Raw genomic sequence first — 461,373 nt, forward strand, 5'->3', positions numbered from 1 at the left:
AGCACCTCCCACTCGAAGTCCGGCGCCCTGCGCACGATGGGTCTCGTCGGCGACAGCGGCTCGCCCAGGACGTACGAGCCCGTGGGCGCCTGGGCCAGCTTGGAGTCGCGGTCCCCCGCGCCGAAGCTCGGGTGCGCCATGGCCCGGCCGTTGGTCGTGTAGGTCATGCGGTAGGCGCGCACCACCGCGCGCCCGTCCGACGTGGGGTGGACCTGGACGAACACCTTCGACCAGCTGGCCCCGCTGTCCAGGTTTCCCTCGATGCGCCAGGTGGTGTGGACGTAGAGCGGGTCCACGCTCGGCAACAGCTCGTAGTGCTGCTCCGCCAACAGCTGGCGTGTCGCGTCCAGCAACGCGTCCGGAGGCAGCTTGTAGATGGCGTTCGCGCTGGTGGTCTCCAGCAGCTGCCGCCGAGGGTCCCGGGTGACGGCGCAGCCACTGGCCCCCAGCAGGAGCCAGGCCGTCACCCACGTCGAGAGGCGTGAGCGCATGAGGATGTCCGGAAGTGGCCCCGTACGTGGAGTGACGTGAAGCACGTCCCTGCGCCCGGGGCGATGGCGTGGGATTCACGAGTGGGAACGCGCCAGGCGTCGTCCCCATATCGCCTGGGCCCGGGAACGGATTTGGCATCCACCCCGCGGGGGCGCAGACTCGGCCGCACCGTGCTCCGATTCCTCGTGCCGTTGTTCGTGCTGCTCCTCGTCCGTGACGCCTCCGCCCAGTGCCTGGGGGACGGCGTGCAGGTCTTCCCCACGCCGGGCGCCATCGTCCCCATCAACAGCCGCTTCCTCCTGGAGGGCGTGGGCACGGCCCGTGAGCCCGTGGTGGCGCTGGTGGGCAAGAAGCTGCGGCTGGTGGCGGATGGCCACGAGGCGGAGGTGAAGGCGCAGCGCGGCTGGGAGAGCAGCCTGGGCCGGGCCACCATCATCCTCAAGGTGGTGGGCAAGCTGGAGCCGGACAAGCGCTACACGCTGCGCATCGACGAGGCGCTGCCCAACGTGGCGCTGCTCAACGGCCGCGGCGGCGCGGTGCTGCCCGAGTGGCACACCGGCAAGGGCGCCGACACCCAGCCGCCTCGCTGGCTCAAGCGCCCCGCCGTCTCCGAGGGCTTCCTGCGCCGCACCGCCCAGGGCACCGCCCGCTTCGTGCGCCTCAACCTGTCCCTGCGCGAGGAGAGCCCCGCCTACCTGGTGGTCAAGCTGGAGCCCCGGCGCCCGGGCCCCAGCGTGCAGCAGTACGTGGTGCCGGTGACGAACAACGCGGCCTTCATCGGCCACGAGGCGTGCAGCGGGACGTTCGCCATGGAGGACGGCCGCAGCTACCGCGCCCGCATCGAGGCGTTCGATGCCGCCGGCCACAACGCGCCCCCTGTTCCTCCTGTGGACTTCGAGGCGCCGGCCGACTAGTCCGCGTCAGAGCGCATCGCCGGGAGCCGAGCATGACGAAGGTGGACGTGGAGAGCCTCAAGGAGCGGATGACCGCCTTCACCCAGTCCCTGCAGGATGAAATCTGTCAGGCGCTGGAGACGCTGGATGGCTCGGCCCGCTTCCGCGAGGACCCGTGGCAGCGGCCCGGCGGCGGCGGCGGACGCACCCGCGTGCTGGAGGACGGCGCCGTGCTGGAGAAGGCGGGCGTCAACACGTCGGTCGTCTTCGGTGAGCTGGAGGACCAGTTCGCCAAGAAGCTCCAGGGCGAGGGGCGCACCTTCTGGGCGGGTGGTATCTCCCTGGTGCTCCACCCGCGCAATCCGCACGTGCCCACCGTGCACGCCAACTACCGCTTCATCCACCAGGGCGGCAAGGCGTGGTTCGGCGGCGGCGCGGACCTGACGCCGTACTACCTCTACGAAGAGGACGCGGCGCACTTCCACCGCGTGCACAAGGCCGCGTGCGACAAGCACGACCCCGCCTACTACCCGCGCTTCAAGGCGGCGTGCGACCAGTACTTCTTCCTGCGCCACCGCGACGAGACGCGCGGCGTGGGCGGCGTCTTCTTCGAGAACATGGGGGGCGAGCTGGAGCGCGAGTTCGACTTCGTGCGCGACTGCGGCCGGGCCTTCGTGGACGCGTACCTGCCCATCGCGCACAAGCGCAAGGACACGCCCTACACCCCCGAGCAGCGCGTCTGGCAGGAGGTGCGGCGCGGCCGGTACGTGGAGTTCAACCTCGTCTACGACAGGGGCACCGTCTTCGGCCTGGAGACGCGCGGGCGCACCGAGTCCATCCTCATGTCGCTGCCGCCCCAGACGCGCTGGCGCTACGACTTCCAACCGGAGCCCGGCACCTGGGAGGCCCGGCTGGTGGACGCGCTGCGCGGCCCGCGGGACTGGGCCGCGTGGACGAAGGAGGGCTGAGGCGCCATGCCGACGACCCCCGCACCGAGCGGCATGGGCCGCAAGTGGCCCTTCGCCATCGTCGGGCTCGTGCTCGCGACCGGGGCCGCCTTCGTGTTCGCGTACCGGCTCTCGCCGCATCCCCCCGAGCCGCTGACGGACCGCGAGGCGCGCCTCAACGTGCTGGCCTTGTGTGACGCGGTGCAGGCCTACCGCGACGAGCACGGCAACTACCAGCTCGCCGGGCCCACGCCCCGGGAGGTGCCCCGGGGCGGCCGCGCGGTGCCCTTCCCGGCGGATGAAGCGTTCCACCGGCTGGGCTTCGAGCCGCAGGACGGCGTGCGCTTCCAGTACGAGGTGGTGCTGCAGGAGAGCCCCGTGGGCGAGCCCGAGGTGTCGTGCCTGGCGCGCGGCGACTTCGACGCGGACGGACTCAACTCCGTCTACCGCGTGCGCCTGGACGCCAACGGCATGACGACGCCCATCGAAGTCGAGCGCGAGGGCGAGTAACCCCAGGCGCAACCGGCCCCGCGCCTGGCGCGAGAATCCGGGAGATGGGCCACGTCGGAGACATCCGGGCGCCTCGCGAGGGTCCCCGCTCGGGCAGGGGTGACGGGCCTCGGGGCGGGCGCCCGGGTTCTGGGACGCCGCCCGCGGGCCTGCCCGTCTTCCTGGCGGACGGCCCACCGCGCGCGTCCGTGGCGGACACTTCGTTCATCTCCCGAAACGGTTCCCCGGAGCGACCCGCGTTAGGCTCCGGGAGTCTCGAGCCACCGCCGCCCCACTCGACGGCCGATGAGGAACCACCCATGGCCTCTTCCTCGCGCATCCCCTCGGCCTTCGCCCGGCTGGCCCAGCACATCCTCAAGTCGCCAGCGGGCGCCATCCCCCGCGTGGGCCTGAAGTCCCCGGAGGTCGGCCGCTTCCCTGTTGGCAACAGGGATGGCTTCAAGAGCCAGGCGCCTGCCACGGGCCACCCGACGCTGGGCGGCCAGGAGCGCGCCCCGCCGCGCAGGGTGGCGGAGTTGGTGCCTCCCGGGCTGGAGAAGCTGGTGGGGCAGGACGAGTTGGGCGTGCGCTTCGGCTCGGACGCGGCGCTGTTGATGGCGCACCTGCAGCCCTCGGGCATGTCCGGCTCCGAGCGCGCCACCCGGCTGTGGGCCTTCTTCGCCGCATACGCCGAGACGGCCGCGGCCCAGCCTCCCCACCAGGACGGGAAGGAGGCCTTCCGCGAGTCGCTCGAGGGCCACGGCTTCGCGGAGCTGCGCGACGCGCACACGGGGAAGGACGGCGTGACGCAGGGGCTGTGGGTGCTGGAGGCCCGCACGCCCGACGAAGCCCGCGAGCGCGTGGCCAGCGTCCGGCTGGAGCCGCCGCCGGAGGTCCGCCACTCGGAGGCCGCGGTGCGCGCCGAGAGCGCCGTCGACCCGGGGCTCGCGGCCCAGGCCCGGGGCCCGGATTCGCTGCGGGGGGCGCCCGCGCCCGTGGCCATGCGGCCGGCGGAGTCCCAGGACCGGGACGGGAGCGAGGCGGACGACGAGGCCCGCCCGCGCCGCACGTCCAACAAGAAGCTGGGCGCGATGATGCTGTGGAACGTCCTGCACCGCTTCCGCTCGGACCCCGAGGACGGCTCGGTGGCGCAGGGGCAGTGGGACCGGGTGGCCTTCGGGGCGGTGCTGGCCCTGGTCGGAATCGCACTCGTCGTGTTGGCGCTCGTCAGCCTCTAGGGCGGGCGGGCAGGACTCGCACGGGCCGCGTGCGAAAAGTCTCGGCACCCGCCGGCTTGTGGTACGTTGCCGCACCCATTGGCAACCGACGACCTCACACTCGTCAAGCGCGTCCGGAGCGGCGACCAACGCGCCTTCAAGCTCCTCGTCGAGCGTTACCAGCGCAAGGTGTACGCAGTCGCGCTCGGTATGCTCAAGGACAAGGAGGAAGCGATGGACGTCTCCCAGGAGGCGTTCGTCAAGGTCTACAAGTACCTGGACCACTTCAAGGGAGACTCGTCCTTCTACACCTGGCTCTACCGCATCACCGTGAACATCTGCATCGACGTGCTGAGGAAGCGCGGCGGTGGAGGCGAGGCGGTGGAGTTCGACGAGAACCAGGCCATGGACCTGTCCGAGGCGCGCATCGGCGCCCTGGGCAGCCGCCTGGGCACCAACCCCCAGAAGAGCGCCCTGCGGCGTGAGCTGGCGGAGAAGATTCAGGAAGCCCTGAGCACGGTGCCGGAGAAGCACCGCGCCATCCTGCTGCTCCGGGAGATCGAAGGCATGTCCTACGAGGACCTGGCCCGCACGCTCGATATCCCGAAGGGCACGGTGATGAGCCGCCTGTTCCATGCCCGGGCCAAGGTCCAGAAAATCCTGAGTGAATACCTGGAGTTGGACGAATCGAAGAGCGGCGTGGGGAACGAATGAAGGGCCCTCGAATATCTGAGGGGACCCGGCGTCACAGCCACAGCATTCGCAGCTTCCACCACCGAGCAGGGTGAAGGTTATGGCCGGAAATCCCGCATGTGAGCGTTTCGTCCCCATGCTCTCTCCGTATGTCGACGGAGAGCTGACGCCCGCGGAGCGGGTGAACGTGGAGCGGCATCTCACCGCCTGCCGAGACTGCACGGGGCGCGCGGCGGACCTGCGCGCCGAGTCGGGCCTGCTCCGGGTCGGCCTGGACATGGCGGTGGACGACGTCGACTTCAAGGACTTCGCCCAGAAGGTCATGGCGCGGGTGACGCCGGAGAAGCCGCCCCTGTTCGAGCGGCTCAAGCTGGCCCTGTCGGAGATGTTCCTCTACCAGCGCACGGCCATGGTCTCCTCGCTGGCCACCGCGGCGGTGCTGGTGGCGGTGGGCCTGCCGCTGCTCCTGAGCGACAGGGCCCCGGTGGGCTACGGCGCCGAGCGCATGACGGTGAAGTCCATCCAGCCCTACCAGGACGCGCGCGTGGCGCCCGTGGTGATGGAGACGGACAATGGTGGCACCATCATCTGGCTGGTCGACGAGGAGACGCAGGACGGCCCGTCCCAGGACGATGAGGAGCAGGGTGAGGACATTGGGGGCGGCCTTCGCAACGGCAAGGGAGTAAAACCCCTCGGCAAGCCGAAGTCGGAAGTGGAGCGGCCCTCGGGAGGTCCCCTGTGATGAGACACATGTCGTCCGGCCGCGTGTTGCTGGCCGTGCTGGGCCTGGGCGTGCTCATGCCGCTGGTGAGCCAGGCCCAGGAGGAGCAGAAGGTCAGCATCCAGGTGGAGGTGGTGCTCGCCTCCAAGAAGGGCTCGGAGGTGGACCCTCCGGAGCTGGCGAAGATGAAGGAGCAGTTCCAGAAGCAGAACTTCAACTTCACCTCCTTCAAGCGGCTGTCCAACGACAAGCTGGACGTCACCGCGAAGCAGTCCACCGAGGTGAAGCTGCCCAACGGCAGCAACGCGTCGCTGCAGCTGGTGGGCATGAAGGACGGCACCGCCACCGTGCGCGTGGCCATCCCCCGCCAGCCCACGCTGGACGTGGAGCTGGGCCGTCAGGGTGCCGTCTACCAGAAGGCCGGCAAGCACGTGGGCGGAGAGCTCATCCTGGTGCTCTCCCCGCCCTCGAAGTAACCCGGGCCGGCGTGTCAGGCCGGGCCGGCCGGGTCTTCGTCGGACTTCAGGCCGCCCGGTCCACCGCGAGCGCCACGTCGCTGAAGTCCGCCTCGTCCACCTCGAAGGGCTCCTCGACGCGCGGGGGCACCGGGGCCACCGTCGCCTGACGGGGCTCGGCCTGGTCGGCGCGCTCGTGCTCCAGGTGGATGCGCAGCCCGTCGAACATGGTGTCGAACGCGCGGTAGACGCGCTCCACCATGGCCAGGGCGTCGCGGCGCACCTCGGGCCCCAGCTCCATGGCCTCCAGCTCCGCCGCCAGCTCCTGCTCGAACATGGCGTGCTGCGCCTCGGCCTGCATGTGGTGGTCGGAGAAGTACTTGAGCCGGTCGTCCGCGCCCTGCGCCGCGCTGACGATGGCGGTGCGGCTGAAGAACACGTGGCTGGTGGACTCCAGCGCCCACAACAGGACGATGCGCAGCCGGTCGTCCACCGGCCGGTACACCTCGCTGATGATGGCGTAGGCGGCGTCGCGCGTCTTCGCGTGCGCCTTGCCGTAGAGCGCGCCGATGCTCAGCGAGCCCCCGGTGAGCTGGGCGATGTCGTCCTCGAACCACTGGTCATGACCGCCCTCCTCCGCGTGGTGGCGCGTGGCGAGCATCTTGAGGTGCGCGTCCTGGATGAAGTGCGCGTTGAGGCGCAGCACGTCCTGGAACGTCATCACCCAGAAGGTCAGGCGCGGCGCGAACGCCATCACCTGCTCAATCGGGCGGTCCTGTCTCAGGTCCGAGAAGAAGGGGTGTGAGGCGAACCGCTCCTCGCACACCGCGATGTGTTGGAGCACGGCCTTCATGGATGTCCCTCCCAGATGCGGATGCTTGGACTCCGCTCGGCCCTGGCGGAGTGTCTTGTCAAAGCGCCCAGGCCCACTCAGGGGAGATGTGTGGGCTTGGAGGCCAGCGGGTGCGCTACCAACTGATGTTGTACGTACAGGCCCCATCTCCCCGGCGACGGCAACTCTTGGGGTCATGTTCAATACGCACCCAAAGCGAATCCTTGGGGCGGAATCTGTCGGTGATGGCCTCCAGGAGGCCGTAGTCCAGGTCGCACGGATAGGGATTGTCGCAGCGCATCCTCGCGTTGCGCTTGTCCACGGGCTCGTAGTGGTAGCCGCCGATGTTGCCCTTGCCGCGGTGGTTCATGCCGTAGGCCATGTTCACCGCGCGCAGCCCCTTCTCCAGGGTGTCGATGTCCGGCGGGAAGTGCGCGCTGTCTGGAATCTTCCGGCCAATCGTTCGCACCGTGCTGGGGCCAATCTTCTCGAACACCAGGCTGAAGGACTTCAGCAGGGCGGACATCGGGTACCAGGTCTTCGCCTCCAGCGGGGTGATGCCGTTCTCCGCGAGGATGCGCAGCGCCCGCGCCTGCGCCAGCTCCATCCCGTTGACGATGGCGAGGATGGACTGACCGATGACCTCGATGCCCTGGTACGACGCGAAGGCCGGAGGGGTGGGATGGACGGAAGGGGTCTTCAATTCCATACGTGGATGACCTCGCGATTCGGTGCCACGCATTGAACCGGTTTTCGCAGGTATTTTCAAATTGACTGATATGTTCAAACTTTTCCGTTGCGGTGGATGTTTTTGATTGGGGCGGGCCTGACCCATGTCTCAGTGTCTCGTGTCTGATTCCAGACACTCACGTGGGACCTGGGAAGTGGGGATGTGTGGGCCCATGCGGGGCTGGGGACATTCAGTGCGGAGATCGCCGCACGGACTGAAAAAATGGCAGTCCTTCCAGCCCTCCAGGAGGGGGCGAATGGTGCAAACCCGCGAGAGGACAGGGGGAGGCGGGTCGGCACGTGGGTTGCTCAAGGGCAGGGGGCAGTCGGGCGGCGGCGGTGGCGGGGCGGTACGCGGTAACCCTTACCTTGGAGAAGAACCATGGCGAAGACTCAGCGGCGTGGAGCGGTCATCCGGAAGGCTCGGCAGGTCAAGGCGACGACGGCCCGTGCGGTGTCGGGGGCGGGCAAGAGCGCTCGCAAGGTGCAGGTGACGCTGGGAGACCTCATCGCCGCGGCGTTCGACACGGTGGGCGGCGAGGTGAAGAAGGTGAAGCAGGTGATGTCCTCGCAGGACATGGTGCTGGCCACCGGCAAGCACATCGTCTTCGTGGGCTGAGTCCGAGGCCTTGGCGGCGAGGGCGCCACGCGCACGTGGCGTCGGTGGAGGGCGGCGAGGGGGTTGGGTGTGTGAAGCGCATCATCATTCCCGGACGCAACTGCTGGACGGTGGAGGAGACGAGCGACGCGGGCGTCCTCGTGGATGGACGCGCCTACTACCGTGAGCTGTACCGGGCCGCGAAGAAGGCCCGGCGCTACATCGCGATGACGGGCTGGCAGTTCGACAGCGACGTGTCGCTCCTGAGAGGCGAGGACCTGGAGGAGGCGCGCGGCGGCGAGGTCCGCCTGCTGCCCATGCTGGACGCGCTGTGCCGGGCCAACCCGGAGCTGCACGTGTACATCCTCGCGTGGGACTTCAGCCTGCTGCTCGCGATGGAGCGCGAGTGGATGCAGCACCTGCTGTTCAACTGGACGACGAACGAGCGCGTGCGCTTCCGCTTCGACCCGTCCAGTCCCTTGTATGGCGCGCACCACCAGAAGCTGGTGGTCATCGACGGCGTGCAGGCCTTCAGCGGCGGCATGGATGTCTGTGATTGTCGTTGGGACGACCGCGACCACCGGCTGAGCTCGTCGCTGCGCTGTGACAGCGGCAGGGACCCGCATGGGCCCTACCACGACGTGCAGGCGGTCTTCACCGGGCCCGTGGTGGGCCGGCTGACGGAGCTGTTCGAGGCGCGCTGGGCGCACTCGGGCGGCGGCGAGCTGCACCTGCCGAGCGTGGCGCGCGACGACGTGACGTTCAGCTCGAGCGTGCCGGCGCCGCCGGGGCCGGTGGCCATCAGCCGCACGTTCGGCAAGACGTTGCTGCCGCCCCAGGAGGCCGTGCAGGAGGTGCGCGCGCTGTTCCTGGACGCCATCGAGGCGGCGGACCGGTTCATCTACATCGAGAACCAGTACTTCTCCTCCCGCGCCATCTTCCAGGCGCTGGTGCGCCGCTTCCGCGAGCCCGGCCGTCCGCCCATCCAGGTGGTGCTGGTATTGCCCAAGCAGCCCGAGGCGCTGCGCGAGCAGCTGGCCATGGGCATCGCCCAGGTGCGGCTCCTGCGCGCGCTGGAGCGGGTGGCGCGCGAGACGGGCAACACCTTCCGCGTGTACTGCTCGGCGGGCCGAGACGAACAGACGGGCGAGGACGTCTACACGTACATCCACTCGAAGGTGATGGTGGTGGACGACCGCTTCCTCACGCTGGGCTCGGCCAACACCACCAACCGCAGCCTGGGGTTGGACTCGGAGCTGAACCTGAGCTGGGAGGCGGAGTCGGACGGGGACGAGGTGTCGCGCGCCATCCGCCGGGTGCGCGTGTCGTTGATGGCCGAGCACGCGGGGCTGTCCGGCGCGGAGACGCTGGCGCCGCTGATGCGCGCGGACGCGGGGCTGGTGGACTGGCTGGACGCGGTGGCGAGCGCGGGGCTGCACCGGCTGCGTCCGCATCCGATGGAGACGGTGTTCGACCAGAGCCCGCTGCTCAAGTCGCTGGAGCCCGAGGACCTGGTCATCGACCCGGAGGACTCCGTGCTGGACGAGTCCCTGTTCGAGGCGCTGCGCGGCGGCGAGGACGGGCTGTTCGCCTCCGGCATCCGCCTGCTGTCGCGCTGGCTGGTGGGCGCCGCCGAGGAGCGGCCCCACCGCGCCATCCTCCCCGCGGACGCGGACTCCGAGGGGGGCCAATACGGCGGCGGGTGACGCGCCCGTCACTCCCGGGGTGTCACCCGTCGGGTGGGTGTGCCGAGGCTCGGCAGTGTCACCCACACGAGAAGGCGGCCGAGCGCTTCGCGGGAGGGCGGGGCCGGGTAGACTCGGGGGACGATGACTGGCGCCCCCCTCCTCGTCCTGTTCGCCCTCGTTACCCACCAGAGCTCCACCATCTCCGAGGAGGGGCCCTCGGATGAGGGCTCCATCTCCTCCGGGCAGGAGACGCCCGTGTCCAAGGCGCGCCTGGACGAGCCCGCGCCCCCGGGCAGCCGCAAGGGCGGCGACGGCTTCGGCTTCGGTGGACAGCTGGAGGTGGGCGGACTGAGCCTGCCGTCCGGTACGCCCGGCGGCGGGCAGGATTTGTTCATCCGCGTGTACCCGTCCCTGGGGCTGACGAAGGGCGACTCCTTCGTGCTGCGGCTGGGGGCGAACCTCCGGATGCGCATGGTGGACGAGGAGCCGAAGCAGGCGGACGGTGACTACGGCGCGCGCCTGCGCCGCGAGGACTGGGACGAGCTGAGCGACATCGGGCAGGTGGTGCGCATGCTGCGCATCGGCCAGGAGGGCCAGTCGTTCTTCCTGCGCGTGGAGCCCTTCGTCGAGGAGTCGCTGGGCCGGGGCTACCTGATGGGCCGCTACAGCAACGTGCTGTCGCCCGACTACCACCCGGCCGGCGGCGCGCTGACGGTGGTGAAGGGGCCGGTGCGCGCGGAGGTCGTGGCGAGCGACGTGCTCGCCGCGCGCATCTTCGCGGCGGAGGTGATGTTGGACCTGGGCCGCGCCGCCAGCGAGGACGCGAACCGCTTCGACCGCTACCTGCTGCGCCTGTCCGCCGCGCACGACGCGGGCAAGGCCGGCGGCGAGTCCCCCAACATGACGCTCACCTCGCTGGGCGGCGACATCGCGCTCTACAAGGGCGAGCGGCTGCGCGCGTGGGCGCTGCTGGGCGGCGGCGCGCGCTTCGCCGAGTCGCACTCGCCCGCGGTGGGCGGCCTGTTGGGCGTGGCCTTCGAGGGGCAGATGGCCAGCGGCACGCAGCTGAGCGTGACGGTGCAGGGGCGGCGGCAGGGTGGGCGCTTCCGCTTCGGGATGTTCGGCCCGGACTACGAGCTGGGGCGCTTCTCCGGCACGGGCCTGGCGGAGCAGCCCATCGCGGAGGAGGAGCTGCCGACAGGCTTCTCCGGCTATTTGGAGGCGTCCATCGCCAAGGGCAGCGCGGACACCACGCTGCTGCTCGGCAGCGTGGCCGCGCAGTACTACGGCTTCGGCCGCACGGACCTGGATGTGTCCGCGGGCTTCGAGCTGCCCGGCGGGCGCACCCGCGTGCTGGGTCGCGCGGTGCTGACGGGGCTGGGAGACCGTCCGCGCTACTCGGTGAGCGCGGAGGTGCGTCAGCGCCTGATGAACCACCTGTACGCCTGGGGCTCCGGCGGCACGGTGCACTTCCCCCAGGCGGACAACGTGCTGGTGCGCGGCGTGACGATGGGCGCGGGCGTGGGCGTGGACTTCCAGCGCTGAGGGGTGCGGCTCAGGGCGCCAGGGGCAGGGTGAAGTGGAACGTGGAGCCGTGGCCCACGCGGGTGTCCACCCAGATGTGGCCGCCGTGGCGCTCGACGATGTCACGGCAGATGTAGAGCCCCAGGCCCAGGCCTCCGAAGCCGGAGATGGGCGCGTTGCGGGCACGGAAGAAGCGCTGGAACAGGTGCTCGCGCTGGTCCTCGGGGATGCCGATGCCGGAGTCCCTCACGGACACGTGGGCCATGCTCCCGTCGCGCTCCAGCTTCAGCCGCACGGAGCCTCCGGTGGGGCTGTACTTGAAGGCGTTCTCCAGCAGGTTCGACAGCACCTGCGCGAGCCTGCCTCGGTCCCCCAGGACGACGAGCGGCTCGGGTGGGGCCACGAGCTCCAGCGTGTGCTGCCCCGTGAGCGGACGTGCCTCCGCGAGCACCTCGTCGGTGAGCCCCTGGAGCTCCACGGGGCCCCGGCGCAGCTCCAGCCGCCCCGCCTCGATTCGCGTGGCGTCCAGCAGGTCATGGATGAGCAGCGACAGGCGCGACACCTGGGAGAGCGCCTTGTCCACGTGGTGGGCCTTGGGCGCGTGGCCCTGGGTGGCCTGCTGCTTCATCATCTGCAGGTGCAGCTTGAGCGGCGTCAGCGGCGTCTTCAGCTCGTGGGCGGCGATGGACAGGAAGTCGTCCCGGACGCGGATGGCCTCCTGGGCCTCCTTGAGCAGCCGCTCGCGCTCCTGTCGGGAGCGGTGCTCCTGCGTCACCTCCACGACGACGGCGCCCAGGCCGACGATGCCCGCGCTGGGCGTGCTCACCGGGTAGTAGCTGACGCGCCAGTGGCGCAGCTCCTCCGGCGTCGCGGGCACTCTGCCGGACATCTCCATGTCGCTCATGGGGAGGCCCGTCTCCATCACCTGGAGCATCAGCGGCGCGAAGTGCGGCGCCATGAGGGGGTTGGCCTCCCACACCGTCCGCCCCAGCTCCCACTCTCGGCTGTGGCCGTGCAGTGAGGCGAGCGCGGTGTTGATGCGCAGGTAGCGCAAGTCCCGTCCGACGAACGCGAGCCCCACGGGCGCGTGGTTCAGGAAGGTGTCGAGCAGCGCGAAGGACTCCTCGGTCCGCTCGCGCGCGTTCTGCTCCGCGACGAGCAGCCGCTCCCGCTCCACCTTCGCGCGGCGCTCCTGCGTCACGTCCCGGTAGCTCCACACGCGGCCGATGATGGCGTCCCCCATCCGCTGGGGCAGGGACGTGCTCTCCAGGACGCGGCCGTCCTTCATCTCGATGACGTTCACGCTGACGGCGGCGGAGGGGATGAACTGCGCCTGGACGTGGGCGATGAACGTCGCCGGGTCCACCGTCAGGGGCGCGGCGTGACGGAGGGCCGCCTCCGCGATGCGCGAGTCCATCATCGCGTCGCTCAGGCCCCACATGTCCTGGAAGCGCTTGTTGTAGGCGATGATGCGCTGGTCCGCGTCCACCACGATGACGCCGTCCGCGATGGAGTCGAACGTCGCGCGCAGCACGGAGTGGGTGTGCTCCCCGTGCTCGCGCGCGCGGCGCTGCTCGGTGACGTCCACCATCAGCCCGCGCAGCCTCACCGGCTGACCGTCCACCGCGGAGGCGGTGACCTGCGTCCGCATCCACACGCTGGCGCCGCTGTCGGTCATCATGCGGAACTCGAGCTCGTGGGTGTGCCCCCGGCGGAGCGCGTCCAGGCAGGTGGCCATCACCCGGCTCCAATCCTCCGGATGGACGTGGCGCGACCAGAAGTCGGGCTCGCTCAGCCAGCGCCGCGCGTGGAGCCCCAGCAGCCGCTCCGCCTGACGGCTGACGAAGGTGAAGCGGAACTCCGCGTCCGCCTCCCAGACGATGCCGTCGATGCTGTCGATGAGGCGCTCGTAGTGCTCGCGCACGTGCTCCGCGCTCGGGGCCGGGGGCTCGGCGCGCGCGGTCTGCTTCGGCTGGAGCCGCGCGCACGCGCCCACGAGCGAGCCGTCGTCTCCATACACGGGGAGCACCACGGCGCAGAGCCGCTGTCCCTGGCCGCTGCCCTCACCCAGCCCCTGCTCGCCCGACAGCGCGGCCCGCACCGCGGTGAAGAGCCAGGGCAGGCGCGCGAGCGCTTCCCTTGAGGAGCGGCCCTGCTCTGCGCCGTCCTCCCAACCGGCCGCCAGCGCGAGCACCCGGTCCATCCACACGACACGGCCCTGCGCGTCGACCACGAGCGCGGCGCGCAGGCCCCGCCCCACCTCCAGCAGCCGCTCGTGGGGCGCCACGGGGCGCGAGGCGGCCTGGGCGTCCGGGCCCGCCTGCCCTCGCCGCATGTCGCCCTTCGTCACGCGCTCCACCTCCATGCCCCACGCCGCCTGCTCCGTCCCGGACCTGGGAGGGCTGTGTCGCAAACATGGGACGCGTCCCTTGCCCGCGAAAGGGCGCCGCTCCCCTGGAGCCTCGCGCTTGACTACGTTTGTAGTCACGCGTACCTTCTTCGTGACTACAGTTGTCGTCACGGGATGGCCATGAAGAAGCCGGTGGGTGAGCAGGAGCTGTCGGTGCTGCGGTACGTGGCCGAGCATGGGCCGGCCACGGTGGGCGAGGTGGCGGAGCGCTTCGGTGAGGCGCAGGGCCTGGCGCGCTCCACCATCCTGACGGTGATGGAGCGGCTGCGGCAGAAGGGGTACCTCACGCGGCGCAAGGTGGAGGGGGTGTTCCAGTACGCCTCGCCGGTGCCGGAGGGGGAGCTGCTGCGGGGCGTGGTGGACGACTTCGTGCATAGGACCTTGTCCGGCTCGCTGTCGCCGTTCGCCGCGTATCTGTCGGAGGCAGAGGATGTCTCCGACGCGGAGCTGGCGCAGCTCCAGGACGTGGTGGCTCGGCTTCGCTCGAAGAAGAAGAAGGACTAGCCCATGCGAACGGAATGGCTCGGAGATGTGGCCGCGTGGCTGTCGTCATGGCCGGAAGGTCTGTGGCGCGCGTCGTGGCAGGGCGCGCTGTGCGCGGGGTTGGTGTGGGCGCTGACGCGACTGTGGACGCGGATGCCGGCCTCGGTGCGTGCGGGGCTGTGGTGGCTCGTGGCGCTCAAGTTCGTGGTGTCGCTGGTGGGGCCGCATCCGCTGGCGCTGCCGGTGTTGCCCGCGTCGCTCTCGTTCCTGGGAGGCGCGTCGGCGGAGCCGGTGGCCGCGCTGGAGGAGGTCGAGCCCTCGCCGCGAGTCATGCACGGGGTGGACGTGGAGGTGGCGGGGCCGGTGCACCGCGGGGTGGGCGTGAGGGATGTGCACGTGGACAAGCGCGAGGTCGCGTCGGAGGGGTTCGGCTCCGCGGTGCCCGCGCCGGTCGTGTCCTCGGTCGCGCCTCGGGGTGAGGCGGCGGCGTGGATGCGGGTGCTGGCTTCGCACTGGAAGGAGCTCCTGCTGTGGGCGGTGCTCGTGGCGTGGCTCGGAGGGGTGGCGTGGCGGGTGCGGGCACAGGCTCGCAACTGGGTGACGATGGCGCGGCTGCGTCGGGACGCGCGCCCCTTGAATCATCCGGACCTGGAGGAGGAGGTCCGCGAGCTGGCCGCCAGCGCGGGACTGCGGCGCGTGCCCGCGCTGCTCGTGTCGGACCAGGTGACGAGCCCGCTGGCCACGGGGTTGTTGGAGCCCGTGGTGGTGCTGCCGACGAGGGCGGTGCGACGGCTGCCGCTCGCGGGGCTGCGCATGGCGCTGGCGCATGAAGTGGCGCACCTGCGGCGCGGAGACTTGTGGCTCGGCTGGGTGCCGGCGCTCGCGGAGGCGCTGCTGTTCTTCCATCCGCTCGCGCGTCGCGCGGTGAAGGAGTACGCGCTGGCTCGCGAGGAGGCGTGTGACGCGGAAGCGCTGCGTCTCACCGGCGCGGAGCCCGCGGATTACGGCGAGCTGCTGCTCGCCTTCGGTGTCGCCCGTCCCCATGGAAGCGCCGCGGCGCTCGGCGCCTCGGACCACGTTCACGCGTTGCACAGGAGGTTGAGCATGCTGGAGCACATCGACATCGGTTCCTCCCACTCCCGTCGTTGGTTGAAGGTGACGCTGTCCGTGCTGGGCCTGGTGGCCCTGGTGCCCTTCCAGGTCGTCGCCCGGCCGGAAGGACAGGACGCGTCGAAGGCCCCGGCTCCCGCCGCAGCGCCCGCTTCGGCGTCCTCCGCCCAGACGCCCGCCTCGGCGTCCCGCAAGCAGGGCACGACGCGCACCGGGGTGATGCCCGCGCCGACGCCGGCCGCGCCCGCTGCTCCGCGCTCACCGGCGCCTGCTCCTGGCGCCGCTGCCCATGCGGTCCCCGCGACGCCGCCGAGCCCCGCGGCGCCCGGGGCCCCCGTGCCCTCGCCGAGCCCCGCCTCTCACGCGGCGCCGCCGAGCCCCGCGGCCCCCGGGGCGCCCGTGCTCTCCGTCGACCGTGCGGCGCCGCCGAGCCCCGCCGCTCCCGAGGCGCCGTCGGGTTCCACCTATGTCTCGGGTCGACTGGTCATCGCGAGCTCCAGGACGACGCGGACGACGGTGACGTCCACGACGCCGCCGGCGCCTCCGACGCCGATGATGGGGAGCGCGCCGCGTCCGCCCGCGCCTCCGACGCCGATGATGGCCATGGCGGGCGGGCCCACCCCGCCGAAGCCGCCGCGTGCTCCCGAGCCGCTCGATGACGACTCCGGCTACGTGCTGCTGTCCGGCGACAGCGCGACGATGAACGGCAGCATGGTGGACCTGCAGCTCGCCAAGATGTTCAAGGACAAGAAGGGCGGTGAACTGCTCTACGTCCGCCGCAAGGGCGAAACCTTCATCATCCGCGACGAGGCCACGCTGAAGACGGTGCGCGAGGCGCTCAACGACGTGCGGGCCGCGGGCGAGGCGCAGGGCAAGGTGGGCGAGCGCCAGGGCGCGCTGGGCCGCGAGCAGGGCGCGCTCGGGATGAAGCAGGGGGCGCTGGGCATCAAGCAGAGCGAGCTCGGCCTGCGGCACGCGGAGCTGGCCCACAAGCGCGCCGGGCTGCGCTTCGAGTCGAACCGGGCGGACGCCCTGCCCGACGCCGAGCGGGACCGTCGCCAGGCGGAGCTCGACAAGCAGGAGGAGGAGCTGGACAAGCAGATCGACGCGCTCGACGAGCAGCAGGATGCGTTGAGCCGTGAGCAGGAGGTGCTCGGCCGCGAGCAGGAGAAGCTCGGCGAGCGTCAGGAAGCGCTCGGTCGCGAACAGGCGAAGGTCAGCGAGAAGGCGGAGGTCTTGCGACGCGAGGCCGAGCGCAAGGTCCAGTCCCTCATCGACGAGGCCCTGCGGAAGGGCCTGGGCCAGCCGCTGCCCACCTGATGACGGTTGCCGGCGGGCACCTGTGACGCGGGGATGAGAGCTCCTCTACCGTGAGGAGCCACCCGTCCTGTCGCAGGAGGCCCCTCCGATGAGTCTCGCCGCAAGCCCTCGAGAAACCTCCGCCGGAGCGCTCGAGTCCGCCATCCAGCGCGTGAAGTCGGGCTCGCTCTCCTGGGTGAAGCTCACGCTGCCGGAGCGAATCTCCCTGCTGGAGGAGCTGGGGCGTGGCTATGTCGCCATCGCGGAGCCGAGCGTTCGCGCGGCGTGCGAGGCGAAGGGCATCGACCCCGACAGTCCGCTGGCCGGTGAGGAGTGGCTGGCGGGGCCGATGGTGGTGGTGCGCAACCTGCGCCTGTTGGCCGCCTCGCTGCGGGACATCCAGCACCACGGTGTCCCCCGCATCCCCGCCTCCCGGCTTCGCACGCTCGAGGACGGGCGGCTCGCGGCCCGCATCTTCCCCATGGATTCGCTGGAGGGGATGTTGCTGCCGCGCAACCACGGCGAGGTCCACTTCCAGCCCGGCGTCACCGCCGCCAACCTGCGCGAGCACCAGGCCTCGTTCTACCGGGAGCCACACGGCGGTCGGCTGTGCGCGGTGTTGGGTGCGGGCAACGTCAACTCCATCCCTCCGGCGGATTGTCTCTACAAGCTGTTCGTCGAGGGCACCGCCTGCGTGCTCAAGATGAACCCGGTGAACGCCTACCTGGGGCCCTTCCTGGAGCAGGCGTTCACCCCGCTGGTGCGCCGGGGTGTCTTCGCGGTGGTGTACGGCGGAGCGGAGGAGGGCGCGGCGCTGGTGTCGCATCCCGCCGTGGACGAGGTCCACATCACCGGCAGCGATAAGACCCATGATGCGCTGGTGTGGGGCCTCCCGGGGCTGGAGTCGGACGCGCGGCGGGCGCGCAACGAGCCGCTCCTGAGGAAGCCCTTCAGCAGCGAGCTGGGCAACATCTCCCCGGTGGTGGTGGTGCCGGGGCCGTACTCGGACGGTGAGCTGCGCTTCCAGGCGGACAACATCGCCGGCATGGTGGCCAACAACGCGTCCTTCAACTGCAACTCGGCGAAGCTGCTGGTGCAGCCGAAGTCGTGGAGCGCGCGCTCGCGGGTGGTCGACGCGGTGGAGGCGAGCCTGGGCAGGGCGTCCGTGCGACGCGCGTACTACCCGGGCGCGGACCAACGCTGGCGTCAATTCACCCAAGGCCGCGCGCACCTGCGCCAGGTGGGGCGGGCGGCGGAGGGCGAGCTGCCCTTCGCGTTGATTCCCGACGTGGACCCGCTCCAGCCGGAGGACCGCGTCTTCCGACACGAGCCCTGGTGCACGGTGTTGTCGGAGACGGGGCTCGAGGGCTCGGACGACCCCGTGGCGTTCCTGTCACGCGCGGTGGCGTTCTTGAACGAGAAGGTGTGGGGCACGCTGAACGCCACGCTCATCGTCCATCCGGGCTCGCTGAAGGACGCGGAGGTCTCGCGCGCGGTGGAGAAGGCGGTGCGCGAGCTGCGCTACGGCACGGTGGCGGTGAACACGTGGCCCGCGGCGGCGTATGCGCTGGTGTCATTGCCCTGGGGTGGGCATCCGTCCTCGGCGCCGCGAGACATCCAGAGCGGGCTGGGCTGGGTGCACAACACGTTGATGCTGGAGCGGGTGGAGAAGTCGGTCCTCCGCGCGCCGCTGACGAGCCTGCCTGCTCCGCCGTGGGTGCCGGGGCACCGTGGGGTGGGTGAGCTGGGACAGCGGCTGGTCCAGTTCGAGAAGTCGCCCTCGTGGTTCAAGGTGCCGGGCATCGCGGCGGCGGCCCTGCGTCGCTGAGTGTCACGACCCGCTCTCCCAGCGCAGGGTGGGGGGCCTCGGGGTGTCGGGGCGGCGACGCCGTGATAAACCCGGCGCATGTCATCGACGCATGCTCGGGAAGGCGGACGGCTGCTCCAGGTGGGGCAGCCGCAGGAGGCGGTGAAGAGTTTCCAGAAGGGGCTCGCCATCGACCCGGACGACGTGGAGTGTCTGCTGGGGCTCGTCCGGACGTACCTGAGCACGGGCGCGGCGGCGGACGCGGAGACGGCGGCGCTGCGACTGTTGAAGGTGAAGCCGGACCACGCGGAGGGCCAGGCGCACCTGGCCATGTTGCGGGCGCAGGCGGGGAACGCGGAGGCGTTGGAGGCGCTCAAGGCGTTGGCCTCGGCGCCGACCGCGGGCTACTTCGAGCGCTTCAACCTGGGTGGGCTGCTGCTGGACCGGGGTGATTTGGAGGGCGCGAAGGCGGCGTACGAGTCCGCGCTCCAGGTGGCGCCGGGCAGCGCGCACGTGCACTTCGAGCTGGGCCGCATCGGCATGGCGCAGGGGCAGGCGGGCGCGGCGGTGACGCACTTCCAGAAGGCGTCCGAGAACGCGCCGCAGGAGGCGATGCCGCTGTTGATGCTGTCGCGGGCGCACGCGGCGCAGGGGGCGCTGGGGCTGGGCATCCAGGCGGGGACGCAGGCGCTGGAGAAGGCGCAGGGCGGGCTGCGGCGCGCGGTGCTGGAGGATTTGTTCAAGCTGTACCTGTCCGGAGGCAGCCCCGAGGGGGCGAAGCGCACCGCGCAGGAGCTGCGTCAGTTCGACCCGTCGCACGTCAATTATGTCTACATGCACGGCCTCGCGATGATGAGCGCGGCGCAGTTCCCGGAGGCGAAGGCGCTCTTCGAGGAGGCGCTGCGGTTGGCGCCGCGGAGCTGGCAGACGCTCCAGGCGCTGGCGCAGATGCATGGCGCGTTGGGTGAGCGCGCGGAGATGCGTCGGCGGATGGAGGAGGCGGTGGCGCTGGTCCCCACGGAGCTGGGTCCCGTGAACGACCTGGCGCTGCTGCTGATGCAGGAGGACCAGCACGCCGTCGCGAAGCCCCTGCTGGAGCGGGCGTTGGCGGCGCATCCGGACGATGCGACGACGCACCTGAACATGGCGGTGGCCACGTTCCTGACGGACCGGCAGGCGTGCATCCACCATGCGAAGAAGGCGCTCGCGTTGGGTGAAGGCGTCGTGCGCGAGCAGGCCGAGCGGTTGTTGAAGACGCTCAACGCCGGCTGATGCGTCCGAGGGACGGGCATCGCGGCGCCCCGTCCGCTCCTGTCCTCGAGGGCAGAAGGCGCTCGCGTCAGGCGAGGGCTTTCGTGCGCGAGCGGGCCGAGCCATCGCTGGAGACGCTCAACGCCGGATGAGGGGTGGGGCTTCGAGGGGCCCGCGCCGCCCGGCGGCGCGAGCCGTGTGATGCCGCCATTGAAGCGCCATCGCCTCGTGCTCGAGGGCCAGTCGCTACCGTCCGAAGAGCCCCCACCGTCTGGGCGCCTTGCCGCCCTGGGCCCGTGACAATCGCTCGCCCAGGATGCGGCTCATCTCCAGCGCCACGCCGGGATTGGCCATGACCACGCTGCGGAAGTCCTCGCGGCCCACCGCGGCCAGCTCACAGGCCGTCGCGGTCACCGCCGTGGCCGTGCGCGGCTCGCCCGTGAGCAGCGCCAGCTCACCGAAGAAGCCCCCGGGCTTCACCAGGGCCACGGCCTGTCCACCCGTGTCCTTGAGCTGCACCTCTCCGGAGAGCACCACGTAGAAGCTCTCGCCCGCGTCACCCTGGCGGAACAGCTCCGTGCCCGCCGGACGTTGGAGGTGCTCCGCGCCGCGCGCCACCGTCTCCAACTCCACCGGGTTCAACGGCGCCAGGAAGTCCACCTTGCGCAGCGTGGCCGCCAGCGCCGCCGCGCCCGTGGTGCCCACCGGCTCCGCCGTGAGGAACGTCACCGCGTCCGCCAGATGCGCTCGTCGCGCCACGAGGATGATGGTGTGCCCCGCGCGCAGCACCGTGCTCCCATCCGGCAGCGTCGCCCGCCCCTGCGGGTCCACCATGCCGATGAACACGCACTCGCGCGGGAACCCCTCCATCCCTCGCACCTGCGCCACCGTCTGTCCCGCCACGCGCGCGCGCAGCGGCAGCTCCAGCTCGAACAACACCGTGTCGCCGTCACCCAGCGGCAGCGAGCCCGCCACCTGCGGGAAGTCGATGGCCGTGGTCATCTTCGCGACCACCACCTCGGCCTCGGCCACCAGCTCCTTCACGCCCGCGAGCCGGTACGCCTCGCGATAGCTGGTGTCCAGCATGCGCACCATGATCCGCGCCGGCGACATGCTGCGCACCAGCATGGCGAACGCCAGGTTCTCCGGATCTCTCGCCAGCACGCCCGCCGCCACGTCCGCGGAGGAGACTCCCGCCGCCTCCAGCACCTGGGGGCTCGTCGCGTCCCCGCACACCGCCACCACGCCCACCTCGTCGAAGAGGCGCGCGCAGATGCCCGCGTCCCGCTCGATGACCGTCACCGTGTGCTGCTCGGCCACCAGCCGCGCCGCCAGCACGCTGCCCACCCGTCCCCCTCCCGCGATGATGATTTTCACGACGCCTTCCTCCCGTGCTCCGCCGTCGGCTCCTCGCCGTGCGCGCCGTGCAACATCTTCTCCAGATTCAACGTGCGCTCATCCAGCTGCGCCAGCATGTGCTCCGCCGTCGTCTCGGGGATGAGCCCGCTCCTGCGCGCGTTCTGCAGCGCCGTGCGCTCCGCGTCGATGAGCCGCCGCCGCATGGCGATGAGGTCCTTCGCTCCCTGCGCCAGGTGATGCTCGTTGAGCCGGCGCAGCTCCCGCTCCGCCCGGGCGATGCTCACCTGGTACTCGCTGCGCAGGTGCTCATACGCGGCCCGGGGCACCAACCCCTGCTCGTGCAGCGTCGCCAGCTCCTGGTGCGCCGCCCGACTGGCGATGAGCCGGCCGCGCTGCTCGGACATGGACAGCGCCACCTCGTCCTGCTGGAACAACCCCAACCACTTCAACGCGCGCGTGAGCGCCATGCCCTGCCCCAGGAGCGACACCAGCGTCACGCCGAACGCGATGGCCACCAGCTTCTCGCGCCCCGGCGTCGTCGGCGGCAGGCCCAGCGCGAGCCCGATGGACAGCGCGCCCTTGATGTTCCCCACGATGAAGACGTGCTGCCACCGGGGCGGCACCGCCTCCGCCGGCCGCGCGAGCTTGAGCAACAGGAAGGGCAGGTAGATGGCCACCGCGCGCCCGGCGAGCACGCAGCCCACCGCGATGAGCGTCTCCGGCACGTAGTCGCGCAGCGTCTCCGGCTTGGTGGTGAGCCCCACCGCGAGGAACAGGAAGGTGTTCACCCCGAAGGTGGCGTACTCCCAGAAGGAGTGGATGGCCACCTGGCTCTGCGGCGACGCCTCCTTGCGCAGGCTGACACCCACGGCGAGCCCCGCGACCACGGCGGCGATGGCGCCCGACAGGTGGAGCTGCTCCGCAACCACGAACGACGCGAGCGCCACGGCCGTCGTCACCATGATTTCGGCGAGCGGGTCCTCGGTGCGACGGATGACGAAGCCGCCGAGCATGCCCACCGCCAGCCCCACCACCGCGCCCCCCGCCGAGGCGAGCAGCACGCGCGCGGCGAGCATGGGGATGGAAGGCGCCGCCGCTCCCGCCACCACGCTGGCGATGGCCGCGTAGGCCACCAGCGCGGTGCCGTCGTTGAAGAGGCTCTCACCCTGGATGATGCCCGACAGCCGCGAGGGCACCGGCGCGCGGCGGAACGCGTAGAGGATGGAGACGGTGTCCGTCACGGCGAGCAGCGCGCCCAGCAGCAGCGCGGGCCAGATGGCCAGGTCCACCAGGTAGTGCAACAGCGTGCCCGTGGCGCCGATGGCCAGCACCATGCCCAGCGTGGACAGGATGAGGATGGGCAAGGCATTGGCGCGGATGCCATTGAGGTCCGCGGTGATGCCTCCCTCGAAGAGCAGCGCCGGGAGACAGACGAGGAACACCAGCTCCGGGTTGAGGGGCGGTACGCCGGGAAGCAGGTTGCCCACCGAGATGAGCAGCCCTCCCACCACGAGCGCCACGTTGTAGGGCATGTTCGCCCGTTTGGCCGCGATGGCCAGGACGATGGCTGCCACCATCAATCCAATGACGAGGGGCATCTCCAAGTGCACGGCGCGCAGTCTTCCAGAACGCGCGAGCGCCCGTAAATCCCCCGTGCGTCAGCGCCGCACGCGCAGGATGAGGTCCTTGCGAGCCCCGCAGTCGCCTCGGCCATCGCAGTTGCTGGTGGTGACGTACAGGTGGCCGTCCGGGCCCATGCTCACCTCGCGCAGCCGGCCATACGTGTCGCGCAGGTACACCTCGTGCCGGGCCACCCGGGCGGGGTTGCCCTGCTCGAACTCCACCCGGTGCAGATGCTTTGAGCCCAAGGTTCCTATCAACAGGGAGCCAGACCACTCGGGGATGGCGGTGCCGGTGTAGAGCGCGGCGCCGCCGGGTGGCATGGCGTCCGCGAAGGTGAGCGACGGCGTCACCCAGCCTTCGTGCACCTCGCATGAGTAGATGCCGGGCCAGCCCAGGTTGCTGCCGGGACGCGCGAGGCTCACCTCGTCATGTCCGCGGCGCATCGTCTCGCCGCTCGGGCCGTGGTCGGTGACGTACAGCGTGGTGGCATCCTTCCAATCCCATCCCTGGAGGTTACGGATGCCCGTGAGGAAGGCGGGCGAGTTGGGGAAGGGATTGTCCTGGGGGACCTGGCCGTCGGGGGTGAGGCGCAGGAGCTTGCCGGCCGAATCATTCACATCCTGGGAGCGGTCCGGTGAGCGGGCGTCGCCGGTGCCCGCGTAGAGCATGCCGTCCGGGCCGAAGTGCAGGCGTCCGCCGTCGTGGTACGTGGCGGAGGGGATGCCGCCGAAGATGACGCGCTCGAAGGTGGCGGTGGCGTGGTCCTCGGAGAGGGTCCACCGCTCGATGCGGTTCTCGTCCTGTCCGCCGGCGTCGGTGGTGACGTAGACGTAGAACTGGCGGTTCGTGGCGAAGTCCGGGTGGGCGGCGATGCCGAGCAGTCCGCCCTCCGCGGCGCGGGTGATGCGCACGGTGGCGACGGGTTGGGGTTGGAGGACGCCGGCCTTGAGCAGGCGGATGCGGCCGGGGCGCTCGGTGACGAGCGCGTCACCGCCGGGCAGCCAGGCGATGCCCCACGGGACCTCAAGTCCCTCGGCGACGACGTCCACGGTGACGGGGACGGTGCCGTCCGGGCCCCAGTCGTCGGCGACGCGCACGCAGTCCTGGGGGTTGGCGGTGCCCTGGGACTGGCTCTTGCGGCAGGCGGAGGCCGACAGGGCGAGCACGACGAGGCTCGGGGCAAGCAGGCGAGAGACGCGCATGGGGCGATTAATGTCCGGCGGTGAGCGTTCGCGCCAGCGGTGAGGGTGCTCGGGTGCGGAGGGGTGGACGGTTCATCGGGTGAGAGGGTCCCTGAGGGGAGGGCGGGCAGGCGGACGGGCCGGGGCTGGGGGCTCTCCTTCTGGGCCGTGAGGCGCGTGGGCACCTTGAGCGCACGGGACAACCCACCCGTGTGGAACAAGGAGACGTTCTATGGCTCGCATCGCGTTCATCCTGGCCGACGACTTCGAGGACGCGGAGTTTCGTGTGCCCTATGACCGCGTGAAGGAGGCGGGGCACGAGGCGGTCATCATCGGCCTCGAGGCGGGCGAGCCGGTGAAGGGGAAGAAGGGGCTGGAGGTCACGCCGGAGAAGGCCGTGCGGAACGTGTCCTCGCGGGAGTTCGACGCGCTGGTGATTCCCGGGGGCTATTCGCCGGACCACCTGCGCATGGACGTGGACATGGTGGGCTTCGTGCGGGGCTTCTTCCGGGCGGACAAGCCGCTGGCGGCCATCTGTCATGCGCCGTGGCTGTTGGTGGAGGCGGGCATCGCGGAGGGACGGACGCTCACCTCGTGGCCGTCGTTGAAGACGGACCTCCTCAACGCGGGCGCGCACTGGGTGGACCGGGAGGTGGTGGAGGACGGCAACGTCATCACCTCGCGCAACCCGGGGGACCTGCTGGCGTTCAGCGAGGCGCTGCTGCGACAGGTGGAGCAGGGGAGCGCGCGGCGATTGGACGCACCGCTCGTCCCCGTGGCTGCGTGGGAGCAGCCTTCGACGATGCACTGAGCCACGGACCGCGCTCAGGGGCGTTGTGTCTGTATGAACGCTCGCAATGACTCGGCACAGGTCGCGCAGCGCTCACGGAAGGGTTCGCTGAGCGCGGGCTCCAAGGTGAGTCGCTCCCAGTAGGCGAGGGCTCGTTGGGCCGCATCGGGCCAGACGTCCAGCGTGGCCGCGTTGGGGGGCTGCGGTGTGTACTCGCGCTCGACGAGGTTCGTGCCCACGGGCGCGAACATCATGGGCAGCATGTCGTACGCGGGCGCGAGTCGGAACCGCTTCGGTCCTTCCGTGAAGAACGCGAGGTTGCCGAAGTGTCGGTCGGTGTTGCCGATGAGCTGGCCGAAGACATCGAGCCACCGGGCCTGGCGTGCGTCCTCCTCGGAGATGAAGCGGGCTTCGTGCAGCTTCCGCGTGGCTTGGGTCCAGGTGCCACGCACGCCGAGGTACTCATTGTCGATGGCGCCGAGTGAGAGCAGGCCGCGTCTTCCGCGGAGGCCGACGCGGTCGAAGCGTTCGACTTCGAGGAAGCGATAACCCTCCGCATCGAGCCAGCGTGTCGACGCCGCCGCGTGACCGGCGTCACGGATGGCCTCGAGCGCGAGGTGCTCGGTGACCAGGAGGTCCTTCCATCGGGACACGGCCGCGCCCTCGTCATTGCCCGCGAACTTCACGATGACGTGTCGGCCCTTCACGCGCGTCGCGAACTTGGGGTGCTTGCCTCCCACCGAGGAGCCGGGATGTCCCTGCCCCGAGGCCCGAGCGAGCCGGGGATAATCCTCGGGAGTGGAGTGGGCATCGGGCGTCGCGAGATACCGGTCGAGTGCCTCATCGCCGAGGATGAACTCCCCGATGCAGTCCTCGCCGCGGAGCGCGAGCGCGACCAGACAGTCATCATCCGTCCAGTCCGCCACGCGCTGGGGCAGGGCGAACTCGGGATATCGGAGGGAGAAGGTCTGACCGATGTAGCCCTGGGGACTCATGTCCGCCGCGAAGGGGGGCAGTCCCTCGAACAGCTCGGATTCACCCTCCCCGCGTTCGAGCCAGTGACGGCCTCCCGCGAGCAGGTAGAGCGTGCCGTCTCCATGAACGGTGCCTGACTCATCGATGCGATGGAGGCTCAGTCGCGTGCCGAGTGAACGGAGTGAGCGTGTCCGCGCATAGCGTGTCGCAGGGTCCTTCCCCATGCGGCACAGCAGGTCTCCCGCGGTCGCGAGCAGACGCGTCACCGTGGGACGAGAGACCTGGAGCCACGTGGCGAGTTCGCTCGCCTGCGCATCGCCGCGACTGCCGAGCACCGCGAGAAGCTGTTCCACCGAGGCCATGGCCCGTGCTCTCTGTACACCCCCGAAGCCCGCCTCCGTGAGCAGAAGGGTGATTCGATTGGTGAGCAGAACACAGGGCGCGGCTTCTGTGCTCTGTAGGTTCTATCTGTTTGGAATCACGGTGGAAAATCAACGGGCCGGCCCGCCCTGGAGGCGGAACCGGCCCGTGAGATGCGTCGATTTTCGTCCGTGGCTCAGTGGTCGCCGTAGCGCTTCTCACCGGCCTCCACGCGCAGGGCCAGGCGGTTGCCGCGCGGGGGCAGGGGGCAGGTGGCGAAGCGGGTGAACGCGCAGGGCGGGTTGTAGGCGCGGTTGAAGTCGAGCACCACCTGTCCGTCCTTCGGCATGTCCGCGTACAGGAAGCGGCCCGCGCCGTAGGTCGAATCGCGGTTGGTCTCGTCCGCGAAGATGACGAAGAGCTGGTTGGAGCCGTCCTCCACGGGCGTCAGGCGGTACTCCTTGCCCGCCACCGTGAAGACGAGCGTGCCCGGGGCCTTCATCTCCTCCGTGGTGCCCAGCACGTTGGGGACCTGGAGCATGCGCGGCGTCTCGGCGGGCTCGAAGCGCGCGGTGACGCGCCACGTGTTGCTCGCCGGATAGGTGGGGATGCCGTGGAACCCCGTGCGCGCGGGCGACTGCGAGTCCTTCACCCGCACGCCCACCTTGTCGCCTCGCTGGATGACGTGGAAGTTGAGGCTGCCGAGCTTCAGCACATCCGGTGAGCCCTGCTCGTCGGTCTTCAGCGCGCCGCCGGTGAAGGGCTCGCCGTTGCGCGTGAACTGCACGCCCTTCTCGGGCTGGAAGGAGACCTCCTTCCCCTTGCGCGTGAAGGTGCCGAGCTTCGGCGGCGTGCCGGCCGGGAAGTCCAGCGTGTTCTCCGGCGCGGAGCCGGCGGTCTGCGCGCCCTCCTCCAGCCAGAAGAGGCCCACGAGGGACAGCCAGCCGTCCTCGGACTGGAGTCGCTGGAGGCGCTGCTCGTGCCACGTGCGGGTGGCGGCGGTGACATCTTCGGGCGTCGTGGGGGCGGACACGTTCTTGGCGGGGGCGGCGGGTTTCGGGGGCGCGGCCTTGGGGGCCGGCGCGGCGTGAAGGGCGAGGGACAGGGCCAGGGCGATGGGCGTCATGTCGGGGGCCTCGGTGAAGGGCTTGCTGCGGACGACCTGTCTAACAGGGTGCCCTCCGCCGCGCAGGGTGGGGTTGCAGGAGCGTTGGACTCCATGCGAAGCCCGGGCTCTTCGTGGACCTCGACCTGAAGCCGGCGCCGCCTCCGGGTGCCTTCCGCAAGCTCGCCCTGGGGGCCTGGGGTTCGCCTCGGGACCCGACGTCCTATGCCGCACTCGAAGTGCGCATGGAGCGCGCGCTCGCGTTCCTGGAGGCGTGGCGCGAGCGGACCGGGCAGCGGCTCACCGTGACGCACCTGGTGGCCAAGGCCGCCGCGGACGCGCTGCGGCTGTACCCCGAGGCCAATGTGCTCATGCGCTGGGGCAGCCCGTCTCTTCGCGTCGACGTGGGCGTGTGCGTGCTCGTGGTGCAGCCCGAGCCGTCGGGGCGGGTGGACTTGACGACGGCCACGGTGCACCACGCGGACAGGCTGTCGCTCGCGGACTTCGCTCGGGCGATGGAGGGCGTGGTGGGGCGGGTGCGCTCGCGGGAGGACGCGGTCATCGAGCGGGGCAAGCGCCGCTCGTATCGAATCCCAGGGATGTTCATGGGGTGGGCGCTGCGGCTGTTGTCCTTCGTGTGGTTCACGCTGAACGTGGACCTGCGCTGGGTGGGGATGCCGAGAGACCCGTTCGGCTCGGTGGTGGTGACGAGCCTGGGCACGCTGGGGTTGGAGCGGGGGTATGTGGCGACGGTGCCGTACACGCGGGTGCCGTTGGTGCTGGCGCCGTGCTCCGTGCGGACCGAGCCGGTGGTGGAGGCGGGGGCGCTGGTGCCGGGGAAGGTGATGACGCTGACGTGCACGTGGGATGCGCGCGCGTTGGACGTGGAGGTGGTGGCGCGGGTGCTCCGTCACGTCGGGGAGGTGCTGGAGTCGCCCGAGGAGACCCTGGGGGCTGCGAGCGGGACGCGGGTGGGGTAGAACGGGGCGTCGTCACCGCTGGAGGTCTCGTCATGCCCGTGGATACGAACCGCCGTGTTGCTTCCGCTCGTCCCGTGGGACGCGCGCTCGGAGGGCAGGACCGCTACGAGAAGGAGGCCATCGAGGGCCCCGCGGAGGGTGGGCTGGCGATAGCGCGGCGGCAGCGGCTGGCGGGTGGTCCCAACCGGGCGGAGGGGGAGAGCCCCTTCGCCGCCAAGATGCGTCAGCTCGCCGAGGGCAAGTCGTCGAAGGACGGCGAACGCTGACGCTCCTGGGGTGACGCGGTGAGAGTGTATCTGGATGACGAGCGGCCCACGCCCGAGGGCTGGGTGGCCGTCCGTTGGCCCGAGGAGGCCATCGCGTTGCTCGAGGGAGGACAGGTGGTCGAGCTCAGCCTCGACCATGACCTCGGGGATGATGAGCACGGCACGGGGTACGACGTGCTGCTGTGGCTCGAGGAGGCGGTGGCCACGCGAGGCTTCGCTCCTCCGCGAGTCCGCGTGCACTCGGCGAACAGCTCCGCGCGCCAGAAGATGGAGTTGGCGATTCTCCGCATCGAGCGGTTCGCGCGCGAGCAGCGGTGAAGGTCGCTTCGCGCGGAAGCTGGTGACGTGAGGCGCGCAGGCCGTGCGCGGAGGTCCGATCCTCGCGCGAGCAGGGTGCGGACTCGAGCGGCTCACGCTCATGCTTCGAGCGTGGGCGGTGAGGGGCGCTTCGATGGTTTCGCGCGTGGGCTGGCGACACGAGGCAGGCCGCGCGCCGAGACCGCAAAGCCCGGATGAGCAGGCCGCGGACCCAAGCGGCTCAGGCTCATGCGTTCCGAGCGTGAGCCGCTTGCGCCGAGCGGCTCAGCGTGAGCGCGGCGTCACCTGGATTCGGGTCGCGTCGGAGGTGCCATCCGCGATGAGATTGTAGGCGGCCTGGACGGCAGTGCCCTGTCGCAGGCCCTGCGTGGAGATGCGCTGGCCGTTGCGGACGATGCGGGTGTTCTCACCGACGCGCAGGTCGTAGAGGTCTCCGGTCTCCGCGTCCTTGATGACAATGCGCTCCTGGGTGGCTGAGGTCACCTGGCCGCGCATGACGACGTTCGCGACGATGGTCTTCTCTGGGTTGGCGTTCACGTCACCCGAGTCGTCCTGTCGCGGTGCGCTCGCGGGGCCCGAGCCTCCCGTTCCGTCTTGTTGCTGCTTCGGGTCATTCGCATGTCCGCCCCGGAGGGCGTTGACCTGTCGCTGGAGTCGCAGGACATCGCTGCGAAGCATGGCGACCTCTCGAGTCAGGTCTCCCTGGCTCAGTGCCTCGCCGGACCCCGCTGCCTCCGCGCTGCCGCCCTTTGCCTCACCCGCGGCGTCTCGCGGCTCGGTGCCCTGGCGCGTGGGCTCGGGGCGACCGGCGGGCACGGGGTCCTGGTTTCCATCCGACGTGTTGCCCGAGCCTCCGGTTCCGCGCGCATCCGACGCGTTGTTGCCTGTGTCCCCGCCGCCAGTGCCGTTGTTCGTGCCACCGGCGTTGGTGTTCGAGGTATTGCCGGAGCCACCGGTCCCCTGCGTGGTGGTCGTGCTCGAGATGTCTTCAGCGCCCGTGGACCCATAGGGCACGACCGAGAAGGTCCCGGACGGATAGGTGCCCGGTTCCTGGTTGGCGCCGATGCCCGACTGGGGTTGAGAGGACGTCCCTGCGCCCGCTCCACTGCCTGCTGATTGGGCGAGGGCGACAGGAGTCATCAGGAAGCTGAACGTCAGGGCCGCGGTGCAGAGCGCTCGTCGCATGGGTGGGGTCCTTTCCTCGTGCTCAAGGTTGAGGCGTGGACCGCCAGCGACAAGCGAGCGCTACGGAGGGCTCGGACCCGTGGCTACTCGGGGAGCGGCGTGGTGACCCGAGACTCGAGGACTCGTGTCAGTGCGGGTTGCCCACAAGTTCCCCAGTCGATGGGGCGTACCGTGAGGAACAGCGGTGCGCGGAGGGCCGTCGCCAGCTCCATCTCATCGAGCCCGCCGCGGTCATGCAGCGTCCTCAGCAGCGCATCGCGGACAGCGTGAAGTTGTTCCCGATCGCACCACGGGTCCGCTCGCCACGAGAGCTGATTCATCGCCATGAGCAGACTCAGGTCCTCGACAGGGAGCTGGGTCCAGCTTCGTGCGAGGAACACGGGGACGCCGCGCTTCACGCTCGACAGGTGCCACTGTGACTCGATGGCCTCGACCCTCCACTCCTCCTCGCTCCAGTGACGCGTGAGCCAGATGGCCAGGGCAATGCGCTCGACCCCTCGGAACGGGACCGTCGTGCGTGCATTCAGGACGTTGAGCCAGCGGCTCGCCGCATCGAGCGCATGCTCGAAGCCCTCGGGTAGGAACTCATCCTCACAAGCATGTCGGGAGAGCGTGAAGTCCAGGAGGCCGTGGACCACGGTCCAGGACCAGATCGGCTGAATGTGCCGCGTGGAGGAGTCCAGGTCCCGCCACCAGGTCGCCCGCAGGCGCGCGGCGGTGGAGAGCGCTCGCGTCGGAGAGGGGGGCAGCTCCGGGAGTTGCGAGAGCGTGTACCGATAGACACACTCCACCGTGGCCAGCGGCGCCACGAGGATGAGGCCCAGCAGCCACAGGAGGGACCGCGCAGTCAGGAGGCGACGCATGGCCGGCCCGCTGTGCAACGCGCGGACCAGTTCGGGCCCGCACGTCGTGCTCAGAACGCGTACCGTGCCCCGAGCCGCACCTGTCGGGGCGTCTGGTAGGCGGGGCTGACGGCGGCTTCATGGCCCGAAGTGAGCGAGTCGTCGGCCTGGGAGTCGAAGGCGTTGAGGACATCGAGGTGGAACTCGATGTCCTGCCTCCGCTCCACGTTGTAGCGGACGGCCAGTCGAGCATCTACGTTGTGCATCCACGGTCGTCTTTTCTCTGCGCCTTCTCCGTGTGCCCCAGCAATGCCGAGATAGGAGAATCCCACGGAGGCCCCCCATCTCCAGTCTCGATGGAAGAACCCGCGGGTGCCGGAGAGTTTGAGGACATGCGGTCGATTCAATACACCGCGCTGCTCCTCGAGAGTGGCCCCCTGAAGCCGCGACCACGTGTAGGCGAGCAGCATGGACCAGTTGTCATTGAAGTTGCGATCCACCTCGAGTGTCACCGAGTCATGTCTGCTCCGAGGTGCCGGGAGGTTTGCGCCCAAGCCTCGTCCCGGATTGACGAGCACGGGGGCTCCTCGCTCGGTGTCCTGAATGAGCACGAGTCCCGTGGTCCTCATGCGGCGCGCATGGAAAACGCTCACGGAAGTATCGGAATCGGCTGCGAACTCGAGCCCCGTCACGAACTCCGTGGTGGAGGGAGGTGTCAGCGAAGAGTCCAGCCGGACATTCGCTACGCCCCTCTCGGTGCTCAGATGGGGGCGCAACAAGCCGAGTGGAACACGCCCGTGATACCTCGCGTAGCTCCCGAAGATGCGCAGTTGGTCCCATCCCGTGGAAGCCATCGTGACGCCAAGGCGTGGTGACAGCAGATGTGATATCGCGTCTCCGCCGTGAATCCGACCGCCTACGGACTGGGTGTCGTAGCGGAGCCCGGCATTGAAGGTGAGCCAGTCCGAAGGGCTCCAGGTGTCCTGGACATAGGCGCTCGTGAACCCACTGTGGGTCTGAAGACGTGACGTCGCCTCCTGGCCTCCCCTCTCCCAATCATGGATGAGCTGCTCGACCTCCATACCCATCTTCAGCAGGTGGGATCCACCCGGGAACTGGCCGGGGTACCAGAGATGCACCACCTCGGCCGAGGCTTGATAACGGTTCGTCGCCTGGTCGCGAGCATCGCAGTCCATGGTCCAGTCGTCGAGAGGACCGCCACACGCCGACAGTGGGGCTTCATTCTCCCGGTACTCACGAGGCAGCCCCAGGTTCGTCACGCTCTGCCCCATCCATGCGGCATGGGCATCCACCAACAGCTTCTTTTCGAAGAATGCACCTCTGTAATCGAGCGCCACCCGCGAAAGCTCGCGGTCCACCTCTTGGTTCGTCGAGTCGACGTCCTGCCATCGGGAAGTGGAGGGGGCAATCACAGCCATCAAGGAGAGGTCGTGGTCGTAGTTGAAGATGTAGGTCAACCTTCCCAGCGCCTGGACCTGGCGATGGTCGATGAAAGACCGGCCTCCGCCAGCTTGCTCCGCGGGTGTCCGCTCCACCCGGGTGAGAGCAGGGACCGCCCCCATGAAGAACCAGAGGCGGTCTTTGATGAGGCCGCCCCGGAGCGTCGCTCCGAACTCTCCTTGGTTGAAGACGGAGTGTCGCGAGGGGCGCTCCCCGGCCCTGCTTTTGACGGGGCCCCGCTCCGTCAGCACGCCAGGAACCCACTCCGCGAAGGCGGTGCCGCTGTACTCGTTGGAGCCAGAGGCGGAGCTTTGTTCGACGACGACTCCTGTCGCACGGCCGTACCGCGCCCTGATTCCATGGGTGAACACCGTTGTGTCCTGGAGGAACTCCAGGCTGAGTGGGAGCGCGTTGCGTCCAGTCACGGCGTCCCGCGTAGACAGGCCATCCAGGAGGTACTCATTCTCCCAGGGGCCCGTGCCCAGCAGCGTGCTACCCCGACGTGTCTCCACCATGTTCGATGCCAGGACGAGAAAGCCATCCAGCGTTCGCATGGCTTGTCGTCCCATCACTGGGCGTTGTGTCAGGACGCCGGAAATCAGCTCCGAGAACAGCTCTGTCGACATCCCAGCGCTCGTGACGTCGGAGACGAGGAAGTAACAGCCTCCTCTTTCGTCGCTGGGTGGCTCCTTCTCAATCAGGACATCGACCCGGAGTTCCTGCTCCGCGAGTTTGTGGACCTCGGTTTGACGGAGGGGGCGATACATCTCCGTCTCGAAGAGAAGGGTATAGGTCCCTGGCGGAATCGACCCGATGCGGTAGGTGCCATCCACTCCGGTCACGACGGTCTGCTCGCCTGCCAACTCCGGCGTCGTGGCCGTCACCACCACTTCTGGCACGGGCAGCTGGCTCACCGCGTCCACCACCTTGCCCACGATGACGTCCGTGGCCTCCGCTGCTCGCGCGGAAGGGGCCAACACCACACCCACCAGGACTCCGACGACACCGCACACCCGCGCGAGCCGAGACACCGCCAGGTTCTTCATCCGCGCGAAGATTCCACGCAGCTCGCGCGCGCATCCTCATGGTTCCCTCACGAAGCAGGCGAGCATCCATGCTGATTCCGTGATGTGCTGGGATGCACCTCGGGGGGAGTGGCCCAAGAATGGGCCGGGCGCTATGCGTAGGGCCGGGCGGCGCGAGGCAGCGAGGAGTCACCTTGAGCGGACGCGAGAGCGCGGTGACCACGGGAAGGAAGAGCGCGCGTGCTCCCGCCAGGAACACCCGCGCGCGCAGCCTCAGGCCTTGGCCCCTCACGCTCGCCTCCGCCGTCTCCCTGGGCCTGCTCCTCTACGTCGCCACCACCAGCCTGCCCTACCTCGTGTCCTCTCCCACGACGGACCCGAACTTCGGCGCCCTCAACCACTGCCTCTCCAAGGCCCACCCCGAGGCTCGGCTCGGCTGGACCGTGTCCCCCGATGCGTCCCGCGCCGCCGTCTTCGGCGCCCACTCCGTCGCCACCTGCGGCCCCAAGGACGCCTCCACGCGCCATGTCCTCACCGGCGCGCTCGCCATCGCCTTCGACGCGGACAACCACCTGTGGCTCTCCGCCGGAGGCCGCCTCCTTCGCGAGGACGGCGCCACCCTCATCCCCATGGGCGACTTCCAGCCCATCGCCCTCGCCGGACACGCGCACGGCATGCTCGCCCTGGATGCCTCCGGACAGCTCGTCTCCGTGTCTCCCACCGGCTCCGTGCTCGCGCAGACCGTCGTCCCCGCCTCCACCGCCCGGCTCACTGTCGGCGCCGGTGGCGTGCTGGCCGCCGTGCTCGCCGATGGCCACCTCCGCGTCTACGACACCCGCTCCCTCTCCCACCGCCCCCTCGACGTCCCCTGCCAGGTGGAGACGATGTGGTGGTTGGACGCACCTGAGCAATTGATGATCGGTTGTTCCCCGACCGGGGCGCCGTCGTTCTCGCTCGATGTGCGAACGGGGGAGCGCGCCGCCGTGCCCGAGGGCCGTGCGTTGGCCCCTGCTCGCCGGCTCTCCGGTCGGCCGCTCTATGTCCAGGGCTGCGACGGTTTTCCCTGCACGGCGCCGCCGCCCTGACATGTTGGACAGAGGCTGTGGGAGCCGCGTGTTTCACGCGCGGTATCCATCGTCGGGGCGCGAAGTCCAGTAAGCGACAAATCACCGGGAGTGGCGGGGCTTTGATTCGACAAGCCCGCGAACTCACAGGAGATTCGCTTTCGCCCGTCCGCCGCGAGGTATCGGCTCGCGGCGTTCATCCAGCTCAGAAGGGTTCTCCTCGTGGACGACACCAAGGTTCCCAGCTCCAACGGCAATGGCAGCAAGCGCGCCTCGACGCGCAAGCCGCGGAGCGAAGCGGCGTCCAGCCCGCAGCCGTCCGCCAACCGCGTCGAGTCCGAGCGCACTCGCGGCCGTGCCACCGAAGAGGCTGGCCGACAGACGGGCGGGCGTGGCGGCGGCGCGAGGACACCCGGCGGTGGCACGCGCATGCGGGGCGATGACCCGATGCAGACGCTGCTCTCCGCGCTGCGGGCCGTGCAGGGCGGCGACTTCTCCGTGCGCCTGCCGGACTTCTCCACCGTGCCGGTGATGGATGACATCTCTCGCGCCTTCAACGCGGTGGTGAACCTCAACTCCGCGATGACGCACGAGATGGTGCGCGTGGCGCGAGTCGTCGGCCGCGAGGGCCGCATGGGCGAGCGCGTGTCCTTGGGCGACGGGCGCGGCGACTGGGCCACGAGCATCAACTCCATCAACGCGCTCATCGGCGACCTGGTGCAGCCGACCACGGAAGTCGCGCGCGTGCTGGTGGCCGTGGCCGAAGGCGACCTCACCCAGAAGATGGCCCTCGAAATCGACGGCCAGCCGGTGAAGGGCGAGTTCCTGCGCATCGGCACCACCGTGAACGCGATGCTCGACCAGCTCAACTCGTTCGCCGCCGAGGTGACGCGCGTCGCGCGCGAGGTCGGCAGCGACGGCAAGCTGGGCGGTCAGGCCGAGGTGAAGGGCGTCTCCGGCGTCTGGAAGGACCTCACCGACAACGTGAACCTGATGGCCAACAACCTCACGGCCCAGGTGCGAAACATCGCCGAGGTGTCCACCGCCGTCGCCAACGGCGACCTGTCCAAGAAGATCACCGTCGACGCGCGCGGCGAGGTGCTCGAGCTCAAGAGCACCATCAACACGATGGTGGACCAGCTCAACGGCTTCGCCTCGGAAGTGACGCGCGTGGCGCGCGAGGTGGGCACCGAAGGAAAGCTGGGCGGTCAGGCCGCGGTGCCCGGGGTCTCCGGCACGTGGAAGGACCTCACCGACAACGTGAACTTCATGGCGTCCAACCTCACGACGCAGGTGCGCGGCATCGTGAAGGTCGTGACGGCGGTCGCCAACGGGGACCTCACCCAGAAGCTGATGGTGCCGTCGCAGGGTGAAATCGCCGCGTTGGGCTCCACGCTCAACAACATGACGGACACGCTCAACGTCTTCGCGCAGCAGGTGACGAGCGTCGCGCGCACGGTGGGCGTCGAGGGCAAGCTGGGCGCCCAGGCGCAGGTGCCCGGCGCCGCCGGCACGTGGAAGGACCTCACCGACAACGTGAACCTGATGGCCAACAACCTCACGGCCCAGGTGCGCAACATCGCCGACGTGACGACGGCCGTCGCCAAGGGTGACCTCTCCAAGAAGATCACCGTGGACGTGAAGGGCGAGGTGATGGAGCTCAAGGACACCATCAACACGATGGTGGACCAACTGCGCGCCTTCGCCTCCGAGGTGACGCGCGTGGCGCGCGAGGTGGGCACCGACGGCAAGCTGGGCGGTCAGGCCGACGTGAAGGGCGTTGCCGGCGTGTGGAAGGACCTCACCGACAACGTGAACTCGATGGCCTCCAACCTCACCACCCAGGTGCGCAACATCGCCCTGGTGACGACGTCGGTGGCCAACGGAGACCTGTCCAAGAAGATCACCGTCGACGCGCGCGGCGAGATTCTCGAGCTCAAGAACACCATCAACACGATGGTGGACCAGCTCAACTCGTTCGCCTCGGAGGTGACGCGCGTGGCGCGCGAGGTCGGCACGCACGGCAAGCTGGGCGGTCAGGCCGAGGTGAAGGGCGTCTCCGGCACGTGGAAGGACCTCACCGACAACGTGAACGTGATGGCCGTCAACCTCACCACCCAGGTGCGCGGCATCGCCAAGGTCGTGACGGCGGTCGCCAATGGTGACCTCACGCAGCGCCTGAAGATGGAGGCCAAGGGCGAGGTCGCCGAGCTGGCCGACACCATCAACGCGATGACCCAGACGCTGTCCATCTTCGCGCAGCAGGTGACGGACGTCGCGCGCACGGTGGGCGTGGAAGGCAAGCTGGGTGCCCAGGCGGTGGTGCCGGGCGTCGCGGGCACGTGGAAGGACCTCACCAACAACGTGAACCTGCTCGCGAACAACCTCACCGACCAGGTCCGCAACATCGCCGAAGTCACCACGGCCGTCGCCAATGGTGACCTGTCGAAGAAGATCACCGTCGACGCGAAGGGCGAGGTGCTGGAGCTCAAGAGCACCATCAACACGATGGTGGACCAGCTCCGAGGCTTCGCCTCCGAGGTGACCCGCGTCGCCAAGGAAGTCGGCACCGAGGGGAAGCTGGGCGGTCAGGCGGAAGTGCGCGGCGTGTCCGGCGTGTGGAAGGACCTCACGGACAACGTGAACTTCATGGCGTCCAACCTCACCAGCCAGGTGCGCGGCATCGTCCGCGTGGTGACGGCGGTCGCCAACGGTGACCTCACCCAGAAGCTGATGATGGACGCGAAGGGCGAAATCGCCGCGCTCGCGGACACCATCAACGCGATGACCCAGACGCTGTCCATCTTCGCGCAGCAGGTGACGGACGTCGCGCGCACGGTGGGCGTGGAAGGCAAGCTGGGCGCCCAGGCCGAGGTGCCGGGCGTCGCGGGCACGTGGAAGGACCTCACCAACAACGTGAACCTGCTGGCCAACAACCTCACGGCCCAGGTGCGAAACATCGCGGAGGTCACCACGGCCGTCGCCAATGGTGACCTGTCGAAGAAGATCACCGTCGACGCGAAGGGCGAGGTGCTGGAGCTCAAGAGCACCATCAACACGATGGTGGACCAGCTCCGCGCGTTCGCCGCCGAGGTGACTCGCGTCGCCAAGGAAGTCGGCACCGAAGGAAAGCTGGGCGGACAGGCCGACGTGAAGGGCGTGTCCGGCGTGTGGAAGGACCTCACCGACAACGTGAACGTCCTCGCCGGCAACCTCACCGACCAGGTGCGAAACATCGCCAAGGTGACGACGGCCGTCGCGAATGGAGACCTGTCACAGAAGATCACCGTCTCCGTGAAGGGCGAGGTGCTGGAGCTCAAGAACACCATCAACACGATGGTGGACCAGCTCCGAGGCTTCGCGTCCGAGGTGACTCGCGTCGCCAAGGAGGTCGGCACCGAGGGCAAGCTGGGCGGTCAGGCCGCGGTGCCCGGGGTCGCTGGCGTGTGGAAGGAGCTCACCGACAACGTGAACGTCCTGGCCGGCAACCTCACCGACCAGGTGCGAAACATCGCCAAGGTGACGACGGCCGTCGCGAATGGAGACCTGTCCCAGAAGATCTCCGTCGAGGCCCGGGGTGAGATTCTCGAGCTCAAGAGCACCATCAACACGATGGTGGACCAGCTCCGCGCCTTCGCCGCCGAGGTGACCCGCGTCGCCAAGGAAGTCGGTACGGACGGCAAGCTGGGCGGTCAGGCCGCGGTGCCCGGCGTCGCCGGCACGTGGAAGGACCTCACCGACAACGTGAACTCGATGGCCTCCAACCTCACCGCGCAGGTGCGAAACATCGCGCTGGTGACCACGGCGGTGGCCAACGGTGACCTCTCCAAGAAGATCACCGTCGACGCCAAGGGTGAGATTCTCGAGCTGAAGGACACCATCAACATCATGGTGGACCAGCTCAACTCGTTCGCCTCGGAAGTGACGCGCGTGGCGCGCGAGGTCGGCACCGAAGGAAAGCTGGGCGGTCAGGCGGAGGTGCGCGGCGTGTCCGGCGTGTGGAAGGACCTCACGGACAACGTGAACTTCATGGCCCGCAACCTCACCACGCAGGTGCGCGGCATCGTCAAAGTCGTGACGGCCGTCGCCAACGGTGACCTCAAGCAGAAGCTGGTGGTCGAGGCGAAGGGCGAGGTGGCCGCGCTCGCGGAGACCATCAACAACATGACGGACACGCTGGGCACCTTCGCCGAGCAGGTGTCCACCGTGGCCCGTGAAGTGGGTGTCGAAGGGAAGCTGGGCGGTCAGGCCCGCGTGCCCGGTGTGGCCGGCACGTGGAAGGACCTCACGGACAACGTGAACTTCATGGCCTCCAACCTCACCACGCAGGTGCGCGGCATCGTGCGCGTGGTGACGGCGGTCGCCAACGGTGACCTCACCCAGAAGCTCATCGTCGACGCGAAGGGCGAGGTCGCCGCGCTCGCGGACACCATCAACAACATGACGGACACGCTGGGCACCTTCGCCGAGCAGGTGTCCACCGTGGCCCGCGAGGTCGGTATCGAAGGGAAGCTGGGCGGCCAGGCCCGTGTGCCCGGCGCGCGCGGCACGTGGCGGCAGCTGACCGACAACGTGAACCAGCTGGCCGGTACGCTGACCAGCCAGCTGCGCGCCATCTCCGACGTGGCCACCGCGGTGACGAAGGGTGACCTCACCCGCAGCATCACCGTCGTCGCCGAGGGCGAGGTCGCCGCGCTGAAGGACAACATCAACCAGATGATCGTCAACCTGCGTGAGACCACGCAGAAGAACCAGGAGCAGGACTGGCTCAAGACGAACCTGGCGAAGTTCAGCGGCATGATGCAGGGCCAGAAGAGCCTGGACGCCGTCAGTCGCCTCATCATGAGCGAGCTGACGCCCCTGGTCTCCGCCCACCACGGCGCGTTCTTCCTGATGGACACCGACTCCGGCACGCCGGTGCTCAAGCTGACCAGCACCTACGCCTACCGGGAGCGCAAGCACATCGCCAACCGCTTCCGGCTGGGCGAGGGGCTCGTCGGTCAGTGCGCCCTGGAGCGCAAGACGATCCTGCTCACCCACGTCCCGCCGGACTACATCACCATCTCCTCCGGCCTGGGTGAGTCCGCCCCGCTCAACATCATCGTCCTGCCCGTCCTCTTCGAGGGCGAGGTCAAGGCCGTCATCGAGCTGGCCTCGTTCCACACCTTCAGCGCCATCCATCAAATCTTCCTGGACCAGCTCACCGAGAGCATCGGCGTGGTCCTGAACATGATCATGGCGAACATGCGCACCGAGCAGCTCCTGCAGCAGTCGCAGGGGCTCACCCAGGAGCTGCAGAGCCAGTCGCGCGAGCTCACCCAGCAGCAGGACGCGCTCAAGCGCAGCAACAGCGAGCTGGAGGACAAGGCGAAGCTGCTCGAGGAGCAGAACCGCCGCGTCGAGGAGAAGAACAACGAGGTGGAGCGCGCCCGCGTCAGCCTGGAGGAGAAGGCCGAGCAGCTCACCGTCATCTCCAAGTACAAGAGCGAGTTCCTGGCCAACATGAGCCACGAGCTGCGCACGCCGCTCAACAGCCTGCTCATCCTGGCGAAGCTCCTGTCCGACAACAAGGACGGCAACCTCTCCACCAAGCAGGTGGAGTACGCCAACACCATCTACGCGTCCGGTGGTGACCTGCTCAGCCTCATCAACGAAATCCTCGACCTGTCCAAGGTGGAGGCCGGCAAGATGCAGGTGGAGCCGCGGGACATCGTCCTCACGGAGCTCAACCAGTTCATCGACCGGGGCTTCCGCCCGGTGGCCGAGCAGAAGAACCTGGCCTTCACGGTGGAGGTGGCGCAGGGCACCCCGCGCGCCATCCGCACCGACCCGCAGCGGCTGCAGCAGGTGCTCAAGAACCTGCTCTCCAACGCCTTCAAGTTCACCGACGAAGGCAGCGTGAAGCTGACGGTGCGGCTGGCCGAGCCGGGCGCGCGGCTGGAGCACGAGGTGCTCCGGCGCTCGCGCTACGTCATCGCCTTCGCGGTGACGGACACGGGCATCGGCATCGCCAAGGACAAGCAGCGGCTCATCTTCGAGGCCTTCCAGCAGGCGGATGGCTCCACCGCGCGCAAGTACGGCGGCACCGGCCTGGGCCTGTCCATCAGCCGCGAAATCGCCAAGCTGCTGGGCGGCGAAATCCACGTGACCAGCGAGCCGCGCAAGGGCAGCACCTTCACGCTGTACCTGCCCCCCGAGTACGTGGGCCCCGAGGACGACGGGCTGCCTGTGCTGCCCCAGGTGCCAGCGCCGCTGGAGCCCATGCCGGCGCGGGGCGGCTTCGTGCCGCAGGAGTCGGCGCCGCCGCCGCCCGCGCCCGTGCCTCCCTCCGCGGCGGAGAGCGCCCACGTGCTGGACGCCGCGCTGCCGCCGCCGGTGGATTCATTGCTGCCGCCGCTCGCGGTGGAGGATGACCGCGACCACATCCGCGAGGGTGACCGCGTCCTGCTCATCATCGAGGACGACCTGAAGTTCGCCCGCATCATGGTGCAGCTGGCGCGCGAGAAGGGCTTCAAGGCCCTGGTCGCCACCCGCGGCGACACCGGCCTGTCCATGGCCAACGAGTTCCAGCCGCACGCGGTGACGCTCGACATCCAGCTGCCCGTGGTGGACGGCTGGAGCGTGCTCGACCGGCTCAAGCGCAACCCGCGCACGCGTCACATCCCCGTGCACATCATCAGCGTCATGGACAAGCACCTGGGCAACGCCCAGGGCGCGTTCGGCTACCTCACCAAGCCCGTCAGCAAGGAAGGCCTGGAGCGGGTGTTCAACCAGCTGGCGCGCTTCCTGGAGCGCAAGGAGCGCAAGCTGCTGCTCGTCGAGGATGACGACGTCCAGCGCAGCAGCCTGGTCAGCCTGCTCGCCGAGGGCGGTGACGTCGTCGTGACGGCGGTGGCCACCGGCCAGGAGGTCCTCCAGAAGCTGGAGGAGGGTGAGTTCGACTGCCTGGTCATCGACCTGCTCTTGCCCGACATGGACGGCATCAAGCTGGTGGAGGAGGTCAAGACCCAGCAGCGCTTCCGGGATTTGCCCATCGTCATCTACACGGGCAAGGAGCTCACGCCCAAGGACGAGGCCCGCCTGCGCCGCTACACCGGCAGCGTCATCCTCAAGAGCGGAACGAAGAGTCCCGAACAGTTGCTCAGCGACACCGCGTTGTTCCTGCACCGGCTGGACCAGAATCTGCCTCCCCGGGCGCGGGCGGCGCTGGCCCAGCGCAACGAGGAGGAGTCCGAGCTTGTTGGCAAGAAGGTGCTCGTCGTCGATGACGACATGCGCAACATCTTCGCCCTCACCAGCGTGCTGGAGAACCACGGCATGCAGGTGGTCTTCGCCGAGAACGGGCGGGCGGCCATCGAGACGCTCGAGCAGCACCGCGACGTGGACGTCGTCCTGATGGACGTGATGATGCCGGAGATGGACGGGTACGAGACCATGCGGGCCATCCGCAAGGACCTCAAGTACGCCAGCCTCCCCATCATCGCCGTGACGGCCAAGGCCCTGAAGGACGACCGGGAGAAGTGCATGGCCGCCGGTGCCAGCGACTACCTGCCCAAGCCGGTGGATACGGACAAGCTCCTGGAGCTCATCCGTCTGTGGGTATCGGCATGACGAAGAGAGGGTCCGATTGATGGCTAGCGCACGACTCGTCTCCGCCGGGCTTTTGACCGGCGGGGGTCGCGCCTAGCCTGTCCGGCCAGTAAACGGTCGGGGCATACCTTGCTCCTATTTCAATGACGCCTAGCGAACACATCTCCGCCGAACGCCCGCAGGACAGCAGCACCCGTTCCAGGGCGAGCATCCTGATGGTGGACGACCACCCGTCCAACCTGCTGGCGCTGGAGGCCATCCTCGAGCCGTTGGGGCAGGAGCTCGTCAAGGCGACGAGCGGCGAGGAGGCGCTCAAGTTCCTGCTACAGCGCGACTTCGCCGTCATCCTGATGGACGTGCAGATGCCGGGGCTGGATGGCTTCCAGACGGCCACGCTCATCAAGCAGCGCGAGCGCACCCGCACCATCCCCATCATCTTCCTCACCGCGCTCAGCCGCGACGCGGCCCACATCTTCAAGGGCTACGCGCACGGCGCGGTGGACTACCTGCTCAAGCCCTTCGACCCGGAAATCCTCCGCTCGAAGGTCAGCGTCTTCGTGGACCTGTTCCTCAAGGAACAGCAAATCCAGCGACAGGCGGCCTTGCTGCGTCAGCGCGACCGGGAGGCGATGGAGCGCCAGAGCGAGCTGCGCTACCGGCGGCTCACCGAGTCGCTGCCCGAGGTGATGTGGGCGGCGCGCGCGGATGGCTCGTTCACGTACGCGAACCGTGCGGGGCGTGACTACACGGGCATCCACGAGGAGCTGCCGCTGTCGCTCGGCACGTTCCTGGAGTTCGTGCACCCGGTGGACCGGGAGGAGATGCGGCAGGCGTGGGAGACGGCCATCCGCTCCAGTCAGCGGGTGGAGCGCGAGTTCCGCCTGCGCCGGTTCGACGGGGTGTATCGCTGGCACCTGGCGCGCGCGGTGCCGGAGCGGGACGAGACGGGCCACGTGGTGGGGTGGATTGCCGTGGCCACGGACATCGACGACAAGCGCCGCGCCGAGGAGGCGCTGGGGCGCTTCAAGATGACGCTGGACGCGACGCTGGACTGCGTCCTGATGTTCTCGCCGGACTCGCTGACGTTGACGTACGCGAACGCGGGCGCGGCGAAGCAGCTGGCGAGCACCACGGATGAGCTGGTGGGGTTGTCGGTGCTGGAGGTGGAGGGCGCGTTCGACGAGGCGGGCTTCCGCAAGCTCCTGGCGCCGCTGGTGAGCGGGACTCTGCCCAGCCAGACGTACTCCACGACGCACCGGCGGCGGGACGGCAGCGAGGTCCCGGTGGAGGTGGTGCTCCAGTTCGTGTCGGCGGCGGAGGGGCCCGGGCGGTTCATCTCCGTGGCGCGCGACATCACCGAGCGGCAGCGCGCGGAGACGGCGCTGCGGCTGGCGAGCGAGGCGAAGGACGCGTTCCTGGCGGCGGCGAGCCACGAGCTGCGCACGCCGCTGGCGGCGGCCAAGGGCCACGCGCACCTGGCGCTCCTGAAGCTGGGGGGCGAGACGGAGGCGGGGCCGGGCAAGTCGCTCAAAATCATCAACCGCCAGATTGACCGGATGGCGAAGCTGGTCGAGGACCTGCTGGACATCAGCCGGCTGCAGGCGGGGCGACTGTCACTGGAGCTGGAGCGGTTCGACTTCAGTCAGCTGGTGCACGAGACGCGCGACCGCATGGCGGTGTTGTCGCAGGGGCACGAAATCCAGGTGGAGACGCCGGAGCACCTGGAGGGCATCTGGGACCGGGGGCGGTTGGACCAGGTGCTGACGAACCTGCTCTCCAACGCCATCCGCTACTCGCCGGAGGGCGGGACGGTGCTGGTGCGGTTGACGAGCGAGGGGAGCGAGGGCGTGCACCTGTCCGTGAAGGACAGCGGCGTGGGGATTCCCAAGGACAAGCAGGCGCTCATCTTCGAGCGCTTCGGCCGCGCGCACGGCAGCAAGTACGGCGGGCTGGGCCTGGGGCTCACCATCAGCCAGGGCATCGTCGAGCAGCACGGCGGTCGCATCTGGGTGGAGTCCCCGGGAGTGCCGGGACAGGGCTCCACCTTCAACGTGTGGCTGCCGCGCGAGACGGAGTCCCCGGGCGTGCACCACACGCAGCCGGGGACGCGCACGGCGAGCTAGAGCGGGGCGCGAGGGACACGCCCTCGCGTCACAGGTTGAAGCCCACGTTGCCCACGGAGATGCTGGGTCCGAAGATGAAGGACCAGCGGCTCGAGTCGACGACGGAGCCGTCCGAGCGGCGGGTGATGTTGTCGCGGAACTCGCGCGCCACCCACGCCTGCGCGCCCACCGCCGCGCCCGGGCCGATGGGCACCCGCAAGCTCAGCCCCATCACCACCGCCAGCGTCGGCGGGAACTCGATGTCACCGGACTGGGGAATCAACCCCATGCCCATCAGCCCCATCTCGATGCCGAAGAGCCGCTCCTGGCCCTCGTCATTCAACAGCGCCAGGCGTGACACGACGCCGAAGTTGAGGATGAGCTGCCCGCTCGGCTCCGTCGCCCGGTAGAGACCCGCCGGAATCGTCGCCGTCGTGTAGAGCCGCAACCGCCCACCGCCGACGATGGCCGTCCACTGCGCCGACGGCAGCCCCGAGCGGTCCGAGGTGCTCAGCGCATAGCGCGTCTCGTCCGCCACCAGCGACACCTGCACGAGAATCCGGTCGAACTGTCCCAGCTGCCCCGGGACGGGGATGGTGCGCGCCTCCCCCTGCGGACGCAGCAACATGCGCTGCTCCACCTGGCTCTCCCCGCGCGCCGAACCATCCGGCTTGGTGACGCTGATGCGCAGCACCACCTCCTGCGCGCCCTGCTCGGGCTTGAGCCGCTCGCGGTGGATGACCACCCGACAGGAGTTGCGCATGGCGTAGTCGATGCGGTGCGGGCGGCTGGGCTCCAACACCCGGTCCTGGCCCTCCTTGTCCGCGCACACCAGCTCCACCACGCTCTCCACCCGGATGGGCACGCTCGCCTCGCGCACCGAGCGCTGCACCCGCTCGGTGACGACCACCAGGTCCGTGGTCGCCAGCTCCCCCGGCAGCGTGGAGAGCTGATAGCCGAAGCGCAGCGACACGAAGCCGCCCGCGGTGGGCTCGCCCTGCACGTACGTCGTCCCGTCGCGCGTGGTGACCGTGTACGCGCCCGCCACGGGGCGCGGCACGAAGCGGCCCTGCTCGCCGCTGGCCGCCACGTGCAGCTCCGCGGGCCGGTTGATGGGGATGAAGTCGATGGTGCCCTGGTCTCCCAACTCCAGCGACGCACGCGGCACCGGCAACGGCTGCGTCCGCGTCGTGTCCGACGCCACCACCGAGCCCTCCACCCGTGACGTCTGCGCGCTCACCGTGACCTGCTGCTCGGACGTGCCGCCGGTGCGCAGGAGCACGTAGGTGCCGTCGGAGCCCTTCACCACGCGCTCCACGCGGGCGCGCTGGTCGTTCATCGCCCAGAGCAGCTTGCGCGGGTCGTGCTGGCAGGACAGGTCCAGGCGGACCACCATCGCGGAGTTCTCCGCGTCGCGCAGCACCGTGCCGTCCACCGCCGTGAGCGGACACGCGAGCACCGGCAGCGTCTCCACCAACACCTGGTCCAGCGCCTCTCCGCGCGCGAAGTAGATGCGCGGCGCGAGCCTCAGCCGCAGCGTCACGCTGACGTCCACGCCCGGCACGTTGCGCAGCGACACCGAGCCTTCGTTCACCTCGCAGCGCACCGGGCCGCAGTCCACCGACGCCAGCGCCTCCGAATGGCTCAGCGCCACGAAGCCCGGCCCGCGCGACACGTCCACACCCGCCGACTGGATGAGCGGCTGGGTGAGCACCACGCGCCCGGGACGCAGGCGGAAGGTCTCCGGGTCCACCACGTTGCCGGACGCATCGAACGTGGTGACGTCCTTGCCGCGTCGCCCATGCGGCGGCGTCCAGTACAGCGCCGCGTCCGTGGGCAGCCCGCGCGCCACCGGCACCGTGCAGTTGGCCGGGCCCTTCTCCACCGACGGCGTCAGGCACACGTCCTGGCCCTCCATCAGCGTCGGCTCGGCCACCGTGCGCGGCGTGCCGCTCCAGGCGACGCCCACGTGGGCGAGGCCCGTGCCGCGCAGCTCCACGCGGCCTTCGTCCGGGAAGAAGTTGGTGCCCGCCGCGTCCACGCGGGGGAAGGCGCCGGTGGCGATGACGGTGACGCGCTCCTCCGTCGTCTCGCACTGGCCGCCCGTGGGCGCGACCTTCAACTCGAGGATGCGCGCGTCATCCTGCTCCACCCGCGCGGGGGGCTTGAGCGAGCGTCCGTCCGGCGACAGCGTCCAGCCGGCCCTCACGGGGCCACACAGGGTGCCCTTGGCGGTGACGGGGACGCTCGGGCCGCCCTCGGGGACCTGGATGACGGGGGCGGCGGTGGACACGCCCGTCACGAGCAGGCAGGCGAGGCAGAGCGCGCGAAGGGATTCCATCCCCCCGTAACAGCCCGAGACGCCACCAGCGTCAAGCGCCGTCTGCCCTCGCCGGCACGGGTTGACACCGCACGTGTGTCCCCCCGGGCACGGCGGGTCCGCGAACGTCGGCCCTCAGCGCTTGCGTGTCAGCAGCACCACGGCGCCCAGAATCGCGGCCATGGCCACCCACGCCATGGGGCTCAGGGACTCGCCGGCGAACACCGCGCCCAGCAGCACCGCCACCACCGGGTTGACGTACGCGTAGCTGGTCGCGAGCGAGGGGCTCGCGTGCCGCATCATGTACGCATACGCGCTGTAGCCCACCAGCGAGCCGAACGTCACCAGGTACGCGAAGGCTGCCCACGCGCGCGGCTCCGGCATCACGTCGAACGATTCACCGCGCAAGAGCCCGAAGAGCAGCATCAGCACGCCGCCGCACAGCATCTGCGCCGCGGGCGCCATCAGCCCCGTGGGCATGGGCATGCGCCGGCCCAGAACCGAACCCAGCGCCCAGCTCGCCGGCGACACCAGCAGCACCAGCGTGGGCAACAGACTGCCGCCCAGCTCACCTCCCAGGTTGAGCAGGACGATTCCGCCGAAGCCCACCGCCAGGCCCCAGCGCTCCAGCTTCCCGGGCCACTGCCCGAACAGCCCACCGAACAGCGCCGACCACATGGGCAGGCTGCCCACCACCAGCGCCGCCACGCCCGAGGGCACCCATTGTTGCGCGAAGACCAGTCCCCCGTTGCCGATGCCCAGGAGCAGGGTGCCCACCACCGCGCTCGCGCCCCACTGGCGTCCGGTGGGCACGGGTGTGCCCTTGAGCCACAGCGCCGCGAACATCAGCGTCCCCGCCAGCAGGAACCGCGTCCCCGACGCCAGGAACGGCGGCATGCCTCCCTGGAGCACCCAGCGGATGGCCAGGTAGGTGGACCCCCAGACGAGGTACAGCGTCACCAGGCACAGCAGGAGTCGGCCGCGCGGTGCGCTCGGGGAGGGCGCGTCCGCGAGGGGGACGGAGGTGAGGGTGGGGGCGGGAGGGGTGGACAGGGATGACGCGGCGGACGAGGCGGTCACGGTGGCGCGGCTTGTAGCGTCGGCACACCCCGTCGGCCATGTGAGCATTGCCATACCCCACAGTCGGCCGCTCTCCCGGGCGATACAGTGCGAGTGCACGTCCGCTCGGACGCTGGCGGGCGGGGGCCCGCTGTCGGCCGCTCGGCGGATGGGGCCTGGATTGAACCTCTCGGCGCGCTTTCTTAGACTTGGGTGTTGGAGCGGTGGCCGCGAGGTGGTGGGCCACGGGCTCCCAAGTGAGAGCGCCTGGATGTCCGAAGAGCTGGGTGAACGCGAGAAGGAAGTCCTGCGAGCCGTGGTGCAGGAGTACATCTCCACGGGCGGGCCGGTGGGCAGCCAGCAGCTCACCCGGCGCCCTGGGTTCGAGGTCTCCTCGGCGACCATGCGCAACGTGCTGGCCGACCTGGAGGAGCTGGGCTTCCTGGAGAAGCCGCACACGTCGGCGGGCCGGGTCCCCACGGATGCGGGCTACCGCTTCTACGTGGACACGCTCGTCAAGCTGAAGGACCCGACGCCCAGGGACAGGGAGCTCATCCACGCGGGCCTGTTCCACGAGGCGAACCTGGAGGAGATGCTGGGCGAGGCGAGCCGCATCCTCCACTCGCTGACGCGGCATGCGGGCGTGGTGGTGACGCCGCGGCCCGACTCGGCGGTGTTCCGGCGCATCGAGTTCGTCCGGCTGCGTGAAGACCGGGTGCTGGCCATCCTCGTCGGGCAGAGCGGGCAGGTGGTCAACAAGGCCATCACGGTGGACTTCCCCATCACCTCGGACGAGCTGATGCGGGCGAGCAACTTCCTGTCGGAGCTGCTGCACGAGGTGCCGCTCGAGGAGGCGCGTGAGCGCATCCGCGCGGAGATGGACCAGGAGCAGGCGCTCTACAACGCGCTGACGGCGAAGGCGCTCAAGCTGGGCGCGGCCGCCACGGACCTGCCGACGACGGAGCGCGTGCTCATCCAGGGCACCGGCTCGTTCCTGGAGGCGCCGGAGTTCGCGGACGTGGAGCGGATGCGCGCGCTCTTCAAGGCGCTCGATGAGAAGCACCGGTTGCTGTCACTGCTGGACCGGGTGCAGCGCGCGAACGAGATGCAGATCTTCATCGGCGCGGAGAGCGACTTCTCGGCCGCGGGTGACGTGACGGTCATCGCCAGCCCCTACGGGAACCAGGAGCAGGTGCTGGGCACGGTGGGCGTCATCGGCCCGACGCGCATGGACTACCGGCGCGTGATTCCGTTGGTGAACTTCACCGCGCAGGTGCTCTCGCGCGTGCTGGAGAAGGTGTAGCCGGACGCGGGTGGCGAGTCGCTCGTGGTGAGCACTCGCGCGTCCGCGGGAACGGCGTCACGCGGCTCACTCGGCGCGCGTGGCGAACACCTCGCGCTCCTGGCCCTCGCGTCGCACCTGGAGCCGCACGGGTGAGCCCGGCGTGCCCCGTGTCCTGGCCTCCGCCTCCGCGCGGTCCCTCACCACGAGGCCATCCACGGAGACCAGCCTGTCACCCACCACGACGCCCGCGCGCGCGGCGGGCCCGTCCGGCGTCAGCCACGCCACCTCCACCGAGCCACGCGCCTCGCTGAAGCCCGCGCCCACCGTGCCCGGCTGCGCGCGGCGTGGGGACACCGTCACGTCGCCCACGTCCGTCGTCTCGCCCGGCTTCACCTTCACCGCGCGCGTCTCCACGCGGCCCTCGAACGGCATCAAGCGCACGGTGTGTGGCCCAGGGCGAACCTCCGGGAGCTGGAAGCGCCCATCCGGTCCGGTGTGCGTGTCGGGCTTCGCGGACACGGGCTGGTCCAGGAACACCGCCACGCCCGCGGCGGGGCCTCCATTGCGCGCCCACACCGCGCGCCCCGTGATTCCCGCGGCGCCCGTCCCCACGAGCTCCACCTCCACCTCGCTCGAACCTCCCGGCGTCAGCGCCACCTGCGCGAAGCCCGTGCGTCCATCTCTCGTCCGCACGTGCACCTTCAGCGGCTGCCCCGGCGCATCGGGCAACTCGAACGTGTCACCCGTGAAGTGCCGCGTCGACGGCGCCTCGGCCTCCCAGGGCAGCTCCTCGCCGTTCGTCTCCGTCAGCGTCAACGTGAAGGCCTCCGGTGGAGCCCCCTCTCTCGCGACGAGCTTCCCGCGCAGGCGCGCCGCCGGCTTCAGTCGCAGCTCGACCAGACCCTGGCCCTCGCTCACCGAGGGGAGCCGCACCGTTCGTCCCGCGTTGTATGCCGCCAGCTCCGCGAGCGGCGGGGCGCCCTGGGGGCGCGTGGGCACCTCGAACGTGCCCTCCTCGTTCGCCTGCACGCGCAGGATGAAGGGCATGTCACCGCCCTGCACCGCCGCGACGATGGCGAAGGGACTGGGGGCGCCGGAGGGCTCGCGCACCGTGCCGGAGATGCCGCGCTCCTCGAGCAGCACCAGGTCCTGCTGCACGGCGCTCCCCGCGTGGACCGTGACGCTGGGGTCATCGTCCTGGAAGTAGATGAAGCGGGCGCGAGGCAGCACCGCGGTGAGCTGGTACACGCCCGCGGGCAGCTCCATCGAGTACACGCCCTGCGCATCCGTCTCCGCGTAGCTGATGTTCGCCACGCCACCCCCCGTCGAGGCGCGGGCCACGGCGCGCACCAACGCGGGCTCGGTCGGAGGCTTGCCAGACGCCTGCGTCACGCGGCCCTGCACCATGCCCGTGTCCGCCAGCACCAGCGTCGTCCAGATAGAGCGCTTCGGCAGCAGCGTCTCCAGCTTCTCCGTCCATCCCTGGACGCCCTCGCGCCGCGCGCGCACGCGCACCTGGCCGGGGACCAGCTCGCGGAACGCGAACCCACCCCTCGCGTCGGAGTGCGTGGTGCGCGCCGCCACGCCCGAGCGACGGCCCGCCTCCAGGCGCACCTCCGCGCCCTCCACCGGCGTCCCGCGCGCATCCTGGACGATGCCCTGCAGGCTGGCGCTCGCGGGCTCCAGCTCGAAGTCCAGCTGCGTGAAGATGCCGGCGCCGACCTCCACGTTCGTCTTCATGCCCCGCGAGAAGCCCGGTGACTGGACCACCACGTCGTAGCTGCCGGGAGGCAGGCCCAGCCGGTAGATGCCGCCACCGCCGAGCGTGGTGCGCGCGAGCTCTCCCTGGCTGTCCGCGGGGTGCACCACCAGCTCCGCGGAGCGCACCGGGAAGGCGACGTCGGTGGAGCGCACCTCGCCCGTCAGGCCCCCCTCGGCGCCCAGCGTGACGGTGATGCCGCGCAGCGTCTGTCCGGGGCCCACGAACAGCGTGCCGGGCGCGCGGCCGACCGCGTCTCCTCGCTGCGCCGTCAGCACCCAGTTCCCCATCCCCACCTCCAACGCGAAGCCGCCGCCCTCGCTCGAGGTCGTCTCCAGCGGCGTCAGGCCCCCGGTGGCTCGCACCCGCGCGCCGGGGACGGGCTGGCCCTTCGCGTCCACGACGTAGCCCTCCATCGTGCCCGCGCCCCACAACCCCACCACCAGCTCTCCCTGCTGCGGGACGTGGAGGAAGAGCAGCTCGCGGCGGCTGAAGCCGGGCGCCTGGGCGGTGAGCCGGTAGCGGCCGGGCGCGAGGCCGGACAGCTCGAACTGGCCACGGCCGTCGCTCGTCGCCGTCGCCGCCTCCTCCGTGAGCTCCACGGGCTGGGCCCAGGAGAAGGCCGTGCCTGGGTAGGGATGGAGCGTCACCTCGGCCAGGGGCACGGGCTCGCCGCCGCTCTCCTCCACCGTGCGGCCTCGCAACGTCACGCCCTCGGTCAGCGTCAGCTCGACCACCGTCTGGGTCAGGTCCTCCGGTCGGGTGGCCTCGCGGCGCGCAGGGGCGTGGCCCGGGGCTCGCGCCGTGACGAGATAGTCACCTGGGCGCGCGGGGAGCTGGACGGTGCCGTCCGGACCCGTGGTCCCCTCGTTGGTGAGCCGCCACGTGGGCTCGCGACGCTCATCCGGGGGGCGGCGGAAGGCGCGCACCTTCGCGCCCGCCAGGGGCCCCTGGGGCCCGGTGACTCGCACGAGGAAGGAACCCTCGTCGGGCGTCACCGGCGTGTCACGCGGCGTGGCCGGCGCGGAGCCTCCAGGGGCGGACCGCTTCGTCTCGCCGTTGAGAGGGCGAGGCGGAGCGGGCTCATGCGCGGGGGCGGCCTCGCCCTGGTGCGGGACTCGAAGCCAGAGCAGGAGCACGGCTCCGAGGGCCAGGAGGGCGGCGATGATGAAGGGACGGTGGAAACGCTGTCGCATGGCTCGTCCTCGCGGAGCGCCCAGCGTAAGCCACCCTGAAACATTTCGGAATTCAGGAGGGCGCGGGGGCGTAGACGCGCAGCGCCGCGGGGGCCACCTCGAAGCGCATGGGCGTCATCCCGATGAGCTCTCCGTCCGCGTTGACCTCCTGGGCGGGCGTGGCCTCGACATAGAGGCGCGCGGCGCGCAGCGAGGTGACGGCGGGGTTGTCCACATGTTCTCCACTGCGGAGCGACAGGGCCACGCGCGCCAGGGTGGCCAGGTCCTGGAGCTGGCCCAGGCCCGTGCCGTCGCGGCCCGAGGTCGCCGACGGGGCCTCGATGGCGTAGACGTGCAGTCGTCGGTCATCCAGTCGCGCGTCCGGCGCCACCATGATGCCCGCGCCGTGGTAGCGGCCGTTGCCCACCACGAGCTGCAGCACGTCCATCTCCACTTCCTGCTCATCGGCCTTGAGCCGGATGCGGAAGGGCTTGAGGTCCATCACCTCCGCGGCGGCGGCCACCGGATAGGCGAGCACCCCGGCGCGCTGCTTGAGGCGCTTCGTCAGGCGCTTGGCGATGGCGGTGGCGAGCCCCAGGCTCGCCGCGTTGAGGAAGGGGCGGCCGTTGGCGAGGCCCACGTCCACGCGCGCCGCGTAGCCCCGGGCGATGACGTCGCACGCGGCCTCCACGTCGGCGGGGATGCCCAGCGAGCGCGCGAAGTCGTTGCCCGTGCCCAGGGGGAGCACGCCGAGCGTCACGTCACGACCCAGCAGGTGGCCCACCGCGCCGCTCAGCGTCCCATCTCCACCGCCGACGAGGATGCGGCGTGTCCCCCGTTCGAGGAGCTGTTCCAGCACGCGGCGCAGTCGTCCGCTTTTCGACAGCGCGTGGCTCTCCGCCAGCACCACGCCGCGAGAGGCGAGGGTGCTCCTGGCGAGCGCATAGGCTTCCCGGCCCGAGCGGGACTGCGTGTTCACCACCAATGCCGCGGGGCCCTCGTCGAGGGGCAGCCTGCGGGGAGGCTCGATGAGCGCGGGTTCCAGGGACCTTCTCCTTGTTGCGTGGTCGCCAAGATGTGCACGCGCCGTCCGTGGGGCCAGCGGGCCCCGGAGGACGAGGCTTGCGGCGAGCGTGCGGCCGGGAGCCCTCTTTGGGGGCCAGGCCCTCACTCCAGAGGGCGAGGGGCTCGGCGTCGTGGTGTGGGCTCATGGGGATCTCCCGTAGGCCATGGGCACGATGGGTGGGCGCCGCGGCTCCGCGCGGATGGAGGGACTCATGCCCACCCGGTGCGGTGGGAGACGCAGCGGCGTCGTCACGGCGGGGCAACGCTTCGCGTCCCAACCGGCGGCGGGTGGATGCAAAGGCTCAGCGCTCCGCGTCGTGGCCCTCGGTGAGGCGTTGCTGGAGGGCCTCTCGCAACGGCAGGGCCTCCTCGGTGCTCAGCACTCCGTCCGCGTCGGTGTCGTACGTGGTGAGCACCTCCGCGCGCCGCGTCCAGGCCGCCTCCACGCGAGCCTTCCGCAGCGTCGCGCGCTCCGATGCATCGAGCACACCATCGTGATTCACGTCGTACGCCTCGAGCCGCTCCCGACGCAGGAGTTTCCAGCGGGCGCGACGGGACTCGCGCACGGCCCGCTGTTCGGTCTCATCCAGGCGGCCGTCACCGTTGGCGTCGTACTGCTCCAGCCGCTGCGCACGCAGGTGCTGGCAGCGCGCCTCCATCGCATCCCCCAGCGCGGCGCGCTCCTCGGAGGACAGCGCGCCATCCGCGTCCTCGTCGAAGACCCAGCGCACGCGCCAGAAGGCCTGCGGTCGAACGCGCCGACCCCACTGCGCCAGTCGGGAGCGGAGGGTGTCGCGCTGCTCACCCAGGTCCGCGCGCAGCGCGCGAAGCTCTCGTCGTCCCAACACCCCATCCCTGTTCTCGTCATAGCGAGCCACGACACGGGCGCGGTGCGCATCGAAGTCGCACACGTCACCGGTGTCGGTGGGCTCGGTCCGTGTGTCCTCGACCTCTTCCTCCGCCAGGGCCTCCAGTCGTGGCGTGTCCGAGTCCACCACCGCGTCCTCCCCGAGCCCTCCCTCCTCCTCGGCGAGGGCGAGATAGGACGCGGCCTCGCGGACATGGGGCGCGGCGGCTTCGTCCGAATCGAGGCCGCAGGCCGTGAGTCCCCAGAAGAGGGCGAGGCACGGTGTGGCGGCGAGGATGCGAGTGCGTCGGTTCATCGGAAGCGCTCCGGGTGAGGGGCCGCGATGTCCGGCCTCGCACGGCTCGAACCTCTTGGGTGGGAAGAAGTGGCCGCGCCCCTTCCTTGTGCATGGGTGGCTGCGCACCTTCCAGGCAAGGCCGGCCCTGGGCCGGTGGCGCACACGGCCCGGAGGGCGACGCATGGCACGAGGAAGCAAGGCGAAGTACACGGCGAAACAGAAGCGGATGGCCGAGCACATCGAGAAGGGCTACGAGGACAAGGGCACTTCGGAGGAGACCGCGGAGGCTCGGGCCTGGGCCACGGTGAACAAGCTCACCGGCGGCGGCATGAAGGGTGGCTCCGGCAGCAAGGCGAAGGCGGCGCGCCGTCGTCCCAAGGCCCGCGCCAACGCGCGCAAGGCTGGACGCAAGGGAGGCCGCCGGACGGCCGCCAAGAGCGCCACGTCGAGCCGCGGCTCCAGCACGCGCAAGCCCACCCGCGCCACGCGCTCCGGCAGCAAGTCCACCGCGCGTCGCACGGCCGCCAAGCGCGCCACGGCGCGTCGCTCGTCCACGAGCAAGCGCGCTCGCGGGGGCACGGCACGCAAGACCACCGGCCGTCGCGGCACCACCACCCGGAGGACCTCGCGCGGTGGTCGCTCGCGCAAGTAGCCGTCCCCAGGTCAGGCGTTCTCAGCTCGAGTGAGGCGGCGCGCCTGGCCTGTCACGCACGAGCGCCACGTCCGCGCTGCCCGACGTGCGTCAACGCACCCGCGCATTGGCGATTCAGAGCGCCAGGCTCGGTGTGACGAAGCGCTGCCTCACGTGCGCCAGCGGGTGAGCAGGGCCCGATGCGCCGTCGGTGTCCGGCGGCGCATCGTCCAACGCTCAGCGAGGCTCTTCGTCCTTGGCGGCGGGCGAGGCGCCCGGCCCATTCCACGGCCACTCCACCGAGGACTCCTCGGCGAGCCGCAGCAGCTCCGCCGCGTCCTTCACCAACGTGCGGCAGCCCGCCGCGCGCAGGTCCTCCGCCAGGAAGCCTCCAGCCAGCACACCCACCGTGGGCAGCCCCAGCTTGCCGGCCGCGAGCGCGTCGTAGGGCGTGTCCCCCACCACCACCGCGGTGCTCACGTCGGGACGCCCCAGCCGCGCGAGCGCGCTCTGGAAGATGTCCGGGTGGGGCTTGCTCTTGTCCACCTCGTCCTTGCTGGTCTTGGTCTCGTACAGGCCCTCGATGCCGCACAGCCGCACGTAGTGCTTGAGCTCCTCGTCCTTCGCGCTGGACGCCAGCGCCAGACGCCGGCCCTGCTGACGCAGCCGCTGGAACAGCTCCCGCACGCGCGGGAAGGGCCGCACCTTGGGCAGGAACTCCTCCAGGAACAGCTTGGAGCGGTAGTCCTCGATCTCCTTGCCGAAGCGCTCCAGCTCCTCGTCGTTGAAGAACACGGGGATGAGCTGGTCGGCGCCCTTGCCAATCTGGCTGCGCACGTGCGCGAAGGGGACATCTCGCCCGAAATGCAGGAACGAGCGTCGCCACGCCTCGGCGTGCTCGTCCACCGAGTCCACCAGCGTTCCATCCACGTCGAAGATGACGTTCTCCACCATCACTCGCCTCCCGGGCGAAAGTGGGGACGCACCTGTCGGGGGTCAACCGCCCGAGGGAGGGTTCTCCTCCGTGGCCTCCACGAGTGTCCGCGTCTTCACATCGTAGCCCTCCGGCGCCACGAGGGTGAAGGCGTCGTTCGGCGGCGGCTTCGTCAACTCCACCCGCGTGAGCACCGTCTCGCCCACCTTGCGGCCTCCCAACCAGCGGCTCAGCCGCTTCGGCACGCACAGGCCCAGCTGGGCGTCGCAGTGCTCCTCCTCCATCCGCACCTCCGCCTCCGTCCCGTCCGGCGAGCGCGAGCGCTTGTCCAGGAAGTCGAGCTGCGGCCAGCGCAGCACGTACACCAGCTCCACCCCCTGCGCCTCGCCACCGAGCGACAACGACAGCTCCACCGCCTCTTCGGCGCGCGCATGCCGGGCGCGGCGCAGCGTGGCCCCGTGCGACAACAGCGGCGCGCGGAAGCCCTCCGGGATGAAGGCGCTGAAGGTCTCCGTGAGGAAGCCCGCCAGCTTCGCCGGAGGCAGCTCCGACTTGAACGTGGTGAAGCGCTTCTCACCGTCGATCTGCTCGAACAGGTGCGTGCCGTCCCACGAGAAGATGCGCGCGGCGGGCGCCCCCAGCGTGCCGCGCATGCGGTCCGGCGCGCGGTGCTCGAAGGTGAAGGGCACCGCGTCCATTCCCTCGTCCTTCACCGTCCCGGCGATGCCGTAGCCGGACAGCTTCTGGTCGCGCTCCACCAGCCGCGTCTTCACCTGCGAGGCCAGCGCCGCGACGTCGTCCGACTTCCGAGAACAGCCCGCGAGGACGAGCACGACACAGCACACGAAGAGGCGAGGGGACATGGGGCGCGAGTGGGGCAGGAGGAGCGCTGAAATGCAAGGAGGCCCGCCTGTCGCCAGGGGGCCTCCCGAGGTCGCCGAACCCTGATGGGCCGGCTGCCTGACTACTTGACCGCCACGCCCGTGGCCGTGGAGGACGTCACGCCGATGATGGTGCCGAACAGGGCGTAGATGCCGTGACGGGGCGTGGTGCCGGCCGACTTCAGGTCGACCTTGGACGCGCCCATGGCCTTCGCCTCGGCGATGAGGAGCTTGTTGACGACGGTGTCCAGGTCGCTCTGGACGATGTCGATGATGTGGAAGATGGCGGTCAGGCCCAGCGCGTTCGTCTGGATGACGGCCACGGCCTCACCGTTGGCGGCGATTTCGGTCCCGGAGACAACGGCGCTCTCGACGCTGGTGCAGCCGATGAGGCTGGACGCGGCAACGGCCGACAGGATGAGCTTCTTCATGGTTTTCCCCTCTAGTGAGTGTCGCTTGTCCGGTGGACGAGCACCCGCGAGGGCGCACGTCCGTTTGAAAGTGACCTTCAAGCGGGCGCGGTCGTACCAGATGTCGACCCCATGTCAAGGTCCGTCCGGACACACTGTACGCCCATGGTGGATGCGCGCTCGCGTTGTAATGCGCACCTCGCCTTGCTAGCCCAGAACCCGAGGCTTCCTGAATGGACTCCGTCCCCGTCGCACGTCCCGCGCCCAGGTACTGGCTGCATCTCTTGTTGCTGCTGTTGACGGTGGCGACGACCTTCACGTCCTACCTGCTGTACTTCCACTTCCAGCGGCCGTACTCGCCCGACGAAGTCTCCACCGAGGCCGCCACGCGCGCGCTGTCGTTCAGCCTTTCCCTGCTCGCGATTCTCGGTTCTCACGAGATGGGTCACTACGTGCTGGCGCGCCTGCACCGGGTGGACACGTCGCTGCCGTACTTCATCCCGTTGCCGGTGTTGGGCGTGGGCACGCTGGGCGCGGTCATCCGCATCCGCGACCGCATCCCGCACCGCAACGCGCTGGTGGACATCGGCGCGGCGGGACCGCTGGCGGGGCTCGTCGTGGCGCTGCCCATCCTGTACTGGGGGCTGTCGCACTCGGCCGTGGTGGACGCGCCGCAAGTCGCCTCGCAGTTCCCCGGCGAGTCCTCGCTGTGGGTGTACGGCAAGGAGCTCTTCACGTGGGTGATGGCGAAGGTGACCCACGCGCCGCCCGCGCCGGAGGAAGCCTTCCATGGCGTGCAGACCCTGTTTGGTGACAGCCTGTTGATGCAGGGGCTGACGTGGTTGGCGTTGGGCCCCTTGCCGGAGGGGAAGGACGTGCTGGTGCACCCGGTGGTCATCGCGGGCTGGTTCGGTCTGCTCGTCACGCTGCTCAACCTGATGCCCATGGGGCAGCTGGATGGTGGGCACCTGGCGTTCGCGGTGCTGGGGCGCCACGCGCATTGGGTGGGGCGGCTGATGGCCGCCGTGCTGCTGTTCCTCACGCTCTTCGTCACCGCGTCCTGGGGGCTGTGGCTCCTGGTGACGAGCAAGGTGGTGGGCTTCGGGCACCCGGACGTCGTGTACCCGCAGGCGCCGCTCAGTCCCACGCGCAAGCTCATCTGCGCGCTGTGCCTGTTGGCCCTCATCGGTTGCGCGATGCCCGTGCCCCTGCGTCAGGTGGTGTCATGAAGTTCCAGTGCGAGGCGTGCGAGCGGCTCATCCCCCTGGAGTCCTACCGGCTGGAGTCCGGAGGGCTGGTGGTGTCGTGTCAGCGGTGCGGCGCGGAGAACCGCGCGCGGGCCGCGCAGCCATTGGCGGCGTCGCCGTCGGTGGGTGGCGACCCGTTCGCCAGCCCGAGGACCGCCGAAGAGCCCGTGTTGGAAGCCTCCGGGCGCGTCAGTGCTCCGGCCCTGCGGGTGGTGCGGGGCGCGGTGGCGACGTCGCCGCCGCTGGATGACGACGCGCTCTTCGCGCCGCCGACCGGACACTGTCCCAAGTGTGTGTCGGCGCGGCGCGAGGTGGACACGTCCTGCTCGCAATGCGGGTTGGTGTACGCGAACTTCGTGGAGTCGGAGCACCAGCCCTCGGAGGCGCTGCGCGACGAGTGGCGCCGGCTGGCGGGGGAGTGGGGACAGTGGGAGGCGCATGACCGGCTGCTGACCCTGGCCATGGGGCGCGGGGAGCTGGCGACGGCGGGCCGGCTGTACCGCGTGCGACTGGCGCGGGCGCCGGACGACGCGGTGGCGCAGCGGGCGCGGGAGGAGATCGTCCGCCGCGCCACGCTGGTGGTCCCCACGGAGGTGGAGGGCGCGGGGCCGTCGCTGTTGTCTCGGCGGATGCGCGGGGCGGCCATCGCGGTGCTCTTCCTGGTGGTGCTGCTGATGACCGCCTTCATCATCCAGCGCGTCGGCGTGCTGATGTCCGGCGACGTGCCCTGACGAATCCCTCGGGACGGAGTGCCCCGTCGCCAGGCGGCCGGCCATGCGGGCCGGGCGGCTCGCGGGTGGCCGGAAACGGGCTCTGGGCGCGGGTGGCTGCTATCGTGTCGGGCCGCTTGCGCGAGGCTGGCCACTCCCGATGACGCTCCCCGTCTCTCCCACTCCGTCCGTCGATAGCCTGCTGGGTCCAGGGGGCGCGCTCCAGGTGGCGCTGCCGGCGTACGAGCACCGCCCGGAGCAGCTCCAGATGGCGCGTGCCGTGGAGCGGGCCTTCGCCGAGCGCAGCTACCTGTTGGCGGAGGCCGGCACGGGCACGGGCAAGACGCTCGCCTACCTGGTGCCCGCGCTCTTGTCGGGCCGGCGCGTCGTCGTGTCCACGGCGACCAAGACGCTGCAGGACCAGATCTTCTTCAAGGACCTGCCGCTGCTGCGCGAGAAGATGGGCCTCACCTTCGAGGCGGCCTACCTCAAGGGGCGCAACAACTACCTCTGCCTGCACCGCTACGAGGCGTTCTCCAAGGACCCGCAGTTCGCCACGCGCGAGGAGTCGCGCTACTGGCCCAAGCTGAAGGCCTGGGCGGAGGACACGCAGACGGGCGACCGCGGCGAGTTGGATCTGCCCGAGTCCTTCAGCGCCTGGCCCCGGCTGTCCACCACGTCCGAGACGTGCGTGGGCACGCGCTGCCCGCTGTACGAGACGTGCTTCGTCACGCGCATGCGGCGGCGCGCGGAGGACGCGGACCTGCTGGTGGTCAACCATCACCTGTTCTTCGCGGACCTGTCCTTGCGCAGCTCCGGCAAGCGCACGGAGGGCGTGCTGCCCTTCTACGAGGCGGTCATCTTCGACGAGGCCCACGCGCTCGAGGACGCGGCGAGCGGGCACTTCGGCGTGGGGGTCTCCAACTACCGGCTGGAGGAGCTGGCGCGCGACGCGGTGGCGTCGTTGAAGGAGGAGGACTCCCGGCACGCGATGCTGCGCGCGCTGGCGGCCCGGCTGCGCACCGGCGCGGAGGCCTTCTTCGCGCAGGCGCCTCGCGCGCTGGGGCTGTCCGGCCACGAGGCCTCGGTGACGCTCCAGGCGGAGGGCATGGCGAAGCTCACCAGCGCGCTGAGCGGCGTGCGCGAGGGGCTGGGAGCGCTGTCCGCCTTCACCGCGGGCGAGCGCGAGCCGGAGCTGGCGGCAATCACGCGCCGCGCGGATGAGCTCGAGGAGCAGCTCACCTTCCTGGAGAAGGCGGAGTCGACGGACCACGTGTACTGGGCGGAGCAGCGCGGCAAGGGCCTGTTCCTGCGCGCCAGTCCCATCGACGTGGCGAAGGAGCTGCGCGAGCGGATGTACGGCGCGCTCGACACCGTGGTGTACACGTCCGCGACGCTGGCGGCGGAGAGCCGCTTCGACTTCTTCGCCCGGCGCATGGGGCTGTACGGCGAGGACGGCCAGACGGTGACGCGCGTGCGGACGCTGGCGGTGCCCAGCCCCTTCGACTATCCGCGCCAGGCCGCGCTGTACCTGCCCACGCACCTGCCGGACCCCAGCGCCCCGGGCTTCATCGAGGCGGCGGCGGAGGAAATCGTCCGGCTGTGTGAAGTGACGGGCGGGCGCGCCTTCGTGCTCTTCACGTCGCTGCGCAACATGGTGCGCGCGTACGAGCTGACGGCGGGGCGGCTGCCCTACCAGGCGCTGCTGCAGGGCGAGCGTCCCAAGGCGCAGCTGCTCGAGGCGTTCCGCGACACGCCCAGCGTGCTCTTCGCGGCGCACAGCTTCTGGGAGGGCGTGGACGTGCCCGGGGAGGCGCTGAGCCTGGTCATCATCGACCGGCTCCCGTTCGCGTCGCCCGGAGACCCGCTGGTGGCGGCGCGAATCAAGCAACTGCAGTCCCGGGGCGAGGAGCCCTTCGAGCAGTACCAGCTGCCCCAGGCGGCGCTGGCCTTGCGCCAGGGCTTCGGCCGGCTGATTCGCACGCAGTCCGACAAGGGCATCGTGACGATGCTGGACCGGCGCATCCGCACCAAGGCGTACGGACAGGTGTTCCTGGACAGCCTCCCGGACGCGCGTCGGGTGGATGATTTGGTGGAGCTGAGCCGCTGGTTCAACGGCCCGGTGCGCCCCCTGCGCATCCTGCGTCCGGTGGACTGAGCCGAGGGATTTCCGGGCGGAAATGGCCCGGATAAATCGCCCGCTCCGTATGCCCCTGGCGGGTCGCATCACCGGCTCCCAGGGGTGCTTCGTGGATTGGCCTGTCCTCCTCCGCTCGAGACTGCTCCTGCTCGCCGCCGTGGCGGGCCTGGTGGCGTGTGAGCCCATCATCCTGTCGCCCTGGGCCGTCGCGAAGCCGCCCGACGCCGGCCCCGTGGATACCGACCCGGGTGGCGGGGACGCGGGTATCGCCGGGGAGGACGGGGGCGAGCCCACGACGGGCGACGACGCGGGGGCGGAGGACGCGGGGGCCGATGACGCAGGCGCCGAGGGTGGCCCCGGTGACGCGGGTGATGCGGGCGGGTGGCCGAGCGACCCGGACGGTCCCGTGCTGAGTGATGCGGGCGTCGACGTGCGGATGACCGAGTGGGGCGGGTGCGAGGCGGGTTGGCGCAAGCGCACCGTGCTGCCCGCGGGCACCAAGGGGTACGGGAGCTTCGCGCTCGACGCGGACGGTGACGCGTACTTCATCGAGCACACCGACGACATCCTGCGCGTGGGGACGACGAAGCCCTGGCGCACGTTCCCGAGGACGGGTTGGTTGGGGCCGCAGCCCTATGTGGTCGGCGTGCGCGTGGGGCCGACGGGGGACGTGCACGTGGCCCTGAGCCCGCGCTACCTCGAGGGCGACACGGAGGTCCCCGTCCACTTCCTGCGCTACGCCGAAGGCCGGTGGGTCCACACCGTGAAGCCCGGCGGGCTGCTGTGGGACCTGGAGGTGGACTCGCGCGGACATCTGCACGCGATGTCCACGTGGATTGGCCCCCAGCACCGCATCCTCTACACGCATGGACCTCCGGACGCGCTGGTGGTCGAGGAGACGGGCATCGTGCTCGACGACGACATCTATCCGGTGAGCCTCCAGGTGGACGCGCTCGGGTACGCGCACGTGGCCTTCGTCCCGAAGGCCCCTCGGGGCATCCACTACGCCACGAATGCCTCGGGCACCTGGGTGGTGGAGCCCGTCTCCTCGCTGGGCAGCGACCCGTTCCTCGCGCTGACCGCTTCGGGAACGCCGTACATCGTGTGGACGGACCGCTCGGACATCATGCTGAGCTCGCGCGACGCGGCGGAGGGATGGACCTCGACGTTCGTCCGGAACGAGTTCGCGTCACTGGAGGCGGTGGCGGTGGGTCCCTCCGACGCGGTGCACATGTTGTTGACGGGCGTGAATGGCGCGCTGGTGCACGTGAGCAACGCGAGGGGTGGTTGGGTGCGGACCCTGCTCGGCGCCGAACCCCTGGGCTTTCCTCCGTCCGTGACGGGCTCGTCGATGCACCTGGACGGCCAGGGCCGCGCGCACGTGATGCACACGTGGGTGAAGCCCGGTGCGCCGGGCCGCCCTGCCTTGCGGACCACGGATTACTACCGCCAATGTCAGTGAAGGGGCTCGCGTGGGCCCACTCGTGATTTCGGATACAGTCGGTCCGTCTCCGTTCCCCAGGTTGCTCGTGGACCGCTCGCCCTCTCTCCGACTGCGCCTCGTCCTGCTGTGTGTCTCGGTGGGGCTGTGCGCGTGTGAGCCCATCATCGACCCGGAGAAGTGGCGCGGCGTCCGCGATGGGGGCGACACCTCCCTGGGCTCGGGGAGGGATGGTGGCGGCGAGCCCGATGCTGGAGACGACGCGGGACGCCCGCCGCTGATGCAGGACGCCGGGCCGGATGCCGGGGGAGATGGCGGAGAGGCGGACGGTGGTGGGCTGTCCCCTCCGGACGATGCAGGCACGGATGGCGGGACGCCGGACGCCGGTGATGCGGGCGGGTGGCCGGGCAACCCGGATGGCCCCGTGCTGAGTGATGCGGGCGTCGACGTGCGCATGTCGGATTGGAGCGCGTGCGAGCAGGGCTGGCAGAAGCGCAACCTGTTGCCGCAGGGCACCAAGGGCTATGCGCACTTCGCGCTCGACGCGGAGGGGGACGCGTACCTCATCGAGTTCACCGACGACATCGTGCGGGTGCCGACGACGAAGCCCTGGCGCACGTTCCCGAGGACGGGCTTCGTGGGGCCGCCGCCCTGGCCGGGTGGCATCCGCGTGGATGCCGCGGGTGAAGTCCACGTGGCCCTGAGCCCGCAGTTCGCGGAGAGCGCCACGGATGTCCCCACCCACTTCTTCCGCTACACGGCGGGCCGCTGGGTGGAGACGCGGACGGCGAGTGGCCTGGTGAAGAGCCTCGAACTGGACTCACGAGGTCAGCTCCATGCGCTGTCCATGTGGATTGGAGCGGAGCACCGCCTCATGTACACGCATGGGCCGCCGGGGGCGCTCGTGGTCGAGGACACGGGCCTGCGAGCCCTGGACCGTGCCGCCTACGTGGACCTGAAGGTGGACGGGCAGGGCAAGGCCCACCTCGTCTACGAAGGCGTGTTCGAGAAGCGCATCCACTACGCCACGAATGCCTCGGGCACCTGGGTCTCGGAGGTCGTCGCGGAGGCGTGGGGAGACCCGTACCTCGCGCTGTCGCCTTCCGGCGTCCCGCATGTCGGATGGAGCTCGGGCGGAGGGACCTGGGTGAGCGCCCGTGATGGGCAGGGCGTCTGGTCCACGAGCCTCGTCACGCAGGAGAACACTCAGCTCGACGCGCTGAGGGTGGGGGCCTCGGGGGAGGTGCACGTGCTGACGATATGGCGCGACGGTCCGCTGTCTTATTGGACCCGCACGCCGGAGGGCTGGGCGAAGACGACGCTCCTCGCCCACGAGGGGCCGGGCAATCGCTCCTTTGTCGATGCCTTCCTGGAGTTGGATGCGCAGCAGCGCGCGCATGTGATGCTCACGTCCGTGTTCACCGACTTCACGACGGAGCCGAGGCCGCTCCGGCGCGTGGATTATTTCCGCCAGTGTCCGTGATGCTCACGGCGCATCCCTGAGGCGCAGGCCCACGCGCGCGAGCAGGGGAGGGCCCAGGGTATCCACGCCGGCGCGGCCGGCGAGGTACTCGCGGTCGAAGAGGTTCTCCACGGCGGCGAACAGGTCCACCTTCCAGAAGAGCCGTCGACTGACGGCGGCGTCCACCACGAGCGTGCCGCCCATGCCGCGCTCGTTCAGGTCGTCCTCGAACTGGGGGCCGATGACGCGAAGCTGCACGGTGGTGGTGAACAGGCGCGGGTCCTCGAAGGTGACGCTGGCGGCGCCCCGGTGTCTGGGGTCCTGCGCGAGCTGTCGACCGACCAGCTCGGGTTGACCGGGGGCCTTCGTGACGGTGGGGTCCACGAAGGTGTACGCGAGCAGCGTGGTCCACCGGCGTGACAGGCGCCAGTCGACGCTGGCCTCCACGCCGCGCACGCGGGCGCGCCCCAGGTTCTGCCGCTGTCGTCCCGCGTTGCCCGGCAGGGTGACGTTGGTGATGGGGTCCTCGAGGACGTTCCAGAAGCCGGTGACGCGCGCGGTGAGGGCGCGCAGGGGTTCGACCTCCACGCCGGCCTCGGCGCCCCACAGGCGCTCGGCGGAGAGGTCCGCGTTGGCGGCGGTGAGGACGGTGCCGACCTGGAAGGGGCGGTAGAGCTCGTTGAGGGTGGGCGCTCGGAACGCGCGATAGCCGGAGGCACGGAAGGTGACGGAGTCCCACGGGCTCACGCGCAGGCCGAGGCGTGGGCTGAGCTGGTGCTCGGTGCGGTCGTCGTACGCGGTGGTGTCCGTGGCCCCGTTGACGCGCTCCACGCGCTGGAGGCCTCGGGTGTTGCGCCACGCATCCAGGCGGAGCGCTGCGGACAGCTCGAGGGCGGGGATGGGGGCGTAGAGGTCCTGAAGGAAGACGCCGCCGCTCCACTGGGTGCCGCCGGCCTCGCGGGCGATGAGCGCCTCGGGGGCCTGGGTGGCGGGGAAGATTTGTTCCTGGGAGGTGCCGGCCATGCGGCGCGCGTCGAGCCCCGCGGAGAGCTGATGGGCGCCGCCCGCGCTCCAGGTGGGCGCGGTCCAGACGAGGGATGCGCCCTGGTCATTGGCGGGGACATCCTGGGAGGCGGCGAGGGCCTCGGTGGCGCGGTCCTGCGCGACGCGGGCGCGGTCCTGCTCGAAGCGGAGCGCGCGGCCGAAGAGGTCGAGGGTGAAGGTGCCGCGGGCCTCGGTCTGGAGGCGCGCGCTCGCGCCGAACAGGGCCAGCTCCACGCGGGCGGTGGTGAAGCGGGTGCCTCCGTTCTGGTTCTCGCGGAAGAGATTGGCGCGGGCGGAGAGGGTGAGCGTGTCGGTGGGTTGGGCTTCCACGCGGCCGTTGAGCACGACGTGGTTGCTGGGCGTGTCGCTGTCGATGGCGCCGCGCTGGCCCGGGCTGACGATGCGATAGCCGTTGCTGGTGAGCAGCTCGGTCTCCAGGGCCGCGGCGATGGGGCCCCAGCGCTGGGCGCCACGTGCGGCGACGAGGCCGGTGCCCCGGTTGCCATAGGCGACGTCGGCGTCGAGGGTGGGGCCGGTGATGGGGCGGGAGATGAGCTGCACGACGCCGCCGAGCGCGGAGCTGCCGTAGAGGGCGGAGCCACCACCGGGGACGACCTCGATGCGGTCGAGGCCGAGTCGAGGCAGGGAGCGCCAGAAGACCCAGCCGCCGAGCGGGTCATTGACGGGGACGCCGTCGAGGAGGACGAGCGTGCGCGCGACGCCGGAGGGCGCGAGGCCGCGCAGGTTGAGTCCCTGCGCGGTGGGGTCGGAGACGAGGCTCGGCGTCCGACGGAAGGTGGCCACGGACGGCAGCGAGCGGACCAGCGTGTCCTGGGTCAGCGTGGGGCTGCGGTCGATCTCCTCGCGAGGCAGCACCACGGTGGTGGCGGGCACGTCGCGGATGGGGCGCGGCAACCGCGTGCCCGTGACGACGGTGCGCGAGGTATCGCCAGGTTCTTCGGAGGGCGTGGAGTCGGGGGAGCCCGTGGGCTCCGGAGGCGCGGGAGCGACGAGGCCGGGCGGCGGTGCGTTCGTCTCGGAGTCGGTGGACTGTGCCCACGTCGCGGACGCGAGCAGCGCGCCTGGAAGCAGGAGGTATCCACGGAGCTTCGACGAGGTGAGGCGAGACGACCTGCGAGGCATGTTCGGGAAGTCCCTTCCGTTGCGAGGCGCGCTGACTCAGTATGCGCGGGCCGCGCACCGAGTCATGGCTCGAGTATCGCGAGAGGCCACGGTCCCATGTGACTTCGTCCGATGGGCGACGTGAAGCGCGGAGGCGCCTCCGATGTGCAAGTCAGAGACAGCCGCACGAGAAGGACACAGCCCCGAGGGCGTCCTGCGCATCCTCGAGGCCCGGAGACTCGATGCGCTGGACTGTGCGCTCGTCATCGAAGTGGCGGGGCGCCACCATGAGCTGCGTGCCGAGCGAGTGGGACAGAGCCCCTCGTTCGGCATGTCGGTGGGTGACTTCTCTCCGAGCCAGCGCTTCCGCGAGCTGCGGCTCAGCGCGCATCAGGTGCAGCAACTGGTTCGAGCAGCGGTCCTCGTCCACCGCGGAGAGCCCCTGTCTCTGCCCGTGGAGTTCTCGGGTGAGCCGTCACCCGTCTGATTCACGCGGCGCGAGTCCGCGCACCGTGAGCACCGCCGTGTCGACCTCCGCGAGGATGCGGCGAGCGTGGTGCAGGAAGACCTCGCCGGCCGGCAGCAGGCGCATGCCCTGGCGGGTGCGCTCGAACAGCCGGGTCCCCAGCTCATCCTCCAGCGCGAGGATGTGCCGGCTGAGCGGCGGCTGCGTCAGGTGAAGCCGACGCGCCGCACGGCCCACATGCTTCTCCTCGGCCACGGCGACGAAGGACTGGAGGTGCGTGATGCTCACGACCCCCACGTTATCGAGACCTCCACCCGACGTGCACCCCCCATCCCCCTCCCTTGTTCCGAATCCAGCAGGAGGGCGGCCGGCCGCCCGCTGATATCCTCGAATCCTTCATGTCGGACAGCCGGAGCCGAGCATGCGCGGGTGGATAGGGGGAACCCTCCTGATACTGGGGGCGCTGGCGCTCCTCTCCTGGAGGCTGCTCGGCACCGAGTCACAGCAGCCCGAGGCCACCGCTCGAACCCGCTCGGCAAGCACGCTCCCTCGCACCTCGGCGCCCAGGCCACCCTCAGCCGGGGCGCTGAGCATCCAGGGCACCGTGGTGGACGCGTGGGGACAGCCCATCCCCGGCGCCCGTGTCTCCGCCTCCTGGCCCATCGAGGGCGAGACGATTTCGGAGCTGCCGTGCCCCGAGGACACTCCGCCTCACCCGCTGGAGTACCCGGCTGAGGAGGAGGCGTCTGTCTTCCCGCGCACGCGGAACCTGCCGTGGTGTCTGCCATGGACCGAGGACCTCATCGTGCAGCGGCTCCTCGCGCGCGAAGGTGAGGCGCCCATCCATGCGCAGGCGGTGTCGGCGCGGGACGGCACCTTCGTCCTGGAAGGGCTCCCCGTGGGCCCCCAGTCGCTCTGGGTCCTCTCCGAGAGAGGCGCGACCGTGCACCCGGGCATTCAAGCGGGGAGCCAGGGTGTGCAACGGGTGCTCGAAGCGAGCACGGAGATACGAGGACAGGTCACCGGCGAAGGCGCGCCGCTGTCCGACGTCTCCATCACCGTGGTGAGTCGAGGGCATACGCGCTTCTTCGACACGCACACCGACAACGACGGACGCTTCCAGCTCGGGCCCCTGCCACGCGAGGGCTACCTCGTGTTCGCATCGAAAGAGGGCTGGTCTCCAGCGCTGGCGACAGGCGACTCGAAATGGAAGCTGGAGCTCCGCCCGGTGCGCTCGCTCTCCGGACGGGTGATGTCCCGCGGCGTACCCGTGCCGGGCGTGGAGGTCCGCGCCCTGCGGACCAGCGCCCCTTCGAGTCCGAAGGCCACGAGGACGACGACGGATGCCCGGGGCGCCTTCACCTTCGAGCTTTCGACGGGGCACCACACCCTCACCGCGCAGCATGAGGGACGCTACGCGCTCACCCGGCTGGAGGTGGGCGCGTCCTCCCTTCGCGATGTGACGCTGGAGCTGGGCAGTGGGCTCCACGTCGAGGGCACCGTGTTCGACGACACCTCCCAGCCGCTGGAGGGGGTGATCGTGAAGCGGGTCTCCGCGCCGGAGCATGGCGAGCCGCTGACGGCCGTCACCGACGCGCAGGGGCGCTATCGCCTGGGCCCCGTGGAGCCAGGGGTGTGGGACTTCACGCTCCGGGCGAAGGGCTGTCTCGACCCTGCTGATGCCGAGCAACGCCTCGTGTCTCCGGACACGGGCACGCAGGACTTCACGCTGGCGCGCGCGTACGCCCTGACCGGTCGGGTCACGGACGTGGCGGGACATCCCGTCACCGGTGTTCCCATCACGCTCCGCTGGGTCGGGGAGGGGAATCCCCCGGAGCAGATCGAGGACGACACCACGGACGCCCAGGGCCGCTTCGCGCTGGATGCCTCCCAGCCCGGTGACTACGAAGTCGTCGTCGACACACCGGACTTCATCGACGCGCCCGTCCTCGTCAAGGTGCCCGCGCGCGACGTGGACATCGTCGTGCGCGTCGGCGCGACGGTGGAGGGGCACGTGGTGGATGGGCGTGGACAGCCGGTCGTCGGGGGCGTCGTGGTGCTGAGGCTCTTCACGGATGCGCTCGACCTGAATGCGACGAGGACGGATGCCCAGGGGAGGTTCACCCGGAGGGGGCTTGCTCCGGGGCGCTACCGGGTGGTCGTGGAGCGGACGACGGACAGCGTGGACCAGCGGGCCTGGAGCGACGTGGAGGTCGCGGCCGATGCGGTGACGCGCGTGGAGCTGCGCCTCGATGAAGGGCAGACGCGAGAGGGCCTCGTCGTCGACGCCGAGGGAGCGCCCCTCGAAGGGGTCCTCGTCCGCGCCGAGCCTCGCGAGGCAGTGCGCTCCGACGGGCCCGCCATCCTCAAGATGGTGGAGCGCTTCGACCGGGGTGTCCCCACCGACGCGAGCGGCCGCTTCGTGCTGCGAGGACTCGGCCCCGGCGCGCATGCCATCACGGCCTTCAAGCTGGGCTACTCGCTGCGCCTGGATGCCGCCACCCAGGCGGTGCTCCAGAAACACGGGGGTGTCCACCGCAGCCTCATCATCGGGGACACGCTCTACGAGTCCGCGCTCCGCGTGCCCTCCGGCACGACGCCGCTGCGGCTGGTGATGGACCGCCAGTCCTGGGTCCGGGGTCGCGTCGTCGGCCCCGACGGAAAGCCCCTGCGTCGCTTCATGGCGGGAGGCGAGCCGGTGGAGTCCGAGGACGGGACGTTCTCGTTCCCCCGTCATCCACACGCCATGGCCAGGCGGTACTTCTTCGCGGCCGAGGGACTGCGCTCGGCGGAGCGGGTCATCGACGGGGGCCAGGGTGAGCCGGACCTCGACCTGGGAGAAATCAGATTGGAGCGGGGGCGTCGCCTCCGAGGCCGCGTCGTGGATGCCCGGACGGACCAGCCGCTGTCGGGCGTCACCGTCACAGCTCGCGCTCAGGCCGCGGAGTCGGAGGCGTTGGAGACGCGCTCGGATGCGCAAGGCCTGTTCCTCTTCAAGGAGCATGCGCTGGCGCCGGGGCCGCTCACCGTGATGCTCAGCGAGCCGACGGGCCACCACGCGCTGCGCCTGTCAGTGGGCGAGGGCCAGGAGGAGGTGACGGCGAGACTGGAGCCCACGGCGCTCGTGAGCGTGACGGCGAAGGATGCACGCGGCCGTCCCCTGGATGGCTACATCGCCTTCTTCACGGCCTCGGATGGCGATGAGACCTCGAGTCCTCTCGACCGGGGACAGGCGTGGAAGGGCGGGCTGGCACCAGGCACCTACGTCGTCTCCGTGCTGCCCGCGCGGTACACGGAGCAGGAGTCCTCCACGTTCCTGCCCCAGCGCGTGGGGGTCCCGGAGCGTGGTCGGGTCTCCGTCTCCTTCCAGGCCCTGACGGCGGGTGCCACCGTGAAGGTGGTGGTCCCCTATGACAAGGACATCCAAGTCGCGCTGGTGCCAGGAGGCATCGCGCATCCGACGCAGGAGGAGGAGCTGGGCGCGCGGATGGCCCCGGGCCTGAGCGCGCAGTGGGGCGAGGACGCGCTCTATTTCCGACACGTCCCCGCGGGCCGGGCCACGCTCATGCTCACGAGCGAAGCGCTCCCCCGCTTCCACGTCAGCGACGTGGACGTCCCGAAGGAAGGCACGCTGGTGCTCACGCCCCGGCTCGACTGGAAACCGCTCGAAGGCGAGGCCGAGTAGGGCTTCATCCAGCGACTGTCACTGCCAGTCCTGGCGTGGGTTTCCACGATGGAGGCCCGTGCGGTCCGCTCGCTAGCCTCGCTCGGATGACACGACACATCTTCGGTTCCTGGCGTCGGGTGCTGCTGGCGGTCCTTCCTCTCGTGGTGGCGTGCAACGCGGGGGACGACCTGGTCGACGAAGGCTTCGTCGCGGAGACGGCGGAGGTCTCGCAGTCCCTCGCGTGCAGCACCTCGCGTCAGGGCACGATGGGAGAGGGCGAGGGCCCCACCTGTGCGGGGGCCTACTCCGCCGCTCGCATCGACGCTCGGGTGCAGGCCAACAAACTCTGTCCCAATGGAATGTGCGACGTCGTCGAGGCCCGCCACGACTGCCTGGAAGTGAGCGGCCGACGGGTCGCGTTCTACACGATGCAGTTCGGCTGCAATCTCTGAGGTGGTTTCGGGGTCGATGCTGAATCAGCATTGGACGCTCCCGGGCGGGACAGTCACCTTGTCTCGCCATGGGAACTCCACTCTTCAAGGGCGCGGAGGTCGAGCGTCTGCGTCTGGCGGGCGCGGCGGCCGCCGGCACGCTCGCCTGGGTCGCGCAGCGGCTGGCGCCGGGCATCTCCACCGGCGACATCAACCAGTGGGTGCGTGAGGACACGGCGCGGCGGGGCGGCACGCCCAGTCAGCTGGGCTACCACGGCTTCCCGGCCACGGTCTGCACCAGCCGCAACCACGTCGTCTGTCACGGCGTGCCGAACCCGCACGAGCGACTGGCCGTCGGTGACATCATCAACGTGGATGTCACCACGAATCTGGAGGGCTATCACGGGGACACGTCCGCCACGTTCTGCATCGGCGAGGTGTCCTCGGACGCGCGGCACGTGGTGGACGTGGCCCGCAGGTGTCGGGACATCGGCATCTCCGTGGTGCGCCATGGCGCGAAGCTGGGCGACATCGGCGCGGCCATCCAGGAGCTGGCGGAGCAGGAGGGGTGCAGCATCGTGCGCGAGTTCGGCGGCCACGGCATCGGTCGCGCCATGCACGGCCCTCCGCATGTCCCGCACTTCGGCAAGAGGGGCACGGGCATCACCCTGCGCTCGGGCATGGTCATCACCATCGAGCCGATGGTGAACCTGGGGCGTCCCGAGGTCCGCGTCCTGTCGGACGAGTGGACGGTGGTGACGGACGACGGCAGCCTCTCCGCGCAGTTCGAGCACACCGTGCTGGTGACGCGCGAGGGCTGCGAGATTCTCACGCCCAACCCGGGACTGCCGCTCTCAGTGGGCCCGTCGCTTGCGTCCGCCGGGGCGCATCCGTGAGCGAGGCCTCCACACCGACGCGTTGAGCAGGACGCCCGGCATCGCGAGGGAGAGCTCCGCGAGCAGCGCTTCCGCCTGCGCGGGCCGTTCATGCAGCCACGCGCAGCCGAGTCCCAGCTCCTGGACGGACGCGGACCAGGTCGCGGTGCCGAGCGCGCGCAAGGCCGCTTCGGTGAGCGGGTTGTCGTGAAGCAAGAGGGCCATAAGCCCCGACAGATGAGGGGCCTGGGCGAGGGCCTTCACGCCGGCCTCACCCAGGCCGGCTTCCCGCAGCTCCAGGGTGTGGAGGCGGGAGAGGTGGTTTGCCTCCGCCAGGGCCATGGCGCCCTCGTCTCCGATGGGATTGAAGCCGAGGTCGAGCTCCGTCAGCCGATGGAGGTGAGGGCTGGCGAGCAGCGCTCGGACGCCGTGAGCGTCGAGAGCGGTCTCCGCCAGCCGCAGCGTCGAGAGCAGCTCCAGGGAGGGCGCGGTGGCGAGCGCCTCGGCGCCCCATCTGCCGATGGGATTTCTGCTCAGGTCCAGGCTTGTCAGTCGTGCCATCGACGGCGCGTTGACGAGCGCGCTCGTGCCCCGGGCTCTGATGGCGTTCCCGCGAAGGTCGAGCGTGGTGAGTCCCGAGAGGTGTGCGAGGCTCGCGAGCGTCGACGCGGCCCCGTCATCCAGCTCATTGAAGCCCAGCCGCAGCTCGCGCAAGCCCGTCAGTTGGGTGGCTCCGAGCAGGGCCTTCGCGGCGCCCGCTCCATTGTCGCTCATGTCCAAGGACGTGAGCTGGTTCATCCCGGAGGCCACCACCCGCATCCCCGTGACGCCCAGGGCATTGCCCTCGATGTTCAACGCCTCCAACCGGGGCATGCGCTCGACCAGGGCGCGGGCTCCGGACTGCCAGACGCTGTTGCCCTGTATCGAGAGCTTGCGCAGGCCTGTGAGATGGCGCGCCGAGGAGAGGTGCTGGGCGCCCTTGAAGGTGATGCCGCTCCACTCGAGGCCGAGCACCTTCAGCTGCGTCATGTGCGTGGCCCGGGCCAGCTCGTGGACACCGCCGTCCCCGATGAGCTCGTCGGGTTGCTCGCCGCGCGCCGCTTGAGAGCCGACGTGGAGTTCGCGCAGGTGGGCGAGGTGGGGCGACCTCACGAGGCCTCGCATCCCTCCGGGGCTGATGGCGTTGTCGTACAGGTCCAGATGCGTCAATGCGCCCAGGGCGGTGGCTGACGCGAGCTCTCGGGCTCCCTGGAAGCCCAGGAGGTTGTTCCTCAGGTGCAGTTCACGAAGGCGGGAGAGCCCGGTGGCCCGCGCGAACACCTCGCCCGCGTCGGCTCTCAGGTCACAGCCATTGAGGTCCAGCACCGTGATGACGTCGAGCAACGGGGACGCCAGCGCCTGCTCGAGCCACGCCGCGTTCCCGAAGAGCCCGCGCAGCGACAGCGTCCGTACGGGCGCGCCGCGCGAGAGCAGGTGGCCGACCTCCTCGAGCCTTCGAGGTGTCAGCGTCACCGTGTCGACGAAGCCGCGTGACCACTCCACTTCTTGGGGCTTCAGGCCCAGGGGCTCCAGCCACGCCTCCTCGTGTTCGTCCAGGAGGTCGGAGGTGCGCGCGAGGAGCGTGTCCTGGACTTCGACGTCATCCGGGTAGCGCACGAGCGCGCACTGCATGTCGATGAACTCACCCCGGGGGTCGCCCCGCTGGGTGAGCACGTTGGCCAGCGCGAGCCGTGGACCATCGTCCTCCGGCTGGTCGCGAATCGCCGTGATGTGCTCGAAGGAGTCCGTCAATCGTGCGGACGATAATCTCCACCCGGTTGCAGGTGTCAACGGAGGGCGGAGGGGCCGCCCATCGGACCGACGATGCCCGTTCCCGGGGCGCGGGTGTCTGCCGGCGGCGGATGTCTCGCGGGACACCGGAGGCAAGCAGGGGCTGCCAGTCGGGCGGAGGGGCCCACCTCGAGACGGCGGGAGTCCGTCGAGGACGGGTGTCAGGCAGGTGGGACGTGAATCCGCCGGATGCTGGCGAGGGCATTTCCGCCCAGCGAGTGGATGCTGCGCTTCGTGAGGGCGGGTGTCAGGCAGGTGGGATGTGAATCCGCCGGATGCTGGCGAGGGCATTTCTGCCCAGCGAGCGGATGCTGCGCTTCGTGAGAGCGGGTGTCAGGCAGGTGGGAGGCGAATCCGCCGGATGCTGGTGAGGGCATTTCTGCCCAGCGAGTGGCTGCTGCTCTCCGAGCCGTGGCAGGTGTCAGTCGAGCGCGAGTACGCGTCCGGACACTGGCGGCAGAAGGTTTTTCGCGAGGTGCGTTGGTGTCCCGTGGGTCATGTGCCTGGAGGGCATGTGTCGGATGGAAGAGGGTTCATCCCGCGAAGACTTGTCCTGGCGCGAGTTTGTCGGCGCACGGGGTGTTGGCGATCGGGCGGAGATGGCCCGGCCGCCGTGTGTCCTGGGGCGAGTGCTAGCATCAGGCGCGAGGGGGACGGATGCGCGCGCGAGCAGGCTTGATGGGTGTGGTGCTGGGCGCGGTGCTCGTCTCCTTGGGCATCTGCGTCTCGGTGCCACCCGGGCGTGAGGCGCCAGCCGCGGAGCCGCTTCCCGTGGCCACGCCCCCGTCACCCGTGATGAAGGACCCTCCGAAGGCGATGCCGGAGCCCGCGCTCCGTGTGGAGCAGGTGAAGGGCGCGGCCGGAGCGACGGTCCAGGTCGCGGGGCTGGCGCCCGCGGACTCCGCGCTGACGCGCTTCGCGAAGGAGGCGTTGGTGCCGCTGACGGCGGAGGAGCAGGCGCTGCTGCGCGAGGAGTCGGTGGATGACCTGTCGGCGCTCGTGGCGCGCACGGAGCGGGCCTTCCTGGACGCCACCCCCGAGACGCGCGCGCGACTGGAGCGGCGCTACCTCGCGGCGCTCGACCTGGTCGCGAAGCTCTCCGCGCCTCCCACGGAGGACACGCGGGCGCGCGAGGTGGATGCGCGCTACCGGCAGGCGCTCGCCCGGGAGCAGGAGAAGTGGCGGGAGCTCTCACCCGAGGAGCGGGCCCGCGCGCAGGACACGTTCAAGGAATGGTTCTTCCAGGGGGAGCAGACGCGATGAAGGGTTTCATGGGAGCGCTGCGCGCGGTGGTGCTGCTGGCGCCGATGCTGGCGTGGGCGGGTCCGCACTACGTGGCCTCGCGGGACTGGGGCAGCTTCATCTGGTTGAGCACCTGGCTGGAGGCTGGACAGAGCTACACGTTCGAGACGCGAGAGCTCTCGGGCTCCGCGCCGGACACGGTGCTGCACGTGCTGCGTGACAGGAACGGCTGGAGCCAGGTGGCCGTGGGCGATGACTGTCTGGGCGGGACGCGCTCGTGTGTGACCTTCGTGGCACCGGACACGGGCTACTACCGCGTCTGGGTGCGCGCCTACGCGGACGGGCGCGGTGGCACGACGAGCGTGTATCGCAACAACGAGCGCGTCCTGACGAATCAGCCCTTCGGGGGCGTGCCGTTGCTCTTCGCATGGAACGCGAAGGACACCTTCCGGGCCTCGGCGACCACGCCGGGAAGCGGGGACCACCTGCTCTTCCTGCTGCGCTCCAACACGGAGTACCTGCAGCACGATGACGACAGCGGTCCCAAGTACTACCCGCTCATCACGGCGGCGAGCACGCAGAACGTGGGCACGCAGCGCGTGGTGGTGGGCCGCTACCCCGGGAGCACGGGCATGGCGAGCTTCATCCACGACGAGGAGCTGTGGTCCACCATCTTCGACGACAACGACGATGACGAGGATGGACTGTCGGACGCGCTGGAGTCGCTCATGGGGCTGCAAGCCGACGAGGAGGACTCGGATGAGGACGGCATCCCGGACACGCTGGAGGTGTTCGGCAACGACGGCTACTCCTTCTCCGAGTGGGGGAGTCCCACGAAGCGGGACATCTTCGTGGAGGTGGACTGGATGCAGCACCCGACCAACCCGTACCTCACCCGGCAGCCGTACACGGGGCTGGTGGCGGACGCGGCGGCGGTGTTCGCGCAGGACTCGGGTGGGAGCGTGCGGCTGCATGCCCTCATCGACACGCCGCTGCCGTGGAGCGAGGTGGTCTGTTACGGGAGCTGCACGGGCGGCGTGGACTTCTATTCGCTGAAGCAAAACCACTTCTCGTCGACGAATCCGGAGCGCCGGCCGTACTTCCACTATGCGATGTGGGCGTACCGGCACACGAGCCTCAGCACGTGTTCCTCGGGCAAGGCGGAGATGCTGGGCAATGACATCATCGTCAGCCTGGGCTGCTTCAGCAGCCCGAGCATCCAGGAGCAGCGCGGCACCTTCATCCACGAGCTGGGCCACAACCTGGACCTGGACCACAACGGCAACGACGTGGGGGGACAGTACAGCGTGGTCCACGACAGCGTGATGAACTACCGCTACCAGTTCACGGGCGTGAGCCACTCTGGCTGGCACTCGTACTCGTTTGGCGACAACGGCTGCGCGACCTGTGGTTCCTCGCCGAAGTACGAGTGTGTCTCCTGTCGGGACGGGTTCCTCGGATGCAGCTTCCCGGGGTGCGGCTCCTGTGACTGCGACGTGGGGGAGTGGGGCTCGCTGGAGGTCGACTTCACCGACGACGGGGATGCGGATGACGGCGCGGGGCGCGGCGTGAAGCGTTCGCTGCTGACGCGGTACGCACCGGATGACAAGGGTGGGCCCGCGCGCTTCCAGCCTCGGGTGCCGCACGAGGAGCGCTCGGTGAGTCGCAGACGTGAGGATGTCCGGCGCAAGCGGGAGCGATGGGTGGCGAGAGGGCGGGTGGAGGGGCGGGACTTCCACGTGTCCGAGGACGGGACGATGCTGTACGCGGAGTGCCTCTGATGGCCTCGGACTGGAGGTCAGGCGGGATGACGCGACGCGGGCCTCGCGAGGCGCATCGAAGTGGCTCCACGCTCGCGTCGCGCGTGTCCTCGTCTGAACGATGAAAGGGCATCCGTGATGACGAGGAGCGAGGTCTCGCGTGACGAGAGGAGGGGGAGCGCTTCATCGCGCGTCCTCATCGCGAGTGGGGGGCTGGTGTTGGCGCTCGTCCACACCGCGTGCTTGTCACGGACAGAGCCTGCTCGGTCGGATGCGGGAGTGCCGTCCACGACAGCGTCAGGTGGCTCTGTGCCTCTTTTGAGCGACGGAGCCCGTGTGCCTGTCGTCGAGACCGCGAGGGCTTCAGCGGGTGTGCGGTCGGAGGTCCGGGGGGCCGGTGACGGGGCATCGTCGCCCACGCGGAGCTCATCCGCGACGACGGAGCCACCTGGGGCCTGTGACGGGTTGTGGCGAGAGGCGAGGGTGGAGGTCGCCTTCAAGGAGGAGCCGGAGACGCGTTCGCTCGAGCGCGCGGGTCCCCGACTGGAGCGACGGTTCCAGGTGGCCCGACAGCTTCGAGGGGCCTACCGTCACGCGGACCAGTGGGCCTCGGTGCTGGAGTACGCGACAGGCGACGTGCGCGGAGGCGTGAGCTATGGGCTCACGGTGCCGGACGTCCTGGCGGACCTGACGGGAAGGACGGTGGCGTGGACCAGTCACCGTGAGCCCGCGAGTTGTCTGTCCAGTGAGGGTGAGCAACCCGCGCTCCTCGCGGGGGACACGCTCCGAGACGCGCAGGGGCGCTTGCTGTTGCTCACGGTGCCGAGCGCGCCGACCACGCCGGACGGAGAGGTCTTGTTGCCACCGGGGCTCGTGCCGGAGCTGAAGGTGCAGTGGGAGCTGGCGGACTGTGAAGCGAAGAAGGGCGAGCGGACTCGTGGCGCGAGGCTCCGCTTCGAGAGCCCAGGCGACACTGTCTCTGTCTCCGTCGGAGAGACGAAGCCGCTGGTGTTGAAGGGCCTCCGCTACGAGGTGCGTGTCGCCAGGGCCCGAGCAGATGCCTCGGACCGATGCGGCCAGGCGGTGTTCGCGCTGTTCCGCGAGGGCATGCGCGAGCGTCTCTAGATGTGGAGACCTCAGCCCACCACGTACAGCCGGTGGGGAACGTCTCCCGTCCCGTAGGGGACGGTGCGCTCGAAGCGAAGCCCCAGCCGCTCCGCCACGCGCACGGACGGCACGTTGTCGGGATGGATGATGGCGACCAGTGGGACGTCCGGCAGGTGCAGCCGCGCCTTTTCCACCGCCACCCGACTCACCTCGGTCGCGAACCCCGAGCCCCACGCGGACGGGAAGAACCGATAGGCCAGGTTCAACACCGTCCGCCCCTCGAGTGGCTTGTGCCGCACGCCGCCGACTCCCACGATGACGCCGGGCGCCTCGCGTCGCTCTACCGCCCAATACCCCACGCCCCGCTCGGCCCAATCCCCCAGCCACCGCGACAGCAGCTCCCGCGCTTCTTCCCGCGTGCTCATGGCCGCGGAGGCATCGACGAGGTTCGTCCGCGGGTCGCTGTGCAGCTCGAACATCGCCTCCACGTCGCTCTCGCGGAAGGCGCGCAGCCGCAGCCGCTCGGTGTCCACCTGCTCCAGGCCGTGAATCATGCACGCATCCTGGTTCAGTGACCTCCCGCCCACCACCGACTTCGCACCCGCACAGCAAGTCTCAGGCGGGCAGGTTCGTCAGCTTCGGGACCGGGAGGCTCCTGAGCGTGGCGCCCAGGTCGAACGTGTGGCGGTGGAAGGCGCGAAGGAAGTCCAGCGCGGGCACCCGGGTCGACGCGGGTCTTTGAGGACGGCTCCAGTCTCGGGGTGTGCGCGCGTGGACCTCGATGGCGTCCAGGAAGGGAAGCACGTCGTGCACCCCCATCAACAGCCGGAGTGAGTCGTCGCCGTGGAAGACCGTGTGGCGCCGACCATCGTGCCCGAGTCGTTTGCTCCAGCCCTTGGCGGAGGCTCGCTTGAGGTACCCGTTGAAAGCCTTCTGCCCTCCAGCGATGCGCAACAGTCGCCGCAGCAGTTGCGCCATCACCCCCCGTTCGGAGCGCCACCGGTTCTGGCTGACCCATCGCCGGGCTTCCCAGGAGGCCAGCTCCGCGGTGCTCATGAAATGCTCGTCGCCACGCAAATGGTCGAGCGCGTGGGCGCCGATGAGGCCCTCCGGCACGACGCCTCGGATGCGACTCAGGCGGGAGTCCCTCGGCTCATCGGCGGTGCGGTGCTTCGCCCAGCGAAGGAAGGGGCTCACCTTGTCGGACTGGCGCCGACGGTTCACCATCTGGCGCATCTCCACCGTGGAGTCCGCGTCCACCTCGGCGCAGCCCTCGAAGAAGTCCGGGTCACTCACCATCCGGGCGACGTGGACCCTGACCGTGCGTCGGGTGCTCCGGCTCGCGTGGGTTCGATGCTGCCGGGCCTTCTCCCTCCACTGCGAGGGCAACAGGCTGCGCGCCATCTGCAAGGACTTCTCGTCACCGTAGAGCATGTCGCCCTCCCGCGGGCGCGAGGGACGAAATGCCACGGCATTCCTGACGCGGGCGCTACGCCTTCATCGACTCCGGCAGCACCCAGTCCGGCTTGAGCCGCTGGATGACCTTGGCCAGGTTCTCCTTGTCCTGGGCCTTCTCCAGCGCCGCCTCGGGCGTGATGACGTTGTCGCGCACCATGCGCTCCAGGTGCATGTCCAACGTCTGCATGCCCTGGCCCTGGCCCGCCTGCATCTTGGACGCAATCTGGAAGACCTTGCCCTCGCGAATCATCGCCGCGATGGCCGCGCCGCCCACCAGGATTTCCAGCGCCGCCACGCGGCCCTTGCCGTCCGCCGTCTTGATGAGCTGCTGGGCGACGATGCCCGCGAGGCTCTCCGCGAGCATGCCCCGCACCTGCGCCTGCTCGTCCGCGGGGAACGAGTTGATGATGCGGTCGATGGTCGCCGGCGCGCTGTTGGTGTGCACCGTGGCGAACACCAGCACGCCGAAGCTCGCGAGCTGGAGCGCCAGCTTCATCGTCTCGTTCGTGCGCAACTCGCCGATGAGGATGACGTTGGGGTCCTCGCGGCCCGCCGAGCGGATGGCCGTGGCGAAGCTCGACGCGTGCGGGCCCACTTCCCGGTGCGTCACCTGCGCCTTCGCGGACTCGTGGACGAACTCCACCGGGTCCTCGATGGTGAGGATGTGCGCCGGGCGCGTCTGGTTGATGTGGTTCACCATGCCCGCGAGCGTGGTGGACTTGCCGCTGCCCGTCGGCCCCGTCACCAGCACCAGGCCGCTGCGACGCTCGGCCAGCTTGCGCACGATTTCGGGCGTCTTCAGGTCGTCGAGCGTGAGCACCTTGCTCGGAATGGTGCGGAACACCGCGCCCAGGCCCGTCTGCTTGTAGAAGTAGTTCGCGCGGAAGCGCGCCTTCGTCCCGTAGCCGTAGGCGAAGTCGAGGTCCAGCTCCTCGACGATCTGCCGCTTCTGCGCCGGGTTGACGATTTCGAAGAGCAGCCCTTCCAGCTCCTGCGTCGTCAGCGCCGCCTCGCGCAGGGGCGTCAGCTCGCCGCGGATGCGGCCCATGGGGGGATAGCCGACGCTCAGGTGCAGGTCGCTGCCCTTCTGCTCCAGCAGGATGTCGAAGAACTGGGCGATGCGTGGCGTGTTCATCTCAGCCCCCCTTCCTTCCCATCAGCGAGCCCATCTTGCTGAGCAGCCGCGCGCTGTCCTGTGGCGTCTCCGGCGCGGCCACCGACGTGCCCGGCCTGCGTCCCGTCACCACCGCCTCCAGCTCGTCCGGGTTGTCCACGAAGCCCTTCGCCACCTCCAGCTTCACCTTGCCCGCGCGCACCAGGTCCGCCATCGAGTCCTCGAAGCGGACGATGCCCAGGCTCTTGCCGCGCTGCTGGAGCGAGGGAATCTGGTACGTCTTGTTGTCGCGGATGAGGTTGCCCAGCGCCACGGAGCCCGGCAGCACCTCCGCCGCGGCCACCATGCTCTTGCCGTCCGCGCTCGCCATCAGCCGCTGGCTGACGATGAGGCGCAAGCCGCTCGACAGGGACAGGCGCACCTGCTGCTGGTCCGCGGGCGGGAACAGGTCGATGAGCCGGTCGATGGTCTTCGCCGCGCTCGGCGTGTTCATGGTGCTGATGAGCAGGTGGCCCGTCTCCGCGGCCGCCAACGCCATGCGCACCGTCTCCGTGTCGCGCAGCTCGCCCACGACGATGACGTCCGGGTCCTCGCGGAGGCTGCCCTTGAGCGCGCTGGCGAAGGTGCGCGTGTGCCCGCCCACCTCGCGCTGGCTGATGAGCGCCTTCTTGCGCGGGTGCACGAACTCGACCGGGTCCTCCACGGTGAGGATGTGGTGGGACGTGTGGCTGTTGATGAGGTCCACCAGCGCGGCCAGGGTGCTCGTCTTGCCATGGCCGGACGGGCCGGTGATGACGATGAGGCCCTGGTGGTGGTGGGTGGCCTTCGCGATGTCCTGAGGCAGGCCGAGCGACTCCAGCGTGGGGATGTCGCGGGCGATGACGCGGAAGGTGCCCTTGAGGCCCGTGCGGTGGCGCGAGACGTTGACGCGGAAGCGCCCCATCTCCGGCGAGTCGAGCGAGAAGTCGCAGCTGCCGTCGCGCTCGAGCACGGCGCGCAGCCGCTCCGGCACCACGGGCAGCAGCATGCCCTCCACGCGCGCGGCGTCGAGCACGCCGCCCTGGGGCACGAGGTCTCCGGCGAGGCGGAAGAGCACGGGGCGCTCGGCCACCACGTGCACGTCGCTGGCCCGCACGCTCCGGCCCTGCTCCAGCACCACCGCCAGGTCCCGGGCCCCACCCGTCAGCCGCGACGCCGCGAGGTTCCGCGCGGCCTCTTGCGTTCCCGAGCTCGAATACCCGCCTTGCGAGGGGGACTGCACCGCGGCGCCCTGCGGAGCGGCCTGCGCACCGTGGCCCGCGGAAGTGCCCTGCGCGCCGTAACCCATCGAGGCGCCCGGTGACGTGGCCTGTCCCGCGGTGCCCTGCGCGCCGTAACCGGCCGAGGCACCTGGTGACGTGGCCTGCGCGCCGGAGCTCCCGGTGGCCACGTTCCTGGCGGTGGCCTGGGCCCCGTACCCGGCCGCGGTGCCCGGCGTCGCCGGTCCCGCGCCTTGCGCGGCATATCCCGTCGAAGCGCTCGGTGCGCCGTACCCGGCCGCTCCCTGTGCGGCGGTCTGCCCCGCGCCCTGCACGGCCGCGGTGGAAGCTCGCGCGGTTGCTGGAGCCGCTGCAGTCGGAGCCGCCGCTGCCGCCGGAGCGGCGCCAGCCTCCGCCGCGCGCGACAGCCTCAGGTGCATGAGGTCGCCCCGACGCTGGGCGGCGATGGACAGCGCGCCCAACCCGTTGGCGTTGACGGACCACTGCGACGGCGCATCCGAGACGGTGGAGGCCCGGGCCACGCCCACCATGGCCTGCAGCGCCCGCACGACGTCCTCCGTCGTCACCGCCGCCGGGTCCACCGGCTCATATCCACCGCTCCCCCGAATCATGGGCGGTCGGCCCGTGGCCAGGGTCAGCTCCGTCACTCCAGGCCGCGACAGATGGCGCAACAGCTCAGCAAGGGGTCTCATGCGGAAGTCGACTCGGGCTGGGACGAAGCGCGGAGCGCGGGGGGTGGTCCACAGGATAGTCGACAACGCCTCGAATGCGCCCATCCCCCAGGTCCAGCCAGGCGCTTCTTCCCACCGCTCGCCACGCCCGCCTGCCTTCGCCACGCACAGTGGGCCCCACACCCACCTGTCAGAAGTGGACGGAGTCGCTTCGCCAGGGTGGGGGAGGGAGCTCCGGGGCCCTCGCGGGCCCGCTCGGAGCGGGGGCGGGAGGCACGCTTCCTCCCGCCGGGTGCGCGACAGACGTGGGCTACAGCTCGCGCGACATCAGGAGCCGCAGCTTGCCGGACTTCTTGGACACCACCGTGGCCACGGTGGTGAAGCCCGCCTTGCGGTAGAAGCCCACCGCGGGCGCGTTGGACGGGTCCACGCGCAGGGCAATGGTCTTGCGGTACATGTCCCGCGCGGCCCGGAGCGCCTGCTCCAGCACCACCATCCCCAGGCCCTTCTTGCGCAGCTCCGGCTTCACCACGATGTTGCGCAGGTAGGCCGCGCCGGGCACCGGGCCGTCGCGCTCCACCGTGACGTAGCCGACGATCTGACTCTGCAGCCGGGCCACGTGGATGAAGGGCTTGAGCTGGGTCAGGGCCTTGAGACTGTCCTCCTGCGTCTCACCCCGGCTCTTCCAGGGCTCGGAGCCGGCGCGCAGGGCCGCCACCGCCGTCATGTCCTCGTCGGTGGGCAGGGTGAACTTCACCGCCGCCATCAGGTCGTTGGGGAGGCCCACCACATCCAGCACCGGGGCTGGGGCCATCTCCATGCCCGGGTCCACCTGCTTCATCGTCATCGCCATCTCCTCCGTCGCGCTGCGATCCTAACCGCACCCCCGCCACCGGTGCACGCGGTGATTCCGCGCACATTGTCTTCTCAAGTGAGGAGTTTGCCTCCCCCTGGAACGAGAGGGTCGGATTCGGGTCAACCCCACCTTCGCCGGCCCCATTCCGGGGCAAAGGCCCCGCTTCCACGGCCGCCATCCAGCCGGCCTTCCGCGAAGCAAGCGTTCCCACTATAAAAACCCTGGTCGTCACCGGAGGGCTGGCCTCTCCTCCCCTCGACTCCGCCTGCCCGAGCACCCCTTGCAACTGAACCACGCCCAGCGCGAGCTGACGCTCAAGATCGTCTACTACGGTCCCGGACTCAGCGGGAAGACGACGAACCTGCGTCAGCTCCACGCCCGCGCGTACCCGGAGGTCCGGGGTCGGTTGCTGACGGTGGACACGCACGACGACCGGACCCTGTTCTTCGATCTGCTGCCTGTCTTCTTCTCCACGTCCTCGGGCTTCAAGGTGAAGGTGAAGCTCTTCACCGTGCCCGGGCAGGTCATCCACAACGCCACCCGGCGCATCGTGTTGCAGGGCGCCGACGCGGTGGTGTTCATCGCGGACAGCCGCCACGGCGCGACCGCGGAGAACAACGCCTACTGGCGCAACCTGCAGGACAACATGAAGGAGAACGGGCTGGACCCCGTGCAGGTGCCCGTCGTCATCCAGTTCAACAAGCGGGATTTGCCCGACGCGCGCACGGACGCGGAGCTGGAGGAGGCGCGCAAGCGCGGCGGGGAGGCCGTGGTGGGCGCGGTGGCCCTCAAGGGCGAGGGCGTGCTGGAGACCTTCCACGCCGTGGCGCAGGCGGCCTACCGGCGGCTGGACGCGCGCGCGCACCTGGCGCGCAACGTGGGCCTCACCGAGCTGGAGTTCCTCTCCCAGGTCTTCGGCCGCATGGACCTGTCGGGCACCGCGCTGGCCGGGCGCTACGCCGCCGTCACCCGCGACGAGCAGGTGGGGGGCGGGCGATGAGCGGCGGCTACCAGGGCAGCGTGCCCCCGGAGGGCTCGCGCCGCGAGTCCGTCCTCCAGCGCCGGCTGTCCCTGGGTGAGATGCTGGACCTCCCGTCGTTCTCGGAGGTGGTGAAGAGCTTCAGCGAGCTGTACCGCGTGGGCATCAAGGTGCTCGACGCGCGCGGCACCAAGCTGGCCGACGTGAAGGTGGGCCACGGCGACTTCTGCGCGTACGTCTTCTCCTTCCCGGACGGCCGCTCGCGCTGCACCGCCACCGTGGCGCGCGTGAAGGACGGCCCCGTCGTCCCGCTCAACGGCGCGCGCGTGGCCCAGGGCGACGGCGCGGAGGAGGCGGGCCTCATCGCGCTGCCGTGCTTCACCGGCCTGCGCTACCTGGTGATGCCGGTGCGCTGGGAAGGGGACTTCCTGGGCCGCGTCATCCTGGGGCCCTTCACCCCCGAGGAGCTGGGCGACTTCCCGGAGACCCTCACGGACATCTCCGCGCTGGAGCTCACGCGCGCGCAGGAGCTGGTGTCCAAGGTGCGCCGCGCGCCCGAGCGCACCGTGGTGCAGGTGCTCACGCACTTCGGCCAGGTGCTCGCCGCGCTCGTCGCCAGCGGCCACCGCACGTACCTGACGACGCAGCTGCACATCGAGGCGATGCTGGAGACGCACCGCGAGCTGGAGGCGCAGAACTCGCGCCTGGCGCAGGTGAACACGCGCCTCAAGGAACTGGACCGGCTCAAGTCCACCTTCCTGGGCACGGTGAGCCACGAGCTGCGCACGCCCTTGGCGTCCATCATCGGCTACTCGGAGATGCTGGCCGAGGGCCTGGCCGGCGTGCTCAACCCCGAGCAGCTGCTCTACGTGCGCACCATCGTCGAGAAGGGCGAGTCGCTGCTCAACCTCATCTCGTCCATCCTCGACCTGAGCCAGATCGAGGCCGGCAAGCTGCGGCTGTCGGTGGGGCCGGTGGACCTGGCCAGCGTCATCCAGACGGCGGTCTCCACCGTGCTGCCCCAGGCGCAGCGCAAGGGCGTGGAGCTGGAGGTGCGCCTGCCGCCCCTGCCCAGGCCCCGGCTGGCGGGCGACGCGGACAAGCTGCGCCAGGTGCTGGTGAACCTGCTCGCCAACGCGCTGAAGTTCACCGCGTCCGGAGGCCGGGTGTCGGTGGTGCTGTCGGAGGCGGGCGTCCAGGACGTGCTGGGGCTCACCGGCTACCGCGTCTGCGTGGAGGACACCGGCGTGGGCATCCGCGAGGACCAGTTCGAGCGCATCTTCCAGAGCTTCTACCAGGTGGACGGCAGCTCCACGCGCGAGCACGGCGGCGCGGGGCTGGGCCTGGCCATCGTGAAGAGCCTGGTGGAAGGCCACGGCGGCAAGGTGTTCGTGGAGAGCGAGTTCGGACGCGGCTCGCGCTTCACGGTGGTGCTGCCCATGCAGCCGCCCATCCCCGAGCACGGCCTGCTGGCGGCCCCCGCGCCCGTGCCCGAGCTGCCGCCGGGGCCGGACCGCTTCTGACTCGGGGATGTCGCCCGGGACTCCCTTCGTTACATGCGCGGGACGTGGCGCGTCGTGCGACGTGTCACACGCATTCCCCCCGGAATGCATCGCCCGGGCGTATTGTCCGCGCCCATGCTCACTGGACGTCCTTCCGCCGCTTCCTACGTGCTCATCGATGCGGAGAACATCGACTGGGCCGTCTCCAACGTCGTCGGTCGTAAACCCGAGTCGCAGGACCGCGTGCAGTTCGACCGTCTGGTCGCCTTCTGCGAGAGCTACTTCCCCGCGCCCGTGCGCTGCGTGGTGGTGCTCAACGCGCGCGGCGAGCAGCTGCCCGACGTGATGATTGGCTTCATCCGCGCGCTGAAGTCCGCGGGCTGCGAGGTGGCGCTGCTCTACGGCCGGCCGGACCAGAAGGTGGTGGACCTGGGCATCCTCAAGCTCTTGGAGACCATCCGCACCCAGCGGCCCCATGCGGCCGTGGGCCTGGCCAGCCACGACGGCGGTGACTTCGCCGAGGCCCTCAAGCCCATGCTCGAGGAGAAGCGCCAGGTGGCCGTGCTCGGCCTGCGTGAGTACGTCAGCCAGCGCTTCCGCGACTTGGTCCCCGCGGGCCTGAAGATTGTCGACCTGGAGCTCAACGCGAAGGTGTTCCAGCGCCCGCTGCCCCGGCTGCTGCCGGTCAACGTGGACGAGTTCGACCCGATGCTGTTCGTCTAGCGCGCCCTCCACGCGCACCGCCGGCCGGGGCCCCTCCGCGGGCCCGGCCGCCTTCCTCCTGTCCCTGTGCGCCCTCGCCATTGGCGCTTGCGGATGGTTAACGGTGGCGTTAAATATTGTCCCAGTGATTAATGACACGTCCGCCAGGAGACACGCCATGAAGCCGGTTCCCGAGGGGTTCTCACGCATCAGTCCCGGGCTGTTCTACGAGGACGCGCCCAAGGCCATCGATTGGTTGGAGAAGGCCTTCGGGTTCCAGACGCGGCTGAAGGTGGAGGGCGCGCCGGGCACCATCGTCCACTCGGAGCTGGTGTATGGCGAGGCCGTCCTCCTGGTGAACTCGGTCTCCTCCAAGTTCCCGGGCCGCACGGTGGGAAGCACGAGCGCGTGCTACCTGATGGTGTACGTGGACGACGTAGACGCGCACTGCGCGCGGGCGCGGGCCGCGGGCGCCAGAATCGTCCAGGAGCCGAAGACCACGGACTACGGCGAGGACTACTGGACGGACCGGGGCTACGGCGCCGAGGACCTGGAGGGCCACTCCTGGTGGTTCGCCCAGCGGCTGTCGTCCAAGGGCTGAGTCCATGGGAGCCGCCCGCCGCCTCGATGAGACCTTCGCCGCGCTGGCCGACCCGACCCGTCGGGGGGTCATCGACCTGCTGCGCGAGGAGCCCCGGCGCGCGGGCGAGCTGGCCGCCGCCTTCGACATGTCCGCGCCCGCCATGTCCCGTCACCTGCGCGTGCTGCGCAAGACGGGGCTGGTGGAGGAGGAGGCCATCGAGGAGGACGCCCGCGTGAAGGTGTACCGGCTGCGCCCCGAGCGCTTCGGGGAGCTGCGCGCGTGGCTCGACGAGGTGGAGTCCTTCTGGGGAGATCAGCTCTCCGCGTTCAAGGCCCACGCCGAGCGCACCCGGAAGAAGACGTGAGAGTCGAGGCCCCGAGATGACGACGCCCCAGACAGCCCGCGTGACGACCTTCCTCGCCCTGGAGCCCCAGGTGGCCTTCGAGGTCTTCACCGAGGAGACCAACCTCTGGTGGCGCAAGGGGCCTCGCTTCCGGGGCTCCCGAGCGCCCGACAGCGTGGTGCGCTTCGAGGGCGGCGCCGGAGGCCGGCTGGTGGAGGAGGACTCCGACGGCGTCTTCGAGATTGGACGCGTGCTGTCGTGGGTGCCCGGCCTCCACCTGCGCTTCGAGTGGCGCGGCCGGAACTTCGCGCCCGGCGAGCTCACCGAGGTGGACGTGCGCTTCGAGTCCGCCGAGGGCGGCACCCGCGTCGTCCTGGAGCACCGTGGCTGGGAGTCGCTGCGCCCGGACCACCCCGTGCGCCACGGCCAGGACGTCGCCGCCTTCCTCGCGACGATGGGCATGTGGTGGGCAAGCCTCACCATCGCGTTGCGCACCGTGGCTTCCCGCTCGACGCCACGCGTTGGATGACTGTCAGCGATTAGCCCCGTCATAAAATTCCGGAGAACACCCTCGCGGGCATGTATGCTGTTGGCGTCCGGACGTGTGGCCCCGAGCCCGTCCGGCGCACCTGCCCGCGGATACCCCACTGACACATGTCTCGCGTACGCACCGGACGCGCTTTCGCGTGCGTCCGGGACGCGGCCAGGGCGCACGCTCGGGACCTGGCGCGTCCTCTCCTGACGCGGCCTGCGTCCGCCCGGATGCGCCTGTGGGTGCAGTCTTGACGCACCCGGGGTCAAGTCCTCACATGTCGTGGAGATTCCGTAGTGCGCCTGCATGGATGGCTGGGTGGGATTTGTGGTGAATCCGATTCTGTCTTGTAAATATTTGTTGAATGCTTCATAAGGGCGCGCGCTGGACAGACGTGGTGAAACCAGTTGTGTCAATCCGAAGAGGGGGAGCATATGGACAAGCGCATCCGGCGCTCGTGTCTTGCTTTGGCATCGATTCTGGCTCTCGCCGGCTGTAGCACGCAGGAGGACGTGGTGGAGGCCGAGGCCCCACCCTCCGCGCGGCCGGCGCCGCTGCACTCCGAGCGCGGCGGTATCGGCCTCCTGCTCGCCTCGGGCGACAAGTCGGCGATGAGCACGGTGACGGTCAACACGTTCCGCTCGCTCATCGTCACCGAGACGGCCATCGTCAACAACTTCACCCTGCGCGAGGTCATGGACCAGCTCGCCGTGCAGAGCGGCGTGGCGGGGATGACGGGCCTGAAGCTCTACCGCCAGCTCTGGGACACGCAGAACCCGACGCCGGGCCAGGTCAACCCGAACCAGCACTGCAACGACCAGCTGTCGGGCTCGACCTCCATCTTCAACAGCTTCCCGTACCAGTGCCGCAACGCGGAGGGCGCGCAGGCCGGCCAGGACCCGTTCAACAACGCGACGCAGGGCTACCGGGCGGTGGGTCTGTTCAACCGCTTCGACCTGGCGCCCGCGGACGGCTCCAACTGCGGTGAGTACCGCATCGTCTTCGCGCGCAGGTCCGGTGAGAACAGCGCCGTCCAGCGCAACTTCATGATTTTCGAGGCCGTGCTGCCCAACCCCCACCCGGACGAGGGGCTGGACGGGTGTCTGCCGGTGGCGGAGTTCTGGCAGCGGCTGACGACCAACCCGGACGTGGCCTCGCGCACCCAGCAGCTGCGGACGTTCTACCTCCAGGGCCTGCCGGGCTTCCGGCCGGTGGTGCACATCGACAACTACGGCGCGGACACGGCGACCGTCGCGGGCCAGATTCGCACCAACCAGTTCATGCAGGCCAACTGGCTCCTGCGTGAGTTCAAGCTGCAGAAGACGTGTCTGGCCGGCACGTGCACGTCGCTGAGGGCCATCCTCTCCACGGACAAGGTGAACCCGTTCGGCCCGCTGTTCAGCCCCACGTCCACGCACAATCGCGCCGAGGACTTCCGCTTCTTCTTCGCCAGCCAGGTGGAGGCGCTCGCCCGCAACGACGTCAACCTCTTCAACATGGACGTGCAGGACCAGTTCAACGCGGGCCAGTCCGACGCGCAGGGCACGGAGAACAACTACACCTTCCACTTCGGCAACAACGCCTCCGCGCTGCGCACGCTCATCCAGACCGAGCTCACGCGCATCGGCAGCACGCTGACGCCCAACCAGATTGTCTCCCGCGCCAAGGCGCTGTCGTGCGCGGGCTGCCATGACCTGAGCAACGGCAACAACCTGGGCGGCGGCGTGGTGTGGCCCAACTCGCTGGGCTTCACCCACGTGAGCGAGCTGACGGAGGAGGGGCCCGAGGGCACGCGCTTCCGCATCTCCCCGGCGCTGACGAACGTCTTCCTGCCGCACCGCAAGGCCGTGCTCGAGGCGTACCTGAGCCGTCCGCGCCCGTGCCACAACGTGTGCAACCCGGGCAACCCCATCGCCACCCACTGCTCGCCGTGCGCGGAGGCGGTGTGCGAGGGCGACCCGTTCTGCTGCACGGGCTCCTGGGACGTCATCTGCGTGGAGGCCGCGCAGGACGTCTGCGGCCTGGCGTGCAACGCGCAGTAGTCAGCGACTCCAGGTGTCCCGGCGGGCGGTCGTCGCACCCCCGCGCCCGTCGGGACGCCTCGCCGTACCAGTCATGAGCGGGCCTTCCGGGAACCCCGCACCCGGCGGGCCCGATGGGGGGGCAGCGGTCCACACGCAGGTCTGAGTGTCGTCGGTGTGGTTGTCGTCGGCAGTCCACTGCAGCAGAGGGGGTTACACATGAAGCCGTGCTCGCGTTTCTCGGTGCCCGTTACCGCGGCCCTGCCGCTCGTCGCGCTCGCGACGTCCGCCTGGGCCGGTCCGTTGCGCTCCCCGGACCGGGGATTGGACGGAGCCACGCTGGTGGAGGATTCGCAGTACATGCGCCGCGTCTTCGAGGAGAAGTCCCGGGGCGCGGGTGGCGAGAGCATCGCCATCGACCTGGCCGACCCGGCCCAGTACCGCTTCGTGATGAACCGCCTGCGCGGCTCCGGGAAGACGGTCGCCAACGCGCCCCGCCTCTTCGAGCGGCTGGCGCTGGCGCAGAGGAAGGCCCTGGCGCACAAGAGCGCGGGCACGCAGGCGGCGCCCCTGGCCAACAACTGGGGCTGTGACCACTTCCTCAACCTGACCCGCGGCGTCACCAGCGGCGCGGTGCGCGTCTACGAGAGCAACCCCTGGGCGGCGTGCCTCAACGGCGCCAGCTACGTGTACACGGACATCGTCGCCTTCAACGCGAACAACGCGGAGACGCAGACGACGGTGGTGGACTCGGCCTCCGGCGAGGAGTACGCGGCCGGCCAGAGCTTCGACGACGTCATCGTGCGGCCGGCCATCCCGGTGAACCAGGACCGGCAGGTCATCCTCGACTCGATGATGATCGCCATGAACGAGAACACGGGCGAGGAGGTCGTCACCTTCGTGCGCGGCCAGTCGAGCACGACGACGGGCGGCGCGGACCTGGCGCTCGAGCACCCGCGCCTGTCGGTGCCCACCAGCGGCAAGCTGAACACGGAGCTGTGCCAGATGCGCGGCGGCATCGACTGTGACTACGCCGCGGTGGGGGCCTCGCTGGCGCCCTCGGGCGGCAACCCCCCGACGAGCATCGCGCTGCGCAACCCCGCGGTCACGGCCTCGTGGGTGGGGGATGCCGCCAACAACTTCCCCCTGACGCGCGCGTGGGACTGGTCGCACGTCTACGTGCCCACCAAGTTCGTCTTCAACGCGGGCAGCAAGAACGGCATCGCCTGCGTCATCAAGGAGATCCTCCCGGGCTCCAAGGTGCGTCTGGTCAAGCCCATCACGGGCGGCACCTGCATGAGCCAGGCGGACCTGACGCCCTTCCTCGCCGGCTCCATCAACAGCCAGACGGCGAGCGTGACGCTGCTGGCGGACCTGACGCGGGAGACGTCCATCGCGGGCACGGGCGTGGAGAACTGCGCGATGCAGACCATCATCAACCAGCCGGTGGAGTACGTCATCACGGTGAGCACCAAGGTGAACTGCGGCACGGCGGCGAACACGCCGGCGTCCGTGACGGTGCGCATGCTGTCCGACTCGCGCTATCGCTATGGCGTGCAGGTGTGGAACTCCTGCATGGCGGAGGGCACGACGGTGGTGCTGGCGGATGGCAGCGTCGTCCCGGTGGAGTCGGTGAAGCGCGGCCAGCGCATTGTGACGAACGCGAAGGGTGACCTGCTCACCGTGCGCGACATCCAGGTGGGTGGCGAGCGCGACGCGATGGTGAACCTGCGTGACGACAAGGGCCACGCGGTCAGCCTCACCGACAAGCACCCGGTCATCATGGCGGACGGCAAGCCGCTGGCGGCTGGCAAGCTGAAGGTGGCGGACCAGGTCAGCACCCGCGAGGGCGTGGCCACGCTGACGTCCGTCACGCGCGAGAAGTACACGGGCAAGGTCTACAACTTCAGCCTCGGGACGACCGAGGAGCTGGCGCGCGCGGGGAAGCACGCGAACACGATGTTCGCCAACGGCTTCCGCGTGGGTGACAACGCGATGCAGGGCGAGCTGACGGCGCCCGTGGCGGATTCGCGCGAGACGCTCGAGCGCCTGCCGGCCTCGTGGCACCAGGACTACGCCCGCGCTCCGGCGTTCGTGGCGGGTCAGCGCTAGTCCGCGGTTTCGAGGAACGAAGCACCGTCGCCCCACCGACGCGGCTCGCGCCGGTGGGGCGTTCTGTCTGGGTGGGCAAGAGATACAACCGGGTGACGACAGGAGCGCGGATGCGGAACACGGTGGCGATGAGTGTGTTGGTGATGGGTTTGCTGGCCTGCGGAGACGCGCCACCCCGGCCACCGCCGCCGGGCTTCTGTCCGGAGCGTCCCGCCGCCCAGGTGCCCTGGAGGCCCGGTCAGGTGCCGCTGCGGGTGCGCGCTCCCGAGCGCCTCGATGCGTGGCGGGCCCGCGTGGGGCTCACGCGCTCGGCAGGAGCGGTCGCGCGCTTCGAGGCGTGGCGAACTCGCGCGGTGTTTGCGCAGGCGGCGCGGGACTCGGGTGAGAGGGATGTGGCGGGCAACGCGGGGTCGGCTCGGAACGAGACGGTACCGACGTGGCACGCGGATGAACTGGACGTCGCGGGTCTGTCGTCGCGCGCCCGCGCGGGGCGCTCGTCCGTGGTGGCATCGACACAGGGCGCAGTGGACCTGTCGGGCCGCTCGTGGTGGGCCACGCCGTGCCTCGTGGGGACGCCGGGCCTGGAGGTGGCGACGCCCCGGGTGGCCGTCACGACGTCCGGCCGCGCGATGGCGGTGTGGCTCGAGAACGATGGGCTCAATGATGCGCTGTGGGTCAGCGAGTACACGCCCACCACGGGCTGGTCCTCCGCGCTCGAGATGGACCTCTTCCGCGAGCTCCCGGAGGACGAGCTCCGGGTGCGGCAGCCCCAGGTCGTCGCCGACGCCGACGGCCGCGTGCTGTTGATGTGGCTGCAGAGCGAGGGCTCGGCCGCGACGCAGCTGTGGTCCACGCGGTACCTGCCGGACGAGGGATGGAGCAAGCCGGACCGCGTGCTGGCGCATCCCCTGGGAGACGCCACGCACCTGGAGCTCGCGCGGGACCCGGCGGGCACCTTCACCGCCCTCTGGACGCAGTTCGACGGCGACACGTTCAGCGAGAATGTCTGGAGCACCCGCGGCTCGCCCTCGACGGGCTGGGAGTCCGCGCGTCGCCTCGACACGCCCGCGCCGGGCTTCTCCCTGGAGCCTCGGGTGTCGGTGAGCTCGGATGGCCACGTGGTGGCGGGGTGGGACCGCTTCGATGAGCTGGAGGGCATCCCCGTGGTGTGGTTCAGCCGGTGGACCCCCGCCGAGGGCTGGAGCGCCGCGGAGCGGATGAGCCCTCCAGGCGTGGACGGCTTCTACGCGGAGCCCGTGGCGGGCCCGGGCGGCGCGGCGCTCGCGCTGTGGAGCGGCCTGGGCGCGGTGGAGGTGGAGCTGTGGGCGCGGCGCTTCGTGCCCGGCTCGGGCTGGTCCACGCCCGAGCGTCTGGAGGAGGTCCTCGGCAGCTCCGGCGCGGCCCAGGCCAGTCCGGAGCGGGATGGACGCACCCTGGTGGTCTGGCCGCGCGCGCGCGACGGCGTCACCCGCCTGTCCAGTCGAGCCTTCGAGTTCTCCCGGGGCTTTCGTCCACGCGAGGACGTGGCCCAGCCGCCCCAGGGGCGCACCGCCATGGACCCTCGCGTGGCGACGGTGAGCCCGTGGGAGTCGCTCGCCGTCTGGACCCAGGAGGTCGAGGGCGGCCGGCGCATCGCCGCCAGTCGCTATGTCCTCGGCCGGGGCTGGGGACCCGCGACGTGGCTCGACTCGGAGACCTCCGCGCAGACGGGCTCCGCGCGCGTGGCCGTGGGCGCCCAGGGCGGGGCCGTGGCCACCTGGCTGCACGGGGGTGAGGCGCCCGGCGTGGGCCTGAGCGTCTTCCAATAGACGCGCCCTTGGTCTTTCCTGTCGGACGATGCCTGGTGAGTTCGACTTCATCCGCCGCTTCCTCGGCCACTTCCCGAAGGCCCGGGTGCCCGTGGGCCCCGGAGATGACTGCGCGGTGCTCGCGCCCTCGCGCGGGGCGCTGTGCGTCACCACCGACGCCGTGGTGGAGGACGTGCACTTCACCCGCGCGTCCTTCTCCCCCGCGGACATCGGTCACAAGGCGCTCGCGGTGAACCTCTCGGACGTGGCCTCCATGGGCGCCACGCCGCGCTGGTTCGTCTGCGCGCTCGCGCTGCCCCGGGACTTCCCGCCCGCGCAGCTGTCGGGGCTCGCCCGGGGCATGGCCGCGCTGGCCCGCGAGCACCGCGTGGCGCTGGTGGGCGGCAACTTCACCTCCGCGCGCGAGCTGTCCATCACCATCACCGCCACCGGCGAGCTGTCCCGCCCTCCGCTCACCCGCGCGGGAGCCCGACCCGGGGACTGGCTCTACGTGTCCGGCACGCTCGGCGACGCGCGCCTGGGACTGGCCCATCTGCGTGCCGGGATGAAGCGCGGCGCCAGCGTCCAACGCCAGCGCCGCCCCCAACCCCGCGTGGCCCTGGGCCAGCTCGCCGCGCGCTTCGCATCCGCTGCACTGGATGTTTCCGATGGTCTTGCACAGGACCTGGGTCACCTGTGCACCGCGTCCGGTGTGCGCGCGGTGGTGGAGCTGGCGAAGCTGCCGATGTCGCCCGCGGTGCGGAGGCAGCTGGGCCCCGAGGGGGCGCTGGCGGGAGGGGAGGACTACGAGCTGCTCCTGGCCGTCCCCTCGGCCCGGGGGCGGGCCTTCGAGCGGGCGTGTGCTCGGGGCGGCCACGCGGTGACGCGCGTGGGGACGCTCTCCGAGGGGGCGGGGTGGGTGATCCAGGACGAATCGGGACGTGACGTGCGCCGGCCGGGCGGGTTCGACCACTTCCGACAACCCTCCCGGGTGGATTGACCCTGCCCGACAGCAAGGCTAAACCCAGGGCGCTTCCGCCCCTCCCCCGAAAGCATCCCGTGCGCCGTCCCCTACGTGACGACACTGCCCCTGGATTGACGCCTCGCCGCGAGCCCCTGCAGCGCCTGGTGCGCGCCGCGGTGGACGGGCGTCGCACGACCAAGGTGGTCTCCCTCCAGTCCAGCATCACCAAGGGGTATGTGGTGCTGGGGTTGGCGCTCACCATCTGGATGGTCCTCTCGGAGCCGCTGGCGCAAGGGCTGGTCGAGATGCTGGGCCTGGACCAGGCGGCGGAGTGGAAGGTGGCCATCCGGATGCTCGGGGCCATCGGAATCACCGGTCTTGCCGCCTTCGCGCTGCCGTCGCTGCTGGCTCGCGTCACGCGCGTGAAGGTGCTGAGCAACTCCGCGTACGAGATTTCGCAGGGGGATTTGTCCAAGCCCGTGGCCGCCGAGGGTGGCAGCACGCGCGACGAAATCGACGAGCTGACGGGCGCCATCATCCGCATGCAGGAGAACCTGCGCGAGCTGGTGGGCAAGATCCAGGAGACGGCCAAGAGCGTGGCCGACACGGCCATCGACCTGCAGCGCTCGGCGGAGAACGTCAACGGCTCCACGGAGGAAGTGGGCTCGTCGATGAACATCATCGCGGGCGGCGCGGAGACGCAGTCGCAGCTGGTGTCCAAGGCCTCCAAGGTCATCACGGAGATGGCCAGCAGCATCCAGCGCACGACGGGCAGCGCGGAGGACGCGGCGCGCACGACGGCGGAGACGAGCAGCGCGGCGGAGGACGGCTCCAAGGCGGCGCGGCTGGCCGGCGACAAGGTGAAGAAGGTCTTCAACCGCATCGAGTCCGCCAGCCAGCAGGTGTTCGCCTTCGGCGAGAAGACGCAGGAGATTTCGAAGATTGTCGACGCCATCACCCAGGTGGCGCAGCAGACGAACCTCTTGGCGCTCAACGCGACGATTGAAGCGGCGCGCGCGGGTGAGTACGGCCGGGGCTTCGCGGTGGTGGCCGACGAGGTGCGCAAGCTGGCGGAGAGCGCGGGCCGTTCCGCCGAGCAGATCTCCAAGCTGGCGCGGGACATCTCCGGCCAGTCGACGTCCGTGGTGAGCGCCATGAAGGAGGGCATCGCGGAGCTGGCGGAGGGCCGCGAGGACCTCACCAACATCGTGCGCTCCATGGGCGCCATCACCGACACCATCCGCAAGGGCTCCGAGAAGGTGCACCTCATCTCCGAGAGCACCCGCGAGCAGCACAAGGGCAGCGAGGAGATGGTGAAGGCCATCGAGGAGATCAAGCTGGTGGCGCGCAACAACGCCGCCTCCACCGAGGCCATCCAGTCCGTCATCCAGGAGCAGACGGCGGCCGTGTCGCGGATGACGTCGCTGGCCAGCGAGCTGACCAACCTCTCCGTCGAGCTGCAGAGCGTGGTGCGCAGCTTCCGCCTGGGGCCATGAGCAAGGGCTCCACCGTCGTCTTGGGTGCCGCGGAGGCGCGGTTGCGCGAGGTGATGCTCGCCCTGCCCGACGTCACGGAGGAGTTCCCCTGGGGACACCGCACCGCGAAGGTGCGCGGGAAGATGTTCGCCATCCTCGTGCTCGACGAGGAGGGGTTGCGCGTCACCACCAAGCTGCCCACCTCCAACGAGGCGGCGCTGATGCTCCCGTTCGCCGAGCCCACGGGCTATGGCCTGGGCAAGAGCGGCTGGGTGACGGCGCGCTTCTCCCCCGGACACGAGGTCCCGGTGGAGCTGTTGGCCCTGTGGATTCAGGAGAGCTTCCGCGCCGTGGCGCCCAAGGGCCTGGGCGACGGTGCGTCCGTGGTGAAGAAGTCCACCGCGAGCAAGCCGAAGGCGGTGGGGTCGAAGTCGACGACGTCGGGCGCGAAGCCGAAGTCGACGGGCGCGAAGGTGAAGCCGGCCGCCACGAAGGCGAAGACGGCGCGCGCGAAGGCGAAGACGACGGGCGCGAAGGTGAAGGTGCCCAGTGCGAAGGCGAAGTCGACGGGCGCGAAGCAGAAGCGTCCCGGCAAGAAGAGTGCGGCGGCAGGCAAACCGTCCGCGAGGAAAGTGGCGCCCGGGGTGAAGCGGCCCCGCACGGCGCGACGCGCTACGGCGTCCCGCGCGATGCAAAGCTGATACAACACGACCTCTGTGCGGCACGTCATCTTCCGGGTGGAGAAGGAGCGCTACGGACTGCCATTGTCGGCGGTGCGGGAGGTCGTCGTGCCTCCGGAGCGCTTCACCCGGGTGCCGCGCGCACCGGCTGCGATTACCGGGGTGATGAACCTGCGGGGCCGGGTGGTGACGGTGGTGGAGCTGCGCCAGCTGTTGGGGTTGCCGGACGGGGCCTCGCCGCCCTCCCGCGTGGTTCTTCTGGACCGCGGCCGGAGGGATCTGGGACTGTTGGTGACGGATGTGGATGGAATCGAGGCGGTCGAGCGGGTGAGCACGGCGCCGGGGAAGTCGACACCGGCCATCCGTGGCGTCGCCCGGCTGGGTGGGCTGGGAGTGACCGTGCTGGACCCGGAGGGACTGGACGCCGCGGTGGTTGCCTTGTTCACCCATTCCAAGTGAGTAGCCCCCTGGAAAGCGCGGATGCTAGTGTGCGCGCTCCTCTAGGCTAGGCGATTCGGAGGCGGAGTTCTTCACATGGCTAAGCGGGTCCTGGTCGTCGACGATGCCATCTTCATGCGCAACATGATCAAGGACATCTTCGCGTCTGGAGGGTTCGAGGTCGTCGGCGAAGCGGCCAATGGCCTGGAGGCCGTGGAGAAGTACAAGGAGCTCAAGCCCGACCTCACGACGATGGACATCGTCATGCCGTTCAAGAGCGGCATCGAGGCGACGCGGGAGATCATCAAGCACGACAGCAGCGCGGTGGTCATCATGTGCTCCGCGCTCGGTCAGGAGAGCCTGGTGATGGAGGCCATCGAGGCGGGCGCCTCGGACTTCATCGTCAAGCCGTTCCGCGCCGAGGACGTGCTGGGTGTGGTGAAGAAGGTCCTGGGAGTGGGAGGGGCGTGAGCGACGTCGCCCTCGGGCGGTCACTCGGCGCTTTCTGACGAGGTCGGGCATGACGATGGACATGTCCCGTTACCTGGGCCTCTTCATCTCGGAGGCCACCGAGCACCTCGAGGCGCTCGGCAGGGACCTGGTACAGCTCGAACGTGAGGGTTCCTCGAGCGCGGTGGACTCGATGTTCCGCCACGCCCACTCCGTGAAGGGCATGGCGTCGTCGATGGGCTTCGAGCCCATCGCGATTCTGGCGCACCGGGTGGAGGACCTGGTGGACGCCGTGCGGCAGGACCGGAGCCGGCTGGACCGGGACCTGGTGGACCTGCTGCTGAGCGCCTCGGACATGCTGCTGGCGCAGGTGCGCGCCGTGGCCGAGGGACGTCCTCCGGACGAGGCCGCCCCGCTCCTGGCGCAGCTCGCCGCCCGTGTCACCACGATGACGGGCCACGCCCCCACCGCCACGCGCGTCGCGAAGGTGACCGTGCTCAAGCCGGAGGGCTCCGACGGTGGGGACTCCTCGGGCGGCTCGGGCGGTGGTTCCAGCTCGGGCTCGACGGGGGGGGGCTCCGGCGCGGGTGGTTCGGGCGCGGGTGGCGCGGGCGCGGCGGGCAGTGGCGCGGGCAGCTCCGGCTCGACGAGCGGCACCGATGAGGGGGCGGGTTCACCGAGCGGTTCAGGCTCGACGGGCGGAGCGGGCGATGGCTCGGGCTCCCCGGGTGGAGCGAACGGCGCGGGTTCCGGCGGTACGAACCCGACTGGCGGTTCACCGGGCGGCGAGGGGCCAGGTCACGGTTCACCGGGCGGTCCGGCCTCGGCGTCCGGTGCTGCTCCCGGCACATCCTCCCCATCGAACGGCGCCACGGGCACGAGCGGCGCGGACCTCGGCCCCCAGTCTTCAGTCCCTCCCCGACTGACCTCGCTGGACCCCGGTGTCGGCGGTGTGCGCGAGGTGCTCGGCATTGGCGGGCCCGCGTCCTCCACACACGGCAACGCGTCCACCGGAACTCCGCCCGGACTCTCCGACGCGGGCGTGAATGACCTGGGCACGGCGCTCAAGGCGGCCTCCGCCGCGACGCTGCCCGGCGAGCGCCCCGAGGGGAGCACTCAGCGTTGGGCGGTGCGGCTGCGCATCTCCCCCACGTGCCAGGTGCCCGGCGTGCGCGCCTTCCTGGTGCACAAGCGGCTCACCACGCTGGGCACGCTGGTGGACCTGCGGCCCGCGCTCGAGGAGCTCAAGGCTGGACGCATCCCGGACGGCTACATCCAGCTGGAGCTGGAGACGTCCGTGGGCGAGGCGGGCATCCAGCAGTCGCTCAAGAACGTGGCCGAGGTGGATGTCGTCTCGGTGAAGCCCGCGGTGGCCGTCCCCGTCCCCGTGGTCGCTCCGGCGTCGGTGGCGGAGGCGGGGCGCGGCGTGGGCGCGGACTCCTCGTCGCGCACGGTGCGCGTGCGCACGGAGCTGCTCGACTACTTCCTCGACACGGTGGGTGAGCTGATGCTCGCCACGGCGCGCCTGCGCGAGGTGGGCAAGGTGCTGCCGGAGAACGTGCGCCCCGCGCTGGAGGAGGGCGTCTACCGGCTGCACACGCTGGTGAAGGACCTGCACGACAAGGTGATGACGGCGCGCATGACGCCGCTGTCGCTCATCACCGACCGGCTCCCCCGCGCGGCGCGCGACATCGCCCGGCGCAAGGAGCGCGAGGTCGACCTGGTCATCACCGGCGCCGAAATCGAGCTGGACCGCGCCATCCTCGACGAGCTGGCGGACCCGCTGCTGCACCTGCTCCGCAACTGCATCGACCACGGCCTGGAGTCACCCGAGGAGCGCGTCACCGCGAAGAAGGGCCCGCGCGGACGCGTGCTGGTGGCCGTCAAGCGCGCCCGGGACCGCGTCATCATCGAGCTGGAGGACGACGGCCGCGGCATGAACCCCGCGAAGCTGAAGGCCGCGGCGGTGGCGCGAGGGCTGCTCACCCCGGAGGCCGCCGCGCGGATGACGGACCGCGAGGCCTTCATGCTGTCGTGCCTGCCGGGCGTGTCCACGGCCAAGGACGTGACGGACATCTCCGGCCGAGGCGTGGGCATGGACGCCGTCAAGCGCGTGGTGGAGAGCGTGGGTGGCACGCTCGAAATCGACAGCGAGGCGGGCCGGGGCACGCGCTTCACGCTGCGGCTGCCGCTGACGGTGGCGGTGGTGCACCTGCTGCTCGTGGAGGTGGGCGAGGAGGTCTTCGGCCTGCCCATCGCCAAGGTGGTGGGCGCCACGGAGGCGGACAGCGACGCGCTCAGCCGCAGCCGCGAGACGGCGCTCCTGCCGCATGGCAACTCGCTGTTGCCCGTGCACGCGCTGGACTCGCTCGTCGGCGTGCCGGCGCCGGGCCTGCGCGGGGTGCGGCCCTTCGTGGTGATGGAGGGGGACTCCGGACGGGTGGCGCTGGGTGTGGACCGGCTGCTCGGCCAGGAGGAAGTGGTGCTCAAGCCGCTGTCGCGGCCGCTGGACCTGTTGCCCGGCCTCTCCGGGGTGACCATCCTCGGCAGTGGCCGTCCGGTCTTCATCCTGGATGTTCCGAGGTTACTGTCCGCGTGAGCCTGCCTTCTCCCAGCGATGCTCAGCTCGATGCCCTGCGCGAGGTGGCCAACATCGGCTGCGGCCATGCGGCCAACGCGCTCTCCCGGCTCATGGGTGGACGTCAGGTGGACCTGTCCGTCCCCCGCGTGGTGCTCACCGGCCCCGAGGACGCCGCGGGGTTGTTGGGGGGAGATTCACCCGCGGTGGCCGCCTGGCTCGCCATCACCGGGGCCTTGCGGGGCGTGCTGATGCTGGCCCTGCCGGCCTCGGATGCCCAGTCGCTGGAGACGCTGCTGCTCGGCGCGCAGGAGTGCGGGCAGGCCGAGCGCGACAGCGCGGTGTCGGAGGCGGCGAACATCGTCGCGAGCGCGTGCCTGTCCGCCATCGGCAAGCTGACGTCCTGGCGGCTGATGCCATCGGTGCCCACGCTGCGGCGGGCGAGCGCTCGCGAGCTGGTGGGCGCGGCGGTGGGGCAGGTGGAGGGAGACCCCGGCCGAGTGGTGGTGCTGGAGGCGCGCTTCATGGCGGCGGCCACGCCCCCGGTGAGCGGGCAGCTGTTGCTGGTGCTGGAGCGGGACAGCTCCCGGGCGCTCCTGGCGCGGCTGGGCGTGTAGCCCGTTTCGGAGTACAGGGGCGCCATGGATGAGAAGGCGCTGAAGCAGCTGCTGGGGAGCGTGAAGTCGGGCCGCGTCTCGGTGGATGACGCCGTGGGCAAGCTCAAGGACCTGCCCTTCGCGGAGCTGGGGTACGCGACGCTCGACACCCACCGCAACCTGCGCTTCGGCTTCCCGGAGGTGGTGCTGGGAGAGCCCAAGACGGTGGAGCAGCTGTTGGGCATCGTCGGCGCGCTGGTGGAGCGCAAGCAGACGGTGCTGGTGACGCGGCTGCAGCCGGACAAGGCGGAGGCGCTGGTGGCGCGCTTCCCCAAGGGCCTGTACCACCCGGTGGCGCGCATCTTCCATCTCAAGCAGGGCAAGGTGCGCGCGGGCCGCGTGGCCATCGTCACCGCGGGCACCAGCGACATCCCCGTGGCGGAGGAGGCCGCGGTGACGGCCGAGGCCCTGGGCGCGGAGGTGCGCCGCGTCTACGACGTGGGCGTGGCGGGCATCCACCGGCTCTTGCGGCGTCGGGAGGAGATTCAGGAGTGCCACGCCGCGGTGGTGGTGGCGGGCATGGAGGGCGCGCTGGCGAGCGCGTTGGGCGGGCTGGTGGGCATCCCCATCGTCGCGGTGCCCACGTCGGTGGGCTACGGCGCCAACTTCAAGGGCGTGTCCGCGCTGCTGGCGATGGTGAACTCGTGCGCCTCCAACGTGGCGACGGTGAACATCGACAACGGCTTCGGCGGGGGCTTCTACGCCGCGCTCGTCTCGCGCACGAAGGGGCGGCGGTGAGCGGCGTGCGACGCATCCTCTACCTGGAGCCGGTGGGCGGCATCGCCGGGGACATGTTCCTGGCGGCGGGCATCGACCTGGGGCTGGAGCCCGCGGCGATTGAAGCGGCGCTGCGAGGGTTGAGCGTCCCGGGTTGGAAGCTGGCGGTGAGCCGCGCGGTGCGCCACGCCATCAGCGGCACGCACCTGGACGTGGTGTTGGACGCGCGCGAGGCGCACCCGCACCGCGCCTACGCGGACATCCGTCGCCTCATCGAGTCCGCGTCCACGCTGCCTGCGCGCGCGAAGGAGCGGGCGCTCGCGGTGTTCCGCGCGATTGGCGAGGCCGAGGCGAAGGTGCACGGCGTCTCCATCGACGACATCCACTTCCACGAAGTGGGCGCCGTGGACTCCATCGTCGACATCTGCGGCGCGGCGGTGGTGCTGGAGCTGCTGGGTGACCCGGAGGTCCACGCGGCGCCTCCTCCGTTGGGCAGCGGCTCCATCCGCGTGGCGCACGGCATGATGCCCATCCCCGTGCCGGCCACGCTGGAGCTGCTGCGCGACGTGCCCGTGCGCTTCGAGGGCGTGGGCGAGCTGACCACGCCCACCGGCGCCGCGCTGCTCAAGGTGCTCACGCGCATCGGCCACCCGCCCGACTTCATCGTCGAGAAGGTGGGCTACGGCGTGGGCACGAAGGACTTCCGGGACCGGCCCAACGTGCTGCGCGCGTCGCTGGGGCGGCTGGAGGACTCGCGCACCGAGGGCCTGTGGGTGGTGGAGGCGAACCTGGACGACGCCACGCCGCAGCTGTTGGGGCACCTGCTGGAGCGGCTGCTCGCCGTGGGCGCGCTGGATGCGTGGGTGGCGCCCGTCGTGATGAAGAAGAGCCGCCCGGGCCACCTCTTGAGCGCGCTGGTGGAGGGCGGCCTGCGCGACACCGTGGTGGACCTGCTCCTGCGCGAGTCCACGTCCCTGGGCGTGCGCTACCACCGCGTCGAGCGTCAGGCTTTGGCTCGCGACTGGGTGGAGGTGGAGACGCCGTGGGGCCGCGTCCGCGTGAAGCGGGGCCTGCGCGATGGCGCCGTCCTCAACGCGCATCCGGAGTTCGAGGACTGCCGCCGCGTCGCCGAGGCCGCGGGTGTCCCCGTGAAGCAGGTGGTGGCCGCCGCGCTGGTGGCGCTCGGCCTGCCCTCCTGACGTGCTTCACCCCGCGTCCAGATGACGGATGAACGCCGGACCCTGGTCATGCGAAAACATTTCGAGTAGAATGTTTTCAGCAGAGGGGGAAATTACATGACAGATGCAATCCGCAGGAGCCTGGGTCCTATCATCCGCACCGTGGCGAACGCCACCGTCCAGAAGGCGGTGCCGCCCGCGATGCAGCCGGCGGCCAAGGCGGCGGTGGACTTCGCCGTGTCCTCGTTCGAGCAGGGCAAGCCCGCGCGGGCGCCCGTGGCGCTGAACGTCATGCCGCCGCCGACGGTGATTCTCGCCAACCCGGCCGTCGTCACGCCTCCCACGAAGAACACCGCCGCCACCCCGGTCTCTGGCACCCAGGGGGATGGTCAGGTGCAGCCGGGGGACAAGCTGGCGGTGGCCGCGGATGGGGACACGTTGAACCTCCGCCCGGAGGCGGGGACGACCCAGAAGCCCAAGGGCAGCTTCCCCACGGGCGCGCGGCTGGAGGTGGCCACGCCGCCGGGTGGGGGCTCGTCGGAGCAGAACGGCTTCGTCTACGTGAGCGGGCCTGGAGGGGAGACGGGCTGGGTGAGCGCCCAGTACACGCGGGAGCTGACGGCGGAGGAGGCCGCGCAGCCGGCGAGCACCGGGGGCACGACGACGCCGGCCGCCGCCGCGTACCAGAGCGTCTTCGTCGACCAGTTCGCCGCCGAGAAGGAGGTGGGGGGTGACGCCAGCAACGCCAACTGCGGACCCTCCTCCACGTTGACGGCGCTGCTCAACGAGGGGCTCGAGATTCCGGACATCCCGGGCATCGAGCACAACGGCACCACGGGCGCGGATGTGCAGGCGGTGCGCTACTGGGGCAACCACGCGGATGACTCGGGCAGCGACGGCGTCTACACGAAGGAGGACGGGACGCTGGCGTACTCGTTGGATGGGAAGGGCAACGAGAACTCCACGTTCACCGGCTTCACGGACGTGGCGAACGCGGTGGCCGCGGCGGGTGGGACGACGGCGAACGTGGCCGCGAACTCGACGGCCATCATGACGGCCATCGACAACGGCAGCACCGTGGTCATCTCCGGCACCTTCGTGGAGACGAAGAAGGCCCCGGAGGGGACGCCCGAGGCGCTGGTGAACCCGGAGAACGGGAACCTCTACGTCGACAGCGATGGGGACGGCGCGCCGGACCTGAAGAATGGCGTGCCCAACGAGTGGCACCAGAAGGCGGACACGTGGAAGGGCCAGCACGGCTCCACCATGCACCTGGTCGCCGTGGTGGGCAGGACGCCCGAGGGCAACTTCATCGTCTGCGACCCCGCGCACACGAAGCCGACGGCGAGCCCCATCGAGCTGACGCCCTCGGAGCTGGATGCCTTCATGCGGGGCAACGCGGGCGCCATCGCCGTCAATGGGGCGAGCACCTCGGAGACCGAGACTCCCAGCGCGTAGTCGTCGTGCGCGCGCGACCGCTTCCTCGGCTCGAAGAGGGAGCGGTCCGCGCGAACGCAGCGACGGCCTGGGCGCGTGACAACCGCGCGCGGTGCCTTGCTGGCTCGACGAGGACGCCTTCGGCTCGAGGGTCGTCGCAGCGGGCGCGCTTTTCCTCCGGCTCGAAGAGGGAGTCGAGGGGGCGCCTTCGGCTCGCCGCTACGCCCGGGGGGACGGTCGCGGGCGCGTTTCTTCTCCGGCTCGAAGCGGGAGCGCTCAGCGCAGGCGCCAACGGTGACGCAACGCCGACCTGGGCACGAACAGCAGCACGAAGACGATGAGCAGCCACGCGCCCACCACGCGGGTGTTGCCCGTCCCGAAGCGCATCAAGCCCGCGCACACGCCGACCCAGCCCGCCACCGCGAGGCACCTCGTGAGCGTGTTGGGCAAGAGCGCCAGCAGCCCCGTGCCCACGGTGGAGTGCCGCGCGAAGATGCGCCAGCCTCGGTAGGACTGCTCCTCGGCGCGCAGCTTCTCCAGCAGATACGCATAGCGCTCCGAGTCCGCGCGGCGCTCCTGCTCCAATCGCTCGAGTGCGCCCTGGCGCTCCTCGCCCTGCTCCCGGACGCGCGCCTCTCGTCGCTCCACCGCGAGCTTCGCCCGGTGCTCCAGCTGCTGCGCCGTCCCCAGGTCCGCGCCGCACTGCTGACAGAGCTTCGCGAAGCGACCGTTGTCGGAATCGCAGACGGCGCAGCGTGGGAAGTCCCAGGCCTCCTCCAGGCTCGCGGCGCGCGGCTCCAGCACCACCGGGGCCTCCGCCTTGAAGCGCTCCAGGTGGGCCTCGGGGACGTCACCCTGGGGCAGCGCGCCGCGCTCGGCGATGTCCTCGAAGCGGCGGCCACCGCCGTGGAGCTGGGAGGGCTGCTCGCGCCGGGTGCGCTCACCCCGGTCCTTCTCCAGGTGCAGGAAGCGCGACAGCTTGGGACTCATGGCGCCCTCTCGACCCGTGCGCCCGCGGAAGAGGCCGGCCGCGTGCGTCCCTTGGCCCAGTCGCGCAGTCGGCGAATCTCATCCCGCATCGTCACCGACAGCGGGAAGGTGTCCCGGAGCGTGCGCACCAGGTGCTGTTGCGCCAGCTCGCTGTTCTCCGCGAAGGCCTCGTACAGGCCCGCCACCACCACCTGCTCGATCTCGGCGCCGCTGAAGCCCTGCGTGAGCGTGGCCAGCTCCACCACGTCGAAGTTCGAGGGCTCGCGCTTCCGGCGCCGCAGGTGGATGCGGAAGATGTCCTCTCGCTCGGCCTGCTCGGGCAGGTCGATGAAGAAGATCTCGTCGAAGCGGCCCTTGCGCAGCACCTCCGGCGGCAGGCCCTCGATGCGGTTGGCGGTGGCCACCACGAACACGGGCGCCGTCTTCTCCTGGAGCCACGTGAGCAGCGTGCCGAAGACGCGCGCGGACACGCCGCTGTCCGCGGTGCTCGACGAGGCCACGCCCGACAGCCCCTTCTCGATTTCGTCCACCCACAGCACCACCGGCGCCACGCCCTCCGCCACGCGGATGGCCTTGCGCAGGTTCTCCTCGGACGAGCCGATGAGTCCGCTGAAGATGCGGCCCATGTCCAGTCGCAGGAGCGGCAGGTTCCAGTGCGCGCTGATGGCCTTCGCGGTGAGGCTCTTGCCGCAGCCCTGCACGCCGAGCAGCAGCAACCCGCGAGGCTCGGGGAGGCCGAACTGTCGGGCCCGCTCGCCGAAGGCCGCGGTGCGCTGGCTCAGCCACGCCTTGAGGTACTCCAGGCCGCCCACGTTCCCCAGGGACTCCTCGGGCGGGTAGTACTCGAGCAGCCCGCTCTTGCGAATCACCTGACGCTTCTCGTCCTGGATGCGCTTGATGTCCTCGGGGCCCAGCTTACCGTCATGCGCGATGGCCTTGGCGAACGCGTTCTCGGCCTCCGACATCGTCAGCCCGAGCGCGGCCTTGATGAGCTGGTCGGCGTGCTCACGCGACAGGTCGATGGTGGCCTTGTTCGTGCGGCGCACCACCGCGACGATCTCCCGCAGGAGCTGGAGCAAGTCGTTGTACCCGGGCATGGGCACATCGATGACGGAGACCTCCTTCTCCAGCTCCACGGGGATGAGCAGCGTGGGCGACAGGAGGATGACGGTGGTGAAGGTGCTCTTGAGGAAGTGTGACAGCTCCCTCAGGGCGCGCACGACGCCCTTCTCTTCCAGGTAGGGATGGAAGTCCTTGAGGACCACCAGCGCGGGCTCGCCCAGCTTCTCGATGGCGGCCATCGCGTCGATGGGGTTGCGCGTGTCGTCTGGCAGGGGCGCGGTGCGCGTGGTGCCCGAGGCGCGCAGGCCCTTGGTGATGGACCACTGGAACAGCGCCTTGCCGTGCGCGCGCGCCAGCTCCGCGAGGATGGCGTCCACGCGGTGCTCCTCCCACGACACCAGGTAGAGCAGCGGGTAGCGGGCCCGCACGAGGATGTCGAGCTCCTCGAGCCACGGCTCGGCGGGACGGTGGGCGTTGGCGCTGCCGGGGGCGGGGGACGACATTCCCCCGCTACTCTAGTGGGCCCCTTCGCCAGACGAAAACGAGGGGCCCCTGCAATGGCTTGCGTCCGACAGGGTTTCGACGCGACGGGTTACGTGGGGCGGGTGAGGGTGAAGCCCGCCCCGGCGGGGTCCGTCACGATGCAGAAGCGTCCGAAGGGTGAGTCCGTGGGAGGGACATGGACGTGGCCGCCCAGTCGTTTGACCTGCTCGGCCGCTCCGTCGGTGTCGGCGACGGCGAAGTAGTTCATCCAGTGGGGCGGGAGGTCCTTGGGCCACATGGGGCCCATCTGGAGTACGCCGGCCACGGGAGTACCGCCGTGGTGGAGGGCCCAGTAGTCCATGCCGTCCAGCTTGCGGGGCTCCAGGCCGAAGAGGGCGGCGTAGAAGTCCTTCGCGCGGACGCCGTCACGGGTGTTCACCTCGTGCCAGGTCATGCTGCCGGGCTCGCGGACCACCTGCGCTCCCGGGTGCTTGCCGGATTGCCAGAGATTGAAGCCCGCGCCAGTGGGGTCCACGCAGGACGCGAACGTCCCCAGGCCCGAGGCGTCCGTGGGAGGTACCACCAGCCTGCCTCCAAGCTCCACGACACGCGCGGCGAGAGCCTTCGTGTCCGCGGCCTCGAAGGAGAGCGCCCAGTACGCACGGCCAGGCGCGGCGGGGTCCTTCAAGCTCATGCCCGCGACGTTGCGGCCGCCGAGCTGGCACATCGTGTAGTGGAAGTCCTCCTTCGGGCCAACGAGGAACTGCCAGCCGAAGAGCTCGCCGTAGAAGTGGCGGGCGCCCTCGAGGTCGGGCGTGCTCAGGTCCACCCAGGTGGGCGTCCCCGCGGCGTGGTGGTCGATGGATGGCATGGGGTGTTTCCTCGGGTGGATGGGAGTGCTGGCCTCTTCCGAGGCTAGTCATTCGAGGCGCGAGGGGAAGCTCGTTCGTGTGCCACCGGGGCGCGACGGCCCTCGGCGTCGGAGCGGAGCGCCGCCGCGAGGACCTCTTGGACGAGGGCTCCGTCATCGAGGGTGGCGAGCCCGTCGCGAGGCGAGTGACCTCGCAGTCCGAGGAACCGGCGCGCGGTCTCCACGTGGGCCTGGGCCCAGGGTTCGAGCTGTCCGGGGTGGGGCTCGGCGCCGGGGGCGACGTCTCTCCAGCCGCCGTGCTCGAAGCCTCGGATGGAGGAGATGCACCAGCCCTCACGTGACGGCACATAGCCCGCGGAGAAGCCGACCTCCCAGTCCTGGCCGAGCAGGCTCCAGCCTCCGTGGATTCCTGGCTCAGCACAGGCGGCGTGCGTGAGGATGAGCACCGCGCCATTGGAGAGCCCGACGTGCAGCGCGGCGGTGTGGATGGGGCGCCCGGAGAGCGTCGCCTGTACCCACAGCGGCGTCGCGTCCGTCAGCCACAGCGCGGCGTCGAGCACGTGGGACAGGCCGCCCCAGTCTCCCGAGGCGTCCTCGAGGTTGGATTCATGGCGCGTGACGAAGCCGGTGCGGAGCGTGACGACGAGGTGCTGCACCTTGCGTCCCTCGAGCCAGGACTTCAGCGCGCGCAGGGGTGGCAGCATGCGGTAGGGGAAATTGACGGCGCTGGGGCTTGAGAGCTCACGAGCGCGGCGAACGATGAGCCGAGCATCCTCGACGGTGCGTGTGAGGGGCTTCTCGCACAGCACCGCGCGCCCGGCTTCGAGTGCCGCGAGCAGGTGCGGTGCATGCAGTGCATCGGGGCTCGCGACCACCACGGCGTCCACGGCGGCGCACAGTTCATGGACCTCCGCGGTGGCGAAGGGAATTCCCTCACGTTCGGCCACCGCGCGCGTGGACTCTGGGGAGCGGCCACAGAGCGCCACCACCTGCGCGCCCGCCGCGCGGAACGCCCCCACGTGCATGAGTCCCCACCGGGTGCCGATGATGCCGATGCGCGTCGTCATGCGGCGCAGCCTGCCAGAGATTTCCGGTGTGCTGGCTCGCGAGTGACTCGGTGGCGCCTCCCGTGTCTGCGTGCCAGGTGACGCGTCGTCGGCGGGTGCAACCCACCAGCGCTGGCGCGAGCGCGACCCGGCGACGCTGCTTCCGTCTCCGTGCCATGCTGCGCGGCGCCCGTCCTTCCCGAGTCCGGACATGACCGAGCAAAGGCCCCTCATGCAGCCCGCCGTCCCGCTCGATTCTCCCGCCGTCGACAGCGTCGCGCCGTTCTATCCGCCCGTGCGCGGCGCGCGTGCCGAAGCGCGCACCCCATTGCTGCTCGCGGCCGTGCTGGCGCCCATCCTCGTCGCCACGTTCTTCCTCAGCCCCGCCGGCAAGCTCAACTGGCTGCTGGAGGTGGGGCCGGGCCTCGTGGGCATGGGGGTGCTGGCCGCCACGTTCCGCCGCTTCCCGATGTCGCGCTGGGTCTACGTCTGCGTCTTCCTGCACATCCTCGTGCTGACCTACGGCGGCTACTACACCTACGCGCTCACGCCCCTGGGCAACTGGGTCCGCGACGCGCTGGAGCTGTCCCGCAATCCCTACGACCGGCTGGGGCACTTCGTGCAGGGCTTCTTCCCCGCGTTCATCATCCGCGAGGTGCTGCTGCGCTCCACGCCACTGCGGCGCGGAGGGTGGCTCAACTTCCTCACCGGCTCGGTGGCGCTGGCCATCAGCGCCTTCTACGAGCTGCTCGAGTGGTGGGCCGCGCTCGCGCTGGACCCGGCCGGCGGCGACGCGTTCCTCGGCACCCAGGGCGACATCTGGGATGCGCAGTGGGACATGTTCCTCGCCCTCTGCGGCGCCGTGCTGGCCATGCTCCTCTTCGGCCGCGCCCACCTGAAGAGCGTGGAGCGCCTGGTGACCCGCGCCCGAATCACATCCACTTGAGCGAGTAGCGCTGCATCCCCAATCGGGGCGTCGTCTTCGCCTCGGTGACAATCTTCCCGAAACCCATCAGGAAGCCCCGGAACGTCCCCAGGAGCAGCGGGGCCGGCAGGCGCGAGCCACTCTCCAGCTCCGCCGCCAGCGGCATGAAGGCCACCGTGCGCGCGCTGTCCGTCGAGGGCAGCCCCTTCACCAGCGAGCGCAGCACCGAGTCGAAGTCGCCGAACACCTTCTCCACCGAGTCGAAGCCCTTGGCCCGCGCCAACGGTAACGTGCGCATCCCCGAGCGCTGCGCGATGGCCTCCACCGCCCGGTCTCCCAGCGACTTGTGCAGCTCGCGCATGATGTGCACGTAGTCCTCCCACGCGTACCACGTGTCATCGCGCATGCCGTTGATGGTGCGCTGATGCGTGGGAAACCGCGACGCCGCCGCGGTCATCGAGCCGAGGATGGCCTTGAACCAGGCGCCCTGGATTTCGCCGGACATGGAGTGCTCCCCCTGATGTGGAGACACTCCACTTCCACGCCGCGCCCGGAGCCAGCCTCCGGCCTCCGCCTGCGTGCACGGCCCGACGCTCACGCGGCGCATCCGTCACCCGGTGGATGCTCCGCGCGTGCGCCGGATGACAGCCGCCCTCACACCGGCAGCCGCACCTGCACCCGCGTGTGTCCTGGCGCGGAGAGCACGCGCACGTCCCCGCCATGTCGCTCGATGATGCGCCGGCTGATGTCCAGGCCCAGCCCCGCCGCGTTCGGCTTCGTGCTGAAGAAGGGCTCGAAGATGCGCGGCATCAAGTCCCGCGGAATGCCGGGCCCGTCGTCCGCCACCTCCACCACCAGCCGCTGCGCCTCCGTCCACGAGCGCAGCCGCAGCGTGCCGCCCCGCTCACCCAGGGCCTCCAGCGCGTTGAGCACCAGCTGCGTCCACACCTCGTCGAGCGCGTGGGCCTCCGCCTGGAGCTTCGGCGCGTCCGCGGCGAACTGACGCTCGATGCGGACGTGGTCCCCCTCCAGCCGGTGGCGCAGCGCCGACAGCGCGCTCTCCAGGCCGTCGTGCACGTCCACCTCGGTGGTCTGCGCGCGGTCCATGAAGCTGTAGGCCTTCACGCCCTCCACCAGCGCGTGCACCCGCGCGCTGCCTCGCTCGACCTCCGCCAGCAGCACGTCGCCGCTCACCGCGGCCACCAACCAGGACAGCGTGTCGCGCAGCAGCGCCTCGCCCACGCGGCGCGCCACCGAGTCCAGCCAGGCCACATCCAACCCGGAGGCCACCAGCGCGGGCGCCACGTCCCACGCGTCCGCCATCCCGCGCAGCTCCAGCCACGAGCCAATCTCCTCCTCGCGCTGCGTCCGGGCGAGCGGCTCCAGCGCCGGCGTGGCCCGGGCGCGGTCGGCGGCCTCGCGCGGCAGGGCCAACAGGGCTCCGCGCTGCGCGGAGGACAGCCCGTGCTGCCCGAGCGCCATCGCCCGCGCGGACACCAGCCGCAGCGTGTCCCTCAGCCGCGACGCGCTCCGGTTCGCCGACGCCGCGGGGTTGCCCAGCTCCGGCGCGAGCCCCGCCACCATCTGCCCCGGCTTCAGCGCCAGCGGCTGCTGCGTGGACACCACCTCCTGCGGCTGGGTGCGCTGGGCCGCGACCTCCATCAGCCCCCGGCTCAAGGAGGGCGCCTGTCGCAGCAGCTCCCAGAAGGCGGCGGGCTCCAGCCTCAGCAGGCGCACGTCCGTCTGCGCGTGCCCGGTGGTGGGGTAGGGCGAGTTCAGGAAGAGGATGAGCTCCCCGAAGATGTCGCCCGCCTCCAGCGCGCCGGTGGGGGCGTCCTGGTCTCCCACGCGGCGGGACCACACCGTGCGTCCCTCGAGGATGACGGAGAGCCCGTCCGCCGGGTCACCCTGCGCGGCGACGCGAGCCCCCGCGGGGAAGTGGAGCTGCCGCCCGTGGCTGGCCACCCAGTGCAGTTGCTCGTCGCCCAGCCGGGAGAACAGCGGTACCCGGCGCAGCGCTGTGACGATGTCCTCGCTTCCCATGTCGCCCGGATGCTGCCTGGGTCGAAGGAAGGGTGTCCATCTCCACCTGCACCCCAGGCCCGGAATCGTCCGAACGCCCGGTGCGCGCATCGCCTACCCACCCACGGCCAGGGCAGGCAGGCACCGCCCGAGGGCCCATCCGGGAGGCGAACGGCGGAGCGCGGCGGACGGCGGGCGCGGAGGGTGGGGCGCACTGTTCGAGGGAACCTCGTCGAAAAGGAGCTTCCGCATGGAGCCGCACGTCGCTCCCCCACCGCGCCCCGACACCCCGGGTCCGGTGCCGCGTCCCACCCTGGCGAGCGCGGAGGACGGAGACTCGGCGGAGCGCTTCCTCGCGGAGCTGCGCAGCAGCACCCTCTTCTCAGAAGTGGACGCGGAGGAGGCCGAGCGCCTGCGCGCCGAGTCCACCCACCTGGAGCTCCAACCCCAGCAGTGGCTGGGCCACGAGGGAGAGCCCGCTTCCTTCTACCTCATCCTCGAGGGCGAGATTCGCATCACCAAGACGGTGGGCGGCGTGGAGACGCTCATCTCCGTGTTCCGCGCGGGCGACTTCTTCGGCGAGGTGCCGCTCCTGCTCGGCCAGTGCTTCCTCGCCAGCAGCCGCGCCCTCACGCACTGCCGGCTGTTGCGGCTGTCGCACCCGTCCTTCTGGCGGATGCTCGCGGACTGTCCCACGGCCAACCAGCGCATCCTGAGCAAGATGGCCGAGCGCATGAAGGCGCTCCAGTCCATCTCGCTGCAGCAGGAGAAGCTCGCCTCGCTCGGCACGCTCGCGGCGGGGCTGGCGCATGAGCTGAACAACCCCGTGTCCGCTGTCATGCGCGGCGTGCGCGCGCTCGGCGAACGTCTGCGCGAGCTGCCCTCGCTGGCCCTGTCCCTGGACTGCCGCACGTTGTCCGAGCCCCAGGTCCGCGCGCTGGAGGCCCGCGCTTCGGTGTCACCGGAGACGCTCAACCCGCTGGACAAGGGCGACGCGGAGGACGCGCTCGCGCGCTGGCTGGACGCGCGCGGCGTGGAGGAGGCCTGGGTGATGGCGCCGGACCTGGTGGAGTCCGGGTTGTCGCTCGAGAAGCTGGAGCACGAGCTGGCGTCGCTGTCGGGTGAGGTGCTGAAGGGCACGCTGCGCTGGGTGGCCGCGACGCGGGGCATCTCCGTGCTGCTCGACGAAGTGGGGCAGGCCGGAGGTCGCATCGCCTCGCTGGTGAACGCGGCCCGCGCGTACACGTACCTGGACGAGGCCCCGCTGCAGCGCGTGGACGTCCATGACGGCCTGGAGAGCACGCTGGCGGTGCTGGGCCACCGGCTGCGCGGTGTCCACGTGGTGCGCGAGTACGACCGGAGCCTGCCGCCCATCACCGCGTACGGCACGGAGCTCAACCAGGTGTGGACCAGCCTCATCGAGAACGCGACCGACGCCATCAAGGAGAACGGTGGCGGCACGCTGTGGCTGCGCACCCACCGGGACACGGACCACGTGGTGGTCGAGGTGGTGGACGACGGGCCCGGGATTCCCCCCGAGGTGCTGCCCCGCATCTTCGACCCGTTCTTCACCACGAAGGGCGTGGGCGAGGGCACGGGCCTGGGGCTGAGCATCACCCACCGCGTGGTGTCGCTGCTCCACCAGGGCGAGGTCATCGTCACCTCGCGCCCCGGCGAGACGCGCTTCCAGGTCCGGCTGCCCTTCGAGCTGGATGGCGCCTTCATCCCCGAGCCCGCGCGGCCTCGCGCGCCCTCGCCGCGTCAGCGTCCGGAGCCCGAGGAGCTGCGCGGCGCGTGAGCCTCACTTCAGGGGCAGTCGTATCTGGAAGGCGGTGCGGCCCGGCTTCGACTCCACGCGCACGTCGCCGTGGTGCCGGTCCACGACGACGCGGCGGATGATGTCCAGGCCCAGCCCGGTGCCTTGGCCCATGGGCTTGGTGGTGAAGAAGGGCTCCCAGATGCGCTCCAGCAGCTCCGGTGGGACGCCGGGCCCATCGTCCACCACCTCGACGAGGAGGGAGCCTTGGTCCTTCGCGGTGCGCACCGTGAGGTGGCCCTTGCCGCCCATGGCGTCGATGGCGTTGTCGACCAGGTTGGTCCACACGTGGTTCAGCATCCCGGGCAGCGCCTGCACGCGCGGGAGGCTCCGGTCGTACTCGCGCTTCACCTCGACGCCGTGCTTCAGCTTGTAGTTGAGCAGGAGCAGCGTGTTCTCCAGCCCCTCGTGGACGTCCACGGGCTCGGGCTGCTCCTTGCCCGCGTGGGTATAGGACTTCACCGCGCCCGCCAGCTCCGCCAGCCGCGTGGTGCTCTGCCGCACCTCCGCCAGCAGCGCGCGCGTGCGCACCAGGGCCTCCAACCACGCGAGCGCGTCCGGTATCGCCTCGGCGGGGAGGGCCTGGGTGAGCGGCTCCAACTGCGCCTCACCGATGCCCGCGTCCAACAACGTGGGCGACAAATCCCAGGCGTTCACCACGCCCTTCGCGTCCATCCACGTGGCCAGCGCGTCCTCGGCGTCACCGCGCGCCAGCGGGTCCATGTCCCGGGTGGCGCCCCGGCCCTGGCTCTGCCGACAGGTGCGCAGCAGCTGCTGTCGCTGGGCCTGCGTCAGACGCCACTGGTCGAGCGCCACCGACAGGTCCTCTTGCGAGTCCATGGCCTGGGTGAGCTGCTCGGTGGCGCGTCGGCCCGCGGAGGCCGGGTTGTTCATCTCGTGCGCGAGCCCCGCCGCGTGTCGTCCCAGCGCGGCCAGCTTCTCCTGGCGCAGCACGGTGTGCTCCAGGCACCGCAGTCGCTCCTGGGGCTGCTTCGGGTCCACGGACACGTCACACCTCGCTCAGGTACTGATGGATGAAGGAGATGGCGATGGAGCCCTCGCCCACGCCGGAGGCCACGCGCTTGATGGAGGCGTGGCGCACGTCCCCCGCGGCGAAGATGCCCGGCACGCTCGTCTCCAACAGGAAGGGCGCCCGCTCTGGCTTCCACCCCTTGGGCCGCTGCCCGGACGGCATCAGGTCCGGCCCGGTGAGGATGTAGCCGCGCTCGTCACGCGCCACCAGCCCGTCCAGCCACTCCGTCCTCGGCACCGCGCCAATCATCACGAACAGCGTGCTCGCGGGCACGGTGCGCTCGGGCTGTCCGCGCGTGGCGAGCGTGACGCGCTCCAGATGCGCGCCGCCCTCCACGCGCGTCACCTCCGTGTCCAGCAGCACCGTGACGTTGGGCAGCGAGCGCACCTGCTCGACGAGGTAATGGGACATGCCCTTCTCCAGCGAGTCCCCGCGCACGACGAGCGTCACCCGCTGGGCGAACTGCGCGAAGTAGAGCGCGGCCTGTCCGGCGGAGTTGGCGCCGCCGATGATGTAGACCTCCTCGTCCTTGCACGACAGCGCCTCCGTGCGCGACGAGCCGTAGTAGACGCCCGCCCCGGTGAGCGCCTCCATGCCGGGCGTGGAGAGCTTCTTCCACTGCACACCCATCGCGAGCAGCAGCGCGTGGCAGCTCAGCTCCGTGCCGTCCGCGAGCGTGACGATGCGGTACGGGTCCTCCACGCGCAGGTGGCTCACCTCCTGCGGCGTCAATATCTCCACCCCGAACCGCGCCGCCTGCGCCACCGCGCGCCGCGCCAGGTCCGAGCCGCTCAGCCCCGCGGGGAAGCCCAGGTAGTTCTCGATGCGCGAGCTGGTCCCCGCCTGTCCTCCCGGCGCGCTGCGCTCCACCATCACCGTGCCCAGCCCCTCGGACGCGCCATACACCGCGGCCGCCAGCCCCGCGGGGCCTCCGCCGATGATGACCAGGTCGTAGAAGGGCTTGGTCGCGCGCACCTTCAGGCCGATGCGCTCGGCGACCTCCAGCGTGGACGGGCCCATCAACCGCGTGCCGTCCGGGAAGAGCACCAGCGGCAGCTTCTCCACGGCGGCGCCTCCGGCCTGCGCGAGCAGCAGGCGGCCCTCGTCGCTGGCCTCCACGTCGAGCCACTGGTAGGGCACCTGGTTGCTGCCCAGGAAGTCGCGCAGCGCATGCGAGCGAGGGGCCCAGCGGTTGCCCAGCACGCGGAGGCCCTCGAACGTGGGCGGGTGGTGCGCCCACCACTCCTCCAGCAGGTCCGTCAGCACTGGATACAGGCGCTCCTCCGGTGGCTCCCACGGCTTGAGCAGGTAGTGGTCCAGCCGCACCTCGTTGATGGCGTGGATGGCGGCCTGCGTGTCCGCGTACGCGGTGAGCAGCACGCGCCGGGCCTCGTCGTAGATCGTCTTCGCCTGCTCCAGGAACTCCACGCCCGACATGCCCGGCATGCGCTGGTCCACGAGGAAGAGCGCCACCGGGTCGCCGCGCAGCCGCAGCTGGCGCACCGTCTCCAGCGCGGACTCTCCCCGGTCCGCGCTGAGCACCCGGTACTCGCGGCCGTACTGACGCCGCAAGTCGCGCTCCACCGCGCGAAGCACTTCCGTGTCGTCGTCCACCGCGAGGATGACGGGCTTGGCCATGCGCACGCTCCTCTGGGAAGGAGCGCATCGAGGCGGCTTCGCGCCCCAGGCGACGGGACGGGCGACGCGCGGAGTGCTCGGAGGGCGGGCGTCAGTGGGCGGGGTTCGAGGGGCCGTGCACCCCGCCGCTCAGGGGCAGGTGGCCGCGTCGTTGTTGCCCGCCACCAGGTAGACGTTCCCCGGGCCGGTGTAGACGCGCTCGCCGAAGGCCTTCACCCGGCAGGAGGGGAGCTGGGGATTGCGCTGGATGGAGAAGTACCGGGACACCTGCTGCACCGCGGGCAGCCCCAGCTCCGACATGAGGGGGTTGTCGAGCAGCATCAGCGACTCGAGGGTGCGCAGCCCCTTCAGGTCCGCGAGGCTGGTCAGCGCGCTGTTCTGCTCCGAGGCCAGCCCCGTCAACCGCTCCACGCCCTCCAGCCCCGTCAGCGTCGTCAGCGCGGGGTTGTTGTAGAGGCTCAGCCACGACAGCATCCGCAGGGACTCCATGCCGCGCACGTCCACCAGGCGCGCGTGGGCCTCCAGCGAGAGGGTGCCTCGCATGCTCTGCAGTCGGGGCATGTTCCCCCACCACGCCAGCGCGTCGTTGCGCGAGAAGAAGATGCTCTCCACCTGCGCGAGCGCGCCCAGCCCGTTGCTGTCGACGAGCGCCGCGTTGAGCCGGACCTCCAGCGTCACGCCGATGGTGTGCAGCGACGCCAGCCCCGTCAGCGTGCGCAGCGCGGGGTTGTTCGTCACCTCCAGGTTCTTGCCGATGAACTCCAGCCGCGTGCCCTCGAGGGTGGTGAGGCGGGCGTTGTTCTCGATGAGCACGCTCTGCGCCACGCTCGTCAGGTTGGGCAGCGGCAGGAGCGCCAGCGCGGGGTTGTCCTTGATGCGCAGCGAGCCCGTCAGCGTCTGGATGGCGCGCAGCCCCTGGCCCTCGGACGTGTGGGAGAGTTGCGCGTTGTCCTCGAGGACGACGCCACTGCGTGGCACCACCGACTGGAGCCCGTCCAGGGTCTGGAGTCGGGGGTTGTGCGCCACCTCCAGGCTGGCGCCCACCCAGGAGAACTGCCCCGTCGCGCCCCCCACCGTCACCGACTCCAGCGCGACGTTGTTGAGCAGGCTCAGCCCCTGGCCGATGAAGCGCAGCCCGGGGAACTCCAGCCGCGTGAGGGACGTGTTGTCCTGCACGAAGAGCGCGCCGTCGACGACCTCCAGCGTGGCGAGCCGGATTTCGGAGACCTGCGTGTTGCCCGTTCGCACCTCGAGGCCGCCGCGGATGCGGGAGATGCCCTTCAGCACCGCCACGTCCACGGGTCCTCTGATGACGAAGGTGCCGTCGAACGTGTTCAGGTCGTCGCAGATGGGGGTCGAGGCGAGCACCTCTTCCTCGTCGAGCACGCCGTCGCCATCCAGGTCCGTGCCCGTGCTGACGCGGGTGCCCCCGGCCGCGCACGCCGGCTCCCAGGCGCGGGTGACGAGCAGGCGGGAGGTTTCCACGCAGACCTCCATGCTGGTGCGCACCTCGTCGTCGCCGAGCACGCCGTCGCCGTCCTCGTCGTGCCCCGCCTCGACCCGCGTGAGCACGGTGGGGGCCAGACAGACGCGAGGGGAGGGCGGGGGCGCTCGCGTGCGGGTGAGCAACTGGGCCTCGGCGACGTCGCGGCACGAGTACACCTCGCGGGCGACCTCCTCGGTGTCCAGCGTGTCGTTCTGGTTGAAGTCGTAGCCCGCGCGGGTGACCAGCCCGCCCCCCGGACAGCGCTCGCCCGGGGGCACCGGCTGCTGCTCCACCCGCATCTCGGCCTCGGAGCGGGCGCAGACGAGCGTGGAGCCCGTCACCTCCTCGTCGTCGAGCACGCCGTTGCGGTTGTCGTCGGTGCCCACGAGCACGTCGCGGCCTCCCAGCTCACACCGCGCGCCGGGCAGCTCCACGACCTCCCGGTTGAGCGCGGGCGGGTGGTCCATCAAGTCGCGGATGCTCAGGGCGTCACACCCCGCCGCGAGCGGCAGCAGGGCCAGCCAGGTCCACCTCATGGCGCGTCTTCTCCAGCGGCGGCCACGTGGGCCGCGACCGAATCTCCCACGGGGAGCAGGGGGGAGGAGCAGGGCGTCTGCTCGTCGTTGTCCTGGACCGTGCGCGCTTCCCCCAGGAAGGCGCGGTCGGCGAGCTGGTTCGCCAGACATGACGGCAGCGTCGGGTTGCCCTGGATGGTCAGCGTGGTGGTGACCTCCATCAGCCCGTCCAGGTCCAACGTCAGCAGCCGGCTGTTGTCCTGGATGTCCAGGTCCGTCACGGACAGGAGCCTGCGCAGGCCCGCCAGCGTCTGCAGGGAGGGATTCTCCCGCACCTCGAGCGAGCGAAGGCTCCGGATGTGCTCCAGGCCCGAGACATCCCACAGCAGGGCGTTCTTCGTGAGCTCCAGGTCGACGAGCGACTCCAGGTGCGGGAAGGCCCCCAGCCTCGCGAGCTTCGGGTTGTTGGACACCACCAACTGCCTGCCGATGGACTGGAGGGAGGAGAAGTCCGCGGCCTCCAGCCGAGGGTTGTTCATGAGCATCAGCGCGCCCACCTTCCGCAGCCCCAGCATCGGGTCGACGGAGTGGAGGGCGTCGTTGTTGCTCACCGAGAAGGTGTCGTGGACGCTGCGCAGCGTGGTCAACCCCGTCAGGCGGCTCAGCGAGGCGTTGCCGCTGATGTCGATGCTCTGCCCCACCTCCAGCAGCTCCGGGAAGCTCATCGTGGTCAACGCAGGGTTGGTCTGGATGCCCAGCGAGCCACCCACGAGCCAGAGGTTCTGGAACGGCAGCCGGCTGAGGCTCTGGTTGGAGCTGACGGCGAGGGACCCCTGGAGGCTCTCCAAATCCCACGGGACGAGGCTCTGCACCGAGTCGTTGTAGGCGAGGAAGAGGTCCTCACGGGGCCGCACGCTGCGCAGCCCGTCCAGGCTCACCAGCCGGGGGTTGTTCCACACCGACAGGCTGCGCTCCATCCACACCGGCTCGGGCTGCGTCGCCGCGCCGAAGCGCAGCACCTCGAGCCCCAGGTTGATGGAGATTTCCACCGAGTCGCCCACGAAGCGCAGCGCGTCCAGCTCCAGGCGCGTCAGCGTGGCGTTCTCCCTCACCGTCAGCCCGCCGGAGAGCTCCGCCAGCCGGGGCAGCACGAGCTGCTCCAGCGGCGTGCGGAAGAGGATGAGTGAGCCCTCGATGCGGAAGAGCGTCTTCAGGAGCGCGAAGTCCGCCTCGGTCGTCGGATAGAAGTCGCCGTCGAGGACGGGCGGCCCCCGGCACACGCGCCGGTGCTCGGTGACCTCCGTGTCCTGGAGGATGCCGTCGGCGTTCCCGTCCGTGCCGGAGTCCACCCGGTGTCCACCCGCCGCGCAGCGGCCGCCGACGGGCTCGGGCTCCAGCCGCGCCAGGATTCGCGTGGAGGGCTCACCGCAGTGCACCGCCACCGTCCTGCGCTCGATGGGGCCGAGCTGCCCGTCGCCATCCAGGTCCGGTCCCGCCTCCACCAGCGTGCCCTCGCCGACGCACGTGGGATGCCCCTGCGCGATTCCCCGCACCCGGACGTTCACCGGATACTCGCCCGCGCAGTCGAGCCGCTCGTGGGTGACCTCCTCGTCCTCCAGCTCGCTGTTGCGGTTCATGTCCAGACCGGAGCGCGTGCTCACGCCCCCGAGGGGACACGTGTCGGTGGGCTCCGCGGGACGTGCGCGCGTCAGCCAGGACAGCGGTGCACCGGCGCAGTTGTAGTGCTCCGAGACGACCTCGTTGCCCGTCAGCAGCCCGTCCTCGTTGTGGTCGATGCCGGTGAGCACCCGGTCCCCGCCGAACGGGCAGCGGCTGCCAGGAGGCTCGATGTCGAAGCGGGTCACCGGTGGGTAGCGCCAGGTGAGCTGCGACAGGTCGATTCCGTCGCAGCCGGCGAGCAGCAGGCTCAGCAGCGTCACTCCCAGACGTCGCATCATGAGGCCCCCTGAGGTGGCTCGGTGCTTCAGCGTCGGAACGCGAGCTCCAGGCCGAACATCGTGTCCCACGCGTCGTCGCCATCCAGCGTGACGCGGTCCGCGGAGGCCGTGGCGGCCAGCCGCAGGTTCATGCCCAAAAGGCGTCCCGCCGCCCCCGCCGCGAGGTGGCTCGTGGAGACCGAGAGGTCCCCCATGCGCTTGTTCGGCGACGACACGCCCAGCGCGCCCCAGCCGACCCCGGCCTCGATGAACAGCGGGGTGCGCCGCACGTCCCGCGTGCCCACCAGGGCCATCACCGTGGCGCGGTGCGTGCGCACGTTCTCGAAGCGCTTGGGCATCACCGTGTAGCTGGCGCGCCCGCCGTAATAGAAGTTCGACGAGCCCTGGCTGCGCCACGACAGGCTGGGGCCGGTGGCGTACGCATCCAGGCCCAGCGGCGCCTGCTGGCCCACCAGCCCCACCTCCAGGCCGGAGAAGAACGGGTGTGGGGCCGCCATCACGAGCGAGCGGGGCACGAGGCCGCCACCCTCGGCGGGCGGGAAGGCCCGGGAGAAGTCCACGGGCACCAGGCCCGCGGCGGCCACGTACTGGTCATAGAAGTTCTTGTCGAGCGGCACCGCGAACAGGCCCCGGCGCAGGGCCTCCTCGGCGGGGCCACGCTCCTGCAGCTCGCGCGGCTTCAGGTCCAGCACCCCCTGGCTCAGCTCCGCCAGGGTGATGCGCGCCTCGCTGGTGGGCGTGCGCAGCCAGTACACGTCGCGCTCGGGCAGCCGCAGCATCACGTACTGGTCCTCCGCGCGCCGCACGTCCGCCAGCCGCCGGCCCTCCGCGTCCTCCACGGACACACGCGCCTGTCCGAAGGTGGAGCTCAACACCAGGCTGGGTCCCGCGGGCGCGCCTCCGACGAGCGGACGGCGCGGCTCGCCGGTGGGCGCGAAGGCGTGGATGCTCAGGCGCGCGGGCAGGCCCTTCACGCCCTGCAGCGACGCGGACACGAAGGCGCCCAGCTCGCTGTACTCCACCTGGCCGTCACCGTTGATGTCGGCCGCGCCCAGCAGGCCCGAGCGCGCCACGTGGCTGAAGACGCCGGCGCGGATGCGCGACCACTCGTGCGTCTCGCCGTCGTCGCTCTCCGCGAACACGGCGCCCACCGTGGGGCGCGTGGCCAGCTGCTCGCGCGCGAGCATGCCGCGCAGCTCCGCCAGCACCGCCGCCTCCGTCTGGCCGCCGCGGCTGCCGACGACGCCCGAGGCGCGGCACGCGTCCACGATGAGGTGCACGTAGTCGGCGGCGAGCGGGTCCACCACGTCCGCGTAGAGGCTCGACTTGTCCAGCCGGCCTCCGGCCAGCGTGAAGTAGGCGCGGCCCGCCTCGTCCGTGTTGCCGTGGCCCACGTACACCACGAGCACGTCCGTGGTGCGGCCCGCCTCGTCGTCGGCGAGGCTGGCGGCGCGCAGCCGGGCCACCTCGCGCTTCACCTCCTCGGGCGTGGGCGGACGCGCGCCCGCGAGCACGGGCCGTCCCCCCGCGCGCGTCGCCGCGTCCGGGTCCACCAGCAGCGTCGTCTCCACGCCCAGCCGTTGCAGCGTCTCCGCCCACAGCACGCCGTCGTCATCGGCGAAGCGCAGCGCGGGCAGCGACGGGTCATCGCTCCCGTTGTGGGCAATCACGAGGGCGCGGCGGACCAGGGCATCCGCCGAGGCGTCGCGCGCTGCGAAGAGCGCGGCGACCCCGAGGAGCACTCCCAGCTTGTTCATGGGCCTTCCTCTACCCTCAGTGTCTGCTTGAGCACCACTGCCCCCCCCGGCTCCTGGCCACGCAAGGCCGCCAGGGCCGCGGACGGGCTGCCGGCGAACGCCGCGGTCACCTCCGCCTCACCCACCGTCTCCGGCAACGGCACCGTCAGCTCCAGCGGCGCCTCCTGCCCCGGGGTCCCCGTCAGCACGAAGGGCCCCGCCATCAGCTCCGCGCGCTGGGTGCCGCGGACCTGGAGGGCCACGTGGGTGTAGGGCGCCTGTCCTCCCGCGGCGAAGGCGAGCATGGCGCCAGCGGGGCAGGCCTCGCTCGCGTGGAGCTCCTTGAGCGGCTGGCCGGGCGTGGCGCAGAAGATGCGCAGCGCGACGCCGGGTGGGGGTGTGCCCAGGCCCCGTGAGCGGAACTCGTCCCGGGGCAGTGACGTCAGCACCACCGCGAGCACCACCGCGGCCAGCGCGCCGCCCAGGGCCGTCAGCGAGGGCCAGCGCGCGGGCGCCTCCAGCGGCGCCGCCGCCGCGAGCGCCGCCTCCAGGCCTCCTTCCGTCAGGGCGTGTCGCTCCACGGAGGAGGGGGTGTCCAGCGAGCCTTCCAGGGCGCGCTGCGCCCGGGCCCAGCGTTCGTAGAGCGGGCCACATCGATGGCACAGGTGCGCATGGCGCAGCAGGCGGGCGGCTTGGGGCGAGGGCAGCTCACCCAGCGCCTGTCGCGTCAGCCCCGCGTCGATGTGTCGCTCGTACCACCTCATGATGGGATGCTCCCGAGGGCGCACAGGGCGAGGGTCGCCAGGAGCACTCCCAGCTCCAGGCGCCCGGGCTCCGCCGCCGTCTCCAACCAGCCGGAGGTCTTCAGGTACTCCATGAACTGCGTGCGCAGTCGCCGCTCGCGCACCCGGACCTCGCCGCGGGTGAGCTTCAGCTGTTCGGCGGCGCTCTCCTGGGACAGCCCGTCGACGAAGCGCAGCTGGGCGAGCGCGCGGACCTCCTCGGGCTGGGACTCCAGGAAGCGGCGCACCAGCGTGCGCACCTCGGTGCCCAGCGCCTCCTCCTCGGGACTCCGCCCCTCGTTGGGGAGCTGACCGAGCTCCGGCGCGTCGTCCATGGACACTGCCTCTCGCGACACGCGCCCCGACGCGCGCATCAGGTCGATGGCCGTGGAGCGCGCCACCGTCAGCAGGAAGCCCAGGTAGGGGCGGACCCCGTCGTAGGCCTGTCGCATGTTGGGGCGGAACGCGCGCACGAACGTCTCCTGGTGGGCCGCGTCCAGGTCCAGCGCGGACAAGGAGACGGTGCGGCTGCCGCCTCCCTCCATGCCCACCGCGAAGCGTCGCGAGAGGTAGCGCAGCACCTCCGGCGAATAGGCGCGGTACACCTGGGTGAGGACGGTGGTGTCCCCACGGCGGAAGGACTCCAGGACGGAGCGTTCATTCCCTGGCAGCACGGTGTCTCCGACCCACGCGAGCCGAGTCCGAGCCCAATGCCCGGCCAGCCGTCATCCTCGAAAAAGGATACGGAGCGTGCCCTCGAAATGGGTCGTCCACCTCAACGAAGAGGGTGCGATTTCCTTGCGTGGCGGGTCGGAAATAGTTGCCGGGAGGGGGGCTTCACTCCCGGCGGCACGTCTAGGCTGGACGGGCCCGCGCCCTTGATGTCAGGGCGCCGGGCGGGTGACGACGTGCTGGTGTTCGGCGGGGACCCAGGGGATGGCGGGGCCCTGGTAGTCCGGGCCGAACCAGCACTCGAGGAAGCGGACGGGCCCCACGATGTGGTCGTTGAACGCCGCGAGCTCCTCGGCGGGGACCCACAGCTCCTGGTGGAGCCGTGCGCCCACGGTGCGGACGGGGTAGCGGGCGAGCCAGGGCGCGTCCACGTCGAAGGCGGTGACGAAGCCCACGTGGCCGCTGCCCGCGTCCGGCGCGTTCCAGTCCCGGGCAATCTGCCGGGCATAGTCCGCGCTCATCACGGGATAGAAGAAGGGCTGGTCCGGCAGGCGGGGAGGGAAGCCTCGGCGGTCGAGCTCCCAGACGAGCTGCGCCTCCTTCAGCCCCACCGGGCGGTACAGCGTGAGCGTCTCCAGCATGGGCGTCTCCTCGAGGAAGGGCGGGCCACGCCGGGGTGGCATGGCGTGCCGTCGACGCGGGCTGGCGTGACGCCCTGACCGCGCGGGCTCGAGGGTTACGACTCCTGGCGGTAGTACACCCACGCCCGGTCCTTGGGAATCAGGGCCGGGGGGTCCAGGCGGATCAACTCGTGGGAAATCTCGTGGTCATCGGGAAAGTCCGCGATGAGCTCGGTCTCCACCTCGGACATCGTCTCGACGTCCTCGTCGCGAATCGCGCCCTCGTAGAACGCCTCGAAGTGCAGCTTGGTGTCTTCGAAGCGGACGGTGACGGCGCGCAGCCGGGAGGGGATGGCTCCCAGCAGCGCCCGCTGCAGCGACAGGTGGACCAGGCTGCTTCGGTTGGGTGTGCTCATGGATTGGCGGGGACGATATGCGCGCCCTCACGCGAGTAGTGGATGATTCCGCGCGTCGTCGGCTGGCCGTTGACCTGACCGATGACCTCGCCGAAGTCCACCCGCTCCCGGAAGCCCGGCTGACCCCGCGCGACGTTGCCCACGGGCTGTCCCTGGCCGGAGAAGCGGTCCAGCAGGCCCTGCGGATTGGAGTGCGTGAAGGGGCTGCGGCCCGGGATGTAGTTCTGGTGCCCGACGATGTGCTTGCCCTGCTTGGCCTCCTCCAGCAGCACCCTCGCCGCGGCGGGCGCGGCCACACCCTCGACGCCCGCGGCCGCCACGGCGCCACCCACGCGCGGGGCGATGGACCCCGCCACGGCGCGGGCCGCCCCGACGCCTCCCAGCAGCATCGAGGAGAGGCTCACGGCGTTCTGCGCGGCGGCCTCCGCCTGCGAGCGGGGCTGGATGGCCAGGTCGGTGCGGAAGCGGAAGTCGATGCCAGCGGCCCCCAGGCCCTGGTTGACGCCGGCGTTCACCAGGCTCGCTGAGTCCAGCACGAGGTTCGCGGCGCCCGTGGCGTAGCCCCGGGCCGTGTCCGCCGCCCAGGTGCCGGCGCGCTGATACCAGGTGGAGCCCGCGCTCGGCGCCCCGGTGGGAGCATCCGACGTGGTGCCCGTCACCGCCTGCGCGACCTGTCGCCGCTCCCCCACGCCGCTCGGTGCGGGGTCGAAGCTGGAGACGCCGCGAAACTCCGCGGGAGGTTGTGCCCCAGGCGCACGCGTCGGCGCGGTGGGCTCCGCCCGGGGCTCCTCTCGGGGTGTCTCCTCTCTCGAGGTGACGGGTGCGGCGGGACGGCGCGCTGACAAGGGAGGGAGGGACATCGGTCTTCTCCTGCTCGACTGGCTTTCAGGAGATTATCCCTCACACCTGACCTTGAGTTGCGTTTGGAGAAAGGCCAGTTGATTCAATGACTTGCGCGGACTCGATTCAATGACTTCCATCGTGTGATGGAGCGACCCGCCTGGGTCGATGTTGAAGCGGGGCGCCCCGACCCACCCCGCGCCGATGCGGCACGGACGAGGTCGAGGGCCCCTCTGTCGATGAGGGACGGCGGGCTTTCGAGGGCCCGTCGCCTGTGTGTCATTCCGTGCGACTCAGAAGGCCGAGCCGTCCACGCGCCGGCCCGGGGAGGCGAGCGAGGAGGACAGTGAATCGTGGCGCACCCACTCGCCCGCGCCCGAGCCGTCCGGGTTGCGGTTGTAGGAGACGCCCAGGAAGGTGTCGTCGTAGGTGGAGTGGTCCTGCTCGGAGCCGTCCGGGCGGACCAGGTAGACGGAGTCGCCCGTGCTCCCCTCGTTCTTGCCGCGGTTGAAGCGCAGCCCCTCACCCCCGTTGGACGCGGCGGTGTTGGGCGTGCCCGAGGGGACGGCCGACGCGCCCGAGTACACGGTGTAGACGGCGCCCGGCTGCAGCATCGTCCCCGAGGCGAAGACGTGGCGCGCGGGCTTGTCGCCGCGCCGGGACTCGGCGTCGTGCAGCGAGTAGCCGCCCAGGTTCACCGCGGAGGCGCCGGTGTTGCGCACCTCCACGAACATCTTGTCGTAGTCCGGGGTGTTGCTCCCACTCGGCGGCAGGGGTTGAGGCAGGTACTCGTTGATGAACAGCGTGGGCACGGGCCGGTTGAGCGTGAAGGGGCCGTCGCTGACGTCCGCCAGGGTGGTGTCCGCCGCGTCGTTGATGCGCACCCGCGCGGTGGAGGAGCTCTCCGAGGGCACCGTCCACGCGAAGCTGCCCGAGGCCGCGGCCACGGAGGCGGCGACGTCGCTCCACACCACGCCGTTGTCGAGCGAGTACTGCAGCCGCACGTTCTGCACGCCGGAGGACGCCCAGGTGATGTTGAACGTGCTGCCCGCGGCGAGCACCTCGCCCCCATTGGGCGCGGTGACCCTCAGCGTGCGCGCCGTCGTCTGCCCGAAGTTGTAGCGACTGATGATGGGGTAGTGGTCGGACGTGGTGGTGCCATAGCGGGTGATGTTCGGGCGCAGCACCGCGGCGGACCCCGGGACGTAGGACGCCAGCATCTCGTTGCTGACCAGCTGGTGGTCGATGAACGTGTTGCGGCTCACCGTGGAGCCGATGCCGGACAAGGACATGTCCATGGTGACGAAGCGGTAGTTGGCCGCGTCGTCCACGAAGTTGCGGTAGGGCGTCTCGCGGTTGCCGACGGTGGAGACGTCCACGTCGTCGTTCCAGTCGCCCACCACCATCACCCGCTGCGTGGGGAGGTTGCTGTCCAGGTAGCTCTTGAGCAGCTGCCCCGCCTCCAGCCGCCGCTCGTAGTCCGACGACTCGGTGCCGTTGCTGGTGGCCTTCATGTGCAGCATCAGTATCGACAAGTCCACGTTGGTGCCGGAGCGGGTGACGCGCAAATCCACCCGCAGCGGCGGCCGGCCGGCGAAGTAGTAGTCGCTCGAGCCCAGGACGATGCGCGCCTCGCGCACCTGCACCAGGCCCTTCTTGTAGAGGATGCCCACCTTCTGCTCGTCCGCGTCGTAATAGAAGGAACCGGATGACACGAGCGAGTCGCTGGCCAGGAAGCCCTCGTACTCGGGCAGCTGGGCCTTGAGCTGCTCGAAGTGCGCCGCGTCGACCACCTCCGCCAGCCCCCAGACGTCCACGCCCGCGCCGGCAATCACCGTCCTCACGTTGGCCAACTGGAGCGCCTCGTCCGACGGGCCCATGCCCGTGTGTCCGAACCACTCGATGTTCCAGTTGGCCACCGCCAGCGGGAAGCTCGTCGTGGGGCCGCCATCCGTCCCACCGTCTGACCCGCCACCATCCGGCGTGCCCGTGCCCGGCTTCACCTCAACCGAGTAGCGCGCCTGTGCGCTCACGCCGCTGGCGTCCACCACCTTCACCGAGAAGCTGGTCGTGCCCGCGAGCCGCGGGATGCCCGTCAGCTCACCGTCCTGTGACAGCGACAAGCCCTCGGGCGGCGCGCCCTCCGTCACGGAGAACGTCACCGGGGGACGCCCACCCGTGACGCCGATGGAGAGCGTGTAGCCACTGCCCGCGACACCCGTCGCGAGCACCATGTCGGCGATCACCGGCGCGGGCCACACCTTGAGGGTGTACGGCCGCGAGTCCTCGCCCTTCTCCACGTCCACCACACTGACCGCGAGCGTGTAGTCGCCCGCGACGCTCGCCGGGCCCGTCAGCCGCCCGTCCGTCGAATAGAACGAGAAGCCCGGGGGCGGCTCCGACTTCAGCGCGTAGCGCAGGGGCGCGACGCCGCCGGTCGCGGTGATGCGCGTGTCATAGGCCGCCCCCACCGTGGTGTCGGTCAGCGCGGAGATGTTGGGCAGCTTCGGGCCGCTGCCGGGGTTCGGGTCGTCCCCGCCGGAGCAGGCGCTCATGAAGGTCAGGAGCAGCAGCATCCCGACGGCGCGTTGGATGGACATGAAGGTGGTCTCCCCGAGGAGCGGCGGGGGCTCGGCCGTTCCCCCTATATGAAATCCGACACTCTAGCCGTATCCCGTGGGGAGATGCTCGCGGGAGCTGTCCCCTCGGGGAACTGCAATGGCGCCCGGGGATGTCCGTGACATATTCGAGGGCCGCGAAACCCACGGGGGGCGCCGCCGCCCGGACGAGAGGACCTGCGCAATGGCCGAGAAGTGGGACAAGCACCTGATGGAGTTCCTCAAGCGCACCGGCGACGAGCTCAAGCGCACCACCGACGACCTGCGCGGCGAGGCCCAGCGGCTCCTCAAGGAAGTGAAGGACCCGGACAAGCAGGCCAAGGTGAAGGAGGGCCTGGTGCAGCTGCGCACCTGGGCCGCCAGCACCACCAAGGTCGCCGCGGAGAAGATCGAGACCGCCGTGCGCCAGGTCGAGGGCGCCGTGGAGCGCGCCTTCCGTCCCGAGGAGGGCGAGGAGGGCGCGCCGGGCGCCGCGAAGTCCGAGGCCGCCGAGGCCCCCCAGGCTCCGCGCCCCAAGGCCGAGCCGAAGGCCGCGAAGAAGGCCCCGGGCACCAAGTCCATCGGCCGCAAGAAGGCCAGCGGGCGTCCGGCCGCCAAGAAGGCCGCCCCGACTTCCAAGAAGACAGTGGGCCGCGCCAAGAAGCCCACCGCCGGAGCGTGAAGTTCCGCTCGGCCTTGAATCAGACAGGCCCGGACTCCAGGTTCCGGTTCCGTCAATCATTGCCGCCAGTTGGATCGGTTTGCGGCGCGTGAGATAGTGCGCGCCGTGGCCGGCTCCAGTGAAAAGGACAGCATCCAGGCGGAAATCGGGCAGGACGTCATCGACGCGGCGGTCCGCAGCGTCGAGCGTCGCATGGAGGATGAAGAGGTGACCGTCATCGAGGTGGAGGCCCCCCAGGCCGCTGCTTCCGAGGACGCGGCCGCCTCCATCGCCCCCGAGGATTCCGTGCCTCCCCAGGACTCCCCAGCGCCCTCCGCGACCGCGGAAGAGGTCGCCCAGCTGCGTCAGGAGGTGGAGTCTCTCAAGGCGCAGGTCGAGTTCAGTCAGGCCAAGGGCCGCGAGACGATGGAGCGGCTGCGCGAGGCGCACGAGCGCGCCAAGGAAGCGCAGGACCGCATGGTCCGCGCCGCCGCGGACCTGGAGAACTACCGCAAGCGCGCGCAGAAGGAGAAGGAGGAGGTCCAGCGCTTCGGCTCGGAGAAGCTGCTCAAGGACCTGCTCCCGGTGATGGACAACCTGGACCGCGCGCTCGACGCCGCGACCAAGTCGCCCGACATCGAGAGCTTCCAGAAGGGCGTGGCCATGACGCGCAAGTCCTTCGAGGACGCGCTCGGCCGCCACGGCGTGAAGTCCTTCAGCGCCAAGGGCCAGCCGTTCGACCCGCGCATGCACGAGGCCATCCAGCAGGTGGAGACGGCCGACACGCCCGTGGGCCACGTGGTCTACGAGGTGGTGCGCGGCTTCTTCCTCAACGAGCGGCTGGTGCGCCCGGCCATGGTCGTCGTCGCGCGCGCGCCCGAGGTCGCCGCCGCGCCCGTCGTGGAGGCCGCCGTCGTGGAGGCCGCCTCATCCACCCCCGCGCCCGCCGAGGACTCTCCTCCGGCGGAAGCCGAGCCGCGGGCCGAAGCACCCGAGCAGCACACGGACAGCACTTCCGGGGGGAGTCAGTAAGCATCATGGGCAAGGTGATTGGAATCGACCTGGGGACCACCAACTCCTGCGTCGCCGTCATGGAAGGCGGCGAGCCGGTGGTCATCCCCAACAGCGAAGGCAGCCGCACCACGCCGTCCATGGTGGGCTTCACGGACTCCGGTGAGCGGCTGGTGGGCCAGATTGGCAAGCGCCAGGCCATCACCAACCCGGAGAACACCGTGTTCGCCGTGAAGCGGCTCATCGGTCGGAAGTTCGACTCGCCGGAGGCCAAGAAGGCCATCGGCGTGAGCGCCTTCAAGGTGGTCGCGAGCCCCAACGGCGACGCGTGGGTGGAGATTCGCGGCAAGGGCCACAGCCCGCCGGAGGTCTCCGCCATCGTCCTGATGAAGATGAAGCAGACGGCGGAGGACTACCTCGGCGAGCCCGTCACCGAGGCGGTCATCACCGTCCCCGCGTACTTCAACGACAGCCAGCGTCAGTCCACCAAGGACGCCGGCCGCATCGCGGGCCTCAACGTCCTGCGCATCATCAACGAGCCCACCGCCGCGGCGCTCGCGTACGGCCTGGACAAGGTGAAGGACGGCGGCACCGAGCGCGTGGCCGTCTACGACCTGGGCGGCGGCACGTTCGATATCTCCATCCTGGAGCTGACCGCCGGCGTCTTCGAGGTGAAGAGCACCAACGGCGACACGTTCCTGGGCGGCGAGGACTTCGACCAGCGGCTCATCGACTACCTGGCCAAGCGCTTCGCCGAGCAGAACAACGGCCTGGACCTGCGCCGCGACCGCATGGCGCTGCAGCGCCTGAAGGAGGCCGCCGAGCGCGCCAAGCACGAGCTGTCCAGCGCGCCCGAGACGGAGGTGAACCTGCCGTTCATCACCGCGGATGCGTCCGGCCCCAAGCACCTGACGGAGACGGTGGACCGCTCCACCTTCGAGGCGCTGGTCGCCGACCTCATCGACCGCACCATCGAGCCCTGCAAGATTGCCCTCAAGGACGCGGGTTTGACCGCGCAGCACATCAACCAGGTGCTCCTGGTGGGCGGCATGACGCGCATGCCCCGCGTGCAGCAGAAGGTGCGCGAGTTCTTCGGCAAGGAACCGCACAAGGGCATCAACCCGGATGAAGTCGTCGCCGTGGGCGCGGCCATCCAGGGCGGCGTGCTCAAGGGCGAGGTGAAGGACGTCCTCCTGCTGGACGTCACGCCCCTGTCCCTCGGCGTCGAGACGGCCGGCGGCGTCTTCACGAAGATCATCGACAAGAACACCACCATCCCCTGCAAGAAGAGCCAGGTGTTCTCCACGGCGGTGGACAACCAGCCGCTGGTGAGCGTGCACGTGCTCCAGGGCGAGCGCGAGATGGCGGCGGACAACAAGACGCTGGCCCGCTTCGAGCTGGTGGGCATCCCCCCGGCGCCGCGCGGCGTGCCGCAGATTGAGGTGTCGTTCGACATCGACGCCAACGGCATCGTGCACGTCAGCGCCAAGGACCTGGGCACCGGCAAGGTCCAGCAGGTGCGCGTGGTGAGCAACTCCGGCCTGTCGGAGGCGGAAATCCAGGCGATGATTTCCGACGCCCAGTCGCACGCCGCCGACGACAAGAAGAAGAAGGAGCTGGCGGAGCTGCGCAACAACGCGGACGGCCTCATCTACACCACCGAGAAGAGCCTGGAGGAGTACGCCAGCCTCCTGTCGGAGAAGGACCGCGAGGAGATCAAATCGGACCTGGAGCGGCTCAAGGGCCTGCTCAACACCTCCGACCCGGTCGCCCTCAAGGAGGCCTTCCAGCGCCTGGAGGGCAGCGCCTACCGCATCGCCGACGCCATCTACACCGGCCAGGCGAGCTGAAGCACCCGCCTCACGGACGGGGGGATGCAATCGCCGGAAGCCCTCCGGCGTAGAGTCAGACACCCCCTGTCCGTTCCGAGGTTTCAGTCATGCAGCCAGTCGAAGGCGTCGTCATGGTGCTCGTGGTGGCGATGACGTGCGGCATCCCCCTCTTGGGGTTGACGCTGCGCTTCTCGCTCAAGCCCGTGCTGGAGGCGTTCATCCGCCTGCGCGAGGCCCAGCTGGGCTCCCGCCCCGAAAACGACCTGCTGCGCGAGCGCGTGGCCTACCTGGAGCGTGTGCTGGAAGCCCACGGCCTCATCGAGGACCGCCGGATGGTGCACCCCACCAGCCCCCCCGAGCGCCTGCCGCCCGGCGCCACGGCCCTGAAGGACCGCGAGCGCGTCTAGGCGGGCGTTGACCCACGCACGCTGTTCTCGGCCCCTGGCTTCCCGGGGAATCCCTCCCAGGTTGTAATAGGGGGGTGGAATTCCCTTCCTTGGAGACAGAGGTCGCGTTCCTGCGTGGGCTGGTGGCCGTGCAGCGCATGGCGGATGACATCCTGGAGGACTGCCTCCAGCGCGGCCTGACGCTGGACGCGGGCCTGGACGTCTTCCTCACGCAGTGCGCGCGCATGGTGCATGCGCCCGCGGGCTTCGTGTCCCTGCGCGGCACCCGGGGGCCCGTGCTGACGCGGGTGCTGGGTGAACTGGGCGTGGACGTGTTCGAGGCGGCGCTGTGGCGCGGCCCCCGCCGGCTCCCCAACGGGCGGATGCTGTTCTGCGCCCGGCTGAAGCTGGGCACGCTGGAGCTGGGCGGGATGGGGCTGGCGGTGGAGGGCGCCTTCCCGGACGGCGGCGGGCTGGTGATGAAGCTGGTGGAGGCCATCGGCGAGCAGCTGGACACGTCGGTGCTGGCCTTCCTGGCGCTGACGGACGGGCAGGGCCCCCTGGAGCGGCTGGACGACCTGGCGATGGACGACACGCCGGTGCCGCGCGGGCGCATCGGCAAGTACGAGGTCCTCACCCCCCTGGGCACCGGCGGCATGGCCCAGGTGCTGGTGGCGCGGGCCCGGGGACCGGAGGGGCTGGGCCGGCTGGTGGCCCTCAAGCGCATCCTCCCCCACCTGACGGCGGACCCGGCCATCGTGCAGCAGTTCCTGGACGAGGCGCGCATCGGCCTGCGGCTGGCGCACCCCAACCTGGTGCACGTGTACGACTTCGGCGAGGCGCAGGGGGCGTACTTCATCGCCATGGAGCTGGTGCGGGGCGTGGACCTGGACCGGCTGCTGCGCGCGCGCCGGGGGCCTTTGACGCCCGAGCAGGCGGTGGCGGTGGTGGTGCAGGCGCTGCACGGCCTTCAGGCGGCGCACACGCTGAAGGGCGAGGACGGCAAGCCGCTGCACCTGGTGCACCGGGACTTGTCCCCGCACAACCTGATGGTGGGCTTCGACGGGCGGGTGAAGATCCTCGACTTCGGGGTGGCCAAGGCGCGCGCCCAGCGGACCATGACGCTGCCGGGCATCGTGAAGGGCAAGCCCCTGTACATGTCCCCGGAGCAGGCGCGGGGGCAGCGGCTGGACGCGCGCAGCGACCTGTTCGCGATGGGGCTGATTCTCTACGAGGCGCTCACCGGCAAGCGGGCGTTCGACCGGGGCGACGAGCTGCGCTCCATGCAGGCCATCTGCGACGAGCGGCTGACGCGCCCGGACACCATCACCCAGCCGCTGTGGGAGGTGCTGGAGATGGCCCTGGCCAAGTCGCCCACGGCGCGCTTCTCCGACGCCCTGGAGATGGCGGAGCGGCTGCAGGACGCCCTCACGCCGGTGAAGGACGCGGAGCTGGCGCGGCTGATGGCCCGGCACTTCCCGGACCGGCTGCGCGAGCTGCAGCAGCTGGACCGCGCCGAGGCGCAGGGCCGCGCCGGTGGGCCTCCGCCCGCCGTGGAGCCGGACATCGAGGACGCGGACACCGAGCCTCGGCCCCGTCCCGCGCCCCAGAAGAAGGCCGCGCGCTGACACCGGCTGCCCCGGCACCGCCCCCTTCCGACGGGGAGCGGTGGCCGGGTGCCATGCCTTCACGCGGCCGATGCCTCAGGAGCGACGCAGCGACGGGTCGTCGGACGTCGCGTTGAGGGTGCGCGGCGCGTCGACCTCGCCCTCGGTGCTGATGTCCACGTGCTCGTGGCGCACCCGCTCGGTGAAGCGGCGCTCCTCCTCGACGACGTCCTTGTGGATGACGACCTCCTCGTCGAGCACCTGGCGCTTGATGACCTCCGCCTCCTCGGCGCGCAGGGGGACGACGATGGTCTCGTCCTTGAACGCGCCCGTCACCGGCGTGTCCGACGACACCGCCCGCCGCTCCACGCGGACCCGCTCGTGGCGCAGGGGGACCTTCACCACCTCCTCCTCCTCCACGATTTCCTTGTGCACGCGCAGCTCACCCGCCTGCAGGTCGTGCTTCTCCACGCTGAGCTTCTCGCTGTGGACGGGGATGGAGATGTCGCGGTTGTCGGTCCACTCCGTCTTGCCGCGCCGCAGGTCCGTGTCCGCCTTCATGTTGGCCTTGTAGGCGAGGTCCTCCTTCAGGCCGGTGGCGGGCAGCGGCGTCACGGAGGCCCGGCCGCCGTTCAGCTCCGTCTCCCGGATGCGCGTCTCCTTCACCGTGCGTTCGGAGGCGAGGCCCATGGCGCCCGCGCCCATGTCCGTGGTGCCCCGGGCGCGCTCGGCCTCGGAGACCTGCTGCAGCGCGTCCTTGCCACGGTTGAGGATGACCTCCCCGTCGCGAATCTCGCTCACCTCGGTGAACGCGACCCGGTAGTCCTTGGGGAAGAACAGACCTCTCTCGATGTGGAACGCGTCGTCGCCGATGGCGAAGACCTTGCCGAGCTTCTCGTCGTCGATGCTGCGGACAACCATCCCTTCGCGTACGTCCTTCTTGTTCTTGAGCATGGCTGGCTCCTCCTGAATGCCTCCTGGATGCATCAACCGGAAGGTGGGAGTGGGTCCGCGGATGAACAGTGTCTCGCCAACATGCGTGCTCAGGGCTCGCCCCCGTGGCCGCCGATGCGCCCATGCCCGCCCGCCTTCGTGAACCGGGTCCTGTCCTCTTTCCGGGCACCTCCGGCGAAGCGGGTGGGAGGCCGCCGGGGGCCAGGATTCGAGCGCTCCGCCCTCGACGGGGACACGCGTGACGCGCCGCACGGAGGGTACGTGGGGGGAGGGCCTGTCTGGCAGCGCGCTTGACCCATGGAGAGGGCTCCCCTAGAAAACCGGGGCTTTGACTCGCAGCACCCCCTGTTGAGGAGGATTGCTCCGCATGCGACGCCTTGCCCCGATGCTGCTCGCCGCGCTCGCCGTCTTGGCGGCCGCCTGCGAGAAGAAGACGCAGCCCACCCCTTCTGGTGAGGCCGGCACGCAGGCCGCGCAGGGACAGGCCCCAAGCCCTGGCGGTACGCCCGCGGGCTCGGACACCATCCTGCTGGGCCAGGTGGGCGCGCTCACCGGCGGTCAGGCGACGTTCGGCATCTCCACGCGCAACGGCATCGAGCTGGCGCTCAAGGAGGCCAACGCCGCCGGCGGCGTCAACGGCAAGAAGCTCGCGATTCGCGTCTACGACAACCAGAGCAAGCCGGAGGAGGCCGCGCAGGCCGCCACCCGCCTGATTACGCAGGACAAGGTGGTGCTCATCCTGGGCGACGTGGCCTCGTCCAACTCGCTGGCCATGGCGGAGAAGGCGCAGGCGGCGGGCGTGCCCATGATTACGCCCTCGTCCACCAACACCACGGTGACGGAGAAGGGCGACTACATCTTCCGCGTGTGCTTCATCGACCCGTTCCAGGGCTTCGTGATGGCGAAGTTCGCCCGCGAGGACCTGAAGCTGGGCAAGGTGGCGGTGCTGCAGGACAACAAGAGCGCCTACTCCATCGACCTGTCGGGCGTCTTCACGCGCAAGTTCACGGAGATGGGCGGGAAGATCGCCACCACGGAGAGCTACAGCCAGGGCGACACCGACTACCGCGCGCAGCTGACCGCCATCAAGAAGACGCAGCCGGACGGCATCTACGTGCCGGGCTACTACAGCGAGGTGGGCGTCATCGCCCGCCAGGCGCGCGAGGTGGGCCTCAAGGTGCCCCTGATGGGCGGCGACGGCTGGGACTCCGAGAAGCTCTTCGAGCTGGGCGGCAGCGCGATTTCGGGCAGCTACTTCTCCAATCACTACTCGCCGGACAACCCGGACCCCCGCGTGCAGAAGTTCATCGCGGACTACAAGGCGGCCTACGGCGGCGTCCCGGACGCGCTCGCGGCGCTGGGCTACGACGCGGCCCGCGTGGCGATTGAAGCGCTCAAGCGCGCCAAGGATTTGAGCGGCCCGTCCGTGCGCGACGCGATTGCGCAGACCAAGGACTTCCCGGGCGTGGCGGGCACCGTCACCCTGGATGACAAGCGCAACGCCGTGAAGTCCGCCGTCGTCCTCAAGGTCGGGGATGGCAAGACGCAGTACGTGACGACCATCAATCCCTAAATGGCGCAGCTCCTCCAGCACCTCATCAACGGCCTGGCCGCCGGCACCATCTACGCGCTCGTCGCGCTCGGCTACACGATGGTGTACGGCGTCCTCAAGCTCATCAACTTCGCCCACGGCGACGTCATGATGGTCGGCGTCTACATGGGCTACGCCACCGCGTTCGCGATTGGACGCGAGGCGCGTGGCTCGTTCCTGGGCATCGCCGCCGTCTTCGCGGTGGCCATGCTGGGCTGCGCGCTCATGGGCTTCCTCATCGAGCGCTTCGCCTACCGCCCCCTGCGCGAGAAGCCCCGGCTGACGGCGCTCATCACCGCCATCGGCATCTCCTTCGCCCTGTCCTACGGCTTCCAGCTGGACATCGGCTTCCTGCCGGGCGCCAGCCCGCGCGCGTTCCCCGAAATCATCGAGCCCACCGAGTGGCTCATCATCGGCGACCGCGACGTCGTCGTGTGGAACTGGCAGGTCATCAGCTTCCTCATCGCGGTGGGGTTGATGGTGGGCCTGCAGTACCTGGTGTTCGGCACGCGCTTCGGCCGGGCCATGCGCGCGGTGTCCTGGGACCACCGGGTGGCGGCGCTGATGGGCATCCCCACGGACCGGGTCATCGCGCTGACGTTCATGCTCAGCAGCGGCCTGGCCGCGGGCGCGGGCCTGCTCTACGCCATCAAGGACACGTCGGTGAGCCCGCTGATGGGCCTGTACGTGGGCCTCAAGGCCTTCGTCGCGGCGGTGATTGGTGGCATCGGTCACGTGCCGGGCGCGGTGGTGGGCGCGCTGGTGCTGGGGCTGGTGGAGGAGTTCGTCGTGGGCTACGCGGCCAGCACCTGGCGTGACGCGGTGGCCTTCGGCTTCCTCATCCTCGTGCTGCTCGTGAAGCCCGGTGGCCTGTTCGGCCGGGTCGCCGCGGAGAAGGTCTGATGGAGACCCCCGCGCTCCCCATCCCCGAGGCCCGCACGCTCGTGCCGCCCTCGCTGCGTGGCGTGCTGCCGCTGCTCATCGCCATCCCCGCGCTGGTGTTGTTCCAGTGGTCCCTGCAGGGCTCCGAGTTCGCCACCTATCTGCTGTCCGTCGTCGGCGTGAACATCATCCTCGCGGTGAGCCTCAACATCGTGAACGGGATGACGGGGCAGTTCTCCATCGGCCACGCGGGCTTCATGGCCGTGGGCGCGTACATCGCCGGCTACTGCTCGCTGCAGCTCAAGGAGGTGGCGCTGTCCTTCCTCCCCGTGGCGGCCAGCGACCAGGTGCTCTTCACGGTGGCGCTGCTCGTGGGCGGCTGCGCGGCGGCGGCGTGCGGCTTCCTGGTGGGCCTGCCGTCCCTGCGCCTGCGCGGTGACTACCTGGCCATCGTCACGCTGGGCTTCGGCGAAATCATCCGCGTCGTGGTGCAGAACACGGACGCCTTCGGCCGCGCGCTGGGCCTGTCGGGCATCCCCCAGTACTCGAGCCCCGGCATGGTGTTCTTCTGGGTGTTCCTGGTGGTGCTGGCCGCGCGCCGCATCGCCGGCTCCAGCCACGGCCGCAGCCTGTGGGCCATCCGCGAGGACGAGGTGGCCGCCGAGGCCATGGGCGTGGACACCACCGGCTACAAGGTGCGCGCGTTCGTCTTCTCGTCCTTCTTCGCGGGCATCGCGGGCGGGCTGTTCGCCCACTTCGTGCCCATCATCAACCCCGGCTCCTTCACCTTCGTGCGCTCGATGGAAATCGTCGTCATGGTGGTGCTGGGCGGCCTGGGCTCCACCACGGGCGCCTTCGTCGCGGCCATCTTCCTGACGCTCCTGCCCGAAGGCATGCGCTCCCTGTTCGGCGCGCTGGGCACCGAGGGCAGCCTGGCGCAGCGGGTGGACCAGATTCGCATGCCCATCTACGGCCTGTTGCTCGTCGTCTTGATGCTCGCCAGGCCCCAGGGCCTGTTCGGCACGAAGGAGATCTGGGACGTGCTGCCACGGTGGCTGCCCCGGAAGCGTCGGGGGCTGGCGTGAGCGCGAACGTGACGGCCCTCCCCCCCACGTCCTCCGAGCCCGTGCTGGTGGCGGACGGCGTGAGCATCCAGTTCGGTGGCCTCAAGGCGCTGACGGACTTCCACCTGTCCATCCGGCAGGGGGATTTGCTGGGCCTCATCGGCCCCAACGGCGCGGGCAAGTCCACCGCGTTCAACGTGCTGACGGGCGTCTACCAGCCCTCCCAGGGCGTGGTGCGGGTGAGCGGCACGCAGGTCAACGGGCGCAAGCCGCACCAAATCAACCTGCTGGGCGTGGCGCGCACCTTCCAGAACATCCGCCTGTTCCGCGCGCTCTCCGCGCTGGACAACGTGAAGGTGGCCTGCCGCGCGCAGACGGCGCTGCACCAGTCCAGCATCAGCGTGGGCTCCAAGCTGCGCAACGCGGCCCACAACTACGCGGACTGGTGGCGCTCGCTCTTGCTCACCCCGGGCTTCCAGCGCGAGGAGCGGCGGCTGACCGAGCAGGCCGAGCACCTGCTGGACGTCATGGGCCTGTCGCACCGCCGCGACGAGGAGGCGCGAAACCTCCCGTACGGTGAGCAGCGCCGGTTGGAGATCGCGCGCGCCCTGGGCAGCCAGCCCCGGGTGCTGCTGCTCGACGAGCCCGCCGCGGGCATGAACACGCGCGAGAAGGCGGACCTGATGGTGCTCATCCGCAAGCTGCGCGACGACTTCAACCTGGGCGTGCTGGTCATCGAGCACGACATGAAGCTGGTGATGGGCATCTGCGAGCGCATCACCGTGCTGGACCACGGCGAGACGATTGCGCGCGGCGCCCCGGCCGAGGTGAGAAGCGACCGCAAGGTCATCGAGGCGTACCTGGGCGACAGCTACCTGGAGAGTCACGGAGGCGCGGCGTGAGCGAGGCGCAGGTGAAGACGCTGGGTGAGCGCCAGGCCTTCGCGCCGCTCCTGACGGTGGAGGGCATCAAGGTCCACTACGGCGCCATCCAGGCGCTCAAGGGCGTGTCGCTGACGGTGGGCAAGGGCGAGGTCGTCGCCCTCATCGGCGCCAACGGCGCGGGCAAGACGAGCACCCTGCGCGCGGTGAGCGGCATGCTCAAGGCGAGCGCGGGGAAGATTCGCTTCGGCGGCCAGGACACCACCAGCCTCAAGGCGCACCAGCTGGTGCCCCGGGGCATGGCGCACGCGCCGGAGGGGCGGGGCATCTTCCCCAACATGTCCGTGCTGGAGAACCTGGAGCTGGGCGCCTACCTGCGCCGCGACACCGCGGAGGTGAAGACGGACATGGAGAAGAGCTTCACGCTCTTCCCCGTGCTCAAGGAGCGGCGCAACCAGATGGCGGGCACGCTGTCCGGCGGCGAGCAGCAGATGCTGGCCATCGCCCGCGCGCTGCTCAGCCGGCCCCAACTGCTGTTGTTGGATGAGCCCTCGCTGGGCCTCGCCCCGCAGGTGACGGAGACCATCTTCCGCACGCTGCGCGAGGTGAACCAGACGGGCGTCAGCGTGCTGCTGGTGGAGCAGAACGCGCACCTGGCCCTCAACTGCGCCCACTACGGCTACGTGCTGGAGACGGGCGAGGTGGCGATGGCGGGCCCCGGCAAGGCGCTCCTGGAGAGCGCGGAGGTGCGCCGCGCCTACCTGGGTGAATAGCTTCCGGAGGCCGATTTTCAGCCTCCGAAGCGTCCACTTCCGTCCTGCCGCGGACGCTTCTGGGGTGTGCGTGACACCTGGAAACTGGCGGCCGTCCCAATCTCGGGTAGTCAGAAGTCGAGCAGTTCTATTAGCGTCGTCCGACGCACCGCGTTCATCTCCCACACCAAATTTCAGGAAGCGCGCCCATGCCTTCGTTGTCTCGCCTCCTTGCCGCCCTTGCCACCCTGTCGCTGATTTCACTCGCGTGCGTCAGCGCCCAGAAGACCGACCCCAACCAGCAGGCGACCTCCACCATCGAGGAGCTGCCGAACGAGGGCGGTGAGTCGGGGGGGGGGCAGCCGGCCGCCGCCGCGGGCCCGCAGCTGACCGAGGTGACGGCCGAAGAGGGCTTCACCGTGAAGATGCCGGGCCAGCCCCAGGTCCAGCGCCAGAAGGTGAACATCCCCGCGGGCGAGGTCTCCACGGCGGCGTACTCGCTGCAGACCGCCGAGGGCGTCATCTACTCCATCAGCACCGCGGACTACCCGGAGAAGGTCGTCGCGAGCCGTCCCCCCGAGGCGTTCCTCAACGAGGGCCGTGACGGCCTCACCAACCAGCTCAAGGGCACCGTCAGCAACGAGCAGGAGCTCACGCTGGATGGCTACCCCGGCAAGTCCTACACGGTGTCCTCGCCCAACGGCGAGGTGCGCGCGCGCAACTACCTGGTGGGCCCGCGCCTCTACACCATGCTGGTCCTCTACAACCCGAGCATCGGCGCGCCGGGCGCGGAGGACTTCCTGGCCTCGCTGGGGCTGGTGAATCCTCCTCCGGCCATTCCGCGCGCGGGCGCGGCGGGCGCGGCGGATGGTGGCGTGGGTGACGCTGGCACGGGCGCGGAGGCGGGCGCCGTCGAGGCCACGTCGCCGGACGCCGGTGCCCAGGACGCGGGCGCTCCGGCCCCCGCGAAGCGTCGCCGCGGCAAGTAGTCACGTCGGAGGGCTTCCCCCGGGCCGCGCTCCCTTCTTCGGGGAGCGTGCTGCTGGCGACACGGGCTCCGTTGCTGCTCAACGGATGAGGCCCTGTCCACTGCGGGGCGACTTCCCTCGGTAGGTCTTCGCCCACATTCTCTCCCCGGATGTCCGGGGAGGGGATTCATGACAGGGCTGGCAGGGGCCTTGCTCGCCGCGGTGCTCGCGGCGGGCGGGACGGCGTTGGTACCGGTGAGCGGGGGCAATGCCCTCACGCTCCCGGCGCAGCGCCACGTCGTTCGAGTCGAGACAGGCAGTGGTCGTCCCGCGAGTCTGCTGGTGGCCATCCAGCAAGGCAGCGTGGAGTCCAAGGGGCTGGTGCTGTACCGCTCCGAGGACGCGCTGCGCACGGTGCGGCGGGTGGGGGTCATCCAGCCGGACGCCACGCACGCGGACCGGGCGGAGCTGCTCGCGGTGGGGCGGGACGTGGCGCTCGTCTATTCCTACGAGGGGCCGCAGCTGGAGCCCTCGAGCCGGCACGACGTCTGGTTCCAGTGGTGGCGCTACCAGTCCGCCGCGGACACCTGGGCGCCGGAGCCCGCCGTGCGCGTGATGGACGCGGACGCGAGCTCGGCCTACTCGCGGGCGCTGCTGGTGCGGGACTCGAAGGGGCGGCTGTGGGTGCAGGCCTTCCGGCTGGAGTCGGACGGCGGCTCCACGGCGGTGGTGGCGGTGTCCACGGACCAGGGCGCGAGCTTCGGTGGGCACCAGGCGTTGGACAAGGTGCGCAGGCGCGGTGGAGGACGGCTGCTGAGCGTGGGGACTCGGCTGGTGTTCGTCTACGCCATGCATGATGGCTTCGTGCCCACGCGGATGCGCGTGCGCGATGACGATGACCCGCTCGCCACCTGGGCGCCCGTGCGCGAGGCGTTCTCCGACGGCATCTACCATGGCGCGGCGCTGAGCGCGGTGGCGGACGGCCGGGGCGGCATGCACCTGGTCTACAAGGACGAGCAGGAGCGGCTGTACCACCGGCGCTTCGATGGGACGTCCTTCGGTCCGCGCACGTTGGTGGAGAGCACGTCGGACTGGGCGATTCAGGCCGCCATCACCCGCGTGGGTGACTCGCTCTACATCTTCTACAACCGCATGCGCGTGCTCAACGCGCACTACGAGCTGCGCGCGAAGGTGCTCGCGCCGGACGGCACCCTGGGCGACGCGGTGACGTTGGATGGGGACGCGACGTTCAAGGGCTATCCCAACGCGGTGGACGTGCTGCCCGAGGGCAGCGCCGAGGTGCCGTGTCTGTATGGCGAGGCGCCGGACGCGAGCTCGCGGGGCACGGTGTCGCGGGTGGCGTGGATGCGGGACGAGGCGCCGCCGGGGGAGGGGCCGTTCTCGCTCGACGTGGTGCGCTCGTCCTCGAGCCACGAGCTGCTCGCGGTGGATGGCGCGGGCACGCTGTACGGGCTGGCGGTGGGGGGTGAGCGCTCGCGGTTGTTCGCGAGCACGGATGGGGGGGCGACGTTCTCAGCGCGGGGGCAGGACAGCGGCAACCTGTGGACGATGGCGGCGATGTCGAACGGGACGCTGCTGGCGGTGGCCAGTCACAGCGGCGCGTATTTCCTGCAGCGCTCGACGGACAGCGGGCGCACGTGGCGGGACGAGGTGAGCCTGGGCAGCTACCGGGCGATGGGGCCGCGCAGCTTCGCGCAGCTCGGGAGCACGTGGTTCTTCCTCGAGTACCAGACGTTCACCTCGTCCGCGGTGCCGGTGCGCCTGTGGGCGAGCACGGACCATGGGGCGAGCTGGAGCGTGCGCTCCACGCTGACGGCGCATCGGCATGGCCATGCGCTGGTGGCGGACCCGGCGACGGGCGCGCTGTGGGCGATGATGGGCAGCAACAAGACGCAGGCGGCGGTGCTGCGCTCGACGGATGGCGGGCGGACGTGGACGTCGATGCTGCAGGGCTACGCGGCCAACGGCGTGGCGGGCGGGGTGCTGGTGGACGGCACGCTGCTCTTCGGCCAGTCGACGCTGTTCGAGCCCGAGCATCCGAAGCTGCTGCGCGTGTCGCGCACGGGGCAGGTGAGCACGGTGTTCGAGCTGCCGGGGCCGGCGTACTCGTTGGAGGCGGCGCCCGGTGGTGGGTGGGTGCTGGGCACGGCGTGGTCCATCGCCGGGGATGTGCACGCGGACGGGGATGTCCTCGTGCGGTTGTTCACCAGCGGCGATGGGGCGACGTGGAGCGAGGCGCGCCGGTATGAGCGGCTGAGCGGCGAGGACCTGGCGCGCGCCGACGTGTGGGGCGTGTTGCCCTCCGGAGATGTGGTGGTGAGGATGCAGAACGTGAGCGGCTTCGGGAGCGCGGGGACGGGCTTCCAGGTGCTGCGCATCCGACGCTGAGCAGGGAGGTCGCGCGCTCCGAGCAGGCCGCCTCGAGTCGCGAGTCAGCTCGGCTCGAGGCGCGTCGACGGTGTGGGCGCGGCGCCCGGTCCACGTCGTCGTGGAGGCGGTGTGCCCTTGGCTGTGCCAGGCGGACCCCGCGCATGCGCGGGGCACTCCGTTCCTGTTCACCCGCCGCTTCGTGGTGGCGCGGCGGGGAGGGTGACTACGGCCACGCGGGCCAGCGGACGATGCGCCCGTCGTTGCCCACCACCCACAGGTCATCCGGACCCGTGCCGGTGATGTCGTTGTAGCGCTTGTCTCCCGAGTAGACGTTCGTCCACGACTGGCCGTCGTACCGGTAGATGTGCTGGTTGGCGCAGGTGGCGTAGGCGGAACCCGCGCCGAAGGCGATGACGGATGTCAGTCCATGGGTGTTGGGGAAGGTCTGCTTGGTCCACGTCGTGCCGTCGACCTTCCTCAGCACCGTGCCGTTGTCGCCCACCGCGAAGGCCACCCGCTCGTTGACCACCCAGACGCCGTGCAGGCGCCCCGCGCCGGAGGTGCCCTGCTCCGCGTTCTCCGACTCCCAGCGGCTGTTGCCCGGGTTGTACCGGAAGACCCGCGGTCCTCCCGACTGCCCGCCCACCAGCAGCAGGTGCGCATGGGAGATGCCATGCACGTCCTCGACCTTGGGGAGCGGGTTGTTGGTGGTGTCGTTGTAGCCGAGCGTGCCGCCGCCATCCCAGGAGAAGGCCTGGCCCGTCGACGCCGAGTCGGTGTCATTGGGCGACGCGGCGCCGTGAATCGTGAGGACACCGTTGTTCCTCACACCCGTCATGCCGAAGATCCACTTGTCGTCGTCCTGCACCTGGGTGCAGCCCGCGGCGTTGACGTCCTGGTGCGCCTTCTTGCCACCCTGCGAGCCGAGCCACACCCGTCCATTGTTGCCAGGGTCCGCCCAGACGGCGCGCCACTCCGTGTCGGTCGCGCCGCAGCCCGTGTTCGAGGTGACCGAGAAGCTCGTGGCGCTCGGCACCAGCTTCGCGAGCCGGTCGTCGTCGCCACCCACCCACACGCCACCCTTCGTCCACGAGGAGGCGGAGTACCAGTGCTTCTGCGCCCCGCTGGTGATGGTCCGGCTGGTCCAGGCCGGCGCCGTGCCACCCGGGCACACGGCCTGCGCGTTCTCGGGCTGACCGTCGCAGTCGTTGTCCAGCCCGTCGCAAATCTCCGTGGCGCCCGGATACGTGCGCGGGTTGCCGTCGTTGCAGTCCGTGTTGTTGGTGACCCAGACGCCCGCGGGCTTCACGCACGAGCGCACCTCGCCTGTGGCCGCGCCGAAGCCATCGCCGTCCTCGTCCGGGTACCAGGCGGTCGGCGTCACCGTGGACACGCAGGTGACCCCCAGCGTGTCCTCCGAGCACGCATACGCACCCGCGCACTGGAACGTGTCCGTGCACGCCTGGGTGAGCTGCGGGAAGTCCTCGTCCAGCTGTCCGTCGCAGTTGGTGTCCTCGCCGTCGCAGCGGTCCGGGATGCCCGGGTGCACGCTGAAGGCGTCGTCGTTGCAGTCGTCCGGCGGGCCCGACGTGTAGCCCTCGGGCGTGGCGTTGCAGACGATGAGCGGCTCGGAGCCCAGCCGGCCGTGACCGTCCCTGTCATTGTCCGGATACACGCTGCGGCTCGGCGGGGTGTCGCAATATTGGACGAAGTCCGTCATGTCACAGCGGTAGACGCCGTGGCAGTCGTTGGATGTCGAGCAGCTCGCGCCGAGCTGGAAGTGCTCCGCGTCGCCGATGCCGTCGCAGTTGTCGTCCCGGTCGTTGCAGCGCTCCTCGGCGCCCGGGTTGATGTCGGCCACGTCGTCCCGACAGTCGGTGCCGTTGCTGCTCACGTCGACATAGCCGTCCTGGTCGGCGTCCACCGCCTGCAGCGTCAACGTGACGGCCTGCACGGCGTCCGTCACCAGCGTCACGCGCTGGGAGTCGGTGACCACGCCCTCGCCCTCGCAGACGCGCTCGAAGGCGGTGGCGCGCACCTCCACCGCGGTGCCCCAGCTCGTCGGAGGCGCCACGCCCACCGTCATGGTGCCGCCCGAGGCGCGGGTGCCGAGCGTCTCCGTCACATCCTTGGCGAGCACCTGGCCGCTCGCCACGTCGACCGCCTGGACGCGCAGGCAGCCCGGCAGGAAACGGGTGTAGTTCACCGTGACCTTCACCGCGCCCTGGGTGACGTCCTTCTTGCAGCCGACGATGAGAACCAAGGGGAGTACGAGCAGGATGCGTCTCATGCGCCGGAGTCTACCTGCTCCCGGCCTCGTCTCATCGTCCGAGTGACGGGGTTGAATACACCCCGGATACGCGGTGAGGCGTTGCTACAGCGCTTCCTGAAAATCCGAGTGAACCACAGACAGGCGGGTATCCCGGGCCAGGCTCGCTGGGGTTATCAGTGTCAGCTCGAGTGGCACCTTGTCGCCGTAGCGCTCACGCATCTGTTTCTCCAGGCCCGCGACATCGAGCGAGCCCAGCGTCTGCATCTCGCCGTACTCCACGCCCGCGCCCTGGGCGTACGCCTTGCGCACCAGCTCCGAGCAGTACATCGCGTCGTCGCTCCAGCCGAAGCGCCAGTCATACGGCTTGCCCAGGTGCGTCTTGGCCGCGGTGAGCACGCGCTGCTTCGTCTCCGCGTCGACGTCTTCGGCGCGCAGCACGAGGATATGGCCCTTCACGCCGCGCGCCTTCCACTTCGCGAAGGGGACGCGCTGCACGGGTTGCACGGCCTCCACCACGAAGGTGCCCTTCTGGGTGACCTCGACCAACCCCACGTGGGACAGCGGGCTGTGCGTGGCCGCCTGGATGGCCTGGGACTGCCGCGAGCGCGAGGTGTGCAGGACGATGTCGCCTGTCTGTAACCTGGCTTCCAGCGCGTCGCGAGGCGCGGCGACCGCGCTGAGTCCCCACAGCCACAGCACCCACCCCATCATCCACCGCATGTGCCCGTCCTTTCCGGTGCTTGCCGCGCTCACACGGGAAGACTGCAGGGGCAGTGCCAGCGCATCCGCGGGCGAGGTCATCCTGACACCGTGGGAGGAGTCCGTCCTCGCTGCCGCTCGGGCGAGGGGGCACCGCGAGGGAGCGATGCGCGGACTTGCTGGGGCACGCGCCATCAGCCCGCGCGCGTGAGCGGCACCTCCACCACGGGAACGTAATCGGGCCCCCGGCTCTCGAACAACACGAGCCGGTCCACGCGCCCCTCGCCCAGCTCGACGCTCGCCAGGGCCTGCGCACACGCGAGCAGCGCGGGGTCTCCCTTGGGCGCCTTGGCTCGGGCCAGCGTCAGATGCGGCGCGTAGTCGCGGTGCTCGGGCTCGAAGCCGAGCGGGAGCAGCTGCGCGGCCGTGTCCGTCTGCAGCGCCTCGAGCGCCTCGACGTCTCCGCGCACGTGGGACCAGAGCACGCGCGGATGCGACGGCGTACCGAACGTCCCGCCCCCTCCCACGGACACAGTGAAAGGCGCGTGGCGCGGGCCCACGGACGCGAGGGCCTCACGGACAGCGGGCAGTCGCGAGGGCTCCACCTCCCCCAGGAACACCAACGTGAGGTGCACCCCCTCGGCGCGCACGAAGCGGGCCGTGGGCGCGAGCGCGCGCAGTCGCGACAGCTCCTCGGCGGCGCGGGCCTCGAGGACGTCTCCCAACGTGACGGCGGTGAACAGTCGCATCGCTCAGCTCTTTCTCGCGGACCGGCGCGGCCACAGCGCGTACGCCCAGAAGGGGATGAAGGCGAGCAGCTCCGCGCCGACGACGTACATCCCTCGCGGGGACAACATGCCCGCGCCGATGGGGGACACGGGCAGCGGACGCACGGGCGCGAACATGCGCGCGTTCGAGAAGGGCCACAGGAGCGCCGCGCCCAGCCCGCCATCCGTGAGCGCGTCCAAGAGCCCGTGGCTCGCCACCGCGAGGAACGCGAGCCCGCCCCATCTCGCGGCGGACGCGCCTCGCCACTTCGCCACCAGGGCCACCAGCAGCGCGATGCCCGCGGCGAAGACGAACGAGTGCGACGCACCGCGGTGTCCCCAGGGCGCCGAGTAGGGGATGCGGAACACGAAGGCCACCACGTCCGCGTCGGGCAGCAGCGCCAGCGCGGAGAACAACGCCATGGAGGCGAGCAGCCGCCTCGTCGTCTCGCCGTTCGCTTCGTACCGCCCCAACGCCAGCCCCACCGCCACGTGACCGATGCTCGCCATGGATGTCTCCGGCGCGCGAGGATAGCCGTCCGCGAGAGCCGGGGCTCGTGTGTCGGGCCTCCCTGGAGGGTCGGGGGAGGGTGGGCTAGCGTGCCGGGGGCATGCGGAGGCTCTCCCAGGTCGAGGATACGCTGCGGCTGCGGTTGGCCGGCTGGCGCGCGCAGGTCGGCGAGTGGCTCAACCGCGTCCGCGCCGTCGCCGTGGTGTGCTGGCTCGGGATGGCGATTCAGTTCGAGTGGCGCGTGCCGCCCTCGGTGCTCGTCGCCTACCTGCTGCTGGCCGTGGCGCTCTGGGCCGGCGCGCGTCAGTGGCCCGCGCTGGGACGCCGTCCGGCGCTCGGGCTGGCGTTTCTCGACATGCCCGCCATCTTCGTCCTCCAGGCACTGGCCATCGGCGCGGCGGGCAACGACAACGCGGTGCCGATTTCACTGCTGACGTTGGGCGTGTACATCGTGCTCGTGGTCCTCGTGTCGCTGGTGACGCTCTCGCCCGTCACCGTCGTGCTGGCCACGGCGCTCGCCATCGGCCTGGAGGCCGCGCTGGTGTTCCAGGCGGGCGTCGCGTGGGAGTCGTTCCTGCCGGGGCTCGTGCTGGTGTTGTCGCTGGGCGCGGCGGCCGCGTCCTTCATCGGCCGGCAGGTGCTGGGGCTGGTGACGCAGGTGGCGCGCGAGGAGATGCGCCTGGAGCGACTGGGGCGCTACTTCTCGCCGGAGGTGGCGCGGCAGATTGCCCAGCACGGCACGGAGGCCGGGGGCGGTGAGCACCGCGAGGTGACGCTGCTGTTCTCGGACATCCGAGGCTTCACCTCCATGTCGGAGCGCATGGAGAGCCCCCAGGTGGTGGCGCTGCTCAACGAGTACCTGTCGCGCATGGTGGACGTGGTGTTCCGTCACGGCGGGACGCTCGACAAGTTCATCGGTGACGGCATCCTCGCGTACTTCGGCGCGCCGCTGGATTTGCCCGGGCACCCGCGCTCCGCGGTGGCGTGTGGACTGGCGATGCTGGAGGCGCTGGAGACGCTCAACGCCGAGCGCGTGGCGCGCGGAGAGGAACCCCTGCGCATCGGCATCGGCATCCACACCGGACGCGTGGTGGTGGGGGACGTGGGCAGCGCGCAGCGGCGCGAGTACACGGTGATTGGCGATGCGGTGAACCTGGCCAGCCGCATCGAGGGCCTCACCAAGAAGGTCGGCGTGCCCATGCTGGTGTCGGAGGCCACGTGCCGCGCGTGCGAGGCGGACCCCTCGTTGTCGTTCGAGCCGGCCACGACGCTGCCCGTCGCGGGCAAGACGGAGCCGGTGGCGACGTTCGTCCCGGGGCGGCGGGCCCTGCGGGACGTGGGCTGAAAAGCGCGAGGGCCGCGAGGGGAGCGACACGGCTCCTCCCACGGCCCTCGGTGTGCTCAGCGCGGCGGACGGCTCAGTACGCCTTGGAGAACACGATGCGGCCCGGCGAGTCCTCGCCGGTGACGACGCACTTGCCCGGCTCCTGCTTGAGGGCGAAGGGCCGGTTGCGCGTGGTCAGGCCGGTCTCCTCCTTGATGCGGGCCTCCACCTTGGGGTCCAGGTTCCAGTGGGCGAGCAGGAAGCCCGCGTCCGCCTTCTCCTTCATCTCCTCGTAGGAGTTGACCTCGAAGGTGTGCGCCTCGCGGAAGTCCTTGGCCTTCTGGAACAGGTCCTTCTGCATGCCGTCCAGCATGGACTGGGCCTTGGCGGCGGCCTCGCCGAGCGGGATGAACTCCTTCACTTTCAGGTCGCGGCGCACCATGACGCAGGTGCCCTTGGCCAGGTCCTTGGGGCCGATTTCGATGCGCACGCAGGTGCCGGTGAGCTCGTGCTCGAAGTACTTGAAGCCCGGGCCCTTGCTCTCGTCGTCGTCCACCACGACGCCCAGGCCCGCCTTGCGCAGGTCGGCGGCGAGCCCGTGGCTCTTCTCCAGGACCTGGGCCTTCTCCGCGTCGGTGGCCTTGCCGAAGATGGGGATGATGACGACGTGGTTGGAGGCGAGCTTGGGCGGGACGATGAGACCCGAGTCATCCGAGTGGGTCATGATGAGGCCGCCGATGAGGCGCGTGGACACGCCCCAGGACGTCTGCCAGACGAAGTGCTCGCGGCCGTCGCGGCCCTGGAACTTGGTCTCGAAGGCCTTGGCGAAGTTCTGGCCCAGGTTGTGGCTGGTGCCGGCCTGCAGGGCCTTCTTGTCCTGCATCATCGCCTCGATGCTGTAGGTGCGCAGGGCGCCGGCGAAGCGCTCGGACTCGGACTTGCGGCCCGTCATGACGGGCATGGCCATGTAGTCCTCGGCGAAGGTCCGGTAGACCTCCAGCATCTGGAGGGTCTCCTTCTCCGCGTCCTCTTCGGTCTCATGACAGGTGTGGCCTTCCTGCCAGAGGAACTCGGTGGTGCGCAGGAACAGGCGGGTGCGCATCTCCCAGCGCATGACGTTGGCCCACTGGTTGAGCAGCAGGGGGAGGTCGCGGTAGCTCTGGATCCACTTGGCGAAGCTGCGGTTGATGATGGTCTCGGAGGTGGGCCGGATGACGTAGGGCTCCTCGAGCTTGGCGCCGCCCGCGTGGGTGACGACGGCGAGCTGGGGGTTGAAGCCCTCGACGTGCTCGGCCTCCTTCTTGAGGTAGCTCTCGGGGATGAGCAGCGGGAAGTAGGCGTTCTTGTGGCCCAGGTCCTTGAACATCTTGTCCAGGACGCGCTGCATGTTCTCCCAGATGGCGTAGCCGTTGGGCCGGATGACCATGCAGCCCTTCACGTCCGAGTAGTCGGCGAGCTTCGCCTTCTGGACCACGTCGACGTACCACTCGGAAAAGCCCTTCTCGCGGGGCGTGAGCTTCTCGGCCATGTGCGGAGCACCCTTCTAAAGTCGTGGAAAGAGGACGGTTGCCTACGATGGGGCCACCCAGAAATCAACGGCCCCGTCGTCGCCCCGGACCGCTCCCGTGTGTCAGCCTGACGGGCTCATGGGGCACAGCCGCTCGGTATGAGCCGGGCGGCGATTGCATGACCCGTGGCCTCGCGACGACCCCCACGCACACGAGACATGTGTTCGAGCTGTCGCGTGCTCCGGACAGAATGCCGCACCCCTCCGAGGTGTCCGCCGGGACCTCTGATACCGAGTGATTGGACTCCTCTCGCGGGAGCGAAACCCTCGACGGAACCGTCACGTGGCCCCTCCCGGGCGAGTGCTGGGAAGCGTTGCCGCGTCGCGGTATGAAGTCCTCCCCTTCCTTCTCGGGTTTCTCAACCTGGAGGCTTCATGCAGTCGTTCCTTCCGTCCCTCAAGGTCGCCGGCGTCCTGGCCGCGTGCCTTGTCTCCGGCTCCGCCTTCGCCTACGCCACCGGCCAGAGCAACTACAGCGGCAAGAGCGGGCAGACCTGCTCCTCCGGCTGCCACTCGCGCTCGGGCGCCACGCCCACCGTGACCATCGAAGGCCCCGCCACGCTCAACCCCGGCCAGACGGGCAGCTACACCCTGGTCATCGCCGGCGGCCCCGGCGTGCGCGGTGGCTACAACGTCGCCGTGGACGGCGAGGCCACCCTCACCGCGGGCGGCTCGGACTCCAAGAAGCTCTCCGGCGAGCTGACCCACTCCCAGCCCAAGCCCTTCACCGACGGCTCCGTGCGCTTCGCCTTCAGCGTCGTCGCCCCGTCCACCGGCACCACCCTCACCCTGTTCGGCGCCGGCAACTCGACCAACGGCAACGGCGAGGACACCGGTGACGCGTCCGCCGCCACCACGCTCAAGGTCAAGGTCGGCGACGGCGGTGGCAACGGCGGCGGTGGTGGTGGCGAGGACGACGGCGGTGGCTGCACCGCCGCTGGCGGCGCGCCCCTGCTCGGCGCGGCGCTGATGCTCCTGGGCGCGCGTCTGCGCCGCCGCGAGGAGTAACCCGCCCGCCTGCTCCTCGGACGGGCCCTGGGGGCCGGGGCGACAACGGGCGACCGCGCGACGTAGCATCGCGCCTTCGCCCCATGCACCTCCGCCTCCTCCCCATGCTGCTCATGCTGGGGCCGCTCGCGTGTGCGACCGGCCCCGGTCTCCTCCCGCCCGAAGTCCCCGTGGCCGCCGTGCACCGCGAGCCCGGGACGCTGCGGGTGATGACCTTCAACATCCAGTCCGGCGCCCGCGGCCTCGACGGCGTGGCCCGCGTCATCCGCGCCTCCGTGCCGGACGTCGTCGCGCTCCAGGAAGTCGACGTCGGCTCCCACCGCGCCGGCGGCGTGGACCAGGTGGACGCCCTCGCGCGCCTCACCGGCCTGCCTCACCGCGCGCACTTCCGCACCACGGACCTTCATGGCGGCGCGTACGGCGTCGCGCTGTTGTCCCGCTTCCCGCTCGAGGCGCTCGCGCAATACCCGCTCCCCAACCCCGAGGGCGCCGAGCCACGCACGCTCGCCCACGCGGTGATGGACGTGGACGGCCGCGAGGTGAGCGTCTACGTCACGCACCTCATCCGCCGGCCCTTCAACGCCCGCGCGCGCCTGCGCCAGAGCGCGTTCGTGGCGAACCTGCTCGCCCGCGACACGCGCCCCCACCTGCTCATGGGGGACCTCAACGACGACCCGGACTCGAACCCGCTGCGCCTGTTGCGCCGGCAGATGAAGGACGTCGTCGCCGCCACGGGCGGAGCACGGGGCACCTACCCCATGCCCCTGTTCCTGCCCACGCTGCGCATCGACTACGTGCTGGCCTGTGACGCCTTCACGCCCGTGGCCAGCCGCGTGCTGCGGGTGGACGCGTCCGACCACTACCCGGTGGTGGCGGACCTGCGCCTGGACGTGCCCGCCTCCACCGCCGAGGCGGACGCCGCGCTCAGCTCACGTTGAAGCGGTAGAGCACGTCGGGGTCCTTGCGCGTGAAGCCCTTGATGACCTCGTGCTTCAGGTCCTTCGCGCCGAGGAAGCTCAGGCCGCCCGCGGCGAAGCCCATCACCGACAGCTCGAAGTACACGTGCGGCTTGGGCACCTTGAAGATGTGCAGGTCCGTGGAGCCCTGACCCGGCAGCACCTCCATCTCGCCCTCGGTGAAGTAGCCCTTCCAGATGCCGGGCGTGAAGAAGAGGAAGCGGCGGAAGTCGCCGGGGCTGAACATCGCCTTGAGCTGTCCCTGGCCCAGCGCGTACTCGGCGGACTTCACGCCGAACTGCCACCACACGCTCTGGTCCCCGCCGTAGAAGCGCTGGAGCAGCTCCTCGTTGAAGCGCAGGAACGCATCCACCGGGATGCGCGTCACCGGGAGGATGGGCAGGGAGAAGACGGGCTCGCGTCGCTTGATGTCCGCCAGGAAGTCCCGCCACGCCTGTTCACCGTGCGCCTGCACCGTCATCTGCTGTCGTGCCAGGAACGCCACGCCTTTGACTTCCATCCGTGTGCCTCCACTGCGACCCCGCGCGGGGCCGCGCTCGGGGAGTCCGTCCCGGTCATCTCCGGGAAGGTTAGGGTGCTCGGGTTCGCGCCGCAGGCGCTGCCCGGTTGCTACTCGAGCTGAAGACCACAGTCGGCGCACGCCCCCTCCACCAGGGGGGCGACGGTGCCGCAGGCGGGACAGGGGGGCTCGCCCTCCTCGGACGCGGGCAGCACGAAGGGCGCGGCGCCCTCCGCCAGCACGCCCTCGCGTTGGATGCTGTCCATCCAGCGCTGCTGGAGCAGCGTGGTCACGCGCACGCCGTCCTCGGGGCGCACCAGCACCTGGAACTTCGGGCTGCAGCCAGGCTTCGCGCACGCCTCGCGGTGCACCAGCGCCGGGACGTCCGCTTCGAGACATGCGTCCACCAGACGTCGCGCGTCCGCCAGCGCCATCTCCGCGCACGGCACCAGCTCCACGTCCGAGAGCACCTTCGCCACTTCATCCTGGGTCATCACCTGGTGGATTGGAGCCCACGCGCGGGCCCCTCGTCCAGATGCGGTTCGTCATCTCGCACCCGGGGGCCCCTCGACCGGACAGCTTCCGGGCCCCACCCTGCCCGACGCTTCCTCGGAATTTCATGGGCCTACGCAGGTGGGTTGGGGGCACGACGCGATGCTTCATGGCGGACGGAGCTGGAGGGCGGGCTGGGTGCTGGTGGTGCTCGCCCTGGCCTGTGAGCGGCAGGAGGCGCGGGAGCCGGCTCCGGAGAAGGACTCGAGCGTCGAGCGAGTCACACGCGGCCCGCGTCCGACGGGCGCGACGCGGTGGGTGCGCCCGTTGACGGGCCCGGGACGTGAGTCGGCCGCGGGGCTCGCGCACGACGCGCGGGGCGAGGTGGTGGTGGCGCTCAACTCGGACGCGGCGGTGGCGGACTTCTTCGGTCCGCTGCTCAACCCTCGTTCGGGGCGCGTGACACCGGAGACCTTCGCGGTGGCGCGCTACGGCACGGGCGGCGAGCGTCAGTGGTCGGTGTCGTTGCCCGGGTTCGCGGAGGTGCTCGCGGTGGGCGCTCGTGGACGCATCTTCGTGGTGGGGCGCAACGTGGTGGGGGTGGACCTGGGGGGCGGGCCGTTGCCGGCGGGCCGGTTCCTGCTCGAGCTGGGACGTGACGGGGTCTTCATCCGGGCGCGGAGCCTGGAGGCGCTCGGGGTGTCGGACGCGCTGGTGCCACGGCATGCGGACGTGGATGGGCTGGGCAACGTGGTGTTGGTGGGCTCGGTGGCCGACGCGAAGCGGGGCAGGGTTCCCGCCGTGGTGAAGCTGGACGCGAAGGGCGAGCTGCTGTGGACGTATGCGCACGAAGCGCAGGGAGAGGCCGTGTCTGCGTCGGTGGACGCGGAGGGGCAGGTCTACGTCGCGGGGGTGCTCGAGGCCGCGCGTGTTCGTGGGGCCATGGACTCGCAGCCGTTCCTGGTGAGGCTGGATGCGCGAGGGCGGGCGCGGTGGGAGCGGCGGCTCGACACGCGCTCGGGCTGGGCCACGGGGGTGGCGGTGCGGGGGCAGCGGGTGCTGGTGACGGGAGGCTTCACGCAGTCGCTCACGTTCCTGTCGCGGACCCATGTGGTGGAGGGGGGAGGCGGCCGTGGTTTCGTGGCGGCGTTCGACGCGGAGGGGGCGCCGCGGTGGTTGCGTGCCCTGGGTTTTGTCGGCACGGGGCTCGCGGTGGACGAGCAGGAGGGGGCGCTCGTCGTCGGTCGATACGAGGAGGGCGATGACCTGGGCACGGGCCCCATGCCGGGTGTGGCGGGGAGCCGCATGAACCTGTTCCTGGTGAAGCTGGACCGCGTGGAGGGTGGGGTGCAGTGGGCGCGAGGTTTCCCTCGGGAGGCGCTCGGTGACGCGGAGGGCGTGAGGGACTTCGTGTCGCTATCGCCGAAGGGGCCGGGTGCGGTGTTGGGCACGCAGCTCGGGCCGGTGGACCTGGGCACGGGGCGGCTGGAGGGTGCGTGGGAGTTGTTCCTCGGTGGCTTCGAGCCCTGAGGAGAACGAGTCGTCGCGCGGATGGTGTGCGGTGCGTGCGTCCCGCTTCACTGACCATGCGATGGCGGTCTAGCTGGCTTGGATTCATCGCCCCGCGTTCGTCGGAATTCGACTTAGGGCTCGCCGTCACGGACGAAGAACGTCCCGCCAGACGAAGACATCACATACGGTCCGGAACAGACAGGACACCGCTCGCCGAGATAGCGGACGCCATGTTTCTCACAGTGGGTCCCACCCTTCCATGGCAAGTAGTCCAGCTCCATGATGGTGCCCGAGTCCGGCTCCGCGAATGAGGGGAGGCGCCTCACGGCTTCGGTGGCTTCCGACCAGCCGCACCTTGAGCAGAGCTGGACCCACCCCTGGACCTTGTTGATCCAGTGGGCTTCCTCGATGGCCTCGGCGACCGGCACCTTCCGCGTCTGCATCAACCACTTCACGACGTCAGTGCGAGTGCCCGCCCGCATCTGGCACCACGCTCCAAAGTAGGCTGCGGACTCCATCAGTGCCCTTCACCAGAGAAACGGCGTCATCCCAGGTTGCTCAACGCAGGTTTTGAACCCCATCGCTGTGAAGCAGGTGCCGGCACTTCAACCTCTCGTTGCTTGCCTGGAGACTGGAACCTCCCGCCCCCGGGACTTGAACCGCATGTTCCCCTCTCTCCTCCGGAATCTCAAAGTCGGGAACGTGTTGTCCTTCTTGTTGGAGTCGTAAAGCAGCGAATCTCGCGCTTCCGACCATGCCCCTCAACCTCTGGGGACGGCCATTGTCAGCGCTCAGCCCGGTCCAGACTTTCTAAGAGCTGCTAATCACCAGCCCACCATGCCTCCCGCTTCGCTGCGCTCCCGTCCTGGTCGTCTCCGCCGGCTCCTCGTCGTGTCCGTCGGCGTGGCGACGTGTGGCGTGTTCGGCCTCGCGTTCTGGGTGGACCGCTTCGGTCAGCGCGAGCGCGCCGAGTCCGCTGATGCGGTGGTGGTGCTGGGCGCGCGAGTGCTGGCGGGTGGAGTCCCCTCCGGCGCGCTGCGAGCACGCACGGAGCAGGCGGTGGCGCTGTACCAGCGCGGTGTGGCGTTGCGGCTCGTATTCTCCGGAGGCGTGGGCGTGCATCCTCCCTCGGAGGCGCGCGCGATGCTGGCGCTGGCGACGCGATTGGGTGTGCCCCCGGAGGCGTGCGTGCTGGAGGAGGAGAGCCACTCCACCGATGACAACGCGCGCCTGACGTCGGTCCTGCTGCGAGAACTGGGCGCGAGGCGCGTGGTGGTGGTGTCGGACCCGTACCACCTGCTGCGCGCGCGGCAGTACTTCCGGCTCAATGGCTTCGAGGTGCTCACCAGCCCCGCGCTTCAAACGGAGCGCAACCTGAGCTGGGTGGACCGCTGCTACTGGACGATGCGCGAGGCCCTCGCGCTGCTGCTCCACCCAAGCCTGCTGCTCGCGCGAGCCCCTGCGGGCGTTACGACTCCGGCGCCTTGAGCGCGCAGCGCTCGGTCGCCCTCGGGTCTCGCCACGCGCAGCAGGCCAGGTGAACTGCTGCTGGACGATGCGCGAGGTCAACGCGCCGCTGCATCCGAGTGCTCCTCGCGGACGTCACGACTCCGGCGCCTTGAGCGCACGCAGTACGCGGTCGCCTCCAGGCATCGCCACGCGCAGCAGCACGGACTCACCTGGCTCGGCCTCGCGCAGCGCCTGCGCCAGATCGGAGGCGCGGCGCACGGGCCGACCCGACGCCTCCACCACCACCATGCCGGGCACCAGTCCCGCGCGCTCGGCGCTGGAGCCCGGGACGACGTCCGTCACCAGCGCGCCCGCGCGAGGCAACTCCTGCGCCCGCGCCAACCTCGGGTCCATGTCCGACAGCGTGAGCCCCACGCGCTGATGCGCCGGTGCCTCCGGCTCCTCAGCGGGACGCCGCGCGGCCACGCCCTCGAGGTCCGGACGCGTGCCCAGCGTCACGTTCACCTCGGTCTTCTTCCCTTCGCGATACACGGTGAGCGGCAGCGTGCTGCCCGGCGCCTTCAGCGCCACGGTGCGCGTGAGCGCGCGTCCCGAGGCGATGGGGCGTCCTCCCGCCTCGACGATGAGGTCATCGGGACGCAGCCCCGCCTCGGCCGCGGGCGTGCCCTGGGTCACATCCGTGACGAGCGCGCCATCGCGCACCGGCACCCCCAGCGCCGCGCCCAGGTCCGGCGTCACGTCCTGCACCGCCACACCCAGCCATCCCCGCGTGACGGTGCCCTCCTTCTCCAACTGGGGCAGCAGCTGCTTCACCAGCGTGCTTGGCACCGCGAAGCCGATGCTGGAGCCCTGGCCCGCGATGGCGGTGTTGATGCCCACCACCTCACCCTGGAGGTTGAACAGCGGCCCGCCGGAGTTGCCCGGGTTGATGGCGGCGTCCGTCTGCAGGAAGTCGTCGAACGGGCCCGCCTGGATGTCGCGCGCCTTGGCGGAGACGATGCCCAGGCTGACGCTCGAGTCCAGACCGAAGGGGTTGCCGATGGCCACCACCCAGTCGCCCACGCGCATCGCGTCCGAGTCACCCAGCTTCACCACGGGCAGCTTCTCCACCTTCCCCTGGAGCTGGAGCACCGCCACGTCCGTGAGCGGGTCCGTACCCACGACCTTCGCGGCCTGCTGACGTCCGTCGGAGAAGTGCACCTGAATCGACGTGGCGCCCTGCACCACGTGGTTGTTGGTGAGGACCAGCCCGCGCGCATCCACCACGAAGCCGGAGCCGAGGCCCTGGCGCGGCCCCTCATCACGAGGGTCCTCGAACGGCGAGCCGAACGGGAGCGCGCCACCGAACGTCCCACCCCGGCCCTCGTCCCCCCAGGGCGAGCCTCGACGCGCGCGGGCAGGCGCCGCATCCCGCACCTCCACCTTGACGACGGCGGGCTGCACCGACGCGACCAGCGGCGCCACGGACGCGAGCGCCGCGTTCATGTCCGGCGGCATGACCTGCTTCGCGGGTGCGGAGTCCGTGCTCGGGGACTCGGTGGGGGCAGGCGGGGGAGCGGGCGCTTCCTCCTGACCTCGGCGACAGGCCGACAGCATCAGGACCAGGGCCAGGACTCCCGTGCTTCTGCATCCCTTCATCACGTTCCTCCCTCGGGCCCACGCGACGTTCACGGGAGTGAGTTGGGGCGCCTCGGAGCCGGCGGCACGCAAGAGCGGGCGTGGCTCGCCCGCTCGGGGGACATCAGGAGGCTGAACGCTCGCGGGAGGGTGTGGCTGCCGCCGCGCCCAGGGTATCCATGCGGCGCAAGAGCTTCTCCAGGATGCGGAAGAGCGCCTTGCGGTCGCCCGCGTCGAGGATGTGGAGCAACTGCCCCATGCCCTGCATCACGAAGCGCTCGAGCCGCTGGTAGGTCTGCAGGCCATCGGCCGTGAGCCGACAGCGCACGACGCGGCGGTCCTCGGCGGTGCGCTCGCGCACCAGGTGTCCCTCGCGCTCCAGCCGGTCGACGAGTCCGGTGACGGTCTTCTCGGTGACGCCCAGCCGGCGAGCAAGCTCGCCCATCGTGAGCGCGCCATCCTGTCCGAGCCAGAGCAGCGCATGGACCTGGGGCGCGGTGAACTGGAGCTGCTCGCACGTGGCGGCGATGGGGTCGCGGAGCGAACGGCGCCGGCCCATCGCGAGCAGCAGGTGCTGGAGCCTCAGCACGTCCGCCGACAGGTCCTCATCCTCTTTAGAATGGATATTCCGGGACACGGAGTATGGCTTAGCGGGCATGGCCCCACGGGTCAACCCGTTGTCACGGCGTGGGCTGCCGTGCGGACAATGCGCTCCTTCGCCGACGGTGGTGAGAGGAGCGTCCAGGAGTGCGTACCATGTTTCGGCTGTACGTGACGGCCCTGTTCCTCGTGTCCTTGTTGGCGCGAGCGGACGAGGGGCTCGTCTTCGCCGCGGCCAGCACGACGGATGTGCTCGAGGAGCTGCGGCCGGCCTTCACGAAGGCCACGGGCCACACGGTGGTGGTGGCGCTGGGCTCGTCGGGGGATTTGGCCCGCCAGGCGATGGCGGGTGCGCCGGCGGATGCGTTCCTGTCGGCGGACGTGGCTCGGATGGAGGCCGTGCAGGCGGCGGGGTTGGTGCGGCGCGGCACGCGGGTGGATTTGCTGTCGAACCGGCTGGTGGTGGTGGTGCCGGTGGGCGCGAAGGGGAAGGCGCCGGGCAAGGCGGAGGACCTGAAGGGGCTGAAGCGGCTGGTGTTGGCGGACCCGGGCATCGTGCCCGCGGGGGTGTACGCGAAGGCGTGGTTGGAGAAGGTCGGGGTGTGGAAGGACGTGGAGGGGAAGGTGGTGCCGGCCGTGGATGTGCGGGGTGCGCTGGCGGCGGTGGAGGCGGGGCGGGTGGACGCGGGGGTGGTGTACGCGACGGACGCGGCGCAGTCGAAGAAGGTGCGGGTGGCGTTCGAGGTGCCGTCGGCGGATGCGCCGCGCATCGTCTATCCGGTGGCGGCGCTGGTGAAGGGCAAGGCGCCAGAGGTCGGCGTCGCCTTCGTGAAGTTCCTCCAGACGGAGCCCGCGCGAGCGGCCTTCCGGCGCCATGGCTTCGTCGTGCTCTCGGCCGACGAGGGGACGAAGGCACGGTGACGGCCGACACGGTGGGTTTGGTGGGGTTCACGGTGACGGTGGCGGCGGTGGCCACGCTGGTCATCCTCCCGCCCGGTGTGGCGGTGGCCTACGCGTTGTCGCGCTGGCGAGGGCCGGGGCAGGGCGTGGTGGACACGGTGCTGGCGCTGCCGTTGGTGTTGCCGCCGACGGCGGTGGGGTTGGTGTTGCTGGAGTTGCTCGGGCGCGAGGGGCCGCTGGGGCGTGTGTTGGATGCGATGGGCGTGGAGGTGGTGTTCACGCCCGGGGCGGTGGTGCTCGCGAGCGCGGTGATGGCGTTCCCGCTGGTCGTGCGCTCGGCGCGCTCGGGGTTCGAGGAGGTAGACCCTCGGTTGGTGGCGGTGGCGCGCACGTTGGGGGACTCGCGGGCGCGGGCGTTCTTCCGGGTGACGTTGCCGCTGGCGTGGCGCGGGGTGGTGGTGGGGGCGCTCTTGGCGTTCTCGCGAGCGCTCGGCGAGTTCGGCGCGACGGTGCTGGTGGCGGGGAACATCCCGGGGCGCACGCAGACGTTGTCGCTGGCCATCTTCCAGTACACGCAGCTGGGGCAGGACGCGGAGGCGCTGCGACTGGCGGGCATCGCGGCGTTGTTGGCGTTCGTCGCGGTGTACGCCACGGAAGGGCTGACGCGGTGGCGGGGACGGCGGGTGCGCGCGTGAGTCTGGAGCTCTCGGTTCGATTGCCGCTGGCGCGCTTCGTGTTGGAAGTGGACGCGCGGCTGGAGGGCGCGTCGGTGGCGGTGCTGGGGCGCTCGGGTTCAGGGAAGACGTCGTTGTTGGAGGTGCTTGCGGGGCTGCGGTCTGGTGCGCGAGGGCGCGTCGTCGTCGGTGGGCGCGTGCTGTTGGACAGTGAGGCTCGCGTGGAGGTGCCTCCGGAGGCGCGGCGCATGGGGTATGTGCCGCAGGACGCGCTGTTGTTCCCGCACCTCACGGCGGAGGAGAACGTGCGTTACGGCGCGAGGAAGGGGCGGCCGTCGCGCTTCGACGAGGCGGTGGGGCTGCTCGAGTTGGGGCCGCTGTTGCATCGCTATCCGGCGACGCTGTCGGGAGGCGAGAAGCAGCGGGTGGCGTTGGCGCGAGCGTTGGCGACGGACCCGGCGCTGTTGCTGCTCGACGAGCCATTGGCCGCGCTGGACGTGACGTTGAAGGAGCGGGTGCTGCCGTATCTCCTGCGCGTTCGCGACGAGGCGCGGGTGCCGATGTTGTACGTGACGCACCAGTTGGGTGAGGCGCGGGTGTTGGCGAAGGAGGCGGTGCTGCTGGACGAGGGACGCGTGCGCGCGGCGGGGCCCGCGTCCCAGGTGCTGGGGGCGTCAGCACGAGGTCTGCTGGCGTCGGATGCGGAGGGCGAGGAGAACATCCTCGAAGGGGTGGTGGAGCGTCCGGAGGAGGGCGGCACGCGGCTGCGTGTGACGCAGGGGCTGGGGCTGTGGGTCCCGGACGCGCCGGAGTTGGCGGTAGGCGCGCGAGCGGCCTACGCGGTGCCGGCGAGCGACATCCTGCTCTCGATGGGCGCGCTGACCGGAGTGTCCGCGCGCAACGTGCTCGCGGGCACGGTGGCGGGTGTGGAGAGCGCGGGAGCAGGAGAGGCCGCGGCCACCGTGGACGTCGAAGGCGTGCGCTGGGTGGTGCGGCTCACCGAGGCCTCCGTGCGCGAGCTGGGCGTGAGCACGGGCGCACGCGTGTACCTCGCGGTGAAGACAGCGGCGTGCCGCCGTCTGCGGTGAGCAGCGAGCCGATGCATCCAGGACGACGCGGCCACCGCTGTATCTCTTCCGCACATGCCTTGGTGGGGCAGGGCGTGACTGCGTGACGGTGTAGGATTTCGCCCGCGCGTTGATTGTCCAGGTACGTGTCAGTTGGCAATGCCAGCATCTTCGCGACGGGCCTTCCCTGGAGGGAGGCGCGGAGGTGCGGAATGCGTGCGGGTCTTTGGGTGGTTGGCGTTGCCCTTCTCCTCACAGGGTGCGCTGGAGTCGACTCGTCGACTCGCACGGCCACGTTTCAGCAGCGCAAGGCGATTCCGGGAGCGCCGTGGGCCACGTCGGGCGAGGACCCCGAACGCGAACAGGATGCCGCAGAGGCCAACGACTCATCGGGACAACGGCTCCAGCGACGTCATCCGCCCCGGAACTCCGTAGCCCGGCAGGAAGGTCGGGGGAAGCCGGACGCGTTCGTCGTCCTGCTTCAGAACGCGGGACTCGACGCGAGCGACGCTCGGCCTGTCGCGGGGAGCTCCCTCACTCCGACCCACGCTGCGCGACTCCTCGCGACGTTATTGAAGAGGGACGTCACGCTGGGACAGTTTCCGGCACGTCTCGCGGTGAGCTTCATTTTGCGAGAAGTGCTGGCCACGGGCGAGATGTCCCGGGATGCGTTGGCACGCCGGGTGGAACGCTTCAATCACCTGGCGGTGCTCCGACCTGACGGGTGCCTTGCGTGGGTGCGCACGGGGAGGACCCAACAACGCGTGACGTCCGTCGAGTGGCGGGGTGGGGCCTTTCGCGCGCACGGCTTCGAGTTGGGCCGCTTCTACGATGGAAGCACGGGTGTGTTCCGCCTGCTGGACGACGAACTGCGGGAGGAGAATGGGTTCCCACTGGCGGACGTCCACGACGATGCCGACGTCCTCAGTCGCGCCCTGGACGGGGCTGAAGAGGCCTTCGTCGGACTCATCCTGGCTGTGGGCAAGTTCTTCTCGACATCTCCAGCGGACAACCTCGAGGCACTCCGTCAGATGCCGGTCGCCGTGGTGGCGTTGCTGGAGTCATCGCCCGAGTACCTGGAGCGCTTCCGGTACATGACGCGGGGCGAGCAGGTGCAGGTCGTCTCCAAGCTGGTGACGAACTTCATCGCGACCTGGGGCACGGTGTCGTCCGCGACGCGCACGTTGGAGGGGACCGCGCTCGCCACGGCGGAAGTGCCAGTGCTTGCGCTATCCGCCGACGGAACTGTCGCCATGCGGCTCGTGGCTGCTCCCGTGGGACGTGCGGCAGCGATGCTGAGCGGCGGGCCTGGAGCGGCCATCATCCTTCAGCGGGTAGGCACGACGGCGAAGCAGGGTGGACCCTCCAAGGGGCCGGGACAGTGGGGACCGGCGAAGGAGTCCATGTCGCCCGGAGCGCGGCGCTACCAGGAACAGATCTCGGGCCACACAGCGGACGAGGCATACTGGGTCGGAGGCGTCGGCAGAGACAGCGGAGGCGTGAAGTTCGATGGGTACGACAAGGGCGTGCTGCTGGAGGCGAAAGGGCCGGGCTATGCCAGGTTCTTCGAGGCCCTCGACCCGAAACGCTGGTTCACGAACTCCGGGGCGAAAGCGCTTGTCGAGCAGGCCGACAGGCAATCCCGCGCGGCGAGAGGAGTTCGAGTCCGGTGGCATGTCGCGGAAGAGAGCGCTGCCAGCGCCATCCGGAAACTGCTGAAGGACAACGAAATTGAAGGGATCGAAGTTGTCTTCACTCCTGTTCATCCCTGAAGGTGCGCTCTCGTGAGTGAAACATACTACGCGGGTGGGTACTGGGGCCCTCGCCAGGAGTCGCCGGAAGGCTGCGCGCAACGATTGGAGGACTTCTTGAGGGGACTCTCCTCCATCGATTCATCCTTCGCGCATTGGTACGAGACCGCGAAGTCGCCGAAGGCGTCGTTGAAGCGTCCACTTTGGCCAGACCACGGGGAACTGACGCGGCTCGTCCAGAGGAGCAAGGACCCGGTATTCGATGACCTTGGGTTCAGCGTTGGAGGATGGAACGGCCAGCCTCTGGCACATGAGGACTGCGGGTTCCTGCTCAGGTGTGGAAGCTACGATGCGCGGACACACAACCGCTGCGTGTTCAGCTTGCCCAGCCGAGGCGCGAGCGCGGACCGTGTCCTGACCGCACCTGTATTGTCGAGCATGCTGCGAGAAACCGCCGCCGCATGGGCCCCTGATTGGGGCGTGGCCATGTCACATGCTCACCGCGACATGGCCGATTCGCATCGCGTCCCGAAGTCGCCATACGTCGGGTGGGTGACGTACCTCGCTCAGCATCGCGGCCCGGTGCCGCCCCTTCCTGCTCCGGTACGCGTCGAGCCCGTGGAGGGAAAGGGCACCCTCATCGTCCTCACGCCCGAGCGCTTCACGGCGAGCAACCCGGAGCATGTGGCGCTGGCGGAGCGGGTGCGAGTCCTGTTGGACCAGGCGGGGCTGTTGAAGCCGCTCCAGGCCTGAACGCGACGATGACACCCGTCTCACGAAACACAGAAGACGGAGCCCACACCCGGGCTCCGCCTCCCGTGATTCACCACCGGTTTCAGCGCAGGCGCTGGTACAGCGTGTCGAGCAGCGTGCCGTCGTCGCCGCTCAGCTCCCAGAACATCGCGCCGCCCAGGTTCTTGTTCAGGATGTAGTCCGACTTCGCGTTCAGCGTGGACGGGTCGTCATACGCAATCCACACCTTCGTCGTCGGGCTGTACACGTACGCCTCCTTCGCCTCGGGGTGGGTGAACTTCGTATAGCCCGTGCCCGCGCGCTCGTAGTTGGCCTTGATGTCCTTGTAATCGAACACACCCGTCAGGCCCGACTGGCCGTCATCCCACGTGCCCTTCGTCGGCACGCCGCTCTGGAACAGGCCGTTGTTCACGTTCGGCACGCCGCCCCAGCCTCGGCCGTAGAACGGGACGCCCACGACAATCTTGTCCGGCGCCACGCCCAGCTCGAGCATCTTCGCCACCGAGCCGTCCGTGTAGAAGCCCGTCCCCGCCGCCGGGTCGCCCGTCACGCGGTAGAGCGCCGAGTGGAAGTTCACCGTGCTCTCGAATGAGCCGTGGTAGTCGTAGCTCATCACGTTGATCCAATCGAGGATGTTGGACAGGTTCTTGGTCTCCTGCTTGTTCGCCAGCAGGTCCGGCGACGCGCCCGTGGCGATGGTGAGCAGGTACGGCTTGCCCGTCTGCGCCGTCACCGCGTTGAGCTGGTTGCGGAACTCGGCCATCAGCAGCGTGTAGTTCTGCTTGTCCGCGGGGCTGTTGGTGTTGCCCGGCAGACCGCCACCCACCGGGTACTCCCAGTCGATGTCGATGCCGTCGAACACGCCCACGCCGTTCGCCGGGTCCACGCCGGGGTACTGACCCTTGATGAACAGGTCCACGCAGGACTTCACGAACGCCGTGCGCGAAGCCGCGGTCGCCGCCACCTGCGAGAAGTACGTCGACCACGTCCAGCCGCCCACCGAGATGAGCACCTTCAGGTGCGACTGCGTCTTCTTCAGCTCCTGGAACGCGCGGAAGTTGCCGCGCAGCGCCCCCGGGTTCCACTCGCCCGGCCAGCCGCCGCCCTTGTCGATGTCCGCGAACGAGTCACCGAGCACGCACCGCCCATCCGCCGAGATGTTCGAGAAGGCGTAGTTGATGTGCGTCAGCTTCGACGCGGGGATGTTCGCGACCTGGTAGTTGCGCGAGTAGATGCCCCACTGCGTGAAGTAGCCCACGATGCGCTTCTGGCCCCCCGGCTGCCCCGGAATCGCCACCTGCACCGTGACTTGCTTCGTGCCCACGTTGCCGGCCTTGTCGTACGCCCGCAGCGTGTACGAATACGTGCCGTTCTGCGCCGAGCCGGAGAAGGTCCGCGAGTAGCTCAGCCCCGTGGACACCACGGCGCCGTTCTCCTGAATCTCCACCCGGTCCACGCCCACGTTGTCCGTGGCCGTGGCGCTGAGGGTCAGCGTCCCCGCCGCGGTGATGTTCGTCGAGCTCGCGTTCAGCGTGACGGTGGGCGCCGTGGTGTCACCGGGGACGGTGATGGCCACCTGCACGGTGACCTGCCGCGTGCCCACGTTGCCGGCCTGGTCGAAGGCGCGGAAGGTGTACGTGTATGAGCCGTTCTGCGCGGAGCCGGAGAAGTTGCGCGAGTAGCTCAGGCTCGTGGAGACCACGGTGCCGTTCTCGAGAATCTCCACGCGGGCCACGCCCACGTTGTCCGTCGCCGTGGCGGTGAGGGTCAGCGTCCCTGGCGCGGTGATGTTCGTCGAGTTGGCATTCAGCGTGACGGTGGGCGCGGTGGTGTCGCCGCCGCCCGCGGGCCCCAAATCCAACCACAGCGCCGCCACCGCCACGGGCGTCCAGTCCGCCTGCGACGTGTGCGCCTGACGGCATTGATAGAGCCGTCCACCGTAGGTGACTTGCGCGCCCGTCGCGTAGGCGACGCCCACCGCCCACTCGGCGAGCAGCGGCGCGCGCATCACACTGCCCTGGCCCTCGCCGTGCGACGGGGAGACTTCTCCGCACCCGCCCGCGGACAGGGCCGAGACCATCAGTCCAATGAACCACTTGCTGCGACGCATGCTTGCTCTCCTCGCTTCGATGGACGCGAGTCCGAAACCCGCTCGGGAACTCGTTTCCAGGAAGGAGGTGTGGACCGGATTTTCCGGGTCAAAGCCTCACACAGTGAATGGTGTGAGTGGAAGAACACGCAGCCACAGGAAGTGACGCGAGCGTCACCATCTCAGTGCCACTGTTCGTTTCCATCCACCCAGGTGGCGAGCACGCCGAGGTCTCCGCTCAGCAGCGCGAGGTTCGCGCGACCACCGGCCACGAGCCCACCCAGCTGGGACTCCAGGCCGAGCACCTGCGCGGGATAGCGCGAGGCCATGCGCAGCGCCTCCTCCAGCGGAACGTCCAGGAGCCGAACGGAGTTGCGCACCGCCGACGCCATGTCGATGTCCGCGCCGGCCAGCGTGCCGTCCTCCGTCACCAGCCGACCCTCGCGTCGCAGGATGGTGTGCCCATACAGCGTGAAGGTCGTCTCCGTCGTGCCCACGGGCGGCATCGCGTCCGTGACGAGGAAGACCTTGCCGCGAGGCTTGGCCTTCAAGAGCTGACGCAGGTTCGCCGGGTGCACATGGACGCCGTCCACGATGACGCCGCACCACGCGTCCTCGGACTCGAAGCCCGCGACCACGGGGCCGGGGTGTCGTCCTTGCACCGGAGGCATCGCGTTGAACAGGTGCGTGAAGCCACGCACTCCCGCCGTGAGCGCCTGCAGGGACCGCTCGTAGCTCGCCGCCGTGTGGCCCGCGAACAACACCGCGCCCGAAGCGCTGAGCGTCTGGATGAACGCGTCCTCCACCCGCTCCGGAGCGAGCGTCATCAACAACCTGCCCCCAACCCGAGCCAGTCGCTCACTGAGCGCGACGAGGGACGCGAGGTCCTCGGCGCCGGGCGGACGGATGTGGTTCGGCGCGTGGACGCCCGGGCGCTCGGGGCTGATGAAAGGCCCTTCCAGATGGACACCGAGCACCCCGCTCCCGGGCTGCTCCAGCGCGCGCGCCGCTGCCTCGCAGGCGAGCCGGGTGCGCTCGGGCGCATCCGTGATGAACGTGGGCAGCAGGCTCGTGGTCCCCGAGCGCCGCAGCGTGGATGCGATGGCGAGCGCCGCGTCGACCGTGGGCGAGTCGTTGAACAGCACGCCCCCCGCGCCGTTCACCTGGAGGTCGATGAAGCCGGGGGCGAGCAGGGCGTCGGCGGGGAGCTCGCGGGTGGAGAGCCCCACGGGCGCCTCGTGACGCGGCACCACGGCGACGATGCGTCCGGCCTCGAGCACCACCGAGTGGCCCTCGAGGATGCGCTCGCCGGTGAACACGCGCGAGCCCGTGAGGATGTGTCTGGTCACACCGTCTCCGTCACCTTGCGAAGGTTCGCGGGTGCATCCGGGTCCATCCCGCGCGCCGTGGCGAGCCGGTGGACCGCCAGGTAGAAGCTCTGCACCTGGCACAGTGGCGCAAGCGCCAGGGGAACACCAGGAACGGTGGGCAGCGTCGCGGCGCCAGGGACAGGGAGCACCGAGCGCACGTCCGCGCCCAGCTCCAACATCCGGCGCACCACCGCGCGCGTGCCCTCGGCGGAGCCGTCCTCCTGTCCCAACGCGATGACGGGGAAGCCCGGCCGCACCAGCCCGAGTGGACCGTGGACCACCTCGGCCGCGCTGAAGGCCTCGGCGTGCACGCGACAGGTCTCCTTGAGCTTCAGCGCCAGCTCGAGCGCCGCGCCCAGTCCGCTGCCCCGGCCAACGACATACAGGCTCTGCGCGTCGACGAGCGTCTCCAACGCGGGCCACCAGTCGAGCGCGCACGCCGAAGTCAAAGCATCCGGAAACGCGGCGACGGCCTCGTGCAGCTCCGGGCTCGCGGACCAGTGCGCCGCCAGTCGCAGGAACGCGAGGCCGGAGAGCAGATACGACTTGGTCGCGGCGACGGCGCGCTCGGGGCCCGCGTCCAGCGGAATGCTCACGTCACACAGCGCGCCGAGCGGCGCGGAGGCATCATTGATGAACCCGACGACGAGCGCGCCCGAGGCCTTCGCCGCCTCCGTCAAACGCAGCAGGTCGGGACTGCGCCCGGATTGCGACACGGCGATGAAGAGCGAGTCGCGCAGGTCCAGCGCATGCGCGCCATAGATGGACGCCACGCTGGGGCCCACCGACGCCACCGCGCGGCCGAGCGTCGTCTCGATGAGATACTTCCCGTAGACGGCCGCATGGTCCGAGCTGCCCCGCGCGCAGGTGACCACGAAGCGAGGTGGCTGGCGCCGCAGTCGCTCCCCCAGCTGCATGAAGGCGTCCTCGCTCCGTGCCAGCTGGAGCCGGGCGACCCCCGGAGCCTCCGCGGCCTCACGCGCCATGATGGGTAATCGACTCGACTCCTGGCTCCACGTCCCGCTCACGCTCGACTCCAAGAGGCACCCCCGCACCCCGTGCGATGCCTCGAGGCAGAGATAGAGCGCGGTGGGGACTTCCTCCACTCCCTCCTGTCCGGCTGCTCGACAGTGAGCCCTCCGCCGTGGACGGAGTGTCCGTCGATGGACGCCGGTCCGGGCGTCCCCCAAGGGGAGCACGGCTCCGCGTTGACGCACGCGGACATCCCGAGGCCACGCGCCGCGAAACCGGACAACCTCCCTGGGCCCCCTATACTGCGCGCCAGGGAGGCAACACCTCGACATGGGCACGCGAATCCTGGGCATGGTGCTGGCCGGAGGCCAGGGAACCCGGCTGGCGCCGCTGACGTTGCGACGCTCGAAGCCGGCGGTCCCCTTCGGCTCGAAGTTCCGCATCATCGACTTCGCGCTCAACAACTTCATCAACTCCGGCATCTACTCCATCTACGTCCTGACGCAGTTCAAGGCGCAGTCGTTGACGGAGCACATCCAGCGGGGCTGGCGCTTCGGCTCGGTGCTGTTGTCGGACTACTTCATCACCCTGGTCCCCGCGCAGATGTACCTGTACGAGGAGCTGGGGCCCGTCTGGTACCGGGGCACCGCGGACGCCATCTACCAGAACATGCACCTGGTGGAGAACCACCGCCCCGAGCACCTGGCCATCTTCTCCGGCGACCACATCTACAAGATGAACGTGGCGCACATGCTGGAGCAGCACGAGGCCCAGCGCGCCGACATCACCATCGCCGCGTACCCCACGCCGCTCGCCGACGCGCACCGCTTCGGCGTCATGCAGGTGGACGAGCGCGGCCGCGTGACGGAGTTCCAGGAGAAGCCAAAGAACCCCAAGCCCATCCCAGGCCGGCCCGACACCGCGCTCGCCAGCATGGGCAACTACATCTTCCGCAGCAAGGTGCTCGCGGAGCTGCTGGAGATCGACGCGAAGTCGGAGGGCTCGCAGCACGACTTCGGCAAGGACGTGCTGCCGCGCGCGCTCAAGGACGGCTATCACATCCACGCGTACGACTTCGCCAAGAACCCCATTCCTGGGCAGACCGGCCCCAACACCTACTGGCGCGACGTGGGCACGCTGGACGCGTACCACGAGGCGTCCATGGACCTGGTGTCGGTGAACCCGGAGTTCGACATCTTCAACGCCGAGTGGCCGCTGCGCTCCGCCAGCGAGTACAGCCCGCCCGCCAAGTTCGTCCACGAGGCCGGCGACCGCGTGGGCCGCGCGCTCAACTCCATGGTGGCCGGCGGCTGCATCATCTCTGGCGGCGTGGTGCGCGAGAGCATCCTCTTCCGCCGCGCGCGCGTGAACAGCTACGCCAGCGTGCAGCGCTCGGTCGTCTTCGACGAGGTGGACATCGGCCGGCACGCCCAGGTGAAGAACGCCATCATCGACAAGGGCGTGCGCGTGCCCCCCAACGCGAAGGTGGGCTACGACCTGGACGCCGACCGCGCCCGCGGCTTCACCGTCACCGAGAGCGGCATCGTCGTGGTGCCCAAGGGCTACCGCTTCGAGTAGCCCTCACAGGCCCCGCTTGCCGTCGGCCCAGTACGCCTTCGAGCGCAGCGCGCGCTTGTCGAGGCCGTGGCGCTCGAGCAGCTCCTGGCGCAGCCGCACGATGCTGCCCGCGTGGCCCGCCAGGTAGCACGTCGCCTCCTTGCGCACGTTCCGCCCGAGCCACGCGCACAGCGCCTCGCCGCGCGCTCCGCCGGGCTCGCGCGTCACCGCCGTCAGCGGCACGCCCACCTTCTCCAGCCAGTCCTCGCAGCCCGGCTCCACCTCCACCGCGCCCGACAGCCGCAGCGGGGAGGGCAGCGCGCGCACCATCGCCTGGAACAACCCCAGACACGTCTCGTCGCCCAGGAACAGGTGCGAGTCCGCGTCCGGGTCCACCGCCAGCCGCCCGCCCGGGCCCAGGATGTCCACCGCGTCGCCGGCCTTCAGCCCCTGCGCCCACGCGCTCCCCGGCCCCTGTCCGTGAAGGTAGAAGACGACTTCCATGATTCCGTGCTGCGCGTCGAGCAGACTGGGCGTGTAGTGCCGGAACTCCGTCGCGCTGACCCGGAACTCCACTTCGTGTCCGGGCTCGTGCACCACCCCGCGCAGCGACGCCCCCTCGAAGCGCACCCGCTTCAGCCGGGCCGACAGCGCCTCCACGTGCGTGACGTGGGAGGGCTTCGCGAACCAGGGCATCAGCGTGTTCGCCAACACCGCGGGCATCTGGGGCATGTCCTGTCTCCATCCGGGTTTCCGGGGTTCAAAATCCAATATTGAATATGAGAATCGTTATCAAGTAGGGTGCCGTCCTGTCGAGTGAGGTGGAGCCCTCGGGGCGCGCGGTGAGCGCGCGCGTGAAAGGGGGCCCTCGACGAGGAAGACCGGGGCCCCCGCTCCGGTGGGCACGTCACGCAGTCCGTTCAGGGAAGAGGGATACGAAGATGAGTCATACCGAGCAGGCGTTGCCGAGGCGCGCCGGACAGCAGGGCCTGTGGGTCCTGGTCGCCGTGGTCATGTCGTTGGCGTTGCTGGCGAGCTGCGGAGATGACGAAGACCCCACGCCCACGCCCACCCCGGACGCGGGCACGCCGGATTCAGGTACGCCGGACGCGGGGCCTCAGGTGTGTGGACCGTCGACGGTGGACTGCGCCGAGCAGACCATCGACACGCTGTCGCTGCGCACCGTGGTGAACACGGGCGTGGTGCGTGAAGAGGGGACGACGTCGGGCGAGTTCCTGACGTTCGTGGACTCCACGGCGGGCGGTCTGAACCCGACGATGTCCTATACGTACCTGCAGTTCACGGCGACGGGCGCCAAGCAGGTCCAGATCCACGACCACCAGGCGCTCGCGTCGCAGGACTGGGACATCGCGGTGCGTCGCTACACGATGCGCGTCAACAGCGGCACGTCGGGTCCGTCGTGCGTGTCGGTGGCGAAGGTCGCCGAGGGCACCACGTTCGCGCAGGTGTCGGCGGTGGACTCCGCCTGGACGTTCGAGACGGAGAAGTGGTGGGACAACGCGTCGGGCACCTGCACGCTCATCCCGGATGACTCGGGCCTGAACGGTCCCAAGACGGCGCTGGGCGCCTTCTGGGAGTACCCCACCCGCTGCGTGCAGATGACCGGCCAGGTGTTCGCGGTGCGTCTGGCGGATGGTCGCCACGTGAAGCTGGAGGTGATGGGGTACTACGAGCCCGCGGCGCAGCAGACGTGCAACGAGACGGGCGCGGCGCCGACGCCGAGCGGCTCGGGTTCCATCCGCATCAAGTGGGCGTTCCTGCCGTGAGGCTCGGGGCGTGGCTTCTGTTGCTTCCCCTGGGATGTGGCCCCGTGGAGTCGACGCGGGCGCCGCACGAGCGTCCGGAGACGTTGGCCGAAGGGCGGCAGGGGCAGCAGACGGGAGCGCGCCCCACCTCGCCCCTGGCGGTGCCGCCGAGCTTCGGCGCGGGTGAGCAGGTGGAGTCGGTGGTGTCCCCCAAGGGGCGCTTCCGCATCCACTTCTCCCGCGTCGGGCTCAACGCGGTGCCGGCGGGGGACGCCGATGGAAGTGGCGTGCCCGACGCCGTCGAGGTCGTCGGGCGCGCGTATGAGCGCGTCGCGGACTTCTACCAGGGCCTGGGCTTCGTGTTGCCGGGCAGCGACGCGGCGGTGGAGGACAACGGCGGGGACGGGCTGTTCGACGTGTACCTGGTGGACTTCGCCGGGGTCGCGGACGGGGCGTTCCGGCTGGATGACTGCGAGACGGAGTCGGGCCTGCGGTGCGTGGGGCACATGCTCCAGGAGAACGACTTCGCGGGCTACAACTACCCCTCCTACGAGACGGCGGTGGACATCCTCGCCAGCCACGAGTTCTTCCATGCGGTGCAGTCCGCGTACCGGACGGGCATGGGCGGCGTGGTGACGGAGGGGACCGCGGTGTGGGCCAGCGAGCGGTTCGACGCGTCGCTGGATGACCTGGAGCACTTCTCCGCGTCGTACCTGTCGCGCACGGAGCTGAGCCTGGTGCAGGACCCCACGGGGCCGGCGGCGTCGTTCAGTTATGGCTCCAGCCTGTTCTTCCAGTACCTGGGTGAGCGCGTGGGGGATGGGGCCATCCTCCGACTGTGGGAGGAGAGCGTCACCTCGCCGGAGGTGCGCTGGCCCGTGTTGGTGGACCGCCTCCTGTATCGCGACTGGAGCCTGAGCTTCGACGCCGCGTTCACGGAGTTCTCGACGTGGAACCTGTCCACGGGCGCGCGGGCGAATGCGTCGCAGGGCTACGCGCGGGGCGGTGGTTACGACGGGTTGAAGCCGGCGGCGAAGACGCTGCCCTACCAGGAGGCGGACGTCCGGATGACGACCGCGTCGGCGCGCTACTTCGAGGTGCCGGGTGGCTCGGCGCGGGTGTGGGCGCGGTACACGCCTCGGGACGTGGCGAACTCGTCCCAGCAGCACCTGCTGGTGGCGGCGGTGACGGACACCGCGGTGCTGCGGGTGGTGCGCGTGGATGGGCCGGGGACGTTGTCGGCGAACGTGACGGCGTCGGATGCGAGCCGGGTCATCATCGCGGTGGTGGATGGCCGCCACGAGGGCACGGGCCGCTACGGCACGCTGTGCCTCACGGGTGAGACGTCCGGCGCGCCGTGTGTCGACGTGAAGCCCGAGCCGGAGCCCGAGCCCGAGGTGCCGGAGACTCCCGACGATGATGACGACAGTGGCTGCGCGGCCGCGCCCGGTGCGCTGGGCTGGGCGGCGCTGGTGCTCGTGGGGTTGGGGCGGCGAAGGCGGTCGTAGACACGGCGAGGTCCGCCGAGGGCTCCTTCGTCAGGGGCCCTCGGGAGCCGCCGCGCCGGGTGTCGACGCAGCTTCGGGTGACATGGGCGTGGGGCCGGTCGGGCACTGCCCCTGGTACGCGGTGAGCGCGCGTTGGAAGCGCTCCTGCTCCTCGCGAGGCCACTCCGCGGGCAGCTTCGCGATGGCCTCCTGTTGCTCCTGGATGGCCTCCTGGCAGCGCCCCTGGTGGAAGGCGACCAGGGCGCTCGTCTCCAGCACGTAGGCGTTGTTGGGCGCCTCGCGGCGTCCCATTCGGGCGAGCGGGGCCGCCTCATCGTGACGCCCGACCTTCGCGTACAACCAGCCCAGTTCGGTTGCGCTCCACCAGTATTTGGGGCTGAGCTGATTCAGCCTGCGCAGCGCCTGCTCATATCCTGAGTCCTCGGGTCGGTCCCTCGCCAGTGTACGCGCCACATGTGCCCAGGCCTGAATGCTGTCGGGAAATGACTTCACACGAGCGATGCCCCACGCAAGCTCCTGAGTGGGGGTGAGGTCCATGCCCGGATGGGCAGTGGTCATCTGGAGGGTATAGCGATTCTCGATGGGATGACCCGCGAGGGTCGCAGGGTAGAATCGCATGCTCGCCGCGGTCTTGAGGGCGGCCTCGGTGATTTCGTGGGTCGCGGACTCCAGGACCTGGATGTTCCGGGGGCGTCCCGCGGTGTCGATGATGAAATGGATGACGACGATTGCGAGGATGCGCTCACGGTAGACGTGCTGAGGAAACTCATGCTCCACCATGGAGTAACGCACAGGGAACTCGAGCTGCTCTCTCAGGTAGTCGCAGGCCTGGAACAGATCCGCCTGATGACATGCGGCGGCGATGTCCCCGTAGGCCTGTCGTACCTGTTGCTCCGTGGGTCGCCCCGCGAGGACCTGTTGGGCCTCGGAGAAGACGGCGGGAGCCTCTGAAGGAGTGACGACCAGGCTCGGGTCGGTGCTGAGGGGCGGCGCGAGCACACCGAGGTAGACCTGCGTGCCCTCGAACCTCGGATTCAGGTATTGGGCGAGAGCCCGGGACAGATGTCCATGGCTCGCGGGCAGGGTGGGAATCGGACGCGAATGGCCACACGCGGTGAGCCCCAGGAGCACGGCGCCCAGGGCGAAGATTGCGAATCTCATCGCGCTCCACGCTAGCGTGGCCTGTCCGGCGCAGAAAGGTCTGCCCAAGGCGTGTCGAAGGTCGTCCCAGCGGGGTTGCACAGGGGGCCGCTGTCCTCCGCGCGACACGGGGCGCCCGGTGCCTTCACGCGCGAGGGCCCGCCGTCTACCGTGTGACACTGAAAGGCGCTGCGGCGTCGGGACTCGTTCAGTCGTGGGGACAGGGGTCGCGTCCTCCACGCGTTTCCGACTAAGCGTACCCTGAGCGCCGCACGGACCCGAGACCTTCATGCACAGCGCAACCGGCCAGGACAGCAGCTCGCCCTACATCCGCTCCGTGGGACGAGCGCTCCCGCCTCACTACGCCTCGCAGGAGCAGCTCATCGCGGCCTTCCGCGAGCTGTGGGCCACGCGCCACTTCAACCTGGAGCGCCTGGAGGACCTGCACCGCGCCGTCCAGGTCGGTGGCCGCTACCTGGCGCTGCCCATCGACGCCTACCGCGAGCTCGTCACCTTCCAGCAACGCAACGACGCCTGGATTCGCGAGGCCACCACCCTCAGCGAGGTGGTGGTGCGAAAGACGCTGGAGCAGGCGGAGCTGACGCCCTCGGACGTGGACCACGTCTTCTTCGTCACCGTGACGGGCATCTCCACGCCCAGCGTCGAGGCGCGGCTCGCCAACCGGCTGCGCTTCCGCGAGGACTTCAAGCGCACGCCCATCTTCGGCCTCGGCTGCGTCGCGGGCGCGGCCGGCATGGCGCGGGCGGCCGACTACCTGCGCGCCTTCCCCACGCACACCGCGCTCCTGGTGTCCGCGGAGCTGTGCTCGCTGACGCTGCAGCGCGAGGACCTGTCCATCCCCAACATCATCGCCTCCGGCCTCTTCGGCGACGGCGCCGCGTGCGCGGTGCTCCGAGGCGCCCAGGCCCCAGGGGCCCGGGGGCCCCGGGTGGTGGCCTCGCGCTCGGTCTTCTACCCGGACACCGAGCGCACCATGGGCTGGGACGTGGTGGACTCGGGCTTCAAGGTCGTGCTGTCCGCGAAGGTGCCCCAACTGGTCAAGGACCACATCCGCGGCAACGTGGACGGCTTCCTCGCGAGCCACGGTTTGAATCGCGGTGACATCCGTCACTGGGTGGCGCATACCGGCGGACCCAAGGTGCTCGAGTCCTTCGAGCAGGCCCTGGAGCTGACGCCGGAGGCGCTCACGCGCTCGTGGGCGTCGCTGCGCGAGGTGGGCAACCTGTCCTCGTCGTCGGTGCTCTTCGTGCTGGGCGAGACGCTGGAGAAGGCGGACGCGAAGCCGGGGGACTGGGGCCTGATGATGGCGATGGGGCCGGGCTTCTGCGCAGAGATGGTGCTCTTGCGATGGTGACGCTCACCCAGGCCGTGTTCCTGGTGTTCATGGGCGCGCTCGTCCTGGAGCGGCTCGTGGAGCTGGCCCTCTCCAAGCGCAACGCGGCGTGGGCCTTCGCGCAGGGCGGGGTGGAGACGGGGCAGCGTCACTACCGCTTCATGGTGGTGTTCCACACGCTGTTCCTCTTCGCGTGCGTGGCGGAGGTGGTCCTGCTGCACCGCCCCTTCCCGGGCGCGTGGGGCTGGGCGGCGCTGGGCGGCGCGCTGGGGGCGCAGGCGCTTCGCTACTGGGCCATCTCCACGCTGGGCCTGCGGTGGAACTCGCGCATCATCGTCGTGCCGGGCCTGCACCCCGTGGAGGGGGGGCCGTACCGCTTCCTGCGCCACCCCAACTACGTCGCGGTGGTGCTGGAGCTGGCGTGTGTGCCGCTCATCCACGGCGCGTGGTGGACGGCCGTGTGCTTCTCGGTGGGGAACCTGGTGTTGCTCTTCGTGCGCATCCGCGCGGAGGAAGCGGCCCTGGGGGACGTGTACGCGAAGGCGTTCTCCCATCGTCCCCGTTTCCTACCGGAGGTGCCCCGTGGCTGAGCTCGAACTGGAGGTCCTGGCGGAGATTCGTCGAATCGCCATCGAGGAGCTGGAGTGGAAGGGCGAGGTGGAGCCCGGGCTCGACCTCGTGCGCGACCTGCAGCTCGACAGCCTGGGGTTGACGGTGTTGGCGGTGGGGCTGGAGAACCGCTTCCGCATCCGCTTGTCGGAGGAGGACGCGCAGGGGGTGCGCACGGTGGGGGACCTGGTGTCGCTGGTGGAGCGGCGCGTGCTGTCCACCGCGCGCGTGGCGGCGGAGGTCCGTTCGTGAGGGGACCCACGCTGCCCGCGGTGCGGTTCCCCACGGTGAACGCGATGCTCGCGACGACGGCCGGGACGGACTTCCGGCTGACGTTCGTGGACGCGGCCGAGAAGGAGACCTCGCTGTCCTGGGCGGAGGTGTACCGACGGGCGCGGCGCACGGCGGCGGGGCTGCTGCGCCTGGGCGTGCGCGAGGGGGAGCGGGTGGCGCTGCTCTTGCCCACCTCGCCGGCCTTCATGGATGCCTACTTCGGCGCGCTGCTGGCGGGCGCGGTGCCGGTGCCGCTGTATCCGCCGGTGCGGCTGGGGCGGCTGGAGGAGTACCACCGGGCGACGGCGCGGATGCTCCAGGTGACGGAGTCCTGCCTGGTGCTGACGGACTCGCGGGTGCGGCTGCTTTTGGGGCCGAGCGTGGAGAAGTCCCGTCCGCGCCTGGGCTGTCACACGGTGGAGGACGTGTCGCGCGAGGACGAGGGGCGCGAGGTGGCGGTGGGCGCGCACGCGCTGGGCCTCATCCAGTTCTCCTCCGGCTCCACGGTGGACCCGAAGCCGGTGGCGCTGACGCACGGGGCGCTGCTCGCGCAGTTGAGGGCGCTGGAGGTGGCGATGCCGGTGTCGCCCGACAGTCCGCGGGTGGGCGTGAGCTGGCTGCCGCTGTACCACGACATGGGGCTCATCGGCTGTCTGCTCTCGGCGCTGCACTACCCGGGGCACCTGGTGCTGATTCCGCCCGAGGCCTTCCTGGCGCGCCCCGCGCTGTGGCTGCGCGCGGTGTCCCGGCATCGGGGCTTCATCTCGCCGGCGCCCAACTTCGCGTATGGCCTGTGCTTGAAGCGGGTGAAGGACGCGGAGCTGGAGGGGGTGGACCTGTCGTCGTGGAAGCACGCGCTCAACGGCGCGGAGCCGGTGTCCTCGGAGACGCTGCAGCGCTTCGTGGAGCGCTTCGAGCGGTGGGGCTTCTCCGCGCGCGCGCTGCGGCCCGTGTATGGGCTGTCCGAGGCGTCGCTGGCCGTGACGTTCCCGCCGGAGGGGCGAGGTCCGCGCTCGCTGGGCGTGGACCCCGCGCTGCTCGCGAGAGAAGGCAGGGTGGAGGAGGGGGCTCGGCGGTTGGTGAGCGTGGGCGCGCCGGTGGCGGGCTTCGAGGTGGAGGTCCGCGACGAGCAGGGTGGGGTGTTGCCGGACAAGCGCGTGGGGCAGGTCTTCACGCGAGGGCCGTCGCTGATGAGCGGCTACTTCGGGGATGCGGTGTCCACGCGGCGCGCGCTGACGCTGGACGGGTGGCTGGACACGGGAGACCTGGGCTTCGTCGCGGAGGGGGAGCTGTACCTGACGGGCCGCGCGAAGGACGTGGTCATCATCCGCGGGGCGAACCACGCGCCGCAGTCCTTCGAGGAACCCCTTCAGTCGGTGGAGGGCGTGCGCACCGGGTGCGCGGTGGCGCTCGGCTTCACGCCCGAGGGTGGACAGGACGAGGCGCTGCTCATCCTCGCGGAGCGGGGTGGGACGGACGCCGACGAGGCCGTGGAGGAGCGCATCCGCGCGTCGGTGGTGGAGGCCACGGGCGTGCGTGCGCACACGGTGAGGTTGTTGGAGCCGGGGACGCTGCCGCGCACGTCGAGCGGGAAGCTGCGTCGGACGGAGGCGCTGCGGCGCTATCTCTCCGGAGAGCTGTCGCCGCCGAGGAAGGTGGGCATGGTGGGCATGGCGGTGGAGATGGCGCGCAGCGCGCTCGCCATGGCGCGGGCGGAGCACGATACGTGAGTCGTCGGTATGACGTCGCGGTGGTGGGGGGAGGTCCGGCCGGGCTCGCCGTGGCCATCCACGCCGCGACGCGGGGACTGAACACCGTGGTGCTGGAGCGCGCCTCGCTCCCGGCCGACAAGGCCTGCGGCGAGGGGCTCATGCCCGCGGGGCTCGCGGCCCTGGAGCGGCTGGGCGCGCTCACGCACCTGGACCGCTCGCAGAGCGCGCCGTTCGTGGGCATCCGCTACGTGCAGGAGGACGGCAGCACGGCGGAGGGCCTCCTCCCCGCGCCAGGGGGGCTCGGCGTGCGTCGGGTGGCGCTGGCCGAGGCGCTCGTCACCCGCGCGCGCGAAGTGGGCGCGGAGCTCCGCGAGCGGACCCACGTGGTGTCGCACCGCCGCGTCGGCGACGGCGTGACGCTGGAGCTGGTCGACGGCGAAGTCGAGGCGCGGATGCTGGTGGCCGCGGATGGGCTCGCCTCACCGCTGCGGCGCGCGGAGGGACTGGAGATGGACGCGGAGGGGCCTCGCCGCTTCGGCCTGCGCCGCCACTTCCAGCTCGAGCCCTGGTCCCCCTACGTCGAGGTGCACTTCGCGCACGGCGTGGAGGCCTACGTCACGCCCGCGGGAGCCCGGCGCGTGGGGCTCGCCTTCCTCTGGGAGGACGGAGGCGTGGAGGGACGCGTGGGCTTCGAGACGCTGCTCTCGCGCTTCCCGAAGCTCGAGGCGCGACTGTCCGCCGCGACGCCGGACTCCCAGGTGCGAGGCGCGGGGCCCCTGGCGCGCGTGGCCCGCGTGCGCGTGGCGGACCGCTTCGCCCTGGTGGGCGACGCCGCGGGCTACGTGGACGCCCTCACCGGAGAAGGGCTCTCCCTCGCCTTCTCCTGCGCGGAGTCGCTGGGCACGCTCCTGCCGGATGCGCTCGCGAAGGGCGCGGGCCGCGACGTGCTCCAGCCCTACGAGGCGCGCTTCCAGCAGGTGTTCCGCAAGTACGCCTGGGCCACGCGCTCACTCTTGATGCTGGCGAGGCGCCCCGGGTTGCGCCGCCCCATCGTCCGGATGCTCGGCCACAGCCCGTGGCTCTTCGAGCGCATCCTCCACACCGTCGTCGGGTGAGCCGCGCCTCACGGCGCCTTGCCCAGCACCCACCCGACGAACATCTCCGACGAGCGCTCCAACAGCGGCTCAATCGAGTCGCTCTGGCTCTTCTTGCGCAGCGGCCCCTCGTTCCACAGCGACGCGAGCCCGTGCACCCAGGACCAGATGGTGAAGGCCAGGATGTCCATGTCCATCTTGCCGCCCGAGGCCGCGCGCGCCTCCCGCGCAAGCTCCTGCAACCGCGCGTAGGCACGCATGCCTTCGGTGTGGATGCCCGCGTACTTCTCCTCGTCGCTCCACTCCTGGCGGAACATCACCCGGTAGTGCGCCGGGTGCTCCACCGCGAAGCGCGCGTAGCACCGCGCGAGCGCCTTGAGCTGCGTGTCGAGACGCGGCGCCCGGGCCTGCGTCATCGCCTCGTCCATTCGCGCGTTGAGGGCCCGATAGCCCTCCTCCGCCACCGCCGCCAACAGCGCGTCCTTGTCCCGGAAGTGGTGATACGGCGCCGCCGCCGTGACGCCCGCGCGCCGGGCCACCTCCCGCAGCGACACCGCGCCCACGTCCTCCGTCGCGATGAGCTTCAACGTCGCGTCCACCAACGCCTGCCGCAAATCCCCGTGGTGGTACGTCCGCCGCTTGGGCGCCGCCGCCTTCTTCGCCCGGGTCGTCATGGCCCCAGCCTCCTGGTTCGCCCGTTCATCTTGACAGTGTTTAGACTGGCCCTTATTTGAACATCGTTCACATTAACGGGGAGACGCCGGATGCGCGCATTCGTCACGGGCAGCACGGGGCTGTTGGGCAACAACGTGGTGCGGGCGTTGGTGGCCGGGGGGCACACGGTGCGGGCGCTGGCGCGCTCGTCGACGAAGGCGCGCCAGGTGCTCGGCGGGCTTTCCGGAGTGGAGGTGGTGGAAGGGGACATGTTGGACGTGAAGGGCTTCGCGGCCGCGTTGGAGGGTTGTGACGTGGTCATCCACACGGCGGCGTACTTCCGCGAATACTACGCGGCGGGAGACCACTGGCCGAAGCTGTATGCCATCAACGTGACGGCCACGGTGGCGCTGGCCGAGGAGGCGCAGAAGCGCGGGGTGAAGCGCTTCGTGGACATCAGCTCCTCGGGCACGGTGGGCGCCAAGGCGGACGGCTCGCCCGGGGACGAGTCGACGCCGCCCGCGGCGCTGCTCGCCGGCAACCTCTACTTCAAGAGCAAGGTGGAGTCGGAGCGCGAGCTCAACGCCTTCAGCGCGCGCACGGGCCTGGACGTGGTCTACATCCTGCCGGGGTGGATGTTCGGTCCCGGGGACGCGGGGCCCACCGCCGCGGGGCAGCTCATCCTGGACCTGGCCGCGGGGAAGATGCCGGCCCTGCTCGAGGGGGGCTCGTGCCTGGTCGACGCGCGCGACGTGGCCGAGGCCACCCTGGTGGCGGCCCAGAAGGGACGCTCGGGGGAGCGCTACCTGGTGGGCGGTGAGTTCGTGGACCTGGGCACGTTGGCCCGGACGATTGAAGCGGTGTCGGGCATCCCCGCGCCGCGCAGGGTGCTGCCCCACGCGCTGGCGCTGGTGCTGGGAGCACTGGGCCAGACGTGGGCCCGGCTGACGGGTGGGGAGACGGCGCTGACCGTGGAGGGGGTGCGCGTCATGCACGCGAAGCTGCGGGTGGACTCGTCCAAGGCGAAGCGGGAGCTGGGGGTGCGCTTCCGCCCGCTGGAGGAGACGCTGCGCGACACGGTGGATTGGCTGCGCGAGCACAAGCCCCAGATGGCGCCCGCCGCGAAGAGTCCTCGGGTGGCCACGTCCGCCTGAAGAGTCCTGCGCGGCCGCGTGCCCGCCATTACGATGCAGGCCCGTCGCGCCCTGACCGGAGGGCGTGGCCGTTGGTTTCCGATGGAGCGTCGTCCCCATGTCCCAGGCGTCCCTGGCCCGTTGGTTCCCCGCATCGACCGCCCTGTGGGGTCTGCTCGCCTGCGCGCCGCTCGTGGGCGGCTGCCTCTTCGCGGGCCCCAGTCACCGGGGGCCGCCGATGGCGCACTTCGACGGGGAGAAGTTCCAGAACATCGGTGACGCGCCGATGTTGTCTGCCTCCGAGTTGATTGGCGCGGCGCTCAAGGAGCCTCGCGGCGCCTGGCGCGAGTACGAGGACCTGGCCCCCGGCAGGCCGCCGCCTGAGCGCGTGGGGCCGGGGAAGCTCAAGGTCACGCTCATCAACCACGCCACCGTGCTCATCCAGGCGGACGGGGTGAATGTGCTGACGGACCCCATCTACTCGGAGCGGCCCAGCCCGGTGCCGTGGGTGGGACCCAAGCGGGTGCATCCGCCGGGCATCCGCTTCGAGGACCTGCCGCCCATCGATGTCGTGGTGGTGAGCCACAACCACTACGACCACATGGACCTGCCCACGCTGCGCAGGTTGGAGGCGGCGCACCATCCGCGCTTCATCGTCGGGTTGGGCAACAAGGCGCTCCTGGATGACGAGGGCTTCCGTCACGTGGAGGAGCTGGACTGGTGGCAGGCCACGCGGGTGACGCCGGAGGTGTCGGTGACGGCGGTGCCCGCGCAGCACCGCTCGAACCGGGGGCTCACGGACCAGGCGGAGACGCTCTGGGCCGGGTACGTCGTGTCGACGACGGGCGGGCCGGCGTTCTTCGCGGGGGACACGGGCTTCGGTCCACACTTCGCGATGATGGCCGCGCGCTTCGGGCCCATGCGGTTGTCGGTGTTGCCGATTGGGGCCTATCGGCCGCGCGTGCTCCACACGGTGCACATGGGGCCGCGCGAGGCGCTGGACGCGCACAAGGTGCTCAGCTCGTCCACGTCCGTGGCCATGCACCACAACACCTTCCCCATGGCCTTCGACGGACAGGACGAGGCGAAGTTCCTGCTGCTGCGGCTGCTCGCGCGCGAGGAGGTGCGCCCGCGCTTCTGGGCGCTCGGCTTCGGCGAGGGGCGGTTCGTCGAGCCCCTGCCGGCGACCCCCGCCGCGGTGGCGAGCGTGTGCGCGGCGGAGCGGTAGGCTCGGGTGTCAGCGGTTGTAGGGCCGCTCCTGGACCCAGTTGAAGCCGCGCCCGAGGAGCTGGGTCTTCGACATGTCCACCGCCTTCAGCCGCACGTCGACCTTCGCGCCGTCGACCTCGCCTTGGAGCACCAGGTGCTCCGCGTCGGGTGTCTCGCGATGGAGGGTGGCCACGGGCTTCGCGCCGTCGTCCCAGCTCGACATGAGGAGGAGGGACTTCCCATCCCCGCCCTCCTTCACCGGGAAGTGGCGGCGCACGTCGTTCATCCGCCGGGCGGTCACCACGTTGCGGCCGACGGAGACGGCGCGCCAGCGATGCGGGTCCGTCAGGAGCGGCGGGAGCTCCTGGCCGTCTCGGGTGAAGGACTCGACCTGGTAGAGGCCCCCGAAGGGCGGCGGGGGCGCGCCGTCGCCCCACTGGGTGTAGCGCTCGTGGCCCCGGGTGATGCCGTTGTGGAGCAGCCAGCCGATGAAGAGGAGCTTGGCGGCGCGCGTGGCCCACAGGACGCGGGTGGGGAGGGTGAAGGGGAGCTCGAGGGAGGCGGGCTGGGTGGCGCGGTTGAGGACGAAGACGTTGGCGAGCCGGCGCAGGTCGGGCAGCGTGAGGAAGACGGCGAAGAGCAAGAGCTGGGTGGAGTAGAGCTTGACGGGGACGTCGTAGAAGAAGTTCAGCGCGACGACGTTGGACATGACGCCGATGACCACGAGCGCGCCGAGCGTGGTGGTGCGTCGGGTGAGCAGCAGCAATCCGCCCAGCACCTCGGCGCCTCCGGTGAAGAGGTTGTAGCCGGGGGAGAAGCCCATGAAGGTCCACAACAGGCCCATGGGGGAGAAGTCGCCCAGGGACTGGGTGAGCCGCTCGATGGACGCCATGGGGAACTGCGACTTGAAGACCTTGGAGAAGCCGTAGCCCAGCATGGGGACGGCCAGCAGGTAGCGGACGTAGATGTGCAGCAGGGTGTGGGCCTTGTCGTAGCGAGGACGCCGCCGGTCGACGATGGACCACACCGCCATCGCGATGAGCGCGAGCGCGAGGAACAAGCCTGTCTGCGCGTAGTCGAAGGCCCTGTCGCCGCTGCCGGATTGCTCCATGGGCAGCTCGTGCGGGTATCTCGCCACGTGGCGCGTCACCCAGGGGACGACGATGGCCCAGAAGTCGCTGATGGCCTGGGAGATGGACGCGCCGATGACGGGGAGCGAGTCGATGGGGAATGCGAAGCAGCTGATGAGGATGAAGGCGCAGAAGAAGCGGAAGCCGAGCCGCTTCGCGAGGCTCCACGGCGGTGGTGTCGGCTCGGGCGCGAGGGTGGGCGTCACCGGAGCGACAGGCTCCGGAGCGGCGGTGATGGGCGCGGCGGTGGTCATGGCGGCCTCTTGCCATTGAGCGTAGCCAAGACTCCGGCGTGGGCTCAAAAGACAGTCTTTCGCGAGGCGTGACGCGATGCGCGGCGAACGAGTGTTCGGGGCGTCTTGGTGCTCCGCGCGCGTCACGGGCAGGGACGTTCGAGGGCGGCGCCAGGGCCGCGGTGCGTGGCCGTCATCGGCGGGGTTGTCCTCGTGCCGGTGGCGAGCGTCGCGCGGCCAGTGGAGGCGCTCAGGCGCGGTCGTGCCGCCTTCCGCGAGCGGAGCGGCGACGTGGCTTGCTTCGTGGCGCGGAGGAGTGTGGCGGTTCGCTGGCGGTGCGCAGCGCGTCGATGAGTCGGAGCGCGGCGGGGTTCTCGGGCGCGTTCGCGCGTTGCACGGAGTAGATGAGGTTGGTGACCTGCTTGCGGCCGGGCGCCGGAGCGATGACGACGGCGCCCTGGCGCGCGGCCTGGGCGACGCAGTGGTCAGGAAGGATGGACCAGCCGTGGCCGGCGGCCACCGTGCTCACCACCTCCTCGAGCTCCTCGAAGTGGTACGTGCCGCGCATCGAGCGGGGCTGTCGTCCGTAGTGCCCCTCGAACCACTTGCCGAAGACGTACTCGCACTCGTCATAGGTGACGAAGGTCAGGTCCTCGAAGGCCTCGAGTCGGGGGAAGGTCTTCCCCTTGGCTCCCGGGGGCCCGACGAGCACGAGCTGTTCTCGCCACACGGGCGGTGGTGTTGCCGGGCGAGGAGGTGGAGGCGCGGCCGTCGCTGGTGGTGTTCCTGGTGTTCGATGGCCTCCGCCATGACGACCTGGAGCGCTGGCGTCACCGCATGGGGCCGGGAGGTTTCCGTCGGCTCCTGGAGGGTGGCACCGTCTTCGACTCCGCCCGCTATCCATACGCGACGACGAAGACGTGTCCAGGGCACGCGACGCTCGCGACGGGTGCGCCTCCGGGGGCGCACGGCATCATCTCGAACGAGTGGTACGAGCGGGAGACGGGCACGGATGTGAGCTGTGTTCGAGACGCCGCCAGCCCGCCGCTCGATGACCCGAAGGGGAAGGGTGTGTCGCCCCGGCGCCTGCGAGTGCCGACGTTGGGGGACCGCTTGCTCGAGACGCACGGTGGGGCCTCGCGCGTGGTGTCGGTGTCGTTGAAGGACCGCGCCGCCATCATGCTGGGAGGGCAGCGTGGGCAGGCGTACTGGTGGGGGACGAAGGGCTTCACCACGAGTCGTCATCATGCGCGCGCGCTGCCGACGTGGGTGTCCGAGTGGAATCAGGCACTGGGCTCGCAGAAGGGAGGCGCGTGGGCGCGGGGCGCGGAGGCTTCCGTGTATGGCGCGTTGGGGCCGGATGACGACGCGCGTGAGCGCCCGCCCGAGGGACTGGGTCGGACGTTCCCCCATCCGCTGACGACGGAGGAGGCGTTCCTGTACACGCCACTGGGGGCGGAGAAGTTGTTCGCGCTCGCGCTCGCGGGAGTGAAGGCGGAGCAGCTGGGCACGCGTCCCGGTGCGAGGGATTTGCTGGCCATCGGCATGTCGAGCGTGGACGTGGTGAGCCACAGCTTCGGGCCGGAGAGTCACGAGGCGGTGGACATGCTGTTGCGGTTGGACCGGGCGCTGGCCGCGTTCCTGGAGGCGATGGACCGCGAGGTGGGGATGTCGAAGGTGTTGGTCGCGATGAGCGCGGACCATGGGATGGCGCCCGCTCCCGCGAGAGCGGAGCAGCGGTTGTCGGCGGAGACGGTGACGCGCGCGGTGGACGCGGCGATGGATGGGGCTTTCGGCGCGGATGACTGGGTGGAGGCGTTCAGCGCGCCGCACCTGTATCTGCGACAGGCGCGACTGAAGGCGCGGGGCGTGTCGCTGGAGAAGGCGGCCGAGGTGGCGAAGAAGGCGGCGCGCGCGGTGCCGGGAATCGCGGAGGGGGTGTCCGCCGCGGATGTCCGTGCCGACCGGGCGGAGGGTTTTGCTCGGAGGGTGCGGCAGGAGTACGTACCGGAGCGCTCGGGAGAGCTGGTGCTCATCGCGGACCCGCATGTGCTGCTCGCGCCGGATGACGACCATGCGAGCACGCATGGGACGCCCTACGAATACGACACGCACGTGCCGCTCATCCTCTACGGGCAGGGGCTGCCAGCCGCGCGACAGGGTCGCGCCGTGACGCCGCTGGACCTGGCGCCCACGCTGGCCACGTGGCTGGGTGTGACACTGCCGGAGGCCTCGGGGCTGCCGCTCTGTGAGGCGCTACCCCCACGAGCAGGCACGGCTGCCTCGTGCTCGGAGCGCGCGGCGTCACGGTGAGGCGTCGGCCCGCGCCTGTGACGTCACGGGCCATGCTCGGCTGCCCGCCCTCACCACCTCGTGGGCCATTGCGAGCCACGTCTTCGTCGGACCGCCCTGGTAGATAGGGCGGCGTGGAAGACGACCGGACCGGACAGGACAGCAGGCCCCCGAGGAAGCAGAAGCGGCCCCGGAAGGTGTCCGCCCGCTACCTGGAGAACGCGGCGCTGCATTACTTGAAGCGCTACGCCTCCACGGTGAGCCAACTCAAGCGCGTGCTCGTGCGCCGCGTGGACCGCTCGGTGAAGGAGCACGGAGGGGACCGTGCCGAGGCGCTCGGGTGGATTGACGCGCTCACGCAGAAGCTCATCCGCAATGGCCTCATCAACGATGACGCCTACGCCGGCATGAAGGCGCAGTCGCTGCGCGCGGCCGGACGCAGCACGCGAGTGATTGCGCAGAAGCTGCGGATGAAGGGCGTGTCCGCGGACCTGGTGCAGCAAAAGCTGGCGCAGGCCACCGCGGAGGTCTCCGACGAGGACGCCGCGCGCATCTGGGCCCGGAAGAAGCGCCTGGGCCCGTTCCGCAAGAACCTGGCGACGCGCGACGAGAACCGCCAGAGAGACCTGGCCTCCCTGGCGCGCGCGGGCTTCTCGTTCGGGATTGCGAAGAAGATCATCGACGGCACGCTCGACTGAAGGCCGCGAGGCTCAGGGCCCTGGCGCGAGCATCTTCCGCGCGAGCGCGACGAAGGCCTTCAGCGCGGGTGAGGCGCGAGCCCGGTGGGGGTAGTACAGGAAGAGGCCCGGGACGGAGGGAGCCCAGTCCTCCAGCACGGCTCGCAGCGTCCCTTCGCGCAATGCCGGGGTGACCTCTGGCTCGGCGAGGTACGCCAGGCCCACGCCCGCCACGGCCATGCGCCGCGTGAACTGCGCGTGGTCCGTGACGAGCGGCCCCTTCACCGCGATGCGCAGTTGCTTGCGTCCGCGCTCCAGCTCCCAGTGGTACGGCAGCCCCGTGGTGGGGGCGCGGTAGCCGATGCACTCATGCTGCGCCAGGTCCTCGGGGCGCGTCGGCGTCCCGTGTTTCTTCAGGTAGGCCGGTGAGCCGACGATGAGGAAGCGGAAGGAGGGTGACAGGCGCACCTGCACCATGTCGCGCTCCACGGACTCCGTCAGTCGCAGCCCCGCGTCGAGCCCCTCCGTCACGATGTTCACGAACCGGTCCGAGACACGGACGTCGACGCGGACGTGGGGGTGCTCCTGGATGAAGCGGGGGAGGACGGGTTCGATGACGGTGGAGAGCCCCATGACGGGCACCGTGAGCCGGAGCGTGCCGCTGATTTCGGACACGGCCGCGGACAGGTGCTCCAGCGCGCCGAGCGCCGACTCCAGTCCGGGCCGCGCGCGCTCCAGGAGGCGCTGCCCCATGTCCGTGAGCGACACGCTGCGCGTGGTGCGGGAGAGCAGGGCGCCGCCCACGCGTTCCTCCAGCATGCGCACCGTCTGGCTCACCGCGGACGTGGAGACGCGGAGCTCCTTTCCCGCGCGCGTGAAGCTCTTGTGCCGGGCGACAGCGACGAACACGGCCAGCTCGTTCAGGGGTGTCAGGGCCATTGTGAAGCCATCCTAAACAGTGTTTGCGATTTCGGTCTCTTCTCGAAAAAGCCCGTGGGCGGCAATTTGAGGTCATCCACGGAGGCACGCATGACGACGACGAACCGCATCGACACGCTGTCGCGCTACCACCTGCTGGGCCGCTCGGGCCTCAGGGTGAGCCCGCTCGCGCTGGGGGCCATGACGTTCGGCACGGAGTGGGGCTGGGGCAGCCCCAAGGACACGGCGCACCGGCTGCTGGCCCGCTACCTGGAGGCCGGGGGCAACTTCATCGACACCGCGGACGGGTACACGGGGGGCACGAGCGAGGCCATCATCGGGGACTACTTCGCGGAGCACGGCGGGCGGGACAGCGCCGTCATCGCGACGAAGTTCACCGTGAACACGATTCCCGGGGACCCGAACGCGGGGGGCAACGGGCGCAAGAACCTCCGGCGCTCGGTGGAGGCGTCGCTGCGCCGGCTGAAGACGGACTACGTGGACCTGTACTGGATGCACGCGTGGGACGGAATCACGCCGCTCGAGGAGGTGATGTCCACGCTGACGGACCTCGTGCGCGCGGGGAAGATTCGGTACCTCGGGCTCTCGGACGTGCCGGCCTGGTACTTCGCGCGGGCGCAGACGCTGGCGGAGAAGGAGGGGTGGGAGCGGGTAGCCGCGTTGCAGCTCGAATACTCGCTGGTGGAGCGCAACATCGAGCGCGAGCACATCCCGGCGGCGCTGCAGCTGGGGGCGAGCATCACGCCGTGGAGTCCGCTGGCCTCGGGGTTGTTGTCGGGCAAGTACACGCGGGAGCGCGGCGTGGTGAAGGGGGATGGGCGGGTGGCGGCCATCCAGGGGGGAGGCAACCCGGGCTTCGAGAAGCTCTTCACGGAGCGCAACTGGGGCATCGTGGAGGCGCTGCTGGAGGTGGCGCGGGAACTGGACAAGCCGCCGGCGCAGGTGGCGTTGGCGTGGGTGGCGCGGCGGCCGGGCGTGGCGTCGACCATCATCGGGGCGACGAAGCTGGAGCAACTGGAGGCGAACCTGCGCGCGTTGGACGTGGTGATTCCGGAGTCGCAGGCGGCGAAGCTGGAGGCGGCGAGTCGCCCGGAGCTCGTGCACCCGTACCACTTCTTCGAGAACGAGTTCTTCACCCGCGGCATGTTCACGGGAGGCACGTCCGTGCGATCGGAGCCCACGTGGTTCCGCCCGGCGGCGCGCTGAGCCTCACGGCATGGGGCGCTGGAGCGAGCACCAGCGCCAGCCCCACATTTGCCAGACGCTAAATCCCGGAGGTCGGCTCCACGAACGGCCAGAGCTCGCCGAGCCTCAGCTCGAGGTCCTCGAACGGAGGGACTCGGACGAGGTCGTCATCGCAGTAGGTCCCGACCTCCACCCACTGTCCATCGCGCAGCTCGCTCACCAGCAACGTGCGCGCTTCCAGGTCGATGAACCACAGGTGTTTGATGCCAATCCGCGCGTAGAACGGACGCTTGATGCGCAGGTCGTAGGCGCGCGTCGATGGCGACAGGATTCCACAGGCCCAGTCGGGCGCGACGAGCCACGAGCCCGCGGGAATTCGCGCGACCCGGTCCTTCTTCCACCCCGCCAGGTCCGGGATGAACTCGGGCGAGCCCTCCAATCGGATTCCGGGCTCGACTTGAATCCACCAACCCCCAGGCCCACCCCGCCCCTGTTGGAAGGGTCCGCGGAGCGCGGCAATCAGTCCGCCCAGCGTATCCATCTGCCCAGCACGCGGCTGGGCATGCACATACAACGTTCCCTCGATGATCTCGCCCACGACGCCCTCGGGCAGCGCCTCGATGTCGGCGAGGGTCGCGACACCCTCTGTCTCGCGCTTGCCGTAGGCCATGCCCCGAGTGTGGAGATAGCAGAGCCGTCCGACAAGCCGCGCCGCTCCCGGCGTCCGTTTACAGCTAGAGCTTCAACTTCTTGAACACGGATTCCGGGATGCTCTTGATGATGAGCATGATGAGCGCCCAGATGCCGGGGACGTAGACCTCGTTCTTGCGCCCGTCCGCCGCGCTCAACAGTCCGCGCGCCACCTTCTCCGGCGAGGCGAACAGCTTGTTCTTCGGGATGTGCGCCGTCATCGGCGTGTCCACGAAGCCCGGCTTCACCGTCACCACCGCCACGTTGGACTTCGCCAGCCGGTTGCGCAGGCCCTGGAGGAACACGTTCAGCGCGCCCTTCGACGCGCCGTACACGTAGTTGCTCTGCCGGCCCCGGTCTCCCGCCACCGACGAAATCACCACCAGCGTGCCCGCCTTCTGCGCCTCGAAGCGGTTCGCCAGCGCCGTCAGGAGCGACACCGCGCTCAGGAAGTTGGTGCGCAGCACCGCCTCCGTCGCCGCCCACGAGCGCTGCGCCTCCGTCTGGTCTCCCAGCACCCCGTGCGCGAGCACCACGCCGTCCAGCCCGCCCAGCGCCTGGAACGCCCCGTCCACCAGCGCCTCGTGCGCGCTGAAGTCATTCAGGTCGAGCGCCTTCGACTCCACCTTCGCGGCGCCCCGCGTGGCGGCGTCCTTCGCCACCGCGTCCAGGTTCTCCACGTTGCGGCCCACCAGGTACAGCGAGGCACCGCGCGCGGCGAGCAGTCTCACCGTCGCCTGGGCAATGGCGCTGGTGGCGCCGAGGACGAGCACTTTCTTCATGGGGTCTGGAATCTCGAAGAGGGGTCAGCGAAGCGCAAGCAGGGATTGCGGCGCGGCGGCTCCACCCTTCCGCTCCGACTCCAGCGAGAAGGGCAGGGCCACCGGGTTCATCCGCCGCCAGAAGGACGAGGAGAAGGCCGGGTCGATGTAGCCCGCGAACTCCGAGTGGCGCGGGAAGTACGCCGCGAAGCTCTCCGGGCTCATGCGCGCGTCCTTCGCTGGATACACGGCGCCGCCCGCCTCGCGCGTGAGCTTGTCCAGGTCCTCCACCAACCGGTACGTCTTCTCCCCCCGGTTGGCGAAGTCCATGGCCAGCGTCACGCCCTGGCGCGGGAAGGACAGCCACCCCGGAGAGGGGATGTCTCCGAAGGTCTTCAACACCGACAGGAAGCTGGGCAGCGCGCCGCGCGAGCTGCGCTCCAGGATTTCCCTCAGCGCGTCGCGCGCCGTCGCGTACGGCACCACGCACTGGAACTGGAGGAAGCCGCGCCGGCCATAGATGCGATTCCAGCCATAGATGGCGTCCAGCGGATAGAAGAACGGGTCGTAGTGCGTCAGCCGCTGCTTCGGCTTGCCGTTCTGCCGGTGGAAGTACAGCCAGTTGAACGCCGACACCGACAGCCGGTTGAGGCAGAACGCCGGCATGTCCATGGGCACCGCGAGCCCCATGCCGTGCGACAGGTGGCTCTTCGCCAACGGCAGCCGGTCGAACTGCGGCGGCGCGAAGTTGCCCCGGTACAGGAGCCCGCGCCCCAGCTTCCGGCCGCGCGCCAGACAGTCCACCCACGCCATGGTGAACTCGTGGTCCGCCTCGGACTCGCGCGCCACGACCAGGAACTCATCCAGGTTCCCGAAGGGCACCGTCTCCTGCAACACGAACGGGTTGCTGATGGGCTTGAGCTGCACCTCCGCCCACGTGACGAGCCCGGTGAGCCCCAGGCCGCCAATCGTCGCCCCGTACCAGTCCGGGTTCTCGTCCGGCGCGCACACCCGGCGGCTGCCATCCGAGCGCAAGAGCTCGAAGCGGCGCACGTACCGGCCGAACGTCCCCCCGCGGTGGTGGTTCTTCCCGTGCACGTCGTTGGCGATGGCGCCGCCCACCGTCACGTACTTGGTGCCCGGCGTCACCGGCAGGAACCAGCCGCGCGGCACCGCCAGGCGCAAGAGCGTGTCCAGCGACACCCCCGCCTCGCAGCGCACCACGCCCGTCGCCGCGTCGAACGCGATGAGCCGGTCCAACCCCGACGTCATGAGCAGCGTGCCGCCCCCGTTCAGGCACGAGTCGCCATAGCTGCGCCCCAGCCCGTGCGGCAGCACCGCGCCGGACACCTCCGGCAGCGCGTCCGAGCGCCACGTCAGCGCGTGCGTGCGCTGCTCGACTCGGGGATAGCGTCCCCAGGACTCCTGTGCCTTCATCGCGCAAGCCCTCTCACGTGGCGGCCCACAGCACCAGGGCGGACACGAGCCCCACCGCGTAGCTCACCCGGTCCCTCAGCGCGAAGACGAGCGGGTCCTCGTTCACCTGCCCGCGATGCGCCAGCACCCAGATGCGGCCCACCCAGTACAGCATCACCGGGCACAGCAGCCACAGCCGCTCCGGGTGGTCGTAGTACACCGTCACCTCCTTGGAGGTGATGTACAGCGCCAGCACCAGCACCGACACCTGACCCGCCGCCGCGCCCAGGCTGGCCAACTGCTCGTAGTCCTGCGCCAGGTAGCCGCGCCCGTGCGCGGACGTCTCGTTGGACAGCCGCAGCCGGCGCACCTCGGACAGCCGCTTCACCAGCGCCAGCGACAGGAACAGGAACGTGCTGAACATCAAGAGCCAGCTCGACGTGGGCACGCCCACCGCCAGCGAGCCGCCGAAGATGCGCACCGTGTACAGGCCCGCCAGCACCAGCACGTCCAGCATCACCACCTGCTTGAGCCGCAGCGAGTACGCCAGCGTCAACGCGTAGTACGTCGCCAGGAGCGCCGCGAAGGCGGGCGGCAGGAACAGACACACCGCCGCGCCCGCCAGCAGCAGCAGGGGCGCCATCACCACGCCCACGCTCACCGGCAGCGTGCACGCCGCGAACGGACGGTTCTTCTTCGTCGGGTGCCGCCGGTCGGAGTCCAGATCCAGCAGGTCATTGAGCACGTACACGCTGGACGCGCACAGGCTGAAGGCCGCGAAGCCCAGCACCGCCTTGAGCAGCAGGTCCGGCGAGGCGGCCTTGTGCGCGGCGAGCAGCGGCACGAACACCAGCGCGTTCTTCGCCCACTGGTGCACGCGCAGGGCCTTCACCCAGACGCGCGGGCTCGTCTTCGGCTTCTCGAAGACGCGGTGCACCCCGCGCCCCAACCCATGCGCCTGCTTCAGCACGCCCGACGGCGCGTGCACCACCACCACCTGCCGCGACTCGCGCCACAGCGGCACGTCCACCGCGTCGTTGCCCGCGTAGTCGAACGTGCCGAGCGACGCCTTCAGCTTCGCGAGCTTGCGGGCCCCGGACAGGTTCTCCTGGCCATCGCTGGCGTGCACCGCGTCGAACAGGCCCAGGTGCGAGGCCACGGCCTGGGCGATGCGCTGGTCGGCCGCCGTGGCCAGCACCAGCCTGCGCCCTCGCGCCTTCTCCTCCTGGAGGAAGTCGAGCAGCTCCTGGTTGTACGGCAGGAGCGAGGCGTCCAGCGCGGCCCGCCGGGCCACCTCCGCCTTGAAGTACGCCTTGCCCTTGAGGACCCACAGGGGCAACAGCAGCAACAACCAGGGCGCGCGCTTGAAGAGGACGAGCAGGTTCTCGTGCAGCGTGTCGGTGCGCACCAGCGTCCCGTCGAGGTCGACGGCGAGCGCCACGTCTGGCGAGTCAGCGGAGAGCGGGGTTTCGGGAATCATGGGCAACGGGAGGCGCAAGCTAGCCCATCGGCGCCGTGTCCAGGGGGCAGAAGCGCTTGCCCGCCCGCCGTGCCCGCCCGGCCACGGCTCAGTCGAGCCGCGCCACGTGCAGCGTCTGCAGGGGCAGGTGGCGGATGGGCCGGCTGCTCTCGATGCGATAGCCCGCGTCGTCCAGGAAGCCCTCCACCTCGGCGGGCGTGTACGCCGCCGCCCCCGACGTCACGAAGTAGTGCAGGCCGATGAGCGGCGCGGAGCTGGCCGGGTCCTGGATGTCCTCGCGCAGGTACTCGAGCACCGCCAGCGTCCCCTTGGGCGCGAGCGCCCCCCGGATGCGGCGCAAGAGCGCCACGTTCTGCGCGGGCGTCAGGTGGTGCATCACCTGGAACAGCAGCACCCCGTCATACGGGCCGCCCAGGTCCGCGGTGAGGATGTCCCCGGCCTGATGGGTGACCAGGTGGCTCAGCCCGGCGCAGGCGATGATGTCCCGCCCCACGCGCACGCTGCCCTCCAGGTCCAACACCGTCGCCTTCAGGCCCCGGTTGCGCCGGCACATCTCCGCCGCGAACCAGCCGTGGGCGCCGCCCAGGTCCAACAGCGTCCTGGCCCCCCGGGGCAGGGGGATGGCGCCCGCCACCTCGGGGGCCGCCAGCCGGGCGAGCTGGTGCATGGCGTGGATGTAGTCACGCCAGCGCGGGTCCTCGGGGGCGAAGCCGTGGATGTCCACCGCCTCGCCGGTGCGCACCACGCCCTCCACCTGACTCCACCAGTCCCACTGCGCGTAGTTGAACTCCAGGAACGCCCCCACGTACTGGGGCGAGCGCGGGTCCAGCCACCGCTTCGAGCGGGGCGCCAGCCGGTAGCGGCCGTCGCGCTGACGCTCCACCGCCTCGCAGGCGATGAGGGCCTCCAGGAGCGAGCGCATCCCCTCGGGGGACAGCTTCAGCCGGGCGGCCAGCGCCTCGGAGGTCGCCGCGCCATCCGCCAGCGCCGCGTACACCCCCAGCCGCACCCCCGCCATCAGCGTGCGCGAGGCCATCATCCCGAAGAAGGCATGGGCCAGGGGCTGGGGCGCCAGGTTGAGCCAGTTCGCCACGCGCTCCAGCAGGTTGTCCGCCTTGAGGCCCAGCCGCATGCACGCGTCCCCTATCCTCGGTTGCGCCGGGGCCGGGCCAGTCCCGCCAGACCCACCAGCACCAGCGCTCCCTCCGCGCCCATCAGGCAGCCTACCTGCTCCGCCTTGCGCACACCCGTGTAACGGCACTTCCCGTCGTCACAGGTGAAGCGCGCAGAACAGTCGCCGCTGTGGCGGCAGACGGTGTTCACCCGCCCCGTGCCGTCCTCGCCCTCCGGGTTGTCCCGGTCCGGTCCGCCCTCTCCAGAGGAGGCGTCCGGCAGGGGGATGATGATGCCCCCGTCGGCGCCCGCGTCGTCGGCGGACTGGGCCCACGCGAGCGCGGGGGACACGAGGGACAGGCACGCCAGCAGACCGAGGGTCCGGGCACGGAACAGATGACGGAGAGAGGCCATGACGGGGTCGTCACCCTAACCGCCCGGCGGCACAGATGCATCCACCGTGGAAAGGGGAGGCCGGGGGTAGATTGTCCCACCCCCTGGCTGGCATCTGGTAGCGTACGGCCCGCGATGGCCGCCCCCAGAATCCTCGTCGTCGATGACAACCCGGAGCTCCTCTCCCTCCTCACGCAGCTCTTCGAGGACGCGGGCTACGAGGTCGTCGGGGCCAGCCGCGGCAAGCAGGCCATCGAGGTGGCCAAGGCCCATCCTCCCGGCGCGGCCGTCTTGGACATCCTGCTGCCGGACATGATGGGCTACCCGCTGGCGGACGTGCTGCGCAAGGACAACCCGCAGCTGCCGCTGCTCTTCATCACGGGTGTCTTCAAGGGCGGCAAGCACGCGCTGGAGGCGCGCCAGAAGTACCAGGCGGCCGGCTACTTCGAGAAACCCTTCGAGGCGCAGAAGCTGCTGGAGGCCGTCACCAAGGTCCTCGCCCCCGAGAAGAAGGCCCCGCCCGCGGGCTCGCTCCAGGACGCCTTCGAGGTGGAGCTGGACATCGACGTGGAGGAGGAGGGCCCCCAGGACGTCATGGAGCTGACGGGCCGCATCAAGGTGACGGGCGGCGGCAACATCACCGCGGAGATTCGCGGCGCCAACCTCACCGCCAGCCCCATGCAGAAGGTGCCGGCCACCCAGGTGCGGCCGCCCACGCCGGGCCGCCCGCCGGACCAGCCGCCCCCGGGCTCGGGCGCGCCCGGCAGCCGCCGGGGTGAGCTGAAGGACAACCTGCCCTCGCTGCTCACCGCCTACTACCTGTCCCGGGAGACGGGCGAGCTGGGCATCCAGAAGGGCAAGGTGAAGAAGGTCGTCTACTTCGAGAAGGGCATGCCGGTGTTCGCCCTCTCCAACCTGCTCGCGGACCGCTTCGGACAGTTCCTGGTCCGGGTGGGGAAGATCAAGCCCGAGCAGCTCCAGGATGCCTCCGCCGTGGCGGGGCAGACCAACCGCCGCACCGGCGACGTGCTGGTGGAGCGCGGGCTGCTCAAGGACACCGAGCGGCTGTACTACGTGGGCCAGCAGGTGAAGGCGGTCATCTACTCGCTCTTCGCCTGGGACGAGGCCACGTACGTGATGAGCTTCCGGGAGAAGGCCAGCTCGGAGTCCATCAAGCTGGACGTGCACCCCGGCAACCTCATCGTCCGCGGCATCAAGAAGCTCTACAAGCCGGAGCGCCTGCGCAGGCTCTTGCAGCCCGAGGACCGGCTCATCCCGGCGGTGGCGCCCTCGTACCAGTTCAACGAGGTGGAGCTGGAGCGGTGGGAGGCGGAGCTGCTCCCCAAGATTGACGGCATCCGCACCGTGGCGGAGCTGCTCGCGTTCGCCAACCGCCCCGAGCACGTCGTCTACGGCTTCCTGGTGGCGATGATGTCGCTGGGCATCCTGGAGAAGCGCTCGTAGGCCCGGGCGTCGCCCTCGACGAGAGGGGACGCCCTGGGGTCCTGGCAGTGCGTCGGGAGGCTCAGCCGCCCGTCAGGCGGGAGCCGATCCAGAACAGGCCGAGCGCGCCGGAGGCCAGCGCCACCGCGCGCTGCACCCAGGCGGTGATGCGCGCGTTGAGGCGGGTGAGGCCCTCGGCGAAGAGCAGGCCCACCGCGCCCATTCCGATGAGGATGCCCAGGGCGAAGCCGGGCAGGTAGGTCCACGCCGCCAGGCTCATGCTGCCGCCAACGAGCAGCGGGGGCAGGGCGAGCAGCAGCGAGCGCACGCCGCTGACGGCCATCAGCGCGCCGGCGGCGGTGCTGACGGTGTGCACGTGCTGGTGGGGCTCCTTCGCGTGGCCGGGCAGGTGGGGGTGGCCGTGGTCCAGGCTGTTGGGGAAGAGCAGGGCGGTGACGGCGAGCGCCACCAGCACGGCGCCGCCGAAGATTTCGGCCCAGCGCTCGAAGGTCTCCGACAGGCCCACGCCAGCCAGCAGGCACACCGCGGCGATGCCGCCCAGCATGGCCGCGTGCCCCAGCGCGAAGCGGAAGGCGGTGATGATGGCCGCCTTGCGCCGGCCGCCGTTCAGGGTTCCCAGCGTCGCCACGGCGGCGCAATGGTCTGGCCCCACGGCATGGAGCAGGCCCTGGAACAGACCGAGCAGGAAGGCAAGGAGGATGGGGGGCACGGGCTGTCACCCTAGCCGCGCTTCCCTCCAGAGGCCAGCAGGAGGTACCTACGCGTCATGTGGACTGCCTTCCAGCGGCCTGCCGCCGCGCTTTCAATCCTGCTGTGCCTGGTGTTCGCCACCGGGTGTGACTCCGGCCCCGAGAAGCTGCGCGAGGCGGACGTGAAGTACAAGGCCCTGGTGGACCAGGGCGTGCGCCCCACGGACCCGGCCTGGGACGCGGTCGTCGCGGAGCTGGAGGCGGTGCCCACGGGCTCGCGCGCCCGTCCGGAAGCCGACAAGCGGCTGGCGGCGATTGGGGCCCTGCGGGGCAAGCTGCCCCCGCGTCCGCTGGCGACCCCGGGCGCGACGGGGCCCGGCACGGACGACTCCGACGCCAAGCGGGCCGCGTGCGAGGCGCTGGCGAAGAAGCTGGGCGTGGCGGATGACGCCGCGCGCGAGCCGCTGCAGGCGGCGCTGACGCAGTGCCAGAAGGAGCTGGTGCGCATCGAGTCGCACAGCCATCCGCCCGGGGAGCATGGCCACGAGCACGGCCATGAGGCGCCCGCGGCGAAGTAGCGCGCGGGTGACGGGTCGCGGGGAGATTGAGAACGCGCCCTGTTTGTGGCTATGGAGCGCGCATGCCCATGCCCCAAGCAGGTGACGCGGCTCCCGACTTCCAGCTGCAGGACCAGGACGGCAACACCGTGACGCTCTCGCGGTTCGCGGGGAAGAACGTCGTCCTCTATTTCTATCCGAAGGATGACACTCCCGGATGCACCGTGGAGGCGTGCAGCTTCCGCGACGAGCATTCGACGCTGGAGGCCGCCGGCGCGGTGGTGCTCGGCGTGTCCGCGGACAACACCGCGAGCCACCGGAAGTTCGCGACCAAGTTCAGCCTGCCCTTCCCGCTGCTCGCGGACACCGAGCACCAGATGTCGGAGGCGTACGGCGTCTGGGGCGAGAAGTCGCTGTACGGGCGCAAGTTCCTGGGCATCACCCGCGCGACGTTCCTCATCGGGCCGGATGGCAAGGTGAAGCAGGTGTGGCCGAAGGTGAAGGTGACCGGGCACGTGGTGGAGGTGCTCGCTGCGCTGGGCGCGAAGCCCACGAGTCTTCCCTCGGGGGAGTTACCGGCGCCGGGCTCGAGCCCGGAGGTGGAGTCGAGCGCGGGTGATGAGGACACGCGCGAGGCTCCGGTCGCGAGCGCCCCGGTGTCCGCTCCGGCGCGAGTGCCGGTGACGCGGTTCGATGCGCCGAAGCGCAAGGTCGCGCGTCAGGGTGACGCGGGGACGGGCGCCACGGCACAGGTGGAGGCTCCCGAGGCTCGCCCGGCGAAGGCCGCGCCCGTGAAGGCGGCTGCGCCTGAGGCGAAGGCCGCGCCCGCGAAGAAGGGCGCCGCGAAGAAGGGCGCCGCGAAGAAGGCTCCCGCGAAGAAGGCTGCTCCGAAGGGCGCTGTGAAGAAGACTTCCGCGAAGAAGGCCGCGCCCGCGAAGAGCGTCGCGACGAAGGCTTCCGCGAAGAAGGCTGCTCCGAAGGGCGCTGTGAAGAAGACTTCCGCGAAGAAGGCCGCGCCCGCGAAGAGCGTCGCGACGAAGGCTTCCGCGAAGAAGGCGACTCCGGCGAAGAAGGGTGCAGCGAAGAAGGCCGCGCCGTCCAAGAAGAAGGGCGCCTCCCGAAAGTAGGGCGTAGCGAAGAATGCAGCGCCCTCCAAGTGGAGGGTGCCTTCCGGAAGTAGGGCGTGGCGAAGAAGGCCGCGCCCTCCAAGTGGAGGGTGCCTCCCGGAAGTAGGGCGTAGCGAAGAATGCAGCGCCCTCCAAGTGGAGGGTGCCTTCCGGAAGTAGGGCGTAGCGAAGAGGGCCGCGCCCTCCAAGTGGAGGGTGCCTCCCGGAAGTAGGGCGTAGCGAAGAATGCAGCGCCCTCCAAGTGGAGGGTGCCTCCCGGAGGTAGGGCGTAGCGAAGAGGGCCGCGCCCTCCAAGTGGAGGGTGCCTCCCGGAAGTAGGGCGTAGCGAAGAATGCAGCGCCCTCCAAGTGGAGGGTGCCTCCCGGAGGTAGGGCGCTGCGAAGAAGGCCGCGCCCTCCAAGAAGAAGGGCGCCTCTCGGAAGTAGGGCGCTGCGAAGTAGGCGCCTCGCGGAAGCGAGCGTGCCTCTCGAAGATGGGCGAGAGGTCGCGGCGCATCGTCAGACAGGCACTCGGGATGACTCCCGAGTGCCGTGTCGACATCCGGGGCACGACCCGCGTCGACGTTTCACCGGAGCGACGGTTTCACTTCGTGAACACGACGGAGTCGGCGCCGAAGCCTTGAATCCTCACAGGGCTCAGGCTCCTTTCGCGGGAGGGTTCGCGCAAATCCTGCGCGGTCGGAGCCTGCTCCCCGCAACCCTTTCGCGCGAGTCGAAGCAGCCTTCTGCCAGGAAGAAGCCTGGGTCGTCATGCGGACAGCCCAGCACGACGAAGTCCTGAAGAGGACTGTTCGCACGCGCACGCGAGGGTTTAATTGAGCAGGCGGCCGAGGGCCGCCATGTACCCATTCGATGGGTCGGCACCGTCGAGTGCCCACCTTCGTCGAACGGGAACCTCAAAGGGAGTGGACATGCGCGAGCTGAATCTTCGACGGTGGACCCAGGTGGCGGCGCTGACGATGGGCGCGCTGTGGAGCGTTGGCTGTGGCGGGCTTCCCGAGACGGGCGGCAAGCAGCCGGACGAGCCTCGCGGGGGTGCGTTCGCCCAGCGTGGCATCCAGCCGAGCGCCCTGCTCGACATGGAAGGCAACGTGCACCCCGAGCAGTCTCCGCCGTGGCTGATGACCGCGGACCGCGGCCACAACGGCACCATCAAGGAGATTGGCTCCAGCATCGACCCTCGCACGCCGAAGCTGGAGGGCCACCAGAACAAGTCCCTCTGGGATGACTCGGGCAAGATGATGCAGGACCGCTACGGCAGCGCCACCTACTCCCCCACGGCCCAGGGCCTGGGCGGCGAGGATGGCGCGATGGTGGGGACCTTCACGGACCACCACCGTTCCTGGGGCTACCGCCCGCTCGGCTGGCAGGACCGCAACGCCCACTCGCGCCGCTAGGCGCCCGGCGTGCCCTCGCCCATCCCCCCGCCGCTGTTCGCGGGGGGATGCGTATCCATCCCTCTGGAGCCTCGGATGGCTCGCCGGAGGGATTGCACATGAACCACCGAACCGCGCGCCGTGGGCTCCTGTCGGGTGCACTGGTCGTCATGACCTCGTTGGGCACCGCCTGTGGGGACTGGTCGGGCTCCTGGTATCAGGGCAACTCCAACGAGGCCCAGCCCTTGAGCAGCTTCGGCCCGGGCACGGGCGGCTCGGGTCCAAACATCGCCCCAGTGCAGGACAGGTTGGGCGAGAACCTTCCTCCCACCGCCGTGAACAACGTGCCGCCTCGCGTGCAGCCCGGTATCGCCGCGGGCGACCCGAACGCCGTCCGACGTGAAGAAGAGACGGAGGCGCGGCAAGACCGCGAGGAGGCGAAGGACTCCGCTCCGACGCAGGCGCCCTCCCAGGGCGCGCCTCGGACGCCGGCACCCGACAACGCCCACTGAGCCGCCGCGACGCGGGCGAGCCCAGGAGGAGTCATCCCTCGGCCCGCGAGCACTCAGCGCGACGCGAGCATGACCTCGGTCGGGTCCTTGCCCGCGAACGAGCTGTCGAGCCCCTGGGCCAGGGCCAGATGCTCGGCCCCGCCGAGCGTGGCGATGCGGTCCTCCGCCGGGTGCGCGAAGCGCGCGGAGAGCGCATCCAGCCGGCGATGCGCCTCGGTGATGCGCTCGCGCGGAATCCGTCCGGACTCCACCGCCTTCACCACCGCCTCGATGGCGCGCCGCTGCACGTCCACCTGATGGCACACGAGGAACAGGTCCACCCCCGCGAGCGTGCCGCGCACCGCGGCCTCCTCCACGGAGTAGTGCGCGGCGATGGCCTTCATCTCCAGGTCATCACTGACGAGCACCCCATCGAACCCCAGCTCCTGTCGCAGCACGCCCGTCAGCACGCGCTCGCTCATCGTCGCGGGCATGTCCTTGTCCAACGCATCGAACATGACATGCGCCGTCATCAGCGACGCCAGTCGCGCCTGCGCGAAGGCGCGGAAGGGCACCAGCTCCACGCGCCGCAGCCGCTCCAGGTCGTGCGGCAGCCGGGGCAGCGTCAGGTGGCTGTCCGTCATCGTGTCGCCATGCCCGGGGAAGTGCTTGCCGCAGGACGCGACACCTCCCGCCTCGAGCCCGCGAGCGAGCGCCACGCCCAGCCGCGCCACCTCCTCCGCGTCCCGGCTGAAGCTCCGGTCGCCGATGACGGGGTTGGCCGGATTGGTGTCCACGTCCAGCACCGGCGCGAAATCCCAGTCGAAGCCCACCGCGCGCAGCTCGTGGGCGAGCAGCCGCCCCACGCGCTCCACGACGCCCGCGTCCCCGCGCTGTCCCAGCTCCCGCATCGGCGGCAGGGGGGTGAACGGCGCGCCGCGCAGCCGGGCCACGCGTCCACCCTCCTGGTCCACGGAGAGGATGAACGGCCGGCCCGCGCGCACCTTGAGTTCGTGGCACAGCGCCGCCGTCTCCTGGGCCGTGCCCACGTTGCGCTTGAACAGGATGGCGCCGTAGATGCCGTCGTCCATCAACGACGCCAGGTCGGCGTCGACGCGGGTTCCAGGAAAGCCCACCATGAACAGGCGGGCACAGTCGCGGTAGAGGGCGGAGGCGGTCACCCGCGCAGTGTCGCACTACCCGGGGCGCCCTTGGGGAGCGGAATGCGGCGCGCCGCCCCAGGCGTCGTCTGCTCGTCAACTCCCGAGGCGTCCGAGGCCAGCCCCCTCTCAGCTGTCGGGGAAGAGGTTGTCGAGGTCCTGTTGGGCCTGCGCGTCCTCCTGGGCCACCGCGTTCACGAAGGCCGAGGCCTTGTAGACGAACCGCGAGGAGATGTTCTGCTCGAAGCTGCGCTGCTTGAGCAACGCCACGCGACGGCGCTCCCTCGCCCGCAGGTCCATGATGCCCGAGACCTCGTCGTCGACGAGCTCCTTGACGATGCGGAGCGTGTTGAGGTCCGACAAGAACACCCAGGGGAGCTGCTCGGGCGTCAGCGGCACCAACGCGAGCTGGGGGTTCACGACGAAGGCCACCAGCGCCCCGGCGAGCGCGACGCCCTGGCTCTGGAAGTACACCAGCGTGTCGTGGAGCGACTTCTTGTCGGGGCGATAGTGGCCGCTGTGGTTGGTGAGCATCTGCAACCGGCCGTTGAGGACGCGAATCTCCCCGGCGGACCGCGTCGGCGCGCCGCGCACGAAGGACGAGTGGGCGACCCGGTCCGCCTTGTCGAGGTGGTTGAAGACATACAACCGCTGCTCCAGGTCCAGCACATACCCACCGAAACACGCCTTGCCATGGGACTCCATGCGGGACGTGTCGAAGAGGGTCAGCTTCCCGCTGGGGTGGCGCCGATAGAAGAGCCCTCCGCGGATGAACACCTGGAAGGGGCGCGCCTGCCACTCGGCGAACATCCGCGTGCGCTGGCGGCCCTGCCCCAGCCCGTTGTCGATATCCCTCGAGGGCTGGTTCACCGTCAGCATCTTCCGGAACGGGCCCGGCTTCGCCCGCATCGTCATGCAGATGCTGCGCTCGCTCCGGTCATTCAGCAGCCGGCCGAGGATGTTCAAGTAGCGCGCGCGCCAGTCCGTCAGCGTATCGGCCTCGCCCTCATCCAACGCGTCCGGTGTCGCCAGGGCAGCCTTCGCCCCTGAGTAGATCTCCCAGGCCAGGGGCACCTGTTCCGACTCCTCGTCGACGATTTCGTAAAGGCTGTGCACGCTCTGAATCTTCTCGAAGATCTCGGACATGGATGTGGGGAGCCATGGGGAAGGTCCAGGGGTGTGTTCGTCGGGAGGTGTGGCCGTGGCCTGTCGGGGTGACAGAGCAAGCGACGAGCCAGGGTCTGCTCATCTCGCACGCCGTCCTGGGAGGACCTGGGGCGGGCGCCTGACGCGTTCCCTGGGGACGCGCATGCGTTCGGGGCCACCGCCATGACATGGGACGTCATGCCCGGCGGCCCGCGAGGGTGACGTGACGCTGCTGTACAGCGCGCGCGACGAGGACCACAACAGCGCGGTCGTCCTGAAGGACTACCTGGAGAAGCACCGGCGGCGTCCGGCCAGGCGTCGCCCACGCCATCGCCCCACGGTGCACTGAAGCGGGGGCTTGTTCCTCCCAGGACGACTGCTACAAGGGCGCGCTGATGCTCCGAGGCACCTTCCGCGCCTCCGTTCAATCGAGGCCCTGATGGATTTCGCCACGCTCGCGCTGTCTCCCCCGCTGCTCCAGGTCCTGGGGGAGCTCGGCTTCCAGTCCGCCACACCCATCCAGGCGCAGAGCATCCCCGTGCTGCTCCAGGGCAAGGACCTGGTCGGCCAGGCCCGCACGGGCAGCGGCAAGACGGCCGCCTTCGCGCTGCCGCTTTTGCGTCAGGTGCGGCTCCAGGACCGCCGGGTCCAGTCGCTGGTGCTGTGCCCCACGCGCGAGCTGTGCGCGCAGGTGGCGGGCGAAATCCGCAAGCTGGGCCGCAGGCTCCCGGGGCTCCAGGTGCTGGTGCTCGCGGGCGGCCAGCCCATCCGCCCCCAGCTCGAGGCGCTGGAGAAGGGCGCGCACATCGCGGTGGGCACCCCCGGGCGAATCATCGACGTGCTGGACCGCGACGCGCTGGACACGCGCGGGATGGCCACGGTGGTGCTGGACGAGGCGGACCGGATGCTCGACATGGGCTTTCGCGAGGACATGGAGCGCATCCTCGGCGCCATGCCGTCGCGCCGGCAGACGGTGCTCTTCTCCGCCACCTTCCCGCCGGACATCGCGGCCCTGAGCCGCGCGTTCCAGAAGGAGCCGGTGCGCGTGACGGTGGAGGACACCGAGGCTGCGCCGCCCATCCGCCAGCTGCGCTACGACTCCGCGCCGGACGACAAGCCGGCGAAGCTGCTCAAGGTCCTCCACCGCCACATGCCGGCGTCCGCCATCGTCTTCTGCAACCACAAGGCGACGGTGGTGGAGCTGACGAAGTCGCTCTCCGACGCGGGCGTCAGCGTGGACGGGCTGCAGGGTGACCTGGAGCAGTTCGAGCGAGACCGCGTCATGGCGAAGTTCCGCAACCTCAGCACGCGCGTGCTGGTGGCCACGGACGTGGCGGGGCGAGGCATCGACGTGGAGGCGCTCGACGCCGTCGTCAACTTCGACATGCCCTTCCAACCCGAGCCGTACGTGCACCGCATCGGCCGCACCGGCCGCGCGGGCCGCACCGGCCTCGCCATCGCGCTGGTGACGCCGCGCGACGAGCGCAAGGTGGAGGAGATCGAACAGGCCCTCGGCGTGAAGCTGGAGACGGGGGACCAAGCCGCGCTCGAGGAGACGTTCATGAAGCCCGGCGCGCTCGGCTCCGAGTGGGAGACGCTCTACATCTCCGCCGGTCGCAAGGACAAGATGCGGCCGGGCGACATCCTCGGCGCGCTGACGGGTGAGGCGGGCGGGTTCGCCGCGACGGACGTGGGCAAGATTGAAATCCAGGACCACATCGCCTACGTCGCCGTCGCCCGGCGCGTGTCCCGCATCGCCTTCCAGCGCTTGAGCGAGGGCCGCATCAAGGGCCGCAAGCACAAGATCGAACGCGTGAAGTAGCGCCGCTCACGGAGGCGGCGGGAGCCTGCGCACCTCGAAGTCGAACGCGCGCAGGTGCCCTCGCAGGAAGTCCGCGATGTAGCCCAGGTCCGCGGAGAAGGGCGCCGAGTCCAGGAGCGCGAGGGCCTCGTCCCGCTTCTCCAGCTCGCGATAGGCCTCTACTCGCAGCAGCCGATGCTCGTCCGAGTCCGAGACGACGAGCGAGGCCAGCACGTGCAGGTTGCTGAGCACCGCCCGCGTGCGCCTCCAGGGACTGCGCCACGATTCCCCCTGGTGATGGGGCGCGTTGCTCATCCACCACAGGTGCTGGCGCGCCTCCCACTCCCACGCGGGGGGCTGCAGCAGGTTCTCCCGCAGGACGAACTGGAGCTCCGCCTCGGACGGGTGCTCCAGCCTGGGCGCCTCCTTCCACTCGCGCGGGAGCAGCGAGCGCGTCGTCTGCACCGAGGTGGATTCCAACGAGACGCGCGCGCCCAGCTCCACCAGGCGCTTGGAGAGCCGTCCCGCCACGTCCTCGCTCCACGCGCCCAGCGACGCTGGGAGCTTGTCGAGCACTCGCCGGGCCTCCGTCGGCGACTTCCCCAGCTCGCGACTCAACAGGTGCATCACCTCGGCACGGCGCCCGCCGGCGTGGGCGAGCGTGACGCGGGTGGCGGGCTCCTCGTGAGGCACGGTGCGCTCCGTGAGTTCGCCCAGTGGGCGTGACTCACTCGCCCGGAACAGCTCTCGGCACGAAGCACAGCGGGAGAAGACCGGGACGCGCAGCGCCATCGGTGGGTCCTCCCACCAGCCATCCGTCCATACCGTCAGGCCCAGCGTGTTGAAGCTGGCGAGTGACCGGCGCCGGTGCGGCGCTCCACAGTGTGGACAGGCGACGACGTCGTCGGGGCCGGGCAGCATGGCCCCGAAGTCTACTTGCGCAGCAGCGTGCCCTCGAAGAAGAACGCCACGCACGCGGCCAGGATGAGCCACGTCCACAGCGGCACCGAGGGTCGGTCCTCGTCACCGCTGGACGCCTTCACCGTCTCCTCGCCGAAGTACGCGGTGAGCGTCTCCTGCGGCACGCGCGTCAAGTCGCTCTCGGCCGGCTCCAACGTCGCCGCGAAGGACAGCGCGGGCACCATCTTCCCGTCCGCGCCCAGCACCGAGTACGCCCCCGGCTCCAGCACGGGCCCCGCCACGAAGGCGCCATCCGTCTGCTCCTTCAGCGGCAGCTCCGAGCCGTCCGGGGCCTTCACCGCCGTCACCTTCTGCGAGCCCTCCGGACGCAGCGTCGCCAGCTCGCCCACGCGCACGCGCACCTCCTCGCGCTCCTCCAGTGAGCCGGTGAGGTACGCCGCGAAGCGCTGCATCAGCGGCAGGAAGCTGGTGCGGATGGCGAAGTCGCTCCAGTCGCGGTCCACCGTGCTGGTGAACAGCGCCACGCGGCCCTTGCCCTTGCGCATCACCGCGACCGCGGGCGCCCCGTCCTCGTACGTGGCCAGCACCTGGCTGGCGCCGGGGGACGTGGGGTTGTCCGCCTCCAGGAGCATGTAGCGGTAGAAGCGCGCGCCCACGAGGCCTTCCTCGGCGCGTCCGGTGAAGGGCGAGAAGAGCACGTGCTCCTGCTTCACCTGCGCCAGCCGCGCCGCCTTGGTCTCCGCCTCCGGGTCCGTGTCGCGCTCGGCGCTGGTGCGCAGCACGCGCAGCGGCCGGGGCAGCACCGCGCCCAACCGCTGGTTGTAGTCCTCCGTGTTCACCCGGTCGCCCATGCTGACGAACAGGCCGCCGCCGTTCTCCACGAAGGTGGACAGCCGCGCCGCCTCCTCCGCGTTCGGCGCCGCCACGTTGAGCAGCAGCACCAAATCGTAGGTGGAGAAGTCCTCGCGCAGCCCCACCTCCGCGTCGCGCACGGCCACCTCCACCGGAGAGCCCGGCGCCGTCAGCGCCGCGTCCACGAAGAAGGCCTCATCCCGGTATCGCGTCGCGTGCGGCGCGCCATTGACCACCAGCGCCTTGAGCGCGCGGGGCACCGGCAGCACGAAGGCCCGTCGGTCATCCTCCGCCAGCGCGTCCGGCGCGAGCGTCACCTGGCCCACCACCGTGCCACCTTGAGGGAAGCGCACCGTGAGCGCCTTCTGCGTGGTGCCACCGGCGGGCACGTCGACGAAGCCCTTGGCCAGCGTCGTCTCGCCCGTGCGCACCGCGGCCTCCAAATCCTTCACCGCCTCCGTCCCGAAGTTGCGCACCGTGAAGGTGAACTGGAACGCGCGCGGGCCGGCCTGCAGCGCGGGCTCCACCTTGAGGTCCACGATGGCGTGGTTGGCGAGCGTCTCCTTGCCCTCGGCCACGTCGCGCAGCACCACCTCCGGCTTCACCGGCGCGCCCGTGGGGCCCTTCACCGTGGGCGGCGGAGCCTCCAGCCGGAACGCCGTGGCCGCCATGTCGGAGACCACCACCAGCCGCTTGGCCGGCATCGGGTTCTCCTCCAGCGAGCGCGCCGCCAGGTCCATGCAGCGCGACAAGTCGGCGCCCCCGTACGTCGGCTTCGCCTCGTCCACGATGGCGCGCAGCCGGCCCCGGTCGAACCCCGGCGGCGGCGGCGAGGCGGGCGAGCCCGTGCACACCACCACCGTGGCGGGCTCCTCGGGCAGCAAATCCTTCAGCGCGTCACGCGCCTCGTCCCGACCCCGCTCGAACAGCGACGTGCCGTCCGACCAGCGCATGGACAGGGACGCGTCCAGGATGATGGCCGTCGCGGCCGGGCCCTTCACCACCTGCGCGGCCTGCGCGTCGCGCGTCAGCTCCGGCCGGGCGAGCGCGAAGGGGATGGCCAGCAGGATGAGCGTGCGCAGCGCGTACAACAGCAGGCGCTTCAACTTGAGGCGGCTGGCGGTGCGCTTCTGGCTTCTGAGCACGAAGGCCAGCGGACCGAACGGATGGGGACGCGGCCTTCTCCGGTCGAACAGGTGCACCAGCAGGGGGATGAGGGCGCCCAGCGCGCCCAGCAGCATCCACGGATTGCCGAACGTCACCCGCGCCTCCCGCGCCGCGCCAGATAACGCAGCAGCACGTCGTCCAGCTTCTCGTCCGTGCGCACCAGCTCGTAGTCCACGTCCGCCTCCGCGCACGACGCCTTCACGTTCGCCAGGAAGGCGTGGAACTCCTCCAGGTAGCTCTCCTTGATTTCACGCGGGTTCACCTCGATGCGGCCCTCACCCTCCATGTCCATGAAGAGCGTGGGGTCATCGAAGGGGAACGTCAGCTCCGCCGGGTCCACGACGTGGAACAGCGACACGTCGTTCTTGCGCTGCCTGAGCGCCAGCACCCGCTTGAGCGCGTCCTGCTTCTCGTCGAGCAGGTCCGACAGGACGATGACTGTGGAGCGCCTTGGCAGCACCTCCGCCAGGTGGTCCGCCGCGCTGCCCAGGTCCGTGGTGCCGCCGGCCGCCGTCGCATCCAGCGTGTCGAGCAGCACGTTCAAGTGGCCCGCGGAGGCGCGCGGAGGCACGTCCTTCCACTTGCCGCCGGTGAGCAGCGCCAGGCCCGCCGCGTCCTGCTGACGCACCAGCAGGTACGACAGCGCGCCCGCCAGCGTCGTCGCCACCTCCAGCTTGGACAAAGCGCCGCTCTGGTAGCCCATGGAGGCGGACGCATCCACCACCATCACCGCGCGCAGGTTCGTCTCGTGCTCGAAGCGCTTGACGTAGTACTTGTCGAACTTGCCGTACGCCTTCCAGTCCAGGTGGCGCAGCTCGTCGCCGGGCGCGTACTCCTTGTGCTCGGCGAACTCCACGCTCTGCCCCTGATGAGGGCTCTTGTGGAGGCCGGACAGCACCCCCTCCATCACCGCGCGGGCACGCAGCTTCACGCCCTTGAGGCGGGCCAGCGTCTGGGCATCGAGCAGCACGCGGCGCTAGCCCTTCACCACCGTGAGGAGCTGGTCGACCAGCTTCACGGACGTGATTCCCTCGCTCTCCGCGGTGAAGTTGGGCAGCACGCGGTGGCGCAGCACGGGCCGCGCCAGCGCGCGCACGTCCTCCACCGTCGCCACGAAGCGCCCGTGCAGGATGGCGCGCGCCTTGGCCGCGAGCACCAGGTACTGGCTGGCGCGAGGACCCGCGCCCCACGACACGTTCTTCGCCACGAAGTCCGGCACGCCCGCCTCCTTGGGGCGGGTGTTGCGCACCAGCTCCACCGCGAAGCGCACCACGTGGTCCGGCACCGGCACGCGCCGCACCAGATCCTGGAGCGCGACGATGCGCTCGGGAGACAGAATCTTCTCGAGCGCCGGCTGCTCGCCGCCGGTGGTGCTCTTGACGATTTGAATCTCCTCCTCGGCGGTGGGGTAGCCCACGTCCACCAGGAACATGAACCGGTCCAGCTGCGCCTCGGGCAGGGGGTAGGTGCCCTCCTGCTCGATGGGGTTCTGCGTGGCGAAGACGAGGAAGGGCGGGGCCAGCGGATACGTGCGGCCGCCGGCGGTGATGCGGTACTCCTGCATGGCCTGCAGCAGCGCGGCCTGCGTCTTGGGCGGCGTGCGGTTCACCTCGTCGGCCAGGATGATGTTGGCGAACAGGGGGCCCTGCACGAAGCGGAAGTTGCGCCGGCCGGTGGTGCGGTCCTCCTCCAGGATGTCCGTGCCGGTGATGTCCGAGGGCATCAGGTCCGGGGTGAACTGGATGCGGTTGAAGGACAGGTTCAGCACGTCCGCCAGCGTGGAGATGAGCAGCGTCTTGGCCAGGCCCGGCACGCCGACGAACAGGCAGTGGCCCCGGCTGAAGAGCGAGATGAGCAGGTGCTCCACCACCTCGCGCTGCCCGACGACGCGCTTCTCGATTTGGGCGACGATGGCGTTACGGGCCTCGGCAAGCTCCTCGACTGCGCGGAGGTCGTCGCTCGAGGCGTCGGGCACGGGACGTGGGGCGGGGGCGGCGCTTTCCATGGAAGGAGTCTCTTAATTCGCGGGCGGCGCCCGGACCAACGGTTTCCTCCGACCGAGCGGCCGAGTCGTGCGGTGGCAACCGTTGGAGTGGGGGCCTATTCCGCTGTCACACACTCGGGGGACGCGGCCCGGAGGCCCCAGTCGCCTGCATGCCCCCCGGGCGGGTGCCTCCCCCCGAGGGACAGGGGGAATGCCACGTCCCGGACACGCTGCTTACCGTCTCCGGAGAGCCGGCTCGCGAAGGACGGCGGCGGCTCGGGGAGCGCGCATGCGGTCAGAGCGAGCGGGGCGTTGGTTCCAGGGCTGGCGGTGGCTCGCGCCATTGGCCCTCCTGTGGGGCGTGGGGCTGGCGTGTGGCTCGGAGCCGGGCGCCCCCGAAGCCCCTGGGGAGGAGGCCGCGCCGGGCACGGACGACGGCGCCAACGCGGGCTCGGGGACGATGCCGCCGAAGTCGGGCACCCAGCCGCCCTCCGAGGGCGAGGGCGCACAGGTGCCCTGGGAGGCCCGGGTGGGCGGGCCCCAGGACGACTCGGGGACGGGCGTCGCCGTGGGGCGCGACGGGGATGTGGTGCTGGTGGTGTCGCAGTCGCCCCGGCAGGACGCGGACCGCGAGCCGGTGGCCGGGGAGCGGCTGGGGGTGGTGCTGGGGCGGTACGGGGCGGATGGGACGCCGCGCTGGACGCGGGAGTTCCCTCGCGAGCGGCTGTCCGATTTGCGCGTGGCGGCGTCACCGGGCCCGGACGGCGCGGTGTTCCTCACGGGCAACGCGTTCCTGTACCCGGCGAACTTCGGGCTGGGCCCGGCGCAGGACGGCTTCCTGGTGCGCTTCTCCGAGGACGGCGAGGCGACGTGGCAGCAGCGCGTGGGGCAGAAGGCCCAGGCGGTGGTGGCGGACGTGGAGGGCGGCGCGGTGGTGGCGGGCGAGGAGTGGGTGGGGGCGCTGAAGGACCCGGTGCTGACGCACTACGCGGCGGACGGCTCGGTGCGCTGGACGCGGCGCTTCACCGGGACGGGCGAGGACACGGCGCTGCACGCGGTGGCGCTGGCGCCGTCGGGGCGCGTGGTGCTCGCCGGGCAGTTGGAGGACACGCTGGAGGTGGACGGTGAGTCCTTCGGCGCGAAGGGGCGTCGCGGCTTCGTGGTGCTGGAGTTCGACGAGGCGGGGAAGCTGGTGTGGGGCCGCGAACTGCCGGGGGCCAAGGGCCGGGTGACGGCGGTGGCGGTGGGGCCGCAGGGCGGCGTCTCCGTGGCGGGCGACTTCGCGGGGCTGCTCGTGTGGGGCGGCACGTCGCTGGGGACGCAGGGGCCGTTCGTGTTCGCCGTGGGCGCCGAGGGCGAGGTGCGCTGGCTGAAGCAGCCCGAGTGCGGCGAGGAGGCCCAGGAGGGCGTGGCCGCGGCGGTCGACGAGTCGGGCGCTGTCTCCGTGGCCTGCGGTGACGTGCTCACGCGCTATCCCATGGACGGCTCGGACCAGGCGCGGCGCGTGCTGAGGGCGCGGGAGTGTCCGAGCGGACAGTGCGCGCTCGCGGTGACGGGGCTCGCGGCGATGCCGGGACAGGGGCTCGTGGCCTCGGGCTGGCTGCGCGAGGGCGGAGGGGACGCGTGGAACCAGGACGCGCTCCTGTGGCGAATCGCTCCCTGGTGACGTGATTCGGAACACGTCGGAAGAAGTTGACGCGTCGGAAGTTTCCGACGTATTACTTCGCGCATGCAGAAGGTCGACGTCTTCTCCGCGCTCGCCAATCCGGTGAGGCGCGAGATTCTGGTGCAGTTGCGCAAGGGGCCTCGCAAGGTGGGAGACCTGGCGAGTCACTTCGACGTGGGACGGCCGGCGGTGTCGGAGCACCTCCAGGTCTTGCGCAAGGCGAGCCTCGTGCGCGAGGAGCCCCGGGGGCGCGAGCGCTACTACCACCTGGACCCGCGTCCGCTGTCCGAGGTCGGCGGCTGGCTGGAGACGTTCGAGCGCTATTGGAAGCAGCGGCTCGGCGACCTCGAACAGCTTCTCGACGAGGAGGACGGTTCATGAAGGAAGCCGGAGTGATTCGAGTCACCCACGTCTATTCGCAGCCGCCGGCGAAGGTGTGGCGCGCGCTCACCGAGCCCGCGCTGGTGGCGCGCTGGTGGGCCCCGGGCGACATCCGCGCCGAGGTGGGGCACCGCTTCGAGATGGACATGGGCCCGTGGGGCAAGCAGCGCTGCGAGGTGCTCGCCGTGGAGCCCGAGCGGCTGTTCCGCATCCAGTTCGCGCTGAACACCACCATCACCTGGGCGCTGGTGTCGGAGGGGACGGGGACGCGGCTGGAGCTGACGCACGAAGGGTTTGATTTGGACTCGCCGATGGGCCGTCGCGCCTTCGAGGGCATGCAGCCCGGATGGCCGGGCGTGCTCGCGCGCATCGCCCCGGTGGCCGAGGAACTCTGACGCGCAGGGGCCCCGCCCGGAGCGTGTCGTCGGGCGGGGCTGTTGCAGTCGGGTGAGGCTACAGGGTGGGGCTGAGGGTGTACGTGGGCCGCGCCGGGTTCGGCCGCGTCTCCGGGACACAGGTGCCGTTCACCTCCACGTAGCCCGCGTCGCAGTGGCAGTGGTCGCCGTGGCTGTGGCCGTGCTCGCCGCAGGTGGGCTCGGGCTGCGTCTCCGGGACACAGGTGCCGTTCACCTCCACGTAGCCCGCGTCGCAGTGGCAGTGGTCGCCGTGGCTGTGGCCATGCTCGCCGCAGGTGGGCTCCGGCTCCGTCTGGGGCACGCAGGTGCCCTCCTTCTCCTCGTACCCTTCATCGCAGTGGCAGTGGTCGCCGTGCGCTTCGCCATGCTCACCGCAGTCAGGGCCCGTCACGGGGGCGATGACACACGTGCCGCCTTGCTCGACGTAACCGGCGTCGCAGTGACAGTGGTCTCCATGTGCATGTCCATGCTCACCGCAGTCGGGGCCCGTCACCGGGGCGACGACGCAGGTGCCGTTCTGCTCGGTGTAACCCGCGTCGCAGTGGCAGTGGTCCCCGTGTAGATGGCCGTGGCCTCCGCACTCGATGACGGGCTCCTCGGCGACGACACACGTGAGGCCGTCCGCGACATAACCCGCGTCGCAGTGACAATGGTCGCCGTGCAGGTGGCCGTGGCCGCTGCATTCAACCGTCTCGTCGGGGTCGGGCTCGTCCGAGGAGCCGCAGCTCACCATGAGGGCGGCCGTGACGGCCAGGAATGCCAGATGGAGGGGTCTTGGATGCATGACTGTTCCCGGGGAGGTGCGAAGGGCGGAGCGCTCACGCGGCTTCGAGGTGCGGGCGTTATGTCATGCGAGATGTGTTGATGCAACTGTGTTGCATATATATCTCTTGTCCGGCTTTGACCTGTTTGTCATCGATGGTTGATATGGCTCGGAATCAAGTCATTGCCCGAGTCAATCGAGTCGAAGAGGCTTCCTCGAGTGACGCGTCGTATCCACCCACACGCTTCACCCGGCTGGACGCTGAAGCGCCTCACGCCACCGCTTCCGAGGACGGGCTGCCTCGGAAGCGGCGGCGTCGGGACTCAGAACAGCTCGAGCTGGCAGTACGCGCTGCAGCCGTCCTGGCTGTTCAGGTTGCCGTCGTCGCACTGCTCACCCGAGGAGAGCTGCACGACGCCGTCCCCGCAGCGAGGCCCGAAGACGCAGCCCGCGGCGCACTGTCCATAGCCGCCGTCGTTGACGCCGTCGTCGCACTGCTCGCCCGGGTCCACCGTGCCGTTGCCGCACAGGAGCTGGGGGTCGGGGATGCACGCGGTGTACTGGCGCGGGTAACGGAAGTTGAGCAGGCCCAGCCGGTAGGAGGAGCCGGTGGTGTGGCGCTCCGCCTGGAACACGGCGAGCTGATAGACGCCGCCCGGTGTGAGGCCCAGCGGGGTGGCGACCGAAGACAGGCTGACGTCACCCATCTCCGCGCCATGGATGCCGCCCAGGTCCAGCGCGAGCCGGCCGTTGACGAACACCCAGACATCGTCGTCGCCGCGGAAGCGGATGACCTCGGTGCCGTTGTACTGGAACCAGTGGCGCGTCTCGCTGGTGAAGCTGAAGTTGCGCGGCCGCGAGGGGGAACCATAGTCGTTGCGCAAGGGCTCCATGCCGGCGGCGACCCAGCCCGCGTTGTCGAGCGGGAAGAAGAACGCGTTGTCGTAGAGGTACTCGTTGGCAGGCGTCCGCGTGAGCTGCAGGGTGCCGACGAGCGGCAGGTTGACGTTGGGCACGTCACGGAACCACTGGTCGAACGAGAACTGGCCATGCGTCGTCAGCGAGGTCACCCCGACCTTCGCGTAGACGGGCTTGTTGTCGGGGCCCAGGGTGGAGGCCACGATGCCTCGCTCGGCGCCGTTCTTGTTCTGGAAGTCGATGTGGCCACGCGGCAGGCCGCCCGTGGCGGGCAGGTCGTAGCCGCGGAAGTCGCGGTAGACGACGGGCAGGCCCACCGTGGGAGGAGGCGGCTCCTCGAGGACCTGACAGAGGAAGCCCGGCTCGAGCTGGCACGTGGGTGAGCACCCATCGTCGGCCACGGTGTTGCCGTCGTCACAGGCCTCGGACGAGCCTGGCTCCAGCCGGCCGTCGCCGCAGCGGGCCTCGCAGAGGCCGTTGACGCAGCGGGGCTCGCGCGTGCACAGGGGGGTACAGCCATCGCCCAGGTTGTTGTTGCCGTCGTCGCACTCCTCGGAGGGGTGCTTGATGGCGTCACCACAGACGGAGGGACCGGAGCCGGCGTCCAGCTCGGGAGGTCCGGCGTCAGGTACGGAGGGGCCGGCGTCGGTCTCTCCACAGCCGGGCTCCAGCTCCATCCCGGGGGACTGCCACGGGTCCTTCACCGGAGAGAGGCCGGTGTCATCTTCGCGGCCGCAGGCGAACAGCGTGACGACGAGGGAGGCGAGCAACACGCTCGCCAGTCGGGGTGACTGAGGAAGTGTCTGCATTGTCGATGGGGTTCCAGGTGGGTGAGTCGTGAGCCAGGACACATCTTGCTCCTGGCGTCTGACATTCCATGGAACGCACCATCAGCTGGTTTGCTTTGGTTGTTCGGTGACAGGTGCTGTCGAATGTGGGGAAGGCTGCGAGGAGGGTCAGGCCACCTTTCGCGCCAGCTCGGGGGCCGCGGGCACCTCGAGCGCGAGGGGCGAGAAGCGGTGCTTCATCCGCAGGAAGTAGCGCTCGACGAGGTGGTGGGACAGCAAGGCCATGGCAGTGGAGAGCCCCAGCTTCGCCGCGCTCAAGAGGAGCCATCCGCCCCAGCTCGGGGACAGGCGGTCCGCGTTCGGGTCCAGGATGGTGTCCACGACGTAGTAGGCGACGTAGTGCCAGAGATAGAGAGGGTAGGAGCGTTGCCCCACCCAGGTGAGCGGCGCGGAGCCGACGATGCGGCTGGCGAGGCTCTTCACGTTGGCGAGCAGGTAGAGCATCAGGCATGCCGCCGCGAGCGCGACCAGGGTGAACCCGCCCCGGAAGAGCAGGTCATGCCGCAAGGGCGGCGGCCCCGGCTGGGTCATGGTCGTGTAGAGGTCCTGTCCGAAGCAGGTCACCCCTATCGCTGCGACGAAGAGGAGCGAGGCCACCACCGTCCAGCCCACGGTCCGCCGGGGCAGGCCCCGCCAGGAGACCCAGAGCGCCGCGGCGCAGCCGACGAGCGGGGCGTCCATCCGCGTGTCCGTGCCGGCATAGCAGCGCAGGACGGCGACCAGCGGGCTCTCGTGCGCCAACAGGGTCTGCCACAGCATGGAGCGCACGCCGGCGCTGGCGAGGATGACGAGCCCCAGCCCCGCCAGAAGGAGGCGCGGACGGACGCCCCTGCGCAGCAGCACGAGCAGCACGGGGGGCCAGAGCAGATAGAACTGCTCCTCGACGCTGAGCGACCAGGTGTGATTGAGCCTGCCCATGTCCATGAACCAGTTGGAGACGTAGAGCAGCGTGCCGGTCAGCGTCAGCCAGGGCCTGCCGCCGAACATCTCGTTCCAGCCAAGCACCGCCCCCAGCCCGACCGAGGTGGCGAGGAAGAAGTAGAGCGCCGGGAGCAGACGCAGCGCGCGCCTCGCATAGAAGCGCTTGAGGGAGATGTCTCCCGCGCGAGACCACTCCCGCAGGAGCAGCGACGTGATGAGGAAGCCGCTCAGCACGAAGAAGAGGTCGACCCCCAGGGCGCCATTGGGCATCACTCCGGGGAACAGCTTCGCGCCGCGTGCGCTCAGGTGGGCCAGCATCACCATCAAACAGGCGATGCCCCGGACACCGTCCAGGACGGGTTCCTGCCCGAGTTCGTATGCGAAGCGGACGCCGGGCGCGAAGCCCGCGCGGGCCTGGATGTCATTGGAGTCGGTCATTGCGATGGATGTTATCGCGTGGACTGACAGGCTGTGAACCGACGGCTTTCGCATCACCTCGAGGATGCGGAAGCGCTGCGGGGTGACGCCTCCCCCGCAATGACAGACAAATGGAGTGTGCTGCGGGGACTATCGGTGCACGAGGATGTAATTGGCGGAGCCCGCGTTCCAGACGCCGTCCCGGGTGCTCCAGGGGCGCAGCTTGTAGCGGGCGACGACCTGCCAGGTGTATGCGTTGATGGGGATGACGAAGCACTCCAGCTTGAGGAGCGCGTTGTCTGCCTCGGAGCCGGGCTCCTCGAAGCCCATCTCTCGCGGCGACACCAGGAGGACCCAGTCGTTCACGGTGCCGGAGGGCACGGTGATGTACGTGCCGTGGTTGGCCGTGCCGCCCTGGGCGTTCTGCGCGAGGACTTCCGTGGAGGAAAGACAGACGAACAGCGAGGCCATCGCGAGGATGGAGAAGAAGGAGCGTTGCTGCATGGGGACCTCCGGTTGCGGGCGGCTCCGGGCGGCGGGGCTGCCCGTGGGGAGGTCGGAAGCTAGGGTGCCGTGCCCGGGTTTCAACCCGGCGGCACTGGAGGAGGAGGGCTTCGTACGCCAGCGGAAAGGGCGCCGCCCAGCTTCAAATCCTGGTGCAGCCCCACATCCTTGCTCACCCGCCAGATGCGCTGGTCCAGGTAGTAGTGGTGCAGGGCGAAACCCCAGATGAAGCCCGCCATGAAGTCCCGCAGCGTCAGCCCCGTGCCCAGCGCGAGCCTCGCGTCGAACACGCCGCAGCCCGGATGCGCGCCGAAGCCACACCCCAGACCCCGGTACGCCAGGGTGAAGGCAATCCCACACGCCGCATAGAGGATGAACCGCTGGCTCACCTTCGGCGCCCAGCCGAAAGACGCCGGGTCCACGCCCGCCGAGTGATAGCGATTGCGGTGATAGAACCAGACGATGCCGTGGTACTGCACGTTGTGGAACGCCGTCACCGCCACCGCGAACATGATGAAGTCCATCCGCGCGGACACCGACGGCCAGAACACCACCGCCGACAACCCCACCGCGGCCCCCATCATCAACAGCTTGGGCCCGTTCACCGGCTGCCCCGTCCGCCAGCGCCACACCTGACGCCCCGCGCTCGAGAGCACCACCGCCGCCACCAGCGTGAAGCACGCCGCGGCGACCACCGGCTCCCAGCTCGGGGTCCCCGTCAGCCCCAATTGCTTGCGCGCCCCTGGATGCGTCACCGCGAACGCCACGAACGGCGCGACGAGCCCCACGTAGAGCGTCACGCTGTCCAGCCGCTGGTCCACCCGTGACGTCTCGCCTGACTTGCGCTGGTACAGCCGCATCAGCCCGTAGTGCTGCCGCACCACGTGCCAGTACGCCCACAGCGCCGCGAAGGTGAGGAACACCACGAAGGGCAGCCTGCTGCCGACGAGCAACGACACCCCGAAGCACACCGGCCCCAGCGCGAACCAGCCCAGGCTCCCCAGGAGCAGTCGCCTGCGCGTCTTCCACTCGCGGGCGTCCAGGTACGTGCGCGACACCGTCGCGAACAGGTGCGGCCCATCCAGCACCAACACCCACGCCCACCACAACGCCAGGCTGCTCACCCCCGCCCCGGCATGAAGTCCGACAAGGATGAGGCTCGCGCAGGCGCCGCCCACCGTGGAAATCAAGTCGTGGCGCCGGTCGACCAACCAGCCGGTGCGCGGCGCTGCCGCGACGGTGAGAGGGATGGTGCTCATGGACGCCTCCTCGCGACGCGCGACATTACAGGAAGGTGCAGGTAGGCCGCAGGCCCACCTGTCCGTCTTCCTCGGCCTGCCAACCAACCGAGGCCCCAAAACCCTCTTGAGAAGGGGGCGGTGTCCCGCGATGGTGGTGCGTTATGGATCAAGGCAGGCGCACCACGGACCGGAAGGCAGTCGGTCTGTTGGTGAAGCTCAAGCATGAAAGCGTGGGGAGCTTCGCGGAGGAGTTCGCCACCAACCTGAGCCCGGGCGGGATGTTCATCCGCTCGCGCACCCCGCAGCCCGTGGGGACACCCGTCAAGTTCGAGGTGCAGATCGCCGGAGGCGTGCGCGTGCTGCGCGGCACCGCCGACGTGCGCTGGGTCCGTGAAGTGGGAGACCCCGCGGGGCCTCCCGGCATGGGGCTCCAGTTCCACGAGCTGGACCCGGCCAGCCGCGCGCTGGTGGACATGATGCTCCTGCAGCGCAAGCCGGAGGCCCCCGCCGCCGTCGTCGCGCCGCTGCCCGCCATCGCCCCGTCCGTCGCGCCGCTGGCTCCCGCCATCGCGCCGGCGGTCGCGCCCGTGCAGGCCCGGCCCGCAGCCGCGCCCGTGGCCAAGCCCGCCGCGGCGCCTCGTGGGCCGCAGGGCGCCGCGCTCGACTCGCTGTTCGATGACCTGGACGCGCCGGCGTCCGCGGGGCGCGACGAGCCGTTCGACTTCTCTCCGCCGCCCGCCTCGCCCGCCGATGACGTGGACATCCCGATCGAGGAGCTCATCGCGAGCACGCCGCCTCCTCCCACCACGCCGCTGCTGATGGACGAGCCGCTGCCCGGGTTCGAGCTGTCGCTCGACGACGCGCCGCTCGCGCAAGGTGAGATGCTCGATGAGGCGCCCATCGAGGTGGGCCTCACGGTGGAGGTCGAGTCGTCCTCGTCGGCGCGCCCCGGTGGCTCGATGGAGTTCGACCTCGACATGTCCGAGGCCACGGGCGCTCCGGCGCCTTCCCCCGCGAAGCTCAAGGGGGGCGCGCCCGAGTTCGACCTGGACTTCGGTGACGTGGTGGAGGAGACGCCCGCGCGTCCCGCCGCCGCGAAGCCCGCCGGGGGGGCGTTCGAGTTCGACCTGGACTTCGGCGACGCGGTGGAGGAGACGCCCGCGCGTCCGCCTCCGCGCGCCAGTGCGCCGCCGCCTCCGCCCGCTGTCGCGAAGCCCGTGGGTGGCGCCTTCGAGTTCGACATGGACTTGAGCGAGGCGGTGGAAGAAGCCCCCGTCGCGCCGCCTCCGCCTCCTCGTGCCAGCGCGCCACCTCCGGCGCGTCCCGCCGCCGCGAAGCCCGCCGGGGGTGCGTTCGAGTTCGACCTGGACCTGAGCGACGCGGTGGAGGAGGCCCCTGTCGCGCCGCCTCCGCCTCCTCGTGCCAGTGCGCCGCCTCCGCCTCCTGCCGCCGCCGCGAAGCCCCCGGGAGGTGCGTTCGAGTTCGACCTGGACCTGAGCGACGCGGTGGAGGAGGCCCCCGCCGCGCCGCCTCCGCGTCCCGTTGCGCCGCCGCCGCCTCCCGCCGCCGCGAAGCCTCGCAGTGGTGGCAGCCTCGAGTTCGACCTGGACTTCAGTGACGCGGTGGAGGAGCTGCCTCCCGCCGCGCCGCCTCCGACGCGCACCTCACCGCCACCGCCGCCCTCCGCGGCTCGCCCCGCGGGCGGCGTCGAGTTCGACCTGGACCTGTCGAACCTGGGGAGCAGCGCTCCTCCCGGCGTGGCCGCGCCTCGCGCGCCCGCGGCCCAGGCCCGGCCTCCGCCGCCTCCTCCTCCCGCCGGGCTCCAGCCGCCGCCTCCAGCGCCTGTCGCGCCCGCGACTCCGTCACTGCCCAACGTGCGCCGCGAGGCCCCCAAGGCCCCCGAGCCGGTGGAGACCCCCACGCTGTTGACGCCGGCCGCTCCGAAGTCCGCGCCCGTCGCGCCCGGACTCGACGAGCGAGGGCTGCCCAGGACCATCTTCCTCCCGCCGCCCGCGCAAATCGCGGGCACGGGGCCTGTCATCGGCATCGACCTGGGCACCACCAACTCATGCGTGGCGCTCCTGTCCAACGGTCGGCCCGTCGTGCTGCGCTCGCGCGAGGGCTACAACACGATTCCGTCGGTCATCTCGCTCAACGCGCAGAACAAGCTGCTCGTCAGCCACCGCGCGAAGAACCAGCTGGTGCTGCGTCCCCAGCACACCATCTACGGCGCGAAGCGACTGGTGGGCCGTCCCTACGACAGCGCCGTGGTGAACCAGGTCCGCGAGCGCTTCCACTACGACATCGTCCCGGACGCCGCGGGCCGCGCCGCCGTGCGGCTGATGGACAGCGTGCTCTCGCTGGAGGAGGTGCAGGCCATCATCCTGCGCGAGTGCAAGGAGATGGCGGAGGCCCACCTCAACCAGAAGGTGGAGCGCGCGGTGGTGACGGTGCCCGCGTACTACTCCGAGCCGCAGCGTGAAGCCGTGCGCAAGTCCGGCATCCTCGCGGGCCTCAAGGTGGAGCGCATCCTCAACGAGCCCACCTCGGCGGCGCTCGCCTACGGCCTCAACCGCGAGCTCAACAAGCGCGTCCTCGTCTACGACCTGGGCGGCGGTACCTTCGACGCCACCATCCTCAAAATCGAGAAGAACGTCTTCGAGGTGCTCGGCACCGGCGGCGACATCTTCCTGGGCGGCATCGACTTCGACAACCTCATCGTCGACTTCCTCCTCAAGCGCTTCCAGGAGAAGGAGGGCCTGGCGTTCAACGGTGACGGCATCGCCCTGTCCCGCGTGAGCGACGCCGCCGAGCGCGCGAAGATGGCGCTCTCCGAGCGCGCCAGCTTCGAGGTCCACATCCCCATGTTGATGATGGATGACTCGGGGCGGCCTCGCGACCTGCGCGTGGTGATGACGCGGCAGGAGCTGGAGAAGATCTGCGACCCGCTGCTCAGCCGCACCGTGGACGTGGTGCGCGACGTGCTGCTGGACGCGAAGCTCAAGGCGGCCGAGGTGGACGACATCATCCTCGTGGGCGGCATGAGCCGCATGCCGCTGGTGCGCGACAAGCTCAAGGGCCTGTTCGGCAAGGGGCCGCAGGCGAGCGTCAACGCGGACGAGGCGGTGGCGCTGGGCGCGGCGCTGTACTCGGGCTCGGTGGACAAGGTGAGCAGCGTGGTGCTCATCGACGTGCTGCCCATGACGGTGGGCATCGCGATGCCCGGCGGCGGCTTCAAGCGCGTCATCGAGCGCAACAGCCCGCTGCCCGCGCAGCGCTCGTTCGCGCTGAACACGTCGAAGGACAACGAGGAGGTCCTCGAGCTGTCCATCTTCCAGGGCGAGGACAACCACATCTCCGCCAACGAGTACCTGGGCACCGTGCGCATCGAGGGCCTGCCCCGAGGGCCGAAGGGCTCGGTGCGCGTGGCCGTCACCATCAAGCTCGATTCGGAGTGCGTGCTGCACGTCGAGGCGCGCGAGTACTCCACGCGCAAGGAAGTGAAGGCCACGCTGGCCACGCGCTACTCGCCGGAGGAGCTGCAGAAGCAGCTGCAGGTGAGCAAGGAGTCGGTGAAGGCCGCCGAGGAGCGTCGGGGCGCGGACCTGAAGGAGCGCGCTGGCGGATTCTGGGGCTTCGTCAAGAAGGCGCTGGGCCGGAAGTAGCCTGTGAGGAATGGGGAGATGAAAGGACCGTACGTCTCGAATCAGCCCACGCCCGCCCGGCGGCGCTGCTCGTTCTGCGGCGCCGCCGCGCATCAGGTGGGGCGGCTGCAGGCGGGCATGCGGAGCGCCGCCATCTGTGATGCGTGCGTGGTGCGGCTGTTCGCGAGGCTGGACCGTGAGGCCTTCTCCGTCACCGCGCCGCCCGTACCGGGGGACGCGGTGGTGGTGGGGCTCCGGGGCGGCACGGACGACGCCTGACTTCGAAAGGTCCATGTCCGCCACGGCTCCCCGGTATCTGACGCGCTTCCAGTGCCTCGCGGACACGTGTGAGGACACGTGCTGCGCGGGGCTCGTGGTGCCGGTGAGCGACGCGCGGTGGAGGGCGCTGCGCGCCGCGGTGGCGGGAGGGCCGGACGCGGCGCGGGTCGAGGCGCTCGTGCTGCCCGACCCGGGAGGTGCCGTGGGCGCGGAGGCCGCGTACATCGCGAAGCGCGAGGATGGGTCGTGCTCGTTCCTCGATGAGAAGCGGCTGTGCTCGTTGCATCGCGCGTATGGCGAAGCGGTGTTGCCGGATGCGTGCGCGATGTTCCCGCGCGTGGCCACGAGGAGGGCAGGGCGGCTCGAAGTGACGGGCTCGTTCGGCTGTCCGGAGGTGGTGCGCCTGTGCCTGCTCGCGGAGGACGCGCTGGAGCCGGTGTCGGTGGATGCGTCGCTCGCGGCGCGGCCGGAGCTGGCGCGAGCGCTGGGCGGCGGGGACGCGGCCGACGTGTGGACGTGGCATGCGCTGGGCGTGCGCGAGGTGGCGCTGCGCATCCTGGAGCGTCGCGAGTACCCGTATGCCTCGCGGTTGTTCATGCTGGGAGAGCTGGCCCGGCGGCTCGGGGCCTTCTACTTCCGGGGGGCGGAGGCGTCGCGAGAAGAGGCACGGCTCATCTCGACGCTGTCCGACTTCGAGGCACCGTCGGCGCTGGATGGCCTGCACGCGATGGTGTCCTCGGTGCGACTGCCCGGCGGACCGTGGGCTGGTATCTGCGGCACGGTGCTGCGCGCGCGCATCGACGGTGTCCGTGGCGCGCGGTTCCAGACCTGGGCCCGCGCCATCCAGACGTCCTACGGTGGCGCGAGCGCGACGCCGGACGACGTCTGGGCCCTGTACTCCGAGCGCCGTGCCCGGCTGGAGCCCGCGCTCGGCGAGCGCATCGAGCAGTACTTCCGCCACCACGCGGTGAACCACTGGCTGCGCAACCCGTTCACCGACACTCCCTCGGTGATGGACTACGTCTTCAAGCTGACCCTGCGCGCCGCGGTGCTGCGCTGGGCGTTGTTCGGACATCCCGAGGTCGTCGCGCTGTGTGAAGACCCGCCGCTGAACGACGGCCTCACGGCCGCGCGCGCGCGCCTCGACGCCGCGGCGGTGGAGTGCTTCCAGCTCAGCGCGAAGCACCTCGAACAATCACCGGAGCTGCACGACCTCGCGCGGGGGCTCTCCGGCGGCGCGGGGCCCGAAGCACTCCCACGCATGCTCGTGCTGCTCCAAGGCATGTAGCCGGCGAGCACGAGTCACCCCGCGCCCGCCCGGCCCCACCTCACGTCGTCGCGCGAGGCTTCGCGCCCAGCCGCTCCATCGCCTGCTTGAACACGGCGTAGTCCTGCGCGCCCTGGATGCCGAAGCGCTCACCCAGCACGAACGTGGGCACCGCGCTGACGCCCATCTCCTGCGCCGCGCGCACCGCGTCCTCCACCACCTTCGCGAACTCGCCGCCCTCCACCGCGCGCTGGAGCGCCTCCGCGTCCAACCCGACCTCCTCCGCCGCGCCCCGGAGCGTCTCCCACTGCCAGAGGTCCTGACCCTCGCTCCAGTACCGACGCAGGATGGCCGCGTGGTACGGCTCCAGCTTGCCCTGCGTCCGCGCGTACTCGGTGGCCTGGTGCGCGCGCCGCGTGGACGGAATCACGTCCCGGTCCACCATCTTCAGCCCCGCCTGCGCCGCGCGGACCTTGAGGGGGTTGTTCGGGTCCTTCATCTTCTCGCGGATGTGCGCGGGCAGGGGCAGCCCCTCCGGCGGCGTCTCCGGGCGCAGGAAGAAGGGCTGCCAGTCCACCTCGATGTCGAACTCCTTCTGGAGCTTCTTGACCTCCTGAAGACCGACGTAGCACCAGGGACACACGAAGTCGGACCAGACACGCACGCTGACGGGTGGGCTCATGGCCCTCTCACTAACCGGACTGCCGCGTCACGTCATGCCTTCCTCTCCCGGGAAGTCCTCCGGGCGTGAAGGCCCCCTGGCCCCGAGGGTGCGTCCCCCACGCCTTTCATGACGCGCCGGGCATACGAGCGCCCCTCGCATGTTCCGACGTCCCAAGGTGGACAGCGCCCGGAGGAGCGGGCACGGTCCACCCCCGAACCCCCCGCCCGAGCGCTCGCCTGGATGGACGCGCGCGGGCCCACCCCAGGAGCACACCTTGCCGCTGTCGCTTGTCGCGGCCCTGGCCCTCGCCGCCACCCCGGCGCCGGCCAAGCCCCAGCCGTTCAACCACCACGACATGATTTCGATGCGCCGGCTGAGCAACCCGCGCGTCTCTCCCGATGGGACCCAGGTCGCCTACGTCCTGCGCTCCACGGATTTGGAGGCCAACCGCGGCCGCACGGACTTGTGGCTCGTCGGCGTCGACGGGAGCGCCCCGCGCCAGCTCACCTCGCACCCGGACGCGGACTCGGACCCCACCTGGGCCCCGGACGGCAAGAGCCTCTTCTTCCTGTCCTCGCGCGGCGGCTCCTCCCAGGTGTGGCGCCTGCCCATCGACGGCGGCGAGCCCACCCAGGTGACCAAGCTCCCCCTGGACGTCGGCACCTTCCGCCTGTCCCCGGACGGCGCGCGGCTGGCCGTGTCCATGGAGGTGTTCCCCGACTGCGCTGGTCTCGACTGCAACACCCAGCGCGAGGCGGAGCGCTCCAAGCGCAAGGCCACCGGCCGCAGCTACGACAAGCTCTTCGCGCGTCACTGGGACACGTGGAAGGACGGCCGTCGCTCGCACCTCTTCGTCGTCCCCGTGGCCGGCGGCACGCCCGTGGACCTGATGAAGGGCATGGACGCGGACGGCCCCACCAAGCCCTTCGGCGGCCCGGAGGAGTACACCTTCACCCCCGACGGCAAGAGCGTCGTCTTCACCGCGCGCGACGTGGGCCGCACCGAGTCCTGGTCCACGGACCTGGACCTCTTCGTCTCGCCCATCGACGCGAAGGCCAAGCCCCGCAAGCTCACCGAGAAGAACCGCGCCACGGACACCAGCCCCGTCTTCAGTCCGGACGGCAAGTCGCTCGCGTACCTGGCCATGTCCCGCCCCGGCTACGAGGCGGACCGCTACCGCGTCATCGTGCGCGCGTGGCCCGGCGGCCAGGAGCGCGTGCTCGCCGAGGAGTGGGACCGCTCCGCCGGCGGCCTCGCCTGGAGCCCCGACAGCAAGACGCTGTTCGCCACCGCCGGCCACATCGGCCAGCAGCCCCTGTTCGCCCTCGACGTGGCCACGGGCCAGGTGAAGCAGCTGACGAAGGACGGCACGGACGACTCGCCGCAGCCGGCCGCCGGCAACCGCCTGGTCTACGTGCACGATGACCTGGACTCGCCCGCGGACCTGTTCGTCATGAACCAGGACGGCACGGGCGCAAAGCAGCTCACCCAGGTGAACCAGGACACGCTCGCGCGCGTGCGCTTCGGCGCCTTCGAGCAGTTCGAGTTCCCGGGCTGGAACAACGAGACGGTGCGCGCCTACGTGGTGAAGCCGGTCGACTTCGACCCGAAGCGCCAGTACCCGCTGGCCTTCCTCATCCACGGCGGACCGCAGGGCTCGTTCGGCAATCACTTCCACTACCGATGGAACCCGCAGGTGTACGCGGGCCGCGGCTACGTGGCCGTCATGGTCGACTTCCACGGCTCCACCGGCTACGGGCAGGCCTTCACCGACGCCATCCGCGATGACTGGGGCGGCAAGCCGCTCGAGGACTTGCAGAAGGGCCTGGCCGCCGCGCTGCAGCGCTACCCCTTCATCTCCAAGGAGAAGAAGTGCGCGCTGGGCGCCAGCTACGGCGGGTACATGATCAACTGGATTGCCGGCAACTGGGCGGACGGCTTCAAGTGCCTGGTCAACCACGACGGCATCCTCGACGAGCGCATGGGCTACTTCGACACCGAGGAGCTGTGGTTCCCGGAGTGGGAGCACAAGGGCACGCCCTGGGACAACCCGGAGGGCTACCGCAAGCACAGCCCCATCGAGCACGTGGGCAAGTGGAAGACGCCGATGATGGTGATTCACGGCGGCCAGGACTTCCGCGTGGTGGAGACGCAGGGCCTGGGCACCTTCACCGCGCTCCAGCGCCGGGGCATCCCCTCCAAGCTGCTCTACTTCCCGGAGGAGAACCACTGGGTGCTGCGCCCCGCCAACAGCCTGCAGTGGCACGACGAGGTGCTCGGCTGGCTGGACCAGTGGACGCGTAACTAGCCGGCGTCTTGAGGCCCCTCCACTCCCGGAGGGGCTTCAGGGGACGACGAAGCACTCGTCGATGCAGTGCTCCAGGTACTCCGAACAGCTGCGGTCCGAGATGCAGTCGGCACACTCGGCCACGCGCTTGCGCCGCTCGTCGGAGTCGCGGTCGTCGACCCAGTCGTTGATGCGGTCCGCGCACTTGCCCGTGTCGTCGCTGCCCGGGAAGCACTCCTTGCGGAGGTCACAGATGGTGTCGGCGTTGCTGGAGCAGCCCGTGAGCACCGCTCCGAGCACCAACAGACTCGTCACTGCGAGGGTTCGGATGGACATGACGTGGTGTCCTACCGCACCCAGTGACGTCCTGGAATAGCCCTCGGAGCGGCGTGGGGAACTAGTTCTTCTTCGTCCCCATTTCGCCGTGGCCCGCGTGGTCCTTGTTGCCCGGCATGCCCGTGTGTGAAGTGCCGGAGCCGCCCACGCCCATGCCGTCATCCAGCTTGCCCAGAATCTGCCAGGCCTGCTCGCGGTGGGCGGGGACCTTCTGGATGAGCTCGGTGAACATCGCCGTCAGCTCGGGGCTGGCGGAGGGCATGCCCTGCTTCGCGGCGAGCACCTTGCCGAGCACGGCGTCATGGCCCGCCACCTGGGCCGCCATGTAACAGGAGTCGAAGGGCATTCCCTGGAGCACGGCGAGCGCCTCCCCCGTGGCCTTGTCCTGGGCCATCATCTTCTTCTCCACGTCATTCATGGCCTTGGGCATGTCGGTGAGCGTCATGCCCTTGCCCTTCGCATAGGCCATGAGCTTCTGGTCCATGGCGGTGTGGTCCTTCACCATCATCTCGCCAAAGGAGCGCACCTCGGCGTTCTGCGAGTTCTTCTGCGCGAGCTGGCCCGCCTGGATTTCCTGCTGGTTGGCGTAGTGCAGCCGCTCCAGCAGGGCCTTCTCGTCGGTGGGGGCCATGAAGCCGCGGTACTCGGCCATGCCCTTCTGGGGCGTGGTGGGCTTCATGGTGGAGGAGGGCGTCGCGGATGCGCCGCTCTGGGCCAGCGCCGCGCCACCGGTGAAGAGCGAGACTGCGAGGGCAATGCCGGAGAGGGTTCGCTTCATGAGGACTGCTCCTTTTCACGTCGGGAAGCCATCACTGTCGGACCGCGGGCACGCACGTTGGGCCACACGCGTGGCCCGTGGTGCGCGCGACAGCGGGGTTCGTGCGACAGCGCACGAACGCCGGTGAGGACGTGGGGCAGTCAACGATGGGATGGGACGGGTGTCGGACCGGATGTGTCGGGTGCCTCACTTCCCCGGCGAGAAGCTACGCACCGCTCGACAGTCCGGCCGCGCTCGCACAGGCCCGCCCGCTCTCCAACCTGACGGGCGCGAGGTCCGTGCGGGCTCGCGGGTGATGGGCCTCCCACGCGGCGGCAGCCGAGGGCGCGAGGCCCGCGCCAAGGGCAGGCGCTTTCAGCGGCCGGCGTCGGGCGTGCTGGCCGCGGGAGCCTTGGGCGCCTCGCCTCCGGACGCGGGGACGCTGGTGCCGGACAGCTCCGCCTCCTCCTGGAGGAACCTGCGCGACAGCTCCTCCACCTCGGCGGGCTTCAGGCCCGTGAGCACCGCCGTCGCCGTCTTCGCGCGCGTCGCCAGCTCCGTCTCGCCGAGCGCGCCGTGGATGCGCGTCAGCGCCACGTGGATCTCCGGGTCGAACGGGTCCGACGCGAGCGCCTCCAGGTACGCCGTCTTCGACTTCGGGTAGTCCTTGCGGTGCAGGAGGATGCGGCCCAGGTGCACGTTGGTGGCGGGCGCGCCGGGGTGCACACGGAGGCTTCCGCGCAGCACGTTCTCCGCCTCGTCCAGGCGCTTGAGCTCCAAGAGCGTCAGCGCGTACTTGTTGGAGACGGACTCGTACTTGTCGCCCACCAGCTTGTGCGCCTTGGCGTACTCCTCGGCGGCGGCCTTCACCCGGTTGCGCTCGCGCAACAGCTCCCCCAGGTGCGCGAACTTGCGCGCGGGCACCTCCTGCACCTCGTTGAAGTCGCCGAAGGAGATTTCACGGCCCTTCTTCTCGCCGTCCTCCTTCACCTTGCCCTTGGCGTCCTCCTTCAGCACCACGCGGTCGTCGCGCGGCACCAGCTCCATGGGGAAGGGCTGCTTCTTGATGTGGGAGAGCCAGGCCTTCTCGAACAGGCCGAAGGGCATGCCCATGGCCGTCTCCACCGCCTTCTTGTCGGACTGCCCGGCCTTGAGCCCCTGCACCACGGCGCGCAGGCCCGCGGCGCCCTTGGACTGGTGCACGTAGTCGATGGCGTAGAACACCTCCGCGAAGGCCGTGGCCGCGTCCTCCGCCGTGGGGAGCAGCGCGATGGACGGGTGCATCTTCTCGAACGGGATGAGCTTGTCCGCCTTCACGCGCTTGCCGAGCAGGGCCTGCGTGGAGGGCGTCATCGCCAGGCCCGCCTTGCCGCGCCAGCGCGACTCCAGGAACTTGGCCAGGCCCTCGTGCAACCAGATGGGCACCGTGTTGCGGCTCATCTGGCTGACCACCAGGTGGATGTACTCGTGCGCCAGCGTGTCCTGCCAGTCGTAGCCCTGCGCCACCGCCTTGGGGCTGGTCACCATCAGCTTGTTGAACTTGCAGATGGCGATGGTGCCGGTGGTGCGAATCTGCTTCTCCGTGAGCGTGCTGACCTTGGCCAGCTCGCGCGCGTTGTTCACCACCTCCACGCGAATCTTGCCGCCCGGAGGCGTCCAGCCCAGGTCCTCCGCCATGGCGCGGTGGATGGCCTCGAGCGTCTCCAGCGCGTACGGCACCAGCACCGCCTCCTTCCCCTTGGGGTAGAGGAAGATGAAGTGCTCGCTCTCCGCGCGCTGGTGGTTCTTGACGATGTCGCGCGTGTCCTTGGCCAGCCGCAGGTAGCTGCCCGGCTTGTCCTCGATGTTGGCGCCTTCCAACAGGCCCACCGCGTCGTCGTAGCGGCCCTCCTCGAAGGCCACGCGGCCCTGGTAGTACTTCAGGGGCTCCACGTCGGCGGGAATCAGCGCCTCCACCTCGGAGAGCTCACGCCGCGCGCCTGGCACGTCCCAGTCATCCAGCGAGGACTCCACCTGGCCCAGGCGCGTCTTCACCTCGTCCTTGAGCGAGGCGTCCTGCGCGAAGGCGGGCGTGGCCGCGCACAGGCCCAGCGCGAGCACCAGCGCTCCCCAGCGATTCATCCGGCCGTCCCTCACTTCACCAGCTCCTCGTAGTAGCGCTTCACCTGCTCGCGGTACTTCTCCGGCGCGCCCTGCTTCATCGCGTCCAGGAGGTCCTTGCGGAACTCCTTGGGCGCCTGGAAGGCGTCCTCGTCGGGCAGCTCCACCTGGTCCTTGGGGTCTCGTCCCGACTGGCCCTGCTTGCGCCCGCTCATGCCGCCCGGCAGCGGCAGCCCGCCCTTCCTGCCCTTCTGGCCCTGCTGCATCTGCTGCTGGAACTGCTTGAGGCCCTCGAGCGCCGCCTGCTGCTCGCCGTAGCCCCGGCCCGGGTCCTTGCCCTGCATGCGCTGGGCGGCCTCACCCATGCGCTGGCCCACGCCCTCCATCTGCTGCGCGGCCTCCTCGCCGAACAGGGGCGCGGTCTGCTCCATCTCCTCCATCTGCTGGCGCAGCCCCTGCGCGCGCTGCTCCAGCTGCTGCTGCTGCTGGGCGAGCTGCTGCAACTGCTGCTTCTCCTGCTGGGACAGCTGCGAGCCGGGGGGCGGGAAGAGGTTCTGGAGCTGGCGATTGACGTCCTGCACGTTGCGCGCGTCGCGGTCCAGGCGCTGCGCGAGCTCCGAGGACTGCTGGCGCACCTCGGGCGGGTTGCCGAACATCTCGTCGAGCTGCTTCTGCTGCTCGCCCATGCCGGCCAGCTGCCGGGCCGCGTCCTCGGCGCGGGCGGCGGCCTCGGCGGCCAGGTCGAAGTCGTTCACCTTCAGCGCGTTCTCCACGTTGGACAGCTCCGACTGGGCCTCTTCCAGCGGGCGCGCGGCGCGGCTGTTGAGGTGCTCGGGGTTGAGCTTGTCGTAGCTCTGCTGGGCCTGCTGCACCTTGCGCATCAGCTCGTCCTTGATGGCCTCGCCGCGCTGGGAGAGCTTCTCCTTGTTCTGCGCCCGGGCCTGGTCGCGCAGCTGGCGCGTCTGCTCCGCCACGCGCTGCTGCTCGTCCACGGTGCTCTTGAGCTCCTCCATGAACTTGCCGAACTTCTCGGCCAGCTCCGGGTACTGCTCGCCGCCGAACTCCTCGTTGGCGTCGTCCAGGCCCTTGAGCATCTCGTCCATCTGCATGCCCAGCTCCTGCAGCTTCGCGAGCGCCTCGTCCGTCTTGCCCTCGCGCATCAGCTTCTCGACGTCGTCCAGGGCGGACTGCAGGTCCTGCTCCTTCATCATCTCCGACAGGGCCTCGGCGTTGAGGTGCTCGTCGCGGATGCCCTTGCGCATCTCCGCCATGCGCTGCATCAGTTCCTGGATGCGCGCCTTGAGCTGCTGAATCTGCTCCATCACCGCCTGGCGCGCGGCCTCGTCCGGGTTGGCCTTGAAGTCCTCAATCAGGCGCGACAGCTCGCGGCGCTCGCCGGCCAGCTGCTTGGCCATCTCCTGCAGCGCCTCCAGCTTCTGCCGGTCCAGGAGCGCCTCCAGGTAGAGGATGTCCTTCTCCAGCTCGGCAATCTCCTCCGTCACCACGGCGGTGAGGCGGTTGCCGGTGCCCCAGTCCTCGCCGCGCGAGCGCTGGGTGCGCAGGAACAGGCGGCGGAAGTCCGCGGTGCCGTTGATGTGGCTGCCCAGGGACTCGGAGATGTTGGACAGCGCGCCGACCAGGTCCGCGGGCACGTCGCGCTCGCGCGCCAGCGTCTGCGCCAGGGTGCGCATGTCGGTGATGAGCTGCTGGCCGCTGGTGTCCACCGCGCCCGCGGCGGCGATGGCCTGCGCGTCCTTCTGCTTCGCGCGGTCGGGCCCCTCCAGGCGGTCCGCCAGGTGGTCCACCATGCGGCCCCAGAGCTGCTCGGCCTTCTCCAGCGCGGCGCGGTGGTGCTCGGCGGCGGAGTAGATGCGCAGCACGTGCGTGCGGCTGACGCCCTTCTTGGGGCCCTCCACCGCGTCGTTGTCCTGCGCCTCCACGAAGTAGGTGATCCGGTCGCCCGCGTCGACCTTGAGCGAGCCCAAATCCCACGTGTACGTGTCGCGGCTCTTCCGGCCATCCTCGCGCCGCAGCGGCACGCGCGTGTCCTGCTGCGCGCCGGGCGTGCGGAAGACGAGCGACAGGCCGGACAGGCCGTAGTCGTCGGTGGCCTCGTACTTGAGCGTCACCTTCTGGCCGGGGTCCACCTCCAGCTCCGCGGCGGGCGTCAGGAGCGAGACCTGCGGCGCCTTGTCCGCCTCCACGGTGAGGGGGATGTCGGGGCCCACGGCGATGGGCTTCTGGCGCGAGCCGTAGAAGGCGAAGTGGTAGTGGCCGCCCTGCTTCGCGACGAAGGTGCCCGTCAAATCCCGGTTGCCCGTCACCTGGAGCGGCAGGGCCTCGCCGTTGATGACCAGCTCCGCGCGCTCCACGGGGCGGTCCGAGCGCGTCTTGAGTTGAATCTCCGTGCCGGCCGGGGCGCTCACCGCGCCGTCGGTGCCGGGGACGGTGCGCTGGGACAGGCCGGTGTAAGCGGGGTAGCGGTACGTCAGCTCGATGTCGCCGGTGATGGGCTCCACCTGGGCCTTGGCCTCGGGCGTCGTGGCCGTGGCGAGCACGCGCTTGACGCCCGCGGCCCACTTCTCGCCGAACAGGCCCATCACCAGCGCGAGCAGGAGCAGCACGCCGCAGGCGGCCAGGGCGGTGCGCTGCGCGGGGCGCGGGTCGACGACGGAGCGCGCGTCCACGGTGCGCACGCGCGTGTCCATCTGCTGGAGGAAGGCCTGGGCCAGCTCCGGCGAGCCGTTGGCGTGCGCGCCGTCCTCGCGCATCAGCTCCACGGCGGCGAGCACGTCCAAGGACAGCTCCGGCCGGCGCTGTCCGACGAGCCGCGCGGTGAGCGTGTCATCCCCCACGCGGCGGCGCGCGAGCCACAGCCCGAAGACACACGCCAGCGCCACGCCCACCGGCAGCGCCAGGCCCAGCAGGCTGCCGCCCAGGCGCGGCGCCCACAGGCCCAGCAGGCCACCGCCCACCCACAACAGGCACGCGGCGCCGAAGCCCAGCGCGGTGCCCTGGAGCCACAGGTAGCGCCGCTGGCGCTGGCGCACGGAGGCCAGCAGCCCCTGCACACCTTCGCCTCGCGAGCGCCGGCCCCGCGACGCGGGGGCGGACGGAGGGGGAGGTGGCGGGGGCGGCAGCTCGGGGCCTGGGCTCTGCGGGGTGTCGAGATTCACGCTGTCCTGTCCGCTCGTTCGCGAGGCAACCCCCGACAGGGGTGCCTATTTCCCGATTCTCTAGCAACGTCCGACGCGCCGCGAGGAGCTTGGACACGTCGATTTCGCTCGGGACGCGGCGAGGGTGTCCGACGCACGAAGGACGCGGCCGACGGAGGGTCCGGGAGGCAACGCGCGAGGGAGGTGCCCTTCGTCCCGACCTGGGGGCGCCAAGTGCCCGTCATGACTCGGAAGTGGGTGCGGCTCCATGCCTGGAGGGGCCCGGAGGCCCGGGTCCCCCGCGGCATGGGACGGCGACCCCCTCGTCCGCCGGGCAGGCGGGGAGGCTCGCGGAGACACCTGCGTGGCCGAACAAGGAGGGAACGGAGGCGCCTCGCCGCGCGCGAGTCACGCAGGGGCATTCACTCCGGAGGGGCTCGCCGAGGTCCTCGGCCCGCGAGGGGAGCGGGCCGTGGCGCGTCGTTCGGCGTGGGTCTACTTGCGCAGCTCGTCCTTGCGCGCCTCGTCCATGCCCATCTCCACCTCGGACGGCTGCAGTCCGCCCAACTCCTGGGCGAGCGCGGTGAGCACGTCCTGGGTGGCGAGGATGCGGGAGCGCGACAGCCGCCCGAGCACCCGCTGCACCGCGGACTCGACGGTGCCCTCGGAAGGGATGTCGAGCGAGCGGCCCGCCTCGGTCAGCGCGAACAGCGCCTTGCGCCCGTCGAGCGGATCCGACTTGCGCTCCAGCAGGCTGCGCTTCTCCAGCCGCTTGAGCACACCCGTCAGCGTGCTGGGGTGGACGTGGAGAATCTGCGCGAGCGTTCCCGCGGTGATGCCAGGGAAGCGGCCCACCAGCCGGATGACCAGCCGCTGCGGACCCGTCAGGCCCAGCGTCGACTCCATCCGCTTCGAGGTGGACTGGAGCCCGTGGTCCACGGCCCACAACAGGCGCATGAACTCGAGCACCTCTCCGAGGGGCGGCCCTTTGAGCCGCTCGCCTTCGTGGGGGTCCGGTTCTCCGTTGGCCGTGTCCTTCATGACTTCATCTTCCTTCACCTGCCGTCTCCCTGTCTCTGCCATGTCCTTCGAGCCGCGGGAGGTGTCCATCGACGAGGTCTCCTGCCGCCAGGATGCGTTGTCTATCAGTCACTGAGGAGGGAAGGGTGGGGCTTTCGTGCCCGGGACGCGGAGGACTCCCCAGGGGAGCGCCCGGCCGCCCACCCCGCCAGGTGGGAGCCGGGGAGCTGCCTGCCTCGGTGCGCACCCGGGGTGACGGGGGCGCGGAGGGCCCTCCCCAAGAAGGGGAGGGCGGAGCGCTCAGGGCGCGGGGGCCACGGTGGGCTTGGGGGCGGCGGGGGCGGGGGGCGCCTTGTTGGCGGGGGCGGGGGGAGCGGCGGGCTTGGGCTCCTCGGGCTCGGGCGGCATCTGGATGCTCTTGCCGCGCTCCTGGGCGATGCGCCGATACCAGCTCTCCGGGTACTTGGGGTGGTTCACCTTGCCCTGCTCGTCGCGGACGTTGCCGTCGATGTACTTCACGAGCAGCGTCTCGCCGAGCTTCCTCCAGCGCGCGTGGACCTTCTCGCCCTGGCTGAGCGAGTACTCGGTGAGGTAGCGCCGCGCCTCCTCGGGGCTGCGCTTGTAGTGCTCCAGCGCGGTGCGCTCGATGTCGGCCTGGTCCGCGAGGAACTGTCCCTCCAGCGCGCCCTGCTCCTTGTGCACGTCCACGGACATGTCGTTCCAGCGCGCGTAGGCCTGGTTGGACACCCAGTTGAACACCCAGAAGGACGAGTCCCAGGAGAAGCTGCCCCGGCTGGCCACGCCCTGGGCGAAGTTGCGCGGCACCTCGCGGATGCCCGCGTACATGGGCGTGTAGACCGTCATCGACGTGTCATCCACGCCGAACCAGAGCACGCCGCCGATGGGGGCGGGCATGGAGGCGCGCATCTGGGCGACGAAGGAGAAGCCCGTCTGCTGGGTGGAGATGGCGCGCTCGTGCACGTACTTCTTGCCGTCCACCTCCCACGTCATCGGCCGCCACCGGTACGGCAGCGCGTAGGGGCCCGCGCCCACGTCCTTCGTCATGTCGAGCGGCGTGCCGTCGAAGTGGTCGCGCATGAGCGACATCACGTCCTGCACGGACAGCTTCTTGTCGGGCTTCACCCACAGCGGCAGCCGCTTGTTGGGGGCCGAGCCGTCCGCGTACTCCGGTCCGAAGTTCCTCGACGGGGCGGCGCGCCGGAAGATGCTCCACACGCGCGCCTCGGAGAAGCGCTGCCCGCCGAAGTCGAGCGGGTTGTAGGTCTCCGCGAAGCTGAAGTCCTTGTCCGCGCCCTTGAACCAGCCCTTCTCGCGCGCGAAGGCGATGACGTCCTTGGAGAAGAGCACGTTCTCCGCGTCGTTCATCGGGAACTGCTCGATGCGCGCCTGGTTGGCGTGCGCGGTGATGTGGCCCTCGGGCAGCTTGCGCGCCACCCACACGGCGCCCTTCTGGCCCGTGCCCTTGCCAATCATCTCCAGGAGCCACGCCTCCTTGGGGTCGGCGATGGAGAAGGACTCGCCGCTGGACGCGTAGCCGTGCTCGGCCACCAGCGTGGTCATGACCTGGATGGCCTCGCGCGCCGTCTTCGCGCGCTCGAGCGCGATGTAGATGAGCGAGCCGTAGTCGACGATGCCGGCGGGGCCCTCCAGCTCCTTGCGGCCACCGAAGGTGGACTCGCCGATGGACAGCTGGTGCTCGTTCATGTTGCCGACGACGGAGTACGTCACCGCGGCCTCGGGGATGCGCCCCAGGTGCTTGCCGGTGTCCCACTCGATGATGTCGCGCTGGGCGCCCGCGGCGTGGCGGCGGGCGGGCGTGTGGTACAGCTCGCCGTAGAGCTCGTGGGCGTCCGCGGCGTAGGTCATCAGGGTGGCGCCGTCCGCCGTGGCCCCCTTGTTGACCAGCATGCTGGTACACGCGAGCACGGGCGGAGCGACCAGCGCGGCCGACACGGGCAGCGCGGTGAGCAGTCGGGGCAGTCGTCGGTTCATGGCGGCGGATGCTCTACCAGCCAGGGCCCGGATACAAACGTCCGTTGCGATGTGCCGGGTCGTCCCCGGGCTTGCCTCCTCACTCAGCAGTCGCCGCCCGGGCCACGAAGGGAGAAAACCCGGGCGGCGACCCTTCCCGAAAGAATGGACTCGTTGCGTCAGTTGTTCGTGGCGACCCCCTCCTTTCCGTCAGCGGGCATGAGGACCTGCTCCACCCTCAGGGTGGTGGGGCCGTCGAGCGCGAGGTGGGGCTTGAGCTTGAGGAACTTCTTCTTGCCGAAGCCCTTCACCCGCACGAGCTCCTCCACGCGTTGGAAGCGGCGTTTCTCCCGATGCTGGATGATGCGCTGCGCCGCCTTCTCACCGACGCCCGGGAGCAGGTCGAGCTGTGAGGCCGAGGCCTCGTTGAGGTTCACCACGCCCGTGAACTGGTGGCGTGCTCGCGCCGCCTCCGCCGCGCCGGGCCACCCCACCCACAGGCCCCACAGCAGCACGGCCCACGCGGCCCTCACGAGTGGCCACCCACGGGCGCGGCGTCCAGGCCCCCCTCGCCCGCGTAGCGCCCGCCCATGCCCGGTGTCTCGCGCTTCTCCGCCGCCTCCCGCACGTGCAGCTTGCCGTCCAGGGGCAGCACATCCAGCAGCACGTTGAGCGAGCCGTCCTTGTTCACGAACGCGCTGCCCGCCCTCACCCAGATGCTCCCGCCCTTGCCCTCGCGAATGGAGAAAACAGCCAGTCGCTTCCCCGCCATCAGCATCATCCACCTCCACACTCGACACCGCGCCACCACGGCGCGGACCGCCTCATTCGTTCGACCGCCTGAGGTCGACTCCGGCATGAGCAGTCGTCGTGCCAGCGCGCGCTCACTCGGAGCGCGCGAAGCGCCACCGTGCACGGTCCCGCGAGCCGTCCCGCCGCGAGGACGGGCGGAGCGACTCCAACGGCTTCTCGCGAGGCGAGAGCGCTCCCGCGGGTCCGAGGGAGCGCGAGGCCTCGCCGGATGGACGCGAGGACGCGGGACGTTCCGCGGCGGGGCGACCAGGCCTCCAGGATGAGGTCCGGGCCCCGCGCGGAGCGCGGAGGGGTTCATCGAGCGGGGCGCTCACGGGCGCCCCGGCTCCATCACAGCTCGTGGTAGGGCTTCTTCGTGGACAGGGGCTTGGACCGGCTCACGCTCGACAGGTTCCCCAGGCTGTTGCTCCGTCGCAGCATGGGGCTGGGCGCGCCCACGTGCAGCGAGAGGTCATCGGGCGCCTGGGGCAGGTCCATCGCCTTGGCCTCCGCAATCACGGTCATGTGGTCCTGGCGCAGGTTCAGCGCCGCGGTCCGGCGGTTGTCGGGGGGCGCGGGCAGCGCGCCGTCATGCTCGACCAGGTGCACCGCCAACTGGACGGCCCACGCGCCACAACTGTCCTGGGCGAGCGTTTCGTTCCCGTCGCGGTCGTCTTGATAGCGGACGGTGCAGCTCTCCACCTCGATGCCCGGGAATGGCAGGTTGAGCAGTTGGAGGTCCTCCACCGGTACGTCGTCGGGGTTGAGCGGGTCGATGTAGAGCAGCTTCGCCTTGCGACGTCCCAGGAGGTTCGGCGCCCCGAGCGTGATGTAGAGCAGCGCCCAGTGGTTGCGGTGGCGGTGGAGCGGCTGGACGATGATGGTGGTCGCCGTGGTGATGGCCCCATGGACGACGGTGCTGTACGCGGAGCGATCCATCTGCAACCACTGGACGCGGCTGATGCCGGGGAGGACCGCGACGTGCGGGTGGTTCTGGAGGTAGTAGCGCTGGAGGCAGTAGATGTCGTCCTCCTCGTAGTAGGTGCCCTCGTCGTCGAGCTTCGGGAGGGCGCTGGGGGAGGAACTGAAGCGTCCCAGGGCCTCGTACTCCTTCCGCTTCGACTCCACATCGTCCTCCACGTCCCCTCCACCTAGAGGTGAGCCCGACTGCTGGCTCCCGGAAACCAGGGGCTTCTTCTTGAGCGGGAAGTCGATGACTCGTGGGGATGGCTGCGGGAGCACCTGTCGCTGCACCTTGCCCCGGTTGTGATGACTCAGCAGCGGCACGTCATGGACCCGGGGGAGGACCGGCACGACGACGACCTGGCTCGGGGGCTTGATGACCTCGGGTGGGCCCCCCAGCGACAGGCTCCCGGGGAGCTTGAGGTTCGGGCGGTCGAAGTCGATGCCCGTGTTGAACAGGTCCCGGTTGCGCATCAGCAGGCGGTGCTCGAGCAGCATCCTGCGGAAGTGCGTCTCGTTGTCGGAGAGGACGTTGAGGTCGCGGGCCTTCTTTCCCTCCTTGGATTCGAAGTTGAGCTGGGGCTTGAGCAGGCCGTCGAAGAAGGTCTTGACCGAGCGTGCCGTGCCACAGACGCGCATGATGCCGTGGACCAGGTCTCCTCCCGTGGGGTGTTTGCTCGCGCTCTCGACCAGGATGAGCAACCCGCCTGCCTGCGACGTCTTCGACGTGGCCAGGAAGCCCTGGAAGAGGGCCAGGTATTCGGCCCGCTCCCGGGTGGTGTTGTTGGTCGTGTCGATGATGATGGCCCCGAGCTCTCGCTGGGACACGAAGGGCGTCTTGACGATGTTGATGGGGTTGGGCGCGCCGTCGAAGACCAGGACGCGAGTCCCCGTCTTCTTGTCCAGGGATGCGTAGAGCTCTTCATGGTCGAGCTCGAAGTAGGGCGCCCAGGACAGGATGGGCATCGACTCGCCCTTGGCTCCGCCCTCCGCGAACAGCCAGTTCGAGTACAACATCCCGAACATCGTCGCCGACCGGAGCGCGGCCATGCCTGAAATCAGCGTGGCCTTCTTGAGGACCAGCCTGCCGTTCACCTCGACCGCTTTGTCGCCGTCTCCCTTGGAGGGCTTCTTCGACGGCTTCAGGTCCGGCTCGTCGTCCTCGTACTCGGACTCCGACCCATAGCCCGTGTCCTTGGGCTCCTTCTTCCGCTTCTTCTTGGGGGCCTGGACCCGGGGGAGCACATCCCGGAGGTCGTAGGCGACCTGGGCGTTCACGAACGTCCACGAGCAGTCCACGGCGCCGCCGTTGTAGGTGCCGAGGAGGTCCGCGAAGTTCGCCGCCGTGGCCCCGTTCGGCCGGTTCGTCAGGGCATGCAGCGCCGACATCAGGCGGTCGAGCGCGGCGAGTTGAGCATCCCCATAGCCTTCCAGGGACTCGATGAGCTTGATGATGGGCGGCTTCTTCGAGGGCACCACCTTGGGGATCACCTTGAGCATCGCGGTGATGAAATCCCCGGTGAAGTCGAGCGCCTCGTTGATGGCCTCGGCCCCGAGGGTGGGCGGCAGCAGTCCCGGGTCCAGCCGGATGCCGTTGGGGATGTCCGCGAGCGTGGGGAAGACCGAGCCGAAGCCCTCGCGCGAGACGACCTCGATGCCGATGCCCCGGGCCCGGATGGCGCGCGTGAGCCGCGCTCCGAAGACGCACTGGATGATTCGCCACTGGCCCTGGTTGTTCAGCTTCGAGGGGAAGGCCTGCGACTCGTTACCGAGGATGCACAGCATCGGATAGCCGTGAATCTGCCAGCCGGGGCCCCGCTCCATCGGGAGCAGGGTGCCTCCCTCGACATGGAAGGTCTTGCCCTTCTGCGTGAAGGTGTCGAGCACCGCCTGGCACACGGCCCGCTTGGACAGGATGGCGATGTCGCTGAGCGGGACGGGCAGGTCGGCGCACCCCTCCTCGAACAGGGCGAGCAGCGCGTACAGGTCGCCCTCGTTGCCGAGCCGCTGTCGTCCACCGCCCTTCGAGGAGGTATCGACCGGCTTGCCCCGGCCCAGCACGAAGCCCGGGCTGTACGAGCGGGGGTAGGACCGATTGTCCAGGTCCGCCCCCAAGGAGAACCTCGTGAACGGCACCATCGAGTTCGCGGACGCGATCATGACCCGGTGCAGCCATTCGAGGTCGTAGGTGATGTTGATGCCGCCTGCCTCTTGCGTTGCCGTGATCTGCCACAACATCGACCGGCTCCTTGTCTCCTCCTCGGACGAGGGCGGGTGCGCATGGGGGGAGCGCACTGCGTCCAGAGGGGCCAGGCCGGATGTTGTGCATGCGTCACGCCAGGGCTGATTTCGCTCGGGAGAGCGCGGAGAGGTGCCCCTCGCCGAGCCTTGTCCGAGGGGCGTGCGTCGCGCCCGGACGCAGGTTCGTCCTGGCGAGACGCGGCTTCAACGCATCCCCTCTCCGTGGAAGAGTGCGCCCACCTGTCCCGCCGTCCCGAGGTGCCTTGCGTGAACCGCTCCGTCCTCGCCGCCCTGGTCGTCCTGGGAACCCCCCCATCGCTCGCCGCCGAGCCCGCGCCCGTCTCCGCCAAGGCCCGCGCCATCCATGACTCGGCGCTCATCATCGACACCCACGTGGACACGCCCCTGCGCATGCTCAACGAGGGCTTCGACGTGGGCTCCAAGCCGCCCAATGGCCAGGGCCACCTGGACCTGTCGCGCGCGCGGGAGGGCAACCTGGGCGCGGCCTTCTTCTCCATCTGGGTGGAGCCCAAGGAGTACGCCGGCCGCTATACGCACCAGGCGCTGCGCATCATCGACTCGGTGCACACCGCGGTGGAGCGGCACCCGGACCAGATGGTGCTCGCGCTGTCGTCGAAGGACATCGTCGCCGCGCGCTCCGGCAAGCAGAAGAAGCTGGCCACGCTGCTCGGCGTCGAGGGCGGCCACGCCATCCAGAATGATTTGGGCGTGCTGCGCGACTTCTACCGGCTGGGCGTGCGCTACATGACGCTCACCTGGTCCAACACGAACGAGTGGGCCGACTCGTCCGGCGACATCACCGACACCTCCGTGAAGCACCACGACGGCCTCACCGACTTCGGCCGCGACGTGGTGCGGGAGATGAACCGGCTGGGCATGCTCGTGGACATCTCGCACGTGTCGGACAAGACGTTCTTCGACACGTTGAAGGCGACGCGCGCGCCCGTCATCGCGTCGCACTCGTCCGCTCGCGCGCTCACGGACCACCCGCGCAACATGACGGACGAGATGCTCAAGGCCGTGGCCGCCAACCGAGGCGTCGTCATGGTGAACTTCTTCTCCGCCTTCGTCGACGACGACTTCCGCAAGGGCTACGCCGCCATGTCCGAGGAGCGCGGCGCCGCGCTGGCCGCGGTGGAGGCGAAGCACAAGAACTCCGACCCCGTGACGCGCTTCCGCGCCCAGTCCCAGGCTGGCTGGGAGTGGGCCGCCAAGGTGCCGCGTCCTCCGCTCAAGGCGGTCATCGACCACATCGACCACATCGCCAAGGTGGCCGGCGTGGACCACGTGGGCCTGGGCTCGGACTTCGATGGCATCAACTCCGCGCCGCAGGGACTCGACTCGGTGGCGGACCTGCCGCGAATCACCGAGGCGCTGCTCGCCCGGGGCTACACGAAAGAGCAGCTCCACAAAATCCTGGGCGGCAACCTCCTACGGGTCTTCCGCGACGCGGAGGCCGTCAGCCGCGAGCTGCGCTCACCCCCGAGCGTCCAGCGCTGACTCCACGCAGCGCGAGGGCAGCCGGCGGCACGAGGGGAAGTGTCGCCTGTTCGCTCGGGATTGCAGGCGCGGCGCGTCTTTTCCGATGCACCTGCTGTGCAGCGGGTCCGGGGAACCCGGGGGCTTCCTTCGGCCACACGCGAAACGCTAGCCTCGCGTTCATGGCATCGGGCGTCGTGTTGATTCGGCTGGGGCTCGTCGCCGCCCTGTGCCTGGGCGTGGAGGTTCGCGCGGAGCACGGCGGCGGCGCATGGCTGGCCGTGGCGCGCATCGCCTCCGAGGAGGACGGCGCCCTGCTCGAGCGCGTGCGCGGACAGAGCAGTGATTTGCCCGTGGAGCTGCGCGCCATGCCGGGACCTTCACTGGAGGGCCCACCCCAGGACCAGTGGCGCTCCGCCGTCGCGCTCGCGGACGCGCACCAGGCCCGCGCTGTCCTCTGGTTCCAGCGCTCCGGCGCCGAGCTGCGCGTCCACTTCGCAGAGCCCGGCAGCCGTCACCTCTTCGTTCGCACCGCGAAGTTGGAAGGACACCCCGGCGCGCTCGAGTGGTCCGCGGGCGCCGAGGCCGTGGCGCTGGTGGTGCGCTCCGCCCTGCGCGCGGTGGAGGCGGGCACACCCCTGGGCGAGGTGGTGGAGGTTCCCGCGCCGCCCGCGCCCGTGCTCGAGCCCACGTCCGGGCCCGTCGTCGTGCCGCCGGAGCTGTGGACCTATCCGCCGGCCTCGAAGGACTCACGCTCCCTGCGCTGGCAGGTGCTGGTGGGCGGACTCGCCGCGCTGGATGGATACACGGACTCCGGTCACCAGGGGCTGTTGATTGGCTCGGGGTGGGAGTTCCCCTCGGGGCGGCTGCGGCTGCTGCTCTCGCTGAGCCTGGCGCGCATGCTCCCGGATGGGCGCACCGACGTGAAGCTGGAGCAGTACTCGGGCGGGCTCTGGTGGGACTTCCCGTTGCTGCAGGTGGGCGAGCTGCGCTGGGGTGTGGGCGCGGGAGCGGGCCTGCTGCTCTTCGGCCGCAGCACGGAGTCGCACTTCCCGGGCATCCAGGCGGCCAATCCGCGCTTCATCCCCGCGCTGCTGGTGGGGCCCGACACGTCCCTGCGGTGGGGCTTCTCGCGGCTGCTCGCCGTGGAGCTGTCCGTGGCCGCCGACGCGGCGGTGGGGCGGCCCGAGCTGGGTTACTCCGAGAACGGAAACTTCGTGCCGCGAAATCAGGGCTGGGCCGTCCGGCCGAGGGCGTCCCTGGCGCTGGTGCTGCTGCCATGAGCGGTGATGACCCGTTTTCGCCTCGACCTCCCTCCATGGGGTCGATGACGAGCACGGGTCCGGAAGCCATCGGCAGGGCACGACCTGGAGTGGACCCGCGCATCCAGGCGGCCATCCAGGGACGCAAGCAGGCCGCCGAGTCCTTGTTGTTGGAGCTGTTGCCCCGGGTGCGCAACCTGGTGCGCTACCTGGTGCACGGCGACGGGGACGTGGAGGACATCGCCCAGGAGTCGCTCATCGCGCTGCTGCGGGGCCTGCCCTCGTACCGGGGCGAGGGGCAGTTCCACTCGTGGGTGGACCGGGTGGTCGCGAGGACCACCTTCGCGTGGCTCAAGCGCGCCCGGGGCAGCGAGGCGCGCAGGGGCGAGGAGCCGGCGGAGCTGATGGCGGTGCCGTCCGAGGACGCGCCGCCGGACGAGTACGTCCACCGCCGCCGCATGGTGATGTTGCTGGACCGTATCCCCGACGAGCAACGGCATGCGATGGTGCTGCACCATGTGCTCGGCATGAGCGTGCCGGAGGTGTCGGACGAGCTGGGGATTCCCTTCGAGACGATTCGCAGCCGCCTGCGGCTGGGTCGCACGGCGCTGCGCGCGCTGGCCACGGATGCGGGTGGCGCTCCGGAGGGAGGTGCGACATGAGTCGGCTCGTGGATGAGGACGGGCCGAACGAGCTGCTCGCGCCGCTGGATGACGGCCCCGGCCCCGCGCGCCGGCTGTCGCGGCAGAAGTCCACCGCGCTGGTGCAGGCCGCGCTCCTGGCCACCCTGGACGCTCCGTCGTCGCCGCCGCGTCGTCGACACCGGCCGCACTGGTGGATGGGCGGGGCGCTGCTCGTGGTGGGTGCCGCGGCGGTCGCGACCTGGCAGCTGTCGGGTCGCGAGGCGCCCGCTGCTCCGGAGGACACGGCGGTCATCGCTCCCTCACCGCCGATGACGCCCCGCGCCGAGCCCGTCCCTCGGGAGCCCGAGGCGGTCGCGCCGGAGCGGTCCGCGCCGTCGGGGCCCGAGGCGGTCGCGCGAGAGCGGTCCGTGCCTTCAGTCCCCGATGCGGTCACCCTGGAGCCCATCGCTCCGGTGAAGCCCCGGAGCAGCGCGCCGTCCGCCGCGCCCGCGCCGGAGGACCTGCTTCGCCGGGCCAACGAGCATCGCGCCACCGGACAGTGGAAGGCGGCGGAGGCGCTCTACCTGCGTGTCATCCGGGCCGAGCCGCAGGGCATGTCCGCGTACGTCGCGCGCGTGGCCTCGGGGGCGTTGAGGCTGGAGCACCTGGGCGATGCGCGCGGGGCGTTGCGCCAGTACCAGGAGGCCCTGAAGGGATGGCCCGGGGGCCTGTTGGAAGAAGAGGCGAGCCACGGTGTCACCGAGGCGCTGCGCGCGCTGGGTGAGCGGGACGGCGAGGTGCGCGCGTTGGAGGCCTTCCTCGCGCGTCATCCCGACTCGCCCCATGCCGTATCGGCCCGGAAGCGGCTGAAGGAGGTCTCAGGTCGATGAGTCGCGCGAACGTGTCGCCGTGGAAGTCCGGGGCGAAGGTCCTCTGCGTGCTGGGGCTGGTGGGCGCCTGGAGCGCGTGCCAGGTGAAGGACCCGGTGGCCTTCATCGAGACGCCGCGCAACGACGCGGGGCCGGTGGCCTCGTCCGATGGCGGACCGACGACGGGCGAGGGCGAGGAGCCCACCGATGACCACGCCGCCTTCTGCGCGTCCACGGGGCCGCTGTTGTTGGTGGGCGACAGCCTCACGGGCGCGAAGGTGTGCAGCGGGCACCTGGCCGAGCGGGCCTTCCGCCATGCGCTGTGCTCGTGCGAGCGGCTGGCCTTCAGCGCGTCGCTCACCACGGATGCGTTCAAGAGCTCGCTGGGCAAGTACGTGCCGGGAGGCCAGGGCGGCGCGGTGGCGACGAACGGCGGCGTCGCGGCCAACGACACGCTGACGATTGGCGGCGGGCTGAGCGCGGGCGGCGCGGACGGCATCCTGCTGGGGCGCGGCCTGTCGGTGGGCGGTGGGCTGTACAGCGGCGGTCCGCTCAGCGGCAACGTGTCCGCGCGGGTGACGGGGGACGCGTGGGTGCGCGGTGACGTGGGGCTGGCGTCGCTGGACGTGGCGGGGAAGCTGGCGGTGCCCGCGGAGCGCAGCATGTCCGGCGCGGTGACCGCCGCCGAGGTGCTTCGCGAGCCGGTGGACTCCGTGTCGCCGTGCGCGTGCGGGGACACCGCGTCGGTGGTGGACATCCAAGGACTCATCGCCAACCACGCCCGCGACAACCACAACGCCGTCATCGACCTGGAGCCCTCGGCGCTGCAGGGCTTCACCGGCGAGCGCACGCTGGAGCTGCCGTGCGGGCGCTTCTTCCTGACGGGCATCGAGGGTCAGGGCCGGCTGAACCTCGTGGTGCGCGAGCGCACGGCGCTCTTCGTGCAAGGCAGCGTCGTCATCGGCGAGCGGCTCTCCGTGGAGGTGGTTCCGCCGGGGGAGCTGGACTTGTTCGTGGGCGGCGACATGACGGTGGCCGGACAGCTCATGCTGGGGTCCGTGGAGGCGCCCGCGAAGGTGCGCGTGTACGCGGCGGGGACGGGAACGCTGGGAATCTCCGCGGGCAGCGTGCTCGCGGGAAACCTCTATGCACCCGGGGCCACCCTGACGCTCAGTGGCAACGCGGAGGTGTTCGGCTCCGTCTTCGTGCGGCACATCGAGTCCTCGGGTGCGCTGGCGCTGCACTACGATTCGGACATCCTCTCGTTGGGGAGCGCCTGCGGGCCCGTGGAGTGATACAGGGGGGTGGACAGGGCGCGGGGGCGTGCACAGGTTTGCGTGCACACCTTCCCGGCCTGGAGGGCTCGTCGTGCTCCACCGTTTGTCCTCGCTGATGTCCCGGCTCCAGGAGGACCGCGAGGCCTTGCTGCGGGATGTCGGGTGGCCCGTGCTGGTGTGGGACTCCATGCCGAGCCGACCGCGCGCTGTGGCGCAGCTGGAGCCGCCGACGCTGAAGGTGCCGATTCCCTCGAGAGGCGTGGAGCCCGTGGTGTTCGAGCTGTGTCCGCGCTTCCCCGGGCGAGGGCCCGAGGTGATGGTGGGCCGCAGCCCCGAGTGCGACATCGTCCTGCCCGAGCCCACCGTGTCGCGGCAGCACGCGCGCTTCCGTCCGGAACCGCACACCGAGGTGTGGAGCGTGACGGACCTGGAGAGCCACGGCGGCACCTTCGTGGAGGGGGTGTTGATTGTGCCGGGGCGCTCGACGCCGCTGTTCAGCCAGGCCTCGCTGCGACTGGGGAGCGCGCAGGTGGTGTTCCTGCAGGCGAGCGCCTTCGAGTCCTACGCGCGCTCGTGCCAGGTGTCGTCCCGGGTGCGCTTGACGCGCTGGTAGGCAGCTCCTAGAAGGGGTGCGCCCTTGGGTGCCCATGTCGGGCTTTCAAGAGGGAAGCCGGTGCGATTCCGGCGCGGTCCCGCCACTGTGAATGGGCAGCCCTGAGGTCAGGGCCGGGGACTTCGGTTGTCGCCACTCCGGCGGTGTCCAGGCGGACGCTCCGGGGGAAGGCGGAAGCCCCCTTCCAGCCAGACGCGTCGTGCGCCTGGAGCTGGAGTCCATCAGCCAGGAGACCTGCCCGAGGGTGCGGACGTGTCGCGTGGCGACACGGGCGGATGGCCTTCTCTCTTCGATGGAGAGAGCGGAAGGCGGAGCATGCGGCGCACCTTCCTCGCCGGGCACCTGGTGTGTCTGGCGCTCAGCCTGCCTTCCGGAGCGCACGCGCAGGCGTCGGAGGACGCCGTCGTGCCCGCGACGGTGGTGCGAGGCAAGGCGCCGCCGCCTCCGGACTCGCCCGAGCGCCGCGACCCCACCGGCGCCATCACCGTCATCGACGCCAGCGAGCATGCGGGCGAGGCCCGGGACACGGCGGAGCTGCTCGTGGGCTCGGTGGGGCTCGCGGTGCAGGACTCCGGCGGCTACGGGCAGAGCAAGAGCCTGGTGGTGCGCGGCGCCGCGTCGAACGGGGTGTTGGTGTTCCTGGATGGAATCCCGCTCAACGGCGCGGGTGGCATGGCGGACCTGTCGCAGGTGCCGGCCGCGTTGGTGGAGCGGCTGGAGGTGCTGCGCGGCGGCGCGGGGGCGCGCTATGGCTCGGGAGGGCTCGGCGGCGCGGTGAACATCGTCACGCGCGCGCCGTCGTCGCACGTGCGAGCCAGTGGGGAAGTGGTCTACGGGAGCTGGAACACGGCGCTGGGGCACGTGGCCGTCACCGGGCCGCTGTTGGATGGGAATGCGCTGGTGCTGCTGCACGCGGGGCGCTCCGATGGGGACTTCGCCTACGAGCTCGATGAGCTGCCCGCGGTGCCAGACAACCCCGTCACGGCGGAGGCGCGCGCGCGCAACGACGCGAAGGGGGGCGGCGTGCTGCTGCGGTATCGGCGGCGGCTCCCGGGCGGCTCGCGGCTGGATGTGTTGTCCGAGCTGTCGCTGGAGGACCGCGCGATTCCGGGCACGGTGCAGAACCCCCAGTCCGCGGGGCGACAGGATTTGGACCGGCTGTCCTTGGGCGTGCGGTGGTCGGGGACGCAGGCGAGTGCGAGGGGGTTCTTCCGTCGCGATGGTCTGGAGGTGACGGGTGGACTGCTGGGCGCGGGTGGGCCGCAGCGGCATGTCGTGGGCGGAGTGGAGCTGGAGGGGCGGACGCTGCTCGGGGGCGGGCACGCGCTGACGGCGACGGTGGCGTCGTCGGGGGAGCAGGTCACCCAGGCGAAGGGCGCGCAGTCCGCGAGCTGGTGGCGCGGCAGCGTGATGGTGATGGACGAGTGGGCGCTGGTCGACGAGGTGTTGAGCGTCGTGCCGTCGCTGCGGTTCGAGCGGGTGGGGCCCTACTGGCTGTTCTCTCCGAAGCTCGGCGCGTGGTTGTCATTGGGCGGCGGTGTGGGGATTCGCGCGAACGCGGGACAGTCGCATCGCGCGCCGTCGTTCCTGGAGCTGTACATCCGGCAGGGGACGTTGTTGCCCAATCCGGGGTTGAGGCCCGAGCGGGTGCTCTACGCGGACGCGGCGGTGGTCTGGGATTCCCAGGCGATGGTGGCGGGGGCTCCGCGGTGGAGTGTGACGGCGGGCGGCTTCGCGGCGCTGTACGAGGACCTCATCGCGTACGAGCTGTATCCGCCGATGATGGCGCGGCCGTACAACTTCGACGCCGCGCGGGTGTGGGGCGCGGAGCTGGAGGCGGAGGCGCGGCTGTTCTCGTGGCTGTCGGCGAGCGGTGGCTACACGTGGCTGCGCACGCAGAACCGATTGGGAGACCCGCGCTACTTCAATCAGGACCTGCCCAATCGGCCGCGGCAGAAGTGGGTGGGGCGTGTGCGCGCGGGGCCGGAGTGGCTCAACGCTCGCACCGAGGTGCTGTATCAGGCCTCGCAGTTCGTCAATCGCACGGGCACGCGCTCACTGCCATCGCGCACGCTGTGGAGCGTGGGAGCCTCCAGCACCTTCCTGCACCGGCCGGAGGTGACGCTGTCGGTCGAGGTGAAGAACCTGCTCGACGCGCGGGTGCAGGACTTCACCGGCTTCCCGCTGCCAGGGCGCGCGGCGTACGCGACGCTCGCGGTGTCGCTCGAGCCGGCGCCTTCCGCTCCCGAGGGCTCGAATGCACCGCGTGCTCCGTGAGCCTGAACTGTTCTTGGTGTCTCCCTTCGTGAGGACTCGATGCTCCCTGCACCTTCCTTCGTAGAGCCCAGGCGGCTCGTCCTGTCGCTGCTCTGTGTCTCGGTGCTCGTGCTCACGGGCTGTCCCGACGAGGGCGTGGTCTGCACCTCTGGCCTCGTCGTCTGTGACGGCGCCTGTGTGGACACGCGCGGCGACACCGCGCACTGCGGCGCCTGTGGCACCACGTGCTCCTCGGGCGAGGTCTGTCAGGACGGCGCCTGTGGTTGCCGCGCCGGCACCGTGTCTTGTGGCGGCGCCTGCGTGGACACCGCGACGGACGTCGCCCACTGCGGCGCGTGTGGCTCGGCCTGTGCCTCCGGACAGGTCTGCGAGTCCGGCGCCTGTCGCGAGGGCTGCTCCGAAGGTCTGCTGCGCTGCTCCGGCGCGTGCGTGGACGGCCAGACGGATGCGCTCCACTGCGGAGCCTGCGGCAACGTGTGCCCCGACGCGCAGTCCTGCCGCGCCGGGCGTTGCACCTACGACGTGGTGGCCGCGTGCTTCACCAACGGTCAGCTCGTGGGCATCCAGGCGGGGACGGACCAGCTCGGACCTCGCCGTGAGTTCGGCGCGGGCATCCAGGCGCTCGCGTCCTGGGATGGCTTCGTGCTCGGCGCGGACATGACCAACGGCAAGCTGCTCCAGGCCCCCGGCGGCAACCTGGGCGCGCTCGTGGAGGAGGACTCGTTGGGCGTCGTGTCCGGCTCCCCCAATGACATCCTCGTGGACCCGCCGCACGTGTACGTCATCGACTCGGTGAACAACACGCTCCAGGTGCTCCGCCGCGACGGCGCAGCCCACGGCAACGGCCTGGGCCTGCGCACCGTGGGTCAGTTGAACCTGGGGCCGAACACCAGCCCCCAGGCACTCGCGCGCTTCGGCAACCTGCTCTACATCCCGCTCTTCGGCACCGGCAGCTCCAACTTCCAGCACGGCAACGCCGTGGCGCGCGTGGACATCTCCGACCCCACGCAGCCGCGCAAGGTGGACACCCTGTCGCTCACCGGCCTGGACCTGAAGCCCTTCGACAGCAGCGGCTCCATGCCCCTGCCGTTCTCGGTCGCGGCGACGCGCACCCACGTGTACGTGGCCCTCACCAACCTCAACCCCGCCAATGACTACCGCCCCAACGGGCCCGGCATGCTCGCGCGCATCGACCCCGCCACCGGCGCCGTGAGCGCCATCGACCTGGGCAAGGAGCGCTGCCTCAACGCGGGCTACGTGGAAGCCGTCGGTGACCAGCTCGTGGTTGCCTGCATCGGTGAGGCCATCTACGACACGGCCAATGGCTACATCGCCACGTCCGTGCGCTCCACGGGCCTGGTGCTGGTGAAGAACGACGTGCCCGTGGCGTCCTACGCGCTGAATCCTGGGTGTCAGCCCGGCGCACCGGGTTGCATGCTGTCCGTGGCCAGCCGCTTCGCCGTGTCCCGGGGCGCGGTGTACCTGGCGGACACCAACGCGGGGCGCGTCTTCGTCGTGGAAGTCGGCGATGGCACCCTCACCGAGCGCAGGGGTTACTCCACGCCCACCGCGAAGGGCCCCGCGCTCGAGGCGTGCCCGGTGGACCCCCGACGCCCCGTGTCCAACGCCATCGACGTCACCGCGCTCCATTGACAATGCCTGTCACCCGCCATATCCCGGCCGCGTCCTCGGTGCCGTCGTGAGAACCACGGCGGCTCTAGGGAACCCGGTGCGAATCCGGGACTGCCCCGCAGCGGTGTGCAGGAACGACCGCCGTCATGTGAAGCACTGGTCCCTCCCGGGACTGGGAAGCGACGGCCATTAGGTGGGCGCCCTCCGGGGCTCCCGCGCCTGCGAGTCCGAAAACCTGCCGTGGACCCGTGCCCCTTGGGCACGGACATCACCGAGGCCTCCGAGGGGAGGCGGCGGAGGCGTCAGCCTTTCCATCCGTGCACCCTGAGGTGCTTGGGTGACCGCCTTCGACCGCGTCCTCCTGGAAGCCCACCCGCCCGTGGGGGCGAGAGGGACGAGGACGCAGATGAAGACGGCTGAATCGAAGCGCGTGAAGCCCTGGATGAAGTCCGCATCACTGGCCGTGGCCTCCTTCGCCGTGGCCCTGCTCGGCACCGGTTGCAACCCGGAGTGTGTCGATCAGTTCGACTGCCGCGCCGACAACGGCGAGCCCCCCGCGGGACAGCAGTGGGTCTGCGTCGACGAGAAGTGCGAGACCGAGCCCATCCCCACCACCCCGACGCCCGACGCGGGCACGCCGGACTCGGGCACGCCCGACGCGGGACAGCCGGACTCGGGCACGCCCGACGCGGGTCAGCCGGACTCGGGGACGCCCGACGCGGGACAGCCGGACTCGGGTACGCCCGACGCGGGACAGCCGGACTCGGGTACGCCCGACGCGGGACAGCCGGATGCGGGTCCGGTGGTTGTCGACTGCGCGACGGTTCCGCTGGACCCGAAGCTGGGCACGCTCGTGCTCCAGCCCGGCTTCGTCGCCGCCGAGTCCGCGCCCCTGTCCGCGGACATCCTCGCGCTCGGCGCCTCTCCGGGCCCCACCTATGCCTTCTACGGCATCCAGGGTCGTGGCAAGGAGGCCGGGCTGTTCTCGCTGGGCACCTGGCCGAACCTCCAGCCCGGCACCACGAAGCTCTTCGACATCGTCACCCAGGCGGACCGGGACGGCTCCGCGGCCGTGTATCCGGGCGGCTACGTCATCAACGACGGCACGAGCGTCTTCACCGGCTACACGCTGGGCTCCACGGGCGCTCCGGGCAACGTCGCGGCGTATGACCTGGTGACGCCGGCCAACTCCAACTACGTCGTCGCGCCCAAGAACTACTCGGCCGCGGCCTTCTGGAGCGGAGCGCTGAGCGCGGTGCTCGTCAACGGTGGCGGCCTGGGCACGCTGCCCGGCACCGACCTGGCCGTCTACGGCCTGGTGACGTCCACGGACCCCACGAGCGCGGTGCGCGTGGCCAACTTCCCGCAGGGTGACGCGGTGGCCAGCGGCTTCACCGCCGTGACGTCCAACGGCATCGCCGCGCTGGGCTACTTCGACGGCAACTTCGTCAACGTCATCTACGGCGTGGCGCCCGCCACCGTCTCCGCGGCCATCACCAGCGGGACGCCGCTGGACCTGGGCGCCCAGGCGAAGATCGACGTGGGCAGCGACTTCAACGGCGCGGGTGCCTTCGGCTCGGGCGTCGCCATCAACCGTGGTGGCTACGACGCGGACTTCAACTTCGTGAGCACCGACGTGTCCCGCTACGCGCTGTCCGTCGGCACGGGCGACGCCGTGACGGTGGGCGCGCGCGTGCCCGTGCTCGGCTACGTCAACCAGTGCACCTCGGTGACGATGCTGGAGCCGCTCGGCTCCGACGTGCTCGTCGGCGTGTCCGACCGCAACGGCCGGCGCCTGGTGCGCCTCCAGGTGGCCCCGTGAACACGCGCGCCCTCCACGGGCTCGGCCGGGGCGCGCTGTTCGCCCTGGCGCTGAGCCTGTCCGCGTGCGGCGGGGACGAGGCTCCCCCCGCGCCCACGGACGAGGACGCGGGGCCCGGTGACTCGGGCACCGACGCGAGCCCCTCGCGGCCCGCGGACCCGTACGCGGACGAGGTGGTCGAGTACCTGCCCGGCCCCGGCGCGGGCTTCGGGCAGGACCGCTTCCCGTCCATCGTCCTGGGCGCCCCGGTGGGCGCGGGGCTGGACAGCGGGTCGCTGGATGTCCTCTCGCTGGGCAAGGGCGGCTCCATCACCTTGCGCTTCACGGACATCGCGGTGGTCGACGGCCCGGGCGTGGACCTGCTCGTCTTCGAGAACCCGTTCCTCATCGCGGGAGGCCCGCGCGCCTTCACCGAGCGGGGACGCGTCTCGGTGAGCGACGACGGCGTGCAGTGGCACGAGTTCCCCTGCGCCCCCTCGGACGCGACGAACAACTACCCGGGCTGCGCGGGCGTGCGTCCCGTCACGGCCAACCCCGCCGCCGGCATCAGCGCCACGGACCCCGCCGTGGCCGGGGGGGACGGGTTCGACCTGGCCACCGTGGGCCTCGCCCGGGCGCGTTACGTGCGCATCGTCGACGCGGGCACCAACGGCTCGGCGGGCACGTCCGCGGGCTTCGATCTGGACGGTGTCGCCGTGGTGAACGGCGTGTCGTTGCCCGCCGCGCCATGACCGACCTGGACCGCCGCGCCGCGCTCCTCACGCTGGCCCGGGGCGGCTGTGCCCTGGCCGCGCTGGGCGTGGGGTGCGGCGGCGAGTGGCGGGAGGCCGTCGTCCTGGACCTCCCGCCCGAGGGCGCCTCCTGCCCTGACCTCCCCCAGCCCGGCACCACCGCCGAGGGCTGGGTGGAGGTGCGGCTCCAGGACCATCCGGGCCTCGAGTCCCCTGGGGGCCACGCCCGGGTGCACGCGCCCGAGGCCCTGCTGGACGTGCTGCTGGTGCACACGAAGCCCGGGTGCTTCGTGGCGCTGTGGCGCATCTGCACGCACGGCGACTGCGGCGTGGACTGGCGGCCCGCCGACGGCGTGATGGAGTGCCCCTGCCACGGCTCGCGCTTCGCCCTGGACGGCGCCGTCCTCCAGGGCCCGGCGGAGCGTCCGCTGGCGGTGTTCACCGCGGTGCGGCAAGGCGCGTCCGTCTTCATCCACCGGCCCCGCTGAGCCCCGCACCTGGGGGAAGCGGCCCGGCGCACTGTCAGTCCTGACCCGGTAACGGGCCTCCGCGCCCGGAGTCCGGGTCAGCCCCGTCCCCCTCCGGGGCACAGGTCTCCCTCTCTTACGTTGAGAGAGAGTCGTGTAATGTCGGGGATTCGATGTGGCAGATCATCATCAACGGGCCCGGCTACTTCGACACGTCCTATGACTTGCCCGAGGGCGTGACGAGCCTGGGCCGCGCCGACGAGAACGACATCGTGCTGGGCGGAGACCTGGTCTCGCGCCGGCACGCGCGCCTCTACGTGGAGGCGGACATCCTGCGCATCGAGGACCTGGGCAGCCGCAACGGCAGCCGCGTCAACGGCGCGCCCCTGCAGGGCTCCCGGCAGCTGTCCCCCGGCGACTCCGTGGCGCTGGGCGAGAACACGCTCGCGGTGCGCCAACCCAACACCGTGGAGAACGCCGCCACGGAGATGGTGGACCTGGGCGCCGGCGGTGTCGTGCGCTTCGGCCACGGGCAGGACGTGGGGCCCTCCGTGCTGCTCGCCAAGAGCGTGCGGGACGCGGACGTGCTGCGCCTGCTCGACAACGTGGGGCCCGTGCCCTTCGAGGACTTCAACCAGCAGGCCTCCTCGCCCGCCGCCCCGGCCAGCCCCCGCGTGGCGCAGGAGACGCTGGTGCTGATGTTCCGCACCGCGGAGGCGCTCTCCACCGCCACCACGCTGTCCACCTTCCTGGACCTGACGATGGACCGGCTCCTGGAGCGCACCGACGCCACCACGGCGGTGGTGCTGCTCAAGCACTCCACGGGGGCGCTCGTGCCCGCGGCGGTGCGCCACCGGGGACGGCTGGCCAAGGGCGAGGTGCCGGTGTCCGACGCCATCGTCGACGAGGCCCTGCGCCAGGGCCGCGCGCTCGCGGTGGGCGACGTGCGCGACGACCGCCGCTTCGCCGCGCGCGAGAGTGTCATCCTCTACGGCGTGGCCAGCGTGCTGTGCATCCCCATCGGCTCCGAGGCGCCGTACCAGGGCGTGCTCTACGTCAACACCTCCGCCAAGGGGGACGGGCTGGAGCCCATGCTGGACGCGTGCTCGGCGGTGGCGCACCTGGTGGCCACCGGCGTGCAGAAGTTCTCCCCGCGCGACGGCGGCGCCACGCAGGAGCGACTGCGCCGCTCGCTGGAGCGCTTCCACCCGCCCGACGTCGCCGAGCGCCGCGCCACCGAGGCCCAACGCCAGGGTGGCCGGCTGCCGGGCCTGGAGGAGCGCACCCTCACGGTGCTGCACGTGGAGCTGGTGGGCTTCCCCGCCCTGGCCTCGCGCATCGGCGGGGCCAAGGCGACCAGCCTGCTCAGTGACTTCCACGCGCGCGCCACCGGCATCGTGTTCAGCTTCGAGGCCACCGTGGAGTCCTTCATCGGTGAGTCCATGCGGGCCCTGTTCGGCGTGCCGTACGTGAAGGGCGAGGACTCCGTGCGGGCGGTGCGGGCGGGCCTGGCGCTGCGCTCGGACTGGGAGCGGGCGATGAGCCGCCGTCCGGTGGACGAGCGCTGCTCGCTGCGGATGGCCCTGCACACCACGCGGGCCCTGGTGGGGATGATCGGCAACGAGGTCCGCCCCGACTACACGGCGGTGGGCGAGGGCATGTCCGTGGCCACGTGGCTGGCGGCGACGGGCAACCCTGGGCAGGTGTTGATTTCCGGTAAGGTGCTGGCGGCCGTGGCGGCCCGCTTCGACGTGATGCCCCTGGGGGAGCGGCTGGTGCGCCCCCCCAAGGAGAAGGTGGCCGCCTTCGAGGTCCTCGACGAGGACGTCGGGGTGTTGACGAACCCCGGCCTGCGGTGAAACCCCCTGCGGCAGGTTGACGGGTTGATGGACCAGGGCAAGCCAGGGTTCAATGGGCGCCCGAGTGGTGGACCCCCGCCCCCATGAACGCTCATAACCCTTCCGCCCGGCTGCGTCCGTTCCGGCCCCAGCCCTTTGGCCGGTACACCCTCTTGTCCCATCTGGCGACGGGCGGGATGGGTGAAATCTATCTCGCGAGGCTGGAGGGCGCGCAGGGCTTCGAGAAGCTGTGCGTCATCAAGAAAATCCTCCCGCAGCTCGCCGAGGACACCGACTTCGTCGAGCGCTTCGTCGGTGAGGCGCGCACGCTGGTCCGCCTGAGCCACGGCTCCATCGCCCAGGTGCTGGACATGGGGCTGCACGAGGGCGAGGCCTACATGGCCCTCGAGCACGTGGACGGCAAGGACCTGCGCAAGGTGGCCGCCCGGGTGCGGGACAGGCAGGTGCCGCTGCCCCTGACGTTCATCCTCTACGTGATGGGCCGGGTGCTGGACGCGCTGGCGTACGCGCACCGCAAGAAGGATGACGACGGGGAGGACCTGAAGCTGGTCCACCGGGACATCTCGCCGCAGAACATCCTCATCTCCTACGAGGGGGAGGTGAAGGTCATCGACTTCGGGCTCGCCAAGAGCCGGCTGTCGGCGGCGAAGACGAACCCGAGCATCATCCTGGGCAAGTTCCTCTACATGTCCCCCGAGCAGGCCCGGCACCAGCCGGTGGACCGGCGCGCGGACCTGTACGCGGTGGGCCTGACGCTCTACGAGCTCATCTGCGGGAAGAACCCCTTCGACGGCATCCACCCCGGCGAGCTGATGTCGGTGGTGGCCAACCCGAAGGTGGCGCCGCTGGATGAGGTGGAGCCGCTCACGCCGCGCGCGGTGACGGCGTTGGTGGCCAAGGCGCTGGAGGTGGACCCGACGCAGCGCTTCCAGACGGCGGAGGAGTTCCGCGGCCGGCTGCAGGCGTGCCTGATGGAGATTGACGCCAGCGCGGGGCCGGAGAGCGTCAGCCGCTTCATGCGCGAGCTGTTCACCGCGGACTTCCAGTCCGAGCGCCGGCTGCTGTCGAGCCTCAAGGACGTGCCTCGCGGGGGCTACTCCGAGGCGCGCGCCGCGTCCCCGGAGCCCTCGGACGAGGGGGCCGCGCCGCGTCCGTCGCCGCCGGCCGGAGCGATGTTGCCGGCGAAGACCATCCGCCTGGATGGCCCGGTGGAGGCGCTCTCCTTCCATCCCACGCGGCGCAGCCGTGATGGTGGGCCCGTGGATGATGGGGAGACGCGTCCGGGCATCCCCATCGACGAGTCCACCCGGCCCGCCTTCCCGCTGGAGGCGCTGGAGGAGGAGGCGCGGGCCCGTGCGGCGAAGCTGAATCCGGACACCTCGCCCTCCGTGTCCGTGGAGGTGGCGCCCGAGGTCTCCCGCCCGACCACGCCGCCGCCCGCCGTCGCTCCCGTGCCTCGGCCGCCGTCGCAGACGCGCGAGGTTCCGCTCACGGCCATGCCGCCGGAGGCGATTCCTCCCGCGCCACCGCCGCCCGCGCCGCCGCCGTCGCGTCCGGACACGCGGCCCACGGAGCTGGAGCTGCTGCCCGTGGGCGCGGTCGCCGGCTCCTCGGACGGGCAGGGGAGCCCGTACGACGCCACCGACCCCCGCGCGGAGCCGCTGCGTCCCTTCGGCGAGGACCCGCGCACGTCCCGCCCCGCCACGTTCAGCGGTGGGAGCCCGCGTCCCCCTCCGCCTCCCGTCACGCCGCCTCCCGCGGCGGTGATGCCCCAGCGGCAGGCGCTCGTTCCTCCTGGCGCGCCAGCACCGTCGGCTCCGGCGCGCTCCGGCGTGATGATGATGCCCGCTGTCGGCGTGCCCCCGGAGGCGCCGGCGTCGGGTGTGACGACGCGGCCTGGACCGGGGGCCGCGATGCCCTTGGCGGGTGAGGTGCCTGCTTCGGGTGTGACGACTCGGCCTGGGCCAGGGGCCTCGGTGATGCCCTCGGCGGGTGAAGTGCCCGCTTCCGGCGTGACGACGCGGCCTGGACCTGGGGCCGCCTCGATGCCCTCGACCGCCGCGCCGCCTCCCGGGTCTCCGGCGCGCTCGGGCGCGATGACCATGCCGCCCGCCGGTGCCCAGGTTCGGGGTGGCTCCCTGACGTCGAACCCGGGCGTGCCGTCTCGCTCGGGGGCGATGTCGATGCCCGACACGGCCCTGACGTCGAACCCGGGCGTGCCGTCTCGCTCGGGGGCCCTGCCGGCGCAGGGCGGCTCCCTGACGTCGAACCCCGGAGTCGCAGCGCGCTCGGGAGCGCTGCCGGCGCAGGGGGGGGCCCTGACGTCGAACCCGGGCGTTCCCTCACGCTCGGGCGCGTTGCCGGTGCAGGGCGCCGCGCTGACGTCGAACCCGGGCGTGGCGTCACGCTCGAAGGTCGGCGAGCCGGGCGTGGTGGTCTCCTCTCTGGAGTCGGGCGGTGACGCGGACGCCGAGATGCCGGTGCTCACGCCCGAGCAGATGGGGCACGGCGAGCCATCGGAGCGCCTGGAGGAGATGGACACGAACCCCCGGGCGTCGCGGCCCGGGCGAGCGGAGCGCTACGAGGACACGCATCCGCGCGCGCCTCGGGACGCGGACACGGACCCTCGGGGTCCGCGCGTGGCGGACATGCAGGCTCGCGCCGCCGTCCACGAGGACACCCAGCCTCGCGTCGTCCTGGATGAGAGCCTCTTGCGTGACGCGGAGGGCGTCACGCGCGATGACGAGGAGCGCTCGGGCGTCTCGCGTCCGAAGACGGGCTCGCGTCGAGTGCGGCCGTCCTCGCCGGGGATGGCGCCCGCGCAGGGGCGACGCACGGGCGTCAGCCGCCCCGTGGTCGTCGCCATGCCCGAGGCCTCCGAGGACGAGGAAGAGGACGCGGACGTGCGGGTGTCGATGACCGCGAATGACGAGACGCGGCGCACCTCCGTGCCCTCGCGGCCCAACGTCCCCGTCCGTCGCCCGTCGGAGGACACGCGCAAGACCACCGTGCCCAAGCGCGCCAGGCGCAGCTCCGCGCTGACATGGGTGGTGGTGCTGGGCGGGTTGGGAGCGCTGACCGCGGGCGGGGCGTTCCTCATGTCGGACCCTCAGGTCCGAGGGATGGTGACGAACCAGCTCGAGCAGCTCGGCCTCGTCGCCAAGGGGCCCGAGGGAGCTCCACCTGCGAGTCCCGTGGCCCCTGGAGCAAAGGCGCCGAAGGCTCCCGTGGAGGGCGCGGCGGAGCCCAATCCGGGCGCAGGTGACACCGCGGTGGCGGAGCAGGCGCCCGTGGAGGCGGCGGCCCCTGGTGAGCAGGCCCCGGCTCCCAAGCCCGCGGCCGTGGAGACCCCACCGCCCGCGCCTGCCGCGGTGGCGGAGACCGACGCGCAGAAGAGCGTCGCGGACGATGATGGCTCGTTGCTGGCGCCCCTGGGGAAGCCGACCCCCAAGGCCCCCGCACCCAAGCGCGCCAACACCAATCGCGTGCGCATCATCAAGGGGATGGGCTCCCAGTCCGAGCTGTCACGCGAGTGGAAGGCGGCGAACGCCGACCTCAAGAAGCTCAAGACGCACAGGTCCTGCGACGACCTGGGTTTGCTTTGCACGAGACGGGACGACCTGGACGAAGAGGTTGTTGCCGCCGAGGGTGAGGGCAGCCCCGATCTCTTGAAGAGGGTGAGGAACTTCAGGAAGCAGGTCCAGGTTCAGCTGGAGTCGGTTGAACAGTGACGCCGTTGCCGCCTTCCTCGGACTTCCAGGAGTCAGGGTGTTGACCGGAAGTCCGGGTCGGGAAAGCCTCGCGGCATGAGCCTCCCCCTGATTGCCGGAGTGTTCCTCGTGGTGCTGGCGCTGGGCTATCGCTTCTACGGAGGCTTCATCGCCCGGCAGTTCCGCCTGGATGGCGAAGCGGTGACGCCCGCGCACGCGAAGAGCGACGGCGTGGACTTCGTCCCGACGAAGCCCTTCTACCTGTTGGGGCAGCACTTCAGCGCGATCGCCGCGGCAGGCCCTATCGCGGGGCCCATCCTCGCGGCGCAGCAGTTCGGTTGGCTCCCGGCGCTCCTGTGGATTGCGGTGGGCTCGGTGTTCATCGGGGCGATGCATGACTTCGCCACGCTGGTGGCGAGCATCCGCCATGGCGCGGTCTCCATCGCGGAGGTGGTGCGCAGCCACCTGGGGCCCACCGCGGGGCTGGCGATGCTGGCCTTCATCTGGGTGGCGCTCATCTACGTCATCGTCGCCTTCACGGACGCGACGGCGGCCACGTTCGTCAGCGGCGACGCGGAGCTGGAGGGGCTCACCTTCCGCTTCAACCCGGGCGGCGCGGTGGCCTTCGCCTCCATCGCGTACCTGCTCCTGGCGGTGGTGATGGGGTTGGTGGACCGCTGGCTCAAGCCGCCCCTGTGGCTGCAGACGCTCATCTTCGTGCCGGCGACGCTGGGCGTGGTGTACCTGGGCACGCGCATGTCCACGCTGCTGGTGTTGGATGCGCGAGGATGGTCCGCGCTCATCCTGGCGTACTGCTTCGTCGCGTCGCTCACGCCCGTCTGGGTGTTGCTGCAGCCGCGCGGCTACCTGGGCGGCTTCGTGTTGTACGCGGCGCTGGCGGTGGGCGTGGTGGGCATCTTCTACGGTGGGCTGAGCGGTGAGCTGTCCATCCAGCAGCCGGCCTTCTCGGGCTTCAACGTCCCGGGCCCCGGCGGCGCGCTGTTCCCGTTCCTCTTCGTCACCATCGCGTGTGGCGCGTGCTCGGGGTTCCACGGGCTGGTGTGCTCGGGCACCACGTCGAAGCAGATCGACAAGGAGCCGCACTGCAAGCCGGTGGGCTACGGGGCGATGCTGCTGGAGGGCTTCGTGGCGGTCATCGCGCTGGCGACGGTGATGGTCGCCACCAAGGCGGAGCTGACGGGCAAGGCGCCCGGCGCGGTGTATGGCGCGGGGCTGGGGCGCTTCATCGTCACGGTGCTGGGCAAGGAGTACCTCGTCATCGCGACGACCTTCGGGGCCATGGCCTTCTCCACCTTCGTGTTCGACACGCTGGACGTGTCCACGCGGCTGGGGCGCTACATCCTCCAGGAGCTGGCGGGGAAGAAGGGCAAGGGCGCGGCGATGGTGGCCACGGCGGTGACGTGCGCCGTGCCGCTGGCCTTCGTGCTGCTGGCGGGCTCGGGGGCGTGGCGCTCGTTCTGGACGCTGTTCGGCACGTCGAACCAGCTGCTCGCGTCGCTGTCGCTGCTCGGTGTCTGTGTGTGGCTCAAGAGCACGGGCCGGCCCTACGTCTACGCGCTGGTGCCCATGGTGTTCGTGGGGGCCGTCACGCTCACCAGCCTGGTGCTCCTGGTGCGCGAGGCGCTGTCGCCCGCGAGCTCGGCGGCGTCGCGGGTGAACGGGGTGGTGGCGGTGGTGCTGCTCGCGTTGGCGCTCTCCCTCTTCGCCGCTGGGGCGCGCGCGCTGCGCTCCCGGCGCCATCCTCCCGCCACGGCGGCCGCCGTCTGACGCACGTCTCCCAGGGTCTCCATGCTTCGATACTCCGTCGCCATCTTCACGAGCGCCTTCCTGTTGTTCGGGGTGCAGCCCCTGGCGGGGCGCTATGCACTGCCCTGGTACGGCGGGACGCCCGGCGTGTGGACGGCGTGCATGCTGTTCTTCCAGGCGGCGCTCCTGGGGGGCTATGCGTACTCGCACGCGCTGGCCTCGCGGCTGACGCCGCGCCTGCAGGCGAAGGTGCACCTGGGCGTGCTGGCGGTGGCGGTGGCGGTGTTGGGGGTGAGGGCGTTGTGGGTGGGCTCGCCCGTGGCGCCGGGGCCCGAGTGGCGCCCGGTGGGCACGGACCTGGCGGTGCCGCGACTGTTGGCGATGTTGGCGGTCACCATCGGCCTGCCGTTCTTCGTGCTGAGCACCACGGGGCCGCTGCTCCAGTCCTGGTTCGCGAGGGCGCGGCCGGGGCGCTCGCCGTATGTGCTGTATGCGCTGTCGAACGTGGGCTCGCTGCTCGCGCTGCTGGGCTATCCGTTCCTGGTGGAGCCCTGGGTGGGGCGCGGCGCGCAGGCGTGGGGCTGGGGCGTCGGCTTCGTCCTCTTCGCGGTGGCCTGCGCGGTGTGCGCGGTGGACGTGCTGCGCCATGAGCGCTCGGCGACGACTGCTGGCGCGGGGCAGTCGGGCGGTGCGGTGGGGCACGTGGCGGCGGGCGCGGAGCCGAGGCTCACGGTAGGCGCCGATGCGAATGCCTCGCTCGTGGGAGGCTCGCGCGAAGTGGATGGACACGCGGCGGCAGGCGCGGCGTCACAGTCCGCGGTGGGCGTGGCTTCGCACGCGGAAGGCTCGCGGGAGGTGGGCACCGCACCACGGCTCGCGGTGGGCGCTGGTGGCGTGGCTTCCGGTTCCGATGTGGCGGTCGCGCACGCGGGAGGCGCGCGCGCCCCGTCCGCCGATGGCGTGGCGCCCGTCAACGCATCCCTCCACGCCACGGACGCGGAGGCTGCGCACGCCGCCGCCTTCGAGGCGATGAAGCAGGAGGCACGAGGTGGCGCGCCGGACGCCTCCGCGACGCAACCCCAGGAGAAGCCCGGCCTGCGGCAAACGCTGGAGTGGTTGGGCCTGTCCACGTGCGCGTCCGTGTTGCTGCTCGCCACGACGAACCAGCTCTCGCAGGACGTGGCCGCGGGCCCGTTCCTCTGGGTGCTGCCGCTCGCCGTCTACCTGCTCACCTTCATCCTCGCCTTCTCGCGCGAGTCCTTCTACTCGCGCACGCTGTACTCGGTGCTGCTCATCGCCTCGGGCGCGGCGGCGGCGCATGCGCACGCGGCGGGGCCTCACTTCCCGCTGCCGCTGCTGCTCCTGGCCTATGCCGCGTCGCTCTTCGCCGGCTGCATGGTGTGCCACGGCGAGCTGTTCCGGCTGCGCCCCGCGCCGCGTCACCTGAGCGCCTTCTACCTGTGGGTCTCCGCGGGCGGCGTCATCGGCGCGCTGTTCGTCAGCGGCGTGGCCACGAGCTTCTTCCGCGCCTACTGGGAGTATCCGCTCTCGCTGGGCGGCTGCTGCATCGTGGCGTTGGTGGGCATGGCGAAGGCGCCCCCGGACGAGACGCGCGGCCGGCGCGTGAGCCGGATGCTGCGCGGCGCGATGCTGATGATGGTGACGACGAACCTGTTCCTCTCGATGAACCAGGACCTGGACCGGGCCCGCTTCAGCGAGCGCAACTTCTTCGGCGTGGTGCGGGTGATGGAGCAGAACGCGGAGGACCCGACGCTCCACCTCTTCGGTCTGCGCCACGGCGCCGTCACCCACGGCTGGCAGCTCGCCTCGCCGGAGAATCGCTCGCGGCCCACGACCTATTACACGCGCGAGGCCGGACTCGGCCTGGCCATCGCCGAGCAGCGTCGACTGCGCGAGGCGGTGGGGCTGCCCCCCGGCCTGCACGTGGGGGTGCTCGGCCTGGGCGTGGGCACCAGCGCGGCGCTGCTCGAGAAGGGCGACCGGGGCCGCTACTACGAAATCAACCCCGCGGTCATCGAGCTGGCCCAGGGCAAGGGCGGCTTCTTCAGCTTCCTCGCGGACTCACCGTCCACCGCGACGATGGTGGAGGGCGACGCGAGAATCTCCCTGGAGCAGGAGCTGGAGCGCGGCGAGCCGCAGGGCTTCGACGTGCTGTCCCTCGATGTCTTCTCCTCGGACGCGGTGCCCGTGCACCTGCTCACCGAGGAGGCGGTGGCCCTCTACAAGAAGCACCTGGCCCCCCACGGCGTGCTGGCGATGCACATCAGCAACGTGCACCTGGACCTGGTGCCGGTGGCGCTGGCGCACGCGCGCAAGCTGGGCATGCACGCGACGTTCGTCTTCCACGAGACGAAGGACGACGCCCTGCGCAGCAACTGGATGCTGCTGAGCCCCGACCGCGAGTTCTCCTGGGGCCCCACCTTCACCCGCGCCACCGCGCGCGTGCGGCGCCTGGGCCTGCGAGGCGAGCCGGACTTCACCTGGACCGATGACCGCAGCAGCGTGCTGCGCGTGCTGCGCCAGGGAGGCCCCGACTCGCGCGTCCTGGACGTAGAGGCCTCCTCGGGGCCGCAGCCCACCCAGCCCGTGGCCCAACCCGCGTCAGAGTGACTTCACGCCCGTGACGCGGAGCTTCGAGGTGCCCCACGCGCCGCGGCCGGGCTCAAGTCCAGCCCGATGAGCAGGAGCAGCACCCCGCACGGCAGCCCCAGCGCCGCGGGGCCGTGGCGCAGGTAGAGCACCGGCCCGAGGGTGCACCCCAAGAGGAACGACAGCCCCAATCCCAGGTGCAACCGCGTGCGCTCGAACTCGATGGCGGAGGGCAGGGCGCGCAGGCGTCGCAGCACTCCCGTCACCCCCTGGCCGCGCGAGCCATCCCGCACCCACGCGAACATCTGCACCAGCTGGATGCCGATGTCCGTGAGGATGCCGGTGACATGCGTCGTGCGCACCACCGCGCCGGACACGCGCGTGACGAGCGCGTTCTGCAGCCCCATCGCGAACGCCAGCCCCCACAACAACACCGGGGCCCGCGCGCCCGGCGCCGCGTCGAGCGCCACGCCGATGCCCGCCAGCGTCACCACCTCCACCACGAGCGCGGCCACGTGACGACCCCGCTCGCGCCGTCGGGATGCATCCAGCAGCGCCGCCGCGCACACCGCGCCGACCACGAAGGCCAGCAGCACCTCGGCGGCCCGGAACGCCAGCGCGCCGTCCCCCAGCGCGAGCGACTCGCCCAGGGACGCCATGTTCCCGGACATGTGGGACGTGTGCACGCCGAGCGCCACGAAGCCCGTCGCGTTCACCGTGCCCGCCACCGCCGCGAGCAGCAGGGCGAGCACCGTGTAGGCGCGGCGATTGGCGGGAGTCGATTCCGTGGAGAAGGGCATTGCCGGGCGCACCCCTCGCGCCTCACGAAGAGACGCTAGCACCCGATGCGCACGGGCGTGGCCCCACCGCTTCGCCTCACCCCGGAGGCCAGGTGAGCAGGCGGCCAGCCAAGAGGTGCAGGTGGATGTGGAACACCGTCTGCCCCGCGTGGCTGTTCGTGTTCATCACCACCCGGTAGCCGTTGGCGTCGTGGCCGCGCTCCTTGGCCAGCTTCGCCGCCGCGGTGAAGAGGTGGCCCACCGTGGCCTCGTCCTCCGCCGCGACGTCGTTCACCGTGGCGATGTGCTTCCGGGGGATGAACAGGACGTGCGTGGGCGCCTGCGGGTTGATGTCCTCGAACGCCAGGCAGACGTCGTCCTTGTAGACCACTTTGGCCGGGATGAGGCCGTCTCGAATCTTGCAGAAGAGGCAGTCGGACATGGCCGGGGCTTACCAACCCACGGGACGCCGGGAAATGGCCATGGCGCGCATTGTTGAGGCGCCAATCGGTGGCCCCCCAAGGCCCGGGGACGGCAGGCCGGTGGTCGGGTGGGCAATCGGCGGTGAAGGTGGGGGAGGCCATGCCCCGTGGGCACTTCGACTCAAAAGGTCCCACCGGTGATATTCCAGGCCCCGACGATGAAATCCATCCGCATCTCCCAGCTCATCGAGGACCACGACTACGACCTGCGGCTGACGCTCGTCGCGGGCGCGGCGGGCCTGACGAGGACGGTGGACTCGCCGCGCATCCAGAAGCCTGGGCTGGCGCTGGCGGGCTTCACCGAGCACCTCCACCCCCGCCGCGTCCAGGTGTTCGGCAACACCGAAATCTCGTACCTGGCCACCCTCCCGGAGTCGCGGCAGCGCGAGGCGCTCTCCAAGCTCTTCGAGGAGGAGGACCTGGCCTGCGTCGTCGTCACCAAGGAGCTGGAGATTCCCCCCGTGCTGGTCACCGCCTGCGAGGCGGGGGGCCTGGCCCTGATGAAGACGCCGCTGCTCTCCAGCGACTTCATCACCCGGGTGCAGTCCTTCCTGGAGGAGGCCCTGACCGAGTCGAGCAGCCTGCACGGCGTGCTGATGGACGTCTTCGGCGTGGGCATCCTGCTCTTGGGCAAGAGCGGCATCGGCAAGAGCGAGATTGCCCTGGACCTGGTGATGCGCGCCCACCGTCTGGTGGCCGACGACATCGTCGACGTCACCCGCCGCAAGGGTGCCGTCTATGGGGCCGGTAATCCGGTCATCAAGCACCACATGGAAATCCGGGGCTTGGGCATCATCAACATCAAGGACCTGTTCGGCGTGGCCGCGGTCCGCGAGCAGAAGAAGATCGAGCTCGTCATCGAGTTGCAGGAATGGGACCCCCATCAGGAGTACGACCGGCTGGGGGTGGAGGACAAGCACCTGCAGATTGTGGGTGTGGACATCCCGCTGTCGGTGGTACCCGTGCGTCCTGGCCGTAACATGGCGACCATCATCGAGGTGGCCGCCCGCAACCAGTTGTTGAAGCATCAGGGCCACCACTCGGCGCGGGAGTTCGCCGAGCGGCTCAACCGAGCCATCGCCGAAGGGGCGATGCGCCGCACCCTGGGAGAAGAGGTCGAGTGACCGCGCCCGCGAAACAGTTGGTCGTCATCACCGGCATGTCCGGCTCCGGCAAGTCCACCGCCATCCGCGCGTTGGAGGATGCGGGGTTCTTCTGCATCGACAACCTGCCGGTGGTGCTCCTGCCCAAGCTCACGGAGTTGGCGGGCGGTGGCAACATCGAGCGCATGGCGTTGGTGGTGGACGTGCGTGAAGGCGTCTTCCTCAAGGAGGCCCCGCGCATCCTCGACGAGGTGCGTCGCGCCGGCCACCACGTGGAGGTGCTCTTCCTCGACTCGAGCGACGACAGCCTCATCCGCCGCTTCAGCGAGACGCGCCGCCGCCATCCGCTCGCCCCCAACGGCACCGTCGCCGATGGCATCAAGGCGGAGCGCGAGGCGCTGCGCGACTTGCGCGAAATCGCCGACCAGGTCATCGACTCGTCGGTGCTCAACGTCCACGACTTGAAGCGCATGGTGCAGGCGCGCTTCAGCCCGGAGCCCGCCGCGGGCCCGAGCCTGTCGGTGATGTCGTTCGGCTACCGCTATGGCGTGCCGCCGCAGGCGGACCTGGTGCTGGACGTGCGCTTCCTGCCCAACCCGTACTTCGTCCCGGAGATGAAGGGGCTGACGGGCAAGGTGCCCAAGGTGGCCGCGTACGTGTTGGACCGCGAGGAGGCGCAGCAGTTCCTCGAGAAGGTGGTGGACCTCTGCCGCTTCCTGTTCCCCCGCTACCAGAAGGAGGGGAAGGCGTACCTCACGGTGGCGCTGGGGTGCACGGGTGGCAAGCACCGCTCGGTGGCCATCGCCGCGGAGCTCACCCGCCGGCTGACCGACGAGAACACCCGCGTCCAGCTGTGGGACCGGGACATCGAGAAGGAATAGCCGGAGGCGTCCGTGACCCTGTTGCTGCTCGCGCTCGGGGTGGCCATGGACGCCACCGCCGTCTCCGGAGGCATGGCCATCCGAGGCGCGCGGCCCCCGGACATCCTGAAGCTGGCGCTGACGTTCGGCCTGTTCCAGTTCGGCATGTCCCTGGGCGGCGCGCTCGGGGGCAAGGTCATCGTCACCCACTTCTCGGCGGTCGACCACTGGATTGCCTTCGTGCTGCTCGCCCTGGTGGGCGGGCACATGATCTACGAGGCGCTCTCCCACGGCGAGGAGGAGCGCACGGCCCCCACGGGCATCAAGCTGCCCATGTTGATGACGTTGGGCGTGGCCACCAGCATCGACGCGCTCGCCGTCGGCGTGACGCTGCCCACGCTGGAGCTGGGCATCCTGCTCCCCACGGGCCTCATCGGTCTGATGACCTTCGTGATGTCCATCCTCGGCGCGTGGGCGGGCAAGCGGCTGGGTGAGCGCTTCGGCACCAGCATCGAGCTGCTCGGAGGCGTGGTGCTCATCGGCATCGGCCTCAAGACGCTCATCGAGCACCTGAACCACTGACGTCCCTGCTGGCGGGCCCTCCCGTGCGACGGCCCGTCGTCGTCTGACCCGGATGCGTCAAGGTTGCGGAGTGACTCATGACGCGCCATGGTAGTGATTCGTAGCGAGGTGGGGCGGCGGGCGGGTTTCCCTGGAGCGGAGGTAGCGATGTCCCTGGCTCGGGTCCGGCACTTCCACGTGGCCATCGCCGGCAGCGGCTTCGGTGGCCTGGGCATGGCCATCCGCCTGAAGCAGGAGGGGATGGAGGACTTCGTCATCCTCGAGCGGGCAGGGGACGTGGGCGGCGTCTGGCGGGACAACCTGTACCCGGGCTGCACGTGTGACGTCCCCTCGCACCTGTACTCGTTCTCCTTCGCGCCCAACCCCCGCTGGACGCGGGCCTACTCACCGCAGCCGGAGATTCACGCGTACCTGCGCGACTGCGCGGAGCGCTTCGGCGTGCTGCCGCACGTGCGCTTCCACCACACGGTGGAAGAGGCCTCCTGGGACGAGGCCGCGCGGCACTGGCGCCTCCAGACGTCACACGGGCTGTTCACCGCGGACGTGTTCATCTTCGCGGCGGGCGCCTTCAGCGAGCCCGTGGTGCCCGCGCTGCCGGGGTTGGAGCGCTTCCAGGGCAAGGTGATGCACTCGGCCCGGTGGGACTCGAGCTACGCGCTGGAGGGGCGCCGGGTGGCGGTGGTGGGCACGGGCGCGTCCGCCATCCAGTTCGTCCCGGTCATCCAGCGGAAGGTGTCCCGGCTGGTCCTGTTCCAGCGCACGCCGCCGTGGATTCTCCCGCGCGAGGACCACCCCATCGCCGCGTGGAGGCGGTGGCTGTACACCCATGTCCCCGGGGCGCGGTGGCTGACGCGCGCGGGCATCTACGCGGTGAAGGAGCTGTCCGCGCTGGCCTTCATGCACCCGTGGATCATCCGCATCGCCCAGCGCGGAGCGAAGCGTCACCTGCGCCGCTCGGTGCGGGACCCGGCGCTGCGCGCGAAGCTCACGCCCGGCTACACGATGGGCTGCAAGCGTGTGCTCATCTCGGACGACTACCTGCCGGCGCTGACGCGGGACAACGTCGAGGTCGTCACGGAGGGCATCCAGGAGGTGCGCGAGCACTCCGTCGTCACCACGACGGGCGCGGAGCACCCGGTGGACGCGCTCATCTTCGGCACGGGCTTCCAAATCACGGAGCCCTCCTTCGCGCGGCACATCCGGGGCAGGGATGGGCGCTCGCTGACGCAGACGTGGGCGGGCAGCATGAAGGCGTACCTGGGCACGTCGGTGAGCGGTTTCCCGAACTTCTTCATGTTGCTGGGGCCCAACACGGGGCTGGGGCACACGTCCGTCATCCTGATGATGGAGGCGCAGCTGTCGCATGTGCTCAGCGCGCTGCGCTACCTGGACGGACGAGGGCTGGCGGCGGTGGAGCCCAGGGCCGACGCGCAGGAGGCGTTCGTCCGGGAGGTCGACCATCGGATGGCGCGGACGGTCTGGCTCAAGGGCGGGTGCGTGAGCTGGTACCTGGACGCCACGGGGCGCAACTCCACGCTGTGGCCCGGCTTCACGTTCTCCTTCAATCATCGAGTCTCTTCCTTCGAGCCTTCGGAGTACGTGGCCATCGCCCGACCTGGGCGTCCGCGTTCGATGGTGGGGGCTCGTCACCGGACGCTGACCCATGGCTGATGAGACGACGCTGACGTTGCTGGAGCGATTGGAGTACCAGGTCGCGAGTGTGCTGTTCCGGCTGCCCCCGGGGATGCTGGTGCGACTGTCCGGCAAGCCGCCGGTGGTGATGGATGGGCTGCGTCTGCACCCGGAGGTGCAGCTGTTGCTTTCGCTGCGGGAGCGCAAGGGCGTGCCCCGGAAGTCGGAGCTGTCCCTCGCCGAGTCGCGACATCGGCTGCGGCGCGAGGCGCTCATGCACGCGGGCGAGTTGGAGCCGGTGGCGTCGGTGACGGCGCGGGTGCTCGAGACGAAGCACGGCCCGCTGCGGGCGCGGCACTACGTGCCCGTCGGGGACTCACGGGGACGGCCGCTGTTGGTGTTCTTCCATGGCGGCGGGTTCGTGATGGGGGACCTGGACACGCACGACTCGCCATGCCGGCGGCTGTGTCACCACGCGGGCGTGCACGTGCTCTCCATCGACTACCGGCTGGCGCCCGAGCATCCGTTCCCCTCGGCGGTGGAGGACGCGATTGCCGCGTTCGAGTGGGCGCTGGAGCACGCGGAAGAACTGGGCGCGGACCCGGAGCGGGTGGCGGTGGGAGGCGACAGCGCGGGAGGCAACCTGGCCGCCGTCGTCGCGCAGCACACGGTGCGCGAGGGCACGCGCAAGCCGGCGTTGCAGTTCCTGCTGTACCCGACGATGGACAGGACGCGGGACTGGGGCTCGCTGTCGCACTTCGCGGAGGGCTTCTTCCTCACGCGCGTGGACATCGAGTGGTACCAGGCGCAGTACATGCGGGGCAGCACGACGCCGCTGGCGGACCCTCGGGTGTCTCCGCGGCAGGAGAAGTCGCTGGCGGGGGCGCCACCGGCGCTCATCGTCACCGCGGGGTTCGACCCGCTGCGGGACGAGGCGGAGGCGTACGCGATGGCGCTGCGGGAGGCGGGGACTCCGACGACGCTGCGCCGCTTCGATTCGCTGGTGCATGCGTTCGCGAACATGTCGGGATTGAGCCGGGCCTGCCGGGCAGCGACGGAGGAGCTCGCGCGGGTGCTGCGCCGCATGCTCGACGAGGTGGAGCCGAGCCGGGCGCGAAACGGAGCCAACACATGAAGACGGTGAAGGACAAGGTCGCGGCAATCACGGGCGCGGGCTCGGGGATTGGCCGGGCCACGGCGGTGCTGCTGGCGAAGCGGGGCTGTCACCTGGCGCTGTCGGACGTGAATCCGCAGGGGCTCGCCGAGACGGAGGCGAAGTGCCGGGAGCACGGGGTGCGCGTGCGGGTGGACCGCGTGGACGTGGCGAAGCGCGAAGAGGTGCACACGTGGGCGGACGAGGTGGCGCGGGAGTTCGGCGCGGTGCACATCGTCATCAACAACGCGGGGGTGGCGTTGGGGGCGACCATCGAGGACACGCGGTACGAGGACTTCGAGTGGTTGATGAACATCAACTTCTGGGGCGTGGTGTACGGCACCAAGGCCTTCTTGCCGCACCTGAAGGCGGTGGACGCGGGGCACATCGTCAACGTGTCGAGTGTCTTCGGGCTCATCGGGGTGCCGACGCAGGCGGCGTACAACTCGGCGAAGTTCGCGGTGAAGGGGTTCACGGAGGCGCTGCGGCAGGAGTTGGAGGTGGAGGGCGGGAGCATCGGCGTCACCTGTGTGCACCCCGGGGGCATCAAGACGAACATCGCGCGGAACGCGCGGGTGACGGTGCGTCGGGGGTGGACGGACGAGCGCTCGTCGAGTGACTTCGAGAAGGCGTTCGCGACGACGCCGGAGCGCGCGGCGGAGGACATCGTCACGGCCATCCACAAGAACCGTCGTCGTCAGCTCATCGGCGGGGACGCGGTGCTCATCGACTTCATGCAGCGGCTGTTGCCCACGCTCTACCAGCGTGTGCTGGTGGCGGGGATGAAGCGGCGTCGTCGGAAGATGATGAGCGCGGCGACATGAAGCGGACGGGGGCGAAGCCCGCGCGGCGGAGCGTGAAGAGGGCGCCGTCGAGGACGACGCGTCCGGCCTCGCGCGCGAAGTCACGGGTGCGGGTGACGCCGTTGTCGAAGCGACTGGAGGTGCCGTCGCGGGCGACGCCGAGGGACTTGTTCGCGTTGGCGATGCGGTGGTGGAGCGAGGGGGAGCGGTTTGACATCGGCAGGATGGCGCAGGAGCTGGGCGTCAGTCGGGCCACGGTGTTCCGGTGGGCGGGGACGCGCGAGCTGCTCTATGGGGAGGTGCTCTCGTCCCGGTTCGACGTCGCGCTGACGGCGGCCAGGGGCGAGTTCCAAGGGGAGGGCGCGGCGTACCTGGCGGACGTCACCGAGCGGCTCATCCAGCTGATTGTGGAGGACGCGCCACTGCGGCGCTTCATCCAGCAGGATTCCGAGTACGCGATGCGCGTGCTGATGTCGAAGAGCAGCCGGGTGGAGGAGCGCTGCGCGGCGAGCATCCGGAGGGCGCTGGAGGAGGGCGTGAGGGACAAGCTCATCCGCCCGGCGATGAACCTGGATGCGCTGTCGAACGTCATCGTCCGGGTGGGACAGTTCTTCCTGTACCGGGACGCGCTGACGGGAGACCCACCGGACGTGGAGTCCGCGATTACGGCGACGCTCATCCTGCTCACCGCGGAGGCAGGGGACGCGCGGTGGCGGAGGCGGTGAGACTCAGGGTTGGCCGCTGAGCGGCTTCATCAGACCTGCCTGGTCCAGCAGCGCTCGCACTTGCTCCGCCAAGGCTACGTGCTCCGGATTGCTCACCGTGAAGCGTTCGGAGGTGAGGATGATGAGCGTGCCTTTGCCTTCCACGGGCTCGATGCGCACCGGCGCGGGGAGGGGCGGAATCGTGCCCCGATGCCGTGCGAGATAGGTGACCCAGCCCACGTACGGAGTCCCCTTGGGACGGTGAGGCTTCAGCAGGTCCCGGTGTTGCTCCGAAATCGCCACGCCCCAATCCGGCTCCCAGGCGTCAGCCGTATGTCGCAGGAGCGCTGAAAGCGCGGGTTCCGACAGGAGCCGCTCCAAGCTTGGGCCCCTGCTGGGCAACGTGTAGACACACCGGTTTCCGACCCATTCGGAGTGGCCGCCACATGCGAGGAGGAAGCTGGTGGTTTCATCGTCAGCACCGGCGCCATTCCATCCCGCCATGCTGAAGCCCAACTCGTCGAGGACTCGGTCCTTGCTCCGGCGAACGAAGGGCTCCAGCTCTGCCATCTCAGGGAGCAGTGGGCGCTTCAGTGCCTCGGCGCGTGACTTGCCTTGTTGGAACCAGTGTCCGAGCGAGGAGTCTACGGCTGGAAGTCGCTCGAGAAGGACTTGGAGCCGACGCGCGCACTCCTCCGCCGACTCCTTCCTGGGCCCCCAATAGACTCCCGCGTAGTAGCTCTCGGTCACGGCTCAAGGTTCCTCAGGGAAGAGGGGGCGTGAAGATGACTTCGATTCCCTCGACATCGTTGGCATCGAACAGCTTCCGAATGGCCTCGGTGGTTTTCGCCTCCGCGACGTGCCATCGAATGGGCGCCCCTCTTGCGACGGCTCGCTGACGATTCGCTTGGTCGACGAGTGCCTTGGCGCCCGACCCTTCGAACCAGACCTTTGGCTTGAGGTCGTCGAGAAACTTGTTCGCATAGCCCGGTCCCTTCGCCTCCAGCAACACGCCCTGCTCGAAGCCATCGAACTTCACGCCACCGACCCAGTATGCCTCGTCCGCCGAGTGACCGGAGATCTGTTCCTGGTAGCGGCGAGCGCGAGGGGACATGGACTCCTTCGCTGGGCCCCACTGGCCCGGTCCAGGACCACCCGATGGTTGGGTGGTCGAGGAGTTGGCTCGATGGAGGACGAGTGCTGCGCCGGGGCCGCCACCCACCACCGTTGCCGCGCGCCCGACAGGTACTGCAAGACGCTCTACTCGGAGTGCTCCCTGCGCGGACAGTGACAGCACCGGAACGTGTGCTTCGGCGCCCGCCAGGGCTCCTGTCACCGTACGAGTCGTGGCCGAGGCCGTCCCCGCCGTGACGAGGAGGTTGGTGGCCAGTTCAGCGGCGGCGCGGACCTGCTCTCCGCGAGTCATGTGCCGGAATCGCTCGAAGTAAGCCGGAGATGCGGTGATGAGCGCGGCCACGCCGGAGGGCAGGTTCTTCAGCTCGGCAAGGCTGTCGAGCGGATGGATGAGCAACTTCCCCACCGAGAGCGCCAGCTTTAGGAACGCGGACTCCGCGCCATCCAGCGCGCTGCCGAGATAGTCCGCGTCGTCGTACACCTCGACGAACACCGCACTGTCGATGGGCTCCAGTCGCTCGTTCGCAAGCCGGAAGACGAAGCCGTTGCTGACATAGAAGCGTCCCAGTTCGAAGTGATGCGCTCGGAACGCCCCCTCCTCCCATTCGACCTCACCGATGCGTTGCTGCGCCCGCCCGGTGAGCGCCCACGCCAGGCATCCATCCGGACGGAGCACGGCCACCTGATGGAAGCGTTTGACGCGTCGCTGAAGCTCGGTGGGAGCTACCGGACCTTGTTCGAGAATCTCGCGCAGCAGGTGGCCCACCGCCATTCGAGACGGATAGGTTCCAAGCGTGACAGGCTTGCGCAGAAGTTCGGCGAGCAGCCGGGCGGCCTGCGCCGGCGTGAGCGTGTTGCCCGGGATGGGCCGGTCATCCTGCTCCTCAAGTCCAGCCTTCCTCAGCAGGTCCTCGAATGTCTCGACGCGCTCTCCAGGAGTTCGTCGGACTCCGGCCGACGAAGATGCGCGTGAGGGTTCGGTATCCTCGCGAAGAGCCTCCCTTGACCGAGCGTCATGCTGTCGAAGCACCGAAGTCCGACGTCGATCTGCTGACGACTCGACCCCTGCACAACCCACCAGAAGGATGGCAAGGCACAGCAGCCAGAGGCCGGCACGCATGCTTCACCTCAGTCCATCATGGGCAGCGTTCATGTCAGAGGATGCTGGCACTCCTGTCTGACAGGGGAACTACGACGACAAGGCCAACGCCCTGTCGCCGTGATGCTCGCGAGCGCATGGGAGACACGCTCACGCGCCCGATGCGCTACTGCCAGGTGCCATTGCAGCACTCGGCGCCGCACTGTCCGCTGGACACGCAGGCCCGGCCCGCGAAGGGGCCACCCAGACACCGGCCGTTGAGCTTCGCGGAGCAGCCGATGGTGATTGAAGACGGGACGCGCTGCCCGTCGTTGTAGGTCACCCCGCCGAACGAGCACGTCCGACAAGCCTGGGTGACCCCATCACAGGTGGCGAAGCCCGTGGGTCCATTCGCCGCCGAACACGTGGACGCACCCGTGCAGTTCAGCGTGGTGCAGGTGCCACAGACCGCCGTGGCGGTACAGGCGACGAGGCTCGGGTCCTGCTCCGCCGTGTCCTGGGACAGCGCGTTCTCGGAGGTCATCGTCTCCGCGTCACCCTCGCCCGCCTGGGGTTCGGGGCTGCATGCGCCCAGGCACATCGAGAGCAGGACGGCGGTGACGAGGGAGAGACTGGTTCGAATCATGACGAGGCAGCTCCTACGGCCTGGGAAAGGCCGTCGATGAGGTGGCACTGCGGACATGACGGCCCTGCGCCTGCTGTCACGCGCGAGTCACCTCATCGTTCGGTCGCGGCCCGTCGGCCGTCATGCTGTGCGGCCGAGATGCGGGACGCAAATTCGAGTCGGAGTTGCCGGCCGAACGGCAATGACTGCCAGGTCGACTCTGGGTGGCGGTGGATTCAGAATTGCAAATGTGTAATCATTGCAATTTGACTCACCGCCGCCACCCAGGCCCGCCGGCTAGTTCGTGAAGTACAGATTGTCGAGCAGCAGCGTGTTGCCCGAGGGCCCCGCGCCCGACAGCAGCACGAACGGCGCCTGCACCGCCGCCAGGCTCACGCCCCCCGCAGCGAAGTCCGTCAGGGGGATGGCCAGGTGATGCCACTGTCCATCGTTGGCATACCCATACTTCGACGCGTCGACCTGGAAGCCCTCCGCGTCGTTCATCCCAATCTTCACCGCGGCGAACCCCGGGTCGGACGACTGCAGGCTCACGTGCAGCGTCTTCCATCCATCCAGGTTGTGCGGCGTGTCCCAGTGGATGCCGAAGCCGAGCCACCCCTTGCCCGCGTGGACGACGCGGTCCGACACCTTGCCCTCCACGCGCGTCGTGGACGAATCAATCGAGACCGTGCCCTCGTACAGATAGATGTGCGAGTCCACGTCGTTGATGATGATCTCCTCCGAGCGTCCGCCCTCGTAGAAGCCCACGAACAGCCGCCGCTGGCCCTGCTGGAAGGGGAACGGACCCGGGAGGAACTCCTCGTCCGGATTCGGTCCCGCGTCCCCCTGCACCGACGGCTGGTGGTTCGCGTAGTCGGACTCGCCCGGGTCTGGTCGGCAGGCCGTCAGCATCAACAGAACGACACCCAAGGTCCGCTTCATGGCCGCACCGCCTTGTCCGCGCCGCTCGAGGTCCGCACCAGCACCCACCCGCCCGTCACCGTCCCACCCATCTCCACGATGGCCTTGTACGCCGGCGTCACCAGCTCGTACTGAATCGTCCCCGTGGCGTCGTACGTCACCGCGTCCGGGAAGTTGTCGAGCACCGACTGGTACGCCTTGATGGCCAGCTCCCGCACCACCGGCAGGTCCTGCTGCGACGCGAGCCCGTTCTGGTACACGCCCAGCAGGTTCAGCCCCACGTAGTACTGCGCCTCGCCATACGGCCCGCGCGCCAGCAGCGTGGCCCACGCATAGAACGAGGCCACCGGCCCCGCGTTGGCCTGGATGAGCCACTTCGTCTCCGTCCCCGGCGTCGAGTCCACGAAGGGGTTGTTCGGGTCGTCCAGGATGGTCGTACTCGGGTACACGCCCATCGTCGCGTCGTGCACCTGGAGCGTCAGGTCCTCCATCGACTCGCCATAGACATAGCTCGCGCGGTCGTAGCACCCGGAGGTGCCCAGCGCCGCGATGAGCACAAGACACGTCTTCATCCGTCGTCCCTCAGAGCGAAAGGATTGCATACGCACCCACCTCGTATTCGCGGCCCTCGAGTCCCTCGGTGATGGCCGTCGTGCTCAAGCCCTCCGAGTGCTCGTTCAGCATGCGCACCAGCCCTCGCAGACCGAAGCGCGTGGACACCGCTCCCAGCACCGGACGCTTCAAGCCGTAGGACAAATCGCCTCCGACCTGCAGCGGGTAGGTGAGGTTGAAGATGCGGTGGTAGTCGTACGGACCCCAGTCGTTGAAGCGCACCTGCGCCGCCAGCAGCAGCGTGTCGTACAGCGCGTTGGCGTCCAGGCCGAAGCGGCGCACCTGCCGCGCGTCCTCGCCACCCGACTGGTTGCTGCCCACGAACGCCGTGCCGTACAGCTTCAGCCGCTGCGACGGATTGCCCACCATGCGCAGCGACGCCTCCCACTCGTCCCGAGCAGGCGGAGCGCCGGCGAACGGCACCGCGCTGCCATCCGCGAGGATGGCGATGCTCGCGTCACGCGACGTCGGCTGATGGCGGTACACCAGGTCCAGGCCCGCGGCGAACGGCGCGTCTTCGCGCATCTCGCGGTCCCACTGCCAGAACCACGTCCCGGGCGTCGGGTCGAAGGTGATGAGCAGCTCCGCGCCCAGCGTCTCGCGGTTGTCCAACACCGTGAACGCGTCCTGCAACACGTTGCGCGCGCGCACCGCCGGGAAGTACGTGCCCGTCTCCCGGTCGAACGTGTCGGGGATGTTCGGGTTCGGTCCGATGAGCGGCTTCTGGTACAGCAGATTCGGCGCCACCTCGATGGTGCCCAGCTGGAACGCCGCGCCCGCCTGCGCGCCGAAGTGATTGCCTCGCCCGCTCTCGCGCAGGCTCCAACCCGTCAGCACGATGCTCGGCTCCGGGCCGCCGTCCGCCACGAGCCCTCGGAACGAGCCCTGTGCGAAGACGCGCGCTCCGCCGAAGTCATAGGTGGCCCGCGCCTTGGCGCCGAGCGTGTCGAGGAACTGCACCTTGTCGCGCAGCACCTCCTGGCCCGTGCCCTGGTAGCCGAGGCCGTTCGTCTCGCGCGTCCAGGTGAACTCCTCGCCGATGCGCTGAGGCGCCGCGAGGATGCCGCCCACGTCCACGGACAGCGGACCCTGGTTCCACTCGAAGGTCAGCGCCGTGCGGCGTGCCACGCGCTCACGGATGACGGAGGCCGTCTGCTGCGTGCCACCGCGCGCGATGTCCTCCTGGTGCACCAGCGTCAGCGCCGCGTTGCCGAAGCCCTTGCGGTACTTGGCGACGACGGACGGGTTGGCGCCCCAGTAGAGCTCCGGGCCGATGGCGATCTTGAACCCCTCGTACGCGCGCTTGCCGCTGAGCACCACGCCGAACGGCGCGTTGCCGTGGTAGATGTCGATGTTCGGTCCGTAGTTGGCCTCGCGGTAGAGGCCGAAGAAGTCGCCCTCCTCGCCCCAGTGGTAGTGGCCGACGCGGTAGAAGCCCTCGAGCGCGAAGTCCGTGCGGTCCAGCTTGAACTCCGCCTGGTACAGCGCGAACCGGTCGAACCCCGACACGCCCGGCTGCGCCACTCCGGGTGTCGGAGAGACGCCGGGCGTGGGCGTCGTCGGCGCGGGCGTGTTGCCCCGGTTCTCGTAGAACAGATTGTTGAGGCGGTTGGTGGCCACGTTGCCCACCACGTTGAACGACGCGCGCCCGTACACGCCGGTGGCGGGCTGGAGCGCCAGGTCGAAGAAGATGGACTCCGTGTGGTCGGAGGCCGTCTGGTTCGGCCGCGTCGTCGCGATGCTCCCGCGCGACAGCGAGCTGTCCATCACCAGCCGCAGGTTGGACACGCGCACCGCGCTGAGCTCATCCGCCTTCGCCAGGGCGATGGAGGACTCGTACCCCTTCGACAGCTCCGAGGGCCGCAGCGCCCCGAAGTGCGCGTGGATGCGGTCCAGGTCCGTCTCCTCCGCGTACGGGTCCAACCGGAAGGCCGCCTGGAGCAGGTAGTAGGCCGTGCGCGGCTGGATGCGGGAGATGCCCGCGTCATCCGGCGTGCCGAGCGCGCAGATGCCGAACCACTCCTCGTTCATGTTGTTCTGGCCGGGCACGAAGTCCGCCGCGTAGCCGCCGTTCGGCCACGAGGCCGTGGTGTCGTGCAGGGAGAGGTTGGTCTCCTGGCCCATCTTCCACCAGCCATCCACCCACTGGAACACGAAGCCGCCCAGCGCGTTGCCCACGCGGCCCTGGCCGTACGTCTGGGTATAGATTTCCTCCCACTGCTGTCGCAGGTACTCCGCCTGCGCCAGGTGGTCCTCGCGGCCCTCCTTCGCGTTGTACGCGTCCGCGCCGAACTCGGAGAAGAGCACCGGCTTGTCCACCTTGCGCAGCACCTCCTCGTACAAGTCACGCACGCTCGGGCCGCGGTAGACGTTGGCGCCGAAGATGTCGATGTCCGCGGCGTGCTGGGCCACCAGGTCGATGTACTGCAGGTCGCCGTTCGCCAGGGCCACCGGGTGGTTGACGTCACGGGCCTTGATGGTCCGCGCCGCTTCACCCATCAGCGTGTACAGGTGCACCGCGCGCGCGGCGTCCTCCTGTCCGGGCAGCGCCTCGATCTCGTACGAGGTCCAGTGCAGGCCGTAGTTGTTCTCGTTGCCGAGCAGCCACACGAGCACGCCCGGCACGCCCCGGTACACCTCCACCTTCTTCGCCAGCTCCGCGAGCAGCGCCTCGCGGTGCGTCTTGTTGGAGTAGTCGATGTTCGGCACGAAGGCGCCGTTGACGGTGGCGCCGTAGCGGCCCATCAGCGGGTTCACCACGGTGGTGATGCCGTAGTTCTTGTAGATGAACTCCACCCAGCGCGGCGGGATGTCGTCGAACTGGCGGATGGAGTTGACGCCCATGTCGCGCAGCAGCGTCATCTCGCGCGCCAGTACCGCGCGCACGAAGTCATCGGGCTGGTTCCAGAGCGAGTAGCGGTAGTTCTCGCCGATGGGCGTGTAGCCCCAGTTCATGCCGCGCATGAGGAAGTCGCGGCCGTCCACCTTCAGCTTGAAGCCCCGCTCGTCGCGGTACACCTTGACCACGGTGGTCTTCTCCGCGCCCGCCGTGACGTCCACGGTGGGTAGGGCGATGGGCTGGGGCGAGGGCGCGGGGCTCGGAGGCCCCTCGGGCAGCGTGGACGTGGTGGGCGGAGGCGCGCCGCCGGGCTGCGCGGCGGCGGGTGGTGAGTTCTCCACCGGAGCCGCGGGAGGCTGCGCCGCGCCGGGTTGGACGGGGGGCGCCTGGACGTCCTGGGCGAGGACGGAAGGCGTGTGCAGCGTGAGGGCCAGCAGGGGTGCGAGGAACAGGGCTCTCATGCGGCCAGCTCCACATCCAGCCCGTTCTGGGCCACCACGGCGCGGTACAGATGCGCGCTGTCCTTGGGGAGGCGCTTCTGGGTGGCGTAGTCGACGTAGACCATGCCGAAGCGCTTCTGGTAGCCGTAGGCCCACTCGAAGTTGTCCAGCAGGGACCAGGCGAAGTAGCCCTGGAGTGGGACGCCCTGGCGGATGGCCTCGAGCGAGGCCTCCAGGTGCAGGCGCAGGTACTGCACGCGCTTGGTGTCGCGCACGCGGCCGTCCGAATCCGGGCCCGTGCCGTAGGCGGCGCCGTTCTCCGTCACGTAGAGGCGGCCCGGGTTGTAGTCCTGGTGCAGCCGCACGAGCAGCTGGGTCAGGCCGTGAGGGCTCACCTCCCAGTCCATCTCCGTCTTCTCGCTGCTGACGTGGACGGTGCGCGGCGCGTTCTGCGACTCGGGGATGCGGTCGCTGCGCAGGACGGCACGGTTGTAGTAGTTGACCCCGAGGAAATCGATGGGCGTGGAGATGTCCTCCAGGTCTCCGGGGCGCAGGAACGGCAGCGTGTCCGACTTCAGGTGGCCCGAGGCGATGTGGTCCTGGATGACGTCGCGCGGGTAGCCGCGTCCGTAGAGCGGGTCCAGGTACCAGCGGTTGAAGCCGCCGTCGAAGGAGCGGCAGGCCTCCAGGTCCTCGGCGCTGGGCGACGCGGGCTCGGCGGGCACCAGGTTGAGGGTGATGCCCACGTCCGCTTGGGACACGTTGGAGCGCAGCACGGGCACTGCCTGTCCGTGGGACAGGAGCACGTGGTGGGCCGTGGCCAGCGCCTGCCCCCAGTCCTTGACGCCGGGCGCGTGCTCACCGTTGGCGTAGCCCAGCACGCTGATGCACCAGGGCTCGTTGTGCGTAATCCAGCGCTTCGCGCGGTCGCCGAGCTTCTGGCTCACGACGTCCGCGTACTCGACGAACGCGCTCACCGTGTCGCGTGAGGCCCAGCCGCCCTGGTCCTGGAGGGCCTGGGGGAGGTCCCAGTGGTACAGCGTGATGCACGGCTCGATGCCCGCCTCCAACAGGCCGTCGACCAGGCGTGAGTAGAAGTCGAGACCGGCCTGGCTCACCTTGCCGCGACCTGCGGGGAGGATGCGGGGCCACGCGATGGAGAAGCGGTAGGACTTGAGTCCCATCCAGCGCATCAGCTCCACGTCCTCGCGCCACCGGTGGTAGTGGTCGCAGGCGACGTTGCCGTTGGTGCCATCCTGAATCTTCCCGGGCGTGGCGGAGAAACGGTCCCAGATGGATTCACCGCGCCCGTCAACATCGGTGGCGCCTTCAATCTGGTACGAGGAGGTGGCTACACCCCACACGAAGTCATGAGGAAACTGCCGCATCGTCAGGGACTCCTTTCGAGGACTCGAGGTGGCAGCGGACGTGGTGCTCCGCCGCGGGATGGTGGAAGGGGGGAAACGACTCGTGACAGCGCACGTCGGCGTGCGGACAGCGCGGGGCGAAGGCGCACCCCAGAGGCGGGGCGGGCCCGGCGGGCGTGCGAGCGGGGAGCGGCGTGCGCAGGAAGTCCACGCCGTCTGGCACCGCGGAGAGCAGCAGGCGCGTGTACGGGTGGCGAGGGGACTGGAGGACCTCGCGGGTGTGGCCCGTCTCCACGACGCTGCCCGCGTAGAGCACGAGCACGCGGTCCGCGAGGTGCCGCGCGCTCGCCAGGTCGTGGGTGATGAAGAGGATGCCGATGCCGCGCTCGCGCGTCAGGCCCTTGAGGAGCTGGAGCACGCCTCGGCGCGTGGAGACGTCGAGCATCGACGTGGGTTCGTCCGCGATGATGACGTCGGGCTCCACGGCCAGCGCTCGGGCCACCGCGACGCGCTGACGCTGACCTCCGGACAGCTCGTGCGGATAGCGCTGGGCGAACTGCTCCACGGGCGTCAGGCCCACGGACTCCAGCAGCGCGTGCACGCGGCGCTTGAGCTCCACGCCCTGGGCCTTGCCGTGGCGCAGGAGTGAGCGCTCCAGGTGATAGGCCACGGTGTGCACGGGGTTGAGCGAGGCGAACGGGTCCTGGAAGACCATCTGCACGCGGGCGCGGTAGGACAGCGACGCGGCGCGGCCGTCAGTCGCGAGGACGTTCTCTCCGTGCAGCCGCAGCTCACCGCCATCCGGGCTGTCCAGCCGCGCGAGCAGTCGCGCCAGGGTGCTCTTGCCGCTGCCCGACTCACCGACGAGCGCGAGGATTTCGCCGCGCTCCAGTGAGAAGGAGACGTCCTGCAACACCTTGCGTCGCGAGCGCGAGAGGAAGCCGCCCAGCGGGAAGCTCTTCGACAGACGCGTGGCTTCGAGGAGCGGCGGGCTCATCGGCGGCCTCCGAAGCGCATGGCGTGTGAGGTCGCGAGGGCGGCGCCCGAGCCGTCGAGAAGGGTGTGCGGAGGCCGCGACGCCTCGTCGCGCGACGGCGTCCGCACGGAGTCGGTGCCTCCGAGCGCCTCGGACCGAAGATTCCTCGGGCTCATCGGCGACCTCCGGGCATGGCGGCCTGCGCGGGCTTCAGTGCGGCGTGCTCGAGGACATCCGGTGGCGGCGCGGCCACGTCGGACGCGCCGAGGTGCGGGAAGGACGAGAGCAGGAGCCGCGTGTACGGATGTTTCGCGTCCGTGCGCAGCCGCTGTGCCGTGTCCACCTCCACCAGCTTGCCGGCCTGGAGGATGCCCACCCGGTCCGCGAGCGCCAGCAGCAGCGGCAAGTCGTGCGTGATGAACAGGACGGCGAAGCCCAGCCGCCCCTTCAGCTCCACCACCCGCTGGAGCAACTCCTTCTGCACCACCACGTCGAGCGCCGTCGTGGGCTCGTCCATCACCACCAGCTTCGGCTCCAGCGCCAACGCCAGCGCGATGCCCACCCGCTGCCGCATGCCGCCCGACAGCTGATGCGGCCACGCGTGCACCAGCTCCGGCTTCAGCCCCACCATCGCGAGCATCTCGCGCGCTCGCGCATAAGACGCCGCGCGGGAACTTCCCCCGTGCGCCGCCAGCGTGTCGTGGAACTGCTCCCCCAGCGAGAGCACCGGATTGAGCGCGCTCATCGCGCTCTGGAACACCATGGACACGCGGCTCCAGCGGAACTCACGCATCGCCTCGGGCGACAGCGCGGTGACGTCCGTGCCGTCGAACAGGATGTGTCCCTGCGTAATCGCCGCCGCCGGAGGCAACAGCCGCAACAGCGCGTAGCCGAGCGTCGACTTGCCACTCCCTGATTCACCCGCGAGCCCGAACACCTCGCCCGGCGCGATGTCGAGCGAGACCTGGTCCACCACCCGCGAAGGCCCCGAGGCCGTCATGTACTCGATGGACACCCCACGCACGCTCAGGAGCACGCCGGGCGTGGGCACCTCCGAGGCCGCCTCACCCACCTTCGCGGGCACTGGGGCCGACGGGGGCGCGCGCAGCGCGGGGTTCGTCAGCTCGTCGATGGCGGAGCTCAGCAGCGTGAGCGAGAAGCCCACCAGCGCGATGCACAGCCCCGTGGGGACGAAGATCCACCACGAGCGCGTCAGGAGCGCCGCGTCGTTGCCGGCCCAGTACAGGTTGGTGCCCCACGTCACCGCGCCCACGTCGCCCAGGCCCAGGAACTCCAGCCCCACCTGCGCGCCCACCGCGTACAGCGTGTTCCCGATGAATGACGACGCCACCAGCGACGCCATGTTCGGCAGCAGCTCTCGCGTGATGATGCGCGCATGGCTCTCCCCGGCCACCACCGCCGCCGCCACGAAGTCCCGACCGCGCAGCGCCAGCGCCTCCGCTCGGAACACCCGCGCGTTCCACGCCCAGCCCGCGAACGTGAGCACCACCACCATGCGCATCGGGCCTGAGGGCAGATAGGCCCCCAACACGATGGCCAATGGCAGACCTGGGATGACCAGGAACACGTTGGTGGTGAGCGTCAGCGCATCGTCCACCCGTCGGCCCAGATAACCCGCCGTGATGCCCACCAGCGCGCCCACCAGCGTCACCAGCGCGCCCACCGCGAAGCCGATGGCCAAGGTCTCCCGCGCTCCCACCACCGTCTGCGCGAGCACGTCCTGTCCCTGTCCCGTGGTGCCGAACAGGTGCGCGCGAGAGGGCGGCTGGTGCGGCTGACCCACCAGCTCCGTGGGGTCCATCACCAGCCACGGACCCACGAGCGCGAGCAGCAGGAAGCCCAGGAGGATGCTGCCTCCCACGGCCGCCTTCCGCTGGCGGAGCAGTCGTCGAAGGGTCTCACGCATGGGCGCGGGTCCTCGGGTCCAGCCAGAGGCACAGCAGGTCCACCGCGAAGTTCGCGGCGAGCACCGCCAGCGTGATGACCAGGAAGAGCCCCTGCATCAGCGGGTAGTCCTGGTTGCGCACCGCGAGGATGAGCAGGTAGCCCGTCCCTGGATACGAGAAGACAATCTCCGTCAGCAGCGAGCCGCTGAGCACGAACCCCAGAGCCATCCCGAAGCCCGTCACGTTGGGCAACAGCGCGTTGCGCGCCGCGTACCGCAGCATCACCTGCCGGGGCGGCAAGCCCTTCGCGTGCGCCAGCCGCAGCGTGTCCGTGCCCAGCACGGCCACCATGGTGTTGCGCATGCTCAGCATCCACCCGCCCAGCGTGGCCACCACGATGGACGCCGCCGGCAGCACCGCGTGCCGTCCCACGTCCGCGATGAACGAGAACGTCAGCCCCGGCTCCACGTCGTGCGAGTACGCGTGCCGCAGCGGGAACCACCCCAGCCCGAAGCCGAAGAGGTACAGCGCCAGCATGGCCAGCCAGAAGTAGGGGAAGGCCCCCAGGAACGCGAGCGCCGGCGCCAGCACGGAGTCCATCCACCCGCCCCGGTTCCACGCCGCCAGCACCCCCAGCATCGTCCCCACCGCGAAGCTGATGACCACCGCGCACCCGGCCAGCCCCACCGTCCACAGCAGCCCCGTGCCGATGACCTCCGACACGCGCGACGGGTAGTACGCGTAGGACAGGCCCAGGTCGCCCGTGAGCAGGTGCTTCAGGTACGTGACGTACTGCACGTGCCACGGCGCGTCCGTGAAGCCGAAGGCCGTCTTCAGCGCCACCAGGGCCTCGGGAGAGATGCGCCCCTCGAAGCGCGCGAACATCGCCGTGGCCGGGTCTCCAGGCGCGAGCCTCGGGATGACGAAGTTCATCGTCAGCGAGGCCCACGCCGCGAGCAGATAGAAGCCGAGCCTGCGAAGCACGTAGGACATGGTCAGGGCTCCCTCGGCGTGAGGGTCGTCAGCACCAGCAGGCTGTCGGGCTCCGCGTGCGGAGACAGCCGCGCGTACGGGTTCGCCTCCGAGGGGAAGCCCGTGAAGCGCTTGGAGTTGGCCTCGCCCCAGGACGGGTTCGGGAAGAGGGGAATCGCCGGCGCCGTCTCCGAGAAGCGCCGCTGCACCTGCGCCATCAGCGCCTGCTGCTCGTCGCGCGAGTCGGTGCCCTCGAAGCGCTCCAGCAGCGCGTCCGTCCGCGCGTCGCCATAGCGCTGCCAGTTCGCCGCGGCCACCTCGCCCACCGGCCGCACCGTCGCCGACGACAGCATCCACTTGTAGAAGGTGTACGGCGTGGGTCCATCCAGCGACCACGAGATGGCCAGCTGGAACTCGCCCTTCTGCAGCCGCGCCTGCCACGCGCCGAACTCGTACGTGCGCAGCTGCGCCTGCAGCCCCAGCTTGCGCAAGTCCCGCGCGACCACCTGTCCCGCGCGCACCCAGTCGGACCAGCCGCCCACCACCTCGATGTCCAGCGTCAGCGGCAGCCCGTCCTTGCCGCGCCGCAGCCCGTCCTCACCCACGATGAGGCCCGCTTCGTCCAACAGCCGCGCGGCCTCCTTCGCGTCGTGGCGCACCCACGCGTCCTTCGCGACGTCCGCGTCCCGCCAGCCCGCGTACGCGTCATTGAGGCCCGTGGCGTCCGCCGGCCGCGTGTAGCCATACATCGCGATTTCCACCAGCCGCTCGCGGTCCAGCGCCATGCTCAGCGCCTTGCGCACGCGCACGTCGTCCAGCGGAGGCCGGGTGGTGTTGGGGTAGAGGAAGACGGTGCTGCCGTAGAGCGGGAACCAGCGCGCGTGGTGCTTCGGGTCCTTGGACACGAAGGTTCGGTCCACCGCGGGGACGAAGTTGCCCGCCCAGTCCACCTCGCCCTCCACCAGCGCCAGGTTCGCCTGGTCGTTGGTGGGGAACGCCAGGAAGCGCAGCGCGCGCACCGCGGGCTTGCCGGGCTGCCAGTAGTAGGGATTGCGGCCCAGCTCGTACACCTGATTGCGGAACAGGCTCACCTGCGTGAAGGGGCCGGTGGCCACCGGGCTCGGGTTGGTGAACGTCACCGGGTCCGCCACCAACTCCCAGATGTGGCGCGGGACGATGGGCTGCGCGGCCAAATCTCCGAAGCCCGGGATGAACAGGCGCGAGAACTGGAACGCCACCGTGTGCGGGCCCTCGGCGCGCACGTCCGTCAGGAAGCGCCACACGCCGCCCGCATCCAGCGCCGCGTGCTTGCGCAACAACTGGAACGTGTACGCCACGTCCTCCGCGCTGAAGGCCCTGCCGTCCGACCAGCGCACGCCCTCGCGCAAGGTGAAGCGCAGCGTGCGACGGTCCTCGGACCACGCGTGCCCGGTGGCGAGCCACGGCGTGAAGCCGCCGGTGGACGGCGTGTAGAGCTCCAGGCACTCGTAGATGCCCGCGCGCGTGGGCCACCGGGAGCCCGCGCCCGGGAACAGCGGGTTGAAGTTGCGCACCCACGCGCTCTGCTGCTCCACGGAGACGAACAGCGTCCCGGGCGGACGGGGCCTGGGCTCGTTCGAGCACGCGGCCAACGTCAGCAGGAGGAGGGGGAGCAGTGAGGCCGCGGGCCTCATTCCGCCCTCGCGTAGACGCGCACGTAGTCCACGCGCATCGTCTGGGGGAACTGGGTGGTCCCGTCGATGGGCCCCACGTAGTTGCCGCCCACCGCGATATTCAGGATGAGGAAGTGAGGATGGTCGAACACCCAGCGCCTGCCGGCCGGCAGGTCCTTGGGCGTCACCTCGAGGAACGCGACGTCATCGACGAACCAGCGGATGCGGTCGGGGTCCCACTCCACCGCGTAGAGGTGGAAGCCCTCGTACAGCTTGCCCCCGCTGACCACGTGCTCGCCGCCGACGTTCTCCCCACCCGAGTAGCCCGGCCCGTGCAGCGAGCCGCGCACGATGGCGGGCAGCTGGCCCCGGTGCTCCATGATGTCGATTTCGCCGCACTCGGGCCAATCGACCTGGGCGAAGTTGGCGCCCAGCATCCAGAAGGCCGGCCAGATGCCCTTGCCGGTGGGCAGCTGGATGCGCGCCTCGAAGCGGCCGTAGGTGCGCTCGAACTTGCCGCGCGTGTTGAGGCGCGCGGAGGTGTAGTCGTTGCCCTGGTAGCGCTCCTTGCGCGCGGTGATGACCAGGTGGCCTTCGCCATCCAGCGCCGCGTTCTCCGTGCGCGCCGTGTTGTGCTCGTACTGCGCGTTGCCCCAGCCGTCTCCTCCGACGTCCGCGTTCCACCGCTCCGCGGAGGGTGGCGTTCCCTGGGCGCCGTCGAACTCGTCCTGCCAGACCAGCCGCCAATCCTGATGCGAGGGCTGGTGGGTGGTGGGAGGAGGCTCGATGCTCTTGGAGCGGGCCGGGTCACAGGCCACGCTCCCCAGGAGCAGGCACCACGCGAGGAGTCGGCTGGAGGTCATGCGGTTCTTCCGACGTGTTGGAGTGGGAATAACGTGCGGTCCCGCAGGGCCGCCTGGAGCACGAGCGTCGCCGCGCCCACCGCGATGGACTTGTCGCCCAGCGCGGAGGTGACGATGCGCGTCTCCGCCATGGACGTGGACAGCGCGCGCTTGCGCACCGAGGTCCGCAAGGGGTCCAGCAGCAGGTCCCCCACGGACGAGATTTCACCGCCGAGCACGACGATGGCGGGGTTGAGCAGGTTGAGCAGGCCCGCCACCGCGATGCCCAGGTACTGGCCCAGCCCGTCGATGATTTGACGCGCCGCCGGGTCTCCCGCGCGCGCGCCCTCGACGATTTCGCGGATGGTCGGCGCCTTGCGGCCCTTGGTGCCCATCAGCTCCCGCGCGCGCTCCACCAACGCGCCGGACCCGATGAGGGTGACCAGGCAGCCGCGCAGCCCGCACAGGCACGGTGGCCCCGCGGAGTCCACGGCGATGTGGCCAATCTCTCCCGCCGTCCCCCCGGCGCCGCGGTACACGTCGCCGTGGATGATGTGGCCCGAGCCGATGCCCGTCGCCAGCTTGATGTACGTCAAGTCCTCGCCGTTGATGCCCGCGCCCCAGTAGCACTCCGCCAGCGCGCCCAGGTTCGCGTCGTTGTCCACCAGCACCGGCAGGTCGAACGTGCCGCCCAACGCCTCGCGCACGTCGTAGCCGCGCCAGGCCGGCAGGATGAGCGGCGAGAGCTTCCCCGGCGCGGACGGGTGCACCGGGCTGGGCGCGGCCACGCCCAGGCCCACCACGGACTTCCTGGGCACGCGCTCGGCGTCCAGGCACTCCTGCACCAGCGTCCGGATGGACTTGAGCGTGCCTTCCGGGTCGTTGCGCACCTGTTGCGCGCTGTTGCGGTGGGTGCGCACGCGGCCTCGCAGGTCCGTGAGCACGACGGTGACGTGGGTGGCGCCCATCTCCACGCCGAGGATGCTGAAGGCGTCATCCCGGAAGCCGATGAGCGTGGGCCGGCGGCCACCCCGGGACACGCCGGCGCCGATGCTGCGCACCAGCCCGGAGTGCTCCAGGTCCGCGACGATGGCCGACACGGTGGACGGGCTGAGCTCCGTCCTCCGGGCAATCTCCGCCCGGGAAATCTGGCGCTCGCGCCAGATCATGTTCAGCAGCAGGCTGCTGTTCTGCGCCCGCATGCCCGCCGCGTCGACCGTCCGTGCCGCCGTTCCCACTCTCATCGTCCCCTTACGCTCCGTTCCACCGCGTGGAGGGTTGTGGGGGTCAACGCCACTGGATGTCGTCGATGAAGAAGACGAACGGGGAAGGCTTGCTCCCCGCCACCCAGCCAAAACCACCCACCACCTTCCGGTATCGGACGCGGCTGACGTCGATTGTGTACTCAGTTGGCGTCGTCGTGAGCGTCCGGTCTCCGGTATCCAGCGTGAATCCGTCCGCCGTGGTGCTCAGGCCCGCCAGGAACTTGACGACCTCGCCGCCTTCGGCGCCCCACGCGTAGAAGGACAGCACGGAGGCGCCGTCCGGGATTTCGAAGCCGGGCAGCTCTCCCCAGTTGCTCGCGGGGTACTGCCACCACACGCCGCCCCAGCCCCTGCCGCCCGGCGCATAGGTGAACTTGTGGCAGGTGCCCTTGCCCGTGCCCGGGCGGGGAGACGCACATTCGGAGGCATAGGTGATGGTGCCCACCTCGCCGTCGCCCATGTAGCCGCTCGCCGCCCAGTGGCTGTCCACCGTCAGGGGCAGCGTCACCGTGGGGCCCGCGTCCGGCGTGCCCGCGTCCGGAGGAGGCTCGCCCGCGTCCGGCGTCCCCGAGTCGGCAGGCCCCGAGTCAGGCGTCCCGGAGTCGGGCGCACCCGCGTCCGGCGTGCCCGAGTCCTGCGGCGTGCCCGAGTCGGGCTTCGTCCCCGCGTCGGCCGGCGGGTCCGGCGTCTTGTCGTCCTCCTCCGGGTCACATGCGCCGAGCAGACTCATGGCGGCGAGCATCCCCGCCGCGGCACACGTCCAGGCGAAACGCTGGTGCTGCATGGGCTTCCCCTCCCTGCTGGAAAACTTCGTTCTTGCTGCGAAGAAACCAGTCGACGCACACACGCGGCGCTCGCGCGGTGCGATGCGTCATGAAAGGCGCTCTGCTTCAGAGGAGCGTGCGGTGAATCACGCCGTGCCCGTCGCCCACACCCCCGGGGCCCACCGTCACTCCGTGACGAACCCGTACCGCATTCGTTCGAGTGGCGAAGAAAGTACCAGCGACGTCTGGCGGATTGCAAGTTCGTGCACGTCTGCGTTTGCGGCGCGCGCCGGGCGCAATGCCTGACGCGACGCGGCGGTGGTCCGGGTGAGAGTCATTGCCGGCGCGGGTGCGGCGCCGCGGAGGCGGCACTCGGAGCGCTGCGCCGGGCTGGGTGGAAAACTTCATTCGTCGAGCGAATGAAGTGAGGACGGGACGGGGTGCTGCTCACGTCCGGCGTCGGGAGGGACGACGAGGCCGGCGGACACGATAGCGGGTGTCCGCCGGCCAGGACAAATCGAGGCGATGTGCGAATGCAGCGCTGTTACGGGCTGGAGGTGAGCAGGTTCGTCATGGAGACGACGAAGGTGTAGTAGCCGCCGCCGTGCGTGGGCGGGGGCGGGTTCTGCCGCATCCACGCGGCGAGCTGCTCGGGTGTGCCGTTGGGGAGGGCGGCCTGGGCCTGCTCGAAGTAGTTGAGGAAGGTGCGGACGCCGGAGTCCGCGAGGGTCGTCTGTCCTTCGGGGGCGATGAGCCCCAGCATCTGGTCGACTTCCGAGGGCTCCAGCTCGAAGGCCTGGGCGACCTCCCGCAGGCCGGCGGTGTCGGAGAGCCCTCGCGTCACCAGGTCCTGCATGCGTGGGAAGTCGAGGCCGAGCGCCGCGAGGTCGCGGGCCTGGCTCGGGTAGGTGGACACGAACTCCACGCGGGCCGCGGCGTCGGGGATGCCGAACGCGGTGGCGCGCTCGGTGACGGCGCGGCGCACCTCCTCGTCGCGCAGGTAGCTCTCGCGCGCCTGGCCAATCTGGTTGAGGACGAAGAGGGTGGCGGCCACGGCGATGCCCGGGGCGCCGGAGAGGATGCCCGCGAAGGACAGGGCGCCGGTGACGACGCTCGCGGCCTGCACGGCCACCTGGATGTGGGTGCCCTGGTTCTGCTCCTGACGCGAGAGGAGCTCCACCACGTTGAGGCTCGCGGTCACCATCCCCAGGATGTTGTTGGCCTTGCCCACCAGCTTCGCGAGCGCGGGGGCACCCGCCGCCAGGTCCGCCGTGTGCTGGGCCACGCCGTCGAGGCCGGGGAGCTTGCTGGCCGCGGCGGAGGTGACGCGCTGGAGCACCGACGCCACGGTGCCCAGGCTCACGCTGACGGCCGTGGCGCCCATGCCCACCTTGCTCAGGGGGCCGGTGATTCCCAGCAGGACGTTGGGCTCCGAGAACACCTCGGGCCGCACGAACATGGCGACCGAGAGGGCGGAGGTGACCAGCGACAGGGCGCCGGCGCTTCCCTGCGCGGCCGCGTGGGTGGACAGCGCGGTGAGGGCGGCCACGTCGCCGGTGACGGCGCGCGACAGCGTGTCCAGCGTCGCCTGGGGGTTGGGGCCCAGGATGCTGGCCTGGACGCTGGCGGGCATCGCGTCGATGAGCGCGCGACTGGCGGCCACGGCCTGCTCGGGCGTCTGTCCCTTCGCGAGCGCGTCCGCCATGGTGGCGTTGAGCGCGGGGCCGTAGACCTGGGCCTCCAGATTGAAGCTCGCGCCGCTGGCGAGGGTGGTCATCAGCGGGGCGTTGCCGGCCAGGAAGTCCACCGCGGCGCCCGCCTGGGGCGAGTCGGCGACGAGGGCCAGGCCCTCGAACAGCGCACCGGCCGCGGCGGACGTGGTGTAGGGCGAGCCCGCCTGGTGCTCGGCGAGGTAGCTCGTGAGCGCGTCGCCGTTGGCCTCCAGGTGGGCGGCGAAGTCGGACACGGCCGCGTCGCGCGCCGCATAGACGCCGGCGTTCTGCTCGCGGTAGCCGGCGATGTACGCGTCGCGCTCCTCGGGGGTCAGCGTGGGTCCGAGCAGCGCCAGATCATTGGCGAGCTGCACCTCCGTCGCGTCGACCGCCCGCTGCGCCGAGCTGGCGGAGGCGGACAGCGTCTGCATCTGCGCGTAGGCATCCGCGCCCGTCAGGCCCGGTGCAATCTGGGCGCGAGAGGTCGCCGTCGTGCCCTCGGGCCCGCCACCGCGCGAGACGAGGCCGCTGTTGCCCGTGTCGCCGAGCAGCGGCAGTCCGCCGTTGCCCTGTCCTCCGCGCGTCGGGCTCGCTCCGCCGAGCAGGGACATGCCGCCGTTCATCAACATGCCCACGGTCACGCGTCCGCTGCCGGGTCCGCCGCTCAGGGCGTTCGCGCCATGCCCCGTCGGGGAGCCGCCATGGCCGAGTCCACCGCCCGGGAGGCGCCCGCTGTTGGCTCGTCCTCCGCTCGGAAGACTTGCGCCGGTCCCCGAACCATTGAGCAGGGCCATGCCGCCGTTCATCAGCATCCCCGCGGTCACGGGGCCGTTGTTGGCCGATCCTCCCGGAACGGAGTTTCCTCCGGCGCCCTGGCCTCCGTGCTGTGTCTGCACGTGAGGGCCGGGCTTGCCGGCGCCCGCGGTGTCGCCGTTCTTGGCGGCCCACTTGCGGATGTCCGACTTGCGCGCGTCCTCGGCCTCGAAGTCGCTGCCCTGCTTTTGGTAGCGCGGCGTGGGCGGGGGAGGCGGCGGCGGCGCGGGAGGATTCGGCCGGGCCGCCTCGGCCTCGGGGGGCGGCGTGGGAACGAACGACGGGGATGGGCTGGAAGGAATCCGGGGCATGTCGCGCGACCTCGCGTTGAAAACTTTCAACGGAAGTGTCGCGGCCAGCACGGCGTCGGATGAATTAAACCGAGTTAAATCCGCGCCGCGGCGAGTGTCTTCCGCACGGGGCCCGGCGGTTGGGAATCGAGGCCCCGCTCCTTCGTTGTGGAGGTCCATGCGAGCCATGAAGCGACGCGACGTCCTGGTGGGGATGGGCGCCTGCGCTGCCGGCACGGTGGTGGGAGCCTGCGCGGAGGCGGGTGGGGCGGTGCCCCGCGCGCGGGCGAACCTCTACACCTGCGAGGGCTGTGAAGCCGTGGCCGAGCGCGCACCGGACTCGATGACGTCCCGCGTCCAACTCGCCTCCGCGGCGGAGCCGGGCGAGCGGATGGTGCTGACCGGGCGGGTCCTGAGCGCTCGGGCGCGTGCCCCCGTGGCGGGGGTCGTCATCTATGCCCACCACACCAACGCGGAGGGGCTCTACGCGAACGGCGGCAAGGAGACGACGTGGAGCCGTCGTCACGGCAGGCTGCGAGGGTGGGCCCGGACGGGGCAGGATGGCGTCTACACGTTCGACACCATCAAGCCCGCGCCCTATCCGGACGGCTCGATGCCCGCCCACGTGCACCTGTTCCTCGGTGAGCCCGGCCGCGCTCCGTACTACGTCGATGACGCCGTGTTCGACGGCGAGTACGGCGTGACGGCGGAGTACCGCGCGAAGCAGGAGCTGCGCGGCGGCAGCGGAATCCTCAAGCTGTCACGCTCGTCAGCAGGCGTGTGGTTGGCGACGCGCGACATCGTGCTGGAGCAGCACCCGTAACCTGCGCGTCACGGCTCGCTCAGCGCCGGGTCGAACAGGTAGCTCAAGCGGACGAGGAACTCGCGAGAGAACACGGGCAGCGGGGCGTGGCCGCCGTTGTACGGCTGGGCGATGCGGAAGTTCGTCCCGAGGATGTTGTAGACGCCCGCGCCCACCTCCAGCCCCGGCGTGAGGACATCCCGCGCGCGCACGTAGAGGTTGAGCAGCAACTGCGTCGGCAGCTCCTCCACGGCCGAGCGCCCCTGGTCATCCGGCACGTCCACCGCGTAGCGCCGCCCCACCAGCACCGCCGTAGGGTTCACCGACAGCCACGGCTTGACCTTCAGGCTGCCGGACAGCGAGGCCTTGTGCGTGGGCATCCCGGTGAACGCGTTGGAGTGTCCGGGCACCTGGTAGTCCGCCACGTCGTTGCGGCCCGACGGCGCGTAGAAGGAGTAGCTCAGCGCCACCCGTCCCCAGCTCCCCTTCACGTGGTAGTCCAGCTCCACGCCCCGGCTGCCGAGTCGTCCCAGGTTGCGGTACGCCTCCTCGTTCGCCACCGCGTCGTACGAGTAGATGATGGGGTCGGAGACGCCCACGTCGAAGGCGTTGGCGCTCAGCGCGTGGCCCTCGCCCAGTCGCAGCGTGCCCTCCAGCTCGTACACCGTGGTGCGCTCGGGCTTCACGTCCGCGCCCAGGCTGATGTTCTCGATGCCCGGCGCGCGGAAGGCGCGGCTGAACAGCGCCTTGCCGCTGAACGGGCCGAAGGCGCGCAGGAGCACCAGGCGCGGGACGAAGGAGCTGCCGAAGTCGCTGTGGTTCTCGTAGCGCGCGCCCGCGACCACCGTGGCGATGGGGTTCTCCGAGAACGCCTCCACGAAGCCCGCGACGTTCAGGTACGAGACGCTCGTCGCGCCGTCCGCGCCGAAGGCCGTCTGCAGGCCCACGTCCGCGGGCCCCTCGAGCCGGCCCTGGTCCGACGCCACGTCCACGCCGCCGGTGAGCTGCAGGTAGTCCAGCGCCGCCCAGCGCGCCATCGTCCGGCCGCGCAGCCGCATCACCCGCTTCTCGTAATAGAACTCCGAGCCCTGGTCCGTGTCGCGGAACGGCTCGGCGAGCGTCAGGTTGAAGCGGGGGATGATCTCCACCCGCTCGCTCGGGCGGAAGCGGTTGCTCAGCTCCGCGTGGAAGGACTCGAAGTCGGTGGGCGCGGGCGCGTCCAGCACCTCGTCGAAGGCGACGATGGCCGACGTGGAGAAGCGCTGGTACAGCACGCTCAGCTGGAGGTCCCGGTAGCCCACGCCCGCTTGCACCGTGGTCGGGTCCAGCTTCGTGTTGCCGCCCATCTGCGCGGTGTTGCCGAAGAAGTCCTCGAAGCGCCCGTCGCTCCGCTGGCCCTGGCCCAGGGACGCGGAGGCGAAGACGCTCAGGCCCGGCGCGGACTCGAACACCTTGCGGCCCGACAGCGTGAGGCTGCGCCGCCCGTTGACCGACTCCAGCTGGCCATAGGTGCCCGACACCATCAGGTCCGAGCTGCCCTGCACGCCCCGGGTGATGACGTTGATGACGGCCAGCTCCGCGTTGCCGCCGTAGATGACCGAGCCGGGCCCGCGCACCACCTCGATGCGCTCGATGAGCTCCACGGGCAGCTCGTTGCCCAGCTGCATCGTCGAGTAGAGCTGCTCGTTGAGCTCCTTGCCGTCGACGACGAGCAGCACCTTGCCCTCGTAACCCCACAGGCCGCGGAATCCCGGCCCCACCGTGCCCTGCGTGTCCACGCCGAAGAAGAAGCCCGGCACCTGGAGCAGCACGTCCATCAGGTCGCGCGCGCCCGAGTCACGAATCTCCTCCGCCGTCAGCGACGTCACCACCGCGGGCGAGTCGCGCAGCCGGGTGATGGCGAACGAGGCCACCTGGCTGTGCACGTCCGACTCCCCATCCAGCGGCAGCTCCTCCTGCGCGCGGGCCTCGGGCGTGGGCTCGGGCGTGGGCGCGGGCTCCTCCCACTGCGCGAGGGCGGGAGACGCGCACAACAGCAGCGAGAGCAGACTGGGGCGGAGCCGATGACGGCGGACCATGGGAACCTCCAGGCAATGACGGGGCGTGGGCGTCCCAAGGCCCTCGTCAGACATTCGGAATGGGAAGCGGTGCGGGGAACGAGCGGCTTCAGCGCACCCGGACGGCGACACGACGGCCTGCTTCGACCTCGACGCTCATGCGACGCTTCACCTCGCCGTTGACGCGGACCTCCACGCGGGCCGGGCCGGCGGGGAGGTTCTGGGCGACGAGAGGTGGAAAGCCATAGGGGCGGTTGTTGACCCAGACCTCGCCGTAGAGCGACGGGGAGGTGATGTCGAGCTCACCCCGTCCCGTCGCCTCGGCCTTCACCGCCACGGGCGCGGCGGCGGCGGTCGTGGGCGGCGCCTCGGGAGGCGGCGGCGGCGCGGCGGGCGTCGTGCTGGCCACCGGGCGCGTCGGGGCGGGCGGCGCGAGCTGCTCGCTCACGTCCCGGTTGAGGGAGTGCACGCCGTCCTCCTCCAACACCACCGTCTCCTCCATCAACCGACGCTCTCCTTGTGCGAGCGCCACCCGGTAGGTGCCCGGCCGCAGCGGCAGCCGCGCGGGCGTCATGTCCACCGCCTTGCCATCCACCTGCACCACCAACCCCGGGGGCGTGGAGGTCACCAGCAAGAGTCCGTTGCGCGGCTCCTCGAGCACCTCGGGCGGCTCCTCCTTGGCGTGCGGGGTCGCGCGAGAGGGGTTGGTGCGCGTGGGCTTCGCGCGCGGCGGTGTCCGCGTGACGGTGGGCTCTCGCGCGGGCTTGGTGGGCTCGACGCGGCCCCGGTCGCGCTCACGCGACTGGAGGTCCGTGGCGATGCGCAAGAGTTCGACCAGGTCGCCGCCGGGGGTCCTGCGCAGGCTCAAGGCCTCGGTGAACTCGCGCACGGCGATGTCGTAGTCGCGGTCCTCCAGCGCGGCGAGCCCCGCGGCGCGGCGAGCGCGGGACAGCCCCTCGTTCGCGTCCTCCGACGGCGGCGCGGGGGCGGCGACGGGCGGCGTGGGGGTGGTGGTTCCCGAGACGGGTGGGGGAGGAGGCACGTCCGACGCGCGGCGCTTGCGCACCACCACGTACGCCATGGCGTTGATGGCGAGCGTTCCGACGACGATGACGGCAATCCAGGTCTTCTGTTTCATCCGCTTCTCGGTCTCACCGCGCGCGCCGCGTCCACCCCGGCGCGAAGGCCGTCACCCTCAGGCGACGAAGTACCAGAACAGGGCACTGGCACAGACGGCGGCGCCGACAGTCAAGACGACGGGCCAGGGAAAGGGCGGCTCGCTCACGGGCAAAGGCCCGGGAGGCGGACTGTGCACCGTGGCCGACGTGCGCTCCTCCACCGGAGGTCCCGGACGCACGCCCGGCAAGTCGTCCAGGGGGGACATGTGGCCGGAGGACATTCCGCTGCCGGAGGCCCCGCTGAAGGCGGCCAGCGCCGCGCCCGTGTTCCCGGGCCGGTCCGCGGGGAACAGCGACGTCACCAGCGCCGCCAGCTCACGCCCGCCCGACGTCCAGTTCTGCGACGCGCGGAAGCGCTCCAGGTCCATCGCCAGCTCGCGAGCGCTCTGGTAGCGCGCGTCCGGCTCCTTCTCCAACAGCCGCAGGATGATGCGCTCCAGCTCCGGCGCGAAACCCGGTGACACCTGTGATGGACGCGTCACCTGCACCTGGGTGGCGGCGACGATGGTCTGCTCCACCGTCTCGCGCTTGAACAGGCGTTTGCCGGTGGAGGCCTCGTAGAGGACGATGCCCAGCGAGAACAAATCCGAGCGGTGGTCCAGCTCCCGGTTCGTTATCTGCTCCGGGGACATGTACGCGTACTTGCCCTTCACCACCCCCACGCTGGTGCGCTCCACGTTGACCGCGCTCTTCACGATGCCGAAGTCCGCCAGCTTGACGATGCCGTCACGCGACACGAGCACGTTGCCCGGCGTCACGTCCCGGTGCACCAGCTTCAGCGGCGTGCCGTCCGGCAGCGTCTTCGAGTGCGCGTACGCCAGCGCGTCCGCCACCGCGATGCCCACGTCCACCGCCACCCGCTGCCCCAGGGGGAAGGCCGACTTCCACGAGTGCCGCAGCACCCGGTCCAACGACTGACCTTGGATCCACTCCATGGCCAGGTAGTACTGGCCATCAATCTTCCCGAAGTCGAAGACCTGGACGATGTTCGGATGCGTCAGCAGCGCGGCCACCTTCGCCTCGTCCGCGAACATCCGGCTGAACGCCTCCAGATTGGCGTACTCCGGCAGCACCCGCTTGATGACACACGGCTTGGAGAAGCCGTCCGGACCGTCGATGGAGGCCAGGAAGATGTGCGCCATCCCCCCCGCGGCGAGCCGCTGGAGGATTCTGTACTTCCCGAAGAAGACCTCTTCCACGGGGGCCGGCACTGGCACGTCGAGCCTGTCCAACTGTCGCCTCAGGAAAAAGCTGTAAGGCGAGAAAGATACATTCCGTCTGACTACCCCTCAAGTTCATGACTTTCTGGGTATCAGGTAACAGTCGTATCAAGCGCCTCGGACCCGGTGGGTCATTCGCCGCGAGGTTTGCGGCGGCTCTTGCGACGGGGTTTGCGTCGGGCGGGGGGCGGCTTGGTCACCTCGGCGAAGCGCGCGCCGCTGACGCCCGCGTGCTCGAGGGCCTGTTTGATGCCCTCGGAGACGATGAGGCTGACGGGCCAGCCCCAGGTGCGCAGGACGCGGGCGCCGCCGGTCTTCTCCGGGTCGATGCGCAGGCCCCGCACGGTGCGGTAGTGGCCCACGCGCTCGGGAGGGGCGTCCTGGGCGGTGTAGTGGGCGACCTCCGCGCAGCCGCGCTCGTCGATACAGCGCATCAGCCGGGTCGCGACGAGGATGAAGTACGGCTCGCGCTCGCCCTCCACCTCCACGGGGAGCAGCTGCACGTCGTCCGGGGCCAGCTCCCGGAAGACGGAGGCCACGGTGGCGTGGACCACGGGGGTGAGCCCCGCACCGGCCAGGGAGAAGTCCAGGGGCCGGCCCGGGGGCTGGACGGTGAGCTTCAGCCGTCCCCGCTGGCGCACCGGCGCGCCCGCGGTGAAGAACCAGACGGAGTCCATCTTCCGCCCGTCCACGGACACCGGGTCGCTCAGCTCGCGACGGGCCGGGTTGCGGAAGTCGTCGTGCAGGTCGAAGTAGCGGGCGGCGTGGGCCGCCCTCGGGGGAGCTCGCCGCGCGGCGGACGCACGGCGGGGCCTGTCCGGGGTCTCCTCGGAAGGTGCCGCGCCGACGCGTGGAGTCCCTTCGGGGGAGGCCGGACCCGGAATGCGCCGCGCGAGCAGTCGGAGCGCCTGGGTGAGCCGCCTGAACATCCGCCGATGTTACTTCGCACCTCCCGGGTGAGGGCGAGCGGAACGTGAGGGCCCCTGCTCGCGCGCCTCCCCGGCCACCAGCCTGGGGCGCCTACCAGGAGGTGTGGTGCGCGTAGCGGCCCGCGCGGGTGTCCAGGCTGAGGAAGGAGAACTGGCCCTCCGAGCAGGTGCCGCTGTTGAGGAACAGGCGGCTGCCGTGCTCCACCTTCATGCCCAGGTGGGTGTGGCCGGTGACGACGACGTCCGCCTCCTGCTCGTGGGCGCGCGCCAGGGCCCAGCGCTGGAAGGTGCAGCGCTCCGGGTCCGACGCCGCGTGTGTCAGCCGGACGTCCAGCGCCTGGAACATGCGGAACATCGCGTGCAGCCGCATGCGCCGGAGCCACGCGCCCGTCCACACCGCGGCCTCCGACAGCCAGCGCGCCTTGCGGATGACCCAGTCGTGGTGGTGGCCGTGGGTGAAGAGCATCCGCACCCCGTCCGCCTCCAGGACGAGCTGCTCGGGGGCGCCCAGCACCGTGCCCGCCACCAGGTCGTGGTTGCCGTGGATGTAGTGGTACTGGGGCTGGGAGAAGCGCTGGACCAGCTCCGGATGGGCGGCGCGAGCGGCCGCCAGCTCGGCCGCCTGCCGGCCTGGAGTCTTGGAGGTGAGCGTCTCGAAGATGTCCCCCAGCAGGACGATGCGCTCGAAGTCGCCCTCCAGCCCGCGCAGGAAGCGCAGGAAGGCCGTGTCCTCGTGGCCGAAGTGGTCCGCCGCGTCGCGTCTGCCCAGGTGCAGGTCTGAAATCACCGCGATGTGCATGGCGTGTCCCTATTCCTCCCACGTTGCAAGGTCGAGGCCCGTCACATCCCGGCGGCTTCGGACGTGACGTCCTGGAGGGCCCGGTCCGGCCCCGGGTGTGCCCCGCAAGGCTGCGCACGCGCCCCGCGTTCCGCCACGAAATCCGCGGGGCGGCTCTCACCGCGCGGATGTCACACGCCTCCGGGACTTTTTCCCGGCACCCCCGCGCTTCGATTTGCATTCGTGTCGTGTGGACACTAAGAATGGTGTCTGAACAACACGAAGTGGCGAATGTTCGAGGGGCGGACCCGATGGTCATCGGCTACATGAAGGCGGCACCGACGTCGTACGTGATGCAGTTCGAGGGCGGGCGGGTGGTGCGGGAGGGGGCGGGGCTGTCGTTCTTCTACTGGAAGCCGTCCGCGACGCTGGTGAGCGTGCCCCTGTCGAGCGCGGACGTGCCCTTCGTGTTCAACGAGGTGACGCGGGACTTCCAGGCGGTGACGCTGCAGGGGCAGCTGACGTACCGGGTGGCGGACGCGCGCAAGCTGGCGGGGCTGTTGGACTACTCGTTGGCGGCGTCGGGGCGCTACCGCTCGGACGACCCGGAGAAGCTGCCGGAGCGGCTGGTGCAGGTGGCGCAGGTGCGGGCGCGCACGGTGGTGCAGGGGCTGAGCTTGCGCGAGGTGCTGGTGAGCGCGCAGACGATTGAGGACCAGGTGCTCTCGTCGCTCGCGTCGGCGGAGCCCATCCGCGCGCTGGGGGTGGAGGTGATGGCGTTCTCGCTGCTCTCCGCCAAGCCGACGCCGGAGATGGCGCGGGCCCTGGAGGCCGAGGCGCGCGAGGGGCTGCAGCGCCACGCGGACGAGGCCATCTACGCGCGCCGCAACGCCGCGGTGGAGCAGGAGCGGCGCATCAAGGAGAGCGAGCTGGCGACGGAGCTGGCCGTGCAGGAGCGCCAGCGGCAACTGCGTGAAGCGAAGATGGCGGCGGACATCGCGGTGGAGGAGCAGCGCGCGGCGCTGATGGAGCGCTGGACGCAGAACGAGAAGCAGGCCGCGGACGCGCGCGCCTACGCGCTGGAGAAGACGCTGGCCCCCGTGCGCGGCGTGGACTGGAAGACGCTGATGGCCACCTCGGCGAGCGGCGGGGACCCCGCGCTCAACATCGCGCTCGCCTTCCGGGAGATGGCGGAGAACGCCCAGCGCATCGGCGAGCTGAACGTGTCGCCGGACCTGCTCCACTCGCTGATGAGCGCCGGTGGAGGAAGCAGGCCCCCGCAGACCACCGCCCCGCGCGCGCCGACGCCGCCCGCCCGCGAGCGCTGAAGCCAGGAGGGGAGGGCACGCCATGTTCGAGAAGATTCTCCTGGTCACCCGCCGCACGCGGCTGGCGGGGTTGGTGGAGCGCTTCAACACGAAGAAGCAGGCCAAGTTCTACGTGGAGAACGCGGGACAGGACTTCGACGAGTTCGAGCGCGAGGACGCCTCCTACGCGCGCGCGGTGGACCGGCTGCGGGACTCCCTGGACGTGGGGCTGCCGGTGCAGCAGGTGGACCGGAGCCTGGTCCCCACGTTCCTCTTCACCGGGAAGGAGATTGTGGTCGTCGCCGGGCAGGACGGGCTGGTGGCGAACGTGGCCAAGTACGTGGGGGAGCAGCCGCTGGTGGGCGTGAATCCGGACCCGGATCGCTTCGACGGCGTGCTCCTGCCCTACGAAGTCCCGGGCGCCAGGGCCGCGGTGCGCAAGGTGCTGGACGGCAAGGCGCGCACGCGGGGCGTCACGCTCGCGGAGGCGCGGCTGGAGGACGGGCAGCGGCTGCTCGCGTTCAACGACTTGTTCATCGGCGCCAGGACCCACGTGTCGGCGCGCTACCGGCTGAGCCACGGGGGGCAGGAGGAGGCGCAGTCGTCCAGCGGGGTGCTGGTGTCGACGGGGGCGGGCTCCAGCGGGTGGCTGTCCAGCGTCTTCACGCTGGCGCGCGGGCTCACCGCGCGCACGGGCGGGGTGCCGGGCGAGGCGTGGCGGCTGTCGTGGGAGGAGCCCCGGCTGGCCTTCGTGGTGCGCGAGCCCTTCGTCAGCCGCAACTCGGGCGCGGAGCTGGTGGGCGGCTTCGTCACGGCCGAGGAGGAACTGGTGCTGGAGTCGCGGATGCCGTCGGGGGGCGTCATCTTCAGCGACGGGATGGAGGAGGACTTCCTCGCGTTCGGCGCGGGGGCCCGCGCCCACATCCGTCCGGCGAAGCAGCGCGCGCGACTGGTGATGGCCTGAGGCCGCGCGCGCCGGGCTCCGGGTCAGGTCACCGTCACTTCGATGTCGGGGCAGTCCACCGCGGTGTCGTGGAACTCGCCGTTGAGGGCGGGCACCTTCGCCGCGTCCGTGGTGACGTCCATCAACTGGCCCACGAAGTGGATGCGGTAGGTGCCCGGCGTCTGGATTCCGTACGCCTGCGCCACGTCGACGCCGCGCTCCTCTGACGCGCCCGGGGCGAGCGTGGCGTAGGAGGACGCGTCCGGCGGCCCGCGCTTGACCATGGGCCCCATGTAGGACTGGTCCGCGGCGGAGCCGGTGAGCGTCACCTTGAAGATGTCGTTGCGGATGCCCTCCAGCGGCGTGTGCCACTTGAGCACGTACACCGGCTGCGCGGAGGTGTTGGTGAGCTTGAAGAGCACCTCCACCGGCTCGCCCGCCTTCACCTGGGCGGGCGCGCTCAGCGAGCACTCCAGCGTCTTCTTCGCCATGGCCGTCGTCTCCTCGGGCCGCCCATCCGCGGGCGGCGCTGACTCTTCCTTGCGCGCCGCGCAGCCCGCCGCGGCGATGGCCGCGGTCAGCAGCGCGATGCGACCTGCGTGTCCGTGCTTCATGTGTTGGACCTCCGCCCTTCGCTCAGGGAGCGCGGGAGCGCGCCCCCGACAAAAAGAAAGCGGGGACGCCCGGCCGCGCCCCCGCTCCCCCTTCACATCATGTCAACGGCGTGCTGTCACGGCAGCGCGGGCGTGTTCTCCGCGAAGTACTCGTGGCTGTCCGCGTTGTCGCGGGCGCGCGCGGAGTTGGAGCTGGTGAGGCTGCGGCAGGCGCTCTGGCCGTACGCGTGGTCATCCGTGTCCGCCACCACGGTGAAGTGGCTCATCTCGTGGACCAGCGTGCCGCCCTTGGAGTCGGTGCCGGACATGGGCGCGCTCCAGAAGGCGTTGCACACGTAGATGCGGTAGTGCCCGTTCTTGTAGACGTACGCGTAGGCGCTGTCCGTGCACGCGCAGTCGACGATGACGCTCTTCGTGTCGAACGCGTTCTTGATGGAGGCGAAGTGCGCCTTGATGAGGTTCACGTTCGTCGCGTTGTTCGGACCGAACCAGGTCGTGAAGCGCGAGCCGATGGTGCCGTTGAGGTAGTTGACGGCGCCGTTCGTCATCGACTGCGCGGTGCTGAACGCCGTCGTCACCGTGGAGGCCGGGCGCGAGCCCGTGCAGCTCGACGTGGACAGCGCCTGCGCGGAGACGGAGTCATGGCCCCAGGCGACGGGCGGCTGGAACTGACGGCCCTCCACGAACACGCTCAGGCTGTCGGAGGCCAGCTGGGACAGGCCCTGGTGGCCCTCGTCCGAGTGGTGGCCCTCCGAGTCGTAGCGGATGCTGTAGCTGCCCGTCTTCGCGAAGTCGTAGATGGTGGCCAGGTCCACCGTGTAGGAGACGCTCTCGCCCGCCGCCAGGCGCAGGAAGTCCGTCGTCGCCGGCGTGGCCCACTTGTAGTGACGGCCGTTGTACTCCGCCTTCTGCCCGTCCACCGTCACCTGGAACAGGTCCTCCTTGATGCCGTCCGTCGGCGTGTGCCACTTGAGCACCCGCACCGTGTCCCGCGACACGTTCGTGAGCGTCACCTGCACGCTGACGCCCTCGCGCGCCGCGTAGGACTGGCTCGGCACCGACAGCTTCACCGCCACATCACCCGCGACCGCGTCGCGCGCGCTCTCGCCCTCGGTGGGGATTTCTCCCGCACGCTCGTCCGGCGCACCACACGCGCCCAGCAGCGACACGCTGACAACGGCACCCATCCACCAATTGAGGCGACCACCTGAGCTGAGGCTCATGTCGGGGACTTCCTTTCGGGGATTGCTTTGGGGAGTGACTTCGCGGAGCGCGCGGCGGTCCTCATTCAGAGAATGCGGCCCTGTCGCGCTATTCAGCTTATAGCTCCGTTCACTCCACCCCGTCCAGGCCCGACATGTCGGAGGGGCTACGGGCGCGCGTAGGCGACGAGCAGCGCCACCATGCCGACGGCGTAGCCGAGCACGACGGGGCCGAGCGCGAAGAGGACGGCGTCATAGAGGCTTTCAGTCTGGGTGTTCATGGCGTGTGTTCCTTGCGTGGTGCCGCGCGTCCATCGCGTGGCATCCGGACACATGAGCAAGGCGTGGGCCATGTCCTTCCCGGGCGCGAAACCCCATGCACTTCGCGAGGTTGCCGAAGGCGTGGGGTGGGAGCGCGCCGCGGGGCTCGCGCAAGGTGTTCGCCCGTGGGACGCGCGCGTGCGGCCGCGGTATCGGCCCTGGCGCGCGCGTGCACCGGTTGCGTCGCTCCTCAGGGAGCAGCGGCGCTCTTGGGGGCGAGCGAGCGGACGAGCTCCAGCGCGCGGCGCACATGCTCGCCCACGCGAATCTGGGATTCGAAGCTGTCCTGGACGATGCCTTGCCGGTCCACCACGAAGGTGACGCGGCCGGGCAGCATGCCGAGGAACGACGTGCCCACGCCGAACGCCTCGCGCGCCGTGCCCTGCGCGTCGCTCAACAGCAAGAAGGGCAGGCGGTGCTTGGCGGCGAAGCCCTGGTGGGACGCCACCGAGTCTGCGCTGATGCCCACCACCTCCGCGCCCGCCGCGACGAAGTCCTCGTACTGGTCCCTCAACCCGCAGGCCTGCACCGTACAACCCGGTGAGTCGTCGCGCGGGTAGAAGTAGACGACGAGCACTTTCTGTCCCACCAGGTCCTTCAGGCGCACCGGCTGATTGCCCGGGCCCGTCAGTGTCACGTCCGGCAGCACATCGCCCTGCTTCAGCAGCTTGTTCTTCGCCACGCTTGGCTCCTCCCGCACGCACGCGGTGCTACAGGGGCGTGCCGTCGACGCGGCAGTCAACCATGCCCCCGAGGGTGGGGCGAGCTTGCGGACGAGCGTCAACAAGCGCGCGGGGTGCACAGCCTGCCCCCTCGCTTTCCGAGAGAGCGCGCGGGCGCGGTGTCACGCGCAACCACGCCGCACGCATCCGCGATACTTCCACCGCATCTGAATCCGCGTGGGGCAGCAGGTGTTGCTCCCACGTCCGGCAGGCGACAGCCCTGCGCGCGGCCGGACCCGAAATTTCGGGCACGGGAAGCAATGGCGTCTTACCTTTCGAGACAAGACGTGAGAGCTTAGCTACGGGTACAGGGCGGAAACTTTCGCCGAGGTTGCGCAAGATGCCGTTCAGGCGTAGGACGCAGCCTCGGGGGGTTGGTCAGGAGTGAACATGGTCGGCCTCGTCGTCGCATCGCACGGGCGTTTGGCGGAGGAGCTGGTCTCCACCGCGGAACAGATCGTGGGGAAGCTCCCCGCGGTGGCAACCTGCAACATCGAGCCGGGGACTCCCGTCGAGGACCTCCGCGCGAAGATGAAGCAGGCGGTGTCGCGCGTGGACACGGGTGATGGCGTCATCATCCTCGCGGACCTGTTCGGAGGTACGCCCTGTAAGGAGTCGCTGATGATGTGTCAGCGCATGAACCTGGAGGTCCTGGCGGGCGTCAACCTGCCCATGCTCCTCAAGGCCAACTCGCTTCGCTCCGAGCAGATGACCCTCCCGGAGATGGCCAACCAGCTCGCGTCCTATGGTCAGCGCAACATCACCTGTGCATCCGCCCTGCTTCGCGAGGCTCAGCAGCAGCCGCGAACTTGACCAAGTGGCGCGGGTCGGCGATTCGAGACGGCTGTGATCACCCTGGTCCGCGTCGACAACCGCCTCATCCACGGCCAGGTCGTCGAGGCCTGGCTGCCGCACCTCAAGGTCTCCCGCGTCGTCGTCGCGGATGACGAGGCTGCCTCCAGCCCGCTCATCCGCGCCGCCATGGCGCTCGCGGTGCAGAGCGCCATCGAGGTGCAGATCCTCCCGCTGTCCCAGGTGGACTTCGCCGCCCTCTCCAAGGACGGGGTGCGCACGCTGGTGCTGTTGCGCGACGTGGCCTCGGTGCCCTTCGCGTACGCGCACGGGCTGAACCTGGGCGAGCTCAACCTGGGCAACGTGCACTTCGGCACGGGGCGCCGGCAGGTGTCCCCGTCGGTGTTCCTGGCGGAGGCGGAGCTGCGCACGCTGCAGCAACTGGCCGAGCAGGGCGTGCGCGTGGAGGCCCGCGCCGTCCCCGCGGAGAAGCCCGTGGAGCTACCGGACCTCTCCGAGCGGTGGGTGAAGGCCGGGTGAACACGTGAGCGTCCTCTGGACCCAGGTGGCGCTCGCGGGGTTGTGGGGCGGACTGGTGGCCGTGGAGCGCAAGGCGTTCCTGCAGGCCATGCTGTCGCGCCCGTTGGTGGCCTCCGCCGTGATGGGGCTCTTGCTCAACGACGTGCCCTCGGGTCTGGGCGTGGGGCTCCTCCTGGAGCTGTTCTTCCTGGGCACCGCCAACCTGGGCGCGTCCCTGCCGGAGAACGACACGCTGGCGGCCACCGCCACCAGCGCGGCGGCGTGCACGATGACGCTGGCCTCGGGCGCGGGCTCCACGCCGGCCATCTGGTCCCTGGCGGTGCTGCTCTTCATCGGCATGGGCCGGGTGGGGCGGCGCGCGGACCGGCTGCTGGAGGGCTACTCGGCCCGGCTGGCGCGCGTGGCGCTCGCCTCCGCGGAGACCGGCAACCTCACGCGCGCCATGCGGCAGAACCTGTGGGGCATGTGGCCGCACTTCGTGGTGTACGGCGTGCTGACGTCGTTGTGCGCGCTCGCGGGCTTCTTCGTGGAGCCGGTGCTCCAGTCGCTGCCGTCCATGCTGGTGCGGGGGCTGGCGTGGGCCTGGCCGGCCATGGCGTCGGTGGCGGCGGCCATCGCGGCGCAGGGCAGCCACGCGAAGAAGGCGCCCCTCTACGCGGCCCTGGGCGCCGCGGCGGTGACGGTGGCCGTGGTGCTCTACGTGCTCCAGGGGCATGACGCGTGAGCGCTCCGGACACCACGCTCCCCTGGGGGGTGCTCCTGCGCGTCTTCATGCGCTCGCTCTTCCTGCAGGCCTCGTGGAACCCCAAGGGCATGCAGAACCTGGGGCTGGCCTACGCGGTGTTCCCCGCGCTGGAGCGGCTGTACGCGGCGGGCTCCGCGCGCGAGGAGGCGGTGCGCCGGCACCTGGTCTTCTTCAACACGCACCCCTATGTCGCCGCGGCGATTGTCGGCGGCGTCGTCTTCCATGAGGAGCGCATCTGCCGGGGGGAGGAGACCCCGGACAAGGTGGTGGCCTTCAAGGCGGCGCTGATGGGGCCGCTGGCGGCGCTGGGGGACGGGTTCTTCTGGCTGTCGCTCAAGCCCGCGGCGGGCGCGGTGGGGGCGGCGCTGGTGCCGCTCCTGGGCCTGTGGGCGGTGCCCGTCTTCCTGGTGCTCTACAACCTGGTGCACCTGCTGCTCCGGGTGAGGTTGTATTGGCTGGGGCTCACCCTGGGGGACCGGCTGGTGGAGGCGGTGGCGAAGGCCAACCTGCCGGCCCGGGGGGCGCGGCTGCGGACGGTGGCGGCGTTGTGCGCCGGAGGGCTGGCGGCGTGGCTGGCCGTGTCCTTCGGGGCCAATGCCGGTGGGGCGTACGCGCCCTTCCTGGCGGCCGGGTGTCTGGCCCTGGGGGTTGCATCCTACGTGCTGGTCAGCCGTCGGGTGCCCAACTACGTGGTGCTCTACCTCGCGGCGACGCTGGCCTGCGCGGCGGGTGCCTTCCTTTAAGACGAGAGGTAGGAGTCGCGAATGGCAACGGTGGCCGAGGGAACATACGAGATCATCAACGAGCTGGGGCTGCACGCCCGGGCCGCGGCGCAGATGGTCAAGGTGGCCAACCGCTTCAAGAGCGACGTGCTCATCGAGGCGCAGGGACAGCGGGCCAACGCCAAGTCCATCATGGGGGTGCTGATGCTGGCGGCCGCCCAGGGGGTGCAGGTGAAGCTGACCTGTAAGGGAGACGACGCCGACGCGTGTCTCCAGGAGTTGGCAAAGCTCATCGCCGACCGTTTTGGCGAGTCCAAGTGACGGGTGACCATGCAAATGCGGTAGGACGGGGAGGGAACAAAGACACGTGAGCAGCCAGGCCACTCCCACACTGAGGTTGATGGGCATCGGCGCCTCACCCGGCGTGGCGGTCGGCCACGCCTTCATCCTGGACAGGAAACGCATCCGCACGCCCAAGCTGCGGCTGGCGGAGGCGGAGGTCGAGCCCGAGCGGATGCGGATGAAGACGGCGGTGGACCTGTCGGACCGCCAGCTCGCCGAGCTCAAGGAACAAATCACCCGCACCGAGGGCAGCGACCACGCGCTCATCCTCGAGGCGCACCGGCTGATGCTCCACGACCCGATGCTGGTGGACGCCGTCAACCAGCTCATCGTCGAGGACCGCATCAACGCCGAGTGGGCCGTCCGGCGGGTGGCCCGCAAAATCAAGCACCTGTTCGACAACATCCCGGACGAGTACTTCCGCGAGCGTCGCTCGGACGTGGACTACGTGGCGGACCGCATCATCCGCAACCTGATGGGCCAGGTGGTGGACGAGGAGGTGGAGGTCCCCGCGGAGGCCATCGTCGTCGCGCATGACCTGCCGCCCGCGGACGCATCGCTGATGGCGCGCAGTGGCCGCGTGGCGGGCTTCGTGACGGACCTGGGTGGACAGACCAGCCACACCGCCATCGTCGCCCGCGCGCGTGAGACGCCCGCGGTGGTGGGCGCCGGCCGCGCCAGCGAGCAGATTTCGCCCGGGGACCTGGTGGCCATGGATGGCACCCGGGGCATCATCCTGGTGAACCCCACGGAGGAGCAGCTCCAGAGCTTCCGCGAGGAGCAGCGCCGCCACCAGGAGGCCGAGCAGCTGGCGCTGGCCACCAAGGACTTGGAGGCGGTGAGCACCGACGGCTTCCGCATCCGGCTCAACGGCAACATGGAGTTCCTGGAGGAGATTCCGTCCCTCCTGGCGCACGGCGCGGAGGGCATCGGCCTGTACCGCACGGAGTTCATGTTCCTGGACCGCAAGACGGCGCCCACGGAGGAGGAGCACTACCGCGCGTACCGGCAGGTGCTGGAGGCCATGGGCGGCAAGCCCGTCACCATCCGCACGCTGGACTTGGGCGGCGACAAGGTGCCGGGCAAGACGAAGCACGAGAAGGAGCCCAACCCGGCGATGGGCCTGCGGGCCATCCGCTACTGCCTGTCCAACCGGGAGCTGTTCCGCGTCCAGCTGCGCGCGCTCTTGCGCGCCAGCGTGCACGGCAACCTGCGGCTGATGTTCCCCCTCATCTGCGGGGTGAGCGAGCTGCGCGAGGCGCGGAGCGAGCTGGAGGCGTGCCGCACCGAGCTGGGCCGCGCGGGGGTGCCCGTGGGCAAGCGCTTCCCGGTGGGCATCATGGTGGAGACGCCCAGCGCGGCGGTGATTGCCGACCGGCTGGCGCAGGAGGCGGACTTCTTCTCGGTGGGGACCAACGACCTCATCCAGTACTCGCTGGCCATCGACCGCCAGAACCGCGAGGTGGCCTACCTCTACCGTCCGCTGCACCTGTCGGTGCTGCGCATGCTGGAGACCATCGTCCACGCGGCCAAGGCGGCCAACATCCCCGTGTCCATGTGCGGGGAGATGGCGGGAGATCCGCTCTACACGCTGGTGCTGCTGGCGCTCGGCTTCGACGAGCTGTCCATGACGTCCGGGCAGATTCCGGCCGTCAAACGCTTCCTGCGCCGGGTGAGCCGCAAGGACGCGACGGAGCTGTTGCGCGAGGCGATGGAGCTGACCACCGCCGAGGAAATCGAGCGCTTCGTGCGCACGGAGATGGACCGGCGCTTCGTCGACGCGCCGGAGCCGGCGCCCGCCGCCCATGAGGCTCCGGGCGACTCGCCGTCCGGACGCACCACGGGCTGAAGTCCGCCTCGCACCTCGGGCGCTCCGGGGCGCGAGGCGAGGGCCCGGCTGCCCGCCCGCCGAGCGGAGGTCCCATGCCGCAGGAGGGCGGCCATGCCCAACTTCCCCTTCGGCACCGGACTTCGGGAGGCGGGCGTGTTCAATCCAGCGGACATCCAGAAGGGCATGACGGCCAGGGACAGGGACGGGGAGAACCTGGGCTTCATCACCGCCGTGGACGCGGCGGGGTTCCTCATCGAGAAAGGCAGCTACTTCCCACGCGACTACCGCGTGTCCTTCTCGGACGTGACGGACATCGACCGGGACGACGTGTACCTGCGCGAGGACCTGGCCAGCCTGCCCGGCGTCAGGCCGGACGTGCTGGCGGCGCGCGGCGAGGTGGCCCGGCGACTGCCGCTGCAGCACGACGCGACGGGGGCGTTGGGCGCGGCCCCGGCGGACTGGGACAGGTAGGGCGCGGCGCGTTCACTCCGGGCTCTCGTCGTCCGAGGGCTCCGGGACGCGGCCCTCCACCTTCAGGCCCTTGCGGGCGCGGTACCTCCGGATGGCCTTCTCCAGGGGGCGCAGGCCCGCGAGCGCCACCAGGGCGATGACCACCGTGGTGACGGCCGCCCAGTGGAAGCCCATGCCCACCGCGAGCCCCACGGACGCGGTGAGCCACAGGTTGGCCGCCGTCGTCAGCCCCTTCACCTGCCCGTTGTCCCGGATGATGGCGCCCGCGCCCAGGAAGCCGATGCCCACCACCACCTGGCTGGCGACGCGGCTGATGTCCGTCTGCGAGCCCTTCGGTGAGTCCTGTCCCAGCGACGTCTCCACGAAGATGCCCGCGAGCGTGAAGAGGCACGCACCCAGCGACACGATGATGTGGGTGCGCAGCCCCGCGGCCTGGCCGTTGAGCTCGCGCTCCAGGCCGAGCACGGCGCCCAGGAGCGCCGCGACGCCGAGCCTCATGACGATGAGCTTCTCCTCCACCACGATGGGAGGAGCCTACTCACCCAGCTCGATTTTCTCGTCCTTGTCCGCTTCCGTCAGTTCGGGATTGGGCAGCGTGTCCAGCGTGGCGGCGAGCAGCTTGGTGGTGGGCACGACGTACGGCGCCACCTCCTCGCCCAGCTCCTGGCTGAACTTCTGCACGCGCGCCGCGTAGTCCTCGTCGCGCGACCCCCAGCTCCCCGCGGCCTCCGCCGCCCAGACCTCTTCACCGTCGCGGCAGCGCAACAGCTGCGCCTTCACCTGGGCCTCGGCGCCGTCGCCCTTGAGCTGGATGGTCGGGTCCAGCCAGAGCACGCCCTCCACGCCCTCGGTGCACAGCTCCTTGAAGGCGGCGTCCGTGGGGCGGCCGGGCAGCGCGACGTTGTCCTTCACGATGAAGTCGCGGTTCTGGTTCACCCACTGGCGGGCGATGAGGCTCCACAGCTCCCCCACCGCGGGCTTCTCGTCCGGCAGGGGCTGCGCCACCACCACCAGCCGCTTGGTCTCCTTGCGGTCCACCTGCGCGTAGTCCGGACGCACGCGGTGGCTCTTCACCGCGGAGCAGCCCGCGAGCAATCCCAGCCCGAGCACGGGCGCCCATCGCATCAGCCTCATGATGTCTCCCTCTCCCAGCCCCCTTGTCCCGCGAAGGAGAAGGGGGCCTCGTTACCGCGCGTTGTGTGACGTGGGATGCCCGGCGGGCGCGCCCGCTCAGGCCGCCCGCGTCGAGCCATCCTCGCCGCCGGAGGCGCTGCCCGTGCCGTCGCCCGGCGGGGCCTCGCGCTGGCGGCGGTCATGCATGAGCTGCATCACCGCGGCCAGCACGGTGAAGGACACCACCAGCGTGGTGATGAGGCCGATGCAGGCCACCATGCCCATGGAGCGCAGGCCGTTGTGCGCCGCGGCCAACAGCGCCGCGAAGCCCGCCACCGCCGTCAGCGTGGAGGACGCCACCGCCGCGCCCACGCTCCTGAGCGCGACGAGCGGGGACGTCCCTTCCAGGAAGCGGTGCAGCAGGTACAGGCCGTGGCTCACCCCGAAGCCCAGGAGGATGGGCAGGATGATGATGTTCATGAAGTTCAGCCGCAGGCCGACGAGCGACATGATGCCCAGCATCATCGCCACGCCCACGCCCAGCGGAATCACGGACGCCAGCGCCAGCTTCGCGTTGCGGAAGTCCAGGAAGTGCATCGCCAGAATCCACAGCGCGGTGAGCACCACCGTGACCTTGCCGTCCCAGAGCACGATGCGCGCCAGCTTCGCGTACAGCTGCGTGGCGCCCGCGGCGCGGAACTCCTTCTGCGCCGTCTCCGTCTTCGGGTCGAAGTCGTCCTGGTCGAAGCGGCCCGGGTGGTACGTGGCGCGGATGGCGCGCGTCTCGTCGGCGAACTGCATCATCTTCTGGCCGTCGAACAGGTCCACGCTCGAGTAGATGAACGTCAGCCAGCCCCGGTTCTCCGGCTGCGCGCTGGGCAGGTTCTGGAACTGGCTCTTGTAGTTGGCCGGCACGCCGTGCACGTCGAACGGCTTGGCATCCAGCACCTTCATGAAGAAGGTGGCGTTCTCCTGCATCTCCGGCGGCAGCGCGGCGATGGAGAACCCACGCGCCTCCAGGTTGGCCATGTCCTGCTTCCACTCCTGCAGCACCTTCTCGTTGGCCTTGGCCGTGGCCTCCGGCGGCACGAAGGTGAAGACGCTCACCACCTGGTCGATGGACGGGTACTTCTCCGGGTGGTCGGTCAGCTCGCGGTAGATGCCCTCCGCCTCGTCCAGGTCCTTGGTGTAGATGGCCATGGGGTCGCTGGAGATGTTGAAGCGGGCGTTGATTTCATCCTGCAGCAACACCGACGACATGCCGTCCGGGATGAGCGCGCGGGTGTTGTAGTTGAAGCCCACGCCGTGCTTCACGCGCTCGAAGAAGCCCACGTTGCCCTCGGGCGGCTCGCCCGTGCCGGCCCAGGGGACGGCCGCCGCGCAGATGAGCGCGACCAGCGCGGTGCTCACGCCCAGCACCAGGCCGGGGCGGGGGATGCGCAGCTCCTGGCCCGTGGCGGAGTTGGTCGGCGGCGGCTTCATCTCGCCGATGAGCTTCTTGGGCCACGCCGGGTTGATGCGGCCGAACAGCGCCAGCAGCGAAGCGCTCCACACGAACAGCGTCAGGCCCAGGATGAGCGTGCCGCAGCCGGCCAGGAAGCCGAACTGGCTGAAGCCGCGGAACTCGCTCACCATCAGCACGAAGAACGAGCCACCCGTCACCACCGCCGCCACCGCCGCCGGGCGGCCCGCGTTGACGAAGGCATCCACGATGGCCTCGTCGTACGGCTTGCCCGCGCCCAGCTCCAACCGCGTGCGGAAGGTGAAGTGGATGCCGTAGTCGATGCCGAAGCCCATCAGGATGCCGCCCAGGATGGACGTAATCATGTTGAGCTCACCAATCGTCGCGTAGGTGAAGCCCAGCGTGTAGAGGGTGCCAATCACCGTGCCGCTCACCACGATGAACGTGGGCGCCAGCTTCCGGAAGAAGACGATGGTGATGAGGAAGATGGTGACCAGCGCGATGATGGTGACGGGCTCGAGCGACTCTTCAATCGCGAACGAGTCATCCACCGTCGTCTTGTACGAGCCGGTGTAGCCGTAGGCGATGGTCTTCGAGTCGCCCATCAGCTTGTAGTCCTCGACGAGCTTGGGCTTGCCGTCCTGCGCGGAGTACGCGGCCAGGTCCTTGTTGAGCTTGTCGAGGTAGTCCTTCGTCTTGCCAATCTCCGTGGTGTCCCACATCGGCTTGATGAGGATGAGCACCATCTTCTTGTCGGCGGAGATGTTGTAGTCGTCGCGGATGCTCTTCTTGCCGACGGACGAGTACTTGTCGACCAGGTCCTGGAGGTTCAGCTCCACGGGCTTGGTGGCGCCCATGTCGATGTAGAAGGGGTTGCTGCGGCGCAGCTTGTCCTCGAGGAAGGCCATGATGCGGCGCTTGCCTTCCACCAGGTCCTCCGTCTTCACGAAGAGGACCATGTTCTGCTGGATGAACTCGACCGGCAGCTTGTAGCTGACGGTGCGCACGTGCTCCTTGTCCGCCTGGAGCATGCCGGCGATGTCGTCCGCCGTGCGCTTCATGGCGGCCTCGTCCGTCGACCGCAGGGCCAGCATCAGGAAGCCGCTGCCGCCCACCATGTCGATGACCTGCTTGACGTCCTTCACCTCCGGGAGGTCCTGGGAGATGAGGTCGAGCTGGTTCGAGTTGATGCGCAGCTGCAGCGTGGCCCAGGTGGACACGGCCAGCAGCGTCAGCAGCACGGCCAGGACGGTGCCAGGCCGGCGGACCAGCAGTCTCGCGAAGCTGTAGGCGAAGCGAGAATGGGAGTTCGGGTTTCGAGGAGCGCCGCTCATTCGCGGCGACCCTAGCGGCAAACGCCCGGACCCGGAAGCGCGGCATGACTTGCCCGGCCGGCTCCCGGGCCACGGGGGAGCCCCGCTCGAAACCTGGGAATAAACGCCCCGTCAGGGGCCGCCGTGTTCCAGGGCGGTGTTGGCCGTGAGCGCCGGGGGCTCCCCGGGGGGCAGGAAGAACGAGCGGGGGGCCGACAGGAAGCGGGCGACGACCGCCCGCAGGAACGGCAGGGCCTCCGAGCTGGGCACGTCGCGCGCGCGCACCGCCACCCCCAGGGCCAGGCTGAACGACACCGCGAAGTTGATGAACCCGATGAGCCCCACGCCCACGAGCGCCCACAGGAAGTCCGGCTGGAGCACCCCCTGCGGGCCCAGCGCCGAGCCCGCCATGGCCAGGCCGCCGAGCGCGAAGGTGACATGGCGGATGTCCAGGGGCAGCCCCACGAAGCGCCCCAATATCGTCATCAGCGCCAGCAGGAAGCCCAGCGTCACGTTGGTGCCCAGGCCGGAGGCCGTGTGCTCCAGCCCCTCGGCGAGCCGCCGCGCGCCCTTGTCCCCGAAGAGCCGCCGCGCCAGGCGGTGGTGCGCGAGCGCCTCCGGCAGCCTCCGGTACACCACGAAGTTCTCCAGCCACCCGCCCGCCACGCTGGACAGCCACAGCAGCACGCCCGTCAAGGCCGCGTACAAAAGCGCGCCGCTCTTCCACGGGTGCATGGAGGCCACCGTGGCCTGGGCCTTGGCGGGGCTCAGGAACGGGTGCCCCGTGGCCACCTGCCACAGCAGGGCCAGCACCACGGCGGCGGGCAGCACGCAGCCCAGGTTGCCCGCGAAGGCGGCCAGCTGGGAGCGGGTGATGCGCGGGATGATGTCCACCAGGCTGGAGAGCCGGTCGCCGCGCGCGCCCTCGCCGATGGCGCCCGCGAGCGTGGCGGCCGTGACGGAGGGCTGCTTGGTGGCCAGCGTGAAGCCCAGCGCCTGGATGAACATGAAGGCGACCGCGTAGTTGAGCCCCACGCCGAGCAGCGCGAACAGGGGCGCGAGCGGCACCGCGGTGATGAGGAACTTGCCGGCCACGGCCACGGCCGTCACCACGCCGCCCCCCGCCGCGGAGTGCACCATCGCGTGGAACTCCGGGCGCGTGGTGGTGATGTAGTGCTCGCCCGAGTGGCCCGCGCGCTCGATGATCTTGCGCGCCAGCATCCGCACGTTGCGCCGCGCCAGCTCCACCACCGAGCGGTCCGCGTGCGCCCGCCGCAGCAGGTCCGACAACAGGCCCAGCGCCTCGCGCCAGCGCGGCTCACCCCGGGGCGCGCCCAGCACCCGGGCGATGGCCTCCATTCGCTCCAGGCTCCGGCGGATGCGCTCCAGCCGGTACACCAGGTCCACGCTGACGCCCGCCTCCTCCAGGTGTCGCGACACGCTGCCCACCACCTGCCGGCAGTCGTCCACGCACGTGCTCAAGTCCCGCAGCGTGTCCTGGGCCGCGTCGCGCGCCAGCACCGCGTCGCACACCAACCGCAACCTCAGGAAGGGCGAGGCGCGCAGGGGCGTCTCCGGCGCGCGATCCCTCACGTCCTCGGTGGTGCCCAGCGCCGCCGTCTGGAGGGCCAGCAGCAGGAGCGCGTCCATCAGGTCCGCGCGCACGCGGGCGCCCGGCTGGGGCAGGGGGGGACGCGGCTCGCCCACCAGCGCGGACAGCTTCGCGAGCAGGGCGGGTGACAGGTGCGAAAGCCACCTGGCGTCCTCGGGCACGGGGAATAGCCGCAGCAGGAGCTCCGACAGCTTGCCGGGCTCGGGCGGCGCGGGCATCACCGCGCGGGCCAGCCGGTCGGACGCCTCCGCGAAGAAGCCCTGGCCCGCGGGCAGGCCCACCTGGGCAAAGAGCTTCAGTCCCCGGCTGCCGTCGCACACGCCGGACACCAGGGCGGTGAGGCTCGCGCGCATGGCGGGCTCGCCCTCCACCACGCGCACCATCAGCGTCAGGCGCGCGTCGGCGGGGGGCTGTTCCGGCTCGGCTTCGTCCACCAGCGCGTGCGCGGGGAGGCGCTCGCGCAGCCACGCCATCCACCGCTCCACCCAGGCGAGCCGCGCCTCCAGGCCGTCCTCGGGGACGTCGCGCAGCAGCCGGTACAAGTCCCGCACCGCGGGGTGGCCCGGCGTTCGGGGCGCGTACTGCATGCAGAACGCGTCGACCTCCCGCTCGGAGGGGCCATGCTGGGAGCGGCTCGGGGGGGGAACCAAGAGGGAGGCGGTCATCAACCAGGCCAGAGGGGGAGGGCCAGACTACGCCAGCCCGGCATCCCCTCGGAACCCCTCCGGCGACCTGGGGCCTGGTGGCCTGGTCGCCGGGAGTGGGCGCGGCGGCTACTTCTTCGCCAGCTCCTGGCGCATGCGGCCCAGCAGCAGCTCCCAGCCGCCCTGCTTGAGCAGCGGCTGCACCTGCGTGTCGCGGATGTCCTGGAGCATGGAGGAGCCGAGCACCGTCACGTCCACCACCTTCCACGCGGCCGCGTCCTTCACCAGCCGGTACTTCAGCTTCATCTCCTGCGTCTTCAGCGGGTGCTTGATGAAGACGACCGAGTCCACGGTGGCCTCTTCGCCCTTCACCTCGGCGGGCGAGTAGACGATGTCCTCCAGCGACTTGAAGTTCTCGCGCACGCGCGGGAAGGCAATCTTCGCGAACAGGCCGTGGAAGAGGCTGACGAACTCCTTGCGTTGCGCGTCGGTGCCCTTGGCCCACTCGTCGCCGAGCAGGTACTTGCCTTGCTCCTCACCGCCGAAGAGCTTGAGCGCCGCGGCGTCTCGCTCGTAGCGCACGGACGACACCACCGTCTTCACGGGCTTGACGACCGGGTCGTCCTTCTTCGGCGCCGCGGCGGAGGCGGGCAGTGCGAAGGCGAAGGCGACCAGGAGGGAGAGGGTACGGAAGCGGGTGTTCATGTCGGGCGAGTCCTCCAACGGGATTGCTCGGCGTTCTGTTAGCCCAGGAGAACGCCGGGCGCCTCGCGAAATTCATCCCCATGCGGGGCGAGGGCTTCCGACCCTGCCCGTTTGCCCAGGGGGCGCCCGCGAATGTACGGGCATTGATGGCTGTTTGACTCCCCCAGGACCACACTTTAGTGTCCTGCCCTTCGCGCGTCGTATGCGCCTCCTTCTTTCATAGAGCCGACATGCCTACCGACTTCCTCTTCACGTCTGAATCCGTCACCGAGGGACACCCGGACAAGATCGCCGACCAGATCTCCGACGGCGTCCTGGATGCCATCATCGCCAAGGACCCCCAGGCGCGCGTCGCGGTGGAGACGCTGGTCAAGACGGGTCTGGCCATCGTCGCGGGTGAGGTGACGACGAACACGTACGTGGACATCCCGCGCATCGTGCGCAGCACCATCTGCAAGATCGGCTACACCGACAGCTCGATGGGCTACGACGGCAACACGTGCGGCGTCATGGTGGCCATCGAGGGCCAGAGCCAGGACATCGCGCGCGGCGTGGACAACAAGAAGGAGCAGGGCGCCGGTGACCAGGGCATGATGTTCGGCTTCGCGTGCGACGAGACGCCGGAGCTGATGCCCGCCCCGCTGCACTACGCGCACGCGCTCACGCGCAAGCTCGCCGACGTGCGCCGCAAGCAGCACGACTGGCTTCGCCCGGACGGCAAGAGCCAGGTGACGGTGGAGTACCGCGAGGGCCGCCCGGTGCGCATCGACGCGGTGGTGGTGTCCACGCAGCACTCGGACGACATCTCCAACAAGCGCATCCAGGAGGCCATCCGCGAGGACGTCATCGCGAAGGCGCTCCCCAAGAAGCTCATCGACAACAAGACGAAGTTCTACATCAACCCCACGGGTCGGTTCGTGGTGGGTGGCCCCATGGGCGACTCGGGCCTGACGGGCCGGAAGATCATCGTCGACACCTACGGCGGCATGGGCCGTCACGGCGGCGGCGCGTTCAGCGGCAAGGACCCGTCCAAGGTGGACCGCTCGGCGGCGTACATGGGCCGCTACATCGCGAAGAACGTGGTGGCCGCGGGCCTGGCGCGTCGTTGCGAGGTGCAGGTCTCCTACGCCATCGGCGTGGCCGAGCCGGTCAGCGTGATGGTGGAGACGTTCGGCACCGCCACGGTGCCGGAGGAGCGCATCGCCAAGGCCATCCGTCAGACGTTCGGCCTGCGTCCTCGCGAAATCACCGAGGGCCTGGACCTGCTGCGGCCCATCTACCAGAAGACCGCCGCGTACGGTCACTTCGGCCGCACGGAGAAGGAGTTCACCTGGGAGCGCACCGACCGCAAGGATGCCCTGCGTGAGGCCGCCACCAGCACCAGCTCCCGCCGCCTGAAGGCGGTCTGAGTTCGCTGTGACGCCCGGCCTCTTCACAGGGGCCGGGGCTCGACGCGGGCCGCTTCCCGACAGTGGGAGCGGCCCGTTGTCTTTGCGGGGTTGCTTCAGAGCAGGCCGCGCGCCTGGAGCGCCTCGATGGCGGCGGGGAGCGCGAGGTTTCGCGGCGGGGACTTGCTGCCCGCGGGCTGCTTCACGGCGCTGACGAACACGTGGCGTCCCTTGGGCGAGGACACGTGTCCCACCAGCCACATCACGTCTCCGTTCTTGGCGTCCAGGTGCCAGCCTGTCTTGGCGCTCAAGGTGGCGTTGTCCTTCCAGGGGCCTCCCAGGTTGATGCCGTCACGGACGCTGGCGACGGTGTCGGGGCCATGGACGAGCGTGCCCTGGACGGCCTCGAGGACGCGGGGGCTGACGAGGAGCTGGCCCCGGTACATGCGCGCGAGGAAGTCGAGCTGCGCGTCGGGGGTGATGCGCAGCGGGCCGCCGAGCCAGAAGCGGGTGATGTCGCCGGAGGCTTTGCGGTTGCCGTAGTCGAGGCGCATGAGCCATTGCTCCATGCGCTCGTGGCCAATCTGTTTCGCGGTGCCCTGGAAGACCCACAGCGCCGAGCGGCGCATCGCGGTGTCGAGCGTCTGGTCCTGGTTCCACATCGAGATGGCGTGCTGGGTGCCGTCCCACTCGCGCACCTCGTCCACGCTCGACACGACGCCGGTCTCCAAGGCGATGAGGGCGTGGGGAACCTTGAAGGTGGAGGCCGGGACGAGCGGCGTGGCGCACAGCTTCGAGTCGTTGCGTGTGACTTCGCCGGAGTCCAGGTCCATCACGAGGAAGCAGCCTGGGTGCGTGGGCTTCTTGGGAGGCGCCGCGAGCGCGCCCGGGGTGACGAGGAGGGTGAGGAGCACTGCGCGGAGGGGGAGGCAGCGGGACATGGGACTCCTGACGACTGGGGGGCCTGCTGTGTCGGGCGTGCGCTGGGAGCAAGGGGCAGGCCAGGAGGACTCGCCGGGACGGAGTCGTGCGCGTGGCTGGAGGACCACAGGGGTGCGGTGATTCATCCGCGCTGCTGTGGTTCTCGGACCTGTGCTCCGTGGCCGCGGTCCAGGCCGCTTCAGCCGGCAGGGGGGCGTGGCCTGGCGCCTCGTTTTCGCCGCGGTGTTCGAAGCGGCGTAGCGTGTGACGGGAAGATTCTGGCGACCTGTCGTTGAGTGGGCATGGGCTGCCAGGGCACATACGCGGGGAGTACGCCGGTGGATGCAGGGTCCGGGTCCTGGATTCCGAGGCCGAAGTCGGCCGTTCTCGTGGCGGTGGTGGTGGTGGCGGGAGGCGCGGCAATCCTCGCGGGCTTGCGCTCGCGCCGTGTCGCTCCCGTGTCGCCCGAGCTGTTCCTCACGAGCGCGTCCGTGCGCATGCTCGAGGCCCGGGTCAGCTATCCGGGCGCGGACGTGTACCGACCCTATGGGCCTCTGCGCTCTTCGGTGGATGCGGGCCGCGCGGCTCCTGCACCCTTGAGCGAGCTGGCGCGACTGGAGGCCGCGGGTGACCTGCACGGCCTCGCGGCGGCCTATCTGGTGCGCCGCAACGCGGAGATGGCCGCGCCCTATCTGTCGAAGGCGGCCGCGTCGCCGGACGTCGCGAGCGACCAGGCCATCATGGCGCTGGACCGCGGTGACTCGGCCTCCGCGCTCGCGTTGCTGGAGGGGGTCCTCGTCTCGCGGCCCACGCATGCACAGGCCCTGTGGAACCGCGCGCTGGTGTTGCGTGACCTGGAGCTCTGGGGGCTGGCCGCGCAGTCGTTCGACGCGGTGGCTGCATTGGGTGAGTCCGGCTGGGCGCAGGAGGCGACCGCTCGCGCCGAGTCCGCGCGCGGTCGGCTGCGAGGCACCGAGGACTGGCGCAAGACGTCGACGTGGGGACAGTCCCTCATCGTGGAGGGCGCGCCTGTGCCCGATGACGTGCTCCGCGCGCAGCCCGGCATCTTCCGCATGTATTTCTACGAGGCCCTTCGCGCGGCCCCCACCGTGGAGCGCGTGCGCACCCTGGCGCCGATGGCGGCGACGCTGGACGCTCACTCGGGCGGCACCGTCCTTCGCGATGCCCTCCAGTGGACGCTGACGCGCGACTTCCAGGTCCGCGCGCCCCTCGCCCGTCGGTACCTGGAGCTGTACCGCACCCACCAGGTCTCGGGCGGATTCGCCGCGTTCCTCGAGGACGTACGTCGCGCTGGAGAACAGGACCTCTTCCTGGGTGCACTCGTCCGCGAGAGCAAGGTGGTGGACCACCTGGACGAGGTCTCCCGGCTCGTCACGAAGCTCGAGGACCCGTGGTTCACGCTGCTCCTGGAGCACGAGCGCGCGCTGCAGGCCATCTCCCGAGGCGAGCTGCTCCAGGCCGAGCAGCTCCTGCTGGGCGCGGCGGCGCGTTGCCAGGAGCATCCGCTGGGATACCGCTGCATCCCCATCGAGTCCGACCTGGGTGACCTCTATCGCCAGCTCCATCGGTTGGCCGAAGCCCAGCGTCACCTGCTGGCCGCACGCGCGCTGTACCGCGCGGACCCGCGCTGGGGAGAGGCCCAGCTCCTGCTCCAGCTCGGACAGCTCGCGCGCTACCAGGGCGACGCCGCGCTCGCACGGGGCTATCTGGACGAGGCGCTGGCCCAGCGCCCCGATGACTGCACCATCCGTCACTTCGTCCGCGCCAACGATGCCCTGGCGCTGCTGGACGCATTCTCCGTGGAGAGCGCGCAGGCCCGAATGCGCGAGGCGCTCGCGTGCAAGACGCCCCTGCTGTTGTCGGGAGCGAAGACGCTGGCGGACCTGGCCCGGCTCCAGCCCGACCCGGCGCTCGATGCGCGCCTCGTGCAAGGCCTGGCGGAGCGACGTCAGAAGGGAAACCTCACGCCGGGCGAGTCGGCGCTGCTGACGCACATCGAGGGCCGCTACGTCGTCGAGCGCGACCGGCCGAAAGGCGAGGCCCTGCTCCGCCAATCCATCGCCGAGGCCGCGAAGCTGCCCACCACCAGCGTGGATGCACGCAAGGCCCGCGCGTACAGCTACACCTCCCTGCTCTTCTCCGCCGCCAAGGCGGGCGAGTACGAGCAGGCATGGCGCCTCTTCGGTGAAGAGGTGGGCGGACGGCTCCCCGAGCACTGTGTCCTGGCCGTCACCACGGACGTCGAGCGCACCTTCGTGCTGGCGCGGGGCCCGGAAGGTCAGCTCGTGGGCCACCACGACGCGAGCCGCAGGGAGCCCCTGCACGATGAACTCCAGGGACTCATCCCCGACGCGATGGCGGACCTGCTGCGCGCCTGTCCTTCCGTGGAGGTGGTGGCGCGCCCGCCGCTCCATGGTCGCGCGGGGCTGCTGCCGGAGGACCTCGCCTGGGCGTACCACTCGGTGCGTGCTCCACCCGTCGCGACCGGTACGCGGGCTCCTCGCCGCCTCGTCGTCGCCGATGTGCAGGCGCCCGAGGCGCTGGGCCTGCCGATGCTCGGCGGCTGGGCGGGCCTGCCCGGAGACGAGGCCACGATGTTGCTCGGACGTCAGGCCACGCCGTCACGCGTGCTGGAGTCGATGACGGACGCGACGCAAATCGAGGTCCACGCCCACGGGCTGATGAACCCGGACGTGTCCGAGGCCTCGTTGCTGGTGCTGTCCCCGGAGCCGAGCGGCCGCTACGCGCTCACCGCCGGCGAGGTGCGCGGGGCGAAGCTGCGCGGCCAGCCGCTGGTCATCCTCGGCGCGTGTCGGGCCGCGCATGGCGCCGCGTGGACGTACGAGCGCTTCAGCCTGCCGGTGGCCTTCCTGGACGCGGGCGCGAGCACGGTGCTCGCGGCGACCGTGGATGTACCGGATGCGGAAGCGGGACCTTTCTTCAATGCCGTGAGGGAGCGGATTCAACACGGCGAGCGCGCGGCCAACGCGCTGAGGGATGTGCGGATGGCCTGGATGAAGCGAGACCCACGCAGCTGGGTGCGCTCCGTCCTGGTCTTCGATTGACGGCGGGATGGGCCCGCCTGGATGGACTGGAGGGGGAACGACGATGAAGACCTCGAAGAAGCTGATGATGTGTGTGCTGTTCGTGGGCGCCTTGACGGGATGCCGTACGCTGGGCTCGCGGCCGACGCCGAACCCCTCGTGCCCGGAGGCGGCGCCGCTGCCGAAGGTCCCCACCGTCCAGCCGCTGCCGCCCAACGCGCAGCTGCCTGAGGGCGCCACGCAGGTGGTCGTCGGGCTGTGCCGCAGGACGGGCCAGTACCTCGCGCTGGGCGTCACTCCCGAGCAGGGGCGCTTCGCGTACGCGGTCGTGGGCAGCCGGGGGACGAGCGATGCGTTCTTCGCCCGCGTCCAACGGCTGGGCCTGCCGATGACGGTGTTCAGCGCGCCGGTGAAGCTGCGCAAGGGCGGCTCGGTGGGCAACGCCGCGGTGGATACGAGCTCCAACCCGCAGCAGGGCAACCCTCAGGAGGACAAGGACCCGACCGAGGGGGAGACGTACGACCCCTGCACCAATCAGCAGGACGAGATTGGCGACAAGCCGCCGCCGGACCCGACGGACGAAGGCGGCGCCGCGCCCACGGTCCCCAACTCGTTCGCGAACTTGGCCTGGAAGACGGCCAATGCCATCGACGCGGCCTCGGACCCCGCGCCGGAGAAGCCGGACACCACGCCGCCCACGGGCTCGACGGTGCCTCGGTAATCAGGTGAGTCGAGGCGAGGAGCCCGGACCGCGCGTCGGGCTCCTCGCGGCAAAGAGGGTTCGAGCGTCACTCCGCGAGCACGCCATCGAGCTCGCCGACCCGTTGCAGGACCTCGTGCCTCGCGTCCGTCCGGAGCCGATGGTCCAGGATGAGCTTCGAGCGCTTGAAGGGCTCGAGCCGGTCGATGCGCTCGAGTCCCGCCAGGAGGTCATCGCGCACGAGCTGCTCGTAGGGCTCGTTCATCGCCGTGGTGAAGAGGTGGACCTCGTGCCTGCCATCGGGTCCGCGCACGAAGCGGAAGCCGCAGCTCCAGTCCTTGGAGTCGTTGCGCACCAGCCGGAAGGTGAGGTCCGGGACCTTCAGCCTCGGGACGAGCGGGATGAGGGCCAGCGCCTCCGCGGCGGAGGGGCCACTGACGTAGACGCGGAGCTGGAGGCGCTCCAGTCGCGACACGAGCGGTGAGTCCAGGAAGCGCGCGGCCCACCAGTGGAAGGCGAAGATGTCCAGGTGGCGCAGCGCGGGGAACGCGCTGGGGTCCTGGGCCAGCTCCACCCATTGGTCCAGGGCGCCACGCATCGCGAGGGACTCGAGCCCGGGCCGCTTCGCCAGATCCTGCGTCCTCACGTCGCTGTTCACGAGCGAGCGCAGCGACTTCATCACCGGGTCCGTGGTGATGTCGTAGTCCCCGCGACCTTCCAGGTGCTCCACCGTGGCCCAGAGGGGATGGCCCGAGGTCTTCTGGATGGCGCGCTGGAGGCCGCTCGCGTTGCCCTGCTTCAGCGCGGCGTGGGACAGGAAGCCTCGGGTGAAGACGCAGTCGGGCTTGAGCACCTCGTCGAGCGGGCCGAGCAGCTCCTTGCGCGCGCTCTTGAGTAGCTCCCGCTCGCGTTTGCGCTCGGCGGCGGTGAGCGCCCGGCGCGTGGCCTCGAGCTGGAGGGCGATGAGCTCGCCGCGCGGATGGCCTTGCTCCAGCAGGACATCCGCCAGCACCGCGCGGGCCTCGTCGTCTCCTGGCTCCGCCAGCACCCGCGCGAGCAGCGCCTCCGCGTCCCCGACCTTCCTCCGCGCGACGGGGTCTGCATCCGGCATCTCCGCGTCGACCGGAAGGAGGGTCCCGCCGTCGGCGTTGGTGCGCTCGCCCGCGTCCCTGGCCTTCCGAAGCGCGACGGGCTCCGCTTCCCTCATCTCCGCGTCGACGTGGATGATGGCCCTGTGGTCCGCGGCGGAGAGCGCACCTTCGCGGGACGCGGCGTCGAGCTGGGCGCGAATCCGGTCGACGTGCCCGGCGAAGAAGGCCTCGGCGTCGTCCTTCAAGTCGTAGCCCTTGCGCGCCTTCAGCACCGTGCTCGCGGCCCGCGCGTCCCGGATGCGGCGCGCCAGGGGCGCAAGCCTCGTCCAGAAGGGCCGCGCGCCGGTGCTGGTGAAGGGCGGCTCCGCGAACTGGCTCGCGACCCAGCGGTCGATGCGCGGGTCCTCGGGCCACTTCGCCAGCGTCTCCAGTCGCGGCCTCGCCTTCACCGAGCCCTTGTCGAGCAGCGCCGCGAGCAGCGTCGTGAGCGTCGCCGCGTCCCGCTTCTCGGCGAGCGCGTCCCAGTCCTTGGGCACGGGCGTGTCCGCCGCGAGCTTCTTGCCCAGGCCGATGATGCGCTCGGCCAGCACCGAGTGGGGCGCGGCGCGCCACCGGGTGAGCAGGTGCGCGAGGACACTCGCCCAGTCCCCCTGGTTCGTGGCCTCCTCCAGCGTGGGCGACTTCTTCTTCGGCGCGGAGGGCATCGAAGGGCTCCTACCTGGGGAACGTCGCGAGGGTGAGGGACTCGGGAGGCACGGTCAGCTCACGGAGCATCAGGGTGTGCCCGGACAGGTAGCGCCAGCCGACGCCGTCATGGCGGAAGTCCGAGCGCTCGACGAAGGAGCGCTCCTTGCCCTTCTCGAACACCTTGGCGAAGAAGAGCACCTGGGCGTTGCCCTGGGCGTCCGGCGCCTGCCGGTCCATCACCACCAGCTTGGGGAACTGGTGTCCCTGGGCGAAGACGCGCAGCTCCCGCACGACGTCGGCCTCGGGCCGGGCGCGGTCCGGGTGCTGGGGGTGGAGGGTCTTCCACAGGTAGGCGGCCTCGCGCTGGGCGAAGGCGCTGTAGCGGCTGCGCATCAGGCGCTCGGCGTCGGGGGCTTCCGCCTCACCCTTGTGGAAGGGGGCGCAGCACTCGCGGTAGCGCAGGCCGGAGGAACAGGGGCAGGGTGGGGCAGGGGGCATGTCTCGGGAGGAGAGCCTACCTGGACCGGTGGTGGGTCGGGAGCGCCGCATGCTCTGCGAGTCACACACGCACAGGAACGCCCTTGCTGGCGGCGGTGTCCGGGCATACATCCCGGGACCGCGCCTATGAGCCTGCTAGAAGCCATCGTCCTGGGACTGGTCCAGGGTCTCACCGAGTTCCTGCCCATCAGCTCCACCGCCCACCTGCGCATCGCGCCGGAGCTGTTCGGCTGGAAGGACCCGGGGGCCGCGTACTCGGCCGTCATCCAACTGGGCACGGTCGCCGCCGTGCTCATCTACTTCCGCAAGGACATCGTCTCCCTCGTCACCGCCTTCTTCAAGGGCCTGGCGAAGCGCGAGCCCTTCGGCACCGTGGAGTCGCGCCTGGCGTGGTTCGTCCTGGTGGGCACGCTGCCCATCGGCCTGTGTGGCCTGGCCTTCAAGAAGGCCATCGAGACGCAGTTCCGCTCGCTCTACGTCATCTCCGGCAGCCTCATCATCCTGGCCCTCATCCTCTTCGTGGTGGAGAAGCGCGCCTCCCACAAGCGGACGCTGGCGGACATGACGTGGAAGGACGGCATCCTCATCGGCCTGTGGCAGGCGCTGGCGCTCATCCCGGGCTCGTCGCGCTCGGGCACCACGCTGACGGGCGGCCTGTCGCTCGGCCTCAAGCGCGAGGACGCCGCGCGCTACTCGTTCCTGTTGTCCATCCCCGCCACCACGCTCGCGGGCATCTTCGAGCTCAAGCACCTGCTGGAGGCCACCGAGCGGCCCAGCGCCGTGTCGCTCTGGGTGGGCACGCTGGTGGCGTTCGCCTCGGGCATGGCGGCGATTGCGTGGTTGTTGAACTACCTGCGCTCGCGCACCACGCTGGTGTTCGTGGTGTACCGCGTGGCGCTGGGCGTGCTGCTGCTGGTGCTGCTCCAGATGAACGTGCTCAAGCCGCTGTCGGGCGTGGAGAACGTGGACGTGCCGCCCGAGCCGGGCAAGCAGCAGCTCGAGAAGCAGATCACCGACTAGTCGCGGAGGCGTGGCGTCGTGAGCGTGGAGTCGTTGTTCCAGGCGGTGGAGGCGCGGTTGTCCACGCGCCCCGCGCGCAGCGTGGACCTGCCGGGGCTGGTGCTGCGCGAGGCCTCCGTGCTGGTGCCGCTGTTCGAGCGCGACGGCGTGCCCCACATGGTGTTCACCCGCCGCCCGGCCACGCTGCGCACCCACGCCAACCAGTACAGCTACCCCGGCGGAGGCCGCGACGCGGAGGACCTGACGCCGCTGCACACCGCGCTGCGCGAGACGGAAGAAGAGCTGGGCATCGACCGTCGGGGCGTGCGCGTGCTGGGCATGCTGGACGAGGTGCCCACCATCTCCCAGTACCGCGTGCGTCCCTTCGTGGGCGTGATTCCGGGGGACGGCCGCTACACGCCGAGCCCGGAAGAAGTCGCCTTCATCCTCGAGGTGCCGCTGGCGCGGCTCTTGGACCCGGCCATCTTGCGCGTGGAGCGCAAGGAGGTCTTCGGCGCGGAGCGGGACTTGTACTTCTACACGTACGAGTCCCACGTCATCTGGGGCGCCACCGCGCGCATCCTGCGTGACTTCCTCACGCAGCTGACGCAGGTGCCGGACTTCGAGTCGCTCCTCGGCGCGCGCGGCTAGAACTGCAGGTAGACGTACGGCCGCGCCTCCACGGAGGCCAGGTGGCGGATGCCCAGGCCGAGCACCACGAGCGTCATCGCGCGCACGGGCACCGGCATCCGGACGAACGCCTCCGAGGCCACCGTGTAGAGCTTCATCGGCACCACGTGGAAGAACACCGCCGCGGCCAGCATGCCCCACACCAGCGGGCTGACGTTGGCGATGCCCGGCACGCCCGCCATCATCCGCGCGTAGAACTCACCCGCGTCCGTCATGGTGTGCGCGCGGAACACCACGCGCGTGAGCACCACCAGCGTGAAGGTGGCCAGCATGCCCGCCGCGATGCGGGGGATGCCCGGGCGCTCCGGCTTGCCCACCCACCACTCCCAGCAGCGCGTCAGCCCCAGCGCCACGCCGTGCACGGCGCCCCACACGGCGAAGCGCCAGTCCGCTCCGTGCCACAGGCCGCCCAGCACCATCACCATCATCAGGTTGAAGAGCACGCGCGGCTTGGACACGCGGTTGCCGCCCAGCGGCCGGTACAGGTAGTCCCGCAGCCAGGTGGACAGGCTCATGTGCCACCGGTTCCAGAACTCGCCCACGTTCTTCGCCAGGTACGGCCGGTTGAAGTTCTCCGGGAACTTGAAGCCGAACAGCGCCGCCACGCCCAGCGCGATGTCCGAGTAGCCCGAGAAGTCGTAGTAGAGCTCGAAGGTGTAGGCCACCGCCGCGACGATGCACTCGGCGGAGGCGTACTTCTCCGGCGCGGCGAACACCGGGTCCACGATTCCGCTGCCCAGCACGTCCGCGATGACCAGCTTCTTCACCAGGCCCACGGCAATCCGGAACATCGCCCGGCCGCCGTCCTCGGGCGTCAGCGTGGGCACGTCGCGGAAGCGCTCGAGCAGCTCCGACGCGCGGATGATGGGACCGCTCACCACGCGCGGGAAGAACAGCATGTAGAGCAGGTGCTCGATGAACGAGTGCTCGGAGCTGGCCTTCCCCCGGTACACGTCCACCGTGTAGCTGATGGCCTGGAAGACGTAGAACGACAGGCCCAGCGGCAGAATCAAATCGAACGGCGTCTCGCGGACGTGGAGGCCCCACGAGGCGGGAATCAGCGAGAGCGCCGTCTGGCGCAAGAGCTCCAGGTACTTGAAGCCCGCGAGCAGCCCCAGGTTCGACACCACCGACAGCGTGACGAGCAGCTTGCGCACGCCGGGCGACCGCGCGCGGCCCATGCCCTTGACGAGCACATGGTCCACCGTGACGCCCGCCAGGAAGATGAGCAGCGGGAAGGGCGTGAAGGCCGTGTAGAAGAAGACGCTGGCGCCCAGGAGCACCAGCATGCGCGGCCCGTAGTGACGGTGCACCGCCCAGTAGAGCGCGAACACCGCGATGACGAACACGAGGTACTGGAGGCTGTGCGACAGCACGTCAGTTCCCCTCCATGCGCGCGGTGGGCTCGCCCTTCTTGCGCGCCTCGTAGGCCGACAGGAAGTCCCGGGCGAAGCTCGCCGCCAGTCGCTCGTAACCCTCGGGCGTCAGGTGCACGCCGTCCGCGTGCCCGTACACCGGCCGCGAGCGCTGCCAGCGCAGCATCGCCCGCTCACCGCCCATGGCCGCGCGAGGGGACCAGTACGCGCACCCCGCGTCCCGCGCGACGCGAGGCAGCGTGCCCAGCACCGTCGCCAGCGAGGGCGCCTCCGTCCAGTGGCCGCTCGCGTCCTTCGCCAGCCGGTCCGTGGGGCCCAGCACCAGGCACTCCGCGTTGCCCGTGGCCTTGCGCAGCCGCGAGATGAGCGCCGTGTAGTCGCCCGACAACCCCTGCGCGTCCAGGCCCACCAGGTTCGCCTCGTTGGTGCCGTACCAGAACACGAGCAGGTCCGGCCGCCGCGACGCGAGCTGCGCGTCGACCGCCGCCGCGTCCATGTCCCGCAGGGTGAAGGACGTGGAGCCCGGGAGCCCCAGCGCGTCCAGCACCACGCCCGGCGTGTCGTACTCCAGCGCCGCGCCCAGCACCGTGACTCGGCTGTTCGGCGCCGCCGCGACCTCCACCTCGTGCGAGGTGCCGGTGACGGGGAAGGAGCGGATGCGCACGGTGGGCGTGGTGAGCGGCTCGGGCGGAGGCGCGTCCGGCGGGATGTCCTCGCCGTCCACGCGGATGTCCGGCGACGCCACGTCCGGCACGTCGAGCGCGTACAGGTCCAACCGGCCCGTGCGCGACTTCTCCTCGGGGCAGCCCTTGCAGAACTGGATGCGCAGCTTCGAGCCCGGCGCGCCCACCACGCGGATGCCCGTCAGGCCCCACACGCCGCCCGGCGTCGAGTCCAGCGCGTCCTCCACCTTCCACTCTCCCGTCAGCTCGCGCGCCACGCGCGCCTTGTCCAGGCGAGGCGAGGACTTGCCCGCGGCGATGAAGCCCCGGCCCGCGTCGCCGAAGCGCTGCGAGAGCACGTCCCGCACCGCGTCCGTGAAGTAGTGCGACGCGGTATGCGACGCGCCCAGCTGGGCGATGCCCACGCGCAGCGCCTCACCCGACTCGCGGCGGCGCAGCTTGTCGAAGGTCCGCGTCAGCGCGAGGTCCGCGTCCTGCAGCCCCGGCGCGTCCGCCACCGGCACCAGCGGGGTGTGCGCCTTGGCGAAGCTGCGCTGGAGCGCGAGGTCGAAGAGGTGGCCCAGCAGGTCGGAGCCCTTGGCGCGCGGGTGCACCAGGTCCTCCAGCATCAGCCCCGCCTCCAACCACCGCAGCGCCGCGCCCTCGCCACCCATGGCGTTGTACGCGTCCCAGAACGCGCAGCCGCCCAGGCGCGCCTCCTCGCGGAAGATGTCGGAGACCTCCTTGGACCCTCGGCGCGGCACCGGCTCGCCGCCCATGGTCCGCACGCCCGCGTCGATGGGCGACATCACGAGGCACGCCGCGTCCGGCACGTTGGCGCGCACGCGAGAGACGAGCTCCTTCATCTGCGCGCGCACTTCCTCCAAGGTGGTGCGCTCGCGCGAGTAGAAGAACGCCTCGTTGCCGCCCACCATCAGCACCACCATGGAGGGCTTGCGCTGACGCAGCTGCGCGCGGAAGGCCGCGGGCTGGGCGCGCAGGTACACCTCCGCCATGCCGCCCAGCAGGCCCACCGTGTCGTAGATGACGCCCGGCGTGCCCGTCTCCAGCGTCACGCCGTGCAGCTCCACCCGACCGGAGGTGGTGAGCGTCAGCGTCTTGGCGCCCTCGGGCAGGTTCACCCGCGCGAAGGCCGCCTCCGACTTCGTCTTGGAGAAGCCGCGCGTCTGGATGCGCTGCAGCGGACGGCCATCCACGGAGAGCTGCACGGAGCCGCTGGAGGGCTGGGCCAGGAAGAACAGCTCCGCGACCCTCGCGCCCTCGGCGTCGTACTTCGTGTTCTGCGAGCCCCCCGCCGCGGTGAAGGCCACGCCCGTCCAGCCCACCCTGTCGCGGGGCCACTTGGTGTCCACCAGCCGCTCGATGGTCCACCCGTCCGAGCCCCGGCCGGAGCGCGTCCACCGGCCCGCGCTCGCGGGGCGGGTGATGAAGAGGAAGCCCTTGCCGCCCGAGCCGAAGCGCTCCTGGAGCCTGTCCCGCACCACGTCGGTGATGTAGTCGGACGCCACCAGCGAGTCGCCCAGGTGCACCACGCGCACGGGCGTGCGTCGGGTGTCCGCGCGCAATTCGCCCAGCGCCTTGTGGAATGGAGCGAGCCCGTCCTCCTCGCACGTGCCATCCGCTCGCGCCTTGCGGCAGTTGAGCTCGATGTCCACGTGCTGGGCGCTCATCTTCTCGCGCAGCGCCTCCAGCTCCACCGCGCGGGCCAGTGAAGGCGCGCTCAGCTCCTCCAGGCCGATGCCCGGCACGGTGGGCACCACGGGCTGGTCGGGGGGGAGCGCGGCGACGTCGGTGCCCGCGTCCTCGCCCGCCTCGTCCTCGGGGGGCGCGGTGGGCTTCGTCGGCTGACCCGCGGCCACCTCCGTCTCCGGCGCGGGGACGGGCTGGCCACCCAGGAACCTCGCGGGGACGGCCAGCGCCACCAGCTTCTCTTGCAGCGGACCACGCTGGAGGGAGGGCAAGGGACGCCACGCCTCCGGAATCGGGGCGAGCGAAAGCCCCAACGTCAACGCGCAGGTGAGGAGGAGCGTCAGCCCGGTGGATCTGGCCTTGAGGAAGTCCAACAGCGCGGCATGAGACTGGCTTTTCGGGGGCGGGTCAAAACTCCCGCCACTTCCGGCCGCTCCGTCGTCCGGGGGGCATCCGGCCGGGCGGGGTGGACGGGAAGGTGGGAGTCGCAACGGCTGGCGAGGGGCTGGCTTCGTCACGGCTGCCCTCTTTCCCGGAAAGGCCGAAACGGTATGGTGCGCCGCCAGTCACGCCGGGGGGAAGACCCTGGCGCTTCTCGCTGGCGACGAGCCGGCACTCGCAGGAGTCGTACCCCGCATGGCCCTCTACCCCGTCATCATGGCCGGTGGCTCCGGCACGCGCTTCTGGCCGCTGTCCCGGCAGGCGCGCCCCAAGCAGTTCCTCCCGCTCGCCTCGAAGCTGCCGCTCATCACCGACACGGCCCAGCGCCTCAAGGGCCTGGCCACGGTGAAGAACACCTTCATCGTGTGTGGCCCGCTGCACGCGAAGGCCGCCCTGAAGCTGGTGAAGGGCCTGCCCAAGCCCAACCTCCTGGTGGAGCCCGTGGCCCGCAACACCGCGCCCGCCATCGCGCTCGCCGCGGTGCAGGTGGCCGCCCGCGACCCGAAGGGCGTCATGGTGGTGCTGCCCTCCGACCACCACGTGGCCGACGTGCCGGGTTTCAAGCGCGTGCTGGAGCAGGCCGCGCGCATCGCCGAAGGGGGCCACATCGTCACCCTGGGCATCCAGCCCAACCGCCCGGAGACGGGCTACGGCTACATCCAGGTGGGCGACGCGCTGGGGGGCGGTGGCCGCGCGGTGAAGGCGTTCAAGGAGAAGCCCGACACGGACACGGCGAAGGCCTACGTGTCGTCGGGTGAGTACCTGTGGAACGGCGGCATCTTCGTCTTCCGCGCGGACGTCATCCTGGCCGCCTTCGCGCAGCACATGCCGGAGATGAAGAAGGGCCTCAAGGCGCTCAGTGACGCCGCCGGCAAGCGCACCTTCGGCGCGGTGCTCAAGAAGGTGTTCCCCAAGCTGCCCTCCATCTCCATCGACTACGGCGTGATGGAGAAGGCCTCCAACATCGCGGTGCTGCCGGGGGACTTCGGCTGGTCGGACGTCGGCTCCTTCGCGGCCATCCCCGAGGTGCGCCCCGCCGACGCGCACGGCAACGTCATCTCCGGCGACCTGGCCGTCGTGGTGGACTGCAAGGGCTGCATCGTCCTCGCCGACAAGCGCCCGCTGTCCGTCGTGGGCCTCACCGACGTGGTGGTGGTGGACTCCGGCGACGCGGTGCTGGTGGTGCCCCGCGAGAAGAGCCAGGACGTGCGCAAGGTGGTCGAGGCCCTCAAGGCCCGCAAGCTGCAGAAGTACCTGTAGGCCAAGGCGCCTGGTGTGCGCTGGAGAAACTTCCGACCCCGGGGCTGAAAGAACTTCCGCTCCGTGGGTAACGGGGTTCCCTGCTTTCTCGTCCTAGCGGGAGGTTGTCCTGTCCAGTCGCTGACGAAGGGGCGGGTGCACGCGGGTTGCAGGGCCGTCGCCGCCCACCCCATCTCGGGGTGGACGGGGCGGAGCTCGAACATGGCTTGCAGTCACTGCGCGGTGGAGCATCCGGTGGGGTCGGTGTGTCCTCGAGCGCCGTCCCTGGAGGGGCAGCGGCATGGCCCGCTGGTGCTGGGCGCGCCGTTGGGCTCGGGGGCGTTGGGCACGGTGTACCTGGCGGAGCACACGCCCACGGGGCACCGCTTCGCGGTGAAGGTGCTGCACCCGCACCTGGCGGCCCAGCCGGTGGTGCGCTCGCGCTTCCTCATGGAGGCCCGCGCGCTGCGCTCGCTCAAGCACCGCCATGTCGCGCGGGTGCTGGACGCGCGCCTCGGCCCCGCGGGGCTGCCGTGCATGCTGATGGAGCACGCGGAAGGGGAGCCCTTCTCGAAGCTGCCCATGCCGCTGGCTCCCGCGGAGGTGGTGCTGGTGCTGGCCCAGGCGCTGTGCGCGCTGGAGGTCGCCCACGCGCAGGGCCGCGTGCACGGTGGACTGAGCGCGGACAGCCTGGTGCTGACGTGGGATTCGCGCGGGGAGCGGCGGGTGAAGGTGCTGGGCTTCGGCTCGCGCGAGGTGCTCACCGCCAGCCTGTCCCGCGAGGAGCGCGCGTGCGGCATGGTGGTGGGCTCGCCCGCGTTCCTCGCGCCGGAGCAGTGGGCGCAGGACGCGGTGGACGGGCGCACGGACATCTACGCCTTGGGCGTGGTGGGCTACCTGCTGGCCACGGGTCGGCTGCCCTTCGGCTTCGGACGCGTGGGGGCGCTGTCGCCCGCGGCGCCGCATGAGCTCAACCCTCGCGTGCCGCGCGCGCTGTCGGACGTGCTGCTGCGCGCGCTGTCGCAGCGCCCCTCAGAGCGGTACCCGGACGCGGTCTGTTTCCGGGAGGCGCTGCTGGACAGCCAGGGCATCGGCCGGGTGCGGCCCGCGCCCCCGCAGCGCACGCGCACGTCGCGGGGGAGCATCTCCCTCTTCGGCCACATCCTCCCGGAGGACGACGCCACGCCGCTGCACCGCGCGCTGCGCGAGGTCGCCTACGAGCAGGTGCCGACGGCCGAGCTGACGCCGCCGAAGATGGAGTCGCCCCGGGGGCTGCTCGTGCGGCTGGGGCTGGCCACGGACGCGGAGCTGGTGCCCGTGCGCCTGGGTGACGTGACGGTGGATGGCTTCTTCGCCACGTGGGCGGGGGTGCTGCCTCCGCTCGCCTCGCAGCTCCCGGTGGAGCTGACGTTCCGGGGCCGCAAGGTGGCGTGCGACTGCGACGTGGTCCGCCATGTCACGCGCGAGGAGGCGCGGACGTGGAACGGTGAGTCGGGGCTGCACGTGCAGTTCGCGGGGGACGCGGCGCGGGAGCTGCTGGCGCACGCGCTCGGGTTGGGCAAGGGCCCGAGCGCGCTGGAGGCGGAGCCGGTGCCGGACGCGGAGCTGGCCCGGGTGCTGTCGCGCGCGGCGGTGGTGGAGAAGGACCCGTACGCGCTGCTCGGCGCGCTGCCGCACGAGGACTTCGAGGCGGTGCGCCGCCGCGCCACCTCGGCGCTGCGCCGGCTGAACCTCTTCCGTCAGCGCACCCTGCCGTTGGGACAGCGTCAGGCGCTGGAGGCGCTGCTGCGCCGCGTGGAGGCGGCGGGCCGCATGCTGGGCGACGCGGTGTCACGCGCCGGTTACGACGCCACGCGGGGGAACCTCGCGGGGGTCGCCCGCTGCCTCGACGCGGGGCTGGCGGACGAGCAGGCGGAGGTGATGCGCGGCGCCTTCCTCGCGGCGCGTCCGCTGGCGGAGTCGCGGGCCCGGGCGCTCTTCACGCAGGGCCATGCGCTGGAGGTCCGCGGCCAGCACGACGCGGCCCTGGAGCGCTACGCGGAGGCGCTGGCGTTGGACCCGCTCAACGCCTCCTGGCTGCGCCACTACCAGGCCCTGCGCGGGCAGGCGCGCCACGAGGTGCCGCTCTCCGTCGAGGGCGCGGGCGTGGAGGCCGTTGCGCACTGAAGGCCGGGGCACGCCAGGACGGGGCCCACTCGAACTTCTCCGACCCATGAGGGCTTGCCTGGAGGGCTTTCGCCCCAGGAGGCGGACCCACCCGGAGCGCACGCTCCTCCCTCGGCAGAGGGAGCCAGGCGCCTCGGCCGCCCGACAGCCGGGCGGGTGCGGGGGTTGATTGGCACCCCAGGGATTCACAGGGGCGCCGAGGGGGCAGCGTTCAGCAGGCCGCGCAGTCCCCCTGTCGGGTGCCGGGAACCATCGCGCTCGTGTAGAGTCCGCCGCCCTCTGTCATGCCCTCCGGTTCCAAGCGGAGGGCGGGGACACCTTCATGAACGCGCATATCTTCCGCGAGTACGACATCCGGGGTCTGGTGGACAAGGACCTCACGGCCGAAGTGGTGGAGCTCCTGGGCAAGGGCCTGGGCACCATCATCCGCCGCAACGGCGGCCGCTTCATCGCCGTGGGCCGCGACTGCCGCGAGTCCTCCACCCGCTTCCGCGACTCGCTCTGTGCCGGCCTGACGTCCACGGGCCTCAACGTCTTCGACGTGGGCGTGGTGCCCACGCCGCTGACCTACTTCGCCGCCAACACCCTGCCGGTGGATGGCCTGGCCATGATTACCGGCAGCCACAACCCGCCCGAGTACAACGGCTTCAAGATTGGCGCGGGCAAGACGACCTTCCACAGCCACGAAATCCAGGCGCTGCGCCGCCTCATCGAGGCGCGTGACTTCGAGGTCTCCGCGACGCCCGGCACCGTGACGCCGTTCGACATCATCACCCCCTACAACCACTTCGTCCGCCAGACGGTGAAGGTGGGTCGCAAGGGGATGAAGATCGTCATCGACGCGGGCAACGGCACCGGCGGCGCCATCGCCGTCCCGCTGTTCGAGAGCATGGGCTTCGACGTGGTGCCCCTGTTCTGCGAGATGGACGCGACGTTCCCCAACCACCACCCGGACCCCACGGTGGTGGAGAACCTCCAGGACCTCATCGCCGCGGTGAAGCGCGAGAAGGCCGAGGTGGGCATCGCCTACGACGGCGACAGCGACCGCATCGGCGTCATCGACGACCAGGGCAACATCCTCTGGGGCGACCAGCTCATGGTCCTCTTCAGCCGCTACGTGCTCAAGGACAGCCCGGGCGCGGCCATCGTCGGCGAAGTCAAGTGCAGCTACACGCTGTACGACGACATCGCCAAGCGCGGCGGCAAGCCCGTGATGTGGAAGGCGGGCCACTCGCTCATCAAGGCGAAGATGAAGGAGGAGCACGCGGAGCTGGCCGGTGAGATGAGCGGCCACATCTTCTTCAAGAACCGCTACTTCGGCTTCGACGACGCGGTGTACTCGTCCGCGCGCCTGCTGGAAATCCTCACCCACGAGAAGCAGAAGATGTCGGAGCTGCTCGCGGACGTGCCGAAGACGTACGCCAGCCCCGAGCTGCGCTTCGACACGAAGGAGGAGAAGAAGTTCGAGATGGTCAAGCGCGCCACGGAGACGCTGCGCGCGGCGGGCCACGACATCATCGACGTGGACGGCGTGCGCGTGACGTTCCCCGACGGCTGGGGCCTCATCCGCGCCTCCAACACCCAGCCCATCCTGGTGCTGCGCTTCGAGGCCAACACGCCCGAGCGCCTCAAGGAGATTCAAGCCCTCATCGAGGGCACCGTGGCCCAGGTGCAGCGCGAGGTGGGAGGGTGAGCGCACCTCGCATCCTGGCCATCGCGGGCAGCCTGCGCACCGGCGGTTTCAACCAGAAGCTCCTGGCGCTGGGCGTGGAGAAGGCCCGCGCGCTCGGCGCCGACGTGGACGTGGTCGACTTGAAGACGCTGGGCGTGCCGCTCTACGACGGTGACGTGGAGGCCCAGGGGATGCCCCCGAGCGTCGTCGCCCTGCGCGAGCGGGTGGCGAAGGCCCAGGGCTTCCTCATCTCGAGCCCCGAGTACAACTCGTCGATTCCGGGCGGCCTGAAGAACACCATCGACTGGGCGTCGCGCGCGCCCGGCCGGCTGTTCCAGGGCAAGTGGACCGCCCTCATGGGCGCCAGCCCCGGCAACTTCGGCACCGCGCGCATGCAGCCGCACCTGCGGCAGGTGATGTCGTCGGTGGGCGCGCTGGTGCTGCCCACGCAGGTGCACCTGGCGCGGGCCGCGGAGGCCTTCACGCCGGAGGGCCGGTTCAAGGACGACGCGCGGCAGCAGGAAGTCGAGGCGCTGGTGACCGAGCTGGTCCAGCGCGTGAAAGGCTAGAGGGAACACCGCCATGCCGACGTTGGGAATCGACCTGGGGGGGACGTTCGCTCGAGCCGCCGTGGTGGACGAGGCGGGGAAGATGCTCGCGTCGACCAAGGTGGCGCTCGACGAGCGCAGCCCGTCCGGGGTGGTGGAGACCATCGCCAGGGCCGCCTCGGAGGCGGTGAAGTCCGCGGGCGTGCCGGTGGACGGCTGCGGCGTGGGCGCGGCCGCGCAGATCCACAAGGACTCGGGGGTGCTGTCGGTGGCCCCCAACCTGGGCTGGCGCAACGTGCCGCTGGGCCAGATGCTCACCGACCGGCTGAAGCAGCCGGTGAAGGTGGTGAATGACTTGTCCGCCGCCGCGTGGGGTGAGCTGCACGCGGGCGCGGGCCGTGGCGCGCAGGACCTGCTGGTGGTGTTCGTCGGCTCGGGCGTGGGCAGCGCCATCGTCGCCGGCGGGCGCCTGCTGGAGGGCGCGGGCGGCGTGGCGGCCGAGCTGGGCCACATCAAGGTCGTCCCCGACGGGCGGCGCTGCGGCTGCGGCGAGCAGGGCTGCCTGGAGGCGTACACCGGGGGCCACAACCTCATCGCGCAGTCGAAGGAGCTGCTCGTCGCGGGCCGCGCCCCGGTGCTGGCGAAGCTGGTGGAGGACGACGCCTCCAGGCTGACGCCGGTGTCGCTGGAGCAGGCGGCGGAAGCAGGCGACGAGGCCGCTCGGGAGGTGTATGAGCGGGCCGCCCGGTTCCTGGCGTTGGCGGTGGCCAACCAGGTGACGGTGTTGAACCCGGCGAGGCTCATCCTGGGCGGTGGGGTGTTGAACCACTGCCCTGGCATGCGGCGCCGGGTGTTGGACGGTGTGAGGGCGTGGGCGTCCCAGACGTCCCGCGAGGGGTTGCTCATCGCCGACGCGGAGCTCGGCGACGACAGCGGCCTCATTGGTGCGGCACTGCTGGCCGCGTGACGTGAGAGGAGTGCAGTGATGGCCGAGTTCAAGGACCAGGTCACCTACCGTGGGAAGCCGGTGACGCTGGAGGGCGACAGGCAGGTGCAGGTGGGCGACCTCGCGCCCGACTTCACCGTGTACAAGGGCTTCTACGAGTCCCACCGCCTGTCGGAGCTCAAGGGGCAGGTGGTGGTGTTGAGCGTGGCGCCGAGCGTGGACACCAAGGTCTGCGCCATCCAGCTGCGCATGTTCAACCAGCAGGCGACGCAGCTGGGGCCGGACGTGAAGGTCTGGTACCTGAGCCTGGACCTGCCCTTCGCCCTCAACCGCTTCAGCGCGGCCGAGGGCATCCAGAACGTGGCGGTGCTGTCGGACTACAAGGACCGGGACTTCGCGCGGAAGTATGGCCTGTACATGAAGGAGCTGGGCCTGCTCGCGCGCAGCACCTTCGTGGTGGACCGCGAGGGCCGGGTGGTGTTCCGCGAGGTGGTCCCGGAGATGATGCACGAGCCGGACTACGACGCCGCGCTGGAGGCGGTGCGCAAGGCGCTCTGAGGCACGCCTCGCGCCGCACCCGTCGGGACGCTCAGGCGGGCACCATGCGGGCCTGCTTGAGGGCCATCAGCTGCAGGCAACTGAAGACGGCCACGGCCACGGCCTGCACGACGATGAAGGCCACGCCCCAGACGGTGGGCTGCACCCATCCCGAGGCGAGCAGCCCCAGGCTGTCCACCGTCCACAGCACGTTGGCGCCGATGATGGCCCAGATGAGCCCCCGGGGGACGAGGGGCCGGTTGGCCAGGAACACGAGCAGCGCGGCGAAGGGCAGCAGGCTGAAGCCCGCCGAGCGCAGCAGCGTGACGGGCAGGCCCAGGAGCTCGCTCAGGGGCTGGGCGGCGAAGAACATCAGCGCCCCGGTGGCGCCGCTGATGAGTCCGTCGGCGAGCAGGATGTGGCCCAGGAAGGTGCGCGACGCGGGAATGGCACTCATGGTGGTGTCCTCGGAATCGCGGCGCCGGGGAATCCGGCCGCCGTCTGGGGACACAAATTGCGCGCCGGCCCCGCGTGAGTCGATTACGCGGGAGGTAATTGGAAGGCTTCCCCGTCGTTCCTAGGGTCAGGGGCATGATGATGCCGAGCCGTCCGGTGGGAGAGTTGCTGCGCGAGTGGCGTCAGCGCCGCAGCCTGAGTCAGCTGGACCTGGCGTGCCGCGCGGAGGTGTCCGCCCGACACGTGAGCTTCCTGGAGACGGGCCGCTCCACGCCGAGCCGGGACATGCTGCTGCACCTGGCCGAGGAGCTGGACGTCCCGCTGCGCGAGCGCAACACGCTGCTCATGGCGGCGGGCTTCGCGCCGGTCTATTCGGAGAACGAGCTGGACGGGCCGCGCATGACGGCGGCGCGCGAGGCGGTGGAGCTGGTGCTCTCCGGACACGAGCCCTACCCGGCGCTCGCGGTGGACCGTCACTGGCACCTCGTCACCGCCAACCGCGCGGTGGGGGTGCTCCTGGAGGGCATCCCCGGCGAGCTGCTCCAGCCTCCCGTCAACGTGCTGCGGCTGAGCCTGCACCCGGACGGCCTGGGTCGGCGCATCCTCAACCTGGAGCAGTGGCGCACGCACGTGCTGGCGCGGCTGCAGCGCCAGGTGTCGACCACCGCGGACGCGACGCTGGCGGAGCTGCTGGAGGAGCTGCGGGGCATGGGGCCCGTGCCGGACGGCGCGGCCGAGCCAGACTATGCGGGCGTGGTGGTGCCGCTTCGCATCATGACGCCCCGGGGCGTGCTGTCCTTCATCGGCACGACGACGGTGTTCGGCACGCCGGTGGACATCACCCTGGCGGAGCTGGCGATTGAGTCCTTCTTCCCCGCGGACGCGGCGACGGGAGACCTGCTGCGCCGCGCCGCCGCCGAGGCCGCTCGACACTCCGACGCGTGACGGTGCCCGCGACAAGGACGCCCCGCCTCGGCCATAGGGAAACCGGAGCGGGGCGCGGGTACGACGACCGCGATGGATTATCGAAAGCTCTATTTCCTGAATACTCAGAAAGTAACGACTCCGTAAAGACTTTGTTGGGGCCCGCACGCCCCGCCTGGTTGCTCCGAGGGCGGGCGTGAATCGGGTGGCGGCGGCGGACATAGCTTTTCGGGAGGGGAGTCACCGCCCTTCCATCACCGCCGATGTCCGGCAGGGGGAATCCCATGCACGAGCCGCCACCCGCCGCGCCTGGCCAGGACGCGACTGCGCCCGTGCGGGGCAGCGTCCCCTGGCATTCCCTTCCCGCTGAGAGAGTCTTCGAGCACCTGGGCAGCGGACCCATGGGACTGACGGACGAGCAGGCGCGCGAGCGGCTCTCCCGCCACGGGCCCAATGTCCTGGAGCGACAGAAGGGCGAGGGGCCGCTGAAGCTGTTGTGGCGTCAGGTGAACAGTCCGTTCATCTGGGTGCTCATCGTGTCGGCGGTGTTGGCGGTGGTGATGGGGAAGGTGACGGACGGGCTCGTGGTGGCCGCCGTGGTGGTGCTCAACACGCTCATCGGCTTCGTGCAGGAGTTCCGCGCGGGCAAGGCCATCGAGGCGCTCAGCCGGATGGTGCCGCAGAACGCGACGGTGGTGCGCGCGGGCCACAAGCGCGCGGTGCCCGCCGCGGAGCTGGTGCCCGGGGACGTGGTGGAGATTGCCGCGGGGGACAAGGTGCCCGCGGACATGCGGCTGGTGGGCTCGCGCAACCTCCAGGTGGAGGAGGCCGCGCTCACGGGCGAGTCCGTGCCGGCGGCGAAGCAGTCCTCGGTGGTGGAGGAGGACGCGGAGTTGGGGGACAGGACGAGCGTCGTCTTCGGCGGCACGCTGGTGACGTCGGGGGTGGGGCAGGCCGTGGTCATCGCGACGGGAGGCGCCACGGAGCTGGGGCGCATCTCGGAGATGTTGAGCGAAGCGACGGATTTGCAGACGCCGCTGACGAAGGCGCTCGCGAGCATCGCCATGGTCATCACCGTGGCCATCCTCGTGGTGTCGGTGCTGTTGCTCGGGGTGGGGCTGTGGCGCGGCTATGACATCAGCGAGGCGGTGGTGGTGGCCATCACCCTGGCGGTGGCGGCGATTCCGGAGGGCCTGCCCGCCATCGTCACCATCGCCCTGGCCATCGGCGTGCAGCGCATGGCGGCCCGGCGCGCGGTCATCCGCAAGCTCCCCGCGGTGGAGACGTTGGGCAGCACCACCGTCATCTGCTCGGACAAGACGGGCACGCTCACGCGCAACGAGATGACGGTGCAGGCCTTGTGGACGCCGACGGGGCGCTACACCGTCACCGGCGTGGGGTACGCGCCTCGGGGCGAGCTGCGCCGCGACGGGCCCGCGCTCAGCGAGTCGCTGCTGCCCGAGGACGCGAAGGAGCTGTTGCTCGCCGGCGCGCTGTGCAACGACGCGGCGCTCGAGGGGGCCGACGGCGATTGGCGCATGACGGGCGACCCGACGGAGGGCGCGCTGGTGGTGGCGGCGCAGAAGGCGGGCCTGCGCGTGGAGGAGTCCCGTGCGCGCTTCGCCCGCGTGGACGCCATCCCGTTCGAGTCGGAGAACCAGTTCATGGCCACGCTGCACGACGATGGCCGCGAGGGCCGCGTGCTGCTCCTCAAGGGCGCGCCCGAGGTCGTCCTGGCCCGCTGTGAGCTGGACGGCGCCGTGTCCCGCGAGGCGGTGCTGGAAGAAGTGGAGCGACTGGCGCGGCGGGGCATGCGCGTGCTCGCGGTGGCGTCCCGGCAGGTGCCCGAGGCGAAGGACCAGCTCGCGCTGGAGGACGTGGAGGGCGGGCTGGAGCTGCTGGGCCTGCAGGGGATGATGGACCCTCCGCGCGAGGAGGCCATCGAGGCGGTGCGCGCCTGTCACGAGGCGGGCATCGTCGTGAAGATGATTACCGGCGACCACCTGGCGACGGCGGAGGCCATCGGCGCGAAGCTGGGCCTGCACGAGCCGGGGAGGCCGGGCGTCGCGGGCGCGAAGCTGGGCGCGCTGGATGACGCGCAGCTGGCGCACGTGGCCGAGAGCACGAATGTCTTCGCGCGCGTGGCGCCGGAGCACAAGCTGCGCCTGGTGCGCGCGCTCCAGGCGCGAGGGCACGTGGTGGCGATGACGGGTGACGGGGTGAACGACGCGCCCGCGCTCAAGCAGGCGAACATCGGCGTGGCGATGGGAATCACCGGGACGGCGGTGTCCAAGGAGGCGGCGGACATCGTGCTCACGGATGACAACTTCGCCTCCATCGCGGCGGCGGTGGAGGAGGGGCGGCGCGTCTACGACAACCTCATCAAGTCGCTCGCCTTCGTGCTGCCCACCAACCTGGGGCTCGCGCTCATCCTGTTGTGCGGTGTGGCGTTCTTCCCCATCCAGGACATCGGCGGGAAGGCGGTGCCGCTGATGGCGATGCTGCCCACGCAGCTGCTCTGGATAAACCTGGTGGCCACGGTGTCGCTCGCGCTGCCGCTGGCGTTCGAGGCGCGTGAGCCGGACGTGATGCGCAGGAGGCCGCGTCGACCTGACGCGCCGGTGCTCAGTCACTTCGTGGTGATGCGCACGGGGCTGGTCGCGTTGTTGATGGCGGCGGGGGCCATCGGCCTGTTCCTCTGGGAGTACTCGCGCGAGGTGCCGGCGGTGGGGCACGCGCGGGCGCTGGCCGAGGCGCAGACGATGGCGGTGAACACCGTCATCAGCTTCCAGATTTTCTACATGGTGATGTGCCGCACCCTCACCGGCTCGGTGCGCAAGGTGGGCCTGTTCAGCAACCCCACGGTGTTCATGGGCATTGGCGCGCTGGTGCTGCTGCAGCTCGCCTTCATGTACGTGCCCTTCATGCGGAGCGTCTTCGGCACCGCGCCGCTGTCGCTGGAGGCCATCGGCCTGTCCGTGCTGGTGGGCGCGGTGGTGCTGCCCGCCGTCGGACTGGAGAAGTGGCTGCGCGGGCGCAAGGACGGAGGCGCGGTGCCGCGGCCCCGCGCTCGCGAGCGGGAGGACGAGGAGCACACGCCGCCGACGGGGCGCCGCGAGCGGCTGCCCGCGTGACGTCAGCGCTCCGAGCGGACTTCACGCGCGGCGGCGTCCGGGAGCGAGGGGTCCTCCGGCTCGTACACGATGTGGCAGCGGTCCAGCTTCGGCCCACAGGCGTGGTCCAGGTCCGCGCGCGTGTCGCAGCCGGGACGCTCCTCACAGGTGTCCGGTAGGAACGCCCAGACGAACTGGAGCACGTTGCCCCGACGTCCCTCGGGCAGCGCGGCGAGGAAGTCCTCGCGCCAGGTCTCGAACAGCTTCGCCAGGTGCACCGTGTCGCGGTCCAGGCGCACGTGGCGCTTGTCGCCCACGAACCGGCGGCTGGCCTCGTTCAGCTGCGCGTCGAGGAACTCGGGCTGGAAGTGGGTGCTGTCCATGCGAGGCCCACCGCGCGTGGCCTGGAACAGCGCCAGGTGGATGCGCGGGTCGGCGTACTCACGGGCGAGGACGCGGTGGTGCAGCGACCACAGCGTCATGCGCTGCCCGCCCACGGGCCACGAGCGCCCCCAATAGAAACGCCCCTGCACGCTCTCCAGATAGGGATACCCATCCACCACCTGCTGGAGCACCAGCGCGTGGTAGGCATTGAGCCAGAAGGCCAGCGCGTCCTCCGCCGTCGGGAACACCTCCGGACGGTTGTGCGGCGAGAACGAGGCCAGTGATTCGACGAAGCGGTCCAGCTCCGCGCGCTCACGGCCGATGGAGGAGAAGTCCACGTTCCCATCCGCGCGCACGTGCCGGAGCACCTTCTCGTAGCCCTGATAGTGGAAGGGCTCCGACGCGGACGGCACGGAGGCCGGCAGCAGGCCCTGCACATACAGCGCGGCCGACGCCACCAGCGTGCTCGCGACGGCGAACACCACGGCGGGCACCAGGAGGCGGCGACGGGAGGGCAGGGGAGCGTCCACGGGAGCGCGCAGCATAGACCAGGGCCGCGCCGCCCCGCTGCGGTCCACCGCTCTCCCGCCAGGAGGGTGGCCCGCCTACAGCGTCCGACGCTGTCCCGACGCCGAGGACTCCGCGAAGGTGTCCAGAATCCGATGCAGCTTCAACGCATACGTGAAGTCGGGCGCCAGCGACGTGCCCTCGTCCCAGTCCCGAGCGAAGGCCGTGTAGAGCTGGCCCGTCTGGTACGCGTCATCCGTGAGCGAGCCCTGCGGACCCCAGGTGTACTGCTCGGGTATTGGTAGCAACTGGAGCGGCTGGTCATCGCCCCGCGCGCCGGACACCTTCAGGTCATGGGAGAGGTACAAATCTCCCTCCGTGCCGGTGAAGGTGGCGCCGATGACGCCGCCGTTGCGCTTGCCCGCCTCGATGTGCGCGGACAACAGCGCGCCGCTCTCCAGCGTTCCACTCACCAGCACCTGGTCGGGCGCGGTGACGGGGATGACCTCGCCTGTCTCAATCAGCGTGGTCTGCTCGAGCTGCCGAGCCACGAGCGCGGACGCGCTCCGGAGGTCCCCCACCGCGGCCAGCACCGTGTCCAGGAAGTGTGCGGTGATGGTGGCCAGCGTGTTGGCGCCCTGGGTGGCGTCCGCCGTGTAGCCATAGGCCTTGGGCCGCCGGTGTCCGAGCATCGACGTGGTGACCTGCAGCGACACGGAGCGCAGCCGCCCCAGGTAGCCCTCCTGGAGCAGGTCCTTCAGGTAGCGCACCCCGGGCGCCAGTCGCCGCTGCAATCCGATGACGGTGCGCACCCCCGCCTGCCGGGCCAGCGCCTCCAGCTCCGTCGTCTCGGCCAGCGACGCGCCCAGGGGCCACTCGCAGAACACGTGCTTCTTCGCGGCGAGCGCGGCCTTCACCAGCTTCGCGTGCTCGGTCGCGCGCACCGACACCACCACCAGGTCCACCTCTGGATGCGTGACCAGCGGCTCGGCGCTGGCGAAGGCGTGGGGAACATCGAAGCGGCGCGCCGTCTCGTCCGCGCTCTCCTGCCGCGTGGTGCTCACCGCCGTGACGCGGAAGCGCGGCAGCGTCTGCAACGCGGGCAGGTGGGCATACGTCGCCCAGCCCCATTGGGGGCTCGCCCCGATGATGCCCACGCGAATCCGGTCCGACGTACTCGCTCTGCTCATGGCTGCACTCCCTCACGGGAGGACCCAGGCGGCGCTCCTCCTCGCCCACCTGTCCCCGACGCCCACCAAGCTAGCGGCCGTCCTCCAGGTCTTCAAGACGACTGGTCATATTGAATGAAAACCACCGTGGAATCATAGGGTTGAGCGCTGGAGATGGGCGCTTTTGACGACCTGGGACACGTGGCCGTAAAAGGCTCCGATGCCGAGAGCCAGTGTTCGCGACAGGCTGCTCGCCGCCGGTCTGGAGACGCTGCGCACGCAGGGCTTCAACGGCTGCGGCGTCCAGGACATCACCGACGCGGCGGGCGTGCCGAAGGGGTCCTTCTACAACCACTTCGACAGCAAGGAGGCGCTGGGCGCGGCGGTGGTGGACCAGTACATGCGCGCCAGCGTGCAGGACCTGTCGCTGCTCCAGGACCCCGCGAAGACGCCCCTGCGACGGCTGCGCGACTACTTCGCCCAGCAGGTGGAGCGGCTCGTCGAGGGCCGCTTCGAGTGCGGCTGCCTGTTGGCCAACTTCGCCGCGGAGCTCGCCGACCACAGCCCCCTCATCCGCGAGCGCGTGGCGGCCTCCTTCACCGAGTGGTCCTCCCACCTCGAGCACGTCCTGCGCGAGGCCCAGGCCGCGGGCGAGGTGGCCCCGGACGTCGCGCCCCAGATGCTCGCCACCTTCATGCTCGGCGCCTGGGAGGGCGCGGTGCTGCGCAGCCGCGTGGAGAAGGGCCGCGCCCCGCTGGACGCCTTCCTGCGCCTGGCCTTCGACCGCTCCCTGGAGCAGGGGACTCCCGCCTGTTCCAGGCCTGCTGGGTGAAGCGCCTTGACGCGCTGTTCTGTTTGATTGGGGATTGTTGCTTTCTCGCGTCTTGAGACAGAGTGCCCTCCGGAATCAAAGGGAGGGAGTCAGCTTTGTCCATACGTTTGGGTCTCGCCCGCGGGGTGTGTCTCGCGGTCCTGCTCTGTGGCGCCGGAGCGTTCGCTCAGGGCGTCTCGGTCATCACCGGCACCATCACCAGCGCGGAGGACAAGAAGGCGCTGGGCGACGCGGTGGTGACGGCCACCTCGCCGAAGCTGCAGGGTGAGCGGGTGGTGGTCTCGGATGCGAGCGGCCTGTATCGCATCCCGCAGCTGCCGCCGGGCACGTACACGCTGCGCGTGGAGCGCGAGGGCTTCGAGCCCTTCGTGCGCCCGGACATCGTGCTGCGGTTGGACCGCACCATCCGGGTGAACATCCAGCTGTTGCCCTCGGCGTTCGGGGAGGAGATCTCCATCAGCGCGGCGCCCACGTTGGACGTGGGCTCGAGCACGCAGGGCATGAGCGTGGACGCGGACTTCCTGCGCAACGTGGCCGTCATCCGTCCGGGCAGCAAGGGCTCCGCGTCGCGCTCGTTCGAGTCGCTGGCGGAGCTGGCCCCGGGCGCGGTGGAGGACCGCTACGGCGTGAGCGTCAGCGGCAGCAGCTCCCCGGAGAGCCAGTACGTGGTGGATGGCCTGTCGGTGAACGACCCGGGCGTGGGCACGCTGGGCACGCCGCTGTCGGTGGAGTTCGTGCAAGAGGTCAACGTCATCACCGGTGGCTACATGCCGGAGTACGGCCGCTCCACGGGCGGCGTGCTCAACGTCGTCACCAAGTCGGGCTCCAACGAGTTCCACGGCTCGGTGTTCGCGAACATGGCGCCGGGCTCGCTGCAGCGAAACGGCACCATCGTCCGGCAGGAGGGCAGCGTCATCTCCGCGCAGGGGCAGCCGTGGAACCAGGGGGACTTCGGCTTCGACCTGGGCGGTCCCATCCTCAAGGACAAGCTCTGGTTCTACGCGGGCGTGGCGCCGTCGTTCAATCGCATCCGCGTGGACCGGCAGCTGAGCCGGCTGGAGTTCTGCGAGGAGGGCGACACGCGGCCCGGGTGCACCGCGGCGGGCCAGCGCGTCCGGGATCCGGAGACGGGCTTCGGTCTGGTGACGCCCATCGAGGGCACGCGCACCACGCGCTTCGCGGATGAGCGCTCGCTGCAGTACATGACCAAGCTGACGTACCTCTTCAACCCGGACCACAACCTGTCCGTGTCGGTGTTCGGCACGCCGCGCTCGTCGGGGGGGTCGGGCAAGTATGCCTTCAGCGACGACGGTGACCCGGAGGTGTGTCTGGGGCTGTCGTGCACCTCGTACGTGCAGGGGACCTACGACTCCATCGCCACCCGGCGCAGCAACGGGGTGATGGACATCGTCGCCAAGCAATCGTCGTCCTTCTTCGACAAGAAGTTCCTGGTCGACGCGACGCTCGGCTGGCACCACCAGTCGGACAGCACGCTGCCATCGGATGGCTCGGGGCTGTTGTCGCCCACGGGGCTGGCCTCGGAGCCGAACATCGCCTGGCGCCGCACGAGCAACCCCGGCCCGCGCTCCATCACCTTCTTCGAGACGTTGCAGGACCCGTCCGTCTGTGGCGCGACGCCGGAGGAGCAGCAGCTCAAGTGTCCCGTCCGGGCGTACTCGACGGGCGGCCCTGGCACCATCAGCGAGCAGGAGCTGGACCGCTTCCAGGGCAAGGTGATGGGCACCTTCCTGTTGCAGGCGCTCGGCCACCACATCATCAAGGCGGGCTTCGACGCGGAGCGGATGAGCTTCTACAACCACCGCGCGCGCACGGGCGGTGCCCCGTGGCAGGAGTGCGCCAACGGCCGCTGCTTCTTCACGCTCAACCAGTACGGTTATCTCGAGGGCCCGGACCAGCCGGTGTTCCTGGCGAGCAAGGAGGGCACGTCCACGTCGGTGACGATGGGCGGCTTCATCCAGGACAGCTGGTCCATCCTGGACAAGGTGACGCTCAACGCGGGCCTGCGCTACGACGTGCAGACCATCCGCGGGTTGGACGACAAGGTGGGCTTGCACCTGCCCAACCAGTGGTCGCCGCGCGTGGGGTTGGTCTACGACTTCACACAGCAGGGACGCTCGAAGCTGTTCGTCAACTTCGCGCGCTTCTTCGAGAACGTGCCGTTGGACCTGGCGGACCTGTCCTTCCCGCAGCAGCAGCTGTTGTCGGCCACGTACAACTATCCGGCGTGTGACCCGAGCGACCGAGACTCGCTGCGCACCGGCTGCGTGGCGGTGGGCAACCGTCAGGCCATCGGCAGCCGGGAGGGGCCGAACCAGCGCTGGGACGCGCAGGGTGGAGACCGCGTGCCGGTGGACCCGAACATCCGCGCCCAGTCCGCGGACGAGCTCATGGTGGGTGGTGAGTACGAGGTGCTGCTCGGCCGCTTCGGCCTGACGTACACGCGGCGCGTGCTCAACGACGTCATCGAGGACATGAGCCGCGATGACGGCAACACCTTCTTCCTGGGCAACCCGGGCAAGGGGTTCTCGACGGACTTCCCCGAGGCGAAGCGCCACTACGACGCGGTGAACGTGTACTACCAGAAGGCGTTCTCCGACGGCTGGCTGGCCCAGGCGAGCTACACGTGGTCCAAGCTGCGCGGCAATTACTCGGGGCTGTTCCGCGCGGACACCGGCCAGCTGTCGCCCAACCTCACGCGCGACTTCGACCTGGTGTCGCTGACCACCAACCGCGACGGCGCGCTGCCCGGGGACCGCACGCACGCGCTCAAGGTGTTCGGCGCGCGCGAGTTCAACCTGACGCGCTCGACGAGCCTGAACGTGGGCGGTGGGTATCGCAGCCGCTCGGGGACGCCGCTCAACTACCTGGGTGCGCATCCGCGGCGCAGCGGCTCGGAGACGTTCATCCTGCCGCGAGGCAGCGCGGGCCGGCTGCCGTGGGTGCACAACATCGACACCCGCGTGAGCGTGAACCAGAAGCTGAGTGGGGACTACGTGCTGAGCATGTCGCTGGACGTGTTCAACGTCTTCAACTTCCAGCAATACACGGCGGTGGACCAGACGCTGACCACGACGCGTGTCTATGCGATTGAGCAGGGAGGAAAGCCCGCGGACCTGTCGGCGTGCCTCGTCGCCAACAACCCGGACTGCAAGGTCATCTCGACCGCGACGAACCTGCCCATCGGTCCCGCGGACATCAACCCCAACTTCAAGCGCCCCACGGCCTACCAGGCGCCGCGCTCCGTGCGGCTGGGCGCGAAGCTGACCTTCTAGGCGCTCGCCATGAAAGGACATCTGCCAATGATTCGTGGAATGGGAATGGGCGCGCTGGCGGCGCTGGTGCTCGCGGGCTGTGGGGTGGAGGACCCGGAGGCGCAGTGTGTGGTGGCAAGGGCCGTGACGGATGGCTCCATCGGTTCGTTCGCCACGGTGTACACGCTGCTGCCGGGACAGAATCCCGACCTGCAGTGCGCGCGGTTGGCGCCGGAGGCGGTGGGGATGCAGAAGTACTACAGCCAGGACCCCAAGGCGCCGGACACGGTGGCGCTGCGCAGCGCGCGGATGGGGAAGCTGCTGGTGGACTTCAAGGACCGGCCGGATGTGGATGCGTCGCACACGCCGTACTCGGTGGGGCCGTTGGCCAGCGAGGGGCCGGGGGCGGACAACTTCTGCGACGTGCCGCAGTTGTCGACGACGCGGCTGGAGGTGCCGGCGACGGAGGCGCTGCCCGCGCAGAGCTTCGCGTACGAGTGGTCCAACCTGCGCATCTACAACACGCCGGGCATTCCAGGGACGCAGTTCAAGGCGGACCTGCGCTACTCGGAGAACGGGTGCACGGCGACGTACCAGGCCAAGGGCATCTGGCCGGTGGTGAGCTGCGCCACCGCGGGCAAGCCGGATGACGTGAAGTGCGACCCGTATCCGGACTTCGCGGCGGGCCGCCTGCGTGGCTCGGGTATCAACCCCGTGTTCCCCGTGAAGTGTGACCCGGTCGCGCTCATCTGCGTGCTCACGGGTGAAGTTCCGTCCGACGAGACGCCCTGAGCGGGGGTCGAGACCCTCTCCGCTTCTGTGTATTGAAGCGGGGAGGGTGGTTGCACTGCGGTGAGACGTGTCGCGGCTCCTTCCTTGCCTGTGCGCGCGGAAGGGGCGCCAGTGAGTGACTGCCGGGCGAGATGAAGCCGTGCGTCCAGTTCTGTCCTGCTCCGCGCGTTGGCGCGAGCTGACAGGGCCCCACTGCGAGACGACGCCTCCGGAGTCCTGTCCTGCTCCGTGGATTGGCGCGAGCGGAAAGAGCGCCACGAGAGGCGATGGCCCCGAGGGTCGAGTCCCCTCCTGCCCTGTGCGTTGCCGAAAGCGGCAAGGGTGCGTCGGTGAGCGACTTTCGCTCGGAATGCGCTGGGCTCGGACTCGTTGAGTCCCTGCTCGCCCGAGACGGTCGAGCGACCGGGGCTTCCCTCCACGTTTACTGGAGCGGCGTGGACTTCTGGTCCACGCCGGACACGCGGCGCCACTGCGCGAGGCTGCGGGTCTCCTCGGGGTCGGCCTTGAAGGTGCCCTCGGCGGCGTACTGGTTCCCGTCCATCTTCAGGCCGGGGCGGTGCTTGCCCAGGCGCACCAGGTGCCGGCCCTGGATGGAGTTGCCGCGCACGGTGAGGTTCTCGCTGGGCGCGCCGTTGGAGCCCAGGCCGAGCATCATCCCGTAGCCCTCGGTGTCGGAGATGGTGTTGCCCACCACCGTCACGTCGCGCGAGTTCTCCACGCGGATGCCCGCGCCGTCGCTGCCGCCGCTCTGGGTGATTCCCTTGATGGTGTTGCCGCGCACCACGACGTTGGCGGGGCTGGGTTGGTTGCCCTCGCGCGAGCCGCCCACCGCGATGCCGCGCCCCGCGTCGGAGATGCGGTTGCCCTCGATGCGCACGTTCCGCGCGGAGAAGTGGACGACGATGGCCTCACCCGCCGACGTGGGTGACTTGCGGAAGCCGTACATCGTGTTGTCACGGATGACGACGTCGTGGCACGTCTTGATGTCCACGGCGTTCTCGTCGTTGTCGTGGAGTTGGTTGCCCTCGATGACCACGTTGCGAGCGGGCGCCTGTCCCTTGCGGTCCGGCAGCAGGCACTGCACCGAGTCACCCGAGTTGTCGTGGATGTCATTGCCGCGCACGGTGATGTTCCGCGACGTGGCCTGGATGACCACGCCGTGCGAGTCCCCCTTGGGCGCCCGGCGGAAGTCGTGGATGTGGTTGTTCTCGATGAGCACGTCGCGCGCGCCACCGTGCGTCGCGACGCCGGCGCCCAGCGTGCCGTGGTGGATGTGGCAGCCGGTGAGCACCGCGCCGGTGGTGTCGCCCTCGAAGAGGACGGCGAAGCGCGGCTGTCCGCGCACGTCGATTTCGAAGCCCTCGATGACCCAGTGAGGCTTGCGGACCTGCACCAGCGTGCCGCCGCGCGCCGTCGGGATGATGCGAGGCTTCCCCTCGCCCAAGAGCGTGACGGGCGCGTTCGGCTTGCCGGCCTTCACCGCGGGGCCGTCGATGAACACCCCTTCGGCGTACTCACCGGCCTGGACGCGGATGACCTCGCCAGGGCCCGCGGTGCGCACCGCGCGGCCGATGGTCCTGAATGGGGCGCGCTTCGTCCCCGCAGCCGTGTCATTGCCCGAGGGGCTCACGTACCACTCGCGAGTGAAGCGGCGGGGGCGCGAGGAAGCCTTCGCGGCGCTCTCCTGGCTGCCCTGCTCCCGGGCACTCGGGGGCTCCGCCGCCCATGTGGGCGTCGTGGCCCACAGCGCACACGCGAAACCCCATCCCAGTGTTCGCTGGCCAACCCTCATCCCCATCCCCTTCCGCACGAGACCGTCCCCAAGGTGCGCACGATGGCGCCCTGGGGAAGCGGGGCGAGGTAGGAGTCGCGCCCTGGTGTGCGAAGAGTCGGAGGGGCGTCCTCCCGAGGCCAACCAGCGGTTGCGTTCACCCTGTCGAGCCAGCATCCCGAACTGTCGAGTCGCGGGAGGGGAGGCGCCTCCCGCCGGATGTCCGCGATAACGGTCGGGACGAAGGACTCCGTGGTGGATGAACGGTCCTCGGAGTCCTCCGCTACTTCAGGGAGGCGCGGGCGTCTTGAACTCGGGGATGAGCTCACCGGTGAGGCGGATGCTCTTGAGCACGGCCTCGTGGGAGAGGGCGCCCACCTGGTGGAAGGACATCAGCGCGTCGATGCCCAGGGCCTCGTAGCGCTTGAGGCCCTGACGCACCTGGTCCTTCGTCCCGACGATGAGCGAGTCCTGGGCGCTCAGCACCTCCCACACCTGCTCATCCGGCACGGCCTCGCCGGACATGATGCGGCCGAGGATGCGCTGGGCCTGGGACTGGGGTGCGTTGGGGTCCTTGCGGCGCAGGTACTGGCCGGTGAGCCCGCCGCCAGCGGGGTCCTTGGCGAGGGCCTCCAGCTCCGCGGCGGATCTGACGAAGTGGTCCTTGGCCTCGAAGAAGGTGAACGAGCCGCTCGTGTACCAGGCCGCCGCCTTCGCCGCGCCGTTCTGCATCGCCTCGCGTTCGGTGTCCGCGCAGTGCACGAAGGTGAAGAAGGCCACCTGGTCGTTGACGAAGTCGCCCACCGGCTCACAGCGGGTCCGGAGGGCCTCGCGGTAGAGGTGGATCATTTCCGCCACCTCTTCGGGTGAGGCCCACAGCGTCACGCCGAGCGCGCCCACGCCGTTGCGTCCGGCCTGCTCGAAGGACGCGGGGCTGGAGCACGCCTGCCACAGGGGCGGGTGGGGTTTGCGGAAGGGCTTGGGGATGACGTTGATGTCCTTGACGCGGAAGTCCGGTGAGTCCCAGGAGAACTTCTCCTGGGTCCACAGCTTCGGAATCATCTGGAAGGCCTGCTGCATCTGCGAGCGGGTGGCGTCGGGTTCGATGTTGAAGACGCGCCATTCGGGGATGGTGCTGCGCGCCATGCCGAGCTGGAAGCGGCCGCCGCTCAGGTGGTCGAGGAACGCGGAGCGCTCGGCGATGCGGATGGGGTGGTTGAAGCGTGCGGGCGCGAGCGCCGCCGAGTGCCCCACGTGGATGTTCTTGGTGCCCATCGCGATGGCGGTGAGCATGACCTCGGGTGCGGAGCTGTAGCTGAACTCCACCGCGGTGTGGTGCTCCACCTGCCACCAGACGCCATAGCCCATCTCATCCGCGAGCCGAGCCTGCTCCAGCGTCTCACGGATGATTTGATGCTCGTGGTCCGCGCCAGTCCACCGTTCCTTCGGGTGCTGCATCTCCGAGAAGATGTCGAGTCTCATGTCGGGTCCCCCCCTGTAGACCTCAGGTCTGGCGAGGACTGTAACACCACGGCTGAGGCAATCCGGTCCCCAGGCCCAATCCTTGTCATGGAGAGGGCCAGGGTTGACATTCATTGTTTGTCACGGCGGGTGAGGCCCGCAATCTCCTTCGGTTCTGCGTGATGTACGTGCGGGCACCCGGAGCCGAGGAGTCAAGGCGCTGCGCGGCCGCCGATCTCCGGGAAGCGCTCATAGGCGCGCTTGAGCGCGTCGAGGTGGGCGGGGTTGTCCAAGTCGAGCGGCGCCTCGGTGAGCTGTACGACCCAGCCCCCCGTCGCAGTGCGTCGAGCCCGTGAGAGCAGGTCCGCGTCACGGGCGGGGTCCGGGAACCCGATGGCCTGTGCGGCAGCGGCGGACCAATAGTTCAGCCACCCGAGGTAATAGGGAATCTCGGGCGAGCGGATGTGCTCGAAGAGCTTGAGGGCGGGCAGCCCCCGGCGTGGAGACGGTGGCCCTTCCAGGGTGGGGGCGGTCTGATACGCGATGTCTACTGCAGCGTCATGTGGCGTCGCACGCCCCCAGAACGCGTTTGTGCCCTCCGCGACGCGCTCCAGCATATCTGCGGCTGCCATGTTGACCGCAGCATCGAGCGGCAACTTCGCATGGACTTCAAACAAGGCCTGACCGCCAGGACTGAAGAGTCCTGCGTTCTTCCTCCCCATCACCGTCACGGGGTAACTCTCATCTCCGTTGCATACCAGAGGGAATCCCCCGTCCTTGAGCTTTCCTACGAGCCACGCGTCGCGCTGTGGCAATGCTGCAAGTCGTCGCCCTCCGGTCACTCGCCAATCGAGCCGTAAGCCAGGGAGCGCCTGTTCCATCCCCCGAACGGCAGCGAGTGGGCGGCTGTCATCGCCTTCAAGTGCAGGCGCGTAGACGGTCAGAAGGAGCCGATTCTGGGTGGTCATCGAGTACATCCCGTGACGACAATTCTGAGAGAGGGAACGAGAGCGATCAGCGCTTCTTTGTGCGCCTGGGTGCTCACCCCGATGATGAAGTCATATCCACATATTGCCGCGGCGTTCCGTTCCTTTGCGATTTGCTCCAGTTCCCTCTCAAGCTCCCGGTCTCGGATGAAGTCGGAGTATGTGTCAAATCGATGGGTCTTGATCTCCCACAGCACACTCGCGCCGACCTGCAGCGCATCGAAGCGCTCGCCGCCTACGATGACGTCCATGCCGGGATAACGGTTGGGCGGAAACTTATCAGCGCACTCGTTATGGGCGGCATCGTCGCCCGCGTGCGGAACTGGGACGGGCTTGCAGTCCGGGCGGCGCTCGCGCGTCCGTAGCTCAGGTGGGCCAGGAGGAAACCCGTCCTGCCCTGATGGCTCAGGCTTTCGGTTTGCCGCAGGCTTCTTGAGGGGCTGCGTCTGGACCTCGGGGCTCGCGCTCTCGCGAGATGCCCGCCGATACGCAACCAGTTCTTCGTTGATGGCGGCCGCCACCACGACCGCACCTGCGACAATCACGGCCCCGACGATGATTTCGGGCGCAATCAGAACGCAGATTCCCAATCCAAGTGCGGCAGCCCCCGCAGAGGCGACAGCGCATCGTCCCGTGACATCACGAAACTCGAGCCGGTCATGGTCGAGTGCATGGAAGCACCGCTCCACCAGCACGGCCCATGCGTTGGAGGCCTCTCGTACCACGCATTGGCCTCCATCCGCCCATGGCAGCGTCGCCGCTCTCTGGAGGTTGGCGACTCTCGGGTTCCGAGTTGCTGGGCTCCTGGGGCTCGGCTCTGTTGTCGCGCAGGCCGAGAGAAGCAGCAGAAGTGCGGCGCAGGCGCGGAGTCGCATGGTCACGTCCGTTCAATCAGGCAGGCATGTCGTGGGTCAAGGAGGACCAGCCGCGCTCGAGTGAGGACAGCGCGGCACGACCACTTCAGGCATTCTCCCGGGCATGGCACAGCCACCTCCCTTCCGGACCTACGCGAAGATGCCCGCGGCGGGCGAGCCGAAGTCGGTCGCCAGTCCCGGCGGCCCGTGGATCGCACTGGAGAAGGTGCATGGCGCGCAGTTGGTCATCGCCGTGCGCGCGGGGCAGACGTGGTTCGGCAAACGCAAGGCGTGGCTGACCGAGGAGGAGTCCTTCTTCGGCTGGCAGCTCGTGCGAGCGCAACTGGGGCACGCCGCCGAGCGAATGGCTCAGGCGTTGGGGGCGGCCGCCAGCACCGTGTACTTCTACGGAGAGCTCTTCGGTGGGCACTACCCGCATTCGGAGGTGCCACCCGTGCCGGGTCTGTCCGCCGTGCAGACGGGCATCTGGTATGCGCCAGACCTGCGCTGGTCCCCATTCGACGTCCTGCTCGCACGGGATGCGGAAGACGAGGGTGTCTTGCTGGCCCACCCGGAGCTGGAGGCCGTGGCGAGGGATGTAGGGCTCATGACGCCTCCCGTGCTTCGCCGGGGAACTCGCGGCGACATGGACAGCGTCCCCACGCGGTTTCCTACGCGGGTCCCCGGCCTGTTGGGGTTGCCGACGCTCGCCGACAACGTGGCGGAGGGGCTGGTCATCAAGAGTGAGCTGCGCGCCTCACCGAGTACGCGTGCCTCCGTCAAACGGAAGATCGACGAGTTCAGCGAGGGCCGCTTCGACGAGAGCGAGGCGTGGAGTCCGAACCAGACCCTCTCGGTGGAGACGCTCGTGGACTGGTCCGCGCGATTGGTCAACCCCGCGCGAGTCGCCAGCGCCATCTCCAAGTGCGGACGCGACCACATGGACGCCCTGCTCGACGAGGTGGTCCTCGACGTGCGCGTGGACTTGGAGCTGGCGTTCCCGCTAGCCTATCGCTCGCTCGATGCCACAGCGGAGGAACTCCTCTCGAACCGGACTCGCGAACGGGCGCGGGTGCTCATCCAGGCTGCGCTCGCGCCCCATGGTGCGTGAGGATGAATAGCCTGATGGTCAGCGACTCCTTACCTGAAATCGGTCTCTCATTTCGTCTGCTGTCGTGAATGCATGTAGTCTTTGGTTTGCGTTCACAGATAGATATTGGTTTCCATGCAATTCGTCCCGAGGCGAGCGGAGATTCGCGCCGATCCCCTGGGCACGGACGAACTGCCGCTGCTGGCCATTCTCCAGTACGACGAGGCCACGGTCGCTGTGAGTGTGGTGGTGTGTCCTATGAGTCGCCTGTTGGCAAGGGGACATCACTCTGGTGACTTGAAGGATTGAGTCGTCAGGAAATGATGGGATCGCTTGAGCGCGCCAGCGGAACTCCCCGTTGGCACGTCCTCGTGCAACCCAGGAGCTTGACCTATGCGAATCATCTCTCCGCTGCTCGCTGTCGTCGTGGGCCTCACCCTCTCCATGGTGGGTTGCGGCGGCAACGCATCCGAACCCGAGCAGGCTCCCCCGGCCGAGTCCTCCGGCGTCGATGAGCAGCGCCCCGAGGGTGAAGTCACGCAGATGGCCATCTGCCCGCGGGTATGGAGGTGTGACTCCGTTGACCGGAACTTCGTCACGTTGGCTGACTGCACCGCCGCATGTGGTGGTGACACCTGCTATCGCGACTACGCGTGCAGGCCCGCCTGTGAGTGTCCCTGAGGCTGCCTGAGGGCGGGTTCGACATGCCTCCATCGCCAGCGTGGTGGGTTGGGATTGCCTGCCACACCTGGCGTATGATGAGGCATGCACTCTCCAAGATGGCTCCTCCTGGCAGCCCTGGCATTCGCTTGCGTCGCCTCCGCGGCCAGCCCCGCTCCCACCTATCAGGTCCGGACCATCGAGGGCTGGACGGTTCGCATCGATGACCGCCTGTTCTCGGCGGCGCACAAGCCGCTAACGGACAAAGCCCTGGTGCTCCTGGCCGCGCAGCTCAAGGAGGTTGTACGGGTCGTCCCCGCGGGCCCTGTGGCTCGGCTCCGGAAGGTAAACCTCTGGCTGTCGCCTCCCTATCCGGACGCGCGAGAAGGGGGGCGGTACCATGCCGGCGACGCCTGGTTGGGCCAGCCGGGTCGCAACATGGCGATGCTCAAGAGCATCGAGTTCTCGAACGTCCTCATCTTCGAGAAGGAGACCCAGCGGATGCCCTTGTTCGTGTTCCATGAACTCGCCCACGCCTATTACGACCATGTGCTCCATGAGCACGCCGACATCAAGGCTGCCTATGCGCGCGCGGTTGCCAACAGGAGCTACGAATGCGTCGAGCGCAGGCGTGGGGCCGACCTGCCCATCTCGTACGAGCCTGCCTATGCCATCCTCGACGAGTGGGAGTACTTCTCGGAGACCTCGGAGGCGTTCTTCAGCCGCAACGACTTCTATCCCTTCACACGGGAAGACCTGGCCAAGCACGACCCTGGCATGCTCGCGCTGCTCGAGCGGATGTGGCAGATGCCCACGACCACGAAACCCACGCCTCCCACGACAGACACCCCGCCGGTGGCCGCCGCCTTCGATGCCCGTTGCTACTACCGGTTGACGACTCTGTGGCAGGGCGAGGGCATGTCGTTGGACATCCTCGGGGACCGCAAGGCCGACAACTTGCCCATCCTCGCCAGGACGCAAGGCCTCACGGGGCAGAAGTGGAAGCTGACTCCGGAGGCCAACGGCTACTACCGACTGACGACTCAGTGGCATGGGACCAGCCTGTCGCTGGCGAATACCGCCGGCAATCACCCCCTCCTCGTCAAATCCGCGGATGTTCCGGAGCAGCGATGGAAGCTGATTCCGGAGCCCAACGGCATCTACCGGTTGACGACCCAGGCGCAGGGCGATGCGCTGTCTCTGGGCATCGTCAATGACGGCAAGACCAACACCACCGTCACTCTCGCCAAGACCGTCTGCAGTGACTCGGGGCAGTTGTGGAAGGTGACCGCCGAGCCCCCTGTGAGGGATTCGGAGTGAGCGCGGCACGGATGGGCGCGCTGGCCATTCGTTCGGGTCAGGGCGACTCCAGGGCGAGGCAGTCCGCTCCCATGGGTCCATCCTTGTCATGCGAGGGTCTGAGCCGACATCCATTGTTTGTTTGAAGTGAGGGTGTTTCCCGGGCGCGAGGGAATGGTCTACTTCGCGCGCTCGCACGCTCCGGTTCCTGAGGTGCGTGTGAGCGTTTCCCCACGGCCCGCGCTACTTCGCTCACCTTGCATCCACCTTCTTCGTCGGAGGGCGAGGCCGTTTCCTGCTCGTACTGGAAAGGAATGCCCGAATGAGGATGCAAGCCAGGCAGCGCTGGAGTCGTTTGTGTTGGGTCATCGCGATGGTGTTCACCGTCTGGGGCTGTGGCTCCTCGGTTGAGCAGGAGCAGACGGGCTCCGTGGAGTTCATGAGCGCGCTGTCCGACGCGCTCGCGGGAGAGGACGTCACCCGCGTCACGGTGACGCTGACGGCCACGGGCGTGCCCGCGTCGACGGTGGTGTTGACGCAGGAGGCAGGGGCGTGGCGTGGCACGTTCCACCAGGTGCCCGTGGGCAACTCGCGGACCTTCACGGCGGAGGCGTTCGATTCACAGGGCGCGCTGCGCTATCGCGGCGTGGCGGAGGGCGTCACCATCGTCGCGGGCGAGACAGCGGTGGTGGCTATTACGCTCCAGTCGCTCTCCAGCGGCACGCCGTTCGAGAACACGGTGCCGTGTATCGACTCGCTCATCGCGTCAGCGAGCGTGGTGATGCCGGGTGGGAGCATCGTCCTTCGCGCCACGGCGCACGACAAGGACACTCAGGACACGATTTCGTACGCGTGGAGCGCGACGGGCGGTGCGTTCACCACGACGGGCACTGCGACCACCACGTGGACCGCGCCGCAGGTGGCGGGTGAGTTCGCGCTGACGCTCACGGTGACGGACTCGCGTGGCGCGGCGACGAGCCTGCGCATCGACGTGCGGACGCTGTCGACGGATGGCGGAGCGGGGATGGGCAGCGCGAATGTGACGGTGTCCTTCAACATGGCGCCCACGGTGCGTGGAATCACTGTCACCCGTTCTCCGGTGCCGGTGGGGCAGGGGACCACGGTCACCGTGGATGCGGTGGACGCGGATGGGGATGCGCTGAGCTACCAGTGGTCCACGACGTGCGCGGGGGCGTGGACGCAGGCGACGTCCGCCGCCGCGACCTTCACGCCGAGCGCCGTGCCGGCCGGAGACCCGTGTGGCAACTGCGCGCTCAACGTGACGGTGTCGGACGCGCACGGTGGCCGGACGCAGGGCACGCTGCGCGTCTGCGTGGGCCCTGGCACGGGTCCGAGCATCCCGCCGCGCATCGTGCAGACGTATCAGTCCGCGACCACGGTGGCGGGTGGTGAGTCGGTGACGCTGCGGGTGCTGGCGGAGGATGGAGATGGCGGGGCGCTCGGCTTCGGCTGGGCGGCGAGCGTCGGCACGCTGGGCACGGCCACGAGCGGCTTCACCTCCAGCGAGGTTCGCTGGACCGCGCCGGCCTGTGTCGCGCAGGGCAGCGCGCCGACCGTCACTGCCACCGTCACGAATGCTCGCGGCTTCGCCGCGTCACATGCGTTCAACGTGAGCGTGGTGAACGGGACGAACTGTGGCAGCGGCTCTGCCGCGAAGTGGGATGCGACGGGGAGCATGCTTGAGGCTCGCATCCGCCATCAATCCCTCGTGTTGCCGTCCGGCAAGGTTCTGGTGACCGGAGGGTATGTCAACTCGACCTTCATGCCTTCGGCTGAACTCTACACCCCGGAGACCGGGAGTTGGACTTCCGCAGGCAGCATGCGCCGAGCTCGTATCAACCACACGATGACCGTGCTGCCCTCCGGCAAGGTTCTCGTGGCAGGAGGTCTTGCGAGCACGAGTGTGAACTCGATCATGCGCGACGTGGATCTGTATGACCCACAGACGAACACCTGGACAGCCGCGGCACCGATGACCTTCGACCGGGAGTCGCATACGGCGACGTTGCTGCCCTCCGGCAAGGTGTTGGTGATTGGTGGTACCCACCCTTCGAGCGGTGGGGTCCGCATCCCAGAAATCTATGACCCCGAGACGAATTCCTGGACGCCTGTTGCGACCGTGAATGCGACGACGAATCGTTCGGGCCACTTCGCGCTCATGTTGCCATCCGGAAAGATCTTGGTCGCGGGAGGTGGCGTGGCCGCCGAACTCTATGACGTGGCTACGGACACCTGGAGCCTGGCGACAGGGCTGACGGGAACCTCCTGGACGCGGGCCTTCTTGTTGCCCTCCGGAAGAGTCCTCGTTCACGCCTACGCCTCCTTGATGGAGTACGACCCGGCGCTCAATCAGATGAGGACCGCTGGCTCCTGGATTCATGGTCGGACCTGGTCATGTCTGGTCATGCTCCCTTCTGGCCGCTTGCTCCAGACGGGAGGCACGGAGGGCGTCAGCGCGACCGCTGAGATGTTCGACCCCACGCTTGGGACGGCTCGCTATATCGTGAGCATGCCCACGACGCGGGCCTATGCCCCTTGCTCCCTGCTTCCGAATGGCAAGGTGCTCATCTCCGGGGGCATGGGCGACACGGTCTTCAACACCGCCGTCCTCTTCACCCCGTAACCCACACAGCCCCGCCACCCTCGCGTGACGCCGAGCGAGGGTGGCGCCTCTTCTTCCGGGCACCTGTGCGCTCACCGGCTCGGGTGCCCGGAATCTCCAGCCCCAAACACGTGCCCCCAACCCCCGAACCACGTATGCAGGAGCGCATGAGCCGCGCTGACTCCCGTGGAATCCTCTTCGACCTCGACGGCACGCTGGTGGACTCGCTGCCGGACATCATCGACAGCTTCCTGTACGCCTTCCCCGCGAATGGCCTCCAGGCACCCACCTACGCGCAGGTGCGCGCCCTCATCGGCCTGCCGCTCGACATCATGTACGCAGAATTTGCGCCCCAGCACGTGCCCGCGCTGTGCGCCTCCTACCGCGAGCACTATCCGCTCAACTTCCACCGGAACTCCCGCCCGTACCCCGGCGTCCTCGAGCTCCTCCACACCCTGCGCGAGCGCGGCTACCTCCTGGCCGTCGCCACCACCAAGAAGAGCCCCATGGCCCGCCGCTTCGTCGACGCCATGGGCCTGGGCGACGTCCTCCACCACGTCCAGGGCACCGACGACTTCCCCCACAAGCCCGCGCCGGACGTCCTCCACCGCGCCCTCGCCGCCCTCGGGACGCAGGGCCTGTGGATGGTCGGCGACACCTCGCTGGACCTCCGCGCCGGCAAGGCCGCCGGCCTGCGCACCTACGGTGTCACCTGGGGCACTCACCCCGTGGAGGAACTCGCCCGTGAAACACCGGATGAACTCCAGCCAGACCTGAAAAGACTATTGGAGCACCTTCCTCCCCTGTCCTGAGTGGCTCGCTATACTTGGAAAGTATGGAGCCACTGCCCGACGTCCTCCGTCACTTCCATCCCGTGCTCCCTTCCCAGTCCCTTCGTCGAAAGCCCGTGCGCGTGGAAGTGGCCGGCCGCGCCTACGCGCTGTTCCGGGACGAGAAGGGGAGCCCCGCGGCACTCGCGGACACGTGTCCCCACCGCTTCGCGCCCCTGTCCAAGGGCAAGGTGCGACCGGACGGACGGCTCCAGTGCCCGTATCACGGCTGGCGCTTCGACGCGCAGGGCCGGGGCGCCAATCCCAGCCAACCCGACCTCAAGCACTGCGACGTGAAGAGCTTCCAGGTGGTGGAGCACCACGGCTACCTGTGGCTGGCGAACCGTGAAACACCGCGCTCCGCCCTCCCCGAGCTGCCCCTGAACGACGGCTACGTCTTCGGCGGCAGCTTCTCGGTGCCCTTCGAGGCGCCGCTGCATGTCTCGCTCGACAACTTCAGCGAGGACGAACACACGCCCTACGTGCACACCCGCCTGGGCTGGGACGACCCGCACGCGGGCGACGTCGAGTTCGACGCGAAGAACCACGACGACCACACCGAGGTCCACTACCGCGCCCCCCAGCGCCCCGCGCCGTTGATGAAGCTGCTCGGCGTGCGCAACGGTGACTTCTTCCACAACGACTGGCTGACGCGCTTCGACCCCGTGCACAGCGAGTACGTCGTGAGCTGGAGGTCGCCCAAGGGCGAGCAGCGGCCGTTCATCACCCGCGCCAACATCTTCTTCGTGCCGGAGACCGCGAAGCGCACGCGCCTGCACGTCTTCTCCTTCCTGCGCTGCGTGCAGCCGTGGCTCACCCCCTTCCTGCCGGTGGCGGCGAAGGTGGCGCGAGAGCTCACCCGCTGGGAGATTGTCGACGACGCGCGCTTCATCCCCACCGTCGCGGACACGCCCTACAGCCACCGGGGCATGCGCCTGGACCGCTACGACAAGCCGCTCGTCCACCAGCGCCGGCTGATGGAGCGCATCTATTTCCGTCAGCCCCGCACCGTCACCGAGGACGAAGTGCCCGTGGTCGTGACGCGCGAGGCGGTAGGCTGAAGGGCGCATGAGCCTGGATGCACACGTCCTCGAAACCCTCGTGGCCCAGCGAAGGCGCTTCCTCGCCTTCCTCGCCCCCCGCGTCGGCAGTCCCGAAGAGGCCGAGGAGGTCCTCCAGCTCGCCCTGGTGAAGGGCCTGGAGAAGGGCGAGGCCCTGCGCGACGAGGAAAACGCGGTGGCCTGGTTCTACCGCCTGCTGCGCAACGTGCTGGTGGACCGCCACCGCCGCGCCCAGCGCGAGTCCCAGGCCCTGGCCCTCGAGGAGGCCGAGGCGCCTCGCTCCACCGAGGATACCGCCGCGCTCGAGTCCAGCGTGTGCGCGTGCGTCGCGGGGCTCGCCGACACCCTCAAGCCCGAGTACGCGCAGGCCATCCTCCGCGTGGACCTGGAGGGCACGCCCGTCGCCGCCTTCGCGGGCGAGGAGGGGCTCACCGCCAACAACGCCGCCGTGCGACTGCACCGCGCCCGACAGGCCCTGGGCCGCAGGCTCATCGAGCTGTGCGGGACGTGCTGCACCCACGGCTGCGTGGACTGCGTCTGCGAGCCAGGCCGCCCCCGCGTGGGCGACGCGCCCTCATCCTGAGGTGAAGTGGAACCGCGGTGCCGGCTCGGCGGACCAACGCGCGAGGGCTCGACGCGGAAAGAGATTCCCGAGGGCCGTCTTGCTTCGTGGAGTCATGTGCTCCACGAAGGCTCGACGGATTCCCGCTGGACGGGCGTCAGTGCGCCGGTTGAGCGGGTTCCTGTTGCGGCTGCGAGCCAACCCCGGCCCGGGCCTCGTACGCGTTGCAACCACTCGCGCCGGAGACCTTCAGGTCGAACTTCCGCAGACTCGCCTGCATGCAGCGCTGCGTCTCGTTGTCACTGGGGTTGGGTTTGTCGCTGGCGAAGTAGCGACAACCCTTGCAGTTGCCCCACGTTCCTTCCGCCATGTTGACCTCCTCGGTGAAAAGGGTGCTTCGACTTCTCTCCGAGGTTGGGGCCGGTGGTGGGCTCTCACAAGAGCCCCGCCCACCTTCCCCAGGAAGCGCTCGCCCCGGTGCCTGGCGTCGAGCGTCCAGGTCACCGAGGCGTGAGCACGCCTACTGCTGCTCGGGCGCCGGCTGCTGCGTCTGGACCGGAGCGTCGGGCGCGGTGTGCTGCTGCAGCTGGGTGGCGTCGCCGGGCAGCGGCTGCACCACGGGCGGCGCGGCGCTCTCGTCCTTCAGGTCCGAGTCGAGGCCACGCGCCTCGAACGCACCCACCGAGCGCAAGAGCTTCAGCGCCGCGACGGACGCCTGCAGCCGCTCGGCCACCAGGCCAATCTCCGCCTGCGTCAGCGCCGTGTTCGCGTCGGCGACTTCCAGGTACGTGGCGACGCCCGCCTTGAAGGAGACGTCCGTCAGGCGCTGCCCCTCACGCGCCAGCTCCACCGTCTGCTCCGCCTTGAGGCGGTTGGCCAGCGCGCTCTCCAGATCCAGCTGCGCCGTCTTCACTTCCTGACGCGCCGTCAGCTCCGCCTTGCGCTGCGTGGCCAGCGACTCGGCGATCTTCGCGGACGCCTCGGAGAGGTTCGCCTCGCGAAGCCCGCCGTCCCACAGCGTCCAGTTGGCGCCGAAGGTGATGAGCCAGACGTCCGCGCGACCCTGGAAGCCCGCCGCGTTCGCCACGCGGAACTGCCCCGTCACACCCAGCGTGGGCAGGTAGCTGAACCACACGCCGCGCTTGTTGATGCGCGCCAGCTCCGTCGTCTCACGCGCCGCGGCCACATCCGCGCGCTGCTCGAGCGACTTCTGCACCAGCACCTCCGCCTCCGTCTTCACCGGCACCTGCGGCTCGGGAGGAGGCGCCACCTCGAAGTCCGGGCTGTCCACCGCCAAGAGCGTCGCCAGCACCAGCTTCGCGGACGCCAGCGCGTTCTTCGCGCGGATGAGGTCCTGCTCGGCGCGCGACAGGTCCTGCTCGGCGCGCAGGAGCGCCACGCGCGTCACCGTGCCGGCGTCGAAGCGGACCTTGGTGTCCTTGGCGCGGGCGCCGTTGAGCTCCACCAGCCGCTCCTGCACCGTCACCGCCTGGGCCTGCGCCGCGGCGCCGTAGTACGCCTGCGCCACGCCGAAGAGGATTTCGCGCCGGGCCTGCTCCACGTTGAGCTCCGCGACGCGCTCGCTCTTGTACGCGGCCTGGATGCCCGCCCACAGCTGCGGGGCGATGATGGCCTGACGCAGCTCCGCCTGGAACTGGCGCTGCACCAGCGGCTGGATGACCACCGGCTCGGGGCCCAGCGGGCCGGGAGGGATGATGGCCGCGTTGGAGTTGCGCACGATGGCCGCGCCCACGGTGACGGTGGGCAGGTAGCCCGCCCACGCCTTGCGCGACGCCGTGTCCGCCTGCCGCAGCCGGGCCTGGGCCGCCTTCAGGTCCAGGTTCTCCTTGCGCGCCTGGTTGAGCGCGTCCTCCAGTGTCAGCACGGGGGGCGGTGCCGCGGCCAGGGTGGCCGCCAGGGTCAACGCCAGAAGTGAGCTCATAACCGCCTCTGCCTCCTCGTGGAGCCCCGCGCCAGCGCGGAGTGCCCCATTTGCGTCCTCGAAGGACTTGCTACGGGTTGTGTCTTGGGTGCGCGCGCCCGGACGCCTTGCCCGGATGCGTCATGCTCTGTGGGAATTCAGCGCGAAGTGCCGAACCGGCTCTTATGAAGTTCGTCCGCCGCCGCATCGCTTCTTCCGCCGTCCTGTTCCGCGTCCGGCCCCACATAGGCCATGTCGTTCTATTTTGGAAGCTCCGGAATGTAGTAACCCTCAATAGTTGATGAAATCAATTGTTTAGGTGGGCGGGGTGAATTACCATGAGAGGTATGAGCGGAAGCAGCGAGAGTCTGGAGCGACGCGGCAGGTCACCGGACGCCGGGCAGCAAGCCTCTGAGGACACGGGGCTGCCCAGGCAGGCGTGGACGCTGCTGTTCGAGCTGATGCACGCGCACATGCGCAACTTCCCCGCGCTGGCCGCGGAGTTCGAGCTGTCCCCGGTGCAGGCGCACGTGGTGCGTCAGCTCGGCGAGGGGCCGCTGGCGATGAGCACGCTGGCCAACTACCTGTCCTGTGACGCGTCCAACGTGACGGGCCTGGTGGACCGCATGGAGGCGCGAGGCCTCGTCGAGCGCCGCAGCAGCGAGCAGGACCGGCGCGTGAAGATGCTGGTGCTGACGGAGGCGGGCGTGGCCCTGCGCGAGCGGTTGCTCGAGCGGATGGCGGAGCCGCCCGAGCCCATCGCCGCGCTGTCGGACGAGGATCTGCGCGCGCTGCGCGACATCATGCGCCGGGCGCTGCGCTCGCAGTGACGTGGGGGGCCCCGGAGGGACGGGGCCCGCGCGCCGCTTCAGTCCAACAGGAACGTGTACGAGTACTTCATCTCCGTGGACACCGCCTCGCCGCCCTTGATGGCGGGCTTGAAGCGGAAGCGCTTGATGGCGTCGCGCGCCGCCTCGTTGAGGCCGTAGCCCGGGCCGGAGATGACCTTGGCGGAGACGACGCGGCCCTCGTTGTCGATGGTGATGGACAGCGTCACCGTGCCCTCGATGCCCGCGCGGCGCGCCTCCTCCGGGTAGGGGACCTTCACCTCGGAGGCCACGGTGGGCTCGGAGTCCACCTGGTAGATGGGCGTGTACTTGGGCGCCGAGTACCCCTTCACGTCCTTGGGGTCCTTCGCGGTGCTGTCCACCTTGCCGTAGGACGTGTTGCCCACGGGCGCGGCGAACGAGCCCGCGCTGGTGGTGGACGACATCGTCATGCCCACCACCAGCGGCGGCGGCTTGGCCTGGGGCGTGGGCGGCGGCGGCTCGTTGGGGGGCGGCGGTGCCTGCTCGGGCGGAGGCGGCTGGGGCTTCGTCTCCGCGACCTTGATGGGCGGCGGCTTCACCGGCTTGGGCTTGGGAGGAGGCGGCTTGGGCTCCTCCTTCTTCTCCTCGGGAGGCGGCGGCGGAGGCGGCTTCCGCACCTCCACCATGACCAGCTCCACGGGGCGCTGCACCACGGGGCGGGGACGGTCCGCCATGTGGCTCAGGTACCAGAAGCCCACGCCGTGCAGCACCAGCGACACGAGCAGGAAGGCGCCCACGAACACGAGCGAGCGCTCGCGGCGGGGGAAGGAGTTGTCTTGGAGGACCGCCTGGCTCATGTGCTGTGTCGTGCCGTCAGGGAGTGGCGGGCGCGGCCGCGGGGGCCACGTCCTTCTCGATGTTGAGGGCGAACTTCGCGATGCCCTGGCCCTTCACCGTGTCGATGAGGCGCATCACCTGTCCGTAGGCGATGGTCTGGTCGGCGCTGATGATGGCGCGCGTGTCCTTGTCCTTGGCCACGGCCTCCGCGACCTTGGTGGTCAGCTCCGGCTCCGTGACGGCCGCGCCGTCGAAGTAGAGCTTGCCCTCCTTGTCGAGCACGACGTTGACCAGGCCCTGCACCGTCTCGCCGCCGTTGGCCGCGCGGGGCAGGTCCACCTCCACCGTCTCGCGGACGATGAAGTTCGCCGTCACCATGAAGATGATGAGCAGCACCAGCACCACGTCCACCAACGGCGTGACGTTGATGCCCGTGATTTCCTCTTCGTTCTCCTGCGCGCCGCCCGCCATGGCCTAGCGGACCTCCGCGGCGCGGGCGGCCGTGTCCGGCGTGCGACCCGAGGCGCGCATGCTGCCGACGAGCGCGTGGCCCAGGGCGTTGGTGCGGCTGGTCACCGTCTTGAGCTGACGGTTGAAGATGTTGAACGCGACGACGGCGGGAATCGCGACGGCCAGGCCCACCGCCGTGGCGACGAGCGCCTCGGAGATGCCGGCCATGACGGTCTGCTGGATGGCCGCGCCCTTCACGTTGCTGGCGCCCAAATCGTTGAACGCCTTGATGATGCCGAGCACGGTGCCGAACAGACCGATGAACGGCGCGTTGTTGCCCAGCGTGCCCAGAAAGGACAGGAAGCGCTCGTACTGGGGACGCTCGCGCGCCATGGTGGACGCAATCACCTGCTCCACGGTGTCGGCGCCCTGCGCGCTGGAGGCGAGCGCCTCGCGGATGACGGCGGCCTCCATGCCCGTCTTGCCCTCGATGGCCTTGCGCCCCGCCTCGAAGTCGCCCTTCGCGAGCCGCACCGCGAGCGCCTCCGAGTCCGGCAGCCGGTGGCGGGTGAAGTACACCGCGCGCTCCAGCATGATGGCGATGGAGAGCACCGAGAGGACGACGAGAATCCAGAGGACCCACTCGGCGGACGTGAGCGTGACGCCGAGCAGCTTGCTGCTGAGCCAGCCGAGCTCGGAGTGCCCTGACTGGGCCAGGAGGATGGGGGGGAGCGTCATGCGCCCATCTGTTTCTCCGTCCGCCCTGAAAGTCAAATGGATCAGCCGGTTTGTCCGCTTCCCGGGCCCGCGGGCCGCGACTGGAAACACATTTGTTGCCCGGCCGTCCGCCCCTTTTCAGGCCCGGGTTCCCACGCGGACTCGGAGTGTTGGTCCGCGTGGGTCCGGCACCTTCATGGGGGCGTCATCTTGAGCAGGCGGCCGTTCGGGTCGTCGGTGAGCAGGTACAGCGCGCCCTCGGGTCCCTGCACCACCTCGCGCACCCGTGCGTTGTTAACGGGCTTGAGCCGCTCCTCGCCCACCACCCGGTCATTCTGCAGGACCAGCCGTATCAGCGCGTGCCCCGACAGCGCCCCGATGAAGATGTTGCCCCGCCACTCCGGGAACAGGTTCCCCGAGTAGATGGTCATCCCGGACGGAGATATCACTGGGTTCCAGAAGTAAACGGGTTGCTCCATGCCCGGACCCTGGCCGGACTGGTGGATGGGGGCGCCGGAGTACTCGGTGCCGTAGCCGATGGTGGGCCAGCCGTAGTCCTTGCCGCGCTCCACCAGGTTGAGCTCGTCGCCGCCCAACGGGCCCATCTCCGCCTCCCAGAGCCGGCCCCGTGCGTCGAGCGCGGCGGCCAGCACGTTGCGGTGGCCCAGCGAGAAGATTTCGGAGCGGGCGCCGACCTGGTCGTAGAAGGGGTTGTTCGAGGGCACGGTGCCGTCGGGGAAGATGCGGACAATCTTGCCGAAGTGGCTGTTGAGCTGTCGGGCCTGGACGCGGCCGGGGAGGATGGAGCGCTCGCCCAGCGTGACGAACAGGGTGCCGTCCGGGTGGAAGACGATGCGCCCGCCCGCGTGCAGCGTCGAGTCCAGCGTGGGCTTCATGCGGAAGATGACCTGCAGGCCCTCGATGCGCGGCTGGGCGCCGTCCACCAGCCGCCCGCGCGCCACGGCCAGCCCGTTGCCGTCGGTGTCGCGGCCGTTGCCCGCCTCGCGCGGCTCGTAATAGCTCCAGTAGATGTAGCGGCTCTGGGCGTAGTCGGGGCCTACCTCCACGTCCATCAACCCGCCCTGGCCCCGGCCGTCCACGGGCGGCAGTCCGTCCACGGGCGCCGACTTCGCGCCCTGCTGGGTGACGATGAAGAGCTTCCCGGTGGGCTTCTCCGTCACCAGCATCCGTCCGTCCGGGAGGAAGGCGATGGCCCAGGGGTAGTTGAAGCCAGTTGCAACGGTGGTGACTTTGTAACGCGTCTGCGAAACGACGACGGGGCCGTTCGTCTGTCCGGGGAAGGCGGGAGGGAAGGGGGACGCCAGGGCCGCGGCGCCCGGTGGGCTGGGAGGTGGCGGGGCGGGAGTGGCCTTCACGGGTGGCGGTGGGGCGGCGCTCTGGGCGTGGGCGGTTCCCGTGAGGGACAGGAAGAGGGCGCAGGCGAGACTCGACAAAGACAGACACAAGCGCATGGGGCTCCTCGGGCGGTGGTTGGAGGTCGAAGGGCAGCTAACCATCGCGTGGACGGGCTGGGTTCCGAGGCGCCAGGGGCTGTGGCCGGTTGGACAGGTGAAGGGTTCGGCGTCAGTCCTTGCGGGGCCGCGCACGTCCCTTCGGGGCATGAAGACCGTCACGACGATGACAGAGGCCGACGATGCGCCAGGGGCTGGCGACGCGGCCCGCATGCTGCTGGTGCTCGACCTGGACGAGACGTTGATTCACACGCGTGAGAAGCCGCTCGCGCGCAAGGCGGACCTCAAGGTCCACCGGCTCCACGTCTACCTGCGCCCGCATGTGGAGCGCTTCATGGCGGACTGTGCGCAGCGCTTCCGGATGGCCTTCTGGTCTGCGGCGTCGGACGACTACGTGAAGGTGCTCGCCCGGCGCCTGCTCCCGCGAGGGTGTCGGCCCGAGTTCACGTGGGGGCGGAGCCGGTGCACCTTCGCGATGGACGCGGCGCGCGTCCGGGAGGAGGGGTTCATGGACCCCTCCAGGCACTACGGCTACGTGAAGAGGCTGCGCAAGCTGCGGCGCCGGGGCTACCGACTGGAGCGCGTGCTCATCGTCGATGACACGCCCGCCACGTGTGTCCACAACTACGGCAACGCCATCTACGTGAAGCCCTTCGAGGGTGACACGGCGGATGCCGAGCTGCCGGCGCTCTCGCGCTACCTGGCGACGCTCGCGGACCTGCCCGACGTGCGACGGCTGGAGAAGCGGGGCTGGAGGACGGCGGGGACTTGAGGGACAGTCGGGAGCCTTCCTCCTGGAGGACTCCCGCATGTCGAACCAGCCGCCCGACGATTCCTGGCGCCCCGTCCCTCCGCCGCCCCGGCCGTCGCACATGCCGCCAGCGCTCGAGGCGTCGACGCGCGACCCACGGATTCCCGAGGGCAGCGCGGACTACTCCTCGGCGTTGGCGGACTCGGCGGCGTACAAGCGCGGGGACATCGCCTTCGAGGAGCTCCAGCGGCGCGTGCTCGCGCGGGCGCTCCCGCCGCACCACCTGGGGGACGCGTATCTCATGATGACGCCCCCGCCGCCGCCGCCCGGCATGCTCTCGAGCTTCAATCCCCTGCGGATGCCGGGCGACTGGCGCGGGACGTGGGGAGAAGTCGCGATGACGCTCTTCGCGGGCGACATCACCCATGAGGAATACACGCGCCTGCACGCGGCGGCGCATCCGGACTGCCGGCGCTGAGGGCCCCGCGTCACTCCGGATAGGACGACTTCGCGCTCGGCTTCGGCGCGTCGCGCTGGCGCCGGTACTCCTCCCAATTCCGGCGGGACGTGGCCTCGCTCTCGAGCTCGTGGCGCAGCTTGTCCGGGTACTCGGCGGCGATGATGGGGGCGAAGGCCTCCAGGGCCTCCTTGAGCGCGGGGAAGGGCACCACGTCCTTGTCGACGAGGATTTCCCAGGGCTCCGATGTCGAGCCCCGCTGCATGGTGAAGCCGACGCCCTGCTCCAGCCAGGTCTGGGGCACCTTGATGCGCAGGGTGCCGTGGGTGTTGCTGTCGCAGTCCTGCATGGAGACGGCTTCGGGGTGCCTGCGTCGGCCCCGGGCGTCCCACCGCTTGTATTCGATGCTGCAGGCCTCGAGCGGGCGGAGCTGCTCCTGGACGGAGGCGAGCTCGGCCAGGTCGCCCACGTCCGAGGTCCGCAGGAAGCCCTCCTTCTGCAGGCCGATGGCCACCGCGCCCAGTCCCCCGCCGACCACGAGGATGAAGCACAGCATGGCGAGCAACCACCAGCCGGATGGCTGCTTGCGGGGGCCGGGGAGGGGCGCGGGCTCATGCATGTCGAGGTCCTCGAGGGCGGCGCGTCCGAACAAGGTGGCGGCGGAGTCGTCGCAGAAGAAGGCCGCAGATACTCCGGGCTCCCCGCCCCTTAAAAGCCCCTTCGCGTCGCCGAAAGGCAGATGGAACCAGGAGGCAGGTGCCTCTTGGTGGCGCTCCGGAGCTCCGGGTACCGTGCTCCCATGACTCAAGACATCGCTCGACCCGACACCACCCCCTCCAACCCGCGCCAGGACAGCGAGGCCGTGGCGGCGCTCTCCCCAAGGGCGCGTGAGCTCGCGCGTCTGGTGGGTCGTCGCGCCGACGACGCGGCCGTGATGGCCTATGTGACGGGGGTGGGTGGGACGGTGCCCGATTCGACTTCCGACGCGGAGGACTCCGCCTTCGTCACCTCGAAGGCCGCCGGCGTGGACCTGCTGTTCACGCACCGGGTGCTGCACGAGTCCTATCCACCCATCCGCAAGGGAGCCGCCGCCTGTCTGCCGTATCTCTTCGCGGTGTGGCTGAAGCCGGGCTTCCCGGAGCCGTTGCCGTTGGGGGTGTCCCTCGACATGAGCGCGGACGCAGCGCAGGCCGTGCTGGGAGCGCCGACGGGACGGCGGGGCCTGTCGCCGAAGGGACCTCCGTACTGGACGCGGGTGCTGGACGCGGAGGCGGGGCTGTTGCTCGAGGTGGAGACCAAGAAGGTGGGGCTGGGGGTTCGGCTGAACCTGGACATGGCCCAGGAGCTCACGACGAAGCGGACGCAGGCGGGGCTCTTCCTGGGGTGGTGTGCCCGGCGCGGGCTGCTCGACGCTGGCCGCTTCGCGGCGCATGGCGTGTTGCTTGGGCGAGTGCGGAACCAGGAAGCCCAAGGCTCGGTGCTGTATGACGCGGCGCTGTCCCGGGGACTCTGGGACCGGCACCTGGTGGATGCTCCAGGGCTGCGCCGCTTCGCGCATGGCTGGTTCCACAACATGGGGGGCAGCTTCATCCGCGATGATCTGGGCAAGGTCTTCGGGATGCGCCAGGGGCCGCATGGTCATGACGAGCCCGTGCTGGACGACGACGCGTGGGCCGCCGTCGACCGGGCGACGCCCGTGTTGGATGCGCGCTTCGCGCAGTGGGTGACAACGGCTTGACGTGGGCCCACGCGAGCGCGGCTACTTGCAGATCTCCTTGGTCAGCTTGTCGCGCTGGGACTGCTCGGAGGTGGCGCGCTTGACGGCGTCCTCCATGGCGTCGTCGGCCTTCTCCAGCGCGTCGAGCGCGCGGCTGTGGGCGCGGCCCTTCTTGGCGGCGACGAGCACCTCGCGCATGTCCTTGCGGGCCTGCTTCAGGGTGGTGAGCTGACCCTCCCGCTCGACGTACTCCTTCTTCGCCGCCTTGCACTCGGGCGTCTGCGCGGACGCGCTCGACGCGAACAGGATTGCGGAGATTACGAACCAACGCACACGCCACCTCCAGGAGAAGGACCTGGGCGCGAGTATAGGGCGGCGCGGCGACGGGGTGCAGCGGCGCGAGCGCGCCGGGGCTCACGTGGAGACCCGGCGCGTCGCGTGGGGCTTCAAATCTTGCGGTCGGGCACCTCGGTGAGGGAGGGGTCGCGCTCGATGACGGGGCCGAGCACCGCGTCGATGCGGCGCAGCAGCTCCGGCTCCAGCTTCACGCCGGAGGCCTTCACGGTGTCGTGGACCTGCTCGGGGCGGGACGCGCCGATGATGGCGGAGGAGACGCCCTTGTTCTGGAGCACCCAGGCGACGGCGAGCTGGGCCATGGTGAGGCCGGCCTCCTGCGCGAGCGGCTTGAGGTTCTGCACGCGGGTGAGCACGTCCTCCTTGAGGAAGCGCGCGATGAAGCGCGAGCCGGTGGGGTCGGCGGCGCGGCTTCCCACGGGCGGCGGCTTGCCGGGGAGGTACTTGCCGGTGAGCACGCCCATGGCCATGGGGGACCAGACAATCTGACCGAGGCCCTCGTCGAGGGACGCGGGGATGACCTCGGCTTCGATGACGCGCCAGAGCATGGAGTACTGGGGCTGGCTGGAGACGAAGGGAATCTTCAGCTCGCGGGCGAGCTTCGCGCCCTGTCGAATCTGGTCGCCGGTCCACTCGGAGACGCCGATGTAGAGGGCCTTGCCCTGACGGACGATGTCGGCGAACGCGAGCATCGTCTCCTCGAGCGGCGTGGCGGTGTCGAAGCGGTGGGCCTGGTAGAGGTCCACGTAGTCCGTCTGGAGGCGGGAGAGCGAGCCGTGGATGGACTCCATGATGTGCTTGCGGGACAGGCCCCAGTCGTTCTTCCCGGGGCCGGTGGGCCAGTACACCTTGGTGAACAGCTCATAGCTGGCGCGGCGCTGGCCCTTGAGGGCGCGGCCGAGGACGGACTCGGCGCGGGTGCTCGCGTAGACGTCGGCGGTGTCGAACGTGGTGATGCCCACGTCCTGCGCGGCCTTCACGCACGCGAGCGCGGCGTCTTCTTCCACCTGGGAGCCGTGTGTGAGCCAGTTGCCGAAGGAGATTTCACTGACGGCCAGACCGCTGCGACCAAGATGACGGAAGTTCATGGGGCGGCGAGCCTAACCAGCCATGGCGCGCCTCGCACGGCTTTGGGAGGGCAACAGTCCACCGGCCCACGCCACCCAGGCGATGTAGATGAGCTGGAAGGGGATTCGCAGCCAGAAGTACCAGTCCGGGAAGGGCAGTACGTGCGAGGCGGAGTTCGCCGAGGCCTCGTGGATGTTCGCGGGGAGGATGGCCACGAGCAGCGCGATGAGTCCGAGGGACGCGAGCTTGCGGGTGCGCGGGAGGAGGAGGCCCACGCCGCCCGCGACTTCGAGCACGCCGGAGAAGAGTGTCCAGAAGCGGGGCGAGGGGAGCTGCGGCGGAATCATCGCGTCGTAGCGCGCGGGCATGAGGAAGTGCATGACGCCGGCGCCGATGAAGAAGAGGCCCGCGGCCACGGCGGCGCGGCTCGCGGGGGTGGAGAGCGCGGGCAGCCTGCGCAGCGGGGGCAGGTGGAAGAGGGCGAAGAACGAGAGCAGCACGAGGGCGAAGGACATGGCGAGGCTCCTGGCGCGGGAGGTCGGGAGGAGTCCCGGCCTGACGCTGCTCAAGATGCGTCGGGGGCCTTGGCCTGGGCTTGAACGAACTGGCTGCGACGTTGGAGGAAGGAGGGCGTGGTGCCGAACATGCGCCGGAAGGTGCGCGTCAGGTGGGCGGAGTCGGAGAAGCCGGCGGCGTGCGCGGCCTCCCCGGCGGTGCGCCCGGAGGCGATGGCGCCGGCGGCGCGTTGGAGTCGGAGCCAGAGGAGATAGGGGCGCAGGGGCACGCCGGTGGACTCGGTGAAGGCGTGCATCAGGCGGCCGGAGGAGAGCCCGGCGACCTCGGCGAGGGCTTCGAGGGAGGTGTCCTCGGGAGCGGGGTCGGAGCGCAGGTGGCGCAGGAGTTTGCGCACGCGCGGGTGCATGCGAGGTGCGTTGGTGGTGCTGGGGCCGGCGAGGGCTTCCAGCGTGGACTCCATCCACGGGCCGATGTCCGCGTGGGGGATGGGGCCCTCGCGCGGCAGACTGGAGAGCAGGGCGTCGCGCGCGGCCTCGTCGAAGAGGCGGACGGATTCGGTGAGCGAGGCGCGCAGGCGCAGGCCGTCGTGGCTCTCGGGTTCGACGAAGAGGAGGATGACCTCCGCGCCTCGGGCATCGAGCGCGTGCGGGACATCGGGACCGACGAGGACTCCGGCCGCGCGCGCGTCCTTCTTGGCCGAGTCCACGCGAATGGAGAGCGTGCCCGTGCGGCACAGCATGAGGTGCATCGCGTGGTGGGCATGCTTCGACGACATGTCCCCAGGGCCCCACATGGCGAGCGCGGCCGGCCACACCACCAAGGGCATGTCCGGCCACGGAGCGCGAGGAGCGAGGTCAGGGGGTCGGGCGAGCAGCATCCGCCCGCAGGTTACCAGCGGTCCCTGAGCGATGTGTGCTCAGAGGGGTTCGCCAAGCTGGCGAAGTCGCTCGGCTGCCTTAGAATGGCCCGCACTTGCGGCGCTCCTGAAATGCTGAACAGCTCTCGTCTTGGACTTGGGGACCCCCAGACCTTCTGAATAGATCTGTCCCAGGCTGAAGAACGCACTGGTGCTGCCTTGCTTTGCTGCCCGCTGATACCACCGAATCGCCCCCAAGTAGTCCGGAGAGCCTCGCGCCCCATTGAGCAATAGCCAGCCCAATGTACATTGAGCGTTAACATCCTCAAGGTTCGCCGCTTTCTCATACAGCCGAATCGCTCGCTCCAGGCTCTGCTTGACGCCTTTGCCTTGCTCGTAGGCAGTCGCGAGGCTGTAGATGGCCGCAGCGCTACCTCGCCGAGCACTTGCGCGGTAGAGGATTACCGCCTCGGCCCATTGGCTTGGAATGGGACTCGCAAAGAGAAGATTTGCCAGATTTGACTGAGCTTCCGAGAGTCCAATAGCAACGGCCCTCCTGTACCAGTTCTCCGCAAGCCTCCTATTCTTCCGGATCTGCGTCCCCTGTTCATAGAACAGACCGAGATTGAATGCTGCAACTGAGTCACCTTGGGCGACGGCTTTTTTGAGCCACCGTAGCGCTTGCCCGGCATCCCGTTGGACTCCATCTCCGTACATGAGATGGAGTCCGACGTTTGTCATTGCCTCAATTCTTCCGGCGCGTGCAGCTACAAGGTACGCATGGAAAAGAGCTCTGCGAGGCATGTCGGGTACGTCTTCGAGATCCCAAGCTCTTTCCATTGCGGCGATATCCAAGGGTTCGATTGAATCCTTCGGGGAGTGGCCCGCTGCTACTTTTTTCCGTCGCACCATTCGTTGAATCCGGGAGGCTTGGGTTTGATTGTCTTCTTGCCGGATTGGGGCGCCCGTATTCGAGTTTGCCTGGTTAGTCCGGTGTTGGGTGTGTTTGTTTTAAGGGGTTGTTTGTTTGGTGCGAGTTGCCAGAGAAGCCGCGTTCTCCTTTTCCCATGGGGCAAGCGCCCGGAGGTACAGGCGGATTTTGCGAAATATCATCGGCTGGCGGATCCCAGGGCATTGGAATCCAGGGGCAGGCTCCTGGGTGTGTAGCGCAATATCCAACGGCTGCGCCGACTGCCGCCCCAATGGGACCGCCAACCGCTGCGCCAGCAATTGCCACTGCAACCGGGTTTTCTTCCATTGGGTCATTGTAGGTGAGAGGGTTATTGGATGCGTATGCATACAACGGCAGTCCCTGCCCCAGTAGCGCGTACACCTGAATTGCTTCAGGGTCTTGCGATAACGGCTCCGGCTGGAGGAACCTCCCTGGCTTAGGATTGTAGTATCGCGCGCGGAAATAGTAGAGCCCAGTGCCATCGTCCTCTCGCCCTGCGAATGTCTGTGCGCTGGTTCCGGCAGTCCCGGTGTAGGCTGCTTCTCCATAGGGTTCGTAGGTGTACTCTGTTGCAAGCGTACCCAGTGCATCGGTGAGGGCGATTGTTGAGCTAACAGCCCCTAACAAATGTCAGAGCTGAGGCGGCGCAGCCGCATGATGCAGCAGCCGAGGACGAGGAATCCGAAGTGGACGTCGTCCCTGCGTTCGTCGCGGACTCGAAGTCGGCGGAGCTGGTTCTTCCAGGCCAGGGAGCGGTAGCGCCCCAGTCGCTCCTTGGATTCAACGCCCGGACGCGCAATGCGAGGAGTGATGCCGCGCAGGCGCAGACCACGTCGGTTTCTCCTCGATGCGTAGGCCTTCTGACCATGCAGTTTCCCAGGACGGAGCCGGCGCTGGCCCGACGGCGTCCTCACCGCGGGCACGGAGTCGAGGAGCGGGAAAGTTCGTGGGTGTCGTGCACATTGGCTGCAGTCACGGATTCAGTGAGCGGCAGGCCGTGGGCGTCTACGAGAAGATGATGCTTGCTACCCGCCTTCTCTCTTTCCGTCGGGTTTGGGCCTGTGAGGGCCCCCTTTTTGACGCCCGGACGGACGAGGAGTCGATGGAGGCCCGGGAGAAGTCGACCTTGCCGCGCAACCCCAGTTCGTCGAGCAACCGCTCCTGGAGGCGCTCCCACACCCCAGCCCGGATCCATTCCTCAAGCCGGCGCCAGGCCGTCATGCCCGATAGGGCGAACTGCTTGCGGGGCAGCATCTCCCAGGGGATTCCACTGCGGAGCACGAAGACGCTGGCTTCCCGCGCCGCTCTGTCGTCCGCTCGAGGACGCCCCAGCTTCTTCTTGGGGCGAGGCGGAGGCAGCAAGGGAGCCACTCGCTGCCAGAAGGCGTCAGGGACGAGTTCGCGGACCATGCCCTTCAGCCTGGAGATGGGTCTTCCCTGCGACCAACCTATCCCCGACTTTCGTTAGGCGCTGTAAGTACTGGGTGACAGGCCCAGGGAGTGAGGCCCCTCACTTTCTGCAAAAGCTCTCGGGTTACCAGCGGTCCCTGGAGAGAATCACCGCGCTGTACGCGCCCAGGGACACGGCTCCGCGCGCGGGCATTCCGTCCCGCTCCCCCCACGTGCTCCAGAAGTCGTGCACGTGCGTGCCGCCGAAGTCCGGTGAGTAGCCCTGCCAGTCGCTGTTGAACCGCACCCGCCACAGTCCATCCGAGGGCAGGCCCAGCTCGTACCCGCTGAACGTCCGGTGCCCCAGGTTCACGATGACCACCACGTCGTCACCCGCTCCACCGTGCTGCCACCGGTGGAACGCGAGCACCTTGTCGTCGTGGTTCAGGTGGAAGACGTTCACGCCCTCACCGCGCAACCCCGCGCTCGTGTCGTGCCAGTTGCGCCGCAGGCGGATGAGGTCTCGATGTGCCTGGAGGATTCCTCCGAACCAGTCCGACTTGTTCCAGTCCAACGGGTCCCCGTCATCGAAGTGTCCGTCCTCCAGGAACTCCTGCCCCATGAACAACATCGGAATCCCTGGCGCCGTCAGCGTCAGCGCCGCGCCCAGCAACGCCTTCTTCTTCGCCAGCACGTCCCCGGGGTTGTACGGCGACACCTCCGTCGGCAACCGACTGCGGCCGTTCGCCACCTCGTCGTGGCTCTCCGTGAAGATGACCCGCTGCATCGACTGACCGTTGTAGCGGAAGTACAGCGCGTCCCGGACAGCGCTCAACTCCCGCCACTCGTCGAACGGCGCTGTCAGCGCCGCACGCACCGGGTGCACGAAGGCCGCGTCCCACTGCGCGTCGAACCCCGCCCCCTGCGAATGTGTCACCGCCGGGTCCGCCGCCATGTCCTCCGCGATGAGCAGCTTCCACGGGAACTCGCGCTTCACCGCCTCGGTGATCGAGCGCAACAACTCCCAGCCCGCCGGATTGTCCACGCCGCTCGTGGTGCGAATCTCCTTCGTCGCATCCAATCGCAGCCCATCCATGTGGTACTCGCGCAGCCACATCAACGCGTTGTCGCGCAGATAGTCGCGCACCTCGTGCCGCCCGTAGTCCGGGCGCGTGTCTCCCCACGGCGTGTTCGCTCGCCAGTCCGCGTAGAAGTACACGCCCCCTCGGCCGAACGTCTCCCCATCGAAATCCCAGTGCGGCAAGTCACTGGGCCCCAGGTGGTTGTAGACCACGTCCATGATGACGCCGATGCCACGCCGGTGCGCCTCGTCCACGAAGCGCTTCAAGTCGTTCGGCGCGCCATACGTGCTCTCCGGCGCGAACGGGAACGTCGGGTTGTAGCCCCACGAGAAGTCCCCCGCGAACTCCGCCGAGGGCATCAGCTCCACCAGGTTCACTCCCAGGTCCCGCAGGTAGTCGAGCTTCTCGATGGCGCTCAACCAGTGCCCCGGCCCCCAACCCGGCGAGTCGTGGAACGTGCCGATGTGCAGCTCGTAGATGACCGTCTCGTGACGCGCCGGCATCTGGAAGTGCCCGTCGTACCGCCACACGAAGTCTCGATGGTCCAGGATGACGCTGTTGCCCGTGGAGTGCGTGACGTCCGCGGCCCTCGGGTCGTTGCGCCAGCGCCAGTCACCGTACCGGCCCTGCACGATGTACTGATACTGCTGTCCGTTGTACGCCCCCGGGATGTCCCGGGAGAAGTTGCCCGAGGGCTCGCGCGCCAGCTCCACCGCGTGCCAGTGGCTGAAGTCCCCCACCACCTGCACGCGCTGCGCATGCGGCGCCCACACGCGGAACGTCGCGCCACCGTCGTACGGAATCACGCCCATGCCTGGGCGCCATGAGGGCTCCGGCTGTGGCTCCAACGGAACGAAGGCCGTGAGCGCGCCCGGAACCTGGAGCTGCTCCGCCGGCCCGAACAACTCCGGCGCCGAGCGCGAGCGCGCGGTGCGCCGAGTCACCTCGTTGCCTCGGGCTCTGCACGCCGTCTCGCTGAAGTCCTTGCGCGGCTGGCGCACCTCGTTCGATTTCGCCTCTCGCGTCGACATGGGTTCCCCCCGGAAAGCGGATGCTTCGCGATGCGCGGCATTCCGACAGCGCGCCGCTTCCGGGGCAAAGCCCACCTTGTCGCCCCCCGTTCAGTTCAGGGCAGTGCCTGGGTGTTTTCCCGCCCTTCGAGAGCAGGCGACCGTTCAGGTCGACACGAACGCCGCCCACCCGCCCGCTCCGACGTCCGACACCGAGCGGCTTGTTCGGGCACCCCGAGTGTCCGACACTGGTCCTTCCTCATGGCCGCCAGCGAAGAACGCCGCCTCCAGGCTCTGGTGCTTGCTCCGGTGCGCCGCGTGCAGCGACGCCTCAATGCCCTCGCGTGGGCGGAGGCGGGCCTCGCTCCACTCTGGGCCACCAGCACCGCCTGCGTCCTGGCCCGGCTGCTGCTCCGCGAGCAGTGCGTCTGGGCCTTGCCGCCCCTCGTGCTCGCGGGTCTCGCGTGGTGGTGGCGGCGTGCCCGCGCTCGCCACGTCTCGCTCGAACATGCGGCCGTGCTCGCGGACCGCTCGGCCAACGCGGGCGGACTGCTCCTCACCCGGCTGGAGCGCCCCGTGGGGGAGTGGGAGCTCTCCGTCAATCAGCTCGCCCGTGAGGTGAAGTCCCCGAAGCTGAAGTGGCATCGCCCCGTGGCGGCCCTCATGGGCGCGCTGCTGTTCGCCTTCATCGGCTTCTTGATGCCGTTGCCCGCACCGCGCGCGGCTCGGGGTGTCCATGCCGCCGCCGCGGCGAAGGTGGACGCGGTGAAGGCACAGGCGGAGGCCTTGGCTCGCGAGGAGCCCCTGGGCGAGGCCGTGGAGGACGAGCTGCGTCGACTGTCCGAAGAGGTGGCTTCGGGCCGCTTCGACTCGGGTGACTGGGAGGCCGCCGACTCGATGGAGCGTCGACTCGCCGAGCGCGCCGCCGAGGCCGCCGCCGAGCTGGCCCAGGCCTCCGAGGCCGCGCGTGAGTTGGAGGAGGCTCTCGGCGCGGCGGGTGGCGCGGAGTCCGCGTCTCGTGAGCGCGAAGCCCTCGAACGCGCGCTCATGGCGCTCCAGTCTTCGGGCGCGGAAGGTTCGGCGCAAGAGGGCTCGGAGAACGGGCAGCAGGGCTCGGAGCAAGGCGCATCGAACTCGGGGCAACAGGGCGGCGAGCAGGGCGCATCGAACTCCGGGCAACAGGGCACGTCGAACTCGGGGCAACAGAACGGCGACCAGAGCGCGTCGAACTCCGGGCAACAGGGCGGCAATCAACGTGAAGGTCAGCAGGGCGCTTCGCGACAGGAACAGGCTCGCGCCCAGTCCTCCGGCTCGGTGGACCAGATCTCGGAACTTCGCCAGTCGCTGGAGCGTCGAAGGCAGTCGCTCGCCCAGCGCTTCGAGCCGCGTGAGGGGCAAGGTGCCCAGGCCTGCAACCAGCGCTCGAACTCGCGTCGTCAACAGGGCGCGAGTGGGCGCAGTGAAGGCACGCGCCAGCAATCGGGCCAGGGACAACAGGGCGGCCAGGGACAACAGGGCGGCGAAGGGCAGGAGGGTGGCGAGGGACAGGAGGGCGGCGAGGGTCAGGGCAGCGGGCGCGGTAACAGCCAGGGCCACGCGAGCCGGTCGGTGCGCCAGGGCGTGGGCTCGGGCGCTCCCTCCGAAGGAGGCGGCTCGAACCCGCTCGTCTTCGGGGGCGCGGCGGAGATGGACCCGGAGCGGCTCGCGTTCGAGCCGCTTCCGGAGGGACATGGCGGCGAGGCCGGTGAGCTGTGGGGGCTCGAGGCGGCGGACCCTCGGCGAGGCACGGGGCCCCGGGGCGCGGCGCGCGGTCAGGGGACGAGCGCTCAGGGTGACGCGGCGGCGGGGACCGGCGGACAGCCGCTGTTGCCTCGCAATCGCGACCTCGTGAAGCGGTACTTTGGTGGAGAGTAGTCCGGAAGGGGAGAACACACGTGGCAGGGGAACTTCTCAGTCCCGCCGAGGCACAGGGGGCGGCGGAGGTGGCGAACCAGCTCAAGGCTCGGCTCGACACCGTCATGCTGGACCAGCAGACCGTCGTCGAGCAGGTCGTCATGGCGGTGCTCGCGCGCGGGCACGTGCTGCTCGAGGGCCTGCCCGGCCTGGGCAAGACGGAGCTGTGCAAGTCGCTGGCGAAGCTGCTCGCGCTGCCCTTCCGCCGCATCCAGTTCACCCCGGACCTGCTGCCCGGCGACATCACCGGCACCTACGTGCTGGAGGGCGAGGGCCGCCGTGACTTCGTCTTCCGCGAGGGCCCGCTGTTCGCGAGCCTCGTGCTCGCGGACGAAATCAACCGCTCCAGCCCCAAGACGCAGGCCGCGCTGCTGGAGGCCATGCAGGAGCGCCGCGTGACGGTGCTCGGCCAGACGCGCGCGCTGCCGGACCCGTTCTTCGTGCTCGCCACGCAGAACCCCATCGAGCTGGAGGGCACCTATCCCCTCCCTGAGGCGCAGCTCGACCGCTTCCTCTTCCGCATCGAAGTGCCACCGGTGGGCGCGAAGACGCTGCGCGCGCTGCTCACCACGCGCGTGCGCGGCGCGCCGCCGGAGCTGTCCTCCGTGCTCGACGCGGAGGGGCTCGCGCGCCTGTTCAGCGCCGTGGACCGCGTCCACCTGCCCGGCCCGGTGGCGGACTTCATCGGACGGCTGGTGGAGGCGAGCGACCCGCGCCAGGGCTCCGCTCCCGAGGTCGTCCGCCGCTTCGTTCGGTTTGGCGCGAGCCCCCGCGCCGCGCTCGCGCTCGCCGCGGCCGGTCGCGCGCGGGCCTTGATGCACGGCCGGCCCAACGTCGGCTTCGATGATGTGGTGGCCGCCGCGCCCGCCGCGCTCAACCACCGGCTGGTGCTCGCGTACGAGGCCTCGTTGGAGAAGGTGTCCGCGTCGGAGGTGGTGCGCGCGCTGCTACAGGCCGTGCCCGAGGTGCCGCGTGACTAGCGTCGTGGTGCTGTCGATGTGGCTGCTCCTGGGGACTTCGCCGGAGCCGGTCGATGTGGCCGCCGCGGTGGACGTCGCCAGCGCCGCCACGGCCGTGAAGTCGCCCACCGGCTACCGCGATGCGAGCGGCTCGGTGGACTCGCTCGTCCAGGACTACCTGCGCGTCACGGTGCGCCGGGGCTCGCTCAAGCCCCAGCGTGGCTACTGGGCGGCGGAGGTCACCCTGCACAACGGAGACGCCCAGCCGCATCCGGTGCACCTGTCGTTCCGTCCTTCCTATGGCGACGTCACGCACTCTGTCGTGCGCACGGTGGAACTGGCGCCCCGCCAGCGGCTGGTCACCTGGTTGATGGCGCCCGTGGCCTGGCACTCCGGCTCGCTGACCGTCGAGATTCCCGGCCTGCCGCCCATCACCGAGCACCTGTTCCCCGACAATGATCGCTTCGAGCCCGTGCTGGTGGTGGGCAACAGCGAGTCCTTCGAGGCCGCCACGGGGCTGTCCAAGACGCCCGAGCAGGAGGACCCGCTGTTCGCCGTGCGCTTCATCGAGGCGCAGGACGCGCCGCGCGAGCTGGCGGCGTACGCGGGCTTCGAGATGGTGGTCCTCACGGAGACGGCGACCAAGGTCCCCGCGGACGTGTGGGCCGTGCTCGAATCGTATGCGCTGTCTGGCGGCCGGCTCGTCGTCGCCAACCCGCCGAGGGATTTGCGCGAGCGGCTGCAACTGCTCCAGTCCGTCCCGGTCCAGGACGGGCCCTATGCCTTCGGTGGCGTGTGGACCTGCGACGACTCCAAGGCCACGTGTCGTCACAAGATTCAGTCGGAGCTGTCGGGCCTCACGGATGACAACCGAGGCAAGACGCGTCCGCAGGGGCTGCGCGCGCGGTGGGCGTCGAGGGTGTCCTTCGGCGATGACGAGGCGCCGCTCCTGGGCACCGCGCGCGCGCCGGTGGGGCCGTTCCTGCTCCTGATGACGGCGTTCGCGCTGCTGGTGGGGCCGGGAGCCTGGTGGCTGACGAAGCGCAAGGGACCGGTGGCGGTGCTCATCGCGGTGCCCGCCGTGTCGCTGGTGACGTGCCTGGTGCTCATCGCCTGGTCCGTGCTGGTGGATGGCTTCGCGGTGCACACGGCGCGCTACAGCCTGACGTACCTGGATGGTGCCCGGGCCCGCGCGGTGACGGTGGGGCTGTCGGGTTGGTACGCGAACCTGTCGCCCGACCCGCTGCGCCTGCCCGCCTCGAGCGTGCTCATCGCTCCGCACGACACGGAGGACCTGATGGCCGACATGGACTGGACGGGCGGGCTCACCGTGGGAGATGGCTTCCTGCCGCCGCGCACCTATCGCGAGTGGGGAGAGCTCGCGGTGGTGCCTTCGCGCGCCCGACTGGTGCTGGTCGAGACGGGCGGCGAGCCCAAGGTCCAGAACGCGCTGGGGGTCGCCGTGGAGGAAGGCGCCGTGCGCTGGAACGGACAGGTGCGCCGGCTGCCCCGGCTGGCGGATGGCGAGGAGGGTGTGCTGGGGGCTCCGGAGCCGAACCTGGGGCCCGCGCAGGCCACCGCGGTGGAGACGCTGGTGGAGACGGGCATGACCCCCGCGGCCCAGTACCGACTCCATGGCGCGCTGCCGCTCTTCCAGCGGGACTTGAAGGAGAAGGAGTTCGTCGTGCGCACGAGTGGCCCGGGCCCACTGCCCACCAGCGCCTTGAGCGCGGAGGTGGAGGCGGGCGTGCATCTGATTCGGGGCGAGGTGAGGCCATGAGTCCGTTGCTGGAGGTGAAGGGCCTGAGGCGCGACTACGGCCCCTTGCGGGCGGTGGATGACGTGTCCTTCAAGCTGGAGGCGGGCAGCATCCTGGGGTTCATCGGCCCGAACGGCGCGGGCAAGAGCACCACGCTGCGCATCCTCGCGACGCTGGACGCGCCCACGTCCGGTGAGGTGCTGCTCGGAGGCCACTCGCTGGTGGACACGCCGGACAAGGTGCGTCCGCTCATCGGCTACATGCCGGACCGGTATGGCACCTATGACGACGTCACCGTCTTCGAGTTCCTGGACTTCTTCGCGCGCGCCTATGGGCTGACGGGCGCGAAGCGGCGCCAGCGCGTGGAGTCGGTGATGGGCTTCACGGGCCTGGGGCCGCTGGCGGACAAGCTCACCACCGCGCTGTCCAAGGGCATGCGGCAGCGCGTGGCGTTGGGGCGCACGCTGTTGCACGACCCCCAGTTGCTGCTGTTGGACGAGCCGGCGGATGGCCTGGACCCCCGGGCGCGCATCGAGCTGCGCGAGCTGCTGCGGGCGCTGGCGGACCAGGGCAAGGCGGTCATCATCTCCAGCCACATCCTCACGGAGCTGGCCGAGATTTGCGACACGTGCGCCATCATCGAGCAGGGGCGCCTGTTGGCCACGGGCAAGGTGGAGGACCTGCTCCAGCAGGACTCGAACCTCGCGTCGGTGGAGCTGACGGTGCGCCTGGCGGCGGGGTCGGAGTCGGAAGGTGCGTGGGCGCGCGCGGAGCGGCTCTTGTTGGAGCAGCCGCGGGTGTCGCGGGTGTCGAAGGAGGGTGAGGCCCTGCGCGTGAGCCTGGAGTTGGAGCCCGGCACGGGCGCGGACGTGGCGTCGGCGGCGCTCTTGGCGGCGCTGGTGACAGCGGGGCTGCCGGTGTGCGCGTTCGGCATGCGCGAGCGCAACCTCGAGGATGCCTTCATGACGGTGACGAAGGGGAGGCTCGCGTGAGCACACCCATGGAGACGGCCTCGGGTGCGCCCGTGGCGGAGTCGGCCGGTGGCGCGGTGCCCGCCAGTGGTGGCGACTTCCAGGCGCGCTGGGGGGACAGGCTCAACCCGTTGGTGGTGAAGGAGGTCCGGCAGGGCTTTCGCACGCGCATCTTCTGGGCGTGCTTCGGGTTGATGTTGCTGTCGTGCGTGGTGCTGTCGCTGGTGGCCTTCGTGCAGACGCGGGACGCGGCGTTCTCCCAGTTCGGGCAGACGTACTTCTACGCATTCTTCGTGTGCCTGGCAGTGGTGCACTTCTTCGTGATTCCGTACAGCGCGTACCGCTCGCTGGCGCGGGAGCGCGAGGACGACACGTGGGTGCTGCTGGTGCTCACGGGGCTGGGGCCTCGGAGGATTCTGCGGGGCAAGGTGCTGTCGTTCCTGGTGCAGGCGGCGCTGTATGCCTCGGCGGTGGGGCCCTTCCTGCTCTTCAGCTACTACCTCAACGGCATCGCGCTGCCGACCATCCTCGTGGTGCTGGGGTTGAGCGCGGCGTGGCTCGTGTTCCTCACGGTGGTGGCGGTGTGCGCGTCGACGCTGGCGGACAGCCGGATGGGGCGCGGCCTGGTGCACTTCGTGGTGCTGGGCGCGTTGGGCCTCGCGTTCGTGATGGCGCTCGGCATCGCCAACGCATTGACGGACGCGGCGGACCGGCTGCTGCACACGGATGGGGTGTTGCTCGCGATGGGCATCACGCTGGGGGTGATGTTCCTGGACGGGTGGCTGTTGTTCGAGGTGGCCGCGTCGCGGCTGTCGCTGTCCACGGAGGACTACACGCGCGGCCCGCGTCGGGCCGTGGCGGCGCAGATGGTGTTGGCGTTGATGGGAGGCCTGGTGCTCTGGTGGGTGGATGACCAGAAGCACGTGGTGACGGAGGTGTTCGCCACGCTGGGGACGGTGCACCTGACGCTGGTGAGCCTGTTCATGGCCTCGGACGTGGATGGACAGGCGCGCGCGTTGCGAGCGGGCACCGGGCCGTGGTCGCTGCTGCGGCCGGGCGCGCTGCGGGGCTTCCGGCTGACGGTGTTGCTGCTGGTGGGCTGGAACGTGGCGTGGCTCCTGGCGGCGCACTTCTCCGAGCACACGTCGTCGCGCAGCGAGCCGTTCCGCATGGTGATGGCGGTGATGCCGGCGTATGCGGTCCTCTATCTGTCGCTGGCGTTGTTGTTGGGGCGGATGCCGAAGTCGGACCGGTTCTCCTCGCCCGCGGCGGTGCGGCTGCTCTTCGTGGCCACGGTGGGGGTGGCCGCGGGCCTGCCGCCGCTCTTCGCGGAGGTGGTGGGGCTGGAGGCGGGCGACTCGTTGATCAACCTCCTGAACCCGGTGGTGGGGGTGGCCAACTTCTCGTCGCACGACTACTCGACGGGGCTGCCCGAGATGTCCTGGGCCATGGTGGGCTTCCTGGGAGGACTGGCGCTGTTGTGCGCGTTCATGGCCGACCGGGTGCTCGCCGAGCGTGAGAAGCGGGCCCATCGGCTGTGAGCGGGCCTGTTCCCATGGACGAAGCGGCGGTGGGGCGGCTGGCCCCGGGGCTCGCGCTGGCGCTGCCGCGAGGGCCACACCGGGGCCGGGTGGGCGAGGTGCGCGCGTCGTCGATGGGGAGCTCGCTGGAGCTGCATGACTTCCGGACGTACCAGCCGGGAGATGACTTGCGGCAGCTCGACTGGAACGCGGTGGCGCGGACCGATGAGCTCATCCTCCGGGTGCGGCAGGACGAGGTGTCGCCCCGGGTGGAGGTGGTGGTGGATGGCTCGCGCTCCATGGCGTTGTCACCGCGGAAGGCCGCGTGTGCGAAGGAGGTGGCGCTCTTGGCGTGCGAGGTGGCGGCGCGGCAGGGGTTGAGCCCGACGTTGCTCACCACGGCGGTCCGTTCGGAGCGGATGCAGGGGGCGGGGTGTCGGGCGGTGCTGCGGGCGCTCGAGTTCGATGCGCGGGATGACCTGGCGACGGCGCTGGGGCGACTGCCTCCGCCCCGGCCCTGCGGGCTGCGCGTGGTGGTGAGTGACTTCCTGTTCGAGGCGGACCTGCCGGCGCTGGTGTCGCGGTTGTCGCGTGGCGCGGCGGGGTGCTTCCTGGTGCAGGTGTTGGATGAGGAGGACCTGTCGCCTTCTGGGGGTGAGGGCGCGAGGTTGGTGGATTCGGAGAGCGGCGCGGCGCTGGAGGAGTTGCTGACGGAGGACGTGCTGGCGGCGTATGCGCGGCGCTTCGAGGAGCATCAGCGCTTGCTGCGGGGCGCGGCGCTGCGTGCGCGTGGGTGGCTGGTGACGGCGCCCGCCACGGAGTCGCTGGCCGCGCTGGTGGCGGGGCCGCTGCATCCGCTCTTCGTGGCGGGAGGTGGCGCGTGAGGGGCGTGCGTGCTTCGGGCTCCGGTGCCCCGGGTGGTCGAGGTGTGGGGCGGCGGCCTCCTCTCGCGCGTGGAGGTGAGCGCGCGTCCTCGAGCGGTGTGTGGCGAGGCTTCGCTCCGATGCACGGCTGTGAGCGCGCGCTCGGGAGCATCGACCCGGCCCTCGGAGTGGGAGGTGGCGCGTGAGCTTCGGCTTCCCCTGGGGGCTCTTGGCCCTGGGCGCGCTGGTGCCGTTGGTGGCGGCGTACTTCCTGCGGCGTCGTCAGAAGCCGGTGGTGGTGAGCGCGCTGTTCCTGTGGCGCACGCCGAGCCCTCGCGCCGAGGCGGGGCCTCGCTGGGAGCGCTTCACGCGCGAGGTGTCGCTGTTGCTGGAGGTGCTCGCGGTCATCGCCGCGGCGCTGTACCTGGCGGACGTTCGACTGGGCGAGTCGGCCCGGAGTCGGCACCTGGTGCTCGTGGTGGACGGCAGCCTGTCCATGTCCGCGCGGGGGCCCGACGACGTGTCGGTGATGGAGCGGGTTCGCCGCGAAGCCTCGAACCGCGTGGACACCGCGAAGGCCACGCGTGTGACGCTGCTGGCCACCGGCCTGACGCCACGGGTGCTCGCAGGGCCGGAGGCGGAGCCGTCGCGGGCATTGGCCGCGCTGAGGTCCTTCGAGGCCATGGGCGCGGACCATGACCCCATCCCCACGCTGCTGTGGGCACAGGAACTCGCGGGTCCGGGCAAGAACGTGGACTTCTTCACCGATGCACCGCCAGTCGAAGGACTCGTGGTTCCCGCGCCGGTGCGATGGACGGCGCTGGGCACGGCGCGTGACAACGTGGCGCTCGTCTCCGCGCAGAGGAAGGACGAGGGCGGCGCGTCGACGGTGACGCTGCGGGTGGCGCGCTTCGGTGCGAGCCCGGATTCGGTGTCGGTGCGGATGACCGCACAGCCTGGGGCGGGCGCGAAGCAAGGGACGTCGCGCGCGGAGACGGTGTCGTTCAAGGACGGAGAGACGGCCACGGTGCGCGTCACGTTCCAGGATGCCGGAGAGGTGAGCGTCTCCATCGCGCCAGACGCGTTGCCGGAAGACAACCGGGCGATGCTGCCCGTGTCGTCGGCGCGGCCGCTCGCGGTGCGCCTGGCGCAGGGACTGGGGCCGCTGGAGCGGGGCGCGCTGGAGCGCTTCGTCTCGGCCATCCCGGACCTGTCGCGCGAGGCGACGGAGGGGGACGTGTTGCTCATCGGTTCACAAGGTACGGACGCGAGGGTGACGGTGGGGGCGACGGGCAAGCCCCGGACCTTCGTGGGTCCGTTCTTCTCCGAGAAGGGCCATCCGTTGCTCGACGACGTGCAGCTCGCGGGGGTGCGTTGGTCCGCGGGAGAGAACCCGCCTGGACGTCCGCTCATCACGGCGGGGGAAGCGGTGCTGGTGTCCGAGGGGGACGACGGTCGTGTTCACCTCAACATCGACCTGGCCCGTTCCAACGTCCAGCGTGTGTCCGCGTGGCCGGTGTTGCTGGGCAACGTGGTGCGCGAGGCGCGTCGCTCGCGAGAGGGCTTCGCGCGAAGGCAGCTCTCGCTGGGCGAGCCGCTCCAGGTGGTGACGCTTCCTGGCGAGCGCTACACGCTGGTGGGACCGGAGGGGGAGCGGCCCGTGTTCGGCGCTGGCGCGGTGAGTCTGCCTCCGCCTGCCTCGCCCGGCCGCTACGAGCTGAAGCGCGACGGCGAAGTCGTCGATGCCGCGGCGGTGCTGACGATGGATGCGCGCGAGTCGGACCTTCGTGGACGCGGCAGCGTGGACCTTCCTCCTCGTGAGTCCGGCGAGGACGAGGAGGGTGCGGGTGCGTCCGAGCGGATGCGTTGGCCGTTGGTGCTGCTCCTGCTCGCGCTGATGGGCGACTTCTACGTCACGAGGCGGGTGTCATGACCTTCACCGTTCCCGCCAGGCCGGCCGTGATGCCGTCTCCACGCACGCTGATGGGCGACTTCTACGTCACTGGGGGATTCGCGCTCCCACGAATGGTGGCCACGGCGCGGCTCTCGCGAGTCCTGATGAAGGACGTCCACGTCGCGAGGTGGGTGTCATGACCTTCACGCTCCCCCAGGCGTGGATGCTGCTCATCCCACTGGGTCTCTTCCTGTGGAAGTACGGCCGCAGGCCGGGTCCACCCATGTGGCTGCGCGGCGCGCTGCTCGTGCTGGTGGTCGGTGCGCTCTCCGGTCCGAGCTGCCGTCGCGAGGATGCGGGCAGTGACGTGGTCGTCGTGGTGGACCGCTCCGCCTCCATGCCTCGCGACGTGGACCGCACAGCGCAGGAGCTCGTCTCGCACCTGGAATCACAGCGGCGTCCCGGGGACCGCGTGGGTGTCATCACCTTCGGCCGCGAGGCCCGGGTGGAACAACCCCTGTCCTCGATGGGCGCCTTCGGAGGCTTCAGCCGGCCGTTGAACACGGAGGCGTCGGACCTCTCCGCCGCGCTCGACGCCGCCAATGTCCTCATCCCGCAGGAGCGCACTGGCCGCGTGCTCGTCCTCTCCGATGGCCGCGCCACCGGCACGGATGCGCGAGGCGCTGCACGCCGGCTCGCGGCACGGGGCATCGCCGTGGACTGGCGACAGCTCGCCCGGCCAGAGCCCGCGCTGGACGTCGCCGTCGTCTCCCTCGACGTGCCCACCTCCGTGGCCACGCGCGAGCCCTTCCAGTTCTCCGCCCAGGTGCATGCCTCGGCGGCCGTCACCGGCACCGTGCGCCTGGAGCGCAATGGCCGAGTCATCGTGAAAGGCCCCTTCGACTTCCTCCCCGGCCCCAACGTGTTGCCGCTCAGGGACCTCATCGAGGAACCCGGCCTCGCGCGCTACCAGCTCACCGTGGAGGTCCCCGGTGACGGCGTCGTCGAGAACGACAAGGGCCTCGCGGTGCTCCGCGTCGAGGGCCCGGGCCGCGTGCTGCTGCTCACCCATCAACCCAAGGGCACGCTCGCGCAGGCGCTCCAGGCCACGGGCCTGCTCGTCGATGTCCGCGCGCCCTTCCGACTGTCCCTCGATGACCTCGACGGCGTGGGCAGCGTGGTCCTGGAGAACGTGGACGCGAACCTGCTCGGCGAACCGGGCCTCAACGCGCTCGCGTCCTACGTGGAGCAGGCCGGCGGCGGGCTCGTGATGACGGGCGGTCGCGAGAGCTTCGGCGAGGGCGGCTACCGTCGCTCACCCATCGAACCCCTGCTGCCCGTGTCGCTGGAGATGCGCGAGGAGGTTCGCCGCGCCTCCATCGCCATCAGCATCCTGATGGACTGCTCGTGCTCCATGGGCGCCACCGTGCCCGACGGGCGCACGAAGATGGAGGTGGCCGCGGAGGGCGTCGTCGCCGCGCTCTCACTGCTCAACCCCCAGGACGAGGCCTCCGTGCACATGGTGGACACGGAGACGCACGAAATCTTCCCACTGCGCTCCGTGCAGGCGGGCCTGCCCTTCGACAAGGTCGCCCAGGGCTTCAGCGGAGGCGGAGGCATCTACGTGGGCGAGGCGCTGCGCTCCGGCCGGAAGCAAATCCTCCAGAGCGACAAGGCCACGCGCCACGTGCTGCTCTTCTCCGACGCGGCGGACTCCGAGGAGCCCGACGACTTCCGCCGTACGCTCGAGGAGCTCCAGTCCAAGTCGGTGACGGTGTCGGTCATCGGCCTGGGCACGCCGAAGGACTCCGACGCCAAGCTGCTCATGGACGTGGCCCAGCGCGGCGGCGGGCGCATCTACTTCGCCGAGGACGCGATGAGCCTGCCGCGCATCTTCAGCCAGGAGACGCTCGCGGTGGCCCGGGCCACGTTCATCGACGAGCCCGTGTCGATGGAGGCCGCGCCCGACCTGCCGCTCCTGGGTCGGCTCCCCTCCGACGGCCTGCCCCAGGTGGGTGGCTACAACCTCACGTACCTGCGCCCTCAAGCCAACGTGGCGCTGCGCACGCTCGACACCCACGCGGCGCCGGTGCTCGCGATGTGGCCCCGGGGCGCGGGCCGCACCGTGGCCTTCACCGCCGAGGTCGACGGCCCGTTCACCGGAGAGCTGCGCCAGTGGGGCTCGCTGCGCGCGACGCTGGAGGCGATGGTGCGCTGGACGCTGGCGGGTTCGTCTCCGCTGGGTGAGGCGGTGGTGCGCTCCGAACGCCGGGGCCACCTGCTGCGCGTGACGCTGGACCTGCCCCCGGATGCCCCGCTGCCCGGCACGCTGCCCTCGATGATGTTGCTCGCGGGTGATGGGAAGTCGGAGCCAGTGGAGGTCCCCATGCGCTGGGAGGATGATGACCGGCTGGTGGCGGAGCTCCCGCTGGAGGGAAGCGGCACCTGGCACCCGGTGGTGCGCGTGGGCACGCGCGCCCTGAGGGCGCCGCCCGTCGCGCTGCCGTACGCCCCGGAGTTCGAGCCGGGAAGCCCGAAGGAGGGACTGGCGCTGCTGCGCGCCCTCGCCGCCGTGGGCGGGGGTGTGGAGCGACTGTCCATGACGGGCCTCTTCGCCGAGGCCCCCGAGTCCGAGGGACAGCTCGCGCTGGCGCCCTGGCTCATCTCGCTCGCGATGCTCGTGCTGCTCGCCGAGGTCGCCGTGCGGCGCTTCCTCTCCGCGCCACGGCAGCGCGTGGCGACAGCGGCCCCCGTGACTTCACAGGGCACCGTCACGCCGAGAGGGGCCGCTCCCGGCGTGACGATGCCCACACCCGACAGCACACGGGGCGCCTTGGAGTCGCCCGCGTCCACTTCGAGCACCCCGGAGCCGAAGACAGACACCTCCGGGGCGAAGCCAGCGGGGGAGGGCGGCGTGGACTCGGCGCTCGATGCCGCGCGCGCCCGCTCCCGTCGTCGGCTGGACCGGTGAGCGGCGATTCGCGCCGCCCATCTCGGGCCAGGTTCACAGATACGGCGTGGAGCTCACCGGATTGCCGAACTCGCTCTGGAGCGTGTTGCGCACGGACATGCTCACGGGCCACCGCCAGGCAATCTCGAACACGTCGGCCAGGTTGACGTTGGCCGCGCGGCTGGCGGCGAGCACGAAGTTGTCCGCCGAGGTGTAGGGGCTCGTCGCCGTGCCGGTGATGGCGCCCACCTTGCGCCAGAGCTGGAAGATGAAGGGCCAGCCATGGACGTGCTTGAGCCGGAGCACGAAGGAGGCGAACAGGTCCGTCGTGTCCATGCCGCCGACCCCCTGCTTCACGAGCAACGTGTTCGCCCAGTCATGCTGGTAGCACGTCGTGCTGCCCGGCGAGACGCGCGTGCCGGAGACGCCCGGCGTCGTGCACGGCGCCGTGGCGATGCGGTACGTGTTCGCCAGGGCCTTCACGTTGTTGTAGAGGCTCGCGTGCCCCGTGGAGACGGGCAGCGCGTAATAGTCCATGGACAGGAAGCGCATCAGCACCGCGTAGCCCGTCACCATGGCGTGGGCGTAGTTGCCGTTGGTGGACGCGAGCTGGTTCTCATAGAACCAGAAGTTGCGGCCCAGCTCGTAGAAGCCCGTGTTGTTGAGCGTCCCCACCAGGGCTTCCGCGCAGATGTCCGTCTGGTACAGGTTGTAGCGGAACTCGATGCCCGTCTGGCCGCGCTCACCGCAGGCCGGGTCCGTGGAGCTGCCGCAGCCCGTCGCGTACCCGGAGGGCAGCACGGCCATGCTGTTCAAGCCGAAGTAGTTGCGGAAGAGGGAGGGCTGAGCGCCCGTGACGTCCTTGTAGAAGGTGTAGCCCCGGTCGAACCCATCCACCAGCAGGGCCATCTGCGCGGTGATTTCCTTCGTCGGGTTCGCGCAGGTGGTGGTGTCCGGCGTGCGCAGGGCGATGTACTGCCCCTTCCAGACGAAGAGCGAGTGCGTCAGCCCCTGCTGCGACGTGTAGTTCGCGCGCAGCTGGCAGTACCAGGAATAGGCGTCGTTGAAGTTGCGATACGCGGCCTGGAAGCCATTCGTGTGCTGCGTCTGGCACGCCTGGTTGAGGTCCATTCCCAGGTACTGGCCATTCTTGTAGCAGGACCAGCCATAGGCATTGTTCGCCGTCAGCGTGGCGAAGGCTCCCGAGCCATAACGCTGCACGCAGTGCGCGGTGAGGTCCAACCCGGGCAGTTGGAGGGCCGCCTGTGCGCTCCCCGGCGCGACGGCTCCCCAAACCAACGCCACGGCTCCCACGACCCCAAGACATGAACGGGCAATCGCGGAGCGCTTCGCGCCCCACGGATGGTGCTGAGACATGTGGTGATTCCCCCTCTGCGAAATGACGCGGGCCGCCCCGACCTGGAGGTGTCGTCACGGGATGAGGGGGCGGCCCGCTCCCCTTGAAGCTCACAGGGTAAAGACGAGATACACGGAAAGACCGGGATGCACAACTGGGTCAAAATAGTTCCCTACTATTAAAAGTTGATGCTCGGTTCATGCGGTCAGGACCACCCCAGGAGGCGGGAGGGATTCGAGGTAAGAGGGCGGCCGATGACGGACGCACGGTGGGCGCGCGTGGGACTTGGGCTGGGACTCCTCGGGTTGGGGGTGCTGGCCGCGCGACTGGCATTGCACAAGGCCTTCAGCATCGACGAGTTCCAGTATGCCCATGCGGCGTGGCTGGTCTCGAAGGGGCAGGTGCCGTACCGGGACTTCTTCGAGGTGCACTTCCCGCTCGTGTACCAGGGGCTGGCGCCGGTGTTCTGGCTGTTGGGGGACTCGCCGAAGGTCGTGCTCGCGTTGCGCGCGGCCATGCTGGTGCCGCTCGCGGGGAGCTGCCTCGCGGTGGTGGTGCTGAACCGGCGCGAGAGCCGGGCCGTGCGCTGGCTGGGGCCGCTGTTGTTGCTCTCGCTGGTGCCCTTCACGCGCTTCGCCACGGAGATTCGTCCGGATGCGCTGTCCACGGCGCTGTTCCTGGGCGCGCTCGCGGCGCTGTCGGTGCGGCCGGGGACGCGGTGGCTCGGCTTCGTGGCGGGGCTGTCGTACGTGGCCGCGCTGTGGGCCTCGCAGAAGGTGCTGTTCTTCGGCGGGGTGGTGGGCGCGGTGCTCGCGGTGGACCTCGTCGCGCGGCGCGGGCGCGCACCAGCGCTGGTGACGCATCCGGGGATGTTCCTGTCGGGCGCGGGCGTGGGGCTCGGGGCGGTGGCGGCGTACCTCACGGTGACGGCGTCGTGGAGCGCGTGGTGGCAGTGGTGCTTCGTGTGGGCCGCCGAGCACCAGCGTCACTATCCCGGCTTCTCGCCGTGGGACTACCTGGGGCCGGTGCTGCGTGAGCAGCCGTGGCTCTTCGGCCTGGCGGGGTTGGGCGTCGCGGCCACGGTGAGGCGGTGGTGGAGCGAGGGCCCCGAGCGCTGGGCGGACGCGGACCTGCCGTTGCTGCTCGCGGTGGTGGCGACGTTCGGCTCCTATGCGCTCCAGCGCGCGCCCTTCCCGTACAGCCTGCTGCCCTGGCTGGGGGTGCTCGCGCCGTTCATGGCGCGTGGGGTGGGGTTCCTCGTCGAGCACGTGCGCGCGAGGGGCGCCCTGGTCGTGGCGTTGGGCGTGCTCGTCTGTCTCCAGATGTGGCGATTGGAGTCGCTGCTGGACGGGGACGGCAATGCCAGACAGCGGGAGGTGTTCGAGCGCATCGCCACACTCACGGGGCCGGAGGACGTGGTCTATGACAACTCCGGTGGCGCCGTGAGCCGGCCGCACGCGCACTTCTACTTCTACACGGATGCCTACCTGCGCGGCGCCATCCCGGACCTGCTGGCGCGCGAGGTCCCCGAGGCGCTGGTGGAGAAGGGCTGCGTGCTGCGCGTGGACGACCTGCGGACGTCCGGGTTGCCGCCCGGGCTGCGCGGGTTCCTCGACACGCACTACCAGCCGTATGACGGAGACCTGTTCCTGTGGGGACGGCGCTACGCCGTGACGTCCGGGGACCGGCTGGAGGACCGCTTCCTCGCGGTGCGACAGGGGCGCTACTTCGTCGAGCCCGCATCCGTGCTCGAGTCGGGCGCGCTGTTCATCGATGGCCAGCGGGTGACCCAGGCGCAGTTCGTGCTGACGCGCGGCGAGCACACGGTGCGCTACGAGGGGCCCGCGGAGCGCTTCCACCTGCTCTGGCTGCCGCGCGACGGCCAGCGGTGGACGCCGAGGCTGGACGCGAAGCCCACCTACTCACGCCTGTTCTGAGCCGCGACGGGACCGCGAGTCACCGCGGTCCCGCTTCCTTCCGGGCGGCTACTTCACGCAAGGCACCTGTCCACCGGCCTGCTTGTACGCGCGGACGCGGCCGGCCAGGTGGCCGTTGTCGCTCTCCGGCGACGTCTGGCGTTCCTCACCCGCGCCGAAGGAGAAGCCCACGGAGTGCGCGGCCGCGAGCTCCGCGGTGTGCGAGAAGAAGTAGTCCACGCGGTTGTCCTTCCAGCGCGTGTTGTTGTTCGGCAGGCTCATGTTGCCCACCGGCAGCTGCCACCAGAAGTTCGGCTTGCCCAGCCGCTCGGAGATGGTGGCGGCCCAGGTGAAGGCCTGACGGAAGTGGGGCAGCTTGCGGTTGTCCACGTCCCACCACGTCTCCTCGCCGATGCTGTCGTAGAAGCCCGCGTCGCGGTCCGAGGCCTCCACGACGATGAAGTCCGTCTCCGCCGCGCCCAGCTTCGACAGGAAGTCGGCCACCTTGCGTGCCTCGGCCGCGATGTCGAAGGAAGCGTTGGTGTTGAGGTACACGTCGACGCGCGTCGACCAGGGGCTCGCGTGCAGGCTCACCTTCGCGTTCGGCGCGTACTTGCGCGCCATCGCAATCATGCAGCGGCTCAGGCCCGACGCGGTGTTCGCCATGCCCGCGCAGTCCGTGTTGTTGGCGCTCGCCACCTGCGCGGGCACCGAGTCCGGATTGCCGTTGGAGAAGAACTGGAGATAGCCCCACAGGTCCGGCTCCAGGTGGAGCAGGGCGCGCGCGCTGCCCACCTGCTGCAGCGTGAAGCGATAGTCCGCGAAGTAGCGCCGCATCACCGCCGCGTCGTTGAGCGCCGTGAGCTGCTGCTCGCCCTCGCCCGAGGGGCCCACGCTGCCCAACAGCTGCTGGTAGTACGTGATGAACGGGAGCTGCTGCCGCCCCGCCGCGCGCGAGACGAAGCCGCGGATGTAGTCCCCCGGCGGCTGCGACAAGTCCTGCCAGCACCCCCACCACGCGCACGCGCCATTCGAGCAGGACGCGCCTCCCGCGTTGCAGCCCGACGTGCATGACGTGCACACGTTGTTCGAGTCCACCAGCCCGCTGGCGATGTACAGGTAGTGCACGTCGAACGGCGCGCTGGCCGCGGTGCTGTCCTCCATCTGCGCGCCCACCAGCAGCCGGTCCTCGCCCAGCGACTCCAGGAACGCCTCTCCCGGGCAGTCACCGCTGGCCGTGCCACCGCCATCCGGTGAGCCGCCCCCGCCGTCGGGATTGTTCGTCCCCGCATCCCCCGTGGGTGTTTTTCCGTCGTCATCCGAGCTGGAGCACCCACCCAGCACCGCGAGGGACAAGCTGACCACCACCAGCCGCTTCCGCCACATCGAGCAGGGCATGTGCATGCGCCACGGACGCTAGCCCGACGCGCCGCGTGAGCCTCAAGTCCCTTGGACTCCAGGACAGCACCCGCCCTCATGGCGCCCATTCAGCTCGACGCCAAAAGTCTGTCAGTCCTTCAATTCAAGAAATTCTTGAGGCGTGAGGCAGGGGCCGGGTAGACGAGAGGGTTCCCCCCTGCCGGGCCCGCTGGGAGGCGAGGGCTTCACTCGCGGGCACGGCGCATCTCCCCTCGAGGCCGTGATGAAGACGCGACTGTGGTGGCTCCTGGTGCCCGCGCTGTTGGCGGTTGGCTGTGGCGCTGTCGAAGAGGCGCAGGACGAGTTCGTCGACGAGCTGACCGGACAGGTGTTGCAGCGAGCCACGGTGAAGTACGACATGCACCGGCTGCTGGAGGACGACAACCTCCTGGGCCACCAGTGGATCACCACCGAGCAGGTGCAGGCCTTCCTGACGCAGCAGGGCTCGTACCTGGCCACGTATCGGGACCCGGCCTTCAGCAACAAGACGGCGGCGGCGCTCATCGTCGAGCGCTCCAAGGCGTCTGGCATCAGCCCGCTGTACATGCTCGCGCGCATCCAGGTGGAGTCCAGCCTGGTGCAGAGCGGCACCTCCAACAACCTGAGCAAGGCGACCGGCTGTGGTTGTCCCGACAGCAGCGGGTGTGATGCGCAATACGTGGGCTTCGGGAAGCAGATTGATTGCTCGGCGAAGAAGCTGCGCGGCTACTTCACGGACCTGGACGCGGGGCGGGCCACCGTCTCCGGCTGGAAGGTGGGCACGGCGAAGTCGACGTTGGACCCGTGCTCGGTGAAGCCGACCAACAAGGCCACCGCGGCGCTCTACACGTACACGCCCTGGGTGGGCGCGTACGCGACGCAGTGTGGCCGCGCGACGGTGGGCGGCTCGTCGCTGGTGTCGGTCATCTACCACCGGTACGCGGACGGCGGCTTCAACTGGGGCGCCCCGACGTCCACGGGCTGCGTGTCGGAGACGGCGGGCACGACGGTGCCGGAGCTCGGCTGCGTGCAGAGCTCGTCCGACGCGATGTGGCGGCAGTGCGTCTCCGGCGTCTTCACCGCGGGCAGCACCACGCGCCCCACCACCTGCACCCAGGCGTGGCCGTGGTGCTCCTCCGCCACGCTGGGCCGCTCGGTGCCCGCGCGCACCTGCGTGCAGTCCTCGTCCAACCAGGAGTGGAGCCAGTGCGGCGTGGGCGGCGCGTGGGTGAGCTCGCCCATGGCGCCCAACAGCGGCGCGGGGCCGGTGGGCGCGTGCTTCGAGATGTACTGGCTGTAGCCCCCTCGCGCGCGAGGGCGGCCCTCAGTACTCGTTGGTCCAGATGAGGTCGAGGCCGCCCGAGCGGGCGTCGCCGTACTGTCCTTCCAGACTCCAGCGCGGTCCGAACTGGTACTCGAAGCGGACCGCGTTGGAGTTCTCTCCCTGTTGGATGTTGGCGCCCACCCGTCCGGTGTAGCCGACGTAGATTTTGTCGGTGACGTAGGTGCCCACCTCCAGCTTGGTGCCGGCGATGCCCGCGCCGCCCGCTTCAATCGAGAGCACGTCCAACGGCAGCTTCGCGGCCAGCGCCTTGCGCGCCTCGTTGGCCACCAGCGAGCCCACCACGGAGGCCGCCTGCGCGCTGGCCGTCATGGACGCGCCGGAGCCTCGCTCCAGCGTGCGTCGGCCGGTGGCGAGCAGCGTGTAGATTTCGGACTCGGGCAGGGGCGGCTCGCTCGTGGGCTTCAGGGTGATGTCGCGGCCCTGGCCCCGGATGGTGACGTACACCGTGATGTTGGAGCTCTCCGCGCGGTGCTCCGCGGTGACATTGATGTACGGGACGGTGGGCGGGCCGGTGAAGCTCACCAGGCTGTCGCGCTGCACGTCGAAGCGGCGGCCCAGCACGTCCACGCGGCCGCGCAGCACGCGCACCTGACCGAAGAGGCGCGCCACGTCGGTGTACTCGACGCGGAAGTCCTCCGACAGGCCCAGCTCCACGTTGAGGTCGCTGCCCTTCACCCAGATGTTGCGCGGCGCGTTCACGTTCACCCAGTACGCGCGCTGGGGCTTCGTCTCGTCGCCCGACTCCAAATCCTCCTCCGCGTCGGCGGGAGTCGGAGGCGTCGTGGACGGGCCCGCGGGGGCCTCGGGTTCGGGGTCTCCGGGCGAGGGCTGCTGGGGCTGCTTGCGCTTGCGCCGCTCGAGCGGCTGACCGTTGCGCACGAGCACCACGTCGCCGGGGCGCTCCAGGTCCTGGAGGTCCTTGCGCTTGGCCTCCGGCAGCTCGACGGTGGCCTCCGGCACGGAGACGTTGCGCAGGTTGACGAGCCGCTCGGAGATGGTGCCCTCCACCTTCGCGCGCAGGCTCAGCACCGCCATCAACTGGTCGTCGAAGACGATGGGGAAGTCGCGGGCGCGGAGCGGGTAGGGATTGTCCTGGGGGCTGGTCAGCTCGTACTCGCCCCGCGAGTTGCGCGTGGCCGTCAGCGGCGCGTCCAGCCACACGGTGCCGCCGCCGGCCTTCATGGACAGCGTGTTGATGGCCATGCGCTCCTGGCTGGCCTCCAGCGCGAGCTGGATGTCGCGGTACTCGCCCAGCCCCATCAGCGCGAGCTTGCCGTCCTTCCACTTCATCGACCCCTGGAAGGTGGGCACCGCGAGCGTGCCCGAGAGCTTCGCGTCCGCCTGAATCAGTCCGCCGATGCTGCGCAGCATCTCCGCCGCGCCGGACAGGAACGACGGGTCGAAGTCCTTCGCCTGCAGCGTCACCTCCATGGGCGCGCGCGAGGTGTCCAGGCCGCGTCGAATCGCGGGCAGCGACACGTCCAGCCCCAGGCCGCCGTCCACCATCAGCGTGCCGCCCGAGGGCGCGGTGAGCAGCACGTCGAACTTGGAGCGCGCGTCCTGATAGCCGTACTGCAACCGCGCCTGGCCCAGCGCCAGCGCGCCCATGCCCAGCTTCTGCACGCCCGCGGTCAGCTCCATGCGCGGCGCGTCCAGCGTGCCTCGCGCGGCCAGCTCCACCGACAGCTCGCCCTGCAAGCCCTTCTGGGACGACGGCGCGCCCGTCTTCTGCGCGCGCTCACTCGTCGCGCGCGCCTTGGCCACGCCGGGCAGCTGCTGGAGCGCCACCGGGCCCAGCCGGCCCTTGAGCTGGAAGGGGATGTGTCCGTAGACCTCCTGGTCCTGCAGCGCGCCCAGCGGCGCGTCCAACGTGAGGTCCAGCTGCGCCAGGGGCCCGTCCTCGCGCTGCGCGGCCAGCGTCACGCGCACGTCCTGGTCGTCGCCCACCACGCCCAGCTGGCTGTTCATCGGCGGCAGCCCGTACGCGGTGAGCCCCACGCCCAGCACGCTCAGGCGCGCCTGCGGCACCAGCGCGGAGCCGGTGAGGTTGAGCTGCACGGACACGTTGCCGCCGGGCCGCTGCAGTCCGCCCACGCCCTCGAACTGGGCCAGGGGCAGCTCCGCCACGCGCGCCTCCAGGTCCACCGACGCGGAGAGGAGGTCCTCCGCCCGAGGCGGCCGCGCCAGCATCCCGCCCACCGTGAAGGGCGTGCGCAGCACCACGTAGGTCTGCTGGGTGCCCAGGCCGCGCACGTCCAGGCGCGCGTCCAGCGTGCCGTCCTCCTTGTCGGAGGCCGCGCGCAGGTCGAAGTCCAGCGGGGCCTTCAAGGCGAAGCCCGGGGGCGGCGCGCTGTAGTTCACCTGCTGGCCGCGCAGCACGAAGTCCAGGCGCGGGTCCCTCGCGGTGCCGTCCACCACGAGCTGGGCGGACACGGTGCCGCTCACCGGCTCCGGCCGCTCGAGCAGCTTCATCACCCCCGCCAGGTCAACGCCCTCGAGGTTCGCCTTGAGCGACAGCGTGTCCTTGCGCCGCTTCAACACGCCCTGCACGGGCACGTCGAAGCTCGCGGTGAGCTTCGCCACCGGCAGGCCCGCCGAGAGCGTGCCCTGCGCGCGGTCCTTCACGTACGTCGCGTCCACCGCGAGCTGCAGGTCCTCGTAGCCCTGCGCGCGCCCGTCGCTCCAGCTCAGCTTCACCTGCGCGTCCGGACGCGGCAGCTTGCCCTGCGCGGTGACGAAGCCCGACACCGTGCCGCCCAGCCCCAACGACTCCGGCACCGCGACGCGCGGCAACAGCGACAGGTCCACCGCGTCCAGGTCCACGCGCGCCGTCAGTCGCTCGTTGACCAGCAGGGCGCGCACGCCCAGCGCCTGTCCCCCCGCGGCGAGCCGCAGCGCGGGCTCCACCTCCACCTTGCCCCCGCCGAAGCCCACGTGCGTGGGGCCCTGCAGCTTCCACGTCGCCTCCGGCCACGACAGCGTCAGCGCCTGCAGCTCCAGCCCCATGCCGTCGTCGTCCACGAGCCCCGCGAGCGTCAGCCCCAGCGCGGTGTCCCCCATGACGCGCACGCTGGCCTCCAGGCGGCGCTCCTCGGTGGCGATGCCCACGGACACGTCGCGGAACAGGCGCTCGCCCACCTTCAGCACGCCAATCACCAGCGTCGCGTCGGTCGTCAGCGGGCGGGTGGCGTCCGGCACCTCCGCGTTCAGCGTGAGGTTTCGAATCGCGTAGTCGCCATACGTCAGCGAGGTGAAGTTGCCCTGCGCCACCACGCCGGGCGCGCGCACGGGGCCCTCCACCTTGAACTCGAGCGTGCCGCTGCCGGAGATGGGCGGCACCGCGCCGGGCATCAGCTTCGTCAGCGAGTCGGACAGCAGGGCCAGGTTGCCCGCCGTCAGCCCGCCGTCGATGCGCACCGCCTTCGTCGTGCCCTGGCCCTTGGCCTGGAGCGAGGCGCCCGGCACCAGCACCAGCAGCCGCGACAGCGTGTACTGCCCATCCTTCGCCTTCGCGTGCAGCTCCACGGGCCCCAGCGGCTGGCCCTTGAAGCGCGACGGCGACACGGTGAGGTCCACCTCGCCGTCGAGCGTCTCCAGGCTGGTGCCGCCGCCCTTCGCGCTCAGGTCCGCGGACAGGCTCGTCTTCGGCCCCTCGGCCACCAGCGCGGACAGGTCCACGCCGCGCAACTTCACGGTGACGCCGCGGGTGCGCAGCCGCTCCAGGTCCACGTCGCCCTTCAATTCGAGCGTCGCGTCCGCCGCCTTGCCGGACAGCTCCGCCTGGGCCAGCTCCCCATCGAGCCCCGCCGTGCCCTCCACGTGCACGGGCACCAGGAGGGGCCACGAGGGCACGAAGCCGCGCGGCAGCTCCGGCGGCACGGTGAGCTTGCGCACCACCAGGTCCGCCTTCATGGCGCCAGGAGGCTGGCCGGGCGGCGTCTGGGGCGGGAGCTGGGCCTTGGCGCTCGCGTCCAGCAGGAGCCCCGCGAGGTCGAGCTTCACGTCCGCGTCCAGCGCGCCCTCCTCGCCGCCGCCCTTGAGGCTCAGCTTCACGGGGCCCTTCGTCGGTTGCGTCAGGGCCGCGGTGGCTTCCAGCGTCGCGCCGAAGCCCTGCGTCGCCGCGGCGAAGTGTCCGGAGGCCTTCGCGTCCAGGTCCTCCAGCCGCGCGTGCCGCTCGCCGCCGTCCTCCAGCTCCTGGCGGAAGTCGACGTAGCCGTCCTGGAGCACCAGCTCGTCCAGGTCCACGCGCAGCTTGCCGCGCGGGCCGGGCGGCTCCTCGGGCTTGGGCACGCGGGGCGCGATCGCGCGCGACAGGTTCAACCCGCGCTCGTCCTGCGCCAGGTAGAGGCGGGGCGCCTCGATGCGGGCCTCCGTCAACCGGACCTGCTGCTGGATGAGCCCCCCCAGCCGCACGCGGGCCTCGACGCGGGCAATCTCCGCGACCAGCTCGCCCTCGGGGTCATACAGCTTCACCCCGGTGAGCACCGCGCCCGGCGGCGCCAGGTCCAGCCCGCCGATTTCGAGCCGCCCGGAGAACTGCTCGTTGGCAATCTGCAGCCCCTTGCCCACCAGGAAGCGCTCGCCCGGCGCGGACGTCGCCCAGACGAGCGCGCCCACCACGGCGAGCACGATGAAGGCCAGGCCGCCCAGCAGCCCCCACAGCAGTCGTCGCCCCCAGCGTCGCCGACTCAAAACGCCTCTCCAATCGACAGGTGCAGCGCGCACTGTCCGTCAGGGGCTCCCGCGAAGGTCGCCTGCCGGGAGGTGGGTCCATCCGGCTTCCACTTGCTGCCGATGCCGAAGCATCCACCGGAGGACGGATAGATGTACCCCGGCGTGGCCACGGGCAATCCCTGGCCCAGATTCAGCCGCCGCGCGATGTCCAGGCGGATGGGGCCCACCACCGTCAGGTAGCGCAGCCCCATGCCCACCGCGTGGTAGTGCTCGGGACCGAACAGCCGCGGCCCGCGCGGCGAGTCGAAGCCCTCCACCCCCACCAGGCCCGAGTCCCAGAAGGCCGCCACCATGATGCTCTCGGTAATCTGGTAGCGCAGCTCCAGCGAGGTCTCGAACAGGCTGTTGCCGCCCACCGGCACCGTGTCCCACTCCTCGTTCTGCACCGGCGTGTCCGGGGTGCCGTCGCCGTTGGTGTCCTCCTGCTTCTCGAGCGCCGCCAGGGGCGACAGCCGCTGGCCGTTGAAGCCGCGCATGGACGTGGCGCCGCCGGAGAAGAAGCGCGTGACGATGGAGCTCTGCGAGTCCCCCGCGGGGTTGAGCGTGCCCATCCGCAGCTTGCCCGCCAGCACCAAGCGCTTCTCCTCGCCGAAGGAGCGGTAGAAGCGCAGGTCCGGCAACAGCCGCACGTAGGTGAAGTCACCCTGCAGGAAGCCGCCGCCCTTCTGCACGGACATGCTCACGTAGTAGCCGTCACGCGGCTCCACCGGGTCGTCGCGGCGGTCCCACGCGAAGGCGACCTCCAGAAAGCTGAGCGCCACGTCACACCGCGTCTGCCCCTCGCCGCAGCCGAGGATGACGGGCGGCACGCGCGAGTCCGCGCTCACCCGACCCGACAGCTGGTACACCTGGAGGTTGTAGGACGGGAAGACGGAGAAGTTGCGGTGCGGCTGCCAGATGACGCCCGTCTGCAACCGGCCGCCGTAGAAGTCGTAGGCCTGCTCCAGGCCCTTCTCCAGCGTGAGCGAGGTCTGCTGGCGCAGGTCCCGGAAGAGGAAGCGCGGCTGCTCGTATTCGCCCGTCACCTCGAAGACGGGGCCCTGCTTGGACGTGCTCAGGATGTTGGGGATGAAGGCGTAACCGGCGCGTCCCCGCACCGTCACCCGGCGCAGGCCGCCCAGGAAGTTGCGGTGCGTCCACTCGCCCAGCGCGCGGACCTCCTGGCGCGCTGCGTCCACGCCGATACCACCACCCAGCCGCACCGAGCGGAACGGCGCCTCGCGCACGTCCACGACGACGGGCACCGTGGCGGACTCCCGGTCTGGCGCGCCCCGCGTCACCTTCACCGCGCCGAACACACCCATGCGGAACACGCGCGCCTGCGCCTCCGCGAGCGACGTCTCGCTGTACCAGTCACCCTTCCTCAGCGCGCCCTGCACCTGCTCGATGATGCGGCGCGGGGGCACCTCGGGGTTGGCGTCCGTGGCCACGAAGGTGTTGCCGAAGCGGTAGCGAAGCCCCGGCTTCACCTCGAGCCGCACCTGGGCCAGCCGCGTGTCCACGTCCACCTGCACCTCGCCCGACACCTCGGCCTCCGCGTAGCCCTGCTCGCGCAGCTGCTCCTGCATCGCGCCCTTGGACTCCTCCCACGGCCCCTCGCGGAAGATGTCGCCCTTCTTGAAGGGCAGCTTCGACTCGAGCCGCTCGCGGTGCTTGCCGCGCTCCTCCTCCGGCAGCGCCTGGAGCCCCTCGATGGTGATGTCACCGATGCGCGTGGGCTCACCCTCGTTCACCTCGACGATGAGCTCCACCGCGTCCTTGCCCTTGGGCTTCACCTCGCTGTCCACCACCTCCGCCTGGTAGTAGCCCTGGGCCTGGTAGTAGCGCTCGATGCGGCGCAGGTCCGCCTGCCACGCGTTGGGGTCGAAGTAGTTGGGCCCGCCGAACGGCCAGAACGCCCACCACGGCGTCTGCGACGTGAGGATGCGGTCCTTGATGTCGCCCTCGCTCACCTGCTTCGTGCCCTCGATGTCGAGCTTGGCGACCTTGGGGCCCGGGGGCGGGGTGGACGTGGTGGCACAACCCGCCATGCTCAGGAGCAGGGCGACGGTGGCGAGGCGGAGGAGTCGGAGCAGGTCAACGGCCACGGACTGTTCATACCCGGAAGGCAAGAGGGTCAGCGCGTCTTGTGGAGGACGACCTCCTCCCTTTGTCGCATTCCAACGTCTCGTCATCCCGGCCTCTGTCGGCAAGTCCTTGCTCGAAACACCTGGAGACGTGCAAGCCGCGCCAAGGTGCGCCAGATTGGGGCCCATGCTCCTGTCCCGCCGAATCAGAGTCCTGGTGTTCTGCGTGGTGTCGGCGCTCGCCTCCGCCTGCGGCGTGGACGACGACGAGGTCGTCAAGCTCCGAGAAGGTGAGAGCCTCGCGGACGCGGAATACTGCGGCTCCTTCGGCTGCGAGCAGATCTACGAGTTCTGCGCCGAGGTATTCCTGGAATTCGGACGCTCTCCGCCCATCTGCGTCACCGAGGACGTCTGCGACAGGCTCGAGTGCGCCAACACCAACCGCCGCTGCGCCATCTTCGATGGCTTCCCCGGTCAGGTGAAGTGCATCGACTGAAGGCGCGGCCGCTGCACCGCGCCCGGGTGCGAATCACCCCGGGCACGGCGGCGTGAGGGCGTGGTTCAGCGGCGCGCGGAGGCGGTGAGCCAGGCCAGCTTCTCGGCGGCCTCGCGCGTGGTGGCGTCGTTGAGCAGCGAGCCCACGTCCTGGGCGATGCGGTAGGCCCAGTTCGAGTCGCTCATGGAGCCCGGCAGGTTGATGCGGTCCCGGGTGCCGAGCACGTCCTGCCAGGGCAGCACGCACAAGTCGCTGCCCGAGTTGAGCGCCGCGGCCAGCAGGGCCCGGTGCACCTCCGGGGTGAACTCGCGTGACACCGGCACGCCGTGGAGCTCCGGCCACGCGCGGGCGGCGGCCTGACGCTCGTCGTCGCGGGCGCCCTCCCACCACTCCACCATGGTGTCGGTGTCGTGGGTGCCCGTCGTCACCAGGGAGATGGCGGGGAACTGGTGGGGGTTGCGGTACGTGTTGTCGTCGCGCTCCCAGCGCATCACGCGGTAGCCGGGCAGCTTGAGCTCCGCGAGGATGTGGCGCACGAACGGCGGAATCACGCCCAGGTCCTCGGCGACGATGCCCGCGCCCTCGGAGAGCAGCTCGAAGTGCTTGCGGCCCAGCCGCTTGTGGCTCTCCTCGTCCGGCGGGATGAAGCGCCCGGTGGGCGTCTGCTCGTCGCGAATCCACTGACGGAAGTAGCCCACCGCGTGGTCCACGCGGCGCAGGTCGTAGTAGCTGGCCGCCTTCTTCGCGCGCGCCTTGAGCCAGGCGTAGTCGTCCTTCTGCATGGCGACGAAGTCGAAGTAGGGCAGGCCCCAGTCCTGGCCCGTGGCGGAGAAGTCGTCCGGCGGCACACCCAGCCGCGCGTCGCGGCGCAGGATGGTGGGGTTGGCCCAGCAGTCCGCGCTGTCCTGGCCGATGATGAACGGCTCGTCACCGCACAGGAGCACGTCCTGGGCGCGGGCCTTGGCGCGCGCGGCGTTCCACTGCTCCTCGGCCACCCACTGCAGCCACGCGTGGTAGCGCACCCGGCGCTCCAGCTCCTTCCCCTTGGCGGCGAGCGCCTCCGGCTGGCGGGTGCGCAGGCCCTCCGGCCACTCCCACCACGCGCGGCGGTCCTCCTGCTCGCTGATGGCGGTGAACAAGGCGTAGGTCTCCAGCCAGCCGGCCTGGGCGTCGCGCCATTGGGCGAAGGCGCGGGCGCGCTCGGACTGGGAGGCCCAGTGCTTCGCCTCGAAGGTGTCGAATGCGCGCGCCAGGGCGGCGTCCTTCAGGGGGAAGACCAGGTCGTACCGGATGCGCGGGGCGCTCCGGGCCTCGGCGAGCTGGCGGCGCTGCTCGTCGGTGAGCGCGGCCTCGCCGCCCGAGGCGGTGAACTCCGGCAGCGCGTGCAGGTCGATGAAGAGCGGGTTGAGGCCGAACGCCGAGCGGGTGGCGTAGGGGCTGGAGTCACCCGGCGCGGTGGGCAAGAGCGGCAACAGCATCAGCAGGCGCTGACGCCCGAGCTTCATCCAGGAGAACAGGCCGTCGAGCGCGCCGAAGTCACCGATGCCGAAATCCGTCGGGGAGCGCAGGGAGAAGAGCGGAAGCAGGAGACCGGAGAGCCGGCCGGGGGTGGACATGGTGCGGCGCAATCTGCACCAGCCCCGCGCTGGAGTGAATGGGTCCGGTGCCAGGAAGTACGTGGCGGGTTTCCACCGGTGGACGGATGTCCATTGCAGAGCGCATGTCGGCGGGGGCCGGTACACTGCTGGACGTGAGCGTGTTGCCCTCGTCCTTCTACGCGCGCCCGGCCCTCGTCGTGGCGCGGGAGCTGCTCGGTACGTTGCTCGTCGTGCAGGCGTCCGACGGCGCCCGCCGGGTGGGGCGAATCGTCGAGACCGAGGCCTATATCGGCGAGCACGACCTGGCCTGCCACGCCGCCAAGGGCCTCACCCCGCGCACCGAGGTCATGTTCGGCCCACCCGGAAAGGCCTACATGTATCTCATCTACGGGATGCACCATTGCTTCAACGTGGTGACGGACGCGCCCGGGGTGGGGGCGGCGGTGCTGGTGCGCGCGGTGGAGCCGGTGGAGGGGCTGGACGCAGGGGGGCGCACGGACGGGCCCGGCAAGCTGTGCAAGGCGATGGGGCTGACGCTCGCGCACAACCGGGTGGACCTGGCCTCACCGGGGCTGCACCTGCTCCCGGGTGTGGGGGTGGAGGAGGCGCGGGTGGAGAAGGGGCCCCGCATCGGCGTGGAGTACGCGGGGGCGTGGGCGGACGAGCCCTTCCGGCTGTGGGTCCGGGACAGTCAACATGTCAGCAAGCGGCCTGGGACGAGGCGTCGCAACCGCGCTTGACGAAGGCGCTTCTGGCTGGTTGGGTGCGCCCCGCCATGTCCGACGAGGTCGCCACGGAAGATGATCGCCTGCTCCTTGCCCGCGCGCAGGACGGGGACATGTCCGCCTTCGAGGCCCTGGTGGGAGCCCACCAGGACAAGGTGTACGGTCTGGCGCTGCGGATGACGCGCTCGGAGGCGGACGCCGCCGAAATCACCCAGGACACCTTCCTGTCGGCCTACCAACATCTCAAGGATTTCCGCGGGGATGCGGCCTTCGGGTCCTGGGTGCACCGCATCGCGGCCAACCACGCGCTCATGCGCCTGCGCCACCGGCGGGTGGCCCAGGCGGCCGAGGCGGAGCTCCAGGGGCCGGAGTTCACCCCCCGGGGTACGCTGGCGGACTACCCCCAGACGGACTGGAGCCGGGACGCCGAGGAGAAGGCCCTGGACGCGGAGCTGGGCCAGGCCATCCGGCAAGCGGCGGACCGGCTGCCCGAGGGGTATCGTGAGGTCTTCCTCTTGAAAGACGTGGACGGCCTCAGTTACGAACAGATTGCGGAGGTGACGGGGGATTCCATCCCCGCCATCAAGAGCCGCCTGCACCGGGCTCGTCTCGCGCTCCGGGAAGCCATCGACGCCTTCTACAACCGCGACAATCCCGGGCCGTGAAACGCGAACGGGGGGCTCCGCATCTTCCGAAGCGAGGACGAGGGCGCGCCGCAGCCAGCCGAGGTTCGGATGTACACCTGTAAAGACTCCATCAACCTCCTGCTGGAATACCTCGAGGGCGAGATGTCGCCCGAGGATTCGCGCCATCTCCAGGAGCACCTGTCCGGGTGCAGCCCCTGTGAGGAGTTCCTCCGCACGTACCGGGCCACGCCCAGTCTGTGCAAGCGCGCGCTGGCGGCGAGGATGCCGAAGGAGGTCAGCACCAAGCTGACGGACTTCCTTCGCACCAAAATCAAGTCCGCCTCGTGAACCTGAAGCAACTCTCGCTCCCGGAGCTGGAGGCGGCGCTCGCGCCGCTCTCCCCGTCCCCCACCGCCGTGCGCAAGGTGTTCGCGGCCGTCTTCGCCCACGGCCGCAAGTCCGTGACGGAGGTGGCCCGCTCGCCCCAGGTGCCCCGCCGGGTGACGGACTACCTGGAAGCCCACGCCGAGATGCCGAGCCTCCAAATCGTGGAGCGCCGGAAGGCGGACGACGGCTTCGTGAAGTACCTCTTCGACTCCCCACTGGGCGGGCGGATTGAAGCGGTCCGCATCCCCATCTTCGACGAGAAGTACGTCATCTGCGTGTCCAGCCAGGTGGGCTGCGCGCTGGCGTGCGACTTCTGCATGACGGGGAAGTTGGGCTTCAAACGGAACCTGTATACCTGGGAGATATTGGACCAGGTGCTGCAGGTGAGGGCGGAGGCGGACCGGCCGGTGCGGGGTGTGGTGTTCATGGGGATGGGCGAGCCGCTGCTGAACTACAAGGAGACGCTGCGGGCGGCGGGCATCCTGTCGAACCCGGCGGGTTTCTCGATTGCGGGCACGGCGATTACGTTCTCCACGGCGGGGCATGTGCCGGCGATTCGGCGCTACACGCGGGAGGGGCATCCGTACCGGCTGGCGTTCTCGGTGACGAGCGCGATGTCGGAGAAGCGGGCGAAGGTGCTCCCGATTGAGAAGACCCATCCGTTGCCGGAGCTGATTGAGGCCATCCGCGAGTACAGCCAGGTGCGGCGCGAGCGGGCGATGATTGCCTATGTGGCCATCTCCGGCTTCAACCTGGAGCGCGAGGACGCGGAGGCGTTGAAGGTGGCGTTCGAGGGGATTCCCATCAAGGTGGACCTCATCGACGTGACGGACCCGACGGGGAAGTACCTGCCGCCTTCGGCGGAGGAGCTGAGCGCGTTCCGGGACTACTTGCAGATCCTGAAGGCGCCGGTGGCCCGGCGGTATTCAGGGGGCAAGGAGATTGGGGCGGCGTGCGGGACGTTGGCGGCGACACAGTACGGCGGCACGGTGATGCCGGTTCCTGGGGCTTCGACCACGACTCCGTGACAGTGGGCGCGGGCTCACTTCGTGGTTGAGGTGTCGCGCTCGACGAGGAGTTTCGCTCCGCTTGGTGCGAGTCGTGTTTGGAGGAGTTCCATCTCCACGCGTGTCCCCTCTGCCAATTGACGCGGCAGGGACTTCAACAGTTCGCCCGTGTCCTGGAGGCTCAGGCCCATGACGTCGCGGACTGCGTGCAGTAGCTGGACCCGTAGAAGTTAGCGAGGCATCTTCGCATCCTCTTCGTTGTGAAGATTGTAGACGTTGCCCTTGCCGTGGTCGCTCTCGAGAAGCATGCGCGCCTCGCAGCGCTGGCTGCCATCACAGTGACCCTCAGACCGGGACGATTGGGGTCCTCAGTCCAGATGATGGCTTTGTGTTCTCTCAGTCTCTTCTCGGACATGTCTGCGCTCACGGGCTCTTTCACCGACAAGGTCACCGAATCGTGTTCGCTTCCTCTTCGTTGTGCAGGTCGAAGACGGTGCCCTTGCCATACTTCTCCTCGAGAAGATTGAAGGCCTCTTCGCCGTCTACCGCCATCACAGTCACTCGCAGATCAGGGCGATTGGGGTCTCCATACTCGATGATCGCTCGGTACTCTTTCAACTTCTTCTGGGCCATGTCTGAACTCCTTTGGGTTGGCAAGGTTACCGCATCGTCTTCGTTGTGCAGGTCGAAGACCGTGCCTGGTCCATGCTTCTTCTCGAGAAGTTCGTAGGCTTCTTCGCGGTCGGTTGCCATCACTGTCACGTGGAACCCAGGATTGGGGCGGCCTCCGATCCGGATGATTGCTTTGTACTCTCTCAAATTCGGCTGGGTCATCTCTTCTCTCCTCAGGGGACTCGGATGGAGCGACAAAGAAGTGTCTCGTCCAACGTGCTCACGTCCGAAAACCGGAGATGGGCGAGCGTGATTTGTTTCGCTGCTCGTACAACTTCTGGAGGAAGCGCTTCGAGTTGGATGGCTGTCTCGGGGCGGACGATGAGGTGATAGGGACCTCCGAGCGGCGAAGAGTCGAAGGCGAAGAGACCCCGCTCCGCCATTCGCCTCCACACATCCTCAGGCTCAGAGGGCTGGTCTGGCTGTGGGATTGCCCTCGTGCAGGACTTCATCCCTGCAAGCAGCTCCAATGCCCGGTCGTGGAGTGGAATGTCGCGGAGGAACTCATCCGGCGCGTATCCTCCACCAGCAGTGCTGAGGAACCCGACGTGGCCCACTTCGTCACAAGCGAGCCAGTCGTACTCGAATCCTTGAATCGAAATCCTGGTGACCATGGGAGAAAGAGGCTCGGGCTTGAGTGGGAGTGAGTGTCAGAACGTCCCGGCCAGATACTTGTGTGCGAGGGCTTCAAGGTTCTCCTGGACGCCCAATTCAATGGCCTTGTGGAGGCGTTTCACGCACGAAGAGACATCATCGTTCGGGATTAGTTCACCTGGGATGGTCCTGTTGTGACTGCGCAGGACGAGCAGGCTCCATGTCGCCTGCTCCCTCAGTTCGAGCGATTCGTGGATGCAGAGGCTGGGGAGGGCTCTGGCGAAACGCTCACGGTCCCAGCCCCGCATCCTGAAGGCAAGGTAGAGCGCATTCCGGATTTGACGCGTCGACCCGTCACGATGCTCGACGATGTTCATCACGAACTCGAAGCCGTCGAACTTCTGGGAGATGAACTGGAACTCGTCCCGAATGCTGCTGCTGTCCAGTTCCGCCTTGAGTCGCCTCCAGGGTGACCTGGGGCGGATGTCCGCGAGCGGCGCCAGAACCCGGTGCCTGTGCTTCTTCGCGAACACGATATCCAGCGCGTAGTCAGTCCTTCCTCGCCAAATCCCGGCAGACTCCTCCAGCCCATGCAGATAGGTGCTGAGGTCTTCGGGAGACAGGAGTGGGAGCTCCTCGTGGACGAGCGTGATTCGCCCCGCTGGGAGCCAGGAGAGGTCCCGGAGGGACCCGGAGAGGGCGTCCCACGTTCGCCGGAAGGAGGCGGGCAGTCGCAGCGCGGCTTCGAGCGCCTGCATCAACTCCTCGGTACCAGAGACGCCCGCGCAGACGCGTCCGACATGTGCGCCCTTGGGCTGGAATCCTTCGACGTTCTTCACGAAGTAGATGGACATGGGGCGTGGGTGACCCGAATGAGCGAGGCCCATGGAGGCCTCGGGGTCATGGACCGGTGCAACGTCCAGGCCCTGACGCCTCCGAGATGCGCCCCTCTGGTCCCTCCGTCCACCGCGCGGGGCTCAGCGTTGGGACGCAGTCCCGGACTGGGTGAGGAACACCTTGAACTGGAGTGAGACGAAGAGGGGCTTGGGCGGCGTGAAGCCCGCCTGCTCGAGCATGCTGGCCAGGGCCGCGTCGGACTCGATGGGCCTCACCTTGGCGTCGAAGAGCTTGCGACGATGGTCCAACTCCTCCCGGGAGATTCCATGGGCCCGCAGACAGCGGAACTCCACGTCCGTCAGCACCGGGTCCTTTCCGACGCGGCAACCGATGACGAGGGGCGCTCCGGGCTTGATCCGACGGGCCACCTCACGCAGCAGCTCCAGGCGGGCCGCGTCCCCTTCCACATGGTGAAGGATGCCCATCATCTGCGCGCCGTCGAACGGAGGACCCTCCGGAAGGCTCTTCAACTCCCCCACGTGGATGTGCGTGCGGGAGAGCAGTCCCTTGGTCTCCAGGCGCTTCCGGGCCACGTCGAGCATGGCCTCGGACGGGTCGATGCCCGTGAAGCGCCAGCCGGGGACATCGAAGCGAAGGTAGGGCACCAGCTCCGTCCCCGTGCCCAGGCCCACGGCGAGCAGGGAAGCGTCCTGCTGGCCATCGAGTCGGGAAGTCATGGCGCTGACCACCAGCTCGTACATGGCCTGGACGCCCGCGAGGCTGAGAGCGGCCTGGGCATCGTAGTGAGCGGCGCGGTCCGCGCCGAAGCCCGGAACGATGTGTTGGACGGAATGTGCGGAGTGGTCGTGGGCCATGACGGGTCCTCCAAAGTCGGATGAGTCTTTCGAGGATGCGCGGCCGAGCCGCCAGTCCAGTAGAGCGCGGATTCAGGCCATATCGGCTAATTGTCGAGCCGTTCGTGGGGAAGGTGCTTGCCGTGCCCACCTGGAAACTTGAGATCGGCCGACCTTGCAGGAGATGCCTGAAAGTGGAGCACAGACCAAGGCTGAGTTCGTAGTCTGTGCTCCTTGCTTCAGGAATCTAACTAAGCTGGATGATCGTGAGACCATCCTCATCTACCTCAAGCCGACTCACATTTCAGGGCGATTATCGAGGCGTCTGCGCGTCCTCTTCATTGAGTAGGTAGAAAACAGTGCCCTTGCCATGTTCTTTCTCAAGAAGGCTGTAGGCCTCGTCCAGGCTGGTCGCCATGATGGTCACCCGCTGTCCGGGGCGAGTAGGGTCTTGAGTCCAAATCATTGCTTTGTACTCTTTCAATTTCTTCTGGGGCATGTCTGTGCAGTCCTGGTGCGAGAGATGCAGTTCCACAAGGACAAGGGACTTCGATGATGGCTCCCTGTTATTGGAGGGCTTCGTTGGTTTGGGCGATGGTCGGCACGGCGTGAACGGGGAAAGGCAAGGTGCGCTGGTTCCCGCGTCGAAGACATGGCCCGCAGTTCCTGGAGAGATACTGGGGCACTTCTCCAGGAACACGGAAGAGAGTTTTCGATGTTGCATATGTGTTCATGGAGAAGTGGGTTGACAGGTGTTGGTGCACCTATTGCTTGACGAAATAGCCAGCTTTGTCTGGGTCCGCCGAGATGGCAACGCGGCCACCTTGTTCTTCTATATAGGGGATCCATTTCGTTTGTCCCCGACCCATCCAATCAGGCGTGAAGCCATCGAAAACGATGGCCGTCCCCGCTGTATCGGTAATAGCTGTCCAACGCCCTTCTTCCCGTTGGGGCTGCTCATTCTGAGTGAATGTGTGAAGATATGTTCCATCCTCTCTGAGGATGATGGTTCCATTGATTTCTCGCGAGTTGGCAATATATGTGCCAATGAGGGATGCGGTCGAGTGCCGGGGCTTCGAGCGTTCTTGGGGGCACGCGAAAATGAATGCCAGGAGAAGCGAGAGCGACAGATAGCGAAGGTTCATGGCGGCTTGCGACACAGGGCACGGTCTATGGTTCCGACTCCGGCATATTCTGGTCCTTCGGAGGGATTCCTGGCAAGGGCTCTCTCCAGGTGAAGGTCTGGTAGGTGTTGCCAAAGGGTAATCCCCAATTGGGGAAATCAATCCTGGCGCGCACTGCGAGCGTGTAAAGGAAGATTCTCAGTATTGGATTCTTCGCGTCCAGAATTGGCCACCGCTCCCAATTCGGGGTGGTGTTTTTGACGCCGGTGTCTAGGTTGTTGCGTCGGGCGGATGTGAGTGATGTGGCATTGAATAGGGTGACCGTCATTGATTTCTGATCGGGATGCGGCTTGAAACTGGCTCCGTGGGTGCCAATCCAGAACGGATAGTGCATTCCGTCGGGGTTGCTGACTCGAAGGATAGCGTCTTCGTATCGGCCACCAAGTATGCTTGCATTTTCGTATCGCTTGCGTGCTGTGCGATAGTCTGGCGTGTCCCTCATGAGTCTGGCGGGAAGGGAGCCGTCTTCATAGTTTGTGTTGACTGGTCCGATGCCTGTGACCCAGGTAAGAATGAGCTTGGCTGCGAAGATTGTGCCGATTGGCTTGAGGGCGACAGGGACGTCATAGCCTGCCATGATTGAGGTGAGATCAGACTCATGCGTCCGCTCGTCCTCTTTTGAGAATGATGCCAGGGGGGATACTTGGCCGCGAGCGCTAGGGCCGGAACTCTGTCCGATGTCATTCGTGTGATGGGCATCGGGCTGGGTCTTCGCGTCGTCGAGCGACTGGACGCTGGGGACCTTGAAGTCGGTGTTGGGCAGGAACAGCGAGGGGCCCTGCATGGACAGGTGCCGCTCCAGGGCGCTCGTGATGAAGCTCTGGTTTGACTGCGGCGCCCCCGTCCAACCTGGGCCCCAGCTGCTGACCAGGCTCCCTCCGTAGGGTGTGAATCCGCTGGGGTCGGTGTAGCGGATGGGGTTGTTGAGGACGTACGAGTATGCGTTGTAGGCCTGAGCGGAGCCCGGCTCGGCGATGACTGGGTCTACGCTGAGGAACTTCATCATCCTCGGGTCGTAGATGCGCCCCCGCATGTTGATGAGGCCCAGCTCGTCGTCCTGCTCGTGTCCCGTGTAGCCCTGGCGCGCGCCCGTGTGGCTTGTTGTGGAGGCCTGCGCAAGGTTCGTCGCCTGGCGCCTGCCACCGAAGGGCTCGTACTTGATGCGCTCGAGTACCGTGCCCGAGGCATCCGTCACCGTGTCGGGGCTTCCCTGCGGGTCGTTGAGGAAGTAGCGAGTGGACTCGGACGTCGAGCCCTCCTGCCACGACAGCTCGGCGACGACGCCCTCGGGGCTGGGGATGCTGACGACGTGGGTGACCGTCAGCCCCTGCTTGCGGCGCTGGTAGAGTCCGCCGACGTAGAGGGTCTCCACCGAGCCATCACTGGCGCGCTTGCGGACACGGGTGCCGGAGGCGTCGTAGTCGAAGCGGACGGTGCCGCTCGACGAGGTGATGCTCTCGGGCAGATTGGAGGGCGCGTACTGCACCTCCCGCACGAGCGTGCCCTGCGCGTCGCGCATCGCGATTTGGTTGCCGCGGTGGTCGTATTCGTACGTGAAGGACTCGGCGCCGAGCTGGGCCTGCTTGACGGCGTGAGGCCCTCCCGAGGTGCCGCCGGTGTACTGGAAGCTCGCGGCGGACTCCGAGCCGGAGACGGGCGAGCGGCTGAGCATGTTGCCGAGCTTGTCGTACTGGAACTGCACGTCGAGCGTCTGGCAGTTCTGCTGGACCTTCCATCGCTCAAGTCGGTCGAGCGCGTCGTACGTGTACTTCTGCGTGACGCCGAGCATGAGGTCGTGTCGCGAAGCGAGATTGTCGTTGTAGGTATAGTCGTAGGCGAGGCTCTGGATTTTGTTGCCGTCGTGGCGAGCCTCCTGATAGCGCAGCAGCCCTTGGCTGTCGTACTGGAAGCTCCTCGCAACGCCATTGCCGTAATGGGCCGTCTTGAGTCGACCCACGCTGTCTCGCGCGTACGCTCGCCAGTAGATGGCAAACGGGCTTGAAATGTTCGTCGAGTAGATGGTCGCGAGACTCCCTTGATTCGTGAAGGAGTACCCCAATGTCATGGGCACTCCATTGCGCGCGACCGGGTAGGTGAGCCGTTTCACTCGCCCGAAGTCGTCGTATTCGCGACTCATCACCAATGTCTCGCCGCCCACTCTCAAAGCAGTGTCCGTCTCGCGTCCGAAGGGGTCGTACACATGGTCCTTGATGACGATTCCATCAGGGTTACCAACAGGCGTACGGGTCGTGCGCGACAGTCGTCGCATCGCGCCTGGACCACTGTCATAGACGTAGTCCAAGCGCTCCTTCTCGTTGGTCGCCGACAGGACCCGCCCCAGGAGGTCGCGCTGATACGTAGTCGTCAGCCGCCCTGCCGTCCCAGACGGAGCGTCAGACTGACTCTTGAGCTCGCCAAAGGCGTTGTAGAGGAAGAGTCTTGTTCCCGCGCTGGGGTCGACCGTGCGCTCCAGTCGTCCAGACGCATCGTAGAAATGGGAACTCCGGTTCCCAGAGGGGTCGTCAACGTGTTCCAGGCGACCAAAGGGGCCATAGGTGTAGGCCATGGTTGCTTCCAGGGCCGTTCCTGGCGCCTCGGTTGCTCGGGTCATCAATCCGCGATAGTCGACGAGCGTCCGCTTCATCTGCCCGGCCGCGTCGATTGAGACGGCCTGCGAAGTGTAGGGCGCAGCCGATGTGTACAAGAGTGTCTCGACGAGCATTCCGCGAGGTCCGGTGGCCGAGTCGGCAATGCGGCGTGCCGTGACTCGTCCAAGCGGGTCGTACTCAAAGGCCTCCCATGACGGCATCTCCGTACTAAGCCGAGGGGCTTCCTGCTTCACCACGCGCCCCAAGTCGTCATAGTCGGTGGTGGAGAGCACCGTCTGTCCATCAAACCGCAGCGCACGGTGCGATACCGGGCGGCCGAGGGCGTCGAACGATGTCGTGGCCTCGGTCACTCCTGTCGCGCCGGTATTCGTGTCTGCCTGGACGCGGAGCTGGGGCGTCGAGCCCTGCCACTCGTAGAAGCTTCGTACGATGGACTTGTCCGCAGGTGCGGACGATGGCCCTTGATAGAGCGGAGTCGCGATTCGCTCGCGGCCGAAGCCATCATATTGAACGCGCATCTGGACCCCGTTGGGGTCTTCCGTCTGCGCGAGAACGCCGAGACCCGGATGGAAGAGATAGCGCCAGGTCGCGCCCTCCGCGTCCGTCGTTGTCGCAAGTTGCGTCTGATCCAGGTCGTCGTAGCTCACCGACTCCGTGCGCACTTCCCCGCTGCCATGCAGGGAGACTTGCACGACGAGCCCCTTGTCGTTTCGAGCGAAGACCGCCTTGAGATGCGTCTCCGAAGTCGTCGGCGTCACCGCCTCTCCTGCGAGAGATGGTGCTGTCTCGGTGCTCTCCAGTTGGCCTCGCGTGCCGTACGTCATCCGCTTCGTGTGAACATTGGCCGCGGCGGGCTGACTCTGGCATCCCATCTCCAAACTTCGGGCGCACGACATCCAAGAGGTCGTGGCGGTCCATACCCCGGTGGGCACCCAGTTCACGGAGTCGAAGTTGCCAGGTTCAATGCTCGTCCGAACCTGTTCGGTCTTGTCGGCCCCGTGGATGAGCGATGTCTGAGAGATGGGTGTGCCCTTGTCGTCGAGCTCAAGCAGGCTCTCTTTCTCGGACACCACGGTCGTCGAGGTACCCTTGACTTCTCGTACCGTTTCCACGAATCGCCGCGCGTACTGCTGGTAGGAGGGGGCATAGCCTTGCGGCGCCCGCGCATACGTCCAGTTTCGCTGGGTCCGCAGCGCGGTGTTGGCGTCCACCTGGACTTCAACCACTTCCTCGCGCGGGAGGTGCGCTTGGAGGGATGAGGCCCTTCGGTTCGAGCCCTCTAGCGTGGAGATGTTGTCGAAGCTCGTGGTCGTCCGGGCGCCCGTCTCTTCGTCAATGACGATTCGTTGGCCGAAGCCGAGCCACCCCAATCCTCGAGTGTCGGAGAGGCCATCTCGATAGAGATAACGCCATCTGTTCACCCGACGCTCGTTGACGTTGAGCGCCATGCTGGAGACGACGCGCATCGACTCAGGCGCCAATCGGAGCCAGGGCTTCTGGGCATCCTCGATGTAGGAACTCGAGTAGAACGGCTCGATAGGAGGAGCGCTGCCGAGAGGGTTTTTCTGTGACAGGGGGGTATAGGTGAAGGAGTAGCTGGCGTCTTGATTGAACCTGACGGCCTTGAGGACATCCGTCGCGTGGCTTCGCAGTGCGACGCGAAGCTCGTTGCCCTGCCGGTAGGTGAAGTCCAGCAATCCATCGTTGTTCACGTCGACGACCTGGGCCCATTCGAGGTTGTCTCCGCTGGGGACGGAGGCCAGTTGTTCGAAACGGGTGAAGTCCCCCTTTGGGCCAGCCAGCCACAGTTTGACAGGGGTGTTTCGCTTGAAGATGGCCAGGTCGATGCGTCCGTCACCGTCGAAGTCACCGTGTTCGGTCTTGGCTCCATCCAACAGGGTCGCGAGGTCGCTGGAGAGCACGGTTTCCCGGACGGGGTTGAACCCTCTTCCAGAGTTGAGTTGGACCCAGAGTTCTGGCGCTGTATCAGTCACATACATGTCGCCAAGCGTGACGGCGTCACTCAGTCCATCTCCATTGACGTCAATGAAGTCGAACGTGAAGGCGCGCGTGGAGCCGAAATATGGAGGTCGCTGCGGGGGCTCCTTGATTTGGGTCTTGATGACCTTCATCTCAGCTACGTCAGGATTGTCATCGGAGAACTCCGAGTAGGAGAGTGCATCGAGAAGTCCGCCTCCGTTGAGTCCGACGCCGAGGAGGCTCATCTTTCCGCTGCCATCGAGGTCCACCGCGCGGACGCCAAAGCGAGAAGGCAAGAAGAATCCGGCGGGAGTCAGCTTGGTGCTGCGTCGGGTCGCAGGGAAGACTTGAATGCTATTCAGGGGCGAGGGGAGCCGAGCCTCGTGTCGCCCCATCCAGACTCGGTCGTTTCTCACGTCCCCGTCGACGTCGAGCCAATACTGGGAGTTTGGCTCTGAGCCGGCGATCTCCGTGACTCCTGCTTCTTTGTGGGCATAACCGTACATCGGCGCGGGGTATATGCCGCCGTGGGGCACATCCCAGAAACACGAGAGAGCCGTGACTGAAGACTTTCCGAAGCCATCCCAGTCCGTCACCACGGGAAAGAGACCTCGCTCGTGTCTCTTGCCGCAGTAATCGCCATCTCCTCCATCTTCGAAGATGACGCTGCCTTCGATATTGAACCATGGGTGCCACAATGCGGCGCCAACGGAGTCAGATGCTTCGAGCGTGGGGGACGCTGCATCCGGGAACCGAAGGACCCGCATGATGTCTTGCCAGTTCTCTTCCGTGTAGTCGGTGAGAGGATGCTGTTCGGACGGGTAGTGTCGATCCCTCTTCTGGAGTCGCTCGGAACGAACGAAATAGGCGACGCCTCGACGTCCAGCCCCCAATCCAAAGGAGTTGAGACCCGCTCCTGCCGCGGCATCGCTGACATTCGTGGCAGGGGGAGTCTGGAACTCCCAGGAGCCTTGCTCCCATTCGAAGTGCAAAGGCGGCTTGCAGATGTTGCTGCCGTCGCACTCGCGCAGTGTCGTCAGGAGACTGCGCTTGCTGACAGCTCCTTCCGTGTAGTCAAAGTCGTAGTAACGCAGCAGGACCGTCGAGAGAGAAGTCGCCCCAGGTGCGAGACCCGGCCCTTTCATGTTGATTCGCGAGAGCCTGAAGTCTCGGCCAACCGGAGCGCCACTCAGGTATCCCGAGAAAGCATCTGCCCGCTCTTCATACTCGAAGGTGACCTCTCGGTGCCCTGTCTCGATGAAGCCGGACGCGTTGCGAAACTGGGTGTAGACGATTCGAGTGGGGCGATGCCAGAGACCCGTGTTCGCTCCAGCGGGAGCTTGCGCATAGAAGATCTCCATGCGGTTCCCGAATGGGTCTTCGACAGAGGAAAGGGCCCAGGCGATGGCGGCCGCCTGCTCGAGACGAAGGATGGCATCGTTTCTTGCCCCTGTGCCGCGACCATAGGTTCGGACGAGCCCATCCTTCCCTCGAACTTCGAACGTGCCTGGATCGATGGGACTGTTGCCCGGGGGGATGCGAATGGATGAGTATGTGTCCTGCTCGGTCTTGAAGTGGTTCTGCCCGGAGGGGGCAGGTACGAGCCTCATCCCATCCAGACAGTAGACCCTCGAGTAATGATTGAGCTCAGGGATATAGGTCGTGAGGTTCAGTTCGACAGGGTGGAGCTTTCCATCTCTCGCAAAAGAATTGGGGCAGCGTGTGATCTGCGACAGCCCCGCGAGGTTGAAGCCCGGACCAAGAATGCCGTCGCTCCCCTGGCTGTCGTAGACGATGGAGAGAGAAGGCTGGATTCCCGCTCGACCGGGAGGAACCCAGAGGGGGATGGACACCGCGGCTGAGCCGCTGGCCGTGACGTCCGCCGAGAACGGGATGGCCCCTGGCGTCGACTGCCCCGCCGGCCCCGTGGCGAGAATCGTGTCCTGCCTCAGTTCAAAGGGAATGCTCTGGGCCGCACCCAGCGCCTTGGTGAGTTGCGTGCTGTGCTCTACCTCCTGATCCCGAGGACTGGATGGCGCGCAGCTGACGAGCTGGGCTCCATAGACAAAGAGCATGACGTGCGCGGCGACGAACCTGCGCAACGAGGAATGATGATGGGGTTTTTCTGGACTCATGATGGCAATGGACTCCGAGCAGGACGGAGGGCTTCCGCCTGGGGCTGCAGTCAATGGACTCGTGTTACTGGCACCGCGACTGTTCGCAGATGCCCGCTTCATCGATGTTTGCGTTGCAGTTGTTGTCGATGCCGTCACAGACTTCCGCGGCGCCGGGCCTCACGGTGGACCGGGTGTCATCACAGTCTCCGCCAACTCGAGTCGTGCCCTCGGGCTGGCGGCACGCTCGTGTGCTCATCCAGGTGGCGCCATATCCGTCTTGATCCTGGTCGGCGTAGAAGTCGAGCCATGCATTCGAATGGGTCGAATCGTCAGCCAGTCCATTGCAGTCTTCGTCGATGCCGTTGGCGCAGACTTCCGGGACTGGGGCTCCGGGAACGCATATGCCGTAGTCTCCCCACTCGCACACTTCTCGTGGAGGCTTGCCGTCACGGCTCGGCTCCATCCAGCATGCCGTGGTGCAGGCGGGAACACTTCGCGCGCACGCTCCTACGCCACAGCTCTTCGGAGGGACATCGTCCACCTGCCCATTGCAGTTGTTGTCGATCTGGTCGCAGATTTCCTCGCCAGGAGGCAGGGGCGTGCAGGACTGCTCGACTCCATTGCGGCATGCCGGGACGCTGTTCGCGCACGCGCCGACGCCGCAGGTCTTCTGGGCCGACGGGTGAACCGCGGCGTTCTTGTCGTTGCAGTCCTGGCTGTTCAGGGACGCCCCAGAAGGGACGCTGCAACCACTGCCAATGGGGGCGCTCGCGGCGCCGAAGCCGTCGCCATCCTCGTCACGGTAGAACGTGAGTTGCACGCCTTCGTCCGTCATTCCATTGCAGTTGTCGTCAACCCCATTGCAGCTCTCAGCGGGCTTGGGAGAGCCAGCGACGCAGTAGTTGGGTCTCCAGGTGCAGACCTCGACGGGGGGCTTCCCGTCATGGCGCTCTTCCAGTTCGCAGAGGGTGGCGCATGCAGGCACCGTGCGCCGACAGAATCCAATACCACAGGAGATCGGAGGAAGGTCATCCACCTGGCCATTGCAGTTATTGTCGATCTGGTCGCAGACCTCCTCGGTGGGAAGCCGGGGCGTGCAGGCCTGCTCGACTCCATTGATGCAGGCCTGCACGCTGGCCGCGCAGGCTCCGATGCCACAGGACTTCACGACGCCCGGCTTGACGGCGGATGAGGCGTCATTGCAGTCGGTCGCATCCGTCACGTAGCCCGAGGGCTGTCCGCATGAGTCCTTCCAGGTCGATGGCAATCCAAAACCGTCGCCATCCGCATCGCGGTAATATCTCCGCCACTGCCAGATGGAGGCGTTGTTGTCGTCGCAGTCGCTGTTGTTGCTGACCCAGCCAGACTGGGCGCAGGCTGCTTTCCCGACGCCCGCGCCCTTTCCGTCACCGTCTGCGTCACGGTAGAGGGTGAGAATCAGGCCTTCGTCGATGAGCCCGTCGCAGTCGTTGTCGACGCCGTCACAGACCTCCGGAGTGCATTCGGGGTTGGGGTCGGGGAACGGCTCGCAACCATTGCAGGCCATGGGGGCTGCCATGGGGCCTGCATCGACCTTGGACATCGGCAGCGTGGGCTCTGAGGCGAGGACGGGGGGTGTGACGAGAAGGACGAGGAGTGCAGGAACAAGCAATGCCTGGAAAGCACCGCGGGGTGGCGAGCGACGCGCTTGAGTCATGGTGTGAGCCTTCGGTCGAGCGACGAGGGTCTCGCGATGCTCTGGCATGCGTCGGGATGGCCGTGTTCGGCCGTGCCGTCGAAGTGGGCTCGCGTGGTCCGCTGTTGTGCAACGGACGCGCCGGAGGTCTTCCTCGACGGAGGGCTGCGCAGGGCCCGGTACGAGTCCGCAACACGGGACTCGAGTCCAAAGCCGATGATGCACAGCCAGAAGCTTGCTGCTGGGGGTGACCAGGAAGTGGGTCGATCCAGCCTCTGCTCAGGCGATCGAACTCTCACGCTGGAATGGGTGAGCCTTGGGTGGGCCCGTGCGCCAGTGCAGCGTCCGGGTCCTGGATGCGTCAGTCGCGTGGCTCCGTTACCGGGTCCACCACGCGGGACTCAGCCTTGGGACGCAGTCCCGGACTGGGTGAGGAACACCTTGAACTGGAGCGAGACGAAGAGGGGCTTGGGCGCCGTGAAGCCCACCTGCTCGAGCATTCCAGCCAGGGCCGCGTCGGACTCGATGGGCGTCACCTTGGCGTCGAAGAGCTTGCGACGATGGTCCAGCTCCTCCTTGGGGATTCCATGGGCGCGCAGGCGGCGGAACTCCACGTCCGTCAGCACCGGGTCCTTTCCGACGCGGCAGCCGATGACGAGGGGCGCTCCGGGCTTGAGCCGACGGGCCACCTCGCGCAGCAGCTCCAGGCGGGCCGCGTCCCCCTCGACATGGTGCAGGATGCCCATCATCTGCGCGCCGTCGAACGGAGGTCCTTCTGGGAGGCTTTTCAGCTCCCCCACGTGGATATGGGTACGAGAGAGCAGCCCCTCGGTCTCCAGGCGCTTCCGGGCCACGTCGAGCATGGCCGAGGACGGGTCGATGCCCGTGAAGCGCCAGCCCGGTACATCGAAGCGCAGGTAGGGCAGCAACTCCATCCCCGTGCCCAGGCCCACGGCAAGCAAGGAAGCGTCCTTCTGGCCATCGAGCCGGGAGGTCATCGCGCTCACCACCAGCTCGTACATGGCCTGGACGCCCGCGAGGCTGAGGGCCGCCTGGGCGTCGTAGTGAGCGGCGCGGTCCGCGCCGAAGCCCGGAACGATGTGTTGGACGGAATGCGCAGCGTGGTCGTGGGCCATGACGTGTCCTCGAAAGTCGGATGAGTCTTTCAAGGATGCGCGCCCGTCAGCCAGCCCGGTAGAGCGCGGATTCAGGCCGCATCGGCGGATTGTCGGGCCTGTGTCCCCCACGAAGAAGGGCCCGCGACCGGAGAGTCGCGAGCCCTTCCTCAGCTACTCCGGACTGGCGCTTCTAGCCAGCCCGGTCAGCGAATCGTGTTCGCATCCTCTTCGTTGTGCAGGTCGTGGACGGTGCCCTTGCCATGCTTCTCCTCCAACATGTCGAAGGCCTCTTCGGGGTCCGTCGCCATCACGCTCACTCGCAGGCCCGGCCGAGTGAGGTCCCGAGTCCAGATAAACCCTTTGTACTCTTTCAATTTCTTCTGGGTCATGTCGTGCCTACCTGAAGGGCGCGAGGCAGCGGTCACTGTAGCAGAAGGCCCCGAAGATGCTTCCCTCACCCCGGAGGATGTTCGTGATCTCCTCGGGAGACAGCTTGTTGATGTCGTGGACGGTCACGTTGGGCGAGTTTCTCCAGCGGTACCTGTCGTCCTTGTGGAGTCTCATGTCCTGAATCCGTCTGCCATTCGCCTCGCCGTGTACGCCTGAGAGGATGTGCACATCGCCCTTGAGACGGGCCTCATCCACGAGGTGCGCGAAGTCCATCTGGATGATCTCCCCGTTGGAGGTCCAGACCTCTCCACCCGCCGCGTTCTTGCTCATGGAGAAGTGGCCGCGGGGTGGGAGCGTTCGACCCCCGAGAGAGCGAGTCACCTGGTTCATCGCGTTGCGCGCGCTCGAGACCGGGGCTTTGAGTACGCCCGCCACGCCAGCGCCCGATTCGATGAGCGACAAGAGGCTGGCGCCAGAGGACAGCGTGTAGAAGGTCGTCTTCCCCACGCCGACGGCGCAGCCTCCCGCGTCGCCCTTGCCACAGGACTTCTTGGTCTCGAGGTAGCTCTCACCCGCGGACACGAACGGGATGAACTCGTTGATGGCGAAGCTGGCCGCGGCGAGCTTGCTGACCGGCGCATACCGGTCATAGAGCGTCGACGCGTTGACCATGCTCTCGAGCTGCGACTTCGTCATCGCGCGGCTCAGATGGCAGCTCACCATCATCCCGCACGGGACCTTGTCGGCGACCGTGTCGAACGTGCTCGAGGCCGTCGTGAGCAGGGACGTCAGCCCGCTCCTGGACGAGCCCGAACTCTGACCGATGTCGTTCGTGTGACGCGCATCGGGCTGGGTCCTCGTGTCGTCCAGCGACTGGATGCTGGGCACCTTGAAGTCGATGCTGGGCAGGTACAAGGACGGGCCCGGCATGGACAGGTGCCGCTCCAGCGCGCTCATGATGCGGCTCTGGTGCGACTGCGGCGCTCCCGTCCAACCCGTGCCCCAACTGCTGACCAGCTCCCCCCCATACGGCGTGAAGCCGCTGGGGTCGGTGTAGCGGGTGGGGTTGTTGAGGACGTACGAGTACGCGTTGTAGGCCTGCGCGGAGCCCGGCTCGGCGATGACCGGGTCCACGCTGAGGAACTTCATCATCCGCGGGTCGTAGATGCGCCCACGCATGTTGATGAGGCCCAGCTCGTCATCCTGTTCGTGTCCCGTGTATCCCCATCGCGCGCCCGTGTGGCTCGTCGTCGAGGCCTGCGCGAGGTTCGTCGTCTGCCGCCTGCCTCCGAAGGGCTCGTACTTGATGCGCTCGAGCACCGCGCCGGAGGCGTCCGTCACCGTGTCGGGGCTGCCCTGCGCATCGTTGAGGAAGAAGCGCGTGGACTCCGACGTCGAGCCCTCCTGCCAGGACACCTCGGCGACGACGCCTTCGGGGCTGGGGATGCTGACGATGTGGGTGACCGTCAGCCCCTGCTTGCGGCGCTGGTAGAGGCCACCGACGTAGACGGTGTCGTCCTGGCCGTCCTCGGAGTGCTTGCGGACACGGGTGCCGGAGGCGTCGTAGTCGAAGCGGACGGTGCCGCTCGACGCGGAGATGCTCTCGGGCAGGTTGGAGGGCGTGTACTGCACCGAGCGCACCAGCGCGCCCTGGGCATTACGGGTCGCGAGCTGGTTGCCGCGGTGGTCGTACTCGTACGTGAAGGACTCGGCGCCCAGCTGCGCCTGCTTGACGGCGTGCGGTCCTCCCGACGTGCCGCCGGTGTACTGGAAGCTCGCGGAGGGCTCCCAGCCGGAGACCGGCGAGCGGCTGAGCATGTTGCCGAGCGCGTCGTACTGGAACTGCACGTCGAGCGTCTGGCAGTCCTGCTGGACCTTCCAGCGCTCGAGCCGGTCCAGCGCGTCGTAGGTGTACTTCTGCGTGACGCCGACCATGAGGTCGTGACGCGCGGAGAGGTTGCTGTTGGCCGTGTACTCGTAAGCCAGACGCTGGACGTCGGTGAGGTTCTTCTTGGCCTCGGTGAAGCGCAGCCGTCCCTGCGTGTCGTAGCGGAAGACGCGCGAGACGCCGTTGCCGTAGTGGGCCGTCTTGAGCCGGCCCACGCTGTCCCGCTCGTAGGCCCGCCAGTAGGACCCGAGACCATTGGCGCGGTAGACGCTCGAGAGCTCGCCCCGGTCCGTGTACGAATAGCCCACCGTGAAGGGCTGCCCGTTGAGCTGCGCGGGATAGATGAGGCGGCTGACGCGGCCGTAGTCGTCGTACTCGCGACCCAAAGTGCGCGTGGTGCCGTCCACCTTCTGGGCGAGCCCCGTCTCCCGACCGAACACGTCGTAGAGGTAGGCCGTGTCCACGGCTCCCGCCGAGGTCCCCGTGGGCGTGCGGCTCGCCCGGGTCAGTCGGCCCTTTCCTCCCGGCCCCTCGTCGTACCAGTACTGGAGGGACTCCCGCGGATTGGTGGCCGCGAGGACACGGCCGAGCAGGTCCCGTTCGTAGGTGGTGGTGATGCGCCCCGCCGCTCCGTCCGGCGCGTCGGAGTGGCTCTTGAGCTCGCCGAAGGCGTTGTAGACGAACAGCCGCGTCCCGGAGTTGGGGTCGACCGTGCGCTCCAGTCGTCCCGCGGCGTCGTAGAAGCGGGAGCTGCGGTGGTTGGCCGGGTCGTCGGTGTGCTCCAGGCGGCCGAAGGGACCATAGGCGTACTTCATGGTGGCCGCCTTCGCCGTGCCCAGGGCCTCGGTCGCCTCGACCATCAACCCCCGGAAGTCGGTGAGCGTCTTCTTCACCTGCCCGAGCGCGTCCGTCGACGTCGCCTGCGAGGCGTAGGGCAGGGGCGCCGAATAGCTGATGCTCTCGATGAGCCTCCCGTTGGGCCCCGTCGTCCCATCCGCGAAGCGGCGCGCCGTGACGCGGCCGAGCGCGTCGTACTCGTGGATCTCCCAGGTGGGCTGCTCGGCGCTGGTCCGAGGCATCTCCGTCTTCACCACGCGCCCGAGCACGTCGTAGGTGTGCGTGGAGGTCACCGGCTGGCCATCGAAGCGCGGGGACTGCGTCGTCACCGGCCGGCCCAGCGTGTCGAACCGGGTGATGCTCTCGTCGAACGCTCCGTTGCCCGTGGCGACCCGTGTCCGGTGCTGCGGCAGCGTGCCATTCCACTCGTAGAACGTCTCGACGATGGACCTGTTCGCGGGCGCCGCGGAGGGGCCCTGGTACAGCGGCGTCGCGATGCGCTGGCGGCCGAAGCCGTCGTACTGCAGGCGCACGTGGACGTCGTTCGGGTCCTTCGTCTGGGCGAGCACGCCCAGGCCCGGATGGAAGAGGTACCTCCAGGTGAGCCCCGCCGCGTCCGTGGTGCTCGCCAGCTGGGTCTGGTCGACGCTGTCGTACGTCACCGACTCGGTGCGGATGACACCATTCGCGCCCTGCTGGAGGACCTGCTCGACCAGCCCCTTGGCGTTCCGCGCGAAGGTGGTCTTGAGGTAGGTCTCGGACGTCGTGGCCGTCGAGGACTCACCGACGAGCGACGGCTCGTTCTCGGTGGACGCCACCTGTCCCTGGGCGTCATGCGTCACCTGCAGGGTGCGGACGTTGGCGGGCGCGGGCGGGCCGCTGCAGCCCACCCCTGGTGCTCTCGGACAGGACATCCACGAGGTGCTGACGGTCCAGGTGCCCTGGGGCAGCCAGGTGGTGGTGTTGAAGTCCGGGGTGGTGACGGCCTTCTGCTGCTCGGTCGTCGTGGCGCCGTGGGTGAGCACGGTCTGCGACACCGGCGTGCCGTAGGCATCCAGCGTGGTGAGCGTCTCCTTCTCGGACACGGGCGTCACCGAACCACCCCGGCGCTCGCTGACGGTCTCGGAGATTCGCGTGGCGTACTGCTGATAGGCCGGCGTGTAGGGCTGCGTCGTGCGGGCGTACGTCCACTGGCGCTTCGTCTCCAGCCGGGTGTTCGCGTCCAGAGGGACTTCGGTCAGCTCCTCCACCGGGAGGTGGGCCAGGGGCGCCATGGCCTTGCGCTCGGCGCCCTCCACGGCGGAGATGTTGTCGTAGGTCGTCGTGGTGCGAGCGCCCGTCACCTCGTCGATGACGATGCGCTGACCGAAGCCCTTCCAGCCCAGCCCGCGCGTGTCGGAGAGCCCGTTGCGATACAGGTGTCGCCAGCTCTGGATGTGCTGCTCATTGGAGTGGATGGACATGCGCGAGACGACGCGCATCGACTCGGGCGCCAGGCGCAGCCACGGCTTCGTCGTCGTCTCCGCATAGCTCCTGGAATAGAAGGGCTCGCTCGGCGTGACGGCGCCGTGCGGCTGGGTCTGGGAGAGCGGCGCGTAATCGAACGAGTAGCTCAGGCCGGAGTAGCCCTGGTACGTGGCGAGCTGCACGTTGCCGTGCACCCGCTTGAGCTCGTCCACCGGCTTCTGGCGCCGGGCGATGCGCAGCTCGTTGCCCACGCGATAGGTGAGGTCCAACAGGCCGTCGTTGTTGACGTCGATGACCTGCGACCAGTCCTTGCTGTCGCCGCTGGAAGGAATCGACAGGTTCAACAGCTGGGTGAATTCACCCCGCGTGCCCGCCAGCAGCACCTGGACGGGGTGGCCCGGACGGAAGACGGCCAGGTCCACGCGGCCGTCGCCGTCGAAGTCGCCGTGCTCGGTCTTCGCGCCCAGCAGCGCGGTGCTGAAGCTCTCGGGGAGCTCCGTCTCGCGCATCTCGGTGAAGCCCTTGCCCGTGTTGAACTGGACCCGGAGCTTGAGCCGGGTGTCGGTCGCCTGCAGCTGTCCCAGCGTCACCGCGTCCTGGAGCCCGTCACCGTTCACGTCGATGAAGTCGAAGGTGAAGGCGTAGAGGCTCGGGAAGAAGAACGGCAGGCCGGGCGGCCTGCGCAGCGTGGTCGGCACGATGTTCAGCTGGCCCGCCGTGGTGCTGCCAGAGGTCACCTCCTGGAAGCTGACCGCATCCAGGAAGCTGCTCGCGTCCGGGTGCGAGCCCAGGCCCACCAGGCTCATCTTGCCGGTGCCGTCCAGGTCCGCCACGCGCACACCTGCGCGTGTGCTCTGGCCGTAGAGCGCCGGTGACATGGTGTTCGCCCGGATGGCGGGCACCATGGGCGGACGAAGGGTGGAGGGGACGGGCTGGGTGATGACGACCCGCCGCACGATTTGACTGTTCGGGTTGCTCGTATCCTCGAGGTCGACCTGGTGCCGGCCCACCCAGACGCGCTCGTTGCGCCGGTCACCATCCACGTCCAGCCAGTACTGGGGATTCAGCTCGGAGCCGACCCAGTGGATTTCATTGACCTCACGGGAGACCTGATGCGCATAGGCGGGCGTGAGGAAGGGGCTGCCCGGGAACACGCTCCAGGCGCACGAGAGGCCCACCACCGAGGAGCGGCCCGAGCCATCCCAGTCCGTGACCAGGGGGAAGAGGTTCCGGTCCGCGCGCTTGCCGCAGAAGCGGTTGGAGTCTCCACCGCCAAAGGGGCCCCCATCCGCGTCGAGATAGGGATACCAGAGGACCAGTCCGCTGACGTCCGACGGGTCGAGCGTGGTGGAGGCGGCGTCCGGGTACTGCAACAGCCGCATCCGGTCCTCCCAGTTCTGGATGGTGACGTCCGTGATGAACTCGGGGGGACCCAGGTCGCGCTCCTGCATGAGGACGGAGCCGGTGAAGTACGCGAGGCCCTGACGGCCCGCGCCCAGCCCGAAGGCGCTGAGCCCCGCGCCCGCCTTCGCGTTGCTCACGTTGATGGGAGTCGGGTAGTCGAAGTCCCAGGAGCCCTGCTCCCAGTCGAAGCGGACGGGCGTCTTGCAGACGTCTGCGCCATCGCACTCGCGCAGCTCCGTCAGCAGGCTGCGCTGGCTGACGGTGCCCTGGTAGTACTTGAGCTTGTACGAGCGCAGCGGGACCTTGGAGAGCGTGCTCGCGCCGGGCGCCAGGCCCGGGCCCTTCATGTTGATGCGTGACAGGCGGAAGTCGCGTCCGACCTTCACCCCGGAGAGGTATCCGGTGAAGGTGTCCGGCCGGGACTCGTACTCGAAGGTGACCTCGCGCTGGCCCTCCTCGACGGTGACCTGCGTCGAGCCGGTCTCCGGGTTGATGGCTTCGCGGCGGAAGCCGGTGTACGTGATGCTCGAAGGGCGGTGCCAGGCGACGGACGAGGCGTCGATGGCGGGCGCCTGGTCGTAATGCACATCCATCCGGTTGCCGAACCGGTCCCGGACGGAGGCGAGCGCCCAGGTGATGATCACCGCCTGGTTGTCCGTCGAGGCGACGGTGTTGTTGGCTCCGCGGACGGGCTTCGAGTGGAAGCCCCGGACGAGCGCGTCGTCCCGCTGCGCCCCGGTGACGGTGGTCGTCCTGCCGTAGGTCCGGATGAGCCCGTCGCGTCCCCGCACCTCGAAGGTCAACGCCTCCAGGTGGTTGCCGCCGGTGATGGAGATGGCGGTGGAGGGGTCCGCCTCCGTCGTGAACTTGTCCCAGGTGGAGCCCACCAGCCGCGAGCCATCCAGGCAGTAGACGCGGGTGTAGTCCTGGACTCCTCCGGAGAGCATCCAGTGACGCGTGTCCGCGGCGTGGAGCTTCCCGTCGCGCGCGAACGAGTTGGAGCAGAGCGTGATTTGCGACAGGCCCGCCAGGTTGAAGCCCGGGCCGAGCAGGCCGTCACTGCCCTGGCTGTCGTAGACGATGGAGAGCGAGGGCTGGATGCCCGCGCGTCCCGGCGGCACCCAGAGCGGAATCGACACCGCGGCCGAGCCGCCCGGCGTCACGTCCGCGGTGAAGGGGGTGATGCCGGGGGCCTCGGGCGTGGCGGAGGTGGTGGGGAGGAGGGTGTCGGAGCGCAGCTCGAACGGGACGTTGTCGAGCGCGGCCCGGGCCCGTGTGACTTCACCCGCGGCGCCAGGCTCGTCGGAGGGTGAGCCCGCGGGCACGCAGCCGCTCAACAGCTGCGTGCCATAGAAGAACAGCATCGCGTTCGCCGCGAAGCGCTTGAGGCGCCCGGGGGGACGTGGAGGTCGTGAGTCGTGTCTCATTGGGAAAGGACCGTGATGAGTCGGAAGGGGGTTACTGGCAGAGGGACTGGTCGCAGACATTTCCTTCGTCCAGCGTCCCCGAGCAGTTGTTGTCGATGCCGTCGCAGACCTCGGCGGCGCCTGGCTTCATGTCGGCGCGGGTGTCGTCGCAATCCCCGCCCACGCGGACCGTGCCCGTGGGCTGGTGGCAGGCCCGCGTCGCGTTCCAATCCGTGCCAAAGCCGTCATGGTCCTGGTCCGGATAGAAGGTCAGCCACGCGGCGCTGTTGCTCGAGTCATCGACGGAGCCGTTGCAGTCCTCGTCGATGTCGTTCGCGCACACCTCGGGAGATGGCGCACCGGGCGTGCAGAGGCCGTACTCACCCCACTCGCAGACCTCGACGGGCGGCTTGTTGGGCTGCGTCTCCACCCACTCGCAGAGGTTGCCGCAGGCCGGAGCGCTGCGTCGGCACGCACCCACGCCGCAATAGGTGGTCAGGTCGTCCACCACGCCGTTGCAGTCGTTGTCCGCCTTGTCGCAAATCTCGGGGCTGGGAGGCCGCGGGGTGCAGGTCTGCTCCACGCCGTTGACGCAGGACTGGACGCTGACGCGGCACTCGCCCACGCCACACTGCTTCACGGCCCCGGGCTTCACGTTGAAGTCGTTGTCGTTGCAGTCCGAGGCATTGGGCGCGGCCCCACCCGGGACGGTGCAGGCCATGCCGATGGGCGCGCCCGTGCCGTACCCGTCACCGTCGTTGTCACGGTAGTAGGTCGTCATGACACCGTCGTCGATGGTGCCGTTGCAGTTGTCGTCGATGTTGTTGCAGGTCTCGGCCCTGGGCTGGCCCGGGGTGCAGCTGTTCGCCATCCACTCGCAGACCTCGACGGGCGGCTTGTTGGGCTGCGTCTCCACCATCTCGCAGTAGTTGCCGCAGGCGGCCACCGTGCGCTGGCAGTAGCCCGTGCCACAGGTGATGGGCGGCAGGTCGTCCACCACGCCGTTGCAGTCGTTGTCCACCCTGTCGCAAAGCTCGGCGGACGCGGGCTTGGGGATACAGGCCTGCTCCACGCCGTTGATGCAGGCCTGGACCGTGCGCGCGCACTCGCCGACGCCGCAGGACTTGATGACGCCCGGCTTCACGCCGGCGTTGGCGTCGTTGCAGTCGGTGGCGTCCGAGACGTAGCCCGCGGGGACGCCACAGGAGTCCAACCACTGGTTGGGATTGCCGAAGCCGTCTCCATCCGCGTCCCGGTAGAAGCGGCCGGCCTGCCAGACGGAGGGGTTGGAGTCGTTGCAGTCCGTGTTGTTGGTGACCCAGCCATAATCGACGCAGCCCTGCACCGCGGGGCCCGCGCCCTTCCCGTCACCGTCCGCGTCGCGGTAGACGGTGCGCTTGACGCCTTCGTCAATCTGCCCGTCGCAGTCGTTGTCGAAGCCGTCGCAAATCTCCGGGTCGCAGATGGGCTCGGGCTCACAGTCGGGACAGCCCGGGGGCGGCAGCAGCTGCGCTCCCGACTTCGCGCTGGGGGCCGAGGTGGAGTTGGAGGGAGTGCTTGCCGGAGCCGCGAGGACCAGGCTCGAGACAAACAATGGGAGTAATGCCAAGACATACGGCGGGAGTCGCCACACACGCGTGTGGGACCCGGGTGGTCGTTTCATGGGGTGCTTTCGTGGTGAACGAGCGGGGTGCTCGCGAGGCGCGAACGGGCGGCCATGGCGCACTGCTCGCCGTCAGACGGTGAATCCTGGCGAGGGTGCACGCGTGGGCCCGGTGCTGCGTGGACGCGCACCTCCCTCATAAAAGAGGACTCACTCAAAAAGCAAGCAGACCACCCCATACCCAGAGCGCGCGTTCGGCCAGGAATTGCAGAGGAGCCGGGTATACGTATCGACGATTTGTCTTGGGTTGTTTCGATTTATCCCAGGGGGTCGAGACGCACGCGGGGCCCCTTCGTCGAGGTGCCCCCGGACCCCAGTTCCCTTGTAGACTCGCATTCCATGACTTCGACGGTGAGCGCGTTCCTCGACGACATCTCCACCCGTGACGGGCTGAACGCGGCGCGGGGGCATATCGGCCGGCTGGGAGAAGAGCGGGCCTATCCGGCGCTGGTGGCGCTCGCGGCGGAGTTGGAGGCGCGGCAGGCCTCGACGCCCGCGGAGGGTCGGAAGCGGCTGCACGCCCTCTCGGACCACCTGGAGGAGGTGTTGGCCAAGGCGGGGGACGTGGACAGCGCCCTGGCCCTGCTGGAGGTCGCTCGTCAGCCGCGTGACGCGCGCTACCAGGGGCGTCTCTTTGCCGCGCGACGCGAGCAGGAGCTGGCGGCGCTCCTGGCCACCCATCGCCCCGTGACGAGCTTCGTGGAGCTGCTCTCCTCCCGACAGGGGCCCGAGGACCTGCTGGAGCTGTTCGCCTGTGGCGTCCACGAGTTCGTGCTGCGCGGCGCGGACCTGTCCTCGGCGCCCGGTGTCCTGGCGCTCCAGGCGGAGCTGGCGCGACGCGGTCATCCGCTGGCGGCGCTGCCGCTCCAGCGTCGACGCTGGGAGTCCTCGTTCGGGCGCCTCATGGGGACGGAGGAAATCGACGCGTACGACACGCTCGGAGAGAGGTTGTCCTCGGCGTCACACGAGGACGAAGAAGACGAGTACACCACGCCCGACATCCGGCTGGCGACCCAGGACGAGCCGGTGCCCGCGGCGCTCGCGGCCGTCCTGGTCTCGGAGGACGGGGAGGGGCCTCACGACGCCATCGAGCAGCGGGTGCTCAAGCTGCGTCCCGCGCTTCCCAAGGCCCCCTCGGACACGATGACGTCCCTGCTCATCGATCTGGGCCTGCCGCTCATGAAGGACGCGGCCTTCGTGGTGTGCGAGCGGGACAAGCTGTCGCGCGTGGCCGACTTCTTCTTCTCGCGCGTGGCCTCACGCGCGCGCGGGTGGCTGGGCGCGGCGTATGGACGTCTGGCGTTGTGGCGCACGCTCGAGGCGCTCGGTGGCATCGAGGTCTCCTGGGCCGGCGATGCTCCCGAGAAGCGCTGGAATGCCTGCACCTGGTACCAGTTCAAGGGCTCCTGGCAGGGTGAGCGCCCTGACATCCTGGGCGTCGTCTGTCTTCGCCCCGGCGGGACATCGCTCGCGCTCGTCGCGGTCCGCGAGAGGGCGTCATTCTGGTAGGGACCTGCGCTTCCACAGGCGGAAGGCCCGCTTCGCGCCGTGGCCATCGGGGTCACGGGGCTGGTTGAACTCCAGGAGGCGCTCGTTCCTCAGCTCGTTGGCGATGAAGCCCACCGCGCCGCCGCTCTCGTAGCCCCTCCACTTCTGGCTTCGCTGGATGGCGCCCGCGAAGAAGCGTCGGCCCTCGGGCGTGTCCTCGACGAGCCCCTGGTAGACGAGGAACCGCCAGGCCTCGTCGGCATTCCCTCGGAGGTCGACGACGTGCAGCGAGGTGGTCAGCCTGTCCCAGTAGCGCGGAAGAATCATGGGGGTGCCTCCGACTCCCGAGTCCGGAGCGGAGCATAGCCGACGTCCCGGACACGACGGTGCTGTTGCACTGTTCACCAGTGGCCGCTCGCGCTTTCCCCTCCGCCAGGGCTGCCTTATGACGGATGTCTGGCACCTGGAGGAGGTCGTTCGCGCGGATGGTGGAATACATCGACCAGCTCATCGGAGCGCTCGGCCCGCTGGGGCTCCTGGTGTTGGGCGTGGCCGCGGCGCTGGAGTACGTGGTGCCTCCCTTCCCCGGTGACACCATCACCCTGCTGGGCGGCGTGTACGCGGTGCGCGGCGAGCAGTCGATGGTGCTCGTCTTCCTCGTGGTGACGGTGGGCAGCGTGGTGGGCGCGGCCATCAACTACGCGGTGGGACACTGGCTGGCGGGGCGCTTCGACGCGAACCCGGGGCGCAGCTACTTCGGCATCAGCCACGCGCGGCTCTCCGAGGTGCAGTCCCGGATGCGCCGCAACGGGCCCTGGCTGCTGCTGGCCAATCGCTTCCTGCCCGGCATCCGGGGACTCATCTTCGTCGCCGCGGGTGCTTCGCGCGTGCCGCGCATCAACGCGCTGGGGCTGGGCGCGCTGTCCGCCATGGCGCACACGGGGCTGGTGCTGGCGCTGGGGGCCGCGGTGGGCGGCAACCTGGAGAAGCTGTCGGCCTTGATGAGCCGCTACCAGTACGCGGTGGTGGGGCTGGTGGTGGTGGGCGTGGTGGCGGTGGGCGTGCGCATGTTCGCCCGGCGACGTGCCCCGGCCCCGGGGCCTTGAGTCCTCGGGACGACGGCGCTCCACGGCGACGTTGCAAGGGGCGGCCCGGGCGCGCTTGAGTCGCGGCATGGCCTCGCGCACCTCTTCGTGGACGCTCCTGCTCGTCGCGCTCGTGCTGTCGCTGACGGGTTGTCGCTGTGGAGATGACTCGGGCACGGGCGGCGCGCGCCAGGGCTTCCGTCCCCAGGAGACGGAGGTGGACTTCGGTCGCGCCTTGGAAGGGAGCCTCACGCGCAAGCAGGTGACGTTGCTGGCCACCGGACGCGCGAGCCTCTCGGTGACGGCGTCCTCGGGCGCGCCCTTCAGCGTGGCGACCTCGGAGGTCACCGTGCCGGGGAGTGGGACGACGGTGGTGGAGGTGGACTTCCTCGCGGCCAATGGACCCGCGCAAGGGACGCTGACGCTGACGGGCGCGGGGCACACGGAGACGGTGCGCCTCACGGGCCTGGGGGTGCGGCCACTGGCGTGCGTGCCGTCGAGCCCCTGCCACGAGTCGCGCTTCGACCTGGCCACGGGCACCTGCATCGAGCGGGCGCTGGACGATGGCGCCACCTGCATCCCCACCAGTCGCTGCGTGGTGAACGGGCGCTGCGAGTCGGGTGCGTGCGTGGGCTCCCCTCGCACGTGTGATGACGACAACCCGTGCACGGTGGACGCGTGCTCGCCCTCTCAGGGATGCGTGACGGCTCCGGTGGTGTGTCCCACGCCGAGCAACCGGTGCAAGGTGGGCGTGTGCGACCGGAACGAGGGTTGCCAGGAGGTGGATGCCGAGGACTTCATCCCGTGTGGGCCGGGGGACTGCAAGTCGGCGCGGTTGTGCTTCAACGGCTCGTGTGACGAGTTCGATACGCCGGATGGCATCGTGTGCGCTCCCGCCACCGCGTGCCGTGGCGAGGGCACCTGTCAGGATGGCGAGTGCGAGCGGCCCGACGCGGGGGACCTGGAGGCGGAGTTCAGCCAGCAGCTCGGCGGTGAGCCCGTGGGCGCTCCCGCGCTGCTCGTGCAGGACGGTGCGTTGTTCAGTTCGGTGTGTGACGAGGACGCGGGGTGCCGGCTCGTGTCCTTCACACAAGGTGGCCTGCTGCGCTTCGAGTCGCCCTATCCGGATGGTGGTGCGCGCACGCTGCTGGCCGCGTCGGATGCGGGGGTGGTGGTGGCGGCGCCGGAGGGGCTGGAGTCGTATGCCCCGCGCACGCCGGGTGCGCGACAGTGGGAGGCCTCGTGGACTTCGCTCGGCGCGCCGGCGAATGCGGGGCCGTGGCTGGGACACATGGAGGCGGGGCAGGTCGCGCTGACGGCGGCGGGGGACGTGGTGGCCCATGTTGCGTGGGGCCCGGTGCCGGAGGATGGCGGCGTGGTGGCGGTGCCCGAGAGCACGCGGTGGGTCTGGCTCGCGGGACGTGAGGACGCGGGCACGGTGCTGCGCGCGGGGCCGGTGGAGGCGTGGCGTGGTGGGGCGCGGGTCGCGCTCGACGCGGAGGAGACGGTGTTCCGGTACACGGTGGATGGACGGCTGGAGCGCGCGGACTTCGAGCCGGATGGTGGCGCGCTCGTCATCTCGGAGCTCGCGGAGGGGGGTGTCCCGAATGGGAGCGCGTCGCTCGCGGTGGCGGGGGGCACGTTGTTCGTGGGCACCCGGGCCTTCGTGTCGACGGATGGCGGCGCTCCGGTGACGGTGGACTGGGACGCGGGCTCACGGACGCTGACGCCGTTGGCGGAGCCCGCGCTGCTGTCCTCGGCGGGGAACCCTGGCTACGTGTTCGCGCGCTCCTGCTCGCGTACGGACGGCTTGCCATGTGAGCCCGACGAGGAGCGCACGGTGCTGCGCGCGGTGGACTCCAACACGGGGCTGGTGGTGTGGGAGGTGGACGCGCTGCCCTTCGAGGAGGTGCCGGGCTCGTTCCACGACGCGACGCTCATCGAAGGCGACGCGGTGGGCGTGCTCGCCGACGCCGAACTCATGGACGGGCGGCAGGTGTGGCTCCAGTTCTTCGCGCGAGGGAAGAAGGTGGAGATGTGCGCGCTCCCGGGACGACCGACGCGCGTCGCGGGCAGCACGTTCTCCGGTGGCCGGCTGCTCGTCGTGTTGGAGCGGGACGGCGTCTGGCGCGTGGAGGCCTACGGGATGGGCCTCCAGGAGTCGACGTTCGGCTGGCCCCAACGACACGGGAGCCCGTCGGGCGTGAGGCGCGAGGCGCGCTGAGTCACTCCGACGCGTTCGGGTCCACCCAGAGGGTCTCGAAGCGGACCTGGGGCGGCGTCTGGTGCAGCCGCAGTCCCTGCACGGCCGCGGAGGCCGCCGCGTGCACCCGCTCGTGGTACAGCGGGATGAGCGGGCAGTCGTCGCGGAAGAGGTGCTCGGCGCGCACGTAGAGCTGCTGGCGCAGCTCCGGGTCGATGGACACGCGCGCCTCGGAGGTGATGCGGTCCAGCTCCGGGTTGCGGTAGCCCAGCGGGTACACCGTCTGCGCGTTGGAGTTCAGCAGGAAGTAGAGGAACGTGTCCGGGTCCGGGAAGTCCGCCAGCCACAGCGTGCGGAAGGCAGACATCTTCCCGTCGCGCAGCCGCGTCAGGTACTCCTCCGGCGCCAGCTCCACGTGCTCCAACTGCAACAGCCCCGCCTGCAACAGCGGACGGAACAACACCGCGTCCTCGGTCGACGTGTCGCGGCCCACGGGGTGGTGCAGCGTGAGCTTCAGCCGGCGCAGCCCCGCGTCCCGCAACAACTGCTCCGCCAGCGCTACGTCGGGCGTGGGCAGGGGCGCCACCTCGGAGCCCGTCAGCAGCTCTGGCGGCGTCAGCGTGCGCGCCACGCGCGTGCCCGGATGGAACTGCTCCACCAGTCCGATGATGTCCATGCCCGCGCGCAGCGCCCGACGCACCCGCACGTCGTCATAGGGCGGCTCACGCAGGTTGAGCGCCACGAAGGCCGTGGAGGGCGTGGTGCTCGCCAGCACCTGGAGCGACTCCAGACCCGGCACCTCCACGTGCTCCGCGGAGAGGAACGACACCAGGTCCGCCGTGCCCGTGCGCAACCTCGACACCGCCTCCTGCCGTGAATCGACGAGCTGGAACTCCAGCCGGTCCAACAGCGGCGTCCCCGAGCGCCAGTAGGACGGATTGCGCTCCATCACCACGCGCTCCGGCTCCAACGACATGACGCGGAAGGGGCCGGTGCCCACCAGCCGTCCGCTCCCGTCCATCCTCGCCACCGACGTGGCCGTCAGCGCCATCAGGTGCAGGAAGAACGCCTTGGGCTCGCGCAGCCTTATCTCCAGCGTGGCGTCATCCAGCACCTCGATGCCCGTCACCTCGCGCGCCAGTCCCGACGAGAACTCGGGCGCGCCCTCCACGTCCTCGAGCAGGCTGCGGTCCGGCGAGCGCACCGCCGGGTCCAACAGGCGCTCCAGGTGGCGCTTCACGTCGCCCGCCGTCAACAGCGAGCCGTCATGGAACGTGACGCCCTTGCGCAGATAGAAGCGATAGCGGCGCGCGGAGGGGTCCGCGTCCCAGCGCTCGGCCAGGTCTGGCTCCAGCCCTCCGTCCTCCAGTCGCACGAGCCCGGAGAACGAGCACGCGGTGAGCTCGGAGAGCTGGTTCTCCACGCTGAACAGCGGGTCCACCGCCTGCCGGTTCCGCAGTGAGGCGGACTGGTGCAGCACCACGCGCAGCGTGCCGCCGGTGCGAGGTTGGGGCAGGCGGAAGCGGAACACCTCCGTCTCCAGTCCCACCGCCTCGTGGCCTAGCTGGTCCACCGTGCGCGTCAGCCCATCGCCGATGCGGATGACCCGACGCGCGTCCTCGCGCACCTGCGCCACCTCCTCACGGATGGACGAGTCCGCGCGGGTGAGCACCACGTTGGCGGTGCGCAGCTCTTCAATCGCCGCGCTCAGGCGCACCACGGACTCGGACAAGTCCCGCCCCGTGCGCGCCTGGTCCTCGGCCTTCTGCGAGGCGCCATGCCCCACGCGGGCCATCTCCTGCGTCTGGCGCACCAGCTCGCGCGCGTGGCCAGCCTGCTCGATGGCCATGCGCGTGACGTCCTCCACGCGCCGGGCCACGCGGCGGCTCGCCTCGACGACGGTGGCGCCCTGGGCCTCCAGCCGCTGCGTCTCCGTCACCGTGGCCTCCACGGCGCTGAAGGTGCGCTGGGTAATGGTGCGAATCTCCACCAGCGCCTCGGACGCGCGGTCACCCAGCGCGACACCCGCGGTGGCCTGCTCGCGGCCCTCGTGCACCAGCGTGACCGCGGTCATCACCGCGTCGCGGATGCCCGACACCATGGTGGCGATTTCGCGTGTGGAGCGCGTGGTGCGCTCGGCCAGGTTGCGAATCTCGTTGGCTACCACGCCGAAGGGGCGGCCGTGTTCACCGGCCTGCGCGGCGATGATGGCGGCGTTGAGGGCGAGCAGGTTCGTCTGGTCTGCAATCTCCTGGATGACGTCGACGATGCGGCCAATCTCCGCGGAGCGCGAGCCCAGCGTGCCCATCAGCTCCGCGGCCTTCCGGACGGTCTCCTCCACCCGGTACATGCCCTTGACGCTGTCACCCACCAGCACCTCGCCGCGCTCGGCGGTCGCCGTCACGGCCAGGGCCAGCTGGTTCGTCTCGCTGGCGCGCCTGCGCACGGAGTCGATGCCGCCCTCGACCAGCGCGACGAAGTTCTCCGCCTCGGCGGCGAAGCGCGCCAGCTCGTCACCCGAGGAGGCGATGTTGGCCAGCCGCTCGCTCATCGCCTGCATCAGCGCGGTGGTGTGGTTGGCGAAGTCGTTCACCTGCGACAGCGACTCCACCACCTGCTCCAGCCGCTCGGTCATCTCCAGCAGCGCGCCGGTGGTGTCCACCGCGAACACCTCCAGCTGGTGCACGCGCTTGCCCACCACCTGGAGGCTGCCGCCCATGCCGCTGACGGAGTGCAGCGTGCGCTCCACCGCGCCACCCTGGCGCCGCGCGGCCTCCAACAGGCTCAGGGCCTGCTCACTCACCTCGTTGCTGGTGCGGTGCAGGTTCGCCGTCACCCGCTGCACCTGCGACAGCGCGCGGCGCAGCGACAGGATGAGCCGGCGGACGTCCTCGTGCCCCTCGTAGCGGAAGCCGCCCGTGGTGGTGAGGTCGCCCTCGGCCAGCTGGGCCATGACGCGCCGACGCGCCAGCCTGCGCAGCGCCGCCCAGCGGAACCACGACAGGTAGCCGCCCACGATGTAGAGCGTGGGCGTGGCGACGAGCAGCGCCGTCCACGCGGACACGTCCAGCCGCTGACCCGTGAGCTGGAGCACGCCCCCCAGCACGAGCGCGGAGAGCAGACCGGCCGCCAGGCCGAACGCGAAGAGGTACCGTTTGGCGCCCATGGACCCGGGGGAGGGTACTCCGCCTTCTCGCGCCGGTCCTCAAAACGCCGCAGACTCGTCCCCTCGTGTCCATCCTGCTCGCCCTCCTGCTCCTGTCCCTCCCCGCGAACCCCGTCAGTCCGGGCGCGGGCCGGGTCCACCCGCCCGAGGAGACGACCCGCTTCGTCTTCGCCTGGCGCGGGGTGCCGGTGGGGACTGTCACCCTGACGCGGGAGGCGGCGGCCTTCCGGTACGCAAGCCACCACCTGCACACGCGAGGGGAGGACTCGGGCGCGCGTCGACGCACGGCGTTGCTGGAGGTGGACGCCGAGGGCCGGCTCGTCGGCCGCCCGGTGGTCCCCCAGGCCTTGTGGCTGTGGCGCGGGCCTCCCGCCCCGGGCTGCGTGACGGGCCGCGAGGAGCTCTCCGGCCGCGAGGGCCCGCACTGCGTGACAGGCGGAACGGCACCGTGGGTGGAAGGCACGCTCCTGGGGACGCCCTTCAAGGCCCGCTACGACGCGCGTGGCCGCATGGATGTGCTGGAGGTGGGCGAGTCCCGCTTCACCGTGGCGTCACCGGACACGCGGCTGGTGGCGCCTCCGGACTTCTTCGCCCAGGGGCTGCCGGTGGCGGGCGAGCGCGGGGCGTTGACCCTGGTTCCCGCGCTGGAGGTGCCCGCGAGGCTTCCGGGCATGACGCCCTGGAAGGCCCGGGCCGCGAGGGCGCTGGCGGCGCGAGTGCACGCGACCTTCATCGAGAAGGGGCCGAGCGAGGCCGACTGGCGCGAGGGCGGCGAGGGCGAGGCGGGTGGCTGCCTGGCGCACGCGCTGCGCTTCGCGGCTGGAGCACGCAAGCAAGGCGTGAAGGTGGCCCTGGTGCATGGGCTCCTGGTGGTGGACGGCGGGCCCGCGCGGCCGCACGCGTGGGTGCGCGTGGCGCTGGAGGACGGGGGGATGCTGGAGCTGGACCCCACGTCGATGGACCCGGTGCGCGCGGACACGCACCTGCCCGTGGCGCTGGCGGATGCACAGGGCCCGGCGCTGGAGGCGGGCACTCGCTGGCTGGCCCTCCTGCGCGGAGACCACCGCGTGGTGCGACAGCCGTGAGCGCTACTCGAACGGGATGACGGACAGCTTCGCGCCGGTGCTCGCGCCCAGAATCTCCTTGGCGCGCGCGGGCAGGTAGGCCACCTGGTTGTCCAGCCGGGCGTGGCAGCGCACCGAGCGGAAGCGGTTGCGGCCCGACTCGCGCTCGAAGGCGACCAGGACGTCATCCCCCTCCAGCTCGAAGTCCTCGGCCGCAAGCTTCACCGTGCGGTACTTGCGCACCAGCGACACGTCGCCCGTGTCGGCCTCGAAGTGGGGCCCCCCGTCGAACGGGTCGATGCGCTCCACGTACCGGAAGCCCACGCGCTCCAGCATGCGCTGCACGCCGCGCGTCTGCGGCCCCACCTCGCCGAGCACCTTCTGCACCCGGTCCGGGAAGAGCGACGCGTAGATGTCCGACGCGGGGAACAGCTCCTTGATGAACTCCTTGTTCTGCCGGCTGAGGCGGTCCGCCTCCAGGTACGTCAGGCCGGTGAACTTCTTGCCGCACGCCTCCCACAAGAGGCTGCGCCCGTCCGGGAGCAGCGGCGGGAGCAGCTCCGCCAGCACCCGGGGACGGAAGATGCGCCGGTGCATGGCGATGAACAGGAAGCGCACGTAGGACAGCTGCTTGCCGGGCTTGTCCGGCGTGGCGCGGTAGGGCGGGTCCACCACGAGCCCGCCGATTTCGGTGGGGCCCTCGTAGTTGTAGGCGATGGACAGCACCTTGTGCCGCAGGTGGCGCTCCAGGGACGCGGAGTAGTGCTCCCGCTCGCTCACCTCGTAGTAGATGTGCGGCGCCTCGTACGTGCCGTGCTGGGCGATGATCATCGACGTGCCGATGATGAGCCCGTTGCGCATGTCCTCCAGCACGAAGAGGTACTCGCGCTCGAAGGGGTTCTTCACCTTGCCGGCGAAGCTCTTCACCGACTTGTCGATGATGCTCTCGAGCGTCTCCTCGTTGTTCGGCAGGTTCACCGTGTTGAGCACGGCGGCGAGCCGCTTGAGGCCGGCCAGGTCGCTCTTCTGGACGTCACGCAGGACAAGCATGGTTGCACCCGGGACGCTGCCGGAAGGGAGCGCCGGAAGGGGTGGGGACCATACACGACACCACCTCCCAACGGTCAGCCCACGGCTCCTTGTTTCTTCACGTGACGCACTGAGTCATAAGCTGAACTCACCGATTCAGCCGGGGGGCGCGGCCGGTCCGCTCGCCGAAACATTTATCAGACATCCAGTCCCCTGCCCGGATGCTCGCTCTGTTGTCAGGCGAGAGGGAAGATTTTGCCGGGGGAATGAAACACGGAATCGTTTCGGCTACGGTCTGTCGAAGGTTGGCTTTCAAACCTTCGCAAGGACATGTGCCATTGAGAGTCTTTGTCCCTGGATTGCTGGCGATGTTCCTGCTCCCTGGCCTGGCGGCGGGGGAGGTCATCTGGCGGGGTGACTTCGAGACGGGCAACCGCTCGCAGTACACGCGCGAGCAGATGGTCAGCTCGGACCGCCTGTTGGTGGTGACCAACCCCGTGGCCGAGGGGAAGTACGCGCTCAAGGTCACCGTGAAGCAGGGCGATGACCCCATCAACTCCAGTGGCAACCGCAACGAGCTGGTGTACCTGGGCAAGGAGAAGGAGGGCTCGGAGTACTACTACCGCTGGAAGGTGATGTTCGCGCCGGACTTCCCCAGCGTGGACACGTGGCAGCTCTTCACGCAGTGGCACCATGACGGCTGCTGCGGCTCGCCTCCGCTGGAGTTCTACGTGCGCGGCGAGGAGATGCGCATGTCGCTCAACTCCGACTCCACGATTCCGTGGCGAGGCAAGCTCGTGCGAGGCGTCTGGCACGAGTTCATCCTGCACGTGAAGTGGTCCGCGAAGGCGAGCACGGGCTTCGTGGAGCTCTGGCACAACAAGGAGAAGGTGCTCGCCAAGCGCGCCGCCGCGACGATGTACGCGGGGCAGAACAACTACTTGAAGCTGGGCTTGTACCGCAGCGACACCGTGCGGCCGGTGGGCGTGCTGTACCACGATGGTTTCATCCAGGCGACGACGCTCGCGGACGTGCTGCCCACGACGCCCACGCCCGACGCGGGCACGCCCGTGGACGCGGGCACGCCGGACTCGGGCACGCCAGAGGTGGACGCGGGGACGGTGGATGCGGGGACTCCCACCGTGGACGCGGGGACGCCCGCTGCGGATGCCGGCACCCGCCCGGACGAGTCACCGGGCGGCGTGATTCCTCCCGGCGGGCTGTCTCCGAGCGGTGACGACGAGGAGGCCGTGGGCTGCAACAGCTCGGGCGGTCCGCTCGCGGGGATGGCGCTGCTCGGGTTGATGGGGCTCATCGGCGCGCGTCGTCGGCGCTCCTGAGCCCGCGTGGCTTGCGTGAAGGACTCGGGAGTGCGATTCCCGAGTCCCTCGCTCACAGCTCCTGGGCCTGCTCGCGCTTCTTCTCCAGGTCCTCGAACCCGGTGGCGCGCTTGCTCAGGTGCGGCTCGAGGAAGCGGCTCACGTAGTCGAGCGTGAGCCTGCTGACGTCGGGCTGCTGCCAGCCGGTGAGCTGGAGCTTCGTCTCCGCGTCCTTCCACGACTTCTCCACGACATAGTCGGACTGGGCCGCGAGCGCCTCGAGGCGGACCTTGTTCTCGTAGGCGAGGTCGTCCGCGGTGGTGCGGGAGCGTCGGGTGCCCTCACCGAGGCTGCGGTTCAAGGACTCCGCGGAGCGAAGGCGCGCCTCCGCTTCCTCGACGGTGTCTCTACGCGAGGTGGGGTCGCCGTACTTCATGGACAAGAGCTCCGAGAGCGCGTCGAAGTCCTCACGCAGGGGCGCGCCCGTGTCGAAGCGCAGCGACACGGCGGCCAGCTTGTTCAGCGTGAACCGGAAGTCCACCGTCGCCGGGCGGTCGGTGACGCGGGTGGCGATGCGCAAGTCACCTTCCGACGACGTCGTCCGGGCCTCGGGGTAGAGCGCGCGGACCTCGTCGGGAGACATGCCCCACCGCGTCTCCTGGAACCCGTGCTTGCCGCGGTAGTTCGCCAGCTCCTCGGCGGCGAAGGCGCTGTTGGATTCACGGATGGCCTCCCGGCGTTCGAGCAGCGCTTGCTGTCGGGCGGAGGCTCCACAGGCGGTGGCCAACAGGCACAGAGGGAGAAGTCCGGCGAGGGGACGAAGCATCTCAGGCTCCTGGGGGCGGGGATTCAGCTCCCTGGACGACCGGGGTCTCCGGAAATTCATGCGAGCCGGGTGACAGCTCTTTTGACAGGGCACTGTCAATCGGACAGCCTGTGGGGCATGGCGAAATACACGACGGCCGGGTCGGCCTTCACGGACCTGGTGCTCGAAATCTTCCAGAACAACGGCCTGCTGCTGGCGGCGGGGGACCGGTTGGCGGCGCCGTCGGGGCTGACGAGCGCGCGGTGGCAGGTGTTGGGCGTGGTGGACCACGAGCCGGCGCCGGTGGCGAACGTGGCGCGGGCCATCGGGTTGACGCGGCAGAGCGTGCAGCAGACGGCGGACGCGTTGGAGGCGGAGGGGTTCATCGAGTACGAGGAGAACCCGCACCACCGCCGGGCCAAGTTGATGCGATTGACGCCCAAGGGGCGCGAGCGGCTGCGCGAGGTGGAGGCCCGACAGCTCGCGTGGGCCAACAAGCTGGGCGGCAAGCTGACCGCGGCGTCCTTGAAGACGGTGGTGGGCACGCTGCGCGAGGTGCGTGAGGCGCTGGAACAGGATGCGCCCACGAGCCCGTGAGCGCTGATGCGCACGCAGTGTGAATAAGACATGTCGGCGTGCGTCATCAGGCGCATGCACGACATCTTGCGCAGCACGGTGCTCACCGCACTGTTGGCCACGTCCGCGACGGCGTGGGCCGAGACCTCCGTCTCTCCCGAAATCACGGTGTCCCCGGTGCCGTTGATTGCCCTGGCTCCGGGTCGGGTTGTCTACGTCGACTCGGAGGGCTCGCGGAATCTCGCGGAGTGCGAGCAGGTGGAGGAGCGCAAGTGGTTGGCGGGTCCCGACAAGGGGACGCGGTTCCAGGAGAAGCAGCCGTGCTCGCTCTGGGCGCTGGCCGTGCATCCGACGACGGGACGCTGGGCGATGGCGCTCTCCGTCGAAGGGGACGAGGGGACGCAGCGCTTCGTGAGCATGACGCTCGCGGGGCGGAAGCTCGAGGTGCCCCGGGACAAGTCGGGGCGCGCGAAGGAGGGCTCCTTCATCGTGATGGGGGACCTGAACGGGGTCGTGGCGGTGACGCCGGGCATCCCCGGGCAGTGGACCAGCAATGGCGTCAGCCACATGCAGTTCCCGGAGCAGTTCACGGCCGATGGCTCTCGGGTGCTCGTCGCGACGGGGACGGTGACGACATCGGACTGGTGGAGCTGGAGCTTCGGGCCGAAGCCCGAGGGCATCCACGTGTTGCCGGTGCACCAGACGGACACCGCGGGCAGCGTCGTGCTCATGGGCGAGTCGCGCACGGTACTGCGTCATGACAAGGGAGGTGTTCGCATCGCCACGATGGACCCCACGGGCACGAAGCCGTGGAAGCTGGGGCCGCCGCTGAAGCAGAAGCGCAAGGGGATGCTGTCGCCCATGGTGATAGGGGACACGATGATCTTCTATCGCGAGGGGACGCAGGACGAGGGCGGCAACTGCGAGGGCGCGGACTCGGCCACCTATCGCCGTGTGGACCTGCGCACGGGTCAGGAGCGCATCTGGAAGACCCATGACACCTACTGCAGCAGCTACGAACTCACGGCGGGGAGCCCGCGGCGCAAGTCGGTGTTCTTCATCGAGAGCAACTACTTCGAGCGGAAGCTCTCCCAGTTGTACGAGTACTCGGTGGAACGGGATGAGGTCCGGGTGACGAAGGCCGAGGGCTTCGAGGGCGCGCACGACATCAGCGGGGATGGTCGGACGCTGCTGCTCTTCGACCAGGGGCGCTCGGTCGCCGTGTTCGATGCCGATACGGATGAGTACGTCTGGCTCAAGGGCTTGGGTCGAATCACCGACGCGGGGCTGTTGGAGGGGACGGCGCGGGACATCGAGCGTCCGTGAGGGCTGAGACGCACGCGAGGTGAATAGAGAATGCCCGCGTGCGTCATCAGGTGCATGCACGACATCCTGCGCAGCACAGTGCTCACCGCACTGTTGGCCACGTCCGCGACGGCGTGGGCCGAATCGTCTCCGTCTCCCGAAGCCACGGTCTCCCCGGTGCCATTGATTGCCCTGGCTCCTGGCCGGGTCGTCTACGTCGACTCAGGGGGCTCGCGGAATCTCGCTGAGTGCGAGTACGTGGAGGAGAGCAAGTGGCTGGCGGGACCCGAGAAGGGGACGCGGTTCCAGGAGAAGGAGCCGTGCTTGCTCAGGGCGCTGGCGGTGCATCCGTCCACGGGCCGTTGGGCGATGGCGCTCGCCGTTGATGGCGACGAGGGGACGCAGCGCTTCGTGAGCATGACGCTCGCGGGGCGGAGGCTCGAGGTGCCCCGGGACAAGTCGGGGCGCGCGAAGGAGGGCTCCTTCATCGTGATGGGGGACATGAACGGGGTCGTGGCGGTGACGCCGGGCATCCCCGGGCAGTGGACCAGCAATGGCGTCAGCCACATGCAGTTCCCGGAGCAGTTCACGGCCGATGGCTCTCGCGTGCTCGTCGCGACGGGGACGGTGACGACGTCGGACTGGTGGAGCTGGAGCTTCGGGCCGAAGCCCGAGGGCATCCACGTGTTGCCCGTGCACCAGACGGACAAGGCGGGCAATGAGGTGCTGCCGGGCGAGTCGCGCACGGTGCTGCGTCATGACAAGGGCGGTGTTCGCATCGCGACGATGGACCCCACGGGCACGAAGCCGTGGAAGCTGGGGCCGCCGCTGAAGCAGAAGCGCAAGGGGATGCTGTCGCCCATGGTGATAGGGGACACGATGGTCTTCTATCGCGAGGGGACGCAGGACGAGGGCGGCAACTGCGAGGGCGCGGACTCGGCCACCTATCGCCGTGTGGACTTGCGCACGGGTCAGGAGCGCATCTGGAAGACCCATGACACCTACTGCAGCGGCTACGAACTCACGGCGGGGAGCCCGCGGCGCAAGTCGGTGTTCTTCATCGAGAGCAACTACTTCGAGCGGAAGCTCTCCCAGCTGTATGAGTACTCGGTGGAGCGGGATGAGGTCCGGGTGACGAAGGCCGAGGGCTTCGTGGGCGCGCACGACATCAGCGGGGACGGTCGGACGCTGCTGCTCTTCGACCAGGGACGCTCGGTCGCCGTGTTCGATGCCGATACGGATGAGTACGTCTGGCTCAAGGGCTTGGGTCGAATCACCGACGCGGGGCTGTTGGACCTGCGCTGATGTGAGAAGGTGCGGGCGGTGGGAACCTCGAGAGATTTCCCGGCCGCCCCTGACATGGAGGCGCTGGTCGGCTGTGCGCGACAGATGGCGGTGCGGATTGGCGCCGAGGGCGTGTCGGACGCGGAGCTGGCCCAGGTCATCCAACGCGTCCTGTTCGGTGAGAAGGACGGCTGGGCCTGTGCGGTGGAGGGCCTGCTGACCCGGACGGAGGCCGCGAACCTCGTCCTGGCGCATCTCGAGTCCTGGCTCGTGGACCGCACGGGCTGGGATTGGGATGCGCCCTTGCCGTGGGGTCGGGACACGTTCGTGGCGGAGGCCGAGCAGGCCCTGTTCGGCGCACGGTGAGCGGAGACGGGTCTACCAGCCCTGGCGGTCGAGCCAGCTTCGGAGTGCTTTGGCGATGTCCTCGGGCACGTCCTCCGGCGCGTGGTGTCCCGCCGGGCTGAGGGGGACGATTTCGAGGCGCGGGAACTGGGTGCGTGCCCACTCGATGGTCTTCGGCGCGCTGAGGCTGCCGCCCTCGAAGGTCAAGAGGAGCGCGGGCTTCCCGGTGGGCTGAGTGAGCCAGGTGTCGTAGTGCTCGATGACGGCGGCGACATCGGCGGGGCTGCCGTCGATGGGAATCTCGCGGGGCCACTGGAGCATGGGACGTCGTGACGCGGCGTCGGGGTAGGGCGCGTAGTAGGCCGCCCGGGCGCTGTCGGTGAGGCCCGTCTTGACGCCGTTGCTGAGCGAGCGCTCCAGGAACTCGTTCTGTTCGAGCACCATCTGCTCGCCGACGCCGGGCGTGCGCAGCGCGCGGAACAGCTTCTCGCCCTGCGGTGGCCATTCGCTCCAGTGCATGGGACGCAGGAAGGTCTCGAAGACCACGACGCCGCGCACGCGGTCCGGGTGTCGTGAGGCCCAGTCGAGGGCGAGCACTCCGCCCCAGTCGTAGCCGACGAGCACGACGTCGCGCAGGCCGAGCGCGTCGAACCAGGCGTCGAGGTAGCGCGCATGGTCTGCGTACCGGTAGGCGATGTCGGGCTTGCCGGAGCTCCCCATGCCGATGAGGTCGGGCGCGAGGCAACGGCCCCGGTCCGCGAGTCGAGGCGTCACGTTGCGCCAGACGTACGAGGACGTGGGGTTGCCGTGCAGGAACACGATGGGCGAGCCGGTGCCCTCTTCGCGGTAGGAGATGAAGGAGTCGAGGACGGGGAGTTGATAGGGGGCGGGCATGGGCGTGGGGTGGGGGATGACGGGTGAGGAGACGTGGCACGCGATGAGCGCGCCGGTGGCGAGCCAGCCGAGCAGTCTGTGCATGGCCCCAATATGTGCCCGGAACGTCCTCGCTGGCCGTGATGGTTCGTGAGCAGTAACCTCACCGGCAATGAGTATTCAAATCGGGGCCATCGACCTCAACCTGCTCCTGGTTCTCCACACCGTGCTCGCCGAGCGCAGCGTGGTCCGGGCGTCGGAGCGGCTCCATGTCACGCCGTCGGCCATCAGCAACAGCCTGGCGCGGCTGCGTGCGTTGCTTGGAGACCCGCTGGTGACGCGCAAGGGGCGGGGCATCGTGCCGACGCCGAGGGCGCTCGCGCTGGCTCCGGCGATTGGTCGCGGGCTGCGGGAGATGGAGCAGGCGCTCCATGAGGTTCCGTTCGAGCCGGGGCGGTGCACGCAGACCTTCACGTTGGCGGTCGCGGACGCGGGACAGCTCACGTGGGTGCCGCGCATCGCGACGCTGATGCGGCGGGAGATGCCGGACGCGCGGCTCTCCGTGGTGGGCATCGACTCGCTCGTGTCACTGGGGGATTTGGGGTCGGGGCAGGTGGACCTGCACCTGGGGCTCGCGGGGAAGGGGACGGGGCTGCATGTCGAGCCGTTGCTGATGGAGCGCACGGTGCTGGTGGCGCGTCGAGGGCATCCGATGCTGGGCAAGCGTCTGTCCGCGCGGGCGCTGGGAGGGCTCCAGCATGTCCGGGTGGAGATGGTGCCTGGGAAGAGCTTCCGGGACGCGGTGGGGGCGGCGTACGCGCGGGCGGGGATTGAACGGGAGGTGGTGATGTCGGTGCCGTCGTTCACGGCGGCGGCGGCGGTGGTCGCCACGACGGACCTGGTCGCGACGCTGCCGGAGTCACTGGTGAGTGAGAAGGGGGCCCGGTTCTCGGTGCAGGCGGTCGATGCGCCGACTCCACCGCACACGGTGCGAATCTCGATGTGCTGGCACGAGCGGACCCATGTGGACCCGGCGGCGCGCTACTTCCGCGAGCTGGTACGGCGAGGTGTCGTGGCGGCATGAGATGCGACTGGGTTGCATGGCGATGGACTCGACCGAAGCCTGTCCAACTCGCCGGCTCCGTCCTACGGAATCCCCAGTGCCATTTTCATCTCGCGATTGCGCTCCTTGGCACGTTTGACTGCGATGAGGAGGTCAGTCGGGTCGGGCGGAACAGCCATCCACGAGAAGAATCGAGCACCGCTTCCCCCGTCGCTCGGGTCAATGGAACCCACCACGACGGTTCCGTACTTGAATGCCTCCGCCCAGGGGCTGCAGGCATCCATCGTGAAGCGCTGGATGGTGGCATCCTTTGCCTCCGTCCAAGCAATGCAGGGGAACTCCGAGCAGTCGACGGCGATGACGTCCAGCCCCATCCCGCACTCCTTCGCCGCCTGGATGGCAACCTTCTCGAACCCTTTCGGAGTGAACTGTTCGGGGGCGTTCTGCGGGAAGGCCAATGGTTGATTCGAGCCTGCCCCCGGGCTGGCCGCGCGGAATGTCCCTGCCTCTCGCGGTGCGATGCGCACCGGCGTGGATGCGCCACCATCCGGGGAGCTTTCCCGGACCCTCTGCAACTCTCGCTGGAGCTCAGTGATGCGCTGGCGAAGCTGGACGTTCTTCAGCTCCTCGTCCTGTAGCAGGCGATGGGCTTGCTCTGTGGGCGCCACGGGAGGTGGAGGCGATGTAGGCGCCGCGGCGACGACAGTTTCGGGGCGACTCCGGCCGGCGAAGCCCACTCCCAGCGCGAAGCCCATGGCAAGGACGAAGCCGAGCACCGCCCCCATCATGAGCCACCTGCGACGCTCCATCGGAACCCTCCTTGTGAAGAGATGGTGAATTTGACAGGCTTTGCGTTGGTGCCAAAGAAACCCTCTGGAACCTCGACCCCTGGCCGAATGCTGACGGACTCGCCCTTTTTCAGGGAGGCACTCTTCAGTTCGCGCACGGAGTCCCCTTCTTGAAGTCCAATGGAGACCTTCACGGTCTTGTCCGATTGACGCTCCACACGAACGACCAGCGGACCCTTCCAGGCCGTGCGTCGCCATGGTATGACTTCACCGTTCGCTTGCTTGATATCCAATACGCCGGCGGCATCCTCCAGCCTGAGCGCCACCAAGTGCGGTGCACACCACTCGAGCGTCGAACCTGGGGGGCATTCTGGCGCCGTCGAAGGAGGCACAGCGCCAGAAAGAAGGAAGCCCGTCAAGAGAAGCACGGATGGCATGCGGAATACGCTATCTCATCCCGATGCTCATTAGAAGCGCTGGCGGACCGGCATCGCATGGCAGGTGGCGAGGCGCGAGGAACGCTACGAGCAACCGCCGCAAGTGGTGCCACAAATCTCGACGCAATAGCCGCAGGCCGTCGTCGACCCACAGGTGATGCAACAATTCACAGGTGGATTTGCCAATGCATCCTGGGGACTGGTCGCCGCCCCTAGAATGCCTCCTGCAAGGATTCCGGTGACAAGCATGGTGATGCGAAGCATTTTGTCTGGGCCTTTGTGAATGGGTCGGATGTGCGTGCCGAGGAGTGTTCGGGTGTCGGCGATGGTTGGGATGTTCTATGTCGCTAGTACCCTGACAGGCGTGAGCGAGTCTTTGGACGTGGTTCTGGCCGACCCTTCGGCGTGGACTCGGTGCGCGTGGTAGAGAGCGGGAATGGAGTCGTTGGCGGCGACGTGTCCTCTTCATCCCGAGCGCCTTGCGGACGGGACGTGCAGTCGATGTGGCACCTTCCTGTGTGAGGGCTGCCGCAGGTGGCAGGTGGGGAGGATGCTGTGCCTTCGCTGCCACAAGGTGGCGCTGGGAGAGAAGCCGTCCAAGCGGGCGACGCTCGCGGTCATCTTCGCCACGCTGGGGTTCTGCGGATTCGTCCCGGGGCTCGTGGGGCTGGTGCTGGGTTACCAGGAACTGGCGGCCATCCGCGCGGGTACGTCGCCAGGGTCGGGTGAGGGCTGGGCGGTGCTGGCGCGCAACGTGGGGTGGTTCCATCTGGCGGTGATGGTTGTCATTGGCGTCGGGTTGATGCTCCAGGACTGAGGGGATTCTGTCGGGGTGCGTGTACTCTTTGCGGTGAGGCCGATGGACTCCCTAGAGTCCGAGGGTCGACGTCTTTTGACGCATCAAGTGGGGGCATGAATGGGTACTAGGAAGTTCGCGCTGGAGGCAGGTGGTCCCCAGCGTCTCGAGTTCGAGTGAGGGATGTTCTGGAGGAGCTCCGTTGCCCGGGTCGTCGACGGACCCCGAGCAGCAGATCAAGACCGCGGCCTACATGCTGTACTTCCTGGCGGGTCTGAACACGTTGCTGGGCGTCATCGCCATGCTGACGGCGAGCGAGGAGATGGATGCGCTCGGACTGGGCATCGGCTCCATCGTCTTCGGCGCGCTGGTGGCGGTGTTCGGCTTCTTCACCTATCGCGCCACCAGGTTCGAGCCCATCCTCGCGGTGCTGCTGTACATCGGCGACACCGTGGTGACGTTGATGGACGCCGGTGGCAAGCCGAACGTCTTCGGGTTCATCGTCCGCGTGTACATCATCGTCACGCTGGTCAAGGCCGCGCAGGCGGCGGGTGAGCTGAAGCGGCGGGAGCAAGAGAACGCCGGCGTGTCACTCCAGCCCTGAGGCTGGAGGCATGCGGGCCATTGTGCATGCCGCAATGGCCCGGTCTCGGGTGTTGGAGAGGATGGGGTCGTTGCCACCCTCTGTTGTCGCTCTTCGAAACGAGCCATGCTCCTCCAGCCTTTGGGTTGGAGGGGACCATGGCGATACCCGTGCTGAAAGTGCTGCAGTTGGTCGACGGCAAAGGGCTGCGAACCCTGGCTGCGTTGCGGAAACTGAGTGACCGCCGCGCGGACACGGAACTGAGGCAGGCGCTGGCCACATCCTACAAAGACTCGCTCCAACAGCTGATTCTCGACCTCGATCGCGAGGCGCTCTATCGGTTGTTGCGTCGCCCATTCCGGTGGAAGGACCGGCGCTATTTCTCGCCGGATATTGGCAGCTACACGCAGGCTCAGATGGTGAGCTTTGCCCGGACGATTTTCATGCAGGGCGAAGTTCCCGTGGAGTTCGGAAAAGAGTCCATGAACTCCGAGCTCAATCTGGACGAGCATTTCGTGCGCCCCGTGGCGAAAGCAAGCGCTGCTCTCAAGACTGCGGCGTCGAAGGGACTGGAGTCGGACGAAGAGGTGGGCCGCACGGTGGTCGCGCCATCGGTGGGTTATCTCATCGGGCTCTCGCACGACTGGAGCCGGCCGCGCATCGTCAGCGCTGTTCTTCGCGGGCTCGGAATGGAGGTGCCGGAGCGCTTGCGAACCTCCCGCTTCCAGGAGGCCGTGCGCAAGCTGGTGGACCTGGGCATCGAGATGTCCGATGCGGATTCCGGCAAGGTCCTGACCCACAAGGACCCCTCGCCAGGAGTCGATGGAAAGGTGCGGCTGCGCAAGATTGCGCGGCCTTGATACTGGGAGCAGGAGCGCGAGTCGTCGGATGGATGTGACGACTCGCGCCGTGGGACTCAGCGCTGTCCCGACTCCAGGCCCGGGCGGTCGTCGAAGAGCTGGACCCAGCGGCCGTCGAAGCCGCCGTTCGCGGGCAGGTACCATGCCCCCGGTAACCAGAAGCCCTGCTCCACTCCGTCCGTCGAGTCCGTGAAGCCCGCGTGCACGAAGTAGTCGTGCTGCCACCAGAACGAGGACGGTGACGTCGTGTATCCACTCGCGCTCGCCCGCGTCCTCCCCCGTGAGTCCACCGCCGTGCTCGCGTAGGCGTTGTCGTGGAAGGCGTTGGAGCCGCCGCCCCCGAAGTCGGAGGCGCTGTCGTTCATCTCGAACGTCCCGACGAACCACTTCTTCGCGATGTAGCCCTCGCGGTCATCGTCGTTCTCCACGTCGCGTGTCTTGGGGAAGAAGCGCTGCATGCCCGCGCTCACCTCCGTGGCGCCTCCCTCGTTCACCAACGCGCTCTCCAGGTAGAAGTCGATGGGCCCCGTGTCCAACCAGTGTGTCGCGTAGCCGCCGTGCTGCCAGTGCGTGGGCAGGATGTCCGCCAGGTCCTGGAGCTCATACGTGACGCGCTTCACGTTGGGCCAGGTGATGGTCTTCCCGTTGTCGTAGCGGCTCGCCAGCGAGTCCGCCGTCGCGTACGTGAGCGCCCTCGCTCCGAACGCCGCCACCGCGTCCGCCGAACCCTCCGGCACGAAGGCGTAGTGCACGTTCTTCCGCCCGCCATCGTTGTTCACCCCCGCCTCTGCCTTGCCCGCGCTCGCCATCCGCCCCGCGAAGAACGCATACGCGTCCGTCACGAAGCGCAGCTCCTGCCCGTGCGCCGCCGCGAGCTTGTCCGACCACTCCGCCTGCCAGACGAGCAGGTGCTTGCCCGTCGCCGTCTGCATGAAGTTCAGGTCCACGTGTCCCGCACGGCGCACCACGTTGCGCTTGTGCTGCGTCACCACCGCGTACGCCACGGACTCCCCACTGCCCGGCGCGCCCACCACGTTCGTGACGAGCATCTCCACCCGCTCCCAGTCGTGGAGCTGGTAGTCCCCGGCCGCGTTCTTATCGAGCGCGTGATACACGTGGTAGATGAGCTTCAGGCTCTTGGCCCCAGCCATGAACTCGATGAGCGACGTGTAGAGCGTTGGACGGATGCGCCAGGCGTCATACGCGCTCGGCCCCGTGCGCGAGGCATCCACGTACTGGGGGATGCGCTTCCAGTTCAGCTTGTTGTTGGAGAAGTTCCCGTCCCGGTCGAAGTCGAAGCTCGTCACCCAGTCGTAGCCGTGCCGCCCGTCGTTCCCGTTGCCCCGCTTGAGCAGGATGGGCGCGTAGTACTGGAGGAACGCCTGCCGCTGCTCGGTCGTGAGTGTCCACGCCTGCGCTTGGGCACTCATGGGCCAGCACATGGCGGCGAAGGTCAGGGCCAGCACGCCGTACAGGCCAAGCCGTGAGAACCGGGGAGCACGTCTCGTGATGTCTGGGGTCATTTCCCCAGCAAATCACGGCCTTCTCTCTCAAAATTAGAAAAGCTGGAATAAGTCGCCTTCTCGAAAGGGACGGCCCTGGATGACAATGGCCTGCAGTGGGCCCAATGGATGTTCCCTCCGCCGGAAGGCGCGCGCGGGGGCCTGCTTGAAGCGACTCGAGGCTCGTGCGAGGAGTCGCCCATGCGCGACGAATCGAACCGTGGTGATGGCGGCGTGCCCCATCTGAGCCCCGAGGAGTTTCGTGAGCTGGGGCACCGGCTGGTGGACTGGGTCGCTGACTATCAGCAGCGGCTGGAGTCTTTCCCCGTGCGCTCGCAGGTGGCTCCGGGCGAGGTCGCTTCGATGCTGCCCCTGCGTCCGCCGGAAGAGGGGCTCGACGGTGTGAAGGGTTGGGATGCCGTCCTTCGCGATCTGGAGGACGTCATCCTGCCGGGCGTGACGCATTGGCAGTCCCCGTCGTTCTTCGCGTACTTCCCCGCGAATGCCTCGGGTCCGGCGGTGCTCGGCGAGCTGCTGTCCGCGGGCCTGGGTGTGCAGGGCATGCTCTGGTCCACGAGCCCCGCCGCGACGGAGCTGGAGACGCGTGTGGTGGACTGGCTTGTGGACCTGACGGGGTTGCCCGAGGACTTCCGCTCCACCTCCGAGCGAGGGGGCGGTGTCATCCAGGGCACCGCGAGCGAGGCCACGCTCGTGGCCATGGTGGCCGCTCGGGAGCGCGCGCGTCGTCGTGGTGCACCCGCGGGCTCCGAGTGGGTGGCCTATGCCTCCACGCAGGCCCACTCGTCCGTACTCAAGGCCGCGATGCTGTGTGGCGTGGCGCACGGCGCGGAGGACACGACACATGTGCGGCTCATCCAGACGAACGACCGCTATGGGATGCGGCCCGAACTGCTGGAGCGCGCCATCCGTGAAGACCTCGATGCGGGACGCGCGCCCTTCTTCGTGTGCGCCACCGTGGGGAGCACGTCGTCAGGTGCCGTGGACCCGGTCCGCGCCATCGGCGAGGTGATGGCTCGGACGCCGATGAACTCCTCCGGTGGTTGGCTGCACATCGACGCCGCGTGGGCGGGCTCCGCGCTGGTGTGCCCCGAGCACCGGGATTTGCTCGACGGTATGGACCGGGTGGATTCGTTCGCCTTCAACCCGCACAAGTGGCTGCTCACCAACTTCGACTGCAATGCCTTCTTCACGCGCGACCGGCAGGCGTTGCTCGACGCGCTGAGTGTGACGCCGGAGTACCTGCGCAATTCCGCGAGCGCGAGCGGCGCGGTCATCGACTACCGTGATTGGCAGGTGCCGCTGGGCCGCCGATTCCGAGCGCTCAAGCTGTGGTTCGTGCTGCGTCACTACGGTGCCAAGGGACTGCGCGCGCACATCCGCGAGCACGTGCGTCTGGCGCAGTGCTTCGAGGCCTGGGTGCAGGAGGACGCGCGCTTCGAGGTGGTCACGCCTCGCTCGCTGGCGCTGGTGTGCTTCCGCTCGAAGCCGCTTCCGGGGGAGTCCTCGAAGGACACCGACGGGAGGAACCGCGAGCTTCTGGAGCGCGTGAATGCCACCGGCAAGGTGTTCCTCACGCACACGGTGTTGCTGGCGGTGGAGGGGGCGCCCGCGCGGTACGTGCTGCGGATGGCCATCGGCGCGGCGACCACGGAGGAGCGACACGTTCGCGCCGCCTGGGAATTGCTCGCCGGCTCCGTCCGCTGACGCCGCGTCCGAGGGAATGCGCGCGCGAAGGGTGCGCCCGTTCGCCGATGTCTGCGGCCTGCGCGTCGGCGTGAAGTCGCACGTCCTCCGTCCACGGCCACCGCGTCCGAGAGAATGCACGCGAGACCGGGGCGCCCTTCATCCCTTGTCCGCTGACACCGCGTCGGAGCGAAGGAGCACGTGGCTGAAGCGCTCTTCTTCCGGTCCTCGACCTGGGGTTCGCGTGCTCCGGATTCTCCCCTCCGTGCGTGCCTTTACATGGCGAAATGAAATGAGTCCCGGTGGCGGGCGTTCACACCCGGCCTGCGTCACGGGCTCTGCTGTGCACCACACCCCGATCCGGAGTCTTCCTTGTCTCGACGTGTCCTGTTCCTGCCGCTCTGCGCGCTGTTGGCCTGTGCTCACGCCTCGCCCGCGGACACTGCTTCGCGCGCTCCTTCCCCGGCCCTCAGCTCCGGGCGGCTTGCACCCGAGGCCACGAGCGCGCTCACCCGCTCCTGGTTGGCCCAGCGTGACGGCGACTTGCCCAAGGCCCAGGACGAACTCCGACGCGCGTGGGACGCGGGACATCACGCTCCCGAGCTGGCTCGGACCGCGGCGAACGTGGCCGCGGAGGCGAAGGATACGGCCATGGCCTTCACCTGGTTGGAGCGCGCCCTGGACGTGGGCTACGCGGACCCGGGTGGGCTGCTCCACGCCAAGGCCCTGGCCCCCGTGCGCGAGCTGCCCGGCTACGACGCCCTGGTGGAGCGCGCACGGAAGAACGCTCGCGAGGCTCGCAACACCTGGGGCGTGGGCACCGGATTGGAGAAGAGCACCCCGAGTGAGGCCGGCCTGTCCGAGCCCGCGCTCGCCGCGCTGCTGAAGGCCGCCGAGGACTCCGGCTCAGCGGGCCTCGTGTTGCTGCGCCACGGCAAGCTCGTGGGCGAGTGGTACTTCGGCGGGGACACGCACCGCATCGAGGCCATGTCCGCCACCAAGGGCATGGTCGCGCTGGCCATCGGCCTGCTCATCGACGAGGGGAAGATTCCCTCTCTGGACACGCCCGTGTCCGCGTTCTTCCCCGAGTGGAAGGACGGCCTCAAGGGACAGGTGACGGTGCGACACCTGCTCAACCACACGTCGGGTCTGGCCGCGAACCGGAGCGCGCTGGACATCTACGCGTCGAACGACTTTGTCCGCTACGCGTTGGACTCCGAGGTCACGGACACACCGGGCAGCAAGCACGCGTACAACAACAAGGCCACGAACCTGGTGGCCGGCATCGTCGAGCGCGCATCGGGCGAGAAGATGGACGTGTACCTGGAGCGACGGCTGTTCGCGCCGCTCGGCATCCGTGACTTCCGCTGGGACACGGACCCGTCAGGCAATCCCGTGGGCATGGCGGGCCTCCAACTCCACCCGCTCGACTTCGCCAAGGTGGCACAGATGCTCCTCCAGGGTGGCACGTGGCAGGGCCGCCGAATCCTGAGCTCAGCGTGGATTCACGCGATGGGGGGCGCGCCCTCGCAGCCGCACATCCCCACCGGGGGACTCCTGTGGTGGCTCATCTACGAGGAGGGGATGACCGTCACGCTGGGCTCGGAGCTGCTGGAGCAGGCGCGCCGCAATGGCTTCCCCGAGGCGCCCCTCGCGCGACTGCGCGAAATCGCGGACCGCCCCCTCCCCCAGAAAGAGTTCATGCCGGCGTTCATGGCGAAGCTCGGGGACCCTTCCCTGGCGCAGGACTTCATGGCGAAGTCCGCGCCACACAACCTGAAGCAGGACGTGTCGGGCCCTCCGAGCGGCTTCGCGGCCATCGGCCAGGGCGGAAACCGGGTGCTCGTCCTCCCGAAGCATGACCTCGTGGCCGTGCGCATGTCGGACCCCGACGAGCGCGTCTCCGACGAGGTCCTCGAGTTCACCGCGTTCACCGACCTGGTGCTCCGCCTGGTCCGCCCCGTGCCCACCGCCCGCTGACCCGCCTGCTCGCCCCGGGGCCCTCGCGCACGGGGCCCTGTGGCATCATGTCGTCCGCTCATGGTGCCGCACCGTCCCGTCTCGCTCGTCCTCAGCTATCAGTACCCGGGCAAGTACGCCTTCACCGTGCTGGCGGGCGCCGTCGAGTCGGACCCGGCGCTCGCGGACGTGAAGCTGTTCTTCCCCCGTGACCGCGAGTCGCTGCTCTCCACCGTCAAGGAGCGCCACGACGCCGGAGACACTGTGGTCGCCGCGTGGTCCTTCTACTCGGCCAGCTTCGCGGTCTCCGCGGAGGAGCTGACCTGGGTCCGCGCGCGGCTGGAAGGACGCTCCGTCCTCTGCATCGCTGGCGGCGTGCACGCGACGGCCGAGCCGCTGCAGACGCTCCAGGCCGGCTTCGACCTCATCGCCATCGGCGAGGGCGAGTACTCCCTGCGCGAGCTGCTCGGCCGTGTCCAACGCGGCGAGGAGCCTCGCGACACGCACGGCGTGGCCCACTTGAAGGACGGCAAGCTGGTGCAGCACGGGCGAGGGGAGGGCGTGAAGCTGGACGACTTCCCGCCGTTCGCCGCGCGCAACGCCATGTTCGGCGCCATCGAAATCACGCGCGGCTGCATCTACGCGTGCCGCTTCTGCCAGACGCCCTTCATGAGCAAGGCGCGCTTCCGCCACCGCTCCGTGGCCAACGTGGCGCACTGGGCTCGCGAGCTGCGCCGCTCGGGCCGCCGCGACATCCGCTTCATCACGCCGACGTCCATGTCCTACGGCACCGGCGACGAGACGATGAACCTGGCCGCGGTGGAGGAGCTGCTCGCCGCGGTGCGCGAGGCCATGGCCCCCGACGGGCGCATCTACTACGGCACCTTCCCCTCCGAGGTCCGCCCCGAGCACGTCACGCCCGAGGCGCTCGCCGTCCTCAAGCGCTACGTCCACAACGACAACCTCATCATCGGCGGCCAGTCCGGCTCCGAGCGCATCCTCCAGAGCACCCGCCGGGGCCACGACGTGGAGACGGTGGTGCGCGCCACCCGACTGGCCGTGGAGGGCGGCTTCGTGCCCAACGTGGACTTCATCCTCGGCCTGCCGGGCGAAGAGGCCGACGACGTCGCCGCCACCGTCGCGCTCATGGAGCGACTGGCGGAGCTGGGCGCGCGCGTGCACGGCCACACCTTCATGCCGCTGCCCGGCACGCCCTACCGTGACGCACCGCCAGGACGCGTGGACGCCGAGACGCAGACGAAGCTGGACCGGCTCGCCTCCCAGGGACGGCTGTATGGCCACTGGAAGCAGCAGGTCGCCCTCGCGGAGGGCATCGCCCAGCGGCGCCGGCCCCGGGCAGGCTAGCGGCCCACCTCACTTCGTCGGGCCCCCCGGCGCCGAGGCGCTTAGGATGGGAGCGCGATGTCCTCCGACGAGACTCCCTACTGGCTGCTCATCTCCGTCCTCTTCAGCTCCCAGCCGCTGACGCCCTCGCTCGCCATGACGCTGCACCAGACGGCGTACGAGCTGCACGAGCGGGGTGACGCGGTGAAGGAGGTGGCCGGCGACATGCTCAGCGGCAAGGTGCACAACCTGCGCAAGAACGTCGCCCTGGGTGGCATCGCGGGCCCCGCCTTCGAGGCGGAGATTGAAACCGAGCGCGGCTCCGGCGTGGTGCGCTTCATCCTCACGCGCCAGGGCCTGGAGATGATGCGTCAGCAGACCGCGACGCCGCCTCGTCCGAAGTACCTCAACTGAGGCCACGGGCTCCCGGTCGCCTGCTCCCTGTGCTGCGTGCGGTGTCCGGTGTCTCCATCTTCGAGGCACGGGCTCACCCCAGCACCCTCGGAGGCGCACACCCATGGACCCGAAGGACTATCTCAAGAAGCCGCTCGGCATCCCCCTGGACCCCGCGAAGCAGAAGGACCCGGAGGAGGATGGAGACCACGTGCCCGCGGAGGGCCGCTCCGAGTTCCTCAATGACGTGACGGAGCAGGACGGCGGCCAGCGCACCGACGTGGGGCCACCGTATGACGGCTCGGGGGATTTGCAGCAGGGCCAGCGCGCCGAGTACCTCCAGCGCGCCGAACGCAAGGAACCGAAGAAGGACTGAGTCGCGACGCGCGGGACTACTCGCGCTCCAGCGACACCTTGTTGCGGTTGCCCATGTGGAAGATGGAGTTGTTCAGCGTCGCCGCGGACAGCTCGGCCAGCTCCATCATCACCTTCTGCTCCTCGGCCTCCTTGGAGCCCGCGGCGGCGGTGGGCGACTGCGTCTTGCCCTGACCGGCGGCCGCGTCCTGGATGGGAGGGCGGCCCACGGCGGCGAGGTAGGAGTTCATGATGCCGCTGTGCGGCGCGCTGCCGACGGAGTTGAGCGCCGACTGCACCACCAGCCCGCCCGTGGACATCAGCGGATCACCCGGCCGGTTCGCGGGGGCCATCGCCGCGCGCTGGTTCTGCTGAATCAGCGAGCCGAACCCGACGTTCGCCGACTGCACGCCGGCCTGGGGACGGGGGACCTGGACCTGGGGACCCGTGAACGAGTTGATGCGGCTCATGGCTGGCTCCGTGGCGGTCCGAGGGCGCAACAAGCACAAATCTCGGAGGTCTGCCCACATTATCGGGCAACCCCGGGAGAAGTTGCGTCCGGGGCCCGAAGCCTGCCCGAAGGGCGGAAAAACGACCAGAGGCCGCGGGGTTAGCTCCCCACGGCCTCCGGTGTCAGGCGTCTTCAGACGCCGCCAAGGCGATTAGAACTGGTGGGCCTCGGTGGACTCGTGGAGCGCCAGGGTGCTGGCGGAGCCGCCGGAGATGACCTCGGCGACCTGGTCGAAGTAGCCGGTGCCGACCTCGCGCTGGTGACGCGTGGCGGTGTAGCCGTCCTTCTCGGAGCCGAACTCGCCCTGCTGGAACTCGCTGTAGGCCGCCATGCCGCGGTCCTTGTACTTGCGCGCCAGCTCGTACATCGAGTGGTTCAGCGCGTGGAAGCCGGCCAGCGTGACGAACTGGAACTTGTAGCCCATGGCGCCCAGCTCCCGCTGGAACTTGGCGATGGTGGCGTCGTCCAGGTTCTTCTTCCAGTTGAAGGACGGCGAGCAGTTGTACGCGAGCAGCTTGTTGGGGAACTTCTCGCGGACGGACTCGGCGAACTTCTTGGCCTGCGCGAGGTCCGGGGTGCTGGTCTCGCACCAGACGAGGTCCGCGTACGGCGCGTAGGCCAGGCCGCGGGCGATGGCGCAGTCGAGGCCGCCGTTGATGCGGTAGAAGCCCTCGGAGGTGCGGCCGTTCTTGCGGTCGATGAAGGCGTGGTCGTACTCGTCCGCGTCGGACATGAGCAGCTTGGCGCTGTCGGCGTCCGTGCGAGCGACGAGCAGCGTGGGCACGCCCATCACGTCGGCGGCGAGGCGCGCGGCGGTGAGGGTGCGGATGAAGTGGCTGGTGGGCACCAGCACCTTGCCGCCCATGTGGCCACACTTCTTCTCGCTGGCCAGCTGGTCCTCGAAGTGGACGCCCGCGGCGCCCGCTTCAATCATGCCCTTCATCAGCTCATAGGCGTTGAGCGGGCCGCCGAAGCCGGCCTCGGCGTCCGCCATGATGGGGGCGAACCAGTAGCGGTCGCTCTTGCCCTCGGCGTGGTCGATCTGGTCCGCGCGGCGCAGGGCGTTGTTGATCTTCCGCACCACGGTGGGGACGGAGTCGACCGGATAGAGGCTCTGGTCGGGGTACATCTGCCCGGCGGAGTTGGCGTCGGCGGCGACCTGCCAGCCGGAGAGGTAGATGGCCTTGAGGCCCGCGCGGACCATCTGCACGGCCTGGTTGCCGGTGAGGGCGCCCAGCGCGTTGATGTAGTCCTCGGTGTGGAGCAGCTCCCACAGGCGCTTGGCGCCGACCTCGGCCAGCGTGTAGCTGATGGGCAGCGTGCCGCGCAGCTTCAGGACGTCCTTGTCGGTGTAGTTGCGCTTGATGCCCTCGAAGCGGCGAGCGTGGAGCTTGGCGTGAGGGGAGGCATCCGGAGTGGTCGTGGTGGCGTCGTACATCGCAGGCTCCTCGGTGATGCGGTGAAGGTTGGAAGTCGGAAAAGGGTTCAGCGATTGGCGTCGAGCGCCGCGTAGGCGGGCAGGGTGAGGAAGTCCTCGAAGGCGGGCGCGGTGGACAGGCGCTCGAAGAGCTCGCGGGCGCGCGTGACGTGCTCGCGGCCGTACTTCTCGTGGACGCCCTCCTTCTCGAGGTGGGCCATCTCCTCGGAGAGCAGCGTCTGGAACAGCTCGGGCGTCACCTTGCGGCCGTCGTCGAGCGAGGCGCCGTGGTGCAGCCACTGCCACACCTGGGCGCGGGAGATTTCGGCGGTGGCCGCGTCCTCCATGAGGTTGTAGAGCGGCACGCAGCCCAGGCCGCCGAGCCACGCGGCGGTGTACTGGATGCCCACGCGCAGGTTGTGGCGCAGGCCCTCCTCGGTGCGGGTGCCGGAGGGGACCTTGAGCAGGTCGGCCTCGGTGACGCGCACGTCCTCGCGCTTGTTGGCGAGCTGGTTGGGGCCCTTCATGTTCGCGTCGAAGATGTCGCGCGCGATGGAGACCAGGCCCGGGTGGGCGACCCACGTGCCGTCGTGGCCGTTCTTCGCCTCGCGCAGCTTGTCGGCGCGGACCTTCTCCAGGACGGCCTCGTTGGCGGCGGCGTCACCCTTGATGGGGATGAAGGCGGCCATGCCGCCCATGGCGTGCACGCCCCGGCGGTGGCAGGTTTGGATGAGCAGCTGCGAGTAGGCGTTGAGGAACGCCTTGTCCATGGTGACCTGGCCGCGGTCGGGCAGCACGACGCTGGTGTCGGACTGGAGCGTCTTGATGAAGCTGAAGATGTAGTCCCAGCGGCCGCAGTTGAGGCCGGCGGAGTGCTCGCGCAGCTCGTACAGGATTTCGTCCATCTCGAAGGCCGCGGGGAGCGTCTCGATGAGGACGGTGGCCTTGATGGTGCCTCGGGGGATGCCGAGCGTGTCCTGGGCGGTGAGGAACACGTCGTTCCACAGCCGGGCCTCCAGGTGGCTCTGCATCTTGGGCAGGTAGAAGTAGGGGCCGGTGCCGCGGGCGAGCTGCTCGCGGACGTTGTGGAAGAAGAAGAGGCCGAAGTCGAAGAGGGAGCCGGAGATGGGCTTGCCGTCGATTTCGACGTGGCGCTCGGGCAGGTGCCAGCCACGGGGCCGCACGAAGAGGACGGCGGGCTTGTCGACCAGGGCGTAGTGCTTGCCGTTGTCGCCGGTGAAGGCGATGGCGCGGCGCACGGCGTCGCGCAGGTTGACCTGGCCTCGCACGACGTTGTCCCAGGTGGGGCTGTTGGCGTCCTCGAAGTCCGCCATGAAGACGTTGGCGCCCGAGTTGAGGGCGTTGATGATCATCTTCCGGTCCACCGGGCCGGTGATTTCGACCCGGCGGTCCTGGAGGTCCTGGGGCAGCGGGGCGACCGTCCACTGGGCGTCCCGGACGGACTTCGTCTCCGGGAGGAAGTGGGGGCGCTCACCCTTGCGCCAGGCGGCCTGGACCTGCTTGCGGCGCTCCAGGAGGGCTTCGCGGCGCTCACCGAAGGCGCGCGCCAGCTTCGCGACGAAGTCCAGGGCGGCCGGGGTGAGCACCTCGGCGTAGTCGGGGTGCCACGGCCCCTTCACCACCACGCCAGCGCTGAAGGCCGGGGTCTTCGAGGCGGGGACTTCCGTGGGCATCTCGGCTCCTTGGCTTGGTGCGTTGTAAATCTACGGCAACGGGTCGGAAAATGAATCTTCCGAGGGCGAAATGGAAGTGTGCGTCAATTTCTGCCTGCTTGCCTGTAATCCTGTCAACAGCGGCCGGATTAAATCTGTAAATCAACAGACGTGACGCGGGGTTGCGAGCAGGGGGGCGCCGGGCACCGGGGATGCAATCAGCGACGGGCAGGTGCGTAGGTAGGGTCGAGGGTGCTCGCCGCCAAGGGGTCCCCTCACGGGAGGCACGTCATGGACGCGATGAAGCGGTGCTCGGGGTGCGCGGAGGAGATTCGGATGGAGGCCTCGCGCTGCGCCCGGTGTGGAATCCGGGTGGAGCGGCTGCACCGCGGCGTCGAGGGGCGCGCGGTGGCGGGCGTCTGCGCGATGCTGGCCCGCGAGCTGGGAATCGACGTGGCCCTGGTGCGCGTGGCGCTCGTCGTGGCCACCTTGTTCTCCGGCGGCACGCTTCCGCTCGTGTACGTCCTGCTCTGGGCGTTCACCCCTGCTTCCGCCCTGGGGCGGGCTCCGTTGCAGCGCACGGTGGACTGGCTCTCCCGCGTCGGGGAGTCGGATGCTCCTCGCATGGAG

The 461,373-nt window shown here is 69.8% G+C and carries 374 protein-coding genes, 2 pseudogenes and 2 riboswitches (2 of these 378 cut by a window edge); of the genes and pseudogenes, 199 read left to right on the forward strand and 177 right to left on the reverse strand.

Annotated elements, in window-relative coordinates:
* A protein-coding gene (locus tag LXT21_RS10825; protein WP_254038035.1) for a hypothetical protein crosses the window boundary here: on the reverse strand, window positions 1–491 show its 5' portion. It extends 97 nt beyond the left edge of the window; the window shows 491 of its 588 coding nt (coding positions 1–491); it begins with the start codon at window positions 489–491; the stop codon falls past the left edge of the window.
* 171 nt (window positions 492–662) lie between these two features.
* Between LXT21_RS10825 and LXT21_RS10830 the strand changes: the two genes are divergently transcribed.
* The 7 genes from LXT21_RS10830 (at window position 663) to LXT21_RS10860 (ending at window position 5,928) form a co-directional block, all read left to right on the forward strand.
* Window positions 663–1,406, forward strand: coding sequence for a hypothetical protein (locus LXT21_RS10830; RefSeq protein ID WP_254038036.1), 744 nt, complete (start codon window positions 663–665; stop codon window positions 1,404–1,406).
* Window positions 1,407–1,438: 32 nt separating this feature from the next.
* Entirely contained in the window at window positions 1,439–2,353 is a 915-nt protein-coding gene (gene hemF, locus LXT21_RS10835) for an oxygen-dependent coproporphyrinogen oxidase (RefSeq protein ID WP_254038037.1), read from the forward strand.
* Between the two features lie 6 nt (window positions 2,354–2,359).
* Entirely contained in the window at window positions 2,360–2,842 is a 483-nt protein-coding gene (locus LXT21_RS10840) for a hypothetical protein (protein ID WP_254038038.1), read from the forward strand.
* A 299-nt stretch (window positions 2,843–3,141) separates the two neighbouring features.
* Entirely contained in the window at window positions 3,142–4,059 is a 918-nt protein-coding gene (locus tag LXT21_RS10845; RefSeq protein ID WP_254038039.1) for an Immediate early protein ICP0, read from the forward strand.
* Between the two features lie 78 nt (window positions 4,060–4,137).
* Window positions 4,138–4,752 (forward strand): RNA polymerase sigma factor, encoded by a 615-nt coding sequence (locus LXT21_RS10850; RefSeq protein ID WP_254038040.1) that lies wholly within the window; start codon window positions 4,138–4,140, stop codon window positions 4,750–4,752.
* 79 nt (window positions 4,753–4,831) lie between these two features.
* Window positions 4,832–5,473, forward strand: a complete 642-nt coding sequence (locus tag LXT21_RS10855; RefSeq protein ID WP_254038041.1) for an anti-sigma factor family protein — start codon at window positions 4,832–4,834, stop codon at window positions 5,471–5,473.
* The gene (locus LXT21_RS10860) at window positions 5,470–5,928 is read left to right on the forward strand and encodes a hypothetical protein (protein WP_407666978.1); all 459 of its coding nucleotides are present in this window, start codon (window positions 5,470–5,472) and stop codon (window positions 5,926–5,928) included. Before LXT21_RS10855 ends, LXT21_RS10860 begins: the two co-directional genes overlap by 4 nt.
* Window positions 5,929–5,974: 46 nt before the next feature.
* On the opposite strand, the gene LXT21_RS10865 is transcribed toward LXT21_RS10860, so the two are convergent.
* Together LXT21_RS10865 and LXT21_RS10870 are read right to left on the reverse strand one after the other, a co-directional pair.
* Complete coding sequence (locus LXT21_RS10865) at window positions 5,975–6,760, reverse strand: hypothetical protein (RefSeq protein ID WP_254038043.1); 786 nt, start codon at window positions 6,758–6,760, stop codon at window positions 5,975–5,977.
* Window positions 6,761–6,875: 115 nt separating this feature from the next.
* Entirely contained in the window at window positions 6,876–7,448 is a 573-nt protein-coding gene (locus LXT21_RS10870; protein WP_254038044.1) for a hypothetical protein, read from the reverse strand.
* A 402-nt stretch (window positions 7,449–7,850) separates the two neighbouring features.
* Here LXT21_RS10870 and LXT21_RS10875 point away from each other — a divergent pair, with 402 nt between their 5' ends.
* The 3 genes from LXT21_RS10875 (at window position 7,851) to LXT21_RS10885 (ending at window position 11,299) form a co-directional block, all read left to right on the forward strand.
* Window positions 7,851–8,087, forward strand: coding sequence for a hypothetical protein (locus tag LXT21_RS10875; protein WP_046716565.1), 237 nt, complete (start codon window positions 7,851–7,853; stop codon window positions 8,085–8,087).
* 71 nt (window positions 8,088–8,158) lie between these two features.
* The gene (locus tag LXT21_RS10880) at window positions 8,159–9,772 is read left to right on the forward strand and encodes a phospholipase D-like domain-containing protein (protein WP_254038045.1); all 1,614 of its coding nucleotides are present in this window, start codon (window positions 8,159–8,161) and stop codon (window positions 9,770–9,772) included.
* A gap of 123 nt (window positions 9,773–9,895) precedes the next feature.
* Window positions 9,896–11,299, forward strand: a complete 1,404-nt coding sequence (locus LXT21_RS10885) for a hypothetical protein (RefSeq protein WP_254038046.1) — start codon at window positions 9,896–9,898, stop codon at window positions 11,297–11,299.
* A 10-nt stretch (window positions 11,300–11,309) separates the two neighbouring features.
* Here LXT21_RS10885 and LXT21_RS10890 read toward each other — a convergent pair whose 3' ends face one another.
* Window positions 11,310–13,628 carry a PAS domain-containing sensor histidine kinase gene (locus LXT21_RS10890; protein ID WP_254038047.1) on the reverse strand — a complete coding sequence of 773 codons (2,319 nt, stop codon included), beginning with the start codon at window positions 13,626–13,628 and terminating at the stop codon, window positions 11,310–11,312.
* A gap of 180 nt (window positions 13,629–13,808) precedes the next feature.
* Here LXT21_RS10890 and LXT21_RS10895 point away from each other — a divergent pair, with 180 nt between their 5' ends.
* From LXT21_RS10895 to LXT21_RS10910, 4 genes are all read left to right on the forward strand, one after another.
* Window positions 13,809–14,192 (forward strand): BlaI/MecI/CopY family transcriptional regulator, encoded by a 384-nt coding sequence (locus tag LXT21_RS10895; protein WP_254038048.1) that lies wholly within the window; start codon window positions 13,809–13,811, stop codon window positions 14,190–14,192.
* A 3-nt stretch (window positions 14,193–14,195) separates the two neighbouring features.
* Complete coding sequence (locus tag LXT21_RS10900) at window positions 14,196–16,601, forward strand: M56 family metallopeptidase (protein ID WP_254038049.1); 2,406 nt, start codon at window positions 14,196–14,198, stop codon at window positions 16,599–16,601.
* A gap of 88 nt (window positions 16,602–16,689) precedes the next feature.
* Entirely contained in the window at window positions 16,690–18,408 is a 1,719-nt protein-coding gene (locus LXT21_RS10905) for an aldehyde dehydrogenase family protein (protein WP_254038050.1), read from the forward strand.
* A 78-nt stretch (window positions 18,409–18,486) separates the two neighbouring features.
* Window positions 18,487–19,659, forward strand: coding sequence for a tetratricopeptide repeat protein (locus LXT21_RS10910; protein WP_254038051.1), 1,173 nt, complete (start codon window positions 18,487–18,489; stop codon window positions 19,657–19,659).
* 225 nt (window positions 19,660–19,884) lie between these two features.
* Here the strand turns inward: LXT21_RS10910 and LXT21_RS45165 are convergent, their stop codons facing one another.
* Genes LXT21_RS45165 through LXT21_RS10930 form a run of 3 tightly spaced genes read right to left on the reverse strand, consistent with a single transcriptional unit; the run spans window position 19,885 to window position 23,822 of the window.
* Entirely contained in the window at window positions 19,885–21,015 is a 1,131-nt protein-coding gene (locus tag LXT21_RS45165) for an NAD-binding protein (protein WP_323394307.1), read from the reverse strand.
* Window positions 21,012–22,607 (reverse strand): cation:proton antiporter, encoded by a 1,596-nt coding sequence (locus tag LXT21_RS10925; protein ID WP_254038052.1) that lies wholly within the window; start codon window positions 22,605–22,607, stop codon window positions 21,012–21,014. Before LXT21_RS10925 ends, LXT21_RS45165 begins: the two co-directional genes overlap by 4 nt.
* 48 nt (window positions 22,608–22,655) lie before the next feature.
* On the reverse strand, window positions 22,656–23,822 hold the full coding sequence (locus LXT21_RS10930) for a PQQ-dependent sugar dehydrogenase (protein ID WP_254038053.1): 1,167 nt from the start codon (window positions 23,820–23,822) through the stop codon (window positions 22,656–22,658).
* 211 nt (window positions 23,823–24,033) lie between these two features.
* Between LXT21_RS10930 and LXT21_RS10935 the strand changes: the two genes are divergently transcribed.
* The gene (locus tag LXT21_RS10935; protein ID WP_254038054.1) at window positions 24,034–24,612 is read left to right on the forward strand and encodes a type 1 glutamine amidotransferase domain-containing protein; all 579 of its coding nucleotides are present in this window, start codon (window positions 24,034–24,036) and stop codon (window positions 24,610–24,612) included.
* A gap of 14 nt (window positions 24,613–24,626) precedes the next feature.
* Here the strand turns inward: LXT21_RS10935 and yjjJ are convergent, their stop codons facing one another.
* Together yjjJ and LXT21_RS10945 are read right to left on the reverse strand one after the other, a co-directional pair.
* Window positions 24,627–25,928: a type II toxin-antitoxin system HipA family toxin YjjJ gene (gene yjjJ, locus LXT21_RS10940; protein ID WP_254038055.1), complete on the reverse strand. Its 1,302-nt coding sequence runs from the start codon at window positions 25,926–25,928 to the stop codon at window positions 24,627–24,629.
* Between the two features lie 194 nt (window positions 25,929–26,122).
* Window positions 26,123–27,052, reverse strand: a complete 930-nt coding sequence (locus LXT21_RS10945) for a DUF1684 domain-containing protein (RefSeq protein ID WP_254038056.1) — start codon at window positions 27,050–27,052, stop codon at window positions 26,123–26,125.
* 113 nt (window positions 27,053–27,165) lie between these two features.
* Between LXT21_RS10945 and LXT21_RS10950 the strand changes: the two genes are divergently transcribed.
* From LXT21_RS10950 to LXT21_RS10960, 3 genes are read left to right on the forward strand one after another with little or no spacing between them, the layout of a single operon-like run.
* Window positions 27,166–28,011: a 2-oxo acid dehydrogenase subunit E2 gene (locus LXT21_RS10950; RefSeq protein ID WP_254038057.1), complete on the forward strand. Its 846-nt coding sequence runs from the start codon at window positions 27,166–27,168 to the stop codon at window positions 28,009–28,011.
* 32 nt (window positions 28,012–28,043) lie between these two features.
* Entirely contained in the window at window positions 28,044–28,277 is a 234-nt protein-coding gene (locus tag LXT21_RS10955) for a hypothetical protein (protein ID WP_254038058.1), read from the forward strand.
* 18 nt (window positions 28,278–28,295) lie between these two features.
* Window positions 28,296–28,595, forward strand: a complete 300-nt coding sequence (locus tag LXT21_RS10960) for a cyclic-phosphate processing receiver domain-containing protein (RefSeq protein WP_254038059.1) — start codon at window positions 28,296–28,298, stop codon at window positions 28,593–28,595.
* A gap of 264 nt (window positions 28,596–28,859) precedes the next feature.
* On the opposite strand, the gene LXT21_RS10965 is transcribed toward LXT21_RS10960, so the two are convergent.
* From LXT21_RS10965 to LXT21_RS10975, 3 genes are all read right to left on the reverse strand, one after another.
* The gene (locus LXT21_RS10965; RefSeq protein ID WP_254038060.1) at window positions 28,860–29,780 is read right to left on the reverse strand and encodes a hypothetical protein; all 921 of its coding nucleotides are present in this window, start codon (window positions 29,778–29,780) and stop codon (window positions 28,860–28,862) included.
* An 83-nt stretch (window positions 29,781–29,863) separates the two neighbouring features.
* On the reverse strand, window positions 29,864–30,643 hold the full coding sequence (locus tag LXT21_RS10970) for a hypothetical protein (protein ID WP_254038061.1): 780 nt from the start codon (window positions 30,641–30,643) through the stop codon (window positions 29,864–29,866).
* A gap of 50 nt (window positions 30,644–30,693) precedes the next feature.
* Window positions 30,694–33,129, reverse strand: coding sequence for a TonB-dependent receptor (locus LXT21_RS10975; RefSeq protein ID WP_254038062.1), 2,436 nt, complete (start codon window positions 33,127–33,129; stop codon window positions 30,694–30,696).
* A gap of 173 nt (window positions 33,130–33,302) precedes the next feature.
* Here LXT21_RS10975 and LXT21_RS10980 point away from each other — a divergent pair, with 173 nt between their 5' ends.
* The 3 genes from LXT21_RS10980 to LXT21_RS10990 all read left to right on the forward strand — a co-directional run bounded on the left by LXT21_RS10980 (window position 33,303) and on the right by LXT21_RS10990 (window position 43,885).
* Window positions 33,303–34,193, forward strand: coding sequence for a hypothetical protein (locus tag LXT21_RS10980; RefSeq protein ID WP_254038063.1), 891 nt, complete (start codon window positions 33,303–33,305; stop codon window positions 34,191–34,193).
* Between the two features lie 426 nt (window positions 34,194–34,619).
* Complete coding sequence (locus tag LXT21_RS10985; protein ID WP_254038534.1) at window positions 34,620–41,783, forward strand: HAMP domain-containing protein; 7,164 nt, start codon at window positions 34,620–34,622, stop codon at window positions 41,781–41,783.
* Between the two features lie 122 nt (window positions 41,784–41,905).
* Window positions 41,906–43,885: a hybrid sensor histidine kinase/response regulator gene (locus tag LXT21_RS10990; protein WP_323394310.1), complete on the forward strand. Its 1,980-nt coding sequence runs from the start codon at window positions 41,906–41,908 to the stop codon at window positions 43,883–43,885.
* Window positions 43,886–43,913: 28 nt separating this feature from the next.
* On the opposite strand, the gene LXT21_RS10995 is transcribed toward LXT21_RS10990, so the two are convergent.
* On the reverse strand, window positions 43,914–46,205 hold the full coding sequence (locus tag LXT21_RS10995; RefSeq protein ID WP_254038065.1) for a hypothetical protein: 2,292 nt from the start codon (window positions 46,203–46,205) through the stop codon (window positions 43,914–43,916).
* A 114-nt stretch (window positions 46,206–46,319) separates the two neighbouring features.
* Entirely contained in the window at window positions 46,320–47,264 is a 945-nt protein-coding gene (yedA, locus tag LXT21_RS11000; RefSeq protein WP_254038066.1) for a drug/metabolite exporter YedA, read from the reverse strand.
* A 250-nt stretch (window positions 47,265–47,514) separates the two neighbouring features.
* On the opposite strand from yedA, the gene hrcA reads away from it, so the two are divergent.
* Window positions 47,515–48,546, forward strand: coding sequence for a heat-inducible transcriptional repressor HrcA (hrcA, locus tag LXT21_RS11005; RefSeq protein WP_254038067.1), 1,032 nt, complete (start codon window positions 47,515–47,517; stop codon window positions 48,544–48,546).
* 66 nt (window positions 48,547–48,612) lie between these two features.
* Here hrcA and LXT21_RS45175 read toward each other — a convergent pair whose 3' ends face one another.
* The 3 genes from LXT21_RS45175 to LXT21_RS11025 form a co-directional block, all read right to left on the reverse strand.
* A complete protein-coding gene (locus LXT21_RS45175) occupies window positions 48,613–51,483 on the reverse strand; it encodes a carboxypeptidase regulatory-like domain-containing protein (protein WP_267145402.1) in 2,871 nt (956 codons plus the stop codon).
* Between the two features lie 52 nt (window positions 51,484–51,535).
* Entirely contained in the window at window positions 51,536–52,447 is a 912-nt protein-coding gene (locus LXT21_RS11020) for a lipid kinase (protein WP_256571485.1), read from the reverse strand.
* Between the two features lie 382 nt (window positions 52,448–52,829).
* Window positions 52,830–53,690, reverse strand: coding sequence for a calcium-binding protein (locus tag LXT21_RS11025; RefSeq protein ID WP_254038068.1), 861 nt, complete (start codon window positions 53,688–53,690; stop codon window positions 52,830–52,832).
* Window positions 53,691–53,853: 163 nt separating this feature from the next.
* Here LXT21_RS11025 and LXT21_RS11030 point away from each other — a divergent pair, with 163 nt between their 5' ends.
* Window positions 53,854–54,324: a transcriptional regulator gene (locus LXT21_RS11030; protein ID WP_254038069.1), complete on the forward strand. Its 471-nt coding sequence runs from the start codon at window positions 53,854–53,856 to the stop codon at window positions 54,322–54,324.
* A 216-nt stretch (window positions 54,325–54,540) separates the two neighbouring features.
* On the opposite strand, the gene LXT21_RS11035 is transcribed toward LXT21_RS11030, so the two are convergent.
* From LXT21_RS11035 to LXT21_RS11045, 3 genes are all read right to left on the reverse strand, one after another.
* Window positions 54,541–55,257 (reverse strand): HAD family hydrolase, encoded by a 717-nt coding sequence (locus LXT21_RS11035; protein WP_254038070.1) that lies wholly within the window; start codon window positions 55,255–55,257, stop codon window positions 54,541–54,543.
* A 42-nt stretch (window positions 55,258–55,299) separates the two neighbouring features.
* On the reverse strand, window positions 55,300–56,100 hold the full coding sequence (locus LXT21_RS11040) for a hypothetical protein (RefSeq protein WP_254038071.1): 801 nt from the start codon (window positions 56,098–56,100) through the stop codon (window positions 55,300–55,302).
* Window positions 56,101–56,201: 101 nt separating this feature from the next.
* Window positions 56,202–56,549: a hypothetical protein gene (locus LXT21_RS11045; RefSeq protein ID WP_254038072.1), complete on the reverse strand. Its 348-nt coding sequence runs from the start codon at window positions 56,547–56,549 to the stop codon at window positions 56,202–56,204.
* Between the two features lie 212 nt (window positions 56,550–56,761).
* On the opposite strand from LXT21_RS11045, the gene LXT21_RS11050 reads away from it, so the two are divergent.
* The 5 genes from LXT21_RS11050 to LXT21_RS11070 all read left to right on the forward strand — a co-directional run bounded on the left by LXT21_RS11050 (window position 56,762) and on the right by LXT21_RS11070 (window position 63,549).
* Window positions 56,762–57,757: a site-2 protease family protein gene (locus LXT21_RS11050; RefSeq protein WP_254038073.1), complete on the forward strand. Its 996-nt coding sequence runs from the start codon at window positions 56,762–56,764 to the stop codon at window positions 57,755–57,757.
* Window positions 57,754–58,506, forward strand: coding sequence for a hypothetical protein (locus LXT21_RS11055; RefSeq protein WP_254038074.1), 753 nt, complete (start codon window positions 57,754–57,756; stop codon window positions 58,504–58,506). Before LXT21_RS11050 ends, LXT21_RS11055 begins: the two co-directional genes overlap by 4 nt.
* Before the next feature lie 139 nt (window positions 58,507–58,645).
* Complete coding sequence (locus LXT21_RS11060; protein WP_254038075.1) at window positions 58,646–60,643, forward strand: ATP-dependent DNA helicase; 1,998 nt, start codon at window positions 58,646–58,648, stop codon at window positions 60,641–60,643.
* Window positions 60,644–60,734: 91 nt separating this feature from the next.
* Window positions 60,735–62,087 carry a hypothetical protein gene (locus LXT21_RS11065; protein WP_254038076.1) on the forward strand — a complete coding sequence of 451 codons (1,353 nt, stop codon included), beginning with the start codon at window positions 60,735–60,737 and terminating at the stop codon, window positions 62,085–62,087.
* Between the two features lie 10 nt (window positions 62,088–62,097).
* Window positions 62,098–63,549, forward strand: a complete 1,452-nt coding sequence (locus LXT21_RS11070; RefSeq protein WP_254038077.1) for a hypothetical protein — start codon at window positions 62,098–62,100, stop codon at window positions 63,547–63,549.
* 3 nt (window positions 63,550–63,552) lie between these two features.
* Here the strand turns inward: LXT21_RS11070 and LXT21_RS11075 are convergent, their stop codons facing one another.
* The gene (locus tag LXT21_RS11075) at window positions 63,553–65,715 is read right to left on the reverse strand and encodes a TonB-dependent receptor (protein WP_254038078.1); all 2,163 of its coding nucleotides are present in this window, start codon (window positions 65,713–65,715) and stop codon (window positions 63,553–63,555) included.
* 142 nt (window positions 65,716–65,857) lie between these two features.
* On the opposite strand from LXT21_RS11075, the gene LXT21_RS11080 reads away from it, so the two are divergent.
* Complete coding sequence (locus tag LXT21_RS11080) at window positions 65,858–66,181, forward strand: hypothetical protein (RefSeq protein ID WP_254038079.1); 324 nt, start codon at window positions 65,858–65,860, stop codon at window positions 66,179–66,181.
* Here the strand turns inward: LXT21_RS11080 and LXT21_RS11085 are convergent.
* The gene (locus LXT21_RS11085) at window positions 66,170–66,448 is read right to left on the reverse strand and encodes a LysR family transcriptional regulator (RefSeq protein WP_046718573.1); all 279 of its coding nucleotides are present in this window, start codon (window positions 66,446–66,448) and stop codon (window positions 66,170–66,172) included. The genes LXT21_RS11080 and LXT21_RS11085 overlap by 12 nt on opposite strands.
* Before the next feature lie 133 nt (window positions 66,449–66,581).
* Between LXT21_RS11085 and LXT21_RS11090 the strand changes: the two genes are divergently transcribed.
* From LXT21_RS11090 to map, 3 genes are all read left to right on the forward strand, one after another.
* Window positions 66,582–69,845 carry a carboxypeptidase-like regulatory domain-containing protein gene (locus LXT21_RS11090; RefSeq protein ID WP_254038080.1) on the forward strand — a complete coding sequence of 1,088 codons (3,264 nt, stop codon included), beginning with the start codon at window positions 66,582–66,584 and terminating at the stop codon, window positions 69,843–69,845.
* An 86-nt stretch (window positions 69,846–69,931) separates the two neighbouring features.
* The gene (locus tag LXT21_RS11095) at window positions 69,932–70,279 is read left to right on the forward strand and encodes a hypothetical protein (protein ID WP_254038081.1); all 348 of its coding nucleotides are present in this window, start codon (window positions 69,932–69,934) and stop codon (window positions 70,277–70,279) included.
* 68 nt (window positions 70,280–70,347) lie between these two features.
* Entirely contained in the window at window positions 70,348–71,154 is an 807-nt protein-coding gene (gene map / locus LXT21_RS11100; RefSeq protein ID WP_254038082.1) for a type I methionyl aminopeptidase, read from the forward strand.
* Here the strand turns inward: map and LXT21_RS11105 are convergent.
* Window positions 71,113–72,924, reverse strand: a complete 1,812-nt coding sequence (locus tag LXT21_RS11105; protein WP_254038083.1) for a TIGR02996 domain-containing protein — start codon at window positions 72,922–72,924, stop codon at window positions 71,113–71,115. The two genes, map and LXT21_RS11105, sit on opposite strands and share 42 nt — an antisense overlap.
* 696 nt (window positions 72,925–73,620) lie before the next feature.
* On the opposite strand from LXT21_RS11105, the gene LXT21_RS11110 reads away from it, so the two are divergent.
* The 3 genes from LXT21_RS11110 to LXT21_RS11120 all read left to right on the forward strand — a co-directional run bounded on the left by LXT21_RS11110 (window position 73,621) and on the right by LXT21_RS11120 (window position 77,090).
* Window positions 73,621–74,226, forward strand: a complete 606-nt coding sequence (locus LXT21_RS11110; protein ID WP_254038084.1) for a hypothetical protein — start codon at window positions 73,621–73,623, stop codon at window positions 74,224–74,226.
* Window positions 74,223–75,986 (forward strand): hypothetical protein, encoded by a 1,764-nt coding sequence (locus LXT21_RS11115; RefSeq protein ID WP_254038085.1) that lies wholly within the window; start codon window positions 74,223–74,225, stop codon window positions 75,984–75,986. The genes LXT21_RS11110 and LXT21_RS11115 overlap by 4 nt, the downstream gene beginning before the upstream one ends.
* A 462-nt stretch (window positions 75,987–76,448) precedes the next feature.
* Complete coding sequence (locus LXT21_RS11120) at window positions 76,449–77,090, forward strand: hypothetical protein (protein ID WP_254038086.1); 642 nt, start codon at window positions 76,449–76,451, stop codon at window positions 77,088–77,090.
* 11 nt (window positions 77,091–77,101) lie between these two features.
* Here the strand turns inward: LXT21_RS11120 and LXT21_RS11125 are convergent, their stop codons facing one another.
* The 5 genes from LXT21_RS11125 to LXT21_RS11145 form a co-directional block, all read right to left on the reverse strand.
* A complete protein-coding gene (locus tag LXT21_RS11125; RefSeq protein ID WP_254038087.1) occupies window positions 77,102–77,626 on the reverse strand; it encodes a GNAT family N-acetyltransferase in 525 nt (174 codons plus the stop codon).
* A 61-nt stretch (window positions 77,627–77,687) separates the two neighbouring features.
* Entirely contained in the window at window positions 77,688–78,506 is an 819-nt protein-coding gene (locus LXT21_RS11130; RefSeq protein WP_254038088.1) for a hypothetical protein, read from the reverse strand.
* Window positions 78,507–78,561: 55 nt separating this feature from the next.
* Window positions 78,562–79,665 carry a type IV pilus twitching motility protein PilT gene (locus LXT21_RS11135; protein ID WP_254038089.1) on the reverse strand — a complete coding sequence of 368 codons (1,104 nt, stop codon included), beginning with the start codon at window positions 79,663–79,665 and terminating at the stop codon, window positions 78,562–78,564.
* 1 nt (window position 79,666) lies between these two features.
* Window positions 79,667–81,595, reverse strand: coding sequence for a PilT/PilU family type 4a pilus ATPase (locus LXT21_RS11140; RefSeq protein WP_254038090.1), 1,929 nt, complete (start codon window positions 81,593–81,595; stop codon window positions 79,667–79,669).
* Window positions 81,596–81,884: 289 nt separating this feature from the next.
* Window positions 81,885–82,421 carry a GNAT family N-acetyltransferase gene (locus tag LXT21_RS11145; protein ID WP_254038091.1) on the reverse strand — a complete coding sequence of 179 codons (537 nt, stop codon included), beginning with the start codon at window positions 82,419–82,421 and terminating at the stop codon, window positions 81,885–81,887.
* Window positions 82,422–82,710: 289 nt separating this feature from the next.
* On the opposite strand from LXT21_RS11145, the gene LXT21_RS11150 reads away from it, so the two are divergent.
* From LXT21_RS11150 to LXT21_RS11240, 19 genes are all read left to right on the forward strand, one after another.
* Window positions 82,711–83,430, forward strand: coding sequence for a GTP-binding protein (locus LXT21_RS11150; RefSeq protein ID WP_254038092.1), 720 nt, complete (start codon window positions 82,711–82,713; stop codon window positions 83,428–83,430).
* Window positions 83,427–84,932, forward strand: a complete 1,506-nt coding sequence (locus LXT21_RS11155) for an ATP-binding protein (RefSeq protein WP_254038093.1) — start codon at window positions 83,427–83,429, stop codon at window positions 84,930–84,932. Before LXT21_RS11150 ends, LXT21_RS11155 begins: the two co-directional genes overlap by 4 nt.
* Window positions 84,933–85,046: 114 nt before the next feature.
* Window positions 85,047–85,634, forward strand: a complete 588-nt coding sequence (locus LXT21_RS11160; protein WP_254038094.1) for an NYN domain-containing protein — start codon at window positions 85,047–85,049, stop codon at window positions 85,632–85,634.
* A gap of 157 nt (window positions 85,635–85,791) precedes the next feature.
* A complete protein-coding gene (locus tag LXT21_RS11165; protein WP_254038095.1) occupies window positions 85,792–86,214 on the forward strand; it encodes a VOC family protein in 423 nt (140 codons plus the stop codon).
* Window positions 86,215–86,218: 4 nt separating this feature from the next.
* Window positions 86,219–86,560 carry an ArsR/SmtB family transcription factor gene (locus LXT21_RS11170; RefSeq protein ID WP_254038096.1) on the forward strand — a complete coding sequence of 114 codons (342 nt, stop codon included), beginning with the start codon at window positions 86,219–86,221 and terminating at the stop codon, window positions 86,558–86,560.
* A gap of 16 nt (window positions 86,561–86,576) precedes the next feature.
* Window positions 86,577–87,068 carry an SRPBCC domain-containing protein gene (locus LXT21_RS11175; RefSeq protein WP_254038097.1) on the forward strand — a complete coding sequence of 164 codons (492 nt, stop codon included), beginning with the start codon at window positions 86,577–86,579 and terminating at the stop codon, window positions 87,066–87,068.
* 437 nt (window positions 87,069–87,505) lie between these two features.
* On the forward strand, window positions 87,506–89,113 hold the full coding sequence (locus tag LXT21_RS11180; protein ID WP_254038098.1) for a hypothetical protein: 1,608 nt from the start codon (window positions 87,506–87,508) through the stop codon (window positions 89,111–89,113).
* Between the two features lie 198 nt (window positions 89,114–89,311).
* Window positions 89,312–91,204: a Hint domain-containing protein gene (locus LXT21_RS11185; RefSeq protein ID WP_254038099.1), complete on the forward strand. Its 1,893-nt coding sequence runs from the start codon at window positions 89,312–89,314 to the stop codon at window positions 91,202–91,204.
* 110 nt (window positions 91,205–91,314) lie between these two features.
* Complete coding sequence (locus LXT21_RS11190; protein WP_254038100.1) at window positions 91,315–93,012, forward strand: hypothetical protein; 1,698 nt, start codon at window positions 91,315–91,317, stop codon at window positions 93,010–93,012.
* A gap of 28 nt (window positions 93,013–93,040) precedes the next feature.
* Window positions 93,041–93,991: a thiamine-phosphate kinase gene (gene thiL, locus LXT21_RS11195; protein WP_254038101.1), complete on the forward strand. Its 951-nt coding sequence runs from the start codon at window positions 93,041–93,043 to the stop codon at window positions 93,989–93,991.
* Between the two features lie 116 nt (window positions 93,992–94,107).
* A complete protein-coding gene (locus LXT21_RS11200) occupies window positions 94,108–95,451 on the forward strand; it encodes a methyl-accepting chemotaxis protein (RefSeq protein ID WP_256571540.1) in 1,344 nt (447 codons plus the stop codon).
* Window positions 95,448–96,131 carry an MmcQ/YjbR family DNA-binding protein gene (locus LXT21_RS11205; RefSeq protein ID WP_254038103.1) on the forward strand — a complete coding sequence of 228 codons (684 nt, stop codon included), beginning with the start codon at window positions 95,448–95,450 and terminating at the stop codon, window positions 96,129–96,131. The genes LXT21_RS11200 and LXT21_RS11205 overlap by 4 nt, the downstream gene beginning before the upstream one ends.
* A gap of 15 nt (window positions 96,132–96,146) precedes the next feature.
* Window positions 96,147–96,569 carry a chemotaxis protein CheW gene (locus tag LXT21_RS11210; RefSeq protein WP_046716504.1) on the forward strand — a complete coding sequence of 141 codons (423 nt, stop codon included), beginning with the start codon at window positions 96,147–96,149 and terminating at the stop codon, window positions 96,567–96,569.
* A gap of 75 nt (window positions 96,570–96,644) precedes the next feature.
* Entirely contained in the window at window positions 96,645–97,019 is a 375-nt protein-coding gene (locus LXT21_RS11215) for a response regulator (RefSeq protein ID WP_046716503.1), read from the forward strand.
* 49 nt (window positions 97,020–97,068) lie between these two features.
* A complete protein-coding gene (locus LXT21_RS11220) occupies window positions 97,069–99,597 on the forward strand; it encodes a chemotaxis protein CheA (RefSeq protein WP_254038104.1) in 2,529 nt (842 codons plus the stop codon).
* The gene (locus LXT21_RS11225; protein ID WP_254038105.1) at window positions 99,594–100,193 is read left to right on the forward strand and encodes a chemotaxis protein CheC; all 600 of its coding nucleotides are present in this window, start codon (window positions 99,594–99,596) and stop codon (window positions 100,191–100,193) included. The genes LXT21_RS11220 and LXT21_RS11225 overlap by 4 nt, the downstream gene beginning before the upstream one ends.
* A gap of 24 nt (window positions 100,194–100,217) precedes the next feature.
* A complete protein-coding gene (gene larB / locus LXT21_RS11230; RefSeq protein ID WP_254038106.1) occupies window positions 100,218–100,970 on the forward strand; it encodes a nickel pincer cofactor biosynthesis protein LarB in 753 nt (250 codons plus the stop codon).
* A gap of 5 nt (window positions 100,971–100,975) precedes the next feature.
* Complete coding sequence (gene larC / locus LXT21_RS11235) at window positions 100,976–102,148, forward strand: nickel pincer cofactor biosynthesis protein LarC (RefSeq protein ID WP_254038537.1); 1,173 nt, start codon at window positions 100,976–100,978, stop codon at window positions 102,146–102,148.
* A 96-nt stretch (window positions 102,149–102,244) separates the two neighbouring features.
* Window positions 102,245–103,585, forward strand: a complete 1,341-nt coding sequence (locus LXT21_RS11240) for an SH3 domain-containing protein (protein ID WP_254038107.1) — start codon at window positions 102,245–102,247, stop codon at window positions 103,583–103,585.
* 255 nt (window positions 103,586–103,840) lie between these two features.
* Here the strand turns inward: LXT21_RS11240 and LXT21_RS11245 are convergent, their stop codons facing one another.
* The 4 genes from LXT21_RS11245 to LXT21_RS11260 form a co-directional block, all read right to left on the reverse strand.
* A complete protein-coding gene (locus LXT21_RS11245) occupies window positions 103,841–104,554 on the reverse strand; it encodes a hypothetical protein (RefSeq protein ID WP_254038108.1) in 714 nt (237 codons plus the stop codon).
* Window positions 104,551–106,119, reverse strand: a complete 1,569-nt coding sequence (locus LXT21_RS11250) for an AAA family ATPase (RefSeq protein WP_254038109.1) — start codon at window positions 106,117–106,119, stop codon at window positions 104,551–104,553. The genes LXT21_RS11245 and LXT21_RS11250 overlap by 4 nt, the downstream gene beginning before the upstream one ends.
* An 89-nt stretch (window positions 106,120–106,208) precedes the next feature.
* A complete protein-coding gene (locus tag LXT21_RS11255) occupies window positions 106,209–106,970 on the reverse strand; it encodes a VOC family protein (protein ID WP_254038110.1) in 762 nt (253 codons plus the stop codon).
* A gap of 44 nt (window positions 106,971–107,014) precedes the next feature.
* Window positions 107,015–108,037 carry a Gfo/Idh/MocA family protein gene (locus LXT21_RS11260; protein WP_254038111.1) on the reverse strand — a complete coding sequence of 341 codons (1,023 nt, stop codon included), beginning with the start codon at window positions 108,035–108,037 and terminating at the stop codon, window positions 107,015–107,017.
* A 211-nt stretch (window positions 108,038–108,248) separates the two neighbouring features.
* Here LXT21_RS11260 and LXT21_RS11265 point away from each other — a divergent pair, with 211 nt between their 5' ends.
* Complete coding sequence (locus LXT21_RS11265) at window positions 108,249–108,962, forward strand: DUF2238 domain-containing protein (RefSeq protein WP_254038112.1); 714 nt, start codon at window positions 108,249–108,251, stop codon at window positions 108,960–108,962.
* On the opposite strand, the gene LXT21_RS11270 is transcribed toward LXT21_RS11265, so the two are convergent.
* Window positions 108,949–109,446, reverse strand: a complete 498-nt coding sequence (locus LXT21_RS11270) for a hypothetical protein (protein WP_254038113.1) — start codon at window positions 109,444–109,446, stop codon at window positions 108,949–108,951. The two genes, LXT21_RS11265 and LXT21_RS11270, sit on opposite strands and share 14 nt — an antisense overlap.
* A 149-nt stretch (window positions 109,447–109,595) precedes the next feature.
* Window positions 109,596–110,984: an ATP-binding protein gene (locus LXT21_RS11275; RefSeq protein WP_254038114.1), complete on the reverse strand. Its 1,389-nt coding sequence runs from the start codon at window positions 110,982–110,984 to the stop codon at window positions 109,596–109,598.
* A gap of 229 nt (window positions 110,985–111,213) precedes the next feature.
* On the opposite strand from LXT21_RS11275, the gene LXT21_RS11280 reads away from it, so the two are divergent.
* Window positions 111,214–112,761: an ATP-binding protein gene (locus LXT21_RS11280; protein ID WP_254038115.1), complete on the forward strand. Its 1,548-nt coding sequence runs from the start codon at window positions 111,214–111,216 to the stop codon at window positions 112,759–112,761.
* A 3-nt stretch (window positions 112,762–112,764) separates the two neighbouring features.
* On the opposite strand, the gene LXT21_RS45350 is transcribed toward LXT21_RS11280, so the two are convergent.
* The 11 genes from LXT21_RS45350 to LXT21_RS11335 form a co-directional block, all read right to left on the reverse strand.
* Window positions 112,765–113,787 carry a sensor histidine kinase gene (locus tag LXT21_RS45350; protein WP_254038116.1) on the reverse strand — a complete coding sequence of 341 codons (1,023 nt, stop codon included), beginning with the start codon at window positions 113,785–113,787 and terminating at the stop codon, window positions 112,765–112,767.
* Window position 113,788: 1 nt separating this feature from the next.
* On the reverse strand, window positions 113,789–115,450 hold the full coding sequence (locus tag LXT21_RS11290; protein WP_254038117.1) for an FAD-dependent oxidoreductase: 1,662 nt from the start codon (window positions 115,448–115,450) through the stop codon (window positions 113,789–113,791).
* A gap of 129 nt (window positions 115,451–115,579) precedes the next feature.
* The gene (locus LXT21_RS11295; RefSeq protein ID WP_254038118.1) at window positions 115,580–117,472 is read right to left on the reverse strand and encodes a DUF7151 family protein; all 1,893 of its coding nucleotides are present in this window, start codon (window positions 117,470–117,472) and stop codon (window positions 115,580–115,582) included.
* Window positions 117,469–119,409 (reverse strand): DUF7151 family protein, encoded by a 1,941-nt coding sequence (locus LXT21_RS11300; protein WP_254038119.1) that lies wholly within the window; start codon window positions 119,407–119,409, stop codon window positions 117,469–117,471. Before LXT21_RS11300 ends, LXT21_RS11295 begins: the two co-directional genes overlap by 4 nt.
* Before the next feature lie 26 nt (window positions 119,410–119,435).
* Window positions 119,436–121,166, reverse strand: a complete 1,731-nt coding sequence (locus LXT21_RS11305; protein WP_254038120.1) for a caspase family protein — start codon at window positions 121,164–121,166, stop codon at window positions 119,436–119,438.
* The gene (locus LXT21_RS11310; protein ID WP_254038121.1) at window positions 121,163–121,909 is read right to left on the reverse strand and encodes a hypothetical protein; all 747 of its coding nucleotides are present in this window, start codon (window positions 121,907–121,909) and stop codon (window positions 121,163–121,165) included. Before LXT21_RS11310 ends, LXT21_RS11305 begins: the two co-directional genes overlap by 4 nt.
* A complete protein-coding gene (locus LXT21_RS11315) occupies window positions 121,906–122,601 on the reverse strand; it encodes an RNA polymerase sigma factor (RefSeq protein WP_254038122.1) in 696 nt (231 codons plus the stop codon). The genes LXT21_RS11310 and LXT21_RS11315 overlap by 4 nt, the downstream gene beginning before the upstream one ends.
* A 210-nt stretch (window positions 122,602–122,811) precedes the next feature.
* Window positions 122,812–123,240 carry an ADP-ribosylation/crystallin J1 gene (locus LXT21_RS11320; protein WP_254038123.1) on the reverse strand — a complete coding sequence of 143 codons (429 nt, stop codon included), beginning with the start codon at window positions 123,238–123,240 and terminating at the stop codon, window positions 122,812–122,814.
* Window positions 123,241–123,335: 95 nt separating this feature from the next.
* Complete coding sequence (locus LXT21_RS11325; protein ID WP_254038124.1) at window positions 123,336–123,635, reverse strand: hypothetical protein; 300 nt, start codon at window positions 123,633–123,635, stop codon at window positions 123,336–123,338.
* Entirely contained in the window at window positions 123,632–124,495 is an 864-nt protein-coding gene (locus LXT21_RS11330) for a polymorphic toxin type 50 domain-containing protein (RefSeq protein WP_254038125.1), read from the reverse strand. The genes LXT21_RS11325 and LXT21_RS11330 overlap by 4 nt, the downstream gene beginning before the upstream one ends.
* A 273-nt stretch (window positions 124,496–124,768) precedes the next feature.
* Window positions 124,769–127,075 carry a lamin tail domain-containing protein gene (locus tag LXT21_RS11335; RefSeq protein WP_254038126.1) on the reverse strand — a complete coding sequence of 769 codons (2,307 nt, stop codon included), beginning with the start codon at window positions 127,073–127,075 and terminating at the stop codon, window positions 124,769–124,771.
* Between the two features lie 202 nt (window positions 127,076–127,277).
* Here LXT21_RS11335 and LXT21_RS11340 point away from each other — a divergent pair, with 202 nt between their 5' ends.
* From LXT21_RS11340 to LXT21_RS11360, 5 genes are all read left to right on the forward strand, one after another.
* Window positions 127,278–127,754, forward strand: coding sequence for a transcriptional regulator (locus LXT21_RS11340; protein ID WP_254038127.1), 477 nt, complete (start codon window positions 127,278–127,280; stop codon window positions 127,752–127,754).
* Window positions 127,755–127,850: 96 nt separating this feature from the next.
* Window positions 127,851–128,765 carry a nucleotide exchange factor GrpE gene (gene grpE / locus LXT21_RS11345; RefSeq protein ID WP_254038128.1) on the forward strand — a complete coding sequence of 305 codons (915 nt, stop codon included), beginning with the start codon at window positions 127,851–127,853 and terminating at the stop codon, window positions 128,763–128,765.
* 5 nt (window positions 128,766–128,770) lie between these two features.
* Window positions 128,771–130,594: a molecular chaperone DnaK gene (dnaK, locus tag LXT21_RS11350; RefSeq protein WP_254038129.1), complete on the forward strand. Its 1,824-nt coding sequence runs from the start codon at window positions 128,771–128,773 to the stop codon at window positions 130,592–130,594.
* Window positions 130,595–130,683: 89 nt separating this feature from the next.
* Window positions 130,684–130,983 carry a hypothetical protein gene (locus LXT21_RS11355; protein WP_254038130.1) on the forward strand — a complete coding sequence of 100 codons (300 nt, stop codon included), beginning with the start codon at window positions 130,684–130,686 and terminating at the stop codon, window positions 130,981–130,983.
* Window positions 130,984–131,120: 137 nt separating this feature from the next.
* Window positions 131,121–132,590 (forward strand): serine/threonine-protein kinase, encoded by a 1,470-nt coding sequence (locus tag LXT21_RS11360; protein WP_254038538.1) that lies wholly within the window; start codon window positions 131,121–131,123, stop codon window positions 132,588–132,590.
* A gap of 75 nt (window positions 132,591–132,665) precedes the next feature.
* On the opposite strand, the gene LXT21_RS11365 is transcribed toward LXT21_RS11360, so the two are convergent.
* Window positions 132,666–133,523, reverse strand: coding sequence for a YsnF/AvaK domain-containing protein (locus tag LXT21_RS11365; protein ID WP_254038131.1), 858 nt, complete (start codon window positions 133,521–133,523; stop codon window positions 132,666–132,668).
* A gap of 367 nt (window positions 133,524–133,890) precedes the next feature.
* On the opposite strand from LXT21_RS11365, the gene LXT21_RS11370 reads away from it, so the two are divergent.
* The 7 genes from LXT21_RS11370 (at window position 133,891) to LXT21_RS11400 (ending at window position 142,070) form a co-directional block, all read left to right on the forward strand.
* Window positions 133,891–135,096, forward strand: coding sequence for an ABC transporter substrate-binding protein (locus LXT21_RS11370; protein WP_254038132.1), 1,206 nt, complete (start codon window positions 133,891–133,893; stop codon window positions 135,094–135,096).
* Window positions 135,097–136,017 (forward strand): branched-chain amino acid ABC transporter permease, encoded by a 921-nt coding sequence (locus tag LXT21_RS11375; protein ID WP_046716478.1) that lies wholly within the window; start codon window positions 135,097–135,099, stop codon window positions 136,015–136,017.
* Window positions 136,017–137,081 carry a branched-chain amino acid ABC transporter permease gene (locus LXT21_RS11380; protein WP_254038133.1) on the forward strand — a complete coding sequence of 355 codons (1,065 nt, stop codon included), beginning with the start codon at window positions 136,017–136,019 and terminating at the stop codon, window positions 137,079–137,081. Before LXT21_RS11375 ends, LXT21_RS11380 begins: the two co-directional genes overlap by 1 nt.
* 8 nt (window positions 137,082–137,089) lie before the next feature.
* The gene (locus LXT21_RS11385; protein ID WP_254038134.1) at window positions 137,090–137,962 is read left to right on the forward strand and encodes an ABC transporter ATP-binding protein; all 873 of its coding nucleotides are present in this window, start codon (window positions 137,090–137,092) and stop codon (window positions 137,960–137,962) included.
* Window positions 137,959–138,714 (forward strand): ABC transporter ATP-binding protein, encoded by a 756-nt coding sequence (locus tag LXT21_RS11390; RefSeq protein ID WP_254038135.1) that lies wholly within the window; start codon window positions 137,959–137,961, stop codon window positions 138,712–138,714. The genes LXT21_RS11385 and LXT21_RS11390 overlap by 4 nt, the downstream gene beginning before the upstream one ends.
* Before the next feature lie 188 nt (window positions 138,715–138,902).
* Window positions 138,903–139,682, forward strand: coding sequence for a hypothetical protein (locus LXT21_RS11395; RefSeq protein WP_254038136.1), 780 nt, complete (start codon window positions 138,903–138,905; stop codon window positions 139,680–139,682).
* A 168-nt stretch (window positions 139,683–139,850) separates the two neighbouring features.
* Window positions 139,851–142,070 carry a WD40/YVTN/BNR-like repeat-containing protein gene (locus LXT21_RS11400; RefSeq protein ID WP_254038137.1) on the forward strand — a complete coding sequence of 740 codons (2,220 nt, stop codon included), beginning with the start codon at window positions 139,851–139,853 and terminating at the stop codon, window positions 142,068–142,070.
* Between the two features lie 205 nt (window positions 142,071–142,275).
* On the opposite strand, the gene LXT21_RS11405 is transcribed toward LXT21_RS11400, so the two are convergent.
* The 4 genes from LXT21_RS11405 to LXT21_RS11420 all read right to left on the reverse strand — a co-directional run bounded on the left by LXT21_RS11405 (window position 142,276) and on the right by LXT21_RS11420 (window position 146,300).
* Window positions 142,276–144,342 carry a putative metal-binding motif-containing protein gene (locus tag LXT21_RS11405; protein ID WP_254038138.1) on the reverse strand — a complete coding sequence of 689 codons (2,067 nt, stop codon included), beginning with the start codon at window positions 144,340–144,342 and terminating at the stop codon, window positions 142,276–142,278.
* 84 nt (window positions 144,343–144,426) lie between these two features.
* Window positions 144,427–145,044 carry a YiiX family permuted papain-like enzyme gene (locus LXT21_RS11410; protein ID WP_254038139.1) on the reverse strand — a complete coding sequence of 206 codons (618 nt, stop codon included), beginning with the start codon at window positions 145,042–145,044 and terminating at the stop codon, window positions 144,427–144,429.
* 173 nt (window positions 145,045–145,217) lie between these two features.
* Window positions 145,218–145,772, reverse strand: a complete 555-nt coding sequence (gene thpR, locus LXT21_RS11415; protein ID WP_254038140.1) for an RNA 2',3'-cyclic phosphodiesterase — start codon at window positions 145,770–145,772, stop codon at window positions 145,218–145,220.
* Between the two features lie 3 nt (window positions 145,773–145,775).
* Entirely contained in the window at window positions 145,776–146,300 is a 525-nt protein-coding gene (locus LXT21_RS11420) for a metal-dependent hydrolase (protein WP_254038141.1), read from the reverse strand.
* Window positions 146,301–146,401: 101 nt separating this feature from the next.
* On the opposite strand from LXT21_RS11420, the gene LXT21_RS11425 reads away from it, so the two are divergent.
* Complete coding sequence (locus tag LXT21_RS11425; protein ID WP_254038142.1) at window positions 146,402–147,646, forward strand: adenylate/guanylate cyclase domain-containing protein; 1,245 nt, start codon at window positions 146,402–146,404, stop codon at window positions 147,644–147,646.
* 73 nt (window positions 147,647–147,719) lie between these two features.
* Here LXT21_RS11425 and proS read toward each other — a convergent pair whose 3' ends face one another.
* Window positions 147,720–149,153 (reverse strand): proline--tRNA ligase, encoded by a 1,434-nt coding sequence (proS, locus tag LXT21_RS11430; RefSeq protein ID WP_254038143.1) that lies wholly within the window; start codon window positions 149,151–149,153, stop codon window positions 147,720–147,722.
* A gap of 414 nt (window positions 149,154–149,567) precedes the next feature.
* On the opposite strand from proS, the gene LXT21_RS11435 reads away from it, so the two are divergent.
* Both LXT21_RS11435 and LXT21_RS11440 read left to right on the forward strand, forming a co-directional pair.
* Entirely contained in the window at window positions 149,568–150,200 is a 633-nt protein-coding gene (locus LXT21_RS11435; RefSeq protein WP_254038144.1) for an MXAN_6652 family MXYO-CTERM-anchored protein, read from the forward strand.
* Between the two features lie 83 nt (window positions 150,201–150,283).
* Window positions 150,284–151,138: an endonuclease/exonuclease/phosphatase family protein gene (locus tag LXT21_RS11440; protein WP_254038145.1), complete on the forward strand. Its 855-nt coding sequence runs from the start codon at window positions 150,284–150,286 to the stop codon at window positions 151,136–151,138.
* Here LXT21_RS11440 and LXT21_RS11445 read toward each other — a convergent pair.
* Window positions 151,125–151,676 carry a hypothetical protein gene (locus tag LXT21_RS11445; protein ID WP_254038146.1) on the reverse strand — a complete coding sequence of 184 codons (552 nt, stop codon included), beginning with the start codon at window positions 151,674–151,676 and terminating at the stop codon, window positions 151,125–151,127. The two genes, LXT21_RS11440 and LXT21_RS11445, sit on opposite strands and share 14 nt — an antisense overlap.
* 110 nt (window positions 151,677–151,786) lie before the next feature.
* Window positions 151,787–152,170: a hypothetical protein gene (locus tag LXT21_RS11450; protein WP_254038147.1), complete on the reverse strand. Its 384-nt coding sequence runs from the start codon at window positions 152,168–152,170 to the stop codon at window positions 151,787–151,789.
* A 160-nt stretch (window positions 152,171–152,330) separates the two neighbouring features.
* On the opposite strand from LXT21_RS11450, the gene LXT21_RS11455 reads away from it, so the two are divergent.
* Entirely contained in the window at window positions 152,331–153,698 is a 1,368-nt protein-coding gene (locus tag LXT21_RS11455) for an NHL repeat-containing protein (RefSeq protein WP_254038148.1), read from the forward strand.
* A gap of 113 nt (window positions 153,699–153,811) precedes the next feature.
* Here the strand turns inward: LXT21_RS11455 and LXT21_RS11460 are convergent, their stop codons facing one another.
* Entirely contained in the window at window positions 153,812–154,123 is a 312-nt protein-coding gene (locus tag LXT21_RS11460) for a hypothetical protein (RefSeq protein ID WP_254038149.1), read from the reverse strand.
* Window positions 154,124–154,517: 394 nt separating this feature from the next.
* On the opposite strand from LXT21_RS11460, the gene LXT21_RS11465 reads away from it, so the two are divergent.
* Window positions 154,518–155,168, forward strand: a complete 651-nt coding sequence (locus LXT21_RS11465; RefSeq protein WP_254038150.1) for a YdcF family protein — start codon at window positions 154,518–154,520, stop codon at window positions 155,166–155,168.
* Between the two features lie 114 nt (window positions 155,169–155,282).
* Here the strand turns inward: LXT21_RS11465 and LXT21_RS11470 are convergent, their stop codons facing one another.
* Together LXT21_RS11470 and LXT21_RS11475 are read right to left on the reverse strand one after the other, a co-directional pair.
* Window positions 155,283–156,788 (reverse strand): trypsin-like peptidase domain-containing protein, encoded by a 1,506-nt coding sequence (locus LXT21_RS11470; RefSeq protein WP_254038151.1) that lies wholly within the window; start codon window positions 156,786–156,788, stop codon window positions 155,283–155,285.
* Window positions 156,789–156,891: 103 nt separating this feature from the next.
* Entirely contained in the window at window positions 156,892–157,404 is a 513-nt protein-coding gene (locus LXT21_RS11475; protein WP_254038152.1) for a MarR family winged helix-turn-helix transcriptional regulator, read from the reverse strand.
* A 119-nt stretch (window positions 157,405–157,523) separates the two neighbouring features.
* Between LXT21_RS11475 and modA the strand changes: the two genes are divergently transcribed.
* From modA to LXT21_RS45355, 5 genes are all read left to right on the forward strand, one after another.
* On the forward strand, window positions 157,524–158,288 hold the full coding sequence (modA, locus tag LXT21_RS11480; RefSeq protein WP_254038153.1) for a molybdate ABC transporter substrate-binding protein: 765 nt from the start codon (window positions 157,524–157,526) through the stop codon (window positions 158,286–158,288).
* On the forward strand, window positions 158,285–158,962 hold the full coding sequence (modB, locus tag LXT21_RS11485) for a molybdate ABC transporter permease subunit (RefSeq protein WP_254038154.1): 678 nt from the start codon (window positions 158,285–158,287) through the stop codon (window positions 158,960–158,962). Before modA ends, modB begins: the two co-directional genes overlap by 4 nt.
* Entirely contained in the window at window positions 158,959–160,029 is a 1,071-nt protein-coding gene (gene modC, locus LXT21_RS11490; RefSeq protein ID WP_254038155.1) for a molybdenum ABC transporter ATP-binding protein, read from the forward strand. Before modB ends, modC begins: the two co-directional genes overlap by 4 nt.
* Before the next feature lie 551 nt (window positions 160,030–160,580).
* Complete coding sequence (locus tag LXT21_RS11495) at window positions 160,581–161,780, forward strand: Tox-REase-5 domain-containing protein (protein ID WP_254038156.1); 1,200 nt, start codon at window positions 160,581–160,583, stop codon at window positions 161,778–161,780.
* A gap of 12 nt (window positions 161,781–161,792) precedes the next feature.
* Window positions 161,793–162,512, forward strand: coding sequence for an immunity 52 family protein (locus LXT21_RS45355; RefSeq protein ID WP_323394327.1), 720 nt, complete (start codon window positions 161,793–161,795; stop codon window positions 162,510–162,512).
* 82 nt (window positions 162,513–162,594) lie between these two features.
* Here LXT21_RS45355 and LXT21_RS11505 read toward each other — a convergent pair whose 3' ends face one another.
* The 3 genes from LXT21_RS11505 to LXT21_RS11515 form a co-directional block, all read right to left on the reverse strand.
* Window positions 162,595–164,622 carry a glycosyl hydrolase family 18 protein gene (locus LXT21_RS11505; protein WP_254038158.1) on the reverse strand — a complete coding sequence of 676 codons (2,028 nt, stop codon included), beginning with the start codon at window positions 164,620–164,622 and terminating at the stop codon, window positions 162,595–162,597.
* Window positions 164,623–164,783: 161 nt separating this feature from the next.
* Window positions 164,784–165,950, reverse strand: a complete 1,167-nt coding sequence (gene nagA / locus LXT21_RS11510; RefSeq protein ID WP_254038159.1) for an N-acetylglucosamine-6-phosphate deacetylase — start codon at window positions 165,948–165,950, stop codon at window positions 164,784–164,786.
* The gene (locus LXT21_RS11515) at window positions 165,947–166,999 is read right to left on the reverse strand and encodes an SIS domain-containing protein (RefSeq protein ID WP_254038160.1); all 1,053 of its coding nucleotides are present in this window, start codon (window positions 166,997–166,999) and stop codon (window positions 165,947–165,949) included. Before LXT21_RS11515 ends, nagA begins: the two co-directional genes overlap by 4 nt.
* Window positions 167,000–167,273: 274 nt before the next feature.
* Between LXT21_RS11515 and glgC the strand changes: the two genes are divergently transcribed.
* Window positions 167,274–168,521, forward strand: coding sequence for a glucose-1-phosphate adenylyltransferase (gene glgC / locus LXT21_RS11520; protein WP_254038161.1), 1,248 nt, complete (start codon window positions 167,274–167,276; stop codon window positions 168,519–168,521).
* A gap of 3 nt (window positions 168,522–168,524) precedes the next feature.
* Here glgC and LXT21_RS11525 read toward each other — a convergent pair whose 3' ends face one another.
* Window positions 168,525–169,232 carry a siderophore-interacting protein gene (locus LXT21_RS11525; RefSeq protein WP_254038162.1) on the reverse strand — a complete coding sequence of 236 codons (708 nt, stop codon included), beginning with the start codon at window positions 169,230–169,232 and terminating at the stop codon, window positions 168,525–168,527.
* 209 nt (window positions 169,233–169,441) lie between these two features.
* Between LXT21_RS11525 and LXT21_RS11530 the strand changes: the two genes are divergently transcribed.
* Entirely contained in the window at window positions 169,442–170,287 is an 846-nt protein-coding gene (locus tag LXT21_RS11530; protein ID WP_254038163.1) for an HmuY family protein, read from the forward strand.
* 44 nt (window positions 170,288–170,331) lie between these two features.
* Entirely contained in the window at window positions 170,332–171,774 is a 1,443-nt protein-coding gene (locus LXT21_RS11535; RefSeq protein WP_254038164.1) for an MXAN_6640 family putative metalloprotease, read from the forward strand.
* A gap of 30 nt (window positions 171,775–171,804) precedes the next feature.
* Here LXT21_RS11535 and LXT21_RS11540 read toward each other — a convergent pair whose 3' ends face one another.
* On the reverse strand, window positions 171,805–172,935 hold the full coding sequence (locus LXT21_RS11540; protein WP_254038165.1) for a TonB family protein: 1,131 nt from the start codon (window positions 172,933–172,935) through the stop codon (window positions 171,805–171,807).
* 268 nt (window positions 172,936–173,203) lie between these two features.
* Here LXT21_RS11540 and LXT21_RS11545 point away from each other — a divergent pair, with 268 nt between their 5' ends.
* The 5 genes from LXT21_RS11545 to LXT21_RS11565 are packed head-to-tail and all read left to right on the forward strand — an operon-like array spanning window position 173,204 to window position 177,977.
* Complete coding sequence (locus tag LXT21_RS11545; protein ID WP_254038166.1) at window positions 173,204–174,289, forward strand: type III polyketide synthase; 1,086 nt, start codon at window positions 173,204–173,206, stop codon at window positions 174,287–174,289.
* Window positions 174,283–174,858, forward strand: coding sequence for an isoprenylcysteine carboxyl methyltransferase family protein (locus tag LXT21_RS11550; protein ID WP_254038167.1), 576 nt, complete (start codon window positions 174,283–174,285; stop codon window positions 174,856–174,858). Before LXT21_RS11545 ends, LXT21_RS11550 begins: the two co-directional genes overlap by 7 nt.
* A complete protein-coding gene (locus LXT21_RS11555; RefSeq protein WP_254038168.1) occupies window positions 174,851–175,129 on the forward strand; it encodes an acyl carrier protein in 279 nt (92 codons plus the stop codon). The genes LXT21_RS11550 and LXT21_RS11555 overlap by 8 nt, the downstream gene beginning before the upstream one ends.
* A gap of 44 nt (window positions 175,130–175,173) precedes the next feature.
* On the forward strand, window positions 175,174–176,880 hold the full coding sequence (locus LXT21_RS11560; protein ID WP_256571555.1) for a fatty acyl-AMP ligase: 1,707 nt from the start codon (window positions 175,174–175,176) through the stop codon (window positions 176,878–176,880).
* Window positions 176,877–177,977, forward strand: coding sequence for an NAD(P)/FAD-dependent oxidoreductase (locus tag LXT21_RS11565; protein ID WP_254038170.1), 1,101 nt, complete (start codon window positions 176,877–176,879; stop codon window positions 177,975–177,977). Before LXT21_RS11560 ends, LXT21_RS11565 begins: the two co-directional genes overlap by 4 nt.
* An 8-nt stretch (window positions 177,978–177,985) precedes the next feature.
* Here LXT21_RS11565 and LXT21_RS11570 read toward each other — a convergent pair whose 3' ends face one another.
* Complete coding sequence (locus tag LXT21_RS11570; protein WP_254038171.1) at window positions 177,986–178,630, reverse strand: TetR/AcrR family transcriptional regulator; 645 nt, start codon at window positions 178,628–178,630, stop codon at window positions 177,986–177,988.
* 90 nt (window positions 178,631–178,720) lie between these two features.
* Here LXT21_RS11570 and LXT21_RS11575 point away from each other — a divergent pair, with 90 nt between their 5' ends.
* Together LXT21_RS11575 and LXT21_RS11580 are read left to right on the forward strand one after the other, a co-directional pair.
* Entirely contained in the window at window positions 178,721–179,764 is a 1,044-nt protein-coding gene (locus LXT21_RS11575) for an SDR family oxidoreductase (RefSeq protein ID WP_254038172.1), read from the forward strand.
* 97 nt (window positions 179,765–179,861) lie between these two features.
* A complete protein-coding gene (locus LXT21_RS11580) occupies window positions 179,862–180,971 on the forward strand; it encodes an MBL fold metallo-hydrolase (RefSeq protein ID WP_254038173.1) in 1,110 nt (369 codons plus the stop codon).
* 9 nt (window positions 180,972–180,980) lie between these two features.
* Here LXT21_RS11580 and LXT21_RS11585 read toward each other — a convergent pair whose 3' ends face one another.
* Both LXT21_RS11585 and LXT21_RS11590 read right to left on the reverse strand, forming a co-directional pair.
* Window positions 180,981–182,336, reverse strand: a complete 1,356-nt coding sequence (locus LXT21_RS11585) for a hypothetical protein (protein ID WP_254038174.1) — start codon at window positions 182,334–182,336, stop codon at window positions 180,981–180,983.
* A gap of 229 nt (window positions 182,337–182,565) precedes the next feature.
* A complete protein-coding gene (locus LXT21_RS11590; protein ID WP_323394331.1) occupies window positions 182,566–183,045 on the reverse strand; it encodes a substrate-binding domain-containing protein in 480 nt (159 codons plus the stop codon).
* 8 nt (window positions 183,046–183,053) lie between these two features.
* On the opposite strand from LXT21_RS11590, the gene LXT21_RS11595 reads away from it, so the two are divergent.
* Together LXT21_RS11595 and LXT21_RS11600 are read left to right on the forward strand one after the other, a co-directional pair.
* The gene (locus LXT21_RS11595) at window positions 183,054–184,628 is read left to right on the forward strand and encodes an alkaline phosphatase family protein (protein WP_254038176.1); all 1,575 of its coding nucleotides are present in this window, start codon (window positions 183,054–183,056) and stop codon (window positions 184,626–184,628) included.
* Between the two features lie 113 nt (window positions 184,629–184,741).
* Entirely contained in the window at window positions 184,742–185,305 is a 564-nt protein-coding gene (locus LXT21_RS11600; RefSeq protein ID WP_254038177.1) for a regulatory protein RecX, read from the forward strand.
* A gap of 12 nt (window positions 185,306–185,317) precedes the next feature.
* Here LXT21_RS11600 and LXT21_RS11605 read toward each other — a convergent pair whose 3' ends face one another.
* Window positions 185,318–186,223, reverse strand: a complete 906-nt coding sequence (locus LXT21_RS11605) for a LysR family transcriptional regulator (protein WP_254038178.1) — start codon at window positions 186,221–186,223, stop codon at window positions 185,318–185,320.
* A gap of 90 nt (window positions 186,224–186,313) precedes the next feature.
* Between LXT21_RS11605 and LXT21_RS11610 the strand changes: the two genes are divergently transcribed.
* On the forward strand, window positions 186,314–187,429 hold the full coding sequence (locus LXT21_RS11610; protein ID WP_254038179.1) for an aldo/keto reductase: 1,116 nt from the start codon (window positions 186,314–186,316) through the stop codon (window positions 187,427–187,429).
* A 58-nt stretch (window positions 187,430–187,487) separates the two neighbouring features.
* Here the strand turns inward: LXT21_RS11610 and LXT21_RS11615 are convergent, their stop codons facing one another.
* The 6 genes from LXT21_RS11615 to LXT21_RS11640 form a co-directional block, all read right to left on the reverse strand.
* Window positions 187,488–188,078, reverse strand: a complete 591-nt coding sequence (locus LXT21_RS11615; RefSeq protein ID WP_254038180.1) for a Uma2 family endonuclease — start codon at window positions 188,076–188,078, stop codon at window positions 187,488–187,490.
* A 64-nt stretch (window positions 188,079–188,142) separates the two neighbouring features.
* The gene (locus LXT21_RS11620; RefSeq protein ID WP_046716433.1) at window positions 188,143–188,880 is read right to left on the reverse strand and encodes an SDR family oxidoreductase; all 738 of its coding nucleotides are present in this window, start codon (window positions 188,878–188,880) and stop codon (window positions 188,143–188,145) included.
* A 24-nt stretch (window positions 188,881–188,904) separates the two neighbouring features.
* Window positions 188,905–190,296, reverse strand: a complete 1,392-nt coding sequence (locus LXT21_RS11625; RefSeq protein ID WP_254038181.1) for an FAD-binding oxidoreductase — start codon at window positions 190,294–190,296, stop codon at window positions 188,905–188,907.
* Between the two features lie 13 nt (window positions 190,297–190,309).
* A complete protein-coding gene (locus tag LXT21_RS11630) occupies window positions 190,310–191,755 on the reverse strand; it encodes a UbiA family prenyltransferase (protein WP_254038182.1) in 1,446 nt (481 codons plus the stop codon).
* 88 nt (window positions 191,756–191,843) lie between these two features.
* Entirely contained in the window at window positions 191,844–192,887 is a 1,044-nt protein-coding gene (locus LXT21_RS11635; protein ID WP_254038183.1) for a methyltransferase, read from the reverse strand.
* 11 nt (window positions 192,888–192,898) lie between these two features.
* A complete protein-coding gene (locus LXT21_RS11640) occupies window positions 192,899–193,282 on the reverse strand; it encodes an MXAN_6627.5 family MYXO-CTERM protein (protein WP_254038184.1) in 384 nt (127 codons plus the stop codon).
* A gap of 114 nt (window positions 193,283–193,396) precedes the next feature.
* On the opposite strand from LXT21_RS11640, the gene LXT21_RS11645 reads away from it, so the two are divergent.
* Entirely contained in the window at window positions 193,397–194,725 is a 1,329-nt protein-coding gene (locus LXT21_RS11645) for a response regulator (RefSeq protein WP_254038185.1), read from the forward strand.
* A gap of 61 nt (window positions 194,726–194,786) precedes the next feature.
* Here the strand turns inward: LXT21_RS11645 and LXT21_RS11650 are convergent, their stop codons facing one another.
* Window positions 194,787–195,434 (reverse strand): hypothetical protein, encoded by a 648-nt coding sequence (locus LXT21_RS11650; protein WP_223750766.1) that lies wholly within the window; start codon window positions 195,432–195,434, stop codon window positions 194,787–194,789.
* A 57-nt stretch (window positions 195,435–195,491) separates the two neighbouring features.
* On the opposite strand from LXT21_RS11650, the gene LXT21_RS11655 reads away from it, so the two are divergent.
* The 4 genes from LXT21_RS11655 to LXT21_RS11670 all read left to right on the forward strand — a co-directional run bounded on the left by LXT21_RS11655 (window position 195,492) and on the right by LXT21_RS11670 (window position 198,985).
* Window positions 195,492–195,992, forward strand: a complete 501-nt coding sequence (locus tag LXT21_RS11655) for a hypothetical protein (RefSeq protein ID WP_254038186.1) — start codon at window positions 195,492–195,494, stop codon at window positions 195,990–195,992.
* A 68-nt stretch (window positions 195,993–196,060) separates the two neighbouring features.
* On the forward strand, window positions 196,061–197,098 hold the full coding sequence (bcp, locus tag LXT21_RS11660; RefSeq protein WP_254038187.1) for a thioredoxin-dependent thiol peroxidase: 1,038 nt from the start codon (window positions 196,061–196,063) through the stop codon (window positions 197,096–197,098).
* A 910-nt stretch (window positions 197,099–198,008) separates the two neighbouring features.
* Window positions 198,009–198,494, forward strand: a complete 486-nt coding sequence (locus tag LXT21_RS11665) for a hypothetical protein (RefSeq protein WP_254038188.1) — start codon at window positions 198,009–198,011, stop codon at window positions 198,492–198,494.
* Between the two features lie 98 nt (window positions 198,495–198,592).
* The gene (locus tag LXT21_RS11670; RefSeq protein ID WP_254038189.1) at window positions 198,593–198,985 is read left to right on the forward strand and encodes a hypothetical protein; all 393 of its coding nucleotides are present in this window, start codon (window positions 198,593–198,595) and stop codon (window positions 198,983–198,985) included.
* Between the two features lie 53 nt (window positions 198,986–199,038).
* On the opposite strand, the gene nagZ is transcribed toward LXT21_RS11670, so the two are convergent.
* A complete protein-coding gene (gene nagZ / locus LXT21_RS11675; RefSeq protein ID WP_254038539.1) occupies window positions 199,039–200,103 on the reverse strand; it encodes a beta-N-acetylhexosaminidase in 1,065 nt (354 codons plus the stop codon).
* Window positions 200,104–200,253: 150 nt separating this feature from the next.
* Window positions 200,254–201,270: a hypothetical protein gene (locus tag LXT21_RS11680; RefSeq protein ID WP_254038190.1), complete on the reverse strand. Its 1,017-nt coding sequence runs from the start codon at window positions 201,268–201,270 to the stop codon at window positions 200,254–200,256.
* A 217-nt stretch (window positions 201,271–201,487) separates the two neighbouring features.
* Here LXT21_RS11680 and LXT21_RS11685 point away from each other — a divergent pair.
* Together LXT21_RS11685 and dbpA are read left to right on the forward strand one after the other, a co-directional pair.
* Window positions 201,488–201,619, forward strand: a pseudogene (locus LXT21_RS11685) (DUF488 domain-containing protein); the annotation flags it as partial.
* 90 nt (window positions 201,620–201,709) lie between these two features.
* Window positions 201,710–203,092: an ATP-dependent RNA helicase DbpA gene (gene dbpA / locus LXT21_RS11690; protein ID WP_254038192.1), complete on the forward strand. Its 1,383-nt coding sequence runs from the start codon at window positions 201,710–201,712 to the stop codon at window positions 203,090–203,092.
* A gap of 6 nt (window positions 203,093–203,098) precedes the next feature.
* Here dbpA and LXT21_RS11695 read toward each other — a convergent pair whose 3' ends face one another.
* The 4 genes from LXT21_RS11695 to LXT21_RS11710 form a co-directional block, all read right to left on the reverse strand.
* On the reverse strand, window positions 203,099–203,863 hold the full coding sequence (locus tag LXT21_RS11695) for a hypothetical protein (protein WP_254038193.1): 765 nt from the start codon (window positions 203,861–203,863) through the stop codon (window positions 203,099–203,101).
* 140 nt (window positions 203,864–204,003) lie between these two features.
* A complete protein-coding gene (locus LXT21_RS11700) occupies window positions 204,004–206,106 on the reverse strand; it encodes a BatA domain-containing protein (RefSeq protein WP_254038194.1) in 2,103 nt (700 codons plus the stop codon).
* Window positions 206,103–206,981 (reverse strand): DUF58 domain-containing protein, encoded by an 879-nt coding sequence (locus LXT21_RS11705; protein ID WP_046716420.1) that lies wholly within the window; start codon window positions 206,979–206,981, stop codon window positions 206,103–206,105. The genes LXT21_RS11700 and LXT21_RS11705 overlap by 4 nt, the downstream gene beginning before the upstream one ends.
* 6 nt (window positions 206,982–206,987) lie before the next feature.
* Complete coding sequence (locus LXT21_RS11710) at window positions 206,988–208,016, reverse strand: AAA family ATPase (RefSeq protein ID WP_254038195.1); 1,029 nt, start codon at window positions 208,014–208,016, stop codon at window positions 206,988–206,990.
* A gap of 268 nt (window positions 208,017–208,284) precedes the next feature.
* Between LXT21_RS11710 and LXT21_RS11715 the strand changes: the two genes are divergently transcribed.
* The 3 genes from LXT21_RS11715 to LXT21_RS11725 all read left to right on the forward strand — a co-directional run bounded on the left by LXT21_RS11715 (window position 208,285) and on the right by LXT21_RS11725 (window position 210,437).
* Window positions 208,285–209,661 (forward strand): hypothetical protein, encoded by a 1,377-nt coding sequence (locus LXT21_RS11715; RefSeq protein ID WP_254038196.1) that lies wholly within the window; start codon window positions 208,285–208,287, stop codon window positions 209,659–209,661.
* Window positions 209,662–209,724: 63 nt separating this feature from the next.
* Window positions 209,725–210,042: an ArsR/SmtB family transcription factor gene (locus tag LXT21_RS11720; protein WP_254038197.1), complete on the forward strand. Its 318-nt coding sequence runs from the start codon at window positions 209,725–209,727 to the stop codon at window positions 210,040–210,042.
* The gene (locus LXT21_RS11725) at window positions 210,039–210,437 is read left to right on the forward strand and encodes an SRPBCC family protein (RefSeq protein ID WP_254038198.1); all 399 of its coding nucleotides are present in this window, start codon (window positions 210,039–210,041) and stop codon (window positions 210,435–210,437) included. The genes LXT21_RS11720 and LXT21_RS11725 overlap by 4 nt, the downstream gene beginning before the upstream one ends.
* Window positions 210,438–210,495: 58 nt before the next feature.
* On the opposite strand, the gene LXT21_RS11730 is transcribed toward LXT21_RS11725, so the two are convergent.
* The 5 genes from LXT21_RS11730 to LXT21_RS11750 form a co-directional block, all read right to left on the reverse strand.
* Entirely contained in the window at window positions 210,496–211,242 is a 747-nt protein-coding gene (locus LXT21_RS11730) for a hypothetical protein (RefSeq protein WP_254038199.1), read from the reverse strand.
* 302 nt (window positions 211,243–211,544) lie between these two features.
* Entirely contained in the window at window positions 211,545–212,948 is a 1,404-nt protein-coding gene (locus LXT21_RS11735; protein ID WP_254038200.1) for a fibro-slime domain-containing protein, read from the reverse strand.
* A gap of 147 nt (window positions 212,949–213,095) precedes the next feature.
* Window positions 213,096–214,346: an acyltransferase family protein gene (locus tag LXT21_RS11740; RefSeq protein WP_254038201.1), complete on the reverse strand. Its 1,251-nt coding sequence runs from the start codon at window positions 214,344–214,346 to the stop codon at window positions 213,096–213,098.
* Window positions 214,347–214,475: 129 nt separating this feature from the next.
* Window positions 214,476–214,829: a hypothetical protein gene (locus LXT21_RS11745; RefSeq protein WP_254038202.1), complete on the reverse strand. Its 354-nt coding sequence runs from the start codon at window positions 214,827–214,829 to the stop codon at window positions 214,476–214,478.
* 80 nt (window positions 214,830–214,909) lie between these two features.
* Window positions 214,910–216,088, reverse strand: coding sequence for a hypothetical protein (locus LXT21_RS11750; RefSeq protein WP_254038203.1), 1,179 nt, complete (start codon window positions 216,086–216,088; stop codon window positions 214,910–214,912).
* Between the two features lie 143 nt (window positions 216,089–216,231).
* Here LXT21_RS11750 and LXT21_RS11755 point away from each other — a divergent pair, with 143 nt between their 5' ends.
* The 3 genes from LXT21_RS11755 to fliB are packed head-to-tail and all read left to right on the forward strand — an operon-like array spanning window position 216,232 to window position 221,281.
* Window positions 216,232–219,735, forward strand: coding sequence for a TIGR02266 family protein (locus LXT21_RS11755; RefSeq protein ID WP_254038204.1), 3,504 nt, complete (start codon window positions 216,232–216,234; stop codon window positions 219,733–219,735).
* A gap of 18 nt (window positions 219,736–219,753) precedes the next feature.
* Window positions 219,754–219,993, forward strand: coding sequence for a ClpX C4-type zinc finger protein (locus LXT21_RS11760; protein WP_254038205.1), 240 nt, complete (start codon window positions 219,754–219,756; stop codon window positions 219,991–219,993).
* A gap of 13 nt (window positions 219,994–220,006) precedes the next feature.
* Window positions 220,007–221,281 carry a flagellin lysine-N-methylase gene (fliB, locus tag LXT21_RS11765; RefSeq protein ID WP_254038206.1) on the forward strand — a complete coding sequence of 425 codons (1,275 nt, stop codon included), beginning with the start codon at window positions 220,007–220,009 and terminating at the stop codon, window positions 221,279–221,281.
* 40 nt (window positions 221,282–221,321) lie between these two features.
* On the opposite strand, the gene LXT21_RS11770 is transcribed toward fliB, so the two are convergent.
* Complete coding sequence (locus LXT21_RS11770; RefSeq protein ID WP_254038207.1) at window positions 221,322–221,942, reverse strand: DsbA family oxidoreductase; 621 nt, start codon at window positions 221,940–221,942, stop codon at window positions 221,322–221,324.
* Window positions 221,943–222,198: 256 nt separating this feature from the next.
* On the opposite strand from LXT21_RS11770, the gene LXT21_RS11775 reads away from it, so the two are divergent.
* Window positions 222,199–224,232 (forward strand): S9 family peptidase, encoded by a 2,034-nt coding sequence (locus tag LXT21_RS11775; RefSeq protein ID WP_254038208.1) that lies wholly within the window; start codon window positions 222,199–222,201, stop codon window positions 224,230–224,232.
* A 36-nt stretch (window positions 224,233–224,268) separates the two neighbouring features.
* Here LXT21_RS11775 and LXT21_RS11780 read toward each other — a convergent pair whose 3' ends face one another.
* The 9 genes from LXT21_RS11780 to LXT21_RS11820 form a co-directional block, all read right to left on the reverse strand.
* Complete coding sequence (locus LXT21_RS11780; protein WP_254038209.1) at window positions 224,269–224,547, reverse strand: hypothetical protein; 279 nt, start codon at window positions 224,545–224,547, stop codon at window positions 224,269–224,271.
* A 61-nt stretch (window positions 224,548–224,608) separates the two neighbouring features.
* Window positions 224,609–225,325, reverse strand: a complete 717-nt coding sequence (locus LXT21_RS11785; protein ID WP_254038210.1) for a DUF4142 domain-containing protein — start codon at window positions 225,323–225,325, stop codon at window positions 224,609–224,611.
* 354 nt (window positions 225,326–225,679) lie between these two features.
* Window positions 225,680–227,425, reverse strand: a complete 1,746-nt coding sequence (locus LXT21_RS11790; protein WP_254038211.1) for a peptidase MA family metallohydrolase — start codon at window positions 227,423–227,425, stop codon at window positions 225,680–225,682.
* 11 nt (window positions 227,426–227,436) lie between these two features.
* A complete protein-coding gene (locus tag LXT21_RS11795; RefSeq protein WP_254038212.1) occupies window positions 227,437–230,580 on the reverse strand; it encodes a DUF4175 family protein in 3,144 nt (1,047 codons plus the stop codon).
* A gap of 474 nt (window positions 230,581–231,054) precedes the next feature.
* Complete coding sequence (locus tag LXT21_RS11800; RefSeq protein ID WP_254038213.1) at window positions 231,055–231,600, reverse strand: MarR family winged helix-turn-helix transcriptional regulator; 546 nt, start codon at window positions 231,598–231,600, stop codon at window positions 231,055–231,057.
* Between the two features lie 279 nt (window positions 231,601–231,879).
* Window positions 231,880–233,592 carry a dipeptidase gene (locus LXT21_RS11805; RefSeq protein WP_254038214.1) on the reverse strand — a complete coding sequence of 571 codons (1,713 nt, stop codon included), beginning with the start codon at window positions 233,590–233,592 and terminating at the stop codon, window positions 231,880–231,882.
* A gap of 158 nt (window positions 233,593–233,750) precedes the next feature.
* The gene (locus LXT21_RS11810; RefSeq protein ID WP_254038215.1) at window positions 233,751–234,104 is read right to left on the reverse strand and encodes a ComEA family DNA-binding protein; all 354 of its coding nucleotides are present in this window, start codon (window positions 234,102–234,104) and stop codon (window positions 233,751–233,753) included.
* A complete protein-coding gene (locus LXT21_RS11815; RefSeq protein WP_323394410.1) occupies window positions 234,101–234,349 on the reverse strand; it encodes a hypothetical protein in 249 nt (82 codons plus the stop codon). The genes LXT21_RS11810 and LXT21_RS11815 overlap by 4 nt, the downstream gene beginning before the upstream one ends.
* Before the next feature lie 365 nt (window positions 234,350–234,714).
* The gene (locus LXT21_RS11820; protein WP_254038217.1) at window positions 234,715–237,564 is read right to left on the reverse strand and encodes a hypothetical protein; all 2,850 of its coding nucleotides are present in this window, start codon (window positions 237,562–237,564) and stop codon (window positions 234,715–234,717) included.
* A gap of 270 nt (window positions 237,565–237,834) precedes the next feature.
* Between LXT21_RS11820 and LXT21_RS11825 the strand changes: the two genes are divergently transcribed.
* The 15 genes from LXT21_RS11825 (at window position 237,835) to LXT21_RS11895 (ending at window position 260,607) form a co-directional block, all read left to right on the forward strand.
* Window positions 237,835–239,088, forward strand: coding sequence for a dipeptidase (locus tag LXT21_RS11825; protein ID WP_254038218.1), 1,254 nt, complete (start codon window positions 237,835–237,837; stop codon window positions 239,086–239,088).
* Window positions 239,089–239,249: 161 nt separating this feature from the next.
* The gene (locus tag LXT21_RS45180; RefSeq protein WP_267145403.1) at window positions 239,250–240,350 is read left to right on the forward strand and encodes a hypothetical protein; all 1,101 of its coding nucleotides are present in this window, start codon (window positions 239,250–239,252) and stop codon (window positions 240,348–240,350) included.
* A 44-nt stretch (window positions 240,351–240,394) separates the two neighbouring features.
* The gene (locus tag LXT21_RS11835; protein ID WP_254038219.1) at window positions 240,395–240,991 is read left to right on the forward strand and encodes an RNA polymerase sigma factor; all 597 of its coding nucleotides are present in this window, start codon (window positions 240,395–240,397) and stop codon (window positions 240,989–240,991) included.
* Window positions 240,988–241,842 (forward strand): tetratricopeptide repeat protein, encoded by an 855-nt coding sequence (locus LXT21_RS11840; RefSeq protein ID WP_254038220.1) that lies wholly within the window; start codon window positions 240,988–240,990, stop codon window positions 241,840–241,842. Before LXT21_RS11835 ends, LXT21_RS11840 begins: the two co-directional genes overlap by 4 nt.
* Window positions 241,839–243,116 carry a DUF7305 domain-containing protein gene (locus LXT21_RS11845; protein WP_254038221.1) on the forward strand — a complete coding sequence of 426 codons (1,278 nt, stop codon included), beginning with the start codon at window positions 241,839–241,841 and terminating at the stop codon, window positions 243,114–243,116. The genes LXT21_RS11840 and LXT21_RS11845 overlap by 4 nt, the downstream gene beginning before the upstream one ends.
* A gap of 73 nt (window positions 243,117–243,189) precedes the next feature.
* The gene (locus LXT21_RS11850; protein ID WP_254038222.1) at window positions 243,190–243,711 is read left to right on the forward strand and encodes an FHA domain-containing protein; all 522 of its coding nucleotides are present in this window, start codon (window positions 243,190–243,192) and stop codon (window positions 243,709–243,711) included.
* A gap of 9 nt (window positions 243,712–243,720) precedes the next feature.
* Window positions 243,721–243,967, forward strand: a riboswitch (cobalamin riboswitch).
* Window positions 243,968–244,026: 59 nt separating this feature from the next.
* On the forward strand, window positions 244,027–245,988 hold the full coding sequence (locus LXT21_RS11855) for a TonB-dependent receptor plug domain-containing protein (protein WP_254038223.1): 1,962 nt from the start codon (window positions 244,027–244,029) through the stop codon (window positions 245,986–245,988).
* 39 nt (window positions 245,989–246,027) lie between these two features.
* Window positions 246,028–247,641, forward strand: a complete 1,614-nt coding sequence (locus tag LXT21_RS11860) for an MXAN_6577-like cysteine-rich protein (RefSeq protein ID WP_254038224.1) — start codon at window positions 246,028–246,030, stop codon at window positions 247,639–247,641.
* 19 nt (window positions 247,642–247,660) lie between these two features.
* A riboswitch (cobalamin riboswitch) is annotated at window positions 247,661–247,877 on the forward strand.
* 149 nt (window positions 247,878–248,026) lie between these two features.
* A complete protein-coding gene (locus LXT21_RS11865; RefSeq protein ID WP_254038225.1) occupies window positions 248,027–249,442 on the forward strand; it encodes a hypothetical protein in 1,416 nt (471 codons plus the stop codon).
* Window positions 249,439–250,173: a cell surface protein gene (locus LXT21_RS11870; protein WP_254038226.1), complete on the forward strand. Its 735-nt coding sequence runs from the start codon at window positions 249,439–249,441 to the stop codon at window positions 250,171–250,173. The genes LXT21_RS11865 and LXT21_RS11870 overlap by 4 nt, the downstream gene beginning before the upstream one ends.
* Window positions 250,170–250,661 (forward strand): QcrA and Rieske domain-containing protein, encoded by a 492-nt coding sequence (locus LXT21_RS11875; protein WP_254038227.1) that lies wholly within the window; start codon window positions 250,170–250,172, stop codon window positions 250,659–250,661. The genes LXT21_RS11870 and LXT21_RS11875 overlap by 4 nt, the downstream gene beginning before the upstream one ends.
* A 152-nt stretch (window positions 250,662–250,813) precedes the next feature.
* Entirely contained in the window at window positions 250,814–252,499 is a 1,686-nt protein-coding gene (locus LXT21_RS11880) for an FHA domain-containing protein (RefSeq protein ID WP_254038228.1), read from the forward strand.
* Between the two features lie 83 nt (window positions 252,500–252,582).
* Window positions 252,583–256,230, forward strand: a complete 3,648-nt coding sequence (locus LXT21_RS11885; RefSeq protein WP_254038229.1) for a serine/threonine-protein kinase — start codon at window positions 252,583–252,585, stop codon at window positions 256,228–256,230.
* Between the two features lie 75 nt (window positions 256,231–256,305).
* Window positions 256,306–257,997, forward strand: coding sequence for a carbon starvation CstA family protein (locus LXT21_RS11890; RefSeq protein ID WP_254038230.1), 1,692 nt, complete (start codon window positions 256,306–256,308; stop codon window positions 257,995–257,997).
* 21 nt (window positions 257,998–258,018) lie between these two features.
* Window positions 258,019–260,607 (forward strand): fused MFS/spermidine synthase, encoded by a 2,589-nt coding sequence (locus LXT21_RS11895; protein ID WP_254038231.1) that lies wholly within the window; start codon window positions 258,019–258,021, stop codon window positions 260,605–260,607.
* 2 nt (window positions 260,608–260,609) lie between these two features.
* Here LXT21_RS11895 and LXT21_RS11900 read toward each other — a convergent pair whose 3' ends face one another.
* Window positions 260,610–261,386 (reverse strand): YoaK family protein, encoded by a 777-nt coding sequence (locus LXT21_RS11900; protein ID WP_254038232.1) that lies wholly within the window; start codon window positions 261,384–261,386, stop codon window positions 260,610–260,612.
* A gap of 76 nt (window positions 261,387–261,462) precedes the next feature.
* Window positions 261,463–261,807, reverse strand: coding sequence for a histidine triad nucleotide-binding protein (locus LXT21_RS11905; protein WP_254038233.1), 345 nt, complete (start codon window positions 261,805–261,807; stop codon window positions 261,463–261,465).
* Between the two features lie 198 nt (window positions 261,808–262,005).
* On the opposite strand from LXT21_RS11905, the gene hprK reads away from it, so the two are divergent.
* From hprK to LXT21_RS11940, 7 genes are all read left to right on the forward strand, one after another.
* Complete coding sequence (gene hprK / locus LXT21_RS11910) at window positions 262,006–262,971, forward strand: HPr(Ser) kinase/phosphatase (RefSeq protein WP_046716385.1); 966 nt, start codon at window positions 262,006–262,008, stop codon at window positions 262,969–262,971.
* A complete protein-coding gene (gene rapZ / locus LXT21_RS11915) occupies window positions 262,968–263,831 on the forward strand; it encodes an RNase adapter RapZ (RefSeq protein ID WP_323394344.1) in 864 nt (287 codons plus the stop codon). Before hprK ends, rapZ begins: the two co-directional genes overlap by 4 nt.
* Window positions 263,832–263,843: 12 nt before the next feature.
* Complete coding sequence (locus LXT21_RS11920; protein ID WP_254038234.1) at window positions 263,844–264,392, forward strand: manganese efflux pump MntP; 549 nt, start codon at window positions 263,844–263,846, stop codon at window positions 264,390–264,392.
* Between the two features lie 147 nt (window positions 264,393–264,539).
* Window positions 264,540–266,063 (forward strand): flavin-containing monooxygenase, encoded by a 1,524-nt coding sequence (locus LXT21_RS11925; RefSeq protein ID WP_254038235.1) that lies wholly within the window; start codon window positions 264,540–264,542, stop codon window positions 266,061–266,063.
* Window positions 266,056–267,159, forward strand: coding sequence for an alpha/beta hydrolase (locus tag LXT21_RS11930; protein ID WP_254038236.1), 1,104 nt, complete (start codon window positions 266,056–266,058; stop codon window positions 267,157–267,159). Before LXT21_RS11925 ends, LXT21_RS11930 begins: the two co-directional genes overlap by 8 nt.
* Entirely contained in the window at window positions 267,156–268,001 is an 846-nt protein-coding gene (locus LXT21_RS11935; protein ID WP_254038237.1) for an SDR family NAD(P)-dependent oxidoreductase, read from the forward strand. The genes LXT21_RS11930 and LXT21_RS11935 overlap by 4 nt, the downstream gene beginning before the upstream one ends.
* A complete protein-coding gene (locus LXT21_RS11940) occupies window positions 267,998–268,705 on the forward strand; it encodes a QsdR family transcriptional regulator (RefSeq protein ID WP_254038238.1) in 708 nt (235 codons plus the stop codon). Before LXT21_RS11935 ends, LXT21_RS11940 begins: the two co-directional genes overlap by 4 nt.
* Window positions 268,706–268,708: 3 nt before the next feature.
* Here LXT21_RS11940 and LXT21_RS44805 read toward each other — a convergent pair whose 3' ends face one another.
* The 15 genes from LXT21_RS44805 to LXT21_RS12015 all read right to left on the reverse strand — a co-directional run bounded on the left by LXT21_RS44805 (window position 268,709) and on the right by LXT21_RS12015 (window position 288,914).
* A complete protein-coding gene (locus tag LXT21_RS44805; RefSeq protein ID WP_323394347.1) occupies window positions 268,709–269,434 on the reverse strand; it encodes an immunity 52 family protein in 726 nt (241 codons plus the stop codon).
* A 13-nt stretch (window positions 269,435–269,447) separates the two neighbouring features.
* Window positions 269,448–270,938 carry a Tox-REase-5 domain-containing protein gene (locus LXT21_RS11950; RefSeq protein WP_254038240.1) on the reverse strand — a complete coding sequence of 497 codons (1,491 nt, stop codon included), beginning with the start codon at window positions 270,936–270,938 and terminating at the stop codon, window positions 269,448–269,450.
* Window positions 270,939–271,083: 145 nt separating this feature from the next.
* Entirely contained in the window at window positions 271,084–271,542 is a 459-nt protein-coding gene (locus LXT21_RS11955) for a hypothetical protein (RefSeq protein WP_254038241.1), read from the reverse strand.
* Between the two features lie 276 nt (window positions 271,543–271,818).
* A complete protein-coding gene (locus LXT21_RS11960) occupies window positions 271,819–272,463 on the reverse strand; it encodes a hypothetical protein (RefSeq protein ID WP_254038242.1) in 645 nt (214 codons plus the stop codon).
* On the reverse strand, window positions 272,460–273,014 hold the full coding sequence (locus LXT21_RS11965) for a hypothetical protein (RefSeq protein WP_254038243.1): 555 nt from the start codon (window positions 273,012–273,014) through the stop codon (window positions 272,460–272,462). Before LXT21_RS11965 ends, LXT21_RS11960 begins: the two co-directional genes overlap by 4 nt.
* Window positions 273,015–273,024: 10 nt before the next feature.
* Complete coding sequence (locus tag LXT21_RS11970) at window positions 273,025–276,354, reverse strand: glycoside hydrolase 5 family protein (RefSeq protein WP_254038244.1); 3,330 nt, start codon at window positions 276,352–276,354, stop codon at window positions 273,025–273,027.
* A complete protein-coding gene (locus LXT21_RS11975; protein ID WP_254038245.1) occupies window positions 276,351–277,721 on the reverse strand; it encodes a GH1 family beta-glucosidase in 1,371 nt (456 codons plus the stop codon). The genes LXT21_RS11970 and LXT21_RS11975 overlap by 4 nt, the downstream gene beginning before the upstream one ends.
* The gene (locus LXT21_RS11980; protein ID WP_254038246.1) at window positions 277,702–278,697 is read right to left on the reverse strand and encodes an ABC transporter ATP-binding protein; all 996 of its coding nucleotides are present in this window, start codon (window positions 278,695–278,697) and stop codon (window positions 277,702–277,704) included. Before LXT21_RS11980 ends, LXT21_RS11975 begins: the two co-directional genes overlap by 20 nt.
* Before the next feature lie 151 nt (window positions 278,698–278,848).
* Window positions 278,849–280,603, reverse strand: a complete 1,755-nt coding sequence (locus LXT21_RS11985) for a dipeptide/oligopeptide/nickel ABC transporter permease/ATP-binding protein (protein WP_254038247.1) — start codon at window positions 280,601–280,603, stop codon at window positions 278,849–278,851.
* Entirely contained in the window at window positions 280,596–281,576 is a 981-nt protein-coding gene (locus LXT21_RS11990) for an ABC transporter permease (RefSeq protein WP_254038248.1), read from the reverse strand. The genes LXT21_RS11985 and LXT21_RS11990 overlap by 8 nt, the downstream gene beginning before the upstream one ends.
* A gap of 2 nt (window positions 281,577–281,578) precedes the next feature.
* A complete protein-coding gene (locus LXT21_RS11995) occupies window positions 281,579–283,228 on the reverse strand; it encodes an ABC transporter substrate-binding protein (protein ID WP_254038249.1) in 1,650 nt (549 codons plus the stop codon).
* Complete coding sequence (locus LXT21_RS12000) at window positions 283,225–284,070, reverse strand: glycoside hydrolase family 16 protein (RefSeq protein ID WP_254038250.1); 846 nt, start codon at window positions 284,068–284,070, stop codon at window positions 283,225–283,227. The genes LXT21_RS11995 and LXT21_RS12000 overlap by 4 nt, the downstream gene beginning before the upstream one ends.
* Window positions 284,067–285,293 carry an ROK family transcriptional regulator gene (locus LXT21_RS12005; protein ID WP_254038251.1) on the reverse strand — a complete coding sequence of 409 codons (1,227 nt, stop codon included), beginning with the start codon at window positions 285,291–285,293 and terminating at the stop codon, window positions 284,067–284,069. The genes LXT21_RS12000 and LXT21_RS12005 overlap by 4 nt, the downstream gene beginning before the upstream one ends.
* A gap of 43 nt (window positions 285,294–285,336) precedes the next feature.
* A complete protein-coding gene (locus LXT21_RS12010; protein ID WP_267145404.1) occupies window positions 285,337–286,098 on the reverse strand; it encodes a hypothetical protein in 762 nt (253 codons plus the stop codon).
* A 524-nt stretch (window positions 286,099–286,622) separates the two neighbouring features.
* Complete coding sequence (locus tag LXT21_RS12015; RefSeq protein WP_254038552.1) at window positions 286,623–288,914, reverse strand: hypothetical protein; 2,292 nt, start codon at window positions 288,912–288,914, stop codon at window positions 286,623–286,625.
* A 166-nt stretch (window positions 288,915–289,080) separates the two neighbouring features.
* Here LXT21_RS12015 and LXT21_RS12020 point away from each other — a divergent pair, with 166 nt between their 5' ends.
* Entirely contained in the window at window positions 289,081–289,716 is a 636-nt protein-coding gene (locus tag LXT21_RS12020; protein WP_254038252.1) for a dioxygenase family protein, read from the forward strand.
* 8 nt (window positions 289,717–289,724) lie between these two features.
* Here LXT21_RS12020 and LXT21_RS12025 read toward each other — a convergent pair whose 3' ends face one another.
* The 5 genes from LXT21_RS12025 to LXT21_RS12045 form a co-directional block, all read right to left on the reverse strand.
* Complete coding sequence (locus LXT21_RS12025; RefSeq protein WP_254038253.1) at window positions 289,725–291,773, reverse strand: TonB-dependent receptor plug domain-containing protein; 2,049 nt, start codon at window positions 291,771–291,773, stop codon at window positions 289,725–289,727.
* Window positions 291,774–291,861: 88 nt separating this feature from the next.
* Window positions 291,862–292,890 carry a PEGA domain-containing protein gene (locus tag LXT21_RS12030; protein WP_254038254.1) on the reverse strand — a complete coding sequence of 343 codons (1,029 nt, stop codon included), beginning with the start codon at window positions 292,888–292,890 and terminating at the stop codon, window positions 291,862–291,864.
* A gap of 57 nt (window positions 292,891–292,947) precedes the next feature.
* Entirely contained in the window at window positions 292,948–294,147 is a 1,200-nt protein-coding gene (locus tag LXT21_RS12035) for a serine/threonine-protein kinase (protein WP_254038255.1), read from the reverse strand.
* Between the two features lie 134 nt (window positions 294,148–294,281).
* Window positions 294,282–295,079: an imm11 family protein gene (locus tag LXT21_RS12040; protein WP_254038256.1), complete on the reverse strand. Its 798-nt coding sequence runs from the start codon at window positions 295,077–295,079 to the stop codon at window positions 294,282–294,284.
* Window positions 295,080–295,170: 91 nt separating this feature from the next.
* On the reverse strand, window positions 295,171–295,878 hold the full coding sequence (locus LXT21_RS12045) for a metallophosphoesterase family protein (RefSeq protein WP_254038257.1): 708 nt from the start codon (window positions 295,876–295,878) through the stop codon (window positions 295,171–295,173).
* A gap of 290 nt (window positions 295,879–296,168) precedes the next feature.
* Here LXT21_RS12045 and LXT21_RS12050 point away from each other — a divergent pair, with 290 nt between their 5' ends.
* Window positions 296,169–297,185, forward strand: coding sequence for an SPFH domain-containing protein (locus LXT21_RS12050; protein ID WP_323394412.1), 1,017 nt, complete (start codon window positions 296,169–296,171; stop codon window positions 297,183–297,185).
* 22 nt (window positions 297,186–297,207) lie between these two features.
* Window positions 297,208–298,128, forward strand: a complete 921-nt coding sequence (locus tag LXT21_RS12055; RefSeq protein ID WP_254038259.1) for a diacylglycerol kinase catalytic domain-containing protein — start codon at window positions 297,208–297,210, stop codon at window positions 298,126–298,128.
* A gap of 23 nt (window positions 298,129–298,151) precedes the next feature.
* On the opposite strand, the gene LXT21_RS12060 is transcribed toward LXT21_RS12055, so the two are convergent.
* The 3 genes from LXT21_RS12060 to LXT21_RS12070 all read right to left on the reverse strand — a co-directional run bounded on the left by LXT21_RS12060 (window position 298,152) and on the right by LXT21_RS12070 (window position 300,926).
* Window positions 298,152–298,721, reverse strand: a complete 570-nt coding sequence (locus LXT21_RS12060) for a protease (protein WP_254038260.1) — start codon at window positions 298,719–298,721, stop codon at window positions 298,152–298,154.
* Window positions 298,722–298,837: 116 nt separating this feature from the next.
* Complete coding sequence (locus tag LXT21_RS12065; protein ID WP_254038261.1) at window positions 298,838–299,944, reverse strand: M35 family metallo-endopeptidase; 1,107 nt, start codon at window positions 299,942–299,944, stop codon at window positions 298,838–298,840.
* Window positions 299,945–300,434: 490 nt separating this feature from the next.
* Entirely contained in the window at window positions 300,435–300,926 is a 492-nt protein-coding gene (locus LXT21_RS12070; RefSeq protein WP_254038262.1) for a peroxiredoxin, read from the reverse strand.
* 430 nt (window positions 300,927–301,356) lie between these two features.
* On the opposite strand from LXT21_RS12070, the gene LXT21_RS12075 reads away from it, so the two are divergent.
* The 7 genes from LXT21_RS12075 (at window position 301,357) to LXT21_RS12105 (ending at window position 306,409) form a co-directional block, all read left to right on the forward strand.
* The gene (locus tag LXT21_RS12075) at window positions 301,357–301,779 is read left to right on the forward strand and encodes a PTS sugar transporter subunit IIA (protein ID WP_223746980.1); all 423 of its coding nucleotides are present in this window, start codon (window positions 301,357–301,359) and stop codon (window positions 301,777–301,779) included.
* A gap of 33 nt (window positions 301,780–301,812) precedes the next feature.
* A complete protein-coding gene (locus tag LXT21_RS12080) occupies window positions 301,813–302,298 on the forward strand; it encodes a PTS system mannose/fructose/N-acetylgalactosamine-transporter subunit IIB (protein WP_254038263.1) in 486 nt (161 codons plus the stop codon).
* Between the two features lie 4 nt (window positions 302,299–302,302).
* A complete protein-coding gene (locus tag LXT21_RS12085) occupies window positions 302,303–303,022 on the forward strand; it encodes a PTS sugar transporter subunit IIC (protein ID WP_254038264.1) in 720 nt (239 codons plus the stop codon).
* A complete protein-coding gene (locus tag LXT21_RS12090) occupies window positions 303,019–303,786 on the forward strand; it encodes a PTS system mannose/fructose/sorbose family transporter subunit IID (RefSeq protein ID WP_254038265.1) in 768 nt (255 codons plus the stop codon). Before LXT21_RS12085 ends, LXT21_RS12090 begins: the two co-directional genes overlap by 4 nt.
* A gap of 21 nt (window positions 303,787–303,807) precedes the next feature.
* A complete protein-coding gene (locus LXT21_RS12095; protein WP_141327235.1) occupies window positions 303,808–304,086 on the forward strand; it encodes an HPr family phosphocarrier protein in 279 nt (92 codons plus the stop codon).
* 46 nt (window positions 304,087–304,132) lie between these two features.
* Window positions 304,133–305,956, forward strand: coding sequence for a phosphoenolpyruvate--protein phosphotransferase (gene ptsP, locus LXT21_RS12100; RefSeq protein WP_254038266.1), 1,824 nt, complete (start codon window positions 304,133–304,135; stop codon window positions 305,954–305,956).
* A gap of 93 nt (window positions 305,957–306,049) precedes the next feature.
* On the forward strand, window positions 306,050–306,409 hold the full coding sequence (locus LXT21_RS12105) for a hypothetical protein (protein WP_254038267.1): 360 nt from the start codon (window positions 306,050–306,052) through the stop codon (window positions 306,407–306,409).
* A gap of 12 nt (window positions 306,410–306,421) precedes the next feature.
* Here the strand turns inward: LXT21_RS12105 and LXT21_RS12110 are convergent, their stop codons facing one another.
* The 5 genes from LXT21_RS12110 to LXT21_RS12130 all read right to left on the reverse strand — a co-directional run bounded on the left by LXT21_RS12110 (window position 306,422) and on the right by LXT21_RS12130 (window position 313,258).
* Window positions 306,422–306,907 carry an MgtC/SapB family protein gene (locus LXT21_RS12110; RefSeq protein WP_256571489.1) on the reverse strand — a complete coding sequence of 162 codons (486 nt, stop codon included), beginning with the start codon at window positions 306,905–306,907 and terminating at the stop codon, window positions 306,422–306,424.
* Between the two features lie 36 nt (window positions 306,908–306,943).
* Entirely contained in the window at window positions 306,944–307,543 is a 600-nt protein-coding gene (locus LXT21_RS12115; RefSeq protein WP_254038268.1) for an MXAN_6521/LA_1396 family lipoprotein, read from the reverse strand.
* 96 nt (window positions 307,544–307,639) lie between these two features.
* Window positions 307,640–310,318 (reverse strand): efflux RND transporter permease subunit, encoded by a 2,679-nt coding sequence (locus tag LXT21_RS12120; protein WP_254038269.1) that lies wholly within the window; start codon window positions 310,316–310,318, stop codon window positions 307,640–307,642.
* Between the two features lie 111 nt (window positions 310,319–310,429).
* Window positions 310,430–312,496, reverse strand: a complete 2,067-nt coding sequence (locus tag LXT21_RS12125) for a site-specific recombinase (RefSeq protein ID WP_254038270.1) — start codon at window positions 312,494–312,496, stop codon at window positions 310,430–310,432.
* A 186-nt stretch (window positions 312,497–312,682) separates the two neighbouring features.
* Window positions 312,683–313,258 (reverse strand): ABC transporter substrate-binding protein, encoded by a 576-nt coding sequence (locus tag LXT21_RS12130; RefSeq protein ID WP_254038271.1) that lies wholly within the window; start codon window positions 313,256–313,258, stop codon window positions 312,683–312,685.
* Between the two features lie 230 nt (window positions 313,259–313,488).
* On the opposite strand from LXT21_RS12130, the gene metK reads away from it, so the two are divergent.
* Window positions 313,489–314,667, forward strand: coding sequence for a methionine adenosyltransferase (metK, locus tag LXT21_RS12135; protein WP_254038272.1), 1,179 nt, complete (start codon window positions 313,489–313,491; stop codon window positions 314,665–314,667).
* A 95-nt stretch (window positions 314,668–314,762) separates the two neighbouring features.
* On the opposite strand, the gene LXT21_RS12140 is transcribed toward metK, so the two are convergent.
* Window positions 314,763–315,587: a penicillin-binding transpeptidase domain-containing protein gene (locus LXT21_RS12140; protein WP_254038273.1), complete on the reverse strand. Its 825-nt coding sequence runs from the start codon at window positions 315,585–315,587 to the stop codon at window positions 314,763–314,765.
* A gap of 318 nt (window positions 315,588–315,905) precedes the next feature.
* Between LXT21_RS12140 and LXT21_RS12145 the strand changes: the two genes are divergently transcribed.
* Both LXT21_RS12145 and LXT21_RS12150 read left to right on the forward strand, forming a co-directional pair.
* Window positions 315,906–318,653, forward strand: coding sequence for a CHAT domain-containing protein (locus LXT21_RS12145; RefSeq protein ID WP_254038274.1), 2,748 nt, complete (start codon window positions 315,906–315,908; stop codon window positions 318,651–318,653).
* Between the two features lie 43 nt (window positions 318,654–318,696).
* Window positions 318,697–319,353 carry a hypothetical protein gene (locus LXT21_RS12150; RefSeq protein ID WP_254038275.1) on the forward strand — a complete coding sequence of 219 codons (657 nt, stop codon included), beginning with the start codon at window positions 318,697–318,699 and terminating at the stop codon, window positions 319,351–319,353.
* A gap of 67 nt (window positions 319,354–319,420) precedes the next feature.
* Here the strand turns inward: LXT21_RS12150 and LXT21_RS12155 are convergent, their stop codons facing one another.
* Together LXT21_RS12155 and LXT21_RS12160 are read right to left on the reverse strand one after the other, a co-directional pair.
* Complete coding sequence (locus LXT21_RS12155; protein ID WP_254038276.1) at window positions 319,421–321,127, reverse strand: TIGR02996 domain-containing protein; 1,707 nt, start codon at window positions 321,125–321,127, stop codon at window positions 319,421–319,423.
* A gap of 10 nt (window positions 321,128–321,137) precedes the next feature.
* Window positions 321,138–321,608, reverse strand: coding sequence for a YchJ family protein (locus LXT21_RS12160; protein ID WP_223746991.1), 471 nt, complete (start codon window positions 321,606–321,608; stop codon window positions 321,138–321,140).
* A gap of 126 nt (window positions 321,609–321,734) precedes the next feature.
* Between LXT21_RS12160 and LXT21_RS12165 the strand changes: the two genes are divergently transcribed.
* On the forward strand, window positions 321,735–322,628 hold the full coding sequence (locus LXT21_RS12165; protein WP_254038277.1) for an undecaprenyl-diphosphate phosphatase: 894 nt from the start codon (window positions 321,735–321,737) through the stop codon (window positions 322,626–322,628).
* An 18-nt stretch (window positions 322,629–322,646) separates the two neighbouring features.
* Window positions 322,647–323,258, forward strand: coding sequence for an NUDIX hydrolase (locus LXT21_RS12170; protein ID WP_254038278.1), 612 nt, complete (start codon window positions 322,647–322,649; stop codon window positions 323,256–323,258).
* On the opposite strand, the gene LXT21_RS12175 is transcribed toward LXT21_RS12170, so the two are convergent.
* Entirely contained in the window at window positions 323,255–324,673 is a 1,419-nt protein-coding gene (locus tag LXT21_RS12175; RefSeq protein WP_254038279.1) for an MBOAT family O-acyltransferase, read from the reverse strand. The genes LXT21_RS12170 and LXT21_RS12175 overlap by 4 nt on opposite strands.
* Window position 324,674: 1 nt before the next feature.
* Entirely contained in the window at window positions 324,675–327,611 is a 2,937-nt protein-coding gene (locus LXT21_RS12180; RefSeq protein WP_254038542.1) for a GDSL-type esterase/lipase family protein, read from the reverse strand.
* A 70-nt stretch (window positions 327,612–327,681) separates the two neighbouring features.
* Between LXT21_RS12180 and LXT21_RS12185 the strand changes: the two genes are divergently transcribed.
* The 6 genes from LXT21_RS12185 (at window position 327,682) to tpx (ending at window position 334,615) form a co-directional block, all read left to right on the forward strand.
* Window positions 327,682–328,746, forward strand: a complete 1,065-nt coding sequence (locus LXT21_RS12185; RefSeq protein ID WP_254038280.1) for a mannose-1-phosphate guanylyltransferase — start codon at window positions 327,682–327,684, stop codon at window positions 328,744–328,746.
* Between the two features lie 201 nt (window positions 328,747–328,947).
* Window positions 328,948–330,891: a protein kinase domain-containing protein gene (locus LXT21_RS12190; RefSeq protein WP_254038281.1), complete on the forward strand. Its 1,944-nt coding sequence runs from the start codon at window positions 328,948–328,950 to the stop codon at window positions 330,889–330,891.
* A 322-nt stretch (window positions 330,892–331,213) separates the two neighbouring features.
* The gene (locus LXT21_RS12195; protein ID WP_254038282.1) at window positions 331,214–332,584 is read left to right on the forward strand and encodes a phosphomannomutase/phosphoglucomutase; all 1,371 of its coding nucleotides are present in this window, start codon (window positions 331,214–331,216) and stop codon (window positions 332,582–332,584) included.
* Window positions 332,581–333,132 (forward strand): NADPH-dependent FMN reductase, encoded by a 552-nt coding sequence (locus tag LXT21_RS12200; RefSeq protein ID WP_254038283.1) that lies wholly within the window; start codon window positions 332,581–332,583, stop codon window positions 333,130–333,132. Before LXT21_RS12195 ends, LXT21_RS12200 begins: the two co-directional genes overlap by 4 nt.
* A gap of 13 nt (window positions 333,133–333,145) precedes the next feature.
* On the forward strand, window positions 333,146–334,078 hold the full coding sequence (locus LXT21_RS12205; protein WP_254038284.1) for an ROK family protein: 933 nt from the start codon (window positions 333,146–333,148) through the stop codon (window positions 334,076–334,078).
* A gap of 18 nt (window positions 334,079–334,096) precedes the next feature.
* A complete protein-coding gene (gene tpx, locus LXT21_RS12210; RefSeq protein WP_254038285.1) occupies window positions 334,097–334,615 on the forward strand; it encodes a thiol peroxidase in 519 nt (172 codons plus the stop codon).
* A 31-nt stretch (window positions 334,616–334,646) separates the two neighbouring features.
* Here tpx and LXT21_RS12215 read toward each other — a convergent pair whose 3' ends face one another.
* Window positions 334,647–335,051: a hypothetical protein gene (locus LXT21_RS12215; RefSeq protein ID WP_254038286.1), complete on the reverse strand. Its 405-nt coding sequence runs from the start codon at window positions 335,049–335,051 to the stop codon at window positions 334,647–334,649.
* A 134-nt stretch (window positions 335,052–335,185) separates the two neighbouring features.
* On the opposite strand from LXT21_RS12215, the gene LXT21_RS12220 reads away from it, so the two are divergent.
* Both LXT21_RS12220 and LXT21_RS12225 read left to right on the forward strand, forming a co-directional pair.
* Window positions 335,186–335,995, forward strand: a complete 810-nt coding sequence (locus LXT21_RS12220; RefSeq protein ID WP_254038287.1) for a helix-turn-helix domain-containing protein — start codon at window positions 335,186–335,188, stop codon at window positions 335,993–335,995.
* Between the two features lie 263 nt (window positions 335,996–336,258).
* Window positions 336,259–339,108 carry a cation-translocating P-type ATPase gene (locus tag LXT21_RS12225; RefSeq protein ID WP_256571490.1) on the forward strand — a complete coding sequence of 950 codons (2,850 nt, stop codon included), beginning with the start codon at window positions 336,259–336,261 and terminating at the stop codon, window positions 339,106–339,108.
* A 2-nt stretch (window positions 339,109–339,110) separates the two neighbouring features.
* On the opposite strand, the gene LXT21_RS12230 is transcribed toward LXT21_RS12225, so the two are convergent.
* Both LXT21_RS12230 and LXT21_RS12235 read right to left on the reverse strand, forming a co-directional pair.
* Window positions 339,111–340,016: a DUF547 domain-containing protein gene (locus LXT21_RS12230; protein ID WP_254038289.1), complete on the reverse strand. Its 906-nt coding sequence runs from the start codon at window positions 340,014–340,016 to the stop codon at window positions 339,111–339,113.
* A gap of 60 nt (window positions 340,017–340,076) precedes the next feature.
* Window positions 340,077–341,168 carry a Gfo/Idh/MocA family protein gene (locus tag LXT21_RS12235; protein ID WP_254038290.1) on the reverse strand — a complete coding sequence of 364 codons (1,092 nt, stop codon included), beginning with the start codon at window positions 341,166–341,168 and terminating at the stop codon, window positions 340,077–340,079.
* Window positions 341,169–341,367: 199 nt separating this feature from the next.
* On the opposite strand from LXT21_RS12235, the gene LXT21_RS12240 reads away from it, so the two are divergent.
* The 3 genes from LXT21_RS12240 (at window position 341,368) to LXT21_RS12250 (ending at window position 346,043) form a co-directional block, all read left to right on the forward strand.
* The gene (locus LXT21_RS12240) at window positions 341,368–341,979 is read left to right on the forward strand and encodes a TetR/AcrR family transcriptional regulator (protein ID WP_254038291.1); all 612 of its coding nucleotides are present in this window, start codon (window positions 341,368–341,370) and stop codon (window positions 341,977–341,979) included.
* Window positions 341,980–342,074: 95 nt separating this feature from the next.
* Window positions 342,075–345,272 carry a TonB-dependent receptor gene (locus tag LXT21_RS12245; protein ID WP_254038292.1) on the forward strand — a complete coding sequence of 1,066 codons (3,198 nt, stop codon included), beginning with the start codon at window positions 342,075–342,077 and terminating at the stop codon, window positions 345,270–345,272.
* A 27-nt stretch (window positions 345,273–345,299) separates the two neighbouring features.
* The gene (locus LXT21_RS12250; protein ID WP_254038293.1) at window positions 345,300–346,043 is read left to right on the forward strand and encodes a hypothetical protein; all 744 of its coding nucleotides are present in this window, start codon (window positions 345,300–345,302) and stop codon (window positions 346,041–346,043) included.
* Window positions 346,044–346,464: 421 nt separating this feature from the next.
* Here the strand turns inward: LXT21_RS12250 and LXT21_RS12255 are convergent, their stop codons facing one another.
* The 4 genes from LXT21_RS12255 to LXT21_RS12270 form a co-directional block, all read right to left on the reverse strand.
* The gene (locus tag LXT21_RS12255) at window positions 346,465–347,673 is read right to left on the reverse strand and encodes a right-handed parallel beta-helix repeat-containing protein (protein WP_254038294.1); all 1,209 of its coding nucleotides are present in this window, start codon (window positions 347,671–347,673) and stop codon (window positions 346,465–346,467) included.
* A 429-nt stretch (window positions 347,674–348,102) separates the two neighbouring features.
* Window positions 348,103–349,296 (reverse strand): LLM class flavin-dependent oxidoreductase, encoded by a 1,194-nt coding sequence (locus LXT21_RS12260; RefSeq protein WP_254038295.1) that lies wholly within the window; start codon window positions 349,294–349,296, stop codon window positions 348,103–348,105.
* 191 nt (window positions 349,297–349,487) lie between these two features.
* Window positions 349,488–350,243 (reverse strand): DUF5953 family protein, encoded by a 756-nt coding sequence (locus tag LXT21_RS12265; RefSeq protein ID WP_254038296.1) that lies wholly within the window; start codon window positions 350,241–350,243, stop codon window positions 349,488–349,490.
* The gene (locus LXT21_RS12270; RefSeq protein ID WP_254038297.1) at window positions 350,240–351,136 is read right to left on the reverse strand and encodes a DUF6310 domain-containing protein; all 897 of its coding nucleotides are present in this window, start codon (window positions 351,134–351,136) and stop codon (window positions 350,240–350,242) included. Before LXT21_RS12270 ends, LXT21_RS12265 begins: the two co-directional genes overlap by 4 nt.
* A 103-nt stretch (window positions 351,137–351,239) precedes the next feature.
* Here LXT21_RS12270 and LXT21_RS12275 point away from each other — a divergent pair, with 103 nt between their 5' ends.
* From LXT21_RS12275 to LXT21_RS12305, 7 genes are all read left to right on the forward strand, one after another.
* Window positions 351,240–352,226 carry an RNA ligase family protein gene (locus tag LXT21_RS12275; protein WP_254038298.1) on the forward strand — a complete coding sequence of 329 codons (987 nt, stop codon included), beginning with the start codon at window positions 351,240–351,242 and terminating at the stop codon, window positions 352,224–352,226.
* Window positions 352,227–352,598: 372 nt separating this feature from the next.
* Window positions 352,599–352,886 carry a hypothetical protein gene (locus LXT21_RS12280; RefSeq protein ID WP_254038299.1) on the forward strand — a complete coding sequence of 96 codons (288 nt, stop codon included), beginning with the start codon at window positions 352,599–352,601 and terminating at the stop codon, window positions 352,884–352,886.
* Between the two features lie 84 nt (window positions 352,887–352,970).
* Window positions 352,971–354,185, forward strand: a complete 1,215-nt coding sequence (locus LXT21_RS12285; protein ID WP_254038300.1) for an RICIN domain-containing protein — start codon at window positions 352,971–352,973, stop codon at window positions 354,183–354,185.
* Between the two features lie 301 nt (window positions 354,186–354,486).
* The gene (locus LXT21_RS12290; RefSeq protein ID WP_254038301.1) at window positions 354,487–356,808 is read left to right on the forward strand and encodes a Kelch repeat-containing protein; all 2,322 of its coding nucleotides are present in this window, start codon (window positions 354,487–354,489) and stop codon (window positions 356,806–356,808) included.
* A 146-nt stretch (window positions 356,809–356,954) separates the two neighbouring features.
* Complete coding sequence (locus LXT21_RS12295; RefSeq protein ID WP_254038302.1) at window positions 356,955–357,599, forward strand: HAD family hydrolase; 645 nt, start codon at window positions 356,955–356,957, stop codon at window positions 357,597–357,599.
* Window positions 357,600–357,622: 23 nt separating this feature from the next.
* The gene (locus LXT21_RS12300; protein WP_254038303.1) at window positions 357,623–358,678 is read left to right on the forward strand and encodes a Rieske 2Fe-2S domain-containing protein; all 1,056 of its coding nucleotides are present in this window, start codon (window positions 357,623–357,625) and stop codon (window positions 358,676–358,678) included.
* Window positions 358,679–358,685: 7 nt separating this feature from the next.
* Entirely contained in the window at window positions 358,686–359,261 is a 576-nt protein-coding gene (locus LXT21_RS12305) for an RNA polymerase sigma factor (RefSeq protein ID WP_254038304.1), read from the forward strand.
* Window positions 359,262–359,397: 136 nt separating this feature from the next.
* Here LXT21_RS12305 and LXT21_RS12310 read toward each other — a convergent pair whose 3' ends face one another.
* The gene (locus LXT21_RS12310) at window positions 359,398–359,610 is read right to left on the reverse strand and encodes a hypothetical protein (protein ID WP_254038305.1); all 213 of its coding nucleotides are present in this window, start codon (window positions 359,608–359,610) and stop codon (window positions 359,398–359,400) included.
* A gap of 150 nt (window positions 359,611–359,760) precedes the next feature.
* Entirely contained in the window at window positions 359,761–361,182 is a 1,422-nt protein-coding gene (locus tag LXT21_RS12315; RefSeq protein WP_254038306.1) for a TolC family protein, read from the reverse strand.
* 326 nt (window positions 361,183–361,508) lie between these two features.
* Here LXT21_RS12315 and LXT21_RS12320 point away from each other — a divergent pair, with 326 nt between their 5' ends.
* Window positions 361,509–361,991: a MarR family winged helix-turn-helix transcriptional regulator gene (locus LXT21_RS12320; protein WP_254038307.1), complete on the forward strand. Its 483-nt coding sequence runs from the start codon at window positions 361,509–361,511 to the stop codon at window positions 361,989–361,991.
* Between the two features lie 38 nt (window positions 361,992–362,029).
* On the opposite strand, the gene LXT21_RS12325 is transcribed toward LXT21_RS12320, so the two are convergent.
* From LXT21_RS12325 to LXT21_RS12340, 4 genes are all read right to left on the reverse strand, one after another.
* Window positions 362,030–362,827 (reverse strand): energy transducer TonB, encoded by a 798-nt coding sequence (locus LXT21_RS12325; protein WP_254038308.1) that lies wholly within the window; start codon window positions 362,825–362,827, stop codon window positions 362,030–362,032.
* Window positions 362,828–362,843: 16 nt separating this feature from the next.
* On the reverse strand, window positions 362,844–363,278 hold the full coding sequence (locus tag LXT21_RS12330; protein WP_254038309.1) for an ExbD/TolR family protein: 435 nt from the start codon (window positions 363,276–363,278) through the stop codon (window positions 362,844–362,846).
* Between the two features lie 3 nt (window positions 363,279–363,281).
* A complete protein-coding gene (locus LXT21_RS12335; protein WP_254038310.1) occupies window positions 363,282–363,995 on the reverse strand; it encodes a MotA/TolQ/ExbB proton channel family protein in 714 nt (237 codons plus the stop codon).
* Window positions 363,996–364,168: 173 nt separating this feature from the next.
* Window positions 364,169–365,446 (reverse strand): PQQ-dependent sugar dehydrogenase, encoded by a 1,278-nt coding sequence (locus tag LXT21_RS12340; RefSeq protein ID WP_254038311.1) that lies wholly within the window; start codon window positions 365,444–365,446, stop codon window positions 364,169–364,171.
* A 148-nt stretch (window positions 365,447–365,594) separates the two neighbouring features.
* Between LXT21_RS12340 and LXT21_RS12345 the strand changes: the two genes are divergently transcribed.
* Window positions 365,595–366,218, forward strand: coding sequence for an HAD family hydrolase (locus LXT21_RS12345; RefSeq protein ID WP_254038312.1), 624 nt, complete (start codon window positions 365,595–365,597; stop codon window positions 366,216–366,218).
* 37 nt (window positions 366,219–366,255) lie between these two features.
* A complete protein-coding gene (locus tag LXT21_RS12350) occupies window positions 366,256–366,675 on the forward strand; it encodes a hypothetical protein (RefSeq protein WP_254038313.1) in 420 nt (139 codons plus the stop codon).
* Between the two features lie 10 nt (window positions 366,676–366,685).
* Here LXT21_RS12350 and LXT21_RS12355 read toward each other — a convergent pair whose 3' ends face one another.
* Window positions 366,686–367,273 (reverse strand): hypothetical protein, encoded by a 588-nt coding sequence (locus LXT21_RS12355; RefSeq protein WP_254038314.1) that lies wholly within the window; start codon window positions 367,271–367,273, stop codon window positions 366,686–366,688.
* 180 nt (window positions 367,274–367,453) lie between these two features.
* Between LXT21_RS12355 and LXT21_RS12360 the strand changes: the two genes are divergently transcribed.
* Window positions 367,454–368,392 carry a hypothetical protein gene (locus tag LXT21_RS12360; protein WP_254038315.1) on the forward strand — a complete coding sequence of 313 codons (939 nt, stop codon included), beginning with the start codon at window positions 367,454–367,456 and terminating at the stop codon, window positions 368,390–368,392.
* A 21-nt stretch (window positions 368,393–368,413) separates the two neighbouring features.
* On the opposite strand, the gene LXT21_RS12365 is transcribed toward LXT21_RS12360, so the two are convergent.
* The 8 genes and pseudogenes from LXT21_RS12365 to LXT21_RS12395 form a co-directional block, all read right to left on the reverse strand.
* Window positions 368,414–368,704 carry a hypothetical protein gene (locus LXT21_RS12365; RefSeq protein ID WP_254038316.1) on the reverse strand — a complete coding sequence of 97 codons (291 nt, stop codon included), beginning with the start codon at window positions 368,702–368,704 and terminating at the stop codon, window positions 368,414–368,416.
* A 113-nt stretch (window positions 368,705–368,817) separates the two neighbouring features.
* Complete coding sequence (locus LXT21_RS12370) at window positions 368,818–369,813, reverse strand: aldo/keto reductase family protein (RefSeq protein WP_254038317.1); 996 nt, start codon at window positions 369,811–369,813, stop codon at window positions 368,818–368,820.
* Window positions 369,814–369,825: 12 nt separating this feature from the next.
* Entirely contained in the window at window positions 369,826–370,308 is a 483-nt protein-coding gene (locus LXT21_RS12375; RefSeq protein WP_254038318.1) for a DoxX family protein, read from the reverse strand.
* A 50-nt stretch (window positions 370,309–370,358) separates the two neighbouring features.
* A complete protein-coding gene (locus tag LXT21_RS12380) occupies window positions 370,359–371,084 on the reverse strand; it encodes a helix-turn-helix domain-containing protein (RefSeq protein ID WP_323394360.1) in 726 nt (241 codons plus the stop codon).
* A 141-nt stretch (window positions 371,085–371,225) separates the two neighbouring features.
* Window positions 371,226–372,020: a tetratricopeptide repeat protein gene (locus tag LXT21_RS12385; protein ID WP_254038320.1), complete on the reverse strand. Its 795-nt coding sequence runs from the start codon at window positions 372,018–372,020 to the stop codon at window positions 371,226–371,228.
* A 130-nt stretch (window positions 372,021–372,150) separates the two neighbouring features.
* A complete protein-coding gene (locus LXT21_RS12390; protein WP_254038321.1) occupies window positions 372,151–372,744 on the reverse strand; it encodes an RHS repeat-associated core domain-containing protein in 594 nt (197 codons plus the stop codon).
* Window positions 372,738–373,527: pseudogene (locus LXT21_RS45625) on the reverse strand (IS5 family transposase). The gene LXT21_RS12390 and the pseudogene LXT21_RS45625 overlap by 7 nt, the downstream one beginning before the upstream one ends.
* A gap of 124 nt (window positions 373,528–373,651) precedes the next feature.
* Window positions 373,652–375,619 (reverse strand): alpha-amylase family glycosyl hydrolase, encoded by a 1,968-nt coding sequence (locus LXT21_RS12395; RefSeq protein WP_254038322.1) that lies wholly within the window; start codon window positions 375,617–375,619, stop codon window positions 373,652–373,654.
* Window positions 375,620–375,916: 297 nt separating this feature from the next.
* Between LXT21_RS12395 and LXT21_RS12400 the strand changes: the two genes are divergently transcribed.
* The 9 genes from LXT21_RS12400 to LXT21_RS12440 all read left to right on the forward strand — a co-directional run bounded on the left by LXT21_RS12400 (window position 375,917) and on the right by LXT21_RS12440 (window position 388,488).
* The gene (locus tag LXT21_RS12400) at window positions 375,917–377,512 is read left to right on the forward strand and encodes a hypothetical protein (protein WP_407666980.1); all 1,596 of its coding nucleotides are present in this window, start codon (window positions 375,917–375,919) and stop codon (window positions 377,510–377,512) included.
* Between the two features lie 20 nt (window positions 377,513–377,532).
* Window positions 377,533–378,531, forward strand: a complete 999-nt coding sequence (locus LXT21_RS12405) for an AAA family ATPase (protein ID WP_254038324.1) — start codon at window positions 377,533–377,535, stop codon at window positions 378,529–378,531.
* Window positions 378,524–380,290 carry a hypothetical protein gene (locus LXT21_RS12410; RefSeq protein ID WP_254038325.1) on the forward strand — a complete coding sequence of 589 codons (1,767 nt, stop codon included), beginning with the start codon at window positions 378,524–378,526 and terminating at the stop codon, window positions 380,288–380,290. Before LXT21_RS12405 ends, LXT21_RS12410 begins: the two co-directional genes overlap by 8 nt.
* Window positions 380,287–381,261, forward strand: a complete 975-nt coding sequence (locus LXT21_RS12415) for an ABC transporter ATP-binding protein (protein ID WP_254038326.1) — start codon at window positions 380,287–380,289, stop codon at window positions 381,259–381,261. The genes LXT21_RS12410 and LXT21_RS12415 overlap by 4 nt, the downstream gene beginning before the upstream one ends.
* Window positions 381,258–382,781, forward strand: coding sequence for an ABC transporter permease (locus LXT21_RS12420; RefSeq protein ID WP_254038327.1), 1,524 nt, complete (start codon window positions 381,258–381,260; stop codon window positions 382,779–382,781). Before LXT21_RS12415 ends, LXT21_RS12420 begins: the two co-directional genes overlap by 4 nt.
* A gap of 14 nt (window positions 382,782–382,795) precedes the next feature.
* Entirely contained in the window at window positions 382,796–383,644 is an 849-nt protein-coding gene (locus tag LXT21_RS12425; RefSeq protein WP_254038328.1) for a DUF58 domain-containing protein, read from the forward strand.
* Between the two features lie 181 nt (window positions 383,645–383,825).
* Window positions 383,826–385,556, forward strand: a complete 1,731-nt coding sequence (locus tag LXT21_RS12430) for a vWA domain-containing protein (RefSeq protein ID WP_254038329.1) — start codon at window positions 383,826–383,828, stop codon at window positions 385,554–385,556.
* Window positions 385,553–385,717 (forward strand): hypothetical protein, encoded by a 165-nt coding sequence (locus tag LXT21_RS12435; RefSeq protein ID WP_254038330.1) that lies wholly within the window; start codon window positions 385,553–385,555, stop codon window positions 385,715–385,717. Before LXT21_RS12430 ends, LXT21_RS12435 begins: the two co-directional genes overlap by 4 nt.
* Window positions 385,714–388,488 (forward strand): VWA domain-containing protein, encoded by a 2,775-nt coding sequence (locus LXT21_RS12440; protein WP_254038331.1) that lies wholly within the window; start codon window positions 385,714–385,716, stop codon window positions 388,486–388,488. Before LXT21_RS12435 ends, LXT21_RS12440 begins: the two co-directional genes overlap by 4 nt.
* A gap of 33 nt (window positions 388,489–388,521) precedes the next feature.
* Here the strand turns inward: LXT21_RS12440 and LXT21_RS12445 are convergent, their stop codons facing one another.
* Entirely contained in the window at window positions 388,522–389,772 is a 1,251-nt protein-coding gene (locus LXT21_RS12445; RefSeq protein WP_254038332.1) for a calcium-binding protein, read from the reverse strand.
* Window positions 389,773–390,078: 306 nt separating this feature from the next.
* On the opposite strand from LXT21_RS12445, the gene LXT21_RS12450 reads away from it, so the two are divergent.
* Window positions 390,079–391,761, forward strand: coding sequence for a hypothetical protein (locus LXT21_RS12450; RefSeq protein ID WP_254038333.1), 1,683 nt, complete (start codon window positions 390,079–390,081; stop codon window positions 391,759–391,761).
* 48 nt (window positions 391,762–391,809) lie between these two features.
* Here the strand turns inward: LXT21_RS12450 and LXT21_RS12455 are convergent, their stop codons facing one another.
* Window positions 391,810–393,138, reverse strand: a complete 1,329-nt coding sequence (locus tag LXT21_RS12455; protein ID WP_254038334.1) for a hypothetical protein — start codon at window positions 393,136–393,138, stop codon at window positions 391,810–391,812.
* 244 nt (window positions 393,139–393,382) lie between these two features.
* On the opposite strand from LXT21_RS12455, the gene LXT21_RS12460 reads away from it, so the two are divergent.
* Window positions 393,383–394,438, forward strand: a complete 1,056-nt coding sequence (locus tag LXT21_RS12460; protein WP_254038335.1) for a hypothetical protein — start codon at window positions 393,383–393,385, stop codon at window positions 394,436–394,438.
* A 24-nt stretch (window positions 394,439–394,462) separates the two neighbouring features.
* Here the strand turns inward: LXT21_RS12460 and LXT21_RS12465 are convergent, their stop codons facing one another.
* Together LXT21_RS12465 and LXT21_RS12470 are read right to left on the reverse strand one after the other, a co-directional pair.
* Window positions 394,463–399,175, reverse strand: coding sequence for a translocation/assembly module TamB domain-containing protein (locus LXT21_RS12465; RefSeq protein WP_254038336.1), 4,713 nt, complete (start codon window positions 399,173–399,175; stop codon window positions 394,463–394,465).
* Window positions 399,172–401,304 (reverse strand): BamA/TamA family outer membrane protein, encoded by a 2,133-nt coding sequence (locus tag LXT21_RS12470; RefSeq protein WP_254038337.1) that lies wholly within the window; start codon window positions 401,302–401,304, stop codon window positions 399,172–399,174. The genes LXT21_RS12465 and LXT21_RS12470 overlap by 4 nt, the downstream gene beginning before the upstream one ends.
* A 166-nt stretch (window positions 401,305–401,470) precedes the next feature.
* On the opposite strand from LXT21_RS12470, the gene LXT21_RS12475 reads away from it, so the two are divergent.
* Window positions 401,471–401,779 (forward strand): hypothetical protein, encoded by a 309-nt coding sequence (locus tag LXT21_RS12475; protein WP_254038338.1) that lies wholly within the window; start codon window positions 401,471–401,473, stop codon window positions 401,777–401,779.
* A gap of 65 nt (window positions 401,780–401,844) precedes the next feature.
* Here the strand turns inward: LXT21_RS12475 and LXT21_RS12480 are convergent, their stop codons facing one another.
* Complete coding sequence (locus LXT21_RS12480) at window positions 401,845–403,395, reverse strand: 4-alpha-glucanotransferase (protein ID WP_254038339.1); 1,551 nt, start codon at window positions 403,393–403,395, stop codon at window positions 401,845–401,847.
* A gap of 134 nt (window positions 403,396–403,529) precedes the next feature.
* Between LXT21_RS12480 and LXT21_RS12485 the strand changes: the two genes are divergently transcribed.
* The 4 genes from LXT21_RS12485 (at window position 403,530) to LXT21_RS12500 (ending at window position 406,143) form a co-directional block, all read left to right on the forward strand.
* Window positions 403,530–404,117 (forward strand): DNA-3-methyladenine glycosylase, encoded by a 588-nt coding sequence (locus tag LXT21_RS12485; protein ID WP_323394414.1) that lies wholly within the window; start codon window positions 403,530–403,532, stop codon window positions 404,115–404,117.
* Between the two features lie 35 nt (window positions 404,118–404,152).
* Complete coding sequence (locus LXT21_RS12490; RefSeq protein ID WP_254038543.1) at window positions 404,153–404,767, forward strand: RNA polymerase sigma factor; 615 nt, start codon at window positions 404,153–404,155, stop codon at window positions 404,765–404,767.
* 69 nt (window positions 404,768–404,836) lie between these two features.
* Window positions 404,837–405,076 carry an anti-sigma factor family protein gene (locus LXT21_RS12495; RefSeq protein WP_046716292.1) on the forward strand — a complete coding sequence of 80 codons (240 nt, stop codon included), beginning with the start codon at window positions 404,837–404,839 and terminating at the stop codon, window positions 405,074–405,076.
* Window positions 405,073–406,143: a radical SAM protein gene (locus tag LXT21_RS12500; RefSeq protein WP_254038341.1), complete on the forward strand. Its 1,071-nt coding sequence runs from the start codon at window positions 405,073–405,075 to the stop codon at window positions 406,141–406,143. Before LXT21_RS12495 ends, LXT21_RS12500 begins: the two co-directional genes overlap by 4 nt.
* Window positions 406,144–406,569: 426 nt before the next feature.
* On the opposite strand, the gene LXT21_RS12505 is transcribed toward LXT21_RS12500, so the two are convergent.
* The 11 genes from LXT21_RS12505 to LXT21_RS12555 form a co-directional block, all read right to left on the reverse strand.
* The gene (locus LXT21_RS12505) at window positions 406,570–406,956 is read right to left on the reverse strand and encodes a hypothetical protein (RefSeq protein ID WP_254038342.1); all 387 of its coding nucleotides are present in this window, start codon (window positions 406,954–406,956) and stop codon (window positions 406,570–406,572) included.
* Between the two features lie 488 nt (window positions 406,957–407,444).
* On the reverse strand, window positions 407,445–408,242 hold the full coding sequence (locus tag LXT21_RS12510; protein WP_254038343.1) for a barstar family protein: 798 nt from the start codon (window positions 408,240–408,242) through the stop codon (window positions 407,445–407,447).
* A gap of 123 nt (window positions 408,243–408,365) precedes the next feature.
* Window positions 408,366–409,100, reverse strand: a complete 735-nt coding sequence (locus LXT21_RS12515) for a class I SAM-dependent methyltransferase (RefSeq protein WP_254038344.1) — start codon at window positions 409,098–409,100, stop codon at window positions 408,366–408,368.
* A gap of 292 nt (window positions 409,101–409,392) precedes the next feature.
* Complete coding sequence (locus LXT21_RS12520) at window positions 409,393–409,578, reverse strand: hypothetical protein (RefSeq protein WP_254038345.1); 186 nt, start codon at window positions 409,576–409,578, stop codon at window positions 409,393–409,395.
* A gap of 265 nt (window positions 409,579–409,843) precedes the next feature.
* The gene (locus LXT21_RS12525) at window positions 409,844–410,224 is read right to left on the reverse strand and encodes a hypothetical protein (RefSeq protein ID WP_254038346.1); all 381 of its coding nucleotides are present in this window, start codon (window positions 410,222–410,224) and stop codon (window positions 409,844–409,846) included.
* A 25-nt stretch (window positions 410,225–410,249) separates the two neighbouring features.
* Window positions 410,250–416,987 (reverse strand): RHS repeat-associated core domain-containing protein, encoded by a 6,738-nt coding sequence (locus tag LXT21_RS12530; RefSeq protein WP_254038347.1) that lies wholly within the window; start codon window positions 416,985–416,987, stop codon window positions 410,250–410,252.
* Between the two features lie 64 nt (window positions 416,988–417,051).
* Window positions 417,052–418,551 carry a putative metal-binding motif-containing protein gene (locus LXT21_RS12535; RefSeq protein ID WP_254038348.1) on the reverse strand — a complete coding sequence of 500 codons (1,500 nt, stop codon included), beginning with the start codon at window positions 418,549–418,551 and terminating at the stop codon, window positions 417,052–417,054.
* A 494-nt stretch (window positions 418,552–419,045) separates the two neighbouring features.
* On the reverse strand, window positions 419,046–419,780 hold the full coding sequence (locus LXT21_RS12540; protein ID WP_254038349.1) for an SAM-dependent methyltransferase: 735 nt from the start codon (window positions 419,778–419,780) through the stop codon (window positions 419,046–419,048).
* Between the two features lie 185 nt (window positions 419,781–419,965).
* Window positions 419,966–420,151, reverse strand: a complete 186-nt coding sequence (locus LXT21_RS12545) for a hypothetical protein (RefSeq protein WP_254038350.1) — start codon at window positions 420,149–420,151, stop codon at window positions 419,966–419,968.
* Between the two features lie 7 nt (window positions 420,152–420,158).
* Window positions 420,159–427,112, reverse strand: a complete 6,954-nt coding sequence (locus LXT21_RS12550) for an RHS repeat-associated core domain-containing protein (RefSeq protein WP_254038351.1) — start codon at window positions 427,110–427,112, stop codon at window positions 420,159–420,161.
* Window positions 427,113–427,206: 94 nt separating this feature from the next.
* The gene (locus tag LXT21_RS12555; protein WP_254038352.1) at window positions 427,207–428,748 is read right to left on the reverse strand and encodes a putative metal-binding motif-containing protein; all 1,542 of its coding nucleotides are present in this window, start codon (window positions 428,746–428,748) and stop codon (window positions 427,207–427,209) included.
* A 408-nt stretch (window positions 428,749–429,156) separates the two neighbouring features.
* Here LXT21_RS12555 and LXT21_RS12560 point away from each other — a divergent pair, with 408 nt between their 5' ends.
* On the forward strand, window positions 429,157–430,326 hold the full coding sequence (locus tag LXT21_RS12560; RefSeq protein WP_254038353.1) for a DUF6183 family protein: 1,170 nt from the start codon (window positions 429,157–429,159) through the stop codon (window positions 430,324–430,326).
* Here the strand turns inward: LXT21_RS12560 and LXT21_RS12565 are convergent.
* Complete coding sequence (locus LXT21_RS12565) at window positions 430,315–430,632, reverse strand: hypothetical protein (protein WP_254038354.1); 318 nt, start codon at window positions 430,630–430,632, stop codon at window positions 430,315–430,317. The two genes, LXT21_RS12560 and LXT21_RS12565, sit on opposite strands and share 12 nt — an antisense overlap.
* A gap of 158 nt (window positions 430,633–430,790) precedes the next feature.
* Here LXT21_RS12565 and LXT21_RS12570 point away from each other — a divergent pair, with 158 nt between their 5' ends.
* Window positions 430,791–431,411, forward strand: a complete 621-nt coding sequence (locus LXT21_RS12570; RefSeq protein ID WP_254038355.1) for a DedA family protein — start codon at window positions 430,791–430,793, stop codon at window positions 431,409–431,411.
* A 67-nt stretch (window positions 431,412–431,478) separates the two neighbouring features.
* Entirely contained in the window at window positions 431,479–433,614 is a 2,136-nt protein-coding gene (locus LXT21_RS12575; protein WP_254038356.1) for a hypothetical protein, read from the forward strand.
* Window position 433,615: 1 nt separating this feature from the next.
* Here the strand turns inward: LXT21_RS12575 and LXT21_RS12580 are convergent, their stop codons facing one another.
* Complete coding sequence (locus LXT21_RS12580) at window positions 433,616–436,759, reverse strand: ABC transporter substrate-binding protein (RefSeq protein WP_254038357.1); 3,144 nt, start codon at window positions 436,757–436,759, stop codon at window positions 433,616–433,618.
* A 65-nt stretch (window positions 436,760–436,824) separates the two neighbouring features.
* Here LXT21_RS12580 and LXT21_RS12585 point away from each other — a divergent pair, with 65 nt between their 5' ends.
* The gene (locus LXT21_RS12585; RefSeq protein ID WP_254038358.1) at window positions 436,825–437,844 is read left to right on the forward strand and encodes a lasso peptide biosynthesis protein; all 1,020 of its coding nucleotides are present in this window, start codon (window positions 436,825–436,827) and stop codon (window positions 437,842–437,844) included.
* Window positions 437,845–437,847: 3 nt separating this feature from the next.
* Here LXT21_RS12585 and LXT21_RS12590 read toward each other — a convergent pair whose 3' ends face one another.
* Window positions 437,848–438,873: an arginine N-succinyltransferase gene (locus LXT21_RS12590; protein WP_254038359.1), complete on the reverse strand. Its 1,026-nt coding sequence runs from the start codon at window positions 438,871–438,873 to the stop codon at window positions 437,848–437,850.
* 347 nt (window positions 438,874–439,220) lie between these two features.
* On the opposite strand from LXT21_RS12590, the gene LXT21_RS12595 reads away from it, so the two are divergent.
* The gene (locus LXT21_RS12595; protein WP_254038360.1) at window positions 439,221–440,192 is read left to right on the forward strand and encodes a polysaccharide lyase; all 972 of its coding nucleotides are present in this window, start codon (window positions 439,221–439,223) and stop codon (window positions 440,190–440,192) included.
* A gap of 52 nt (window positions 440,193–440,244) precedes the next feature.
* Here the strand turns inward: LXT21_RS12595 and LXT21_RS12600 are convergent, their stop codons facing one another.
* Window positions 440,245–440,997 carry a hypothetical protein gene (locus tag LXT21_RS12600; protein WP_254038361.1) on the reverse strand — a complete coding sequence of 251 codons (753 nt, stop codon included), beginning with the start codon at window positions 440,995–440,997 and terminating at the stop codon, window positions 440,245–440,247.
* Window positions 440,998–441,114: 117 nt separating this feature from the next.
* On the opposite strand from LXT21_RS12600, the gene LXT21_RS12605 reads away from it, so the two are divergent.
* The 4 genes from LXT21_RS12605 to LXT21_RS12620 are packed head-to-tail and all read left to right on the forward strand — an operon-like array spanning window position 441,115 to window position 444,507.
* Complete coding sequence (locus LXT21_RS12605; RefSeq protein WP_254038362.1) at window positions 441,115–441,573, forward strand: MarR family winged helix-turn-helix transcriptional regulator; 459 nt, start codon at window positions 441,115–441,117, stop codon at window positions 441,571–441,573.
* Between the two features lie 54 nt (window positions 441,574–441,627).
* A complete protein-coding gene (locus LXT21_RS12610) occupies window positions 441,628–442,878 on the forward strand; it encodes a hypothetical protein (protein WP_254038363.1) in 1,251 nt (416 codons plus the stop codon).
* A 54-nt stretch (window positions 442,879–442,932) separates the two neighbouring features.
* Window positions 442,933–444,162: a hypothetical protein gene (locus LXT21_RS12615; RefSeq protein WP_254038364.1), complete on the forward strand. Its 1,230-nt coding sequence runs from the start codon at window positions 442,933–442,935 to the stop codon at window positions 444,160–444,162.
* A gap of 18 nt (window positions 444,163–444,180) precedes the next feature.
* On the forward strand, window positions 444,181–444,507 hold the full coding sequence (locus tag LXT21_RS12620; RefSeq protein ID WP_254038365.1) for a hypothetical protein: 327 nt from the start codon (window positions 444,181–444,183) through the stop codon (window positions 444,505–444,507).
* Window positions 444,508–444,519: 12 nt separating this feature from the next.
* Here LXT21_RS12620 and LXT21_RS12625 read toward each other — a convergent pair whose 3' ends face one another.
* The gene (locus tag LXT21_RS12625; protein WP_254038366.1) at window positions 444,520–445,464 is read right to left on the reverse strand and encodes a haloalkane dehalogenase; all 945 of its coding nucleotides are present in this window, start codon (window positions 445,462–445,464) and stop codon (window positions 444,520–444,522) included.
* Between the two features lie 67 nt (window positions 445,465–445,531).
* Between LXT21_RS12625 and LXT21_RS12630 the strand changes: the two genes are divergently transcribed.
* A complete protein-coding gene (locus LXT21_RS12630; protein ID WP_254038367.1) occupies window positions 445,532–446,443 on the forward strand; it encodes a LysR family transcriptional regulator in 912 nt (303 codons plus the stop codon).
* A gap of 62 nt (window positions 446,444–446,505) precedes the next feature.
* On the opposite strand, the gene LXT21_RS12635 is transcribed toward LXT21_RS12630, so the two are convergent.
* Window positions 446,506–447,231 carry a hypothetical protein gene (locus tag LXT21_RS12635; RefSeq protein WP_254038368.1) on the reverse strand — a complete coding sequence of 242 codons (726 nt, stop codon included), beginning with the start codon at window positions 447,229–447,231 and terminating at the stop codon, window positions 446,506–446,508.
* Window positions 447,207–447,536 (reverse strand): hypothetical protein, encoded by a 330-nt coding sequence (locus LXT21_RS12640; protein WP_254038369.1) that lies wholly within the window; start codon window positions 447,534–447,536, stop codon window positions 447,207–447,209. Before LXT21_RS12640 ends, LXT21_RS12635 begins: the two co-directional genes overlap by 25 nt.
* A gap of 661 nt (window positions 447,537–448,197) precedes the next feature.
* Between LXT21_RS12640 and LXT21_RS12645 the strand changes: the two genes are divergently transcribed.
* The 3 genes from LXT21_RS12645 (at window position 448,198) to LXT21_RS12655 (ending at window position 449,886) form a co-directional block, all read left to right on the forward strand.
* Window positions 448,198–448,464, forward strand: coding sequence for a hypothetical protein (locus LXT21_RS12645; RefSeq protein ID WP_254038370.1), 267 nt, complete (start codon window positions 448,198–448,200; stop codon window positions 448,462–448,464).
* A 181-nt stretch (window positions 448,465–448,645) separates the two neighbouring features.
* Window positions 448,646–449,047, forward strand: coding sequence for a hypothetical protein (locus LXT21_RS12650; protein WP_254038371.1), 402 nt, complete (start codon window positions 448,646–448,648; stop codon window positions 449,045–449,047).
* Between the two features lie 137 nt (window positions 449,048–449,184).
* Entirely contained in the window at window positions 449,185–449,886 is a 702-nt protein-coding gene (locus LXT21_RS12655) for a hypothetical protein (protein WP_254038372.1), read from the forward strand.
* A gap of 56 nt (window positions 449,887–449,942) precedes the next feature.
* Here LXT21_RS12655 and LXT21_RS12660 read toward each other — a convergent pair whose 3' ends face one another.
* Window positions 449,943–451,316, reverse strand: coding sequence for a hypothetical protein (locus tag LXT21_RS12660; protein WP_254038373.1), 1,374 nt, complete (start codon window positions 451,314–451,316; stop codon window positions 449,943–449,945).
* A gap of 273 nt (window positions 451,317–451,589) precedes the next feature.
* Between LXT21_RS12660 and LXT21_RS12665 the strand changes: the two genes are divergently transcribed.
* The 5 genes from LXT21_RS12665 to LXT21_RS12685 all read left to right on the forward strand — a co-directional run bounded on the left by LXT21_RS12665 (window position 451,590) and on the right by LXT21_RS12685 (window position 457,164).
* Window positions 451,590–453,113, forward strand: coding sequence for a pyridoxal-dependent decarboxylase (locus tag LXT21_RS12665; RefSeq protein WP_254038374.1), 1,524 nt, complete (start codon window positions 451,590–451,592; stop codon window positions 453,111–453,113).
* Between the two features lie 351 nt (window positions 453,114–453,464).
* A complete protein-coding gene (locus LXT21_RS12670; RefSeq protein WP_254038375.1) occupies window positions 453,465–455,072 on the forward strand; it encodes a serine hydrolase domain-containing protein in 1,608 nt (535 codons plus the stop codon).
* Window positions 455,073–455,132: 60 nt separating this feature from the next.
* A complete protein-coding gene (locus LXT21_RS12675) occupies window positions 455,133–456,416 on the forward strand; it encodes a TIGR04013 family B12-binding domain/radical SAM domain-containing protein (protein WP_254038376.1) in 1,284 nt (427 codons plus the stop codon).
* A gap of 57 nt (window positions 456,417–456,473) precedes the next feature.
* The gene (locus tag LXT21_RS12680) at window positions 456,474–456,809 is read left to right on the forward strand and encodes a hypothetical protein (RefSeq protein WP_254038377.1); all 336 of its coding nucleotides are present in this window, start codon (window positions 456,474–456,476) and stop codon (window positions 456,807–456,809) included.
* Window positions 456,810–456,912: 103 nt separating this feature from the next.
* Entirely contained in the window at window positions 456,913–457,164 is a 252-nt protein-coding gene (locus tag LXT21_RS12685; protein WP_074953303.1) for a hypothetical protein, read from the forward strand.
* 16 nt (window positions 457,165–457,180) lie between these two features.
* Here the strand turns inward: LXT21_RS12685 and LXT21_RS12690 are convergent, their stop codons facing one another.
* From LXT21_RS12690 to aceB, 3 genes are all read right to left on the reverse strand, one after another.
* Window positions 457,181–457,612, reverse strand: a complete 432-nt coding sequence (locus LXT21_RS12690; RefSeq protein ID WP_254038378.1) for a hypothetical protein — start codon at window positions 457,610–457,612, stop codon at window positions 457,181–457,183.
* A gap of 192 nt (window positions 457,613–457,804) precedes the next feature.
* Window positions 457,805–459,091 (reverse strand): isocitrate lyase, encoded by a 1,287-nt coding sequence (gene aceA / locus LXT21_RS12695; RefSeq protein ID WP_046716262.1) that lies wholly within the window; start codon window positions 459,089–459,091, stop codon window positions 457,805–457,807.
* A 47-nt stretch (window positions 459,092–459,138) separates the two neighbouring features.
* Complete coding sequence (gene aceB, locus LXT21_RS12700) at window positions 459,139–460,764, reverse strand: malate synthase A (protein WP_254038379.1); 1,626 nt, start codon at window positions 460,762–460,764, stop codon at window positions 459,139–459,141.
* A gap of 270 nt (window positions 460,765–461,034) precedes the next feature.
* Between aceB and LXT21_RS12705 the strand changes: the two genes are divergently transcribed.
* A protein-coding gene (locus LXT21_RS12705; RefSeq protein ID WP_254038380.1) for a PspC domain-containing protein crosses the window boundary here: on the forward strand, window positions 461,035–461,373 show its 5' portion. 12 nt of this gene lie beyond the right edge of the window; the window shows 339 of its 351 coding nt (coding positions 1–339); it begins with the start codon at window positions 461,035–461,037; its stop codon lies off the right edge, out of view.

The sequence above is a fragment of the Myxococcus guangdongensis genome (assembly GCF_024198255.1).
Lineage (GTDB): Bacteria > Myxococcota > Myxococcia > Myxococcales > Myxococcaceae > Myxococcus > Myxococcus guangdongensis.

Coding starts and splice junctions, on each gene's coding strand:
- hemF (WP_254038037.1), top strand. CDS start 1,439: ATGACGAAGGTGGACGTGGAGAGCCTCAAGGAGCGGATGACCGCCTTC.
- LXT21_RS10840 (WP_254038038.1), top strand. CDS start 2,360: ATGCCGACGACCCCCGCACCGAGCGGCATGGGCCGCAAGTGGCCCTTC.
- LXT21_RS10845 (WP_254038039.1), top strand. CDS start 3,142: ATGGCCTCTTCCTCGCGCATCCCCTCGGCCTTCGCCCGGCTGGCCCAG.
- LXT21_RS10855 (WP_254038041.1), top strand. CDS start 4,832: ATGGCCGGAAATCCCGCATGTGAGCGTTTCGTCCCCATGCTCTCTCCG.
- LXT21_RS10865 (WP_254038043.1), bottom strand. CDS start 6,760: ATGAAGGCCGTGCTCCAACACATCGCGGTGTGCGAGGAGCGGTTCGCC.
- LXT21_RS10870 (WP_254038044.1), bottom strand. CDS start 7,448: ATGGAATTGAAGACCCCTTCCGTCCATCCCACCCCTCCGGCCTTCGCG.
- LXT21_RS10875 (WP_046716565.1), top strand. CDS start 7,851: ATGGCGAAGACTCAGCGGCGTGGAGCGGTCATCCGGAAGGCTCGGCAG.
- LXT21_RS10885 (WP_254038046.1), top strand. CDS start 9,896: ATGACTGGCGCCCCCCTCCTCGTCCTGTTCGCCCTCGTTACCCACCAG.
- LXT21_RS10895 (WP_254038048.1), top strand. CDS start 13,809: ATGAAGAAGCCGGTGGGTGAGCAGGAGCTGTCGGTGCTGCGGTACGTG.
- LXT21_RS10900 (WP_254038049.1), top strand. CDS start 14,196: ATGCGAACGGAATGGCTCGGAGATGTGGCCGCGTGGCTGTCGTCATGG.
- LXT21_RS10905 (WP_254038050.1), top strand. CDS start 16,690: ATGAGTCTCGCCGCAAGCCCTCGAGAAACCTCCGCCGGAGCGCTCGAG.
- LXT21_RS10910 (WP_254038051.1), top strand. CDS start 18,487: ATGTCATCGACGCATGCTCGGGAAGGCGGACGGCTGCTCCAGGTGGGG.
- LXT21_RS10930 (WP_254038053.1), bottom strand. CDS start 23,822: ATGCGCGTCTCTCGCCTGCTTGCCCCGAGCCTCGTCGTGCTCGCCCTG.
- LXT21_RS10935 (WP_254038054.1), top strand. CDS start 24,034: ATGGCTCGCATCGCGTTCATCCTGGCCGACGACTTCGAGGACGCGGAG.
- yjjJ (WP_254038055.1), bottom strand. CDS start 25,928: ATGGCCTCGGTGGAACAGCTTCTCGCGGTGCTCGGCAGTCGCGGCGAT.
- LXT21_RS10945 (WP_254038056.1), bottom strand. CDS start 27,052: ATGACGCCCATCGCCCTGGCCCTGTCCCTCGCCCTTCACGCCGCGCCG.
- LXT21_RS10955 (WP_254038058.1), top strand. CDS start 28,044: ATGCCCGTGGATACGAACCGCCGTGTTGCTTCCGCTCGTCCCGTGGGA.
- LXT21_RS10965 (WP_254038060.1), bottom strand. CDS start 29,780: ATGCGACGAGCGCTCTGCACCGCGGCCCTGACGTTCAGCTTCCTGATG.
- LXT21_RS10970 (WP_254038061.1), bottom strand. CDS start 30,643: ATGCGTCGCCTCCTGACTGCGCGGTCCCTCCTGTGGCTGCTGGGCCTC.
- LXT21_RS10975 (WP_254038062.1), bottom strand. CDS start 33,129: ATGAAGAACCTGGCGGTGTCTCGGCTCGCGCGGGTGTGCGGTGTCGTC.
- LXT21_RS10985 (WP_254038534.1), top strand. CDS start 34,620: ATGCAGACGCTGCTCTCCGCGCTGCGGGCCGTGCAGGGCGGCGACTTC.
- LXT21_RS10990 (WP_323394310.1), top strand. CDS start 41,906: ATGACGCCTAGCGAACACATCTCCGCCGAACGCCCGCAGGACAGCAGC.
- LXT21_RS10995 (WP_254038065.1), bottom strand. CDS start 46,205: ATGGAATCCCTTCGCGCGCTCTGCCTCGCCTGCCTGCTCGTGACGGGC.
- hrcA (WP_254038067.1), top strand. CDS start 47,515: ATGTCCGAAGAGCTGGGTGAACGCGAGAAGGAAGTCCTGCGAGCCGTG.
- LXT21_RS45175 (WP_267145402.1), bottom strand. CDS start 51,483: ATGCGACAGCGTTTCCACCGTCCCTTCATCATCGCCGCCCTCCTGGCC.
- LXT21_RS11025 (WP_254038068.1), bottom strand. CDS start 53,690: ATGAACCGACGCACTCGCATCCTCGCCGCCACACCGTGCCTCGCCCTC.
- LXT21_RS11030 (WP_254038069.1), top strand. CDS start 53,854: ATGGCACGAGGAAGCAAGGCGAAGTACACGGCGAAACAGAAGCGGATG.
- LXT21_RS11035 (WP_254038070.1), bottom strand. CDS start 55,257: ATGGTGGAGAACGTCATCTTCGACGTGGATGGAACGCTGGTGGACTCG.
- LXT21_RS11040 (WP_254038071.1), bottom strand. CDS start 56,100: ATGTCCCCTCGCCTCTTCGTGTGCTGTGTCGTGCTCGTCCTCGCGGGC.
- LXT21_RS11045 (WP_254038072.1), bottom strand. CDS start 56,549: ATGAAGAAGCTCATCCTGTCGGCCGTTGCCGCGTCCAGCCTCATCGGC.
- LXT21_RS11050 (WP_254038073.1), top strand. CDS start 56,762: ATGGACTCCGTCCCCGTCGCACGTCCCGCGCCCAGGTACTGGCTGCAT.
- LXT21_RS11055 (WP_254038074.1), top strand. CDS start 57,754: ATGAAGTTCCAGTGCGAGGCGTGCGAGCGGCTCATCCCCCTGGAGTCC.
- LXT21_RS11060 (WP_254038075.1), top strand. CDS start 58,646: ATGACGCTCCCCGTCTCTCCCACTCCGTCCGTCGATAGCCTGCTGGGT.
- LXT21_RS11075 (WP_254038078.1), bottom strand. CDS start 65,715: ATGCCTCGCAGGTCGTCTCGCCTCACCTCGTCGAAGCTCCGTGGATAC.
- LXT21_RS11080 (WP_254038079.1), top strand. CDS start 65,858: ATGTGCAAGTCAGAGACAGCCGCACGAGAAGGACACAGCCCCGAGGGC.
- LXT21_RS11090 (WP_254038080.1), top strand. CDS start 66,582: ATGCGCGGGTGGATAGGGGGAACCCTCCTGATACTGGGGGCGCTGGCG.
- LXT21_RS11095 (WP_254038081.1), top strand. CDS start 69,932: ATGACACGACACATCTTCGGTTCCTGGCGTCGGGTGCTGCTGGCGGTC.
- map (WP_254038082.1), top strand. CDS start 70,348: ATGGGAACTCCACTCTTCAAGGGCGCGGAGGTCGAGCGTCTGCGTCTG.
- LXT21_RS11110 (WP_254038084.1), top strand. CDS start 73,621: ATGCGCGCGCGAGCAGGCTTGATGGGTGTGGTGCTGGGCGCGGTGCTC.
- LXT21_RS11115 (WP_254038085.1), top strand. CDS start 74,223: ATGAAGGGTTTCATGGGAGCGCTGCGCGCGGTGGTGCTGCTGGCGCCG.
- LXT21_RS11125 (WP_254038087.1), bottom strand. CDS start 77,626: ATGATTCACGGCCTGGAGCAGGTGGACACCGAGCGGCTGCGGCTGCGC.
- LXT21_RS11130 (WP_254038088.1), bottom strand. CDS start 78,506: ATGCTCTACGGTGACGAGAAGTCCTTGCAGATGGCGCGCAGCCTGTTG.
- LXT21_RS11135 (WP_254038089.1), bottom strand. CDS start 79,665: ATGAACACGCCACGCATCGCCCAGTTCTTCGACATCCTGCTGGAGCAG.
- LXT21_RS11140 (WP_254038090.1), bottom strand. CDS start 81,595: ATGAGACCCCTTGCTGAGCTGTTGCGCCATCTGTCGCGGCCTGGAGTG.
- LXT21_RS11145 (WP_254038091.1), bottom strand. CDS start 82,421: ATGACGATGAAGCAGGTGGACCCGGGCATGGAGATGGCCCCAGCCCCG.
- LXT21_RS11155 (WP_254038093.1), top strand. CDS start 83,427: ATGAGCGGCGGCTACCAGGGCAGCGTGCCCCCGGAGGGCTCGCGCCGC.
- LXT21_RS11160 (WP_254038094.1), top strand. CDS start 85,047: ATGCTCACTGGACGTCCTTCCGCCGCTTCCTACGTGCTCATCGATGCG.
- LXT21_RS11165 (WP_254038095.1), top strand. CDS start 85,792: ATGAAGCCGGTTCCCGAGGGGTTCTCACGCATCAGTCCCGGGCTGTTC.
- LXT21_RS11170 (WP_254038096.1), top strand. CDS start 86,219: ATGGGAGCCGCCCGCCGCCTCGATGAGACCTTCGCCGCGCTGGCCGAC.
- LXT21_RS11175 (WP_254038097.1), top strand. CDS start 86,577: ATGACGACGCCCCAGACAGCCCGCGTGACGACCTTCCTCGCCCTGGAG.
- LXT21_RS11180 (WP_254038098.1), top strand. CDS start 87,506: ATGGACAAGCGCATCCGGCGCTCGTGTCTTGCTTTGGCATCGATTCTG.
- LXT21_RS11185 (WP_254038099.1), top strand. CDS start 89,312: ATGAAGCCGTGCTCGCGTTTCTCGGTGCCCGTTACCGCGGCCCTGCCG.
- LXT21_RS11190 (WP_254038100.1), top strand. CDS start 91,315: ATGCGGAACACGGTGGCGATGAGTGTGTTGGTGATGGGTTTGCTGGCC.
- thiL (WP_254038101.1), top strand. CDS start 93,041: ATGCCTGGTGAGTTCGACTTCATCCGCCGCTTCCTCGGCCACTTCCCG.
- LXT21_RS11205 (WP_254038103.1), top strand. CDS start 95,448: ATGAGCAAGGGCTCCACCGTCGTCTTGGGTGCCGCGGAGGCGCGGTTG.
- LXT21_RS11215 (WP_046716503.1), top strand. CDS start 96,645: ATGGCTAAGCGGGTCCTGGTCGTCGACGATGCCATCTTCATGCGCAAC.
- LXT21_RS11220 (WP_254038104.1), top strand. CDS start 97,069: ATGACGATGGACATGTCCCGTTACCTGGGCCTCTTCATCTCGGAGGCC.
- larB (WP_254038106.1), top strand. CDS start 100,218: ATGGATGAGAAGGCGCTGAAGCAGCTGCTGGGGAGCGTGAAGTCGGGC.
- LXT21_RS11240 (WP_254038107.1), top strand. CDS start 102,245: ATGACAGATGCAATCCGCAGGAGCCTGGGTCCTATCATCCGCACCGTG.
- LXT21_RS11245 (WP_254038108.1), bottom strand. CDS start 104,554: ATGAGTCCCAAGCTGTCGCGCTTCCTGCACCTGGAGAAGGACCGGGGT.
- LXT21_RS11250 (WP_254038109.1), bottom strand. CDS start 106,119: ATGTCGTCCCCCGCCCCCGGCAGCGCCAACGCCCACCGTCCCGCCGAG.
- LXT21_RS11255 (WP_254038110.1), bottom strand. CDS start 106,970: ATGCCATCCATCGACCACCACGCCGCGGGGACGCCCACCTGGGTGGAC.
- LXT21_RS11260 (WP_254038111.1), bottom strand. CDS start 108,037: ATGACGACGCGCATCGGCATCATCGGCACCCGGTGGGGACTCATGCAC.
- LXT21_RS11265 (WP_254038112.1), top strand. CDS start 108,249: ATGCAGCCCGCCGTCCCGCTCGATTCTCCCGCCGTCGACAGCGTCGCG.
- LXT21_RS11270 (WP_254038113.1), bottom strand. CDS start 109,446: ATGTCCGGCGAAATCCAGGGCGCCTGGTTCAAGGCCATCCTCGGCTCG.
- LXT21_RS11275 (WP_254038114.1), bottom strand. CDS start 110,984: ATGGGAAGCGAGGACATCGTCACAGCGCTGCGCCGGGTACCGCTGTTC.
- LXT21_RS11280 (WP_254038115.1), top strand. CDS start 111,214: ATGGAGCCGCACGTCGCTCCCCCACCGCGCCCCGACACCCCGGGTCCG.
- LXT21_RS11290 (WP_254038117.1), bottom strand. CDS start 115,450: ATGGCCAAGCCCGTCATCCTCGCGGTGGACGACGACACGGAAGTGCTT.
- LXT21_RS11295 (WP_254038118.1), bottom strand. CDS start 117,472: ATGAGGTGGACCTGGCTGGCCCTGCTGCCGCTCGCGGCGGGGTGTGAC.
- LXT21_RS11300 (WP_254038119.1), bottom strand. CDS start 119,409: ATGATGCGACGTCTGGGAGTGACGCTGCTGAGCCTGCTGCTCGCCGGC.
- LXT21_RS11305 (WP_254038120.1), bottom strand. CDS start 121,166: ATGAACAAGCTGGGAGTGCTCCTCGGGGTCGCCGCGCTCTTCGCAGCG.
- LXT21_RS11310 (WP_254038121.1), bottom strand. CDS start 121,909: ATGAGGTGGTACGAGCGACACATCGACGCGGGGCTGACGCGACAGGCG.
- LXT21_RS11320 (WP_254038123.1), bottom strand. CDS start 123,240: ATGCTGGAGACGCTCACGCTGTACCGCCCGGTGGGGCTGAAGGAGGCG.
- LXT21_RS11325 (WP_254038124.1), bottom strand. CDS start 123,635: ATGAGCACACCCAACCGAAGCAGCCTGGTCCACCTGTCGCTGCAGCGG.
- LXT21_RS11330 (WP_254038125.1), bottom strand. CDS start 124,495: ATGTCCCTCCCTCCCTTGTCAGCGCGCCGTCCCGCCGCACCCGTCACC.
- LXT21_RS11335 (WP_254038126.1), bottom strand. CDS start 127,075: ATGTCCATCCAACGCGCCGTCGGGATGCTGCTGCTCCTGACCTTCATG.
- LXT21_RS11340 (WP_254038127.1), top strand. CDS start 127,278: ATGGCCGAGAAGTGGGACAAGCACCTGATGGAGTTCCTCAAGCGCACC.
- dnaK (WP_254038129.1), top strand. CDS start 128,771: ATGGGCAAGGTGATTGGAATCGACCTGGGGACCACCAACTCCTGCGTC.
- LXT21_RS11355 (WP_254038130.1), top strand. CDS start 130,684: ATGCAGCCAGTCGAAGGCGTCGTCATGGTGCTCGTGGTGGCGATGACG.
- LXT21_RS11360 (WP_254038538.1), top strand. CDS start 131,121: ATGGCGGATGACATCCTGGAGGACTGCCTCCAGCGCGGCCTGACGCTG.
- LXT21_RS11365 (WP_254038131.1), bottom strand. CDS start 133,523: ATGCTCAAGAACAAGAAGGACGTACGCGAAGGGATGGTTGTCCGCAGC.
- LXT21_RS11370 (WP_254038132.1), top strand. CDS start 133,891: ATGCGACGCCTTGCCCCGATGCTGCTCGCCGCGCTCGCCGTCTTGGCG.
- LXT21_RS11375 (WP_046716478.1), top strand. CDS start 135,097: ATGGCGCAGCTCCTCCAGCACCTCATCAACGGCCTGGCCGCCGGCACC.
- LXT21_RS11380 (WP_254038133.1), top strand. CDS start 136,017: ATGGAGACCCCCGCGCTCCCCATCCCCGAGGCCCGCACGCTCGTGCCG.
- LXT21_RS11395 (WP_254038136.1), top strand. CDS start 138,903: ATGCCTTCGTTGTCTCGCCTCCTTGCCGCCCTTGCCACCCTGTCGCTG.
- LXT21_RS11400 (WP_254038137.1), top strand. CDS start 139,851: ATGACAGGGCTGGCAGGGGCCTTGCTCGCCGCGGTGCTCGCGGCGGGC.
- LXT21_RS11405 (WP_254038138.1), bottom strand. CDS start 144,342: ATGAGACGCATCCTGCTCGTACTCCCCTTGGTTCTCATCGTCGGCTGC.
- LXT21_RS11410 (WP_254038139.1), bottom strand. CDS start 145,044: ATGCGGTGGATGATGGGGTGGGTGCTGTGGCTGTGGGGACTCAGCGCG.
- thpR (WP_254038140.1), bottom strand. CDS start 145,772: ATGCGACTGTTCACCGCCGTCACGTTGGGAGACGTCCTCGAGGCCCGC.
- LXT21_RS11420 (WP_254038141.1), bottom strand. CDS start 146,300: ATGGCGAGCATCGGTCACGTGGCGGTGGGGCTGGCGTTGGGGCGGTAC.
- LXT21_RS11425 (WP_254038142.1), top strand. CDS start 146,402: ATGCGGAGGCTCTCCCAGGTCGAGGATACGCTGCGGCTGCGGTTGGCC.
- proS (WP_254038143.1), bottom strand. CDS start 149,153: ATGGCCGAGAAGCTCACGCCCCGCGAGAAGGGCTTTTCCGAGTGGTAC.
- LXT21_RS11435 (WP_254038144.1), top strand. CDS start 149,568: ATGCAGTCGTTCCTTCCGTCCCTCAAGGTCGCCGGCGTCCTGGCCGCG.
- LXT21_RS11440 (WP_254038145.1), top strand. CDS start 150,284: ATGCACCTCCGCCTCCTCCCCATGCTGCTCATGCTGGGGCCGCTCGCG.
- LXT21_RS11445 (WP_254038146.1), bottom strand. CDS start 151,676: ATGGAAGTCAAAGGCGTGGCGTTCCTGGCACGACAGCAGATGACGGTG.
- LXT21_RS11450 (WP_254038147.1), bottom strand. CDS start 152,170: ATGACCCAGGATGAAGTGGCGAAGGTGCTCTCGGACGTGGAGCTGGTG.
- LXT21_RS11455 (WP_254038148.1), top strand. CDS start 152,331: ATGCTTCATGGCGGACGGAGCTGGAGGGCGGGCTGGGTGCTGGTGGTG.
- LXT21_RS11460 (WP_254038149.1), bottom strand. CDS start 154,123: ATGCAGACGCGGAAGGTGCCGGTCGCCGAGGCCATCGAGGAAGCCCAC.
- LXT21_RS11465 (WP_254038150.1), top strand. CDS start 154,518: ATGCCTCCCGCTTCGCTGCGCTCCCGTCCTGGTCGTCTCCGCCGGCTC.
- LXT21_RS11470 (WP_254038151.1), bottom strand. CDS start 156,788: ATGAAGGGATGCAGAAGCACGGGAGTCCTGGCCCTGGTCCTGATGCTG.
- modA (WP_254038153.1), top strand. CDS start 157,524: ATGTTTCGGCTGTACGTGACGGCCCTGTTCCTCGTGTCCTTGTTGGCG.
- LXT21_RS11505 (WP_254038158.1), bottom strand. CDS start 164,622: ATGCGTCGCAGCAAGTGGTTCATTGGACTGATGGTCTCGGCCCTGTCC.
- glgC (WP_254038161.1), top strand. CDS start 167,274: ATGGGCACGCGAATCCTGGGCATGGTGCTGGCCGGAGGCCAGGGAACC.
- LXT21_RS11525 (WP_254038162.1), bottom strand. CDS start 169,232: ATGCCCCAGATGCCCGCGGTGTTGGCGAACACGCTGATGCCCTGGTTC.
- LXT21_RS11530 (WP_254038163.1), top strand. CDS start 169,442: ATGAGTCATACCGAGCAGGCGTTGCCGAGGCGCGCCGGACAGCAGGGC.
- LXT21_RS11540 (WP_254038165.1), bottom strand. CDS start 172,935: ATGAGATTCGCAATCTTCGCCCTGGGCGCCGTGCTCCTGGGGCTCACC.
- LXT21_RS11545 (WP_254038166.1), top strand. CDS start 173,204: ATGCACAGCGCAACCGGCCAGGACAGCAGCTCGCCCTACATCCGCTCC.
- LXT21_RS11550 (WP_254038167.1), top strand. CDS start 174,283: ATGGTGACGCTCACCCAGGCCGTGTTCCTGGTGTTCATGGGCGCGCTC.
- LXT21_RS11560 (WP_256571555.1), top strand. CDS start 175,174: ATGCTCGCGACGACGGCCGGGACGGACTTCCGGCTGACGTTCGTGGAC.
- LXT21_RS11570 (WP_254038171.1), bottom strand. CDS start 178,630: ATGACGACCCGGGCGAAGAAGGCGGCGGCGCCCAAGCGGCGGACGTAC.
- LXT21_RS11575 (WP_254038172.1), top strand. CDS start 178,721: ATGCGCGCATTCGTCACGGGCAGCACGGGGCTGTTGGGCAACAACGTG.
- LXT21_RS11580 (WP_254038173.1), top strand. CDS start 179,862: ATGTCCCAGGCGTCCCTGGCCCGTTGGTTCCCCGCATCGACCGCCCTG.
- LXT21_RS11585 (WP_254038174.1), bottom strand. CDS start 182,336: ATGACCACCGCCGCGCCCATCACCGCCGCTCCGGAGCCTGTCGCTCCG.
- LXT21_RS11605 (WP_254038178.1), bottom strand. CDS start 186,223: ATGGCCCTGACACCCCTGAACGAGCTGGCCGTGTTCGTCGCTGTCGCC.
- LXT21_RS11610 (WP_254038179.1), top strand. CDS start 186,314: ATGACGACGACGAACCGCATCGACACGCTGTCGCGCTACCACCTGCTG.
- LXT21_RS11615 (WP_254038180.1), bottom strand. CDS start 188,078: ATGGCCTACGGCAAGCGCGAGACAGAGGGTGTCGCGACCCTCGCCGAC.
- LXT21_RS11620 (WP_046716433.1), bottom strand. CDS start 188,880: ATGAAGAAAGTGCTCGTCCTCGGCGCCACCAGCGCCATTGCCCAGGCG.
- LXT21_RS11625 (WP_254038181.1), bottom strand. CDS start 190,296: ATGAAGGCACAGGAGTCCTGGGGACGCTATCCCCGAGTCGAGCAGCGC.
- LXT21_RS11630 (WP_254038182.1), bottom strand. CDS start 191,755: ATGATTCCCGAAACCCCGCTCTCCGCTGACTCGCCAGACGTGGCGCTC.
- LXT21_RS11635 (WP_254038183.1), bottom strand. CDS start 192,887: ATGCGGCTGGGCCTCAAGGCGGACAACCTGCTGGAGCGCGTGGCGAAC.
- LXT21_RS11640 (WP_254038184.1), bottom strand. CDS start 193,282: ATGGCCTCTCTCCGTCATCTGTTCCGTGCCCGGACCCTCGGTCTGCTG.
- LXT21_RS11645 (WP_254038185.1), top strand. CDS start 193,397: ATGGCCGCCCCCAGAATCCTCGTCGTCGATGACAACCCGGAGCTCCTC.
- LXT21_RS11655 (WP_254038186.1), top strand. CDS start 195,492: ATGTGGACTGCCTTCCAGCGGCCTGCCGCCGCGCTTTCAATCCTGCTG.
- bcp (WP_254038187.1), top strand. CDS start 196,061: ATGCCCCAAGCAGGTGACGCGGCTCCCGACTTCCAGCTGCAGGACCAG.
- LXT21_RS11665 (WP_254038188.1), top strand. CDS start 198,009: ATGCGCGAGCTGAATCTTCGACGGTGGACCCAGGTGGCGGCGCTGACG.
- LXT21_RS11670 (WP_254038189.1), top strand. CDS start 198,593: ATGAACCACCGAACCGCGCGCCGTGGGCTCCTGTCGGGTGCACTGGTC.
- nagZ (WP_254038539.1), bottom strand. CDS start 200,103: ATGGTGGGCTTTCCTGGAACCCGCGTCGACGCCGACCTGGCGTCGTTG.
- LXT21_RS11680 (WP_254038190.1), bottom strand. CDS start 201,270: ATGTCCGAGATCTTCGAGAAGATTCAGAGCGTGCACAGCCTTTACGAA.
- dbpA (WP_254038192.1), top strand. CDS start 201,710: ATGGATTTCGCCACGCTCGCGCTGTCTCCCCCGCTGCTCCAGGTCCTG.
- LXT21_RS11695 (WP_254038193.1), bottom strand. CDS start 203,863: ATGGCGCTGCGCGTCCCGGTCTTCTCCCGCTGTGCTTCGTGCCGAGAG.
- LXT21_RS11710 (WP_254038195.1), bottom strand. CDS start 208,016: ATGGAAAGCGCCGCCCCCGCCCCACGTCCCGTGCCCGACGCCTCGAGC.
- LXT21_RS11715 (WP_254038196.1), top strand. CDS start 208,285: ATGCGGTCAGAGCGAGCGGGGCGTTGGTTCCAGGGCTGGCGGTGGCTC.
- LXT21_RS11720 (WP_254038197.1), top strand. CDS start 209,725: ATGCAGAAGGTCGACGTCTTCTCCGCGCTCGCCAATCCGGTGAGGCGC.
- LXT21_RS11725 (WP_254038198.1), top strand. CDS start 210,039: ATGAAGGAAGCCGGAGTGATTCGAGTCACCCACGTCTATTCGCAGCCG.
- LXT21_RS11730 (WP_254038199.1), bottom strand. CDS start 211,242: ATGCATCCAAGACCCCTCCATCTGGCATTCCTGGCCGTCACGGCCGCC.
- LXT21_RS11735 (WP_254038200.1), bottom strand. CDS start 212,948: ATGCAGACACTTCCTCAGTCACCCCGACTGGCGAGCGTGTTGCTCGCC.
- LXT21_RS11740 (WP_254038201.1), bottom strand. CDS start 214,346: ATGACCGACTCCAATGACATCCAGGCCCGCGCGGGCTTCGCGCCCGGC.
- LXT21_RS11745 (WP_254038202.1), bottom strand. CDS start 214,829: ATGCAGCAACGCTCCTTCTTCTCCATCCTCGCGATGGCCTCGCTGTTC.
- LXT21_RS11750 (WP_254038203.1), bottom strand. CDS start 216,088: ATGAGCACCATCCCTCTCACCGTCGCGGCAGCGCCGCGCACCGGCTGG.
- LXT21_RS11755 (WP_254038204.1), top strand. CDS start 216,232: ATGGATCAAGGCAGGCGCACCACGGACCGGAAGGCAGTCGGTCTGTTG.
- LXT21_RS11760 (WP_254038205.1), top strand. CDS start 219,754: ATGAAAGGACCGTACGTCTCGAATCAGCCCACGCCCGCCCGGCGGCGC.
- fliB (WP_254038206.1), top strand. CDS start 220,007: ATGTCCGCCACGGCTCCCCGGTATCTGACGCGCTTCCAGTGCCTCGCG.
- LXT21_RS11770 (WP_254038207.1), bottom strand. CDS start 221,942: ATGAGCCCACCCGTCAGCGTGCGTGTCTGGTCCGACTTCGTGTGTCCC.
- LXT21_RS11780 (WP_254038209.1), bottom strand. CDS start 224,547: ATGTCCATCCGAACCCTCGCAGTGACGAGTCTGTTGGTGCTCGGAGCG.
- LXT21_RS11785 (WP_254038210.1), bottom strand. CDS start 225,325: ATGAAGCGAACCCTCTCCGGCATTGCCCTCGCAGTCTCGCTCTTCACC.
- LXT21_RS11790 (WP_254038211.1), bottom strand. CDS start 227,425: ATGAATCGCTGGGGAGCGCTGGTGCTCGCGCTGGGCCTGTGCGCGGCC.
- LXT21_RS11800 (WP_254038213.1), bottom strand. CDS start 231,600: ATGAAGGACACGGCCAACGGAGAACCGGACCCCCACGAAGGCGAGCGG.
- LXT21_RS11805 (WP_254038214.1), bottom strand. CDS start 233,592: ATGAACCGACGACTGCCCCGACTGCTCACCGCGCTGCCCGTGTCGGCC.
- LXT21_RS11815 (WP_323394410.1), bottom strand. CDS start 234,349: ATGCTGATGGCGGGGAAGCGACTGGCTGTTTTCTCCATTCGCGAGGGC.
- LXT21_RS11820 (WP_254038217.1), bottom strand. CDS start 237,564: ATGTTGTGGCAGATCACGGCAACGCAAGAGGCAGGCGGCATCAACATC.
- LXT21_RS45180 (WP_267145403.1), top strand. CDS start 239,250: ATGGCATCGGGCGTCGTGTTGATTCGGCTGGGGCTCGTCGCCGCCCTG.
- LXT21_RS11835 (WP_254038219.1), top strand. CDS start 240,395: ATGACGAGCACGGGTCCGGAAGCCATCGGCAGGGCACGACCTGGAGTG.
- LXT21_RS11840 (WP_254038220.1), top strand. CDS start 240,988: ATGAGTCGGCTCGTGGATGAGGACGGGCCGAACGAGCTGCTCGCGCCG.
- LXT21_RS11845 (WP_254038221.1), top strand. CDS start 241,839: ATGAGTCGCGCGAACGTGTCGCCGTGGAAGTCCGGGGCGAAGGTCCTC.
- LXT21_RS11855 (WP_254038223.1), top strand. CDS start 244,027: ATGCGGCGCACCTTCCTCGCCGGGCACCTGGTGTGTCTGGCGCTCAGC.
- LXT21_RS11860 (WP_254038224.1), top strand. CDS start 246,028: ATGCTCCCTGCACCTTCCTTCGTAGAGCCCAGGCGGCTCGTCCTGTCG.
- LXT21_RS11865 (WP_254038225.1), top strand. CDS start 248,027: ATGAAGACGGCTGAATCGAAGCGCGTGAAGCCCTGGATGAAGTCCGCA.
- LXT21_RS11875 (WP_254038227.1), top strand. CDS start 250,170: ATGACCGACCTGGACCGCCGCGCCGCGCTCCTCACGCTGGCCCGGGGC.
- LXT21_RS11880 (WP_254038228.1), top strand. CDS start 250,814: ATGTGGCAGATCATCATCAACGGGCCCGGCTACTTCGACACGTCCTAT.
- LXT21_RS11885 (WP_254038229.1), top strand. CDS start 252,583: ATGAACGCTCATAACCCTTCCGCCCGGCTGCGTCCGTTCCGGCCCCAG.
- LXT21_RS11890 (WP_254038230.1), top strand. CDS start 256,306: ATGAGCCTCCCCCTGATTGCCGGAGTGTTCCTCGTGGTGCTGGCGCTG.
- LXT21_RS11895 (WP_254038231.1), top strand. CDS start 258,019: ATGCTTCGATACTCCGTCGCCATCTTCACGAGCGCCTTCCTGTTGTTC.
- LXT21_RS11900 (WP_254038232.1), bottom strand. CDS start 261,386: ATGCCCTTCTCCACGGAATCGACTCCCGCCAATCGCCGCGCCTACACG.
- LXT21_RS11905 (WP_254038233.1), bottom strand. CDS start 261,807: ATGTCCGACTGCCTCTTCTGCAAGATTCGAGACGGCCTCATCCCGGCC.
- hprK (WP_046716385.1), top strand. CDS start 262,006: ATGAAATCCATCCGCATCTCCCAGCTCATCGAGGACCACGACTACGAC.
- LXT21_RS11925 (WP_254038235.1), top strand. CDS start 264,540: ATGTCCCTGGCTCGGGTCCGGCACTTCCACGTGGCCATCGCCGGCAGC.
- LXT21_RS11930 (WP_254038236.1), top strand. CDS start 266,056: ATGGCTGATGAGACGACGCTGACGTTGCTGGAGCGATTGGAGTACCAG.
- LXT21_RS11935 (WP_254038237.1), top strand. CDS start 267,156: ATGAAGACGGTGAAGGACAAGGTCGCGGCAATCACGGGCGCGGGCTCG.
- LXT21_RS11940 (WP_254038238.1), top strand. CDS start 267,998: ATGAAGCGGACGGGGGCGAAGCCCGCGCGGCGGAGCGTGAAGAGGGCG.
- LXT21_RS11950 (WP_254038240.1), bottom strand. CDS start 270,938: ATGCGTGCCGGCCTCTGGCTGCTGTGCCTTGCCATCCTTCTGGTGGGT.
- LXT21_RS11955 (WP_254038241.1), bottom strand. CDS start 271,542: ATGATTCGAACCAGTCTCTCCCTCGTCACCGCCGTCCTGCTCTCGATG.
- LXT21_RS11960 (WP_254038242.1), bottom strand. CDS start 272,463: ATGAAGCGGACCTTGGGTGTCGTTCTGTTGATGCTGACGGCCTGCCGA.
- LXT21_RS11965 (WP_254038243.1), bottom strand. CDS start 273,014: ATGAAGACGTGTCTTGTGCTCATCGCGGCGCTGGGCACCTCCGGGTGC.
- LXT21_RS11970 (WP_254038244.1), bottom strand. CDS start 276,354: ATGAGAGCCCTGTTCCTCGCACCCCTGCTGGCCCTCACGCTGCACACG.
- LXT21_RS11975 (WP_254038245.1), bottom strand. CDS start 277,721: ATGCGGCAGTTTCCTCATGACTTCGTGTGGGGTGTAGCCACCTCCTCG.
- LXT21_RS11980 (WP_254038246.1), bottom strand. CDS start 278,697: ATGAGCCCGCCGCTCCTCGAAGCCACGCGTCTGTCGAAGAGCTTCCCG.
- LXT21_RS11985 (WP_254038247.1), bottom strand. CDS start 280,603: ATGCGTGAGACCCTTCGACGACTGCTCCGCCAGCGGAAGGCGGCCGTG.
- LXT21_RS11990 (WP_254038248.1), bottom strand. CDS start 281,576: ATGTCCTACGTGCTTCGCAGGCTCGGCTTCTATCTGCTCGCGGCGTGG.
- LXT21_RS11995 (WP_254038249.1), bottom strand. CDS start 283,228: ATGAGGCCCGCGGCCTCACTGCTCCCCCTCCTCCTGCTGACGTTGGCC.
- LXT21_RS12000 (WP_254038250.1), bottom strand. CDS start 284,070: ATGACCTCCAGCCGACTCCTCGCGTGGTGCCTGCTCCTGGGGAGCGTG.
- LXT21_RS12005 (WP_254038251.1), bottom strand. CDS start 285,293: ATGAGAGTGGGAACGGCGGCACGGACGGTCGACGCGGCGGGCATGCGG.
- LXT21_RS12010 (WP_267145404.1), bottom strand. CDS start 286,098: ATGCAGCACCAGCGTTTCGCCTGGACGTGTGCCGCGGCGGGGATGCTC.
- LXT21_RS12015 (WP_254038552.1), bottom strand. CDS start 288,914: ATGCCCCGGATTCCTTCCAGCCCATCCCCGTCGTTCGTTCCCACGCCG.
- LXT21_RS12020 (WP_254038252.1), top strand. CDS start 289,081: ATGAAGCGACGCGACGTCCTGGTGGGGATGGGCGCCTGCGCTGCCGGC.
- LXT21_RS12025 (WP_254038253.1), bottom strand. CDS start 291,773: ATGGTCCGCCGTCATCGGCTCCGCCCCAGTCTGCTCTCGCTGCTGTTG.
- LXT21_RS12030 (WP_254038254.1), bottom strand. CDS start 292,890: ATGAAACAGAAGACCTGGATTGCCGTCATCGTCGTCGGAACGCTCGCC.
- LXT21_RS12040 (WP_254038256.1), bottom strand. CDS start 295,079: ATGTTCAGGCGGCTCACCCAGGCGCTCCGACTGCTCGCGCGGCGCATT.
- LXT21_RS12045 (WP_254038257.1), bottom strand. CDS start 295,878: ATGCACATCGCGGTGATTTCAGACCTGCACCTGGGCAGACGCGACGCG.
- LXT21_RS12050 (WP_323394412.1), top strand. CDS start 296,169: ATGGTCATCGGCTACATGAAGGCGGCACCGACGTCGTACGTGATGCAG.
- LXT21_RS12055 (WP_254038259.1), top strand. CDS start 297,208: ATGTTCGAGAAGATTCTCCTGGTCACCCGCCGCACGCGGCTGGCGGGG.
- LXT21_RS12060 (WP_254038260.1), bottom strand. CDS start 298,721: ATGAAGCACGGACACGCAGGTCGCATCGCGCTGCTGACCGCGGCCATC.
- LXT21_RS12065 (WP_254038261.1), bottom strand. CDS start 299,944: ATGAGCCTCAGCTCAGGTGGTCGCCTCAATTGGTGGATGGGTGCCGTT.
- LXT21_RS12075 (WP_223746980.1), top strand. CDS start 301,357: ATGGTCGGCCTCGTCGTCGCATCGCACGGGCGTTTGGCGGAGGAGCTG.
- LXT21_RS12095 (WP_141327235.1), top strand. CDS start 303,808: ATGGCAACGGTGGCCGAGGGAACATACGAGATCATCAACGAGCTGGGG.
- LXT21_RS12105 (WP_254038267.1), top strand. CDS start 306,050: ATGCCCAACTTCCCCTTCGGCACCGGACTTCGGGAGGCGGGCGTGTTC.
- LXT21_RS12110 (WP_256571489.1), bottom strand. CDS start 306,907: ATGAGGCTCGGCGTCGCGGCGCTCCTGGGCGCCGTGCTCGGCCTGGAG.
- LXT21_RS12115 (WP_254038268.1), bottom strand. CDS start 307,543: ATGAGGCTGATGCGATGGGCGCCCGTGCTCGGGCTGGGATTGCTCGCG.
- LXT21_RS12120 (WP_254038269.1), bottom strand. CDS start 310,318: ATGAGCGGCGCTCCTCGAAACCCGAACTCCCATTCTCGCTTCGCCTAC.
- LXT21_RS12125 (WP_254038270.1), bottom strand. CDS start 312,496: ATGCAGTACGCGCCCCGAACGCCGGGCCACCCCGCGGTGCGGGACTTG.
- LXT21_RS12130 (WP_254038271.1), bottom strand. CDS start 313,258: ATGAACACCCGCTTCCGTACCCTCTCCCTCCTGGTCGCCTTCGCCTTC.
- metK (WP_254038272.1), top strand. CDS start 313,489: ATGCCTACCGACTTCCTCTTCACGTCTGAATCCGTCACCGAGGGACAC.
- LXT21_RS12140 (WP_254038273.1), bottom strand. CDS start 315,587: ATGTCCCGCTGCCTCCCCCTCCGCGCAGTGCTCCTCACCCTCCTCGTC.
- LXT21_RS12150 (WP_254038275.1), top strand. CDS start 318,697: ATGAAGACCTCGAAGAAGCTGATGATGTGTGTGCTGTTCGTGGGCGCC.
- LXT21_RS12155 (WP_254038276.1), bottom strand. CDS start 321,127: ATGCCCTCCGCGCCGAAGAAGAAGTCGCCCACGCTGGAGGAGGCCACG.
- LXT21_RS12160 (WP_223746991.1), bottom strand. CDS start 321,608: ATGCCCCCTGCCCCACCCTGCCCCTGTTCCTCCGGCCTGCGCTACCGC.
- LXT21_RS12165 (WP_254038277.1), top strand. CDS start 321,735: ATGAGCCTGCTAGAAGCCATCGTCCTGGGACTGGTCCAGGGTCTCACC.
- LXT21_RS12185 (WP_254038280.1), top strand. CDS start 327,682: ATGGCCCTCTACCCCGTCATCATGGCCGGTGGCTCCGGCACGCGCTTC.
- LXT21_RS12190 (WP_254038281.1), top strand. CDS start 328,948: ATGGCTTGCAGTCACTGCGCGGTGGAGCATCCGGTGGGGTCGGTGTGT.
- LXT21_RS12195 (WP_254038282.1), top strand. CDS start 331,214: ATGAACGCGCATATCTTCCGCGAGTACGACATCCGGGGTCTGGTGGAC.
- LXT21_RS12205 (WP_254038284.1), top strand. CDS start 333,146: ATGCCGACGTTGGGAATCGACCTGGGGGGGACGTTCGCTCGAGCCGCC.
- tpx (WP_254038285.1), top strand. CDS start 334,097: ATGGCCGAGTTCAAGGACCAGGTCACCTACCGTGGGAAGCCGGTGACG.
- LXT21_RS12215 (WP_254038286.1), bottom strand. CDS start 335,051: ATGAGTGCCATTCCCGCGTCGCGCACCTTCCTGGGCCACATCCTGCTC.
- LXT21_RS12220 (WP_254038287.1), top strand. CDS start 335,186: ATGATGATGCCGAGCCGTCCGGTGGGAGAGTTGCTGCGCGAGTGGCGT.
- LXT21_RS12225 (WP_256571490.1), top strand. CDS start 336,259: ATGCACGAGCCGCCACCCGCCGCGCCTGGCCAGGACGCGACTGCGCCC.
- LXT21_RS12230 (WP_254038289.1), bottom strand. CDS start 340,016: ATGCTGCGCGCTCCCGTGGACGCTCCCCTGCCCTCCCGTCGCCGCCTC.
- LXT21_RS12235 (WP_254038290.1), bottom strand. CDS start 341,168: ATGAGCAGAGCGAGTACGTCGGACCGGATTCGCGTGGGCATCATCGGG.
- LXT21_RS12240 (WP_254038291.1), top strand. CDS start 341,368: ATGCCGAGAGCCAGTGTTCGCGACAGGCTGCTCGCCGCCGGTCTGGAG.
- LXT21_RS12250 (WP_254038293.1), top strand. CDS start 345,300: ATGATTCGTGGAATGGGAATGGGCGCGCTGGCGGCGCTGGTGCTCGCG.
- LXT21_RS12260 (WP_254038295.1), bottom strand. CDS start 349,296: ATGAGACTCGACATCTTCTCGGAGATGCAGCACCCGAAGGAACGGTGG.
- LXT21_RS12265 (WP_254038296.1), bottom strand. CDS start 350,243: ATGACCACCCAGAATCGGCTCCTTCTGACCGTCTACGCGCCTGCACTT.
- LXT21_RS12270 (WP_254038297.1), bottom strand. CDS start 351,136: ATGCGACTCCGCGCCTGCGCCGCACTTCTGCTGCTTCTCTCGGCCTGC.
- LXT21_RS12275 (WP_254038298.1), top strand. CDS start 351,240: ATGGCACAGCCACCTCCCTTCCGGACCTACGCGAAGATGCCCGCGGCG.
- LXT21_RS12280 (WP_254038299.1), top strand. CDS start 352,599: ATGCGAATCATCTCTCCGCTGCTCGCTGTCGTCGTGGGCCTCACCCTC.
- LXT21_RS12285 (WP_254038300.1), top strand. CDS start 352,971: ATGCACTCTCCAAGATGGCTCCTCCTGGCAGCCCTGGCATTCGCTTGC.
- LXT21_RS12290 (WP_254038301.1), top strand. CDS start 354,487: ATGAGGATGCAAGCCAGGCAGCGCTGGAGTCGTTTGTGTTGGGTCATC.
- LXT21_RS12295 (WP_254038302.1), top strand. CDS start 356,955: ATGAGCCGCGCTGACTCCCGTGGAATCCTCTTCGACCTCGACGGCACG.
- LXT21_RS12300 (WP_254038303.1), top strand. CDS start 357,623: ATGGAGCCACTGCCCGACGTCCTCCGTCACTTCCATCCCGTGCTCCCT.
- LXT21_RS12305 (WP_254038304.1), top strand. CDS start 358,686: ATGAGCCTGGATGCACACGTCCTCGAAACCCTCGTGGCCCAGCGAAGG.
- LXT21_RS12310 (WP_254038305.1), bottom strand. CDS start 359,610: ATGGCGGAAGGAACGTGGGGCAACTGCAAGGGTTGTCGCTACTTCGCC.
- LXT21_RS12315 (WP_254038306.1), bottom strand. CDS start 361,182: ATGAGCTCACTTCTGGCGTTGACCCTGGCGGCCACCCTGGCCGCGGCA.
- LXT21_RS12320 (WP_254038307.1), top strand. CDS start 361,509: ATGAGCGGAAGCAGCGAGAGTCTGGAGCGACGCGGCAGGTCACCGGAC.
- LXT21_RS12325 (WP_254038308.1), bottom strand. CDS start 362,827: ATGAGCCAGGCGGTCCTCCAAGACAACTCCTTCCCCCGCCGCGAGCGC.
- LXT21_RS12330 (WP_254038309.1), bottom strand. CDS start 363,278: ATGGCGGGCGGCGCGCAGGAGAACGAAGAGGAAATCACGGGCATCAAC.
- LXT21_RS12335 (WP_254038310.1), bottom strand. CDS start 363,995: ATGACGCTCCCCCCCATCCTCCTGGCCCAGTCAGGGCACTCCGAGCTC.
- LXT21_RS12340 (WP_254038311.1), bottom strand. CDS start 365,446: ATGCGCTTGTGTCTGTCTTTGTCGAGTCTCGCCTGCGCCCTCTTCCTG.
- LXT21_RS12345 (WP_254038312.1), top strand. CDS start 365,595: ATGAAGACCGTCACGACGATGACAGAGGCCGACGATGCGCCAGGGGCT.
- LXT21_RS12350 (WP_254038313.1), top strand. CDS start 366,256: ATGTCGAACCAGCCGCCCGACGATTCCTGGCGCCCCGTCCCTCCGCCG.
- LXT21_RS12355 (WP_254038314.1), bottom strand. CDS start 367,273: ATGCATGAGCCCGCGCCCCTCCCCGGCCCCCGCAAGCAGCCATCCGGC.
- LXT21_RS12360 (WP_254038315.1), top strand. CDS start 367,454: ATGACTCAAGACATCGCTCGACCCGACACCACCCCCTCCAACCCGCGC.
- LXT21_RS12370 (WP_254038317.1), bottom strand. CDS start 369,813: ATGAACTTCCGTCATCTTGGTCGCAGCGGTCTGGCCGTCAGTGAAATC.
- LXT21_RS12375 (WP_254038318.1), bottom strand. CDS start 370,308: ATGTCCTTCGCCCTCGTGCTGCTCTCGTTCTTCGCCCTCTTCCACCTG.
- LXT21_RS12380 (WP_323394360.1), bottom strand. CDS start 371,084: ATGTCGTCGAAGCATGCCCACCACGCGATGCACCTCATGCTGTGCCGC.
- LXT21_RS12395 (WP_254038322.1), bottom strand. CDS start 375,619: ATGTCGACGCGAGAGGCGAAATCGAACGAGGTGCGCCAGCCGCGCAAG.
- LXT21_RS12415 (WP_254038326.1), top strand. CDS start 380,287: ATGAGTCCGTTGCTGGAGGTGAAGGGCCTGAGGCGCGACTACGGCCCC.
- LXT21_RS12425 (WP_254038328.1), top strand. CDS start 382,796: ATGGACGAAGCGGCGGTGGGGCGGCTGGCCCCGGGGCTCGCGCTGGCG.
- LXT21_RS12435 (WP_254038330.1), top strand. CDS start 385,553: ATGACCTTCACCGTTCCCGCCAGGCCGGCCGTGATGCCGTCTCCACGC.
- LXT21_RS12440 (WP_254038331.1), top strand. CDS start 385,714: ATGACCTTCACGCTCCCCCAGGCGTGGATGCTGCTCATCCCACTGGGT.
- LXT21_RS12450 (WP_254038333.1), top strand. CDS start 390,079: ATGACGGACGCACGGTGGGCGCGCGTGGGACTTGGGCTGGGACTCCTC.
- LXT21_RS12455 (WP_254038334.1), bottom strand. CDS start 393,138: ATGCCCTGCTCGATGTGGCGGAAGCGGCTGGTGGTGGTCAGCTTGTCC.
- LXT21_RS12460 (WP_254038335.1), top strand. CDS start 393,383: ATGAAGACGCGACTGTGGTGGCTCCTGGTGCCCGCGCTGTTGGCGGTT.
- LXT21_RS12475 (WP_254038338.1), top strand. CDS start 401,471: ATGCTCCTGTCCCGCCGAATCAGAGTCCTGGTGTTCTGCGTGGTGTCG.
- LXT21_RS12480 (WP_254038339.1), bottom strand. CDS start 403,395: ATGTCCACCCCCGGCCGGCTCTCCGGTCTCCTGCTTCCGCTCTTCTCC.
- LXT21_RS12490 (WP_254038543.1), top strand. CDS start 404,153: ATGTCCGACGAGGTCGCCACGGAAGATGATCGCCTGCTCCTTGCCCGC.
- LXT21_RS12495 (WP_046716292.1), top strand. CDS start 404,837: ATGTACACCTGTAAAGACTCCATCAACCTCCTGCTGGAATACCTCGAG.
- LXT21_RS12505 (WP_254038342.1), bottom strand. CDS start 406,956: ATGACCCAGCCGAATTTGAGAGAGTACAAAGCAATCATCCGGATCGGA.
- LXT21_RS12510 (WP_254038343.1), bottom strand. CDS start 408,242: ATGTCCATCTACTTCGTGAAGAACGTCGAAGGATTCCAGCCCAAGGGC.
- LXT21_RS12515 (WP_254038344.1), bottom strand. CDS start 409,100: ATGGCCCACGACCACTCCGCACATTCCGTCCAACACATCGTTCCGGGC.
- LXT21_RS12520 (WP_254038345.1), bottom strand. CDS start 409,578: ATGCCCCAGAAGAAATTGAAAGAGTACAAAGCAATGATTTGGACTCAA.
- LXT21_RS12525 (WP_254038346.1), bottom strand. CDS start 410,224: ATGAACCTTCGCTATCTGTCGCTCTCGCTTCTCCTGGCATTCATTTTC.
- LXT21_RS12530 (WP_254038347.1), bottom strand. CDS start 416,987: ATGAGTCCAGAAAAACCCCATCATCATTCCTCGTTGCGCAGGTTCGTC.
- LXT21_RS12535 (WP_254038348.1), bottom strand. CDS start 418,551: ATGTCCAAGGTCGATGCAGGCCCCATGGCAGCCCCCATGGCCTGCAAT.
- LXT21_RS12540 (WP_254038349.1), bottom strand. CDS start 419,780: ATGGCCCACGACCACGCTGCGCATTCCGTCCAACACATCGTTCCGGGC.
- LXT21_RS12545 (WP_254038350.1), bottom strand. CDS start 420,151: ATGACCCAGAAGAAATTGAAAGAGTACAAAGGGTTTATCTGGACTCGG.
- LXT21_RS12550 (WP_254038351.1), bottom strand. CDS start 427,112: ATGCTGTTCTTCTATGGCACGCAGCTGTTGAGCGGCTGCGTGCCCGCG.
- LXT21_RS12560 (WP_254038353.1), top strand. CDS start 429,157: ATGACTTCGACGGTGAGCGCGTTCCTCGACGACATCTCCACCCGTGAC.
- LXT21_RS12565 (WP_254038354.1), bottom strand. CDS start 430,632: ATGATTCTTCCGCGCTACTGGGACAGGCTGACCACCTCGCTGCACGTC.
- LXT21_RS12570 (WP_254038355.1), top strand. CDS start 430,791: ATGGTGGAATACATCGACCAGCTCATCGGAGCGCTCGGCCCGCTGGGG.
- LXT21_RS12575 (WP_254038356.1), top strand. CDS start 431,479: ATGGCCTCGCGCACCTCTTCGTGGACGCTCCTGCTCGTCGCGCTCGTG.
- LXT21_RS12580 (WP_254038357.1), bottom strand. CDS start 436,759: ATGGGCGCCAAACGGTACCTCTTCGCGTTCGGCCTGGCGGCCGGTCTG.
- LXT21_RS12590 (WP_254038359.1), bottom strand. CDS start 438,873: ATGCTTGTCCTGCGTGACGTCCAGAAGAGCGACCTGGCCGGCCTCAAG.
- LXT21_RS12595 (WP_254038360.1), top strand. CDS start 439,221: ATGTTCCTGCTCCCTGGCCTGGCGGCGGGGGAGGTCATCTGGCGGGGT.
- LXT21_RS12600 (WP_254038361.1), bottom strand. CDS start 440,997: ATGCTTCGTCCCCTCGCCGGACTTCTCCCTCTGTGCCTGTTGGCCACC.
- LXT21_RS12605 (WP_254038362.1), top strand. CDS start 441,115: ATGGCGAAATACACGACGGCCGGGTCGGCCTTCACGGACCTGGTGCTC.
- LXT21_RS12610 (WP_254038363.1), top strand. CDS start 441,628: ATGCACGACATCTTGCGCAGCACGGTGCTCACCGCACTGTTGGCCACG.
- LXT21_RS12615 (WP_254038364.1), top strand. CDS start 442,933: ATGCACGACATCCTGCGCAGCACAGTGCTCACCGCACTGTTGGCCACG.
- LXT21_RS12625 (WP_254038366.1), bottom strand. CDS start 445,464: ATGCACAGACTGCTCGGCTGGCTCGCCACCGGCGCGCTCATCGCGTGC.
- LXT21_RS12630 (WP_254038367.1), top strand. CDS start 445,532: ATGAGTATTCAAATCGGGGCCATCGACCTCAACCTGCTCCTGGTTCTC.
- LXT21_RS12635 (WP_254038368.1), bottom strand. CDS start 447,231: ATGGAGCGTCGCAGGTGGCTCATGATGGGGGCGGTGCTCGGCTTCGTC.
- LXT21_RS12645 (WP_254038370.1), top strand. CDS start 448,198: ATGCTGTGCCTTCGCTGCCACAAGGTGGCGCTGGGAGAGAAGCCGTCC.
- LXT21_RS12655 (WP_254038372.1), top strand. CDS start 449,185: ATGGCGATACCCGTGCTGAAAGTGCTGCAGTTGGTCGACGGCAAAGGG.
- LXT21_RS12660 (WP_254038373.1), bottom strand. CDS start 451,316: ATGAGTGCCCAAGCGCAGGCGTGGACACTCACGACCGAGCAGCGGCAG.
- LXT21_RS12665 (WP_254038374.1), top strand. CDS start 451,590: ATGCGCGACGAATCGAACCGTGGTGATGGCGGCGTGCCCCATCTGAGC.
- LXT21_RS12675 (WP_254038376.1), top strand. CDS start 455,133: ATGGTGCCGCACCGTCCCGTCTCGCTCGTCCTCAGCTATCAGTACCCG.
- LXT21_RS12680 (WP_254038377.1), top strand. CDS start 456,474: ATGTCCTCCGACGAGACTCCCTACTGGCTGCTCATCTCCGTCCTCTTC.
- LXT21_RS12685 (WP_074953303.1), top strand. CDS start 456,913: ATGGACCCGAAGGACTATCTCAAGAAGCCGCTCGGCATCCCCCTGGAC.
- LXT21_RS12690 (WP_254038378.1), bottom strand. CDS start 457,612: ATGAGCCGCATCAACTCGTTCACGGGTCCCCAGGTCCAGGTCCCCCGT.
- aceA (WP_046716262.1), bottom strand. CDS start 459,091: ATGTACGACGCCACCACGACCACTCCGGATGCCTCCCCTCACGCCAAG.
- aceB (WP_254038379.1), bottom strand. CDS start 460,764: ATGCCCACGGAAGTCCCCGCCTCGAAGACCCCGGCCTTCAGCGCTGGC.